Source organism: Pseudomonas argentinensis (assembly GCF_001839655.2).
In the GTDB taxonomy this organism is placed as follows: Bacteria; Pseudomonadota; Gammaproteobacteria; order Pseudomonadales; family Pseudomonadaceae; genus Aquipseudomonas; species Aquipseudomonas argentinensis_B.
Map to the genome: position 1 here is coordinate 4183205 of NZ_CP056087.1, position 448981 is coordinate 4632185.

A 448981-nucleotide genomic window follows, 5' to 3' on the forward strand; every position below is an offset into this window, starting at 1 on the left:
CGCAGAGCCTGCTCGGCCAGGTGGCCACCGCCGAAATCGTCGACCAGGCCCGCGAGCAGTCCGGCGCACGCACCGCCCGCGTGCTGTCACCCGGCGACATGGTAACCCTGGACTACGATTCCCAGCGCCTGAACATCGATATCACCGAAGCCGAAGTCATCGAGCGCATCACCTGCGGCTGATTCGCCACGGCGGCCATCGTCTGCGGCACAATCGGGCCACTTCCGTCTCACCAAGGATTGGATCTGGCCCATGCAGATCGATGAAGAGCTGACGCTCAAGAAGCTGGAAATCTTTCTGGCCTTCATGCGCAGCGGCAACCTGGCCCGCGCGGCCAGCGAACTCAACACCAGCAACGTCAGCGTGCACCGCGCCATCCATTCCCTGGAAAACGCGCTACGTTGCCCGCTGTTCAAGCACCAGGGGCGCAACCTGATCCCGCTGGAAAGCGCCTACGTGCTGGAGGAGAAAGCCCAGAAGCTGATCCAGGACGCCCAGGACATGGTGCGTCTGGCCCGGGAGGCCGCCGGCTTCGGCGCCGAGCGCTTCAAGCTCGGCTCGCTCTACTCGCTGACGGTGAAGACCGTGCCCCAACTGATCATGGGCCTGAAGCTGCGGCGCAGCGAACTCAATATCGACCTGATCCTCGGCTCCAACGTCGACCTGATGTACAAGCTCAGGAACATGGAGTTGGATGCCATTCTGGTTGCCCTGAACGATGCCGAACCGCACCCCGACTGCGAGCAGTTGCCGCTGTTCTCCGATGACATCTTTCTCGCCGCGCCCAACGACTCGCCCTTCGCCGATTACAGCGAAGTGGATCTGGCCGATTTGCGCGACGACACCTTCATCACCCTCACCCAGGGCTACGCGACTTTCCGTGACGGCGAGCGGGTGTTCCAGCAGGCGGGGTTCGAGCCCAAGGTGGCGATGCAGGTCAAGGACATCTTCACCCTGCTGAGCATGGTCAGCTCCGGGGTGGGTTACGCCCTGCTGCCGGGGCGCGTGGCAGCGGTGTACGAGAACCGTATGAAGCTGATCCCACTGCAAGCCAAGTACCAGCTGCAGCAGCATATTGGGGTGGTGTTTCTCAAGGCCAGGGAGCGCGACCCGAACCTGTTGGCCCTGCTCGCCGAGTGCCGGATGTATAGCCGCCAGAGCTGAGGCCCCCTCGCTTGACGCTTCAGTTGCGGCATCGAGCTGAACCATAAAAAAGCCCGCCATGACGGCGGGCAAACAGCATCAACCCATCAAACCACGCATCAGGAAGTACAGCAGCGACGGCCCAAGCAGGCAGCCCAGGGCGGTGTAGAAGGCCGCGGTCAGGCAGCCGTAAGGCACCAGCTTGGGATCGGTCGCCGCCAAGCCGCCGGCCACGCCGCTGGAGGTGCCCATCAGGCCACCGAAGATCACCGCGCTACGCGGGTTGTTCAGGCCTATATAGGGCGCCACGAAGGGCGTGGCCACCATCACCAGGATCGCCTTGATCAGGCCGGCGGCGATGGACAGCGCCATCACGTCGGAGCTGGCGCCGATGGCCGCACCCGTGACCGGGCCGACAATATAGGTCACCGCGCCGGTGCCGATGGTAGTCAGGCTGATCACGTCGGTGTAGCCGAAGGCCATGGCCACCGCCACGCCGGCGATAAAGGAAGTGAACACTCCGAGGAACAGCGCCAGCACCCCGGCGAAACCGGCACGCTTGAGCTCCTCGACACTGACGCCGAAGCCGGTGGCGACAATGGCGAAATCGCGCAGCATGGCGCCGCCGAGCAGACCGATGCCGGCGAACAGCGGAATGTCCACCAGGCCCTTCTGCCCGCCGGTGTAGACACCACCGATATAGGACAGCAGCAGCCCGAGCAGGATGGCGATGGCCGAACCGTGCAGCCGGCCGTTGGTGAGTTTGTCGGACATCCAGTAGGACACCCACATGGTGATACCGACGATGGCGAAGCCGCTGAGCAGGCTGTAGCCGGTAATGACCTTCATCAGAGATTCGTACATGGCAGTCACCGCGGCGCTTTGGTCAGGGGAGAAGCTGCTTCGGCGTCGGACTTTTTCTGCCCGACACGGCTCAGCGCCGGCACCAGGGCAAAGCCGATGATCACTGCGGCAGCGCCGGCGAGAATCGCCATCGGGCCGCCACTAAGGGCGCCGTAGACATTCTGCTGGGCGGCCATGGCGACCACGATGGGGATGTAGATGGCGCTCCAGAACTCCACGCCCTGCTCCGATTTGCCGGTGAACAGGCCACGCTTGTTCAGGTAACTGCCCAGGAAGATCAGCAGCATCATGGCGATGCCGACACCGCCGACATTGGCGGGTACGCCGATGAGTTTGCCCAGCAGCTCTCCGATAAAGATGCCTGCCAGGGTGCAGAACGCCAGAAAGGCGACACCGTAGATGATCATTGTTGTTGTCCTCGTTTTACGATCGAAGTTGTTGTTCTTGTGCTTCGGTAAACGCTACGGCTCAGCGGTCGCGACTCACCTCCTGACGCAACATGGCGTCGAGTGTATCCAGGCGCGCTCCGGTGAAGGCGATCGCCTGCCCCGGTTCGAATACGCGGCGGGCCAGGCCGGTCAGCACGCTGCCCGGCGGCAGTTCCAGGTGCAGGCGCACGCCGCGTTCATAGGCGGTGACGAGAGTGGCCTGCCAGTCGACGACGCGGCTCATGTTATGAGCCAGGTCATCGCGCAAGGCTTCAGGATCACGGATCAGCCGCGCCGAACTGCCGCTCAGGTAGCGCACCTGGGGCACCTGCAGTTCGACCCTGGCGAAGGCCTCCGCCAGCTCGCGAGCCGGCGCAGCGAGCAACTCGCAGTGCGACGGCACGCTCATGGCCAGGCGCCTGGCGCAGCCGGCCCCCAGTGCGCGGGCGCGCTCGGCCACCCGGGCCATGGCGGCATCGCTGCCGGCAATGACAAGCTGGGTTTCCGCGTTGATATTGGCCAGGTACACGGGGCCTTCGGCTTCGGCCAGCAGCCGCTCGACGCTGCCCTGGTCGAGGCCGAGGATGGCGGTCATGCCGTAGCCAGCGGGATAGGCGCGCTGCATCAGTTCGCCACGCAAGGCGACCAGGCGCAGCGCATCGGCAAACTCCAGCGCACCGGCCACCACCGCGGCGGCATAGGCGCCGATGGACAAACCGGCAACATAGTCCGGGCGATAACCACGCTCGCTCAGCAGGCGCGCGGCGGCGACGCCAGCGATCAGCAGGCAGAGCTGCACGGCGCGAGTGTTTTGCAGCGCCTCGGCCGAGTCGAGCAGGCGCACGTCTTCGTTCAGGGCGGCACTGGCCTGCTCGATACAGGCCTGCACCACCGGCGCCTCGGGCAAGGCATGCAGCATGCCGGGCTGCTGCGCACCCTGGCCGGGAAAGGCCCAGAGTGTACTCACGCCGCCACCTGCTGCGATTGCCAGGGATCGCTGACCAGCAGCGGGCCGTTCTGGGTTTTCAGCAACACGCGGGGCGACTCGCCGGCCCATTCACCCAGCGCCACGGCGCCGCTCGGAGTTTCCAGTTGCAGATCGATGCGCCCCGGCGCCTCGTCCAGCAGGCGGCACAGGGTACGCGCCCAGTCGCGTGACAGGTGATGCGGTGCGCGCAGCGACAGATCGAGATCGCTGTCCGGGTGTGCGGCACTGATGCCGCTGGCCAGCTCAAAGCCGAGGCTGCCGGTCACCCCCCAGGCCAGGCCCAGGGCGTCGAGACGCGGTGCCATTTGGCTCAGCGCCCGCAACGCCGGCCAATGGCGCTGCGCGTGATTGTGCCAGCGCCCGGCCCGCGCCACCGCCTGTGGTGTGACCAAACGGCTGATCCCGCTCAGGCGCATCCAGGTGGCATAGCGTTGCTCACGCGCAGCGCCGCGAATACCTACCGCGACCCATCCCGCTTCGGCTGGCGCTCGACGCACCACCACCGGCACATTCCCGCCCAGGGGGGCGCGAGCCCAGGCCGGCGCCTCCGGCGGCAGGTGCTCGGAGTGCAAGCCCCAAAGCAGATCGTGTGGACGGGGTATCGGGTGCATCGATGCGTCCTCCGTAGGGCGGGTGCAACCCGCCATTTCACGACGTTCAGAGTTGGCGGGGTTAACCCGCCCTACGTTTCACCACTGCGCGCGCAAGGCCTTACGCACCTGCAAGGACGCCGCGCGATTTGCGGCGCCCAATCGCCCCCGCAGATCACGCGGAGCCTCGGCAATATCGATCAGGGCGCGGCCCAGAGCATCCCTAACACGTGATAGGTCGGCCGCCGTCGGCTGCGCGGCCTGCTCAACATCGAGCACCTCCGCGAGCAAGCCAAGCGAGGCGTAGCTGTCCAGGTCATAGGCCATGGGCGGCACCGTGGCGGCCAGCGCCTCCAGCTCGTCGACGCTGCGCAGGGTGATGCGCGCGGCGGCGGCCTTGCCCATGGCGTGCACCATCACCCCGGCATCGCGCAGGGCGATCAGGCGGTTGGCCTGGTAGCCGTGGGCGAGAAAGGCGCCGGACATGGCCTTGCCCACCAGCAGGCCGATCACCCCATGGCCGGCCAGGCGGGCACGGGCATAGGCGTCCACCGCGCCGGCCAGTGCCTGGTGGATGCCATAGGCCTCCTCGCGGCGGCCATAGGCCTGGCTCGGCACATCGACGATGGCGATCAGCGCGCGCTTGTGCGCCTTGCCGCGATCCGCCTCGATGGCCTCATCCACGGCCTGGGCCAGGCCCCAGCCTTCGAGCAGACCGACTTCGCCGTTGCGGGCTTGGGGGAATGGGTTGTTGGCATCGGCAATCACCGCCAGATAGCGCACCGCCTGGCCAGCCAGCTCACCATCGGCCACCCGCAGCGAGGCAGGCAAACCCTGTTGCGGCTGGGCATCGCCGGCCAGGGCCTGGAACCAGTGCAGGCCGCGTTGTTCCTGTGCAGTCGTCATGTTCATGCTCCCTGGTAGGCGCTGCGCACGGCAGCGGCATCGGCTTGAACCGAGGTGTCGACGGCGCGCAGGCGTTCGAGGAACCAGGCGTGGCGACGGCTGCGCTCCAGCGTGGGTTTACCCTGGGCGAAGAGCCCGTGCAGCTCGCTGCGAATGGCCTCGACATCATCACTCACGTAACCGTCGACCAGGCCACTGGCGTGGCGCTGCTCGCCGCCGGTCAGGCTCCAGATAAAGGGGCGGTCGCGGGAGTCGTATTCATTCAGCCCAGCTTCCTGCTCGATCACCTGGGGGCCGTTGAGGCCCAGGCGCGCCTCGCGGGTGACCAGCAGGTAGCTGCACAACCCGGCTGCGATGGACATGCCGCCGAAGCAGCCGACCGGGCCGGCGACCAGGCCGATCACTGGCTGAAACTCACGCAACTCGATGATTGCGGCCTGGATCTCGGCGATGGCTGCCAGGCCCAGGTTGGCCTCCTGCAGGCGCACGCCGCCGGTTTCCAGCAGCAGCACAGCGCGGGTCGGCGTGCCGCCCTTGTTGTCTTCAGCCGCCAATTCCAGAGCGCCGGCGATCTTCGCCCCGCCCACTTCGCCAAGGCTGCCGCCCTGGAAGGCGCCTTCGATGGCGATCACCACCCCAGGCTGACCATCGATCGTCCCCTTGGCCACCACAACGCCGTCATCGGCCTGGGGCACGATGCCTTGCTTGGGCAGCCAGGGCGACATCAGCCGGGCGAAGGGGTCGAGCAGTTCACGGAAGCTGCCGGCATCGAGCAGTGCGCGAGCTCGCTTACGGGCACCGAGTTCGGTGAAACTGCGCTGCGCCAACAGGCGCTGGATGTTCTGCTCAGCCATGGCTCAGTTCCTCCAGGCCCTGTTCCAGGCGCAGGCGCACCACGCCGGGAGTGGCGCCGAAATCATGGATGGCGATGTTCAGCGCCGGCAATTGCTGCTCGCCGAACATGCGCTCGAACAAGAGCTGCCAGCGTGGCGAACTGCCGTTGACCGAGGTGACCACTTCGATCGCCAGGGTGCCGGCCTGGCCGGGTTCCAGCATCACTTCCAGGTCGCCGGAGCCGACGCAGCCCACCAGCGCACGGCCCTTGGCCGGTTGCCCGGCGGGGAATCGAAAAGACAGGGTTTCCATTTCACAGACTCCCAAGCGGCGCCGGCAGGCCATGCTGCAGGCGGTCGAGGAATAGGGTGGCGGCGAGCAGATCGGCAGCACCGCCAGGCGAGGCACGCAGGTGCAGCATGTCGCGCTCCAGCTCGCGCAGGCAGCGGCGCCCATCGAGGCTGGCGCAGCCGCCGGCAGCGAGCACCGCGCGGGCGCCGCTGTGCATGCGGGTCAGCCCGGCCATGCCGGCGCGGTAGAGCACGCAGGTGTCGGCCAGCTGGGTCATGATCGCCAGCAGCGCGTCGAGGCGGGCGTTCTGCTCCCCTGCCCCGGCGGCGCGGCTGCGCGCCAGTTGCGGCAGCGCCTGCTGGATCACCGAGGGAAAGCCCAGCTGCGCTTCCTCACGAGCCCCATGCACGCCATACCGGCGGCAGACCTGGGCGCCATGGCTGTCGCCGGCGACGGGCGCGGCGCGATCTTCGAGCAGGGCCAGGCGTGCGGCACGCTGGGCAATCTGGACGGGCGCCAACATGTTCACATCCAGCGTGGCAGCGCTGCTGAGCAACCCCAGCGCCCAGATCGCGCCGCGATGGGTGTTGACCCCGCCAGTGACGCGCAGCATCTCCACCTCGCCTTCACGACCGATGCGGCCCACCGCTTCACGCAGGTGCAGGTCGATCACGCCACGTTGCCGGGCGGCCTCGGCCATGGCCTTGAAACTGGGCCACAGGGCCAGCGCCGAGGCGTGCATCAGGCCCAGGTGCAGGTCGGTGTGGGCGCCGCTACCACGCTGGTCGACCAGCCCCGGCTTGGGCGACAGGTCGGCCTCGTCGATCAGCGCGTCGACGGCCAGATCCGCCAACCAATCGCCCAGGGACAGCGATGGCTGGGGCTGAATTGCAGTCAGTGCATTCATCACCAGCTCCTGAATTTGGCGGGCGGGTTGTAGAGGCCGCCCGACCACTCGACCAGCTCGGCGATGCTCTTGGCCGCAAGCAGTTCGCGGCTGGCGTCGGTGCGGCGAATGCCGAGGTCTTCGGGCAAAGCGATCAGCCCGTCGCGGCGCAGGCGTGCGGTGTCTTTCGGGTCATGGCGCAGGCCGATGGCGGTGACGCCGGCCACCGCGGCGATCATCGCCTGGCGTTCTTCCAGCGAGCGGGCCTTGTACAGGTAGGCGATGCCTTCCTCGGTGAGCAGGTGGGTGACGTCGTCGCCGTAGATCATGATCGGCGCCAGGGGCATGCCGGCCTTCTTCGCCACGTCCACCGCATCCAGGCGCTCGACGAAGGTGGGCTTGCCGCCCTCCTGGAAGGTCTCGACCATCTGCACCACCAGCTTCTTGCCGCGTTCGAGCAGGGTCACCGGGCCTTCGCCACCAGGCGTCGCCATATCCAGCCAGGCCGGCGTGCTGTGGCGGCGACCGCGGGGGTCGTGGCCCATGTTCGGCGCGCCGCCGAAACCGGCCAGGCGACCACGGGTCACGGTGGAGGAATGCCCATCACCGTCCACCTGCAGGGTGGCGCCGATAAACAGGTCCACCGCGTACTGCCCGGCCAGTTGGCACATCATGCGGTTCGAACGCATCGAGCCGTCGCGGCCGGTGAAGAACACGTCCGGGCGCTGGGCGATATAGCCCTCCATGCCCAATTCGGTGCCGAAGCAGTGCACGCTTTCCACCCAGCCGGTTTCGATGGCCGGGATCAGCGTCGGGTGCGGGTTGAGCGTCCAGTTGCGGCAGATCTTGCCCTTCAGGCCCAAGGACTCGCCGTATGTGGGCAGGATCAGCTCGATGGCGGCGGTGTTGAAGCCGATGCCATGGTTGAGCGACTGCACCTTGTGTTTTTCGTAGATGCCGCGGATCGCCATCATCGCCATCAGCACGTGCACCGGCTTGATATGGCGCGGGTCGCGGGTGAACAGCGGCTCGATATAGAAGGGCTTGTCGGCCACCACCACGAAGTCGACCCAGGAGGCGGGAATGTCCACCCGCGGCAGCTCGTCGACGATCTCGTTGACCTGGAAGATCACGATGCCGTCGCTGAACGCCGTGGGTTCGACCAGCGCCGGGGTGTCCTCGGTGCTCGGCCCGGTATAGATATTGCCGTGGCGGTCGGCCTGGAAGCCGGCGACCAGGGCGACGTTGGGGATCAGGTCCACCAGCAGGCGCGAGTAGAGTTCGATATAGGTGTGGATGGCGCCGACTTCCAGCAGGCCGTCTTCCAGCAACTGGCCGATGCGCAGGCTTTGTGGCCCGGCGAAGGAAAAGTCGAGCTTGCGGGCGATGCCGCGCTCGAACAGATCGAGATGCTCGGCGCGGCTGACGCTGGGCATGATCATGTGCAGGTCATGCAAACGGCCAGGGTCGACCTGGGCCAGGGAGCGGGAGAGAAAATCCGCCTGCTTCTGGTTGTTGCCTTCGAGCACCACACGATCACCTGGGGCGATCAGCGCTTCGAGGGCTGCCACGATCCTGTCGCCGGGCAGCACCACGCCGTCGGCAAGGTGACGCACCTGATCGAGTCGCCGCGCTTTTTCCGCGCGACGGCGCGACCACTGCGGCGGTGGGGATATTATTGTTGTCATTGAAGACTCCACGAGTTCCGCTGTCGTGGCGACACAGTAGGAGCGTGGACATCACCCATCAATCAAGCACGGCGTCTTATCGTTACGCTCAGGTTAACGATCGGCACCGGTTAACCTTGCCGGGCAGACCGGGCATACTGCGCCACCCTCCTCCGTTACCTTGGCCACCATGCGCATTCACGTCACCTTCATCGATCGCGTCGGCATTACCCAGGAAGTGCTTGCCCTACTGGGCGGCCGCAACCTGAACCTCGATGCCGTGGAAATGGTGCCGCCGAACGTCTATATCGACGCGCCCACCCTCAGCGCCGGGGTGCTCGAGGAGTTGCGCGATGCGCTGTTCAAGGTGCGTGGTGTGCAGGCGGTGAAGGTGGTCGATATCCTGCCCGGCCAACGTCGGCGCCTGCAGCTCGATGCGTTGCTGGCTGCCATGAGCGATCCGGTGCTGGCCGTCGATGGTGGCGGCCGGGTGCTGCTGGCCAACCCGGCGCTGATCGCCCTGTGTGGCCGTGAGCCGGAGGGCGAGGCGCTGGGCGAGTTGTTCGCCGATGCCGATTTGCAGCAGGCGCTGCTCGATCAGCACTTTCGCCTGCCGCTGCGCGAGGTGAGTCTCAATGGCCAGGCGCTGTTGCTCGACGCCGCGCCGATCAGCGAAACCGCCGAAGCCGGCCAACTGGCCGGCGCCCTGCTCACCCTCTACGAGCCCAGCCGCATCGGCGCGCGCCTGGCCGCGCTGCACCATGACCATGCTGAGGGCTTCGACTCTCTGCTGGGCGACTCGACGCCGATTCGCACGCTGAAAGCGCGGGCGCAGCGGGTGGCGACGCTCGATGCGCCGCTGCTGATCCATGGCGAAACCGGTACCGGCAAGGAGCTGGTGGCACGCGCCTGTCATGCCCTGAGCCCGCGCCATGCCGCGCCGTTCCTGGCGCTCAACTGCGCAGCCCTGCCGGAGAGCCTGGCCGAGAGCGAGCTGTTCGGTTATGCCCCCGGCGCCTTTACCGGCGCCCAGCGCGGTGGCAAGCCCGGGCTGCTGGAGTTGGCCAATCACGGCACGGTGTTTCTCGACGAGATCGGCGAGATGTCCCCCTACCTGCAGGCCAAGCTGCTGCGCTTTCTCAGTGACGGCACCTTTCGCCGGGTCGGTGGCGATCGCGAGGAGCGCGTCAACGTGCGCATCATCAGCGCTACCCACCGCGACCTCGAGCGCATGGTCGCCGAAGGTGAGTTTCGCGAGGATCTGTTCTACCGCCTCAACGTGCTGAATTTGCAGGTGCCGCCGTTGCGCGAACGCGGCCAGGATATCGTGCTGCTGGCTCGGCACTTCATGCAGCAGGCCTGCGCGCAGATCCAGCGTACCCAGTGTCGCCTCACGACTGACACCTACCCGGCCCTGCTCGGCAATCGCTGGCCGGGCAACGTGCGCCAGTTGCAGAACGTGATTTTCCGGGCCGCCGCCATCTGCGAGAGCAATCTGGTGCAGGTCGGTGATCTGGACATCGCCGGAACGGCAGTGGCCCAGCAGCAGGCAGGGGGCGAAGTGACCAGCCTGGAAGCGGCCGTGTCGGCCTTCGAAAAGGAATTGTTGGAAACCTACTACGCGCGCCATCCTTCGACGAGGCAGTTGGCAGCGCGTCTGCAGACGTCCCATAGCGCCATCGCCACGCGGCTGCGCAAATACGGGATCAAGGCCAATCGCTAGGTTCTGCTGCCCCTAGGCGGGCGGGTGCTCCAGCCGTCGAGGCAGAAACACCCACACCCCTATCGACGCTTACTGGCCGGAACCACCGGCGCCGCCGCCAGCGCCACCTGCGCCGCCGCTACCGCCAGCGCCGCCACCCATGCCCCCGCCGGTGCCGGTTCCGGTGCCCGAACCGCCAGTGCCGCCACCGTTGGTGCCCGTGCCGCCTGGCATTGGATCGGAACCGGCACCGGTGCCATTGCCCGTACCGGTACCGGTGCCCGGGGTGGTGGTGGTGCCATCGGTACCTGGGGTCGGCGTGCCGGGCGTCATGGTGCCGTTATCGGCAGGCGGAGCCCCCGGAGTGGTCGACTGCTGCGGCGTGGTGGTGCCTGGAGCCGGTGCGCTGGAGTCCGCGACGGCAGGCAGAACGGCACCGGCCAGCAGGCCGCTGAGTACAAGGGCAGGAATCTTCATCTTGTTCATTGTCGTCACCTTTCATCCAGTTGGTGTGCAAGCTCATCCGCTTTCGTCAATGACAGCGAACGCTCCCTACACCCGACTGGCCACCGTTGGACAACGTTCGTAAATCAGGATAAACGGTCGCTTTTCTGCAACATCCCGATAAATTCGCCGATCCAGGCCTCCGCATCCTGCTCGGGCGTGACACTTTCGCTGGCGTCGATCCGCAGCATCGGCAGCACTTCGCGAATGCCCAGTTCGCCGTACAACTCACGCGCCTGTTCACCGCCCGCGCAGTAGGTATCGCCGTAGCTGGAATCACCCAGGGCGATCACCCCACCGGGTCGGCCACTCCAGGCCGGCAACTGGTCGCGGATATGCTGATACAGCGGCTGCAGATTATCCGGCAGCTCGCCCATGCCGGTGGTCGAGGTCACCACGAGGAACGCTTCGGGCGCGAATGCCTTGACCTCGTCGAGGGTGGCGCGGGGGTTGTGCCAGGCGTCGATACCAGCCTGTTCGAGCAGCGACTCGGCATGGCGGGCCACTTCTTCAGCGGTGCCGTAGACCGAACCGGAGAGAATCGCGACTTTCATGGAAACTCCATCGACTAGAACTGTTCCCATTATGCCGCATTGCGTCACCCGCTGCCGCCCAGAGCCAGGCGGCAATTTGCGCGCCTCTGGTAGACTGTCGAAAACCGACGGGGGGCGCTTGTGATGATCAATGCCAATTTGCTGCAACGGGTGGTCGAGGCCTCGAACGACGGCATCGTCGTCGCGGAACAGGAGGGCGAGGACCATATCCTCATCTATGCCAACCCGGCGTTCGAAACCCTTACCGGTTACAGCAGCGAGGAAATTCTCTACCAGGACTGTCGATTCCTGCAGGGCGACGACCGAGATCAGCCCGCCGCCGCGCTGATTCGCAAGGCCATCCATAGCCGCCAGCCCTGTCGAGAAGTGATTCGCAACTACCGCAAGGACGGCAGCACCTTCTGGAACGAACTGTCGATCACCCCGCTCTTCAACGAAGCCGACCAGCTGACCTATTTCATCGGCGTCCAGAAGAACGTCAGCGAGCACGTCGAAGCCCAGCAGCGGATACAGGCCCTGGAAGCCGAGCTGACAGCCTTACGCGCCGAACTGGCCGAATTGAAAAAATCGCGGTAACGGTAACGAAACACCCGACGAGTTGTCACAAGGGAGTCCCTCCACCTTACGCAGACGTCGTAATGCAAGACTCGTCGCTGTTAACCCCTCTCGAAATGGAATTCATCCAGCAGCTTACGGAAAACGCTCCCGCCGTAGCCGAACCTGACCCGGTTCTGCAGGTCGATGCTGCGCGCCAGACGGCCGAGCTGCTCGCCAGCTGCGCCGCCAAGGAGCAGCTGACCATCGAAGCGCATATCGACAACCAGCGCCTGACGTTCACGCCGCACCTGGTCACCGATGCCCAGAACACCCCGCACCTGGAACTGGGTATTCCGCAGATCTTCGAGGAAGGCTCCTTCCACCGCGCCTGGCGCCTGCAACTCGACCCGCCACAGCCGTTGCTGCGCCGTGACGGTCAGCCCAGCAGCCTGGCGGTTCACGAGCTGTCGCTGAGCGGCCTGCTGGTGGCACAAACGGCCAAGGCTTCACCGCCCGAACGCTTCAGTCTCGGCCTGGATATCGAGGATGTCGAACCGGTGATCCTGCAGGGCAGCCTGGTGCGCATCACCGACGATGGCCTGCTTGCCTACGAGCTGACTCTGGACGAAGACAGCAGCGAACGCCTCCAGGCGCATCTCTATCAGCAGCACCGCAGGCTGTACCCGCACGCGCACAGCCTGTAGGCGAATCAGGTATCCAGGCGCCCGGCCAGGAACTGCCGCAAGCGACGGCGTATCAGGCGGCCATCGCTGCCGAGACAGGCGATCGGCGAACCTCGAAAACTCTCTTCCAGCAGATCCGCCCCCTCGCCTACCAGCGCGACCGGACACGCCAGGCTCAGCGACAGGCGCTCCAGCGACTGCTGGGTATCGGCTGCCGGAGGCTGATTGGAAAACACCGCCACTGCCAGCGGCTGCATCTTGGCGCACACCTGGGGCAATTGTTCCAGCGCCTGACCGATGCCAAGGACGTGCACGGCGGCATCGGTGGGGTTGAGCAGCAGTCCGGTCACCAACAGCTCCAGTTCACGGCAGCGACCCGGCAATGCGACCAGCAGCAGGCGCTGCCCCGGCTGGTCACGCAGATTGTGCAACCGCTGCAACACCCGGCCACGCAGATAGGTGTCGAAGAACAGCCACTCACTGCCATAGCCTGGGCGCCCATAACGCAGCAGCAAACGCTGCCAGAGCGGCATGATGATGTCCTGGAAGGTCACCGACAGCGGATAACTGGAGAATACCTGGCCGTAGACGCGATCCAGCTCCGCCTCATCGAACGCCTGCACCGCCGCGAGCAGCCGGGTCTGCCATTGCGCCCACTCGCCCGAAGTGGCCGATTGGTAGGTGGGCGTGACGCTGGCCTGGGTGGTTTCGTTGCGCGTCAGGATGCGGCCGACCTTGCTGACCGGTACGCCGCGCTCGATCCACGCCAGCACACTGCGAACCGTTTCCACGTCCGCTGGCGAATAGAGTCGATGGCCACTGTCGGTACGAACCGGCTGGATGATGCCGTAGCGCCGCTCCCAAGCGCGCAGCGTCACCGGGTTCACGCCTGTCAAACGTGCCACCTCGCGGATCGGGAACAGGTCCTCCTCCTTGAAAGCATTGACGTTGAAAGGTGCGCAACCAACCAGATCGGACATAGGAAAAACCGTTGCAGAGGTCAGGATTTCACAAGTCTACTCCAGCTCGGGCCGCCATTGATTTTAATTGTACAAGCCCTGTACAGATGTTAAGAGCCCGGCTGTAGTGCTCTGTTAGGAATGGAGACTTCTACAAACGGTGCAAAGTTGAGGGGAATTTTTGTGAGTCGGGCAGCCTGAGCGGCACTCGCCGACGAACGGCGAACCGCCTGCGTGGCTTGTATATGGCGGCAGCTGGCCATTTTTCTGGACGTGGCGGCGAACGAGACTAGCTAATTGCCAGGAAACAGGAATAATCCTTGCTGCAATCACGACGCGGTTCACCACCCCGAACCGCGCCTATCGCCTGGCCCTACCCTGGCCATGTGCTCAGCAGGAGATATACGATGTCTACCGAACCGGTCACCCTGATGGTGGCGCGCCGCGTCGCCAGCGAGCGCTATCACGATTTCATCGCCTGGCTACGCGAAGGCGAACAGCTGGCCGCCGACTTTCCCGGCTATCTGGGCTCCGGCGTGCTCGCCCCACCGCCTGGCGACGACGAATTCCAGATGATCTTTCGCTTCACCGACGAGCACACCATGGCCACCTGGGAGCATTCCGCTTCGCGCCGTGCCTGGCTGGAACGTGGCAAGGGCTTGTTCGCCCAACCCCATGAACACCGCGCACTGGGCCTCGATGCCTGGTTCGGCACTGGCCTGCGGCAACCGCCGCGCTGGAAACAGACCATCGCCATCTGGCTGGCCTTCTTCCCGGTGTCGTTGTGTTTCAACCTGTTGTTCGGCAACCTGCTGGTGGATGTATCGCTGATCACCCGCGTGTTGCTCAGCACCCTGGCCCTGACGCCGCTGATGACCTATCTGTTCATTCCCCTGGTCACCCGCCTGCTTGCCCCCTGGCTGCAGGGAACCCGCAGCGCGGCGCTGCCGCGCCGAGCCAGCCCATCGACCAGTAGCTGAACCCTCGGCGCCGTCGCCGGTAGGAGTGATGGCGCCTCGCTTTCCCGTAGCGTTCGAAGGGTTGTACAGGTTGTACGGCTGCTATAACGTTGTACAACCTGGTTAGCCGGCTTTCATCGCGGCGCCTCTTCGCCTACCTGCGGTCGACTTCCCATGAGCGTCAGCAATGCCCCGATCCTGATCACCGGCGCCAGCCAGCGAGTCGGCCTGCATTGCGCCGAGCGCCTGCTCGACGACGGCCATCCCGTGATCCTGACCTTTCGCCGCGAAAAGCCTGCCCTGCAGCACTTGCGCGAGCGCGGTGCGCTGACCCTGCAGGCCGACTTCCGCGACGAAGCCAGTATCCTCGCCTTTATCGAGGAGTTGAAACGCCATACCGACAGCCTGCGTGCGATCGTGCACAACGCCTCGGCCTGGTTCGCCGAAGCACCTGGCGAGGAAGCGGCCGCCTTTGCGCAACTGTTCACCGTGCACATGCTGGCGCCCTACCTGATCAACCTGCACTGCGCCGAACTGCTGCAGCGCAGTGAGCAGGCGGATATCGTCCATATCAGCGATGACGTGGTGCGCAAGGGCTCCGGCAACCGCCCGGCCTACTGCGCCAGCAAGGCGGGCCTGGACAGCCTGACCCTGTCGTTCGCCGCACGCTTGGCGCCAGCCATCAAGGTCAACGGCATCGCCCCGGCGCTGCTGATGTTCAACGAAGACGACGACGCCGAATACCGCGCCAAGGCCCTGAGCAAATCCGCCCTGGGCTTCGAACCCGGCCCCCAGGTGATCTACCGGAGCCTGCGCTACCTGCTGGACACCCCCTATATCACTGGCACCACCCTGACCGTGAACGGCGGCCGCCACCTCAAGTGAGGCGCCGCGAGGACCCTGACGATGAACCCATTACTGCCCAACCACTACCGTGAAATCCTCCTCGGCCTCGGTGAAGACCCCGAGCGCGAAGGCCTGCTCGACACTCCCAAGCGCGCTGCCAAGGCCATGCAGTACCTGTGCAACGGCTATGAGAAAACCCTCGAGGAGGTCGTCAACGGTGCGCTGTTCAGCTCCGACAGCGACGAAATGGTGATCGTCAAGGACGTCGAACTCTACTCGCTGTGCGAGCACCACCTGCTGCCCTTCATCGGTAAGGCGCACGTGGCCTACATCCCCACCGGCAAGGTGCTGGGCCTGTCGAAGATCGCGCGCATCGTCGACATGTACGCGCGCCGCCTGCAGATCCAGGAGAACCTCACCCGGCAGATCGCCAGTGCCATCGAGGAGGTCACCCAGGCCGCCGGCGTGGCCGTGGTCATCGAGGCCCAGCACATGTGCATGATGATGCGCGGGGTGGAAAAGCAGAATTCGGTGATGAGCACCTCGGTGATGCTCGGCGCCTTCCGCGCGTCCTACAATACCCGTCACGAATTCCTGCAACTGATCGCACGGAGCAAGTAAGCATGCCCAGACTCGAACCCGGCATGGCGCGAATCCGCGTCAAGGACCTGCGCCTGCGCACCTTCATCGGCATCAAGGAAGAGGAGATCAACAACAAGCAGGATGTGTTGATCAACCTGACCATCCTCTACCCGGCCGTCGATGCGGTGCGTGACAACGACATCGAGCACGCCCTCAACTACCGCACCATCACCAAGGCCATCATCGCCCACGTGGAAGGCAATCGCTTCGCCCTGCTGGAGCGCCTGACCCAGGAGATTCTCGACCTGGTGATGACCCACGAGGCCGTGCGCTACGCCGAGGTGGAGGTCGACAAACCCCACGCCCTACGCTTCGCCGAGTCGGTATCGATCACCCTCGCCGGCCACCGTTGAGCCACCGGCAGCCCGGTTGCCGAGCAGCCTGCCGGCTTCTATCATCGCCGCCATCCCTCCCGGAGAGAGCATCGCCATGAACGACCAACAACGCCTCGAACTGGAAGCTGCCGCCTATCGCCGCCTGGTGCAGCACCTGCGCGAACGCCCGGACGTGCAGAACATCGACCTGATGAACCTGGCCGGCTTCTGCCGCAACTGCCTGTCCAAGTGGTACAAGGCCGCAGCCGACGATCTGGACATCGCCATCACCCCGGATCAGGCCCGTGAAGAGGTCTACGGCATGCCCTACGCCGAGTGGAAAGCCAGGTACCAGACCGAAGCCAGCGCCGAGCAACAGGCCGCCTTCTCCGCCAAGAACCCGAAAGGATCCGCATGAGCCATCTGAACGACTTCCGTGCCCGCCTGGGCGCCGAGCACTTTGCCTTCGCCGAAACCCTGGCCTTTATCGCCGAGCATTACGATTACCAGCCCAGCGCCTTTCGCAACGGCGAAGTGAGCAACGCCGCCGGCCAGAACGAAGGCTCGTGCAAGACCCTGGGCCTGGCCCTGCTCGAAGGCCTGAGTGACCAGGAAGCCCTGCTGTGCTTCGGCGAGCACTACCGCAGCGTGCTGGCCACCCCCGAAGGCAGTGACCACGGCAATATCCGCGCCCTGATCGGCAACGGCCTGGCCGGCGTCGAGTTCGACCAGCAACCGCTGACCCGCAAGGCCTGAAGTCCTCCCCTCACCCGGCCCGGCGTACGCCTGGCCGGTGCCCTCCCCGTCTCAAATCATCACGCCCACAGTTCATCGCCCCTGCCGGCAATACAGCCAGAGCGGTGAAAGAGGTGCGGGTGATGAAACGAAATCGGAAGCGCCCAGCGCAACCCCGGCGAATGCGGGGTCGCGCTGGGCGCTGGAGGCCAGCGCTTACAGCAGCTTGCGATCCTTGCCGGCAGCGATACGCAGGCGCAGGGCGTTGAGCTTGATGAAGCCCGCCGCGTCGGCCTGGTTGTAGGCGCCGCCGTCTTCTTCGAAGGTGGCGATGTTGGCATCGAACAGCGAGTCGTCGGACTTGCGGCCAGTGACGATGACGTTGCCCTTGTACAGTTTCAGGCGTACCACGCCGTTCACGCTGGCCTGGGAGGCGTCGATCATCTGCTGCAGCATCAGACGCTCCGGGCTCCACCAGAAACCGTTGTAGATCAGGCTGGCGTACTTGGGCATCAGCTCGTCCTTGAGGTGAGCCACTTCGCGGTCCAGGGTGATCGACTCGATGGCGCGGTGGGCCTTGAGCATGATGGTGCCGCCGGGGTTTCGTAGCAGCCACGGGACTTCATGCCGACGAAACGGTTCTCGACGATGTCCAGACGGCCGATGCCGTTCTCGCCGCCGATGCGGTTCAGCTCGGCTAGCACGGTGGCCGGGCTCAGCTCCTTGCCGTCGATGGCGACGATGTCACCGTTGCGGTAGGTCAGCTCGATGTAGGTCGGGGTGTCCGGCGCGGCTTCCGGGGACTTGGTCCAGCGCCACATGTCCTCTTCGTGCTCGGTCCAGGTGTCTTCCAGCACGCCGCCCTCATAGGAGATGTGCAGCAGGTTGGCGTCCATGGAGTATGGCGACTTCTTCTTGCCGTGGCGCTCGATCGGTATGGCATGCTTCTCGGCGTAATCCATCAGCTTCTCACGGGACAACAGGTCCCACTCGCGCCACGGGGCGATGACCTTCACGCCTGGCTTGAGTGCATAGGCGCCCAGCTCGAAACGCACCTGGTCGTTGCCCTTGCCGGTGGCGCCGTGGGAGATGGCGTCGGCACCGGTCTCGTTGGCGATCTCGATCAGGCGCTTGGCGATCAGCGGACGGGCGATGGAGGTACCCAGCAGGTACTCGCCTTCGTAGACGGTGTTGGCACGGAACATCGGGAACACGAAATCACGCACGAATTCTTCGCGCAGGTCGTCGATGTAGATTTCCTTGACGCCCATGGCCTGGGCCTTGGTACGGGCCGGCTCGACCTCTTCGCCCTGGCCGAGATCGGCGGTGAAGGTCACCACTTCACAGTTATAGGTATCTTGCAGCCACTTGAGGATCACCGAGGTGTCCAGGCCACCGGAATAGGCCAGAACCACCTTTTTGACGTCCGCCATGCCATCCACTCCACGGGGTTGTTCGAAAGCCCGTGATTCTACTTGCCATGGGCCGCGATTTACAGGGGTGCGACAGGCGATGGCGTCAAGGCGACAGGCTCAGGAGGTGGCAGCGGGCGTGGCCGGCACCGGTGGCGCCGCCGGAGTGGCCTGCTCGGTCGGTTGCACGGGGGCTTCCGGCACCTTGTCGAGCCGCACCGACACGCGACGGTTCTTGTCACGATTGGCCACGCTGTTGTTGGGCACCAACGGATATCGCTCGCCGTGGAAACGCATGACGATGCGCTCCTCGGGCACGCCCTGGGCCTTGAGATACTCCATCACCGCCAGGGCACGGCGGCGCGACAGGTCGCGGTTGGTCAGGCGATTGCCGCTGTTGTCGGAGTGCCCGTCGAGCTCGATGCGGTTGACCCTGGGGTCGGCCTTCATGAAGTCGAGGATGATCTCAAGCCTGGCCTTGGCCATGGCATCGAGCTCGGTGCCACCACCGGGAAAGCCGATGTTGGACTGGCGCACCTGGTCGAAATTCACCGGTAGCAGCTTGGCGGTGCAATTGAGGTAGTCATCGTAGGCCTTGCGAAAACGCACCGGCAGCAGCCGCACTTCCAGGCTTTCGCTGCCCAGCGAGGTGCGGTGGCGGACCAATGGGCTACGCCCTTCCAGCAGGCCGGTGAGCAGGCGCCCGGCCTGCTCCTGGCTGCTGTTGAAGGGCACCTCGCCGCTGCCGACACTGACGGCGCCGAGGTTGATGTCGCCACGCCCCGGCTGCCAGGGCGCTGCGGCGGCCAGCAAGGTGGCCGAGCCGCTGCCCAGCCAGCGCTCGCGCGCCTGCAGGCGGAAGGTCGCCTGTTCACCGGCGCGACGCACGAATTCCCCAGCGCCGAAATCGGTGATCGGCTGGCTCAGGCGGCACTCGAACTTGTCACCGGCCACCTGCCACTCGACCTTTTCCAGGCGGGTCTGGAAGCTGATCGCCGCGGCAGGCAGGCTCACGCCAGCACTGACGATCAAGCCGATGATGAGGAAAAGAGGCTGACGCACAGCGGGCTCCGGGTAAATGCAACGTACCCTTCCGGTATCGGTGGCCGGCGGAAAAACTTGAGTGCGCAGCCTAGGGCTGTTGCCGTTTCAACGCGAGCCGCGTTGCCGCGAGAAATTTCGCCAGGCCGGGCGGCGATCCGCTAGGCGGAGGACGCAGGGAATGGACTAGCCGTCCGCGTTTTCCCTTGCCAAGTCCTCCAACGACGCATGGCGAGATTTCTCGCGCAACCTAGGCGGCCCCACCCGTAGGGCCGGGTCCGTTTTGTCACGATGCGGCGTTTCTCGCCGGCTCATTTAGCCAGCTAAACTTCGCGGCTGTGTGACCCACATGGATGTGGGAAATGCCGCAAGCCCGCCGGGAGCGGGCGCGGCCCTTGCCTCGTGACAAAACGGGCTCCGGCGCGGCCGTGCGTCAAACGGCAACAGACCCTACCTATCTGCGGCGTGCCCCCGCCGCCCTTTTCCGGTAGCATTCCAGGCATGTTTCGCCCCGCCTGGAAGCCTCAATGACCGACCGCATCACCCTGCTGCGTCCCGACGACTGGCACATTCACCTGCGCGACGGCGCCGTACTGTCGCACACCGTTGGCGATGTGGCCCGCACCTTCGCCCGCGCGATCATCATGCCCAACCTGGTGCCGCCGGTGCGCAACGCCGCCGAAGCAGGTGACTATCGCCAGCGCATTCTTGCCGCACGGCCGGCTGGCAGCCAGTTCCAGCCGCTAATGGTGCTGTACCTCACCGACCGCACCACGGCAGAGGACATTCGCGCCGCCAAGGCCAGCGGCTACGTGTATGCGGCGAAGATGTACCCGGCGGGCGCGACCACCAATTCCGACTCCGGCGTCACCAGCCTGGACAACATCACCGGTGCCCTGGAAGCTCTGGCGGAAACCGGCTTGCCGCTGCTGGTGCACGGCGAGGTGACCCGCGCGGAAATCGACGTCTTCGACCGCGAGAAAGCCTTTATCGACGAGCACCTGTGCCGCGTCGTCGAGCGTTTTCCGACGCTCAAGGTGGTGTTCGAGCACATCACCACCGCCGATGCCGCGCAGTTCGTCAGGGAAGCACCGGCCAACGTTGGCGCCACCATCACCGCCCAGCACCTGCTGTACAACCGCAACCACATGCTAGTGGGCGGTATCCGGCCGCACTTCTATTGCCTGCCGATCCTCAAGCGCAACACCCATCAGCAGGCACTGCTGGAGGCCGCCACCAGCGGCAGCCCGAAGTTCTTCCTCGGCACCGACTCGGCACCCCACGCCAGGCACGCCAAGGAAAACGCCTGTGGCTGCGCCGGTTGCTACACCGCCTATGCCGCCATCGAGCTGTACGCCGAGGCTTTCGAGGAGCGCGGCGCGCTGGACAAGCTGGAAGGCTTCGCCAGCCACTTCGGCCCGGACTTCTACGGCCTGCCACGCAATACCGACACCATCACCCTGGTGCGTGAATCCTGGGTGGCACCGGCCAGCCTGCCGTTCGGCGAGCAGACGGTGATTCCGCTACGCGCTGGCGAAACCCTGCGCTGGCGCTTGCTGGAGGCGGGTCGATGAGCGAAGAACTCTACGAAGACGATCAGGATCAACCGAGCAGCGGCGCCCCGCGCCATCCGATGGCCGCGCGCTTTCGCGGTTATCTGCCGGTGGTGGTGGACGTCGAGACCGGTGGTTTCAACAGCGCCACCGACGCGCTGCTGGAAATCGCCGCGACCACCATTGGCATGGACGAAGGTGGCTTCCTGTACCCGGACCACACCCATTTTTTTCGGGTCGAGCCGTTCGAAGGCGCCAATATCGAACAGGCGGCGCTGGATTTCACCGGCATCAAGCTCGACCACCCGCTGCGCATGGCGGTGAGCGAAGAGCATGCGCTGACCGAAATCTTCCGTGGCCTGCGCAAGTCCCTGAAGGCCAACGGCTGCAAGCGCGCCATTCTGGTCGGCCACAACAGCAGCTTCGACCTGGGCTTCCTGAACGCCGCGGTCGCCCGCTGCGACCTCAAGCGCAATCCCTTCCACCCCTTCTCCAGCTTCGACACCGCCAGCCTGGCCGGCCTCGCCTACGGCCAGACCGTGCTTGCCAAGGCCTGCCAGGCCGCCGGTATCGAGTTCGATGGCCGTGAAGCCCACTCCGCCCGCTATGACACCGAGAAGACCGCCGAGCTGTTCTGCGGCATCGTCAATCGATGGAAGGAAATGGGCGGCTGGGAAGACTTCGACGAGTGAATGCCATGAAAAAATACCAGATCTTCATCGACGGCCAGGCCGGCACCACCGGCCTGCAGATCCGCCAGCGCCTGGCCAGCCACCCGCAGATCGAGGTGGTCACCATCGACCACGACAAGCGCCGCGACGTAGAGGCCAAGCTCGAACTGATGCGTTCGGTCGACGTCACCGTGTTGTGCCTGCCCGACGATGCGGCCAAGGAAACCGCCGCCCAGGCCCGTGAAGTGGGCTGCCGGGTACTCGACGCCAGCTCCGCGCACCGCACGGCCAGCGACTGGGTGTTCGGCATGGCCGAACTGGCCAAGGGCCAACGCGAAGCCATCGCCCAGGCCCGCGCCGTCAGCAACCCGGGCTGCTATGCCACCGGCGCCATCCTGCTGCTGCGCCCGCTGATCAATGCCGGGCTGCTGACCGCGGATCGCGAGCTGTGCATCAACGCCGTGTCCGGCTACACCGGTGGCGGCACCAAGATGGTCGAACGCTACGAGGGCGAAGGTGCGCCGGTCTACGCCGCCTACGGCCTGGGCTTCGATCACAAGCACATCCCGGAAATCCAGCACTGGAGCGGTCTCGAAGCTCGCCCGATCTTCCAGCCGGCGGTCGGTAGCTACGATCAGGGCATGCTGGTGATGATACCCCTGCAGGGGGCCAACGGTGCCGAGCTGCACCAGGCACTGAGCGCCTATTACCAGGGCGAGCAGTTCGTTCAGGTGCAGCCTTACAACGAGATCGCGGCCGACACGGCCCCCTTCATCACGCCCCACGGCCTGAGCGGCAGCAACCGCGCCGAGCTGCAGGTGTTCGGTGCGGGTAGCGGCCAACAGGCGCTGCTGGTGGCCAAGCTCGACAACCTGGGCAAGGGTGCCTCGGGGGCCGCGGTGCAGAACCTGAACATCATGCTCGGGCTCGAGGAAGGGCTGTGCACGCAAATCGCCTAAGCTCCGCCCAGCCCCGAAAAAGCGGCTCGTGAGCCTAATGCTGTTCACTTAAGCATTTGAGCCAACCAGAAAATCCGATACCAGTTCCCTGGCATCGGATTTTTCATGCCCATTGAGCGGCAATTGCTCGACCTTGGCGACCTTATAAATTCTCCCAATGCGGCTGCGTAGGGCGGACCGGGACGCCGGCCGCTCGTAGCCTACGAAACAGTCCGCCGCCCGGAGACGACTCACCTGCACAAGCCTGCTGCCCGCCTGTCACGGCGTACTGCCTTCGGCGAGCACACCCTACAGTAAGTACAACTATCACTGTATCGGGCTGGAAACCCAAACAAACGCCGCTTTCCATCTTGGCAAAGCGGCGTTTTTTCTTAACTGAACAGCATTACGGTCGTGAGCCGGCTTTTTGTTGCTCGGCCCATGGCACAGGTAGCGCCGGCCAATGGGTGAGGTGACGAATCGCCGCTCATCGAAAGTCGAGAAATTGTGCCAATCGGGAGTCGGTTTATCTTTGACACGCATTCTCATTAACATTAGTATCCTTCGCCATCAGTCTCAGCCAAGCGACGGGCCAAGCCTATGTATGTCTGCCTCTGCGAAGGTGTCACCGACGGTCAGATCCGCGAAGCGATCTATGAAGGTTGCTGCAGCTACCGTGAAGTCCGTGAAACGCTGGGCGTTGCCAGTCAGTGTGGCAAATGTGCATGCCTGGCCAAGCAGGTGGTACGTGAAACCCTGGGGAAGTGCAGCAAAGTCAGGTAGCGATGGCCTACCCGGGAAATTATGTTGCGGCTTGAATAAGCTATTTTTTCAAGAACCGGATCTCGTATCCGGTTTTTTTATGCCTGAAATTCAATGAGTTAGCGCCAAGACGCACAACTTAAACACTCTCATTTATATTTATTTTCACTTATATTTCAATAACTTACGTTTGACAGCCGTATTTGGCAAGCCCAGAATTCGCCATCGGTTACTCAATTCCAGGCAGGACGGGGCTTCATCATGAAAGGCGACAAGACAGTAATTCAGCACTTGAACAAGATCCTCGGCAACGAGCTGGTCGCGATCAACCAGTACTTTCTGCACGCCCGCATGTACGAAGACTGGGGCCTGACCAAGTTGGGCAAGCATGAGTACCACGAGTCCATCGACGAGATGAAACACGCGGACAAGCTGATCAAGCGCATCCTGTTCCTCGAAGGCCTGCCGAACCTGCAGGACCTGGGCAAGATCCTGATCGGTGAGAACACCCAGGAAATGCTCGAGTGCGACCTGCGGATCGAGCACAAGGCCCACATCGACCTGAAAGCAGCCATCGCCTACTGCGAAAGCGTCGGCGACTACGCCAGCCGCGAACTGCTCGAAGACATCCTCGAGTCCGAGGAAGAGCATATCGACTGGCTGGAAACCCAACTCAGCCTCATCAAGGCTGTTGGTCTGCAGAACTACCTGCAGTCGCAAATGGAAGAGTGATTGGGAGCAGTGTGTAGAAAACGGGAGCCTTGGCTCCCGTTTTTTATGCCTGTGATCTGGGCACAAAAAAACCGGAGTGCCTAAAGACGATCCGGTTTTTACTGACTCAAGGAGCTTGCGAGCTAGAGTCCTGCAAGGCGAAACCGGAATAAAAAGCGGAGTGTACTGTTATGAGCATTTTTATTCCGGTTTCAACGCAGCAGGGCCGACGCGCAGCTGCTCCTAACTTACTTCTCGACGAAGGCGCGCTCGATCAGGTAATCACCCGGCTCGCGCATACGCGGGGAAATCTTCAGGCCGAAGCTGTCGAGCACTTCGCTGGTTTCGTCGAGCATGCTCGGGCTGCCACAGATCATCGCGCGGTCGTCTTGGGGGTTGATCGGTGGCAGGCCGATGTCGGCGAACAGTTTGCCGCTGCGCATCAGGTCGGTCAGGCGGCCCTGGTTCTCGAACGGCTCGCGGGTCACGGTGGGGTAATAGATCAGCTTTTCCTTCAGCGCGTCGCCGAAGAACTCGTTCTGCGGCAGGTGCTCGGTGATGAACTCGCGGTAGGCCACTTCGTTGACGTAGCGCACGCCGTGCACCAGGATCACCTTCTCGAAGCGCTCATAGGTTTCCGGGTCCTGGATCACGCTCATGAACGGCGCCAGGCCGGTGCCGGTGCTGAGCAGGTACAGGTGCTTGCCGGGGTTGAGGTCGTCGAGCACCAGGGTGCCGGTGGGCTTCTTGCTGATGATCACCTCGTCGCCTTCCTTGAGGTGCTGCAGCTGCGAGGTCAGCGGGCCATCGGGCACCTTGATGCTGAAGAACTCCAGGTGCTCCTCCCAATTGGGACTGGCGATGGAGTAAGCACGCATGAGCGGACGGCCGTTTTCCTGCTGCAGGCCGATCATCACGAACTGGCCATTCTCGAAGCGCAGACCCGGGTCGCGGGTGCACTTGAAGCTGAACAGCGTGTCATTCCAGTGGTGAACACTCAGAACGCGTTCGTGGTTCATGTTGCTCATGTACGGGGCTCCTGAATACGTCGGGCGCGCTGATTCGTAAGCGCAATTGCGCGGCATTCTAATCGCGGCCAGAATATCTGTTAAATGAATTATCAAGATATGGGTTATCGGTTATATAGATATGCGATTCACGCTGCGTCAACTCCAGGTATTCGTCGCCGTTGCCCAGCAGGAGAGCGTCTCCAGGGCGGCCTCGCAGCTGGCCCTGTCGCAGTCGGCGGCCAGCACTTCGATCAGCGAGCTGGAGCGACAGTCCAGCTGCCAGCTGTTCGATCGCGCCGGCAAGCGCTTGAGCCTCAACGCCATGGGCCGCCAGTTATTGCCCCAGGCGGTCGCCCTGCTCGACCAGGCCAAGGAAATCGAAGACCTGCTCAACGGCAAATCAGGCTTCGGCTCGCTCGCCGTCGGCGCCACCCTGACCATCGGCAATTACCTGGCTACCCTGCTGATTGGCGGCTTCATGAAGGTGCATCCGGAAAGCCAGGTGAAACTGCACGTGCAGAACACCGCGCATATCGTGCAGCAGGTGGCCCATTACGAAATTGATCTGGGTCTGATCGAGGGCGACTGCAATCACCCGGACATCGAGGTGCAAAGCTGGGTCGAGGACGAACTGGTGGTGTTCTGCGCGCCACACCACCCCCTGGCGAAACGCGGGCATGCCGGCATTCGCGAATTGAGCGGCGAAGACTGGATACTGCGTGAGCAGGGCTCCGGCACGCGCCTGACCTTCGACCAGGCCATGCGTCACCATTCCGATGCCCTCAACGTACGCCTCGAACTGGAACACACCGAGGCGATCAAGCGCGCCGTGGAATCCGGCCTGGGCATCAGTTGCATTTCCCGGCTGGCGCTGCGCGACGCCTTTCGCCGTGGCAGCCTGGTACCGGTGGAGACCCCGGATCTGGATCTGCGCCGGCAGTTCTATTTCATCTGGCACCGGCAGAAGTACCAGACCGCCGCCATGCGCGAGTTTCTCGACATGTGCCGGGCGCTGACCGCCGGTATCCGGCGCAGCGACGAGATCGTGCTGCCCGAAGTGCGCTAGGCTCTGCTGGAGGGCTTGAAAGGGAACAGCATTCCCTGCGTCCTCCGCCTAGCGGATCGCCGCCCGGCCTGCCGAGATTTTTCGCGGCAACGCGCCTCGCGCTGAAACGTCAACAGACCCTAGCCAAGCAGGATGATCGCCCAGACGCTGGCGATCAGCGTCAGGGCCACCAGCTGGGCAGCGCTGCCCATGTCCTTGGCGGTCTTGGACAGCGGATGCAGGTCGAGGGAAATACGATCGATCGCCGCTTCGACCGCCGAATTGAGCAGCTCGACGATCAGCGCCAGCAGGCAGACGGCCACCATCAGGGCCCGCTCCGCCCGACTGACATCGAGCAGCAGCGTGATCGGAATCAGCACCAGGTTGAGCAGCATCAGCTGGCGGAACGCCGCTTCGCCGGTAAAGGCGGCGCGCAGGCCATCGAGCGAATAGCCTGCGGCATTGAGAATACGCTTGAGACCGGTTTGTCCTTTGAACGGCGACATGGGCAGTGAGCTATGACAGGGAAAGGCGCGCAGGGTACGCGAGCGCACCGTGAAAATCCCGTGAAATCCACGGGGCAAAGCTGCGATCAGGCAGCCGGCACGGACTCCAGCTGCTGCAACAGCAGCGCCGCCTGGGTACGGGTGCGTACCCCCAGCTTGCGGAAGATGGCCGTGACGTGGGCCTTGACCGTCGCTTCGGAGACGCTCAGCTCATAGGCGATCTGCTTGTTCAACAGACCTTCGCAGACCATGGTCAGCACGCGAAACTGCTGGGGCGTGAGGCTGGCCAGCCCGGCGCTGGCGGCTTTCGCCTCGGAGGACAGGCTGACCGCCTCCTCGCTTTGCGGTGGCCACCAGACTTCGCCTTCCAGCACCTGGCGCACGGCCTGCTGCAGCACTTCCAGCGAGCTGGACTTGGGAATGAAACCGCTGGCGCCGAATTCGCGGGCGCGTACCACCACGGCCGCTTCTTCCTGGGCGGAGATCATCACCACCGGAAGCTGCGGGTACTGCCCCCGTAGCAGCACCAGCCCGGAGAAGCCGTAGGCGCCGGGCATATTGAGATCGAGCAGGACCAGATCCCAGTCGGTCTTCTCGGCCAGCCGGGCTTCCAGCTCGGCGATGCTGGCGACTTCCACCAACCGCACGCCGGAACCGAGGCCCATCGTCAGGGCCTGCTGCAGCGCGCTGCGAAACAGTGGATGATCATCGGCTATCAGGATTTCGTAAGCGACCATGGCAGATCCTGTTCTTTTTATAGGCATACCGTGCTGCAGACCCCATCTGCCTGACAGCATGACGTACGGCGCCCACCAGCATGCCGAGCGCAGGCGGGGTGGTCAAGCACAGCGCTTTGCGGCAAAGTCTGCGCCCTTTTGCAGGGAGCTCACCACCATGGCCAACCACGCGCTGCGCGCCGATCTGCTGATGCTGGTCACCGCGATGATCTGGGGCTCGTCCTTTGTCGCCCAGCGGCTGGGGATGGATGCCATCGGGCCGTTCCTGTACAGCGGCCTGCGTTTCGCCCTGGCGGTAGTGGTCCTGTTGCCGGTGGTCATGCTGCTGCGCCGCCGCCGCGCGCAACCGGCCTCGCCCATCAGCCGCCCGCTGCTGCTCGGCGGCGGCCTGATGGGCGCGGTACTGGCGCTGGGCATCAACCTGCAGCAGGTCGGCCTGCTGTTCACCAGCGTCACCAACTCGGGCTTCATCACCGGCCTCTATGTGATCGTGGTGCCCCTGCTCGGCCTGCTGCTCGGCCACAAGACCGGGCTGGGTATCTGGCTGGGCGCCTCCCTGGCGGTGGTCGGCATGTTCCTGCTCAGCGTCGGCGAGGGCTTCCACGTCGCCCCTGGCGACCTGCTGCAGCTGGCCGGCGCCTTCGTGTGGGGCATCCACGTGCTGCTGGTGGGCGTGTTCGCCGCCCGCCACGACGCCCTGGTACTGGCCCTGGTGCAATTCATCAGCTGCGCGCTGATCAGCCTCGCCCTGGCCCTGGTCTTCGAGCACCTGCCCGGCGCCGAGATCATCCAGGCGCTACCGGCGATCCTCTATGGCGGCCTGTTTGGCGTGGCGGTGGGCTTCACCTTGCAAGTGATCGCCCAGAAGCATGCAATCGCCTCCCACGCGGCGATCATCCTGTCCCTGGAGGCGGTGTTCGCCGCCATTGCCGGCGCCCTGCTGCTGGGCGAATCCCTGTCCTCGCGTGGCTACCTCGGCTGCGCGCTGATGTTCGCCGGCATGCTGCTCGCCCAGCTGTGGCCAAAACCTGCCGCGCTTACAGAAAGGGCTTGAGGCGTTCGTGCAGAGCATCGCCGAGATCCACGGCACGGGGCGCCTTGGAGGCCAGGTAATGCTCGCTGAACACATCCAGGTAGGCGTTCAGCCCATCGGCGGCACGCTCGTCGCCGGCCAGCTCCAGGCACATGGCCGCGACCTCGGCGGTGCACAGGTGATCGTCACGCTTGGAGCGCCGTAGCCGATAGCGCGACAGCGCCTCCGGCTGCAGACTGAGGACCGGCAGGCCGTCCAGATACGGGCTCTTGCGAAACATCTTGCGTGCCTGGGTCCAGGTTGCATCGAGCAGCACGAACAGCGGCCGCTTGCCCGTCGTCGGCTCCACGCAGGTCACCACCCGCTCGGGCTCGGCATACTCGCCAGGAAACACCAGATAGGGTTGCCATTGCGCGTCATCGAGCAGGGCCGGCAGCGCCGGATCGACTTCGGTCCGTGACCAGCCGAAGGCCGAGGTATCGGCCACCACGTCGGCGATCAACCAGCCGGTATTGCTCGGTTTCAGCGCCTCGACATCGTGCATCACCAGGCACACCCCCGAGCGTGCGGACACCTGCGGCTTCCACGCGCACAGGCAATGGCTGGCGGCCAGGCGGCAGTCCGGGCAGCGCGCCGCCCGCGAGCCCCTGGCCAGAAACGGTTTGACGCTGCGCGCCAGGCGCGCGGCGCGCAATGCGTGAACGGCGTGGCTCATGGGCGCACGCTCGGTTTGGTCGAAATCACGCAATGAAAAGCAGGGGAATACATGGCTGGCGAACCGCCCGGCAGGAGGGGCGCGTAGTCTACCAGGGGCAGGCCGGCAGTGCCGCTCAATAGGCACGCCGCACCGACCGCAAGCTTGGTAACATCGATCATCGGTTGTCGACTTGATTCGCCAGAACGAACATAACCAGCAGCACCCGGTCTATTACCGCTCACTGCCTTCAGGAGTCTGCCCATGCAGCGCATCGCCCTATCCGTTATCCTCGCCAGCCTGCTCCTGCCAGCCGCTCACGCCGCGTCGCTCAAGGATTACGAGCTCACCAAGACGCTGGAAAAAGTGGCCAAGGAAAGCAGCGCCGGTACGCCACGGGCCATCAACGAGGACATTCTCGACCGCGGCTACAGCGTCGAAGGCAACGAGCTGATCAATCACCTCAGCGTGCGCCCCTCGCACGCCTCGCAGATGCGCGGCAACCCCGATACGGTTCGCGCCCAACTGACCAACAGCGTGTGCAGCAACCCGGGGTTTCGCAAGCTGCTGGCCAGCGGCGCGGTGCTGCGCTATGAGTTCAGCGAGATCCAGAGCAACCGCCCCATCACCACCGAGCGATTCAACAAGGTCGACTGCCGTCTGTAAGTCACTGGACTGTGCTAAAACTCGGGGCATTGACGCATAAGGAGTAGCGCAATGGACGATCACGGGAACGGCGACCTGCCTGCAAGCGGCGATGCGCTGGCAGCCGACCTGGACGACCTGGCAGCGCGGATAACCCCCGCCGGCAGCGCCAACGTTGCGCTGTACCGGGAAATGCTCGCCACCGTCGCGCGCATGGCCCAGGCTGACCGCAACCGCTGGGACGCCAAGATCATGCTGCAGACCCTGCGCGAACTGGAACGCGCCTTTGCCATGCTCGAGCGCTTCCGCCATCGCCGCAAGGTCACCGTGTTCGGCTCGGCGCGCACCCAGCCCGGTCATCCGGTCTACGCCCTGGCCCGGGAACTGGGCAAGACCCTGGCCCGCCATGACCTGATGGTGATCACCGGCGCCGGTGGTGGCATCATGGCCGCCGCCCACGAAGGCGCGGGGCGCGACCACAGCCTGGGCTTCAATATCACCCTGCCCTTCGAGCAATCCGCCAATGCGGTCATGCAAGGCAGCGGCAACCTGCTGTCCTTTCATTTCTTCTTCCTGCGCAAGCTGTTCTTCGTCAAGGAAGCCGATGCCCTGGTGCTCTGCCCTGGCGGCTTCGGCACCCTGGATGAAGCCCTGGAAGTCATCACCCTGATCCAGACCGGCAAGAGCCCGCTGGTGCCGGTGATCCTGCTCGACGAACCGGATGGTACCTTCTGGCAGGGCCTGCTCGATTACATCCAGCAGAACCTGGACAGCAACGGCTATATCCTGGCCAGCGACATGAACCTGATGCGCCTGGTGCACGATGCCGAGTCGGCCGCCCAGGAAATCGATCGCTTCTACGCCAACTACCATTCCAGCCGCTGGCTGAAGGACCAGTTCGTGGTGCGCATGCGCCATGCGCTCAGCGAAGCCGCACTGGCCCAGCTGAACCTGCAGTTCAGCGATCTGTGCAAGCACGGCGACATCCAGCAGCAACCAGCCGGTGAGGAACTCGTCGACGGCGCCGAGTTGCACAAGCTGCCCAGGCTGCTGTTCGCCTTCAGCGGACGTAATGCCGGACGGCTACGGGAATTGCTCGACGTGATCAACCAGCCTGAGCATTGGCTGAGCTGAGGGAAAGAAACGCCTGGCGTCAGGGACGGCGAACCGGGCGGTTCAACCGGAATGGCTGGGGCTGTGGGTCAGTCGTCGAAGGCGCCACGCAGCAGCTGACCGACCAGATCCATCGGGTAACCGCGATACACCAGAAACCGCATCTGCCTGGCCCGCTCGCGAGCCTCGCCCGGAAGCTCGCCGGCAAACTTGCGTTGCCAGGTTTCTCGCAGGCCTTCACGCCAATCGATACCGCTGTCACGCAGCGCCTGGTCGATATCCGCTCGCGCCAGGCCGCGCTGGGAAAGATCATCGCGGATGCGCTGCGGGCCGAAACCCGAGCGCGCGCGATAACTGATGAAACTCTCCAGATAACGCGCCTCGGACAACAGCCCTTCTTCGCTGAGGTGATCGAGGGCGGTCTCGATGTGCTCATCGCTGGCCCCGCGCTGGCGCAGCTTGCGCGCCAGCTCGACACGACCATGCTCACGGCGCGCCAGCAGATCCATGGCGGCATGGCGCACCGCCGCAGCGTTATCCAGGACAGCGGGCATCAGAAGTCGGCTTCGGTATCCACCAGGTCATCAGCCGTGGCATTGGCTTTGGCAGCCGGGCCAGATACCACCAGCAGCTTGTCGCGAATCTGCCCTTCGATCTCGCGGGCCACTTCCTGATTGTCTTCCAGGAACTTGGCGGCGTTGGCCTTGCCCTGACCGATCTTGTTGCCCTTGTAGCTGTACCAGGCGCCGGATTTCTCGACCAGGCCCTGCTGCACACCGAGGTCGATGATCTCGCCGTTGCGGTAGATACCCTTGCCGTAGAGGATCTGGAACTCGGCCTGGCGGAACGGCGGAGCGACCTTGTTCTTCACCACCTTTACGCGGGTTTCGCTGCCGACCACCTCGTCGCCTTCCTTCACCGCGCCGGTACGGCGGATGTCGAGGCGAACCGAGGCGTAGAACTTCAGGGCGTTACCACCGGTGGTGGTTTCCGGGCTGCCGAACATCACGCCGATCTTCATGCGGATCTGGTTGATGAAGATCACCAGGCAGTTGGCGTTCTTAATGTTACCGGTGATCTTGCGCAGCGCCTGGCTCATCAGACGCGCCTGCAGGCCGACGTGCATGTCGCCCATTTCACCCTCGATTTCCGCCTTCGGCACCAGAGCCGCCACGGAGTCGACGATGATCACGTCGATGGCGTTGGAGCGCACCAGCATGTCGGTGATTTCCAGGGCCTGCTCGCCGGTATCCGGCTGCGAGACCAGCAGGTCGTCGACGTTGACGCCCAGCTTGCCGGCGTAGTCGGGGTCCAGCGCGTGCTCGGCGTCGACGAAGGCGCAGGTGGCACCGGCCCTCTGCGCTTCGGCGATGACCTGCAGGGTCAGGGTGGTCTTACCCGAGGATTCCGGGCCGTAGATTTCCACGATACGACCTTTCGGCAGGCCGCCAATGCCCAGCGCGATATCCAGGCCCAGGGAGCCGGTGGAAATGGCCGGAATGGCCTGACGGTCGTGATCGCCCATGCGCATGACCGCGCCCTTGCCGAACTGTTTCTCGATCTGGCCCAGGGCAGCCGCCAACGCGCGCTTCTTGTTCTCGTCCATTGTATTCCTCACGTGATCAGAAGGGCCTGACGGCCAATAACTGTATAAGTAGACAGTATTATTCCACAGGGTTCGGCACTCGCCTACCCCGCAGCAGGATTTTCTTCGACCAGTAGTCGCAATAGTCCCTGCAGCGCGGCTTCCACGGTTTGCCGGCGCACCGCATCGCGGTCACCGGGGAACTGGAAGCGCCGGCTGAACAGCGTGTCGCCATCGCCCCAGGCGATCCACACGGTGCCGACCGGCTTCTCCAAGCTACCGCCGCCCGGCCCGGCCACGCCGCTGACTGCCGTGGCGTAGCGCGCGCCACTCTGCCCCTGGGCGCCCCGCACCATGGCCTCGACCACCTCGCGACTGACCGCGCCCACGCGGGCGAAGTGCGCCTCGGGCACGCCCAGCTGGCGGGTTTTCTGGGTATTGGAGTAGGTCACGAAGCCGGCCTCGAACCAGGCCGAACTGCCGGCGACACGGGTAATGGCCTCGGCTATGCCGCCGCCGGTACAGGATTCGGCGGTGCTGACCTGGGCGCCCTTGGCCAGCAGTGCCTGGCCGAGACGGGCAGCGAGCCCGGTGATGGGCCGATCATCGATATTCATCTGCGCTCCGGGGTTAAAGCGGGGGGTGTCGATACCGTACACTACGCGCTTTTGCGATTCAGCCGGACACTCGACACGATGAGCCAAAGCGACCTTTCCAGTCATACGCCCATGATGCAGCAGTACTGGAGACTGAAGAACCAGCACCCGGACCAGCTGATGTTCTATCGCATGGGTGACTTCTACGAGATCTTCTACGAGGACGCCAGGAAAGCCGCCAAGCTGCTGGACATCACCCTGACCGCCCGCGGGCAGTCGGCGGGCCAGTCGATTCCGATGTGCGGCATTCCGTTTCACTCGGTCGAGGGTTATCTGGCCAAACTGGTCAAGCTCGGCGAATCGGTGGTGATCTGCGAGCAGATCGGCGACCCGGCCACCAGCAAGGGCCCGGTGGAGCGCCAGGTGGTGCGCATCATTACCCCCGGCACCATCAGCGATGAAGCCCTGCTCGACGAGCACCGCGACAACCTGCTGGCCGCCGTACTGGGCGACGAGCGCCTGTTCGGCCTCGCCGTGCTGGACATCACCAGCGGCCGCTTCAGCGTGCTGGAAATAAAAGGCTGGGAAAACCTGCTGGCCGAACTCGAGCGCCTCAACCCGGCCGAGCTGCTGATCCCCGATGACTGGCCCCAGGGGTTGCCGGCCGAGAAGCGCCGCGGCTCGCGTCGCCGCGCGCCCTGGGACTTCGAGCGCGACACCGCGCAGAAGAGCCTGTGCCAGCAATTCGGCACCCAGGATCTCAAGGGCTTCGGCTGCGAAACCCTGACCTTGGCGATCGGCGCGGCCGGCTGCCTGCTGGCCTATGCCAAGGAGACCCAGCGCACCGCCCTGCCCCACCTGCGCAGCCTGCGCCATGAGCGCATCGACGACACGGTGATCCTCGACGGTGCCAGCCGCCGCAACCTGGAGCTGGACGTCAACCTCGCTGGCGGCCGCGACAACACCCTGCAATCGGTGGTCGACCGCTGCCAGACCGCCATGGGCAGCCGCCTGCTCGGCCGCTGGCTGAACCGCCCGCTGCGCGACCGCGCGGTGCTCGAAGCGCGCCAGGAGTCGATCGCCTGCCTGCTGGACCGCTACCGCTTCGAAACCCTGCAGCCGCAGCTCAAGGAAATCGGCGACCTGGAACGCATCCTCGCCCGTATCGGCCTGCGTAACGCGCGCCCGCGGGATCTGGCGCGCCTGCGTGACGCACTCGCCGCCCTGCCCGAGCTGCAGCAGGCCATGGCGCAACTCGACTGCGCCCACCTGGGGACGCTGGCCGGCGCCATCAGTACCTACCCGGAGCTGGCCGAACTGCTCTCGACGGCGATCATCGACAACCCGCCGGCGGTGATTCGCGATGGCGGCGTGCTGAAGACCGGCTACGACGCCGAACTCGACGAGCTGCAGTCGCTGAGCGAGAACGCCGGCCAGTATCTGATGGACCTGGAAGCCCGCGAGAAGGCCCGCACCGGCCTGGCCAATCTCAAGGTCGGCTACAACCGCGTGCACGGTTACTTCATCGAGCTGCCGAGCAAGCAGGCCGAGTCGGCGCCGGCCGACTACATCCGTCGCCAGACCCTCAAGGGCGCCGAGCGCTTCATCACCCCCGAGCTGAAGGAGTTCGAAGACAAGGCGCTGTCAGCCAAGAGCCGCGCGCTGGCCCGGGAAAAGCAGCTCTATGAAGCACTGCTGGAGCGCCTGATCGGTCACCTCGGCCCGCTGCAGGACAGCGCCGCGGCGCTGGCCGAACTGGACGTGCTGAGCAACCTGGCCGAGCGCGCCCTGAACCTGGACCTCAATCGCCCGCGCTTCGTCGACGAGCCGTGCATGCTGATCGAGCAGGGCCGCCACCCGGTGGTCGAGCAGGTGCTGACCACGCCGTTCGTCGCCAATGACCTGAAGCTCGACGATGCCACGCGGATGCTGATCATCACCGGCCCGAACATGGGCGGTAAGTCGACCTACATGCGCCAGACCGCCTTGATCGTGCTGCTCGCCCATATCGGCAGCTTCGTGCCGGCGGCGCGCTGCGAGCTGTCGATGGTCGACCGCATCTTCACCCGTATCGGCTCCAGCGACGACCTGGCCGGTGGCCGCTCGACCTTCATGGTGGAGATGAGCGAGACCGCCAACATCCTGCACAACGCCAGCGACCGCAGCCTGGTGCTGATGGACGAAGTGGGCCGTGGTACCAGTACCTTCGACGGCCTGTCGCTGGCCTGGGCCGCTGCCGAACAGCTCGCCAGCCTGCGTGCCTACACGCTGTTCGCCACCCATTACTTCGAGCTGACCGTACTGCCGGAAAGCCAGCCGGCGGTGGCCAACGTGCACCTCAACGCCACCGAGCACAACGAGCGCATCGTATTCCTGCACCACGTGCTGCCCGGCCCGGCGAGCCAGAGCTACGGTCTAGCGGTGGCGCAACTGGCCGGCGTGCCGGGCCCGGTAATCCTGCGTGCCCGCGAGCACCTGGCGCGCCTGGAAACCACCAGCCTGCCCCATGATCTGCCGCCGCAGGGCGCCGGAAAATCCGCCGCACCGATGCAGAGCGATCTGTTCGCCAGCCTGCCGCACCCCGTGTTGGAGGAGCTGCAGCTGGTCAATCCGGATGACCTTAGCCCGCGCCAGGCACTCGAACTGTTATATGCATGGAAGGCGCGGGTCTAACGCCAGCGCCAACTAGCTGATAGAATCCCGCGCGCTCCGGGAGCGCTGCAGCCTTTAGCCTGGCCCGCAAGCCCATTCCAGAGCCTGAGAGCGGCCTGTTGAGAAACCGCTCGCTGCCGTAGCCCGAGGAGAAAACTAAAAATGACCTTCGTCGTCACCGACAACTGCATCAAGTGCAAGTACACCGACTGCGTGGAAGTCTGTCCGGTGGACTGCTTCTACGAGGGCCCGAACTTCCTGGTGATCCACCCGGATGAGTGCATCGACTGCGCGCTCTGCGAGCCCGAGTGCCCGGCGCAGGCCATCTTCTCCGAAGACGAGATACCCGATGGCATGCAGGAATACATCGAGCTCAACGCCGAGCTGGCGGAAGTCTGGCCGAACATCACCGAGCGCAAAGACGCCCTGCCCGATGCCGAAGAGTGGGATGGTGTGAAAGACAAGCTGCAGCACCTCGAGCGCTGAGCGAGGCGGCACCGGCCGCGAGCGAAAATGCCGCTACCCGAGAGGGAGCGGCATTTTTTATGGGCGCCTGGCTGAAGTGGCTAGGGCCTACGTTCACCAGGCAGCGCCGCCGAAACTTTTCTGCGGGCAAAAAAAAGGGGCGGTTTTACCCGCCCACTCTTTTGTCCCTATTCCCTGAAACTCCCAACTCATCATCCTGATGAATCGCGTCCCGCGATGTCCTGGTCATTGTCCCTGACGACCTGCGCTTGTCCCTAAGCACGGTTCAGATATTAACGACCCACGGATGTATCACAACGCCCTTCCAACAGATGCCAACAAGCTCACCGCGACCGCGTCAAATATATAAACCCTTTATTTTCAACAATTTGGATCACTCAACTTTGGAATCGCCAGCTTTACAACGAAAAACCACCACCATGGCTTACAGCGCTTGTAAGTAATGGCTTACATGGGCAGGAAGAAAATATGCGGAACCAGCGAGGCGGCGTGGGATCACGCCTGGCAGGCCGTCATACCGAAGCGGCAAGCGGATGGAAGCTGAAGTAGTAGCGCAGCGCTTCGACCATCTCGAGGTAATCCCCGGGCGGCGTTTCGAGGGCGAAGCCCGAATCGAAGCTGCCGGGCGTGACATCTTCCTGGCACCACAGGCAGGTGGCGGTGAAGTCGATGTAGCGAAAGCCGTCGCAACCGGGAATCTTCAAGCGCAGGTCGAAGCAGCCGCCCACCAGTACCGGCAACGGGCTGATCAGCATCATGCCGTCCGCCGACACATTGCCCAGATGACCGATGGGTTTGTCGGTAAAGGCATTGAAGACGTTCAGGTAGTACGGCAGCTGATGCCGCTCGATATGGCGATTGGCGTTCATGATGGCAGAAGGCTATGAGTGTCGGTCGAGTATGCCGCCTACCTGGCGAACTGACCAGCGCTCATTGACAACGGCCTGATAACTGGCCGCCCAGTTGCACCCGCGCGGCGTCCAGTTCCTGATCGCTGTAATAGTGACGTTCGCCATTGGCGACCGGTTGATAGTAACGACGCCCCTCGGGCATCGAGGCAAGCGCTGCACGCAACTGGGCGCACTCCCTGGCGAGCTGCGCCTGCTGTTCGCGGCGGGCCTGGGCCGCCTGGGCCTGTTCGTCGCGACGCGCCTGAAAGTAGCGCTCGGCGCGCTGCTCACGCGCCTGGGTGGCCGCATCACGTTCGACGACCTGCGGGCGAACCTCGACGGCCTGGGCATTGGCACCTTGCGGCTGCTGGCCGTAATGCACCCTCCCCTGTTCGTCCACCCAGCGATACACCTGCCCGAAGGCCAGGTGCGGTAACAATAGAAGGCCTATCCAGGCGCGCATCGCGGCAATCCCCCGGTCAATATCTCCATGCCGTCAGAGCGTTCCGGCAGGCGATACCTTGGCGGGCTCCGACGCGCCATGATGGCCGAGCTGACGCAGGGTTTCCAGCCGTGCACGGGCACGAAAGGCGTATTCGCTGGCCGGGTAGCGGCCGATGATGAACTGATAGGTCTGCGCCGCATCGAGGTACAGGTTCTGGCGTTCCAGGCACTGCCCGCGCAGCAGGGAGATTTCCGGTTGTACGTAGCTGCGCGATCGGCTCGAGCGCTCGGCCTGGGACAGATACAGCAGGGCGTCTTCGCAATCGCCCCGGTCATAGGCCTGATAGGCCTTGTTCAGATGATGGTCGAGCGACATGCGGGTGCACCCGCCAACGACCAGCACACAGCACAGCAGCAACAGAATACGCATGGGTTTCTCCTCCAATGAGCAGCGTATCGGCGCGCCCCGGAAAAACTGAACAGTCGCAACATGCTGCATTGCGTTGGAGGGCGAACAATCGGCGACAGACCCTAGACTGATGCAGGTCAACGCATGCCCATTGAGGATGGGCTGCAATGCCAGGCAATCACTTCGCGAGGTCGACCCCATGAAACTGGAAAAGCTACTGGTCGTGATCGACGCCAGCCAACCCAGCCACCCGGCCCTGGAACGCGCCGCCTGGCTGGCCCGCCGATCCCAGGCGCGCCTGCATGTACTGCTGGTCGAGTATAGCGCCGCCCTGGATGGCAGCATGCTGGAAAACAGCCTGCAGAACAGGGCCCGGGAAGCCCTGCTCGAGCAGCGCGGCACCTGGCTGCAGGAGCTGCTGGCACCGCTGCAGCGCGAAGGGCTGGCACTTGAGCAGGAGGTTCGCTGGGGCAAGCGCCTGCACGAGACGGTACTGGAAACCGCCGATCAACTGCAGCCGGATCTGGTACTCAAATCCGCCGCCCACAACAACCTGCTACGTCGCCTGCTGCTGACCGACAGCTGCTGGCAACTGATGCGCCATTGCCCGTTTCCGCTGTGGCTGGTGCACCACGCGGAATGGCGCGGGCACAACCTGTGCACCGCCGTCGATCCCTTGCACAAGGACGACAAGCCGGCAGCCCTCGACCACCATCTGATAGCCACCAGCCAGGCGCTCGCCACGGCCCTCGGCATGCACGCCGATATCGTGCATTGCCACGCGCCGCTACCGCGCACCCTGCTCAACAACACCGAGCTGCTGGCCACCTACCAGCAATACGTCAACGACGATGCCCAGCAGCATCACAGGGCCTTCGACGACCTGATTCGCCAGCATGGCATCGAGCCGGATGCCGCTCACCTGCTCGAGGGTGCCCCGGAAAACATGCTGCCGCGCTTCGTGCGCAAGCATGAAATCGACCTGCTGGTGATGGGCGCCATTGCCCGCGGCCGGCTGGACACCATCCTTATCGGCCACACCGCCGAGCGCCTGCTCGAATCGGTGGACTGCGACCTGCTGGTGGTCAAGTTGCCCGCTGAAAAGTAGTGCAGCGGAACAATGACTACAGCGCGGCGGCGTAGTAGCCTCGCGGTCTGCTTCAATCTAGGAGTCCGCGCATGACCGTTCGCCGCACCAAAATCGTCGCCACCCTCGGCCCAGCCAGCAACTCGCCGCAGATGCTGGAAAAGTTGATCCTGGCTGGGCTGGATGTCGCCCGTCTGAACTTCTCCCATGGCACGCCGGAAGAACACAAGGCACGCGCCCAGCTGGTACGCGACATCGCCGCCAAGCACGGCCGCCACGTGGCCCTGCTGGGCGACCTGCAAGGCCCGAAGATCCGTATCGCCAAGTTTGCCAACAAGCGTATCGAGCTGCAGGTCGGTGACCGCTTCACCTTCTCCACCAGCCATCCGCTGACCGAGGGCAACCAGCAGGTGGTCGGCATCGACTACCCGGACCTGGTCAAGGATTGTGGCGTGGGCGACGAGCTGCTGCTCGACGACGGTCGCGTGGTCATGCGCGTGGAAAGCACCACCCCCGATACCCTGGAATGCGTCGTGCTGATCGGCGGCCCGCTGTCCGACCATAAAGGCATCAACCGTCGCGGTGGCGGCCTGACCGCCCCGGCCCTGACCGAAAAGGACAAGGCCGACATCAAGCTGGCGGCGGAAATGGACCTGGATTACCTGGCCGTGTCCTTCCCCCGTGATGCAGCGGACATGGAATACGCCCGCCAACTGCGTGACGAAGCCGGTGGCAAGGCCTGGCTGGTCGCCAAGATCGAGCGCGCCGAAGCGGTGGCCAATGACGAAACCCTCGACGGCCTGATCAAGGCCAGCGACGTGGTGATGGTTGCCCGTGGCGACCTGGGTGTGGAAATCGGTGACGCCGAGCTGGTAGGCATCCAGAAGAAGATCATTCTCCACGCACGTCGCCACAACAAGGCGGTGATCGTTGCGACCCAGATGATGGAGTCGATGATCCAGAACCCGATGCCGACCCGTGCCGAAGTGTCCGACGTAGCCAACGCCGTGCTCGACTATACCGACGCCGTCATGCTGTCGGCCGAGAGCGCCGCTGGCGCCTACCCGCTGGAAGCCGTGCAGGCCATGGCGCGCATCTGCCTGGGCGCCGAGCGTCACCCCACCGGCAAGAGCTCCAGCCACCGCATCGGCAAGACCTTCGAGCGTTGCGACGAGAGCATTGCCCTGGCGGCCATGTACACGGCCAACCACTTCCCGGGCGTGAAGGCGATCATCGCCCTGACCGAGAGCGGCTACACGCCGCTGATCATGTCGCGCATTCGCTCCTCGGTGCCGATCTACTCGTTCTCCCCGCACCGCGACACCCAGGCGCGCTCGGCCATGTTCCGCGGCGTCTACACCATCCCCTTCGACCCGGCAGCCCTACCCCCGGGCGAAGTCAGCCAGGCTGCGGTGGACGAGCTGCTCAAGCGCGGCCTCGTCGAGCAGGGCGACTGGGTGATCCTCACCAAGGGCGACAGCTACCACACCATCGGTGGCACCAACGGCATGAAGATCCTGCATGTCGGTGACGCACTGGTCTGAGGACCAGCGCAGCAACAGGAAGGCCCGCATCGATGCGGGCCTTTTCATTGCCGAACACTTAGGCGTGGGGCAGGAACAGGTCGCTCAGTAGCTGGCTGCGCGGCAGACCGGCCAGGTACAAGCGCCGCGAAACGGCCTCCACGGTCTCGGGGCCACCGCAGAGCAAGGCTACCGTCTGCCGTGAAGCGGGCCGCAACGCGGCCAGGAATGCCGGCATGGCGGCCGCCTCGATCAACTCGACCTGTAGCTGTGGGTGGCGCTCGGCAAGCGCCAGCAATGGGGCCGCCAGGTAATGCTCGGCACCTGTGCTGGCCAGGTGCACGACGCGGATCGGCCCTCGATGATCCTGGCGCAGCGCCTCGCGCAGCAACGCCCACAAGGGGGCCAGGCCGGTTCCGGCGCCCAGTAGCCAAAGCGGGCGCTCCTGCCAGCCCGGGTCGTAGTGCAGTGCTGCGCCGCTCAACGCGCCCAGATGCAGGCTGTCGCCGACCTGCAGCTGGCGGGCGGCATCGCAGAAGGCGCCGGGCCGGCCACAGTCGATATGAAATTCAAGGCCGGCATCCTCGCCCGGCAGGCAGGCGAGCGAATAAGGTCGCGCGATACCGTCGGCCCATAGCAGCAGATGCTGGCCCGCCCGGTAACGCAGGGGTAGCTGCGGCTGCAGGCGCAGGCGCAATACCCGCGCGCTGAGCCACTCCACGGCCTGCACCTGTGCCGGCATGGCATCGCGGGTCGGGTCGAATACCTCCACCTGCAGCGGTTCGACCACGCTGCATTGGCAGGCCAGCCGCCAGCCCTGCTCGCGGCGCGGCGCATCGAGGGCGTCGGGTTTGGCGTCGCGCGGCTCGCCTGCCACGCAACGCACCAGGCAGGCCTGGCAACTGCCGGCGCGGCAGCTGTAGGGCACCGGCACACCGGCGGCGAGCAGCGCGTCGAGCAAATTGCAGGCCGGGGCGACGTCCCAGCAGCGATCACTCAGTTGCAGCCGGGGCATCGGTCAGCTCCCAGGTCGAGGCGCTGCGATTGCGACCGCTACGCTTGGCCTCATAGAGCGCCTGGTCGGCCCGGTGCAGGGCCTCATCGAGATTGTCGTGCATGGTCACCAGGGTCATTCCCACGGACAGGCTGAGATTGGGCACCTTAACATTAACCGGCTCGCATTCACTGAACGCTATGCGCAGACGCTCGCAGCAGGCCAGGAAGGAATCGGCATCGGTATCGGGTATCAGCAACACGAACTCCTCCCCTCCGTAGCGGGCGATCATGTCGCCCTCGCGCAGGCAGGCGCTGGCGACGCCGGCGAAGGCCTGCAGCACACGGTCGCCGGCGGCATGGCCGAAACGGTCATTGATGGTCTTGAAGTGATCCAGGTCGATCAGCGCCAGGCCATGCTGGCGAAGGGGCGTCAGGCCCTCCAGCGCCTGGGCGGCCATGCGCAGGAAATGCCGACGGTTGTACAGACCGGTGAGTTCGTCGGTGGCCACCATGTCCTCGAGCTGGCGCATCATGCCACGCAGGGTTTCCTGGTGCGCCTGCAGGGCGAAGCGACGTTTGCGCATGCGCTGGCGCATCTGCTGCATGTACCAGGCGAACAGGTTCAGCCAGGCCAGCACCAGGCCCAGCACGCAGATCTGCAGCACCGCCAGGCCGAGGTCGCGGGTGATACCCGCCTGGATCTCATAGAGGTTGACGGCCAGGAAGCTGACGAAGGCCAGGCACGCACAGCGAAAGAACACCCAGGTGCGCAGCTGGAACAGGCCGAACAGCATGGACATGGGATACACCACCAGCAACGTGCCGCGCCCGTGATCGAGCATGGCGACCAGCGCCGTGGTCAGCCCCAGGGCGACCAGCACCTGCACCTCGGTCAGGCTCGGGTCGCCGAAGCCCAGGTTACGGCCGCTGACGAACACCCCGAGAAACGCCATCTGGCTGCTGATGGCGGCGGCCAGCAGCAGGATGACCGCACTGCCGGGTACGCTGAACAGATCGCATGAATAGGCGACCAGTACGACGGAGGAGATCGACAGGTAGGTGGCCACGGCCATACCGAAGCGCTTGAGCAGCAGGCACTGCAGGGTATTTTTATTGATTTGCTGGTTGCTGGAGGTCATGGGCTCCCTCCCATACTGGCAACTGGCCTCCACTCTAACCGTGCGCCATGAAAAAGCCTAGGGTCTGTTCCCGTTTCACGCACGGCCGCGCCGGAGCCAGTTTTTGCGCGAGGCAAGGCACGAGATGCGAAGTTTGGCGGGCCAAATGAGCCATCGAGTAACGCCGCATCGCGCAAAAACTGGCCCGGCCCTTTGGGTTGCGCGGGAAATGGCCTCCGCTGTCGTTGCAGGACTTGGCAAGGGAACGACCATTCCCTGCGTCCTGCGCCTAACCGGAGGCTATTTCTCGCAGCAACGCGGCTCGCGCTGAAACGGGAACAGACCCTAGTGACCTTATGGAGTTATCGCGGCCGTTCAACGGGTGTCCCGGGCGCCGCCCCCGCGGTATACTGCCGCGCCTTTTAGAACGCGCCGGCAACGTTCCGGCATTTGAAGTTCCTGCCCTACAAGGGAGCGCCCCACATGACCGTGATCAAGCAAGACGACCTGATCCAGAGCGTCGCCGACGCCCTGCAGTTCATCTCCTATTACCACCCCGTCGACTTCATCCAGGCGATGCACGAAGCCTACCTGAGGGAAGAATCGCCGGCCGCCCGCGACTCCATGGCGCAGATCCTCATCAACTCGCGCATGTGTGCCACCGGCCACCGCCCGATCTGCCAGGACACCGGCATCGTCACCGTATTCGTCAAAGTGGGTATGGACGTGCGCTGGGACGGCGCCACCATGAGCCTGGACGACATGATCAACGAAGGCGTACGCCGCGCCTACAACCTGCCGGAAAACGTCCTGCGCGCCTCGATCCTGGCCGACCCGGCAGGTAGCCGCAAGAACACCAAGGACAACACCCCGGCGGTGATCCACTACTCCATCGTTCCTGGCGACAAGGTGGAAGTGGACGTCGCGGCCAAGGGCGGCGGCTCCGAGAACAAGTCGAAGATGGCCATGCTCAACCCCTCCGACTCCATTGTCGACTGGGTACTCAAGACCGTGCCGACCATGGGCGCTGGCTGGTGCCCGCCGGGCATGCTCGGCATCGGCATCGGCGGTACCGCCGAAAAGGCCGCGGTGATGGCCAAGGAAGTACTCATGGAGCACATCGACATCCATGAACTGCAGGCCCGCGGCCCGCAGAACAAGATCGAAGAACTGCGTCTGGAGCTGTTCGAGAAGGTCAACCAGCTGGGCATCGGCGCCCAGGGCCTGGGCGGCCTGACCACCGTGCTCGACGTCAAGATCATGGATTACCCGACCCACGCCGCCTCCTTGCCGGTGTGCATGATCCCCAACTGCGCCGCCACTCGCCACGCCCACTTCGTGCTCGATGGCAGCGGCCCGGCCGAGCTGGAAGCGCCGCCCCTGGACGCCTACCCGGAAATCGTCTGGGAAGCCGGCCCGTCGGCGCGCCGCGTCGACCTCGACACTCTGACCCCGGAAGACGTGCAGAGCTGGAAGCCGGGTGAAACCATCCTGCTCAACGGCAAGATGCTCACCGGCCGCGACGCCGCGCACAAGCGCATGGTCGAGATGCTCAACAAGGGTGAACAGCTGCCGGTCGACCTGAAAGGCCGCTTCATCTACTACGTGGGCCCGGTCGACCCGATCGGCGACGAAGTGGTTGGCCCGGCTGGCCCGACCACCGCCACGCGGATGGACAAGTTCACCCGGCAGATCCTCGAGCAGACCGGCCTGTTGGGCATGATCGGCAAATCCGAGCGCGGTCCAACCGCCATCGATGCCATCAAGGACAACAAGGCCGTGTACCTGATGGCCGTCGGTGGCGCCGCCTACCTGGTGGCCCAGGCGATCAAGAAGTCCAAGGTGCTGGCGTTCGCCGAGCTGGGCATGGAAGCGATCTACGAGTTCGAGGTCAAGGACATGCCGGTTACCGTCGCCGTCGACAGCAACGGCGAGTCGGTGCACATCACCGGCCCGGCAATCTGGAACAAGAAGATCGCCGAAAGCCTGGCGGTGGAAGTGCAGTAAGACAGCTACAAACTACAAACTACAAGCTGCGAGTAGGAGCGTTACGCGCTTTCACTTTCAGCTTGAGGCTTGTAGCTTGCAGCTCACCTAGAACTCCAGGGTGCTGGAGAGCTGCAGCTGGCGCGGCTCGCCAACCGAGACGGCGAGGTTGTTCACCGACGAGCTGTAGTAGGTCTTGTCGAACAGGTTCTTCAGGTTGAGCTGCAGCTTGAGCTTGCTGTCGCCCAGGCGGGTGTCGTAGCTGGTGAAGGCATCGGCCACGGTGTAGGACGGCAAGGTGAAGCTGTTGGCCGCATCGCCTTCCCGGTCACCCACGTAGCGAGCCCCCACACCGGCGCGCACACGGTCCGCACCGAACAGCTGACCGAAGTCGTAGACGCCATACAGCGACGCGGTGTGTCGGGCGACGTTCTGCAGGCCATTGCCCTTGAGTTCCGGGTCCTTTGTCACTTCGGCATCGGTAAAGGCGTAGGTGCCGATCAGGCTGAGGTCGTCGGTCAGTTGCCCGGTCACGTCCAGCTCGACACCGCGGGAGCGCACTTCGCCCGCACCGGTGGCAAAGGTTTCACCGCCCACGGTCTGGGTCACCAGCACGTTCTCCTTGACGATATCGAACAGCGCCAGGGTGCCGGTGATGCGTCCGGGCCTATCCAGCTTGGCGCCGACTTCCCAGCTCTTGCCCTCCTCCGGCGGCACGCCGTTGATGGAGGCGCCATTGGTCAGCGGTGCGATGGTCGAGTTGGGCTTGAACGACTCGGTGTAACCGCCATACAGCGACAGCTCGTCGTTGAGTTTGTACACCAGGCCGACACGCGGCACCCAGAGCTGGCCATCGATATCGGTGTTCTTGTTGAACGGCCGGCCGCGCCCGGACATCTGGTCATAGAGCTGATAGCGGGCGCCGGCGACGAAGATCCACTGCTCGCCCAAGTGCACCGAATCCTGGAAGAACGCCGACTGGGTGACCACCCGATCGGTCTGGTCGCTGTCGCTGGCAACCACCGTTGTCGGTACCGGCACGTTGCCATAGACCGGGTTGAACGGGTCGAAACGGACGGCGGTGTTCTGGCGCAGCAGGTCCTCACGGTAGAACTTGCGGTATTCGTGGTCCACGCCCATCAACAGGTCGTGCTGCATGCCGCCAAGCTGCACCGTGCCATCCAGATCGAAGGTGGCGAAGTGCGAGGTGCTGACGGCTCCGCGGGTGCCATCCAGGCGGCGGACGTAGTCGTTGCTGGTTTGCGAGGCGGGCTCACGGAAGATCCGCGCCTGATAATCGTCGTAGCGGTCACGGTTGTAGCTGTAAGCGAAGTGCGCTTTCCAGTCTTCGTTGAGCTGATGCGACAGGTCGAAGAGGGTCAGGTGCGAGCGGCCATCGGTGATGTTGTAGGCCTCGTCCAGTCGGCGCTCGGCGGGAATGTCCAGCGGCTTGCCGTTACGGAAGATGGTGCCGCGATCGAACGGCACCGAATACTCGCGGTACTCGTGGCTGAGGGTCACCGTGGTGTCTTCGCCGTACCAGGCCAGCGAGGGCGCGAAGGTCTTGTCGCGGTTGGTGCCGAAACTGCGCCAGTAGTCGGCGTCGTCATAATCGGCGACCAGGCGGTAAGCCAGGCCGGTTTCGCCCAGCGGGCCGGTGACATCCAGGGTGCCGCCGCTGCCGTTCTTGCCATGGCCGTAGGTTGAAGCCCGACCGGTGACGGCGCGGTAGCTCTCCAGCTGCGGCTTCTTGCTCACCACGTTGATCACGCCGCCCGGATCGAGAATGCCGTAGAGCATCGACGACGGCCCCTTGAGCACTTCGACGCGCTCGGCAGTGGCGGTGAAGTTGCGGCCCTGGATGGTGCGCATGCCGTCGCGCAGGATAGAGCCATCGCGGTTGTCACCAAAGCCACGCTTCATCACCGCATCCAGGGTGCCACCCAGGGTATTGGATTGGGTGATGCCGCTGACGTTGGCCAGCGCCTCGTCGAGGGTCTGCGGCTGCTGATCCTGCAGCGCCTGGGCCGGCACCACGGCGACGGCCTGGGGGATCTCCAGCAGCGGCGTATCGCTGCGGGTCAGCGAGGTGGTTTCCGGCGGCTGGTAGCTGGCGCTCGACGTGCGCTGCGACTGGATGTTCACCGCGCCCAGACTCACCGCGCCGTCAGCGGGCAGCGCCTGCAAGGTCACGGTGTTAGCGCCTGCTCGGCCGAAGGTGAAGCCGGAGCCGGCCAGCAACCGGGCAAGCGCCTGCTCGGCGCTCATGCGCCCCTGCAAGGCCGGCGCCTGCACGCTGTAAGGCGCGTCGTCGGTGTACACCACGTTGAGGCCGGTGGTGCGGCTGAACGCGTCGAGCGCCTGGGGCAATGGCTGGGCGGCGATGGCGAAGGCGTAGGTCGCGGCCTGATCGGCAGAGGCCTGGGCCAGCACGCCCGGTGCCAGGGGCAGCAGCGACGTGCCCAGCAGCCAGGTGGCCAGGCCGAGGTGTTTCAGGGCAGCATCCTGTCGGCGCTTGATGCGGTGATTCATGATGTTCTTCATCCCGGGGGCTGCTCAGTGCGAAAAAGTCGCATTCACAGCACTACACGGATGCCACCTGCACGTACCTCACCCCTGCCTGAAAATATTTTTCAGCGCAGGATGATCAGCCGCCCCAGCACCCTGTGCTGCTCGAAGCCGACCACGCCCTGCAGGGCATCGAGAATCGCCCCGGGATCCTGGCTGGCGAAGCTGCCGCTGACTCGCTTGCCGCGCAGCTCGTCGTTGAGCAGCACGATGCGTCCCGGGTGATAACGGCGCAGCTCATCGAGCACCTCGCCCAGGGGCGCGCGGTAGAAACTCAGGCGGCCATCGCGCCAGGCGGTCAGGGCACTGGTATCGACGGCCAGGGGATTGCCGCTGACGCCATCGGCATAACTGACCTGCTGATCGGCCGTCAGCACCCGAGGCGCCTCCAACGGCCCGCCGCGCACCGCCACCCGCCCCTGCAGCACCGACACCCGGGCGCCCTCGCCCAGGCGGCGCACCTCGAAACGGGTGCCGAGCACCCGCGCCTCGCCACCGGCCGCGGCGACGGTAAAGGGAATCACCCCCGCAACCACGCTGAAGTACGCTGCGCCGCGGCGCAGCTCCACATGGCGTTCGCCCGCGCTGTAGCGCACGGCGATGGCGCTGTCGGCGTCCAGCACCACGCTCGAGCCATCGGCCATGGTTACGCTGCGCACCTCGCCCGGCGCCGACACCCAGTCCGCGCCCAGGTCATCGGCCCAGCGCAGCGGCTGCCAGCCGCCGGCCCATACCACCAGCAGCAGGCAGGCGGCCATCGCCAGGGTCGGCGCCCAGTACCGGCGGGTGCTCCCAGGCGGGCGCAGATACTGCTGCAGGGCCGCGGCGTCTTCATCGGCCAGCAGCTGGGCGGCCGGGCGGCTCAGGTGCCAGAGCGCCTGCATGCGTACGAAGGTGTCGACATGCTCGGGGGCGGCGGCCAGCCAGCGCTCGAAAGCCATCTGCACGGCATCGCCGGGCTGCCCCTGCAGGCGGCCGAGCCACAGCCAGGCGTCCTGTTCGATGCGCGATAGCGGCTCTTGCTGCCGATAGGTTGGCTGACTCATGGCGCGACGCTTCCGTGTGAAGGGACGGCCGGCGTATCGACGACGCTGGCCTTGCAGGCTTGCAGGGCGCGCATCATATGTTTTTCCACCGCGCTCTGGGAAAGCGCCATGCCGCGGGCGATCTGCCCGTAGGTCTGGCCGTGGATGCGGTTGAGCAGAAAGATATGCCGGGTGCGCTCCGGCAACGCCCGCAAGGCCGCCTCGACGCGGCGCAGATCACTGCCCGCCTCCAGGGCCGCATCCGGTGAAAGGCTAGAGTCGCCACGCTGCTCGGGCAGCAGGCCCGCCTCGCTACGGGTGCGTGCGTCCTCGCTGCGCAGGTGGTCGATGGCCAGATTATGGGCACTGCGGATCAGGTAGCTGCCCAGGTCTTCGAGGGGTGCACCGGGCCGCCGCCAGAAGCGCAGAAACAGCTCCTGCAGCAGATCCGCCGCAGTCGCCCTGCAGCCGACGCGCCGGCGCAATACCGCCTCCATCTGTTCACGACGGGCGAGAAAGGTGCGCAGGAACGCGTCAGGTTGCACCGGTTCCGTCACGGACGGATCGGGCTGGCGAGGTTCGGGCGAGGACGGGAGATCGACCATGTAAACGGCTGCTCGTGGCGATACGGACAGAAACGAAGCGGCAAAATAGCGAATGATAATGCTTATCAACAAATACCGATACACGACACGCGGAACGATCACCCGCGGGACGGGGCCTAAGCCACACGCGCACACAGGAGCCGCCATGACCTTTTCCATCGTTGCCCGCTGCCCGAGAACCGGCCAGTTCGGCGTTGCCGCCGCCACCGCCATGCCCGCCGTGGGCAAATTGCTCAGCCATGCCGCCGCTGGCGCAGGTGCCGTGGCGACCCAGGCCCAGGTCAACCCGTACCTGGGGCTCGACGGCCTGGCGCTGCTGCGCGCGGGCCATTCGGCGCCTGCCGCCTTGAAGCAGCTGATGGACACCGACCCCTGCATGCAGCTGCGCCAGTTGGCGCTGATCGACCGTAACGGCGACAGCGTGTGCTGGACGGGCAGTGAATGCATTCCCTGGGCCGGCTCGCTGTCCGGCGAGCAGTTCTCGGTGCAGGGCAACCGCCTGGCCGGCCCGCAGGTGCTCGATGCCGTCGCCGATGCCTTTCGCCTGGGTGAGGAGCGGCCGCTGGTCGAGCGCCTGATCGACGCCCTGGAAGCGGGCGATGACCGTGGCGGCGATCGCGAAGGCGAGTCCTCGGCGGTGATCTATATCGTCGATCGCGAGGAATATCCGCTGTGGGACATTCGCGTCGACCACCATCTCGACCCGGTCGCCGAGCTGTGGCGCCTGCACGCCGTGTTCGCCCGCGACGTGCTGCCGGAAATCCTCGCCATGCCCACCCGCGACAATCCGGCGGGCAAGGCAGCCGAAGATTCGGTCTGAGATGGTCCCAATCGTGGCTCGGGGTGAGTGTCGCACCACCCGCCCCCGCCTCCTGCACCTCCCGCTTTGGCAGCGGGCGGGTTAATGTGGGGGACGTCCCTTATCACGGAAACCAACATGAGCAAGCGCGCCCTGATCCTGATCGATATCCAGAACGACTACTTCACCGGCGGCAAGTGGTCGCTGCATGGCATGGACAGCGCCGCCGGCAATGCCGCGCGCGTTCTGGCCGCCGCGCGCTCTGCCGGTGATACGGTGGTGCATGTGCGCCATGAGTTCGAAAGCGCCGACGCACCGTTCTTCGCGCCCGGCTCCAGCGGTGCGCAGATCCACAGCGATGTGAAGCCGCTGGCCGGCGAGCCGGTTGTGCTCAAGCACAAGGTCAATGCGTTTCTCGGTACGGATCTGAAAGCGCAGCTGGACAAGGCCGGCGTGCAGGAGGTCACCCTGGTCGGCGCCATGAGCCATATGTGCATCGACGCCGCGGCCCGCGCGAGCGCCGATTTCGGTTACGCCACCACGGTGATCCACGATGCCTGCGCGACCCGTGATCAGGAATTCGCAGGCCAGCAGGTGCCGGCCGCGCAGGTGCAGGCGGCCTATATGGCGGCCCTGGCATTTGCCTATGCGACGGTGGTGTCGGCCGAGCAGTATCTGGCGGGCTGAACAGCTATCGGCCAAAGCCCGCGAGCCAGCATCAGGCAGCGCCTGCATGTGTGGGAGCGCGCCATGCGCGCGATATCACGGGCATGGATCAGGCACCCCCGCCCGTTCCCACATGAGAACGGGTCGTTGGCGACACCGCAGGGTTTAACTAGCGACGACCCGAAATCTCACGCCAGCTCTCTGCGCAGCTGCCGCGCCGCTGCCACCATATTGACCAACGCCGCCTCGGTCTCCGGCCAGCCGCGGGTCTTCAGGCCGCAGTCCGGGTTGACCCATAGGCGCTCGGCGGGAATACGGCGCACCGCCTTGCGCATCAGCTTGACCATCTCGGCGGTGTCCGGCACCCGCGGCGAATGGATGTCGTAGACGCCCGGGCCGATTTCATTGGGGTACTCGAAGGCCTCGAAGGCGTCCAGCAGCTCCATGTCCGAGCGCGAGGTCTCGATGGTGATCACGTCGGCATCCATGGCGGCGATGGACTCGATCACGTCGTTGAATTCGCTGTAGCACATGTGGGTGTGGATCTGGGTTTCGTCGCGCACACCGCTGGCACACAGGCGGAACGACTCGGTCGCCCAATCCAGGTAGCGCTGCCACTCGGCCTTGCGCAGCGGCAGGCCTTCGCGGAACGCCGCCTCGTCGATCTGGATGATCTTGATGCCGGTCGCCTCCAGATCCACCACTTCATCGCGCAGTGCCAGGGCCAACTGGCGGGCCTGCAGTTCGCGGCTGACGTCCTCGCGAGGGAACGACCACATCAGCATGGTCACCGGGCCGGTGAGCATGCCCTTCATCACCTTGCCCGTCAGGCTCTGGGCATAGCGGATCCACTCCACGGTCATGGCTTTCGGGCGGCTCAGGTCGCCATAGATGATCGCCGGTTTGACGCAGCGTGAGCCGTAGCTCTGCACCCAGCCGAAGCGGGTGAACAGGTAGCCGTCGAGCTGCTCGGCGAAGTACTCGACCATATCGTTGCGCTCGGCCTCGCCGTGCACCAGTACGTCCAGGCCCAGGCGTTCCTGAATCTCCACCGCATGGCGAATCTCGCTGTGCATCGCATCGGTGTAATCGCCCAGCGACAGCTTGCCCTGCTTGAACGCCTGGCGGGCCAGGCGGATCGCCGAGGTCTGCGGGAAAGAGCCGATGGTGGTGGTCGGGAATGGCGGCAGGGCCAGGCCAACACGCTGTTTGGCGATACGCTGGGCAAACGGTGAACGGCGCTGGCTGTCACTGGCCTTCACCGCTGCCAGGCGGGCCTGAACCTGGGGTTTGTGAATCCGTGGCGACGCCGCCCGGCTGGCCTGCACGGCGCGGCTTTCGGCCAGCGCCTTGTGTACCCCGGGGGCATCGGGCTGGTTGACGGCCCGTGCCAGCAGCGCCACCTCGGCGCACTTCTGGGTGGCGAAAGCCAGCCAGCTTTTCAGCTCGGCATCCAGCCCCTCTTCACGGGCCAGGTCGACCGGGCTGTGGAGCAGCGAGCAGGAGGGAGCCACCCACAGGCGTTCGCCGAGCCGGCTGTGGGCATGAGCGATCACCGCCAGGGCCTTTTCCAGGTCGCAGCGCCACACGTTGCGGCCGTTGACCACGCCCAGGGACAGCACCTTGTAGGCCGGCAGGCGGTCGACAATGGTCGGGTACTGCTCTGGCGCGCGCACCAGGTCGATGTGCAAACCGTCCACCGGCAGGTTGGCGGCCAGGCCGAGGTTGTCTTCCAGGCCCCCGAAGTAGGTGGCGATCAGCTTCTTCAGCGGCTCACGCTGCAGGCTGTTGTAGGCGCGCTCGAAGGCGTTCTTCCAGTCCTGGGGCAAGTCGAGCACCAGGATCGGCTCGTCGATCTGCACCCATTCCACGCCCTGCTCGGCGAGGCGCTGGAAGATCTGCCCGTAGAGCGGCAGCAGGCGTTCGAGCAACTCCAGCTTGTCGAAGCCCTGGGCCTCGCCCTTGAGCTTGCCCAGCCACAGGTAGGTCAGCGGGCCGATCACCACCGGCTTGACGCTGTGACCGAGGGCATGGGCTTCGGCGACTTCCTCGAACAGCTGCTCCCAGCTGAGGGCGAACTGCTGGTCGGCGGTGAACTCGGGCACCAGGTAGTGGTAGTTGGTATCGAACCACTTGGTTAGCTCCAGTGCATGAAGGGGCTGCGCATGGGCACCGCCGCAGCAGGCATCGCTGCTCACGCCACGGGCCATGGCGAACAGGGTGTCCAGGGTCGGCTTGCCATCCGCCGGGCGGAAGCGCTCGGGAATCACCCCGAAGGTCAGCGAGTGGGCCAGCACCCCGTCATACCAGGCGAAGTCGCCGACCGGCAGCAGGTCGATGCCGGCATCCTTCTGCACCTGCCAGTGGCGGGCGCGCAGCTCGCGGCCCACGGCGCGCAGGCCGGCTTCGTCCAGCTCGCCTTTCCAAAAGGCCTCCTGGGCTTTTTTCAGTTCGCGGTCACGTCCGATTCGGGGGAATCCGAGGCTGTGTGCCAGGGCCATGGCGATATCTCCAATGCATAAATGATGGCGTGCATTGTCGAGGGGCCAGCTGAGTGAAACAAACTCAACCTTTTAACGTTAAAAACAAGTTATCCTCATGTTCAAGCCACCCGGCCCATGAGCACAGCTCCTCGGCTTGAGGTGCCTGGCGCAGTCGGGCAATCTGGCGACAGCCCTCTGGACCCAACCGGCATGCCTGAGCTTCCCGACGACCCCGCCCAGACCGAACGCACCCGCGAAACCGTGCTGCGCTACCACTACAGCTGGAAGTACCGCGACCTGGAGGCGGTGATGGCGCTCTATCACCCCGAGGTCGAGTACCACGACTTCTTCCTCAACCGCGCCATGGGCCTGGCCGAGCTGCGCGACTACGTGCTCAGCACCATGCCGCGCCACCCGGAGGAAGCGCTGGAGCATACCGACCGCATCCGTATCGACGGCCACACCGCGTTCATCCAGTACCGCACCACGCTGCATGGCGGCGAGGGCCTGGTGTCGTTCCGTACCGCCGAGGCCATCACCGTGCGCGACGGGCTGATCTGGCGGGTCAACGAATACGCCTCGCTGGTGCACGAAGGGCCGGATGCGCGGGCGCCGATCCAGAGCAACGCGGCGATCAGCAAGCTGGGGCTGTCGACCCGCCAGCTGGGTTTCATGGCCCAGGACCTGCAGGATTACTTCCAGGGTCGCCAGCCCTTTCTGAATCCGGCCCTGAGCCTGCAGCAGGTGGCCAGCGCCACCGGCTACAGCCGCAACCAGATGTCCTACCTGCTCAACCAGGTGCTCGGCCAAAGCTTCTACCGCTACGTCAACCAGGCGCGCCTGCAGCACCTGCTCGAACGCCTGCAGGCCGGCAGCGACCTGCGGCGCATGGACGAACTGGCCTTCGAAGCCGGCTTCAACTCCCTGACCGCCTTCTACAGCACCTTCCGCCGCCATACCGGAATGACGCCAAAGGCCTATTTGAAAGACCTTTACGCGCGGACACGCACGCAAGACAACTGCTGAGTCGGCCACTAGGCTTGCCCTATACATCTCGTGTGGAAGCGGTGCATGAACGACTGGCGCAACATCAGCCTGTGGATGGATCAACTGGATGAGCCGCTGACCCCGCGCCCGTCGCTGCCCGGCGACCTGCAGGCCGACGTGGCCATCATCGGCGCCGGGTATACCGGGCTGTGGACGGCCTACTACCTCAAGCGCCAGGCACCCGAGCTGCGTATCGTCATCCTCGAAGCGAAGATCGCCGGTTTCGGCGCCTCTGGTCGCAACGGCGGCTGGCTGATGGGCAACCTGCTTGGCGAGGATCGCCTGCTCGCCGGCCTCACCCCACAGGCACGGCGGGAATCCTACGACCTGCTGCACGGCATTCCCGATGAGGTCGGTCAGGTGCTGCAGCGCGAAGGCATCGACTGCGACTACCGCAAGGGCGGTGTGCTGTATTGCGCGGCCCGCTACCCGGAGCAGGAGCTGCGCCTGCGCGAATACCTGCGCGGCTACCGTGAGGAAGGCCTGAACGAGGCCGACTATCGTTGGCTGCCCGCTGAGGAACTGGCGCAACAGCTGCGCATCCCGGGCGCCTATGGGGCGATTCACACCCCGCATTGCGCGACCATCCAGCCGGCCCGCCTGGTCCGTGGCCTGGCCCGCTGCGTCGAGGCCATGGGCGTGAGCATCTATGAAGGCACCCCAGCCCTGAGCTGGCAGGCCGGCAGCGTGCGCTGCGAGGCTGGTGAGGTGCGCGCCGACTGGGTGGTGCCGGCCGTCGAGGGTTACTCGCCCAGGCTGCCGCCGCTGGGGCGCCACCAGATTCCCGTGCAGAGCCTGATCGTCGCCACCGAACCGCTACCGGCCTCGACATGGGCGGAAATCGGCCTGGAGCGCGGCCAGGCGTTCAGCGAAGCCAGCCGCCAGGTCACCTACGGCCAGCGCAGCCGCGACGACCGGCTGATCTTTGGCGCCCGCGGCGGCTATCGCTTCGGCAGCCGCCTGCGGGGCGACTTCAACCTCAGCGACGAAGAGCGTGGCCTGCGCCGCTATCTGTTCAGCGAGCTGTTCCCGCAACTGCGCAGCGTGCGCATCACCCATGCCTGGGGCGGCAACCTGGGCATGGCGCGGCGCTTTCACCCGCACATGCTCTGCGACCGCAGCGCCGGCATCGCCCTGTCCGGCGGTTATGGCGGCGAAGGCGTGGGCGCCAGCAACCTCGGTGGCCGCACCCTGGCCGACCTGATTCTCGGCCACAGCACCCCGCTCACTCGCCAACCCTGGGTACGCCACGACACCCGCGTGCAGGATCTGCCGCGCTGGGAGCCGGAACCCTGCCGCTGGCTGGGATACAACGCCATCATCCGCAGCTTCGTGCGCGAAGACAAACTGCTGGCCGACCCCTCCAGCCGGCCCTGGCAGCGCTACATGGCCCAGCGCATCGCCAGCCTGATGGAAGGCTTCATGAGGTGAACACCCCTCCCAAACCCAAGGTTGCCCGCATGACCATCACCCATTTCCGCGACACCGCAAACGTCGCACTCGACGAACACAACCCGGTCGCCGTACCGCTCAGCGAGCCCGCAGCCATCACCTCGGTGACCTGCGGGAGCGCGACGATGGCGTGGAAACCGGCATCTGGGAATGCACGCCCGGCCGCTGGCGCCGGCAGATCGTGCAGCAGGAGTTCTGCCACTTCATCGCCGGGCGCTGCACCTTCATTCCCGACGTGGGCGAGCCGATCGAGATCAAAGCCGGCGACGCCCTCATGTTGCTGGCCAACACTGAAGGGGCTGCTCCCGTTTCAACGCACCCGCGCCGGAGCCAGCTTTACCGCGAGGCAAGGCGCGAGCCGCGAGGTTTGGCGGGCCAAATGAGTCGGCGAGAAACGCAGCATCGCGGCAAAACTGGCCCGGCCCTTCGGGTTGCGCGGGAAATCACGCCATGCGTCGTTGGAGGACTTGAAAAGGGAATGCCATTTACTGCGTCCTCCGCCTAGCCTGCGTGATTTCTCGCTGCAACGCGGTGCGCGCTGAAACGGGAGCAGCCCCTAGGTGTGGGACATACAAGAAACGCTGCGCAAGACTTATGTACTGATTTTCTGACTGCTGCCTCCACAACATCGATAACAACGGTTGAGGTCTCCCATGCTGAAAACGCTTATCCCGCTGATGCTCGTCGCCTCGGTCAGCCAGGCGGCGCAGGACGTGCGCATCTACAACTGGACCGACTACATCGCCCCCGACACGCTGAAGAACTTCCAGCAGGCCAGCGGCGTAACGCCCCACTACGACGTTTACGACAGCAACGAAACCCTCGACGCCAAACTGATGGCCGGCCGCTCCGGCTATGACGTGGTGTTCCCCTCCAACCACTTCATGGCCCGGCAGATCCAGGGTGGCGCGCTCAAGGAGCTGGACAAGAGCCAACTGCCCAACTGGAAGAACCTCAACCCCACGCTGCTCAAGGCCCTGGAAGGTAACGACCCGGGCAACCAGCACGGCTTCCCCTATTTGTGGGGCAGCACCGGCATCGGCTACAACGTCGAGAAGGTCAAGGCCGTGCTCGGAAGCGATGTGCCGCTGGATTCCTGGGACCTGATCTTCAAACCCGAGCTGATGGCCAAGCTGAGCAAATGCGGCGTGGCGATTCTCGACAATGGCCCGGAAATGCTGCCCATCGCCCTGCACTACCTGGGCCTGCCACATCACAGCCAGAAGCCCGAGGACTACAAGAAGGCCGAAGCGCTGCTGATGGAGATGCGCAAAAACGTCGCCTACTTCCACTCCTCCAAATACGTGGGCGAGCTGGCCAACGGCGACGTGTGCATGGCGGTCGGCTTCTCCGGCGACATCATGCAGGCCAGCGCCCGCGCCAGGGAGGCCGGCAACGGCGTCGACATCGCCTACGTGATCCCCAAGGAAGGCGCGCCGATGTGGTTCGACATGGTCGCCATGCCAGAGGATGCGCCCAATGAAAAGGCTGCCTACGCCTTTATGAACTACCTGCTCGAGCCAGAGGTGATCGCCGCCATCAGCGACCATGTGCACTACGCCAATGGCAACAGCCAGGCAGACGGGCTGGTCGACCCGACACTCAAGGCCGATACCACCGTCTACCCGCCCGATGAGGTGATGGAAAAACTCTACGCCCTGGAAGCCATGCCGCTGAACATCGACCGCATCCGCACGCGGATCTGGACCAAGGTGAAAAGCGGCACTTGATACCGTTACGAAGGCTGGCGCCCTTGGGCGCCAGCCCGGCGGTCAGATCCACAGATCGTTGACCGCCGTACGCTCCCCGCCTTCTGCCCCGGTGTTAAGCACGCCGCGCGGCTCGATCAGCAGCAACTTCACCTCGGCTTCGGCATAGGGTTTGTGCTCAACGCCCCTGGGCACCACGTACAGCTCGCCACTGCCCAGGGTTACCGAGCCGTCACGAAAATCCAGGCGCAACTGGCCGTCGAGCACCAGAAAGGCTTCGTCGGTTTCGGCATGGGCATGCCAGATGAAATCGCCCTGCAGGCGCGCCACCTTGAACTGGTAGTCGTTCATTTCCGCGACCACGCGAGGTGACCATTGCTCGGCGATCAGGTCGAGCTTGCGGATCAGGTTGATGGCTTGCCGGGTTGATGGAATTGGCTGGCTCACGGGAGGCTCCTCGGTTGGTTTTCGCCACTCTAGCGAGGCACCCGGGGCGCTATCTTGTACGATCCTGCAACTTCACAATGCTCAGCCAGCGCGCCGGAGACAGGCCGAAGCTGGCCACGAAATGCCGGGTCATATGGCTCTGGTCGAAGAACCCGGCGATCAGCGCCGCATCGGCCAGGCCGATGCCCGACAAGGCCAGTTCACGGCAGCGCTCCAGGCGGCGCATGGTCACGTAACGGTAGGGGCTGGTGCCGAACAGCGCACGAAAGTCCCGCGACAGGCTCCACCGATCCCGCCCGCTGACATGCTCCAGTTCGTCCAGGGTGATGCTCGCGCCGTTACGGCTATGGATGTACTCCCGCGCCCGCTGCGTGGCGGGGTAATCGAAGGCGCGACGACCGCGGGGCTTGCCGGCGACGGCTTCGAGGGCGCGGGCCAGGTCGTAGATCGCGTCGTCTTCTTCCAGCGACTCCAGCGGGTTGTCCATCGCCTGCATGAACGACTCGGTGGCGCTGCGCAGGCGCGAGTCATCGCTCAAGCCACCAGCCACGAAGGGCAGCGGCTTGCCGCCAAGCACCTGCTGGATCAGCACCGGGTCGATATACAGCATGCGGTAATGAAAGCCGGCGTCGGTGCCGGCCATGCCGTCGTGCAGTTCATCCGGGTGCAACACCAGGGTGCCGCCGGGCAGGCTGTGGCGCATGGCGCGCCGATAACGAAAGCTCTGCACACCGGACAAGGTGCGGCCGATGGCGTAGGAGTCGTGGCGATGAGGATCGTACCCGTGGCCGCTGAAATACGCCTCGATGCGCTCCACCCGCCCCGGCGCATGGCTGCGCAGCACCCAGTCACTTCGGCCTGTTGGTTTGTCCATGTCGTGGTTCTCCGTGCCGCTGCCAGGCAGGCAACACGGTAACCCCTCGGGCGTTAAAAAGCTCGCGGCTCGATCACCCTCGCGTCGCCAGGCACCTCCTGCGCCGCCCTCCTCACCGCGACCACTGCGGATCCGTGGTGAAGGCGATGGTCAGCCAGCGGTTGGGGCCTTCGTCGCCAAGGGCCTGGCCGATGACGTCGCGCAGGGCGTCCCATTCGTCGAGGGTTTGCGCGGGCCAGTCCGCCGGCACGATGAAGTACAGCTCGATCTGCCGGGCGCGGCCGACCCGGGCGACGTAGGCCTGGTAGCTGATGAAGCCGTACCGCTCGACGATGGCGTGGGCCACGCTGTCCACGTGCTGCTTGAGCGCCGGCGGGGTGACCAGCAGGATATCCGCCAGCGCCTGGCGGATGGTGGCCAGCGGCAGCGGCAGAATCACCAGGCAGATCACCGCCAGCACCGCCGGGTCGATGTAGGGACCGAGCCAGGCGTAGCGGGTCTGTTCGGTCAGATGACCGATGACGAAGGCGACCAGCAGGGCCAGGGAAATGCACCCGGACATCACCCAGGCCTTGGCATCCAGGGCGAGAAAATCCGAGCGGATGCGCCGGTTGGCGCGAAACTCGTAACAGGCGAACGCAAAGCAGATCAGCGTGGCGATGCCGGCATACAGCGACGCCAGGCCGAATTCCAGCGGCGTGCCGCCGGACAGCAGGTTGCCGACAGCGTTGATCAGCGCATAGGCCGCCACGCCGCACAGCAAGGTGCCGTTGAGCGCCAGCACCATGGGCTCCAGGTGCCAGAAGCCCATGTTGAACCGCTCGGCGAGCCGGCGGCTGGCTTCGCTCTGCGAGGTGTGCCGGCGAATCAGCGTGGACACCATCAGGGCCAGGCCGCTCATGCTGGCATCGGCCAGGGAGTAGACGCCGTCGAAGACGATGGAGAACGACCCGGACGCCAGGCCGATGACCACCCCGAAGGCCGCCACCAGCAGGGTCATGGCAATCGAGCCACGCAGGATGCCCTGTTCCGTGTTCATCGCCATCTGCACGCTCCTCGACCGAAAACCGCAAGGATACCGCTGTCCGTCAGCCCTTGCTGGCAGTGTTCAGCGCCCATTTCAGGCCGAGGAGTCCAGGGGCCTGCCCTGCACGCTGCGCCGCCCGAAGGCCAGCATGACGATCACCAGCATACAGCCGATCAGGATGACCCCCGAGGACGGCACGAAGAGGCTGCGCCGGTCGTTGCCTTCGATGAACAGGCTCAACAGGGTCGGTGCCGCGGCGGCCAGGGCCACCTGCACCACGCCGACCAGCTTGGTCAGGCGACCGCGCGGGTCGTGGGTCACTGCCGAGGCCTACCGCCAGATGAACCGCGGCCTGCAGGGCGAGATCGCCAACCTGCTGGGCGAAATGCAGGCCGACAAGCTGCGCGAACCCAGGATCCAGACGCCTCGCGGCCGCTTGTCGGGCCCCGGCCACCCCTGACGCCGAGCAAAAAATACGGATTCTTTATGCGCCACTAGTTGTGTATGGCGCGATTTTCGAGGTAAATCGCGTCCAGATATTTCAGGTGGCGTGATAGACGCCTGGGCAGGCAACGGCAAATCCTCCGGTCGCGGGCTGCTTCAGCTGGCAGCCGGCGGCCGTTTCCACGCCCTGGCAAGCCCGCCACCGCACCGATTGCACGCTGCCAGGCATTGCCTGGCGGCGCGCCTTGGCATTCGACGGGTAGAGAGCATCGCAGGCATGGCACATCGCTTCAGCGCTCGCCCGGCGGCTGCCGGCTGTAACGCGGGCTGCTCGGCTCCTCACCGGAACCGGCAGCTGCCAGGCACCGCATCGATCAACAACACCACGCGTTGCCTGAGACAACCCACCTCTTCCATGAGCCAGACGTAACCCTCCATGTTCGAACTATTCAGCGGGCTTGATGCCTGGTTGGCGCTGAGCCTCGCACTCGCCCTGCTCTTCGTCCTCACCTTCGAATTCATCAACGGTTTCCACGACACCGCCAACGCCGTGGCCACGGTCATCTACACCAAGGCCATGCCGCCGAACCTGGCGGTGGTCATGTCCGGCATCTTCAACTTCCTCGGCGTGCTGCTTGGCGGCGTCGGCGTGGCCTATGCCATCGTCCACCTGCTGCCGGTGGAGCTGTTGATCAACGTCAACACCAGCCGCGGCCTGATCATGGTGTTCTCGCTGCTGGCCGCGGCCATCACCTGGAACCTGGGCACCTGGTACTTCGGCATTCCGGCCTCCAGCTCGCACACCCTGATCGGCTCGATCCTCGGTGTCGGCCTGGCCAACGCGCTGCTCACCGACATTCCCCTGGGCGATGGCGTGAACTGGCAGAAGGCGATGGACATCGGCCTGTCGCTGATCTTCTCGCCGATCGCCGGTTTCGTGGTCGCCGCCCTGCTGTTCCTGGCGCTCAAGTACTGGATGCCGACCCCCAAGGTGCACAGCACGCCGGTGGTGCGCAAGGAGACCAAGGGCAAGAACAAACCACCGTTCTGGAACCGCCTGGTGCTGATCGTCTCGGCCATGGCGGTGAGCTTCGTGCACGGGTCGAACGACGGCCAGAAAGGCATCGGCCTGATCATGCTGGTGCTGATCGGCATCGTGCCGGCCAAGTTCGTGCTCGACCTCAATACCACCACCTACCAGATCGAACGCACCCGCGATGCGGCCATTCACCTGGGCGAATTCTACCAGCGCAACGCACCGACCCTGAACGAGTTCCTGGCCTTGGGCAAATCCGCCAACACCGAACTGCCCAGGCAGTTCCGTTGCGACCCCAAGCTCACCGAACCCACCATCAGCGCCCTGTTGCGCACCCTCGATGGCGTGAGCGACTACCGCAACCTCAGCGAAGAAGCGCGTATCGATATCCGTCGCTACCTGCTGTGCCTCGACGATTCGGCCAAGAAGGTCGGCAAGCTGCCCGAGCTGTCGGCCCGCGACAAGGCCGACCTCGACAAGCTGCGCAAGGACCTGACCGCCACCACCGAGTACGCACCCTTCTGGGTCATCCTTGCCGTGGCCCTGGCCCTGGGCATCGGCACCATGGTCGGCTGGAAACGCGTGGTGAAGACCGTCGGCGAGAAGATCGGCAAGCAGGGCATGACCTACGCCCAGGGCATGAGCGCGCAGATCACCGCGGCCTGCGCCATCGGCCTGGCCAACGTCTACAGCCTGCCGGTGTCGACCACCCACGTGTTGTCCTCGGGCGTGGCCGGCACCATGGTCGCCAACCGCAGCGGCCTGCAGGGCAGCACCATCAGCAATATCCTGCTGGCCTGGGTGCTCACCCTGCCCACCTCCATGGCCCTGGCCGCCGGCCTGTTCTATGTCTCGACGCTGATCTTCGGCTGATCGAATAACGAGGCACCCGCTCTGGGTGCCTCGTCTCTTTCCACGCTAGCCGCAGCTCCAGCGCATGCTCTGCGCCAGAATATACGGGTGGCTGTCGATAGGCTCCCACTCCTCCAGAAACATGAAACCGTGCCGCTGGTAGAAGTGCACGGCGCGGGTGTTCTCGGGAGCGACTTCGAGAAACAGCGCCTCCAGGCCCAGCGCCACCGCACGCGCCTTCACCGCTACCACCAATTCGTCCGCCACGCCGTTGCCCCGCGCCGCCGGCTCGACCCACATGGCGATCAGCTCATAGCGGCTGGCATCCCGAAACCCGGCGCCCACCAGGCCAACCGGCCTGCCGTCGTCGAGCGCCAACCAAAATTGCGTCCTCTCGCCCGCCGCCCGAACCTGCCACTGCGCGTCGCTGTCGGCCACTGCCGTCTGGTAACTCACGCCAAAGGCCGTCGGCGTGTCCTGCAGGGCGGCGAGGCGGATCTGCTTCAGCAGTTTCCAGTCATCCTTTTGCGTGGTACGGATATCCATGGGTGTTCTGATCTCTCCTGATTGAAATGCGCGAGGCGTCTAATTAGCCAGGCGCTTCACATCAGGCAATGACCCGGCAGACCTACAATGCCGTACAGGCGGCCATAGCAGCCAGCAGAAGGCGCCAACGAATCGGCCAATGGCAGGAAATTCTATGAAACACGGACTCAAACAGCTGGCGATTGCGCTGGCCGTCATCCTGGCAGGGCTGGGTGCCCTGTTCGCCGGCGTGCTGTACTGGGCGGTGCCGACCGCCCAGGTGCGCAACGAGTCGGCGGCGGCCGTGCAGGTGGTGGCCCAGTGGCGTGACCAGAGCCGCGACCTGGGCTCGATCCGGCCAGGGCAAACGGTGGTCTTCAAGGTGCCTGGCGAGGGCGGCATCCGCTTCAGCGTGACCTACGCCGACGGCCGCCAGGTGGCCAGCCGCGAGATGTATTACACCCTGACCACCACCGTGGTGGCAGTGGTCAGCGAGCAGGCCGTCAGCGTCGATAGTGAGCTTGGGCTGGCAGCCGACCTGCATTCACGCAAAGCGCCTGGTCAGGATCGGTAGCGCAGGGCGAACCTCAACCCAGCGACTCGAGTCCCAACAGCCGCGCGCATTCGGCCAGCGAACGGCGCTGGGTTTCGGCGTATAGTGCCAGCTCGTCGTGCACCGCGGCGCCGAGGGCGGCCTGGAAGGCCTGCTGGTTCGAGGTGGCGGCGTAGCTGACCTGGGCGTCGTCCCCGAGGTTGGACTGGAAGATGCCCGCGGCGCTTACCGGCAGAAAATCCTCGTAGACCAGCGGCTCGAAATGCACATGGCCGGCCTCGATCAACGCCTCCAGATCAAGCGGTCTGTCTTCTTCACGGCGCGGGGCCTTGCCGGCGTCGGTGACGAAGTAGCGGAAGTAGGCCAATCCTGCGCGGCGCATCGCCGGGTAGCTGTCCGGGAAGGCCTCGAAGCGCTGTCCCAGCAGGTCGGCATAGCGCTGGGCATTGGCCTCGCTGGGGAATTCGCCCAGATCCTCGCGAGCCTGGTCGAGCAGCCTGTCGTACAGGGCGCGGCCGGCGGGGGTCAGCGCCGCACCGCGTTGTTCGATCTCACCGAACCGCGCGGTATGGCTGCCGGCCGTGCCGGACTGGCCGACGAACACCACCGGCTCCTGCAGCGCCTTGAAGCTGGTCTGGCGCAGCAGGATCGGGCATTGGCGTCGGGGCGGGCCTTCTACCACCGCCTTGGGCGTGATGCCGCGCCCCGGCATGGCCGCCTGCACCTGGTCGATATCCAGCGTGCGCGGCGTCAGGTGGTTGATATGCGGGCCCTTGAAAGCCACCACGTCGGCGATCAGGCGGTGCTGCCCATGCAGCCGGTCGTACTCGGCAGCGCTGACGGTGGCCTCGGTGTGCCAGCGAAAGGTCTCCAGGGCTTCGCTGACGAACACCTCGGCGTCCGCGGCATTCAGGCCGCCCTCGGCCTCGCACTGCGCGATCAGTGCCCGCGCCCGCGGGGTGAAGATATCGCGCTTGGCGAGGATCGCGGCGGCCAGATCACGCAGCGCCTCGTCCTCGATCAGCTCCAGGCGCAGCAACGAGGTGAATACACGAAACGGGCTGACCTGCAGCTCGGCTTCGTGCACCGCGCGAAAGGCGGTGGAATGCACCGGCACGCCGGCCGAGCCGAGGTCGTAGTAGCCGACCGGCTGCATGCCCATGACCGCGAACAGGCGGCGAATGGTCGACAGCTCCTCGGCCGTGCCGACGCGAATCGCGCCGTGGCGCTCCATGGACAGGCGCTCGATCTCCCCGGTCCACTCGAGCTGCTGCCTGAGCGAGGCGCAGCCTGCCAGCACCCCGGCGTTGGTGTCCGCGACCAGGGCGAGCAGATCGCCATACAGCGGCACTTCGGCGCGGTACATGGCGGACATGGCGCTGGAAAACTGCGCGCGAATGGCAGACGGATCGACGAATTCCCGGGTGCTCATGATGGCGAAAGCCTCCTGTCGCTTTTATCGGGTGCACCCACATGCGCCCCTGGAAGCAGCCTTCCAAATGCCTGGTGAGGGAGCAGATTATGCCTATCAAAGCGAGATGCAGGGCCCTGGCACAAGCGAAATAAAGTGCTGCCATCATTCCTTGAATTCAGGAACTGGATGAGTCGCGCCCGTGCCGGCCCGGGCCTTTTCGAGAATCCAGTCGATCAGCGCCCTGACCTTCGGCACCTCGGTGGATTGCTCGGCGAAGGCAATGAAGTGCGCGCCCTGGCTGGGCTTGTAGTGCTGCCAGGGGATCACCAGCTTGCCTTCCTGCAGCTCCTCCAGAACCAGAAAACGCGGCACCAATGCCACCCCACAGCCGGACTCGGCGGCACGAATGCACATGTAGAAGGTGTCGAAGCGCGGCCCGTGATAGCTGTTCTCGGTGCTGATGCCCTGCTCCTCGAACCACTCGTGCCAGGCACCCGGGCGTGAGGTGCACTGCAACAGCACCAGGCTGCTCAGGTCGCCGGCATCGAGCAGCGGCTCCTCGGGCAGCAGGTCCGGCGCGCACACCGGAATCACCTCTTCGCCGAACAGCTCGATGCAGGTGGCGCCCGGCCAGGAACCGGTGCCGTAGAAGAACGCCACGTCGGCCTTGGCCTGCACCAGATCGAAGGGCTCGAGCGCGTTCGTGATGTCCAGGTGGATACTGGGGTGGCGCTTGGAGAAGCCCTTGAGGTTGGGCACCAGCCAGCGCGCCCCGAAGGTCGGCTGGGTGGCCACCTTGAGCACCTCGGTCTCGCCGCCGTAGGAGAGGATGTAACGGCTGGAAATATCCACCTGGGTCAGAATCCTGTTCACCTCGGCCAGATACAGCTCCCCCGCCGGCGCCAGCTGCAAACGGCGGCGCACCCGATGAAACAGCGGATGCTGGAGCATATCCTCGAGCTGCGCCACCTGCTTGCTCACCGCACTCTGCGTCAAGTGCAGTTCCTGGGCGGCACGGGTGAAGCTCAGGTGCCTGGCCGCGGCCTCGAAACATTGCAGGGCAGTCATGGTCGGCAGCAGGCGTTTGGACATGGGTTTCTCGGGTTAAGGCCGGGCAACTTGATTCCATGACGGAATGACATGGTGCCTAAAGGTCGTTTGTTGAGGGCAGGTTGGGGATTAATACTGATCCGCATCCAGGATTTCAACTTCACCCGTCAGGAGATCGCCATGGTCGACCCGCTACTCGAACGCCTCGGTGTCAGCGCCAGCGCCTATCGGAACGGTAAGCACGCGGTGTATACCCCGATCGACGGCAGCCAGATCGGCAGCCTGAACCTGGAAGATGCCGACGCCGTGCGCACCAGGATCACCGCAGGCCACGATGCCTTTCTGGCCTGGCGCCAGGTGCCGGCGCCGCGCCGCGGCGAGCTGGTGCGCCTGTTCGGCGAAGTGCTGCGCGAGCACAAGGCCGACCTTGGCGAACTGGTGTCCATCGAAGCCGGCAAGATCACCCAGGAAGGCCTGGGCGAGGTACAGGAAATGATCGATATCTGCGACTTCGCCGTCGGCCTGTCGCGCCAGCTCTACGGCCTGACCATCGCCTCCGAGCGCCCGGGCCACCATATGCGGGAAACCTGGCACCCCCTGGGCGTGGTCGGGGTGATCAGCGCCTTCAACTTCCCGGTGGCGGTGTGGGCCTGGAACACCACCCTGGCCCTGGTGGCCGGCAACGCGGTGATCTGGAAACCCTCGGAAAAGACCCCGCTGACCGCCCTGGCCTGCCAGGCGCTGCTGGACAAGGCCCTTGCCCGCTTCGGCAACGACGCGCCGCAGGGCCTGGCGCAACTGGTCATTGGTGATCGCGAAGCCGGCCAGGCGCTGGTCGACGACCCGCGCGTGCCGCTGATCAGCGCCACCGGCAGCACCCGCATGGGCCGCGAAGTGGCGCCCCGGGTGGCGGCCCGCTTCGGGCGCAGCATCCTCGAACTGGGCGGCAACAACGCCATGATCCTCGCCCCCAGCGCCGACCTGGACCTGGCCGTGCGCGGCATCCTGTTCAGCGCCGTCGGCACCGCCGGCCAGCGCTGCACCACCCTGCGCCGCCTGATCGTCCATCGCTCGATCAGGGACGAGGTGGTCGCCCGCCTCAAGGCCGCCTACGCCAAGGTGCGCATCGGCGACCCGCGCCAGGGCAACCTGGTCGGCCCGCTGATCGACAAGCAGGCGTTCAACGCCATGCAGGACGCCCTGGCCAGGGCCCGTGACGAAGGCGGCCAGGTGTTCGGTGGCGAGCGCCAGCTGGCCGACACCTTCCCCAACGGCTACTACGTGAGCCCCGCCATCGTCGAGATGCCGGGCCAGACCGCGGTGGTGCGCCACGAGACTTTCGCGCCGATTCTCTACGTGCTCGCCTACGACCACTTCGACGAGGCGCTGCGCCTGAACAACGAGGTGCCCCAGGGCCTGTCCTCGTGCATCTTCACCACCGACCTGCGTGAAGCCGAAGCCTTCCAGGGTGCGGCCGGCAGCGACTGCGGCATCGCCAACGTCAATATCGGCACCAGCGGCGCGGAAATCGGCGGCGCCTTCGGTGGCGAAAAGGAAACCGGCGGCGGCCGCGAATCCGGCTCCGATGCCTGGAAGGCCTACATGCGCCGGCAGACCAACACCGTCAACTACTCCCGCGAACTACCGCTGGCCCAGGGTATCGTGTTCGACTGATCGGCGAGCATTACATCGACACTGTGGGAGCGGGCCGCGCCCGCGAGATCACAGGCATGGACTAGGCGTCCCCGCCCGCTCCCACAGGACTCGCGTCAACCCGCAAATTGCGATACGCCAACCTGATCGGTTTATGGACAGGCTCCAGCAAAGGCACGGAGCCACATGGCAAACCGGTGTCGCACCCGCCACCGCTATCTGGAGAGGAACGCGAGATGAGTGGCTTCCAGCAAAAATGTCTCTGGGAAGTGGCGACGCCGGCGCCGATCAGCGCCGCTGCCCTGGTTGGCGAGGTGAAGGTCGATGTGTGCGTGATCGGCGGCGGAATCACCGGGCTGTCGGCCGCGCTGCAGCTGCTCGAGGCAGGCAAGCGCGTGTGCGTGCTGGAAGCCTTCGAGGTCGGCCATGGCGGTTCCGGGCGCAACGTCGGCCTGGTCAATGCCGGCACCTGGATCAAGCCCGACGATGTCGAAGCCACGCTGGGCGAACAGGTCGGCGGCCGCCTCAACAGGGTGCTGGGCGAGGCGCCGGCAGAAGTGTTCGCAGCCATCGCGCGTTACCAGATCGACTGCCAGGCGCGCCATGAGGGCACCCTGCACATGGCCCACAACGCCGCTGGCCTGGAAGACCTCAAGGCACGCGAGTCGCAGTGGCGCCGCCGCGGCGCGGATGTCGAGCTGCTGACCGGCGCCACCTGCGTGGCGTATTGCGGCACCGACAGGATCACCGGGGCATTGCTGGATCGGCGCGCCGGCACCCTCAATCCCATGGGCTACACCAAGGGCCTCGCCACCGCCGTGCTGCGCCTGGGCGGCGTGCTGCACCAGCAATCGCCGGTGAGCGAACTGCACAGGCAGGCCGATGGCTGGCTGGTGCGCACCGCCCTGGGCACGGTCACGGCCGAGAAGATCGTGATTTCCACCGGCGCCTACACGGAGGGCGACTGGACCGAGGTGCAGCGCAACTTCTTTCGCGGCTATTACTACCAGGTCGCCTCGCGGCCGTTGAGCGGCACCGCGGCCGACGCCGTGCTGCCCCACGGCCAGGGCTCGTGGGATACCCGCACGGTGCTGAGCAGCATCCGCCGCGATAATCAGGGCCGCCTGCTGCTGGGCAGCATGGGCAAGTCGAGCAACAAGCCGGACTGGTTCGTACGCAGCTGGGCCGATCGCATCCAGGGCCATTACTTCCCGCAGCTCGGCAGGGTCGACTGGGAAATGCACTGGACCGGCTGCATCGACTTCACCCCGGACCACCTGATGAAGCTGTTCGAGCCGGCGCCCGGGGTGGTCGCGGTAACCGGCTACAACGGCCGCGGCAACACCACCGGCACCGTGGTCGGCCGCGCCCTGGCCGACTACCTGCTCAAGAGCGACAGCAGCGTGCTGCCCATCCCCCTGTCACGGATGAAAACGCTACGCAGCGCCGGGCTGCGCAGCTGCTACTACGAGACGGGCTTCTCGCTGTACCACGCGGGCCAGTGCCTGCGGGTGATCCTTTAGAACCTGTTCACCTTCTTTATGCGCATGAAGCGGCAATTGCAAGGCAAAAGCAGCCGCGCCCTACGTAGGGTGGACAACGCTCTTTTTGTCCACCATTGCGATCACAGAGCGGTGGACGGGTGAAGCGTCGTCCACCCTACGCAAAGCCGCTCTCGTCACTTAACCGTAGGATGGGTGAAACCCATCAAATTGCGATGGGTTTCACCCATCCTACGACCTTTATGCGCATCAAGCGGCAACTAGCAGGCAGAAGCGGCCGTTCGCTACGTAGGGTGGATGACGCTCTTTTCATCCACCATTGCGATCGCAGAGCGGTGGACGGGTGAAGCGTCGTCCACCCTACGCAAAGCCGCTCTCGTCACCCATCCTACCGTTTGTGGGAGCGGGCCATGCCCGCGAAAATCGCGAAGTTGAAGAGGTGCTTCCTGCCCTACCTCATGGCAGGAAGCACCACAAACCAGCCCTTACTGCAAATGCTCCAGCAACGCCTGGATGGGATGGCGCAGCGTGGCGTTCTTCAGCCGCGCCACCTGGCTGCGGCACGAATAGCCGGTCGCCAGGGGCTCGGCAGTGGCGCCGCAATCCAGGGCCGGCGCCCAGGACTGGGCGAAGATCGTCCGCGAGGTTTCCAGGTTGCGCGCCTCGTGCCCGTAGGTGCCGGACATCCCGCAGCACCCGGTGGCCTCGGCCGCCACCTGCAGCCCCGCCAGCTCGAACACCTTCGCCCACATCGCCGCACTGGGCGCCGCGTTGGTCTTCTCGGTGCAGTGGCCCAGCAGCCGGAACGCCACGGTTCTGGCCGACAGCTTGGGCTGGCCGTCGAGGGCCTCGAGCAGCCATTCCTGGGGCAACAGCACCTCCGGGCAGTGGAGGCCGGCGATCTTGCGGTACTCCTGACGATAGACCAGGGTCATGGCCGGGTCCAGCCCCACCAGCGGGATGTCGAAGCCGGCCAACGCCTGCAGGCCTTTGGCGGTGCGCCGAGCGGTGCGCTCGAAAGCCGGCAGAAAACCCTGCACGTGCAACGGCTTGCCGTTGGCCATAAAGGGCGCCAGCCACACGCGATAGCCCAGGCGGCTGGCCAACTCGATGAAAGCAGCGAACACCGGGGTTTCGAAATAGCGGGTAAAGGCGTCCTGCACCAGGATCAGGCTCCTGGCCCGCTCCGCCGCACTCAGGCGCGCCAGCTCGGCTGGTGTGGCTGTCGCCAGGCCATGGCGCGCCGCCAGGGCCGTGAAGTCGAAATCGCTGAGCAGCGGGCTGTCGACCATGCCGATGCGCTCGGCCAGCAGGCGCGTCACCAGGGGCGAGCCCATCACGCCGTTGTACAACCGCGGCATGCGGGCGAACAGCGGCAGGCTGAATTCCAGCGAGCCGATCAAATAGTCGCGCAGCGGGCGCAGGTAGCGCTGGTGGTAGCGCTCGAGAAAGCGCGAACGAAACTCCGGCACGTTGACCTTTACCGGGCACTGGCCCGCACAGGACTTGCACGCCAGGCAGCCGGCCATCGCCTCGTAGACCTCATGGGAGAAGTCGTCATCACCAGAGCGGGAATGGCGCCAGCGGCTCGGCAGGCTGCGCAGGAATTCCAGCGGGCCGCTGGCGATGGGCGCCAGCACGTCGACCCCGGCCTGGCCCTGCAGGCGCAGCCACTCGCGCACCAGCGAGGCGCGCCCCTTCGGCGAATGCACGCGCTGGCGGGTGGCCTTCCAGGACGGGCACATGGCGTCGTCGGGGTCGAAGTTGTAGCAGGCGCCGTTGCCGTTGCAGTGCACCGCGCTGCCGTAGCTCTGCCACACACGCTCGTCGATCTGCCGGTCGAGGTCGCCGCGCAAGGTCACTTCGTCGATCTTCAGCAGCGCCTCGTCGGTGCCCAGGGGCGTGGCGATCTTGCCGGGGTTGAGCTGGTTGTAGGGGTCGAACGCGCCCTTGAGCGCCTGCAGCGAGGCATACAACTCGCCGAAGAACGCCGGCGCGTATTCCGAGCGCACGCCCTTGCCGTGCTCGCCCCACAGCAGGCCGCCGTGGCGCTGGGTCAGGGCCGCCACCGCATCGGAGATCGGGCGGATGGCCGCGGCCTGCTTCGGGTCCTTCATGTCCAGGGCCGGGCGCACGTGCAGCACGCCGGCATCGACGTGACCAAACATGCCGTAGGTCAGGCCGTGGCCGTCGAGCAGCGCGCGGAACTCGGTGATGAAGTCGGCGAGGTTTTCCGGTGGCACCGCGGTGTCCTCGACGAAGGGCTGGGGGCGCACCTCGCCGTCGACGTTGCCGAGCAGGCCCACCGCGCGCTTGCGCATCGCGTAGACCCGCGACACCGCCGCCCGCCCGCTCGCCAGGGTGTGGCCAAGGCGCACCACGCTGGTGTCCTGCTGGAGATGCTGGACGAAGCGCTCGACGCGGCCGTTGACCTCGTCCGGATCGTCGCCACTGAACTCCACCAGGTTGATGCCCAGGGTCGGCCGCCCGGCATCCTCGGGAAAGTATTCGGCGACGCCGTGCCAGACGATGTCGTTCATCGCCAGCAGCAGCACCTTGGAATCCACGGTTTCGATGGACAGCGGCTGCAGGGTGATCAGCGTGCGGGCATCGCGCAGCGCATCCATGAAACCGGCGTAGCGCACGTTGACCAGCACCGAGTACTGGGGAATCGGCAGCACGTTGAGCCGCGCCTCGACGATAAAGCCCAGGGAGCCCTCGGAGCCGCACAGCACGCTGTTGAGGTTGAAACGCCCGTCCGCCTCGCGCAGGTGGGCCAGGTCGTAGCCGGTCAGGCAGCGGTTGAGCTTTGGAAAGGTCGCCTCGATCAGCGCCGCCTTTTCGCGCTGGATCTGCTCGGCGCACTGGTACACCTGGCCGGTGCGGTCGCTGCGGGCCAGTTGCTCGTTCAGGGTCGACTCATCCACCGGGTGGCTGTGCAGGCGCTCGCCGCCGAGCAGGATGGTGGTCAGCTGCAGCACGTGGTCGCGGGTCTTGCCGTAGGTGCAGCTGCCCTGGCCGCTGGCGTCGGTATTGATCATGCCGCCGATGGTCGCCCGGTTGGAGGTCGACAGCTCCGGGGCGAAGAACAGGCCGTGGGGCTTGAGCGCGGCGTTGAGTTGGTCCTTGACCACCCCGGTCTGCACCCGCACCCAGCGCTGCTCGGCATTGATCTCCAGGATGCGGTTCATGTGCCGCGACAGGTCGACCACCACACCATCGGTAAGCGACTGGCCGTTGGTGCCGGTGCCGCCGCCGCGCGGCGTCAGCTTGACGCTGCGGTGCGCGGGCTCGCTGACCACACGGGCCAGCAGCTGCACGTCGTCTTCATCGAGGGGAAACACCGCCGCCTGGGGTTGGCGCTGGTAGATGGAGTTGTCGGTGGCCAGCACGGTGCGGCTGGCGTGGTCACGGGCGATCTCGCCGCGAAAGCCGGCGGCGCCAAGCGCGTCGAGAAAGACCAGGTAATGGGCCTGGGTCGGTTGCGGAGCACTCAGGCTGGCGATCATCGATGTATCTCCCAGTGGGCCATTGCATCAGGCAGGTCAGGTAATGGGCAGCATTTTCGGCAGCCTGCGCCTGTGCTACAAGGGTATTTGCCGTGGAAACCCATGAGTTTTATGAATGAATCTGCGCAGACTGACACCCTCGATGTCTCTGCTGCTGGCCTTCGAGTCGGCGGCGCGCCACCAGAGCTATACCCGCGCGGCGACCGAACTGTCGCTGACCCAGAGCGCGGTGAGCCGCCAGGTGCAGGCGCTGGAAGCCTTTCTGGGCATCACCCTGTTCCAGCGCGAGGGCCGTAACGTGGTGCTCACCAATGTCGGCCGGCTGTACGCCGACACCCTGTCCGACGCCCTGGCAAGCATTCGCAATGCGACCCTGCAGGCCATCGACTATGGCTCCGGCGGCGGCACCCTGCGCCTGGCCCTGCTGCCGACCTTCGGCTCGACCTGGCTGCTGCCCCGGCTGCACGAGTTCTACGCCGCCAACCCGGGCGTGCAGGTGCACATCCATTCGCGCATCCACGCCGATTTCAGCGACGGCCAGCTCGACGCCGCGATCTGCGTCGGCGACGGCGCCTGGCCGGAACTGGTGGCCCACCCGCTGCTCGAAGAATCCATGGTGCTGATCGCCAGCCCGGCGATGCTCGACGCCGGCGAGCCGCTGACGCCCGAGCGGGTGGCCGGGCAATTGCTCCTGCAGGTCGCCAGCCACCCGCCCATGTGGTCGACATGGTTCGCCCGGCACGGCATGGGCAGCGGGCGGTTGCAGGCCGGCCCCAGCTTCGAGCTGACCTCGCACCTGATCCAGGCCGTGCGCGCCGGCATCGGCCTGGTGCCCCAGGTGCTGGTCGAGGAAGAACTGCGCCAGGGCCAGCTGCGCACCACCGGCGCGCCGGTTTCCAGCGGTCGTACCTACTTTCTCGCCTACCCCAAACGCAATGCCGTGCTGCCGGCGCTGGGGGTGTTTCGGCAATGGCTGCTCAACGGCGTGGCCAATGGTGGCGAGTGCGGTTGACAGGTCGCCTGAACACCGGCATGGCCGAGAGGCGATCCATTCATTTCACCGATCTGGTTAACAATCATTTAATCGTCGTGAAGTTTATCCACGGATAGCGAAACCCTAAAGTTACTCCATCCGCAGCCTGCCGCTGCCGTCGCGAGAACTAAACATGCCCACCGCCCTTTCCGATATCCGCCTGGTTGCCGCCCGCCCCCTGGTGCCCGGCGCCACCTCGATGCAGGCCACCTACCTCGATGCCGGTGCGAGGATCGGCGCAGGAGCAAGCAAATGGTGATCGCATCCAACGTTCAGGCGCCAAACCTTTCCGAACCCGCGGTGCTGTACGTGATGGATGCGTACTGCGGCTGGTGCTGGGGCTTTTCACCGCGCATGCGCGAATTCGAAGCGGCCAACCGCCAGCGGGTCGCGTTCACCGCGATCAGCGGCGGCCTGTTTCTCGGCAGCCGCGCCACCGCGATCGCCCACTACCCGCATATCCCGGAGGCCAACACCCGCATCGCCAGCCTGACCGGCGCGGTATTCGGTGAGGGTTACCAGGCGCTGCTACGCCAGGGCATGGCCGTCATGGACTCGCTGGACGCTGCCAAGGCGCTGGCGGTGTTGCGGGCTCAGGCTCCCGAACGCGCCGTGCACTGGGCCCACGAACTGCAGGCGGCGTTCTACCTGGCCGGCCGCAGCCTGGCGGAGCCGGCCACGCTGGCCGCCATCGCACGGGCGAACGGCCTGGACGAGGCCGCCGCGTTGAACGAGCTGGCCGCGTCCTCGACCACGGCCCGCGCCCAGGGGGATTTTGCCCTGGCGCGCCAACTGGGCGTCACCTCCTACCCGAGCCTGCTGTTCATCGATGAGCGGGGTGTTCATCAGCTCCCTGCCACCGGTACCTCGCTCGATGCGCTGAACCAGCGGCTCGATGCCCTGCTGGCCTGAATACACCCCGGCCCCCCGGCCCGGCTTTAGCAAATCCTCGAGCAACCCGTTAAGGAAACCCGTCATGATCAAAGTCGCCATCGTCTATTTCAGTGGTTATGGCCACACCGCCAAGCAGGCCGAGGCCGTGCAGCGCGGTGCCGCCGCCCAGGAAGACACCGAGGTGAGCCTGCTTCGCATCGACCAGGACGGCAACTTGCCGGAGGACGCGCTCGAGGTGCTGGCCGCGCAGGACGCGATCATCTATGGCTCGCCGACCTACATGGGCGGCCCGGCCTGGCAGTTCAAGAAGTTCGCCGACGCCAGCTCCAAGCTGTGGATCAAGCAGGCTCTGAAGGACAAGGTGGCCGCCGGCTTCACCAACTCGGCGACCGTCAACGGCGACAAGTTCTCGACCATTCAGTACTTCTGGACCCTGTCGCAGCAGCACGGCCAGGTGTGGGTGGGAACCGGACTGATGCCTGCGAACAAGAAAGACAGTGGCCCGGCCGATATCAACTGGTCAGGCGGCTTCGCCGGCGCCCTGGCCATCTCGCCGTCCGATGCCAGTGCCGAAGAGGCGCCCCGCGCAGGCGATCTGAAGACCGCCGAGCTGCTGGGCCAACGGGTGGTCGACCTGGCGCGCCGGCTCAAGCCCTAGCCCGCGCGGGGCGGCCCGGTTCAGCCGGCCGTCACCGTCATGCCGCCATCGGCCATGACCACCGCCCCGACCATGAAGCTCGCCCGATCCGAGGCCAGGAAGGCAACCACTTCGGCGATCTCCTCCGGCTGCGCCGCGCGACCGATGGGCGCCGCCTCGCCGTGCCGGGCCAGAAAGGCCGGGCCGTCGTCCACCACCTCGTTGAGGATGTTGGTCACCACATCACCAGAGCCCACGGCGTTGACGCGAATGCCATGCTCGATGGCCTCCAGCGCCAGCGTGCGGGTCAGTTGCGCCAGCGCGCCCTTCGAGGCGGCATACGCGGCGATGCTGGGAAAGGCGAAATACGAGGCGTAGGACGCGATATTGACGATGGCGCCGGATCTGTTCGGCATCATCGCCTTCATGGCTTCGCGGCAATGCAGGAAGGCCGCCGTGGCGTTGACCGCCTGGATGCGCTCCCAGTCCGCGCGGCTCATGTCCACCACCGGCTTGTTGATGATGATCCCGGCGTTGTTGACCAGGATATCCAGGCGGCCGAAGCGCGCCACGGCCAGGGCCACGGCCCGCTCGGCAGCGCCATCCTCGCTGATGTCGGCGACCAGGGGCTCCAGGCCCGGCGCGGCCAACTGCTCGACGGCCGGGTCGATATCCTCGGCGACGACCTTGGCACCGCGTCCATGCAGCAGCAGGGCGATGGCCTTGCCGATGCCGCTGGCGGCGCCGGTTACCAGCGCGACCTTGCCTGCGACTTCGTGCGGGACGGTATTCGTGATGTCAGCCATGGTATTTCCTCCAGAGTCGTGACCGAACGAGGCATTCGCCGGCCTGCACCCTCGGGGGGTGCCGTCAATGATGACGGTTGTACTGTCCCGCAGACGGGCGCCGGAGACTTTCGGGGCTTTGCCGAGGCTGTCGTGATCTTGCGATTCAATGAAAGTGGTTCGCCACTGAGCGTGCCCGCCTGAAGGATTTCCGAGGTTCGGCTGATGGTGCTTTTGCATTCAAGGGTGCGCGCTACCGCACCAGCGGACTGTTCAGCAAAACCCAGCATGGACATGCCATTGGTGAGCACTGCTACCGCTGCGATAACGAAAAAACGATAGGAAAGCATGACTGCCGTGTCCCCGATCTGGATGCCGAAAGGTTGGTGACGAACAAGAGGCCCGCCATCGGCGTTCGCGCCTCACCCGTTCGATTTCTTGCTCTACGGCCCCAAAAATGGCCAGCCGCTATAGGGAAGATCGATCAGCCCTTGAAGCGCCAGCGCGCTCCGCTGTCAGGTAGCGGGATGTATTCGCTCTCGCCGGGGACGTCAGGGAAGCGGCGAGCGCGCCAATCCTCGACCGCCTGGTGAATTCGATCCGGCCGGCTGGAAACGAAATTCCAGTAGATATGGCGAGGCCCATCGAGCGGCTCGCCGCCGAGCACCATCAGTGCCGCCCCACTCAAGGCACGGATGACGACCTCACTGCCGGGCCGCAGCACCACCAACTGGTTCGCCCCGAAACGACCGGTCTGGCCCTGCACTTCCACCTCGCCGCTGACCACGTACAGGGCGCGCTCGATGTGCTCGGCGGACAGCTGGTAACGTGCACCGGCCTGCAGTTGCAGGTCGGCGTAGAACAGCGGTGAGAAGGTCTGGGTCGAGGCACTCTGGCCTTCGAGCGCGCCAGCCAGTAAACGAAGCGAGACACCTTCCCCCTCGATCACCGGAAGCGAGGGCGCGCTCAGATGGTGGAAGCCCGGTGCGCTTTCCTCATGCGCCTGGGGCAGGGCCACCCAGGCCTGGAGCCCCATGAGTGTGCCGCCACTGGCACGCACCGGGTCGCTCGAGCGCTCGGAATGGACGATGCCGCGGCCGGCGACCATCACGTTGACCTCCCCGGCCTCGAGCAGCTGGATATGGCCGGCGCTGTCGCGGTGCAGCATTTCTCCCTGAAGCAGGTAGCTGATGGTGGCCAGACCGATGTGTGGATGTGGCCGGGTGTCCATGCCCTCGCCAGCGCCAAAAGCCACCGGTCCGAAGCTGTCGAGGAAAACGAACGGCCCGACCATCCGGCGTTGCGCAGACGGAAGCGCACGGCGTACATCGAACCCGCCGATGTCACGCACGTTGGGCAGGACGATCTGTTCGATTGGAGAGGCGGCAGTGTGATGCGTCATGGCGGATCTCGCTGAGCAGCTGGTTGATGGGGCCACTCTAGACGCGCTGGCTTTTCGGAAAAAGCCATATAATATGCATCAAAACGTTCTAGGAATTAGAAATGAGCAATAATCCCGGCACCCCTACCCTGGATCAATTGCGGGTATTTCTCACGGTGGTGGACGTGGGCAGTTTCGCGGGGGCCGCACGCAAGTTGCATCGCGCCACGTCCGTCGTCAGTTATTCGATTGCCAACCTGGAAATGCAGTTGGGCATCAGCCTGTTCGACCGCAAGACCACCCGCAAACCACAGCTGACCGATGCCGGTCGCACGGTTCTGGCCGAGGCACGCAGCATCTACAGCGGCATCGATGGGCTGCGCGCCAAGGTGAGCGGTCTGTTGCACGGCCTCGAGGCGGAGGTTCATCTGGTACTGGACGTGATGCTGCCGAGCGAGCGCGTGGTCGATGCGCTCAAGGCGTTTCGCGAGCAATTCCCGACCGTCTCGCTGCACCTGCATATCGAAGCATTGGGTGCTGTCACCCAGCGTGTACTCGACCGCGGTGCCACGCTCGGCGTCAGCGGCCCGTTGACCAGGAGTATCGACGGCATCGACCGTATCGGCGCAGGCAAGGTCATGCTGATTCCAGTGGCTGCACCGGCGCATCCCTTGGCCGCTACCGGCCCACACGGCCCAGGCGCCGGCCGGGAACACGTGCAACTGGTACTTACCGATCGTTCCACGCTAACGGATGACCAGGAGTTCGCTGTGGTCGGAACGAGAACCTGGAGGCTGGCGGATCTGGGCGCGAAGCACATGCTACTTCGCGAAGGCATCGGCTGGGGCAACATGCCCGAACCGATCATTCGAGACGATCTGGGCAGCGGGCGGCTCGTCCGCCTGGATCTGCCCGACTGCCCAGGCGGCGACTACCTGTTCGATGTGATCTATCGCACCGACACGCCACCCGGCCCCGCCGCCCGTTGGCTGATCGAACGATTCAAAGCCCAGGTGTCAACCACATGAGTTCGATTTTATCGAACGGTAGAATCAAAAATAGACGGCTTTTCTCGAATGCCCGCCGGTGAGACAGTGCATTCCATCCAGGTGACATGCCGTCGCCTACAGCCATCGCTGTTGGCTGTCTGGCCGCCCACTGGGCCCAGGATCATCCCCTACCTGCACTGGAGCACAGCCATGATCACTGCCGCCGAACTGCTTGAGCTGCATTTCGCCACCCTTGTCGACGATCCGCAGCGCTGGCAAACACTCATCGCCGACCACCTCGTCTGGGAGCTGCCCTTTGCGCCGACGCTGGGCCACCCGGCACGGCTGCAAGGCCGCGAGCAGGTGCTGGCGCATGTCGGGTTCGTCGGCGCGGTCGAGAACTTCCGCTTCTTCGATCTGCAGGTGCACCCGGGCGCCGTTGCCTCCGAGGCCAGCGCCGAGATCAAGGCCGAAGGGATGATCAGGCCGACCGGCCGCCTTTACCAGCAGGACTACGTATTGTTCGTGCGCGTGGAGAACGGCAAGCTGGCGTTCATCCGCGAGTACTTCGACCCGGTACGCGCCGCCATCGCGCTGCAGGCACCCATCCCGGCACTGGCCGGCTGAGCAACCCGGTTGCACAGGCCCACCGGTGCGCTACCCTGTCGACCGCCGCCCTCGCCCGTGGGCATCGTCGATGGCCCCTCATGAAGCGATCCGATCCGACCAATCACGCTGTGGCTGCACGGCACCTTCACGCCGAACGGATTCCCGCCGAAGCCATGCTCCGCTACATGCCGAGCGCACACCGTGCCCTGGCGCCGCGTCCCGGCCTCAGGGACGTCGTGCTGCAGCTGTTCTCGCATCGCAGCATCGCCGAGCCGATCCTCGTGCCGGCGGTGGCCGAGCCGTTGCTGGTAATGGTGCTGGCGGGGGCCGCTACCGTCGAGGAGCGCGACCTGGGCGGTGAATGGGCAGCGACCGAGGTCGAGGTCGGCGACTTCTACCTGACCAACTCGGCCCAGCCCTACGAGATGCGCTGGCAAACCCGGGGAGGCGACACCTTCGAGGTGATGCACCTTTACCTGGCCCATTCGCTGATCGACCAGGCCGCCCGTGACGTGCTGGGCGCTCAGGCGGACAGCGTCAACTTCCGGGATGTTTCCGGCGGCCGGGACAGCCTGGTGCGCGTGCTGCTGGAACAGCTGCGGGTCGAGCTGGTCGAGGCGCGCGAACCCAGCCCCCTGTTCGTTCGCGGCCTGGCCCAGGCGCTGAGCGTCCACCTGGTGCGTACCTACCGCGATCCGTTATCCACCACACGGCGCGCCAACTCGCTGCAGGCCTACAAGCTGCGCCGGGTGATCGACCTGATGCACGAGCGCCTGGCGGCCGACTTCTGCCTGGCGGACCTGGCGGAAACGGCCCAGCTGAGCGAGTACCACTTCAGCCGGCTGTTCAAACGTGCCACCGGCGCGTCGCCCTCGCAGTATTTCATCCGCCTGCGCATGGCCAGGGCCCGACAACTGCTGCTCGACACTGACCGCAGTGTGATCGACATCGGCATGGAGGTCGGTTATTCGAGCCCCAGCCACTTCTCGCAGGTGTTCCGGCGGGAGGTGGGCATGACGCCAAGCGCCTATCGCAGCCCTGAGCGCGCCTAGAGGTTCTGGGGCTTGAAATGATCGCTGTGGTCGAGCATACGCCCGGCGACCCGAAACTGGCCCTGCCCTTGGTAGTGCAGGGTCTGCGGTTCGCCGACGGCGGGCGCCACATGCGCCTTGACGACCTCCCAAATGAACAGGCCGTACTCGTCGACCTGTCGGTCATCGGCCAGGCGGCACTCGAAACTGGCATAGCACTCCTCGATCAGGGGAGCGGCCACGCACGCGGCTGGCGCGGCGGTCAGCCCAAAGGCCTGGAACTTGTCCAACTCCGTCCCCGTGCTGTTGCCAATGCCGACCACGGCGTCCACCAGATCGGCCGTCGGCAGGTTGATCACGCATTCGCCGCTCCGACGGATCAGCTCATAGCTGTGGTTACCATCCCAGAGGTAACAACCCCACAGCGCTGGCCTGAACTGCAGCATCATGTGCCAGCCCATGGTCATGATGTTGGTTTCCCCTCGCCAGGCGGAACTCACCAGCACAATCGGGCCGGTTTCGAGATGACGGCGGACGTCGTGCAGCGGATAGTCGGTTTTTCTGTAACGGGCCATGGGTGCGCCTCCTGTTCGATGTGGACAGGTACAGCGTGACCTGTAACTGACCTAGCCGCTGTTGCCCGATTGCCCTGGCTGTCGGGCATTTGCGCACGAAGAAAAGCCGGGCGATGCCCGGCTCTGCTGCTGAAGGGGATTCATCGGCTGGCGTCAAGCACCAGCTTGCCGCGGGTATGCCGTTGCAAGCTCCTGCGCAAGGCCTCTGCAGCCTGTGACAACGGCAGGACTTCGACCTCGATCGCCAGTTCGCCCTTGTCGAAACGTGCAGCGATCTCGGCCAGTTGAACGCCATCGGAGCGGGTTGCGAAATGTCTGCCCGTGGCCCCGGCAGTCCTGGCAGCGGCAGCGTCCGGTGGGCTTACCGGTGACACCAGTACGCCGCCGGTCTTGAGCACCGCCCAGGAGCGCGCCTGGGTCTCGCCGCCGACCAGGTCCAGCACCACATCGACCTTATCGACCGCCGTTTCGAACGCCGTGCGGGTGTAGTCGATCACCTGATGCGCCCCCAGCCCGTTGAGATAGTCGTGGTTGGCCGCCGAGGCGGTGGCAATCACCGTAGCGCCGGCAATACGCGCCATCTGCACCGCCATACTGCCCACTCCACCCGCAGCGCCATGGATCAACACCCGCTGGCCGGCGCCGACCTGGGCGTGTTCGTGCAGCGCCTGCCAAGCCGTCAACGCCGCTGCCGGCACCCCACTGGCCTCGAGCGCGGACAAGCGCGCCGGACGGTGGGCCAGCCGGTCAGCACGGGCGACCACCTGGGAGGCAAAGCCACCCGCGATTCCGATGAATCCGAATACCTGGTCACCGACTGCGAATTGCTGAACGCCCCCGCCCACCGCCGCCACCTGCCCGGCCACCTCGACGCCGGGTGTGTAAGGCAGTTCCAGCGGGATGAACGCTTTCATGGCACCCGACAGGATCTTCCAGTCGACCGGGTTCACCCCGCTGCCCGCCACGTTGATGAGTACCTCACCCTGGCCCGGCACCAGGCCTGGACGTTCCTGCAGCGTGAGGCCTTCCGGCTCGCCGTATTGGGCAACGCGAATCGCTTTCATGGTGCATCTCCTCTGTCTGTTCGACGTCAGCCGCGACGCGCATCGAGGCTGAAACGGCCGGCGCCGAACGCCACGACCTGCAAGAGCCCACCCGCCATGGCGAGGTTCTTGAAGAAATGGATGAACTGGTTCTGGTCACCCAGCTGGGCATGGAAGGCCAGTGCCGTGGCGATGCTGAATACCGCCAGGCCGGCTGCAACAAGGCGGGTCCGATAGCCGACGATCAACGCCGCGCTGCCAACCAGTTCCACAAGGATGGCCAGCGCCAGCGCCAAGCCAGGAAACGGCATGCCCACCGATTCGATGTAGCCGATCATTGCAGCCGGAGCGCTGAGCTTGGAGATACCCGACAGCATGAACAGGGCGCTCAGCATTATCCGCCCGGCGAGTGCCGAGCCAGCGGAGAGGTTGGCAGGGGTGTGGGTGAGTGCAGTGGAGTGAGTCATGGTTGGTTCCTCGATAAGGGCCACCACCTTGGTGAGCCGCAGTGAGGAAATGATGCCCGCAGGCAACTTAACTAAATAGCCGTCCAATATAGAACGATAGATTCTAATTAATCGAACAACTCAACACATGCTCGGGCGAGACGGCACGCAACCGGGAGCACCTCGGGCTGCAAGATGGCTGTTGACGCGCACTCGCTGCCAGGCGGCCAGCGGCCGGCAGCGCCTCTGAGCGTTACCGGCCCCGGCCGTTCCACAGGGTCGCCCTCTGACTGCCGAACGTGAACAGTCCCAGGCCGCTCAGGCACACCACCAACTGGTCAGCGCCGAGGGTGGTCACAGGTGCGCGCTCCAATACCGAGATTCGCCGCTGCGCTCATGGTCAAAAAACCGAGCAGCGCAGAGGCCAGCCTCCTCCTCCCTGGCCCTATATCAACGCCACCAGCACCGCCGCCAATTCCTGCGAGGCGTTGTACAGCGGCACGTGCCCGCGCTGGAGCACCTGGGCGCTGCGCCGATAGGCCACGGTTCTGACCTCCAGCCCGGCACCGAGATCGCGAGCCACCACCGTGGCGTCGAGGGTGCCGGCGGGGTTTTCCATCGCTACCGCATATTCGTCGAACGGCTCGCCTACGGCCGGTTTGGCGGCAGCCAGGCGGGCGGCGACGGTGCCTGGAATCAACGTGGCGGCAGCCAGGCAGCAGCCGCCCGATACCGCCATGGAGGCGTGCAGCGTCTGCGGGGTGAAGTAGCGCACCGACAGCGTGCCGCCCGCGGTAGCCGGGCCGACGATGCAAACCTTGGGAATGGTTTCGCTGCGGTTGATCTCCTCGCGGCTCATTAACTCGCCGCTGCGTTTCTTCAGGCCCATGCGCAGCCCCGCCTCGATCCACACCTCGCGCAGCGCCTGCGTGAAAGCGGTATCGGCTTCCAGCTCGGCGAGCGGCTCGCGCGCCGTCTTGCCGAAGGACGCGGCCTCAATGATCACCATCGGCACCGCCACGTCCACACAGGACACTGCGTGCCCCGCAATCACATCCAGCACATTACCGGTGGGCAGCAAGGCACCGGTCTTGGCACCGACCGGGTGATGCAGGAACAGGTCCACGCCCGGGAAATGCCCAGGCACGCCGGGAATCGCCACCTTGCGCAGCGCGTTGTCGGCATCGCGCAGCACCCGGCCGGTGGTGATCACCCCGGTGTTGGTATTGCGGATATCGATCTCGAAATCGCCGCTCGCGCCATCGGCCAGCCCCACGTCCAGCGCCCAGAGCGGCAGCGCCGAGGACATGTTGCCGCAGTTCACGCTCCAGTCGATGGCCGAATGGCTGGCAGCCAGTTGCGCCAGGGTGCTGACCAGGCGCAGCTTGCCCTCGGCGTTTTCCAGTTCGACGAAGAACACCTTGTTGCTGGTCGCCGGGCCGCGGCCCAGGCCGGTGAGCTGACGATTGCCGGGCGTCTCGCCGTGCAGCGGCACGCCCATCAGGTGGCGCAGCAGCTCCTCGCGCAGGGCGACATCCTGGGGGGCGAAGCGCTGGTCGATCACCAGGCCGGTGGAGGTGCCGCCGCGCATGAAGTGCACGGGAAAGGCCACCACGCCGGCTTCCACGCGGATGCCTGTGGAACGGGGCTCATTCATTACCGGGCACTCCTGCTGCGGGTGGTCGTTTGGCGGCGCTCAGGCGCTGCGAGAAGTCCTGGTGCTGGAGGGCCTGGGCGGCCGCCCGCAACACCTGTCGTAATGGATGGCCAATATCCTGTTCGAGCTGTTCGATAGCGTGGAAGGTCGCCGCCCAGTGACCGATCAGCAGGGGCATCAGCCGTTGACCGGCCGGCGCCAGGTGGATCTCGCTCTTGCGCGCATCGGCGCCGCGCTGGCGGGTGATCAGGCCGTCCGCCTCCATCTGGTTCACCGTCTGGCTGATCGCCCCTTGAGTCAGGTGGGTGCGTGCGGTGATTTCGGTGATGGTCCGGGCGCCCGCCTCGATGGCGCGCAGCACTGGCGTATAGCGCGCGCGGTAGGTGAGGCCCATCTCCTGATAATGCTGCTCGGCCCCGCGCTCCACCAACTCGGACACGTAGCGCAGCAACTCACCCAGGCCAGGTTCGATCTTCATGGTCATCGACGGCTCCATCAGCACCTTTGCCAAATACATTAGCGCTAATGTAGTTTTCCAGCAATAAACATCCATTGCCCGCGCCGGAGACCACCCCATGTCGACCCTGACCTTTCGCAAAGCACAGCGCACCGACCTGGAAACCATCGTCACCCTGCTGGCCAGCGACCCGCTCGGCCAGGCTCGCGAAGATGCCTCCACACCGCTGCAAGCGGCCTACGTCAGCGCCTTCGAGGCCATCGACGCCGATCCGAACCAGCTGCTGGTCGTGGTCGCTGACGCGGGCCAGGTGATCGGCACCCTGCAGCTGACCTTCCTGCCCAACATCTCGCGCCTGGGCGCCTGGCGTGCGCAGATCGAGGCGGTGCGTATCGACCCGAACTGCCGCAGCGCCGGCATCGGCCGGGAGATGTTCCTGTGGGCCTTCGCGCAAGCCCGTGCACGGGGCTGCCAGTTGATCCAGCTGACCTGCGACCACACGCGTAAAGAAGCCCAGCGCTTCTACGAAGGGCTGGGCTTCGAGGCTTCGCATATCGGCTACAAGAAGGCACTGTAGCCGTAACGCTCTTCTGTCAGACCAGGGCGTCCAGCTCGGCCAGCAATGCAGGGGGAATGGTCAGCTCGCTGGCGCCGAGATTCTCTTGCAGGTGCGTCACCGAGGAGGTGCCCGGAATCAGCAGGATGTTCGCCGAGCGCTGCAACAGCCAGGCCAGCGCGACCCGCAGCGGCGAGGTGTCCAGGCGCGCCGCCACGCTGGACAACACCTCCGATTGCAGCGGCGAGAAACCACCCAGCGGAAAAAACGGCACATAGGCGATGCCCTGGCGGGCCAGTTCGGCAATCAGTTGCTCGTCGTCGCGATGCGACAGGTTGTAGTGGTTCTGCACGCAGACCACCGGCGCGATGCGCTGGGCCTGGCTGATCTGCACCGCCGATACGTTGCTCAGGCCCAGCTGACGGATCAGCCCCTGGCGCTGCAGGTCGGCCAGGGTGCCGAACGCCTCCTCGATGGACGCTTCGTCGGGGGCATGCAGCGTACCCCAGGCCCGATAGTTGACCACGTCCAGTGCCTCGACACCCAGGTTGCGCAGGTTGTCGTGCACGGCCCGCGTCAATTCGGCAGGGGTCGCGGCCGGGTGCCAGGAGGCATCCGCCGCGCGGCGGGCACCGACCTTGGTGACCAGCACCAGCTCATCGCCGTAGGGGTGCAGCGCCTCGCGGATCAGCTGGTTGGTGACGTGGGGGCCGTAGAAGTCCGCGGTATCGATATGGTTGACCCCGGCATCCCGTGCGGCGCGCAACACCGCCAGCGACGCAGCGCGGTCCCGGGGCGGACCGAACACCTGGGGCCCGGCGAGCTGCATGGCGCCATAGCCCATGCGATTGACGGTGCGTTCACCGAGAGAAAAGCTACCGGCCTGGCTGGCGTTGCTCATGTCATCTGCCTCGATCAGTGAATGTGGAGGCGACTATAGGCGTTGACCCCTGCGCTGATAATCGGGTGCAATCGGCACAGGCCGTACGGGAGAGCGAACAGTGAGCACCGACATTCAGGATCTTTTGGCCTTCGTCACCGTGGTGAACGCCGGCGGTTTTCGGGAAGGCGCACGGCTCAGTGGCAAATCCGCCTCCAGCCTCAGCGATGCCGTGCGCCGCATGGAGGCTGGCCTTGGCGTGCGCCTGCTGAACCGCACCACTCGCAGCATCCTGCCGACCGAAGCGGGCCAACTGCTAATGAACCGCATCGTGCCGGCGCTGGGCGAAGTGACCGCGGCGCTGGACGTGGTCAATGACTTTCGTGACCGCCCCACCGGTACCCTGAAACTCAACGTGCCGCTGAGCGCCGCGCGGCTGGTGCTGCCCAGGCTTATCACCCCCTTCCTGAAGGCCTACCCCGACATCCGCGTGGAAGTGATCGCCGAGGAAAGCTTCGTCGACGTGCTGGCGGCGGGCTGCGACGCCGGCATTCGCTACGACGATCGCCTGGAACAGGACATGATCGCCGTGCCCATCGGCCCCCGCCTGCAACGTTGCGCCACCGCCGCCTCGCCCGCCTACCTGGATGCCCACGGGCGCCCCGAGCACCCGCGCGATCTGCTGCAGCACGCCTGTCTGCGCGGCAAGTTCCCCAGCGGCGCCATGCCGCTGTGGGAGTACCAACGCGACGGCGAGACCATCAGCGTCGATCCCAACGGCCCGCTGATCGTGCGCATCGGCGGCGCCGTCGACCTGGCCGTAGAGGCGGCGATCGACGGCCTGGGCATGGTCTACCTGTTCGAGGACTGGCTGCGCCCGCACCTGCACAGCGGCGCGTTGGAACCGGTACTGGAGCCCTGGTGGCAGAGTTTCTCGGGCCCGTATCTGTACTACCCGGGGCGCCGCTACCTGCCCTCGCCGCTCAGGGCCTTTATCGATTTCGTGAAGGCCTCGCCCTGCTGAGCCTCCATGGAAGAGGTTTATGTGGCAAAGTCGCGGCCAAACGAATCACCGCCTTGATCGAATCGGGCGCAAGGACAGGTCAAGGGCTGCTGCGCGCTAGGCAGCCGGCCCATCTGCCCGGCATCCCAGGTACCTTCCATGACCCAGCTGCAGTTCTTCCCCCTGCCAAGAGCCCTGATACATGGCTAAGTCTCGTCTGTTTTCCCCAAGCGGCGGCTTCTGCCTGGCCGTGTTGCTGGGCCTCTGCATGGTGTTTCTGATCGACCCGATGCCGGTGCAGAAGGCTCGCCACGCGGTGTTCGATCAGTACCAGCGCTGGCAGCCGCGGCCTTACCAGGAGGCGCCGGTGCGCGTCGTCGACCTCGATGAAGAGAGCCTCAAGCGCATCGGCCAGTGGCCCTGGCCGCGCACCCAGGTGGCTGCGCTGGTGGAGCGGCTAGAACAGGCCGGCGCCGCGGCGGTGGTGTTCGACGTGCTGTTCGCCGAGCCCGATCGTACCTCGCCCGAGCAGTTGCTGCGTGGCAGCCTGCTGCCGCCGGGACTGGCCACGCAACTGGCTGCCCTGCCGAACCATGACGGGCAATTCGCCGGGGTACTGGCGCGCGGCAATGTGGTGCTCGGCTTTGCCGCCGAGCAGAGCCCGGGCGCCGGCGGGCCACCCTTGAGCCGCTTCGGCATGGTGCTGCAGGGTCCCTCGCCGCTGGCTTTCGTACCTGCCTTCCAGGGCGCTGCGCGGCCTCTGCCGCAGCTGGAACAGGCCGCCCGTGGCCTCGGCGCCATGACCTTCCGCCCCGACGCCGATGGCGTGGTACGGCGGGTGCCGCTTTTCGTGTCGCTGGCCGGCGAGCTGCGCCCATCGCTGGTCGCCGAGGCACTGCGGGTGGCCCAGCGCACCGGGCGCTACCGGATCATCAGCAGGGATTCGGGGGTGCAGCGGGTGGATATCGGCCGGCTGCAGATCCCCACGGCGGCCAGCGGCGAGCTGTGGGTGTATTTCACCCGGCCCCAGGCCAGCCGCAGCATCCCCGCCTGGCAGGTGCTGGACGGCACGGCGCCGCCGCTCGCCGGCAGCATCATCCTGGTCGGCACCTCCGCCCAGGGCCTGCAGGATCTGCGCTTCAGCCCCCTGGGCGGGATCATTCCCGGCGTCGAGGTACACGCCCAGGCCCTGGAACAGGTGCTGACCGACAGCCTGTTGCTGCGCCCCGGCTGGGCGCTGGCCGTGGAAGGCCTGGCCCTGCTGCTGGGCGGCCTGGTGCTGGGCATAGCGGCGCTGTACGCCCCCGCCCTGTTGTCGGCGCTGCTGATGCTGGGGCTGGTCGCGGCGCTGAACGCGGCGGCCTGGTACGGCTTCGCCACGCACCGGTTGCTGCTCGACCTGTTCACCCCGTCGCTGGGCCTGATGCTGGTCTATGGCGCCGCCAGCATCGTGCGCCACATGGCCGCCGAGCGTGAGCAACGCTGGATCCAGCAAGCCTTCTCGCGCTACGTGTCGCCCAATCTGGTCAACCACCTGGTCGCCCACCCGGAGCAGCTGGCACTCGGCGGGCAGCGGCAAAGCTGCAGTTTCGTGTTCACCGATATCACCGGCTTTACCGCGATGATGGAGCGCCAGGCCCCCGAGACCGCGGTGAGCCTGCTCAACGATTACCTGGAACAGGTGATCGCCATCGCCTTTCGTCACGAGGGCACCCTCGACCGTATCGTCGGCGATGCGGTGGCGATCATGTTCTCGGCGCCGATCCCCCAGGCCGATCACCAGCAGCGCGCCCTGGCCTGCGCCCTGGAGATCAACCGCTTCGCCCAGGGTTACGTCGCCGCCCTGGGCGAGCGCGGCATCGCCTTCGGCCAGACCCGTATCGCCGTGCACAGCGGTGAGGTGGTGGTGGGCAACTTCGGCGGCTCGGTGATCTTCGACTATCGCGCCCTGGGTGATCCGGTGAACACCACCTCGCGCCTGGAAAGCCTGAACGGCCAGATCGGCACCCTGGTCTGCGTGTCCGCCGCCATCCACGAGCAGTGCCCGGAGGTGCCAATGCGTCCGGTCGGCGAGGTGCTGCTCAAGGGCAAGGCCGAGGCCGTGCAGGTGTTCGAACCGCTGGAGGCGATGGCCGTGCCGGCAACTGACCGCGACGTGGCCTACGAAGCGGCCTACCGCCTGCTGGCGAGTGGCGCGGCCGAGGCGCTGAGCGCATTCGAGACGCTCAGCGAGCAGCGACCCTGGGATGGACTGGTGGCCTATCACCTGCAGCGCCTGCGCAACGGTGAGCGCGGCAACCGGCTGGTGATGGCCAGCAAGTAAGGCGGGCCTTAGAACCTGTTCAAAGTCTGCTGCGCGTCGGCACTGCGGCGTTAAAAACAGGCTGGATTGCCAGCCCAGTCGGACTGCTCATTTACAGCTCGTAAACTCCGCGTCCTCGCCTGTTTTTGTGGGGCCGCCTAGGCCTCGCATTGCTCTAGCTCGCTAGACTTTGAACAGGCTCTTAGCGAACGGTGATTTCAACCCGGCGGTTGGCGGGTTCCGGCGTGTTGTCCGGGGTTTTCACCAACAGGTTGCCCTCGCCGTGGGAGGTCACCACCAGCTCCAGCGCCTGCAGGCCATTTTCCTGTAGCTGGCGGGCGATGGCCCGGGCGCGCAGCAGGCCCAGATCCTCGTTATCGATCTTGCTGCCAACGGTGTCGGTATGGCCGATCACCGACACCGCCGAGGGGCCGCGATCACGCACGGTCTGCAATATCTTGGGAATCTCCGCCTGGGACTTCTCGGTCAGCTTGGCGCCACCGGTCCTGAAATACAGCAAATAGCTTTTCGGCAGCGCTGGCTGGGCAGCCCGGGCGGCGGAGAAATCCTTCTCGAGCCTGGGCGGCTCGACCTGGAAGGGCCTGGCGCTGCTGCCGTCGAGGTTGACCGCATAGCCCTTCTGGTCGACCCGGGCCAGGCCCTTGCCGGTTCTGACCTCGATGGCGCCGGTGCTGCCATCGGGGCTTTCCACCAGCACCACGTAGGATTTGGACGCGCAGCCGCTGCTCAGCAAGGCGCAGAACAGGATGGCAAATGCGCGCAGTCGATTGCAGAACATAGCCTTTAGCACTCAATCAACCTTGACGAGAAAGTGCGTGCCACGCACACCGATGGTGCCGGTCGGGGTGTTGATCTCGACGGCCTGCGGCTTGAGCTTGGCGATGGTGCCGGAAATGTAGTCCAGGGTGCCGTGGCTGATCTTGGCGCTCAGCTTCAGCTCGTCCTGGGCCGGGTCGAAGATGAATTCGTCCAGGGTCAGCTCGCTGTTGGGTCCAAAGGACATCACCGTGTTGTCCTCCAGGGTCACGCCCAGGGAGCCCGCCGGGCCGGTCTTCACCGTGCTGCCGACGTACAGCGGCGTGCCGATCGTCGCCGGCACGGTCGCGCCATCCCGGGTGACGCTAGCCTCACCCTGGACCTTCATCACATAGCCGATCGACGAGCTGGGGTCAGCAGCAAAAACCGAACCAGCTAGCAATACGCCAGCCAGTGACCATATCCTGAAAGGTGCAAACACAGTACTCTCCTTTTTTAATCTCATTCCCTGAGTCGAACTGAGCGTTGCACATCCAGCCGCAGCACCGTTGCCTGGTCGGATGGTACGTGAAATACGCGATGGGACCGTAGCGCAGGTTGCAGTATGGCATCAGGGCAAATCAAGCAGCGAATCAGACTACGCTTCAGGAGCAGGAGCCTGGTGGTCACCCTGTTCCTGCTGTTGCAGCTGGCACCGCTGCTCGCCCTGACCCTGGGCGCCCCGCCCCTGCTGGTGCTGGGCCTGTCCGTCGGCATCCTGCTGTGCACCATGCCGCTGGTGCTCGGCGGTATGCAGAGCATAGATCGCACCATCGAGCTGCTGGTGCAGGACACGCAAAAAATCCGCCAGATGGATTTCTCCGGCGAACTGCCGCCGGCCTCGCTGTTCGCCGAGATCGAAACCCTCAACCGCAACCACATCGAGATGAAAGAGGCGCTGCAAAGCCAGACCCAGGCGCTGCAGGCCTCCCAGCTCAAGCTGGCCAGCCTGGTGGAAAACGGCCTGCTGCTCTCCTCCGAGCGCGACCGCGACGCATTGCTGCGCCATATCCTGATGCAGGGCAAGCGCACCTGTAATGCCCAGGCCGCCACCATGTACCTGAAAACCGACCACGGCACGCTGCGCTTCGCCCTGCGCTCCATGGACGACGAGCTGCCGACGGTCGAGATTCCCCTGCATGACCCGCACACCGGCCTGCCCAACGAACGACACGTGTCGACCTACGCGGCGCTGCATAATGAAACCGTGGTGATCGACGACGTGTACGGCGAAAGCCGCTTCGACCTCAGCGGCACCCGCCGCTTCGACAACGAATCGGGCTTTCATACCGTCTCCATGCTGACCGTACCGCTGGCACCACGCGGCGGTGAAGTGATCGGCGTGCTGCAGTTCATGAACGCCCTGGACGTCGAGACCGGCGAGGTCACCGCCTTTTCTCCGCCGGTGGTGGCTTTTATTGGCGCCCTCGCTTCCCAGGCCGCCGTGGCCCTGGAAAACCATAACCTGATCGATTCCCAGCGGGCGCTGATCGACGGCATGATCGAGATTCTCGCCGGCGCCATCGATGCCAAGAGCCCCTACACCGGCGCCCACTGCGAACGGGTGCCGGAGCTGGCGATGATGCTCGCCGAGGCGGCCAGCGAGGTGAGCGAAGGCCCGCTGGCGAGCTTTCGCTTCACCACGGCAGACGAATGGCGCGAGTTCCGTATCGGCGCCTGGCTGCACGACTGCGGCAAGATCACCACGCCCGAGCACGTGGTCGACAAGGCCACCAAGCTGGAGACCATCTACAACCGCATCCACGAGGTGCGCATGCGCTTCGAGGTACTGCTGCGCGATGCTCAGCTCGAGCGCCTGCAGCAGCTGCTCGACGGCCAGGACAGAGCGCAGGCCGACGCCAAGTACCAGGCTACCGCCCAGGCACTGCAGGACGAATTCGCCTTTATCGCCGGCTGCAATATCGGCAGCGAACTGATGAACCCCGAGCACGTCGGCACCCTGCAAAGGGCAGCCGAGCGTACCTGGCTGCGGCATTTCGATGATCGCCTGGGGCTCTCCCAGGCCGAGTTGATGCGCGTTGCCGAACTGCCCGTGGCACCATTACCGGCACTCGAGCGGTTACTGGCCGACAAGCCGCAGCACGTCTTCCCGCGCCCGGAAACCAAGGACTTCGACCCCAAGTACGGCTTCCAGATCAGCGTGCCGGAGCACCTCTACAACCATGGCGAGCTCTACAACCTGAGCATCAGCAAGGGCACGTTGACCGCCGAAGAGCGCTTCAAGATCAACGAGCACATTATCCAGACCATCGTCATGCTGGAAAACCTGCCGCTGCCGTCGAACCTCAAGCGGGTCCCGGAATATGCCGGCACCCACCACGAAACCCTGCTCGGCACCGGCTACCCGCGCAAGCTGGACAAGAGCCAGCTGTCCATCCCGGCGCGCATCATGGCCATCGCCGATATCTTCGAAGCACTGACGGCCTCCGACCGCCCCTACAAGCAGGCCAAGACGCTCTCGGAATCCATCGAGATTCTCGCCAGGCTGCGCGATAACGGGCATATCGATGCCGACCTGTTCGCCCTGTTCCTGCGCAGCGAAATGCCGATGCGCTACGCCCGGCGCCACCTGCACCCGGACCAGATCGACGCTATCGACGTAGCGCGCTTCCTGCCGGGAAACCAGCCCGAGGCGCAGCCTGCTGCTGGCACGCCAGCCGGCTGACGCCTGACGCCTGACCGCGATTGAGGGTACGGCCTATCGGTCTGAGGTATCGGGGCGGCCTGTCGAAAATGGGCTCCAACGACTTTCGGCCATCTAATGATGCCCAGTCGCCCTATCGCATCACGATCGCTGACTGGTTCAGTCTTCGGCTCGCCTGACCAGCGGATGGGCAACTGGCTCGCCTCTAGTCGTTTCTTTCAGTGGCTGACGCGGGCAGTGACTGGCTAAACGCCTTTGAAGAAACGCAACGGACAAGGGTTCGCTTATGGGAAGAGAGGCGTGATCAGGACGCCCTGGGGTGGTGGGTTTCCGGTAGCGGGATAAGCGGAGGGTGATCGTCTTGCTTGTAGAGCGAGAGCCTGAGATCGGCCAGCACCATGCAAACGAGCGCGCCGTTTCTGAGTTGTCGGTCACTGAACACACGCGTGGTAACCAGCTGCCCAGCATTATCCAGGCACTGCAATCTCACCCTCCCCTGATGCGATTCAATTACCACGGTGAAGCGCTCAGCGACCGCCCTTGCAAACTGTTGGATGTACGTGTTCATGCTGATCTGCTCTAGCCATGCAGATAGGAAAGAGTGTTCAAGGGAACGTTCGGAAAATTTTACGCCATGGGCGTGCGGTTTGTCCCGTCACACTTCACAGCTGCTGCAGCTTGTTCACGAAGTGGGTGGCGAACAGGCTGGACATGCGGGCCTTGGCCTGCGACTCGATCAGGTTGATCAGCTGAAAAAGCTCGGCGGGCGATATCAGTCTGCGGCAAGGAATAGCCTGAAGCGTAACGGACTCGCCTGTTTTCGGGTCGAGCAAGGTTACGTCCATGGTGCGGCTGCTAAGTGGGGTGATGCTCACCACCAACGGCTGGAAGTATTGCCTGATATGAAGCACCGCCGCCCTGAGGGCCATCTTCGCCATCAACAGATGTTCCCTGAAGTTGAAGATAGGGATTCTGGTCGATTGCGTGGACATGTCAACGGGCGATTTAAGTCCGGCTTAACCGCTCGTCGTCAGCGATGGTCACTCCGGCCGCTCTGTATCGCGCACCTGGCCATACAGATGGCGGATAGCGGCTGCGATGAGCGTTTCATTACGCAGCTGGAGATTCGATAGGCGCAGATTCGCTACCCTGTGCCCTGCTTTGTCGTAGCAGGTGATTGCCAGGCCCTCCGCCGAGCCATGAACGGTACCGTTGCAATTCAGGGCGCCCTGCTTTTTATGCTCTTTAGACTTTGCGGCCATGGTCAACCTCGCTGCGATACCCACTCTGAGCAAGGTCGCCGTTGCAGCGTTCAGGCTTTTCGCCGAATGGATCAATAGCAGCCGCTTCGCTTCAAGTTCGCCGGTTTTAAGTACATTTACTCAAAAACCCGGCCCTGCACAGCGGCTGCTATTGGCCTAAGCGTCCCCCATCAGTTCTCTGACCCGGGAGGTCAGGGTGTCGACAGAAAAGGGTTTTGTCAGCACCTGCATGCCGGCTTCGAGATGCCCGTTACCAATCACGGCGTTCTCCGCATACCCCGTGATGAACAAGGTACTCAGACCAGGGCGAACGTCACGCCCGGCCTCAGCCATCTGCCGACCATTCAAGCCGCCAGGGAGGCCTACGTCAGTAATCAGCAGATCGATATGCACGTCAGAGCGCAGCACCTTGAGCCCGGCCATGCTGTCCGCAGCCTCGATCACCGTGTAACCAAGTTCTCCCAGCACCTCGGTCAAAAGCATACGAACGGTAGGTTCATCGTCGACCACGAGAATCGTCTCGCCAGACTGCGCACGCGGTTCGTCCCGATGGCCGGTTTCCTCCTGCTCGACTACGGCGTCACCCAGATAGCGTGGCAGGTAGATGCACAGCGTTGTCCCCAAGCCGACTTCCGAGTAGATGCGCGCTTGCCCACCCGACTGCTTGGCAAACCCGTAGATCATGGACAGGCCCAGCCCGGTGCCGTGGCCAATGGGCTTGGTGGTGAAGAATGGATCGAAGGCCTTGGCGATTACATCCGGCGTCATGCCCGTACCGGTATCGGTCACGCATATCGACAGGTACTGCCCCTCCTCCAGGTCATGGGCGCGGGCGGCATTGCGATCCATCCAACGATTGGCCGTCTCGATGGTGATCCGGCCACCGTCTGGCATGGCATCACGCGCATTGATGCACAAATTCAGAAGCGCGTTTTCCAACTGGCTGGCATCGACGCGCGCCGACCAGAGACCCGTGGCGCCAACGGTCTCGACGATGATGCTCGGCCCTACCGTACGCTGGATCAGATCGGTCATGCTCAGCATCAGCGCATTGATGTCCGTAGGTCGAGGGTCCAGGGTCTGTCGCCGTGAAAATGCCAGCAGGCGATGCGTCAATGCAGATGCCCGCTTGGCCGCGCCCTGCGCCGCCAGCATGTATTTTTCCAGGCCGTTGATTCGCCCCTGCGCCATCCTCACGCCCATAAGCTCCAGGGAGCCCGATATACCGGTGAGCAGGTTGTTGAAATCGTGGGCCAGGCCACCCGTCAGTTGGCCGACGGCCTCCATTTTCTGGGACTGGCGCAGCTTTTCTTCGGTCTGCATCAACTCGGCGGTGCGCTCAGCGACCCGCTGCTCCAGCGTCTCGTTGAGCGCTCGCAGCGCCGCCGTAGCACGATCACGTTCGGCTTCCAGCGTACGGCGCTCTTCGACATCGATCAGAACGCCGGGGAAGCTTTGCGGCGTGCCGTCTTCGGCACGGTCCACACGGCCATTGGCTTCGATCCAGTAATACTTGCCGTCCGTGCGTCGCACCCGATACTGATGCGCATAAGAGCCGCCGCGCATGATGGCATCGTTGATGGCCGCAACCAGCCCCTCGCGATCATCCGGGTGTACCGTTGCGTTGACCTGTTCGAGAGAAAGACCACTGTGTCCCAGAGCAGGATCGAGACCGAAGGCATCAGCAAAGGCATTATCAACGGTGAATCGATCATTGGGGATGTCCCAATGCCAGGTGCCGATAATCGCGCCGGCGGCAAGGGCGAGCTGCACCCGTTCGATGTTTTCGCGAGCTAAGGCTTCGCTGATTCGTAACCGCTCCTGGGCATTTCGCCGGGCAGTCACGTCATTGAAGAAGATACCGATCTGCCGTTCGGCAGGGTCGCCTACCGGAACGGCACGCACGTCGAACCAGCGTTCGAATGCCTCGGCATAATTCTCGAACGTAGCGGGCTCCCGTGTTTTGGCGACGCTTCCATAGGTGTCGAACCAGAACTGCTCCAGATCCGGAGCGTACTCGGTTACCCATTTACCGCGCAGGTTGACGCCCGCCTCACGCTCGAAGGCAGGATTGACCTCGATGAATCGGTAGTCCACCGGGCGATCGGTCTCGTCGAACTTGACTTCGACGATGGCGAATGCGGTCTCTATCGTTTCCACGATCGTCCTGAATCGCTCTTCGCTCTTGCGCAGTGCGGTCGCCGCTGAGCGACTCTGCGTCAGGTCGAGCATGGCACCGATCATGCGAACAGCCTTGCCCTGGGCGTTGCGAATCAGGTGCCCTCGATCGAGCACCTCCGCATAGGTGCCGTCCTGGCGTCGAAACCGATATTCGTCCGTCCAGGCAGTACCCTCGCCGTCAATGACCGCATGAATCGAGGTGTAGATGCGGTCCTGATCTTCCGGATGAATCTGCGCCATCCACCAATCACCACTGGTCTCTATGGTGGCGAGCGCATGGCCATAGGCTTGCTCGAGCGCGTCGTTCCAGAGGACGTGATTGGCCACCAGGTCCCAGTCCCAAATCGCGTCGTTGGTCGCTTTGGAAGCGAGGCGGTAGCGCTCCTTGGCTTCCTCCATTGCACGGCCCGCCAGGTGCTCACGGGTGCGATCGCGCAGGATCTTCATGAAACCCAGATGGGCATTGTTCTCGGCAAAAAGCGGCATCATTTCGCCGGAGGCCCAGATCTGCTGCCCATCCTTGCGGATATGCCAGCGTTCGTCCGCTGCGCGCCCCGCTCGCAGCGCCTGCTGCATTTCATGTTCGACTCGGCCCGTCTGGCGATCCTCCGGCGTGAAGAAGCGATCTGCTGGCTGGCCACACATTTCATCAGCGCTCCAGCCGAACACCAGCGCAGCTGCAGAATTCCAGTTGGTGATCGTCCCCGAGGGGTCTATGAGAATGATCGCGAAATCGACAGCGCTCTCGAATACCGCCCATTGGCGTGCCGCGCGCTGGCTTAGCCCTGCTCCCGCGATTTCTCGAGTGGCAGCTGTTCGGTTGGCTCCACGCGCCGCCGCGCGCAATCGCAGCACTTCCGCTTCCAGTTCTTCGCGAGAAAGGTGATTCAAGTTCTGGTTCACACGCACCACTACTCCCCGGCGACGAGCCCGGCCAACGTAGAATGATTAGAGGGTAGCCATGCTGGCGTAGCAGGCCTTGGCGATTGGTTTTCCTGGAAGCTGCGAGAATGGCGGGCAAACCCTTCGATGGGCTGCGCCCTTGCGGCCAAGGTTCGAAAGAAAGGCGTGCCGGACACTGTTTAATGATTCATTGAATAGGACTCGACAGCGGACGACCAAGCGGCAGTAAAGCGCTCGGCATGAGACGCGGGCGCGTTCATGCCGCTAGGCGGAAAATACACCATCATACCGTTCACCGGCCTGTCACAAGCGACCAATGGCCGTAAGAAGTTTTTCATGAATCCGCCGCATCGAAGGCAGCGAGCCATCTGCCCTGGCCGTCACCGCCACGGTTCGCTGCACGGCCGTTTCGGGCAAGCGCATTTCCCGCAGCCTGTTCATGCCCTGGCTGAACTGCCCGGCGACAGTGCACGGCTCGCCGTCCGCGGAGAAATCAGGGTGCCGAGACCTCGGCCTGGGGGGCTTCGTCCCAGGATTCGCCGCGAAGCTGAGCGAGGCTTGCGGCGAGTTCGCTCTTGCGAAACGGCTTGGTCAGGCGTGGCAGCTCCGGGTCCAGGCCCTCACGCTCCGCGTAGCCGGACACCAGCAGGATCGCGATTCCAGGCCGGGAGGTGCGCACCATCCGGGCCAGATCGGTGCCATTGATGCCCGGCATCAGGTGATCGGTGACGAGCAGGTCGAAGGGTTCGCCGCTGGCCACCCGCTGCATGGCCTCTTCGCCACAACCCGCCTCGATCACGCGATAGCCCAGCTCGGCCAGCATGTACGAGGTGCTGGCCCGTACCAAGTCCTCATCATCGACCAACAGCGCCGTGCCGCGCGTCAGGCGAGGCTCGGCTGCCTCGCCGATGCGCAACCCGGCGGCCGGCTCGGCGGCGCTGCGCGGCAACCACAGCTCGACGCTCGTGCCGAGGCCGGGCGCGCTCTGGATGGTCAGCGCGCCGTTCAGCTGGGATGCCAACCCGTGCACCATGGAAAGCCCGAGCCCGGTCCCTTTGCCCACGCCCTTGGTGGAAAAGAACGGCTCCACCGCGCGGGCCAGCGTTGCCGCGTCCATGCCGGTGCCGGTATCTGCAACGGACAGGCACAGGTATTGATCGGCGGGGAGCTTCGAACGGTGCCCCTCGCCGACCGATTCCAGGCTGACCGAGATACGAATCGTGCCGCCCTCGAGCATGGCGTCGCGGGCGTTTACGGAGAGATTGAGCAGCGCCATCTCGAGCTGGTTCTGATCGGCGATGGCAGCCGGCAGATTTTCCGGCGCATCGATGACCACCTTGATTTGCGGCCCGGTGGTGCTGGCCAGCAGATCGCCCATGTCGCTGACCAGCTTGGCCAGGTCGACCGGTACCGTCTGCAACGGTTGACGGCGCGCGAAGGCCAGCAACCGCTGCACCAGGGTCTTGGCGCGCTCGGCCGACTGCATGGCGCCGGAAATGAGCCGCTGCTCGCGTTCGCCCCCCACGCCGCGCCGCTGCAGCATGTCGAGCGTGCCGACGATCGGGGTGAGCAGATTATTGAAGTCATGGGCGACGCCACCGGTAAGCTGCCCCATCGCCTCCATCTTCTGGCTCTGGCGCAACGCTTTCTCGACCTCCTCCCGTTCGGCAATGGCCTCGGCGATTCGCCTTTCCAGGGTGTCATTGAGCTCGCGCAGCTCCTCCTCGGCAGCCTTGCGGCCAGTGATTTCGATGGCCGTACCGGTCACGCGCAGGCAGACGCCGGCGGAGTCGAACACCCCTCGCCCCTTGGCCGCGACCCAGCGCACGATGCCATCCTCGCGGCCGATGGTGCGGTAGTCGACTTCGTAGAGCGCACGCTGCTCAGGGTCGGCGGCCGCCACGAAGGCGCTGATCGTCGCTTCGCGATCCTCGGGATGCAGACCGTCGTAGAAGTCCTGCAGGGTGACCTCCACGTCAGCCGAGATGCCGAACATCGCCTTGGTCTGGGCCGGCCAGACCAACGTGTTGCGGACGAAATCCACATCCCAGAAGCCCACATCGGCGTGGTCGACCGCCAGGCGCAGTCTCGCTTCGCTGATACGAATCGCCGACTCGGTACGCGCGCGGTGCACGGTCAACCCCACGGTGTGAACCACGAAGTCGATGATTTCGATATCCGCCGGCAGCGGCTCGCGGCGCTCTTTGTGATAGAGAACGAAGGCACCGAGCAGCGCGGCTTGCGCCGAACGGATCGGGATCGAACAGCAAAGGTGCAGATCCTGGCTGAGGGCAAGATCCCGTAAAGCGACCCAGTTCGGGTCATTGCCGATGTCGGCCAATGCGGTCACGGCGCCCGGGTCGATGGCGATGCCTTTACCGGCCTCCCTGAAGGCGCTGGGCAGGCTCGGCCCCGCGCAATGGGCCAGATGCCCGCCGTCCTCATCAAGCAGCAGGATGCCGCCCAGGAAACCCGACACGGATAGCCCGTCCACCTCGCGGATGATCGCCTCCAGCGTGGCGTTCAACGGCGTTTCTTCCACCGCCAGTTGGAGGATGCGTTTCTGCGCGGCTCCCATGGCGACCTCACGATTGCGCGCCTGGGTCAGGCGTGCGTTGTCGATGGCAATGGTTGCCAATTGCGCCAGGCTTTCCAGGCGCCTGATGGTATCGGCGGGGTGATCACGGACATCGGACCAGTATGCGCCAAGCGCTGCGATCGGCACCGGCCTGCCAATGGGCACCATCACCAGGCTACGCACGAAGGTCGCCGCATAGGCCGCCTGGGGGATGCGTGGGTCGAGGCGAACGTCACGGATCGCGACCGTCTCCCGGTTATGCATCGCCCAGCCGGAAATACACTGCTCGGACGGAAAGCTCTGGCCCTGCCAAAGCGGCGACACCGCATCTTCGGCCACATAGGAACAGCAGCCTTGGTTTTCGATGACCACCGCAATACCCTCAGCGCCCACCGTGGCGCGCGCCGTGTCCCGCAGGATGGCGACGACCTGGTCGACCGATACCGCCCTGGCCAGCCGCTCACTGGCACTCAGCACATGAACGAGGCGGTCATCATCCATCAGGTCCAGCGGAACGGTCAGCAAATGGATCTCCCGACGGCTGCAGCATCGTCGTCTGCAGGCCCGTTCAAGTTGGGGTAGGGAAAGCGGCAGGGGGTGCGCGTCTTCTCGTCTCAGTATGGTCGGGTTTCAGCGTCTCGGAAAGCCGACCCTCACACCTATTCGTGACAAGGGTTGGCGGGGCATGGCAGGTGGCCGATGCCCGGCTGCGAACGGCAATCACCTGGCCCACGCAGATTGCCGTGAGCGCACGCCAGGCGCTCGAACGCGGCAGTCGCGGCGCTGGCTCGGCTGCCTGTTGCCAATCCCCGCTAGAGACTGTTGCCGATGGGGTCGCAGCGGAACTGATCTCGATCCAGCAAGCAGTCTATGAACGCACTCAATGCCGCTGGCCGGTGCTGCCTGTTCGGGTAATAGAGGAACAGGCCCGGGCGCGAGATCGACCAGTCGGCAAGAACCTGGATCAGACGCCCCTGGGCGAGAAGCTCACCCAGGCTTTCTCTCTCGAAATGGTAGGCAATGCCGAGGCCCTGAACGGCAGCAGCGATGCCGATGTCAGGGTGATTGGTGACCACCGGCCCCTCCACCGCCACGTCCAGGGGCTGTCCCCCATCCTGGAACTCCCAGCGATAGGGCCTGCCGTCCATCTGCAACCGCCAGTTGATGCAGGCATGGTCCTGCAATTCGGCAGGTGACTGGGGCGTGCCCCGACGTGCGAGGTACTGCGGAGCGGCCACAGCCACCATGTTCATATCCGGGGTCAAGCGGATGGCCACCATGTCTTTCTCGAGCCGGCCCCCCACACGGATACCCGCGTCGAAACGGCCAACAACGATATCGGTCAACGCATCCTCGACCACGATGTCGAGCAGCACATCGGGGTGTGTCTGGTGGAAGCGTGCCAGGCGCGGTGCAATCAGGGTTCTGGCGGCGATGCCGGGCGCATTGATACGCAGCGTGCCGCTTATCCGTCCCGTCGCCTCACTGACTTCGGCGACGGCTACCGCCATTTCACGAAGCAATGGGGCGATGCGCCTGTAGAGCAGCTCGCCACTGGTCGATGGCGCCACGCTGCGGGTCGTGCGATTGAGCAGGCGGGCACCCAGGCGCCTCTCGAGCTGGCGGATGGTCTGGCTCAGGGCAGAAGGCGAAAGCCCCAGATGCTCTGCCGCGCGGGCGAAGCTCTGACGCTCCACGATGGCCACGAAGGCTTTCAGCTCGGCAAAGTCCGATCCACGCATTATGCATTCTTCCCTACATAGCCAATGCCGATTCTAGGGGATTAATTTAATTCTGTCCGGTACGCATCCTAGGGCTGTCATTAAACCCGATGGAGCCGCCACCATGCCTACCCTGCCCCTGCCCGAACCAATCGCCGCCTACTTCGCGGCCGAACACGACCCACAGGCCCTGGCCCATTGCTTCACGGCGCAAGCCATCATGAAGGACGCCGGCCACACCTACGCAGGCATCGACGCCATCAAGGCGTTCATGGCCGAGGCATCGGCCAGGTACAGCGCAACGAGCGTGCCCTTCGCCATCGAGCCAGAGGATGGCGTACAGCTCGTGCGCGCCGAGGTCACCGGCAATTTCCCCGGCAGCCCCCTCGCTCTGTCGTACCGATTTCGCCTGGAACGGGGCCTGATCACCTCACTGGAGATCAGCGCATGAACTACGACCTTCAACTCGATGGCCTGCGCACGGTCGTGACCGGCGGCACTCAGGGCCTTGGCGCTGCAGTCGTGCAGACCCTCGTGGAAGCGGGCGCCCGGGTGGCGACATCGGCGCGCGACGTGTCCGTACGGCCTGTGGATGGCGTCATCTACATCGGTGCCGATCTGACGACGGCAGAAGGCGTGGCCCACCTCGCGCAGACCGCCCTCCAGCGCCTGGGCGGTATCGATATCGTGATCAACGTGCTCGGAGGTTCCAGCACGCCCGGTGGCGGCTTTGCCGCCATCAGTGACGAACAGTGGCTTGCCGAACTGAATCTGAACCTGATGCCTGCCGTACGCCTGAATCGCGCGCTATTGCCCGCCATGCTGGCCCAGGGCTCAGGCGTCATCATCCATGTGAGCTCGATCCAGCGCATCATGCCGCTGCCCGCCTCCACCACCGCCTACGCTGCCGCCAAGGCAGCGCTCACCACCTACAGCAAATCCCTGGCAAGGGAAGTAACGCCCAAGGGCGTGCGCGTGCTGAGCGTAGCGCCTGGATGGATCGAGACCGAGGCGTCCGTGAGGCTGGCAGAGCGACTGGCTGCCCAGGCCGGGACGGACTACGAAGGCGGCAAACGAATGATCATGGAGTCGCTCGGCGGCATCCCGGTGGGCAGGCCGGCCAGGCCCCGGGAAGTGGCCGATCTGATCGCCTTTCTGGCGTCCCCCAGGGCCGCCTCGATCGCCGGCTCCGAGCACCGGATCGACGGCGGTACCATCGCCACGCTGTAACCACACGGCCAAGAGCCGGAATCCCCCAGGCCGCGGGCCGCTCACATGGCGTACTACCGATAGCGGGCGGGCCACTCCAATGGCCTGCAGAAGCGGCTTTTGCCGTCGCGTGCCGCGGCATCGCCAATGCCTTGGTGGAGCGCCGCCTTTCGGGCCTCGCGAAACTCGGCATAGACAAATGCCAGCTGGACGTTCTCATGACCAACGCCACGGCGGCCCGCTACCGGCAACGTCAGGGCTGGCAGCTCAGCTCCGGTATCGAGCGGTATTCGTTTACCCGTTCGGGTAACGAAAACGCCTGAATGGGCCGGCCACGTCAGCAGTCAGGGGTCGCACGCGTTGCGCCCTCGATACCGGGCGTAGCCTCTCGTCAACCGCAGCGATCGGCCAGGGTCGATGCTCGCCAGGCACCAGTGCCGGGCGCAGCTGAAACAGTCTGCAATCCTGGCGGGTTGAAACACGAACCGCACCGGCGGTAGTATTCCGCTCCTAAGGCGTGTGCTGCGTGCGCCCGGGGCCTGCCCCGTATACGGAGAACGACCCGTCGTTTTCCGTAAGGCTTCGAGACCATGCAGCAGTCCCGTATTCCATGGCAATGCCCCGCTTCCGAGAAGCGTCTCCGGGCACACCCCGCCAACCTGATCCCCCTCATCTTGCGCACCTGGCAGCACTGCAGCTGGCCAGTGCTTCGCTGTGTCCGTCGTCCAGCCGATGCCGCCTGTTCACGGCCGCACAGCGCCCGCTTTCGTTCGTCAAAGGAGACCCCTGCATGACCCAATCGTCATCAATCCCAGGGCCGTCAGCGCTCAAGCGCTTTCTCGCCAGCGAGGCCGCCGGTGGCGTGCTGCTGATGATCGCCGCCGCCGCTGCCGTAATGGTTGCCAACAGCCCATTGGCGAGCACGTACTTTCATCTGCTGCATGCCGAAACCGGCCCGACGCTCAGCGAGAAGCTGGGACCCATGACGCTGCACCTGTGGATCAACGACGGGCTCATGGCGATCTTCTTTCTGCTGGTAGGCCTGGAGATCAAGCGTGAGCTGGTGGACGGTCGGCTCTCGTCCTGGGAGCAGCGCCGCTTGCCAGCCCTGCCCGCCTTGATGGGTATGGCGGTGCCGGCACTGATCTACCTGGCGATCACGGGCGGTGATCCGTTGCTGACCAACGGCTGGGCCATTCCGGCCGCCACCGATATCGCGTTCGCCGTTGGCGCCCTGGCCCTGCTGGGCCGACACGCGCCGCTGTCGCTCAAGCTGATGCTGGTCTCCGTGGCGATCATCGACGACATGGGCGCCGTGGCCATCATCGCGATCTTCTATACCTCGTCGATCAAGCTTGGCGCGCTGCTTGCCGCAGCCCTGATCATCGCCGTTCTGCTGATGCTCAACCGCAGGCGCGTGATGGTGCTCTGGCCCTACCTGATCGGCCTGGTCCTGCTGTGGTACGTGACCTTGCTCTCCGGCGTGCACGCCACCATCGCCGGGGTAGTGGGCGCGTTTCTGATTCCGTACATCCCTACACCGGGCCAGCCGGATGCGGCCGAGTCGCCCCTGCACCGCCTGGAACATGGAATCGCGCCCTGGGTGGGATTGCTGATCGTACCGGCCTTCGGCTTCGCCAACGCCGGCGTTTCCTTCACCGGTCTGTCGCTGGCGGACGTCCTGGCCCCCTTGCCGCTGGGCATCGCCGCTGGCCTGTTCCTCGGCAAGCAGCTCGGGGTTTTCGGCGGTGTAGTGCTGGCGGTGAAATCCGGGCTGGCGGCGAAGCCTCGCGGCTGCACCTGGCTGCAGATCTACGCGATATCGATGCTCTGCGGTATCGGCTTCACCATGAGCCTGTTCATCAGCGGCCTGGCCTTTGCGGGCTATCCGACGTTGGTCGAGGAGTCAAAGATCGGCATCATGCTCGGCTCGCTGCTTTCGGCCATCGTGGCGTGCCTGATCCTGCGCTTAGCGCCGAAAGCCGCGGATCAACGGCAGGAACAAAGGGCGCAGGAGACCGAGATCGCTCAGGACGGAGACGTCGCCCGCCTCTAAGCGGGCGCAGCCCAGGCGGCGTGATTGCCGAGGCGCCGCTGGTCCTTCGAGCGTTGCCTGCAGTCAGGTGCTGGTCAGCGCCGAACCGACGACTGCAGCCGGCAGCGGCGCAACCCGGGCTTGCCTTGCAGCGCCGCTCGAACCTGGCCGTGATGGCGACCGGCCGCTGCTGGTCGCCTGAACGGCCGCCCCCTGCCAGGTTGACCCCTAGAAAAGACTCAGCGTGTAGCTGACGATCAGCCGGTTCTCGTCGATATCGGTGCGGTAGTTGGAGCGCGCGGTGACGTTGCGCCAACGCACGCCCACACCCTTGAGCACACCACTTTGCACGACATAGGCCAGGTCCAGGTCGCGCTCCCAGTCCTTGCCCTCGAAACCCCGTCCCGTTTCCACACTGTCACCCTTCACATAGCGCAGGGTACTGGTCAGGCCGGGGATGCCGAGTGCGGCGAAGTCGTAGTCGTGGCGAACCTGCCAGGAGCGTTCGCCGGGCGCGGAGAACTCGTAGGTGGGCAAGGTATTGCCCATGGGGTTGGTGTTGGCGCCCACCTGGATGAAACCGTCGTCACCGTCGATACGCTGATGCCCGATGTAGAAGGTATGCCCGCCGTGCCTGGCCGACAGCAGCGCATAGGTCGACTGGTTATCCAGCTTGCCGGCGCTGCTGCGCCCTTCGTCGCGGGTGTCGAAGTAGCCGAAGCTGGCGCCCAGGGTCCAGTCGCCCAGCGGCTCGGCATGCTTGAGGCTGTAGAAGCGCTGGGCGTAGATATCCTCCAGCCGGGCCTGCCAGATGCCGACGCTGGTGCGCTTGGCATTGAAGGCGTAATCGGCGCCCAGGTAGTTGAAACGGTCGCTGGTGAAGCGGGCGATGCGCGCCGGGTTGATGGGGTCGTTGATCAACCCGTACAGCTCCTGGCGATCGGTGGAGTCGCGCAGGCTGGTGGAACGCATCTGCCCGGCCTGCAGGGTCAGCCCCTGAATTTCGTTGGAAACCAGGGCGGCGCCCTGATAGGTCGGCGGCAGCAGGCGCAGGTCGCTGTGCACCAGCACCGGCAGATGGGGTCGCAACTCGCCGACCTTCAGCTCGGTCTCTGACAGCTTGACCTTGAGCGCCGCGCCCATGCGCCCGTATTCATCGGCCGCCCGGCCATCGTGCACCGGCAGCAGGCCGCTGCTGGTATGGCCGCGGCCGCTGTCGAGCTTGATGCCATACAGGCCCAGCACATCGACCCCGAAGCCCAGCGGGCCCTGGGTGTAGCCGGAGCGAAAATCGAAGATGAAGCCTTGTGCCCATTCCTGGGTGCGGGACTGCGGGTTGCTACCGACGATGCCGGAGTAGTCGCGGCTGAAGAAATAATTACGCAGTTGCAGATCGGCGTGAGATCCCTCGATGAAGCCGCCCTCTTCCGCCTGGGCGGAAACGCTCAAACCAGCCGCCAGGCAGCTGCCGAACACACGACGCAGATAGATCATGGCGATTCCCCATAACACGGGCACGAACGTGCCCCACCACCCATGAAGGTGGCAAACGTAAAGGTGAGTGGAGCAAAAGGCCGGAGCGTGAGGAGTCACGCCCCGGCAGCACCAGGAGCAGGTTCCGGCTAGCGGTTGACCAGCTTGGCCGGCAGGGCGATCACCAGCAGGCAGCTGAGGATCAGGCACCCGGCGAAGAACCACAGCGCCGCGTGGCTGGTGCCGGTCAGGTCGGTGACCAGGCCCATCAGCGAGTTGCTCACCAGCCCGGCGATATTGGCCAGCGAGCAGGCCAGGGCGAAGCCGGTCGCTGCGGCCGTGCCCTTGAGAAAGGTCGCCGGCAGGCTGAAGAACACCGGCACGGCGCCAATGATCGCCGCCGAGGCGATGGCGAACAGGGTCACGGTCATCACCAGGTTGTGGCTGAACAGCGTGCTGCTGGCCATGGCCGCGGCACCGACGATGAAGGGCACGATGATGTGCCAGCGCCGCTCACGGTGACGGTCCGAGCTGGCGCCGATCAGCAGCATGCCGGCCAGGGCCGCCAGGCTGGGAATGGCGGTCAGCAGGCCGATATGAAAGGTGTCGGTCACCCCGGTATTGCGGATGAAGGTCGGCATCCAGAAACCCATGGCGTAGGCGCTGAGCAGGATGGAGAAGTCGATGCCGCCGAGCATCCACACCTTGAGGTTGAAGAAGCCGTCGCGAAAGCTGTGCTTGCTGTCCTTGCCTTCCGCGTCGTCGGCCGCCAGGTCACTGGCCAGCTGCGCCTTTTCCTCGGCACTCAGCCACTTCGCCTGATTGAAGTGATTGGGCAGCGCCCAGAAGGTGAGGATGCCGAGCAGCACGCTGGGAATCGCCTCGAGCAGGAACAGCCACTGCCAGCCACGCAGGCCGTTGACCTGGTCGAAGTGGTTCATGATCCAGCCGGAAAGGGGCCCGCCGATCACGCTGGACAGCGGCAGGCCGATCATGAACAGCGCGATGATGCGCCCGCGTCGGTAGGTCGGGTACCAGGTGGTCAGGTAGTACAGCACGCCCGGCAGGAAGCCGGCTTCGGCGGCGCCCAGCAGGAAGCGGATGATGTAGAACTGCGTGGTGGTGGTAACGAACATGGTGCAGGCCGACAGCAGCCCCCAGGTGATCATGATGCGGGCGATCCACACCTTGGCGCCGACCTTCTGCAGTACCAGGTTGCTGGGCACCTCGAAGAGGATGTAACCGACGAAGAACAGCCCGGCACCGAGGCCGTAGGCCGCCTCGCTGAACTGCAGGTCGCTGAGCATCTGCAACTTGGCGAAACCGACGTTGATGCGATCCAGATAAGCGGCGAGGTAGCAGAAGCACAGGAAGGGGATGAGCTTCCAGGTCACTTTGCGGTACAGCTCCCTCGAGCTGTCGGCGGCACTGCCCATGGCGGTGCTGGTAGCGGGTACGTAAGGCATTGCGTTGTCTCCTGGCGGTGACTTGTGATTGTTGTTGAAGCCAGCAGTCGTCGACGCGTTGAGCGTCGCAACGGCGACTTCCCAAGGCAGCGTCAGTGCCATGCATGCATGGCGATCGCCCTCCGTGGAGCGACCAATGGAGCAGGCAGCGTACCGCCAGCGCCTTATGGGTGAATCAGCGGGTAACCTCCTGCAGATAGCTCAGGGTTTCCTGCAGGCTCACGACATCGCCGTACTTGCTGTCGATGTCGAACAGGTTGGCCTCGTGGGGCGCCTGGTGACGATCACCGACGCACTCGCGCACGACGATGGTGCGAAAACCATGCTGCACCCCGTCCACCGCACTGGCACGAATGCAGCCGCTGGTCGAGCAGCCCGCCAGAATCAGAGTGTCGACACCCTGGGCATGCAACTGTGCAGCCAGGCTGGTGCCGAAAAATACACTGGCGTACTGCTTGGTCACCACCTGCTCCCCCGGCAGCGGTGCGACCGGTGCGCAGAATTCGGCCAGCGGGTTGCCGTCGACCATGTCCTTCATCACCGGCGCCTTGCGCACCCACATGCCGCCGTCGGCACAATCGGCGGCCTGGTAGCGGATATTGCTATGCACCAGGGTGATACCCAGCCGGCGCGCCGCGTCCAGCAAGGCCACCGACTGCTCCACCGCGCTGACCACGCCAGGCGCGTACAGCGGCGCGCCCGGCGTGGTGTAGCCCTGCATGAAGTCGATCATCAGCAGGGCCGGCCGCGCGCCGAAGCCGATACGCTGGCCCCAGACGCCCTGATAGTTGTCGCTAAGGCTCTGCCCGCTCATGGCGATCTCCTCAGTAGGCGCCGGACAACAGCGCGCCGGCGCCGGGCACGATCGGCTCCAGGTCCAGTGCCTTGAGCATGCAGTAGGTGGTGGCGATGGCCGCCGTGACCACCGGTTTGCCGGTCAGCGCCTCGACCTTGGCCACCGCCGGCAGCGACTGCATCTGCACGCAGGCCGACAGCACCACCACATCGACGCCCTCCAGGTTCATGCCGGCGACGATGCCCGGCAGGTTGGCCGGGTCGTGGCGCGCCACCTGCAGGTTGTCGGGAATTTCCAGGGCACGCCAGTCGACCACCTCGAAGCCTTCTTCACGGATGTAGTCGACCACCAGTTCGGTGAGCGGCTTCATGTAGGGCGCGACGATGGCGATGCGCTTGGCCTTCATCACCTTGAGCGCCTCGACCAGGGCACCGGCACTGGTGATCACCGGCGAGTTGGCGTCGTTGTCGGCGGTCACCTGGCGCAGACGCTGTTCGGATTGGCGATGGTAGCCCAGGCCCATGGCCATGATCGCCACCAGGCAGGCATAGCCGAGCACGTCGACCTTGGCGTCGGACAGCTCCAGCGCGCAGCGGTCGGACTCGGCATCCATGGCTGCCAGCTCTTCCTTCTTCACCTGCTTCATGCGCATGCGCGCCGAATGGAAAGTGAAGCGTTCCGGGCGGATGGCCTGGCGCGCGCTGAGCATCGCCGGGATCTCGGTTTCCATGGTGGTGTTGGAGCTCGGCACGATCTGGCCGATGCGATAGAGCCTGTTCATGGCAGCACCTCGTGGTGAATGGGTTGCCCGAGAAAATCGCCGAATGCAGCGAAGAAGCCGCCCAGGTCATCCCAGGGAATCATGTGCCCGGCATCGCTGACCCGGACGATCTGCAGATCCGCCTTGAGCTCATGCAGCTCGGCCTCGTCGACCGCCTCGATCACCCCGCCGCGCCCGGCCACCATCAGCAGCGCCGGCTGCTGCACGGCTGGCAGGTACTGGTGGATATCCACGCTGTGAAACTCTCCGAAGGCCTGCACGATGGCCGGCTCGTAACAGGTGTGCAGCCACTCGGCGCGCAACTGCAGTTGCTCGGGCGTCCAGCTCGGGCAGAACGCCTTCATCGCCTCGGCGTCCATGCCCTGCTCGGCCTGGCGAATGGAGTCGACGTACCAGGGCAGCTTGCTCGGGTAGTCGCGACGACCCGGGCCGGACACCGGTGGGTCGATCAGCACCAGGCGCTCCAGCCCGTCGGCGCCCATTGCCGCAGCGCGAATGGCGAAGCGCGCGCCCATCGAGTGGCCGAGCAGGCTGTAGCGCTCGAAGCCCAGGGCGGCGGCGAAGGCGATGATGTCCGCGGCGCAGGTGTCGGTGTCGTAGGCCAGCTGCGGCCCGCTGGAGGACAAGCCACGGCCGCGCACATCGAGAATGTAGGTGTCGAACTGGCGGCCCAGCACCTCACCAACGAAGCCCCAGGTGATGGCCGGGCTGGTGATGCCGGGCACCAGCAGCAGCACCGGTCCCTTGCCACCGTAACGCAGGTAGTGCTGGCGAATGCCGTTGGCCTGTACGTTGCGGCCGCCGATCAGCGTGCTCATGCCGCTACCCCGCTTTTCAGCGGCTGGGCATAGACGTCATAGCCGTAAACCCAGGCCGGGTCTTCCTGGGTACGCAGGAAGGTATTGGCGTTGGAGACTGCCTGCACCCGCGAGGCACGCTCCTTGCGGTTGGCCTCGTAGAGTTCGAACGCGGTGCGGTAGTCCGTCAGCCCGGTTTCCTGCAGGCAGCGGGTGAGCATCGCCGCGTCCTCGATGGCCATGCCGGCGCCCTGGGCCATGTGCGGTTTCATCGGGTGGCAGGCGTCGCCGAGCAGTACCAGCCGGCCACGGCTCCACAGCGGCAAGGGGTTGCGGTTGCGCAGCGGCCACTTGGTGATGTCCTCGGTGGAGCGGATCAGCTTCTGCACCGTCGGGTGATAGCCCTCGAAGGCCGCCAGCATTTCATCCTGGCTGCTGTCCACGTAGTTGCCCTGGAAATCCCAGGCCTCGTGGGGCACGCCGGTGACGAAGTAGTACTCATCACGCTTGGCGGTGGTGTGATAGACCATCATGTGGCGGTCATCGGTCCACCACTTCACGCAGGGCTCGAACACGTCGGCATGGCGTACCAGGTTCTCACCACGGATCAACGCCCGGTGCGCGACCCAGCCACTGTAGATCGGTGCTTCGACGCCCAATAGTTCTTCGCGAATCTTCGAGTGGATGCCGTCGGCGCCGATCACGATATCGGCCGTGGCCTGGGTGCCGTCGGTAAAGGTCAGGCGCACCTGGTCGCCCTCGTCGACGATGGTCTCCAGCTTCTTGCCGAACTGCAGCGTGCCTGGCGCGATGCTGTTGATCTGCAAGTCGTGCATGTCGCCGCGGTGCACGGTGACGTAGGCCGCGCCGTATTCGCGGCGCGCAAATTCGCCCAGGGGAATGCGTGACAGGTAGTCGCCGCTGATACCGTCGCGGCTGTGCCAGAAATCCGGGTGCGAGCCCATCTGCTCCAGCGGCTGCTCCAGCCCCATGCGCCGGAAGATCTTCATCACGTTCGGGCCGACGTGGATACCCGCCCCCAGGCGTGAGAACTCTGGCGACTGCTCGTAGACGGTCACCTCGAAGCCAGCCTGCTGCAGCAAGGTGGCGGCGGCTGCCCCACCGAGACCGGCACCGACGATGGCGATTTTCTGTTGAGCCCCCATGGGCATCTCTCCTCTTCTTGGCTACTGAGCGGGACGGTGCCCGCAAGACAATTACAGTGTATGCACTATATTTTTGACTTGGGAAGATGGATCTGAAAGTATTTTTTCAATGCCGTAAAAAGAACTAAAACCTTACAAACACCAAATAAAACGGCATTTGTGTAGATTGGTAACGTTTCAACAGAAAGATTGCCAAGCGCTTCAGCATGGGGTCTCATTGAAAGCAAATAGAGCGAACACTCTATAAAAACGCACCAACACCCAGCAGCCCGATCCACGATGGTGCGCACAGCGAGCAACCCAATCAGGAGACCTGCCATGCCGGTAAGCGATAGTGAACTGACCCAGATGTTCGAACAGGTGCTGACCCTCTCGCGGGTCGACGAGACCCAGAGCGTGGCCATTCTCAAGAGCCATTATTCCAATCCGCGCACCGTGCGTGCGGCGATGGATGCCGCGCAGCGCCTGAAAGCCAAGGTGTATGCCGTGGAGCTGCCGTCCTTCAATCACCCGCGGGCCATGGGCAATGACATGACGGCCTACTGCGGCGACACCGCCCTGACCGGCAACCTGGCGGCGCAACGTGCGCTGGAGGCCGCCGACCTGGTGGTCGATACCATGATGCTGCTGCACTCGCCCGAGCAGGAGCAGATCCTCAAGACCGGCACGCGCATCCTGCTGGCCGTGGAGCCGCCCGAAGTGCTGGCACGCATGCTGCCGACCGAGGAGGACAAGCGCCGCGTGCTGGCCAGCGAGGCACTGCTCAAGCAGGCACGTCGCATTCACGTACGCTCGGCAGCGGGCAGCGACTTCCATGCCGAGCTGGGGCAGTACCCGGCGGTGACCGAATACGGGTTCGCCGACGAGCCGGGGCGCTGGGATCACTGGCCCAGCGGCTTTCTGTTCAGCTGGCCCAACGAGGAAACCGCCCAGGGCACCCTGGTACTGGATGTCGGCGATATCGTGCTGCCGTTCAAGAACTACTGCCGCGAGCGCACCACGCTGGAGATCGACAAGGGCTTTATCACCGGTATCCACGGCGGCTTCGAAGCCGAGTACCTGCGCGACTACCTGAAGTACTTCAAGGACCCCGAGGTCTACGGCATTTCCCATATCGGCTGGGGCCTGCAGCCACGCGCCCAGTGGACCGCCATGGGCCTGCACGACCGTAACGACGGCATGTGCATGGACGCCCGCGCCTTCTACGGCAACTTCCTGTTCTCCACCGGCCCGAACACCGAAGTCGGCGGCACCCGCAAGACGCCGTGCCACCTGGATATCCCGCTGCGCGGCTGCGATATCTACCTCGATGACCGGGCCGTGGTGCTGGCCGGCGACGTGGTCTACCCGGAGGAATCGAAGGCCAGCTGACAACGCGCCAGCTGCCGATCCTCAATACCCGCAAGCCGGCGAGGCGCACACCTTGCCGGCCTGCGCGGTTATACTCGGCGCCCTGCGCCTGTAAGCGAAATTTCCCCCATGTCGATCGACGATTCGTCCGCCACCACCTATCAGGTCACCGAACAGATCGGCCACTTGCTGCGCAAGGCCTACCAGCGCCATACCGCGATCTTTCAGCAGAACGCCTGCGACGCCCAACTCACCTCCATCCAGTTCGTCACCCTGTGCGCCCTGCGCGACCATGGCCCCAGCTCGCAAGCCGAGCTGATCAAGGCCACGGCGGTGGATCAGGCCACCATTCGCGGCATCGTCGATCGCCTCAAGGCCCGCGACCTGGTCGCCCTGTCGCCGGACCCCAGCGACAAGCGCAAGGTCATCGTCGAACTCACCACTGCCGGCAGCGCGCTGCTCGCCGCCATGATCCCCTGCGCCCAGCAGATCAGCGAACTGACCATGGGCAGCCTCAACCCTGGCGAACGCATCGCCATCCTCTACCTGCTGCGCAAGATGAACGACAGCGGCGAGTAAGCCGCAAGCTGTTTACTTGCGACAAACAGTGCGTCGATAGCGGCCGTTCGATTCTGGTGGGCTGAAGCGGATCGCCGCCCGCCCCACCCTACAGCCGCGCACCTTCGGGTAGGGTGGGCTTCAGCCCACCAATTGGCGCACCGTCGCCCCGCAACCGTGACAATCAACTAGCAGCCCGTAGGACGGACCGGAACGCCGGCCGCTCCGTCGGTCCATACCCGCGATTCGTGCGCATGGCGCACTCCCACAAACGCCGATCAGTCGCAGTTCCCTCCAACTTGCAGGCATAGCACTCAAGATTTTCTGCGGGAATCGCAGTTAGCTAGCTGGCGCCTCTCCCCGATTTACCCAAACCACCCTCCGCTGGCCCATTCCTTGCGTAGCACAAAGCACTTTTCATGAAGTAAGCACTTAACGAACAAAAAGCCTGTTTCCTGGGTATTGCGGTAACGCCGGGTTCGGGCACACAAGGCAGCAAGGCATCCATGGAAAAGACCCTGAACCTGCAGGTAAACGGGCAGGCGGTGCAGCTCAGCGCTGAGCCGCAGACTCCACTGCTCTACATTCTGCGCAATGATCTGGCCCTCAATGGCCCCAAGTACGGCTGCGGCCTGGGTGAATGCGGCGCCTGCACGGTGATCGTCGATGGCCGTGCCACCCGCTCGTGCGTATTTCCCGTCGGCGGTGCGGTAGGCCGCAGCGTGACCACCCTGGAGGGCCTTGGCAATCGCCAGTGCCCTGATCCGGTGCAGCAGGCCTTTATCACCGAGCAGGCTGCGCAATGCGGCTACTGCCTCAACGGCATGATCATGACCATCAAGGCCCTGCTGCTGCGCGACCCCTACCCCAGTGACGAACAGCTGCGCCGCGAGCTGTCCGCCAACCTGTGCCGCTGCGGCACCCACGTCGAAATCATGCGCGCCGCCCTGCGCGCCGCCGGCCGCCCGGCCGCCCCGCACGGAGACACCCCATGCAGCTGACCCTCGAGCAATGGCTGGCCCAGCCCGACGTATTGCTGGTCGTCGATACCATCCAGCCACCGTCCGGCCCCATGCCCAAGGGCCAGAGCGCCACGCTCAAGCCCAAGGAGCTGGGCCTGTTCCTGGCCATCACCGGAACCGGCAAGGTGTACGCCTTCAACGGGCACGTGGACCTGGGCACGGGTATTCGCACCTCACTGGCACAGATCGTCGCCGAAGAGCTGTACCTGCGGCTGGATCAGGTGGAGATGGTACTGGGCGACACCGAGCGCGCGCCCAACCAGGGCGCCACCATCGCCAGCGCGACCATCCAGATAAGCGCCGTGCCCCTGCGCAACGCCGCCGCCGAAGCCCGCCGTCACCTGCTGCAGCTGGCCGGTGAACGCTGGCAAACGCCAGGCGAACAACTGACCCTTCAGGAGGGTGTATTCACCCATCCCGATGGCCGCCAGCTGGGTTTCGGTGAGCTGCTCACCGGCGGGCATATTCGCCTGGAAATCAGCGGCGAGGCACCGCTCAAACCGGCCAGCGAATACCGCCTGGTCGGCCAGGGCGCGGCCCGCGTCGACATCCCGGCCAAGGCCACCGGCGAATTGATCTACGTGCACGACATGCGTCTGCCTGGGATGCTGCACGGCCGCGTCATTCGCCCGCCCTATGCCGGTTACGACAGCGGTGATTTCGTCGGCAACAGCCTGCTGGCGGTGGATGAAAGCTCCATCGCCGACCTTCCCGGCATCGTCGCCGTGGTGGTGATCCGCGACTTCGTCGGCGTGGTCGCCGAGCGCGAAGAGCAAGCCATCCGCGCCGCCCAGCAACTGCGCATCGAGTGGAAACCCTGGCAGCAAAAATTGCCCGACCTGCGTGATGTCGCCCAGGCCATTCGCGACAACCCGCGTATCGCCCGCACCGTGCTGGACAAGGGCGACGTCGAGCAGGCCTTGCAGGACGCCGACCAACGCCTCACCCGCACCTACCTGTGGCCCTACCAGCTGCACGCCTCCATCGGCCCGTCCTGCGCCCTGGCCGACTACGGCGAGCAACATTCGCGGGTCTGGTCCGGCACGCAGAACCCGCACCTGCTGCGCGCCGACCTGGCCTGGCTGCTGGAGTGCGATGAACGCAGCATCGAGATCATTCGCATGGAGGCCTCGGGCTGCTACGGCCGCAATTGCGCCGATGATGTGTGCGCCGATGCGCTGCTGCTCTCCCGCGCCGTTGGCAAGCCGGTACGCGTGCAGCTGACCCGCGAACAGGAACACGTGTGGGAGCCCAAGGGCACCGCGCAGCTGATGGAAGTGGATGGCGGCCTGAACGCCGATGGCAGCATCAGCGCCTACGACTTCCAGACCAGCTACCCGTCCAACGGCGCGCCGACCCTGGCCCTGCTGCTGACCGGCCGGGTCGAGCCGCTGCCAATGATGTTCGAGATGGGCGACCGCACTTCGATACCGCCCTACGACTACGAGCACATGCGCGTGACCATCAACGACATGGCACCGCTGGTACGCGCCTCCTGGATGCGCGGTGTCTCGGCGCTGCCCAACAGCTTCGCCCATGAGTCCTATATCGACGAGCTGGCCTTCGCCGCTGGCGTCGATCCCGTGCAGTACCGGTTGCAGCATCTGAAGGATGATCCCAGGGCCCGCGAACTGATCGAAGCCACGGCCAAGCGTGCCGACTGGCAACCCCATACCCAACCGCAGCAGACCCCTTCCGAGGGTGACGTGCTGCGCGGTCGCGGCTTCGCCTACGCGCGCTACATCCACAGCAAGTTCCCCGGCTTTGGCGCGGCCTGGGCAGCCTGGGTCGCCGACGTGGCGGTGGACAAGCGCACCGGTGAAGTGGCGGTGACCCGCGTGGTGATCGGCCACGACGCCGGCATGATGATCAACCCCGACGGCGTGCGCCATCAGATCCACGGCAACGTGGTGCAGTCCACCAGCCGGGTGCTCAAGGAGCAGGTGCAGTTCGAGGAATCCAAGGTGGCCAGCAGCGAATGGGGCACCTACCCGATCCTCACCTTCCCGGAAGTGCCGGCCATCGACGTGATGATGATGCCGCGCCAGAGCGAGCCGCCCATGGGCAGTGGCGAGTCGGCCTCGGTGCCCAGCGCCGCGGCCATCGCCAATGCCATCTATGACGCCACCGGTCTGCGCTTTCGCGAACTGCCGATCACCGCTGAACGCGTCCGCGCCGCCCTCAACGGCGGATCCCCCGGCGCAGACACGCCGGCCACCGCAACCGGCAAGAAACGCAGCAAATGGTGGCTTGGCGGCCTGGCGGGTGTATTCGGCACCGCCCTCGGCCTACTGGCCACCGCCATGCCCTGGCGCGCCGAAATCGCTCCGGTAGCGCCCGCGGCGTCGGGCACCTGGTCCGCCGCGACGCTGGAGCGTGGCCGCTTGCTGGCAGCGGCTGGCGATTGCGCCGTCTGTCACACCGCCCCGGACGGCGCGTCCAACGCCGGCGGCCTGGCGATGGAGACGCCGTTCGGCACCCTGTACAGCACCAATATCACCCCGGACCGGGAAACCGGCATCGGCACCTGGTCGTTCGGCGCCTTCGAACGCGCCATGCGCGAAGGCATCAGCCGCGACGGCCGGCACCTCTACCCGGCCTTCCCCTACACCGCCTTTCGCACCATCACCGACACCGACATGCAGGCGCTCTACGCCTACCTGATGTCCCAGGCGCCGGTAAAGCAATCCGCCCCCGCCAACCAGATGAGCTTTCCGTTCAACATCCGCCCGCTGATGGCCGGCTGGAACGCCCTGTTTCTCGGCCGTGGCGAATACCAGGCCGATACCAGCCGCACCGAACAATGGAACCGCGGCGCCTACCTGGTCAACGGCCTGGGCCACTGCGCCGCCTGCCACTCGCCGCGCAACCTGCTGGGCGCGGAGAAAACCGGCAAGGCCTTTCTGGCCGGCGGCATGGTCGATGGCTGGGAGGCCCCGGCCCTGAATGCCCTGGGCAGCAGCGGCGTACCCTGGACGGAAGCCGAGCTGAGCGAATACCTGAGCAGCGGCTTCTCCAGCCAGCACGGCGTGGCGGCCGGGCCCATGGGGCCTGTGGTCAGCGAACTGGCGACCTTGCCGAAAAGCGATGTGGAGGCCATCGCCCACTACCTGGTTTCACTGGATACCGGCACCACAACAAGCACCACAGCGGTCGCCGCCACGGGCATCGACACCCTCTCCCTCAACCGTGGCCAGCGGATCTTCGAGGGTGCCTGCCAGGCCTGTCATAGCGACGGCAACGGCCCCCAGCTGTTCGGCGTCAGCCCGTCCATGGCGGTCAACAGCAACGTGCACAGCGCGGTGCCGGACAACCTGCTGAACGTCATCCTGCACGGGATCGACAAGCCGGCCACGCCCGATCTGGGCTACATGCCGGCATTCAAGGACAACCTCAGCGACCGCCAGGTGGCTGACCTGGCCGGCTACCTGCGCCAGCGTTTCGCCGGCGACCAACCGGCCTGGAAGAACCTGCCGGAGAGGGTTGCCCACGTGCGCGCCAACCCAGGCAGCCACTGACGACGCAGCCTAGACGCCCTCGCCCGCTCGCGCCAGGCCGCGCAGCACCAGGTCGCAGATGAATGCCAGCCAGTGCTGCTTCTCCTTCGGCGAGGCCAGCGCATCGTCGAGAAAGCAGCTCAGGGTGTGCAGGTTCGAGTTGTAGAAGTAGCAGAGCGAGGCGATCATCAGGTAGACGTGGCGGATATCGATGTCCTGACGAAACAGCCCCTGCTCCTGCCCCGCCCTGACGATGGGTTCGAGCATCCCCACCGTCGTACCGGATAGTGCCCGCAGGTTGCTCGACTTGCGCGCATGGACGCCCTGCAGCAGGTTTTCCGTCCCCAGGATGGTGATGAACTCCGGGTGCTTGAGGTAGTGGTTCCAGGTGAAGGCCACCAGATCGCGGATCGCCTGCCGGGGATCCGTCAGATCGAAGCGCTGGCGCGCCTCGGCGCGGTTGAACTGGGCGTAGATATGCTCCAGCACACTGACGAACAGCTCGTCCTTGCTGCCGAAGTAGTAGTAAATCATCCGCTCGTTGCATTGCGCCTGGCTGGCGATCTGCTCGGTGCGCGCCCCGGCGTAGCCCTGCCGGCTGAACACCTTGACCGCCGCCTTGAGAATGGCCGTGCGGGTGCGGTCTGCCTGAGCAGCTCGGGTACCAGCCCCAGGCTTTTGCATGATCAACTCCACCTCCAAGACGAAGGCGAAGTATGGAGCATCGACCGCCCGATACCAATTGCTCGCCACCGCCCGAAGCCTAGGGTCTGTTGACGTTTCACGCCCGGCCCTACGGATGGGGCCGCCTAGGTTGTGCGGGAAATCTCGCCATGCGTCGTTGGAGGACTTGGCAAGGGAAAACGCGGACGGCTAGTCCATTGCCTGCGTCCTCCGCCTAGCGGATCGCCGCCCGGCCTGGCGAGATTTCTCGCGGTAACGCGGCTCGCGTTGGAACGTCAACAGACCCTAGGCAGGCGAGCGGTGGGATCAGCCTTCGACCGACCGCGCCTGTCGCTGTCCGAAGCGCTCGCGGTAGAACGACGGAGCCAGGCCGACCAGCTTGCGAAACGCCACGCGAAAGCTTTCCACCGAGGCGAACCCACAGCGCTCGGCAATCTGTTCGCTGTTCAGGCCCGTGCTTTCCAGCAGCGCGCGGGCCTGGGCCATGCGCGCATGCTGCAGCCAGCGCTTGGGCGTCATGCCGGTGGCCTCGCTGAAACGCCGCAGGAAGGTGCGCTCGCTCATCAAGGCCCTGGCCGCCAGTTGGCTCACCGTCAGGGGATCGCCGAGGTGCTGACGTGCCCACTCGAGCACCGCGGACAGATCGTCCCTGGGCGCCTGGGCAACCGGTGCCGGGATGAACTGGGCCTGCCCACCGGAGCGTTGCGGGGCCATTACCAGGCGGCGTGCCACGCTATTGGCGACATGGGCGCCGAAGTCGCGCTCCACCAGATGCAGGCAGGCATCGATGCCGGCTGCGCTACCGGCCGAGGTGATGACCTGGCCGCTGTCGACGTAGAGCACCGCCGGGTCGACAGCGATCGCGGGGAAGCGGGCTGCCAGTTCATCCGTGTAGCGCCAGTGGGTCGTGGCGCGCTGGCCATCGAGCAGCCCGGCAGCCGCCAGCACGAACACCCCCGAGCAGATCGACAGCAGCCGCGCGCCTCTGCCGTGGGCCGTGCGCAGCGCATCGATCAGCGGCTGCGGCGGTCGCTCGTTGCGGTCACGCCAACCCGGCACGATGATCGTGCGCGCCTCGCTCAGCGCCTCGAGACCGGCATCGGCGCTTACCTGAATGCCGCCCAAGGCGCGCATCGGCCCCGGGTCCACGGCGACGATGCAGTACCGGTACCAGGGGAAATCGAACTCCGGCCGCGGCAGACCGAAGATTTCCACGGCGATGCCGAATTCGAAGGTGCACAAGCCGTCATAGGCCAGCACGGCCACCAGGCCCGGGTCGCGGTTCATTTGGCGGAAAACTACCGGTCAATGTCGATTGCGCCACTGTAGCGCGCCTGGCGCGTTAACTAAAGTGGACGCTCCGTTAACCAGGAGCTACCACCATGCCAAGTCTGATCAGCGAAATCCCCACCGCCTCCTGTGCCGAAGCGCAGGCGCATTTCGGCAATCGGCTGCGTTTCGAAACCGACTGCTCGGATGTCCATCGCAGCCAACAGCGCGGCGATGTCGACTACCTGCTGGTGGATGTGCGCGGCCCCGAGGCTTATGCCGCCGGCCATGTTCCCGGTGCCATCAATATACCCACCGCAGCCATCACAGCCGAGCGGCTGGCAGCCTTCAGCCCTTCGACGCTGTTCGTCGTCTACTGCGCCGGCCCCCACTGCAACGGGGTGCACCGCGCGGCCCTGCGCCTGGCAAGCCTCGGCTACGGGGTAAAGGAAATGCTCGGTGGGGTGACCGGCTGGCTCGACGAGGGCCTGGCGCTGGTTGGCGAGAACGTAGAGCAAGCCGCGCCGGCCTCCGCCATTTCCTGCGCATGCTAAGCCCCCACGATGCCGTTCGAGCGGCCGAACCTGCGGACGTGCCCGTGCTGCTCGACCTGATGCGCGAGCTGGCCGAGTTCGAGGACTACCTCGATGACTTCAGGGTCGATGAGCAGGCACTGCTGAGCCGCGTTTTCGGCCCGGATGCCCAGTGCGAGGTACTGGTGGCCGACGTCGGGCGCCACCTGGCCGGTTATGCCGTGGCGCTGGCAATCCCCTTCACCTTCGATCTGCGCCCCACCCTGCTGCTCAAGGAGCTGTACGTCCGCGAAGGGTATCGCCGCGCAGGGCTGGGCCAGGCGCTGATGCAGGGGGTCGCCCTGCTGGCGCAGCGCAAGGGTGCGGGGCGGCTGAAATGGGATGTGCTGCGGGGAAACGCGCGCGCGCAAGCCTTCTATGCCCGCCTTGGCGGCAAGCCCGACGACAAATGGGTGGCCTACCAGATGGACCGGCAGGCGCTCGACCGACTCGTCGCCTCAGCCGAGATGGTCGACTCGCACCGTTCTTGAAAACCGGCACCCCACTCAGCGCGCGGGCTGCTTCACCCGTCCCAGCGCCCGGTAGAGCGTCGAGCGATGTACACCGAGCTTGCTGGCAGCTTCGCTGACCGAGCGGCCCTGCCCGATCATCTGCTTGGCGAACGCGATCTGCTCTGCGCACAGGCACGGTTTGGCGCAAATTGCACGCCGCGCGCCTTGGCGGCTGCGCGGCCGGGGTTGTTGCGCTCAGTGTTCCTCATCGATCAAGCGGTAACCGACGCCCACGATGGTCTGGATCACTCGCGAGGCACCCGGGTCGTCCTGGAATTTCTGGCGCAGCCGGCCGACCGCCGTGCGCAGGCTGCGGCTGTCGCCCAGGTGACTGGGGCCCCAGACCAGGCGGATCAACTGTTCGGCGGTGACGATGCGGCCGTGATTGCGGGCGAGAATCTCCAGCACGCCGTACTCCTTCCTGCTCAGGCTGATCGCCACACCGCGCAGAGTCACCAGGCGCTGGGACAGGTCGACGTACAGCTGCCCCAGGCGGATGGCGGGCTGCAGCATCAGCTCGTCCGACGAGGCGCGCAGCAGCCCACGGACGCGGGCCATGAACTCCTGGATGCCGAAGGGCTTGGTGACGTAGTCGTTGGCGCCCAGATCCAGCAGGCGCACCTTCTCCTCCTGGCTGTTGCGCACCGACAGCACCAATACCGGCACCTCTGACCAGGCGCGCAGCTCGCGCAGCACCTCGCTGCCGTCCATGTCCGGCAGGCCCAGGTCGAGAATGACCAGGTGCGGCGCCTGGATCGCCGCCAGCGTCAGGCCCTTGGCCCCGGTGGCGGCCTCCAGCACGGTGAACGACTGGGTGGCGAGGCTGATGCGCAGCAGCTTGCGGATCTGCTTCTCGTCGTCGATCACCAGAATGCGCGGCGACTCATTCACCGGCGCCTCCCGCCACCCCGGCATTGCTGGCCAGCGGCAGGTGCAGCGACAGGGCCGTGCCGCGCCGATCGTCACCGTCTGCCACCTCGACGTGGCCCCCATGGGCACCGAGCATGCCCCGGCAGATGGCCAACCCAAGCCCGGTGCCCTTGCCGCCCCGGTCGCCGCGCGCCGCGGTGTAGAACATGTCGAAGATCTGCTCGCGCTCGGCCGCGGGAATGCCCGGGCCCTGGTCGGCCACGCGCAACACCAGCTCGCGCTCGTCATGGGCGACGCTGACCGTGACCCGACCGCCCTCCGGCGAGAAGCGCGCGGCGTTTTCCAGCACGTTGACCAGCGCCTGCTCGATGAGCGCCGCGTGAACGTGCAGCAGCGGCAGGTCGGGCGGCACGCTGACGCTGAGCTGCAGGTCGCTGAGCACGTGGCGCAGGCGATTGACCGCACTGCTGACGATATCGCCGGGCGCCACCCAGTCCCGGGAGAGTTTCAGGCCGCCGTGCCCGAGGCGGGTCATGTCCAGCAGGTTCTGGATGTAGCGGTCCAGCCGCTCGGCTTCGTCGCGGGTGCCTTCCAGCAGCTCGATGCGCTCGGCGGGCGGGATGACGCTACCCAGGCTGAGCAGGCTGTCGATCGAGCCGCGCATGGCGGTCAGCGGTGTGCGCAGGTCGTGGGAGACCGAGGCCAGCAAGGCGCTGCGCAGTTGCTCGGTTTCGCCATGCAGGCGAGCGGCCTCGAGGTTCTCGGCCAGGCGCGCACGGGCCAGGGATTGGGCGATGGGTTGGCTGAGCGCGGTGAGCGCGCGGCGCTGCACGGCGGTAAGGGCGCCGCCCCCGCGTGGGCGAGCGCCGAGGACGGCGAGCGGGCCGTCTTCGTCGGTCAGCGGAAACCACCACCAGGCACACTCCGGCAAGGTGTCGGTACCCAGGCCGGCGGGCTCCCTATGGCGCCAGGCCCAATCGGCGGCCGCTTCGTCGCGTTCGCCCAGCTCGGCCTGCAAGCCGCTCTGGGTGCGCCACTGCTGGTGCTCACCTCGGCCTAGGATCAGGAAATCCATGGCCATGCGCTCTTGCAGGTGCGTGACCGCCGCACTGATCACCGCCTGGCGATCCGTCGCCCTGGCCAGGCTGCGCGACAGCTCCAGCAGCGCCACCGTCGCGCCCTGGGTTTCGCGCAGGCTCTGCAGCTGGCGGCGCTGGTGCGAGGCCAGGTTGCCCGTCAGGGCGGCCATGAACAGGAAGAAGAACAGCGACAGCAGGTCCTGGTGGCGGTCGATCGTCAGCGAATACCGGGGCTCGATAAAGAACCAGTTGTAGGCGATGAACGACAGTACCGCGCAGCTCAGCGCCGGGCCGATGCTGCTGCGCACCGCCACCACCAGCACGGCGGACAGAAATACCAGGGCGACGTTCGGCAGCTCCAGGACGTGGGTCAGCCCCATGGCCGCCAGGGTCGCCGCGACGCTGACCAGGGCGGCCAGCGCATAGGGCCGCCAGGCCAGCTGCGGCGGCGGGCGCGGCCGGTCGTCACGGGCCTCAGAGGCGATATCGAGCACGCTGATTTCCAGGCCCGCGCCAAGGGCGAGCAGGCGTGCTGCCAGATTCCTGCGCCAGAAGGCGCGCGGTTCGCCGCGGGCGATCAGGATCGAGCTGGCGCGTCGGTCATGGGCATGCTCGACCAGGCTTCTGGCCGGCTCGCCGCGCAGCGTGACCACTTCGCCGCCGAGCCGCTCGGCCAGCTGGCAGGCCGCCTGCAGGCGCTGGCGCCAGCGGTCGTCGACGGGCGTGCCGGCATCGACGTGCACCACTGTCCAGGGCAAGTGACGCCGCTGCGCCACGCGGCTGGCGTAGCGCACCAGCGCCTGGGCGCACTCGTCGCCCTGGATGCCCACCAGCAACCGGCCGCGCACCGCCGGCAAGGCGTCGCCGTGCTGCAGCGCGCGGCGGTCGAGATCGGCATCCACCCGGGCCGCAGCGGTCTGCATCGCCAGCTCGCGCAGCGCGGTGAGGTTGGTCTGGCTGAAGAACGCATCGATGGCCGCCCTGGCCTGCTCCGGCACGTAGACCTTGCCCTCGCGCAGGCGCTCGAGCAGATCCCGGGGCGGCAGATCGATGAGCAGGATCTCGTCGGCCTCCTGGATCACCCAGTCCGGCACGGTTTCGCGCACCCGGATGCCGGTAATGGCATGCACCTGATCGTTGAGGCTTTCCAGGTGCTGGACGTTGATGGTCGAGTAGACGTCGATCCCCGCCGACAGCAGCTCCTGCACATCCTGCCAGCGCTTGGTGTGGCGGCTGCCCGGGGCGTTGCTATGGGCCAGCTCGTCGACCAGGGCCAGGTCGGGCCTGATGGCCAGCAACCCGTCGAGGTCGAGTTCGGCCAGGGTCATGCCGCGGTAGGGCACGGCGCGCGGCTCCTGCTGGCTGAGGCCGACGGTCAGCGCGGCGGTTTCGCTGCGCCCGTGGGTCTCGACGATCCCGCAGCGCACCTCGACGCCCAGCGCCTGCTGGCGGCGCGCGGCCTGCAGCATCGCGTAGGTCTTGCCGACCCCCGGCGCCGCGCCCAGAAAGATCTTCAGCCTGCCACGGTCGTCCCGCGGCAGGTCAGCCAGCAGGGCATCTGCTCGCTGGGTGCTGTTCATCGCGCCCGATCCCCTGCCAGCTCGGCGAGCGATGCGTTGAGGTCGAGGATGTTGACCACGGCCGGGCCGATGGCCGGGCGCTGCGCCAGGGCCTGCACCTGCCCGCGCAGCACCTGCGGGTCGATACCCCGCGCCGCCGCCACGCGGGGCAGCTGGTAGAGCACGGCAGCCACGGGCAGGTCGGGGTCGAGCCCGCTGCCCGAGGTGGTCACCAGGGCCAGGGGCGCCGGCGCCTGTGCGTTGGCACCCAGATCAGCGGCCTCTTTCGAGACCCGCTCGGCCAATGCCGGGTTGGAGAACGACAGGTTGCTCGCCGCGCTGGCGACCGTGGCGAAGTCGCCGGCGGAAGGACGGGAGTGAAACCACGGGTCGCCCTCGAACTTCTGCGCGATCAGCCGGCTGCCGCGCACGACACCGCTCGGGTCTTGCAACAGGCTGCCATTGGCCTGTTCGGGAAAGGCGCTCTGCGCCACCACGGTGACGAACAGCGGGTAGGCCGCACCGGTGATCAGCGTCATCAGTGCCAGGGTGGCGACGGCCGGGCGCAGATGGGTGAACCAACTGACGGGTTGCTGGATAGCGTTCATGTTCATCTCCTCACACCAATCCCAGGGCGACCATCGACAGGTCGATCAACTTGATGCCAACGAACGGCGCGACGATGCCGCCGAGGCCGTAGATCAGCAGGTTGCGGCGCAGCAGGCTCGACGCATCGGCGGCCTGCACGCGCACGCCGCGCAGGGCCAGGGGAATCAGCGCGACGATGATCAGCGCGTTGAACACGATGGCCGAGAGGATCGCGCTCTGCGGGCTGTGCAGCTGCATCAGGTTCAGGGCGCCGAGCTGCGGGTAGATACCGGCGAACAGCGCCGGCAGGATCGCGAAGTACTTGGCGACGTCGTTGGCGATCGAGAAGGTGGTCAGCGCACCGCGGGTGACCAGCAGTTCCTTGCCGACCTGCACCACGTCGAGCAGCTTGGTCGGGTCCGAATCCAGGTCCACCAGGTTGGCGGCCTCGCGGGCGGCCTGGGTGCCATCGTTCATCGCCAGGCCCACGTCGGCCTGGGCCAGCGCAGGGGCGTCGTTGGCGCCGTCGCCACACATGGCCACCAGCTTGCCGTCGGCCTGCTCGCTGCGAATGCGCTGCAGCTTCTTCTCCGGCGTGGCTTCGGCGATGACGTCGTCGACGCCCGCCTCGGCAGCGATCGCCGCGGCGGTCAGCGGGTTGTCGCCGGTCACCATCACGGTGCGGATGCCCATGCGGCGCAGCTGGGAAAAACGCTCGCGGATGCCGGGCTTGATCACGTCCTTCAGGTGAATGGCACCGAGCAGGCAACCATCGCTGGCAACCAGCAGCGGAGTGCCGCCGCTTTGCGCGATCTGCTGGACTTCCCGCGCCAGCACCTGGGGCATCTCGTCTCGCGTCAGGCTGAGCCAGTTGAGCACCGAATCCACGGCACCCTTGCGGTACCGAATGCCCTGGTAGTCGACGCCGGACAGGCGGGTTTGCGCGCTGAATGGCACCACCTCCAGGCTCTCGCGGCGCGGCTCGTCGATGGGTTGCAGGGCGCGCAGGTAGTCGACGATCGATTTGCCCTCCGGCGTGTCGTCGGCAAGCGATGCCAGCAGCGCGGCGTGGGTCAGCTGCGGCGTGGTGACGCCAGGTGCCTGGAACAGCGCGCTGCAGCGGCGGTTACCGAAGGTGATGGTGCCGGTCTTGTCGAGCAGCAGGGTGTGCACGTCCCCCGCCGCTTCCACCGCGCGCCCCGACTTGGCGATCACGTTGAGACGCACCAGGCGATCCATCCCGGCGATGCCGATGGCCGACAGCAGGCCGCCGATGGTGGTGGGAATCAGCGTCACCAACAGCGCGGCGAGGTACACCAGCGGCAGGTCGCCACCGGCGTAGCGGGCGAAGGGCTGCAGGGTCGCCACCACGAGCAGGAAGATCAGCGTCATGCCGATGAGCAGGATGTCCAGGGCGATCTCGTTGGGAGTCTTCTGCCGCTTGGCGCCCTCGACCAGGGCGATCATGCGGTCCAGGGTCGACTCGCCGGGGTTGGCGGTGATGCGGATCATCAGGCTGTCGGAGACCACCTGGGTGTTGCCGGTCACTGCCGAGCGATCGCCGCCGGATTCGCGAATCACCGGTGCCGACTCGCCGGTAATGGCCGCCTCGTTGACCGCGGCGACACCCTCGATCACCTCGCCATCACCAGGTATCAGCTCCCCGGCATCGACGCGCACCACATCGCCCTTGCGCAGCCGCGAGGCCGGCACCTGCTCGAAGTAGCCGTGAGCCGTCCTGTAGCGGGCGGTGAGGCCTTCGCTGCCCGACCTGAGGTTGTCCGCCCGGGCCTTGCCACGGCCTTCGGCGAGGGCCTCGGCGAAGTTGGCGAACAGCACGGTGAACCACAGCCACAGGGCGATCTGCAGGGTGAAGCTGGTGCTCACCGCGTCGCTGGGAATGACGCACAGGAGGGTGGTGACCAGCGCCGTCAGCGCCACGGTGAGCATCACCGGGGAGCGGGTCAGCTGGCGTGGGTCGAGCTTGACGAAGGCCTGCTTCAAGGCCGGGCGCCACAGCGCACGGACCGTGGTGTCAGCCGCAGCGCCCACGGGCGCCTGAGTATGCATGTTCATGTTCGCTCCGCCTTACAGGGCCGCGCCGAGGTGGTCGGCAATCGGGCCGAGCGCCAGGGCGGGTAAAAAGGTGAGGCCGCCGACCAGCAGGATGGTCAGGGCCAGAAGGGTCACGAAAAGCGGGCCATGGGTGGGGAAGCTGTTCGGCCCGAGCGGGGCCTGCTTCTTGGCCGCCAGGCTGCCGGCGATCGCCAGGATCGGCAGGATGTAACCGAAGCGCCCCAGCAGGATGGCGAAGCCCAGCATCAGGTTGTGAAAGGCCGTATTGGCGCCGAAGCCAGCGAACGCCGAACCGTTGTTGGCCGTGGCCGAGGTGTAGGCGTACAACGCCTGGCTGAACCCGTGGGGGCCGGGGTTGCTGATGGACGCCGCCGGCCCGGCCAGGCCGACCGCCAGGGCACAGAACACCAGCACGCCCACGGGCATCACGATCAGCGTGGCGACCAGCAGGCGCACCTCCCGGGCATCAAGCTTCTTGCCCAGGTATTCCGGCGTGCGGCCGATCATCAGGCCGGCCAGGAACACGGCGATCAGCACGAACAGCATCATGCCGTAGAGGCCTGCGCCGACGCCGCCGAAGACCACCTCGCTGAGCATCATGTTGGACATCGAGATCATCCCGGCCAGCGGGCTGAGGCTGTCGTGCATGGCGTTGACCGAGCCATTGGAGGCCGCCGTGGTAGCCACCGCCCAGAGAATCGAGGCGGCAACGCCGAAGCGGCTCTCCTTGCCCTCCAGCGACCCCGCCTGCTCGACCGGCAGGCCGGCGAGCGCCGGGTTGGGCTGGTATTCGGCGTGGAGCGCAACGCCCAGGCCGGTCACGAACAGGACCAGCATGCAGGCCAGCAAGGCGCGGCTCTGGCGCATGTCCTTGACGTAATGGCCGAAGGTGAACAGCAGTGCGGCGGGGATCAGCAGAATCGACACGACCTGGGACAGATTGCTCCACACCGTCGGGTTCTCGAACGGGTGCGCCGAATTGACGCCGAAGAAGCCACCGCCGTTGGTGCCCAGCTGCTTGATGGCGATCTGGCTGGCTGCCGGGCCGAGGGGAATGCTCTGCTCCTGGCCCTGCAGCGTGGTGGCGTTGACGTAGGCCTCGAAGCTCTGCGGCACGCCCTGCCAGACCAGGAACAGCGCCAGCAGGGTGCTCAGCGGCAGCAGCGCATAGAGGGTCGCGCGGGTCAGGTCGACCCAGAAGTTGCCCAGGCTGTGGGACGAGCGTGCGCTGATCCCACGGGCCAGCGCGGCGAGTACCGCCAGGCCGACCGCCGGGCTGAGGAAGTTCTGCACGGTAAGGCCGGCCATCTGGCTCAGGTAGCTGAGGGTGGCTTCGCCGCTGTAGGCCTGCCAGTTGGTGTTGCCGACGAAACTGGCGGCGGTGTTGAAGGCCAGGGTCCACTCCACGCCCGGCAGGCCCTGCGGGTTCAGGGGTAGCAGGCCCTGGCCGATCAGCAGCGCGAAGAGCACCAGCAGGCTCAGGGCCGAGAACACCAGCACCGCACCGGCGTACTGTTGCCAGCTCTGGCCATGGCCCGGCCTGATGCCGGCGCAGCGGTAGATGCACTGCTCGACCGGCTCGAGGATCGGTTGCAGCCAGGTTCGCTGCCCCTCCATGGCCTTGTAGATGAATTTGCCCAGCCAGGGCGCGGGCAGCAGCACCAGCGCGAAGAAGGCGACCAGCAGCATCAGGTCCTGTAGCGTCATGGCATTCACTCCCTGCCTGCCTGGAGCAGCGCATGCAGCAGGTAGACGAAGAGGCCGGCAACCAGAAGCAGCGATAGCCCATCGAGAACGTTCATCTTTCACTCCTCGGATACGGGGGATCCCGTGGTCCGAAAAGTCTCGTTGGAATGGCTGTAAATTATCGATTCCGAAAAACCCCAGGCGCGTAAAAAAAACGTATTTTCTGGGGCTTGCGCGTGCCTGGAGCGCGCCAGTGCTTGCCTCCGGATCTCTATGGATCTATGCAGGCAGCACCTTTCTCTGGCCGCATTCACAGCCACATCGTCAGCGTGATCTGCGGGGCCTGCTGCGCTGCGGTAACTCGCTGAGTGCGGCGTTCAGCTACTAGTGATCGTCGGCAAGATCAAGCGCGTCGAGCTCAGGGGCCTCGAGCCTGAGGCCAACGACGCGCCGGCCACGCCACTGGCCAAGTCACACGCTGACGGTTGCCGTGGTGGTCATCCCATCGCCGGGATAGCCACCTGTGGCTCAACGATTGATCACGCCGCCCGGCGACACGGGCCCGCCACCCAGATGGGCGAGCAGGCTGCGCATCGGCCTCGACAGCTGGTTCCAGTCCCTGAAACACAGGCACAGTTCGCGCCGGGCCCAGGCATCGTCGAGGGCGATCACCTTGAGGCCGTAGCGGCGCCTGTGCAGCCGGGCGATGCCTTGGGGCAGGATGCCGAGGCCGATGCCATGGGCGACCATCTGACAAAGCGCTTCGAAGCCGTTCATGCGGATGCGCAGGTCCAGTGGTCGACCGGCCAGCCGCGCCTGCTCGTTGATGTGATCCTGCAGCGCACTGGCCTGGCCCAGCCCCACGAACGCCTCGCCCAGCACCTCGGCGAACGGCAGGGTGCCGCGTTGCGCGAGGGGGTGCCCCGGAGCGGCGATCAACACCAGATGATCCCTGGCCACCGGTTGCAGCTGCACGCCCTCGGCGCTGACCGCACTGGACACGATGCCCGCCTCGGCCAGGCCGCAGGCCAGGTTGCGCACGATATCCACGCTGGTACGCTCCTTGAGCTCGATATGCAGGCGTGGCCGTTCGGCCAGCCAGGGCGCCAGCCGGCCCGGCAGGAACAGCGTCAGCGCGGCGGTATTGGCATACAGATCGAGGGAGCCCCGCGCCCCTGCCGCATAGTCCTGCAGCTCGTCGTTCAAGGCTTGCTGTTGGCGCAACATCAGCCGGGCGTGATGGGCCAACGCCTCACCGGCCTCGGTGGTGATCACACCGCGCGGGCGCCGCTCCAGCAAGGTCACCCCGACGGCCCCTTCCATCTTGCGCAGCCGTTCGCTGGCAGACGCCAGGGCGAGGTTGGCCCGTGCCGCGCCCGCGGTGATGCTGCCGGCATCGGCGATGCACAGAAACAGCTGAAGATCCGCCAGGTCGAGTCGCATCGGGGCCTCTCTTCCTCTGGTTTTTCCGAAGGCTGCACTGAGTTTTCCGCATTGTGCCGGGTGCCGGGAGCGGCTTCAATTGCACCAACCACTCAATCGAGCCCTCGCCCATGCACGACGCCACGTTCTACCTGCTGTTTCTTATCGGCACCTTCCTGGCAGCGGGGCTGGTCAAGGGCGTGACCGGTATGGGCCTGCCGACCGTGGCCATGGGCCTGCTGGGCACGCTGATGGCGCCTGCGGCGGCGGCGGCGATCCTGATCATCCCCTCCTTCGTGACCAACCTCTGGCAGCTGTTTGGCGGCCCTGCACTCGGGCCCCTGCTGCGCCGCCTGTGGCCGATGATGCTATGCATCGTGCTCGGCACGCTCGCGGCTTCGACCTTGCTGGTGGTGGCCAATCCGCTCTGGTCGGGGTTCTGGCTGGGCATCGCGTTGATCGCCTACGCGCTCTACGCACTGCTCGCGCCAGCATTCCGCATGGCGGCGCGGCTGGAGCGTTGGGCATCTCCGGTGGTGGGGTTGGCAACGGGTGTGATGACCGGCGCGACCGGCGTATTCGTGATGCCGGCGGTGCCCTACCTGGGCTCGCTGAACCTCAGCCGCGACGAGCTGGTGCAGGCCCTGGGCCTGTCCTTCAGCGTGTCCACCCTGGCGCTCGCCATCGGGCTCTACTGGCACGGCGCGCTTCAAGTCAGCCAACTCGGTACCTCGGCCGCGGCCATCGTCCCGGCGCTGCTTGGCATGTGGCTGGGCCAACGGCTGCGCGCGCAGATCAGCCCCGTGCGCTTTCGTCAGTGCTTCATGGCGTTCCTGATCCTGCTCGGCCTCGAACTGGCCTCGCGGCCGTTGTTCTGAAGCGATAGCCGCGCTCACTGTATCCGGTAGCTGAAGGTGTTCTTCACATTGGCCACCGCCACCGCCTGGCCATTGACCACGCGAGGTTGGTAGCGGAAGGTTTTTGCAGCCGCCAGCGAGGCTTTGACGAACATGGGGTGGCAGCTGCCCACCACCTGCGGGTCTTCAACGCGGCCGGCGGCAGTGACCGTGTAGGCAACGGTGCATTCGCCCTCGATCTTGCGCTCCAGGGCGCGCGCGGGGTAATCCGGTGCCTGCTTGGCGATGGGCAGGTACTGGCGGCTGGCAGCCTCCGCCTCGGCACCTGCAGCCGCGGCGGCTGCGGCATTTGCCGCAGCCTGGCGCTCGGTTTCGGCCTGACGGGCCCGGGCCAGTTGCTGCTCCCTCAACGCCTGCCGCTGCTGCTCCTCACGGGCCAGACGTTCCTCACGTAGCGCTTGCTCACGCTGCTGGCGCTCGCGCTGCACCTGGCGGGCTTTTTCCCGACGTTCCTGCTCCACCCGCTTGAAGGCGAGATCGGCCTGCTCGACAACCGGCGCCCGGGCCACCGGCTCAGGTTCCGGCACCGGGACAGGCGCTGGTGCAGGTGGCTCGGCAAGCACCGGCACAACCGGCGCTACCACGGGCGCCGGCAAGGTGATCAACTGGGTGGTGAGCACCGCAGAAACCGGTGCCGGCATCGGCGCCTGGTGGGACAGGTTGAGCAGTACGTAGGCCAGGCCGGCATGTAGGGCCAACGCCACCCCGAAGGCAAAACCGTGTTCACGCCAGGCTGGCCAGACGAAACGGGATGCGGGTATTTCCAGGGTCAGACCGTTCATCTCAAGGCGCCTCGGTGATCAGGCCCAGGCGACTGACACCGCCACGCTGCAGTTCGGCGATGCCGGTCACCACCGATGCGTAGTCGGCGTTCTGGTCGGCGCGCACGTACACCTTGGTATCCGGGCTGGCGGCGACCAGGGCGGCGATCTTCTCGCGCATCTCGTTCTTGTCCACCGCGCTGTCGGTCTGCGCCTCGACGTTCACCTCGCTGCCCAGGTTCCAGTAGAAGCTGCCGTCCTCCTTCACCGACAGGGTGACGATGCGCTGCTCACCCGGCGTTGGCAGCGCCTCGGCCGCCACCTTGGGCAATTCGATCTGCACGCCCTGGACCAGCATCGGCGCGGTGACCATGAAGATCACCAGCAGCACCAGCATCACGTCGATATAGGGCACCACATTCATCTCGGCCTTCAGGCCATGCTTGTGCTTCGGTCGAACCAGCATTGCGCTCTCCTCCTCAGGCTGCCGCGGCCATGCTCGGCGCCGCGCCGTTCAGGCGACGGTGCAGGCGGCCCTGCAACTCGTTGCCAAAGGCGTAGTAACGGGCGATCAGCGTCTGGCTACGCGCCGAGAAACGGTTATAGGCCATCACCGCTGGAATCGCTGCGAACAGACCGATGGCGGTGGCGATCAGTGCTTCGGCGATGCCCGGGGCGACGGTGGACAGCGTGGCCTGCTGCACCTGGGACAGGCCCAGGAAAGAATTCATGATCCCCCACACGGTACCGAACAGGCCGATATAGGGGCTCACCGAGCCGACCGTCGCGAGAAATGGCAGGCCCTTCTCCAGGCGTTCTTCCTGCTCGGCGATGGCCACAGCCAGGCTGCGCTCGACACCGTCGAGCACCGCTTCCGGGCTGTTGCCGGCATGGGGTTGCAGCTGGCTGAAGCTCTGGTAGCCGGCCAGAAAGATGCGTTGCAGGGCGGCCTCGGCCGGCAGGTCCTGCTGGCTGCCTTCGCGATACAGGCCACCGATCTCGTCGGTACGAAAGCGCTTGAGAAAGGCTTTGGCCAGTTGCTCGCTACGCCGCAGCACGGCGCCGCGCTGGACGATCAGGTACCAGCTGGCCAGCGAGGCCAGCACCAGGCAAAGCATCACTGCCTGCACGACGATGCTGGCTTCGCTGATCAGGCCCCAGACGGTCATGTGTTCGAGGTGGGCTTGGTTTTGCATCACGGATTTCCTTCAGTTGCTCGAGCCCGTGGGCTCACATTGGAAGACCAGCACGTTGCGCACTGATGACAGGCGCAACGCCATTCGTCTCACTCCAGGTCCAACGCGGCAGCGACCGCCGTCCAGGGCACGTACTTGTAGTTCTGGTTGCCTTCGGGCATGCGCTTGCGGCCGTCCTGCACCACCAGCAGGCCGGCGCTCCAGGGCCCGCCGAGGCTGGCCGAGGTGACGTCCAGACCGTCGGTCTCCGATGCGCCGTCGATACCCAGCGCGGCGTTCAGGCCAATGCGAAAACTGCCGCGCAGGCGGTACGGTGCCTGCGCCTCGACCACCACGTAGCTGTCGTTGCCCTGGCTGGAGATCACCAGGTAATCGCGCTGCTCGCCGTGGTAGAGCGCCATGCCCTCGATGTCGTCCTTGACCGGGCCACCGACGGCGATCACCTGATCGAAGGTGGTCGGCGCCTCGGCGCGCGCATCCAGCGCCCACACAGCGACGTCTTCCTCACCGATGTACAGGCGCTCATTACGGTCATCGGCCACACAACCCTCGGGCTGGGTCTCGGTCTTGAAGCGACGCACCAGCTGACCGCTGGCCTTGCCGTTCACACTGCCCAGGCGGTACTGCAGGAAGCTGCCGTCCTTGTCGTTGACGATGGCATGGATGGCGCCCTGGCGATCCTTGAACAGGCACAAGCCGTAGATCTCCGCGAGCGGCGTGGCGATCTGACCGATGTCGGCGAGCACGCCGCTGGCAGGGTCGATGGCGAACAGATGCAGGCTGTTGTGATCGCGGTTGCTGGCCACGGCCAGATCGACCTGGCGTTCGCCCAGCTGGAAGCCGGGGCGCACGTCGACGTTGTTCAGGCGACCGACGCGCAGGCTCTGCACCTGCTTGCCGGCGAGGTTGTAGGCGAGCAGGCCGCCCTTCTTGTCGGTGCCCAGCACACGGCTGCGTTCGGGGTGCGCGCGGTCAATCCAGATCGCCGGATCGTCCGCCGCATCGCCAAGGCTGGGCACGCCATCGGTCTGCACCAGGGGCGCGAGCACCGGGATGCTCGGCTGTGGTTCGCTGCGCCGAGGCATCCAGTTCAGCGAGGCGCTGCGCGCGCCTGCGTCGTCGACCAGCAACAGATCGAGCCCCTGCGAAGTCACGCGGGCGCTGACCTGCTCCGGCTCATCGAGGCCCGCCAGGCTGACCACACCGGCGCGCTGCCACTGCGAGGCGCTGCGCTGATACAGGTGCAGGTTGGCAGCACCGGCATCGACCAGCAGCAGCGCATCCGGCGATACCGCCATGCCGGTGGCCTTCTGGCGCAACTCACCGAAGGGTGCGACCAGCGCCACTGGCTCACGCACCAGTGGCGCTTCCGCACCGGCGTCATAGCGCCACAGCCCCACGTTTTCTTCGTTCACGTAAAGGCTCTCGCTGCGGTCATCGACCTGGCAGAAACCGCTCTGCGGCGGCAGGCTCAGGGTTCGCACCCGGCCCGGTTCGGCCAGCGGGCGCCCCTGCTCGGCCACCAGCCACTGCTCGCCGGTGCCCTCTTCGCCAACCAGGAACAGGAAGTCGTTGCGCGCACTGTCGCGGTACAGGCACAGGCCTTCGATGGCGAAACGGGTTTTCGGCAGATAACGCGGCGCGCTCCACTGCCGCGCGGAGTCGAGGCGCGTCAGCAGCGCCTGCTGGCGTTTGCGGTCGAGACTGGCAACCAGCACGCCATCGGAATCGACACGATGATCGAGGGTCTCGAAGCGGCCCGGCAGTTCGCTGAGAATCTGGCCGTCGCGACCGATCACCTGCAAACCGCTATGCGCCACCTGCAGGCGCTGGGCGTCGGCGAGAAACGCCAGCGGCGCCAGCCACTGAGTGCTTTCAGTGGCGACCACGGTAGCGCCGATCGTCAGCGTCGGAGCGGCTACAGCGGGCGTGCGCCGCTCACCGCTCTGGCAGGCGGCCAGGGCAACGCAGAGTCCCAACAGGGACAAGTTGAAAAGACGCATGGAAGAAGGATGTCCTGAAATCGAAAGGTGACAGGCCGATCGCGGGCATGGCCCGCGAGGCGTATGGGCGGGTCGCGCGGTCAGAAGTGCGTGAGGGTCAGGCCAACCTTGTAGGTCGGGCCGTATTCCTCGTATTGGGCGTTGTAGCCATGGCGCCCGGTGTACACGTAGTAGGACTCGTCGGTGATGTTCTGCGCCTCGAAGGTCAGCTGCAGTTCTGGGCTGATGAAGTAGCCGGCCTTGAAATCGACGAACAGCTGATCATCGACGTACAGGTCGTTGCGCTTGTCCTCGACCGAACCGATCTCGTACAGGTAGCTGGACTTGTAGTTGGCCGCCACGCGCAGGTTGAAGCGATCGTTCTCCCAGCCGACCATGAGGTTACCGACGGTGTCGGACTGGTTCGGCAGGTCGATGGAGCGCTTGGCGCCTTGCCCATCAATGGTCGCGTCGGATTTGCTCAGGGTCAGGTTGGCGCCCAGCAGCACGCCGTTCCACGGTGCCGGCAGCCAGTCGAACTTCTGCGAGTAGGCCAGCTCGACGCCGTACAGCTTGGCGCCACCGCCGTTCTCGAAGCTCAGCGCCTCGTCGAAATCCGCCCAGGCACCGCTGCCGGCCAGGTCGGTGTTGTAGATGAAGTTGTCGATGTCCTTGTAGAACAGGAACCCCGAGACCACGCCGGCACGGCCCATGTGGTGTTCGATGCCAAGATCGAAATTCATCGACTCCAGAGGCTTGAGATCGGGGTTACCGAACGACGCATCGCCGCCGTCAATGGCGAAGCCCGGTGCCAATTGGCCGAAGGTCGGGCGCACCACGGTGTTGGTCCATGCGGCGCGCACCGCGGTGGAGGGCGACAGTTGATACCGCCCATGCAGGCCTGGCAGCCAATGGTCGTAGCGATTCTTGCTGTGACTGTCCTCGTAGACGCCATCACGCAGGCCAGTGCCCTTGGCCTCGAACTCGGTGCCCTCGTAACGCAGGCCGGCGATGAAGCGCCAGTCATCTACATCCAGGGTGTTCATCAGGTAGGCCGCGTTGATGTCCTCGCGCATGTCGAAGTCGTTGATGCGAGAGTTTTCCTCGTCGTAGAACTCGCTGCGATCCAAGCCGCCAATCAGATCTTTGATCGCGCCGGCGCTGATACCGTTGCCGAAGTTGCCCAAGGAATAGTCGACGTTGCCGCTCTGCACGCCGCCCAGGTCGATGCCGCCAAAATCGTCGTAGACCCACACCTCGGTGTCGCTGGTCTTGTCGCGACGGCTGAGCTTGCCGCCGAACTTCACCTGAGCAGCGTTGCCAGCCAGGTCGTAGTCGCGGGCCAGATCCAGGCGGATGTTCTTTTCCTGATCCTTGCCGCTGACCTTCTCCCATTCCACCTCGTCGAGCTCGAAGGACGCCGGGTCATAGAACCCGCTGCCCACGCTCAGGTGCGGCTTGCGTGTGCCATCGAAGCCGACATCGGTGAAATCACCGACGAACTTCGCCCCGGCGATGCCGCCCGGGTCCTTCTCGGTGGCCTGGCTGTAGCCCGCCTGGCCGCTGACCGTCCACAGCTCGATCATGCGTTCGCCGCCGAACACATAGGACTGGATCTCCTGGGTATCCTGGCGCGATTTCAGGTCGCGCCAGCCCTCGGCGTCACCGCGCTCGCCCGAGGCCTGGGCATCGGCGAACTCGACCCCAGCGGCGTTGCGCGTCTCGGTGTCCTTGAACTTGCTGTACAGGGTACGCAGGTAGTAGTTGGAGTAGTCGTCGGGCTGGTAGTCGAAGTTCAGGCCAAAGCCGGTACGTTCACGGGTGATCTCGTAATCACGCTGCTCGACTTCCCCTAGCCGGGCACCATCGTCGAAATCCCAGGCGCCGCCGGTCTCGACGTTCTCCGAGCCGAACTTGCGCTTCTGCCAGCTGAACGCCGCCGCTACGCCGAAGTTGTCGGTGCCGTCGCCGAGGCTGAAACGGTCGCTGATGGCACCGGAGAACTTGGGGCTGTTCTTGCTGACGTTGGTGTCGTGGCTGCCCTCGCCGGACAAGGTGTAGAACAGGCCGTCATGGTCGAAGGCCGAAAGGCTTTCCACCTCGATGGTGCCGCCCAGGGAGTTGGCATCCATGTCCGGGGTCAGGCTCTTGACCACCGACAGGGACTGCACCAGCTCGGCGGGCAGCACATCCAGCGCCACCGCGCGGCGGTCACCTTCCGGCGCCGGCACCAGGGTGCCGTTGATGGTCACGCTGTTCAGATCAGGAGCGATGCCACGCACGCTGACGAAGCGGCCCTCGCCTTGGTCGCGTTCTACCGACAGGCCCGGAATGCGCTGCAGAGCTTCGGCGGCGTTATCATCCGGTAACTGGCCGACGCCGTCGGCATGCACCACACTCTTGATGCTGTCGGCGCTCTTCTGTTCGCGCAGCGCCTTGTCGATGCTGGCGGCCTGGCCGATCACCTCGACGCGCTCGATGACTTCCTCTGCCCAGGCCGGCGCTGCGCTGATGGCGATGGTCAGCAAGCTGATGCGAAAACCGGCGTTGCGGCTATGACGAAATGGCTTTGCCACCTTGACTCCCTCGTTCGATGACCCTGGCGACACCAGGCAATGGCAGCGAAAGCTAGAAATCCTTTGTGGCACTTGCGTGACAGGCTCGGCGGCCAAGGGGTTGAACACACGGTTTTATGGCCTAAGGCCGGGTGATTTGAGCTGAATTGACCTCCCCGGCACGCCAGGAAGATATCTGCCAACCCGATTTCACCCAACCGCAGAAACGGACATTAGCCGCAGCAAGACCCTGCTGCCGATCCGCCATGCGCCTGGCTATGGAGGCTCCCGACTGGTAGACGCCTGGCTCACCAACGCTTGATTCAGCCTGAAAAATTTGCCCTTTGCTGCAGCGATGACCTGAGCCGAATCGACCCCCAGCTGGTAACCGAACCGTCATACGCCTTTGTTTCCTTGGCGCCCCAACGCACCTCAGCCTTACCCAAGGAAACCGCTCATGCATCGCCCCCTGCTGCTGGCCACGTTACTGGCCACCGCCCTGACCTGCTCCCCGTGCTTTGCTCAACAGCCCGTACCGCATTCGCCCGGCCAGCCCTACGCCGCCGGTAAACTGGCCGACCGCATCGTGCTGACTCCGGGTGCCGACGCCGCCACGCAGATGGCCGTCAGCTTTCGCACCGACCTGCAGCAAGGCACTGCCCAACTGGAATTCGGCCCAGCGCTGGCCGGGCCGCAGTTGACCCTCAAGGCGCTGCCACGCAGTGGTCAGACCCGCCGACTGGACGCCGAGAACGGCCCCTCCAACTACCACCAGGTTCGCCTGGAGCAGCTGACCCCCGACACCGCCTACGTCTACCGGGTCAAGGGCAGCGCCGGCTGGAGCGAGTGGCATCAGTTCCGCACCGCCAGGCAAACCTTCGCGCCATTCACCTTCCTGTACCTGGGCGATACCCAGAACGACATCCTCGCCGTGGCTTCGCGCACCATTCGCCAGGCACTGCGCAGCGTCGCCCGCCCGGCGCTGGTGGTGCACGCCGGCGATCTGGTCGCCTCGCGGGACGAGCTGGCTCATGACGACGAATGGGGCGAGTGGAACCAGGCCGGCGGCTGGGCCTATGCCGCCATCCCGCAACTGGTGGCCGCCGGCAACCACGAGTACATCGACACCCTGCTGGCCGACGGCAGCGAGAGCCGCGCCCTGGGCGAGCACTTCCCTGCCCAGTTCGCCCTGCCGCGCAACGGCGCCGAGGGCGTGGCCGATACCAGCTACGTCAGCGACTACCAGGGCGTGCGTTTCGTGGTGCTGGACGGCACCTCGGCGCTCGACCTCGGCACCCTCGAGAACCAGACCCGCTGGCTGGAAAACGCCCTGAAGACCAGCCAGGCGACCTGGAACCTGGTGGTCATGCACCAGCCGATCTACACCTGCGCGCGCCCCGAGGACACCGAAGAGCTGAAGGCCGCCTGGCAACCGCTGTTGGAGCGCTACAAGGTCGACCTGGTGCTGCAGGGCCACGACCATTGCTACAGCCGCCTGACCCACGCCGCCGGCCGCAATGCCACGCTCCAGGCGCAACAGGCCAAACAGCCCATCGGCCCGGTGTACCTGGTCTCGGTGACCGGGTCGAAGATGTATGGCCTCAACGACCGCGCCCATACCCAGCCCGACCGCAGCGCCGAGGACACCCAGCTGTTCCAGACCATCGCGGTGGAACAGAATCGCCTCAGCGTGCGCACCCACACCGCCGACGACCGCCTGTACGACGCCTTCGATATCCAGCGCGACGCCAAGGGCAACAACTACCTGCACGAACCGAAGCTGGAGAAACCGGCCGAACGCTTCTGCAACGCCGAGCGCGGCCCCGATGGCCTGCCCTGCAGCGCGCGGGACAAATGACCGTCATCGTTCTGAGACATTGCCCCGGCATGCTCGGCAGCGCCCACAGGCGGCGCTGCGAGGAGAATCCCATGAAGTCGTTGCTGAAACTGCACGCCGTGACCCTGACCGGGCTGGTGCTGGCCGCCAATGCCGGCCTGCTGGTCTACCTGGCCGCCGGCGATATCAAGCGCTGGGCCGAGATCAACTGGATGGACGTGGCCGGCGAAGGCGGCACCTGCCTGATTCTCTGTGGCTGGTTGGTCATGCTGCTGCGCGGTCGCCCGGCCGGCCGTGTTACCCGCCTGCTGTCGCTGGGGCTGTGCTTCATCGCCTTCTCGATGTGGATGGATTGCCTGGACGAATTCATCCGCCTGCCCGCCGAGGCGATCTGGGACAACTGGCTGGAAACCGCGCCCATGCCCGTGGGCATGCTGTTGCTGACCCTGGGCATGTATCACCTGCAGCAGGAACAGCGCGCCATCAGCGAGCAAATGCGCAAGCGCGAGCAGCGGCTTCGCGACCATCGCCTGTTCGACAAACTCACCCCGCTGTCGGGCGCCCAGTACCTGCGCCAGTACCTGCAACAGGCCTTGGTGCAGGCACGAACCGAACAGCAGCCGCTGTCGGTGGTGGCCATCGACCTGGACGACTTCAGCCTGATCAACCAGCGCTACGGTCAGGACGAAGGCGATCAGGTGCTGCAGGCCGTCGCCCAGTTGCTCCTGCTCAACCTGCGCCAGCAGGACATGCTCTGCAGGCTGGCCGGCGACCGCTTCGTTGCCGTGCTGCCCAACACGGGCGAGCACCAGGCACTGAGCATGGCGGGTGAATTGCGCCAGAGCATCGCCAACCTCGCCCATCGCAGCCAGCACCACGGCGAACGCCTTCAGCTACGCGCTACGGTGGCCGCGGTCATGGCCCTGGATGAAGACGAAGCGCAACTGCTCAAGCGCCTCAACCTGGCACTGGCCTGTGCCAAACCGCGCCTGGCACGCAGCGCATGAGCGCCGCAGGTTACGAGCGCGACAGCCGCTTCATCGCCGCTCACCATCTGCCCGCTGTATTGATCGACCTGGCGCGCTCACGTGGTATCGACACCCATCACCTGCTACGGGGTTGCGAGCTTTTCTATGACGACATCGTCACCGGCCAGGCACGGATCAGCCCCGGGCAGTTTCTGCGCCTGATCGCCAACGCACAGAAACTGCTGAATGCGGCGGATACCAGCTTTTTGTTCGGCCAGCGTCTGTGGCCCGGTCATTACGGCGCCGGTAGCCATCTGCTGGAACAGGCCGATCACCTGTTGCAGGCATTGGAGGATCTCTCTACCTACCGCGCCCTGCTGTCGCCACTGCTCACGCCCGTGCTGCACCTCGACGACCGCTACCTGCACCTGTATTGGCGCGACAGCTGCGGCGCCGCCGAGCGATTACCCTTTCTGCTCGAAGCGAGCATGACCGCAGTAGTCGCCCTTGCCCGCCGTCAGCAGAACGAACGCCTGCCGTGGCGCTTCCAGTTCGCCTACGCCGAACCAAACCATGTCGAGCAATACTGGGTGCACCTGGGCGATGCACTGAGCTTCGACCACCCTTCGACGGTCATGAGCCTGCCCCGCGAATACCTGCTGCGCCCCTGGCCGAATGGCGGCGCCACGGGCGCGCGGGTCGCCCGCCAGGCCTGCAACGAGCAGCTGCAACACTGGGGCTGGCAGCACAGCCTGCTCGACGAACTGCATGGCCACCTCAGCGCCCATATCCGTCAGCCGCTAAGCCTGGAGCGCGTCGCCGGCGCATTCGCCACCAGCCCGGCCACGCTCAAGCGCAAGCTCGGCAAACACGGCACCCACTTCCAGGAGCAGCTCGACCTGGCGCGTCGCGATCTGGCGCTTTACCTCTATCAGGTCAAGGGCTACAACAATGATGAAGTGGCGCAGCGGCTGGGCTTCAACGACATCACCAACTTCCGCCGCTCGTTCAAGCGCTGGACGGGTCGCGTGCCCAGCGATCTGGCCGCCTTCGCACTGCATGGCAAGGCTTGACCCGGCCGCCTACCCTATCGGTGAGCATCCATAGCCCGCCGGGCAACCTACATCCGTAGCCAGCGTTCGGCCGGGCGCTCGCCGTCTTGGTGCGCCGCTGAATCAACGGGCCAAAATCGTCCGCCTCACACCACGCTGGCGCGCTGCAGGTCGCTGCGGTGGCCAACGCCGGCCGCTTGCAGGCGCTGCACCAGGTCCTCACGGGCGGCCCGGCCACCGGCACGCACGTAGTCCAGCTCGCTGGTGGTGATCAGCACCACGGGAATCAGGCTGACCGGCGACAGCGGCATGTCGTCCAGGCGCATCGGGAAGTCCGCTGGGGGGCTGCCGAGCAGTACGCCGACGGTATCGTCGTCGCTGACGAAGTGCGCGGTCAGTTGCTCGCCGATATGCTGCGACTGGCTCACGCCGGGCAGCTCCAGGGACAGCACGCCGTGCTGCTCGATCTGCTCGGCGATGCCGCCGGCGTCCGCGACCGTGCCGGCCACATGGCTCAGCAGCTCGAAGGCCCAGCTGTACTTGAGCGGGTCGACTTCGCCCGGCGTGCCCCGGGCATGCTCGGGAATATCGGCGGTTTCCAGGAACAGCTCCATCTCGAAGCCGTTACCCATGCCCTCCACGTCGTCGAAGGGATCGGACAGGCCTTCGGTGGCCAGGAGGATGGACTCGCCACGGCGCACCACGCGGTAGGCCTGGCGAGTCGACGGCCACTGCGGGCCGCCGGTGAAGCTGGGGCTGATCAGGTAGCCCAGCACGTCCTGCTCGACGGCGCCGACACCCTGCCAGTGGCGATCCAGGCAGTCGGCGCTGGCCTCGCGGGCGGCCAGATTGGCCGCTTCGGCGTCTTTTTCAGATGTTTGCCGAGCGGGCACCGCGGGCAATTCAGGCTCGGCGGAAGGTTTGGACGACAGGCCGAACAATTTGCGGAAAAAACTCATGGGCAATCCTTGCTATCGGGCTGCTCGAAGGGACGAGCAACGGCTGAAGAGGCGGCCGCCATTCTGGCGTGCCGGCAAGTGGCGTGAATGCCAAATGTGCCACCCGCCGATCAGCCCATTCGACCGTCGGCGCCCGCAAGGTTCACTGCCTGGCCGCTCTTCCCTGAGCGGCCAGTTCGCTCACGCCTGTTCGCCACGGGCCGCCGTCACCGCCGTGCGCAAGCCCAGCAGGTAGCTGTCCACACCGAAGCCGCTGATCTGCCCACGCACCACCTCGGCGAATACCGAGTGGTGGCGGAAGGCTTCGCGGGCGTGGATGTTGGACATGTGGATTTCCACCACCGGCACGCTGAGGATCGCCAGCGCGTCGCGGATGCCGTAGCTGTAGTGGGTCCAGGCGCCGGCGTTGATCAGCACCGCATCCGTGCCCTCCAGAAAGGCCTGGTGGATGCGTTCGCACATGGCGCCTTCGTAGTTGCTCTGGAAGCTCTCGATTTGCACACCGAGGGATGCGGCCAGCTCGTCCAGGCGCGCGTCGATTTCGTCCAGGGTGATGGTGCCGTACTGCAGCGGGTCGCGCTTGCCGAACAGGTTGTGGTTGATGCCGTGCAGCATGAGTACGTTCATCGTCTGCTCCCTTACACCAGCGGCACGCTGAGTCGTTTGATTACCGGCCCGGTTTGCGGACGCACGCCGCGCCACCACTCGAAGGCTTCGGCAGCCTGCTCGACGAGCATGCCGACGCCGTCCGCCAGGCTGCTTACGCCGGCCTTCTTGGCCACCTGCAGAAAGGGCGTCAGCCCCTTGCCGTAGGCCAGCTCATAGGCCAGCGCCGCATTGGCGAACACCGCTTCCGGCACCGGTGGCAGCTCGCCGGTGAGGCTGGCCGAGGTGGCGTTGATGACCAGGTCGAACGACTGCCCGGCCAGGTCTTCATAGGTGCTGAGCGACAGGCGCGGATCATTCACTTCGCTTTCCAGCACCCGCGCCTTGGCCATGTCGCGGTTGGCCAGTACCAGGCGCGCCGGGCCGGCTCCCAGGAACGGCAGCAAGGCACCGCGCACCGCACCGCCGGCGCCGAGCAGCAGAACACGGCGGCCTGCCAGCGGCTGGCCAAGATTGTGCTCGATATCACGCAGCAGCCCGACGCCATCGAAGTTTTCGGCCAGCACCGCATCGCCCTCGAACTTGAAGGCGTTGGCGGCCCGCGCCAGGCGTGCCCGCTCGCTGGGCTGGGTGGCCAGCCTGAAGGCCTGCAGCTTGAACGGCGCGGTGATGTTCATGCCCAGCCCGCCCTTGGCCTGGAAACGCGCCACGTCACCGGCGAAGTCGCTGGTCGAACCTTCGATGGCGGTGTACTCGATCTGCTGCCCGCAACTCTCCGCGAACAGTCCGTGAATCAGCGGCGACTTGGTGTGCCCGATGGGGTTGCCGATCACGGCGTATTGGTCTGTCATGCGCTTTCTCCATGGCTGTACAGCACGCCGTCGGCCTGCAGCTGGGTGATTTCCTCGAGGCTGAAGCCGAGCTGCGCGGCGACTTCGGCGTTGTGTTCACCCAAGTCCGGTGCGACGCGGGTGACCGTGGTATCGCAGTCGGAAAAACGGAACGGTAGGTTGGGCAATTTCAGGGTGCCGTAGCGCGGGTGCTGCTGCCCCATGATCATGCCGCGCGCCTGGATCTGCGGGTCGTTGACCACCTCGTCGATGCGCTGCACCTTGGCGCTCGGCACATCCACCTCATCGAGCAGCGACAGCAGGCGGGCCACCGGGTTGGCGGCCACCCAGCGGCGCACGATGGCGAGAATTTCTTCGCGGTGCGCGTTGCGGCCGCCGGGAGTATGGAAACGCGTGTCGCTGCTGAACCCGGCCACGCCGGCATCGGCTTCCACCAGGGCGGCGAAGCGCTTCCAGGAATCGTCGACCTGGGCGGCGATCACCAGGTCGCCGTCGGCGGCGCGGAATACGCCGTAGAGCGTCGAGGTCGGCATGTCATGGCCGGTCTGCTGCGGCAGGATCTGCCCGCCGGACAGGGTGTAGCACTGCACCGCGTACTCGTGCATCGACACCAGGGTGTCGTAGAGCGCCATGTCGATGTGCTGCCCCTTGCCACTGCTCACCCGGCCCAGCAGGGCGGCGTTGATGGCCGCCACCGCGTGAATGCCGGTGTACATGTCGCCCAGGGAAATGCGCAGCAGCGGCGGCGCCTCACCAGGCGTGCCGACCATCTGCATGATGCCGCTCTTGGCCTCGGCGATCAGCCCGAAACCGGCGCGGTGCGCATCCGGGCCGGTGTGGCCGTAAGCGGAAATCGAGCAATACACCAGCTTCGGGTTGCGCGCGGCGAGGTCCTTGTAGCCCAGGCCGAGCTTGTCCAGCGCGCCGGGGCGGTAGTTCTCGATGAACACGTCGGCGCTGTCGCAGAGTTTCTGCATGAAGGCTTTGCCGCGCGGGTCCTTCATGTTCACGCTGACACCCTGCTTGCCCATGTTGAGCTGCAGGAAGTAGCCGCTCTGCTGGTCATCGAGGACGAAGGCATGCTGGCGGCCGGCGTCGCCGCTGCCGGGCCGCTCGACCTTGATCACCTCGGCGCCCAGGGCCGCCAGGCAGCGGCCCACATAGGGGCCGGCGAGAAAATGGCTGTAATCGATGACACGGATGCCTTTGAGCGGCAATGGCTGGCTCATAGGCTGGCCTCCCGGCGCGGCACCATCAGGCGATGTTCACCGCGCTGCACCACCTCGCCCTTGTGGTTGATCAAGTCCGACGGCAGCACCACGATGCCCCAGCCCGGCTTGCTCTTGCTGGCGCGCATGGCGCCGACGCGCATCTTCACGTGCAGCACGTCGCCGACGCGGATGGGCTGCAGAAAATCCCAGGTCCAGCCCAGCGACATGCCGGGCAGGAAGCGGTAGTCGCACTGGGTCTTCAGGCCGTCGGCGATGGACAGCCCCATCAGCCCGTGGGCGACCAGGCCGCCAAAATGGCTGGCCTTGGCGTATTCCTCATCGACGTGCACCGGCGTGTGGTCGCCGGTCAGGTCGGCGTACGCGAGGATGCGTTCCTTGGTCATGGTGTAACTGGGGGTAATGGCTTCGTCGCCCTCGCGGGCATCATCCCAGTATTTCTCGACGATGCTCATGCCGCCCCCTCCACCCGTGCATTCACCGCCAGGGCTTCGGCCACCGCACTGGCCGGCGACGCCTGGATGAATTCCACGGCCAGGCCATCGGGCAGGCGCAGCCAGTTGCGACCCTGGGTCATCTCGGCCACGCCCTCGAAACGTAGCGCGGTGGCCAGCGCGGCCTCCATGTCCTCGCACATCATGCCCAGGTGGCCCATGCGCCCTTCCGGGCCGGCAAAGCCGGGCTGGCTGATGAACTGCATGCCGCCGAGGGTCCAGTACTGGGTCGGCTCTTCGAGGGTGCCGTGCACCTCGCGCATGGTCATGCCGAACACGTCGTGGAAGAACTTGATGTACCAGTGGATATCACTGACCGGGAAGGCCACGTGCTCCAGGTAGGCTTTGGGAATACTCATCGCTTGGTTTCCTCTTGTTGTTGATCGCCCATGGCGCGTTCGATGCCCTTGACGCACGCCACCAGCGTGGCATTGACGGGCGTGGCGATCCCGTAACGCTGGCCGAGCCGCACCACGGCGCCGTTGATGAAATCGATTTCGGTGACCGAGCCCTTTTCCAGGCTCTGCAGCATGGACGTCTTGAACGAGGCCGGCAGCCCTTCGCAGGCCAGGTTCCAGGCCTGCTCCGGTTCGGTGAGGCTGAGGGGCACGCCCGCCGCCTGTGCCACGGCGATGGCTTCAGCCACCGCGGCCAGGGCGGTTTCGCGCAGCAACGGCTCGCTATAGAGCTGGCCGTAGGTGAGCATGGTGATGCCGGTCAGCGCGCCGGTGGAGACGTTGACCAGCAGCTTGTCCCACATGGTGCCAAGGATGTTTTCGCTGACCCTGGTGTCCAGGCCGGCGCAGCGGAACACCTCGGCGATATGGCTGACGCGCGCACTGACCTGGCCATCGAGCTCGCCGATAAAGGTCTGCTTGCTCTCCACGCCGCAGCGGATGCGCCCCGGCGCCAGCAGCACACCGCCCACGTAGGTCTTGCCGGCGATGACCTTGTCGCGGCCGACCGCCTCGGCGAGCAGGTCTTCGTGGCCCAGGCCATTCTGCAGCGACAGCACCACGGTCCGTGGTCCGACCAGCGCGCCGGCGTCGGCGATGGCTTCGCGGGTGGCGAACGACTTGACCAGCACGACAAGCAGGTCGACGGCACCGACCTCTTCGGCACGCGAGGTGGCATTGATACGCACGCTGCGCTCGACGTCCTCTTCGATCACCGTCAGGTCGCTCTGTCTGATGGCGTCTATGTGCGCGCCGGCGCGGTTGAGCAGCCAGGTTTCATGGCCTGCCTCGCTCAGCGCGGCGCCAAAGGTGCTGCCCAACGCACCGGCTCCGAGGATGCAAATTTTCAAGGTGAGGCGCTCCTGCTTTTTTTCTCACCTTAAACACGCCCCCATTGTTGAGCTATACAATGAAACCAATAGCTCCATCAGAAAATCTAATAATGACCAAGATCGATGCTTTGCCAGAACCCAAGCTGCTGCACCTGTTCGACGTGCTCTACGACACCCGCAGCGTGACTCGAGCGGCCGAGCAGCTGGGCCAGAGCCAGCCGACCATCAGTCTGTGGCTCGGCAAGCTGCGCGAGCAACTGGGCGACCCGCTGTTCGTGCGCACCCCCACCGGCATGGCGCCCACGCCCCGGGCGGAAGCGCTGATCACCCCATGCCGCGAGGTACTGGAATCGCTGCGCCGGCTGACCGCCTGGGAGATCGGCTTCGACCCGGCCAGCGCGCAGCGGCGCTTCCGCCTGTGCCTGAGCGACGCCAGCCATATCACCCTGCTGCCGAAGATTCTCGAACACCTGCGCAGGGAAGCGCCCGGCATCCGCCTGGAAGTGGCGCGTATCGATGGCAATACCGAGCGCGCCCTGGAAACCGGCGAGGCCGACCTGGCGGTTGGTTTCGTGCCCTGGCTGGGCGGCGGCATCTACCAGCAGGTGCTGTTTCCGCAGGATTGGGTCTGCCTCGCCAGCCCAGGCCACCCGCGCATCGGGGGTGCGCTACAGCTCGATGAATATGTGCGCGAAGGCCATGTGTTCGTGAGTGCCGGCACCGGCCAGAAACTGCTGGAAGCCGCCCTGGCGCGCAACGCCATCGAGCGGCAGATCGTCCTGGAGCTACCGGGCTTCCTCGGCCTCGGCGCCGTGGTGGGCAGCACCGACCTGATCGCCACCCTGCCTCGGCATATCGGCGAAACGCTAGCCGGCGCCCACGGCCTGAGGGTGCACGCCTGCCCTTTCCCGATCGACACTTTTCTGGTCAAACAGCACTGGCACGCCCGCTACCACCAGGACCCCGGCAACCGCTGGCTGCGCATGACCCTCTCGACACTGTTTCAAGGAGCCGAGCCACGGTGATGCCTGCAACGCCGGCGACACGCCCTAACGCGTCGATTTCACGTTGCCGTGGCGGACTTCCCTGGACGGCGAGTTACCGAAGTACGCCGTGTAGCATTTGCTGAAATGGCTCGGCGAGACGAAGCCGCAGGCCACGCTGACGTCGAGTACCGGCAGGTCCGAGTGCTGCAGCAGACGGCGGCCTTCGGTGATGCGCAGTTCCAGGTAATAACGGGCGGGCGTAGTGCCAAGCTGCTGCTGAAACAGTCGTTCGATCTGCCGCCGCGAGCGCCCCGAGTAGGCGGCCAGCTGGTCGGTGCTCAACGGCTCTTCGATATTCGCGCTCATCAGGTTGATCACCGTGCGCAACGGCTCACTCATCTTCGCGTGCAGGGTCGGCTTGACCCGTTTGTAGCGCGACTCCTCGAACGCCAGGATGCCGACGATACCCTCGGCCAGGTCGTTGCCATGCAGCGTGCCGATCCACTCCAGCACCATATGGAAGGCCCCGGTCGGGCTAGCCGCGGTCAGCCGGTCGCGGTCGACCACGAAGCTTTCCGCGGTCACCTGGCTGTGCCGGGCGATTTCCGCCAGTGCCGCGCGGTGCTCGGGGTGGATCGCGCAGCGGTAGCCATCGAGCAGCCCGGCCTGGCCGATAAACCAGGCGCCGCTCCACAGTCCCGCCAACGCCACCTGCTTGTCGGCGGCGCTACGCAGCAGCTGCCTGAGTGCCGGAATCGATCGCAGCGGCGTGCGCAGGCCGGCGCAGATCACCAACAGGTCCAGCTCGGCGAGATCCCTGGCGGTCAGCTCGGCGTCCGGGCAGATGACGATGCCCAGGTCGCTGGTCACCGCCTGACCATCCAGGCTGAAGGTGCGGGTGACGAACAGGCCGCGCTCGATCAAGTTGGCGGTCACCAGCACGTCCAGCGCCTGGGTGAAGGCCGGCAGGGAAAAGTGCTCCTGCAGCAGAAAGCCCACGCGGGTCTGCCGGGAAGGATCCGTCTTCGCCGCCACGAAGCGCAGGTTCTGCCCCTGCAGCGTCTCGCTGAAACTGCGTCTGTCCGCCATCGCCCGCCCCTTTCTGCAGCCCGCTCACGTCTGGCCGATTGTGGCAGCTGACGGCGGACTTGGGGCGTTCATTTGAGTGTGAAACACTGCAGCGCTTCAATGGCCGGCAAGGAGACCTGCCCATGAGCAGCCCGAAGGTTCGCATCCTCAAGCAGCACCTGCTTTCGGATAACTGGTACCTACTGAAGAAGATCGACTTCCAACTGCAGCGCCGCGACGGCAGCTGGCAGACCCAGACCCGGGAGGTCTACGACCGTGGCAACGGCGCCACCATCGCCTTGTACAACCGGGCCAAGGGCACCGTGATCCTGACCCGGCAATTTCGCATCCCGGCGTTCGTCAACGGGCACGATGGCTACCTGATCGAAGCGGCCGCCGGGCTGCTGGACGACGCCAGCCCCGAGGAGCGCATTCGCCTGGAAGCCGAGGAAGAAACCGGCTACCGGGTCAGATCGGTGCGCAAGGTCTTCGAGGCATTCATGAGCCCGGGCTCGGTGACCGAACGGGTGCACTTCTTCGTCGGTGAATATCAGCCCGAGGATCGCGTTGCCGAGGGCGGCGGCCTGGCCGAGGAAGGCGAAGATATCGAGGTGCTGGAGCTGCCCTTCGCCGAAGCCCTGGAGATGGTCGACGATGGCCGCATCATGGATGGCAAGACCATCATGCTGCTGCAGTACCTGAAGACGCTGATGCCCGCTGCACCGCAGATGATCCTGATCGCCGGCGCCGATGACGAGGTGCAAAACTGCGCGGCCAGGTTGCTGCAGGCCGGGCACCTGCCGGTCACGGCAACCTGGCCGATGCAGGGCGATTCACCGGTGGATGCCGAGCGCTACGGACAACTGCTGCTCAGCCGCTGCGATGCGCTGCTGCGTGTGGCGGGGCCGTCCAGCCAGGCGGATCGGCTGGTGGCGCTGGCGGAGCAGAAAGGGATGGTGGTTTACCACAACCTGGATGAGATACCCGGCATGCAAGCGGTCCGCGTATAACTTGCGAGATGCTTAGTCAGGGTTGGTCGCAGGCTGGCGAGATGGATGAGCGAGATGTGCGCCAAGAGCCTGTTCATTATCCGTCAGCCCAGGTTCGTCGATTTTGGCAGCTAAGTGGCGGGAGCGGTTGTTCGGCCACTTTGCCTTTTTGGTGCTTTTCATGCCAAAAAACTAGCAGGCGAAACCAATCGCCCCTTCAGGAGGCCGAGCGGAATCGTTGTGGAGAGGGTTGAGCGGCATGGATGCCGCGAGAGCCGCGATGGGCCAGGGATGGCCCTTCACGGCGTGCCCTCGGAGCAATGATGGAGCGAGGGACCCCCAGCGAAGCTGGGGCCGTATGTCGGGGCTAGACCTTTTGGTTTCTTTTGGGGCGATGCCAAAAGAAACCCGCTCGACAGAGCGGAACCGAATGTATGAACAGCACGATAACGCTGGCAAACCGCAGCTAACGCATCGAGTTCGGAACGTAAAGAACTCGGGGCTAAAGCCCCTCCTACGGGTTACGCGAACGGCCGCTTCTGCCTTGTAGTTGCCGCTTAATGCGCATAACGATAGTGACCAGGTTCTAAGCAAAGCGCCGCGATCGATAAGGGTCGTGGGGCCTCCCTTCCCCGTTGAACAAAGCGCCGATCAGGTTTCCACGCTGTCATTGGGAAAGCTGCGCGGCTTTTCCTGCTCAGGCTTCTCCTGCTGTTCGCCCTCCTCCTTGGCGCCCTCCTTCTCCGGTTTGCCGAGCATTTCGTTGGTGGATTTCTGCACCTCGTCGATCTGCTCGTTGAAGGCATTGACCGTATCGCTGACCGCTTCGCGGGCGATTTCCTGCACGGCCTGCTCGGCCTTTTCGGTGAGTTTCTGCGCCGATTCTTCGGCCATCTCGCAGCCGGCCAGGGTCAGGCCGATCACGGCGACCAGGGCCAGCGCGGAAAGGGGGGACGGATTCATGGCTCATCTCCTGTAGTTGAGAAGCCCCGGCAGCGCCGGGGCGTGGGATCGTCAGTGAGGGGTCTTTTCGGCGTCGAGGGCCGGCGGGTCGTTGCGGGTTTTCCACAGCGACAGCAGCACGCCACCGATCAGCAGGCCCAGGGTCACGCTCAGGGAGATCACCGGCGGGGTCTTGCCGATGATGCCGACCAGGAAGATCTTGCCGCCGATGAACACCAGCACCAGGGCCAGGGCGTACTTGAGGTAGGCGAAGCGGTGGATCATCGCCGCCAGGGCGAAGTACAGCGCGCGCAGACCGAGGATCGCGAAGATGTTCGAGGTGTAGACGATGAACGGGTCCTGGGTGATGGCGAAGATCGCCGGTACGCTGTCGATGGCGAATACCAGGTCGGCACACTCGATCAGCACCAGCGCCAGGAACAGCGGCGTGGCCCAGCGCACCATGTTGCCGTTGGCATCCGGCTGCCGCACGAAGAAGCGGCCCTCGTGCAGGCGGTCGGTGACCCGCATGTGCCGGCGCACGAACTTGATCAGCTTGTTCTCGGACAGGTCCGGGTGGTCGTCGACCTTGCTGAACAGCATCTTCACGCCGGTCAGCAGCAGGAAGGCGCCGAACACATAGAGAATCCAGCTGAACTCGGAGATCAGGGCGGCGCCCAGGCCGATCATGATCGCGCGCAGCACGATGACCCCGAGGATGCCCCAGAACAGCACCTCGTGCTGGTACTTACGCGGGATGGCCAGGAAGCTGAAGATCATCGCCATCAGGAACACGTTGTCCATGGACAGCGACTTCTCGATCAGAAAACCGGTATAGAAATCCATACCGGAGGCGGCGCCTTTCATGTGCCAGACCCACAGGCCGAACAGCAGGCCCGCGGTGATGTAGCCGCCGGACAGCAGCAGGCTTTCCTTGACGCCGATTTCGCGGTGCTCACGGTGCAGCACCCCGAGGTCGAAGGCCAGCAGGCTGATGACGATGGTGATGAAGATCAGCCACAACCAGGTGGCCGTACCGAGGAACTCGGCGGTGAGGAACGGTACTAGGGTGCTCATGAGCCCCTCCTAAGTCAGAGTTGTACAAACTGCAACTCCGACATGGCAGCCTGGTAGCTGTCAGAGGGGCCCGGCGTCGCAGCGCCAATCTAGCAGGCGCGGCGCGGTTCTCAAGTGGCCACTCGTTGCAAATTATAACGAGGCGAAAAGCCGGAAAATCAATTCTAAGTTCGCGAAAAAGTTCCCGTTCCGACCAGGAAAAGTCGCTTCACGCCTCAGCCGTGACGGCCTCCGCTGGCTGGGCAGGTGCCCAGGCGCTACCACGCAGGCGGCTGGCATCCCTGGCCGGCGGCAGGCCGAATAGGCGCGCGTAATCGCGACTGAACTGCGATGGGCTCTCGTAGCCCACGCGGTAGCCGGCGCCCGCGGCATCCAGCGCTTCGGCGACCATCAGGCGCCGCGCCTCCTGCAGGCGCAAGTGGGTGCGAAATTCCAGCGGGCTCATGGCCGTGACGGCCTTGAAGTGGGCATGAAAGGTGGAGCGGCTCATGCCGGCGATATCGGCCATCTCATCGATTCGGCAGGCCTCGGCGTAATGGCTGCGCAACCAGACGATGGCCTTGGCGATCTGGCTGAGGCGGCTGTCGGCCCTGACCATCTGCCGCACCATGGCCCCGCCACTGCCGATCAGCAGGCGGTAGAGCATTTCGCGCACCGTCAGCGGTGCCAGCTCGGCAATATCGCCGGGCGCGTCCAGCAAGCTGGCGAGCCGGGCGGCGGCATCGAGTAACTCCGGTGTGGTTTCGCCGAGCTGGATGCCGGCGGCGGGCGCGCCATCCTTGTCGTCCGCCGGGTAGCGCAGGGCCAGATCGCTCAGCACGGTCATGTCCAGATCGACCACCAGGCACAGGTAGGGCCGCTCCTCGCTCGCCTCGATCACCGCGCCCATCACCGGCACGTCCACGGAGGCGATCAGGTAATTGGCCGCATCGTAAACGTAGGTCGTGGTGCCGGCCGTTACCCGCTTGCGGCCCTGGACGATCAGGCAAAGGGTTGGCTCGTAGACCACCGGCATCGGCACGGTCGGCGTGGCGGAACGCACCAGGCTGACGCCGGGAATCGGCGTCGGCTGAATGCCGTCACGCGGCGTATGGCGGCCGATGATCTGTACCAGCTTGTGCAGCGAATCCATGGCTTCTCCTCTGCTAACCAAGGTTTTACAAGGTTTTTCAAGCGGATGATCAGGTAAGTATCCGGGACGATCCAGCTACGGCCACAACAGGCTGTGTGGGCAGACTCGTTCACGACGGATCGGCGGGCAAGCCTGTGTGGCGCCCATCTTGCCTTACCTGAGTCGCGCTCGACAGTCCCAGGGGCTCGGACGATCAGGCAGGCGAGACGCAGACACCGGCCAGCATAGATCAGGCACGCCGATCAGATGGATCAAACAATGAAGAGGAGTTCAACCATGCGTATTACCACCTCTCGTAACACCCGCGTCGCCGCCCTGTACGGAGTCCTTTTGCTCGGCGCCCTGGTGCCGGGCCTGGCCCAGGCCGACGCGAATGTCGAGGCCCGCAACAAGCAGGCGGTCAGCCAAGCCTTCGACCGCTGGGCGGCCGGCGGCAACACCTTCTTTCGCGACATCCTCACGCCCGACGTGGTGTGGACCATCAAGGGCTCGGGCCCCAGCGCCGGGGTCTATCGCGGCGTTGACGAATTCGTGAGCAAGGCGGTACAGCCGTTCGCCGCACGCCTGTCCACACCGGTCCGCCCGGTCAGCAAGCAGGTGTGGGCCGATGGCGACCACGTGATCATCCAGTGGGACGGCACCGGTATGGCCGGCGATGGCCAGCCCTATCGCAACAGCTACGCGTGGATCTTCCGCATGCGCGACGGCAAGGCCTACGAGGTGTCGGCCTACCTCGACCTGCCGGCCTATGACGATGTGCTGCAGCGCATCCCCGACCCGGCATGACGGCCATGACCTGCCGAGCAACCGACCTGCGCGCCCTGCTGCTGAGCGCGCTCCTTCTGGCGGCACCCTGTGCGGTGCTCGCCTCCCAGCCAACCACGGCGGCCACGCCGCCAAGCCAGGAGAACGCCATGGCCAACCATCCCTACGTGGGCATGTGGGTCACCGACGACGGCCAGATCCGCCATGAACTGCTGCCAGACAACCGCTACGACGAAGCGCGCGGCACAAGGCAAAGTGCCTATCAGGGGCGCTACGAGATCAACGGCACGCATATCGATTACTGGGACGACACCGGCTTCACCGCCGATGGCGAATTCGTCGACCAGGATACGTTGCACCACGGCGGCATGATCTTCCGCCGCCGCTAGCGCGATGCGGCCCGCCTCGGTATCGGGGCGGCCCGCACCGTTCAGCCAGCCGTGCCGATCAGCAGTTCGGGCTCATGGCTGACCGGGAAATTCACCGAGCGGGCGATAAAGCACAACTCATGAGCCTGGTGATGCAGCGCGCGGGCCTTTTCCAGATCGCTGCCGGCGGCCAGGGTCACCCTGGGCCGCAGTACCACCGAGGTGAACTGCCCGGCGCCATCGGCCTGCTCGAGCATCGCGCCCTCGGCATTGTCCTCGTAGGCGGTCACCACCACGCCAGCCCCGGCGCACAGGCCCAGGTACCAGAGCTTGTGGCAGGCGGAAAGCGAGGCAACCAGCAGCTCTTCCGGGTTCCAGCGTGCCGGATCGCCGCGAAAACTCGGGTCGGATGAACCCTCGATGGGCAACTTGCCCGGCGCCTCGATGCTGTGCGCCCGGCTGTAGCCGCGATGGGACGCGGTGCCGCTGCCCTCGTTGCCGGTCCAGGTCACGCGCACGTCGTAGTGATGCTGTTTTTCCGCCATCTGATACTCCCTGAATGATCGCCAATCTGTTCGTCGAGCCTAGCGCTTTCGCGCGCCCGGCGGTTGTACGTTTGGCTGATTCTCGGGCAGCGAAAAGCGCTCTGCTGGTTCTTCGCTCAAGGGGAATGAAGGCCGAAAACGGCACTGACGTTGCGTCAGCACCGGGCGTGTGACGACGGAGCCGTTACCGGGCGCCGGCCTGGATGATCAGCGCCCGATAATCGCAGCATCCCGCGGCGGCCAAGCGCCCCGAGACCGCCTGCTCACGGGTTACGCGTCACCCGCCAGATAGTATTGGACAGGTCATCGGCGATGATCAGCGCGCCTTTCGGGTCGACCGTCACGCCCACCGGGCGGCCACGGGTCTTGCCATCCTCGCCGCGGAAACCGGTGGCGAAATCGATGGGTTCGCCGGCCGGACGGCCATTGGCGAAGGGCACGAAGATCACCTTGTAGCCCACCGGGTTGTCGCGGTTCCAGCTGCCGTGCTCACCGACGAACACGCCGTTGGCGAACTGCTCGCCCATCTCCGGAATGGAGAAGTCGACGCCCAGTGCCGCCACGTGGGAGCCGAGGCTGTAGTCCGGCTTGATGGTGATGTCGACCATTTCCGGCTTGTGCGGCTGCACCCGGGTGTCGGCATTTGGGCCCCAGTAGGCGTAGGGCCAGCCGTAGAACTTGCCCTCCTGCACCGAGGTCAGGTAGTCCGGCACCAGGTCCGGGCCCAGCTCGTCACGCTCGTTGACCACCGCCCACAGCTGGCCGGTTTCCGGCTGGATGGTCAGCGCGGTCGGGTTGCGCAGGCCGGTCGCATAGGGCTTGTGCATGCCGCTTTCGGCATCGATCTGCCAGACCAGCGCGCGGTCGGCCTCGACCTCCATGCCGCGCTCGCCGATGTTGCTGTTCGAACCGATGCCAACGTACAGGTAACGGCCATCGGGGCTGATGGTCATCGCCTTGGTCCAGTGGTGGTTGATCTCTTTCGGCAGGTCGGTGACCTTGGTCGGCGCAGCGCTGGCCTGGGTCTGGCCGTCCTGGTAGTCGAAGCGCACCACGGCGTCCTGGTTGGCCACGTACAGGTTGCCCTGGTGGAAGGCCAGGCCATAGGGCGCGTTGAGGTTCTCGGCGAATACCGTCTGGGTTTCGTAGGTGCCGTCACCGTCGGCGTCACGCAGCAGGGTCAGGCGGTTGCCGCCCTTGACCTTGGTATTGCCCTGGGCCTTGATGTAGCTGGCGATCACGTCCTTGGGCTTGAGCTTGGCCGCATTGCCGCCACGGCCTTCGGCCACCAGGATGTCGCCATTGGGCAGCACCAGGGTCTGGCGGGGAATCTTCAGGTCGGTGGCGATTGCCGTCACGCTGAAGCCGTCCGGCACCTCGGGCTTGCGGTCGCCCCACTCGGCCGGCTCGGCGATCTTCATGCTCGGCAACAGGCCGCGTTGCGGTTCCGGCAGCTTGGGGTTGGGGCCGCGCTCGATGGTGGTGTCCGCTTCGCCGCCACAGGCGCCAAGCAGCAAGGCCATGCTCAGGGTGGTCAGTGTGCCTGCAGTTTTCATCGGGCACCTCCCGAACGCAGGTTGCTCAGGCCCAGCCAGGCGGTGATCACCGCCAGCACGGCGACGATGGCCGACAGCACCAGGCCGGTGGGCATCATCGCCCAGGCGTCCTTGGCGTGTTCGAAGGCGTTGATCAACCCGAGTACCCAGGTGACCAGCAGCAGCAGGAAATACAGCAGCGGGCGACCGGCCTTGCGCTCGGCACCGATCAGGTTGGCCAGGGCGAACAGCAGCGCCAGACCGGCGAACAACAGCCCGCCGGCGATCAGCCAGGCGGCGAAGTTGGCCCACTGGATCTGGAAGCTGTTCTGGTAGGCGATATCGCTCAGCAGGGCGCCGAGAAACAGTGGAACGGTACCTGCCAACAGCATCGCATGCAGCGGCCCTGGCCTGTATCGGTAGTCGGGGTGAGTGGTAACGGTCACGGTGGCTCCTTATCGTTGAGCGATCCCGGGGCTGAAGCCGGTGCACAGCCTCGCGCTGACAGCGCATAGGGGAAGATTGCCCTGCTGGAGCGTTAGTTCACCTCCATTTCCCGGCGAAATATCTTGAAAGATCCGCCGCCGACGACTTTTGCGCTTCTACGCCCGGTTGCCGGTACTGCTGCATCATCGGCCGCCGGCCTCGCGAGGCCTCGTCGAAACCGCGGCAAGACGCCTGGTGATCGGCTCAGCCCAGCAACCCCGTAAAGAACCGCGCGGCGTTTTCGTCGAGGGTGGCGATGTCATAGCCGCCCTCCTGCACCACCACGCACGGCAGGCCCAGGGCGCGGATGCGACGGCCCAGCGCCTCGAAACCGGCGTGGCTGACCGCCACCTTGGCCTGCGGATCGTTCTCGTAGATATCGAAGCCCAGCGACAGCACCAGCACCTGGGGCGCGAAGGCGATGATCGCCTGCTCGGCCTGGCTCAGGTAGGTGAAGAAGTCCGCCTCGCTGGCACCATGGGGCATCGGCAGATTGAGGTTGTAGCCCAGGCCGGCACCCGCGCCGCGCTCGTCCTCGAAGCCGGCCACCACCGGGTAGAAGTTGGTCGGGTCGCCATGGATGGAAACGTACTGCACGTCATCGCGCTCGTAGAAGATTTCCTGGATGCCCTGGCCGTGGTGCATGTCGGTGTCGAGGATGGTGACCCGCTGGAAACTGGCGCGCAGCACCTGGGCAGCGATGGCCGCGTTGTTGAGAAAGCAGAAGCCGCCGGCTGCCTCGGCCCGCGCGTGGTGGCCAGGCGGGCGACACAGCGCATAGGCCTGGGGCTCGCCATCACGTACCGCCAGGGCGGCGGCGACGGCGGCCTGGGCCGACCAGTAGGCGGCCGTCCAGGTGTGCTCGCCGATCGGGCAGCTGCCGTCGGCCAGGTAGCGCGCGGTCTTGCCGAGGACGCCGCGCAGCGGGTTGTTCTCGCGGATGAAGATGTTCGACATCACCTCGTCGCCCCAGTCCTCGTCGACCTCGTGCCACTGGGCGTAGGCGCTCTGCAGGTAGTCCAGATAAGCGTCGCTGTGCACTGCCCGCAGCGGCGCGAGGCCGTGATCGGCCGGCTCGCTGACCGTGAAACCGAGCTGGCGGGCCATGGCCAGCAGCGGGTCGATGCGCGCGGGGATTTCCTGGGGCTCACGCATCTGCCCGCGGGACAGGTAGCTGCGCGGGTGATGCAGGCGTTGCTGAGGATGGAAAAAGGTTTTCATGGCGATTATCCGTAGTCATGTGGCCGACGAACGCGCGCGTCGGCGATTCAGTAACCCAATTCAGGATCGACTTGATGGTTCAGCGGCCTGCCGGTCTGCAGGCGGTGCAGGTTGTCGGCGATCTGCCGGGCGATGCAGGCGTCGGAGGCCGCTGACGCCATATGCGGGGTGACCCACACGCCCGGCGTCTGCCAGAGCGGTGAGTCGCGGTGCAGGGGCTCCTCGGCGAACACGTCCAGCAATGCGCCGCGCAGCTGATCACTGGCCAGGGCGTCGAGCAGGTCGGCCTCGACCAGGTGCTCGCCGCGGCCGCAGTTGATCAGCGCCGCGCCCGGGGCCATATGGGCGAACAGGTGGCGGTCGAGCAGGCCGCGTGTGGTGGCGGTCAGCGGAAGCAGGTTGACCAGCAGGTCCAGGCCATCGAGAAAGCCGGGCAAGGCCTCGGCACCGGCAAAGGTGGCGATGCCTTCCAGTCCTCGGGATGTGCGCGCCCAGCCACGCACCCCATAACCGGCCAAGGCCAGCCGCGTGGCCACCGGCGTGCCGATGGCGCCCAGGCCCATGACACCGACCCGATAATCCCGCGCGGCGCGCTGTACCGGTCGCTGCCATTGCTGGCTCGCGCGACCGTTGACCACCTGGTCGAAACCGCGGTGAAAATGCAGCACGCCCCAATGCACATATTCGGCCATGCCCTGGGAGTGGTCGGGGTCGACCACCCGGCAAATGGGCAGCCCGGCAGGCCTGGAGCGATCATGCTCGAGGTGGTCGACACCCGAGCCGATCGAGTGGATCAGCCGCAGGGCCGGCAAGCGACCCAGGCTGCCTTCGGCGGGGTACCAGCAGGCCGCGACCTGGGCCCGTTCGGCGCCTGGCTCATCGGGGCGCAGTGCCCTGAGTTCGGGGGCATGGCGGGCGAATACCTCGGCGAGCCAGTCCTCGAGGGGCCGCTCGCGGCACAGCAGCACCACGCTGGGCAGGGGTTCAGCGGCACCAGTCATCGCGCTGCTCCTCGATCAGGCTAAGGGCGGCCTGCCAGGCCAGGTCGATGATGCCGTCGATGCCATCGCGGGCGAATTGCGCCGCGGTATGCCGACAGACTTCCTCGCTGGGAATGTTCAGCGCCACGCCTGCCGCCATGGCCTGGATCTGCGCCTGGCAGGCGCGCTCCAGGAAATAGATCTCGTGAAAAGCGTGGGCCACGCTCTGCCCGCCCGCCAGCAGGCCGTGGTTGCGCAGGATCATCGCCTTGTGGCTGCCCAGGTCCGCTACCAGGCGCACGCGCTCTTCCAGCGACAGGGCGATGCCTTCATAAGTGTGGTACGCCAGGTTGCCATGGAACTTCAGCGCGTGCTGGGTCAGCGGCAGCAGGCCGTCACGCTGGGCCGCCACCGCCATGCCGGCGGCGGTATGGGTGTGCACGATGCAGCGCATGTCCGGGCGGGCTTCGTGGATCGCCGAATGGATGACGAAACCGGCGGCGTTGACCCGCCGCTCGCCACCCAGGGGATCCACCACGTTGCCCTGCAGGTCGATCAGCACCAGGTCGCTGGCGCGCATCTTCTCGAAGGCCACGCCGTAGCGGTTGATCAGGAAGTGATGCGCCGGCCCCGGCACCCGCAGGGTGATGTGGGTGTCGATCAGGTCGGTCATGCGGTAGTGGGCGACCAGCCGGTACAGGGCGGCCAGCTCGCAGCGCGCCTGCCATTCGGCATCGCTGATGATCTCGGGCTTGCTCATGGGCTCACGACCTCCGGGCTGGACGGGCCAAGATGGCGGCGCTCTTCGGCGCGCAGGCGCGACAGGCCGATCACGCCGACCAGCGACATCAGGGCCAGCACGCTGAAGAACAGCGCCAGCGGCAGCCACTGCCCGGCGAACTGTCCGGCCAGGTAGGTGCCGATCAGCGGCGTGAGGCCGCCGGTCAGGCCGCTGCCCAGTTGATAGGCGATGGAAATGCCCGAGTAGCGAACCTGGGCGGTAAAGGCCTCGGCCATGTAGCCGGCGATCGCCGAATACAGCGCCGCCAGCAGCAACACGGCCAGGGCGATACCGGCGGTCATGTAGATCAGGTTGCCGGTCTGCACGAGCAGGAACATCGGGTACGGCACCAGCATGCACAGCGCCGCCACCCACGTCAGGAAACGCCCTTCACCGAAGCGTTCGGCCAGCAGTGCCGAGCATGGCTGGGAGAGGAACTGCAGGATGGTCACCAGGAACAGGCAGTCGAGGATGGTCGACTTGGAAATGCCCTGGTACTGGGTCACGTAGGTGATCATGAAGGTGTTGGTGAAGAAGAAGCCGCCCGAACCGATGGTCACCGCCGCCGCGGCGAACAGGATCTGCCGCCAGTTGTGGCGCAGCACGTCCTTCACCGGGCTTCTGGAGGTCCGCTTCTGCTCCTTGACCCTGGCGAACTCCGGCGACTCGGGCACGCCGAAGCGAATCGCCAGGCCCACCAGCATCAGTACGCCGCTGAGCAGGAACGGCACGCGCCAGCCCCAGCTCATCAGCGCCTGCTGATCCATCTCGCTGATGGCGCGAAAGGCGATCAGCGCCAGCAGCAGGCCCGCCGGGCTGCCCAGCTGGGCGAAGGACGCGAAGAACACCTTGCGGCCCTTGGGCGCGTGTTCGCTGGCCATCAGCACCGCCCCGCCCCACTCGCCACCCACCGAGATGCCCTGCAGGAAACGCAGCGCCACCAGGCCGACCGGCCCCCAGATGCCAGCCTGGGCATAGGTCGGCAGCAGGCCGATGCAGGTGGTCGCCACGCCCATCAGCACCATGGTGAACAGCAGCATCTTCTTGCGGCCCAGGCGATCACCGAGGTGGCCGAACACCACGCCGGCGAACGGCCGGGCGATGAAACCGACGGCAAAGGTGGCGAACGCCGCCATGGTGCTCAGCACCGGGTTGTCGCTGGGAAAGAACAGTTGCCCGAGCACCAGCGCGGCGGCGAAGGCATAGATGTAGAAATCGTAGAACTCGATGGTGGTGCCGATGAAGGCGGCCGCCGCGGCACGACGCGGCGTGGAGGTGGGGGTGGTCATCGCAGGCTCCCGGATTCGTTTTTATAGGCAGGAGGAAAAGCACATCCCGGATGGGATCGGTCGCACTCTGGCGGTGCATTGCCAGATCATGCCCCCGCCCCTATGCTAAGCAAAGCTTCTAATTTCAATACTCAAGTATAAGTAGAACGGATACTGGGACGCCGATGAACGCGGGTAATCGCCACGCCGAAGCGCGCCGCTTTCTCAACGACCGCCTGGACTGGAACCTGCTGCGTACCTTTCTGGTGATCGGCCAGGAAGGCAGCATCAGCCGCGCCGCCGCGCGCCTGCACCTCAGCCAGCCGGCCGTGAGCCAGGCGCTCAAGCGTCTCGAGCAACAGCTGGAAAGCGCCCTGGTGATTCGCAGCGGGCCGCGCATCGCCTTGTCCAAGGCCGGCGAAGAAGTCATGCAGATCGCCGCCGAACTGTACGGCACGGTGTCGCGCCTGGGCCCGGCACTCGACGCGCCGGAGGAAACCGTCGCCGGCAAGATCCGCATGCTGATGATCAGCCGCATCGAGTCGCGCTTCTACGACGACTTCCTGGCCAACTTCCACGTCGACTACCCACGGGTGGAGTTCGAGTTCGACGTGCTGCGCAGCTCCGATGTGGTCAGTGCGCTGCTGCAGAAGACCGCTTCCTTCGGGCTCAGCCTGTGCCGCACCCCGCAGCCGCGCCTCGAGCAACGGGTGATGCTCAAGCAGCGCTATGCCTTCTTCTGCGGCAAGCGCCACGCCCTGTTCGGGCGCAACGACCTGAAGCTGGCCGACCTGAAAAGCGAGAACTTCGTGAGTTTCACTAGCGACCAGATCGGCGGCAACCTGTCGCCGCTGACCATCTTTCGTGACCAGCAGGGCTTCACCGGGCGCATCGTCGCCTCGTCGTCGAGCCTCGACGAGATTCGCCGCCTGGTGGCCGCCGGCTACGGCATCGGCTGCCTGCCGGAGCATATCGTCGCCAAGGACGTGCAGGCCGGCGAGGTGTGGCGCCTGCCGCCGGCGGAGGGGGTGATCGACGTGAACGTCTACCTGCTGTGGAATCGCGACCAGAAACGCACCCATGCCGAGGCGGTGTTTCTGGAGCGTTTCGAACAGGCGCTGCGGGCCACCGAACCGGGTAACAGGTTCTGAAGCCAGCAGTCGCTGGCATCGGGCTCAGTCCGCCGACGGCGCGCCGTAGCGCCAGCGCACGAAGTGGTGCAGGGTCAGCAGCCCGCAGATGATCACCAGCGGAATCACCAGCACGCCGGAAAGCACCGAGCCCCACCAGGCCACCGCCGTTTCCCAGGTCTGCCCCTTGCCGGGTGCCACGAACGCCAGGCGGGTGGCCACTTCGCCAAAGCGCCCATCCGGGTCGAGCACCCGCACCTGCAGCCGGTAATCACCGGGCTGCATGGGGATCTGCGCCACGGCGCGGGTGATTTCGTCGCTGCCATAGCTGGTCAGCTCGGCGCCCAGCGAGCCCTGCCCTTCGGACACCAGGTCGCCAGCCGGGGTCAGCAGCTTCCAGGCCAGGGTCAGCGGCGCCGGCGGGTACTCGACCCACTGCTCGTTCTCCCAGATCGGTCCGCCGGACAGCTTGCGCACCGTGAACAGCGGCAGCTCGCCCGTGGAGAACACCACCGCCAGGGTGTCGAACTCCAGCGTGCGCACCTTGACCGGCAGCTCGACGGTTTCGCCCTTGTCGAGGCGCACCGGCGCGTCGAGCGGCAAGGTAGTCGCCCAGACGAAGAACAGCCGCAGCGCGACGACCAGCAGCAACAGGCTCAGGCCCACGCTGCCCCACAGGATCGCTTTACTCTTGTGACTCAATGTCGACTCCTACCGCCGCCGCAAAACAGAAGCGCAAGGCTACTCGATAACGGCCGGTGGATTCACCTGCGCCAATGGGTCGCAGGTCTCGCCGTCCCCCTGACAGGCTCCATGGTCAACAGTCGCATTCGATAATGCCCCAACCGCGGCGGCTAGGCCCCTGGCCCGGTACCCGCCTACTGCGGCAAGCATTGGCGAATGGCCTCGATGGCCGCCTCGACATCGTCGAGGGTGGTGTAGCGCCCCAGGCTCAGACGAATGCTGCGATACGCCTGGGTAGCGTCCAGCCCCAGCGCCAGCAGCACGTGCGATGGTGCGCTGCTGGCCGAATTGCACGCCGAGGTGGAGGAGAACGCCAGGCTGCCGCTGAGGCTCTCTACGTTGAACCAGGGGTGATCGATGCACAGGTTGAGCGTGTGCGGCACCCGCTGCCGGGCACAACCATTGAGACGCACGCCCGGCAGGCTCAGCAGGCCTTCGCGAAGCTGCGCAGCGAGCCCGGCGATACGCCGGTTTTCCTCCTCCATCAGCGCGCCGGCCCGTGCGAACGCGCTGCCCATGCCGACGATCTGGTGGGTGGCCAGGGTGCCGGAGCGCAGCCCCTGCTCATGGCCGCCGCCATGAATCTGCGCCTGGATCAGCGGCCGCGCTCGCTCACCCACATACAGCGCACCGATGCCCTTGGGGCCGTAGGTCTTGTGCGCCGAGAACGACATCAGGTCCACGGCCAGGTTGGCCAGGTCGATCGCCACCTTGCCGGTCGCCTGGGCGGCGTCGACGTGAAACAGCGCGCCGCGCTGGCGCACCCGCTCGCCAATCGCGGCGATGTCGGTAAGGGTGCCCAACTCGTTGTTGATGCGCATCAGCGACACCAACAGGGTGTCGTCCCGTAGCGCCGCCGCCACGGCCTCGGGCTTGATCAGGCCCTCGGCATCCGGCTGTAGCCAGGTCACTTCGAAGCCGTCGCTTTCCAGTTGCCGGGCGGTATCCAGCACCGCCTTGTGTTCCAGGCTGCTGGTGACGATATGCCGCCGCCCCTGGGCCGTGGCGGCTACGCCCTTGAGCGCCAGGTTGTTGGATTCGGTGGCGCCGGATGTCCACACCAGGTTGTCGGCGCTGGTGCCCACCAGGTCGGCGACCTGCTTGCGTGCCTTTTCCACCGCGCGGCGTGCGCGCTGGCCGAACGAATGGGAGGCCGACGCCGGGTTGCCGAAGATGCTGTCGCGACCCATGTGGGCCAGCATGTCCTGGATGACGCCATCGTCGATGGGCGTGGTGGCGGCATAGTCGAAGTAGCGCTCAGTCATGGAATAACGGCCGTTGTGGATCAGGGGAGGGCCGCCAGCAACGGCGGATCAAGGTGAATATGCTAAGAGAACGGCCGGGAAATTAATTTGATATTTGCCGGTTTGTCGCGAGCAAATAAGAAACCACTTTCCGATAAATAGTATTTTCATGGAAAATATTTCCATGATTATCCGCTTACGTGCTTTGCTTATTCCCCGATCATCTTAATGGGCCACACCATGGACAAGTTCGACCACGCCATCCTCGGTCTCTTGCAGCAGGACTGCACCCTCGCCCTGGGTGAGCTGGCCGAGCGTGTGGGCCTGAGCAACACCGCCTGCTGGCGGCGCATCCAGAAGCTCGAGGAAAGCGGGGTGATCCGCGCCCGGGTGGCGCTGCTCGAGCCGCGCCAGGTCGGTGTGCCGGTCACGGTATTCGCCTTCGTGCGCACCAACCAGCACAACGCCGACTGGCTCAAGCAGTTCCACCACAAGGTGGCGGCCATCGACGAGGTGGTGGATTTCTACCGGCTGGCCGGCGTGACCGACTACCTGCTGCGCGTGGTGGTGCCGGACATCGAGGGCTACGACGCCGTTTACAAGCGGCTGATCGAGATTCCCGGCATCGCCGACGTCAGCTCCAGCTTCGCCATGGAGCGCATCAAGTCCACCACCGCCCTGCCCTTGCCGGCCAGCTTCTGACGCTGCCGCCCCAATCCGGGCCACACGCCTGATGCGCTCAGGCGTGGTTCAGGTACCAGCGCCAATCCTGCTCGCCGACCTCGGCCATGAACTGGCGGTACTCGGTCTGCTTGATCGCCAGGAACACCTTGAGCAATTCCTCGCCCAGCGCTTCGCGGGCCCAGGCCGAGCCTTCCAGGGCGCGCAGCGCGGTGAGCCAGTCGGTGGGCAGGAACTCGCTGGCCTGCTCGTAGCCGTTGCCGACCATGGCCGCGCCCGGGTCGATCTGCTCGCGGATGCCGTGGTGGATGCCGGCGAGAATCGCCGCGGCCGCCAGGTACGGGTTGGCATCGGCGCCGCAGATGCGGTGCTCGATATGCCGGCTGATGGCCGGGCCGCCCGGCACACGGAAGGACACGGTGCGGTTGTTCACCCCCCAGCTCTTGGCCAGGGGCGCGTAACTGTTGGCCTGGAAGCGGCGGAACGAGTTGGCGTTGGGGCAGAAGATCGCCAGGGAGTCGAGCAGCGTGGCCATCATGCCGCCGATGGAGTGGCGCAGCAGCGGCGTGCCCTGGGGGTCTTCACTGGCGTACAGGTTGTTGCCCTGCGCGTCGGCCAGGCTGACGTGCAGGTGCATGCCGCTACCGGCCCGGTCGCCGAACGGCTTGGCCATGAAGCAGGCCTGCAGCCCGTGCCTGTTGGCCACGCCCTTGACCAGGCGCTTGTAGCGAATGCCCTCGTCGACGGCCTGCAACGCATCGAAGCGGTGCTCCAGGGTCAGCTCGAGCTGGCCCGGTGCGTACTCGGAAATCGCCGTGCGTACCGGCAGGCCCTGCACCTCGCAGGCTGCGTAAAGGTCATCGAGGAACGGCTGCAGCTGCTCCAGCTCGTACACGCCGTACACCTGGGGCGCCTCGGGGCGCACGCCGTTCATCTGCAGCGCCGGTTGCGGGCGGCCATTGGCGTCGCGCTGCTTGTCGAGCAGGTAGAACTCCAGCTCCACGGCCATCACCGGGTGGAAGCCGTCGGCCTTGAGGCGCTCGATCACCCGCACCAGCGCATGGCGCGGGTCGGCCGATGCGGCTGGCAGCCCCTGGGTCGGGTGCATGCTCACCTGCAGCTGGCCGGTGGGCGTGTTGCGCCAGGGCTGCAGGGTCAGGCTGCCGGGCAGCGGGTAGGTCCAGCAGTCGGCGTCGGCGACTTCCCAGACCAGGCCGGTGGTTTCGACGTCTTCGCCCTGAACGGTCAGGGCCAGGATCGAGCTGGGCAGCGGGCGACCGTTCTGGTAGATCGCCAGCAGCTCGTCGCGGTGCAGCAGCTTGCCCCGCGGAATGCCGTTGGCATCGATCAGCATCAGCTCGATGCTGCGTACCTCGGGATGGGCGGCGAGAAAGTCGCGGGCTTCCTGAATGTCGGCGAATTGCATGATCAGTACTCGTAAAGGATTGCGGAAACCACCGGCGCGATCCGCGCTGCCTTGATGGCAAAGCGAGGGGCGCCGGGCGCTCGACATCAGGTCTCAGCCACGGGCACCAGGGATCGCCAGCAGCTCGGTCAGCCCTTCATCGAGGGTGGCAAGCAGCGTGTCGACGTCGGCGGCGCTGGTGTCCGGGCAGCACAGGGTCATGTTGTGAAACGGCGTGATGAGGATGCCACGGTTGATCAGGTACAGGTGCAAGGCCATCTGCAGGCTGTCGTGGAAGGCCGCTTCGGCCTCGGCACCGGTTTTCGGCGAGGTGGCGCAGAACTGGAATTCGCAGCGCGCGCCCAGTTCGGTCACCGACCAGCTCAGGTCATGTTTGCCGATCAGCCCGCGCAGGCCGCTGGCCAGGCGTGCCGCCAGCGGCAGCATATGGTCATAGGCGGCCGGCGTCATCACCTGCTCCAGGTTCACACGCATGCAGTGCATGGCCAGGGCGTTGGCCGACAGCGTCGTGCCCATGCCGCTATGGCCGTGGCCACTGCTGGTTTCGCTGGCGTGCTGCTGGGCCAGGCGCATGGCCTGGGCCATTTCATGGCTGCAGCCGTACACCGAGCACGGCACGCCGCCGGCGATGGGTTTGCCAAGGGTGATGAAATCCGGCTTGAGGTTCCAGGCGCGGGTGCAGCCGCCGGGGCCGGTGGAGATGGTGTGGGTTTCGTCGATGATCAGCAGGCTGCCGTATCGCTTGCTCAACTCGCGGACCTTGTCCATGAAGCCCGGCTCGGGCAACACCATGCCGATATTGGTCATCGCCGGCTCGCAGAGAATCGCTGCCACGTCGCCTTGCACGAGGGCTGCTTCCAGGGCGGCGACATCGTTGAACGGCACGGCGCGGCTGGTCTTGGCCAGGTTGCGCGCCTGGCCGATCAGGCCGCCGCGGTGCACGGTACGGCCTTCCCTGCAGCGCACCATCACGTCGTCGACGGTGCCGTGGTAGCAGCCGTCGAATACCAGCAGCACCTTGCGGTTGGTGATCGCACGGGCCCAGCGAATCACGAAGCGGTTGGCGTCGGTGGCGGTGGTCGCCACCTGCCAGAACGGCAGGCCGAAACGCTCGGCGAGCAGTTCGCCGGCGATGATGGCGTCTTCACCGGGCAGCATGGTGGTCAGGCCATTGGCGCCCTGCTCGGCGATGGCCTGGGCGATGGGCTCGGGCGAATGGCCGAACATGCTACCGGTGTCGCCGAGGCAGAAGTCGATGTACGCGTGGCCGTCGACATCATGAAAGCGCGCGCCCTTGGCATGGCTGACGAACAGCGCGCTGGGCATCGACCAGTCGCTCATCCAGTGCATCGGTACGCCGCCGAACAGCGATTTGCGCGCACGTTTGGCCAGCTCGACGGATTTCGGGTTGCGCTGCAGAAAACGCTCGCGCTCGCGGGCGGCGAAGGTTTCGACGGCTTTATCGTTGATGCCACTCGGGGACATGGTGAGGCTCCTGTTGTTGTCAATCGGGTCGGCGCAACATTCAGTTGCCGGCCGACACACCACAGTCGATGGCCAGGTCGGCGCCAGTGATCGAGCGCGCGCCGCTCTGGCAGAGAAAGAACGCCAGGTCGGCCACTTCGCCGGGCTGGATAAAGCGCGCCGCCTCGCCCTGCGGGTACTTGGCCAGCAGCGCCTGGTAATAGGCGGCCGGGTCGCCATTGCCGTAACGCTCGGCCTGGAACCTGAGCATCGGGGTTTCCACGTCGCCCGGTGACAGGCTGTTGCAGCGCACGCCAGCGGGGGCCAGGTCGAGGGCCAGGGCCCTGGTCATCAGGGTTACCGCGCCCTTGCTGGCGCAGTACGCGGCGGCGTTGCGATTGCCCTGGCGACCGGCGTCGCTGGAGATGTTGACGATGGCGCCCCTGCTCTCGCGCAGCGCCGGGATGCTGGCCGAGCACATGAAGAAGGTGGCCTTGAGGTTCACATCCAGCACGAGGTCGAAGTCTTCTTCGCTGAACGATTCCACCGGCCCCTCGCGCCATACGCCGGCGCAGTTGACCAGGGCATCCAGCCGGCCGCTGACGGCGAGCAGCGCCGCGACCACCTCGCGGCAGGCGCCGGGCCTGCGAATGTCGGCGGCGTGGGCGCCGGCCAGCTTGCCTGCGGCCTGCTGGGCGCAGAGCGCAGCGGCGTCCAGATCGGTGCCGAACACCGTCCAGCCGCCCGCATCGAAACGCTCGCACATGGCCTGACCGATACCGCCGAGGGCACCGGTGATCAGAACGACGGGTTGCATCAGGTTCACTCCTCGGCCCGCGGGCCGTTCGAGAAGATAGAAAGTAAGAGAGTTGGCGCTCAGGGCGCCTTGTTCTCGATCAAACTGTTACCGCCATCGATCACCAGCGTCTCGCCGGTGATGTAGCTGGCTTCCGGCGAAGCCAGGAAGGCCACCGCGGCGGCGACTTCCTCGGGATGGCCGGCGCGGCCCACCGGCACGTAGGCGGCGGCCCGTTGTTCTTCCGGCTGGGTGGCGCCGGTGGCGATCCAGCCCGGCGCTACCGAGTTGACGGTGATGCCCTGCCCGGCCACTTCCAGCGCCAACGACAGGTTGAAGCCGACCATCCCGGCCTTGGCCGCGCTGTAGCCGGCCTCACCGGGGTTGCCGACCCTGGTGCCGGTCACCGAGCTGACGTGCACCACGCGGCCATAGCCTCGCTGCTGCATGCCAGGCAACACGGCGCGGGTGAGCAGGAAGGCAGTGGTCAGGTTGCGCGAGATGGACAGGTTCCAGACATCGAGGCTCATCTTGGCGACTTCGACGAAAGGCTCCGGGCTGCCCTGTATGGCCATGCCGGCGTTGTTGACGAGGATGTCGATGCGCCCCCAGCAGGCCTCGGCCCAGCTGGCGAAGGCCTGCACCTGGGCTTCGTCGGTGAGGTCGACCGCACGGCCTTCGGCCTCGAAACCGGCGGCGCGCAATTCGGTCACCCGCTCGGCGATGCGCGGGCTGCTGGCGGTGACGATCAGTTTCACCCCAGCCGTGCCGAGCCGACGCGCAATGGCCATGCCGATGCCACTCTCGCTGCCGGCACCGCTGATCAACGCCACCTGGCCCGCCATCGCCCTGAACATACCCGCCTCACCACACCGGTCTTGATGGGGGTGGATGCTAGGCGCATAAAGCTGATACAAAAAGACAACCGTTATCAGGAAAACTGACAACCATGATCTTCACCAGCGAATCGCTAAGGGTGTTTCTCGCCGTTATCGACCAGGGTTCGTTTTCCGCGGCCGCCCGCACCCTGGGCCGGGTGCCTTCGGCGGTGAACATGGCGGTGTCGCAGCTGGAGGCGGAGCTTGACCTGCCCCTCTTCGATCGCTCGACCCGCAAGGCGCTGCCTACCCCCGCGGCCCGCGCCCTGGAGCCCCAGGCCCGGCAGGTGGCCAGCCAGCTGAACCTGCTCGACGCCCACGCCCTGCAGCTGCACAAGGGCCTGGAACGGCGGCTGGTGCTGGCCATGGCGCCGGAACTGCAGACCGGCGCCTGGAGCCGCCCGCTGACCACCCTGGCCCGGGAATTCCCGACCCTGGAGATCGAGATCCGCTCGGCTGCGCAGACCGATGCGGTGCGCATGATCCATGACGGCAGCGCGCACGTGGCGCTGATGTTCGAGCGCCCCGGCATCGACGAGCGCGAAGCTTTCGCCGAGGCCGGCAGCCAGCTGCTCACCGCGGTGGCGGCGCCGGGCTATCCGTTCGACAGTGAAGGCAAGCGGCTGGACGCCGGGCAGATGGCCGACACCCGGCAGATCGTGGTGGCCAGCGGTGACCCCAAGGCCTCGGAGCCGCAGATCGTGCTGTCCCACCGGGTGTGGCTCACCGATAGCTACATGGCCACCCTCGACCTGGTGCAGGCCGGCATGGGCTGGGCCTACCTGCCCCATCCGCTGGTGCAGCCGATGATCGACTCGGGCGCGCTGGCCGCGGTGAAGTTCGACAATATGGCCAGCCAGATCCGCCTGTGGGTGGACGTGATCTGGTACAAGAGCCGCCCGCTGGGCCTGGGTGCGCGGCGCTACCTGCAGCTGCTGCGCGAGCAGGTCGAAGCCGGCCCGGCGCGCTCCTGACGCGCTCGGTGAACCAGGCGCTTGACGGGCTAAGCGCCGACCGTGGGTGAGCGGCGCCGGCTGGTGCCGGGCCGCGGTGGGCCTTGTCGAGCTCGCAAGAGGGGCGCCGCGCAAGGGCCGGGTGTCCAGCCGAGCTGCCGTTCCAGGGTCTCGCGCAGCGCGGTAGCCACGAATCGCGGCGTGGCGCATACATAGTGCTCGGCGTGGCGCCGGCGTTGCTCGGGCAGTGCCTGCAGGTACTGCAGCGCTTCTTCGATGCTCGGGATGCGCCCGTTCTCGCCCTGAAACCGCGGCGGCAGGGCTGTCCAAACCACTCCGTCCAGCCCCTGGGCCCGCGCCCAGGCAGCGATCGATCGGGCATGGGGCAGTTGGGGATCGAGCGTGCCCTGGGCCACGCTGCCTACCGACCAGGGCTGGGACGACGGGATCTTCTCGCGCTGGCGCAACAGCTCACGGGCACAGGCCATCGAGTCGCTGCGCATCAGCGACCACATCACCCGGGTCACGGGGGCTGTGCTGCAGATGACGGTGGCCAGCTCGCCGCCATCAGACTCACGGGCAAAGTCGATGGGCAGGTCCGGGCCATCACGGCGCCAACGGGCTTCAACCGGCAGAACGCCGGGCTTCCAGATCAACGACCCCCATCCCAGACAGGCAATTCTCATACGCCTCGAATCCAACGCAGCCGACAAGTGTTGAATCTGACCTGCCCGAGCGCCGTGCTGTTCAAGGCATCACGGCCGGTTGCCTGGCGACCTGATGTTACCGGGAGGCCAGCACCACGCGGTTGCGACCACTGCCCTTGGCGGCGTAGAGCGCCTGGTCGGCGGCCGCCACCATGGCCTCGGGATCGGCGAAGTCCACGCCAGGAATACCCGTGACCACGCCGATGCTCACGGTGACCTGATCATAGGCGGACTGGCGATGCTCGATACCCAGGCGCTGCACCGCTTCACGCACCTGTTCGGCCATGCTCAACGCCTGCTCGGCGGACACGCCCGGCAGCACGATGGCCATCTCCTCGCCGCCGTAGCGGGCCACCAGATCGCCCTCGCGGCGTACTCGCGCGCGCATCGCCTTGCTGACTTCGATCAGCGCCTGGTCGCCGCGCTGGTGCCCATAGGCATCGTTGTAGCCCTTGAAGAAATCCACGTCGACCAGGGCGAAGGCCAGCGGCGTGCCGTCGCTGCGGCCGCGTTGGAACACACTGGCCAGGTAGCCGTCGAGATGGCGTCGGTTGGCCAGGCCGGTAAGGCCGTCTTCGGCGGCGAGGGTTTTCAGGGTGCTGTTGGCCGTAGCCAGGGACTGGTGGGCGGCCTGCAGTTCGACCGCCATGGCCGACTGCCGGCCCAGCGCTCGCAGTACCAGCAGGCCCATGATGCCAACGCCCAGCACGGCGGCCAGGGCGAAACTCCACATCGTCCAGGCGCGTTGTCGCCAGGCGGCCAGCGCCTGTTCCTCGGGCGTGGCCACCGCCACCAGCATCGGGTACTTGAGGCTGGCGTCGAAGCCATAGACCCGCCGCACGCCGTCGACGATGGCGGTGAGGGTGACGGCCCCCCTGGGGGTGCCCTGGTTGATGGCCTGGAGCATCGGACTCTGGGAAATATTGGTCAGGTAAGTCTGCGCATCGCTCTGCGAGCGGGCGAGGATGGTGCCGTCGCGCTTGGCCAACACCACGATGCCCTGCTCGCCAAGCGGCAGCGAGCGATAGAGCGTGCGGAACCGCTCGACGCTGAGGGTAGCCAGGGCAACCCCCTGGAAGCTGCCGTCAGCGTCGTAGATGCCCTTGGAAAAGGTGATGACCCATTGCCCGGTGGTCTTGCCCCTTATCGGCTGACCGATGTAAAGCGCGCTGCCCGAGCCCTGGCGGTGGTGCTGAAAGTACAGGCGATCGGCATTGTTCAGCGTATGGGCTTCGGCATTGGTGGCCAGAAAGTACTGCCCCCTGGCGTCGGACATGTACAGGCCGTCCAGCTCGCCCAGCTCGCGTATCTGGGCTCGGGCCACCTGATTCAGCTCGCCGATGTTGGCCTCGCCGTGCCCGCCGGAGCGGTACATGGAGATCAGAGCGGTAAGCAGGGTATCGGCGACCCGAATGGTCGATTCGGCCTGGCTGTTCAGCGCAGCGGCCAGGGTCTGCATGGCCTCGGTGTTCGTGGCCATGGCCTGGGACTTGTCCCAGCGCACGTGCAGGGCGGTGGACAGCAACAGCACGCCACAGACGAAAATCACCGCGGCGATCAGCAGCCCGCGCGGATTGCCGGCGGCCGAAGGCAGGTCGAACTGTCGCCGGCCGGAATCATGCACCTCTGGTTACCCCTATTCGCCGCCGCGCCACTGCATCGCTCCCTGTTGCCGCCCCGGCTGTCGGTCGACAATCCACTATCGGGGCCGGCGCGCACAGCGTACGCACAGATGGGCGCGGCGCCCAGCCCCCTGCCCCGGTAAGCACCGCCTCGCTCACGCCCCGGAACCCTGGGGCCCAGCGCCTTCACCCGGCAGGGTGTCGAACCAGTCGGCGTAGGGGCTGTTGCTGACCAGATGGCGGTTGTAGTCCGGGGCGCCATCGCGCCACCACACCGGGCCACGCTCACCCAGCGCCACCTTGGCGGCCTGCACCTGGGCCCGCGCCTGCTTGAGCGAAGCGGCATCGTCCGCCGCCTTGGCGGCCTTGACCAGACGCCGCGCGTCCATCAGTTGGCCGACCAGCGCCTGGCGCTGCGGCTCGTCCAAGGCGGGGCTGGATAAGCGCCACAGCCGGCCCCTGACGATCAGGTAGCGGCCGTCGGGGGTGGTCAGCGTTGCCGCGTCATGGCGGCTCATCGGGTTGCCGAACCGCGGGCACCAAGCCTGGTGCCTGGGTGCCCACGGCTCGCCCGGGTGGTGCGGTGACTGCTATGCATTGGCCTCGCCGTCGATTGAGGTGTATCCAAAATCGACCAGCGCGGCGGCGCGGAAGTTTAACCCATGCCGAATCAGGCGAGACAGGCGGCGCTGGCGCCCGTAAGCTTGGCGGCCTGTCCCGCCCTCTGGCCGGGCTGGCACCCCGGTGCTGGCGGGCCCAGCAGCCACTTGAAGCCTTGCCTATGAAAACCAGCACACCCGACCTCCCTGCCGACCCGACCCTTGCTCCCTCCCCCCAGCCCCACGGCTTTCTGTTGCCGGTGGTGGGCGCCGCCGCGTTCTCGCACCTGCTCAATGACCTGATCCAGTCGGTGATGCCCGCCGTTTACCCGATGCTCAAGACCCAGTTCGCGCTGAGCTTCGCGCAGATCGGCTGGCTCGGCCTGGTCTACCAGATCACCGCCTCGCTGCTGCAGCCGTGGATCGGCATGTACACCGACAAGCACCCCAAGCCCTATCTGCTGCCCTCGGGCATGCTGATGACCTTTATCGGCATTGCCCTGCTCGCCTTCGCCAGCAGCTACGAGATGCTGTTGCTGTCGGCCGCGGTGGTCGGCATAGGCTCGGCGACCTTCCATCCGGAAGCCTCGCGCATCGCGCGGATGGCCTCGGGTGGGCGCTTCGGCACCGCGCAATCGACCTTTCAGGTCGGCGGCAACTCGGGCTCGGCCCTGGGCCCGCTGCTGGCTGCCGCCATCGTCATCCCCTACGGCCAGCACGCCATCGCCTGGTTCATGCTGGCCGCCGCCCTGGCGATCTTCGTGCTCTGCCGCCTGACCATCTGGAGCGTCCATCATGGCCAGGCCAAGCTGAAGAGCCTGGCCAGCAAGCAGACGGTGGGCCTGAACCGCGCCCAGGTGATCCAGGCGATCGCGGTGATCTGCGTGCTGATGTTCGCCAAGTTCGTGTACATCGCCGCGTTCACCAACTTCTTTACCTTCTACCTGATCGAGCGCTTCGCCATGGGCGTTCAGCAGAGCCAGATCTACCTGTTCATCTTTCTCGCCGCGGTGGCAGTGGGCACCTTTGCCGGCGGCCCGGTGGGCGACCGTATCGGCCGCAAGGCGGTGATCTGGATCTCCTTCATGGGCGTGGCACCCTTCGCCCTGGCCCTGCCCTACGTCGGCGCCACGGCAACCGCGGTGCTGGCGATCATGATCGGCCTGGTGATGTCCTCGGCCTTCGCCGCCCTGGTGGTCTATGCCCAGGAGGCGGTGCCGGGGCGCGTCGGCATGGTGTCGGGGCTGATGTTCGGCCTGATGTTCGGCATTGGCGGCATTGGCGCAGCCGGCCTGGGCGAGCTGGCCGACGTGCACGGCATCGTCTGGGTCTACCACCTGGTGTCCTTGCTGCCGCTGCTGGGCCTGGCCACTGCCCTGCTGCCACGCACCCGGCCGCTCAAGCCGCAGGCGCCAGCGCCGGCAGGCCGCTAAGCCGCTGCCTGCAGCTCATAGTGCAGGTAGCCGAGGGCATTGGTCCCGACTTCAGCGAACCCTGCCCGCGCGTAAAGCTGCCGGGCCGGGTTATCGCTACGCACGTGCAGGCTCAGCGTCACGAAGCCTGCCGCGCGCTCTCGACATAGGCCGCGACCAGCAGCTGGCCGATCCCCCAGCGCCGATACGCCTCGCTGACATGCAGGGTACACAGCTCCGCATGCCCTGCTCGTCGGCTCATAACGAATAGCTGACGAGCTGGTCATCGACACAGGCGACGGTCAGTCGCTCGAAGTTCTCGACCTACTGGCCGAGGTGCCGCTCGGCCGCCCTCTGCCAGGCGCTCGCGCTGCGGCTCCCCCTGGCGGATATAGCCCAGCTCGCCCCGGTAGATCGCCGACAGAGCGGTGACCCGCGCGGGCCTCAGCACAGGCCTCGAGTCGCCGGCCGCGGGTTGGCAAATCATGGGATGCCCTCGTTGCACGGCGTCGGATGGCTGACGCCCATTGCTTTCCAATCGATAAACCCTTGATGAATCGACGAATTCAAGCAGCAGGCTTTGTCATCCAGACACGTCTTTTGATTATAATAATAACGATTATCACAATCATAACGCATACCACTCGCTTATCAGGGATCCCTTATGTCGCGTCTTGCCCCACCTCGCCGTTTCGCTGCGCACCGTAATCACCTGGCTCTGGCCATCTGCATGGCCACCATGACCCCGGCTCTGGCTCAACAAAGCAGTGAAGCGCAGAACAGCGAAGCGGGCAGCGTGATGGAACTGGGCGCCACCGAAATCACCAATACCCAGCTGGGCAGCACCACCGAAGGCTCGCGCTCCTACACCACCGGTGCCATGTCGACCGCCACCAAACTGCCCATGACCATGCGCGAAACGCCCCAGGCGGTCACCGTGATCACGCGGCAGCGCATGGACGATATGGGCATGACCAGCATCAACGACGCCATCGACGCCACGCCGGGGGTGTTTCTCAGTTACTCCAGCGGCCCAGGCCGGCAGACCTATTACGCCCGCGGCTTCGAAATCGACAACCTGATGTATGACGGCATCCCCAGCGGCTACAACGGCGTAGGCGTAGGCGTGCAGCCGAACCTGGCGATGTTCGACCGGGTTGAAGTGGTGCGCGGCGCCACCGGCCTGGTCACCGGTGCAGGCAACCCCTCGGCGGCAGTCAATATGGTGCGCAAGCGTCCGCTGGCCGATCAGCGCGTTAACCTGACCGGTGCAGCCGGTAGCTGGGATGACTACCGCGGCGAAGTCGACGCCTCCAGCCCGCTCAACGAAAGCGGCACCCTGCGCGGCCGGGTGGTGACCTCCTACCGCGATGCCAACAGCTACGTCGATGGTGCCGAGGAAGATCACGGCCTGCTTTACGCCATCACCGAGGCGGACCTGAGCGACGACACCACCCTGGCCGTCGGCTTTTCCCACCAGAAGGACAAGACCAACAATTTCTGGGGTGCCTCGCTGGTCGGCCTCGACGGCCGTCACCAGGATCTGCCGCGCTCCTACAACCCGGGCACCGACTGGGAGAACAAGGAACAGGAAACCAACACGCTGTTCGCCGAACTGCGTCATCAGTTGGCCAATGACTGGAAGCTGCAGGTCAATGCCAATTACGCCGACCTCAATGCGCTGTTCTCGGGCTCCTACCAGTCACGCTGGAATCCCAGCGTGGTGGAGCGAACCGTCTGGCAAGCCAAATACGATGAGCACAAGATCGGCATGGACAGCTTCGTCAGCGGCCCGTTCGAGGCCTTCGGGCGCACCCATGAACTGGTGGTGGGTGCCAGCAAGCGCATCACAGACATGAACACCCACAGTTACAGCCCCTACGATTTGAATTGGCCGCTGGAGGCAGGCAAACCGAACTTCACGCGCACCGGCAGCAAACGCACCGTCACCACCGAGGACGGCCTCTACCTGACCACCCGCCTGAGCCTCGCCGAACCACTGAAGCTGGTTCTCGGCGGTCGCCTGGACTGGTACGACTACGACGACAAGGAAAGCTCGACGGCCGACTACAGGGTGACCCGTAACGTCACCCGTTTTGCCGGACTGATCTACGACCTGGATGACCACCACTCGGTTTATGTGAGCTACAGCGATATCTTCAAGCCACAAACCGAAAAGGACACCTCGGGCACGCCAGTCAGGCCAATCGTTGGCAAGAACTACGAGGTGGGCATCAAGGGTGAATACTTCGACGGCGCCCTGAACGCCAGTGCGGCACTGTTCCGCGTCGATCAGGAAAACCGCGCGGTGGAAACGTCTCGCTTCGGCTGCCCGCAGGCTAGCTGCTACCAGGCCTCGGGCGAGGTACGCAGCCAGGGAATCGACCTGGAAATCCAGGGTGCGCTGACCGAGAACTGGCAGCTGGGCGCGGGCTACACCTACGCCCGCGTGCACACCATCAAGGACGCCAATAACCCGCAGAACGAGAACCAGCGCTTCGATACCGACATGCCGGAGCACCTGTTCAAGCTTTCCACCGTCTATCGCTTCCAGGGTCCCCTGGAAAAACTGCGAGTCGGTGGCAACCTTTCCTGGCAAAGCCGGCTGTACAACGATATTACGCTGCGCGACGGCAGTAGCTATCGCTTGCAACAAGGCGCCTATGCACTCACCAACCTGATGGCGGGCTACGCGGTCAACGAGAACCTCGACCTGCAGCTCAATGCCAATAACATTTTCGACAAGAAGTACTACTCGTCCATCTCGGACTCGATCGACTACGGCGGCGACACCTACGGCACGCCACGCAACCTGATGCTGACCGCCAAGTACAGCTTCTGACCCCAAACCTCACCCACAAAAAAGCCAGTCCTTCGACTGGCTTTTTTGCACCCACGCGATGGGATCACTCGGCCTGATCGGGCGCCTGCGTCTCGGCGCCGTCGTCGTAGCCACCGAGGTCTTCCGGCGCATCGTCGCCGTAGGCCGACGCATCATCACCCAGACCACCGCCCATGCCGCCGGTCTTGGACATCACCAGCGTGACGAACTCCTCGACGCTCATGTCCTGGCCGTTGAACGTCACCTTGTTGTCGGCGTAATGCAGGGTCGATTGCAGGGTCTCGCCTTCCAGGGTCACCAGGCCGGTGCCGAGCGCCATGCCGCTGCCCATCTCGGTCATCATCGCCGCCTGCTGCTCGATGGCCTGGGCGTCGGTGACGCCTTCGACCATGGCCTGGATGCGCACGCCATCGCCGATCACCGCCTTGGCGACCGCCAGCTTGGCATCCAGCTTGCCGATCAGCTGACGGGCCAGCTCGTCAGGCGGCAGCTCGAAGGATTCGGGCTTGTCCATGTCCACCACCACCCGCAGCGAGGCCTGGCCATGGGGCGTGGTAAGGGTCAAGTTGTCCAGCGCCAGCTGGGGTTTGCCAGCCAGCAGCTTCTCCAGGTCGGCCTTCATGCGCGCCTCCTCGTCGGCGGAGAAGTCGAGCTGCGGGGCCTCTTCACCCAGGGCCTGGGCCTGCTGGATGGGCGTCAGTTTGTCCTGGTAGAGCTTGAACATCGACTGCAACGCCGCGCTGTCGAAGTTCTTGATGGCCCACAGGGTGCGCAGGCCGCCGATGTCCTTGCCGTCATAGCTGACCATGCCGAGGTCATAGCCGATCTGTCCGTCGAGCATGCTGCCGGTTTCCTGCAGGCTGCCGACCTGGGCGATGTCCTTGATCAGCACGGCGGGCTTGTCGCCGACCTTGATCTGCGCGGTGGCCAGCTTGATGCTGCTGTCACCGACGTAGAAATCGGCGCTGCCCAGGCGCTGATCGCTGCTCAGGGTCAGGCCATGCAGGTCGGCCTGCATCGGCGTGTCCTCGGTGCTGGTGATCGACAGGCTGTCCATGGAGCCGCTGACCTGCACCTCCTTGGCGTGCTTGCTGGCCTCGAAGTCCAGGGTCATGCCGGAGAACTTGACCGTGGAGGTCGGCGACGGCGCGAAATCCAGCGGCGTCAGCACCAGCGAACCGCGGCTGGCACCGTTGTAATCCAGGCTGGCCTGGCCACTGAGCGGCGCGGCACCCTTGGCGGCATCGAACCACTTCTGGGTAAGCTCGTTGGGCTCGAGCTGGTAATGGCTGGCGGCCATGACCGGCCACGGATTCAGGCGTTTGAGGCGCGACAGCGGCAGCGGGCCATGCTCGATATTGTCCAGCAGCAGGACTTCCATGTGCCGCGCCTCGCCCTCCTCCGACGGCGCATCGAAGCTCAGCTTGTAGCGCGCGGTGCTGGTGAACAGGCGGGTCTCCAGCGACAGCAGCTCCAGCTTGACGCTGGCCCCCGTGCCTAGCAGCGCCTCGGCGCCCTGGCGGTTGGATTCCTCGATAAGGTTGCTGAGAACACCGGGCAACTGGGTGCCGGTGTACCAGGCGCCAGCCGTGCTGAGTGCGCCAACCGCCACCAGCCCGACTGCTACTGCTGCTAATTTGTTCATCGTCTGCTCAATGCATGTCCATGATGGGAATGTTCGACCTTCCTGGCCTGGCACATGGTGCGCGTGCTGCGAAAGGCGGCGGCAATCTTACCACCCTGCCCCACCAGGCACTGTGCGACCGCTCTCTGTTTTCTCGCCAAAACCCCCGGTTCGGCCTTGTTTGATGCGCCGCGACCGGTCATTCATCGGCAGGGGGTGCGGTGCGGCCAACTTCTGCTGAATCCTTCCACCCTGGGTGCAGTCATACCTCACCAGTAGGGCGCGGAACCTCCGTGCCCAGTGCCGGCCGGCAACAGGCCATCACCGAGGTGCGTAAATGGCTACACAGAGTGAAAAAGTGCTCGAACAGGCCTTAATGGCCATGCTGGGCGCCTGCATCGACCTGGGCTACGACGTCGACAAACTGGCGAAAAAGGCCCAGGTACTGGTCTTGGACAACAGCAAGTACAACTACGTCGAGCAACCCATGCCCTCGACGCCCCACGAAGCCATCGAACGCGCCCTGTCGACGATCAAGAGCGCCCCCCGCCTCTAGGGCATTGCCCACCATCTGCAGCAAGCAGCACGCCGGGCAGATGCCCAGCGTACTGCGCTGCTTTGGTTCGCCAGCTGTGAAAGCCTGTGAATTCTTCAGCTAGTTGCGAATTGTCGTGAAGGCACTGCCCTCTACCCTGCTCCCTGCTGATAACGTCCATGGCGCGGGCGATAACGCCTGCCACAAGCCGTTCATCCACTGAGGGAGCAGAGCCGATGTCCACGACCGTTTCACCTACCGGCGGTAACCCGAATACTCCAAGTTCGTCGACTTCGGCTTTCGATGCCAAGTTGGACATCGCCAGGTCCAGCAAGACCATTGCCGACTACATGCGCCAGAACGGCAAGCAGGCGATCACCAAGCAGGAGGTGTCGCAGCTGGCCAACGACACCTCGGGCAAGGTGCCGAGCGATGTGGTCGAGGCGGCCAAGTACATGCAGCGTCACCCTGACGTATTCACCGCCATCGAGACCCACGACGTGGCCGGTGCCGATGAGCTGTCCGGGGTGTGGAACTTCGACTGGGCCGCCAGCGGCGGATTGAAAGGCACGCCGACCGAAGCGATCGCCAGGATGCAGGACACCTTCGATTACGCCATTGCCAAATCGGCGCAGATCACCGAGATCACCACGGCCAGCAAAGCAGAGCTGGACTCGACCAAGCAACGTCCGAGCAACTGAGCATCCAGGCGCCGCAACGGCGCCCACGTCGGCGTTACTCTTAGCAGCCCGCTACGGGTCGAGCCGGCGCCGCAGCCACGAAAACGGTGCCAGCGCCCAGAACAGCACATAGGCCAGCGCCCGCGTGCACACTCGCGCCAGCAACGGTGCCGGCCGCCAGTGCGGTTCGGGAACGAAAGTGCCGGCCGGGCGAAAGTGTGCCAGCGGGCGGGTCAGAAAACCTTGCCAGAGACCTTCCCGCGATATCGCCACGCCGAGGTTTTCAGGGACGAAGAACCCCGAGTGGCCGTACTCGTCGGTGCGCACGTTGAGCGTCGAGGCGGCCAGATAGCCGACCTTGCCGCCCGGCCCGGCACCGGGAATGGCGTACTGCGCCAGGGGCACGGCGCGGTCCCGGCCGCCGACATGGTTGAGCACGGCCTCGACGCGCCCCTGCTCGATCAACCGATCCCAGTCGAAATCCGGACGCACGATGCTTGCCGCGGTGATGATGCGACCGAACCTCAGGTCAGCGAACTCCGGGTTCTCCAGCACCCGCGACAGCAGCAGCGTACCGAAACTGTGGGCGATGATGTCCGGCCGGTGGGGTAGCCGGCTCTTTTGCGCCTCATAGATGGCGATGCGCATGCGCTCACCCAGGCGCCGGGCGAGACGCTCGTGCAGCCAGCGGGCGAACACGTCGATGGTCGCCCAGCCGTATTTGTAGATCAGTACCGGCGCCGAATAGCTGAGCCGGTTGGCGATCTGCCAGCTGAACGCTTCCTGCCATTTGGCCCGGCTGTTCATGCCGTGGACGACGATCACCCAGCGGATATCGCGGCTGGTCTCGCCCACCAGCCGGTAGCTGGGTTCGACCTCGGGCGCTACGCCCTCCTGCTGAAAATCGGCCTGACAGAACGGGCAGACCGTATTGGCCATGCCGGCCGGCAGCAAACGCGCACAGGCCGCCATGGGGCACCGATAGGCGTCGCTGCGCACGGCAATCGAGGCACTGACAAGGCCGTCGAGAAAGGCATGCAGCGCGCCATCCCCAGGCGCAGTCTCGACCGCCTGGGCGAACTGCCCCAGGGTGAATTCCAGCTCGACGCCCTGGCCCAGACGCCGCGCGACTTCCGCCTGCCAGCGGTCTGATCGTGCAGCATTCATGGCGCGCTGTTGTACGCCCAGAGCAGCTCGACGATACGCAGCACGTCTTCACGCTTGCATTGCGCCCAGATGCGCAGCCGCCCTTCACGACCATAGACCTGCACGGCGATCCGCCGGCTGGTGCCGTGTTCCTCGGCGGCGAAATGCAGCATGCCCTGGGCCCGGTCGAACTGCCCGGTATCCACCGCCTGCAGCACCACGCGCACCGGCTCGACCGCATCGATGCCGCCGTCGGCGAGGGTCGAGGCCATTTCCACGTAGCCACCGTCGAGCTCGAAACGGGTCGAATGCACGCCCTTGCCCTTGCTAGCGGCGATCTTTACCGCCTGGTTGAGGGGGATTGGTTGCAGGGCGGCGTCCGGGCAGCCAATCGCCGCCAGGGTGAGGCGCACATCCTGAAAGACCGCCTTGTGGTCGATCTCCGGATTGCGGTGAATCAGCACCAGGCAATAAGGGTCGGCGAAGCGCCATTCGAAGCGCACCACGCTGCGGTCGAGGCGCTGCCGATAAGCGTCGAAGCGGTAATGCTCCAGCCCTTCTTCAAGGGTGAAATCCTTGGGTTTGAAGCGATTCCAGCCCGCCTTGCCCTGGTGCCAGACCATCGACAGGCCGGCATCGGATAACGCGATGTGCTTGAGGGTGAGTGCTTGTGGAAAGTCCAGGCTGGCGCTGGCGTTCAACACCCTGGCGTGAACGCCCCCTGCGATGCCGGCTGCGAGCGTGGCCGCGTCGATCTGCGGCGGTTCGATCAGATAAAGATGCTGGTCGCCCCATCCTTCGACTTCCGCCAGCCAGGCTTCGAGCTTTTCCTGGGTCAGCTCGTCGGCATCGATGGCGGCATCCAGGTTGGCAGCGAAGTCTTCCTTGGTCGCGCCGACCTTGACACTGGTGCCGCGCAACAGCTCCTTGATGAAGGCATTGCCCTGGGCAACGATGACCCGTCGCACCAGTTCCTTGAGTTGCGGCTTGCTCAGCGATTCCATGCCCTCTCCCCGACGATACACCGCGTCATGCCGGACAGTTGGCACCCGGCGCGACATAGCCATACGCCATCATACCGCGTGGAAAGGGTTTTGGCGCCGTGCCCGTGTCAGGCGACTACCTGCACGCCGGGCCGCGGTGTTCTCGCAGGCGTGGCCTCGCCAAGGGCGCTCACCGCGTCGAGCCGCGCGAGCTGCTCGGCCGACAGTTCGAGCGCCAGCGCGCCGAGGTTGTCGGTGGCCTGCGCCAGGGAGCGCGGCCCAATGATCGGCACCGAGCCGTGGCTGCCGGCCCAGGCGATGGCGACCTGGCCCGGCGTGGCGCCCAGCTCCTCGGCGACCGCCAGCACGGTATCGAGGATCTGCGTGCGCTGCGGCGAGTTCTCGGCCTGGAACACCCGGCCACCCAGGCCCTCGGCCCGGCCCTTCTCACCCTGGCGGTACTTGCCGGTGAGCATGCCACCGCCCAGCGGCGACCAGGTGACCATACCCAGCCCCAGCGCCCGGCACGCCTGGAACAGGTCGGCCTCGGGATCGCGATGTACCAGGCTGTGCTCGAACTGGGCGGCGGCGATCGGCAGCGCGTGCGTCAGCTCGGCCAGCGTGGCGATATGGGCCAGGCGCCAGGCCGGAAAGTTGGACAGCCCCGCGTAGAGGATCTTGCCGGCGCGGGCCAGGTCATCGAGCCCGCGGACCAGCTCCTCGGCCGGCGTCACGCCATCGGGGTGGTGCACCCAGTAAAGATCGATGCGGTCGGTCTTCAGGCGCTTGAGGCTGGCTTCGACAGAGGCGACCATGGCCTTGCGGCTGTTGCCGGTCACCAGGCGATTGGCGTTCGGCACCGCGCCGCTGGTGTACTTGCTGGCGAGCAGGAAATCCTCGCGGCGCCCTGCCAGCAGGGTGCCGAGCAGCGTTTCGGACTGGCCGAACTGATAGACGTCCGCCGTATCGATGAAGTTGCCACCGGCCTCGACATAGGCCTCGAACATGCTTTTGCTGGTATCCGGGTCGGCGCCGTGGCCCCACCCCGTGCCGAAGTTGCCCGCGCCCAGTGCCAACTGGGAAACCTGCAAGCCGGTATTGCCGAACGCTGCGTATTTCATGGTCTGCTCCACTGTCGTCATGCCGCCAGGCGGCTTAGGCTGTTACTGCTCGGTGCGCCGCGGCACCACCAGGTTACCCACGGAAATCTGTACCGCCTGATCGTGCTGATTCAGGGTGGTGGTGCGCAGCTTGACCAGGCCCTGGCTGGGCATGCTTTTCGAAGGCCGCACCTCCAGCACCTCCAGTTCGACCCGCAGCTCGTCGCCGGGCCGCACCGGCAGTGGCCAGCGTAGCTCATCGAAACCGGCGCCGATGATGCCGCCGGCCAGCTTCGGCTCGCAGTCCACCAGCAGGCGCATGGTCAGTGCCGCGGTGTGCCAGCCACTGGCCGCCAGCGAGCCGAACAGCGACTCGCGCGCCGCCTCGTTATCGAGATGAAAGGGCTGCGGATCGAACTCGCGGGCAAAGGCCTTGATGGCATCTTCGCCGACGCGTGCCCGGGTGGCGCCCGTGAAACGCTGCCCGGGGGCAAGGTCATCGAGGTAGTGAAGGGTCATGGCGGTCTCCCTGTACGTAGCGAATGTGCATCGGTGAGCGGGGTTCAGCGGTTGCCATCGTGCTGCAGCGAGCGGCAGGTGCTGAGGATTTCGTCGGCCAGGGGCGAGTCATCGGGGCAGGCCCGTGACAGCACGATGGCGCCGACGGCCTGGGCAAGCTGGCCGACAAGCTGGGCCCGCCCCTGCTCGCCAGTCACCTCGTCATTGCGCGCCAGCGCCGTCAGCAGGGCCTCGATGGCGTCGGCGAAAACCGTCTTGAGCGCTTCCGGCTGGCGCGCCGCGTCGCCGCCAAGTGCGGAAAGCGTGCAGCCCAGATCCCGGACATCGCGGTGCTTGCGCGTCAGGTAGCGGTCGAAGAACTGCCGCGTACTCAGATCCTGGCTGTGCTCCAGGCTTTTCGCGATGCCGCAGGCGGCAGACTCCGCCATCAGGTCGGCCTTGGAAGCGAAGTGCTTGTAGAAGCCGCCATGGGTGAAACCGGCGGCCGCCATCAGGTCCGCCACGCCCACACCGTCGTAGCCGCGTTCACGGAACAGCCGGGACGCCGTCTCCACGATCAGCACCCGGTTGGCCTGGGCCTGGGCCTTGCTCACGCGCATATCACCGCCTCTAGGTTCACGCTCGACTCAATGACATTATCACGTATAGATGTCGATCATAATCAAAAAGGACGTGAGAGAAAACATCATGAACATAATCCTTACGGCCGATGGCGGCCCATCCCGGTATTCGCGCCATGAATGACGCAGGTATCAGCGGTGCGGCGGATCTTGCAACCTGATGGAGGTGGTGGGCATATGGCGGCGCTTCGCTGTCGATTGCGGCCGGCGCGCCGCGCCCAGTCCAGCCGTTATTTGCAAGTCGCTGATCGCAGCGGCCATTCAACCCGAGATGAGGTGCTCATGCCCGATGACGTTCTGTTCAGCCCTTTCAAACTGAAAAGCCTGGATCTCGCCAACCGCATCGTCATGGCGCCGATGACCCGCAGCATGGCGCCAGAGGGTATTCCCGGCCAGGCGCATGCCGAGTACTACCGCCGCCGCGCCGAAGGCGGTGTGGGGCTGATCCTGACCGAAGGCACGGTGATCGACCGCCCGGCCTCGCGCAACATGCCGGGCATTCCCTTCTTCCACGGCGAGGCGGCCCTGGCCGGCTGGGCCGGCGTGGCCGAGGCCGTGCACGCGGCCGGTGGGCGCATCGGCCCGCAGATCTGGCACACCGGCTCGACCCGTTCGCGCGGCGAGTGGGTGCCCGATGCACCGGTCGAGAGCCCGTCCGGGCTGGTGGCGCAGGATGATCCGCGCGGCGTGGCGATGAGCCTGGAAGACATCGCCGACACCGTGGCCGCCTTTGCCAGGGCCGCTGCCGACGCCAAGCGCCTGGGCTTCGATACGGTGGAACTGCACGGCGCCCACGGTTACCTGATCGACCAGTTCTTCTGGCCCGGTACCAACACCCGCACCGATGCCTTCGGCGGCGCCACCATTGCCGAACGCTCGCGCTTCGCCGCCGAGGCGGTGCGTGCCGTACGGGCGGCGGTGGGAGCGGACTTCCCGCTGATCCTGCGAATCAGCCAGTGGAAGCAGCAGGACTACGCCGCGCGTCTGGCCACTACCCCGGAGCAGATGGGCGAATGGCTGGCGCCCCTGGTCGAGGCCGGCGTGGACATCCTGCACTGTTCGCAGCGGCGCTTCTGGGAACCGGAGTTCCCGGAACTGGACGGTGCCGAGGGCCTGAACTTCGCCGGCTGGGCGAAGAAGCTCACCGGTGCGGCGACCATCAGCGTCGGCTCGGTCGGGCTCGACGGTGACTTCTTCGGCGCCTTCGGTGGCAGGGGCTCCGGCGCGGCGGTGCTGGATAACCTGCACCTGCGCATGGAGCGCGGGGAGTTCGACCTGATCGCCGTGGGCCGGGTGCTGATCTCCGATGCCGCATGGGCCAACAAGGCCCGCAACGGCGAGCCGCTGCCAGGCTTCGACGCCGCCGACCTGGCAACGCTGGCCTGACCGCGGGCGTCCCCAGGGCCGCTCTGCCCATCGGCGCATGGCCACAATCCATGCGCCTGAGCGCCTGGCCCGATGTATCGCCTGCGCTACTGCTCCTCAGCCCGCAGTTGACCGCTCAGCCGGTCGCAGCTGTCGGACCAGTCGCTCAGCCAGTCCGGTAACGGCGGCGACTGCGCCGGCAGGCCGAGCTCGCCGGCAAAATCGCCGGGCGGAACATTGCCCTGCCGCCCGCGAAACAGGCCGCGCATGATCACCACCCCGGCCACCCGCCCATCCTTGACGAAGCGGTGCTCCATAAAGCTCCACTTGTCGTCCCAGCCCAACATGCGGGTATGGATCTCGAAGGAATCGAACAGCCTCAGCTCGCGACGAAACTTGCCCCATACATCACCGACGATTGGCAGTGCACGTTGCCGCAGCGCCACCCGGAACGCGCCGCTGCGCAGCACGTAATCCATGCGCCCGATATCGGCAAGGGTGAAGTAGCGACCATTGGTGACGTGCCGGTTGAGGTCCAGATCCAGCGGCCATACCCGCATGCGCACCACGGTGGTGTCGAATGCCGAAACGGGGCGGCGCCAGGGGCGGCGCAGGAGCATCAGGAAAAGGCGAAACCAGAGATTCATGGAGCGACGGCCTGTGCCAGCGAAAGGGCTCCACTCTATACAGCGTGCCTGCCAATGCGGTAGCTGCGAAACAGCCGTTTATGAGGGGATTTTTGCAGGCCTTCGGCAGGCAGACGGCAGGCTCAGCGGTGACGAGCGGGGTCGGAATCTCTGGAGAAGGGATCGGTGGACATCGAAACGGTCTGGCCGTCGAGCTCAAGCAAGCGCTTGACCTGGGCGATAAAGTCCAGCATCACCGCTTGTACAAGGGCGCCGTTACCCAGTTGCGACGTACTCAGGTACCGTTGCCCTAGGCATTGCCCACTGCTGGACATCGCCTTGAAGCAGATGCCGGTGGATCCTCGTTCGAGTTCGAGCTGGCAGCCGGTTTCCGTCATGAATCTGCTGATGTATTTGTCCATACCCTTGTGAGGCGTATACATGCAGAACAGTTCGTATAGTCTTCCGACCACTCGTCAGCGTGCACCAAAAGGCACCACGACCAGCCGTGCCAGCCCCCGTCGCAATATGTTTCAGCCCACCCCGGTAGGCCCGTCGATCACCTGACGCACCTTGCGCGCCAGCTCGTTGGGCACGTACGGCTTGGAGATCACCTCGAACTCGCTGCCACCGGCATCGGTGCGCTCCAGCGAGTTCTCCGCATAACCGGTGGTCAACAACACCTTGAGCTCCGGTTTGCGACGCCGCGCCTCGCGGGCCAGCATCACGCCGTTCATGCCGCCGGGCATGATCAGGTCGGTGAACAGCAGGTCGTAGTCAGCCACGTCCAGGCGCAGCAGGGCTTCCCGGGCATTGAGGGCAATGTCGGCGACATAACCGTAATCCTCGAGCACCATGCGGGCGAGGTCGGCCACGTCCGGGCGGTCCTCGACCACCAGCACGCGCTCGGTGCCGTTGCGCTCGTTGGTGCGCTCCTTCGCCGGGCTGTGGATCACCTGGCTGTCGTCGGCCGGGAAGTACAGGCGCAGCGTGGTACCGACACCCTCTTCGGAGTAGATGCGCACGGTGCCGCCGGATTGCTTGACGAAACCGTAGACCATCGACAGCCCCAGTCCGGAGCCCTTGCCTTCGTCCTTGGTGGTGAAGAACGGGTCCATGACCCGGCTGCTCACGCTGGCGGACATGCCCACGCCGTTGTCGGTAATGGCCAGGCTGACGTAGCGTCCAGGCAGCAGCCCGTCGTAGGACATGCTGCCCAGGTCCTCGACCGTCACGTTCTTGGTCTCGATATGCACCACCGGTTGCTCGCGCCCTTCCAGCGCATCGCGGGCATTGATCAGAATATTGAGAAATGCCACCTCGGCCTGGGTCGGATCGATTCGGCAGTTCCACAGGGTCTTGTCGAGGGTCAGGCGCAGGTTCGCATGGCCCAGGGTGCGTTCGCCCAATTCCTGGAAGCCACCGATCAGCCCGTTGAGGTTGAGCACCCGGCCTTCGAGTTTCTGCTTGCGCGAGAACGCCAGCAGCTGCTGAGTGAGCGTGGCGGCGCGGTCGGCGGCATTGCGGGCATTGTTCACGCAGCGCAGGATGCGATCCTGATCGTATTCGGGCTTGCGCGCCGTGCGTTCGAGCACTTCCAGGTAACCGATCATCACCTGCAGCAGGTTGTTGAAGTCGTGGGCGATGCCACCGGTCAACTGGCCCAGCGCCTCCATCTTCTGCGCCTGGCGCAGGCCTTCCTCGGCATCGCGACGGCGACTGATGTCCAGCTGCGAGGCGAAGAAATAGATCAGCTCGCCGGCATCGTTGTAGACCGGCGAGATGAACAGCGCATTCCAGAAGGTCGAGCCGTCCTTGCGGTAGTTGATCAGCTCGACCGAGACTTCCCGGCGCGCGGCGATCGCCTCGCGTATCTGGGCAACCACCGAGCGGTCGGTTTCCGGGCCCTGCAGGAAACGGCAGTTCTGGCCGGCTATCTCTTCCAACTCGTAGCCGGTCATTTCCAGAAAGGCATTGTTGGCGAAGATGATCGGATTGTCGGGCCGATTGGGATCGGTGACGATCATCGGCATGCGGGTGGTTTCCACCGCGGCGAAGAAGATGTTCTTGCCCAAGCCGGAAATATCGCCCGAAGAGGCGTTGTCGACCCGAAAACCCTGCTTGCCACCTGTCGGCATTGGCTTACCTATAGCGCTGCTGGCGGAACCGAATGGTGGCCCCTGTTCTGAGTTCGAGCAGCGAAGCGGCAAGAAGTTCTACAGCGAACACGCGCTGTACAACTCTGTATCAGGTGGCGATGGCTTATCGCAAGAATTATCAATGACCGCTGACAATCGGCGCAGAAGGCACTGTGTACCCGATGCCCGCTAATGGCACACTTGCAGCCTGAACCGCACTACCAGGGCAAGGTTTCTCCCGTGCCATCCATCCTCGACGATTTCGACTGGGCCACTACACCGCTGGGCGCGCAAGACCGCTGGCCTGCCGAGCTGCGCACCACCTGCGCCATCATGCGCACCAGCAGTTTCGCCATGTGTGCGGCCTGGGGGCCTGCGCGGACCCTGATCTACAACGATGCCTATATTGCCCTGCTTGGTGAGCGCCACCCGGCGGCACTGGGGCGTCCGATCGAAGAGGTCTGGCCTGGCGTCGGCCCGCTGGTCGACCAGGTACTGACGGGCAAACCCGTGCACCAGCAGAACATGCACCTGCTGATCACCCGCAATGGCTATCCCGAAGACAGCTACTGGACCTTCTCCTACAGCCCGCTGAGCGACGCCAGCGGAGCGATTGCCGGCTTTCTCAACGTAGCCATCGAAACCACCCAGGTGGTGACCATCGAGCAGCCGGCCATCGCCAACGCCGAAAGGGTGCAGCTGGCGCTGGCCGCCGGCGCGATCATCGGCACCTGGTTCTGGGACCTGCCGACCAACCAGTTCACCGTCGATGAAGCCTTCGCCCGCAGCTTTGGCCTCGACCCGGCGCTGGGCCGCCGGGGCCTCAGCCTGCAACAGGTGGTGGCGACGGTGCACCCCGAGGATATCGACAGCCTGCATGCCGCCATCAACGAAGCGATTGCCCGGGGTGGCCCCTATGCCCACCAGTACCGCGTGCGCCGCGCCGACGGCCATTACTACTGGCTGGAGGCCAACGGCCGCGTGGAACTGGCCGCCGACGGCACGGGCCTGAGCTTTCCCGGCGTGCTGATCAACGTCGAAGAGCGGCGCGCCATCGAAGGCGAACGCGACCGTGCCATGGCGCGGGTCATGGCGCTCAATGCCGAACTGGAACAGAAGGTCATCGCCCAGACCTTCGAACGGGGCCGCACCTGGCAGATCACCCCCGACCTGCTCGGCGTGCTCAACCACGATGGCTACTTCGAAGCCACCAACCCAGCCTGGCAGGCCACCCTGGGCTGGAGCGAGGAAGAGCTGGCAAGCGTGCACTTTCTCGAATTCGTCCACCCCAAGGATCAGCCCGGTACGCAAAACGTATGGCTGAAATTCAAGGAGGCCGGCGAGCCGGCGCTGGGCCTGGAACATCGTTTCCGCTGCCGCAACGGCGAATGGCGCTGGCTGTCCTGGGTGGCCGTGCCCGATGGCCGCAAGACCTATTGCTCGGCGCGCGACATCACCCGCGAGAAACTCAACCGCGCCGAGCTGCGCAAGCGCACCGCCGAGCGCGACCGCCTGTGGGAGAGTACCAACGACCTGATGGGCTCGGCAGGCCTGGACGGTTACTTCAAGACCATCAACCCGGCCTGGACCCAGTTGCTCGGCTGGGACGCGGAAAAGCTGCTGAGCATGCCGTTTCTCGAGGTGGTGGTCGAAGACGACCGGGCCGACGTGCTCGGCCTCCTGGAGCGCCTGGGCAACGGCGAGAAGGTCAGCGGTTTCACCAGCCGCCTGCGCAGCAAGAGCGGCGAGACGCGCTCGTTCATGTGGACCGCCGCGCCGGATCCGTCTGGGCGGATTTTCCATTTCGTCGGCCGCGACGTCACCGCCCAGCACATGGCCGAGGAATCCCTGCGCCAGTCCCAGAAGATGGAAGCTATCGGCCAGCTGACCGGTGGTCTGGCCCATGACTTCAATAACCTGCTGGCGGGCATTTCCGGCGCGCTGGAGTTGATGCACCTGCGTATCGAGCAGGGCCGCTTCCATGAACTCGGGCGGTACATGGGCGCGGCGGAAACCGCCACCCGCCGTGCCGCGGCGCTGACCCACCGACTACTGGCCTTCTCGCGCCGGCAGACCCTGCTACCCAAGCCCACCGATGCCAATCAGCTGATCGCCGGCATGCTGGAATTGATCCAGCGCACCGTTGGCCCCGGCATCCGCCTGGAAAGCGATCTGCAGGCCGACCTGTGGACGGCCCTGGTGGACGCCTCGCAGCTGGAAAACACCCTGCTCAACCTGTGTATCAATGCCCGTGACGCCATGCCCAAGGGCGGTGTGATCAAGACCGCCACCCGCAACCTGCACATCGATGCCACCCAGGCCGCGGCGCTCAACCTGGCCGAGGGGCCGTACCTGAGCCTGGCGGTCAGTGACGAAGGCGTGGGCATGCCGGCGCAGATCGTCGCCCGCGCGGTGGAGCCGTTCTTCACCACCAAGCCAATCGGCGAAGGCACCGGCCTTGGGCTGTCCATGGCCTACGGTTTCGCCAAGCAGTCGGGCGGGCAGATGCGCATCGTCTCGGTGGTCGGCGAAGGCACGGTGGTCACCCTGTACCTGCCCCGCCATAGCGGCAACCCGCAAAGCGAGGTCCGGCCCGACAGCACGGCCGCTCTTCAACCCGCTACAGAACGGCAAGGCAAGACCGTGCTGGTGGTCGACGACGAACCGACGATCCGCCTGCTGGTGACCGATGTGCTGGAAGAGTTGGGCCTCAGGGTGATCGAGGCCGGCGACAGCGCAGCCGGCATCGGCCTGTTGCACTCCGACGCCGCCATCGACCTGTTGATCAGTGACGTGGGCCTGCCCGGCGGCATGAACGGCCGGCAGATGGCCGACGCCGGACGCCTGGTCAGGCCGGCCATGCCGGTGCTGCTGATAACCGGCTATGCGGAGAACTCGCTGCTCACCGACGGGCAGCTGGCGCCCGGTATCACCGTGCTGACCAAACCGTTCACCCTCGATGCCCTGGCCTCGCGGGTGCGTGAACTGCTCGCCGACTGACCGCCAAGCTGGGCACCGGTCAGTCCAGTGCGTCCTCGTAGTCCTTCACGTACTGGGTGGCCAGCGTGGTTTTCTGCTGGTCGGTGAGCATCTTGCCGGCCTGCTGGAAGAAGGTGTGCTCTTCGTCTTCCAGATGATGGAAGATCTTGTCCTTGAGCTTGCGCGCCGTGGCGATCCACGACGGGCTGGAAGGGTCGGTGTCTTCCAGGGTTTCCAGCAACTCGTCCATTTCATGGTGCTCGGCCACACCATGGCGGGACAGATCGACCCCGGCGTCGTGTTTCATCAGCGGTGAATAGAAGAACCGTTCCTCGGCCCGGGCATGGGCCAGCAGTTCGTCCTTCAGCTCGCTGTAATAACGGGCCCGCTCGGGGGAATCGCCGGTGGTCGCGACCAGTGCCTCGGCCATCGCCCGCTGGCGGTCATGACTCTCGCGCAACGCTTCGAAGATCTGCATGGAACTACCTCATCGGCTAACGGCTGTGCGCGGCCTTGCAAGGCCATCTGCAGGTTGTGACCGAAGCGGCAAAACCCTGGTTCAACACTTTCAAGCGGGCGCTCCGCACTGCCCACGCGCGCCCTGCTCGATTCGCCGGCAGCGCCGCCAAGATGCCTGCCTGGTACAGCGTACAGCGCACATGCCGCCACTTTCGCGCGGTACCCGCCGATCCCCATCGCCCTGCCCCGTGCCGCACGACGAACGAAGAGCGCGTGCGCTCGCTCGAATACCTCGACATCCTCGAGGATGAGCGGGCCCAGGCACGTCACCGCGAGGCCGAGCAATCACTGCGTCACGTGCGCCGCCTGTCATCGCTGGGCATGCTGACCGCCAGCATCGTCCACGACCTCAACAACCTGCTCCAGGTGCTCAGCACCAGCCTGCAGATGGCCCACGGCGGACGTGGAGCGCTTCACGGGGATCGGCCTGCAGGCGGTGGAACAAGGCGGCAAGCTGATCCGCCAGCTGCTCGCCAACCTCCGCCAGGACGGATCGGAGCTGGAGCGCATCGATTTCAGCGAACGCCTTGGCGCCGCCCACGAGCTGCTGGCCGGTACCCTGGGCGGCCTGGGTGCCTGCAATGTCGGCGTGATGTGCGACGGGGTGCAGTTGCAGGCAGTGGTGCTCAATCTGCTCAGCAATGCCCGCGACGCCATGCGGGGCCGCGGTCAGGTGCTGATCGCCACCCACCAGGAGCAGCTGGTCGGCAACGAGCAATCGAGCGACGGCAATTACCTGGTGCTGAGCGCCCGCGACGATGGCCCGGGAGTTCGCCAACACCACGGTGATGTGCGGGTGGAAACGGCGCCAGGGGTAGGCACCACCATGCGCCTTTACCAGCGGATACCGGGGGCGAATCAGCGGCGTCGATCGAGCAGGTTGACGATCAGCCGATCCGCCCAGCCCCAGATGCGCTGACGCACGCGGGTCCAGAACGGCCGCGCCTGCCACATCTGCAGGTCGACCTCGCGGCTTTGCGGGAAATCGCGCTCGAAACTGCGCTGCACCGCCGCGGTGAAGGCGGCGTCCAGCGTTTCGACGTTGGCGTCGAGGTTGAAGCGCAGGTTCCAGTGGTCGAAGTTGCAGGAACCGACGCTGGTCCAGTCGTCCACCAGCACCATTTTCAGGTGCAGGAAGCGCGGGCGGAATTCGAAAATGCGCACGCCTGCCCTGAGCAGCCGCGGGTAGTAACGCTGCCCGGCGAAGCGCACCGGCGGGTTGTCGGTATGCCGGCCGCTGAGCAGCAGGCGCACGTCGACGCCACGGCCTGCGGCCTTGCGCAGGGCCCGGCGCACCCGCCAGGTGGGCAGGAAATAAGGCGTGGCCAACCACACTCGGTGCTGGGCGCCGTTGAGCGCGCGTACCAACGACTGCAGGATGTCGCGATGCTGGCGGGCATCGGCATAGGCTACCCGGCCCCAACCAGTGCCCGCCGCGGGCAGGTGCGGCAAGGGCTGGCGATGGGGGGTGAGATAGGGGCGCCAGGCGAAGCGCGAATTGTTGGCCTGCCACTGGCGGTCGAACAGCTGCAACCAGTCGGCTACCAGCGGTCCTTCGATTTCCACCATCACTTCATGCCAGGCGCTCTCGGGCTGACCCGGCATCCAGAAATCATCGGTCGAGCCGGTGCCGCCCACGAAGGCCAGCTGGCTGTCTACCACCAGCAGCTTGCGGTGGTCGCGGTACAGGTTGCGCACGCCACGCCGCCAGCGCAGCGGGTTGTACCAGCGCAGCTGGATGCCGGCATCGAGCATGCGTTGGCGGTCGGCGGCATTCAGCGCCTGACAGCCGAATGCGTCGAACAGACAGCGCACCGCCACCCCTCGCTCGGCCGCTTCGCACAAGGCGCGCAGCAGCGCATCGGTGCAGGCGCTGCTGCACACCAGGTACTGTTCGAGTTCGACCGTTTCACGGGCGGCGTCGATGCAGGCGATCATCCGTGGAAAGAACGCCGGGCCGTCGTCGAGCAGCGTGAACTGGTTGCCCTGGCGCCAGGGATAGACCTGACCGGGCATCAGTCACTCACACAGAGAAGGTGGGAAAAGCAGCGCATGACATCTCGGCGGCAGCGGGGAAAGCGCCACGATAGCCGGGCGCGTGCACCTTGCAAAGCGTGGCGATCAGCGCGGCAGACGGTGATCCTCGGGTCCGAGCAGGTCGAGCCCGCACTCCAGATTCTCGATCCAGTACAGAAAGGCGCTGAGCGCGCGGCCCACGAACGGCCGGCCATGCTGCGGCACGATCATCTCCACGTCCATGTCACGGACCATGGTGGCCCACAGCCGGCAGGCCTTGTTGCTGGCCATGTAGCGGCGATGAAAGCCCTAGGCACATGGGCGGCGAAATCGGTCACCGGGCCGCTGTCCTCGAGCATCGAGGCGCCCATGTCGCCGGAGAAGAGGATCCTGGTCAGCGGATCATGGAGCTGGAAGTTGCCCACCGAGTGCAGGAAATGCGCCGGCACGGCCTTGAGCGTGCAATGCGCGAGGGCGAAGAACTGGCCGCGGTCAGGCAGGGCGATGACGCGATCGAAGGTGTTGATGCCGCGGCTCAGCGCCAGGTAGTTGGCCGTCAGGTGCGGCAGAAAACGTGCCCGCAGCTTGGAACAGATGACCTGGGCCCTGGTGTGCAGCAACCATTTGCCCAGCGAAGCGATGATGTCCGGGTCCTGGTGCGAGGCGAAGATATAGGTCAGCGCCTGCACGGCAATATGCTTGGACAGCTCCATGGTCAACGGCATGTAGGTCGGGTCGCCACCCGGGTCGAGCAGCAGGTACTGGTCATGGTCGATGATCAGGAACCGGTTGGACTGCACGCCCTCGCCGCTGACCAGATCGTCGAACATCATGCAGCGATGGGTGCCGTTGTCGAACAGCACGATGGGGTCGCGGCGCATACCGGCACACTCGTCAGGCAGAGGCGCAAAGCCTAGGCAGCGGTCGCCAGGCGCGTGATGACCTGGATCAGCAAAGCCGACCGTCGGCTTACAGGCGCTGCCCGCACATGCGGCAACGCCCGCCCGCCATCACCCCGGTGCAACGCGGGCAACCGCCATTCAGGGTGCCGCGCCGCCACTGCCCGATCTGCACCAGCCGCCGTGCCGCCCAGGCCGCGCCAAGGGCCGGCAAAAGGATCATCCAGGGAAAGATCGCCCGCGCCCAGCCCGCTGCATCACCGCCCTGCCGGGAGAGGATCGCCAGCCCCATCAAGGCGACCACGCCGCCGATGATCAAGATGAAGGGCAGGCCGAGGTTTCTGATGAAGAACATACGCAGTGGGCGCTCGCAGGGTCGAGGAGCGCACATGGTAAGCAGGATGCCCCCTTGCTGCACGCGTGATTAGTGCCCTCCCCCGCGCGGTGGGCCTGTCACACAAGCATCACCGAACCTTCACAGGCGTGACACCCGCCCTCCCTAGCCTGAATGTGTTTCCTGAGATTACTCAGGTCTGCAGGCCAATCCGGTTCGTGCGCAGCGAGGCTGCCCGACCCGCAACGGAGGTAAGGCATGACCCAGAACGCCATGGCACCCGAGCGCAGCAACACTCCCCGACGCCTGCAGGCCGAGCGCCTGACCACGCCGCACGCCCTGCGCGAAGCCCAGGCCCTGCGCTTTCGCGTGTTCAGCGCCGAATTCGATGCCAAGCTCAAGGGCGCCGAGCTGGGCCTGGACATGGACGACTACGACGTGCACTGCCAGCACATCGGCGTGCGCGATCTGAACAGCGGCGAACTGGTGGCCACCACGCGCCTGCTCGACCATCAGGCAGCCGCCAGCCTGGGGCGTTTCTACAGCGAAGAGGAATTCGCCCTGCATGGCCTGCGCCACCTGCAAGGCCCGGTGCTGGAAATCGGCCGCACCTGCGTCGATGCCGCCTACCGCAACGGCGGTACCATAGCGGTGCTCTGGGCCGAGCTGGCCGAAGTGCTCAACGAAGGCGGTTACCGCTACCTGATGGGCTGCGCCAGCATCCCCATGCAGGATGGCGGCATCCAGGCCCAGGCCATCATGCAACGCCTGCGCGAACGCTACCTGTGCACCGAGAACCTGCGCGCCGAGCCGAAAACGCCGCTGCCCAGCCTGGAGATCTCGGGCAACGTGATCGCCGAGATGCCGCCACTGCTCAAGGCCTACATGCGTCTGGGCGCCAAGATCTGCGGCGAGCCCTGCTGGGACAAGGACTTCCAGGTCGCCGACGTGTTCATCCTGCTCAAGCGCGACGAGCTGTGCCCGCGCTATGCCCGGCACTTCAAGGCTGCGGTCTGAGCGGGACTTGAACGCTGCGCCCTGGCACGGTAGAAAGGCCGCGCCAGGCGCTGTCCGCTTTAGCGCCCTTCCCTCTTAGTTCCAGGCCAAAAATCCATGAACAAACTGCGTCTCTACCTGCGCCTGACCCGTCTTGCGGCAGTGCTCGGCGTCGGCGCGTTGCTGGCCGCCTCTCTGGTGCCGATAGAACGCCTGACCCGCCGTGACTTGCTGGGCCTGCGCCAGCGCCTGACTCGCTGGTTTCTCGCCCGCCTGGGTAATGCCCTGCCCTTTCGCGTCAGCGTGCAGGGGCAGATACCGCAAAAACCGATGCTGTGGCTGAGCAATCACATCTCATGGACCGACATTCCACTGCTCGGCATGCTGGCGCCGCTGTCGTTCCTGTCCAAGGCCGAGGTGCGCACCTGGCCGCTGGCCGGCTGGCTGGCCCACAAGGCCGGCACCCTGTTCATCCGCCGCGGCGCCGGTGACGGCGGCCTGCTCAACCAGCAACTGGGTCGTCACCTGAACGGCGGCCGCCACCTGCTGATCTTCCCCGAAGGCACCACCTGCGACGGCGCGGCCCTGCGCACCTTCCACGGTCGCCTGCTGAGCAGCGCCATCGAAAGCGGCGTCGACCTGCAGCCGGTCGCCATTCGCTATGTTCGCGGTGGGCAGCGCTGCGATGTGACGCCCTTTATCGGCGACGACGACATGCTCTCGCACCTGCTGCGCCTGATGAGAAGCGATGTCGCCGAGGTGGAGATCCAGCTGCTCGAGCCGATTGCCAGCAACTCGGGCAACCGCAACGACCTGGCCCGCCGCGCCCAGGCAGTGGTCAGCGAAGCGCTGTATGGGGCGCAGCCGGTGACTCAGGCTGCGGCTTAGAAGCTGTTCACGATCTTCGCTATCTGGGAATTCATCTTTCCAAGGTGCGAGGGCGATAAGGCAAATCGGATTTCAGCGATCACGTGGGAGCGGCTTTAGCCGCGAGCTTTCCCGACGGATCCTTCCATACGCTCTGCTTGAGTCTCGTAGGTGGATGACGCTCTTTTCATCCACCCCACGGTTTCTACCTTGGTGGACGGATGAAGCGTCAGCTACGCGTCCCGGTCCACCCTACGAAACTCGGTTCATTTTCAAGATCAGGCACGGCAGCGGTTGTGGCAGCGCGCCATGCGCGCGAATCGCGGGCATGGCCCGCTCCCACGGGTACTACGCAGATATCCGCTTTCCCAGGCTACGGCCGCTGCCTATGTAGTTTCGATCAAGCCCGCCGCAACTGCGGGCTATCGCTCTGCAACCAACGCCGGAAGATCGGCTCGGCCAGAAACAACACCAGGAACAGGCGCACCACCTGCATGGCGGTCACCAGCGGCACCGCCAGCTGCAGGGTCTCGGCCGTCAGGCTCATCTCGGCGATGCCGCCGGGCATCATCCCCAGGGTCAGGGACTGGATATCCAGCCCGCTGGCCCAGCCGACCAGCACCGCACCGACGAAGGCCACCAGCATCATCACCAGGGTGGTGATCAGGGTACGGGCCAGAAATGACGGGGCATAACGAAAGAACGCACGGTTGAAGAAGCAGCCCAAGGCGCTGCCGATCATCAATTGGCCGACCTGGCTGGCGCCGGCCGGCAGCGTGCTGCTCAGGTCGAAGCCGATGCTGGCGGCGGCGCTGACCAGCAGCGGCCCGAATAGCCAGGGGTTCGGCTGGCGGTAGCGCTGCAGCAGCCAGCCGGCCAAGGCCGCCGCCGGCAGGATCAGCGCCAGCCACAACCAGTCTACGTGAAGGGCGTGGTGATGCACCCCGCCATCGCCGAGCAGGAACTTGAATACCGCTGGCACCAGCAGCACCACGGCCACCACCCGCAGGCTTTGCGCCGCCGCGACGCGGGTCAGTTCGGCGCCGTTGCGAGCACCGAGGTTGACCATCTCGCTGGAGCCACCCGGCATGCTGGAAAAGTAGGCCGTGGCCATGGTCTCGCCGGTGCGGCGCATGAACCACACGCCGGCGATGCTGCTGAGCACGGTGATCAAGGCACCGATGATGATCGGCAGCAGGTGCCCGGCGATCTGTGCGACCAGCGCCGGCGTGAAGTGCAGACCGATGCCGATACCGATGATCCACTGGCCGAACTTGCGCCCGCCCGGCAGCGGCTGCAACTGCCAGGTGCTGAAGCAGCGCACCAGAATCACCGCCACCAGCGAGCCGATCATCCAGGGCAGCGGCCAGCCGATGACCGTCGCGATCACCGCGCCGAGGGCACCGACCAGCGGTGTTCCCAGGTGATTGATCCAGTGGGTTTTGAACATGGCGTCCCCTTCGTACGTGCACCAGCAGCCTGGTGAGAGAGCGGATCGAGGTGGTCGCGGAAAACGAAAGCCTTGTTTGTTCTATGTCTTTTATCGCTACGTTGTTCACAGCCTGTCGAGCACAACGGCATTCATCTAGTAAATTTGCCGCTAGCCTCGTGAATCGACGCACCTATTATTGATCTTTAGGCGCATAAAAAACAATTCTAAGTTGAAAAGCCTTCAGCCAACCGGCATCTTTCCGTGGCCCCGATTACGTAGCAGAATGCAGCGCCTGCCGAGCTGGTCGGCAAAGATGCATCACCCCAGACAGGAATCGACGTTCGCTGCCATGGCCCAGGACAACACCCGTTCGGCGGTTCTCACTGCCCTGCAGAAGCGCGTCGCCCGCGAGGTCATCGCCTACGTGCGTCGCGAGCGACTGCCCATCGGCCATCACCTGGCCGAATCGCACCTGGCACAGACGCTGAACACCTCACGTACCCCGGTGAAGTTCGTGCTCAATCACCTCGCCGAACGTGGCATGCTCAAGCACGACCGTAACCGCGGTTTCTTCCTCGCCCAGGCAGCCGACGAGCTCAACGAACTGGTGCAGGAAATCGCCGAGGCCGAGGAAGATTCGGTGTATCGCCGCTTCGTCGCCCTGCGCCTGTCGCGGCAGTTGCCCGAGCAGTTCACCGAGATCGAGCTGATGCGCCAGTTCGGGGTGTCCCGCGCCGAATTGCGCGCGGCGCTGCTGCGCATGCAGCAGGAAGGCTGGGCCGAGCAGCGCAGCGGCCAAGGCTGGAAAATGCTGCCGGTGATCGACTCGATCGAGGCCTACGAGGAAAGCTTCGCCTTTCGCTCCATCATCGAGCCGGCCGGGCTGTTGTCGCCGACCTTCCAGATCGACCGCGAGCTATTGGCCAACTGCCGCAAGCAGCAGACGTTCATCGCCGAAGGCGGCTACCTGAGCATGACCATCGAGGAACTCTACGAAGCCAACTCGCGCTTCCACGAGATCATCGCCGGGTTTTCCGGCAACCGCTTTCTGCTGCAATCGCTCAAGCGCCTGGACCGCCTGCGCCGCCTGGTCGAATACCGCGTGGACGTGTCCCGTAAACATCGCCGCGCCCAGGTCGAGCAGCACCTGGAAATCCTCGATCTGATCGAACAGGGCGACCGCCTCGCCGCCGCCGACCGCATGCGCGCGCACCTGGAAGGCGCACGGCGCAAGAAGGTCGATGCAGCCCTGTTCGAGACATTGCAGAACGCTTCAGAGCAGCATTGAAGTCCTGCCGTCAGCTCGCGGGGTGAGAACGATGCAACGGCGCTATGCGCCGCGCTGCTCCCGGGCAAAGGCTATCAGCTCGGGGTAGAAGGCGCTGAAATCCTCGCTCAGCGACTCGTAGAGCCGACGTAGCTCGTCCATCCCACCGTCCAGCAAACCTGGCCTAGAAAGGCGCCGCGACATGCCGGCGATCACCTGATCCAGCACCTCGAAATCCTCATAGCTGCCCAGCCAGTCCTGGGCGGCCATGCGCGGGGCGATGTACTGCAGGCTGCCGGGCAGCTGCGGCTCGGCGGCCAGCAGGCGATAGACGCGGTCAGTAAAACGCTGCAGCGGCTGATCGTTATAACGCTGCCAATCGCGGGCCAGACAATGATCGAAGAACAGATCAAGAAAGATCCCGGCCACACGGCGGCGCTCGGCGGGAAAACGCGCCCGCGCCCTGGCCTGCAACGGATGGCTGTCGGTAAAGGCGTCGATGCGCCGGTGCAGCGCGATGGCAGCCTCTATAGCGGCCGGCCACTGCCCGGCTAGTGGCCCTTTGACGAAGTCGCCGTACAGGCTGCCGAGCAATTCGGCGGGCGCATCGCCGCCCAGATGAAGGTGTGCGAGGTAATTCATGCCACCCAGCTTAAAGCCTCGCCCCGCCCGCGGCGAGAGGTGAGCCATCATGCCGGTCGATATGCACTATCTGCTTGAACGATCTGTATATCGCCAAGTGTCGATATAAAGTTCGCCCCATCGCGATATGCCGTTGCAGCTACGCAGGAGAGCCGATGAACCCTGAAGAGATGGACCTGGACGAAGTGTTCAAGGCGCTGGCCCATCCCGTGCGCCGCGACATTCTGCGCTGGCTGAAAGAGCCCGAAGCGCACTTTGTGCAGCCTGACCATTCCTTCGAGATCGGCGTGTGCGCCGGCAAGTTCGACCAGGCCACCGGGCTGTCGCAATCCACGGTCTCGGCCCACCTCGCCACCTTGCAGCGTGCCGGCCTGGTGACCAGCCGCAAGGTCGGCCAGTGGAACTTCTTCAAGCGCAACGACGCGACCATCGAGGCCTTTATCGAGCGGATCACCCGTGATCTGTGACCTTCATGCTATCGCAAGCCGACCTGTCCAACCTGTCCAACAACCCTTACCGAGCGAATGATTCGAGGATCTAGGCAATGACCACACTGTTCGACCCCATCAAGATCGGCGATCTGGAACTCGCCAACCGCGTCATCATGGCGCCCCTGACCCGCTGCCGCGCCGACGAAGGCCGCGTACCCAATGCCTTGATGGCCGAGTACTACGTGCAGCGCGCCTCGGCTGGCCTGATCATCAGCGAGGCCACTTCAGTCACGCCCATGGGCGTCGGCTACCCGAACACGCCCGGTATTTGGTCCGACGACCAGGTGCGTGGCTGGAGCGGCGTGACCAAGGCTGTGCACGCCAATGGCGGCAAGATCGTCCTGCAACTCTGGCATGTGGGCCGCATCTCCGATCCGGTCTACCTGGACGGCGAACTGCCGGTGGCCCCGAGCGCCATCAAGCCCGCCGGCCACGTCAGCCTGATCCGCCCGATGAAGGACTTCGTCACGCCGCGGGCCCTGGAAAGCGAAGAGATCGCCGACGTCATCGAGGCCTACCGCCAGGGTGCCGAGAACGCCAAGGCTGCCGGCTTCGACGGTGTGGAAATTCACGCCGCCAACGGTTACCTGCTCGACCAGTTCCTGCAGGACAGCACCAACCGGCGCACCGACAACTACGGTGGCAGCCTGGAAAACCGTGCCCGTCTGCTGATGGAAGTGACCGATGCGGTGCTGAGCGTGTGGGAACCGGGCCGCATCGGCGTGCACCTGGCGCCGCGTGCCGACAGCCACGACATGGGCGATTCCAACCGCGCCGAAACCTTCACCTATGTGGCGCGGGAGCTGGGCAAGCGCAACATCGCCTTCCTGTGTGCCCGTGAGCACGAAGCCGACGACAGCCTGTCGCCAAGCCTGAAAGAGGCGTTCGGCGGCGTGTTCATCGCCAACGAAGGCTTCACCAAGGACCAGGCCAACGCCTGGCTGGCCAGCGGCAAGGCCGACGCCGTGGCCTTTGGCGTGCCCTTTATTGCCAACCCGGACCTGCCCGAGCGCCTGCGCCAGGACGCTCCGCTGAACGAGCCACACAAGGAAACCTTCTACGGCTCCGGCCCGGTCGGCTATATCGACTACCCGCGCCTGTAACTTTCCTTAGCGACAATAAAAAGCCCGCGTAAAACGCGGGCTTTTTGTTGGCTGGCGACTCCCTGGAACATCAACTGCGTAGGGCCGACCGGACGCCGGCCGCGGGCGACTCACCTGCACGAGCATGCTGCCAGCCTGTCACGGCGTACTGCCTTCGCGAACGGATCGCCGCCCGGTACGCCCTTTTGTCTGAAACGGTGTAAACCTGCTTCAGAGCTAGACAGCCGCAGGGCCGACGCGCCGCAGATGGTTCTCAGCGAGCGTCGATCTGCTGCTGCAGGTTCTGTATCTGCGCCTGCAGCGTATTGATGCTACGGGTGGTCTGCGCGCGGTAGGCGTCGAACTCGGCGGTGCTGCTGCCGCTGCTGGCAGCCGGGCGGTTGTCCAGCTGGCTCTTGAGTACCAGCATGTCCTGTTCCAGACGCTCGACTGCCGCGTTGGAATTACCGGCTTTTTTCAGCGCCTCGACATCACCCGCCAGGCTCTTGACCTGAGCAGCCAGCTTGCCGGCGTCGCCCTGGCTGCTCTTCAGCGAAGCCAGTTCGGTTTTCAGCGCGGCCAGCTCGCTTTTGAGTGCGTCCTGGCCGCTGCCCAAGGTCTTCAGGCTGTCGGCGTACTGGCCGGCATCGCCCTGCTGGGCCTTGAGGTCGGCGACCAGCTGCTCGATGCGCTTGTCCTGCCCGCTCTGCTGGCCGCCCGCCGCCTGCTGCTGCTTGCCCAGTTCGGCGACCTTGTTCTCCAGTTGACGCACCTGCAGGCGCAGCGCCTCGCTGCCGGTGGTGACGTTGGATTCGGCCGCCACCACCTTGCCGGAAATATCCTGAATACGTCCGGCCGCTTCCTCGCTGATACGCGCGAAGCTTTCCTGGGTCGCCACCAGTTGCTGCTCCATCAGGCTGATCTGCTGGAAGCTCCACCAGCCCAGGCCCGCCAGGGCGATGCTCAGGGCACCGACCAGCGCCCACAGCGGTCCGGTGCTCGCCGCGCGTGGCGCCTTGGCCGTACGCGAAGCCGCGCCGTTACGGGCGTAGGGCTGCGGCTCGGGTTCGAAATCGTCCTGATCGCGGCGGTCCGGGGTCAGGCTGGGTACGTCATCGAATTCGTCATGGGCATCGTTACGCATGGGGAGAACCTTGAAAAAGCCAGGGTGGAGGCAAAGTGCGCGCAGTATACCGATTCACGGCTGGCGCTTGGGTGTCGTAGTGCCAGTAATGGACATGCCGCGGCGACCTGCATTGGGCACAGAGACCCGTTGCAGGCACCTCGGGTTCCGCGACCACCCGGCACGACGCACGGTTCGCGGGTCTAGCCCTGCGCCCGCCACCAGCGGCAGAACTCGTCCAGGGCCGGCCACAGGCCATGGCTTGCCTGGTAGTCCAGGTGCTCGCGTGCCTGGCTGATATCCAGGGAAAAATCGCGGCTCATCACATCCACCGCCAGGCGGGTCAGCGCGGGCTCGGGGCGCCCGGGCAGCAGGCTGCACACGCCCTCGCTGGCAACGGCCAGGCTGCGCGCCAGGGCCACCGGAACATGGCGGGTGACCGGCGGCAACTCCAGCTGGCGCAGCACGTAATTGACCACGTCCCATAGCGGCAGCGGCGCGCCATTGCTGATGTTGTAGGCCTTGCCGAGCGCCGGCCCGGCGGCCAGCAAGGCGCCGAACAGGGCATCGCTGAGGTTGTGCACGCTGGTGAAGTCGACCTTGTTCAGACCGTTGCCGATGATCGCCAGGCGGCCTTTGCGCTGCAGGGCGATCAGCCGCGGGAAGATGCTCACGTCCCCCGCGCCGGTCACGAAGCGCGGCCGCAGCGCCAGCACTTCCAGGCCGAACTCCTGGGCACCGAACAGGCGCTGTTCGGCGAGAAACTTGGTGCGCGCGTAATGGCTGGAGAAGCGTTTGGGCACTTGGTCTTCGCGCAGGCCGAGGTGATCGCGGCCATCGAAATAGATCGACGGCGAGGACAGGTGCACCAGGCGGCGCACCCCGCGTTTGAGGCAGGCCTCGATGACGTTCTCGGTAAGCACCACGTTGCCCTGGTGAAAGTACTGGTAACGGCCCCACACGCCGACGGCGCCGGCGCAGTGCACCACGGCCTCGACGTCGCTGCACAGCGCCAGCGCCAGTTCGGGGTCGGCCAGATCGCCGGGCATGAACTGCGCGCCGCGGCGGACCAGGTGCTCGAACGCCTCCTCGCGGCGGCCGGTGACGCGCACGTCCAGGCCCTGTTCGAGGGCGAACCGCGCGAAACGCCCGCCAATGAACCCGCTTGCTCCGGTGACCAGAATCTTCATCACGCCCTCCGCCCGCTGCTGCGCGCACTATAAGGCGTCGCGCCGATCATGGCAGCCGTGTTCACGGCAGCGGCACCAGGTAATCACCGGCATGGCGCTGCAGGTGCCGGGTGAGCTGGTCGAGCAACTCGCCGCCGTTGCGCCAGTGGTGCCAGTATAGGGGTACGTCGATGGGCCGCTCCGGGAGCAGTTCGACCAGCTCGCCGCGGGCCATCGCCTCGGCCATCTGCGGCTCGGGCACCATGCCCCAGCCCAGGCCTTCGGCGGTCAGGCGCAGGAAGCCCTCGGACGACGGGCACAGGTGATGCAGGAAGCTGCCCGACAGGCCAAGCTCGCTCAGATAACGATGCTGCAACTGGTCATCCGGGCCGAACACGATGGCCGGCACCTGACCGATGCGCTCGGCACTCACCCCATCGGGAAAATGCCGGGCAATAAATGCCGGGCTGGCCATGGCCCGGTAGCGCATGGCGCCCAGCGCCAGGCTGCGCGCGCCGGATACCGGGCGCTCCGCGGCGCACACGCAGGCGGCCACATCGCCAGCACGCATGCGCTTGAGGCCCACCTCCTGATCCTCGACCACCAGTTCCAGCAGCACCCGATGGCTGGCGCAGAACTCCGCCACCGCCCTGCCCCACCAGGTCGCCAGGCTGTCGGCATTGACGGCGATGCGCAGGCGCTGGGTTTGCCCATCCGCCTCCAGGCTTGGCACCTGCTGCTGCAGGTCGCGCTCGAGCAGGCGCACCTGCTGAACATGGTTGAGCAGCCGCCGGCCGATATCGGTGGGCGTCGGCGGCATGGCGCGCAGCAGCACCGGCTGGCCGATGCGTGCCTCCAGCAGCTTGATGCGCTGGGATACGGCCGACTGCGACAGGCCGAGCACCTGGGCCCCACGTTCGAAACCGGCCTGTTCGACGACCGCGGCAAGAGCGGCCAGCAACTTGTAATCGAGCAATCGATTTTCCTAATGAGCGATCAGCACTATTGGTTTTTCTTATACAGGCTCGGGGCGCAGACTGATAGCCATCCCAACCCGCTGATTGCGCCCGATGCGCTCGGTTACGCAAGGACCCTCACCATGTGGCAGAGCTACACCAACGGCCTGGCGATCACCGCCGGCCTGATCATCGCCCTCGGCGCCCAGAACGCTTTCGTGCTCGCCCAGAGCCTGCGCCGCGAGCATCACCTGCCCGTGGCGCTGCTGTGCATCATCTGTGACGCGCTGTTGATCAGCGCTGGCGTGTTCGGCCTGGCCACCCTGCTGCTGCAGAGCGAATGGCTGCTCGGGGTCGCCCGCTGGGGCGGCGCGGCGTTTCTGATCTGGTACGGCGCCCAGGCGCTGCGGCGCGCCTGCCGCCCGGCCGGCCTGCAGGCCGAGACGGGGGCGCCGCGCTCGTTGCGCGCGGTATTGCTGGCGACCCTGGCGGTCACCCTGCTCAACCCCCACGTGTACCTGGATACCGTGCTGCTGATCGGCTCCCTCGGCGCCCAGCAAGCCGTGCCGCCTGCCTACGCGGCCGGCGCGGCCAGCGCCTCGCTGCTGTGGTTCCTGTGCCTGGCCCTCGGCGCCGCCTGGCTGGCGCCCTGGCTGGCCCGCCCGCTGACCTGGCGGATCATCGACCTGGTGGTCGCGGCCATGATGTTCGCCATCGCCTGGCAACTGATCGCCAGCCCGCTGTAACGCCCGCATGACGCGCGCCCAGCTGCTATGCTGGCGCGCTCCAGGCAACCGGCGGAGCAGCAGTGGAAACAGGCGTCTTTCTCATGGTCATCGCCGCCGCGGCCCTGCACGCCGGCTGGAACGCGCTGCTCAAGATCGGCCTGGATCGCTTCCTCACCGCCTCGCTGATCCAGATCGGCGCCGGCATCGTCGCCCTTCTCGCCCTGCCCTTCGTGGCCGTGCCGGCCGCCGCGGCCTGGCCATGGATCATCCTCTCGGCGCTGCTGCATATCGGCTACAACCTGTTCTTGAGCCGCGCCTACCAGCATGGCGACCTCGGCCAGGTCTACCCCCTCTCCCGCGGCAGCTCGCCGCTGCTGGTGGCCGCATTGTCGGTACTGCTGCTTGGCGAGGTGCTGCCCTCCGGCCAGTGGCTGGGCCTTGGCGTGCTGGTCGGCGGCATCTGGCTGATGGCGATGCGCGGCGGTCATGGCCGCCCCCGCAGCAGCCTGCTGATCAATGCCCTGCTGACCGCGCTGTTCATCGCCGGCTACACCCTGGCCGACGCCAGCGGCGCCCGCGCCAATGGCGACCCGCTGTCGTATTCGGCATGGCTGTTCGCGGTCAACGGCCTGGTGATGGCCCTGGTGATGCTAGGGTCTGTTCCCGTTTCACGCACGGCCGCACTGAAATGGAAACAGACCCTAGGCCAGCGCGGCCCAGCCATTATCTCGGCGCTCGGCCCGCACTGGCGCGCCGGCCTGCTCGGCGGCGCCATGTCCATGCTGGCCTACAGCATCGCCATCTGGGCCATGACCCTGGCGCCGGTGGCACTGGTTTCGGCGCTGCGTGAAACCAGCGTGGTGTTCGCCCTGCTGATCGGCCGGCTGTGGCTCAAGGAAAGCCTGCCGCCGCTGCGCGCCGTGGCCTGCCTGATCATTGTCGCCGGCGTGGCGATGATGAAGCTGAGCTGAATCGCCGCGACGGCTCTGGCCCCGGTATCCCGCACAGTTGCCGCGTGGTTATGGCGTAGCCCCGGTGCTATGATCCCTGCCCTGCGTCGCAAAGGGTACAAATCCGCCGACGCATGTTTGGCCGCCCGTGATCGGCCTTGCGCTCATCGCAACAGACCTGATTAGGAGAATAACCATGGCTTTCGAATTGCCGCCGCTGCCGTACGCACACGATGCCCTGCAGCCGCACATCTCCAAGGAAACCCTGGAGTTCCACCACGACAAGCACCACAACACCTATGTCGTGAACCTGAACAACCTGGTGCCCGGCACCGAGTTCGAAGGCAAGAGCCTGGAAGAGATCGTCAAGACGTCCTCCGGCGGCATCTTCAACAACGCCGCCCAGGTGTGGAACCACACCTTCTACTGGAACTGCCTGAGCCCCAACGGCGGCGGCCAGCCCACCGGCGAACTGGCGGCGGCCATCGACAAGGCCTTCGGTTCCTTCGACGCATTCAAGGAAGAGTTCAGCAAGGTCAGCATCGGCACCTTCGGTTCCGGCTGGGGCTGGCTGGTGAAGAAGGCTGACGGCTCCCTGGCCCTGGCCAGCACCATCGGCGCCGGCTGCCCGCTGACCAGCGGCGACACCCCGCTGCTGACCTGCGACGTCTGGGAACACGCCTACTACATCGACTACCGTAACGTGCGTCCGAAGTATGTCGAGGCGTTCTGGAACCTGGTCAACTGGGACTTCGTGGCGAAGAATTTCGCTGCCTGAGCCCCTGGCCGATGAGAATGCCCTCCTGATGCGAGTCAGGGGGGCATTTTTTTGGTTCTTCACGGAATCCCGGGAAACACAGAAACAAGAACGCCGATTTGATTGATGATGTTCGTGCGAGCAAACACATCTACCAAACCGGCGTTCTTATGCGCGATATTAATACTTTCCTTCCTTTTTGGGAGGGCTTTTCTGTCGTCACGATCAAGCCTGATGGCGACGCGCTTCAGATCGAACTGATTCCCCACGCCACCCGATTCCCTTCCTGTGGCGGCTGCCAAAAGCCCTGTTCAACCACTCATGAGTATTGCGAACGAACCATTCGCGATCTGCCGATTCTCGGCCGTGCGGTGCGCCTCAGCGTGTTGCTCAGGCGGGTGGGCTGTCGTGACTGCGGCAAGCGCATGGAGGCTGTCAGTTGGCTGGACCGCTATGCCCGCATGACGCGCCGCTTAGCCGAGGCAGTCATTCAAGCCTGCGAGCGCCTTCCCACGCTACACGTGGCTCAGATGTTCGGGCTGCATTGGGACACCGTTCGGTTGCTGGAGCGTCGAGCCTTGCAAGCGGCGTTGAGCGTTTTGCCAAAGGCGCAACCGCGACGCCTAGTGATGGACGAGTTCGCCCTTTTCAAAGGTCATCGTTACGCCAGTGTGGTGCTGGATGCGGATACCCGGCGAGTGCTGTGGATCGGTGAAGGCCGCAGCCGAGCGGCAGTCAGGCCTTTCTTCGAAGAACTGGGGCCAGAGGGTTGTGCTCGAATCGAAGCGGTGGCGATGGACATGAACACTGCTTTTGACCTGGAGGTTCGTCAGCACTGTCTCAACGCGAGAGTGGTCTACGACCTCTTCCATGTGGTGGCCAAATATGGCCGAGAGGTGATTGATCGGGTCCGCGTCGACGAGGCTAACCGGTTGCGCCACGACAAGCCTGCCCGCAAGGTCATCAAGCAGGCGCGATGGCTATTGCTGCGCAATCCGCAGAACTTGAAAGCGCCGGAACAACAGGTCCGTCTGGAGGACCTGCTGGCCGCCAACCAAGCGTTGATGACGGTCTATTTGATGAAGGCTGAACTCAAAACACTCTGGACGCCGAGTACTGCCTGGGCCTGGCGATCGGCCTGGAAGCAATGGCTGCGCCATGCCCAGGAAAGCGAACTACCGGCTCTGATCCAGTTCGCCAAACGACTAAAGACTTACTGGCGGGGCATCATCAGCCGGGTTCGCTGGCCGATGCACACCGGTCAGTTGGAAGGAATAAACAATCGAATAAAGGTGATCAAGCGGATGGCGTACGGTTACCGGGATAGCGAATTCTTTTTCATGAAGATCAAGAGCGTCTTTCCCGGCAATCCGTGATGAACCATTTTTTTGCCTGCCGCAACGTGGCGGTATCGACAGGCGGCGCTCAAGACCCGAGGTTTTTTTCCGACATAGAGCAGGTACCGCCAGCCGAGGGCCTGTCGACCTTGCAACGCGAGCCGCGTTGTCACGAGCAACTTCCACCGCCCACTGGACGCGACCAGATGGATCGCCCCATGCATACGGCCTTTGACTGGCAACGCGAGTTTGCCAATACTCAACTCCAATCCGGCGCCGGGTATCGCACAAGGAACCGCCATTTGAAGCTGGAACTCAAGCACAGCTTGTCCGTGAAACTGCTGCGCGTGGTGCTGTTGTCCGCGCTCGCCGTGGGCGTGGTGCTCAGCCTCGGGCAGATCGTGTTCGACATCTACAAGACGCGCCATTCCATCACCAGCGATTCCCAGCGCATTCTCGGCATGTTCCGCGACCCCTCCACCCAGGCGGTCTACAGCCTGGATCGCGAGATGGGCATGCAGGTGGTCGAAGGCCTGTTCCAACACGAGTCGGTGCGCCAGGCGTCCATCGGCCATCCGGGTGAGCAGATGCTCGCCGAGAAGAGCCGCCCCCTCGCCAACCTGCCCCTGCGCTGGCTGACCGACCCGATCCTCGGCGAGGAGCAGCACTTCACCACCCGCCTGGCCGGCCGCGAGCCGTACAACGAATACTACGGCGACCTGAACATTACCCTGGACACCGCGCTGTACGGGGAAAGCTTTCTCACCAATTCGGTGATCATCTTCATCTCCGGCGTGCTGCGCGCCCTGGCCATGGGCCTAGTGCTGTACCTGGTCTATTACTGGCTGCTGACCAAGCCGCTGGCCAAGATCATCGAGCACCTGAGCAACATCAATCCGGACCGGCCCAGCGAGAACAAGCTGCCGATGCTCGCCGGCAACGAAAAGAACGAGCTGGGCCTGTGGATCAACACCGCCAATGGCCTGCTCGCCTCGATCGAACGCAACACGCACCTGCGCCGCGAGGCGGAAAACAGCCTGCAGCGCATGTCGCAGTACGACTTCCTGACCAGCCTGCCCAACCGCCTGCAACTGCAGCAGCAACTCGAACAGATCCTCGAGGACGCCGGCCGCCTGCAACGCCGCGTGGCGGTACTGTGCGTCGGCCTGGACGACTTCAAGGGCATCAACGAGCAGTTCAGCTACCAGACCGGCGACCAATTGCTGCTGGCGCTGTCCGACCGCCTGCGCAGCCACAGTGGTCGGCTCGGCGCTCTGGCGCGCCTGGGCGGCGATCAGTTCGCCCTGGTCCAGGCCGATATCGAGCAGCCCTACGAGGCCGCCGAACTGGCGCAGAGCGTGCTCGACGACCTCGAAACGCCCTTCACCCTCGACGATCATCAGGTACAGCTGCGCGCCACCATCGGCATCACCCTGTTCCCGGAGGATGGCGACAGCCCCGAGAAGCTGCTGCAGAAGGCCGAACAGACCATGACCCTGGCCAAGAGCCGTTCGCGCAACCGCTACCAGTTCTACATCGCCAGCGTCGACAGCGAGATGCGTCGCCGCCGCGAGCTGGAAAAGGACCTGCGCGACGCCCTGGCGCTGAACCAGTTGCACGTGGTCTACCAGCCGCAGATCAGCTACCTGAACCAGCGCGTGGTCGGTGTCGAGGCACTGCTGCGCTGGCAGCACCCGCAGCACGGCTTCGTCGGCCCGGACCTGTTCATCCCGCTGGCGGAGCAGAACGGCAGCATCATCGCCATTGGCGAGTGGGTACTCGACCAGACCTGCCGCCAGCTGCGCGAATGGCACGACCAGGGCTATGGCGATCTGCGCATGGCGGTCAACCTGTCGACCGTGCAGCTGCACCACGCCGAGCTGCCGCGGGTGGTCAACAACCTGATGCAGATGTATCGCCTGCCGGCGCGCAGCCTTGAGCTGGAGGTCACCGAAACCGGCCTGATGGAGGACATCAGCACCGCCGCCCAGCATCTGCTCAGCCTGCGCCGATCCGGGGCGTTGATCGCCATCGACGACTTCGGTACCGGCTATTCCTCGCTCAGCTACCTGAAGAGCCTGCCGCTGGACAAGATCAAGATCGACAAGAGCTTCGTGCAGGACCTGCTCGACGACGAGGACGACGCCACCATCGTCCGCGCCATCATCCAGCTGGGCAAGAGCCTGGGCATGCAGGTCATCGCCGAAGGCGTGGAAACCGCCGAGCAGGAGGCCTACATCATCGCCCAGGGCTGCCATGAAGGTCAGGGCTACTACTACAGCCGGCCGCTGCCGGCCCGCGAGCTGACCCAGTACCTCAAGCAGTCCAGCCGCTCGCAGCGGCGCATCAAACCGGCCACGCTTTAACTCTCCCTCCGATCCAATCGCGCGTCACCGCACGATTGGCTGCTGGCACATCGACCCTTTGCTTAAAATGCAAATCTTTCGCATTATGTTGCAGCCCGCGTGAAGCACCACGCGTACTCCCCATTAACACGCAAAGGATTTCGTCATGATTCGTATGCCCCTGGCCTCTGCCAGCCTGCTGACCATCGCCATTGCCCTCGCGGGCTGCGGCGAAGACAAGGCGCCTGCCAACCAAGCCGCCGCCCCGGCTGCGCAAGCGACCGGCAGCAGCGCACCAGCAGCAGCCGGCGCCTTCGACGAAGCCGCTGCACAGGCCGTGGTCAAGCACTACGCGGATATGGCATCCGCCGTGTTCGAGGACGCCGCCAGCACCGCCAAGAAGCTGCAGAGCGCCGTCGATGCCCTGCTCGCCACCCCCAACGACGAAACCCTGAAAGCCGCCCGCGAAGCCTGGCTGGCCGCCCGCGTACCCTACATGCAGAGCGAGGTGTTCCGTTTCGGCAACACCATCGTCGACGACTGGGAAGGCCAGGTTAACGCATGGCCCCTGGACGAAGGCCTGATCGACTACGTCGACGCCGACTACCAGCACGCCCTGGGCAACCCGGCGGCAGGCGCCAACATCATCGCCCACACCGAGATCCAGGTAGGTGAAGACAAGGTCGACGTCACCGAGATCACCCCGGACCTGCTCGCCAGCCTGAACGAGCTGGGCGGCTCCGAAGCCAACGTCGCCACCGGCTATCACGCCATCGAATTCCTGCTCTGGGGCCAGGACCTGAACGGCACTGGCCCCGGCGCTGGCGAGCGCCCGGCCACCGACTACGTGGTCGGCGAAGGCGCCACCGGCGGCCACAACGAGCGTCGCCGTGCCTACCTGAAAGCCGCCACCGAGCTGCTGGTCGCCGACCTCGACGAAATGGCCGGTCAGTGGAAAGCCGGCGTGGCCGACAACTACCGCGCCACCCTGGAGGGCGAATCCGCCGAGAACGGCCTGCGCAAGATGCTCTTCGGCATGGGCAGCCTGTCCCTCGGCGAACTGGCTGGCGAGCGCATGAAGGTCGCCCTGGAAGCCAACTCCACCGAAGACGAGCACGACTGCTTCAGCGACATCACCCACAACTCCCACTACTACAACGGCCTGGGCATCCGTAACGTCTACCTGGGCGAGTACAAGAAGGTCGACGGCAGTACCCTCAGCGGCCCGAGCCTGTCGTCGCTGGTCGCCAAGGCCGACGCCGCCACCGACGGCACCGTGAAGGCCGACCTGGAGGCCACCCAGGCCAAGCTCCAGGCCCTGGTCGACAGCGCCGACAAGGGCGCGCACTTCGACCAGTTGATCGCCGCCGACAACGCCCAAGGCCAGCAACTGGTGCGCGACGCCATCGCTGCGCTGGTCAAGCAGACCGGTGCCATCGAACAGGCCGCCGGCAAGCTGGGCATCAGCGACCTGAACCCGGATACCGCTGATCACGAGTTCTGATCAGTACGGTAACCGAGCAACGAACAAGCCGGTGCGCGGTTTCGCACCGGCTTTTTTGTACCTGGCGGCGTACCACATCGCCATCTGGACGGCTGGCCATGGTGCCTGCGCGAAGCCAGCAGCGAAACCGGCTGGGTTCCGGCGCAGAGCCTGGTTACCCTGGCCGACTGAACGCAAATCCATCTTATTTAAAGCCGTGCGGACTGCTAAGATTCCCGCCCTCGCTTTCTGTCCTGCGGATTCATCCATGCCAGCGTCACCCGGTCGCCTGCTGCCACTGCTGTTTCTGGCTCTCGGCCTGACCGCCTGCGATCAATCGCCCACCTTCACCCATGCTGAACCGGGTGAAGCGCTGTCCGGCGGTACCGCGACCGTCTCACGCAGCGACCGCGTGGCCTTCTCCCTGCCCTCCGCCAATCTGGCGCCCGAACGCCGCCTGGATTTCAGCGTGGGCAACAGCTTCTTTCGCAGCCCCTGGGTGATCGCACCCTCGACCACCACGGCCCGTGACGGCCTCGGCCCGCTGTTCAACACCAACGCCTGCCAGAACTGCCATGTCCGCGATGGCCGCGGTCATCCGCCGCAGCCTGGCAGCGTCAACGCCGTGTCGATGCTGGTACGCCTGTCGATTCCGGCCGGCGACGCCGACCGTGCCGTGCTGGAGCGCCTCGGCGTGCTGCCCGAGCCCACCTACGGCGCCCAGTTGCAGGACATGGCCAACCCCGGCGTTGCCCCGGAAGGCAAGGTGCGCGTCGCCTACAGCACCGAGCAGGTGCGCTTCGCCGACGGCCATACCCTCGAGCTGCGCAAGCCGCAGCTGAACATCAGCCAGCTCGGCTACGGGCCGATGCACCTGGACACGCTGTTCTCGGCGCGGGTGGCGCCGCCGATGATCGGCCTGGGGCTGCTCGAAGCGATTCCCGAAGCGGCCATCCTGGCCAACGCCGACCCCCACGACCGCAACGGCGACGGCATCCGCGGCCAGCCCAATCGGGTGTGGGACGATGCCCGCCAGGAGACGGTGCTCGGCCGTTTCGGCTGGAAGGCCGGGCAACCGACGCTCGAGCAGCAGAACGCCCACGCCTTCCTGCAGGACATGGGCCTGACCAGCAACCTGCTGCCCACCGACGGCTGCACCGAGGCGCAGATCGACTGCCGCGCCGCGCCCCATGGCGGCCAGCCGGAAGTCAGCGACAACATCATGGGCATGGTGCTGTTCTACACCCGCAACCTCGCCGTGCCGGCGCGCCGCAAGGTCGACGACGCCCAGGTGCTGGCCGGCAAGACCCTGTTCCACCGCGCCGGCTGCCAGGGCTGCCATACGCCCAGCTTCGTCACCGCTGCCGATGCTGCCGAACCGGAGCTGGCGGGCCAGACCATTCGCCCCTATACCGATCTGTTGCTGCACGACATGGGCGACGGCCTGGCCGATGGTCGCGACGAATTTCGCGCCAACGGACGCCAGTGGCGCACCGCGCCGCTGTGGGGCATCGGCCTGACCGAAACGGTCAGCGGCCATACCCAGTTCCTGCATGACGGCCGCGCCCGCAGCCTGCTCGAAGCCATCGCCTGGCACGGCGGCGAAGCCGAAGCAGCCAAGCAGCAGGTGCTGCAATTTTCCAGCGAGGAGCGCGCCGCGCTCCTGGCCTTTCTGAATTCACTGTAAGGAGCCGCGCATGATCCGTTCTCCGCTGACCCTCGCCCTGCTGGGCCTGACCCTGGCCGCCTGCTCGCCGGCCGATCCACAGGCCACCACCAGCTCGGCGCTGGCCGAAGGCGTGTTGCTACCGGCCCACGCCACCTGGAAAGAAGCGGACGTCGCCCTGGCCAGCAGCGCCAAGGCGTTCTGCGCCGGCCAGGAAGACCTGGGCAGCGCCCGCCAGGCCTTCTTCACCGCCCAGAGCGCCTGGGCCAGCCTGCAGCCACTGGCGGTCGGTCCGCTGGCCGAAGGTAACCGCGCCTGGCAGGTGCAGTTCTGGCCGGACAAGAAGAACCTGGTGGCCCGCCAGGTCGAGGCGCTGGTCAAGGCCAAGCCGCAACTCGACGCGGCCGATCTGGAAAAGGCCAGCGTGGTGGTCCAGGGGCTCACCGCTTACGAATACCTGATGTTCGACCCCGGGATCGACCTGCACAACGCCGAGCACAAGGCCCGCTATTGCCCGCTGCTGGTAGCCATCGGCGAGCACCAGCAGGCACTGGCCAGCACCGTACTGGAACAGTGGCAAGGCGACGATGGCGCCCTGGCGCTGTTTCGCACCTTTCCCAACGAGCGTTACGCCGAAGCGGGCGAGGCGATCTCCGACATTCTGCGCACCCAGGTCAGCGCCATCGATGGCCTGAAGAAGAAGCTCGGCGCCCCCCTGGGCCGGCAGAGCAAGGGCGTGCCGCAGCCCTACCAGGCCGAAGCCTGGCGCAGCCAGGCCAGCCTGAGCAATCTGGGGGCCGCCCTGAGCGGTGCCGAGCAGCTCTGGCATGGTGCCAAGAACGACGGCCTGCAGGCGCTGCTGGGCAGCGATCAGGACGATCTCAAGAAACGCATCGCCGCCGCCTACGCCGAAAGCCGCAAGCAGCTTGCCGGCCTGCAGCGCCCCCTCGGCGAACTGCTGGCCGATGAGGCCGGGCGACAGAGCCTCAACACCTTCTACGACAGCCTCAACGTGCTGCACCGCCTGCATGAAGGCGAGCTGGCGCGGGCGCTGGGCATCCAGCTGGGCTTCAACGCCCACGACGGAGACTGAACCATGACCATGAAACGCCGGGCGTTCCTCGGCCTGAGCGCCACCCTGCTGGCGGCCGGCGCCGTCGGCGGCTGGAAGCTGACCCATACCGGCCACCAGCCGCTGCTGCTGTCGGCACGCAACGACGAAGGTGGCAAGCACTATGCGGTCGGCTATCGGCTCGATGGCCAGCGCGCCTTCGTCACCCAGGTGACCGAGCGCTGCCATGACGTGGTGCCCCACCCAAACCTGCCCGTGGCGCTGTTCGTCGGGCGCAGGCCGAGCACCGAAAGCTACCTGATCGACACCCGCGATGGCCGCCTGCTGCAGACCCTGCGAAGCGAACAGGATCGGCATTTCTACGGCCACGCGGTGTTCCACAAGGACGGCGAATGGCTGTACGCCACCGAGAACGACACCCGCGACCCCGGTCGTGGCGTGATCGGCGCCTATCGCCTGGAAAACGAGCGCCTGGTGCACCGCGACGAGCTGTCCAGCCACGGCCTGGGCCCGCACCAGCTGCTGTGGATGCCCGACGGTGAAACCCTGGTGGTGGCCAACGGCGGCATTCGCACCGAGGCGGAAAGCCGGGTGGAGATGAACCTCGACGCCATGGAGGCCAGCCTGGTGCTGATGGGCCGCGACGGCACCCTGCACAGCAAGGAACAGCTGCCCGAGCCGATGAATAGCGTGCGCCACCTGGCCGTGGCCAGCGACGGCACCGTGGTCAGCGGCCAGCAATACATGGGCGATGCCATGGACGCCGTGCCGCTGGTGGCGATCAAGCGCCCGGGCCAGCCGTTCCAGCACTTTCCCATGGCCGATGCCCAGCGCCAGATGATGAGTCAGTACACCGCCAGCGTCGCCGTGCACAGTGACTTAAGGCTGCTGGCGATGACCGCACCACGCGGCAACCGCCTGTTCATCTGGGACCTGGACAGCGGCGCCGTGCGCCTGGACGCCGCCCTGCCCGACTGCGCCGGCGTCGGCGCGGTGGAGAACGGTTTCGTGGTCAGCGCCGGTATCGGCCGTTGCCGACTCTACGACTGCCGTAGCGAGCGCATCGCCATGCAGCCCCTGGAACTGCCGGCCGGCTTCTGGGACAACCACCTGCGCCTGGCCTGAAGGGCAGGAAGGTGGCGGGAGCGGCCGGTTGGCCGCTTTGGCTTTTTAGTGCTCCTCATGCCACAAAAATAACAGGCGATACCAATTGCCCCTTCAAGAGGCCGAGCGGAATCGTTGTGGAAAGGGCCGGGCGGGTAGCCTTGAGCGACGTGGATGTCGCGGGAGGCTAGGCGCCCCACCGGATGGGCCAGGGATGGTCCTTCGTGGGGGGCCGCCTAGGTCGGGCCCTCGGAACAATGATGGAGCGAGGGAACCCCAGCGAAGCCGGGGCCGTATGTCGGGGCTAGACCTTTTGGTTTCTTTTGGCGGGGCCGGCCACCCGGGCGATGCCAAAAGAAACCCGCTCGACAGAGCGGAACCGAACGTATGAACAACGTGATAACGCTGGCAAACCACAGCTCTCGCATCGCGTGTGGAATGTAAAGAGCTCGCGGCTAAAGCCCCTCCCACGAATTATGCGAACGGCTACTCCCGCTTTAAAGCAACCCCAACTGCTCGGCCCTGGGCTCGCGGTCGGTGTATGGCGGTAGCGGCGGCAGGCCCGGCAGGCGCTCGCAGAGCAGCTCATGGAAGCGCAGCGCCTGGGCGGCGGCCAGGTGGTTGTCCGGGGTATGCAGGAATACGTGGGGTGTCAGGCCCTGCTCGATCCAGGCCGCCACCTTGTCCAGCCAAGGCTCCAGAAACGGCTGGTTGGCGTCCAGGTCCGGCCCGCCGATAAAGCGCACCTGGGGGCTGTCCGTGAACGCCGCCGGGCGGATCGGCAGGCGCGGTTTCTTGGCCTGGGCATGCAGCACCGCCGGATCCCTGGAGGTGCAACTGAACAGCGCCCGGGAATCCAGGCAGATACGCTCCACCCCATGATCGTGGAGCAGCCGATTGAGCGCACGTTCCTCCTCGCCCTTGTCGAAGAACGCCGGGTGGCGCACCTCCACGGCCAGCCGCCGATGGGCGAACGCCTCGAGCCATACCGCGAGCTCACCCAGCCGCGCCGGCCCGAACATGGCCGGCAGCTGCAGCCACAGCGGCGTGACCCGCTCGCCCAGCGGGGCGAGCAGGTCGAGAAACGCCTGGGTGTTGCCCAGCTGGTCGCGTAGGTCGCCGTCGTGGCTGATGTCCTTGTGCACCTTGGCGCAGAAACGGAAATGCGCGGGCATGCGCGCCACCCAGCGGGCGAGCTTGTCCCCGTCGGGGCGCGCATAGAAGGTGGTATTGCCCTCCACCGCATTGAACACGCGGCAATAGTGCTCCACGCTGTCGCTCATGTTCAGGTCGGCAGGGTAGAAGCCGCCGCGCCAGGCGAGCTCGTTCCAGGAGGGACAACCAAGGAAATACGGAAGCATCGAAAATCGCTGATCGGCGGAAAACACCTAGTGTGCCTGATCCAGGCGAGGCAGGCCGACCACAAGTCGATCAGGCGTAGAGATCCAGGCCCAATACCTGCTGCGCATCCACCTCGCGGGCGAAGGCCGCCGTGCTGCTGTAACTGGCAATGGCCTGGGCGGCGCGATTGCTCATGGCGGGCTGGTAGGTGACGTCCAGCGAGCGCACCGGGAAGTTGTCGGTGCTCGCATTGCTCTGTTGCACGCGACGGATCTGCGGGGTCTGCTCGAAGCCCTGGGTGCCGGCGGTTGACGACGGTTGCTCGCGCTTGAGCTCTACTTCCCGGTTCGCCTCACGATAAGGCGTGACCGCGGTTCCCGAGCGGGGACCACGATCCGGTGAATAGGGCGCGATGTTACCGTCGATACGCATCAATGAAGGCTCGGCAGGAAGGCGTGCGGAAGTACTGGCAATCTAGCTGCGCCGCCGCCCCTTGGCAATGGACGCCGAGAAGTTGACGACAAAAGGACGACCCTCTCGTCGGCCAAGGTTCAAAAGCCCGCCGGCGGCGGCATTTTCGGCGTGGCGACCTGATCGCGCAAATAGACCGGCTGGGCCTGGTCGGCCACCACGGCCTCGCCTCGATCCCAGGCAAAACGGGCCAGGCTCAGCAGGTCTTCGGCATGGGGCAGCATCGCACCATCGCAGGCGGCGACCCGGCCACCGATACGCTCGGCGAAGGTGCCCCAACCGGTGCCGGCACCGAACCACTGGCCATGGGCGCCGTCCGGCAGTTGCGCCCGCTCCGGCGCCAGCACCGCTTCGCGCCCGACCAGGCGCATCTCGCCCGCCTCGGCGCGGTAGCAGCCCCAGTACACCTCATCCATGCGCGCATCGATGGCGGCAGCCACCTGACTGGCACCCTGCTCGCGCTGCGCACGCTGCGCCAGCACGGCCAGGTTGGAAACCGGCAGCACCGGGCGATCCAGGGCGAAGGCCAGCCCCTGCACCACGCCGATGGCAATGCGCACACCAGTGAAGGCTCCTGGGCCGCGCCCGAAAGCGATGGCATCCAGCGCCGCCAGCGCAACGCCCTGCTCGGCCAGCAGCGCCTTGATCATCGGCAGCAGCTTCTGGGCATGCAGGCGCGGAATCACCTCGTAGTGGCTCGTCACACGGCCGTCATGCAGCAGGGCGACGGAGCAGGCTTCGGTGGCGGTATCGAGGGCCAGCAGAGTGGTCATGGCAATCTGTACAGGTGGCTGAGCGGGCGGGCATTAAAACGGTTTGGGCTGGTTTTTTCCAGCGCAGCGAGCCAACCGGTCTCGCCGAAAGCACGCTCGACGGCCAGGCGACCGTCTGAGCCCAGCGTCGGCGCCCAGGCGGGCGCCGGCCGGCCAATTGATCAGCGATCGGCCAGGGGGCTTACCACTTCTCGATAACGGGTTTGGCCTCCCAGGCCTTGAGCGGTTCCTTGGACCAGGTGCCGTAACCGGCATTCGGGAACACGATCCACTCGGTGCCCCACTTCGCCGACTCGGCTTCGGCGGTGGCGCGTTGTTCGGCCACCGGGGTCTTGCGAAAGCGTGCGTCGAAGTCATGCAGGGTATCGCCGAGCAGCATCACGATACGATGGTCCTTGGCGACCAACGCACGACGCTCCACCTTGGGCGGCCCGAGCAGCAATACGCTGTCGGCGCTGACCTGGGGCAGGTCGAGCTTCTTCAGGGCCTTGAGGGTGTAGGCCTTCTGCTCCTCGGAACGGTCGGACACGTAGCGGATGGTCACGCCCAGCTTGTCGGCGTGCTCGAGGAATTTCCTGGCTCCGGGGATCAGTACCGGATCACCATCGCGCTCCCACGGCAGCCAGGTGTCCCAGCCATCGTAGGTGTGGCAGTTGGCGAGGTCGCGCGCCAGCAGCGCGGAGTTGTCGATCACCGTTTCATCCACGTCGGTGACAATGGCCAGTTTGGAGGTATCCTCGGCCGCCGCCACGGCGGCGTCGAGCTTCTCGGTGGCGATGTTGTAGGCCTGCATCTGCAAGGCGCGAACTTCCGCGGATTGCTGCTGGTAACGCAGTGCCATGCTGAACTGGTCTACCGAGCACTCGTGCTTCTCGGCGGCGCCGTCGGCCAGGGCGACGGATGCACTCAGCGCCGATACCAAGGCGATGGGCAAGCAGGCGAATCTTCTGTTCTTGGTCATGGAATGCACTCTGCTGGGGTGGTGGTTATGGCCGCCTTTCTCGACGGTCTTGGTGGCGGTCGAGCAACCAGCAGACGCAAGGGCGCGCCGGCTGGCATTCGGAGCATGCCTGATGGCGGTGGGAAGCCCGATAGTAACGAAACGGCAGCGGCGGTGGCTGCCCACCCGCGACTCGAGCCGGGCCCTAGCCCACCCTGGCATGCCCAGAAACGACAACGGCCCGCAAGCGGGCCGTTGTTGGCGTAGGTCAGGTCAGCTCAGCGCTGCCAGCACCTTGGCGGTGATCTGCTCGACCGAGCCGACACCTTCGATAGCACTGTACTTGGGTGTGCCCTCGGCAGCCGACAGCTTCTGGTAGAAGTCCACCAGGGGCTTGGTCTGGGAGTGATAGACCGACAGGCGATGGCGCACGGTGGCCTCCTTGTCGTCCTCGCGCTGGATCAGCTCTTCACCGGTTTCGTCGTCCTTGCCAGGAACCTTCGGCGGGTTGTGCTCGGTGTGGTACACGCGGCCCGAGCCCGGGTGCACACGGCGACCGGCGATGCGGCCGACGATCTCTTCGTCGTCGACGGCGATTTCCACCACGTGGTCGATCTGCACGCCAGCGTCCTTGAGAGCCTGGGCCTGTGGGATGGTGCGCGGGAACCCGTCGAACAGGAAGCCCTTGGCGCAATCGGGCTGAGCGATGCGCTCCTTGACCAGGTTGATGATCAGCTCATCGGAGACCAGGCCGCCAGCGTCCATCACGCTCTTGGCCGCAAGGCCCAGCTCGGTGCCGGCCTTGACCGCCGCACGCAGCATATCGCCCGTGGAGATCTGGGGAATCGAGAATTTCTTGGTGATGAAACCTGCCTGAGTACCTTTGCCGGCACCGGGCGCCCCCAACAGAATCACGCGCATCGATGTGCTCCTCAAGTTCTTGGTATTGATGGTGGACTCGCCTTGCGGGGCCAATCGCAACTGGGTTTCGCCAGCCCGGCCAGGTGCCGAACTGTCAGAAGGTCGATCAAGATACACAGCGCTCCAATGCCGCACAAGCGGTCGAAAGCCGCCGCCCATGGCGACTTCATGGTGCTCGTGCCGTTACGCCTGTACAGCTTGAACGCAGCCGAGCACCGGGCGCCATCCAACCAAAGTCGAAAGCGCCCTGGCAATGGCCAATTGCCTGCAAATAGCCGGAATTTCCCGATCTTTTACTGCCTGATCCCTGAAACTGGCCAGTCGGCAGCAGCCCTCAACCGGTATTGCGCAGCCCGGCGGCAATGCCTGCCACACTGACCAGCAGCGCCTGCTCCAGAGCGCTGCCCGCCTCCTGTTCGCGCTGCCGGGAACGGGCCAGCAGTTCGGCCTGCAACAGGTGCAGAGGATCCAGGTAGGTGTTGCGCACGGTGATGAATTCCAGGGTCTCGGGGCTGTGGGTCAACAGCTGCGATTGGCCGGTCAGACCCAGCACCACCTCGCTCGCCTGCGACAATAGGTCGCGTAAATGGGTGCCCAGGGGATGCAGTTCGCTGTCCACCAGACGCTCGTCGTACAGCCTGGCGATCGACTCGTCGGCCTTGGCCAACACCATTTCCAGCATGTCGATCCGGGTGCGAAAGAACGGCCACTGCTCGCGCATTTCGCTCAGCAGTTCACCTTCGCCGCGCTGCAGCGCGTTACGCAGGGCGGCCTCCCAGCCCAGCCAGGCGGGCAGCATCAGGCGTGTCTGGGTCCAGGCGAAGATCCACGGGATGGCGCGCAGGCTTTCCACGCCGCCTTCACGTCGCTTGGCGGGCCGGCTGCCCAGGGGCAGGCGCCCGAGCTCCTGCTCGGGCGTGGCCTGGCGGAAGTACTCGACGAATTGCGGGTGCTCGCGCACCACGCCGCGGTAGGTGGCCACGCCGTCGGCCGCCAGCTTGTCCATCTGCTCGCGCCAGGCCTGTCGCGGCGCCGGCGGCGGCAACAAGGTGGCCTCCAGTACCGCGGCCAGGTAGAGATTGAGGTTCTGCTCGGCGATATCCGGCATGCCGAACTTGAAGCGGATCATCTCGCCCTGCTCGGTGGTGCGAAAGCGCCCGTTCACCGAGCCGGGCGGCTGCGACAGAATCGCCTCGTGGGCCGGGCCGCCACCGCGCCCCACGGTGCCGCCGCGGCCATGGAACAGCAGCAGTTCGACAGCATGTTCACGGCAGATCCTCACCAGGCTTTCCTGGGCACGGTACTGGGCCCAGGCGGCCGCCGTGGTGCCGGCGTCCTTGGCGGAGTCCGAGTAACCGATCATCACTTCCTGGGGCCCCTGCAGACCGGCGCGATAGTCCGGCAGCGCGAGCAACCGCTCGATGGCGACGGCGGCGTTGTCCAGGTCAGCCAGGGTTTCGAACAGCGGCACCACGCGTATCGGGCGGCGCAGCCCGGCCTCCTTGAGCAGCAATTGCACGGCGAGCACGTCCGAGGCGGCGCCGGCCATGGAGATCACGTAGGAACCCAGCGAGGCTGCCGGCGCGGCCGCCACTTCGCGGCAGGTGGCGAGCACTTCGGCGGTATCGGCGCTGGGGTTGAAGTCGGCGGGCAACAAGGGCCTGCGACCGCCCAGTTCCGCCTGCAGGAATGCCAGCCGCTGCTCTTCGTCCCAACTGTCGTAGCGGCCCAGGCCCAGGTACTCGGTGATCTCGGCCATGGCTGAAGCATGACGGGTGGCGTCCTGGCGTACGTCGAGGCGCACCAGGAACAGCCCGAAGGTGCCCACCCGGCGCAGGAAATCCAGCAGTGGGCCATCGGCGATCACGCCCATACCGCAGTCGTGCAGCGAGCGGTAGCAGAGCAGCAGCGGCTCGCGCAGATCGGCGTTGTCGTGCAGCACCTGTGCCGGCGGATTGACCGGGCCGGCCAGCGCTTCGTGGGCCCAGGCGCGGGTGGCACGCAGCCGCTCGCGCAGCTGCTTGAGCACCGCCCGATACGGCTCGGCGCTGTCGCCGGCGTGCGCGCGCAGCTCGTCATTGGCGCGCTGCATGGACAGTTCGGCGGCCAGGCTGTCGATATCGCGCAGGTACAGGTCGGCGGCCATCCAGCGGGCCAGCAGCAACACCTCGCGGGTGACCTTGGCAGTCACGTTGGGGTTGCCGTCGCGATCACCGCCCATCCAGGAGGCGAAACGAATCGGCGCGGCCTCCAGCGGCAGGCGCTGCCCGGTCTCGCGCTGCAACGCCCGGTCGGCCTTGCGCATCACCATGGGCAGCGCGTACCAAAGTGAATTCTCGATCACCGCGAAGCCCCACTTGGCTTCGTCCACCGGGGTGGGCCGCACCCGGCGGATTTCCTCGGTGTGCCAGGCCTCGGCGATCAGCCGTTGCAGGCGGCTGGCGATGGCTTCGCGCTCGGCGCCCGACAGGTCACTGTGATCCTGCTCGGCCAGTTGGGCGGAAATGGCGTCGTACTTCTGGATCAGCGTGCGCCGTGACACCTCGGTGGGGTGCGCGGTGAGCACCAGTTCGATATCCAGCTGCGCGACCTGGCGGGCCAGGGCCTCGCCATCATGGCCATTGGCGCGCAGGCGCTGCAGGAGCTCGTCGAACACGCGGTTTTCGAAGGGTTGCGCCTCGCCGGCTTCACGACGACGCACCCGGTGGTACTGCTCGGCGATATTGGCCAGGTTGAGAAACTGGTTGAAGGCCCGGGCCACCGGCAGCAGCTCGTCGTCCGCGAGCCCGTCGAGGGTGTCGCTGAGCTGCCGTGCGCCGTCGGCCGAGCCCTGGCGCGCGGCCTTGGCGCCCTTGCGAATGCGCTCGATCTTGTCGAGAAAGGCCTCGCCGTGCTGGTCGCGGATGGTACTGCCGAGCAGCTCACCGAGCTGGTGAACGTCCTCGCGTAGACGTGCATCGATTTGCGTCATACCAGTCTCCCTACCCCTCTGCGTGAGCCTTCAGATTGCCCAGCCATGACGCGCCTGACAAGCCGCCCTGCGACCAACGCCGCAGGAAGGCTTCGCCATGAGCATCCACCGGAACGCCGCCGAACGGCCCGGGTCTCTAGAAGACTCCCCTGCCCCGAGGTACCTATGAAGATCCGCCAGCTCGTCCAGCAATGGGAACAGAATGCAACCGGCCGCCTGGCCAGCACGCCCTACCAGGTGCATCTGGATGTGGAGGCCGCTGCTCGCCTGGCCGCGCTCAGTCATATGTACCCCAAGCGTCGCCCCGAGGACCTGCTGGCCGAATTGCTGGCCGCCGCCCTGGAAGACCTGGAGGCCAGCCTGCCGTACGTACAGGGCAGCCAGGTGGTGGCCACCGATGAAGAAGGCAACCCGGTCTACGAGGACATCGGGCCGACCCCACGCTTTCTCGAACTGGCCCGCCATTACCGCCAGGAGTTCGATGCCGAACAGCCGACGACCATGCCCTGATCGATCGGTCAGCCTTGCGCAGGCCGCTGATGCCGTGGCCTGCGTCGAATTGCTGAGGCCACCGTACTGGCAATCCGCAGTTTTTTGCTGAACGTTTCACCCCGCTGCCAACTCACAGAACTATGCCGACGCGACCACTGGTCGCCGGAGAAAAACTTACTCAGCAGCCCTGGCTCCTGAGCTCCGCACGGCAGGTAACCATCGTGGAACCGACTGTTTTGCCAGTTATTTACCAATGGAGTTGCACACCATGACCACTAAAACTGCCCCAAACGCTCGTACCCAACTGGCCAGCTGGAAGGTCGCTGCGCTGGCCATTGGCAGCAGCCTGCTGCTGGCTGGCTGCGCCGGCAACCCGCCCAGCGAGCAGATGGCCGTGACCAAGTCCGCCGTCAATGAAGCCGTCAGCTCTGGTGGTACGGAATTCGCTGCAGTGGAAACCAAATCCGCTCAGGACAAGCTCAAGCAGGCCGAGCTGGAACTGGTCGAGGAGAACTACGAAGAGGCCAAGCGCCTGGCCGAGCAGGCCGAGTGGGATGCCCGCGTAGCGACCCGCAAGACCCAGGCTGCCAAGGCTGACAAGGCGCTCAAGGATGCTCAGCAGGGCATCGAAGAGCTGCGTCAGGAAGGCATGCGCGGCGCCCAGCAGATCCGTACCCAGGGTCAGCAGCAATAACGCCCCGCTACCGCTTTCGCCAATTCATAGAAGGATGAACGACCATGCGTAATCAAGTGATGATTCCTGCCCTGCTGGCCCTGAGCGTCGGCCTGGCCGCTTGTGCCTCCAAGCCCAACGTCAACCTGGAACAGGCGCGCAGCAGCTACTCCAGCCTGCAGACCAACCCGGAGTCGGTCAAAGTGGCAGCCCTGGAAACCAAGGACGCCGGCGAAGCGCTGGAGCGTGCGGAGAAAGCCTACCGCGAGAAAGAAGACGAGAAGCGCGTCGACCAGCTGTCCTACCTGGCCAACAAGCGCATCGAGCTGGCCGAGCAGACCATCGCCCTGCGCACCACCGAGCAGAACCTGGAGCAGACCGGCGCCCAGCGTGCCCAGGCGCGCCTGGAAGCCCGTGACGCGCAGATCAAGCAGCTGCAGGAGAGCATGAACGCCAAGCAGACCGAGCGCGGCACCCTGGTGACCTTCGGTGACGTGCTGTTCGATCTCGATCGCTCCGAGCTCAAGCCCGGCGGCATGCACAACATCACCAAGCTCGCCCAGTTCCTGAAGGAAAACCCGGACCGCAAGGTGATCGTCGAAGGCTACACCGACAGCACCGGTTCAGCTCAGTACAACCAGAGCCTGTCCGAGCGCCGTGCCAACACCGTGCGTGCCGCGCTGGTCAGCCAGGGCGTAGGCCCGGAGCGCATCGTCGCCCAGGGTTATGGCAAGGAATACCCGGTCGCCAGCAACAGCGATTCGGCCGGCCGCGCCATGAACCGTCGTGTGGAAGTGACCATCTCCAACGACAGCAAGCCGGTCGCCCCGCGCTCGTCCATGAGCAACTAAGACCCCGGCCTGCCTGAGGAAACCTGCCCCGCGAGGGTGCAGGCGACCTCACAAGACAAACCCCGCTCAGGCGGGGTTTTTCGTTTCTGGTTGCAGCTGGGTCAGGCGGGCCGCAACGCCGGCCGCTCGTAGCCTAGGCGAACAGTCCTCCGCCCGGAGGTGGCTCATCTGCAGAAGCTTGTCACGGCGTACTGCCCTCGGCGAGTACGCCCTATAGTCTGACGCCCCGCCTGCCTGAGCCAGCCTGCCTCCATGGGGGTGCGGGCTGCCTCACCAGACGAACCCTGGTCCGGCGGTGTTCGTTGTTCAATCAGGAATCAGGAAGGATTGCAGCGCACCGCCCGCTTGGCATCGTCAACCAGCACGCCGCTGAGGCCCTTCTGCTGCAGATCGAACAGTACCAGCACGCCATCGATGCACTGCGCCACCTGATCGGCGGGCTTGAGGCTGACTCGGTAATCCTCGCCGGGAACGGTCTTGAGCATGGTGAACTCGGCCAGCAGCAAGGCGTCCTCGGGCTTGGCGAAATGCAGGTAGCCGTAGAAGCCGAGCACCGCCACGGTACCGGTGATGCTGCCGATGGCGGTGAGAATCAGGGGGATGGGGTTGCGCGCTGTCATGCCGGCATCTCGGGTGCAAGCCGTCCCCATGGGGCAGCTCGATGAAGTGGAGAACGGTCGCGCCGCCGCCACTTCTCGAGGCGTTTGCTCAGAGAATGTTGGCGTAGTCGGCTTCGATCCGATCCAGGCTCAGGTGGTTGAGGAAGTTGGAGAAGCACATCCAGGCCGACAGCGAGTTGAGGTCGCGAAACTGCTGTGGCAGGTACCTGGGTGGGCTCACCAGCCCTTCATCGACCAGCTGGCGTAGGGTACGCATATCCTCCAGCGTGGTCTTGCCACAGAACAATAAAGGGATCTGTTCCAGCTTGCCTTTGCGCACGGCGAGCTGGATATAGTTGTAGATCATGATGAAGCCCTTCAGGTACGACAGGTCCTTGGTGAAGGGCAGGCCGTCCGGCGCCGAGCCGCGGAAGGCGCGGCTGGCATTGCTGTAGCTGTCTTCCAGGCTGAAGCCCTGCTCGCGGTAGAAATCGCAGACCTGCAGAAAATCGGCGCCCTGCTCGGCCATGTGGATGGCGCGGGTGCGGTTGGTCAACTTGCGCAGGCGGCTGGGATAGGACGCGAAGGCGATCACCTCCATGAGGATCGCCAGGCCTTCCTGGGTGACCGTCGACGAGGGCGGGCCCTTGGCCAGAAAGGTGCAGATCGGCTGGTTCTGGCCGTTGAGGGTGGTAGCCACGTGCACCAGACCTTCGTGGACTTCCAGTGCCTTGACGTCGCGTTCGTTGAACATGGCGTCGCTGCGAATCTTGATGTAGTCGGCGCCCGCCGCGGCGTCGGCGAGAATGCCATCGGACTCGAACACGCGGATGGTGCTGTCGCTCTCGCCGAACACCAGGTTGAGGCGGCTCTGCAGCAGGGCCACGGCTTCCTTGGCGCCCAGGGTCTTGGGCTCGTCCTTGAGGTCACCGCGGCTGTCGATGTTGTTCAGGTAGTCGGAGAACATCAGGCCCAGATCCGCCAGGGTCGGGTCACCGGCATGGAAGGCATCGGACGCGGCGCCGTACAGCTCCTGGGATATCAGCCCGAAATCCGAGGTGCCGCGGGCTTCCAGCATGCGAATCACCATGCGGTACTCGCGGCACATGCGGCGCATGATCTGCCCCACCGGGTTGAACTGGCCGAGCTGGCGGGTGATGTCGCGCTCGATGTTCTGGAATTCCAGCTTCTTGGCGGCCGGGTCGAACGCCAGGGGGCGGCTGTCGTAGTAGTTGCGGTCGATGGCTGGCAGCTCGCGCCCCTTGTGCTTGAGAAACGCCTGGCGGACGGAATCGTCCCATTTCACCGCATCGAGCACGCGGATCGGCGTTTGCGCCTCGACGATACGGTCGGACAGCGCGCGCACCACCAGTTGGTAGCCGTCGAGTGCTGTGTGGCTGTTCATGGCAATCCTCTTTGCTTGACTGACGATTTCAGGGTGCACTGCGCTGGTAGCGCGCCACTTCGACGAACAGGTCGGCGTTGGCGGGGTCGTTGAGGTAGGCGAATACCTTCTCCAACTCACTGGTCACCAGCACGCCTTCGCCCTGGGGCATCTGCACGTCGCTGCCTTTGATCTCGCCCTCGGCAACGGCCTGGCGAATGCGCTCGACATCGAGGTTGAAGAGCACCAGCTCGCCCGTCTGGGTCAGCTCGAAGCCGCCGATGGCGAAGTTGGCGCCCAGGCGCTTGGGCACACCGGCGGACAGGTACCAGCGCCGCCCATGGTGGGCGACGGTGAAGCTGTAGCTCTGTGCGCTGGGCAGGTTGTCCGGGTTGTCGACGTAGGTGTCGGCCTTGTACAGGTTGGCACCCGAGCGGCTGATGTCCAGGTAGCGCAACTCGCCCCACTCGTCCACCCGTGACCACAGCCCGAGCAGTGGAATCGGCGCCGCCTCGTTGGCCGGGATCGGCTCCTTGAAGGTCACCAGGCAGCCACTCAACAGCAGAAAAGACAGCACCACCCATACGCGCCAGGCTTTCATCATGCTCTCCTCGAGACAGTCGTGGGGCTGCCACCGGGCTGATAGTCCGATTCCCTGGCGCAGCGCGTCAAGCGGGGTTTTCATCAACAGGATAGGCGCACAATCGCGGACAATAAAAAGCCGCCCGGAGGCGGCTCGTTCGACCCTTAGAGCCTGTTCACGATCTCGCGAGCTAGAGCGATCCAAGGCAAAAACAAGCGAGGAAGCGGAGTTTACAAGTGGTAAATGAGCATTCCGAGCTTGTTTTTAACGCAGGAGCGCCGACGCGCAGCAGATCGTGATCAGGTTCTTAGAGTTCCGGGCGCATATGCGGGAACAGAATCACGTCGCGGATCGACGGCGAATTGGTCAGCAGCATCACCAGCCGGTCGATGCCGATGCCCTCGCCCGCGGTCGGCGGCATGCCGTATTCGAGGGCGCGCACGAAGTCGGCGTCGAAATGCATGGCTTCGTCGTCACCGGCATCCTTGTCGGCCACCTGCTGCAGGAAGCGTGCGGCCTGGTCTTCGGCGTCGTTGAGCTCGGAGTAGGCGTTGGCGATCTCGCGGCCACCGATGAACAGCTCGAAGCGGTCGGTGACGCTCGGATCGTCGTCGCTGCGCCGGGCCAGCGGCGAGACTTCGAACGGATAACGGGTGATGAAGTGCGGCTGCTCCAGCTTGTGCTCCACCAGCTCCTCGAAGATCATCACCTGCAGCTTGCCCAGGCCTTCGTGGCCGAGGACCTTGGCGCCGGCCTGCTTGGCGATGGCGCGGGCCTTGTCGAGGTCATCGAGGTCGGCAGCGGTGATGTCCGGGTTGTACTTGAGGATCGAGTCAAACACCGACAGGCGCACGAACGGCTCGCCGAAGTGGAACACCTTGTCGCCGTACGGTACGTCGGTGGTGCCGAGGATGGTCTGGGCCAGCTCGCGGAACAGTTCCTCGGTCAGGTCCATGTTGTCTTCGTAGTCGGCATAGGCCTGGTAGAACTCGAGCATGGTGAACTCGGGGTTGTGCCGCGTCGAAACCCCTTCGTTACGGAAGTTGCGGTTGATCTCGAAGACCTTCTCGAAGCCACCGACCACCAGGCGTTTGAGGTACAGCTCCGGCGCGATGCGCAGGAACATGGCCATGTCCAGGGCGTTGTGGTGGGTTTCGAAGGGCTTGGCCGCGGCGCCACCGGGAATGGTCTGCAGCATCGGCGTTTCCACTTCCAGGAAGTCGCGCTCGGCGAGGAAACGACGGATGTGGGCGATGACCTGGGAACGCACGCGGAAGGTGTCGCGCACCTCCTCGTTGACGATCAGGTCGACGTAGCGCTGGCGGTAGCGCTGCTCGGTGTCGGTCAGACCGTGGTGCTTGTCCGGCAGCGGGCGCAGCGACTTGGTCAACAGGCGCACGCCTGTCATCTCGACGTACAGGTCGCCCTTGCCCGACCGGGCCAGGGTGCCTTCGGCGGCGATGATGTCGCCCATGTCCCAGGTCTTGACCTGAGCCAGGGTCTCTTCGGGCAGGGTCTTGCGATTGACGTAGACCTGGATGCGCCCGCTCATGTCCTGGATGACCATGAAGGCGCCGCGGTTGAGCATGATGCGCCCGGCGACCTTGACCGGAATGGCAGCCGCTTCCAGCTCTTCCTTGGTCTTGTCCACGTACTGTTTCTGCAGGTCGGCGCAGAGGTTGTCGCGGCGGAAGTCGTTGGGGAAGGCACCACCCTGCTCACGGATGGCAACAAGCTTTTCCTTGCGCTGGGCAATCAGCTTGTTTTCTTCCTGTTGCAGTTCGTGCTGGTCGAGTTGCTGGTCGCTCATTTCGGGTCGTCCCGGTCAAATCATCATTCTGGAAAGATCGCTGCCAGGCTGAAGCGACTGCCTCACCAGAGGCTCATCCGCTTCAACTAGCAGCTTGTAGCTTGTAGCTTGTAGCTTGTAACTGCTCTTAAAGCCCCTGTTTGAGGCTGGCTTCGAGGTACCCGTCGAGGTCGCCGTCGAGCACCTTCTGGCAATCGCTACGCTCGACACCGGTACGCAGGTCCTTGATGCGCGAGTCGTCAAGCACGTAGGAACGGATCTGGTGGCCCCAGCCGATGTCCGACTTGCTGTCTTCCAGCGCCTGGGAAGCGGCGTTGCGCTTCTGCATCTCCAGCTCGTACAACTTGGCCCGCAGCATCTTCATGGCGGTGTCCTTGTTGGCGTGCTGGGAACGTTCGTTCTGGCAGGCCACCACGGTATTGGTCGGCACGTGGGTGATACGCACCGCCGAGTCGGTGGTGTTGACGTGCTGGCCACCGGCGCCGGAGGAGCGGTAGGTGTCGACGCGCAGGTCGGCGGGGTTGATCTCGATCTCCACCTTGTCGTCGATCTCGGGCGATACGAACACCGCCGAGAACGAGGTGTGGCGACGGGCCCCGGAGTCGAACGGGCTCTTGCGCACCAGGCGGTGCACGCCGATCTCGGTGCGCAGCCAGCCAAAGGCGTACTCGCCCTTGATGTGCACGGTGGCACCCTTGATACCCGCGACTTCACCTTCGGACAGCTCGACGATCTCGGCATTGAAGCCGCGCTTGTCGGCCCAGCGCAGGTACATGCGCAGCAGGATGTTGGCCCAATCCTGGGCCTCGGTACCGCCGGAGCCGGCCTGGATATCCAGGTAGCAGTTGTTCGGGTCCATCTCGTGGCTGAACATGCGGCGGAATTCCAGCTGCTCGAGAATTTCGCGCAGGCGCTCGACTTCGGCGGCGACGTCGTCGACGGCGCCCTGGTCGTTTTCCTCGACGGCCATTTCCAGCAGGTCGCGCGAATCGGCCAGGCTACCGGTCAGGTCGTCGATGGTTTCGACGATCTGCGCCAGGGTGGCGCGCTCGCGGCCCAGGCTCTGGGCGTATTCGGGCTTGTTCCAGACGTTCGGGTCTTCGAGTTCGCGGTTTACTTCGACGAGACGATCATGCTTGTGATCGTAGTCAAAGATACCCCCGAATGGTCTGGGTGCGCTCGGACAGGTCCTTGATGCTGTTCAGGATCGGGTTGATTTCCATGGCTGGCGGCACTCGCAGGTAAAACTTCGGAAAAGCCGCGGAGTATACCCGACTCGGGCTATTCTGGCAGCACGTTAGGGTCTGCTCCCGTTGAAACGGAAGCAAACCCTAGGCGGTGATCGACCACCTGCAGACCAATGGCCCTCTATACTCGAACCAGCCCCGCCCTCGCGCCAAGGATCTCCCGCCACCATGCTCCGCGCCCACAGCCTGCGTAGCCACTATGCCCTGCTCACCGTGCTACTGGTGTGCCTGCTCAGCCTGCTGCTCGGCAGCCTGATCAGCCGCGAATCGAGCAAGCGCATCCGCACTGAGATCGGCCGCGACCTGGCCGAGGTGTCCTACACCATGGTCGACCGCCTGGACCGTGACATGCACAGCCGCGCCAGCATGCTGCAGGTGATCGGCAGCCTCGCCGCCCTGCGCCAGCCGGGCGACGCCCGCGAAGTGCGTCGCCTGCTCGACGAACTGCAGGGCAAGTTCCCGACCATCGCCTGGATCGGCTTTACCGACGCCCAGGGCCAGGTACTGGCCTCCAGCAACGGTCTTCTCGAGGGCGCCAGCATCGCCCAGCGCCCGGTGTTTATCGAGGGCAGCCAGGGCCTGTTCATCGGTGACGTGCACGAGGCGGTGCTGCTGGCCAAGCTGCTGCCCAACCCCACCGGCGAGGCGATGAAGTTCGTCGATATCAGCCTGCCGGTGCGTGACGACACGGGCCGCCTGGTCGGCGTCCTCGCCTCGCACCTGTCGTGGTCCTGGGCCGAGGAGGTCCGCGAGGCGATCCTCAAGCCCATCGAAGACAGCCGTCAGATCGAGTTCTTCGTGATCAGCCGTGACCGCACCATTCTGCTCGGCCCGCGCGAGCTGGTCGGCCAGCGCCTGCATCTGCCGATGATGCAGAACCTGGCGGCCCAGCAGAGCGAATGGGCCGTGCAGCACTGGCCCGACGGCAAGCGCTACCTCACCGGCCTGACGGCAAGCCAGGGCTACCTCGACTACCCGGGCCTGGGCTGGATGGTCGTGGCTCGCCAGGATCTGCGCCTGGCCGATGCGCCAGTGCAAGCCATGCACCTGAGCATAGTCGCCTGGGGCGTGGTGCTCGCGGTGCTGTTCGCTGCCTGCGGCTGGCTGCTGGCCAGCTACGTGACCCGCCCGCTGCGCACCATCGCCCGCGCCGCCGACCGCCTGGCCAATGGCGAGATCACCGTGATCCCGGAAATCGGCAGTCCTCGGGAAATCGCCCGGCTCAGCCACTCCATCCGCCACCTGGTGGAAAACCTCACGCACCAGCACACCGAGCTAGACGCCCTGGAAAACCGCGCCCATCACGACCCGCTGACCGGCCTGCCGAACCGCGCCGCCCTGGCCCGCTTCCTGCCACGGGCGCAGCAGCGCAACCACGGCACGCAGGACGGCCTGGCGGTGCTCTATCTGGATCTCGATGGCTTCAAACCGGTCAACGACCGTCATGGCCATGCCGCGGGCGATCAGGTGCTACGCGAGGCCGCGTCCCGTATGCGTGGCTGCCTGCGCGGTGGCGACCTGGTGGTGCGCCTGGGCGGCGACGAATTTCTGATGATCCTGCAAGTCGCCGCCGGGGAAGGCGTCAACCAGACCCGGCAGGTCGCCGAGCGGACGCTGCAGGCACTGGCGGCGCCGATTCTCTGGGAAAACCAGCAGCTGCAGATCGGCTGCAGCATCGGCGGCGCGTTATGGCCCCGGGACGATGCCGATCTCGAGCAGGTGGTGGAGCTGGCCGATCAGGCCCTGTACCGAGCCAAGCAGACCGGCCGTGGCCGGGTCATGCTGCATGGCGACGCGCCCGACGCCCTGGGGTGATTCAGCTCAGGGCACTGGTATCGTTGACCAGGCCGACCTGATCGCGACCGGCTTGCTTGGCCATGTACAGCCCCTGATCGGCCAGACTGACCAGTTGCAAGAAGGCTTGACCGACTCGCGGCACCAGGGTAGCCACCCCGATGCTGACAGTCAGCACCGAGCCTGGCTCGGGCTTGTCATGGGGGATGCCCAGGTCGGTGACGGCGCGGCGCACCTTTTCCGCGAGCAGTCGCGCACCGCCGGCCGAGGTGCTGGGCAGCACCATGGCGAACTCCTCACCACCGTAGCGCGCCGCCAGGTCGGTGGAGCGGCTGCAGCTGCCGCGCAGCGCCGTGGCTACGCGACGCAGGGCATCGTCGCCGGCCACATGGCCAAAGCGGTCGTTGAAGCTTTTGAAGAAGTCGACGTCGATCATCAGCAGCGACATCGGTGCCTGCTCACGGGTGGCACGGCGCCATTCCATTTCCAGGTATTCGTCGAAGTGACGACGATTGGACAGCCCGGTCAGGCCGTCGGAGTTCATCAGCCGCTGCAGCACCAGGTTGGTCTCCAGCAGCTGTTGCTGGCTTTCGCGCAGGGCGCGGTAGGCTTCGTCACGCTGTTGCAGGGCCATGTAGGAGCGCGAGTGATAGCGGATGCGCGCCACCAGCTCGATGGTATCGGGGAGCTTGACCAGGTAGTCGTTGGCGCCAGCGGCGAACGCCGAGCTCTTCACCCTGGCGTCGTCCTTGGTCGACAGCACGATGATCGGCACATCGCGCAGCGCCGGCCGCGCGCGGTACTCGCCGAGCAGGGTCAGACCGTCGACACCGGGCATCACCAGATCCTGCAGAATCACCGTCGGGCGCAGCTGCTCGGCCGCCGCGATGGCCTGGGTCGGGTCCGAGCAGTAATGGAAGTCGATACCCTCCTCGCCCAGCAGCTCGCGCCGCACCGCTTCACCGATCATCGCCTGGTCATCGACCAGCAATACCATGACCGCGCCGTCCTTGCGTGAAGCGAATGCTTCTAGGGAATGGGGTGGGGCTTGCATGTGGGTCTCCGGACCGGATGGAAGGCGCGTCTAGGGTGCCAGTTAGTCTATCAGCCAAACAGCTCGACGATACGCGGTGCAATGCGCTCCAGCGCAAGTATCTCCTTGGCCGCCTGCAGCTCGGCGGCGGCCTTGGGCATGCCATACACCGCGCAGCTGGCCTGGTTCTGCGCTAGGGTGGCAAAGCCGCGGCTGCGCATGTTCTTCAGACCCTGGGCGCCATCACGGCCCATGCCGGTGAGCAGCACGCCGATGGCCTCGCCCGTCCAGTGCTCGACCAGGCTGTCGAAGAACACGTCTATGGAAGGCCGGTAGACGTGGCTGCGCGGCTCCTCGGTGTAGGTCAGGGTGCCGTTGCGCAAGAGGCGCATGTGGTTGTTGGTACCGGCCAGCAGCACCACACCGGGCTGCGGCTGCTCACCATCGCGGGCCAGGCGCACCGGCAGGGCCGACTCCCCGGCCAGCCAGTCGGCCATGCCGGCGGCGAACACCTCGTCGACGTGCTGCACCAGCATCACCGCCGCCTTGAAATCACGGGGCAGTTGCTTGAGCAGCAGGGCGAGGGCGGCCGGCCCGCCAGCCGACGCGCCGATCGCCACCAACCGGCGCGCCGCCGAGGCGCTGGACGAGACGGATGAGACGCTGGCCTTGCGATTGCCGCTCTGGCCGATCAGCCAGCCGATGTTCTGGATCTTGCGCAGCAGCGCGGCAGCGTCGCTGCTCTCGCCGGTCAATGACGGCGTGTTGACCGCATCCAGGGCACCATGCCCCATGGCCTCGAACACGCGATTGACGTACTGCTCGATATCCACCGAAACGATCAATACCGCACAGGGCGTCTGGGCCATGATCCGCCGCGTCGCCTCGACGCCGTCCATGACCGGCATCAGCAGGTCCATCAGCACCAGGTCGGGCAAATCGGCCTGGCAGCAGGCCACGGCCTCGACCCCATCGCCTGCCACCCAGGCGATACGGTGCGCCGGCTCCTGGGCCAGGGCGCGGCGAATGGCCTCGACCGCCAGCGGCATGTCATTGACGATCCCTATCTTCATTCGTGCGGTTCCCCAACCAGGTCAACCACGGCGTCGAGTAACGCCTCGTCATGGAAACTGGCCTTGGCAAGATAATAGTCGGCCCCGGCATCCAGGCCACGTCGGCGGTCCTCTTCGCGATCCTTGTAGGACACCACCATCACCGGCAGCGACTGCAGGCGGCTGTCACGGCGCAACAGGGTGACCAGTTCGATGCCATCCATGCGCGGCATGTCGATATCGGTGATCAGCAGGTCGAAGTGCTCGGCGCGCAAGGCGTTCCAGCCATCCATGCCATCCACCGCCACGGCGACGTCGTAGCCGCGTGACAGCAGAAGCTTGCGCTCCAGTTCGCGCACGGTCAGCGAGTCGTCGACCACCAGCACGCGCTTGCGTTTGCTGCCGGGCAACTGCCGGGCGTTGCGGTCGACCCGCTCCAGGCGCCCACTGCCGAGCAGCTTGGCCACCGAGTGGAGCATGTCCTCGACATCGAGAATCAGCACCGGGGTGCCATCGTCCAGCAGGGCGCCGGCCGAGACGTCCTGCACCTTGCCCAGCCGCGCATCCAGCGGCATCACCACCAGGGTGCGCTCACCGACGAAGCGCTCGACCACCAGGCCGAACAGGCTGTCGCGGTCGCGGATCAGCACCACCGGTATGCCGTTGTCGCTGGGCTTGCCTTCCGGGCGCTGGAGAATCTGGCTGGCGGCGATCAGGCCGACGTGCTGGCCTTCGCTCCAGAAATGCTGGCGCCCTTCGAGTTGGACGATGTCTTCGGCCTGCAGGCGGGTCATGCGTTCGATATGCGCCAGGGGCAGGGCGTAGGCTTCGCCGCCCACCTCGACCACCAGGCTGCGCACCACCGACAGGGTCAGCGGCACCTCCAGGTGGAAGGTCGAGCCCTCGCCCTGGCGCTGCTGCATGCGCACGCCGCCACGCAGCTGACGCACCATGTGCTGCACGGCATCCAGGCCGACGCCACGGCCGGACACCTCGGTCACCTGGTCACGCATGCTGAAGCCGGGCAGGAACAGGAAGGCCAGCAGCTCCTCCTCGGTCAACTGCTCGCCGGTCTGCTCGGTGGCGAAGCCGCGCTCGATCACCGCCCGCCGTAATTTATCGAGATCCACGCCGCCGCCATCATCACGCAGCTCCAGCAGCAGCATGCCGGCATGGTGACGGGCGCGGATCAGGATCTGCCCTTCCGCCGGTTTGCCCTGTGCCAGGCGCCGCTGCGGCGTCTCGATGCCGTGGTCGAGGGCGTTGCGCAGCAGGTGGGTCAGGGGCGCCTCGAGGCGCTCCAGCACGTCGCGGTCGACCTGGGTGCCCTCGCCCTCGACCACCAGGCGCACCTGCTTGCCCAGGGATCGGGACAGGTCACGCAGCATGCGTTCCTGGCCGGCCAGCACATCGGCGAATGGCCGCATGCGCGAGGCCAGCGCGGCATCGTAGAGGGACTGGGCGCGTTGCCCACCCTGCCAGCCGAAGTCGTCCAGGTCGGTCATGTGCTGGGCCAGCAGCTGCTGGCACTCGCCGAGCGCCTGGCGAGTTTCCAGCAGCATGGCCTCGGCCTGGGCATCCACCGCGCCCTTGGGCAGCGCCTCACGGGCGACGTCCAGCGCGCGGCGGGCGGTGGCCTGCAGGCGTTTCAGACGCTGCAGGCTGTCGCCCAGGGGCTTGATGCGCTGGAACTCCACCAGGGATTTGCTGGAGATATCCAGCAGGTGATCGAGTCGCTCGGCGCTGACCCTGAGAATCCGTGCCCGGCCCTCGCCACCCGGTTCGCTGAATTCCGGCTTGGTGGGCGTTGGCGCCACCGGTGGCTCGATGACGGGCACCTTGATTGGCGGCTCGGGCGGTTCGGCGCTGGCCGTTTCGACAATAGGCGCCTTAACCGGCGCCAAGGGTGGCACCGGGAGCCCCCGTGCCAGCGCCCCCAGGCGCGCCACCAGCGCGTCGATACCGGGGTCGACCACGCCAGGCTGCGCCGGCGGCGTGCCGAGGCCGAGCAGCAGATCGGCGCCTTGCAGCAAGGCATCGATATGCTCGGGGCTGAGCAGCAGGCGACCTGCCTGGGCTTCGACCAGGCAGTCCTCCATCACGTGGGCAACCTTGACCCCGGCATCCAGCCCGACGATACGCGCCGCCCCCTTGAGCGAGTGGGCCGCACGCATGCAGGCCTCCAGGCTGCCGGCATGCCGCGGGTCGCGCTCGAGCACCAGCAGGCCGCTGTTGAGCACCTGGGTCTGGGCCTCGGCCTCGAGCTTGAACAGCTCCAGCAGCGACGCGTCGCGCATCTGATCGGGTGTCATCCGAGACTCCTGGCGATGGTCTGCTGCACGATCTGCTCGTCGAGCAAGGTCACGCTACGGCCTTTCCACTGCAATACGCCTGCGGCGAAGCGGCGCCCCACCGGCGCACTGCCGGTCCCCGACTCGACGATCTGGCCGAGGGCAATCGCCTCGATGCCGTTGACCTCGTCGACCGGGATCACCACCGGCCCGTCGGCCAGATTGAAGATCAGCATGCGCGGCACCACACGCCGCTCGCTGACCACCTCGCCGCTATCGAGCCCGAGCATCTCGGCGAGAGAAAAACAGGCCACCAGGGCACCGCGTACGTTGGTCACGCCGATCAGCCCCACGGAACGCTGATGCGGCAGCGAATGAATCGGCGTACTGGCGGCGACTTCGCTGAGCGCCCGGGTCGGCAACGCCAGCCAGGCATCGCCAACCCGGAACAGCAGTAGCGAACGGCGCTCGCCGCTGTCCTGCTCGACCCACGCCTGCTCGGGCAGGGCGTCGTCGCGCTGCAGCGCGAAGCGGTCGAGCAGGCGGGTGGCCAGCTCGGCATGCACCTCGCAATTACGGCAGTGGATATGCTTGGCCAGGCGCTCGCAGGACTTGTCACCCCGTACGCCGATGCGGTTCCAGCAGTCGTCGACGGCATCCCGTTCGGCGTCGCTCAGCGGCAGCAGACTATCGCTCATCACGGCTCACTCCACGGCCCGCGCGCTGTTGCAGGCGCCTGGCGCCGGCCAGGTCGCCCCGGGCGGCGAGCAGCGTCGACAGGTGCGCCAGGGCCTCGGCATGGGTCGGCGCCAGGTACAGGGTCTTGCGGTAATAATCCTGGGCCTCGTTGCTGCGCCCGGCCACATCGCTGAGCAGGCCCAGCCAGTAGAAGGCCTGGGCGGTCGGCCCATGGCTGGTCAGGTAACGCTCGCAGGCAGCGCGGGCTTCATCGCTGCGCCCGGCATTGGCGAGGGCGGCAATGTCGTCCAGTGAGGTATCCGCGCCGACCACCGCCTGGGCAGGCACAGCCGCGGGGGAGCGACGGACCGGCGCCGGCGCCCTGGCGGCGGGGGCCGCCGCGACCGCAGGCCTGGGCCGCGCGCCGCTGCTCGGTACGCCCTGAACCACAACGCTGGCCGGCCGCGCGGCCTGGCGACGGAATACGAAGGCCAGTGGAATGTTCAGCGCCTGCATGCCGACCTGGCTGAACAGGCTGGCTTCCGCCGGCCCGATGAACAGCGCGCCGTCGTCGCGCATCAGGCGCTGCAGCACGGCGGCCACCCTGTGCTGGGTGGGCCGGTCGAAGTAGATCAGCAGGTTGCGGCAGAACACGAAATCATAGGGGGCCTCACCGGCCAGCAAGCCGGGGGCCAACAGGTTACCGGCCAGCAGGCGAACCTTGCGCCGCACCTCGTCGCGCAGCTCGAAGCCTTCGGCGGTCTCGGCGAAATGGCGGTCGCGAAAACCCAGGTCATCGCCACGAAAGGAGTTGCGGCCGTACAGGGCACGCTCGGCGCGCTGCAGGTTGACCTCGCTGATGTCCATGGCATCGATGCGAAAGCCATCGCCAGGCAGGCCGGCATCCAGCAGTGCCATGGCGATCGAGTAAGGTTCTTCGCCCGTCGAGCACGGCAGGCTGAGGATGCGCAGCGCCCGGGCGCCAGCCAGTTGCGTGCTGCGCTCACCGGCCAGCTTGGTCAGCGCGACGAAGGACTCCGGGTAGCGGAAGAACCAGGTCTCCGGCACCACCACCGCCTCGACCAGCGCCTGTTGCTCGCTGGCCGACGCCTGCGCTTTCAGCCAATAGGCATCCTCACTGGCACAACCGAGGGCCGCGACCCGCTGGCGAACCGCACGCTCGATCACCACCTGGCCGACCGATTCGGCATCCAGGCCGATCAGGCCGTGCAGCAACTGCGCGAAGCGCGAGTTCATCGAGCGCCCTCCGCGTACAGCAGTTCGCGAACTGGTTCGTCGAGCAGATCGGCAACCCGCACCCACTGCACCAGCCCCTGCTCGGACTTGAGCACCGGCCCCAGATAGCGGGCGTCCGCCAGGCTGACGCCGCTGTTCACGAAGGCCTCGGCAGGGCTGCGCAGGGTGTCGCTGGCCTGCTCGAGAATCAGGCCCAGCCAGCGCGCCGGTTGATCGCCCTGGGGCCTGTAGTTCACCACCACCAGCCGGGTGCTGGTGCGCACTACCGCGGGCTGGCCGAGCGCCTGGGCGGTCAGGTCGACCACCGGCACCGGCGTGCCGCGAAACACGAACAGCCCGGCGACCCAGTCAGGCGCGGCGGGAATCTGCTTGAAGCGGCGCAACGGCAATACCTCGACCACCTCGTGAACGTCCAGGGCGTAACGGTCGCTGCCCATGCTGAACAGCAGGAACAGTTGCCCCGGGCTACGCCGCCCCGGCGAAGGCCTGCCTGGCTCGACCATCGGTTCAGACCTTGAAGCGGCTGACGCCAGCGCGCAGACCGTTCGCCACCAGGTTGAGGTCGTCGATAGAGGCGCTGGCCTGGCGCAGCGACTCGACGGTCTGCGACGACGCCTCGCTGAGCTGCACCAGGGCCTGGTTGATCTGCTCGGCACCGGTGGACTGCGCCTGCATGCCTTCGTTGACCATCAGCACCCGCGGCGCAAGGGCCTGCACCTGGTGGATGATCTGCGCCAGCTGCTCGCCGACCTGGCCCACCTCGGCGATGCCGCGACGCACCTCTTCGGAGAAGCGGTCCATGCCCATCACCCCGGCCGACACCGCCGACTGGATCTCGCGCACCATCTGTTCGATATCGTAGGTGGCCACCGCCGTCTGGTCGGCCAGGCGACGCACCTCGGTGGCCACCACCGCGAAGCCGCGGCCGTATTCGCCGGCCTTCTCGGCCTCGATGGCCGCGTTGAGCGACAGCAGGTTGGTCTGGTCGGCGACCTTGACGATGGTGGTGACCACGTGGTTGATGTTGCCGGCCTTCTCGTTGAGGATCGCCAGCTTGGCGTTGACCAGTTCGGCAGCGCTCATCACCTGGTGCATGGTGTCTTCCATGCGCGCCAGGCCCAGTTGCCCGGCGCCGGCCAGGGTCGAGGTCTGCTCGGCGGCGCCGGAGACCTCGGTCATGGTGCGCACCAGGTCTCGCGAAGTGGCGGCGATCTCCCGCGAGGTGGCCCCGATTTCCGTGGTGGTGGCGGCGGTTTCGGTGGCGGTTGCCTGCTGCTGCTTGGAGGTGGCGGCGATCTCGGTGACCGAAGTGGTGACCTGCACGGACGAACGCTGCGCCTGGGCGACCAGAGTCTTGATCTCCTCGGCCATGCCGTTGAAGCCGGTTTCGATGGCGCCGAACTCGTCGCGGCGGCCGAGGTTCAGGCGCGCGGTCAGGTCGCCACCGGCCAGCACCTGCAAGGTGTCGACCACCTGCTGCACCGGGCGGGTGATCGCCTGCATCAGGAAGTAGCCACAGACGAACGCCGCGACGATCGCCAACAGCACGGAAATCGCCATGCTCAGCTCGGCGCGGTTGACCGCCGACACGATATCTCCGGCCGAGGCGTAGGCCATGTCGCGGTTCAGCTCGATCATCGCGGTGAGCTGGGTGCGGCCTTCGTTCCAGGTATCGGTCAGCGGGCCGTTGAGTCGCGCTGCAGCCTCGGGCTGTCGCCCCTGGTCGTACAGGTTCAGCACCTCGGCCTGCTGCTGGGCGAACAGGTCGCGGGTGCGTTCGAAGGCTTCCAGGGCGGCACGGTCGCCGTCATCGCGAATGGTGGCGCGGTAATCGGCCAGCGAGGCGACCAGCCTGTCGCCAGCGCTCTTGATCAGCTGCCGGTCCGCGTCGTCGAGTGCGTGCGCTTCGCGCAGGCTGACCTGGACGATGGTCTGGTGGAACATGTCCGTCCAGACGCTGCGCACCTGGGTAATATGGAACATGCCGGGCATGGCGTCGTCCAGCAGGCGGGTTGCACCGTCCTGGACCTTGAGCAGGCGCTCGAAGGAGGCGGCGGCCATCAGCAACATGATGGCGATGATGACCGCAAAACTTGCCTGGATACGCTGGCGAACAGTCCAGTTCTTCACATTCAACCCCATTGCCGATATTCCTGATCCAGCCGTAGGGCGGCGCCCGCAGCTTATGCGCCCGGACTCTAGGGGCGTTGCGTGTGCAGCGCAAGCGAGACCGGACCTATTTACTGTAGAACAGGCGCCGGGTCATGAAGGGCGAACAAGGCCGGCGCCTGCCGGACGGCGCGCGGCCGTCGGCAGCCGGGTGCGGGGGTTACTGAAGGTCCTGGCGAACCTGGGCTTCCAGCTCGGCCTTGAGGGCGGGGTCGAGCTTCAGGTGGCGGGCCAGTTCATCCAGGTAGGCGCGCTCCATGAAGTGCTCCTCGTCGACCATCAGTACGCTGGCCACGTACATTTCCGCGGCCATTTCCGGGGTGCTGGCGGCGCGCGCCACATCGGCCGGGTCCAGCGGCTTGTTCAGCTCGGCGTGCAGCCAGTGCTGGGTTTCAGTGTCGCTGGTCAGCTTGCTGAACTCGCCTTCGATCAACTCCCGCTCGCGCTCGTCGACATGGCCATCGGCCTTGGCCGCCGCCACCAGCGCCTTGAGGATGCCCTGGCTGTGCAGCTCCACCTGCGGCGCCGGCAGGCGATCGAGGGTCTGCGGCTCGCCCTTGGGCGCATTGGCCTGCTTGGCCTGCCAGTTGCCATAGGCCTTGTAGGCGATCACGCCGAGCGCGGCCAGGCCGCCATAGATCGCCACCTTGCCACCGACCTTGCGTACTCGCTTGTTGCCCAGCAGCATGGCCAGCGCCGCGCCGCCACCGGCGCCCTTGAGCATCGAGCCGATGCCGCCGTTGTCGCCCTTGCCGGCGCCAGCGGCGTTGCCGCCCAGCAGGCCGCCCAGCGCACCACCGAGCCCGGACGAAGACTTGCCAGCGGTTTTCTGTTGCAGCAATTCCTGCCCGGACTTCAGCAGTTGGTCGAGCAAGCCACGCGTATTCATGGAGTTCTCCAATGGTTCAGGAACGGACGAATCTACTGGGAAGCCGGGCCGTCGTCGGTTACAGATTGCGTCAGGATATTGCGCGCACGACCACCCAAGCCCAGTCAATAGACAGGCCTAAAGCTCGCTCCGTTCAAAGCTGAACCAGCAGGTAGCTTTTTACGGCTTGCTAACGCGGGGCCAGGTGGGAGATCAACAACTGCACCGATTCCTGGCCGCGGAACTCGTTGACGTCCAGCTTGTAGGCCAGCTCGACCCAGCGCACGGTCGGGTTGGGCCACACTTCGCGGTCGACGCCAAAGGCGATGCCGTCCAGCTGCAGGCTGCCGCATTCGCTCTTGAGCACCACCTTGAGATGACGCTCGCCGACAATACGCTGCTGCACCAACTGGAAGGCGCCGTGGAACAGCGGCTCGGGGAAGTGTTGCCCCCAGGGGCCGGCATTGCGCAGCTCGCGGGCCAGGGGCAGGTTGAATTCATCGATGCTCAGCACGCCGTCGGAAAGCAGGCGGCCGGTCAGGTCGTCCTCGCAGAGCTGGCGGCGCACTTCGTCGTCGAAGGCCCTGGCGAAGGTCTCGAAGTGCTCGGCCGGCAACGACAGGCCGGCGGCCATGGCATGGCCGCCGAACTTGCTGATCAGCCCCGGATGGCGCGACGCCACGGCATCCAGCGCATCGCGGATATGAAAGCCCGGCACCGAGCGCGCCGAGCCCTTGAGCATGCCCTCCCCGGCATCGGCGAAGGCGATGGTCGGGCGGTGGTAGCGCTCCTTCAGGCGCGAAGCGAGGATGCCGATCACCCCCTGGTGCCAGTCGGCCTCGAATAGACAGAGGCCGAACGGCAGGCTTTCCAGCGGCAAATCCTTTAGCTGGGCCAGGGCCTCGCGCTGCATGCCCTGCTCGATGGCCTTGCGGTCCTGGTTGAGCTGGTCGAGCTGCACCGCCATGTCGCGGGCCAGGGCTTCGTCTTCGCAGAGCAGGCACTCGATGCCCAGGCTCATGTCGTCGAGGCGCCCCGCCGCATTCAGGCGCGGGCCAAGAATGAAACCCAGGTCGGTGGAGGTGATGCGCCCATGTTGCTTGCCGGCCACTTCCAGCAGCGCACGCAGCCCGGGCCGGGCGCGACCGGCACGAATACGCGCCAGGCCCTGGTGCACCAGGATGCGGTTGTTGGCGTCCAGCGGCACCACGTCGGCGACACTGCCCAGGGCCACCAGGTCGAGCAGTTCGCCCAGGTTCGGCTCCGCTCGCTCGGCCGTGAACCAGCCCACCTCGCGCAGCCGCGCACGCAGCGCCAGCAACACGTAGAAGATCACCCCGACCCCGGCCAGCGATTTGCTCGGGAAGCTGCAGCCCGGCTGGTTGGGATTGACGATGGCGTCGGCCGCCGGCAGCTCGTGGCCCGGCAGGTGGTGGTCGGTGACCAGCACCTTCAGCCCGGCTGCCTTGGCAGCCGCCACGCCGTCGATGCTGGAGATGCCGTTGTCCACGGTGATCAGCAGTTCGGGCTCGCGGCTCAGCGCCACGGCGACGATCTCCGGGGTCAGGCCATAGCCGTACTCGAAGCGGTTGGGCACCAGGTAATCGACATGGGCGGCGCCCAGCATGCGCAGGCCGAGCAGCCCGACGGTGCTGGCCGTGGCGCCATCGGCGTCGAAGTCGCCGACGATCAGCATGCGCTGACGCTGGCGCAGACCTTCGACCAACAGCTCGACCGCCGCCTCGATACCCTTGAGTTGGGAAAACGGAATCAGCCGCGCCAGGCCCTTTTCCAGTTCCACTGCCGAGAGCACCCCGCGCGCGGCATAAAGGCGGGTCAACAAGGGCGGCAGGTTGCCCAGGTCGGGCAGTGAGGCGGGAAGCGGGCGGGACTCGATACGCATGAAAATCAACTTCTATTCATTAGAGCCTGCTCACGATCTGTAGCTGACGTAGGGTGGACAACGCTTTTTTTGTCCACCACTGCAATTGCAGAACCGTGGACGGATGAAGCGTCGTCCACCCTACAAAGGCCGTTTATACAACTTTGCCAGCAAAGTCGATGAAGGGGAGACCATAGATAGTGACAGGCTCTTACAGTAAAACGAAAGACTCAGAAACGCTCGCCTGTCAGCCACTCGACCGGAATCTCGTGCTGGCCGCGCTCGTCGGTGACGAACAGTTCGCCGTCGCTGATCATCACGCTCCAGCTCAGCGAGCGCGGCAGATCCTGGGACAGTTCGGCCAAGGCCTCCTGGCCCAGGGAGACGACGTTGATGTTCTTCAGGCTGCGCACCGGATCCAGGCACTTGGTCTGCCAGACGCGCAGGTTGCCGTAGGCCACCAGGCTGAATTTCTCGGTGCGCCGCGAGCACCAGGTGATGCGCTCGCTGTCCGGCTGGCCGACTTCGATCCAGTGCAGCACACGACCATCCAGGCTCTTCTCCCACAGCGCCGGCTCGTCGACGTCCGACAGGCCACGGCCAAAGGCCAGGCTTTCCTGATAGAACAGCGCATAGGCGATCAGCCGCGCGGCCAGGCGCTCCTCGGTTTCCGAAGGGTGGCGGGCCACGGTGAAACGCAGGCTTTCGTAGATGCTGCGATCGATATCGGTGAGGTTGAGATCGATCTTGTAGGTCGTGGACGGCAGGGCCATGGCGCGCTTCTTGAAATTCGGAAAAGTGCGCCAGTCTATCAGGCCGGCCAGGAGCGTGGGCAAAGCGCCGCCCAAAGGAGGCGCCCGCCACGCGTCAAGCGGTCAGGAATCGCTCTTCCAGTCCGGGTAGCGGCGCTCGGCCGGCGCCGGCGGGAAGTACTGGTACAGCCAGGTCTCGCTGAGCACTTCCTTGTTGTCGACGCGGCGCAGGTAGGCGCGCATGTTCACCGGCTCGACGCTGTCGCTGGTGGGGAACCAGTCGAACTGCGCGCGGAAGCCTTCCACCTCCGGGTACAGGGCCAGGATGCTGAAATCCTTGACCTCGCCATGGGAGGCCTCGACCACTACCTCGACCTGGGCCTTGGCGTCCATCTCTGCCAGCGGGCCGCCCGCGAAATCGATGGCGAAGCGCCGTGCCCAGACCTTCGGCCAGTGCTCGCCCGGCGCCCAGCCCAGGATGAAGCCACCCATGCCGGAGCGGGTGGCATGCACCTGGGCCAGGGTCGGTTTCACCGGCGGCAGCGCGGCCCAGTAGAGCTTGTAGCCGAAGTTCAACGAGGTGCCGGGCTCGATCGGCTGCTTGGGGTTCCAGAAGCAGACGATGTTGTCCATGGTCTCGCCGGTGGTGGGAATCTCCAGCAGATCGATGCTGCCCTCGCCCCACTGGGTGGTCGGCTCGACCCACAGGCTCGGACGGCGGCTGTACCAGACCACGGTGTCCTGGTAGGACTTGAAGTCATGGTCGTACTGCACCAGGCCGAAGCCCTTCGGGTTGGTGTCGGCGAAGGCGTTGAACTGCAGTTTTTCCGGGTTGTTCAGCGGCCGGCAGACCCACTCGCCGTTGCCGCGCCACATGGACAGGCGATCGCTGTCGTGGATGGCGGTGGCGATGAAGTCACAGCGGTTACGTTCATGGCCGCCGCAGGCGAACATACTGGTCATCGGCGAAATACCCAGCTGCTTGATGGTCTTGCGGGCGTTGATATGGGCGTCGATATCCATCACCACCTGCTTTTCCTGGCAGTCGATATCGAAGCGGAAGGCGCCGGTGGCGCTCGGCGAGTCGAGCAAGGCGTAAAGCACGAAGCGGGTGGCGTTCTGGTCCGGCGTCTCGAACCAGAACTCGGTGAAGTCGGGGAACTCTTCCGGGGTGTCGGTAAAGGTGTCGACCGCCAGGCCCCGGGCCGACAGGCCGTACTGGCCGGTGTTGTCCACCGCGCGGAAGTAGCTGGCGCCCAGGAAGGAGACGATGTCGTACTTGGCGATGTTCGGCTGCTTGAACACCTTGAGGCCGGCGAAGCCCAGGTCGCCCTTGAGCTGCGCAACATCCACGCCGCTCTTGCCGTACTCGAACAGCTCGGGGCGGAAATGCACCTCACGGGCCTGACGGCTCTTGGGGTAGACGGCGTGCATGCGCACCGGCTGACGAAAGCCCATGCCGACGTGGAAGAAGTGCACGTCCAGTTGCCCGTCCAGCTCGTTCCACAGCGAATGCGCCGGGTCGTACTGGATGGCGTTGAACTGCTGGGGCGTCAACTTGGCGAGGGTCTCCGGCAGCACCTCGGCGGTGCTCTGGTAAGCCCGGCCGGCCATGCGCTTGGCGCGCGCCTGCAGTTGCTTGAAATCGAAGGGTTCAGCTTCGCCGTCAGCGGTCTTGGCGAAGCTGTGCAGGCTGAACAGGCTGGCCGGCAGGCCACTGGCGGCAGCCATCATCATGGAGGCTTTGAGAAGGTCACGTCTATGCATGGGCATCCCTGGCTAGGTAAGGAATCTGCATGTCGCCCAAGGGCGCTGAAAAATCCCTACAACAGATAGCCCTACCCGCCACATGGTTCCGCGCTGAATGTGCAACCGGCTGGTAAACGCCGCCAGCGGCACAAGCGAAACGCTGAGGGTGAAACGGCAACAGACCCTAGCGCGCCGCCTTCAGCAGGTTGCCGATGGCCCTGCGGTCACGCTTGCCGTCGCGCTTGTCGAGCAGATCGAGAAAGGCGAAGGAGTCGAGGCCGTTGAGCGTGGTCTTCGGGCTGACGATCTTGCGCTTCGGGTTGGCGCCCTGTTCGAGCAGCAGCTTCACCAACACCGGCTCGTTATAGAGGATGGCGCCATTGAGGGCGGACAGGCCCATCTGATCCGGCTCGTCGACCGGGCAGCCGGCCTCCAGCGCCTGTTTCATCTGCGCCAGCGCCATGTCCTTGCGCGCCTCGGACTCGCCGTAGGCCGCCGCCATCAACGTCAGTGTCGGCGCCTGCATGCCGGCATTGCCAAGCACGCAGCCGCGCTCGTCCATTACCTGCAAGCCGTGGCCTTTCTGTACATCTTCGGCGTGGGCGGCGCCGGCCAACAAAAGGCACAGCGCCAGAACTCTAAACTGCATAACGTTTCTCCAGGGTGCTATAGCCCATACCTACGCCCTTGTTGACCTTGAGCTGCACGGCAACCCGCTCCTTGAGCGCCTCGACGTGGCTGATCACGCCGATCATCTTGCCGCTGGCGTTGAGATTGTCGAGGGCATCGAGGGCCACTTCCAGGGTTTCGCCATCCAGCGTGCCGAAGCCTTCGTCGAGAAACAGCGAGTCGATGCGCGTCTTGTGGCTGACCAGATCGGACAGCGCCAGGGCCAGGGCCAGGCTGACCAGAAAACTCTCGCCACCGGACAGGGTTCGGGTGTCGCGGGCCACGTCGCCCTGCCAGGTATCGATCACCTCCAGCTCCAGCTCGCCCAGGGATTTGCGCGCCAGCTGATAGCGGCCGTGCAGGCGCAGCAACTGACCATTGGCCAGGTGCACCAGGTGGCCGAGGGTCAGGCCCTGGGCGAAGCGCCGGTACTTGGCGCCATCGGCCGAGCCGATCAGGCTGTTGAGCTGCTGCCAGCTGTCGAACTCGCCTTGCTGCCGGGCGATGGCCTCGAACAGCGCCTGCTGGTTGAGCCGACGCTGATCGTCGCCCTGCAGTTGCCCGCGAATTTCGCCCTGGCGCTGGCCGAGTTGCTTCAGGGTCGCTTGCAGGCTCTGCAGCTGTTCATCCAGATACTCGGCGCTGTGTTCGGTCTGCGGCTCGGCACGCAGCGCGGCCAGTTGCCCCTGAGCGGCGGCATGCAATGCCCGGGCTTCGGTCTGGGCCTTTTCCAGGCGCTGCTTGAGCGCCTGCAGTTGCTCGCGCTGTTGGTCATCGAGCGCGGCGCCGAGAAACTCCTCTTCATCGTTGAACGGGCTGCCGGCCAGTGCCGCCTGCCACTGCGCCGCGGCAGTCTGCTCTGCCTCGCGCAGGCCAACCTGGCGCTGCGCACAGCTGTCCAGGGTGATGCGCAGCTCCAGGCAACGGCGCTCGGCGCTGTGCCACCCGACCAGGGCTGCTTCGAGCTGGGCTGCCGCCCCGTCGAGCAGTTGGGCGACGATCGGCTCACCGCCCGCCTCCTGCCACCGCCCTTGCCACTGCTGCGCCTGCCTGTCGGCCTCGCCGGCCTGATGCAGCAATGCCGGTTGTTGCTGCGCCAGTGCCTGGCGCCGCTGTACCGCCCCGTGCCAGTGCTCGACATCGGCCTGACGCGCCGCCAGCCAGCTCGCGCCGTCCTCGGGTAACGCGTAGCCAAAGGCGGCCAGTTGCGCCGTCAGTTCGGCCTCGACCTGCTGCTGATGCCCACGCTGCGCCGCCAGCTGTTCGTCCAGCGCCTGTTGCGCCGCCTGGACACGGTCGCGATCACGCTCGACGGCGCCCAGTTGCTGCTGGGCCGCCGCGTGTTTCTGGCTGCTGATCGCGGCGTCCTGACGGGCGCGCTCGAGCTCCTGCTTGAGGCTGTCGAGCTGCTTCAAGGTCGCGTCGACCTCGACGCGCTCGGCAATCTGCCGGGTCTGTGCGGCGGCCAGCGCCGCCTCGTCTTTGGGCAATGGCTCGAGCACCTCGCCCTGGCGCTGCCAGGCAGCGGCCAGCGCGTCGAGCTGGCGCTGCAGGTCCTGCTCCTGCTCACGGCTCTGCGTCACCTGGGCCTGCAGCATGGCGACCTGATTGCCAAGGTTTTGGCCCTGCTCGGTCAATGCATCTAGGGTCTGCCGCGCGTCGTCGCGCTCGCGCTGCGTGGCCGACACGTCCAGCGTCTGGTAGGCGGCGATGGCCGGGTGCTCGATGGCGCCGCACAGCGGGCAGGGCTGATCGGCCTGCAACTGCGCACGGTAGGCCTCCAGGGCCTGGATACGCTGCTCCTGCTCGAGCAGTTTGTCCTGATCGCTCAGCCTCTGTTTGACTTCGCGGTAGCGCTCGCGCAGGGCCGTGCGCTGCGCTTCGCGTTCGCCCAGGCCCTGCAATTGCCTGGCGAGGCTGGCGGTAACGCGCTGCAGTTGCTGGGTGAGTTGCGCGCGCCGTTCGGCCAGCTGCGCCAGTTGCTCCAGCGCGCTGCCGCGGGCATGCACCTGCTGCCAGTGCGTGCGCCAGTCGCTTTCGCTGCGCCCGGCCAGGGCGGTTTGCCAGCGCCCCTGCACCTCGGCGACCCGCTGTTCGGCATCGACCTTGGCCTGGGCCACGGCCTGCAGCGACTGCGCGAGGCGGCTCAGGTCGAGCTCGAGCTGCTGAAGCTGCTCGGCGCCCGCCTGCTGCCTGGCCTGCAACCCGGCTATCGCCTGCCTGGCCTGATCGCGCACCGCGAAGGCGCGCTGCCAGCCGCTGAGTTGGGCGCTCAGCCGCTCCTGGTCGGCCGAAGCCTGCAACTGCGCATCGAGGGCGCGACACTCCTCCTCCAGCCGCTGCAAAGCCTGGTGCTTTTCCAGGGAGACTGCCGCGCTGGCCCTGGCGGCCTGGTGCAGATGGTCGTGCAGCCGCGCTTGGGCTTCGGCGAGTTGCTGTCGATGGGCGCGCTGTTCCTCCTCGCTGGCAGCCAGCACACGGGCGGCCTCACGCCGGGCCTGATAAGCCGGCTGCAGGCGCTGTGCGGGCGCGCTGTCACGCAAGCGTTTCAGTTCGTCCGCGGCCTCCTGCTCGGCCTGGGTGGCTGCCTCGACCTGAGCCGCCGCCGCGGCGACCTGCGTTTCGGCACGTGCCAGGTCGGTCAACCACTGACGCTGCCGGCCGGCTTCGGCAGAGGCTGCTTGCGTCGCGCCCTCCTCGGCCGCCAGTTGCCCCGCCTCGTCGGCGAGTGCCTGGCGTTGCGCGTCATCGAGCAACTCGACGCCCTCGGCGCGGGCGCGCAACTGGTCGAGTGCGCTCTTCACCTCACGGGTCTGCTCGAACACCCGCTGGGAAATCAGCCCGTAGATATCGGTGCCGGTCAGCTCTTCGAGCAGTTCGGCGCGCTGGTTGGCGGAGGCTTCGAGAAAGGCCGCGAAACCGCCCTGGGCCAGCAGCATCGACTTGGTGAAGCGGCCGAAATCCAGGCCGGTGAGGCGCTCTACCTCCCTGGGCTTTTCGCTGAGTTTGTCGGTGATGATCTCGCCGTCCAGCCGCGCCAGCTCGGCCTTGGCGCCCTGCAGCGCACCATCGGCCTTGTCCCGCGCCCGGCGCTGGCTCCAGAACGCCCGGTAACTCTGGCCCTTCACCGCAAACTCGACCTCGGCCAGGCACTCGGCGGTGTGCCGGGTCATCAGCTCGTTCTCGCCACCGACCTTGTCCATGCGCGGGGTGCGGTGATACAGCGCCAGGCAGATGGCGTCGAGCAGCGTGGTCTTGCCCGCCCCGGTCGGCCCGGTGATGGCGAACAGGCCGTTGCTGGCGAACGGCTCGGCGGTGAAATCGATCTTCCACTCGCCCTTGAGCGAGTTGAGGTTCTTCAGGCGCAGGCTGAGGATTTTCATGGCGGCAGGGCTGGGCTCGAAACGGTAGCAGGCGGCTATTGTGGCATTGTTGCCGGGTCACCGGGCCTTGCCGACCGCAGTCGTTGACGCGGGTGGTAACAAAAACGTCCTGTTACATCTGCGCCGCCCGGGTAACGTGTGAGGTTCGCTTATCAGGAGAGATTCGCCATGACCCGTCCCGCTCATCTTTTGCTCGGTGGTATCGCACTCGGTCTCGCCAGCCTCGGCGCCCAGGCGGCAGAGGCCCTGCCCCAGGCACAGTGGCCATTCACTGCCGAGCCTCGTGTCACCCTCGACGAGCCCTGGGCGATGACCTTCCTGCCCGACGGCACGCTGCTGGTCACCGAGAAGCGCGGCGTGCTCAAGCATGTCGACCCGAAGAGCGGTAAAAGCAGCGATATCGCCGGCGTGCCGGAAGTGGCCTATGGCGGCCAGGGCGGTTTTGGCGACGTGATCCTGCACCCGGACTTCGCCAACAATCACTACGTCTATATCAGCTATGCCGAAGCCGGTGAGGGTGACACCCGCGGCGCTGCGGTCGCCCGCGCCAAGCTGCAACTCGGTGACGATGGCGGCGGCGCCCTGACCGAGCTCGGCGTGATCTGGCAGCAGACGCCGAAGGTCAGCGGCAGTGGCCACTACGGTCATCGCCTGGCCTTTGGCCCGGACGGCAAGCTGTGGATCACCTCCAGCGAGCGGCAGAAGTTCACCCCGGCCCAGAACATGCGAGCCAACCTCGGCAAGCTGGTGCGCCTCAACGACGACGGCAGCCTGCCGGGCGACAACCCGTTCGCCGACCAGGGCGGCGTGGCCGCGCAGGTCTGGTCGCTGGGCCACCGCAACATGCTCGGCATCGCCTTCGACGCCAACGACAAGCTCTGGGTACACGAAATGGGCCCGGCCGGCGGCGACGAGCTGAACCTGATCGTACGCGGCGAAAACTACGGCTACCCCGAGGTCTCCAACGGTGACCACTACGGCGGCAAGCCGATCCCTGACCACGATACCCGCCCGGATTTCGAGGCACCGAAGATCACCTGGAACCCGGTCATCTCGCCGGCAGGCTTCGTCATCTATGAGGGCGAGCATTTCCCCGGCTGGGACGGCGCCGGGCTGATCGGCGGGCTGTCCTCCCAGGCGCTGGTACGCGTCGCCTTCGACGGCGACAGCGCCCGCGAGGCCGAGCGCTACGACATGGGCGCGCGCATCCGCGAAGTGGAGCAAGGGCCGGATGGCAGCGTATGGCTGCTGGAAGACGGCAGCGGCGGCCGGCTGCTGGAGTTGCAACCCAAGTAGCCCGCGCAGAGGTAGCGCACAAAAAACCGCAGCCTGACTGCGGTTTTTTTATGCCGATATTGGCCTCAGTAGACGAACGTCAGCAGCCCATTGAACACCAGCGCCGCCACGAAACCGATGGGCGCGGCCTGGAACAGCAGCTGCGGGAACAGCGCGGCGCGGCTCTGCTCCGAGGTGCAGGAGCCGAGGATCAGGCTGCCGCCCGAGGAGAATGGCGAGATCGAGGTGGCTTGAGCGCCGACCACGATGGCGATGAACAGCACCATCGGCTCCAGGCCCAGCGACTGCGCGATCGGCAACACCATGGGGAACAGCGCCGGCGTCACCACGCCCAGGGTGCTGGAGAACAGCGACATGAACGCCGCCACCACACCGAACACCACCGGCACCAGAAGCGGTGGAATGCTGCCGCCGATCCACGAGGCCAGCACATCGATGGTACCCGCCTTGATCGCCACCGAGATCAGCATGCCCACGCCGCAGATCATGATCAGCGTGCCCCAGGGCACCGAGGCCATGGCCTTGCGCTCGTCGCCCAGCTTGAGCAGCAGGGCGATGACCGAGAACAGGCTGGCGATCAGGCCGATATCCATCTTCGAATTGATGAAGCTGATGGTGGCGTTGGCTGGCAGCAGGATATGGGCAATGGGCGCAGCCAGTACGATGGCCATCATCGCCAGGGTCAGCCACAGGGTGATTTTCTGCTCACGGTTCAGTGCCGTCGGCTCGCTGGCATCGAACACCGCGGCCTTCATCGCACGGCCATCGCGGGTCAGGAACACGAACGCCGAGATCACCAGCACTGGAATGATCAGGGTGCTGGCGAAGATCCCGAAGGCGTTGATAAAGGCATCGTTGTCACTGATGCCGGCATTGGTCATCAGGCCACGAAAGATGATACCGCTCTGGCTGGACATGAAGTTGGCACCGCTCAGGGCGCCATAGTTCACCGCCATGCCGCCGACGATCAGGCTCATGCCGGTGCGCTGGCAGAGCAACAGGGTGATCGGCGCCATGAACGCCAGTACGGTGTAGTACCCGGCGCCCATCGCGGCAATCACCGTGGCCGTGAAGAATACCGCGAAGGGCAGCAACTGCGGCACCTTGCGGCAGTGATAGATAAGGTGCTCGGCGAGCTTTTCCAGGGTACCGTTGACCGTGGCGAAGCTGTAGAACAGGCACACTGAGAAGATGATGAAGAAGATCTTCAGTGGCCACATGCCGATGACATCGGACGGGCTCAGGCCCATGCCGAAACAGCCGATCAGGTAGGCGAAGGCAATGGCGAACAGACCGATGTTGATCTTGGTCTTGTAGCCGAGGGCGACCGCGACAACGATGGCCGCGACGACGATGATACTCATCATGATGAGGGGTTTCCTGTTGTTGTTCGAATGGGATCAGCGGTTGTTGGAGAAACCGAAAAGGCGGGCCGGGTTGGCGACCAGGACCTGGTGACGCTCGGCCGCATCCGGCAACAGCGCCTCGATCAATTCGAACTGCTCGGCATAGTCTGTCCGATCTTCGAACTGGGTGTTGGGCCAATCGCTGCCCCACAGGAAGCGCTCGATACCGCCGGCCGCTGCACGCACCTGCGCCAGCACGGCGGCGCACTGCAGTGGATCGGTCTTGCTGCGGTAGGCAGCCGAGAGCTTCAGCCACACTCGCGAGTCGCCGAGCAATTGCAGAAATGCCTGGTGGTCCGGGTTTTGCGCATCGATACCGCCGGTTGGCAGGCCGAAATGGTCGATCACCAGGTTGACACCGGTGGCGACGATGGCCGGCACGATCTGCGCCAGGTCATCGATGCCCCGCTGGATTTCCACCTGCCAGCCGCGCCCTGCCAGGCGCTCGAACAAGGCGTTCCAGGCGGCGCCGGTGTACTCCTGCAATTGCTTGCCGATCAGGTTCAGGCGAATGCCCACCACGCCAGCAGCGGCGAGTTCGTCCAGCTCGGCATCGCTGACGGTCACATCGACCACCGCCACCGCGCGCAGGCGCTCGGGATGGCGGCGCAGGGCCTCGACCATGAAGCCGTTGTCGGCGCCGAGAAAGCTCGGCTGGATCAGCACGCCGTGGGACAGGCCGTGTCGGTCCAGGTGGGCGAGGTACTGCTCGACCAAGGCGTCGTAGTGCGGGCTGTAACGGCGGCTGGCGACCATCGGCAGATCCTGGCGAAAGATATGCGCGTGGCTGTCGATGCCGGTAATGGCAGGGCTGGCGATGCTCATTGGGGCGTACCTGATCGATTGTTGTGAAGGCCGACAGCAGGGCCGGCCCTTGTTATCACGACATGCAGTCATATATATGAATAGTTGACCATATATTTGCTTCAGCCATTCTGTCAATCGATCAGCCGGTGTAGAGTGGCGCCAGCCTGTTGCAACCGGACCCCCAGACGCGATGACCCTCGGATACGACCAACGCTTGCCGCTCTACCAACGACTGCGCGAGGAAATGCTCGCCAAGATCGCCGCTGGCGAGTGGTCGCCCGGCGCGCCGATCCCCACCGAAGCAGAACTGACCAAGCTTTACGGCGTGGCCATCGGCACGGTGCGCAAGGCGGTGGATACCCTGGTGAACGAGGGGCTGCTGCTGCGCAGCCAGGGCCGTGGCACCTTCGTGCGGCGGCCGAATTTCGACGCTTCCCTGGCGCGCTTCTTTCGTCAGGTGGATGCCAGCGGTGGCCGGGAAATCCCCACCAGCCAGATTCTCTCCAAGGCGCTGCAAAAGCCCTCCAGGGAGATCGCCAAGGCGCTCGCCCTGAAAGCGGGCGAGCAGGTGCTGCGCCTCGAGCGCCTGCGGGTGATCAAGGATCGCACCCTGTTCCATGAAGAAATCTGGCTGCCCGCTTCGCGCTTCATCGTGCTGCTGGATATCGACTCGGCTACCTTCGGCGACCTGCTCTACCCCTTCTACGAGAAACAGTGCGGCCAGTGCATTGCCTCGGCCCGGGAAACCCTGACGGTGGGCTGCGCCGACGCGCAAATGGCCGGCACCCTGGCCATCGGCGAGGGCGACCCCATCGTGGTGATCGAACGCACGGCCCTGGGTTACGACCGCAGCCCGCTGGAGTACCGCCTGTCCCGCGCCGCAGCGGCCAACTTTCGCTACCAGATCGAGATCTGCTGAGCCCTCCCCGCTCGACCACCGCGCGATGCGCGCCTGCCGCCAGGCCTCGACCAGGCGCGTGGCGGGCTGGGTTGGCGCGACTGCTCGACGGTCGTCCGACGACCTGAAAGCCGCGTAACCAAGGGCTTGCAGCCATGGCGACGGTAAAAAACGTCGCGCCCGCATCTTTTCGATTTACGCCGAGCTACTGAAGTGCTATCAGGTGCAGAAGGATCGCTGCCGGCTCGCACCGGCTGCCCTAACAAGAACAACAAGATCAGGAATGCCCCCATGAACAGCTTGCGTCGCTTGCCGATCAATCGTCGTCTGTGGCTCATCATCGCGATGCCGGTGCTGATGCTGGTGCTGCTCGGCGCCTACATGCTCAATCAGATCAGCCTTGGCCTGTACGCCGGCAAGGCGGAAAAGACCCAGCACGTGGTGCAGACCGCCGTGGGCATTCTCAAGCACTACCAGGGCCTGGAGGCCAGCGGCACGCTGAGCCGCGAGCAGGCGCAGAAGCAGGCGATCGAGGTGATCCGCAGCCTGCGTTACGGTGGCCAGGAGTATTTCTGGATCAACGACCAGACGCCGACCATGATCATGCACCCGACCAATGCCAAGCTCGAGGGGCAGAACCTGTCGAGCATCAAGGACCCGGACGGCAAGGCGCTGTTCAACGACATGGTAGCCATCGCCAAGCGCCAGGGCGCCGGGCCGATCGACTACCGCTGGCCCAAGCCGGGCGCCAGCGAGCCGGTGCCGAAGATTTCCTATGTCGAGTTGTTCCAGCCCTGGGGCTGGATCATCGGTTCGGGCGTGTACGTCGACGACGTGCAGGCCGAGTTCAGGTCCCAGGCCCTGAAGGCGCTGGCCATCGGCCTACCGGCCACCCTGCTGTTGATCGCCCTGGTGGTGATGATTTCGCGCAGCATCGCCGTGCCCTTGCAACAGGCCGTGACGGCCATGGCCAATATCGCCAGCGGCGAAGGCGACCTGACCCACAAGCTCGATGACCAGGGCCGCGATGAGCTGGCCGCACTGGCCGGGCACTTCAACGCCTTCACCGGCAAGATGCGCCAGGTGATCCGCCAGTTGCTCGACTCTGCCGCCTCGCTCGATCAGGCTGCTTCCTCGCTCGGCGACATTTCCAGCGCCGCGCAGCAGCACAGCCAGCAACAGGCCCAGCAGATGGAGCTGGTCGCCACCGCGGTGAACGAGGTGACCTACGGCGTGCAGGATGTGGCCAAGAACGCCGAGCACGCTTCCAGCGAAGTGCACACCGCCGAAGAACAGGCGCGCCAGGGTCAGCACAATATCGACGCCAGCCTGCAGCAGATCGACCAGCTGTCCGCCACCATCGACAAGGCCGTGGCGGTGATCGAGTCGCTGGCCAGCGAAAGCACGCAGATCGGCGGGGTGCTGGAGGTGATCCGCTCGATCGCCGAGCAGACCAACCTGCTGGCGCTCAACGCCGCCATCGAGGCCGCCCGGGCTGGCGAGCAGGGCCGCGGCTTTGCCGTGGTCGCCGACGAGGTACGCCTGCTGGCCCAGCGCACGCAGAAATCCACGGCGGAGATCCAGGGCATGATCGAGCGCCTGCAGGGCAATTCCCAGGCCGCGGTGAAAGCCATCGGCGACAGCAGCCAGGCCTCGCGCCTGACCGTCGAGCAGGCCAGCCAGGCCGGCGAGAGCCTGGCGCAGATCGCCCAATCGCTGCGCAACCTGACCGGCCTCAACGCCTCGATCGCCAGCGCCACGCTGCAGCAGTCCCATGTGGTCGATGACATCAACCAGAACGTCACCCATACCGCGGCGCTGGCCCACAGCGCCGCCGACTCGGCCGAGCAATCCAGCGCGGCCAGCCAGCACCTCAAGCAACTGGCCGAGCAACTCGGTCGCCTGCTCGGGCAGTTCCGTATCTGAGTGCAGCCCTCGCGCCCGGCTCCCCGGAGCCGGGCCCAGGTGTCCGCCGCCAGTGAAGAACTGTCGGCCCGGGCATGCCGGCTGATCGAGCGGGTGAGTTTCTTCAGGGCCTGAGAGCCTGCTCATGACCTTATGAGCGTGAAGCGGCAGCTACAAGGCAGGAGCGGACATTGAGCTTCAAGCCGCAAGCCTCAAGCTGCAAGAAATAGCTAGAGCACTGCGGACTGCTTTTAACTTGTAGCTTGGGGCCTGCAGCTTGCGACCGCTCCTGCCGCTTAGCTGCCAAAATAGACGAACCTGGACCAAAAGATCATAAACAGCTCTGAATCAGGCAGGCTCGTCGCGCAGCTCAGCCAGCACCTGGTTGTAGAGCCCATGCAGGCGCTGCCTCTGCTCGGGCTCCAGGGTTTCGCTGGCCAGGCGCTGCTCGAACACCTGCTCGGGCGTCAGCTCGTCGAGCATGCCCTGCTCGCCCTGCAGGCTGGCGACCGCGGTGCCACGGGCGCGGCGAATGCGCAGCACCTCCACCGGCAGGCCTTCGCACAGCGCGGCGATGCGCACCGGCAAATCGCTCAGGTAATCGTCCAGTTCGACCTGCACCTCCAGCCACACCGGGCGCTCGGCGCTGCCCTCGCGCGCCGCCTCGGCAAGCATCGCGGGCAGGGTCTTCAACGAACCGCGTAGCGACTGCAGGGCCTGGAATCGTGGTATCGGCACGGCGCGCACCTCACGCAGGCCACCCTCGTCCAGGTCGACCAGCAGCACTTCCTTCTGCTGGCGGGCTTCGTCGAAGCTCAGCGGGATCGGCGAGCCGCTGTAACGGATATGCTCCAGGCCACCAACCTTTTGCGGCCGGTGGATATGCCCCAGGGCGATGTAGTCGGCCGCCGGGAAGGACGAGGTCGGGAAGGCCTCCAGCGCACCGACGTAGATCTCGCGCACCGACTCGCTGGCGCTGGCGCCGACGGTGGTCAGGTGGCCGGTGGCGATGATCGGCAGGGCCGCGCCGAGTTCGCGGCGCCGCGCCAGGGCCAGCTCGTACAGCGCCTGGTAGTGGGCGTGAATGGCCTGCTGCAGCGACAGTTGCTTGTCCGCCGCACTCTGCCCCGCCTCACTGCGCAGCACATCGCGCGGGCGGATGAACGGGATGGCGCAGAGCAGCGCCGCCGGCCCGCCATCGGCGCCTTCGAGCACCAGTAGCTGTTCGTGCAGGTGAGCGCCGACGCCGGGAATCACCCGGGTGCCGAGCTGCGCCAGCAGGGTGCGGCTCTCGCCGAGCATGGCCACCGAGTCATGATTGCCGCCGAGCACCACCAGTTGGCAGCCGGTTTCGCGCAGCGCCACCACGAACTGGTTGTACTGCTCACGGGCATAGCTGGGCGGCGAGCCGGTGTCGAAGATATCCCCGGCGACCAGCAGCGCCTGCACCCCATGCTCGCGCACCTGCTCGATCAGCCAGGCGCAGAACGCCTGGTGCTCGGCCTGGCGCGTCTTGCCCATGAAGTGCTGGCCCAGGTGCCAGTCGGAGGTGTGCAGAAGGCGCATGGGCAGCTCGATCCCGTGGCTGAAAATGCCGCCACCATGCCTTCTCGGCGCTGCCAAGGCAATGGTTTCACATGAGGTAACACACCCGGCAGGCGCCGTATCCGCTGGGCTACGCGGTGATTTTCCGGCAGCCGGCCGGCAGGCCGGGTTCCCCAGGTCGAACCCTGGCGCTTAGGCTCCGGTCGGAAAATCGTTCCCTTCCCTTGCCGACTCCGCTGAGAGGTATCCGCCGATGACAACCGCAGCCGTTCGCCCGCTTTCCCTGTGCGCCTCTGCCCTGGCCCTGTTCGGCCTGCTGCAGTCTGCCGCCCAGGCCCAGACCATCGCCCTCGACGTACCCTACGTACCGACACCGGAACCGGTGGTGGCGCGCATGCTGGAAATGGCCGATGTCGGCCCCGACGACTACGTGATCGACCTGGGCTCCGGCGATGGCCGCATCGCCATCGCGGCGGTCAAGGATCGCGGCGCCAAGGCCGCCTACGGCATCGACCTGAACCCGCTGCGCATCGAGGAAGCCGAGGCCAACGCCGAGCGGGCCGGCGTTGCCGACAAGGTGGTGTTCGAGCAGGGCGACCTGTTCAAGAAGGACATCGCCGATGCCGACGTGCTGACCATGTACCTGCTCAATACCGTCAACATGCGCCTGCGCCCGGTGATTCTCGACACCCTGCGCCCCGGCACCCGGGTGGTGTCCCACGCCTTCAGCATGGAGGACTGGGAACCGGATCGCAGCGATATCGTCGAGGGCGCGCGCATCTACCTGTGGATCGTACCGGCCAGGATCGCCGGCAGCTGGACGGTCGAGCGCGAGGGCGAAACCTTCACCGTCGACCTCGAGCAGCGCTTCCAGGAAATCAGCGGCACCACCGGGCATCAGGAGCGCCTGCGCGGACGTCTGAACGGCACCGAAGTGCGCTTCGAGGTCGACGGCCAGCTGTACGTCGGCCAGGTCGAGGGTGATCGTATCGAACCGATTTCCGCCGAAGGCGCGGTAACCGGTTGGCGCGCACGGCGAAGCTAAGCCATGAGCGCACGCGCAGCGGCACGACAACCCGGCCTGTCGGTGCTCGACGGCGTCGCCATGCTGGTCGGCGTGGTGATCGGCGTCGGCATCTTCGGCTTTCCGCCCCTGGTGGCCCAGCACGCCGACAACGCCTTCGTGTATATCGGCCTGTGGCTGGCCGGCGGCCTGGTGATGCTGGTCGGCGCGCTGTGCTACGCCGAACTGGGCGCCAGCTACCCGGATCGCGGCGGCGAATACCATTACCTCAACCTGGCCTGGGGCCGGCAGGTCAGCCTGCTGTTCGCCTGGGCCAGGGGCACGGTGATCCAGACCGGGGCGATCGCCGTGGTGGCCTTCATCTATGGCGACTATGCCCAGCGCCTGTTGCCGCTCGGCGAGTACGGCAGCGCCTGGCACGCCACCCTGGTGGTGCTGGCGCTGACCGCCCTGAATATCCTCGGCACCCATGAATCCAAGCGCCTGCAGGTGCTGTTCACCGGCATCACCCTGCTGGCGCTGCTCACGGTGGTTGTCGCCGGCCTGCTGCTGGCCGAACCGCTAACCGAGATAGCGCCGGCGGCGGCCGATAGCGGCGGCAACCTGGCCGGCATGCTCGGCATGGGCATGGTGTTCGTGCTGCTCACCTACGGCGGCTGGAACGAGGCGGCGTACCTGTCCGGCGAGCTGCGCAACCCGGGCCGCAACATGAGCCGCGTGCTGCTGTTCGGCACCCTGGTGGTAACCGGCGTGTACCTGCTGGCCAACCTGGTGTTCCTCGACATCTTCGGCCTTGTGGGCCTGCGCCAGTCCAGCGCCATCGGCGCCGACCTGATGACCATCGTCGCCGGCCCCTGGGGCGGCGTGCTGCTCAGCGCGCTGATCTGCGTCACCGCGATCAGCACCCTCAACGCCACCATTCTCACCGGCTCGCGGGTCTATTACGCCCTGGGCCGTGACGTGCCCCAGCTGGCGATGCTCGGCGCCTGGAACGACCGCGCCTCCACGCCGGTGCGGGCGCTGCTGGTGCAGTGCCTGATCACCCTGCCACTGTTATTGTTCGGCGCCCTGAGCGAGAACGGCGTGCAGAGCATGGTCGCCTACACTGCGCCGGTGTTCTGGCTGTTCATGTGCCTGACCGCCCTGTCGCTGCTGCGCCTGCGCCGCCTGCAGCCCAATCGTGGCCGACCGTTCAGCGTGCCGTTGTACCCACTGCTGCCGCTGTTGTTCGCCGCCAGCTGCCTGGGGCTGTTCTGGTCGAGCACCCTGTATGCAGGGGTCGGCGCCTTGCTGGGCCTGGCGATCCTGGCCGCCGGCTTGCCCCTGTTGCTGCTGCAACGGCCGGCCGAAACCGTGGCGAGCGGTTCGAACTGAACGGGTTTCTGTGTTACACAGGCCCTCCCGCTTCTACAGGAGACAGCCTGCCATGCCGCCGAAACCGCCCATCGAACTGCTGATCTGCGACTGCGACGGCGTATTGATCGACAGCGAGATCATCGCCGAGCGCCATCTGCATGCCGCCCTGGCCGAACACTACCCGGCCCACGAACTGGACGTGGTACTGGCCGGCACCTTCGGTTTGCAGACCCGCGACATCATGGCCCGCGCCGAAGCGCATTTCGGCAAGCCGTTGCCCGAGGGTTTTCTGGAGAAGAACCGGGCCATCACCAAGGCGCTGATCCGCGAGCAGGTAAAGCCGATCGACGGCGTGCGTGAAGCGCTGCTGCAGATCGACCTGCCGCTGGCCGTGGCCTCCAACAGCTACGCCGATGCGCTGGCCTTCGCCCTGCAGCGCTGCGAGCTGGTCGAGCGGGTCAACGTCGGGGCCTTTAGCGCCGACCAGGTCGAACGGCCCAAGCCGGCACCGGATCTCTATCTGCTGGCCGCCGAACGCGCCGGCGTCGACCCGGGCCGCTGCCTGGTGGTCGAGGACAGCATCACCGGCGCCACGGCGGCGCTGACCGCCGGCATGCAGGTGATCGGCTTTCTCGGCGCCAGCCACATTCCGCCCGAGCATGGCGAAGCCCTGCACCAATTGGGCGTTCAGCACCTGATCGGGCGCATGAGCGAGCTGCCGCCGCTGGTAGAGCGCCTGCGCCACGGCAGCGACTGACCGCTCCCCGGGCGGCCCGGGCTCAGGCCTGGGTCGCACCGTTTCGCCGTGTCCATTCGTCCACCACATCGCCCATGGTGCGCGGCGCACCGCTGCGCATCCAGGCCATGAACGGCCGGTCGAAGCGAAAGTCGGCGCCACACTGCGCGCTCATGAAGCGGCGCACGTTCTGGGTGTTGCGGTAATCGCTACCTACCGGGGTGTCGCGGGTGATGGTGCCGCCGTGCCAGTCGAAAGCCATGCTGCCTTTCCTTGCCGATGGGTTCGGCGTTCACAGTACAAGCCAGCCGATCAGCGCACCAGCTACCACCACCATCCAGGGCGGCAGCTTGCCGGCCATCAGTGCCAGCAGGGCAAGCAGCACCAGGGCGAAGTCCAGCAGATTGCCGACGGCGCCCGTGCCTACCGGCTGGTAGAGCGTGGCCAGCAGCAGGCCGACCACCCCCGCATTCACGCCCGCCATCGCCGCCTGCAGCCGTGGTCGGGTGCGCAACCGCGCCCAGAATGGCAGCACGCCGACCAGCAGCAGAAACGATGGCGCGAAGATCGCCAGCAGACACAGCAGGCCGCCCAGCCAGCCGGCCATGGCCGTGCCGAGGAAGGCTGCGAAGGTAAACAGCGGCCCCGGCACCGCCTGGGTGGCGCCATAACCGGCCAGGAACAGATCGTTGCCCAGCCAGCCGTTGGCCACCACCTCGGCCTGCAACAGCGGCAACATCACGTGGCCGCCGCCGAATACCAGGGCACCGGTTCGGTAGAACACCTCGAACAGGCTCAACAGCGGGCTATCCAGCAGATGGGCCAGCAGCGGCAGGCCGGCCAGCAGCAGCAGGAAAATCCCCAGCCACAGTGCGCCGGACCGCTGGCCAATGGCGATGGGCAATGGCTCGGTAATGGTCTGCGCCTTGGATTTCAGCAGCGCCGTTCCCACCAGGCCGGCACCGATAATCACCGCCAGCTGCCCGATGGCGCCCGGCACCAGCAGCGCGACGGCTGCGGCCACCAGCATCAGCACCCGCCGGGGGGTATCCGGGCACAGCGCACGGGCCATGCCCCAAACCGCCTGGGCGACGATGGCGGCGGCGACTATCTTCAGGCCATGCAAGGCACCGGAGGCCAGGGCATCGCCCTTCACGACCAGACCGTAGGCGAACGCCATCAGCAACAGGGCCGACGGCAGGGTAAAGCCGAGCCACGCGGCCAGGGCACCGCGATAGCCCGCCTGGGACAGGCCGACTGCCATACCGACCTTGCTGCTCGCCGCCCCTGGCATGAACTGGGCGATGGCGATCAGCTCCGCATAGACCGCCTCGCTCAACCAGCCCCGGCGACTGACGAATTCCTGGCGGAAGTAGCCGAGATGGGCGACCGGACCGCCAAAGGAGGTGAACCCCAGGCGCAGAAAGATCAGGAAGATCGACCAGGGGCTGCGGTCGTCACGTGGGGCATGGGCCATGCAGGGTTCTCGACGGTCGGGCCCATCAATGTGCCCTGTCCACATGACTTTTTAAAGGCTGCGCTCACTAGCTACGTTTCAGCGAACGGCTCATGGCCTTGGCCATGTCCTGGTCGACCTGGTGGCGCCAGTCACGGTCGCGGTCACTTTCCGGCTGCAGGCGCCGCTCGATATCGGCGTTGGCGCTGGCCTGGCATTGCTGGAAGCCATCATCCCAGCCGGTGGCGTACTGCGTATCGGCCAGGTACTGCGGCACGTTCTTGCGAAACGCACCGAGCGCCTTGGCCGCACTGTCGCCGCTGGCGCACCCATCGGCGTAGCCCGAGGCGAAGGCCGGCGGATAGCCCTGGGCGAGCAGGTAGTCGCGAGTGCTCTGACAACCGCTCAGTAGCGGCAGCAGCATCGTAAGGAAAAGCACGGCTCTGGTGGCCATGGTGATCACCTCGCTACTCGTTGAAGGCGTTGAGCAACCTGTCGCGCAGCGCACAGTAGGCCCAGGGGCTGGTACTGCAGGCGCCACTGGCCAGGGCCTGATGGAAGCGCGCCAGATCGACCTCGCGCACATAGCGCTCGGCATCCTCGAAGCGCTCCTGCCCACCGAAGCCGGCGCCACGCATTTCGGCAAGTGCCTGCTGCCTGCTCCAGCCCTGGTAGATGATGCGGTACATGGCCGCGATCAGGCCGGTGCGGTTCTGCCCGTGCTTGCAGTGAATCAGCACCGGGCCAAGCGCCTGCGCCTGGCGAATGCTGCGCAGGGCCTGCAGCACATCGGCATCGTCGACGCGATCGGCATGCAAGGGCTGGTGGATCTGGCGAACGGCCGGGTCGCTCAGCCACTGGGCATCGCTGCGCTGATAGAAATTGATCACCGTGGCAATCTTCAGGCGCTGCAGCTCACCCTGCTGAACGGCAGTGGGCAACGCACTGCGATACAGATCGGGCTGCATGCGGTAGAGGTTGAAGACCCTGTCAACGGGCGTAGCCCATGACGCAGGCCCTTCGCTGGAATTCGTGACGGCTACCGCGGCCCATGCCGGCGTCAGCGGCATACCGAGCAGCAGCGCCCAGCAGAAGATATGACAGCGTAGTTGGGCGTAGCGAAGCTGTGGCATCGTATGATCCTGGCTGGATGAACGAGCGCAGTCTCGTGTCGGCCCCGTGAGGGCTTCGTCATGGCCCTGTGAAAAAAGCGTCAATCCCCGTGAAGAGAACGTTGCATGCGCATACTGGTGATCGAAGACAACCGCGACATCCTGGCCAATATCCTCGATTACCTGCAGCTCAAGGGGTACACGGCCGATTGCGCACAGGACGGTTTGAGTGGCCTGCACCTGGCCACCCAGGGGCATTACGACCTGATCGTGCTGGACATCATGCTGCCCGGCCTGGACGGCTACCAGCTGTGCCGACGCCTGCGTGAAGAGGCGCGCAGCAGCATCCCGATCCTCATGCTCACCGCCCGCGATGCCCTGGAGGATCGCCTGCAGGGCCTGAGCGCCGGCGCCGATGACTACCTGATCAAGCCCTTCGCGCTGTCCGAGCTGGTGGCGCGCATCGAAGCCATCCTGCGTCGCTCCCAGGGCAACCGCCGACGCCTGCTGGAAGTCGCCGACCTGGCCTATGACCTGGACATGCTCAGCGTGACCCGTGCCGGCGTGCCGATCAAACTCAACCCGCTGGGCATGAAGCTGCTGGCCATCCTGATGCAGCGCTCGCCCGCCGTGGTCCGTCGCGAAGCCCTGGAGGAAGCCCTGTGGGGCGACGATTGCCCGGACAGCGACAGCCTGCGCAGCCATATCCACCAGCTGCGCCAGGCCATCGACAAGCCCTTCGCCGCGCCCCTGCTGCACACCGTCCACGGCGTGGGCTACCGGCTGGCGGCGAACCCCGATGCAAAGTAAGCAGCCGTTTCGCCGGCGCATCCTGATCGCCTTCGCGACCATGACCATTCTGGTCAGCGGGGTGTTTTCCCTGAGCATCGTGGCCATCGTGCACCTGATCGAAGAGCACCTGGTGTCCGAGGAACTGGCCCTGGAACTGGGCGTGGTGGTGCAGCAGGACCTGAAGAGCGGCCAGGCGCCGCGCCTGGACTCACGCACCCGCTTCTTCGCCTCGAACTACCCGCAGTACGCCATTCCGCCACGCTACGCCGACCTGCCGGTCGGCTTCAGCGAGCAGCTCGAAGGCGAACGCGCGTTCTACATCTTCACCCAACTGATCAACGGCGACCGCTACCTGCTGGTGCAGGAACAGAGCGAGTTCGAAAAGCGCGAGCAGGTGCTGTTCAACGTGGTGCTGGCGGGCTTCCTGCTATCGGTGCTCGGCGCCCTGGTGCTGGGCTGGTTCATGTCCGAGCGGGTGATGCGCCCGGTCAGCAAGCTGGCCAACCAGGTGCGTCACCGCGACCAGTTGCTGCCATTGGCGCCGGCCCTGGCACCGGAATACCCGGACGACGAAGTGGGCCAGCTGGCCGCCGCCTTCGACAGCACCCTGGGCCGCCTGCGCCAGTCCCTGGAGCGCGAGCGGCTGTTCACCAGTGACGTCAGCCACGAGCTGCGCACGCCACTGATGGTCATCGCCAGCTCCTGCGAGCTGCTGTCCCAGGTCGACCTGCAGCCGATGCAGCGCAAGCAGGTGCAACGCATCGAACGGGCCAGCGCGGAAATGCAGGACCTGGTGCAGACCTTTCTGCAACTGGCCCGGGTCAAGGGCAACGAGAGCCTGTTCGCCGGCAGTGCCAGCCTGGGGCAGATCGCCGACGAGCAGGTGGAGACCTGGGCGCCGCTGATGCGCGAGAAGGGCCTGGACTTCCAGGTCGAGGTACAGGCGTTGCACGAAGATGTCTACAACCCCACCCTGCTGCGCACGGTGATGGCCAACCTGCTGCGCAATGCCCTGCACTACACCGAAAGCGGCTTCGTGAAACTGACCCTGCTCGCCGACGGCTTTCGTGTCGAGGACAGCGGCGTGGGCATACCCGAGCAGCATCATGAGCAGATCTTTGACCCCTTCGTGCGTGGCGAGCAGGCCCGTGGCGAAGGGCTTGGCCTAGGGCTGTCGCTGGTCAAGCGGATCTGCGCTCATCAGGGCTGGCAAATCAGCGTGCACAGCCTGCCGGTGGTGGGCAGCTGCTTTGAAGTGAACTTCCAGGCCGCCAGCTGACGTTTTTTTCACGTTTGTTTGACGGGTTCATCAGAACCCGCCTCCTAACATCGAGGCACTCTCCTAGGGTCTGTTGCCGTTTCACGCACGGCCGCGCCGGAGCTCGTTTTATCGCGAGGCAAGGCACGAGCCGCGAAGTTTAGCGGGCTAAATGAGCCGGCGAGAAACGCCGCATCGCGATAAAACGAGCCCGGCCCTACGGGTTGTGCGGGAAATCTCGCCATGCGTCGTTGGAGGACTTGGCAAGGGAACAACCATTCCCTGCGTCCTCCGCCTAGCCTGGCGAGATTTCTCGCAACAACGCGGCTCGCGTTGAAACGGCAACAGACCCTAGAGGTGCCTCGTCATGTCCAAGCCCCGCTCCATCGAACTCCCTTTCTCCGGCAAATACGACCGGGAACACGCCCAGAACTACCTGCACAAGCACCAGGACGGCCTGGCCAGGCGCCTGTCGCACTGGCGCGACGTACAGGTCGGCCGCAGCGCCCTGCGCCTGGCCGGCGACCCCAACCTGGTGCTCGACCTGCCCTGTGGTGCGGGCCGCTTCTGGCCGATGCTCGCCGAGCAACCGAACCGGGTGATCCTGGCCGCGGACAATTCCGCGGACATGCTCGCCACCGCCCTCGCCGCCCAGCCGCCCGAGCTCCTCAGCCGGGTAAAAACCCTCAAGACCTCGGCCTTCGATATCGCCCTGGGCGACAACTCGGTGGACTGCGTGTTCTGCATTCGCCTGCTGCATCACTTCCAGTCAGCCGAGCACCGTGTGGCGGCGTTGCGCGAGTTTCATCGCGTCACCCGCGACACGCTGATCGTCTCGCTGTGGGTCGACGGCAACTACAAGGCCTGGCGCCGCAACCGCCTGGCGAAACGCCGTGGCAATGGCGAGAACCGCTTCGTGGTGCGCCGTGGGGAAATCGAGTCCGAGTTTCTCGAGGCGGGTTTCCAACTGCTCGGCCACCGCGATTTCCTGCCCGGCTACGCCATGTGGCGCACCTATGTACTGCGCAAGGCTGGGGTGAAGTGATGGCGACGGTCATCGTTCAGCATCCGGCCATTCAGGCCGGCTCGATGTTCGAGCACTGGTGGCAGTGCCGCGGCGCCTGGGTGGAGCCCCTCAACAAACGTCGCGAGGGCGAAAGTGGCGTACAGCTGCTGCGGCCCCGCGACTCGTCCCACCCCATGCTGTACAGCAAACGCCAGACCGGCCACCTGTACCGCAGCCTGCGCCACCCCCTAGGGCGCCCGACCATCCTGCGTGAGCTACATGCTTATCAGGCCTTCGCCCGCCTGGGCATCCGGGTGCCCAAGCTGATTTACGGTTCCGCTCGCAAGCACGAGGGCCAATGGCAGGCCCTGCTGGTCACCCAGGCGCTAACGGGCTTTGTCAGCCTGGAACAGTGGTATGAGAAACAGCGCAGCGCCGAGCATTGCGCCTGCATGCTGGCTGCACTGGCCGACACCCTGGCGCGCCTGCACCGCGGCCGCTGGCAGCACGGCTGCTGCTACGCCAAGCACGTCTTCATCAAGATTAAACACGATGAAAGCGGCTCGCTCCGGGCCGAAATCGCCCTGCTCGACCTGGAGAAAAGCCGCCGCCGCTGGCGCACGGCCGATGCCTCGCGCCACGACATGCGCCAGCTGAAACGTCATTGTGGGGCAATGCCCGAGGGCGACTGGCAATTGCTGATGCAGGCTTATACCGCGGCGCTGGCCACTTAGAAGTGGCGAGAGCGGCCGGTCGTTCCCGTCGGGTGGACTGGTGATTATCTGTGGGAGCGGGCCATGCCCGCGAAAAAAATTACGGGCATGGACTAGGCGTCCCCGCCCGTTCCCACAGGTAAAGCAACGATGGCCGCTTCTGCCTTTGTAGCAGCCGCTTAATGTCGCCTAAAAAGATCGTGAACAGATTCTCAAGGTGAGCACGAGGCTCAGCTGATCGCTTCGCGGGCAAGCTCTCGCCTGACCGGTTCAGCCTGGTGCAGATACCGCGTAAAGGTATCCTTCGGTCGTTCGAGCCCATTGATCGCCAGGGTGCGTGCCGCCATGCCGCGATGATTGCTGCCATGGGTCAGCAGGTGCAACAGCACCTCTTCGACCGACAACTGGCCGAGGTCACCATCGGTGAAGCGAAAGGCGATCACTCGCCGCAGTTCTTCGCCGGTGGCGCGCTCAGCGAAGTCGACGAGCCAGGCATCGTTCTGCGCGATGCGGGCCTTGAGCTCCGCGAATTTCGGCGTCTCGCGGGTGTTGTCAGCGACGTAGCGCTCCGCTTCACCACACAAACGACCGATAAACAGGCTGTCGACCACCGTGGTGTGATTGAGGATGCGCACGAAGAACTCCGCATCGCTGTCGGACATCTGATTCAGCTGGCGTTCGCCCAAGGCGAGCAGCTCGGCATTGGCCCATTGCTTGTACTTGAAGGCATCGGCGAACAGCATTCCATAGCTCCACGTTTTTTAATGAAACTCACTTTGTCGCCCAGTTTGCTTGATCAAGCCACCGCGCCCATGGCGACCCGAGGAAGCAAAGCTTCCAAGCTCCAAACCAATCAGCCAGGTCAGGGAGCGCCTGGCCTCACATCACCCAATCCTTGACCACCATATGGGTCTTGACCTTGAACACGCCCGGCAGGTTTTCGATTTGCCCGCGCACTTCGGCGAGGCGTTCCATGGACGCGGCCTCGAGGTAGATCAGCATATCGGTCTCGCCGCTGATGCCCGAGCAGCGCCGCACTTCCGGAAAGGCGCGCATGCGTTCGACGTATTGCTCGCAGCGCCCGCCCTTGTAGAACAGCTCCAGGTAGGCCTTGACCACCACCGCGTCAGGTTCGGCGATGCGCGCGTGGTAACCCTGGATGACGCCGCTGGCTTCCAACTGGCGGATGCGCTCGCTCACCGCCGAGCGTGACAGGTTGACCTGGCGGGCCACCTCGGTGACGGTCAGGCGCGCGTCGGCGCACAGCAAGGCGATGATGCGTTGATCGAACTTGTCCACTGAAGCTCTCTGCACAGGATGACGGCCATTGCCGCCGTTTCGTCGGCGATCGGCGACGCTTCGCCAGCAGCCGCCCAAGCGAGGCGGCCTTACCATTGCCGACAGGGCCGGCAGGCGCTCTGCCAGGGGCCGCGTCAGGAGCGAGAGCATACAACATGAGTCGATTGAACAAGGAACTGGGCCTGCTGCAGGGCGTGGGCCTGCTGTGTACGTCACTGCTGGGCACCGGGGTTTTCGTGATTCCCGCGCTGGCCGCCACGGCCGCGGGCGAGATCTCGCTGTGGGCCTGGCTGCTGCTGATCCTGCTGGTGCTGCCGATGGCCTTCACCTTCGCCCAGCTCGGTCGCCACTACCCCCATGCCGGCGGCGCGCCGCACCTGATCGGCCGCGCATTCGGCGCATCGATGGAACGCACCAGCGCCTGGCTGTTTCTCGCCGTGATTCCGGTGGGCCTGCCGGCGGCACTGAATATCGCCAGCGGCTTCTGGCACGCCCTGTTCGCCTTGAACGACCTGGCGATCCTGGCCATCCAGCTGGTAACCCTGGGCATCATCCTGCTGCTCGGCCAACGGCCTGCGCGCACCTCGGGCAGCGTGCAGATCGTCATCGCCCTGGTCATCGTCGCCACCATCGCGCTGATCTGGTTCAAGGGCGACCTGCCCCACACCGGGCAACCGCTGCTGCCGCCCCTGGCCGGCAACTGGCAATTGCTGCCGGTGGCCCTGGGCGTGATGTTCTGGTGCTTCGTCGGCATCGAGGCGTTCACCCACCTGGGCGAGGAATTCAGGAATCCGCAGCGCGACTTCCCCCTCGCCCTGTTGCTCGGCGTGCTGCTCGCCGGCCTGGTGTACTGGGCCTGCTCGGTGGCGGTGCTGAGCTTGCATGCCTACGGCGATGCGCGCACCGATGCCGCCTCGCTGCCGCTGATGCTCGACGTCCTGCTTGGCGACGGGGCGCGCTGGCTCAGCGCGAGCATCGGTTACCTGGCCTGCTTCGCCTCGATGAACGTCTACATCCAGGGCTTCGCGCGGCTGATCTGGAGCCTGGCCGACGAAGGCAAGCTGCCGCGCGCGCTGGCCGTTCGCAACGCCAATGGCGTGCCGGCCAGGGCGCTGCTGCTGGTGGTACTCAGCTGCGCCCTGAGCACCACGCTGATCTGGAGCCTGTCGCTGTCCCTCGACCAGTTGATCCGCTACGCCAATGGCAACTTCATCGTCATCTACCTGCTCAGCATGGCCGCCGGCTGGCTGCTGTTGCAGGGCCTGTGGCGCTGGCTGGCCGGCCTCAGCACGCTGTTGTGCCTGGCCGTCCTGCTGATGCTGGGGCTCGATGCGCTGTATGCCATCGGCCTGCTGAGCGGCCTGCTGATCCTTGATCGCCTGCGCCCATCCCGGCGCGCGGCGCTGTCAGCTTTTCCACCAGCGCCGTAACCGCCAGCGCACCCGCGCCGTCGGAAACTCACCGTGCCAACCCAGGCGAACACCGAGGCGCTGCCGCAAGCGCCAGAACGGCAGATGCCCATGGCCGGCCATGCCCTCGGCCTGGCGCAAAGTCTCCCGGGCCTGTGCGGGGTCGGCGGTGGCGGCGCACTGGGCCAGCTTGAACAGCGCACGGTAGTAGTCGCGCAGCGAGGCGTCCTGCAGGCGCTCGATCAGGCTGTTCAGCTCGGCCTGGTCGCCTGCCAACGCCGCATCGACCGCCAGCCAGACGAGCCCATCGGCACCCCGCGGATCACGCTCCAGCGACAGCTGCGACACCTCGGCGGCAATCGAATCCATGCCGCGCAGCCGGTAGCCCAGCGCCAGGTTGTCCAGGGCCCAGGCGGGGGTATCCGGTCGGCGCCAGTCGCTCAGGGTCTCGAACATCAGGCGGTAGCGTTTGCTCTCGATCAGCGCATAGCTGGCGGCGCCCCACACATCGGCGTTTTCGGCCAACGCCTGGCGGCAGCGCTTGAGGGTGGAGCCGAGGAGGATCCGATTGGCATGCCGGTGACCGCCCAGCAACCGCAACATGGCGCACTTGGCGGCATGCTGGGGATCGTTGCGCAGCGCCTTGTCGAAGGCCGCCGCCAGGGTCAGGTTGCTGAGCATGTCGTGGGTGCGCCAGCCCAGCCAGGTTTCCACGGCCGCGCTGTGCAACTCGCCCGCCGCCACGCCGGCATCCAGCACCTGGCGCAACACCGGTTCGCGCACGGCGAAGTCGGTGACATCCTGCTCCCAAGTGGCCTCGGCCGCCGGCTCGCTGGCCAGGGTGGTCAGCGCGCGCTGCAACAGCGCCTTGTCGCCATTGCCCCTGGCCAGGGGCAGCACGCGGCGCCAGGCGGCCACCGGATCGCCCGTGTCGAGCAAGGCATCCAGGCGTGCCAGGGCCGCGCCCGGCCCCTGCAGTTCGCGCAGCAGATCGAAGCTGTTGAACGCCGCGAAGCCGTAACGCCCATCCAGTGCCCAGGCCTGTTCGAAGGCCGGCAGCGCCTCGGCCTTGTCGCCGTTGAGCAATAGCGCGTGGCCAAGGAAGCCATGGGCCATGGCGAGCCGCGGTTCCAGGCGCACCATCTGCCGAGCGGCGGCGATATAGGCCGGATACTCGCCATCTTCGTCGTGCCAGTCGGCCAGCTGGCGCCAGCCATCGTAGTGGTCCGGGTGCTGCGCCAGCAGCCCGCGTAGCGCCTCGATGGCACCGGTGTCCCCTTCGGCGCGCAGGGCACGCGGGCCATACAGGGCCATTTCCACCGGCGGCTTGCCTTCCCAGCAGGGCGCGGCGAGCACCTCGCGGACTTCGCCGAAGCGTTCTCCTTCCATCAGCAGCTGCAGCAGGCGGTCGTTGATCCCGCGGCTGCGCGGGCTGTACGCCAGCGCCGCGCGCAGGGCTTTCTCCCGTGCTTCACGGTCATCATCCAGGTCGGCCAGGGCGAGCCAGGCATCGACGTCGCCGGGGCGGTTTTCCACCAGTTGCCTGGCCAGCTGCAGCGGGCGCCCTTCGGCCTGCAATTTCTCGGCGTAGTACTTGAGCTGATTCCACGCCCATTCGTGGCCGGGCTCGGCGCGCAGCACCCGCTCGGCCTGGTCGGCCGCTTCGGCGAACGCATCGCGACGCCCCAGTACGTAGGCCAGGTAGGCGCGCAGCTCGGTGTCCTCGGGCACTTGCGCGACCACTCGGCGCAACTGCTGCTCGGCCTCTTCGAGGCGCTCGCCCTGCTCCAGCAGGCAGTCGACGTAAAGGCTTACCGTGGGTGTCCACAGCGGGTTGATGCGGAAGCTTTCCTGCAGGGCCTGGCAGCAGGCGTCCAGCTCGCCCTGGCGCTTGTGCAGGCGCGCCAGTTCCAGCGCCAGCCGCGGCAGCAGGGGGAAGCGCTCGATGGCCCGGCCCAGGGTGTCGGCTGCCGCCGCGTACTGCTCCATGCACGCCTGTTGGCGGGCGACCAGCACCCACAGCTGCCAGAGGTCCTCGCGCTGGCCCAGGGCCTCGCGCAGTTGATCGAGCAGCACCTGCGGCTCCAGCAGGCGCTGGGCCTGCTGCTCATAGGCCAGCCAGCCATCACCAAAAGTCACCTGGCGGGTCAGCTCGGCATGGATCGCGGCCAGGGTGGCGACGGCCTGCTGCTGGCTTTCGCAGGTGTCGAGCAGCATGTTGCTGGCGTATTCGTTGTCGGCGAACAGCCGCAGGGCCTGCTGGAAGGCTTCGCGGGCGGCCCCGCGCTGGCCGTCCTGCAGCAGTACGAAGCCGTGGGTGGAGTGGAAATAGGTGTTCTGCGCATCGACCAGGCCGGCCTGCCGGCAGACTTCCAGGGCCTCGCCACGGCGCCCCTGGCGCGCCAGGCAACCGGCCAGCTCGCGCAGCGTCCAGGCGTGCTCGGGATGATTGTCCAGCAGACGCCGCAACGCCCGCTCGGTAGCGGGCAGGGAGCGCCGCTTGGCACGCTCGACCTGCAGCTCGGCGATCCCCAGATGGTGGGGGTACTCGGCAGCCAGGGCATCGACATAGGCATCGGCGGCCTCGCTGCCCTGCCCCTGCTCCAGCAGGGTCACGCACAGGCGGTGCGCCCCTACCGCCAGGGGTTCGAGCAGGGCGGCCTCGCGCGCCCAGACCAGGGTCTGACGCGGGTCCTCCAGGCGCCGCATGCCGGCCTGCACCGCCGCACGCAGCCACGCCGCCCGCCGGCACAACGGCTCGGCCTGCCCGAGCAGCGCCTGGCAGGCCTGGGCATCGCCGTTACGCCCGTGGTGCTCGGCCAGGCCGAGCAGCAACTCGCCATCTGCCGGGCGCCAGGCCAGCGCCTGCTCCAGCACCGCCTGCGCCTCGTAGGGGCGCTGCATTTCTTCCAGGGTTTCGCTGAGGGTCAGGCTGGGCGCCGCCGCCTGGCGGCCAAGCCGCGCCTGGCGGCGTTCGAGGAACTGCAGGCCTTCGCCGGTTCGGCCCAGCGCACGCAGGGCACGGAAGTACTGCACGGCGTAGCCCTCGTGGGAGGCGTGCAGGCAGGCCGCCAGGCGATACAGCTCACAGGCCTCCTCACGGCGATTCTCGCCCCAACGCAGGCTGGCCAGCGTGTTCCAGGCCCGGGCCTGGGTGGGCGTCTGCAGCAGCACGCGCTGCAGAATCTCGGCCACCCGGCCGTGGCAACGGCCGTCGTCGCTGAGCAACTCGGCATAGCGGACGCTGATGGTCGGCTCGTTCCAGCGCTGCCGACAATGCCCGGCCAGCCACGCGAGCTGCACGCCGCGCGGCTGCAACTGGGCCAGCGAAGTGGCCTTGGAGAGGATCAGGTTGGCATCCTCGGGAAACTGCGCCAGCAGGGCTTCGGTGCCGCGCAGCACCTCGCGCTCCTGGCCGTCGTACCAGCCCATCGAACGCTGCGCCTGCCAGGTCAGCCGATGTTCGGGGCTCAGCGCTTGCAGGGCGTGGTAGGCCGCCAGCGCCTCGTCGCGCTGGTGCACCTCCAGGGCGCTGGTGAAGCGGTAATAGCGATCCCACAGTTCGCGATCCGGCAGGCTGAGCCCGTCCAGGCGCGCCGCCTGGTCGGCCGGCAACAGCAGCATGGCGCGCGGCCCGGACGCACGCTGCGACGCGAACAGCAGCTCGGCCAGGCTCTCGCCATGGTGGGGCTGCGCCGGGTCGCGCACCAGCAGGGTACCGCGCGGCTCGTCGTAGCCGACCAGCGCCTGCAGGTGCCCGCTGCCGGTGTACTGCAGGGTCAGGGTGAAGGGCATGCCGCGGTCGATCAGGGCACGGCTGGTGGCCCAGTCCGCGGTGAACTCCACGGCCAGGTAGCCGTTGCGCTCGGCCCAGGCGCGCTCGGCCTGGTGCGAAGTGCCGTCGTAGCAGATCTCCTCGGCGACTTCGAGGTGCTCGACGCGCTTGCCCCAGTAGTCGGAAATTGCCGTCAGGGTCGCCGGCACGCAGGTCATGTGGTGCTGGCGCACGAAGGGCACCGGCAGCAACACCCGGCGCCCGCTGGGGCTCGCCAGGTGCGCCTGAATCTTCTCGTAGAAGCCGCCGCCGGCTTTCTCCGCCCACTGCCGGCCAGCGCCATGGTCGCCCTGCAGGCAGGCGATGTCACAGCGGCGCGCGGCGATCCAGTCGGTGGGGCTGCGCTCCTCGATGCGTTCCAGCGTCTGCATATGGTCGAGCCAGGCGCGCGCCTCGTCGAGTTCGTCCCGCTCGATCAGCACGTTGACCAGGTGTGCGCAGATCGCCGCACTTTGCATCTCCCGAGCGCCGCGGCGCAGCAACTGCAGGGCGCTGTCGACCTGCCCCAGTTGCAGCTGCAGCGAGGCCGCCTGGCTCAGCGCCGAGCGAAAGTCGGGCTGGCGGGCCAGCACCTGCTGGCACAGCGCCAGGGCCTCTTCGCGGCGATCCTCCAGCTCCAGGCCGTGACTGCGCTCCACCAGCAGCCACAGATCGCCGTCGCCATGCAGGCACGCCTGCTCGTACAGGGCCTGGGCCGTTTCGAAATCACGCAGCGAGGCGTACAGGTACGCCTTGAACGACAGCCATTCGGCCTGCTGCGCCGCCTCTGCCGGCAGCCAGTCAGCGAAGCCCTGCAGCAACCGCCAGGCACGGTAGTGACCACGCCTGGCCATCTGCATGCGCAGGAAACGCAGGCGGGTATGGAAGGATTGCGGGTAGCGCCGGTAGGCCAGCCAGGTCAGCACGTCAGCCAGCCGCGGCGCACCGATGTGCCCGGCCAGCCGCGCCATGCAGGTCATTGCCTCCGGGCCCTGCCAGTAGCGTGGGTCGCCCTGTTCGCTGGCAAGGGCAAAGGCCTGCAGGAACAGGCCACGGTCGATCAGCGCCTCGAGCTGCACCAGCAAGGCAGGCGAAGGTACCTGCGCATTGGGGTTGAAAACGGACATGGAGCGCCCTTCCCTGGTCATCGAATGTCAGCCGGCACTCTATGGCGGGGCGTTACTCACCACAAGGCCGGCACGCTGCACCTGTGACGGCCTGCTCGGGTACAATTACCCGCCGCCTCCAACTCGCTGTCACAAGGACCTCCCATGCCGATCCGTCACTGCATCGTCCACCTGATCGACAAGAAGCCCGATGGCACGCCCGCCGTGCTGCACGCCCGCGACAGCGAACTGGGCGCCTCCCAGGCCATCGAGAACATGCTGGCCGACCTCAACGACAGCTACAACGCCAAGCAGGGCAAGGCGTGGGGCTTCTTCCACGAGGAATCCGGCGCCTACCCCTTCAGTGGCTGGCTGAAGACCTACCTGGAAGACGGCGAGGATTTCACTGCCTTCAGCCGCCAGGCCGTCGAGCACCTGCAGAAGCTGATGGAAGAATCCAACCTGTCCACCGGCGGCCACGTGCTGTTCGCCCACTATCAGCAGGGCATGACCGACTACCTGGCCATCGCCCTGCTGCACCACAGCGAAGGCGTGGCGGTGAACGACGCGCTGGACGTGACCCCGGCCAAGCACCTGGATCTCGGCCAGCTGCACCTGGCGGCGCGCATCAATATCAGCGAGTGGCGCAACAACAAGCAGTCCAAGCAGTACATCTCGTTCATCAAGGGCAAGAACGGCAAGAAGGTCTCGGAGTACTTTCGCGACTTCATCGGCTGCCAGGAGGGCGTCGACTCGCCCAGCGAAACCCGCACCCTGCTCAAGGCTTTCAGCGACTTCGTCGAAAGCGAGGACCTGCCCGAAGAACAGGCGCGGGCAAAGACCGATACCCTGGTCGACTACGCCACCAGCCAGGCCAAGATGGGCGAGCCGATGACCCTGGAAGAACTCTCCGGGCTGATCGACGAAGAACGCCCCAAGGCCTTCTACGACCATATCCGTAACAAGGATTACGGCCTGTCGCCGGAGATTCCCGCGGATAAACGCACCCTGAACCAGTTCCGCCGCTTCACCGGCCGCGCCGAGGGTCTGTCGATCAGCTTCGAGGCCCACCTGCTGGGCTCCAAGATCGAATACGACGAAGCCTCCGACACCCTGACCATCCGCAACCTGCCGACCCAGCTGACCGACCAGTTGAAACGCCGCAAGGATTGAGCGATAACGCCAGGGTCTGTGCCCGTTTCAGCCATGCGTGGAACGGCAACAGGCCCTGCCCCCCCTGCCGAGACGCCCCTCATGAAACGGATTTTGCTGATTATCGTGGTGCTCGCCGCCTGGCAACACTGGGATCGCCTCGAGCCGATGCTGCTGGGCAAGCCGCAGCAGGTGGCCGGCCAGGGTGAGGTGATCCTCTACGCCACCAGCTGGTGCGGCTACTGCGCCCAGACCCGCGAGTTTCTCGGCGAGCGCGGCATCGCCTACACCGAGCTGGACATCGAGAAATCCCCCGACGCCCGCCGTGCCTACGATGCCCTGGGCGGTCGCGGCGTGCCGGTGCTGAAGGTCAATGGCACGGTGATCCACGGCTACAACCCGCAGGGAATCCTGGCGGCGTATTGAACCCGTCAAGCTGCCGAGCGGACCTGCATCTGCCAGGTATGGGGCGTCATGCCTTCGGTCTTCATGAATACCCGGCAGAAGTGCGGCTGATCATAGAACCCGCATGTCACGGCGATATCCGCCAGGAGCATGGTGGAGGTCGCCAGCAGCTCCTTGCTGCGCTGAACGCGCTGTTGGCGCAGCCATTCCTGAGGCGCCAGCCCGCTGCTCTGCTTGAATTTGCGGGTGAAGTGACTGCGCGACATGGCGCATGCATCGGCAAGGGCGGACACCGGAATCCCCGTTTCCAGGTTATCCAGCATCATCTGTTTGGCGAGCCGTTCCTGCCAGGGCCTCAGCGGCCCGGCCGAAATGCAGGCGATATTGGGTAGCACGGTGCACTGGTCCCTGTTCATGGCGATACCTGTATGAAGAGCAAATCCGCGCAGCGTTATCGAGGTGTGGTGCAGAACCGGGCCATCGACCGCGCAGCCGGAAGCCACGAAGATCGATGTGCGCTGCCTGGCGGCAAGCCAGGGCGACCCTTTCTTCTTCGGGCTATCGATTGGTTTGTTCAGCGCTGCCGGGACGCCGCAGTACCGGGGGTTATCCGGCGGCGCCGGGCAGCTCGGGTCAGCCTCGCACTTGGGGCTGCCGGTCGATGACGATCAGTTGGCTGTTGTGAGTGGTCAGCACTTCGGTCTTGCGATTGTTCATGGGTAGCGTCCTCTCGGTGGGTGTTGGTGGTTTCACGAGCCCCGGCGGACGATCACCATGCATTCGCCAGGGGGGCGGCAGCACCATGGGGGGGTGGCTGCTGCCCGAGTTCGAGAAAAGCTAACCGAAAGATCGCCGAGCCGCCGGCGCAAGATTGCACCTCTGATGATGCAAAAATGCGCCATTTAAATTTTTGTCGCGCTGCTAGCCTTTGCTTCCCGTCGACTCAGGTGAGCGCACCTGGGCGGCCTTTCAAGCAAGGAGATTGCAATGGCAGCTACACAACCGTTCGACAAGAAAACCGCCTACTGGGGCGTGCCATGGGAGCAAAGCTATGGCTATCCGCAGGCGAGGAAGGTGGGCAACGAGATCTACATCTCCGGCCAGTTCAACCACGATGAAGACGGCAACCTGGTTGCGCCTGCGCCACTGGACAGCGACGGCAAACCCAGCGATTTCTCGTCCATGGGCGAGCAGATGCGCAGCGCCTACGACAATATCGCCAAGCTGCTCGCGCTCTACGGCGCGACGCTTGAAGACGTGGTCGAGGAAACCCTCTACGTACTGGATATGGACGCCGCATTCGCCGTGGTGGGCAACGTGCGCAAGGCCGCCTATGGCAGCGAGCGCCCAGGGTGCGCGAGCAACATCATCGGCGTGTCGCGACTGGCCCAGCGCGCGCAGTTGATCGAGATCGTCTGCAAGGCGGTGACTGACGCGCGGAACGACTGAGCACCCCGCCCGCTTGCGCTACTCGACCGCAAGCGGCCGCTGCCCTTCGACCAGGGGCTTGAGCTCTGCGACGGCGGCCGCGCAAAAGGTCATGAATGCTTTCACCCGCCAGGACCTGCGAATGTCCTGGTGGGTGAGCAGCCAGAGCTCGTCCTGAAGCTCGGGCACCACCGGGCCGACGCGCACCAGGCCAGGGGTGATATCGCCCAGCATGCACGGCAGAAAACCGAAACCCAGCCCGGCAGCGATCGCCGCACTGGCGGCGGCCACCGAGTCGGTGCGGTAGGCGATGCAGTGAGCCGCCACCCGGCTTTCCACGTAGCTGGTTGCCCTGAGCCCGCACAAACCACCGGAATACGACACCCAGGCGTGCTCATCCCCGAACGGCTCGCTCGTCGGCTCCCGTTTCGTACTGCCATAGGGCGCCCAGGCAATCGTGGCCAGCTTGCGCCCCACCAGGCTTTCTGCCGGCTTTCGGGTCGCGCGCACGGCGATATCCGACTCGTCACGGGCCAGGCTCAAGGTCTGGTTGCCGACCAGCACCTCGATCGCGATGCCCTCGTTGAGGGCCTTGAAGTCGGCAATGATCGGCGTCAGGAAATACAGCAGCAGCGAGTCGCTGGTGGTGATGCGCAGCTTGCCCAGCGGCCCTTCGCCGGCGCGCGATACGCGCCGCGCGACACTGACGATATCCAGCTCGACGCGCTCGCCAAGGGCGCGCAACTCCTCGCCCTCGGCCGTGAGCATGTAGCCCGAACGCCGGTGATCGAACAGCGCCACCCCGAGGGTCTTCTCGACCTGGGCCACGCGGCGCGACACGGTGGAGACGTTGATCCCCAGTTTCTTCGCGGTGTCGTTACGGTTGCCGCACTGGCTAAGGGTCTTGATGATGCGCAGATCGTCCCACGACAGCTGATTGACCGCACTGCTCAAATCCCACGTCGCAACGGCCGGGGCAGCCGGGCTCGGTGGAGCACCTTTAGGTAACGATTTCACGCCAGCAGCTTCCAGGTATCGGGGGCGTCGATCATACGAAAAGCGTGCGGGTGAACCAAGGCGATGGGTGTTGTAAATGCAAGCGATGGGGATTGCGCGAGCGCCCACGACAGGGGGCCGCATGCTGCTCTTGGCGGCAGGAGCGGTCACGGCAAGGCCCTGCGATCCCTCTGACTTCGGCGCACGAGCGTTGGTGAGAGCCACGGAAACGTTCGGCACAAGGCGGTTTTCATCGAGGTTCCTTGTCGGCGACCGCCCCCAGCTGAACGGCATGCCTTAACGCGACGTCATAAACTATTTCGGCCATATTCCTTAAGGTGCGTTATGACTCTTATTCCCGGACTGAGCGGCGGTGCTCAGGTGCTGATAGCCGGCGCCAGCCGGGGTATCGGGCTGGCACTGTGCGCAGCTCTGCTCGAGCGCGATGATGTGACGCAGGTATGTGCCGTGGCGCGACACGCCAGCACCTGCGCGGAATTGGCCAAGCTTGCCGAGCAACACGGGCAACGCCTGAAACGAGTCGACTGCGATGCGAGCGATGAACACGCCCTCGACGCACTCGTCAGCAAGATTGGTGAGCAGTGCGATCACCTGCACCTGGTGATCAGTACCCTAGGCATCCTTCACCAGGACGGTGCAAAGGCGGAAAAGAGCCTGTCGCAACTGACCCTGGCGAGCCTGCAAGCGAGCTTCGCGACCAATACCTTCGCGCCGATCCTGCTGCTCAAGCACCTGCTGCCGTTACTGCGCAAACAACCCGCTACCTTCGTAGCGCTCTCCGCAAGGGTCGGCTCCATCGGCGATAACCGCCTGGGCGGCTGGTACAGTTACCGAGCCAGCAAAGCGGCGCTCAATCAGCTGCTGCATACGGCGGGTATCGAATTGCAACGCCTCAACCCGGCCTCCACCGTGCTGGCGATACACCCGGGCACCACCGACACGCAGCTGTCCCAGCCCTTCCAGGCGAACGTGCCAGAGGGGCAACTGTTCGAACCGGCGTTCTCGGCGCATCGCATTATCGAACTGCTGGGTGCCCATGGACCGGACGACAGCGGGACCTTCTGGGCCTGGGACAATAAGCCGATTGTCTGGTGAAAGGGGCCGTCCGACAACGAGATCATTATTAGCCAAGCCCATTGCTCCTGACTGCAGTCGGCGGAAATGGCCTCATATCAGCCAGGCCGGCAATCAGTGGTTTTACTGAAAAGGCATCTGTGAAGATTGGCAAAAGGCGCCTGGGTGGAAATCGGGATGTAAGCGGCTAGCTCCTCCGGGGTGTCACGCAGGTACGCCTCGGTCACAACGCCGAGCAGGCTGCAACGCGCGCGCTCAGCAGGCGCCGCGAGGGAGAGAGCAACCAAAACTCTGTGTCGGTTGCGTCGACTGAGTGCTGGCACACTAGGGTGTTTCTCGCTTGATCCTGACTCACAAACGAGACTGGAGTTTGGCATCACCGTGATAGCGGCATGCCGAGAATCGGTTGGACTTCCACGCGCCCTTCCCGGAGAGACTGCGTAGGGCCCGTTTCGTCGCCGCAGCGTGCGCTGCGCGGGTAACGGCCGGCACCAGATGAAAGGTCCAGCACAGCGTTGTCGTTGCCACGTGCCCAGCGCATGATGACGGTATGGGCATCTTTAGCTTCTTCGCCGTATGCCGATATCTACTGGGCCACTGGCGCGAGTTCAGATCTTAACTTCATGCCTTTTTTCGACCCGGTGACTACCCTATCAACAAGATGCTGTCTCGAGGTATTAGGAGTCATGCTTGTCGGCTAAAGGAAAAAAAACGGTGAGTCGTCGGGCTTATAAACCGCAATCGCAGCCCTTCTGGCTGATATTTAAACGATGCGTCCAGATAGGCGGCTGCACCAACATACTCTTATTCTTACTCTTTCACTGGCTGGGCTCGCCGATCCTCGCCTGGGTCAGTGTCGTCAGTTTCGTGCTTTATGTGTTGGCGTACCAACTATTGCTGAAGCGGCACAACAAGGTAGCTGTGGCGGTCGTCTGGTTCGAAGTGCTGGCACATGCCTCGCTGGGGGTAGTGATGCTCGGCTGGGAAAGCGGCACGCACGTTTTCATCCTGCTGTTCGTCCCCATTACCGTGGCCAGCACACAGCTGCGCCACGCGTTGCTGCCGGTCGCTGCGCTCTGGATCTACTACGTCGGTCTGTATCTGCTGACCCAGCTCTGGCTCCCACCACTGCAGCCAGTAAGCGTCACGGCAACCATTGCAATTCATACGGTCTCGCTTGGCATCGTGATCGCCATGCTGGGTTATCTGGCGCACCTCTACCTGAGCACCATTCACAGCGCTCAGCAACGCTTGCGTGATCTGGCTATCACCGACCCACTGACTGGCTTGAGCAACCGCCGGTTCATCCTGGAGGCTGCCCATAACGAAGCTGCTCGTACAGTGAGCGATACGGACTCCCTGAGCTTCGTGCTGGCAGACCTGGATCACTTCAAGAGCATCAATGACATCCATGGACACGAGGCGGGGGATCGTGTACTAGTCGCTGTCAGCGAGGTTTTCCGCAGCTGTGTTCGCGGAAATGATCTGGTCGCCCGTTGGGGCGGGGAGGAGTTTCTGCTGATGCTAACCGACACACCAGCCCGTGATGCTCGAAATATCGCCGAACGGATCCGCCAGAATATCGAATCACTCGATATCCCATTGGGCGACACTTCGCTGGGCGTCACCCTGACAATGGGGCTGAGCGTCCACTGTCGCGGCGAAACCGTGGGCGAAAGCATTTCGCGTGCGGACCAGGCGCTTTACCGAGGTAAGCAGGCAGGACGCAACCGTGTGGAAATGGACACCTAGCAGGCGCTCAGTAGCGTCCGCTTCTGGCCGACTGCTGCCAGCCTAACCAATCGAGGAGCATCTGTTCAGCCTCTCTGTAGCTGACAGGCCGGTTGACGGGTAACTTACTTGTCAACAGAAACTCCTAAAACAGCGGTTGCGAGTTAATCTCCTTGGCAGGCGGTCACGACCCGCCATGGCCGCTGTAAAGATCATTATTCCATACGCGAGGCCACGCGATTGCGGCCTTCTCGCTTCGCCAGGTAGAGCGCGCTATCGGCCGACAACAGAATTTCCTCGTAGCCAGTGGATTCGAATGCGGGTATCCCACCAGAGACTCCGATGCTCACGGTAACCCGTTCCAATAGCCCGCCAGGGGTCTGAATGTTTGCGTCCTCCACCGCCTGCCGGATCTTCTCTGCCACTTTCAAGGCGCCGTTCAGATCTGTGTGAGGCAAAATAATGGCTAATTCTTCACCGCCATAACGGGCGGCGAAATCTGCGCTTCTGTCCAAACAGCTCTTAACTATTGAAGAGACTCGGCGTAAGCATTCGTCTCCCGCCGGATGCCCGTGAAAGTCGTTATATCTTTTGAAGTAGTCAATATCCAGGAGGAGGAGCGATATCGACGCCCGATTGGCTCGTGCGTATTCAAATGCGCTGCTTAGCGTCTGATCGAAGAAGCGGCGGTTCGCTAAGCCGGTGAGGCCATCCTCGTTGGCCAGCCGGTTAAGCTCTGTGTTCACGACTTGCAACGATCCATGATCTTTTCGCAGCAAGGTTTCCTCTTTGGCTTTCTGCACGATGTTCTGCGTCGTTCTAATCCCAAGAAATATGATGACCGCTAATGTGGTAAGCGCGGCTATAAGCGTGGCAATACAATCTCGCCGCCATGAGGCATATGCGTAGTCCTCGGTAATACCGACGGATAATCGGATGGGATAGCGACCGCTACTGGCATAACCAACCATACGCCGGGTCCCGTCTACTGGGGAGTCGAACACCAAGACGCCGCGCGTGCTGCCCGCCAGAATTGCCTGCGCAACAGGCGCACCACTGACATTTACCGAAATCAGTTCCGGGCTGAACGGATTGCGCACAAGTTGGGCACCGTCTGTTCGTGCAAGGCTGACAATTCCGTTCGCGCCGAGATCGAAAGACCTGAAGTACTCCAAAAAGCTTTCGACGCGCATTGTTGCAAGCGCAACACCGTCAAACTCACCCATCTTATCTTCGAGACGGATGGAGATGGTGAAGATCCATTCACCAGTCGTTCGGCTTTGAATAGGAGGTCCTATATAGGGCGCCAGACTTTTATTGTTAAGATGATATTGAAAATAATCTCGATCAGAATTATTACGCTTAGGGGTCTGGGGCGACAATGTCGTAACAATCCAGCGCCCATCAGCAGCGTAAAAGAAAATCCCCTGAATTCTGGGCTCCCAATCTATCTGTGTGCGGGCGACGCTCATCATGCGCGCCAAATTCTCAGGCGTTTCCCCGTCATGCTGGTACCGCTCGGCTAAACCCAGCAGGATCATGCTGGCGTAGGTGATGGAACTCTCTGCGGCGGTGAGCACGGAGGCAGATAGGTTCGCAAGCTCGGCGTGGCGAGAGGCCTTTACATCATTGAACTTTGCATACAGCAGCACCCCGGTGAATGTGCTTAATGCTAGGCACGCGACCATAAGCAACATGACGGCCTGGATCCCAATCTTTCCAGAGGCCGGCAGGAGGGGCCTAAATACTGAATGGCGACGGTTACCCATTAGGGGACTCTTCGAATAAAATATTTGGTCTGCGTCAGTTATACCCTATGTGGAAGGCAACCACGTACCTGAGCTCCAACGGCTACGCGCCATCTCAAGCTAGCAGGAATCCTCTTAAAACGCCTTGGAGACTATAATCGAACCGTCTGCGCCAACGGGCTGCATAGGCAGCCCCAGTATCAACGCCTACCGTTGCTCGCTATAAATCCGATTTCCAAGCCATGCTGACTGCCTGGCCAGTGAAACCTGCCTTGATTTGGTCATCTCGCTGCAAGCCAGTTTGATAAGCTCTCATGCACCAGCACTGGCAATGACCTTTTGGCCGAAGCAGTCTGTCGTAAAGGGCCACTAACGGCCAAAAACAGTCACTCGCAAATAAGTTAAACCGGGCTCAAGGAGGACGGTCGATTCCGACAATGACCGCCGCTGTCTGCAGCACGCTGATCGGTGGCGGATCTCGCCAAACTCACAAATCGGCTCTCGTTTCGCTCAAGATTCTCGCAGCATCCCGCGCAGGAGGCAGGCCGAACACCCGTGCATAATCCCGCGTGAATTGCGTGGCGCTTTCATAGCCTACCTCGAACGCGGCAGCCGTGACGCTTTTGGCGCAGGCGACCATGAGCATTCGGGCCTGGAGCAGGCGAACCCGTTTCTGGTACTGCAATGGGCTTAGCGTAGTGACGGTTTTGAAATGCCGGTGAAACGCTGAGACGCTCATGGCCGCTTTCTGCGCCAGGGTTTCCACCCTGATGGGTTCGGCAAAGTCCCGTCGAATCCACTGAATGGCCAGGTTCACGCGGGCCATTGCGGTATCTGGTGCGGCGATCTCTCGCAACATCCAGCCATGCGGGCCTTGTAGAACGCGAAACAGTATCTCGCGCTCGTACGCAGGAGCGAGCGCGGCAATAGCATCGGGATTGCCCATGAGTCGAAGCATGCGCACCCAGGCATCCATCAGATCTGGCGTGACGGCAGCCACCGAAAAGCCAGGGTCGCTTTCATACCGGCCAATAGGTTTCGGAAGGTCGGCCAGCAACGTGGCGAGCACAGTCGGGTCGAGTGTCAGGCTAACGGCTAGATAGGGCTCGCCTGTCTCAGCGGCGTGGACAGCCCCTACCGCCGGCAGGTCGATGGACATCACGAAATACGTCGCAGGGTCATACCGAAGGGTGCGGTCGCCCACCGTCATCGTTTTGCTGCCTTGCAGGATGAGGTTGATCATCGGGTCGTAGACGGCAGCGAGCATGTGCTCGGGGATCTTGCCCTGAACCATGGCGACTCGCGGAATGCCCGTCTCGGTGCGGCGATTTTCGGCCTTGGCGGTTAAAGCGCGCAGTTCATTTAGTTGATTTTTCATGATGGGAATGTTGACCGTTAATCGATGAGCTATACAAGGGAAAAGCAGAAACAGGCAAGTTTGGAGTAGGAACGGCTGCGTCGGCGAAGCGGTGCGTAGCTACTGTGGTGACTCATTTCATCGACAGCGGAGCACCACATGAGCGTGATCGTTATCACCGGCGGCAGTCGTGGAATCGGTGCCAGTACGGCACGGCACATTGCCCAGCGTGGCATGGGGGTCATCCTTACTTACAACAGCAATGCTCAAGCGGCGGCAGAAGTCGTCAGAAGTATCGAGCAGGCCGGTGGTAGAGCCGCTGCGCTCGAACTCGATGTCGGCCAAGTGGGCAGTTTCGAAGTGTTTCGAGAATCGGTCTTGATGAGCTTGAAGAACATTTGGGGCATCAATACGCTCGCTGGCTTGGTTAACAATGCGGGGTATGGCCTGTTCAACCCGTTGCAGACGGTCAGCGAAGCGCAGTTCGACGGTTTGTTCAATGTTCACCTGAAAGGTCCGTTCTTCCTGACCCAGACACTTCTGCCGTTGCTGGAAGAAAACGCCAGCATCGTCAACCTGACCAGTGCCACCACCCGCGTGGCCACTGCTGGTGTGGCGCCTTACGCGGCGTTCAAGGGCGGTCTTGAAGTACTTACCCGTTACATGGCCAAGGAGTTTGGTGATCGGCGTATACGGGCCAATGCGGTTTCACCTGGAGCGATTCGAACTGAATTGGGCGGCGGGCTTAACGACGAGTTCGAAGCAATGCTGGCAGCGCAAACCGCGCTGGGCAGGGTGGGCGAGCCTGAAGATGTGGCGCGCGTCATTGCCATGCTGTTGTCCGACAATGGCGCTTGGATCAATGCCCAGACCATTGAAGTGGCCGGCGGCTACAACATCTGAACAAGCGAGGGCTATGACGTGCTGGATCATGTTTTTCTATCGGTTAGCGACATCGAGCGCTCCATCCGTTTTTACGAAGCGGCACTGTTGCCGCTTGGTATCACTGCACGTCTGGACTACGACGGCAAGAACGGCCCGCCAGGTCATCCGGATCTCAAAGGCTTCGGCGCCAATGGTCGGGTGTTCTTCTGGCTGCGCGAGGGTGTGGTCGAGGCGCGCGCGGCTCACGTCGGGTTTGTCGCGAGCAGCAAGGTCGAGGTCGAGGCTGCCTATGCCGCCGCGATGAGCGAGGGCGCTGTTGACAATGGCTCGCCGGGTGCCCGGCTGCATTACGACCCGAATTACTACGCCGCGAACGTGCTAGACCCGGATGGCTACAGCGTGGAATTCGTCTACAAGAACTGGCAGCACGCGCAATGAAGACATTACTGATTTACGGCGCGACGGGTTACACCGGGCGCATGGCTGCAGAACGGGCGAAAGCACTGGGTCTCAATTTCGAAATAGCGGGGCGTACGGTTGATCGGCTGGAAGATCTTGCTGCGCAACTGAATGTTCCTTACCGCGTGTTCGGAGCAGATGCTCAGGCCGCAGGGGCGCTGGATGGGATAGACGTACTGCTGAACGTTGCCGGACCCTTCGCGCAAACCGCCGAGGCTCTGATGCGGGCGTGCATGCAGGCTGGTGTCGACTACCTGGACATTACGGCCGAGATCAATGTCTACCGGCTCGCGGAACGGCTGGGTGCTCAGGCTGGCGAGGCAGGTGTGATGCTTCTGCCTGGCGTCGGCTGGGACGTTGTCCCCACGGACTGCCTGGCCATGCATGTCGCTCAGCGGGTTGCGAGTCCTCATGCGCTGAGCATTGCGTTACAGGTTCCCGGGTCCATGTCGCGGGGTTCGGCAATGAGCGTCAGCGAAATCATAGGGGCAGGCCTGCTCGCACGGGTCGACGGTGAACTCGTGGCAACACCTGATGCACAGCCACGGCAGTTTGATTTCGGCGATGGGCCAGTGACGTGCCAGCCGTTGTCTTTCGGTGATCTGGTGACGGGGTGGCATTCGACAGGCATCCCCAACATCGCGATGTTCGTGCATATCCCGGGGGACGCCTTTCCCGAGGGCGACTTATCAAAACTGCCTGATGGTCCCAGCGCCCATGAGCGGGACGCCCATCGGGCTCGCGCGGTGGCAGAGGTCACAGCAGCGGATGGCAGCGTTGCTTGCTCCATGATCGAAACGGTGAATGGATATTCCTACACCCCATTGGCCGCTATCGAAGCTGTGCGCCGCGTGTTGAGCGGTGAGCGCAAGCTTGGTTTTGAAACGCCTGCGCGCATTTTCGGTGGTGAATTTGCCCAGAGCATTGCCGGAACGACCATCACTGATCGCTGACTACCCCTAGGTAGCGTCTATGCGGCTTTGCTCAGGAATTCGTAGCGCTGTCGCTAGCCTCGAATTCAAGAGAAATCAGCTTGCCGGCAAGCTGCGCCGTTTCCATCAAGCGTTTGAGAGACATGCCACTGCACGCCGCCGCCGACAGCCCCCGCAGGGTGATAAGCACGTAGTCAGCCAGGACCTGAGCGGCGTCCGGGCGGACCTGATCAAGGTAACGACGGATGGCCTGGATGCCGACGCCGCCCAGTTTCTCGGCCATGTGGCGGGCGGTCGGATCGTCCGCACGCATGCCCTCGGTGATCAGGCAGCCACGCAAAACCCGGTCTCGTCCGTACTGCTTCGCAGCGGCAACCAGCAGTGCGGTCAATGCTTCTGCAGGCGATCGATCCGGTCCCAGCAGCCTGTCCATAGGCAGCGCGTTTTCACTGGCGTAGCGATGCATCGCACGCTCGAACAGCTCGGCTTTGCTGCCATAAGCGGCGTAAAAGCTCGGCGGCTTGATATTCATGGCCTCGGTCAGGTCGGTCAGGCTGACCGCGTCGAAGCCGCGCTGATGAAATAGCGCCTGTGCGATGGCTATTCCTTGCTCACGGTTGAAGGCGGGGCGGCGCTGCCGGGTTTTTTCGTTCATGGCAATCTCGTTCTGTCGGTGTGACTAATGTAGCGATCACTACAAGAGGTTTCAATCACCGATCGTTAGCCAGATTTATATAGCGATCACTAAATATGTTGCGCCTAGGTATTTAGCTATGTAGTGTTCGCTACATGTCCGCTCTCGAGGTATTCCCATGCTGTTTGAAAATAAGGTTGTTCTGGTCACTGGTGGCTCTTCGGGCCTCGGTTTCGCCATTGCTGAAGCGTTCGCCAGCCAGGGTGCCAAGCTGGTTATCACTGGGCGCCGCCAGCCTCAGCTCGACGAATCCGTTAAGGGCCTCGGCGAGAACGCCTCTGCCGTCTGCGCGGACATTTCGAACCCTGCCGACCTGACCGAGCTGTTCAGCCACATCAGCGGGGTGCATGGCCGTATCGACGTATTGATCGCCAATGCCGGGACGGGTGAAATCGAGCCCTTGGGTGCGATCACCGAAGCAGGCTTCGATCGGCTCTTCACGACCAATGTCAAAGGCACGACCTTCACCGTGCAAGGCGCGCTGCCGTTCATGGGTAAGGGGAGCAGCGTCATCGTCATCGGCTCGACCGCCTCGATCAACCCCGGCCCCGGCCTGAGTGTCTACGGAGCCACCAAGGCCGCGCTCCGTTCGCTTGTGCGCAGCTGGATTCTGGACATCAAAGGCTCCGGCGTGCGTATTAACCTGCTCAGCCCCGGCCCCGTGGATACCCCGTCCCTGCGCAATGTGCTTGGTGAGAACGCGCAGGAGGTAATCGATGCACTCAGCGAGAAGAGCACCCTCGGTCGGATCGGCCAGGCATATGAGATCGGTCAAGCCGCGCTCTTCCTGGCGAGCAATGCATCGAGCTATATCAATGGGGCTGAGCTGTTCGCCGACGGTGGTGCATCTCAAGTTTAGAACGGGCACGGAGCGATAGGCGCTGAATAACGCGCTCTACCAACCTGCCAATCAACGGCGATTTATGGAGATACCTGATGAGCAATTTCGCGGGGTCGGCAATCGACCATGTGGGCCTCGGTGTTTCGGACATTGCGGATGCTCAGGCCTTCTACGAAGCCGCGCTCAGTCCACTTGGGATTGAGTTGCTGATGAGCATCGAGGCCGATCCGCCAGGTTCAACACCTCGAAGATTAGGGTTCGGTTCTGAAGGAAAGCCGTTTTTATGGTTGCATGCTGCGCTTCCCCCCAGCCAGGGGACGCACATAGCTCTGATCGCGCAGAACCGTGAGGCGGTCGATGCTTTCCATGCGGCTGGCATAGCCGCTGGCGGACAAGACAATGGGGCGCCGGGCATCAGGCTTCATTACCACTCCAATTACTACGCGGCGTATGTGCTAGGCCCTGAGGGAGTGAATCTGGAAGCGGTTTGCCAGCTAACTGCTTAGGGCGGAGGTTCGCACCAGTCCCAGTAGTAAATTTGTAACGCGCCTAAGGCCACCACTTTGGCCGGAGGTCGCCTATGGCGACCTCCGCATCGGGTCGAGCTCTGCCCTTAGTCAACGGCAGCGATAGGTCATTAGCGACCGTCGCCACGACGGCCCATCCTTGGCTTCCCTTACGAGGACGACAAGCCATGAGAATCGTCGATACGCAGCGCCATGAACCTTGGAATAAGGGAAAGCTAGTCGGGCAGAAAGCACCACTTCGGGTCAGAGATATCTGGGCTATCCGAGTCAGGCTCCAGCTTGGAGAGAAAACTCGGGATCTCGCTCTGTTTGATCTTGCCATCGACAGCAAGCTTCGGGCTTGTGATCTAACGAAGCTCCGGGTACGTGACATCGCCCATGGCACTCACGTGTCAGCGCGTGCCATCGTAATGCAGCAGAAAACCCAGCGACCGGTACAGTTTGAAATCACCGAGCAAACTCGGGCGGCGCTAGAGGCTTGGATACATCAGGCACAGCTACGGGGTGAAGATTGTCTTTTTCCAAGCCGACTACATGCCTCAGAGCACCTCTCCACAAGGCAGTACGCTCGCATCGTCAAAGCCTGGGTAACTGCCATCGGGCTCGATCCCGCCATATACGGTACCCACACAATGCGGCGTACCAAGGCGTCGCTGATCTACCGCAGGACGAAGAACCTCAGGGCCGTACAGCTGCTACTTGGCCACACGAAGCTGGAAAGCACCGTCAGGTATTTGGGAATTGAGGTAGATTATGCTCTAGAAATGGCTGAACAGACCGAGGTCTGACCCTGATTAGCGACGGTCGAACCAGGCCGTCGCTACCGGCCAGGAGCGGACAGTGACCCCGTCAGATCGACAAGAGCATCTTTGGGTTTGGCATCCGACAGCTGGCGGGATCATCCGGCTGGTAGAACTCTTTGCGCTAGTTTCCTAGTACGTCGATGAGGTGGGATACCAGTGACCGTACTTTGGCGGACGGTTTCGGCCCGGATGGAAACACGGCAAACGCTTTTAAAGGCTCGAGTTCGTAGTCGGGCAACACATGAACAAGGCTACCGTCGCGTAGCTCTTGTGCTGACATGATCGCCGTGACATTCGCAATACCAAGTCCCGCCACTGCAGCAGCCAGAATGCCAGGAGCGGCATCAACCTTGACTCTTCCACGCACTGTCACAACCGTTTCCCTGCCTGCCTTGACCAGCTTCAGTGTGTGTTTTTCTGGGAGGCTCTGTTCGTGCAAGAGCGCGTCATGAAGCACCAGTTCTTCAGGTTTCGTTGGCATCCCTCTTCTGGTCAGGTATCCAGGCGACGCCACCAACACTCGTGCCACTGAAGCGATTTGCCGAGCGCCAAACGTTGAATCTTCGAGCGCGCCCATCCGGATTGCCACGTCTACTCCGGCTGCCACCAGGTTCTGCCTCTCATCTCGCATGGTGATTTCAACCCGTAGATCGGGATGACGCTCGAGAAAACCGGGCAATGCTGGAATGACCGCTCGGGTGCCATACACGATTGGCACCGCAAGACGAATGATGCCACGCAGGGAGTCAACACCTCGAGCCGCATCTTCTGCGTCCTCCAAGTCAGCAGCAGCTTGGCGAGCCCTCTCCAGGAACGCCGCGCCTGCTTCAGTGATTGCCACATTACGGGTCGTGCGTAGCAAAAGCTTCACACCTAACCGTTTTTCCAATCCCGTGACGATTCGAGAGGTCGACGGCTGCGAAAGCCCTAATTCATGGGCGGCACGGGAGAAACTTCCCGACTCCGCTACGCGAATGAAAACCTCGACTTCAAGCCAACGATCAGTCATTCGTAATCCAAATAAGTGTTCCTTGAAACGGCAGTATAATTTTATTTTACGAAAAGAGTTACCTTGCTTCCGTCATCCACAATCGCTGAGTGAGGGAACAATGTCCATTAAGGTTTATGGTGATTCGGGCTCGGGTAGCCTTCGTCGCGTCACTGCTGCCGCCGCAATCATGGGCGTCGAAATCGAACGCATCGATGTCGACCTATTTAAGGGTGAAAGTCACACACCTGAGTTCCTGACGCTGAACCCGCACGGGCTCACTCCTGTCCTGCAGGATGGAAATACGGTGATCTGGGAAGCGTCAGCCATCAACCTGTACCTTGCGGGAAAAGCGAACTCGCACTTACTTGGACGAACTCAGGCGGAGAAGCTGGAAGTCCTGCAATGGATGTTCTGGTCCGGAGAGCAATGGCGAATATTTTCCACTCTTCTGTTCAACGAATGGGCGGGTGAGAAGTTCGCGGGTAGATCAAGGAACGATGCAATCGTCGAGTTGGCGACGACCAACATTCGCAACGCTGCAAAAGTACTGGAATCGCATCTGGCGACACGTAAGTTCATCGTCGGTGATGCGTTGACTCTCGCAGATATCGATATTGCAGCACCTTTTTCGCAGTACAAACGGACCGGGGCGCCTTTTGAAGAGTTCCCGAATCTGGTCGCCTGGCAACAGCGTCTGCTCGAGACTGTGCCCGCATGGAAGGCTACTCGTGATGAGATTGAAAGGCGGATGACTGGAGTCGTTAGCGCCGCAAGCTAGCTGCTCTACGTAAACCCGTCTGAGCAATACCAACCAACATCTTGATGGTCGCTATGGGTCGTAACGCCGTTGCAGCAGCTTCGATTGAGGAGTGCAGCGGCATTTCCCCAGCCTTAGAGAAATGAGCCGTGAACATCGATTTTTCAGGACGCAAGGCGCTCGTCACAGGATCGACAGCGGGAATTGGTCGCGCCACTGCTGAAGGCCTCGCAAGAGCAGGCGCCTCAGTTGTCATTAACGGACGCACTGACCAGCGTGTGCAAGAGGCGCTAAATGAGTTGCGAGCGCTTCTACCTAGTGCTGAGTTCACAGGGGTTGCGGCTGATCTTGCCACCACTCAAGGATCGGCAACGCTGGCCTCCCGAGCAACCGACATCGACATTCTCGTCAATAACGTCGGGACCGCGCACCCAAATGATTTCTTTGAACAGGAGGACAGCGAGTGGATTGACCTTTTTCAACTGAATGTAATGAGTGGCGTGCGGGCAGCCCGACACTATCTCCCATTTATGGTGAGGCGGGGTTGGGGGCGTGTGGTGTTCATTAGCAGTGAGTCAGCCATTATGATCCCCAAAGAGATGATCGATTATGGCGTGACCAAGACAGCCCAATTGGCGGTATCTCGTGGACTTGCCGAGCTGGTTGGGGGAACAGGCGTTACGGTCAATGCGGTGCTGCCCGGCCCAACACGCTCTGAAATTCTAAGCAGCTGGATGAAGGCTACGGCTGAGCAGGAGGGCATTACCCAAGATCAGGCTGAGCAGAACTTTCTGAAGACAATGCGCCCGACCACGCTTTTGAACCGCTTCACAACAACGGAAGAGGTCGCAAACATGGTGGTTTATGTCTGCTCCGAACAGGCGGGGGGAACGACTGGCGCAGCATTGCGGGTCGACGGTGGTGTCATTCGCTCAATCGCATAAGGCGGGCGATTGCAAGAGCAGCCCAGAAGGGCTAGACCCGCCAATGTCAATTTCGGAGAAGTATCCGGTTATGAAGTTATCGCCTGGCCGGGGATAAGAGCCTAGCTGGCACCGATCCGTTTCACAAACGAAGGATTCGTCTAGGCGATGCACGTTCTGCGCGGCTTTACAAAAGCAGTTAACGTGTCGCACCAATGCCCGCCTCAGGCCCATAACTGCCGGTTGCGAAGGACTGCATCCGGCCGAAGGCAATCAGCTGAGGGCGATCACGCTTACCGCCGCAGCGGTATTGATGTCGTATGAGCAATTCGTCAACGCAGCCCTCTGGCGTCAAACAACTCGACGAGCCACTCTACGAAAACCCGGACACGCGCACTGAGATGGCGATTGGGCGAGTAGACGATGTAGATCGAATTCGGCTCCAGTGACCAGTCCTTCAGAAGTGGCAGCAATGCGCCAGACTTGAAGTGTGGTTCGGCCATAAACAGTAATGTCTGCAACACGCCCAAGCCCGCAAGTGCGGCGCTAAGCAGGGCGTTGGAATCGTTGACTGATACGAAGTAGCTGGCGTCGACCGTGATGCGCTCATCAGCTCTGACGAATTCTACTGGCAAACGCCTGTTCGTACCGGCAAAGAAGTAACGGACCATCTGGTGATCCTTTTCCAGATCACTCGGGTGCAAGGGCGTACCGTGGGCGGCAAGATACTCTGGCGTTGCGCAGGTGACGAACTTGAGGCTACCCAGGCGCCGGGCAATCAATGAGGGATCGCTCAAAGTGCCGCCGCGAATAACACAGTCAACCCGATCACCAAGGAGGTCGACCGGCCTGTCGCTGACACCAATATCCAGCTGCAGCTCGGGGTAACGTTTCTGAAAGTCCGCGAGGGCCGGTAGTACCAGCATCGTGGCCATGGTCGAGCCCATGTCCACGCGCAACCGTCCATGCGGGCGCGCCTGGGCATTGGCCAGGTCCGATTCAGCCTCCAACCATTGATCAACCACCCGTACCATGCGCTCGTAATAAGCCGTGCCGTCATTGGTCAGCGAAATGCGCCGCGTGGTGCGGTTGAGCAGTTTCACCCGTAGATGGCTTTCCAGCGATTGGATGTGCTTGGTAACGGTGTTACGCGGAAGATTCAGTGCCTGCGCCGCCTTGACGAAGCTGCCTGCTTCGACCACCTGGATAAATGCCTTTACTGCCGTGAAATAGTCCACGCCGCCACTCTTTCATTTGGGTTGGATTAGCTGAACATTAGCCCTAATTTAGGAACAGTGGTGTTGTTTTTTGCTAATTTATCCCACGATAGCTATCGCATAAATTGATCTCACCGAGACGAAGCCACCTATTCCAGGTGGCTCTTAGAGGAGATCAGGCAATGACTCAACAACTTCAAGGCAAAGTGGCTCTGGTAACAGGCGGTTCGCGTGGCATCGGCGCTGCCATTGCAAAACGACTCGCTGCCGATGGCGCCCATGTCGCGTTCAGCTACGCAAAATCATCTGAGCAAGCGCAAAAAATTGTGATTGAAATCGAACGTCAGGGTGTTAAGGCGCTGGCCATTCAGGCTGACCAAGGCGACTCGGCACAAGTGAGCGCGTTGGTCAAACAGGTTCATGAGCACTTCGGTCGTCTGGACATCCTGGTTAACAGCGCCGGCGTTTTCGTCACCGGTGCCGTTGATGATGCTGGTGCTGACATTGCCGCATTTGATCGTCAACAGGCGGTGAACGTTGGAGGTGTTGTCACCGCGGTGCGCACTGCAGTTGGCTTGATGAATGACGGTGGCCGGATCATTTCTCTGGGGACCACAGGCGCTGATAGCGTGCCTTTCCCAGGTGCTGCCGATTATGTGGCGACGAAGGCCGCCGTGGCTGCGTACAGCCGAGGTTGGGCCCGAGATTTGGGACCACGCAATATCACCGTGAACGTCATCCAGCCAGGCGCCATTAACACCGAGATGAACCCTGAAACCGCTGACCATGCGCCGTTTCTTGCCGGTTTGGCAGCGCTGGGACGCTACGGTCAGCCTGAAGACATTGCAGCAGCCGTGTCCTTCCTCGCAGGCCCTGAGGCGTCCTACATCACCGGCGCCACCCTCAACGTCGATGGCGGCCAGAGCGCCTGATTGATGCCACGTTAACCCAATCGACCCGGTCGAAATGTCGCGCCTCCCTTGCACAGGTTGGCGCGACTTACCTCGGTGTTGGTTATTGCTCACAATTTTTTATTATCGAGGCGGTCATGACTCAAAGCATCCGGATTTATCAGCAAGGAAGTCCTACAGTTCTTCAACACGAAACCTTTACCGTGGAGAAGCCCTCCCGTGGGCAGGTGCTAATCCGCCATGAAGCCATTGGCGTGAACTTTGTCGATACGATGTTTCGCGACGGTACATTCAACGTGCCATTGCCATTCAGTATGGGGGTTGAGGCTGCTGGCATCGTCGAGGCGGTCGGTCCGCATGAGCAGCACTTGAAGGTCGGTGATCGTGTTGGTTATTTCTTCGCGCCTGGTGCCTACGCGGATCGTCGTGTGATTGATGCCAGTGCACTGATCAAACTGCCGGGTGACATCTCCAGCGAGCAGGCCGCCGGGCTTCTATCGAAGGGGCTGACCGCATGGGCTCTGCTCACACAGGTCCATGTGGTTCAAGCAGGTGAAACCGTTGTCCTGCAGGGCGCATCCGGCGGCGTAGGTAGCTTGCTTGCCCACTGGGCTAAATCGCTTGGTGCTACCGTCATCGCCACCGTGGGCTCCGCGCTTAAGGCCCATATTGTCGAAGGCTGGGGACTTGATCATGTGCTGCGCTCGGATGAGCCCGCGCTGGCCGAGCGAATTAAAGCTGTGAATGGCAATGTCGGCGTCGACGTGGTGTACGATCTGGTCGGTCGGCGAACTTTGGATGCTTCAATCGGCGCGCTGCGTAACGGTGGAGACCTTGTCCACGTTGGCAACGCTTCTGGAGCAGCCGTAGCGGACACTGCGCTGCTGGCCTCGCGCAGCATTCGATATATCCAGCCCTCTACGCCGCAGTATGTTAATTCGCAGAATCAAGACATGGCGGCCTCCGAGTTGTTCGAGCGCTTCCGAGCAGGTGCGCTGGGGCCGCTGGAACTCTCCCGCTACGGACTGAATGAAGCGGTTGCGGCACATCAAGCCATTGCTGCGCGTAAGCACACCGGATCGATCCTGCTGATTCCCTGATCATGTTTGAGGCTAAAGGCATTGTTCACGGACAAGTCGCTATCGCTGATGTCGCCAGCGCCTTATTGGAACAGTTTGCCGTGGACTTTTCGTTCGTGCCGACGGGTGCCGCTATTGGGCATCACGGGCTGGCTACCTACGCTGGCAGGCGGGCCCTAAGGAAGAGCCGGTTGTGTGACTGGGGCCGATGCACAAATCAGCAACGGAAAAATTACCCAGCATTGGGTGCTGCTTGATCAACCACCGGTGAACGTCGAGAGCAGTACAGGGACGACCCAACTCAAGTTTCGGCTCCCTTACGAGTGTCTGCTTTTGGCCGGAAACTACCCGTCATAATCGGCTGCACTCGGTGCCAAAAGCGGTCTGTCGCTACCGATAGCCCTGGCCTCATACTGAGCCCTCAAAGACCGAGCATCCGTTTTTCAATCTGATTACCCGCCCAGAAAAAACCCAGGCCGATCAGGCAGACCACTGCTTGAGTGGCGCCGAGGGTTGTAACGGGAGCGAATTCCAGCACCGAGACCAGCCAGGTGGTGATCGCTGCCGCGCCCATGGTCAGAAAGCCGAGCAGCGCCGAGGCCAGCCCCGCTTCGTTGCCGAACGGCCCCATGGTGATGGCAGTGCCCAGCGGATTGGCCAGGCCCATGCCCCAGAGAAACGTGACCATCGATAGCGAGTACCAGGTCAGGCCGGGGTAGCTCGGGCCGATCAGCAACAGGCCGCCGGCCAGTGCGGCAGTGGCGAAGCCGACCGAGGCGACCCGGCGGCTGCCGAAACGGCGGGCAAGGCGCGGCGCGGCCATGCCGGCGGCGAACACCACGAACACGGTAGCAGCGAAGTACAACCCGGCCTGCAGGGGCGACAGCCCCATGCCGGTCATCAGGATCGCCGGTGCCGCGCCGAAGGAGGCGAACAAGCCGCTCATCAACAGGCTCACGGCCCCGGCGGGCAGGATGAATCGACCGTCGCCGACCAGCCGGCCATACGCCCCCATCACCTGCGGCAACGATTGCCTAACCCGGCGTTCGGGTGGCAGCGTTTCGCCAAGGCCACGGGCGTAGAAAACCGCGATGACGACGGCGGCAATTCCCACCATCACGAATATCGCCCGCCAGCCCAGGGCGGTGGTCAGCAAACTGCCCAACAGCGGCGAGAAACCGGGGGCCGTGGCGGTAGCGATCATGGTCAGCGACAGGGCCCGAGCCAGCGCCTCGCCGTCGAACAGATCACGGGCGATGGCCCGTGCCAGCACCGCAGCGGCGCAGACGCCCAGAGCCTGGATCACCCGACCGGCGATCAGTATGGCGAACGAACTCGCCAGGCCGGCCACCAGGGAGCCGACCACGAACAGCGTGAGCCCACCGAGCACCAGGTGCTTGCGGCCGAAACGGTCGGCCAGCGGCCCCACCACCAGTTGCGCGAGCGCGAAGGTGATGAAGAAGCTGGAGAGCGTCAGCCCGAGTTCGCGGGAGGACACCCCCAGTTGCTGGCCGATCGCCGGGAACGCCGGAAGAATGATATTGGTGGACAGGATGCTGATCGCCGACAGCCCCGCCAGCAACGCGACGACCCTGCCTGTCAGCGCGGTGCCGCCACGCAGGGGCAACGCACTCGTCACGCTTTCTGGTTGCGCACTCATCATGCGCTCTCCCAGCGACGAAACAGCACGCTGGCATTCACCCCACCAAAGCCGAAGCCATTGGAGAGTGCATGGGTGATCGGCATAGACCGGGCGTTCAGCGCTACCAGATCGAGCCCCGCGGCGGCTTCGTCCGGGTTGTTGAGGTTCAGGGTCGGCGGCACGATCTGGTCACGCAACGCCAGCACAGTGAAGATCGCCTCTATCCCCCCTGCGGCTCCCAGCAAATGGCCCGTGGCGGATTTGGTCGAGCTGATCGCCACACCCGCGTTGGCACCGAACAGCGCCTGAATGGCGGCCAGCTCACCCTTGTCGCCAACCTGGGTGGAGGTGGCATGGGCGTTGATGTGCTGCACCTGTTCAGGTTTCACGCCTGCCTGCTGCAGCGCCAGTTGCATGGCACGGCGCGCGCCGCTGCCATCTTCGGGGCCGGCGGTAAGGTGATAGGCATCGGCGCTGGTGCCATAACCCACCAGTTCGGCGAGCGGCGTAGCGCCGCGCACCAGTGCGTGTTCGAGTGACTCGATCACCAGCAACCCAGCGCCTTCGGCCATGACGAATCCGTCGCGGTCACGGTCGAAGGGGCGCGACGCCTCCTGCGGCCGCTCGGCAAAACCAGTCGATAGCGCGCGAGCAGCCGCGAAGCAGCCCAGGGTAACGCGGTCGATCACCGCTTCCGTGCCGCCACACACCGCGATATCGACTTCGCCACTTCTGATCAGTCGGGCCGCATCGCCAATCGCCTGCACACCGGCCGCGCAGGCGGTGACCGGTGCGCCGAGCGGCCCCTTGAAACCGTGGCTTATGGACACGTGCCCCGCTGCCATGTTGGCGAGAAACGACGGCGCAGTGAACGGTGATAGCCGGCGTGGCCCACGAGCGTCGGTTACTCGGACGGCCTCGGCCATCGCGCCGAAACCACCCACCCCCGACGCGATGATCGTCGCCGTGCGCTGCCGCGCCTCTTCCGTATTGGGCTGCCAACCCGCCTGCTGCAATGCTTCATGCGCGGCCACCAGTGCGAACTCGATGAAGCGATCCATCTTCTTGCGTTCCTTGGCCGCGATGACGAGGTCGGGTTGGTAGCCAGCGACCGCGTCCTCCTCTAGCGTAGGCACCTGCCCGCCCGCCGTTACCCCAGTGCCCTCGGTGATGGCCACCGGCAGCGTACCAATGCCCGAACGCCCGGCCAGCAAACGCTGCCACACCGTTTCGGTACCGCAGCCCAGCGGACCGACGATACCGACACCGGTTACCACGATGCGCTTGTGCTTGTAGAAATTGATCATTGCAGCCTCTCAGCTTGGCGACGAGCAGCCCGGCGCTGCTCGCCCGGGATTACGCGTGCGCGCCTTTGGGTTCATCGTTCGGGCGGATCCTGAACCAGATGGCGTACATCGCCGGCAGGAACGCCAGGGTCATGATGGTGCCGACGAAGGTGCCGCCGATCAGGGTGTAGGCCAGGGTTCCCCAGAACACCGAGTGGGTGAGCGGGATGAAGGCGAGGATCGCCGCCAGCGCCGTCAGCAGTACCGGGCGGGCGCGCTGCACGGTGGCCTCGACCACGGCCTGGAACGGATCGAGCCCTTCGCGCTCGTTTTGGTGGATCTGCCCGATCAGGATCAGCGTGTTGCGCATCAGGATCCCTGACAGCGCGATCAAGCCGACCAGGGCGTTGATGCCGAACGGCTGCTGGAACAGCAGCAGCACCGGCACCACGCCAATCAGGCCCAGCGGCGAGGTGAGAAACACCATGACCATGGCCGAGATCGAGCGCACCTGCAGGATGATGATCAGCAGCGTCAGGGCGATCATGATCGGCAGCAGCGGCGCGATCGCCTTGCTGGCCTTGCCTGACTCCTCGATGGCGCCAGCCATTTCGATGCGATACCCGGCCGGCAGCGTCTCGATGATCGGTTGCAGGTCTTTCCACACGGCCGTGGACACGTCCGGCGGCTGCAGCCCCTCGGCGATGTCGCCGCGCACGGTGATGGTCGGCGTGCGGTCGCGGCGGCGCAGGACCGGGTCTTCCATGCGCACGTTCACTTCGCCGACCTGGGACAGCGGAATGCGCTGGCCAGCTGAGCCAACCAGCGTGAAGCCCGCGATCTTCGCCGGGTCGAGGCGAATTTCTCCCGCCGCGCGACCGACCACCTGCACAGCGCGGATGTCCTCGCGCACCGAGGTGATCGGCACGCCGCTGAGCAGGAACTGCAGCTGCTGCGCCACGGCGTTGGAACTCAGGCCAACGGCCTGCAGACGATCCTGATCCAGGGAGAAGTGCAGCGTCGGCACCAGCGGCCCCCAATCGGCGTTCACCGTGTGCATCATCGGGCTGGCCTGCAACACGGCCTGCACGCGGTTGGCGATTTCGCGCAGCTGCATGGCATCGGGCCCCATTACCCGGTAGGCCACCGGGTACGGTGAATACGGGCCGAACACCAGCTGGGTGACGCGCACCTTGGCCTCGGGCGCCAGGCCTTCGGAGGCCGCTTCACGGATGCGCAGCTTAAGGGCTTCGCGGGCCTCCTGGCTGTCCGTCAGCACCACGATCTTAGCAAACGACGGATCCGGCAACTCGGGCGCCATGGCCAGGAAGAAGCGCGGCGGACCTTGACCGATATAACTGGTGACGATCTTGGCTTCTTCCTGCTCGCGCAGCCATGACTCGACCTTGATAGCTGTGGCGTTGGTCTGCTCGATGGACGTGCCGTAGGGCATCTGCAGCTCGACCAGCACTTCCGGGCGATCGGACGTTGGGAAGAACTGCTTCTTCACCAGCCCCATGCCCAGTACGGCGACCACGAACGCGGCGATCACCACACCGGCCACCAGCCACTTGTGCGCGATGACGCGCCCCAGCAGCCTGCGAAAGCGGTTGTAATGGCGCGTGTCGTAGATGGCCGCATGCCCACCCTCGACCTGCTTGATGTCGGGCAACAGTTTCACGCCCAGATAGGGGGTGAACGCCACGGCCACCACCCAGGACGCGATCAGCGCGATGCCGACGATCCAGAACATGTTGCTGGTGTACTCGCCGGCCGTGGACTGCGCGAAGCCATTGGGCATGAAGCCGATGGCGGTGACCAGCGTACCGGAGAGCATCGGCGCCGCGGTGTGGCTCCAGGCGTAGGCCGATGCCTTGAAGCGGTCGTAACCCTCCTCCATCTTCACCACCATCATTTCGATGGCGATGATGGCGTCGTCCACCAGCAGTCCCAGGGCGAGGATCAGCGAACCCAGGGTAATGCGGTCGAAGTTCTTGCCGGTGGCCGCCATCACCACGAAGACGATGGCCAGGGTCAATGGTACGGCGGCCGCGACCACCACACCCACGCGCCAGCCCATGCTGATGAAGCAGACCAGCATCACCACCAGCAGGGCGACGAAGAACTTGACCATGAACTCATCGACGGACGAGCTGATGTTGACCGCCTGGTCGGTGACCTTGTCCAGCGACATGCCCAGCGGCATGGCGTCATTGATGCGCGCCGTTTCCGCATCCAGCGCCGCACCGAGGTCGAGGCCGTTCCAGCCCTCGCGCATCACCACGCCGAGCAGCAGCGCGGGCTCGCCACCGTTGCGCACCAGAAAGGCGGCGGGATCTTCGTAGCCACGCTCCACGGTCGCCACATCGGCAAGTTTCAGGGTGCGCCCCTGCACGGCAATCGGCGTGTCTCGGATCTTCGCCAGGGTGTCGAACGCGCCATCCAGGCGCATCACCACTTGCGGGCCGGAGGTTTCCACCGAGCCGGCTGGGGTCAGGGCGTTCTGGCTGTTGAGTGCGGCGAAGATGTCCTGTGCAGTCACGCCCAGCGTCGCCAGCCGGTCATGGGAGAATGATACGAAAATACGCTCGGCCTGCTCGCCGATGATGTTGACCTTCTTCACCCCCGGTACATGCAGCAGGCGCTGGCGCAGCGATTCGGCTTCGCGTACCAGCTGGCGCTGCGGTTCGCCCCTGGCCTTCAGGGCATACACCGCGAAGGTCACGTCCGAGAACTCGTCGTTGACCATCGGCCCGATGACCCCTGCCGGCAGGCTCCTGGCTTCGTCACCGAGCTTCTTGCGGGCCTGGTAGAACTCCTCCTGCACCTGCGCAGGCGGGGTGCTGTCGAGCAGCGACACCATTGTGAACGCAAGGCCCGCGCGGGTGTAGGTTTCGCTGCGGTCGTACCAGCGCAGCTCCTGCATGCGCTTTTCCAGCGGTTCGGCGACCTGATCCTGCATTTCCTGGGCAGTGGCGCCCGGCCAGGCGGTGATGATGGTCATCTGCTTGACGGTGAAGGGCGGATCTTCGGCGCGGCCCAACTGGAAGAACGCCAAGGTGCCGGCCAGCGCGATCAGCAGAATGAGAAACAGGGTGATGGCGCGCTCGCGAACCGCCAGTGCCGACAGGTTGAAACGGCCTTCGCTCATGGCTGGCTCCCGGCGACTACAGGCACAGCAACCTGGGCACGCCGCACTTCCTCGCCATCACGCAGCAGGTGGGCACCGAGGGCCACCACCTGCTCGCCGGCATTGATCTGGCCGGCGACACGCGCCGCCTCATCGCCGATACCGACTACCTGAACAGGGCGCCAGGCGACTTTCGCCGGCTCGCCAGCGACCACCCAGACACCGGGGCCATTACCCGGGTCGTACAGCGCGGCAGCAGGCACCTGCAACCCCTGGGCTGCATCGCTGGCCGCGGCGATATCGAGGGTGATGGTGGCGCCGAGCGGGGCGTTGGCCAGCGCGCCGTCGAGTACGTAGCGGGCCTCGAAGGTGCGCGTGGTGGCATCGGCGGCCTCGGAAAGCAGCCGCAGCCTGGCCGCAACCGAGGCGCTGCTGCTGCCATACAGGGCAGCCTGGGCGGTCGAACCCGGCGCCGGGCGCAGGGTTTCCGGCAGGTGCACGATGGCTTCGCGCTGCCCTGCTCGCGCCAGCCGCACCACGGGCTGCCCGGCGCTGACCACCTGGCCGGGCTCGGCCAGGGTTTCCATCACCACGCCGTCGGCATCGGCCAGCAAGGCGGCGTAACCCGTAGCATTGCGCGCCACATCGGCCTGGGCCTGGGCAGCGCTGAGCTGCGCCCTGGCGGAATCGGCAGCCGCCTTGATCTGGTCGTAGGTCGAGGCCGACACCGCCCCGGCGGTGACCAGCCCGCGGTAACGGGCTTCGTCGTCAGCAGTCTGCCTGGCCCGCGCCCGGGCAGAGGCGACGGCCTCCTGCTGCGCCAGCGCCTGCAGCTGCAGGTCGACGGGATCGAGGCGCATCAGCGGCTGGCCGCGCCTGACCGTTTCGCCGGTGTCGACCAGACGCTCCAGCACCTTGCCCGAGACGCGAAAGCCAAGGTCGCTCTGGGTCCGCGCGACCACCACACCGGTGAAGGAACGAGCGGTCCCGGCTGCCTGCTCGACCGCTGCCACCCGAACCAGCGGCGGCTTGTTGCGGGGGTCTTTCTGGACAGACGAATCGCCGCACGCCACCAGGATGAGAGGCAGCAGGCAAACGGCAAGAACGGCGGGCACGAGGCGCATGGGTTCCATCACTCAAGAGCAATTCAGGAACCTCATTCTTAAACTAGTGACCAATATTGTCAATGGTCACAAGCGCATGACTACGGAGCCAAGCTGCGCAATATCAGCGCCGGCAGGTGCGCGGCGGCCTCGGCAGCGTCGTCCAGGTTGTACTGCAGCTGAGCGGGATTGACGTAGGGCCGCAGGATCAGAAAGATCGCGTTGGTGGTTTCGTCCAGCGGCGTCTTGCGCTCGAATTCCCCCGCTTCACGGCCCTCGAGGAGAATCTGCTGGATCAGCTCGCGAATGCGCAGCTCGTGCGCCTTGACCGACGGCCACTGGTCGCGCGAGGCCACCGCCGCGATGTCGTAGAGCTTGCGGTCGTGGAAGAACAGATCGCTGCCAGCCTCTGAAATCGAGCGGAACAGGCGCCTCAGCTTCTCCGAGGCACTCGGCGCATCGGCCAGTGCCGCGTCGACGATGCCCATGATCATGGCCAGGCGATTGGTGCAGATCACCCCACCGATGGCCTGCTTGGAATCAAAGAATTTATAGATGTAGGCCTTGGAGAAACCGATTGCCTTGGCAAGGTCCGAGACCGTGGTTTTCTCATAGCCGTAGTGGCCGAAATGCTGGGTCGCGGCGTTGATGATCTGGTCGCGGATCTCGTGATCCTGCGGCCCGCGTGTGGTCGAGTTGTTCATGTCGTCGTTCATGCCTAGAGCTTAACTCCACGGTGAGCTGATTGACAGCAAGTGACCAATCTATAATATAGTCACTATCTATTTTCGCCTACGAGAATTCCCATGCCTGCCTTGCGCCCCCTTGCCCTCGTGATCAGCACCAGCCTGGCGGCGGGTTGCGCGGTCGGCCCGGACTACCATCGCCCGGACGCGCCACTGGCCGACCATTACCTCGGGCAGGCCGCCGTGGAACGGCGAGCTGCGCCGGCACCCGCCAGTTTCGCCCGCTGGTGGGAGGGCTTCGGCGACGCCCAGCTGAGTGCGTTGATCGACGAAGCCCTGGCGCAGAACCTCGACATCGCCCAGGCCCGGGCCCGCGTCCTGCAAGCCCGCGCCGGCCTGGGCGCTGCCAATGCGGCGCTGCTTCCCTCCGCCACGGTCAACGGCCAGGCCGCACGCGCCTATCAGTCGGTGGAAAAGCCCCTGGGCCGGGTGCTGGACGCCACGCCCGGCTACGACCGCTATGGTAATAGCTACGAGGTCAACCTCGAAGCAAGCTGGGAACTGGATGTATTTGGCGGCCTGCGCCGAGGCAGGGAAGCCGCTCTGGCGGACTACCAGGCGTCCGAAGCCGGCGTCGTCGCCACACGGCTGGCGGTTGCCGCGCAAACTGCCGACGTCTACACCAGCATCCGCGGCCTGCAGGCGCGCCTGGCGATTGCCGAGCGGCAGGTCGACACCCAGCAGGCGTTGCTGGAAAAGGTGCGCCTGCTGCACGCGCGCGGCCTGGCCGCCGATTATCAGGTGCAACAGACCGAAGGTGAGCTCTCGCAAGTTAGGGCCAGCGTGCCGGTCTTGCAGACGGGCATCGATGCAGCCATGAACGCGATGGACGTGATGCTCGGCAGCGCGCCGGGCACCCACCGCGCCGAACTTGCCAACGCAGGCGTCATTCCACGTGCGCCGCAGCTCACCGCCACGGGCACGCCCGCTGAGCTGCTGCGCCGCCGGCCGGATCTGATCGCCGCAGAGCGCCGACTGGTCGCCGCCAATGCGCGTATCGGCGAGGCGATCAGCGAGTACTACCCGAAATTCTCACTCAGCGCCCTGTTCGGCAGTGCCACCACGCAAAGCGGCAACCTTTTCAGCGCTGGCGCCGCGCAATCGGCAGGCGTGCTGGGCCTGCGCTGGCGGCTATTCGACTTCGGGCGTATCAACGCCCAGATCGACGGCGCCAAGGGCCGGGAAGCCGAAGCGCTCGCGGCCTATAGACAGTCCGTGCTGATGGCCAGCGAGGATGTGGAGAATGCCTTCTCGGCGCTGGTCAACCGCGAAACCCAGGCGGCTACCCTGATGGCCGGCGAAACCTCCCTGGCAAGCGCCCGGCAGTCTTCATTCATTGCCTATCAGAACGGCGCCGCCAGCCTGATCGACGTGCTCAACGCCCACCAGACCCTGCTGCGCACCTCCGACGCCAGGGCGCAAGCCCAGATCGAATCCGCACGCGCGGCAATCGCCGCATACCGTGCTCTAGGAGGAGGCTGGAATCCCGAACAACTGGCAGATGGCCGCGCCTTTGAACGGTGAATAGTTGAAGCCTGCTTTTGGCCTGTAGCTGCCTGTCGTCACCGGCTGCAATCGGCCAAAAGGAGACGCCCACCGGATTTAAAAGATCGCATCGCCCTTGCAATCTATCCTCGGTCGAAGCATGACGGTGGAGGCGTTGCTATGCGTTTCGCTTGCGGTAGTCCGCTGGTGTAACACCTGTATGTTTTCGGAAAACACGCCGAAAGGTGTCGATGTTAGTGAAACCACATTTGGCTGCCACTTGTTTGGGCGCCTCATTAGCCATTTCGAATATCTTTCTCGCTGCGTCAACTCGCGCAGTTTCAACCCACACAGCAGGAGTGACACCGACCTGTGCGTGGAACAAGCGGGCGAAATGTCGAGGGCTCAGACCGACATGGTCTGCCAGCGCCTCAACTGAATGCACCATGGCTGGGTTAGCAGCCACCCAGCGTTGCACCTCTTGAATAACTGACCGCCCGGCGGGTGCTACTTCGCTTTTGCGACTGAACTGTTGCTGCCCGCCAGGGCGCTTGAAGAACATTACTAATTGCGAGGCGACGCGCATCGCTACATCGCGCCCAAGGTCTTCTTCAACCAGCGACAACGCCAGATCGAGCCCGGCCGTAACCCCAGCTGAGGTACGCAGCTTGCCATCACGTACGTGCAAGGCATCAGCTTCGACCATTACCTCTGGATACTGTAACAGCATGGCGTCGACCGAGGCCCAATGCGTGGTAATCCGACGGCCATCGAGCAAGCCCGCTGCGGCCAGGGCGAACGCACCGGTGCATACGGAGCCAAAGCGGCGCGACTGTTCGGAACTGGAGCGCATCCAGGCTAGCAGTTCTGCCTTGTAATATAGAGTCGATGCATGCGGCGCACCGGCGACGATGAAGGTATCAAGCGCTTCCATGGACTCACCAGCGACAACGTCCGGCAACAGACGCGCGCCGGAAGAACTGGTGATCGGCCCTGCCTCGCAGGCTATAACCCGCAGATTGTAAACCGACTGCCGAACCTCTAGGTTCGCCTGAGCGAACACATCGAGCGGGCCGGATACGTCCAGTAGCTGCACTCCCGGCAGGGCCAGAATGGCGACCGTTTTACGCATGGCAGGCGCTAACCTCACAGGTGTCTCGCCATCACACGAAATGGCAGAATATGACGTATTACATCAATTGAGGACATAACGATAGGCGATAACACTGGGGCTGCCAATCCTTCTTTCCTGGAGCCTGAACGTGACCCTGAACATAGGCGGTATCGCCATCCCCGATAGCCAACTGACCCGTGACATCACCGAGTGCGTGCGCGACACAGCGTCCCCGCTGCTTTTTCACCATTCCAGCCGAGTGTTCTATTTCGCCGCCCTAGCAGGCAAGCGCCGAGGGTTGGCGTTCGACCCCGAGATGCTCTACTGCGGCTGTATGTTTCACGACATGGGCCTGACCCACCAGCACAGCAGTGCCTGTGAGCGTTTCGAGGTCGATGGCGCAAACGCTGCACGTGATTTTCTGCAACAGCGCGGCATCGCCCAGCAAGACATCGACACGGTTTGGACCTCAATCGCCCTGCATACGACGCCAGGCATTCCCCAGCATATGCACCCGGTCGTTGCCCTGGTCACTGCCGGGGTGGAAATGGATGTATTAGGCCTGACCTACAGCCAGTACAGCGACTCGGAGCGACAAGCCATAACCCAGGAGCATCCCCGCGGCGCAGCTTTCAAGGAAGAAATCATTCAAGCCTTCTACGACGGCATCAAACACAAGCCCGAAAGCACCTTCGGTAATGTCAAAGCTGATGTTTTGGCCGATAAGGATCCGCGCTTCCAGCCGGGTAACTTCTGCAGTGTTATCCGCCACTCGCAGTGGCCAAGCTAAGCGGCAGCACTCGTTCAGACAGTGAAAGCAGCCTTTCGCAAAAAGGAAGCAGAACAAGAGAGGGTGTTGAAACGATAAACCTTGCCAGCGCTTGAGCAGCGAACCTGACCGTTCGCTTCTGGCCGATTGCTGCCAGCCCTAACCGGCAGCAATCGGCGCGGGCTGACCCTGATCTCAATAAATTAATCAGCCCCCATTTTCTATGCTCGAAGGGCCACCCTGTCGGCACGGCGCTATCGCGCCATCACGTCAGGTCGTGAAGGGCTTTGCTGATGGCCGGGTTAATTGCAAACTCCGAGAAGCGGACAACAAGCCCGCTTCGTTCCGGGGTACAGGCCGTGGGGCCGACTTGGTAGGTACTGGCAACCGGAAACGGGGCCAGCCGCAGCAGCGGCCAGAAGCTGCCGTCGCGGGACGCCTGGATACGCATCGCGCCATTGGAAAGGGTGACGCGGATATAGAAGTCTTCCAGCTCCTTGAACGGCTGTGAGACCGACCAATCCGATTTTCCGTCGGTAACGACGGTGCTGAGAAACGCTTGCCCGTCGGTAAACTCCACCCCGGTCTTTACCCAACGCTTCTCGTCGATACGCACCATCAGGCCTGCCTGGTCGTACAAAGAGCGGAATTCGCCCTGAATGCGGATTGTCGCCGTGAATTCGTCGGCGGTGGCGATGCCTAAAAAGTGTCCCGTGTCGCGGGTGAACCCGTAGTGGGTCTCGCGCCAAAAATCCGTTTCTGGATCGGTTGTAATCGTCAGGTTGTGTTCCGAAACCGCTGAGGTGGCGGGACGATTCAGCCATTGGCCACGTCTAAAATCGATATTCATACGCAGGCTCCATGCGAGACGAGATAAGGGCGTTTATACCGGCCGCTCGAAAAGCGATCAGCAACCCCATGCAAAGTCGGCCGAACCCTGCACCTCGGTCAAGACTCGCTGCCGACATTTGCCTGGTAGGGTTTCAGACTCGAGGGACGGGGACTTCGTTTCCCCGTTCTGGACGGGAACCGGTTTAGATGCACCGCATGGAACGGGTGCCATAGAAGGGAGCTGGCGTATTGGTTTTCTGGCTAATGGCAGCCAAAACCAAAAACCAATCCAGCTCTTTTGCGAGACGCCCATTGGCGGGCCACACAGCCAGTCACTCAGTGACGACGCCCGCCCACCCCATCGCTCTCATGCCGCCACTGCCTCGGGCTGACACCGAACCAGCGGCGGAAGGCGCGGGAGAAGGCGCTGACTTCCGAGTAGCCAAGCAGCGGCGCCAGGTTGGAGATGGGCAGCTGGTGCTGGCGCAGGTAGTGGGTGGCGAGTTCGCAACGCACTTTGTCGACCATCGCGGAGAAGGTAAGCCCCTGGTCGCGCAGGCGGCGCTGCAGTGACCAACTGCTCATGCCCAGTTGTTCGGCCGCCAGTTCCAGCACCGGCTCGCCCATCAGCAATTGCTGGCGAATCTGCTCGCGCACGTCGTCGGCCAGGTCCCGCTCACCGCGCCCGCTCAGGTTGCTGAGTTGGCTGAGCGAGTCCTGCATCACCAGCAGCAGGATGGGGTCGCTCTGCGGCATGGCGCGATCCAGGCCGCGTTTGGGGATGACCAGGGAGTTGAACGGCTGCTCGAAGTACACCGGCGCATCGAAGACTTTGCAGTGCTCGTGCCAGTGCTCCGGGCGCGGATGCTCGAAGTGCACCGCGCGTGGCGCCCACTGCGGGCCGAGCACGTGGCGCACCAGGTTGAGGGCCATACCCAGGGTCAACTCGGCATCCTGACGGCGACACAGAATCGCGCCGTGGCGCACCTGGTAGTCGAAGCGGTAGCACTCGCCCTCGTCCACCAGGCGGATCAGGCTGTTGCGCTGGTGCAGCGGAAAGGCGCGGGCGAAGTTGATCAGAGCCTGCTCGACGGTGGCCGAGCACAGGCCGATATAGCCGAGCAGCCCCAAGGCTTGCGGTTTGAATTGCTGACCGTAGTACAGGCCGAAGTTGTCGCAGCCGGACTGGCGCGACGCCTCCTCCAGCACCTGGCAGTAATTGGGCAAGGCCAGGCTCAAGGTGGGGTGGCGCAGGGATTCGGGGTCGATACCGGAAACGCCGAGGATACGATCCGGATCGCCGCCGTGCTTTTCGATAAAGCCGCACAAGCCGCTGGCCGCAGCGGCCAGCACACCTGTATTGGTTGGCCCGCCGGCCATGAAGGACAAACCGGCGGACAGGTCAGGCTGGACAAGAACCGAGCTCATGGCGCCTCCTTGGTGACAATTTATGTCTGAAAGCAAGAACTACGCCGTCATTGAACGAGCCGCCAAGACCCCCTTCCCTGCGGAGATCTGCGCCGTAGCGTCCTTTCGAACCTCTTTGCAAAAGCCCCGAAACGGGTCATTCGGAAACACCCGCACCGAAACAGAGCAGCGGCAGTTGACCCAGCGCGACAAGCTTCGAGCCGCTCTGCAAATTTGACTTTGCAGAACAGCCAGCCTCGCCTAGCGTCAAGTCGGCCCCATGAATTCGTCTCATAGTTCAACGCGAGCCCCGGTCGTGCTCGCGACCCGCCCTGAAAACTACAAGAACTCGCAATGGGAGAACGTCAATGATCTATGCCAAACCCGGTACCGCAGGCGCCGTCGTCACCCTCAAGCCGCGCTACGGCAACTACATCGGCGGCGAGTTCGTCGCGCCGGTGGGCGGTCAGTACTTCACCAACACCAGCCCGGTGGATGCCTCGGCCATCGGCGAATTCCCCCGCTCGGACGCCAAGGACATCGGCAAGGCCCTGGACGCCGCCCACGCCGCCGCCGATGCCTGGGGCAAAACCTCGGTACAGGATCGCGCGCTGATCCTGCTGAAGATCGCCGACCGTATCGAGGCCAACCTCGAACTGCTGGCCGTGGCCGAGACCTGGGACAACGGCAAGGCGGTGCGCGAGACCCTGAATGCCGACGTGCCCCTGGCCGCCGACCACTTCCGCTACTTCGCCGGCTGCATCCGCGCCCAGGAAGGCAGCGCCGCCGAGATCAACGAGCACACCGCCTCCTATCACTTCCACGAGCCCCTGGGCGTTGTGGGGCAGATCATCCCCTGGAACTTCCCGCTGCTGATGGCCGCCTGGAAGCTGGCGCCGGCCCTGGCGGCGGGTAACTGCGTGGTATTGAAACCTGCCGAGCAGACGCCGCTGTCGATCACCCTGCTGGCCGAAATCATCGGCGACCTGCTGCCACCGGGTGTGCTCAATATCGTCCAGGGCTATGGCCGCGAGGCCGGCGAGGCCCTGGCCACCAGCACGCGCATCGCCAAGATCGCCTTTACCGGCTCCACCCCGGTCGGCTCGCACATCATGAAATGCGCCGCCGCCAACATCATCCCCAGCACCGTGGAGCTGGGCGGCAAGAGCCCGAACATCTTTTTCGAAGACATCATGGGGGCCGAGCCGGCCTTTATCGAAAAGGCCGCCGAAGGCCTGGTGCTGGCCTTCTTCAACCAGGGCGAAGTGTGCACCTGCCCGTCCCGAGCGCTGGTGCAGGAGTCGATCTTCGAGCCGTTCATGAACGAGGTGATGAAGAAGATCAAGGCCATCAAGCGCGGCAACCCGCTGGACACCGACACCATGGTCGGCGCCCAGGCCTCGCAGCAGCAGTACGACAAAATCCTCGGCTACCTGGAGATCGCCCAGCAGGAAGGCGCCGAGCTGCTCGCCGGCGGCGCCACCGAGAAGCTCAAGGGCGATCTGGCGGGCGGCTATTACATCCAGCCGACCCTGCTCAAGGGCACCAACAAAATGCGCGTGTTCCAAGAGGAAATCTTCGGCCCGGTGGTCGGTGTGACCACCTTCAAGGACGAAGCCGAAGCCCTGGCCATTGCCAACGACACCGAGTTCGGCCTGGGCGCCGGCGTGTGGACCCGCGACATCAACCGCGCCTACCGCATGGGCCGTGGCATCAAGGCCGGCCGGGTATGGACCAACTGCTACCACCTGTACCCGGCGCACGCTGCCTTTGGCGGCTACAAGAAGTCCGGGGTCGGGCGCGAAACCCACAAGATGATGCTCGACCACTACCAGCAGACCAAGAACCTGCTGATCAGCTACGACATCAACCCGCTGGGCTTCTTCTGATCTGCCGATTTGCCCTAGACAGCCAACCCTTAAAGCGGCGCCCGCCACCCCGTGGCGGGCATGAAGGAGTCCCAACATGTCCAAAGAGACAATCGCCACACCCTCGCAAGGCGGTGTGGAAACCGAAGCGGTCAGCGCCGAGTACTTTGCCAACCGGCAATTGAAGCAGGGCGCCGCCGGCTGGATCCTGTTGATCGGCCTCGGTGTGGCCTACGTGATTTCCGGCGACTACGCCGGCTGGAACTTCGGCCTGGCCCAGGGCGGCTGGGGCGGCATGTTCATCGCCACGCTGCTGATGGCGACCATGTACCTGTGCATGTGTTTCTCGCTGGCCGAGCTGTCGTCGATGATCCCCACCGCGGGTGGCGGCTACGGTTTCACCCGCACCGCGTTCGGCCCCTGGGGCGGCTTCCTGACCGGCACGGCGATCCTGATCGAATACGCCATTGCGCCGGCGGCCATCGCCTGCTTTATCGGCGCCTACTGCGAGTCGCTGTTCGGCATCGGCGGCTGGATCATCTACCTGGTGTTCTACGTGGTGTTCATCGGCATCCACATCCTCGGTGCCGGTGAAGCGCTGAAGCTGATGTTCGCCATCACCGCCGTGGCGGCCATCGCCCTGGGCCTGTACATCGTCGCCATGGCACCGCACTTCCAGGTCGCCAACCTGTTCGACATCCCGGCGACCGATGCCAATGGCGCCAGCAGCTTCCTGCCGTTCGGCTACCTGGGCATCTGGGCTGCCCTGCCCTACGGCATCTGGTTCTTCCTGGCGGTCGAAGGCGTGCCGCTGGCCGCCGAAGAAACCAAGGATCCCAAGCGCGACCTGCCACGTGGCCTGATCGGCGCCGTGCTGGTGCTGCTGGTGTTTGCCGGGCTGATCCTGCTGGTCGGCCCGGGTGCTGCCGGCGCCCAGTCGCTGGTGGCTTCGGGCAACCCGCTGGTCGAATCGCTGGTCAAGGTCTACGGCGGTTCAACCTGGATGAGCCAGTTCGTCAACCTGGTCGGCCTGGCGGGTCTGATCGCCAGCTTCTTCTCGATCATCTACGCCTACTCGCGGCAGATCTTCGCCCTGTCTCGCGCCGGCTACCTGCCACGCAGCCTGTCGCTGACCAACCGCAACAAGGCGCCGGTGATGGCGCTGATCGTACCGGGCATCATCGGCTTCGGCTTGTCGCTGACCGGCCAAGGCGACCTGCTGATTCTGGTCGCGGTATTCGGGGCCACAGTGTCCTATGTGCTGATGATGGCGGCGCACATCACCCTGCGCAGCCGTCGCCCTGACATGCCACGCCCCTATCGCACCCCTGGTGGCGTGCTGACGTCGTCGGTGGCGCTGGTGCTGGCAGCGGTGGCGCTGGTGGCCTGCTTCCTGGTCGACCTGCGCGTCGTGATCGGCGCCGCCATCATCTACGCTCTATTCATTGCCTACTTCGCCTTGTATAGCCGTCACCACCTGGTGTCCGGCACACCGGAGGAAGAGTTCGCCGCCATCCAGGCCGCCGAACGCTCCCTGCGCTGATTGGCCCGGCTGGCCGCTCCGGCGGCCACGACAATGAGGACACGTCTAAAAACCTAGGCGAGGCAGTCAGCGTAAGGCGAAACAGGCAAGGAAGCGGAGTGTACCTTTGTACATGAGCATTCCGATCGGACTCGCGCACGAGCCTGTTTTCAACGCAGCGATGACAACCCAGGTAGTTTTTTAGAGGTGTCCGGGAGAAATGATATGGCTAGCTTCACCCATACCATCGGCAACATGACCTGGCGCTTCGACAGCCTGCGCGAACTGATGGCCAAGGCCAGCCCGGCGCGCTCCGGCGACTACCTGGCCGAAGTGGCTGCGCAGAGCGATGCCGAACGTGCTGCGGCGCAGATGGCCCTGGCCGATGTGCCGCTCAAGCATTTCCTGCAGGAGGCGGTCATCCCCTATGAACAGGACGAGGTCACCCGGCTGATCGTCGATACCCACGATGCCGAGGCCTTCGCGCCGGTCAGCCACCTGACCGTGGGCGGCCTGCGTGACTGGCTGCTCGGCGACGCCGCCGACGAAACCAGCCTGAACGCCCTGGCACCGGGGCTGACCCCGGAAATGGCCGCGGCGGTATCGAAGATCATGCGCGTGCAGGATCTGGTGCTGGTCGCCCAGAAGACCCGTGTGGTGACCCAGTTTCGCAACACCATGGGCCTGCGCGGGCGGATGTCCACGCGCCTGCAGCCCAACCACCCCACCGACGACCCGGCAGGCATCGCCGCCAGCATTCTCGACGGCCTGCTCTACGGTAACGGTGATGCGATGATCGGCATCAACCCGGCCACCGACAGCGCCAGCTCGATTCGCGCGCTGGTGGACATGCTCGATGCGATCATCCAGCGCTACGAAATTCCCACCCAGTCCTGCGTGCTGACCCACGTCACCAGCTCCATCGCCGCCATCGAACGCGGTGCGCCGCTGGACCTGGTGTTCCAGTCGATCGCCGGCACCGAGGCGGCCAACGCCAGTTTCGGCGTGACCCTCAAGGTACTGCAGGAAGGCTACGAAGCCGGCCTGAGCCTCAAGCGCGGCACCCTGGGCAACAACCTGATGTACTTCGAAACCGGCCAGGGCAGCGCGCTGTCGGCCAACGCCAATCATGGCGTCGACCAGCAGACCTGCGAAACCCGCGCCTACGCGGTGGCCCGGCACTACAATCCGTTTCTGGTCAACACCGTGGTCGGCTTTATCGGCCCCGAGTACCTGTACAACGGCAAGCAGATCATCCGTGCCGGCCTGGAGGATCACTTCTGCGGCAAGCTGCTCGGCGTGCCCATGGGTTGCGACATCTGCTACACCAACCACGCCGAAGCCGACCAGGACGACATGGACACCCTGCTGACCCTGCTCGGCACCGCCGGCATCAACTTCATCATGGGCATTCCCGGCTCCGACGACGTGATGCTCAACTACCAGACCACCTCGTTCCATGATGCCCTGTACGCCCGCAAGGTGCTCGGCCTACATGCGGCGCCAGAGTTCGAGGCCTGGCTGGCACGCATGGGCATCTTCCAGCAACAGGGCGGCCGCCTGAGCATGGGCAATGAGCTGCCGCCGGCATTTCGCCAGGCCCTGGCGCAACTGGCTTGAGAGGTCGCCATGTCCGATAAGTCCCCCGCTACGCCCAACCCCTGGCAGCAGCTGCGCCAGCTGACCCCGGCCCGTATCGCCCTGGGCCGCGCCGGCACCAGCCTGCCGACCGCCGCCCAGCTGGATTTCCAGTTCGCCCACGCCCAGGCGCGCGACGCCGTGCACCTGCCCTTCGACCACGCAGGCCTGGGCGACGAGCTGCGGGGGCGCGGCCTCGATACGCTGCTGGTGCAAAGTGCCGCGGCGGATCGGCATATCTATCTGCAGCGCCCGGACCTGGGCCGGCGCCTGAACGAAGAGTCCGCCACCGTCCTGGACGACTACACGAAGGAAAAAGGCCGTGGCTACGACCTGGCCATCGTCATTGCCGATGGTCTGTCGTCCCTGGCCGTGCGCCGCCACAGCCTGCCGTTTCTGGAAAGGCTGCTGGAACAGGTTGGCGAAGAAGGCTGGAAACTGGCGCCCATCACCCTGGTCGAACAGGGCCGAGTGGCGGTGGCCGATGAGATAGGCGAAAGGCTGGGCGCGAAGATGACGGTGATCCTGATCGGCGAACGCCCCGGCCTCAGCTCGCCGGACAGCCTGGGGCTGTATTTCACCTACGCGCCACGGGTCGGCCTCAACGACGCCTACCGCAACTGCATCTCCAATGTGCGGCTGGAGGGCCTGAGCTACGGCATGGCGACCTTTCGCCTGATGTACCTGATGCGCGAGGCCTGTCGCCGCCAGCTGTCGGGCGTCGAGCTGAAAGACGAAGCCGAAGTGCCGACGCTGGAAGGTGAAGGGCCGGGGAATTTTTTGCTGCCGGACCAGCGTTGAAGCTGGCGTGGGCGATGCGTTATCCGCACACGCCAGCTTACGAGCCGACTCTCAACCCCCTCGCGGCTAAAGCCGCTCCCACGGTTGACGCCGGTTGTAGGAGGGGCTTTAGCCGCGATCTTTATCGATTTTTCGACCGATCAACATGCCGTGATGCGAAACCAGGCTGGTAATGGGTTGCACCTACACGGCCCGCTTATTCTCGGCCCGGAAAACTAAATGCGGCCATTTCGCAGTACTTGTGGGAACGGGCGGGGACGCCTAGTCCATGCCCGTGATCTTTCGCGGGCATGGCCCGCTCCCACAAGAGTGAGCCAGTGCCTGCTCTTCCACTAGGCAGCCGCGAATGCTCAGCGCGCCTCGATACGAAACCCCAGCCTTGGGAAGTGCACATGCACGACGCCGGCGCGGGAATCTTCGCGGCGCAGGATCAGTTCCTCGGCACCGGCGAACAGCAGCTCCCCTTCCACGGCCTCCACGCCGTAGTCGATCGCCGAGATGGCGACGGCCTGGCCGCTGACAAAACCATTGGGATCCGTGAACGCCTCCTCCGGCAGCGGCGCAGGCGTGGCCGCGCGCGCCACCTCGATTGCAGCTTCACCACTCATCTCGTCGGACTTGCCATGCCCGAACGCCAGCACCCGATCCAGCCAGGCGACCACCGCCGGGTAGCCATCGACCAGCGGTGAGGTCACCGGAGTTGCACGCAGGAACCACAAGGGGTGCGCCATGGCGATATCGGCCAGGCTCGGCTCGCCGAACAGGAACTGGCCGCCGCTGGCCTCCAGCTGTGCCTGCAACCGTGCCATGAACCCGGGCCACTGGTGCTTGGCCTGCTCGGCCGGCATCCGGGTGGCCTGGCCGCCCGAGAACAGCTTGCTGCGGTCGGCGATAAAGGTCTGCAGGAACTCCGGTGGCGCCTTGGCGAACCGTACGGCGATGGACTCGGGCTGAAACACCAGGCTCACCGCATGCTGGAACACCACCGAGTCGGCCCATTGGGCGAAGGTGGCGATGGCGAATGCCTGGGCGCCGGGCAGCAATGCCGGCTGCGGCTGATGGGCCTCCAGGCGACGGGCAATCAGGGCGGTATCGCAGTATATGTCGGCGCCGATCTGCAGCACCGGTGTCTTGCGGTAGCCACCGGTCAGGGCGGTGAGGTCCGGCTTGGGCATCACCGGCGGAATCTGCACCGAATGCCAGGCGAGGTTCTTGAAGCCCAGCAGCAGGCGGGCCTTCTCGGCGAAGGGCGAGGTGGGATAATGGTGCAGGATCAGCTCAGACATGGAAGCCTCCGGGAACGGATGAGTACCCAGCTTAACTCAGCTTCCTGATGGCGTTAGGTAGATTCCAGTGGGGCTGATGGCTGTTCATCAAGCACATGCATCAGGCTGCCGGTGGCCACCAGGGCCTCCTTGGCGCCCTTGCCGAGGCGTTTGATCGCCCGCTCGCGGCGCAAGGCATCGCCCCTGCCCACACAGCTTTCGCTGTAGACCAGGGCCACCGCCGGGCTGGAGAAGAAGAAGCGGGCGCCCTTGCCGCTCTGGTGCTGGGCGAAGCGCCGCTGCGGATCGTCACTGATGCCGCAATACAGCGCGCCGTTGGCGGCGCGCACGAGGTAGACGAACCAGGGTTTATCGGCGCTGACGCTCATCGCGCGATCAGGCGAACCACTCGCGGGCCGAACGCCACACGCACATGCCCACGAAGTACGCCGAGGACAGGCCCCACAGGACCAGCAGCCACACCGGCTGGGCGGGAAACTGCAGGATCAGCCCGGCGCAGGCGAACATCCACACCATGGTCACGGCGATGTTGATCGGCATGAACTGCTTGACCCGGAACGGGTGCAGGAACTTCATGCGGGTCAGGGTCAGGCCGGCCAGCACCATGATCACCGCGAAGGTGACCCAGGGCTCGAAGTCGAGCAGGTAGAGGTACACCACCACCACGTTCCAGGCGGCCGGGAAGCCGACGAAGTAGTTGTCCTTGCTCTTCATGTTGACGTTGCAGAAGCAGAACAGCGACGACAGCAGGATCACGCCCACCGACAGCAGCAGTGTGTATTCGGGCAGCGGAATGAAGCGATAGACGAAGATCGCCGGGATGAACACGTAGGTGAGGTAGTCGATCACCAGGTCGAGGGTAGAGCCGTCGAAATGCGGCAATACCACCTTCACGTCGTACTTGCGCGCCAGGGTGCCGTCCAGGCCATCGACCAACAGCGCCAGCCCCAACCACAGCAGGCAGCTTTCCGCCCGCCCTTCGATCAATGCAAGCAACGCCAGCATACCGAGGATGACTCCGCTCGCGGTGACCGCGTGCACGCTCCAGGCCTTGGCTTTACGGGGGGATAGGGACATAACACTCATGATCGAAATACTCTGGCGGACGGGCTTTCAGTCGATGAACGAAGGCTTTACATGCACTCGGCCATTCATCGATGAACTTCTGACCGGAGAGCGTACCACTCCGTTCAGCCGCGCGCTTCTCCGCCGTGCTGCCCGTCTGACGCACGGGCGGCCTGGAACTGCCGCAGACCGTTACGCGCCTGCTTGCTCACGCTGTTCTTGAGCAACGGCGTCCAGCCGATCAGCATGCCCTGAAAACCCAGTGCCTGAGCGGCCCAGCGCCACATGTCGAAGTGGTCGCGGTGCTCGACGATCAGCCCGTCACGAATCACGAACGAGGCGTGGATGCGGTTGACAACGGTGCGCCCGGTCTGCGGAAACAGGTAGGTGGCCACCCAGTTGGCGCTACCGCCAGTAGCATCGCCCTGCACCTCGCTGAAGGTCAGGGAGAACTGCTTGGCACGGGCGGTGAGCATGCGCCACATGTCACGGGCATCGTCACCGTTCAACTCGCCGAAGGCCGGGTCGCTGAAACGCACGTCCGGCGCGTAGCAACGCGCCATTTCCTCGGCGTCGAGGCGTTGGAACGCCTGGTAGAAACGGGTGATCAACTGGGCGTTTTCTGCAGACATGGCATGACCTCCGGAAGTGGGCCGAAGTATCGCCCGAGCCGTGCGTGACCGCCATGGGCAGATAAGTCACGCAAACGCCATCTCGGCGCTATCACCGAGCAGAAAGGCGCGATTGCGCTCGGCGCAGGCGCGCAGGTAATCGGCCACCAGGGTGATGCGTTTGAGCTTGCGCAGATCCTCCCGGTAGTAGAGCCAGAACTGCCGCGTGACCTTCACCTCACTAGGCAGCACCTCGACCAGCCGGGCATCCGGGCCGGCCAGAAAGCACGGCAGGATCGCCAGCGCCCGCCCCTGCAAGGTGGCCAGGTACTGGGCCACCACGCTGGTGCTGCGCAGCGTGCTGCTGGCATTGGGCACGATGCCTTCGAGGTAGAGCAGCTCGGGGCTGAATGCCAGGTCATCGACGTAGGTGATGAACGAATGCCGGCCCAGGTCGCCGATCTGGCGGATCGGCGGGTGCCGGTCCAGGTACTCGGGTGTGGCATACAGCTTCAGGGCGTAGTCGCACAGTCTGGAACAGACGTAGGGCCCGCGTTCCGGGCGCTCCAGGGAGATGGCGATATCCGCCTCGCGGCGCGACAGGCTGATGAAGTGCGGCACCGGCAACAGGTCGATGGCGATATTCGGGTAGATATCCTGAAAGCCGCCAAGCTGGGCCGCCACGAAGTAGCTGCCAAAGCCCTCGGTCGAGCCGATGCGCACGTGGCCCGAGAGTGCCAGGCTGGCACCCGACACCTGCTCGCAGGCGGTCTGCAGGGTGCTTTCCAGGGCCTCGGCATAACCCAGCAGGTGCTGCCCTTCGCTGGTCAGCACGAAGCCGCTGGCCCTTGAGCGCTCGAACAATAGTGTGCCGAGCGCCTTTTCCAGGGCGCCGATACGCCGCGACACGGTGCTGTAGTCCACTCCCAGGCGCCTGGCGGCGCCACTTGCGGTACTTGTGCGCGCCACCTCGAGGAAGAACTTGAGGTCGTCCCAATTCATCTGGCCGGCCGACATCATGCTTTTTTGCATAACGAACCTGTCTTTTTAGGTGCTGGAACAGAAAGTTTGCATACCTATACTAAGATCCGTTGACGTTTCAAGTTCCTACGACAAAAACAAAAAGCAGGCAACTCATGAACGACTCTCACGCTCAAGGGCCGGCTGCCGGCCGCAAGCACTACCGTATCGCTGGCCTGGCCAGCATGGCGGGTACCACCATCGAGTGGTATGACTTCTTTCTCTATGGCACCGCCGCCGCCCTGGTCTTCAACAAGCTGTTCTTCCCCACCCTCGATCCCATCACCGGCGTGCTGGCGGCCTTTGCCACCTACGCGGTGGGCTTTATCGGTCGGCCCCTGGGCGGCATCCTGTTCGGTCACTTCGGTGACCGCATCGGCCGCAAGTCGATGCTGATGCTCACCCTGCTGATGATGGGCATCCCGACCATCGCCATCGGCCTGTTGCCCACCTACGAGCAGATCGGCTACTGGGCCGCGGCGCTGTTGGTGGTCATGCGTTTTCTGCAGGGCATGGCGGTGGGTGGTGAATGGGGCGGCGCGGTGTTGATGGCCGTCGAACATGCCCCGGAAGGCAAGAAAGGCTTCTATGGCAGCCTGCCACAGACCGGCGTGGGTGCCGGCCTGGTGCTGTCCACCCTGGCCATGGGCGCGGTCGCCACGCTGCCCGAGGAGCAGATGCTCAGTTGGGGGTGGCGCCTGCCGTTCCTGGCCAGCGTGGTGCTGCTGGCGGTGGGCTGGCTGATCCGCGTCAAGGTCGCCGAGTCACCGGACTTCGAGAAGCTCAAGCAGCAGAACCGCCGCGTCAGCCTGCCGCTGGTGGAAGTGGTGCGTAAACACCCACGCGCCACCCTGACCATCATCGGTGCGCGCACCGCCGAGAACGCCTGGTTCTACATGGCGGTCACCTTCGCCCTCGCCTACGCCGCCAACCAACTGCAGATTCCCCGGGCCGACGTGCTGCACGCCATCACCGCCGGTGCTGCGCTGTCGCTGGCGACCATGCCGTTCTGCGGCTGGCTGTCCGATCGTGTCGGCCAGAAGCGCCTGTACTTCACCGGCCTGCTGTTGCTGTGCGCCTTCGTCTACCCGTTCTTCGCCATGCTCGGCACCCGCGAGCCGCTGCTGGTGTGGTGGGCCATGGTGCTGGCGGTGGGCGTGGTGTTCCCGATTCTCTATGCGCCGGAATCTTTGCTGTTCGCCCGCCAGTTCCCAGCGGAGATCCGCTACAGCGGCATCTCGCTGTCGGTGCAGCTGGCCGGGGTGCTCGGTGGCGGCTTCGCACCGATGATCGCCACCAGCCTGCTGGCCGCCGCCGACGGCAGCCCGCGCTACGTGATCGCCTACCTGATCGGCATGGGCCTGGTCGCCCTGGGCTGTACCGCCCTGATGCGTAGCGACCCGCCCCGCCAGGCAATCGCCAGCCCCACGCTGGATACCACACGCCCCGTGCCCCTGCGCGCCCGTTGATCGAATAAAGGATCGAACCATGACCGCTACCGTCAAGCTGCTTATCAACGGCGAATTCGTCGAGTCACGCACCCAGCAGTGGCGCGATGTCGTCAACCCGGCCACCCAGGAAGTGCTGGCCCGGGTGCCCCTGGCCACCGGCGAGGAAATCGACGCCGCGGTGGCCAGCGCCAGCCAGGCCTTCAAGACCTGGCGCAAGACGCCCATCGGCACTCGCGCGCGGATCTTTCTCAAGTACCAGCAACTGATCCGCGAAAACATGAAGGAGCTGGCGGCCATTCTCACCGCCGAACAGGGCAAGACCCTCGCCGACGCCGAGGGCGACGTGTTCCGTGGCCTGGAGGTGGTCGAGCATGCCGCCGGCATCGGCAACCTGCAACTGGGCGAGCTGGCCAACAACGTGGCCGGCGGCGTGGATACCTACACCCTGCTGCAACCGCTGGGCGTGTGCGCCGGCATCACCCCGTTCAACTTCCCGGCGATGATCCCGCTGTGGATGTTCCCCATGGCCATCGCCACGGGCAACACCTTCGTGCTCAAGCCATCGGAGCAGGACCCGATGGTGACCATGCGCCTGTGCGAGCTGGCCCTGGAAGCCGGCGTGCCCCCCGGCGTGCTCAACGTGGTGCATGGCGGCGAGGACGCGGTAAACGCGATCTGCGATCACCCGGATATCAAGGCGGTGTCCTTCGTCGGTTCGACCCGCGTCGGCACCCACGTCTACAACCGCGCCAGCCAGGCCGGCAAACGCGTGCAATGCATGATGGGCGCCAAGAATCACGCCATCGTGCTGCCCGATGCCCACAAGGAGCAGACCCTGAACAACCTGGCCGGCGCCGCGTTCGGCGCTGCCGGGCAGCGCTGCATGGCGCTGTCGGTGGTGATTCTGGTGGGCGAGGCCCAGGGCTGGCTGCCGGACCTGGTCGCCAAGGCCGAGACCCTCAAGGTGGGCGGCGGCATGGAGAACGGCACCGATGTCGGCCCACTGATCTCCTGCACGGCGCTGGACCGGGTCAGCAGCCTGATCGACCGCGGCACCCGCGAAGGCGCCCGCCTGGTACTCGACGGGCGCAATCCATCCGTTGCCGGCTACGAGCGGGGCAACTTCGTCGGCCCGACCATCTTCGCTGGGGTGACGCCGCAGATGAGCATCTACCGCGAGGAGATCTTCGGCCCGGTGCTGTGCGTGGTGCACGCCACCACCCTGGACGAGGCCATCGCGCTGATCAACGCCAACCCCAATGGCAACGGCACGGCGATCTTCACCCGCTCCGGCGCCGCGGCCCGGCACTTCCAGGAAGAGATCGACGTCGGCCAGGTGGGCATCAACGTGCCGATTCCGGTGCCGGTGCCGATGTTCTCGTTCACCGGCTCGCGGGCTTCCAAGCTCGGCGACCTGGGCCCGTACGGCAAGCAGGTGGTGCAGTTCTATACCCAGACCAAGACCGTGACCCAGCGCTGGTTCGACGAGAGCGACGTCGGCGGTGCGGTGAATACCACCATCACCCTGAAGTGAGGCGACGACCATGAATATCGGATTTATCGGCCTGGGCAACATGGGTGCGCCAATGGCCCACAACCTGCTCAAGGCGGGTCATTCGCTGCGCGTCTTCGACCTCTCCACCAGCGCCGTCGCGGCCTTGGTGGAAGCCGGTGCCACTGGTGCCAAGACCGCCTGCGGCGTTTTGCAGGACGCGGAAATGGTCATCACCATGCTGCCGGCCTCGGCCCATGTGAAGGCGGTCTACCTCGGCGCCGAGGGATTGCTGGCCAAGGTCGCGCCGGGCGTGCTGCTGATCGACTCGTCTACCATCGACCCGCTGGCCGCCCGGGAAGTCGCCAAGGCGGCCGCCGCCCACGGCAACCCGATGCTCGATGCCCCGGTGTCGGGTGGCACCGGCGGCGCGGCGGCCGGCACCCTGACCTTTATGGTTGGCGGCGCCGAGGCGGACTTTGCCCGGGCGCAGCCGATCCTCGCGAGCATGGGCCGCAACATCGTGCACTGCGGCGGCAGCGGTAACGGCCAGGTCGCCAAGGTGGCCAACAACATGCTGCTCGGCATCTCCATGATCGGCGTTGCCGAGGCCATGGCGCTGGGGGTCTCGCTGGGCATCGACGCCAAGGTGCTGGCGGGCATCATCAACACCTCGAGCGGGCGCTGCTGGAGTTCGGACACCAACAACCCCTACCCCGGCGTACTCGACAACGTACCGGCCTCGCGGGGTTACAGCGGCGGCTTCGGCACCGACCTGATGCTCAAGGACCTGGGCCTGGCCACCGAGGCAGCGCGGCAGATCAGGCAACCGGTGATACTCGGCGCCCTCGCCCAGCAGCTCTACCAGCGCTTTAGCTGCGATGGGCATGGTGGGCTGGATTTCTCGGCGATCATCAACAGCTACCTGAAGCCTTAGGACAAGTCGTGATGCACGGCAATGCGCGCAAAGGACTGAGCGTATTACCGCCCCCAAAAAGGTTCCTCGCGGAAACTCGGGAAGTCAGTCTTGATACCGGACTGGCAAGTTTGGTTGAGTGCGGGTGTTTTTCGGCTCTTAACTGCTTATCAGCGCTCTGCTGAGGTCTTCCGTTTCGCCCTTCGGGCGAGTCACTTTTGCGGGCAAAAGTAACCAAAACCCTCCGCCCGATCATCCGGCCCCGGCTGCGCCGGGGTTCGCTCACTCCATCGCCGTTCCAGAGGCCCGCCGCGAAGGGCCATCCATGGCCCATCGCGGCTCTCGCGGCATCCATGCCGCTCAGCCTCTTCCACGACGATTCCATTCGCCCTCCTGGACGGGCTCTGCACGCCCCCGGAATCGGAGGTAGTTCACCAGAGCTTTGCGTGCTTGAACATGGGGTCAGCCTTGGGGCTGACCTGGATGCTATCCCGTGCATCCCCAAAAGCATGCCCGGTCGTGCAGGCGCGCGACTGTCCCCTTCAGGAGGGTGAGTGGAGTCGTTGCGTAAAGGGGCGAGCGGCATGGATGCCGCGAGAGGCTTAAAGGGCCAGGGATGGCCCTTGTAAGCCGACCCTCGGAGCGACGATGGAACTCACGAACCCCGGCGCAGCCGGGGCCGGATGATGGGGTGCGCTTTCTTTTGCTTACTTTTCTTTGCGCACTTCAAAGAAAAGTGAGTCGCCCGATGGGGCGAAACAAGAAATTTCTGCACACAACGCAGCGGCGTCCAAAACACCTAACGAGCCAACACACTGATTTGCCAGTCCGGTGTCAATCCGCACGCTGCCCAAACAATGCGAAGACCCATAAAAACGCCGGGGCTCAGGCCCCGGCGTTTTTATGGGTGTTCCGGAAAAGCGCAGACTCGTGCCTGCGCCCTGCTCACCCGTCCTTAGTGCAGGATCTGCCCCAGGAACAGCTTGGTACGCTCGTTCTGCGGGTTGTCGAAGAAGGCGTTCGGCTCGGCCTGCTCGACGATCTCACCCTTGTCCATGAAGATCACCCGGTCCGCCACGGTGCGGGCGAAGCCCATTTCGTGGGTCACGCAGAGCATGGTCATGCCGTCCTGAGCCAGGCCGATCATGGTGTCGAGTACTTCCTTGACCATTTCCGGGTCGAGTGCCGAGGTGGGCTCGTCGAACAGCATGATCTTGGGCTTCATGCACAGCGCGCGGGCGATGGCCACACGTTGCTGCTGGCCACCGGACAGCTGCCCCGGGTACTTGTGCGCCTGCTCCGGAATGCGTACGCGCTCCAGGTAGTGCATGGCGATTTCCTCGGCCTTGCGCTTGGGCATCTTGCGCACCCACATCGGCGCCAGGATGCAGTTCTGCAGCACGGTCAGGTGCGGGAACAGGTTGAAGTGCTGGAACACCATGCCCACCTCGCGGCGCACGGTCTCGATGTCCTTGAGGTCCCGGGTCAGCTCGGTGCCATCGACCACGATACGGCCGGCCTGGTGTTCTTCCAGGCGGTTGATGCAACGGATGGTGGTCGACTTGCCCGAGCCCGACGGGCCGCACAGCACGATACGCTCGCCCTGGCGCACGTCCAGGTTGATGTCCTTGAGAACGTGGAACTGGCCATACCACTTGTTCACGCCCTGCAGCTGAATGATCGGCTCGGCGCTGGGTTGCTTGTTTGCTTCACTCATAATTCACTCCTCTCGAGGGGCTGATTCAGGATTTAGCGAGCTACAGCCAGGCCAGGCGAAAACAGTCGAGGGAGCGGAGTGTACGGCTGTACATGAGCATCCCGAGAGTGTTTTCAACGCCGCCTGGCCGACGCGCAGCAAATGCTGAACAGCCCCTAACGCTTGTGGCCAGTGTCCAGCTTTCTCTCCAGATGGAGGGAATAGCGGGACATACCGAAACAGAAAATCCAGAAAATCAGGGCGGCGAACACATAGCCTTCGGTCGCCATGCCCAGCCACGCCGGGTCGGCAGCCGCCTGCTTGACGCTGTTGAGCAGGTCGAACAGGCCGATGATGATCACCAGGCTGGTGTCCTTGAACAGGGCGATGAAGGTGTTGACGATACCCGGGATCACCAGCTTGAGCGCTTGCGGCAGGATCACCAGACCCATCATCCGCCAGTAGCCCAGGCCCATGGCGCCGGCTGCTTCGTACTGCCCCTTGGGAATCGCCTGCAGACCGCCACGTACCACTTCGGCGATGTAGGCCGACTGGAACAGGATCACGCCGATCAGTGCGCGCATCAGCTTGTCGAAGCTCATGCCTTCCGGCAGGAACAGCGGCAGCATCACCGAGGACATGAACAGTACGGTAATCAGCGGCACACCACGCCAGAACTCGATGAAGGTCACGCAGACCACCTTCACCGCCGGCAGGTTGGAGCGACGCCCCAGCGCCAGCAGGATGCCTAGCGGCAGTGCACCGGCGATACCGACCGCGGCGATCACCAGGGTCAGCATCAGGCCGCCCCAGCGGCTGGTCGCCACGGTGTCCAGGCCGAACACGCCACCGTGCAGCAGGCACCAGGCGACGACCGGATAGACCACCAGGAAGGCGATGCCGTAGACGGCCTTGCGCGGGAACCTGGAGATGAACAGCGGCGCGGCGCCAACAATCGCCAGCACCGCGGTCAGGTCCACGCGCCAGCGCAGTTCGCTGGGGTAGAAGCCGTACATGAACTGGCTGAAGCGCGCCTGGATGAACACCCAGCAGGCGCCCGACTGGGTGCAGTCGGCGCGGGTGGTGCCCACCCAGTTGGCGTCGATGAACGCCCACTTGAGCAGCGGCGGCACCATCAGCCAGACGAGGTAGATGGCGAACAGCGTCAGCAGGGTGTTGAGCCAGCTGGAGAACAGGTTGCTGCGCATCCAGGCGAGCGCGCCAACGCTGGCGCTCGGTGGCGGCAGATCCGGTTTGAAAGTATGAGTGCTCATTGCGCTAGGTCCTCACCGCTCGATCAGCGCGATGCGCTTGTTGTACCAGTTCATCAGCAGGGAAATGCTGATACTGATCGCCAGGTAGACGCTCATGGTGATGGCGATCACCTCGATGGCCTGACCGGTCTGGTTGAGTACGGTACCGGCGAACAGCGACACCATGTCCGGGTAGCCGATACCGGCGGCCAGGGACGAGTTCTTCGCCAGGTTCAGGTACTGGCTGGTCAGCGGCGGAATGATCACGCGCATGGCCTGCGGGATGATCACCTTGCGCAGCGTCGGGCCGGGGCGCAGGCCCAGGGAGCGGGCGGCTTCGGTCTGGCCGTGGCTCACCGAGTTGATCCCGGAGCGCACGTTTTCGGCGATGAACGCCGCGGTGTAGACGGTCAACGCGACAGTCAGCGCCAGCAGTTCAGGGATCATCACCCAGCCGCCGACGAAGTTGAAGCCCTTGAGCTCCGGTACCGACCAGTGCAGCGGGCTGCCGAAAACCAGCGCGACCAGGGTGGGGATGACGATCGCCATGCCCAAGCCGACCCAGAACTTGTGGAACGGCTGGCCGGTGGCTTCGAAGCGCTTGTTGGCCCAGCGGGTCATCATCACGATGGCCACGATGGTGACCACCAGGCCGATCGCGAACGGCCAGAACGCACCGGTCGCCTCGGCAGCCGGCATGTTCAGGCCGCGATTGCTGAGGAAGAAGCTGTCGCCCAGATTGATGCTGGCACGGGGTCCGGGCAGCGGCAGCAGCACGGCGAAGTACCAGAAGAGAATCTGCAGCAACGGCGGAATGTTGCGGAAGATCTCGATGTAGACGGTCGCCAGCTTGCTGATCATCCAGTTCGGCGACAGGCGCGCGACACCGATGACGAAGCCGAGGATGGTGGCCAGCACGATACCGATGAAGGACACCAGCAGGGTGTTGAGCAGGCCGATCACGAACACGCGGGCATAGCTGTCCGCTTCGGTGTAGCTGATCAGGTGCTGGGCGATGCCGAAGCCGGCACTGCGCTCGAGGAAATCGAAGCCCGAGGTGATGCCCCGGTGTTGCAGGTTGGTCTGTGTATTGCTGAACAGGAACCAGCCCATTGCGACCACGGCCACAACGGTAATGATCTGGAATAGCCAGGCGCGCACACGTGGATCGCTAAGGGAGAACCCCTGCGGTGCGCCGATGTTTTTCTGCATGGGAATGCCCCAGGTATAACGCAACGAAAATCGCCCGGCAGGGATCTGCCGGGCGACAGGCCAATCAACGCACTGGTGGTGCGTAATGCAGACCGCCTTTGTTCCACAGAGCGTTGAGACCACGCTCGATTTTCAGCTCGCTGCCCTTGCCGATGTTGCGCTCGAAGACTTCGCCGTAGTTACCGACCTGCTTGACGATCTGGACGACCCAGTCCTTCGGCAGCTTCAGATCCTTGCCGTATTCACCGTCGGCACCCAGCATACGGGCGACGTCAGGGTTCTTGGTTTCCTTGGCCAGGGCTTCGACGTTCTTGGAGTCGACACCCAGCTCTTCGGCATTGAGCATGGCGAACAGGGTCCATTTGACGATAGCCATCCAGTCTTCGTCGCCACGACGAACCAGCGGGCCCAGCGGCTCCTTGGAAATCACTTCCGGCAGTACCACCCAGTCATCCGGCGCGCCCAGTTTGATGCGCTGTGCGTACAGCTGCGACTGGTCGGAGGTCAGCACGTCGCAACGGCCGGCTTCCAGCGACTTGGCGCTCTCGTCGGAGGTATCGAAGGTGATCGGGGTGTATTTCAGGCCGTTCGAGCGGAAGTAGTCGGAGACGTTCAGCTCGGTGGTGGTGCCCGCCTGGATACAGATGGTCGCGCCATCCAGTTCCTTGGCGCTGGCAACGCCCAGCTTCTTGTTGACCAGGAAGCCGATGCCGTCGTAGTAGGTCACGCCGGTGAACACCAGGCCCATGCCGCCGTCGCGGGAGCTGGTCCAGGTGGTGTTGCGCGACAGCACGTCGACTTCACCGGACTGAATAGCGGTGAAACGCTCTTTGGCGGTCAGCGGGCTGTACTTGACCTTGGTCGCGTCGCCCAGCACTGCTGCGGCCACACCGCGGCAGATATCGACGTCGATGCCCTGGTAGTTGCCCTTCTCATCCGGCACCGAGAAACCCGGCAAGCCGTCACTGACGCCACACTGTACAAAGCCCTTCTTCTTTACGGCGTCCAGGGTAGCACCGGCGTGAGCCATGCCTGCAGCGCCCAGAACGGCGGCGGCGGTCAACATCGCCAGGGTGGTTTTAACCATCTTCATTGAACATTCTCCGGTTGCTTTTGTTGTGTTGGAGTCTCAGCCCGATCGCCGTACCCTTTTGGGGCATGTCGTCACTGTAGGCAGCAACAGTGTAGACCGGCGACCTGACCTCGGCGCCAGTGCCGTGACCCATTCGAAAGCAGGTCATCGGCGTTGGCACCAACCCGTTGGTGAACGGGCCCGAGACGGATCGCGAATTTGCACATCGACGGGCATGCAGCGCCCGGCGAACCTTTTGGAAATCCCATCAAATCGGCTTTCCCGTCTGCTCCGCGGCCCGGCGTGGTGTTACCACGCTGGCCCGACGACATCAGTCCTCCGTTACATAGCAAAGGCCATACCACAGGCTGTTTTTACTCGAGAGATGGACGGGTCAAGGGGGCAAAGTTGTAATCTTGCGACATCTAGTTCATGGATCAGTACAGTGACGGAAAACAGTCACGCACCAAAATAATGCACAGGCCCCACATTGGAGCAACACATGGATACCACATTGCTACTGCAGCCCCCACTTCCCGCCGATTCGTGCGTCATCTGGCTGCACGGTCTGGGTGCAGACCGTTTCGATTTCCAGCCGGTCGCCGAGGCGCTGCAGCAAGCGCTGCGCAGCACGCGCTTTGTACTGCCACAGGCGCCCACCCGTGCGGTGACCATCAACGGCGGCTACGCGATGCCCAGTTGGTACGACATTCTGGCCATGAGCCCGGCCAGGGCCATCGATCGCGAACAGCTCGAGCAGTCGGCCCAGCAGGTCATCGAGCTGATCGAGGCGCAGCGAGACGACGGCATCGACCCGCAGCGCATCTTCCTGGCCGGTTTTTCCCAGGGTGGCGCGGTGGTGCTGCACACCGCCTTTCTGCGCTGGCAGGGGCCACTGGGCGGCGTGCTGGCGTTGTCGACCTATGCACCGAGCTTTGCGGACGAGCTGCAATTGAGCGACGCCCAGCGCGCCATACCGGTCTATTGCCTGCACGGCGACAGGGATGGCGTGGTGCTGCCGAGCATGGGCCGCACCGCTCACGACTGGCTGCAGGGCCGTGGCGTCTGCGTGGATTGGCAGGAGTATCCGATGGCCCACGAAGTGTTACCGCAGCAGCTACGGGATATCGCCGCCTGGCTCGCGGCCCGTCTGTAACGCGGGTTTTGGCGGCGCGCCTGTGACGGCCTTCACAGTCCCCGTGCCGCCGGTCGTGCGCAGGTCGCAAGACGATTGTCAGCCCGGGTGGCGAACGCTACTGTCACCGCAATGAGACCCGTTCATTGATCACGAACGCCGTCATCGACCCATGGGAGCGTTAGCGATGCCCATCGTTAGGCGTTTCGAGCAAGGATGCTGATGCCATGAAGGCGGCCCACTGGCAAACCGACCTGCAGCAGATTCGCCAGCTGCGCCTGTTCGACAAGGTAGCGCTCGGTAGCCTCAACCGGCTGCTCGACGCCTTTCGCCCCTGCGAACTGGACGCGGCCGAAGTGCTGCTCTCGCCGTTCGATCGCAACCAGTACCTCTATATAGTCGTCACTGGCAGCCTCAAGGTGTACCTGGGCTCGCTGGACAACCAGCCGGTTACCACCCTGGGGCCCGGCGACTGTGCGGGCGAGATCAGCTTCCTCGATAACGAGCACCCCAGCGCCTACGTGGTGGCCACCGAGCCCAGCAGCGTGCTGCGCCTGCACCGCGACGCGCTCAACTCGCTGTTCCAGCAATCGCCGCAGATGATGCACAACCTGCTCAAGGTACTCTGTGATCGTGTGCGCCAGGGCAACCGGCAACTGATCAACAGCGAACAGAACGCCAACGTCGACAAGCTCACCGGAGCCTTCAACCGCCGCTGGCTGGAGCACGTGTTCGAGCGCGAGCGGGCGCGCTGCGTGATCGACAAGCAGCCGCTGTGCCTGCTGATGCTCGACGTCGACCACTTCAAGGATTACAACGATCAGCACGGCCACCTGGCGGGCGACTATGCACTGTGCCTGGTCGCCCATACCCTGCGCCGCCAGCTCCGGGCACGTGACAGCCTGGTGCGCTATGGCGGTGAGGAATTCGTGGTGCTGTTGCCCGAGCTGGCGATGCAGCAGGCCGTCGAGGTGGCCGAGCGCCTGCGCGAGAGCCTGGAGCGCATCGGCTCCTTCTATTCACCCCTGGGCGCCCAGCCGGGCGTGACCATCTCCCTGGGGCTGGCGCAGATGGCCGCCCGCGATGGCCTCGCCGGCCTGATCGCTCGGGCCGACAAGGCCCTTTACCGGGCCAAGAACAGCGGCCGCAACCGGCTCTGTCATTGAATTGCCGCGAGCGCGTGCCAGGCTAAAGGCAACCGCTTTTCGGAAAGCCCTCCATGCGCAAGCGCCTGCTTATCGTCCCGATCATCCTGGGCCTTGCCGCCGCTGTGTTCTTCACACTGCCGGACGTGCTCGACCGACGCATGAACAGCGTCGAATCCCCGGCGCCCTATCCGGCCAGCCAGGCCGCTACGCGCCTGCACGACACCCTGTTCATCGCCGACCTGCACGATGACGCCCTGCTCTGGGAACGTGACCTGCTCAAACGCTACAGCTACGGCCACTCGGACCTGCCGCGCATGCTCGACGGGCGCGTCGGCCTGCAGGTGTTTTCCACGGTCACCCAATCGCCGCGCGGCCTGAACTACGAAAGCAACGACGCCGACAGCGACACCATCACCCTGCTCGCCATGGCCCAGCGCTGGCCGCGGGCGACCTGGAACAGCCTGCTGCAACGTGCCCTGTACCAGGCCGAGAAACTTCGCGAAGCGGCTGCCGGCAGCGATGGCCGGCTCGTACAGATCCGCACACATCAGGATCTGACGGACTTTCTGCAGGCCTGGAATCAAGACCCACAGCGGGTCGCCACGCTGCTCGCCACCGAAGGCCTGCACCCGCTGGAGGGCCGGCTGGAGAACCTCGACCGGCTCCACGATGCCGGCTTTCGCATGGCCGGGCTGACCCACTTCTTCGATAACGAGGTCGGCGGCTCGGCCCATGGCGTGAACAAGGGTGGGCTGACACCATTCGGGCGACAGGTCATCGCGCGGCTCGAAGAAAAGTCCATGCTGATCGACCTGGCCCACGCCTCGCGCCCGCTGATGGACGATGTGCTGGCCATGGCCACGCGCCCGCTGCTGGTGTCCCATGGCGGCGTCGAGGGTACCTGCCCGGGCACCCGTAACCTCAGCGACCGGCATATCCGCGCCATTGCCGCGAGCGGCGGGGTGATCGGCATCGGTTACTGGGACACCGCCGTGTGCGCCACCTCGGTAGCCGCCATCGTCAAGGCGATCCGCTACACCGCGGACCTGGTGGGCGTCGAGCACGTGGCCCTGGGCTCCGACTTCAACGGCACCATTCATGCGCCGTTCGACGTCACCGGCCTGGCGCAACTGACCGAAGGCCTGCTCGGCGCCGGCTTCAACCGCGACGACATCGCCGCGATCATGGGCGGCAACGTCCAGCGCCTGCTACTCGCCAGCCTGCCGACACACTGAGCGACAGCCACCTGTGGCGCCGGTGGCAGGGTACTCCCTGCCCGCCGCGTCTTGCTTTACACTGGCTGGCGTTCATTCCTTAATCAATCGACGAGATGACCGTGCTCAAAGCACTCAAAAAAATATTCGGCAAAGCCGAAAATGAGCCACACAGCTCAGTCTCCCCGACCCTCGAAGCCACTTCGCCCCCTGTCGCCGCTCCTCGTCAGGAGCGCCAGCCGCGCCCGCCCAAAGAGCCGGCCAGCGCCGAACAGAAGCCCCAGAGCAAACCCGCCAAGCCCCGTCGCGAACGCGCGCCCAAGCCGGTCGACACCTGGAAGCTCGAGGATTTCCAGGTCGAACCCGCGCCTGGCAAGACCCGTTTTCACGACTTCAGGCTGTCGCCGCAGCTGATGCATGCCATCCACGACCTGGGCTTCCCGTACTGCACGCCGATCCAGGCCGGCGTACTGGGTTATACCCTCGAGGGTCAGGACGCCATCGGCCGCGCCCAGACCGGCACCGGCAAGACCGCCGCCTTCCTGATCTCGATCATCACCCAGTTGCAGCAGACCCCGCCGCCCAAGGAACGCTACATGGGCGAGCCGCGGGCGCTGATCATCGCGCCGACCCGCGAGCTGGTGGTGCAGATCGCCAAGGATGCCCAGGAGCTGACCAAGTATACCGGCCTCAACGTGATGAGCTTCGTCGGCGGCATGGACTTCGACAAACAGCTCAAGCAGCTGGAGTCGCGCTTCTGCGACATCCTGGTGGCTACGCCGGGGCGCCTGCTGGACTTCAACCAGCGCGGCGAAGTGCATCTGGACATGGTCGAGGTGATGGTGCTCGACGAAGCCGACCGCATGCTCGACATGGGCTTCATCCCCCAGGTTCGCCAGATCATCCGCCAGACCCCGATGAAGGGCGAGCGCCAGACCCTGCTGTTCTCCGCCACCTTCACCGAAGACGTGATGAACCTGGCCAAGCAGTGGACCACCAACCCGGCCATCGTCGAGATCGAGCCGGAAAACGTCGCCAGCGATACGGTGGAACAACATGTCTACGCCGTCGCCTCGGCGGACAAGTACAAGCTGCTCTACAACCTGATCGTGCAGAACGACTGGACCCGGGTAATGGTCTTCGCCAACCGCAAGGACGAAGTGCGCCGTATCGAGGAACGCCTGACCCGTGACGGTATCAGCGCGGTACAGATGTCCGGCGACATTCCCCAGCACAAGCGCATTCGCGCCCTGGAAGGTTTTCGCGAAGGCAAGATCCGCGTCATGGTCGCCACCGATGTGGCCGGCCGCGGCATCCATGTCGACGGCATCAGCCACGTGATCAACTTCACCCTGCCGGAAGATCCGGACGACTACGTGCACCGCATCGGCCGTACCGGTCGCGCGGGCGCCAGCGGCACGTCGATCAGCTTCGCCGGTGAGGACGATGCCTTCGCCCTGCCGCCAATCGAGGAGTTGATCGGCCGCAAGATCCAATGCGAAATGCCGCCGGACGAGCTGCTCAAAGCGGTACCGCGCAAGAACTGACAACCACGTCAGCACGCCAGGGCGCCCTCTCGCCCTGGCCCAACAGCCTCTCCAGCGCCCTGCCCCATACGGGCCGACAGGACGTCACGCTAGCTAGGGTCTGTTCCCGTTTCACGCACGGCCGCGCCGGAGCGGGAACAGACCCTAACAGGAACCCCATGACTCTAAAGATCGACAGCAGTGACCTGAGCCGCGCCGTGCAGGCCGGCGTGCTGCAGCCCGGCCAGGATCAGGCGCTGCTGACCTTTTTGCGCCAGGGGCCTGCCGAGCGCCCCAGCTTCCAGCTCGCCCATATCGCCTACTACTTTGGCGCCCTGCTGATCATGGGCGCCATGGGCTGGCTGCTCACCGAAGCCTGGATGAGCATCGGCGACACGGCCCTGCTGGCGATAGGCACGGCCTACCTGCTGCTGTTCCTGTTTTGCGGGCGCAGCCTGTGGCAGCACGGTCAGCCGATTCCCGGTGGCCTGCTCGGCGCCGTGGCGGTGAGCCTGACGCCGCTGGTGGTGTTCGCCGCACAAAGGCTGCTGGGCCTCTGGCCCCTGGATGACGGGCAGTCGGACTACCTCGACTACTACCGCTACGTGCAGGGCGGCTGGCTGGTCATGGAGGTGGCGACGGTGTTGGTCGGCCTGCTGGTGCTGCGCCTGCTGCCCTTCCCGTTTATCGTCATGCCGATTGCCGTGGCGCTGTGGTTCATGTCCATGGACTTGAGCGAGCTGCTGCATGGCGAGTACTTCAGCTGGGAGCAGCGCCGCGACGTATCGCTGTGGTTCGGCCTGGTGATCCTGCTCGCCAGCCTGCTGGTGGACGGCCGCAGCACGCGCGACTACGCCTTCTGGGGCTACCTGGCCGGGCTGACGGCGTTCTGGGGCGGCCTGAGCCTGATGAACAGCGGCAGCGAACTGGGCAAGGCGCTCTACTGCCTGATCAACCTGGGCCTGATCGGCCTGTCGATCCTGCTGCGCCGTCCACTGTTCATGGTCTTCGGCGCCCTGGGCGTGGCCGGTTATCTCGGCTACCTGGCCCACGACGTGTTCGAGGACTCGCTGCTGTTCCCGGTGGTGGTCAGTCTGATCGGCCTCGGCGTGATGGGCCTCGGGCTGCTCTACCAGAAACGCCGGGAGGCGATGAGCGACGCCCTGCGCCGGCAGCTACCAGCCGGCCTGCTGGCGCTGCTGCCGGCACTGCGCCGCTGAGCCTTCACCCTTGGACGGCAGGTTCTAACCGAGAAGTGAGCAGCGCCGTCAAGCTCACTGCAGCGCGAATTGGGCCTTAGATAGACGCCATCAATGGGCCAGCCTTGGCAAACCGCAACGAGCCGGTATGATGCGCCACTTTTTAGGAAAGCCGCATGCCGTTTCGCAGCCTTCTCGCCCTGCTGTGCCTGACCCTCTGCACCTCGCTGCAGGCCGCCCCACCGCAAAGTTTCAGCCAGGCCAAGAAGATCGGCTGGACGCTCTACGAGCGTCAGTCGGTGGAGTTCTATTGCGGCTGCAGCTTCAAGGGCAACCGTGTCGACCTGAAAAGCTGCGGTTATACACCGCGCAAGAATGCCACCCGCGCGGCTCGCATCGAATGGGAGCATATCGTCCCGGCCTGGCAGATCGGCCACCAGCGCCAATGCTGGCAGCATGGCGGGCGCAAGAACTGCAGCAAGAACGACAGCGTATTCCGTCGCGCCGAAGCCGACCTGCACAACCTGGTGCCGGCGATTGGCGAGGTCAATGGCGACCGCAGCAACTACGACTTCGGCTGGCTGCCGCAAAAGCCCAGCCAGTACGGCGCCTGCCCCACGGTGGTCGACTTCAAGGCCCGCAAGGTGATGCCACGCCAGCAGGTACGCGGCATGATCGCCCGTACCTACCTGTACATGAGCGACCGCTACCAGCTGCGCCTGTCGAAGCAGAACCGCCAGCTGTTCAACGCCTGGAACAAGACCTACCCTGCCGAACACTGGGAGCGCCAGCGCAACCAGCTGGTCGGCTGCGTGATGGGCTGGGGCAACCCCTATGTCGGGCAACTGGACAAGCGGCTTTGCCAGCAGGCACCGATTGCAGCGATCAATCGGCGGTAGGCCCTCGCGCTGAAAACAACAGCGACCGTCAGCGCACTACCCGTGGGAACGGGCAGGGACACCCAGTCCATGCCCGTGATTTCGCGCGCATGGCGCGCTCCCACAGAAGCGTGCCAACGCGGGCCGCAGCATGCAAGATGGCGCAGACATCGGCACACGGCCCCTGAAAGCAGGAAAGGCCGGCCCCTCTCGGTGACCGGCCTTTCGCATTGCAGCGCTATCGCTTACAGCGGCTTGCCGCGATTACCGTGGGCCGCCACGAATTGCTGCACGGTCGCCAGGTCATTGGCCAGTACGGTGCAGCGCTCGTCACGCTCGAACAGATCGGCCAGGTGCGCCGGCAGGGCTGGCGACAGTTCCACGGAGGACTTCTCGATGGCCTCCGGGAACTTGACCGGGTGGGCGGTGCCCAGCACCACCATCGGCACGGCCAGGCTGCGACGGCACTCGCGCGCGGCACGCACGCCGATGGCGGTGTGCGGGTCGAGCAGCTCACCGGTGGCGGCGTACACCTCGGCAATGGTCTGGCAGGTCTGTTCATCGCTCACGGCGAGGGAATCGAACAGCTTGCGCGCTTCGGTCCAGCGATCGTCTTCGACGGTGAAGCCGCCGGTCTGGCGGAATTCGGTCATCAGCGCGGCGATCGACGGGCCATTGCGACCGTGCAGGTCGAACAGCAGGCGCTCGAAGTTCGACGACACCATGATATCCATCGACGGCGACAGGGTCGGGTACAGCTCGCCCTTGGCGTACTGATTGCCGCTCATGAAGCGGTGCAGGATGTCGTTGCGGTTGGTGGCGACGATCAGCTGGCTGACCGGCAGGCCCATGTTGCGGGCAAGATAGCCGGCAAAGATGTCGCCGAAGTTGCCGGTCGGCACCGAGAAGGCCACCGAACGCGCCGGGCCGCCGAGCTGCAGGGCAGCATGGAAGTAGTAGACGATCTGGGCCATGATCCGCGCCCAGTTGATCGAATTGACCGCCACCAGGCGCGTGCCCTTCAGGAAACCCTGGTCGGCGAAGCTGGCCTTGACCATCTCCTGGCAGTCGTCGAAGTTGCCTTCGATGGCGATGTTATGGATGTTGTCACCAAGAATGGTGGTCATCTGCCGGCGCTGCACTTCGGACACCCGGTTGTGCGGATGCATGATGAAGATGTCGACGTTGTCGCAGGCCTTGCAGCCTTCGATGGCCGCCGAGCCGGTATCACCGCTGGTAGCGCCCATGATCACCACGCGCTCGTTGCGCTTGGCCAGCACGTAGTCGAGCAGGCGGCCAAGCAGCTGCAGGGCGAAATCCTTGAACGCCAGGGTCGGGCCGTGGAACAGCTCGAGCACCCACTCGTTGCCGTTCAACTGACGCAACGGCGCCACGGCCGCGTGCTCGAACACGCCGTAGGTGTCTTCGAGAATCTTCTTGAAGTCGGCATCCGGGATGCTGCCGGTGACGAACGGGCGCATCACCCGGAAGGCCAGCTCGTGGTAGGGCAAGCCGGCCCAGGAGGCGATCTCCTCCTGGGTGAAGCGCGGCAGGTTTTCCGGCACGTACAGGCCGCCGTCCGTGGCCAGGCCAGCCAGCAGGACGTCTTCGAAATTCAGGGCCGGTGCCTGGCCGCGAGTGCTGATATAGCGCATGGTCTGCAAACCTTCGGTCTGGGGCGCCACGCCGCGAATGAGTCGCGGCGCGCGACTGAATTAGCTGAGTTGTTCGACGCGGATGCGCACCACGTTGCCGACGACGTCGGCCAGCGCTTCCAGGGCAGAAATGGCGTCGTTCATGCGCTGCTCGGCAACGCGATGGGTGACCAGGATCATCGGCACCAGGCCGTCCTGCTCCTCGACTTCCTTCTGCATGATCGATTCGATGTTGATGCCGCGCTCCGACAGGATGCTCGCCACCTGGGCCAGCACGCCGGGGCGATCCTTGGCCTGAATGCGCAGGTAGTAGGCACTCTCGCAATCGGTGATCGGCAGGATCGGGTGATCGGACAGCGAATCCGGCTGGAAGGCCAGGTGCGGCACGCGGTTGGTCGGGTCGGTGGTCAGCGCCCGCACCACGTCCACCAGGTCGGCCACCACGGCCGAGGCGGTCGCTTCCATGCCGGCACCGGCGCCATAGAACAGCGTGCTGCCGGCGGCGTCGCCATTGACCATGACGGCGTTCATCACGCCATTGACGTTGGCGATCAGACGATCGGCCGGGATCAGCGTCGGGTGCACGCGCAGCTCGATGCCAGCCTCGGTACGGCGCGCCACACCCAGGTGCTTGATGCGGTAGCCCAGGGCCTCGGCATAGTTGACGTCGGCGGTGGTCAGCTTGGTGATGCCTTCGGTGTAGGCCTTGTCGAACTGCAGCGGAATGCCAAAGGCGATGGACGCCAGGATGGTCAGCTTGTGGGCCGCATCGATGCCTTCGACGTCGAAGGTCGGGTCGGCTTCGGCATAACCCAGGGCCTGGGCTTCGGCCAGCACGTCTTCGAAGGTGCGCCCCTTCTCGCGCATCTCGCTGAGGATGAAGTTGCCGGTGCCGTTGATGATCCCGGCCAGCCAGTTGATACGGTTGGCCGACAGGCCTTCACGGATGGCCTTGATCACCGGAATGCCGCCGGCCACCGCCGCTTCGAACGCGACGATCACGCCCTTCTCCCGGGCACGGGCAAAGATTTCGTTGCCGTGCACGGCGATCAGCGCCTTGTTGGCGGTGACCACGTGCTTGCCGTTGTCGATGGCCTTGAGGACCAGCTCACGGGCGACGCTGTAGCCGCCGATGAGCTCGACGACGATATCGATCTCGGGGTTGCCAGCCACCGCGAAGACATCGTCGGTCATGGTAATGCCGGTCGACTGGTACTGGGGCTTGGGTGTACGGGTGGCGATCTGCGCCACCTCGATGCCACGCCCGGCACGACGCGCGATTTCCTCGGCGTTGCGCTTGAGCACATTCACGGTACCGCCACCGACGGTACCCAGCCCACAGATGCCTACTTTGACCGGATTCACACTAGACTCCCAACTGCACTGCATAAAACGGCCGACGCGGGCGCCGGCCGTGGAAAAGAGCCGCACATTACGAAGCGGCCCAGGGATAGTCAATCGACGAGGGCCTGTTAACGCTCCTCGCAAGCGACGTCGCCGCGGGCGTTAACAGCCCCTTGCCACTCAAATCATTTGGCTTCCAGCGCCAGCTTGGCCAACTGCGCAGCGGGCTGATAACCGGGAATCATCTTGCCGTTTTCAAGAATGATCGCCGGCGTGCCGTTGACGCCGATCATCTGCCCCAGCTGATACTGCTGGGGCACCGGGTTGTCGCAGGTTGCCGCGGGCACCGACTCGCGCGACTTGGCCTTGTTCATCGCCGCCTGGCGATCCTTGGCGCACCACACGCTGGCCAGGTCCTTGGCGCCCTTGCTGCCGAGACCCTGGCGCGGGAAGGCCAGGTAGCGTACCTCGACGCCGAGCTTGTTCAGCTCGCCCACTTCGCTGTGCAGCTTCTGGCAGTAACCACAGTCGGTGTCGGTGAACACGGTGATATGGGTCTTCGGCTCTTGCGGCGCGAACACCACCATGTCCTTGGCAGCAATACCGTTGATCTGCTTGGCGATGGCCTTGCCTTCTTCCGCCTCGGTGAGGTTGATGGCCTGGCCATCCTTGAACTGGAACAGGTAGCCCTGCATCACGAACTGCCCGTCGGCGCTGGCATACAGCTGGCGACCGCCCTTGAGCTGCACCTGGTAGACGCCGGGCATCGGGCTTTCGGCGATGGCCTCGATCGGCAGATCCGGCTGGATCGACAGCAGGTTCTTGCGGATCGCCTGATCCGGGTCGGCAGCGTGGCCGAGGGTACCGACCAGACCAAGGGCCATGGCCGCGAAAATGCGGGTCACACGCATGGTTACTCCTATCGAGCGACGGGGTGACAAGGGAAGAGCGAAGACTACCATAACCAGGGCCCGTGACTGCGGGCGGCAGACGCAAAGCGTGAACCGCCGCCGGCCAATTCAGCCTCGCGGATGGTGCTGGGCATGCAGGGCCTGCAAGCGGGCACGGGCGATATGGGTGTAGATCTGCGTGGTGGACAGATCGCTGTGGCCCAGCAGCATCTGCACCACCCTCAGGTCCGCACCGTGATTGAGCAGATGGGTCGCGAAGGCATGCCGCAGGGTGTGCGGCGACAGCGACTTGGCAATCCCCGCCACCTGGGCCTGATGCTTGATGCGGTGCCAGAAGGTCTGGCGGGTCATCTGCTCGCCGCGCAGGCTGGGAAACAGCACGTCCGCGGGCCGCCCCGCCAGCAGGGCGGGCCGCGCCTCGCGACAATAGCGCTCGACCCAGCCTATGGCCTCCTCACCCATGGGCACCAGGCGCTCCTTGCTGCCCTTGCCGAACACCCGCAGCACACCCTGGCGCAGGTTGACCTGCTCGAGCGTCAGGCCGACCAGCTCACTGACCCGCAACCCGCAGGCGTACAGCACTTCGAGCATGGCGCGATCGCGCAGGCCGATGGGGTCGTCCAGATCCGGCGCCGCCAGCAACGCTTCGACATCGGCCTCGGACAGCGATTTTGGCAGGGGTCGGCCAAGCTGCGGCATGTCCACCTGCAGCGTAGGGTCGGTATCGATCACGCCTTCGCGCAGCAGAAAGCGGTAGAAGCCGCGCATGCCGGAAATCAGCCGCGCCGTGGAGCGCGCCTTGTAGCCTTGGTTCATGCGCCAGGCCAGGTGATCGAGCAGCACCTCGCGCCCGACCGATTGCAACTCGACGCCACGGGCCTGCAGCCAGCCATTGAGCAAGGCCAGGTCGCTGCGATAGGCCGCCTGGGTATGGGCGGACAGGCCCTTCTCCAGCCACAGGGCCTCGATGAAACGCTCGATCAATGGATGGTCGACAGCGGACATGGGGTCAGATCTGCCTCAGGTACATAGTCATGGTGCGGGTGCTCGCGGGCCTCACCTGTGGGAGCGCGAAACGACGAACCCACACCTGATACCAATACGCCAGACATCAGAAACGAAAAAAGCAGCCGAGGCTGCTTTTTTCGAGGGGAAATTCTGGCTTAAACCAGTTTTTCCTTGATGCGTGCTGCCTTGCCGGACAGGTCGCGCAGGTAGTACAGCTTGGCCTTGCGAACGTCACCACGACGCTTGACGGCCAGGCTGTCGACCAGCGGGCTGTAGGTCTGGAAAGTACGCTCAACGCCAACACCACTGGAAATCTTGCGCACGGTGAAGGCGCTGTTCAGGCCGCGGTTACGCTTGGCAATTACCACACCCTCGAACGCCTGCAGACGCTGACGGTCACCTTCCTTTACTTTCACCTGAACGACTACGGTGTCGCCCGGGGCAAAGGTCGGGATCTCTTTGCTCATCTGCTCAGCTTCGAGTTGCTGAATGATTTTGTTGGTCATGCTGCGCTCCTAAGACGGGCCGTCAGGCCGGCCATCGATATTAGTTATCGTCCCGCTGGCGGATGTATTCCTCCAGCAGCTTCTTCTCTTCTCCAGAAAGCGAGCGGCTATCCAGAAGATCGACACGGCGTTCCCAGGTGCGTCCCAGGGACTGCTGCAAACGCCAGCGCCGGATGTGTTCGTGGTTGCCGCCAAGCAGCACCTGCGGAACACGCTTATCCGCATACACCTCCGGACGGGTGTAGTGCGGGCAGTCGAGCAAGCCATCCGTGAAGGAGTCTTCCTCGGCCGAATCTGCATGACCCAATGCACCAGGCAAAAGGCGCGTTACCGCATCGATCAGCACCATGGCCGGCAGCTCACCGCCGGACAGGACGTAGTCGCCGATCGACCATTCCTCGTCGACGTGGGTTTCGATGAAACGCTCGTCGACGCCTTCGTAGCGGCCGGCGATGAGGATCAAACGCTCCTCCTTCGCCAGCTCGCGTACCGCCGCCTGGGTCAGCTTGCGGCCCTGTGGCGAGAGGTAGATCACCTTCGCCCGGCCGCCGCTGGCCTGCCTGGCATCGGCCAGGGCATCCTCAAGCGGCTTGATCTTCATCACCATGCCGGGACCACCTCCGAAGGGGCGGTCGTCAACGGTGTGATGACGATCCGTGGTATAGCTGCGCGGGTTCCAGCAGGTCAGCTGCAACAGCTCCTGCCTCACCGCACGGCTGGTGATGCCGTAATCGCCAATGGCGGCGAACATTTCCGGGAACAGCGTGATGACATCGACGCGCAAGCTCGGCATGGCGCTTAGAAATCCGCATCCCAGTCGACCTGCATCTCACCAGCCTCGAGACTGATCGACAGCACACACTGCTGCGTATAAGGCAGCAGGCGCTCGCGATCATCGAGGCTGTCAGCGCAGGGCTTGACCACCATCACGTCATTGGCACCGGTCTCGAACAGATGATCGACCTTGCCGAGCAATTGCCCCGCCTGATCGATGACTTTCAGACCTTCCAGCTGATACCAGTAGAACTCGCCGTCATCGAGTTCCGGCAGCTGGCTCCTGGGAACGCAGATCTCGAAGCCCGCGTAGGTACGCGCCACTTCACGATCATCGAGCCCCTTGAGCCTGGCGACCAGAACCTTGCCCTGCAAGCGTCCACCAGCCAGTTCAACCTGTTTCACCTCGCCATCGCGCCGTAGCGTCCAGCGAGGGTAGTCGAGCACGTTATCCAGGGGATCGGTAAAGGAGTACACCTTTATCTCACCCCTGACGCCATGCACCGAAACGATCTTGCCAAGAACCAGAAGATCCTCGGCGGGGGCCGGCGTCGTGCTCATAAGAAGTGCTTAGGCAGCAGCCTTGGCAGCTTCTTTCAGCAGCTGAGCAACGCGCTCAGACGGCTGGGCACCCTGGCTCAGCCAGTAGGTGGCGCGCTCTTGATTCACGGACAGCTTGACTTCAGCACCCGAGGCGATCGGATTGAAGAAACCGATACGCTCCACGAAGCGACCGTCGCGCGCATTGCGGCTGTTGGTCACGGTGAGGTGGTAGAAGGGGCGCTTTTTGGAGCCGCCACGAGCGAGACGAATAGTTACCATGTGAACATCGTTCCTGTAGTCGGTGCTAACTTGAGGCACACATCAAAAATGGGCCTAGGCCCGAAAGGCCGCATATTCTAAGAGCAAAAGTCGCAAGCCACAAGTGACAAGCTGCAAGTAAAAGCAAAATCCCGGAGACCTAGCTCTCTTGCGGTTTGCGGTTTGCAGCCTGCGGCTTGCAACTGCTTTTCTAGAACTTCGGCATGCCGCCGCCGGGCATCATGCTGCCCATGCCGCGCATCATCTTGGCCATGCCGCCTTTGGCGCTGAATTTCTTCATCATCTTCTGCATCTGCTTGTGCTGCTTGATGAGCCGGCCGATGTCCTGCACCTGGGTACCGGAACCCATGGCGATACGGCGCTTGCGCGAGCCGCTGATGATATCGGGGTCGCGGCGCTCGGCGGGGGTCATCGAGTTGATGATCGCCTCCATCTGCTTGAACTGCTTTTCCGCCGCACCCTGGGCATTGCCCATCTGCGCCAGGTTGACGCCACCCATCTGCGGCAGCTTGTCCATCAGGCCGCCGAGGCCGCCCATGCTCTTCATCTGCACGAGCTGGTCGCGGAAGTCCTCGAGGTCGAAGCCCTTGCCCTTCTTGAGCTTCTTGGTGAGCTTCTCGGCCTTCTCGCGGTCGAGGGTCTGCTCGGCCTGCTCGATCAGGCTGAGCACGTCGCCCATGCCGAGGATGCGCGAGGCGATCCGCTCGGGGTGGAACGGCTCGAGCGCTTCGCTCTTCTCGCCCATACCGATGAACTTGATCGGTTTGCCGGTGATGGCGCGCACCGACAGCGCAGCACCGCCGCGGGCGTCGCCGTCGACCTTGGTGAGCACCACGCCGGTCAGCGGCAGTGCATCATTGAAGGCCTTGGCGGTATTGGCGGCGTCCTGGCCGGTCATGGCGTCGACCACGAACAGGGTTTCCACCGGCTTGACCGCCGCATGCAGAGCCTGGATCTCGGCCATCATCTCGGCATCGACGGCCAGGCGGCCGGCAGTATCGACCAGCACCACATCGATGTACTTGAGCCTGGCTTCGCGGATCGCCGCTTCGGCGATGGCCACCGGCTTCTGGGTGATATCGGAGGGGAAGAAGGTCACGCCCAGATCATTGGCCAGGGTTTCCAGCTGCTTGATCGCCGCGGGGCGGTAGACGTCCGCGGACACCACCATCACGTTCTTCTTCTTGCGCTCCTTGAGCAGGCGCGCCAGCTTGCCCACGGTGGTGGTCTTGCCGGCGCCCTGCAGACCGGCCATCAACACCACCGCTGGCGGCGTGGTGCTCAGGTCGAGGTCTTCATTGGCGGCGCCCATGAGGCTTTCCAGCTCCAGGCGCACGATCTTCACGAACGCCTGGCCCGGGGTCAGGCTCCTGGACACCTCGGTGCCGACCGCGCGCTCCTTGACGCGGGCGACGAAATCCTTGACCACGGGCAGCGCCACGTCGGCCTCGAGCAACGCCATGCGCACTTCGCGCAGGGTGTCCTTGATATTGTCCTCGGTCAGCTTGGCCTTGCCAGTGACGCTGCGCAGGGTCTGCGAGAGGCGATCGGTTAAGTTTTCGAACATGCGCGTTCCTTTCGGGCCGTCGGGCCGGGATGGGCTGGCAGCAAACGGCGGATTATAACGAAGACTGGCCGGCTTTCGAGGCTTGTTTGTCGCCCCCCTGCGACCCAGGGTCTGTTGACGTTTCAACGCGAGCCGCGTTGCCGCGAGAAATCTCGCCAGGCCGGGCGGCGATCCGCTAGGCGGAGGACGCAGGGAATGGCGCTCCCTTTTCAAGTCCTCCAACGACGCATGGCGAGATTTCTCGCGCAACCTAGGCGGCCCCACCCGAAGGGCCGTGGGTGAAACGTCAACAGGCCCTAGTGAGAGCGGATAGCGCCTGCAGTCTTTTTGCGACAACCGTTGTGTGCCACACTCAGCGCCTTTGAGCCCGCGTATCCAGGATCTATGCACCCTCTGTTGCCCAGCCTCGCCGCCGCCATCCTCTATTTTGGCGCCGCCAGCTATCAAGGCCTGCATCTGGCCCGCCGCAGCACGCCCAGCCAACCGGTATTGCTGCTGGCAGGCCTCATCGCCCTGCTGTTTCACGGCGGTAGCCTGTTCATGCAGATGCACTACACCGCAGGGCTGAACCTGGACTTCTTCAACGCCGCCAGCCTGATCGCCTTCACGGTGATCGTGCTGATCCTGCTGGCCTGCCTGCGCATGCCGGTGCACAACCTGCTGCTGTTTCTCTTTCCGCTCGGCGGGCTGACGGTGCTCTGCGCGCAGTTCATGCCCAGCGGCACCAGCCAGCCGATAGAGGAAGGCCCCGGCATCCTCGCCCATATCCTGCTGTCGATCGTGGCCTACGGCCTGCTGACCATCGCCATGTTCCAGTCGCTACTGCTGCTGGTGCAGGATCACCAGCTCAAGCACAAGCATCCATCCGGGCTGATCCGCAACTTTCCGCCGCTGCAGACCATGGAAAGCCTGCTGTTCGGCTTTCTGTGGGGCGGCTGGGCACTGCTGTCGCTGTCGCTGCTCTCCGGCGCGGTGTTCATCGACAACCTGTTCACCCAGCACCTGGTGCACAAGACCATCCTGTCGTGCTTCGCCTGGGTGGTGTTCGCCGTGTTGCTGTGGGGCCGCCATCAGCTCGGCTGGCGTGGCCACAAGGCGATCCGCTGGACCCTGGCCGGCTTCTGCCTGCTGATGCTGGCCTTTTTCGGCAGCAAGCTGGTTCGTGAATTCATCCTCCATATCTGAGCCGTGAACATACCCTCCCCGCTGTTCCAGCTGGCCGTGCTGCTGATCCTGCTGGGCTGTGCGAGCTTTTTCATCTGCGCGCGCACCGTGCTGTTCGGCCTCAACCGCTATCGGCTGCGCTACCGGGCGCGCCAGGGTCATCGTGCGGCCGCCCGGCTGATCGCCCTGCTCGACCAGCCCCAACGGCTGTCGGCCACCCTGCGCATCGGCACCATCTGCAGCACCATGGCCGCCTCGGTCGCTGCCACCCTGCTGGCCTTGCGCCACGACGCGTCCGGCGCCCTGGCACCGTCCCCCTTCATTCTGACCCTGGCCGTGCTGATGCTCGCCCACCCCTTCGGCCGCCTGCTGGCCACCCTGCCGCCACCGCTATTCGCCTACCCGGCAAGTGCCCCGCTGACCCTGGTCAGCCTGGCCTTGTCACCGCTGACCCGCCTGCTGATGACCATCGGCCAGGGCCTGAGCCGGCGCATCGGCAAGGCCGATCCGGGCACCGAGCCCGATGATGCGCCGAGCCTCACCGAGCTGCGTGACGCGCTGCAGGCCGACGACCTGCCGCTGCCCGCCGAGCGGCGCACCATGCTGCTCGGCGTGCTGGAGCTGGACAAGGTCAGCGTCGAGGACGTGATGATTCCGCGCCACGAAATCAACGGCATCGACCTGTCGGGCAGCACGCCGCTGCTCGAGCAGGTCCGCGCCGCCTCGCACACCCGCCTGCCGGTATACCGCAACAGCCTCAACCAGACCGAAGGCATCCTGCACATGCGCCGTCTGGCCGGGCTCAGCGAGCTGGACGAAGCGGCCATGTTGCAGGCCTGCGACGCGGCGTACTTCGTGCCGGAAGGCACCACGCTGGCGAACCAGCTGGTGAGCTTCCAGCAGCACAGGTACCGCACCGCCGTGGTGGTCGACGAGTACGGCGAAGCCATGGGCATCGTCACCCTGGAAGACATCCTTGAAGAGATCGTCGGCGACCTGAGTTCGGTGGAAACCGCCCATCCTCGTGAGTTTCACGCATTGGGTGACGGCACCTGGTCGATCCAGGGCAGCGCCTACCTGCGTGAAGTGAACCGGGCACTGGGCTGGCAACTGCCGGTGGACGGGCCGAAGACGGTCAATGGCCTGGTCACCGAAGTGCTGGAGAACATCCCGGACTGCGCGGTGTGCCTGCAGGTGGGCCGCTACCGGCTGGAGATCGTCCAGGCCAGCGGCAGTCGGGTGCTGGAAGTGCGGGCCTGGGAGGCCCAGCAGCACTGAAGCTGGGTAGCCCGCGGCACGACGCCGCTGGCACTGAGAAGCTGCTCTAGAGCACCCGTAACTGAGAGCTCGCCTTATTCACGGGCGACGGGAAGAAGGCAGAAGCGGACATTGAGCTTCAAGCCGCAAGCCTCAAGCTGCAAGAACAAGCTAGAGCACTGCGGACTGCTTTTAACCTGTAGCTTGGAGCTTGCAGCTTGCGGCCGCTTGCGCCACTTTGCGGCCGTTGCGCTAGCTAGCGAAAAAGGTTCGAGCGTTACAGCTCGACCTTGACCGCCTGTGCCGAGCGCAGCGCCTTGGCGCGGGCCGCGTCCAGCGACTCGTCACGGGCAAGAGCAACACCCATGCGGCGCTGGCCGCTGACTTCCGGCTTGCCGAACAGGCGCAGGGCGGTATCCGGTTCGGTGAGCGCGGCGCCCAGGCTGCCGAAGCTGACCTGGGTGGATTCACCTTCGACCAGGATCACCGCCGAGGCGGACGGCCCGAACTGGCGGATCGCCGGGATCGGCAGGCCGAGGATGGCGCGGGCATGCAGGGCGAATTCGGACAGGTCCTGGGAGATCAGGGTCACCAGGCCGGTGTCGTGGGGGCGCGGCGAGATCTCGCAGAACCATACCTGATCGCCCTTGACGAACAGCTCGACGCCGAACAGACCACGACCACCGAGCGAGCCGGTAACGGCCAGGGCGATGCGCTCGGCCTCGGCACGGGCGGCCTCGCTCATCGCCTGGGGCTGCCAGGACTCCTGGTAGTCGCCCTTCTCCTGGCGATGGCCGACCGGTGCGCAGAAGGTGGTGCCGCCGACGTGACGCACGGTCAACAGGGTGATTTCGTAATCGAAGTCGATAAAGCCCTCGACGATCACCCGGCCCTTGCCGGCACGACCGCCAGCCTGGGCATAATCCCAGGCCTTCTGCACGTCGTCGGCGCCCTTGAGCACCGACTGGCCCTTGCCCGAGGAACTCATGATGGGCTTGACCACGCACGGAAAGCCGATGGCGCCGACTGCCGCCTGGAACTCCTCGAAGGAGTCGGCGAACTGGTAGGGCGAGGTCGGCAGGCCGAGCTCTTCGGCGGCCAGACGACGAATGCCTTCGCGGTTCATGGTCAGCTGCGCGGCGCGGGCACTGGGGATCACGGTGTAGCCTTGGTTTTCCAGCTCGACCAGGGTGGCGGTGGCGATCGCCTCGATTTCCGGCACGATGTAGTGCGGCTTCTCCTGCTCGATCACCGCACGCAGTGCGGCGCCGTCGAGCATGTTGATCACGTGGCTGCGATGCGCCACCTGCATGGCCGGGGCATTGGCGTAGCGATCGACGGCGATCACTTCCACGCCGAGGCGCTGCAGTTCGATGACCAATTCCTTGCCGAGCTCGCCCGAGCCACACAGCAACACACGGGTCGCGCTGGGCGACAGGGGGGTTCCGATACGGGGCATAACAGGATCCTTGGGTAGCAGGAGAATTCAGGCGGCGATTTTAATCGCGCCCGGCCGCGACCGCGAACAAAATCGCCGGACATGCTTTTTATCGCAGCCTGGCCGGTTGCCAAGGCAGTGCATTATTGATCCCGCGAATTGCCCTCGATCAGCGCCACCGCCCGCCCCCTCGACTACGCTCAAGGTGTAGGCCGCCGCTGCCTCGGCATGCCGAGGCAGCGGCGCAGCTCCTGGCACGCGACTTCCGAGGAGGCTTGGCCATGGACGCTTTCCACATCATGATCGTGCTATTGATCAGTGGCTTTCTGCTGCTGGGCATCGGTTTCAACAACCGCGAACGGGAATGGGGCATCTGGCTGACGGGGCTGGGCGCGCTATCGATGTTCGCCCCGCTGTTCTTCAAGGTATTTATCGAATTCGGCTGAGCCACTTTCAGCTGTCGGCCTGCCAACGCCTGGCGGATGCCTGATCGCTGTCACGGCCCTCGACCCAGCGCGGGCCGTTGGGGGTGTCTTCCTTTTTCCAGAACGGCGCGCGGGTCTTCAGGTAATCCATGAAGAATTCGCAGGCCTCGAAGGCTGCCTGGCGGTGGGCGCTGGCCACGCCGACGAAGACGATCGGCTCGCCGGGCTCCAGCCGCCCGACCCGGTGAATCACCTCGACACCTCGCAGCGGCCAGCGCTCGCGGGCCTGGGCCTCGATGCCCGCCAGGGCCTTTTCGGTCATGCCCGGGAAATGCTCGAGAAACATCCCCGTCACCTCCTGGCCATCATTGAAGTCGCGCACGTAGCCGACGAAGCTCGCCACGGCGCCTACGCCGTTATTGGCGGCGTGCACGGCGTTGGTCTCGTGCCCCGGATCGAAGACGGCCTGCTGGACGCGAATACCCATTCAGCCTCCGGTAACCGTGGGGAAGAACGCCACCGCGTCGCCATCGGCCAGCGGCTCGCTCAACGTGCAGAGCACTTCGTTGCGGGCACACATCAGGCCGCGCTCGGCGAGCACCTCCCAGGCGCCGCCGCGGGCCAGCAGGTGCAGGCGCAGCTCGTCGAGGGTGGCGAAACTGCCCGGCAGCTCCTCGGCATCGAGACCCAGGGCTTCACGGTAGCGAGCGAAGTACTGCACACGGATCATCGCTCGCCCTCGCCCGCCAGGAAATGGCCGCTCTTGCCGCCGAGCTTTTCCAGCAGGCGCACCTGCTCGATGGCCATGCCGCGATCCACCGCCTTGCACATGTCGTAAATGGTCAGCGCCGCGACACTGGCGGCGGTCAGCGCCTCCATCTCCACGCCGGTCTGGCCGGTGAGCTTGCAGCGCGCACGAATCAGCACCGCGTCTTCACCATCGGCCTGCAGCTCGACCTTGACGCTGGTGAGCATCAGCGGATGACACAGCGGAATCAGATCGGCGGTCTTTTTCGCGGCCTGGATGCCGGCGATACGCGCCACGGCGAACACGTCGCCCTTGGGGTGTTCGCCGTCGACGATCATCTGCAGGGTGGTGGGCAGCATGCGCACCCGGGCCTCGGCCACGGCTTCGCGCACGGTCTGCGCCTTGTCGCTGACGTCGACCATATTGGCGCGCCCCTGGGAGTCGAGATGGGTCAGCACGGGCAATCTCCAAATAGAAAACCTGGCGATTGTAGGCCCCGCACCGCCCCCTGCAAACCATAGGCGCCGCAATAGAGGCCCGGAGCCGCCAGGCGGCTCCGGGCCGAGGGATTACATGTGGCTTTCGGCGTACTCGGCGAGGATCGAACGCGGCACACCCTGCAGGGTGATGTGCACGCCATGCTCGAAGCCCTTGAAGCGCTCGGTGAGGTAGGTCAGGCCCGAGCTGGGCGCCGACAGATACGGGGTGTCGATCTGCGCCAGGTTGCCCAGGCAGATCACCTTGGAGCCGGCGCCGGCACGGGTGATGATGGTCTTCATCTGGTGCGGGGTGAGGTTCTGGCACTCGTCGATGAGGATCAGGCTCTGCTGGAAGCTGCGCCCGCGGATGTAGTTCAGGGATTTGAACTGCAGGGGCACCTTCTGCAGGATGTAGTCGACGCTGCCGTGGGTGTTTTCGTCATCCATGTGCAGGGCTTCGAGGTTGTCGGTGATGGCACCCAGCCAGGGCTCCATCTTCTCCGCTTCGGTGCCGGGCAGAAAGCCGATTTCCTGGTCCAGCCCCTGCACCGAGCGGGTGGCGATGATGCGCCGGTAGCGCTTGCTGACCATGGTCTGCTCGATGGCCGCGGCCAGCGCCAGGATGGTCTTGCCCGAGCCGGCGGCGCCGGTCAGGTTGACCAGGTGGATGTCCGGGTCGAGCAGCGCATAGAGCGCCAGGGCCTGGTGGATGTCCCGCGGTTTGAGCCCCCAGGCTTCCTGGTGCAGCAGCGGTTCCTGGTGCAGGTCGAGAATCAGCAGCTCGTTACCCTCCACCTCCTTGACCCAGCCGACGAAGCCCTGCTCGTCGATGATGAATTCGTTGACGTTGACCGCCGGCAGGTCTTCGCTGAGCTGGACGCGGTGCCAGGTGCGCCCGTGGCCCTGACGGGTATCGACCTTGGCCACGCGATCCCAGAAGGCGCCGTCGACGTTGTGGTACCCCTTGGACAGCAGCGAGACGTCGTCGACCAGCTGGTCGGTGTGGTAATCCTCGGAATCCAGCCCGCAGCCACGCGCCTTCAGGCGCATGTTGATGTCCTTGGTCACCAGCACCACGGACATCCCCGGGCGACGTGCCTTGAGCTCCACCAGCTGGTTGATGATCTTGTTGTCGTTGAGGTCTTCGGGCAGCCAGGTGACCGGCGCCGCGCTCTTGCTCATGAGAATCGACAGAAAGCCGCAGGGGCCGCTCTTTTCCCGCTGGATCGGCACGCCATGCTCGACATCCTCGGGGGTGGCGCCATCGAGAATCTTGTCGATCAGGCGGATAGCCTGCCGGCATTCGGCGGCGACGCCCTGCTTGCCGGTTTTCAGCTTGTCGAGTTCCTCCAGCACCGTCATCGGGATGGCGACGTGGTGTTCCTGGAAATTGAGCAGTGCGTTGGGATCGTGAATCAGGACATTGGTGTCGAGGGCGTACAAGGTTGGGGCGGTGGGCTTGATGCGTCCGTGGTCATCCATACTCGTCACCTCTTGTCGGATCCAGCGACGGAATGCCAGGACGGCGCTCCGCCACACAGGACCACCGACTCCCGATCAGGAGCGCCGCAAACGGACGAGGGCCGAGGGCCGCCACCTGTCTGCAGGGTTCGGCGGTCTTTCAAGGCGTGGTCTGCACGGGCCGATCGTCATGCCCGACTCGCCGCAAACCACAGTTCGTTGATACTCCAAAAAATGTGACAGGCAAATGATCTTTTCAGTTTTTTTATTTTTATTTGTCGGTTGGACGAATGACCTTGGCAGCGGCGCTAGTCGGGCACTAGAGTCATGAGTCCGGCACCCTTGCCAGCCGCCCGCTGGCGCTGCCGAATCGGCTAGAATCGCCGCTCCGCCGAAGGAGACGACTCATGCTGATGGTGATCTCACCCGCCAAGACCCTGGACTACGACAGCGCACCGGTGACCTCGCGCTTCACCCAGCCAGAATTTCTCGACCACGCCCAGGAGCTGGTCGCCCAGTTGCGCGACTTCTCGCCCGTGCAGATCGCCGAACTGATGCACCTCTCCGACAAGCTCGCCGGCCTCAACGCCGCGCGCTTCGGCAGCTGGACACCCGAGTTCACTACAGAAAACGCCAAGCAGGCGCTGCTGGCCTTCAAGGGCGACGTGTACACCGGCCTGGACGCGGAAAGCTTCACTGAAGCCGATTTCGATTTCGCCCAGCAGCACCTGCGCATGCTCTCCGGCCTGTATGGCCTGCTGCGCCCCCTGGACCTGATGATGCCCTACCGCCTGGAGATGGGCACCAAGCTGGCCAATGCCCGCGGCAAGGACCTCTACGCGTTCTGGGGCGAGCACATCAGCGCATGGCTGAACGGGGCGCTGGCAGCCCAGGGCGACGATGTGCTGCTCAACCTGGCGTCCAACGAGTACTTCGGGGCGGTCAAGCGCAAGGTGCTCGAGGCGCGGGTCATCGACACCGAGTTCAGGGACCTGAAGAACGGCCAGTACAAGATCATCAGCTTCTACGCCAAGAAGGCCCGCGGCCTGATGGCCCGCCATGTGATCAAGGAACGCGTGACGGACCCGAAGCACCTCAAGGATTTCGACGACCAGGGCTACCGCTTCTCGGCAAAGGACTCGAGCGCCGACAAGCTGGTGTTCCTGCGCGACCACACCCCGGAGTGAGCCTAGGGTTTGATCCATCTCAGCGCGGCCGTGCGTGAAGCGGAAAAGTCCCTAGTGGAAACATCCATCAACCCCTGGGCGCGTGCCGAGCCCATCGGCCTTGTGTAGGATTGGTGGACACTCGACATTCAAGGTCCAGTCATGATCTTCGGCGCGATTCTGGTACTCAGCTGGTTCATTCTGCTGATCCGCTACCCGGCCAAGGCCCTGCCCATTTCCCTGGCGGCACTGGCGGGCCTGGGCCTGGTGGCGAGCTGGGTGCTGTGGCAGGAAAGTCGCGAGAACCGCAACCTGGCCCACCTCGAGCTGCGCTTGAGCTACGCCCCGGAAAGCTGCCCGGCAGATCGCCCACTGGAACTGCACCTGCACAACGGCAGCGAGGCTGCCCTGCAGGAACTGCGCTGGCAGATCACCGCCTACCGGCCGGGGGACAGCGTCAACCTGGCGCAGCGCCTGTTCGAGGCGCCACGCTATAGCGGTCCCGGTGAACTGTTGCCCGGCGCCGACTGGCAAACCTGCCTGCCGCTGCCTACCCTGCGTAGCGGCTATCGCGCCAGCACCCTGGAATTCCGCGCCGAGCAGTTGCAGGGCAGCTTCAGTCGCTAGGTACAGCCTCGAAATCCACACAACAACAATCACCAGGATTCCCCATGAGCCAACCGACGGTTCTGATCACCGGCTGCTCCAGTGGCATTGGCCGGGCACTGGCCGATACCTTCGCCCAGCAGGGCTATGAGGTCTGGGCAAGCGCCCGCAAGAGCGAAGACGTGGCGCGCCTCAGCGAAGCCGGTTTCCATGCCGTGCAACTGGACGTCAACGACGCCGCCGCGGTCGAACAGCTGGCCAGCACGCTCAAGGCACGCAACGGCGGGCTCGACGTGCTGATCAACAATGCCGGCTATGGCGCCATGGGCCCGCTGCTCGACGGCGGCGCCACGGCATTGCGCAAGCAGTTCGAGACCAACGTGTTCTCCCTGGTCAACCTGACCCGCGCATTGTTCCCGCTGCTGCGCCAGAACAAGGGCCTGGTGATCAATATCGGCAGCGTTTCCGCCGTACTGGTGACCCCCTTCGCAGGCGCCTACTGCGCCTCCAAGGCCGCGGTGCATGCCATCAGCGACGCCCTGCGGCTGGAGCTCGCACCATTCGGGGTGGGGGTGATGGAGGTGCAGCCGGGCGCCATCGAATCCAGCTTCGGTACCCATGCCAGCCGCCAGGCCGAGCAGTTGATCGGCGAGCACTCGCCCTGGTGGCCGATGCGCGACGGCATCCGCGCCCGCGCCATCGCCTCCCAGGACGACCCGACGCCGGCCAGCCACGTGGCGCGCAACGTGTACGCCGCCGTGGCCAGCGCCAAGCGCCCGCGGGTGCTGCGCCTGGGCAATGGCAGCCGCGCCCTGCCGCTGCTTGCCGCGCTGTTGCCCGGCACCTTGCTCGACCGCGTGCTGGGCCGCCGCTTCGGCCTGGATCGCCGCTTGTAGAACCTGGCGGCACGGGCGAGACTCCAAGCTTCATCGCCACCGCCGAGCCCTGTTGCCATGCCGCCGTCCCATCAGCCCGTCGCCATGCTGCGCTACGCCCTTGTCGGCGTGGTGGCAGCCGTAGTGCTCAACGTGCTGCTGCGCAGCTTCGTCAAACTCGGCGGCGTGCTGGCCACCCTGGTGATCGCCGCCAGCATCGCGGCGCTGATGGCGCTGCTGTTCGCCTGGCAGCAGCGGCGCCCGCCCACCCGTGGCGAGCGGCGCCGCCTGGTATGGTTGTACGGCGGCCTGCTCGCGCTGCTGTACGCGGGGCTGCTGACCATGATGACCCTGCAGGACGAGCCCAGCCCCATGGGCGTGCTGATCTTTATCCTGCATTACCTCGCTTACCCATTGCTTGCGCAACTGCTGTTCTCGGAACGTATCTTCAAGCGCACGCCCTGATCAGGCGGCACTTGCCGGCCAAACGCTGCTCTACACTCGATAACAGCAAACCGTTTGGAACCTCGATGAGAAGCAGCCGGCACATCAAGACCCAGGAGCGACGCATCATCGTGGTGCTGCTCGTCGCGCTGCTGACCGTGCAGGTGGTCATCTACCTGTTCAGCACCCGTACCAACCGCAGCATCGTCGCGGAAACCATCAGCAGCAGCCTGCAGACCACCACCCAGGTGGTCGACGAGCTGCTGGAGTTGCGCCAGCGGCAATTGGCCCAGGGCGCCGCGGTACTGGCCGCCGATTACGGCCTCAAGGAGGCCATCGCCACGGGCGAGCGCTCCACCATCGAGTCCATGCTGGGCAACCACGGCGAGCGGCTGAAGGCCGACATCGCCCTGCTCAACACCCTCGACCGCCAGTTGATCGCCAGCGTGCCCAGGGAGCTGCCACAGGCCGATATCGCGCCACTGCTCAAAGCGGCTGCCCAGTCCGCGAGCCCCGACGCGCAACCGGTCAGCCTGCTGCGCAGCCAGAGCGGCGTGCTCTACCAGCTCATCCACAGTGTGGTGAGGATGCCCACACCCCAGGCCGAGCTGACCCTGGGCTTCGCCATCGACGATGAACTGGCGCAAGCCCTCAAAAAGGTCACCGATACCGACTTCGTGTTTCTGTCCCGGGGGCAGAACGGCGCCTGGCAGCTGCACGGCAATACCCTGAACAGCAGCTTCGAGCGCTTGCTGGGCAACCCGGCGGCGCTGGTCGACGGCGCCGAGTGGACGCTGCAGGATGAGCGTGACGAATACCTGATGCGCTCGGTGACGCTAGACAACTTCACTGCCCAACAGGCCAGCGAAGTGTTGCTGATCGCCGGCAAGTCGCTGAGCCAGAACATGGCCGCCTACGAGCGTATCGAGGGTTTCCAGCGCTATCTGCTGTTGGCCAGCCTGGCGCTATCGGCACTGGTGGTGGTCCTGATCGGCCGGCACCTGCTGCGCCCCCTCAACACCCTGGCGCACCAGGACCCGCTGACCGAGCTGCCGAACCGCCGGGTGTTCGATCACAGCGTCGCCAGCGCCCTGGCCAATGGCCGCTCGGCATCCTGCGCGCTGATGATGATCGACCTGGACCACTTCAAGCAGATCAACGATCGCTACGGTCACGCTGCAGGCGACGAGGTGCTCCGGGTCAGTGCCAGCCGCCTGCGTGGCCTGCTGCGCAGCATCGACATGCCGGCGCGCCTGGGCGGTGACGAATTCGCCGTGCTGCTGCCGGGTCTCGACAGGGCCGCGGCCATTCGCCTCGGGCAACGCATCGAGGACGAGCTGGGTGACCCTATCGTCTTCAACGGGCAGAGTTTGCAGGTGGGCATCAGCATCGGTATCGCCATCGCGCCGCAGGACGGCACCAGCGCCAGCGACCTGCTGCGCATGGCCGACGCCGAGATGTATGCCGACAAGGCGCAGCGAGAGAACGCCCCGGTTTGAAAGATCGAACGCAGGCGGCACTGCGTCGGTCGCTAATAGGTCACCTGTCGTTTCTGGATGCCTTATGGAATACCTCGACTGGCTGCAATGGCCAGCCATGCTGATCACCGTCATCGCCGCCTGGCTGGTCGCCTCCAAGCAGCGTCGCCGCCGTAACCTGGGCTTCTGGGTGTTCATGGCCAGCAACCTGCTGTGGATCGTCTGGGGTCTATACAGCCACGCCTATGCGCTGATCGTGCTGCAACTGTGCCTGGGCGCGATGAACATTCGCGGCGCCATCAAGACCGAAGCGCCAGCCGAGCGCACCTGAGCCGCAGTGCTGCATTCCCGGGCGAGCTGTGAGACCATCGGCGGCTTGCCATCGTTTTTCCACTGCCATGCCAAACCTCGCCCTGACGCCAGAGAGCCCGCCCAATGCCTGACATCCTGCACCTGCAGCAGGCCGACTGGCGCGGCGACTTCGATGAAGGCGCGCTGCGCCGCGGCCAGGACTACGCCACGCGCGGCCTGAGCCGCCTGCTCAGCCTCAAGGACCACAGCCTGCTCGCCAGTTGCCTGGGCAGCGGCGAGCGCCCCTACCAGCAGCGCATCACCCTGCACGCCTACGGCAAGGGCTGGGGCGTCACCGGCCATTGCAGCTGCCCGGTGGGGTTCAACTGCAAGCACGTGGCGGCCGCGCTACTCACCCTGGAGGCGCGGCAGCGCGCCGGCGATGATCTCGGCACCCTGATCGTCACCGAAAAGCCGGTGGACGAAACCGTGCTGGACGACCTGCAGCCACAACCGATCCTGACCCTGGGCAGCCACGTGCGCGTGCATTTCGATGCGCGCAAGGGCCGCATGCTGGAACAGACCCAGCACCGCGCCGCCCTGGCCTTCGACTACCAGGGCCATACCGCGGTGGGTAAAACGGCCAAGGACCTGCTGGTGCGTCTGGGGTCCAATCGTCAGTTGCGCATCACCCGCAACGCCCCGCGTGAGGCCGAGCTGCGCCGTCGCCTGGAAGACGGCGGCCTGCGCATCGCCCTGCGGCAGAGCGAAGCCCTGGCCCAGCACCCGGGCGAGCATTTCGAACTGCAGGGCGATGCCGCCTGGTTGAGTTTCATGCAGCAGCAGGTGCCGGCGCTGCGCGCCGAAGGCTGGCGGGTCGAGATCCAGCCCGACTTCCAGTACAACCTGGCCGAGATCGACGACTGGTACGCCGATGTCGACGAGGTGCCCGAGCAGGGCTGGTTCGACCTGGAGCTGGGCATCGAGGTCGAGGGCCAGCGCATCAGCCTGCTGCCGGTATTGCTGCAGGCCATCCGCCGCTCGCCCTGGCTGCTCTCCGGCGACGCCCTGGCCCAGCGCCAGGACGAGGAGCTGCTGCTGGTCAGCCTGCCCCATAGCCAGCGCCGCGTGGCCCTGCCCTATGCGCGGCTCAAGCCACTGCTGGCGGCGCTCGGCGAATTGTTCATCGGCGAGGCCGAAGAAATCGGCACCCGGGTACGCCTGGCACGCGCCGATGCCGCCCGCCTCAACACCCTGCAGCAGGGGCCGGCGCTGAACTGGCAGGGCGGCATCGAGCTGCGCGAGTTCGCCCGACGCCTGCAGCACACCACGCAACAAGCGGTGAGCGCCCCCGACGAGCTGGCCGCACAGCTGCGCCCTTACCAGCTCCAGGGGCTGGGCTGGATGCAGGCGCTGGGCGAACTGGAAGTCGGCGGTGTGCTGGCCGACGACATGGGCCTTGGCAAGACCCTGCAGACCCTGGCGCACATCCTGCTGGAGAAGCAGAACGGTCGCCTCCAGCAGCCGGCGCTGATCGTCATGCCCACCAGCCTGATTCCCAACTGGCAGGACGAGGCCGCACGTTTCGCGCCGACCCTCAAGGTGCTGGCCCTGCATGGCAGCAAGCGGCGCAGCGGGTTCAAGCTGATCGCCGAGCACGATATCGTGCTCACCACCTATGCCCTGCTGCCACGCGACCTCAAGGCGCTGACCGCGCAGCGCTTCCACCTGCTGATTCTCGACGAGGCGCAGAGCATCAAGAATCCGCGCAGCAAGGCGGCCCTGGCCGCCGGCCAGATCAACGCCCGCCAGCGCCTGTGCCTGAGCGGCACGCCCCTGGAAAACAACCTGGGCGAGCTGTGGTCGCTGTTCAACTTCCTGATGCCGGGCTGGCTCGGCGACGCCAAGCGCTTCACCCGCGACTACCGCACGCCCATCGAAAAGCACGGCAGCGAGCAGCGCCTGGCGCACCTGCGTGGGCGGATCAAGCCCTTCGTGCTGCGCCGCAAGAAGGAACAGGTAGCCCGCGAATTGCCGCCCAAGACCGAAATCACCCAGTGGGTGGAACTGACACCCGCCCAGCGCGACCGCTACGAAATCCTGCGCCTGGCCATGGACCACAAGGTGCGCGAGGAAATCACCCGCCAGGGCCTGGCGCGCAGCCAGATCGTCATCCTCGAGGCGTTGCTGCGCCTGCGTCAGGTGTGCTGCGACCTGCGCCTGCTCGACGAGGCGCCGGCCGAGCTCACCAGCCACGACTCCGGCAAGCTCAGTAGCCTGCTGGACATGCTCGAAGCGCTGATCGGCGAAGGCCGGCGCGTGCTGTTGTTCTCCCAGTTCACCTCGATGCTGGCACTGATCGAAGGCGAGCTGCAGGCGCGCCGCATCGGCTACGCCAAACTGACCGGCAGCACCCGTGACCGGCGCACCCCCGTGGAGCAGTTCCAGGCCGGTCAATTCCCGGTCTTCCTGATCAGCCTCAAGGCCGGCGGCGCTGGCCTGAACCTGACCGCTGCCGACACCGTGATCCACTTCGACCCCTGGTGGAACCCGGCGGCCGAGGCCCAGGCCAGCGACCGCGCCTACCGCATCGGCCAGGACAAGCCGGTATTCGTCTACAAGCTGATCGCCCGCGGCAGCGTGGAAGAAAAGATCCAGCAGTTGCAGCAGGCCAAGGCCAACCTGGCCCACGGCCTGCTCGAGGAAGGCGGCAGCCAGAGCACCTGGCAGCTCAGCGAGGACGACCTGCAGGCGCTGTTCGCCCCCCTGGCCGACTAGGGCCTGTTAACAGGCCCCAGACGCCGTCAGCGCTCGCTGTAGTTGTCGCCCACCACTTCGCCGGTGGAGTCGATGGCCTTGCTGGACGGGAACCTGTACGACGCGAAACGCACCGCCAGTACCGACAGCGCCAGGAAGAAGATGCCGCCGCACAGGTACAACAGGCCGATGTCCGGCGCCTTGTGATGGGACACGTCGCCGATCAGGTAGCGGGTCAGCGCGGTGATGGCGATGTACAGCAAAAAGCGGATCGGCAAATGGTTGGTCTTGAAGTAGATGCCGACCATCGCCCCCAGCTCCAGGTAGATGAACAGCAGCAGGATGTCGTCCACGCTGGCACTGCCCTTGTCCACCATGCCGATGAACGCGGCGACCGACGCCCAGGCGGTCGCCGCACCGATGGCGAACAGCCCCAGGTAATGAAAGCCTTCGACGAACAGATTACCGATCGAATTCGCGCCTTCGTGCATCCGCTTGCGGCTATTGTCCACCCACTTCATGGCATTCCCCTTTCCAAATGATGCTGCCTGGCGCCCTGATCATGACGCGCCCGCATGACATTGCCATGCAGGAACAAGACCAGCGAACCGGCTGCGATGGCACACAGATGCGCAGCGGCACGGCAAAGGCACATGCAATCAGCGCCCAGGCCCGTGGCAGGATGTCGCGGATGATCGCCAGCTCGGTTTACGCTGTTCAAACGCAGGCCAGTTGATTATGCTTGCCGCCACTGTATGCATGAACAGTATTATTAATTATCAGCGAAGGCGTAGAGGTGATGAATGGCCGTCGAAGTGGTGTACCGCAGCAGTCGCGACCCGGAGCGCTTGTTTATGGATAAGGCCGAAGCAGATCGTCATGACAGGATGCTGGAGCTGGCCGAGCTGCTCAGCGAGGTGCTGCAGAAGGCCGTGCCGTCGCTCAGCGAGGACCAGGGCGAGGAGCTGGGTATCTACATGGCCAGAAATCGCGATGTGTTCGCCAAAGCGTTCAAGAACCAGCCCGATGCCCTCGGCGAACTGGGCAGCCAGCCGGACGCGGAGTGAGCACCCGGCACCCCGGTTAACATCTCTTCGCTTTTGCGGGCTGGACGGCCGGCGCGCGCGCAGCTAAAACAGGCTCATCCCCCGGGAGGTGACCATGAGCGCGCGCGATCACTGCCTTGCCTGTCTGAATGCCGAACAGCCGGCGCTGTTCGAAGCCGCACTCTGGATCGCCGCCGAGCACGATCCGGCAGTGCAGCCCCGACAGCTCATGGGCGAGCTGGAGAATCTCAAGCAGCAAGTCGGCGCCGGCCTGCCCAACTTCCCGCCCCAGGAATTGGCGCAACCCCTGTTGCGACGCCTCAGCGACCTGCATTTTTATGAGGATGACGACAGCCCGGTACGCCCCCAGGCCGCGCTGCTGCACAAGGTGCTGCAACGGCGTCGCGGCCAGCCGCTGAGCATCGCGCTGATCGCCCTGGAGCTGGCGCGGCGGCTGCAGATACCGTTGCAGGGCGTGAGCTTTCCCGGCTACTTTCTGTTGCGCGTGCCCGGCGCCGATCACCTGCTCGACCCCTGTGGCGGGCGACGTCTGTACACTCGGGATTGCCGGGAATTGCTGCTGCGCTACCTCGGCCCCCATGCCCAGCTGAGCGCCGAGCACATGCTGGGCTGCGATGCGCTCAGCATGATCGTGCGCCTGTCGCGCAACCTGCGCCATCTGCACGCCCAGGCCGAGGATTACCTCAGTGCCCTGAAGGACGCCGAACGGGTGCTGCAGTTGGCGCCCCCCAACGTCAACGACCACCTGGCCAGGGCCGATCTGTATCACCACCTGGATTGCTCCCATGCCGAGCGCTTCGACGTACAGCGCGCCCTACTCTTGTGCGAAGACCCGACTCTGCGCCTGAAACTCGGTGATCGGCTGCGCCAGTCCAGTGGGCAGCCCGCGCTCCATTGATACTCCCTGGGCGGGCGCCAACCAGCCCCATGCCTGCGTACTGGTTTCAATACAGCGTATCCAATACGACACACAGATAACCATGGGCGACATCCGTGGGCTCCGCAAGGCTTTCCGCCTTGGCAGGCGCCATCTGTATCGAAACCGATACATCGCTGCCAAACATCAATCTTTAAAATATCTAACTCATTGATTTTTAATGATTATTCTATATGGCATCGACCTTGCTTATTCGTTTCCCATAAACCGCGCCCACTCAGATGGGCAAAGATCAACAAGGGAGCCCCCATGAGCGAATTGCGTTTCACCGTCGAACACGAATGGCTGCGTCAGGAGGCCGATGGCCTGGTCACCGTAGGGATCACCGCCTACGCTCAAGACGCGCTGGGCGACGTGGTGTTCGTGCAGTTGCCCGAGCTGCAGGCCTACGCCGCCGGCGACGAGGTGGCGGTGCTGGAATCCGTGAAAGCCGCCAGCAACATCGGCATGCCACTCGACGGTGAGGTGGTCGAAGTGAACCCGGACCTCGAAGCCAGCCCCGAGCTGGTCAATGCCGAGCCCCTGGGCCAGGGCTGGTTCTTCCGCTTCCGCCCAGCCGATGCCGGCGCCCTGGCCGGCCTGCTCGATCAGGACGCCTACGAGCGCCTGCTCAACGCCAAAGCCGATGCTTGAGAGAACGCCATGACTGACCTGACCACCCGCAACGAATTCATCGTCCGCCATATCGGCCCGCGCGAGCAAGACACCGCCGCCATGCTGGAAACCCTGGGCTTCAGCGACCTCGACGCGCTGACCGCCAGCGTCATCCCGGGTAGCATCAAGGGCACCAGCGTGCTGCCGGCCGGCGACGGCCAGAGCGAAGCCGAGGCCCTGGCCGCCATCAAGGCCATCGCCACCAAGAACAAGCTGTTTCGCAACTACATCGGCCAGGGTTACTACGGCACCCACACGCCGTCGCCGATCCTGCGCAACCTGCTGGAAAACCCGGCCTGGTACACCGCCTACACGCCCTACCAGCCGGAGATCTCCCAGGGTCGCCTGGAGTCGCTGCTCAATTTCCAGACGCTGATCAGCGATCTCACCGGCCTGCCGATCGCCAACGCCTCGCTGCTCGACGAAGGCACCGCCGCCGCCGAAGCCATGACCTTCTGCAAGCGCCTGTCGAAGAACAAGGCCGCCAACGCCTTCTTCGCCTCCCAGCATTGCCACCCGCAGACCCTCGACGTGCTGCGCACCCGCGCCGAGCCCCTGGGCATCGAAGTGGTGGTGGGTGACGAAGCGGCGATCGACGATGCCAGCGCCTTCTTCGGCGCCCTGCTGCAGTACCCGGCGAGCAATGGCGACATCTTCGACTACCGCGAGGTGGTCGAGCGTTTCCATGCCGCCAACGCCCTGGTCGCCGTCGCGGCCGACCTGCTGGCCCTGACCCTGCTGCAGGCACCCGGCGAGTTCGGTGCCGACGTGGCCCTGGGCAGCGCCCAGCGGTTTGGCGTGCCACTGGGTTTCGGTGGTCCACACGCGGCCTACTTCGCCACCCGTGACGCCTTCAAGCGCGACATGCCAGGCCGCCTGGTCGGCATGTCGGTGGATCGCTTCGGCAACCCGGCCCTGCGCCTGGCCATGCAGACCCGCGAGCAGCACATCCGCCGCGAGAAGGCCACCAGCAACATCTGCACCGCCCAGGTGCTGCTGGCCAACATCGCCGCCATGTACGCCGTCTACCACGGCCCCCAGGGGCTGAGCCGGATCGCTCAGCGCGTCCATCAACTGACCCTGATCTTCGCCCGCGGCGTGCAGAGCCTTGGCCTGGCGGTCGAGCAACAGGCATTCTTCGACACCGTTACCCTGCGCACCGGTGCCCAGACCGCGGCGCTGCATGCCAACGCCCGCGCCGCCGGCATCAACCTGCGTGAAGTGGATGCCGAGCGCCTCGGCCTGTCGTTCGACGAAACCACCACCCAGGCGGATATCGAGCAACTCTGGTCGCTATTCGCAAACGGCAAGCCGGTGCCGGACTTCACCGCACTGGCCGCCGGGGCCGGCAGCAGCCTGCCTGCCGCACAGCTACGCCAGTCGGCGATCCTCGAGCACCCGGTGTTCAACCGCTACCACTCGGAAACCGAGCTGATGCGCTACCTGCGCAAGCTCGCCGACAAGGATCTGGCCCTGGATCGCAGCATGATCCCGCTGGGCTCCTGCACCATGAAACTGAATGCCGCCAGCGAGATGATTCCGGTCACCTGGGCCGAGTTCGGCAACCTGCACCCCTTCGCCCCTGCCGAACAGAGCGCCGGCTACCAGGAACTGACCGACGAGCTGGAAGCCATGCTCTGCGCCGCCACCGGCTACGACGCCGTGTCGCTGCAGCCCAACGCCGGCTCCCAGGGCGAATACGCCGGCCTGCTGGCGATCCGCGCCTATCATCACAGCCGCGGCGACGACAAGCGCGATATCTGCCTGATCCCGCAGTCGGCCCACGGCACCAACCCGGCCACCGCCCATATGGCCGGCATGCGCGTGGTGGTGACCGCCTGCGACGCCCGCGGCAACGTCGACATCGACGACCTGCGCGCCAAGGCCGAGCAGCATCGTGACCAGCTGGCGGCGATCATGATCACTTACCCGTCCACCCATGGCGTGTTCGAGGAAGGCATCCGCGAAATCTGCGCCATCGTTCACGACAACGGCGGCCAGGTGTACATCGACGGCGCCAACATGAACGCCATGGTCGGCCTCTGCGCCCCCGGCAAGTTCGGCGGCGACGTATCGCACCTGAACCTGCACAAGACCTTCTGCATCCCCCACGGCGGTGGCGGCCCAGGCGTCGGCCCGATCGGTGTGAAGGCCCACCTGGCGCCCTTCCTGCCCGGCCACGGGCATATGGCGCGCAAGGAGGGTGCGGTCAGCGCCGCACCGTTCGGCAGCGCCAGCATCCTGCCGATCACCTGGATGTACATCCGCATGATGGGCGGCACCGGCCTGCGCCTGGCCTCGCAGATGGCGATCCTCAACGCCAACTACATCGCCCGTCGCCTGGAAGAGCACTACCCGGTGCTGTACAGCGGTGAAGGCGGCCTGGTGGCCCACGAGTGCATCCTCGACCTGCGCCCACTCAAGGACAGCAGCGGCATCAGCGTCGACGACGTGGCCAAGCGCCTGATCGACTTCGGCTTCCACGCCCCGACCATGTCCTTCCCGGTGGCCGGCACCCTGATGATCGAGCCCACCGAGAGCGAATCCAAGCAGGAGCTGGATCGCTTCTGCGACGCCATGATCGCCATCCGCGAGGAAATTCGCGCGGTCGAGCGCGGCCAGCTGCACTCCGACGACAACCCGTTGAAGAACGCCCCGCACACCGCCGCCGAACTGGTCGGTGAATGGACGCACCCGTACAGCCGCGAACAGGCGGTCTACCCGACCCGCAGCCTGATCGACGGCAAGTACTGGCCGCCCGTGGGCCGCGTCGACAACGTGTTCGGCGACCGCAACCTGGTCTGCGCCTGCCCGCCCATCGAGGCCTACCAGGACGCCTGATCGCGCCTGGGCTGCCGAACGCGTCGGCAGCCCCTCCCTCTATAGCCCGCACGCTGTTGCGGGCCGCTCACGACCTATACAGGAGAGCGCAATGAGCTCTGAAATACTGGCGAAAACGCCCCTTCATGCCCTGCACCTGGAACTCGGTGCACGCATGGTGCCGTTCGCCGGCTACGAAATGCCGGTGCAGTACCCGCTCGGCGTGATGAAGGAACACCTGCATACCCGTGAAGCCGCGGGCCTGTTCGATGTCTCTCACATGGGCCAGATCGTCCTGCGTGGCGCCGGCGCCGCCACGGCGCTGGAAAGCCTGGTGCCGGTGGATATCGTCGACCTGCCGGTGGGTATGCAGCGCTATGCCATGTTCACCGATGAGAATGGCGGCATTCTCGATGACCTGATGGTCGCCAACCTGGGCGATGACACGCTGTTCCTGGTGGTCAACGCCGCCTGCAAGCATCAGGACCTGATGCACCTGCAGCAACGCATCGCCAATCAGTGCCAGATCGAATCGCGCTTCGAGCGTGCCCTGCTCGCCCTGCAGGGCCCCAGGGCGGTCGAGGTGCTGACTCGCCTGGCGCCGGAAGTCGCCAAGATGACCTTCATGCAGTTTCGCGCCGTGCGCCTGCTCGGCGTCGACTGCTACGTGAGCCGCTCCGGCTATACGGGCGAGGACGGCTTCGAGATCTCGGTACCCGCCAGCCAGGCCGAAGCGCTGGCGCGCAGCCTGCTGGCCGAGCCGGAAGTGCAGCCCATCGGCCTGGGCGCCCGCGATTCCCTACGCCTGGAGGCCGGCCTGTGCCTGTACGGCCATGACATGAGCACCGCTACCACGCCCATCGAAGCCAGCCTGCTGTGGGCCATCTCCAAGGCACGCCGCGCCGACGGTGCCCGCCAGGGCGGCTTTCCGGGCGCCGAGCGGATCTTCGCCCAGCAACGCGATGGCGTCGCCCGCAAACGTGTTGGTTTGCTGCCCCAGGAGCGCACGCCGGTGCGCGAAGGTGCCGAGCTGGTCAACGCCGAGGGCGAAGTCATCGGCCAGGTCTGCAGTGGCGGCTTCGGCCCCAGCCTGGGCGCGCCGCTGGCCATGGGCTACGTGCAGAGCAGCCATACGGCCGTGGATAGCGAAGTGTGGGCCCTGGTGCGCGGCAAGCGCGTGGCCATGAAGGTCGCCAAGGCGCCCTTCGTGGCGCAGCGCTACTACCGCGGTTAAGCCTTTGGGGCGGCATCCCAATCGCCCCTCGTTCTCAGCCGGCGTCCAGGCAACTGCGCCGGTTGCTGAATGCCTCGCGGCGTATATCACGCACGTCCACCGAAAGACTCTGAACCGCCGGCAGGCGCTCCAGCAGCGCACGCACGATGGCCATGGACAGCGCCTTCTTCTGCTCGTCGCTGCGACCGGCCAGCAGGTAGAAGATCACATGAACGAAATCTTCCTCGCTGCCACCGACCGTGAAGTGCTCGTAGAGGCTTAGCCGCACCTTCACCTCGCCTTCCTTGAACAATCCGCTGCCCATGGCGGCCGCGTGTACCCTCGTCACCAATTGGCTACCGTCCACGGTTTGCAGCAGGGAGCGGGAACCTTCGATCAGGCAATGTGGCATGGGGCTTCTCTTGTTTTTGAGTTGTCATCCGTTATCGCACAACATTCATCCAGTGGCGAGAGCCCATCGATTCCCTGCCCGCGATACCCTCCAGAAACCCTCTCAAGCGTGAAGCGATAAGCTGAAGGCCTCTATTTGCAAGGCATTGGCCATAGGCTGCAAGTATCGACAGGGCGTCCTAGAAACTTCAGTTGATCTTTTCATCGGCTTGCGTTGACAAGCCGATTGTGAGCTGTCGATAATCGCCGCAAGTGTTGTATGACAACAAAGCCTTATAAAAACAAAAAAGGTTCCATCATGAAGCCAGTCTTCACGTCACCCGTATACCGTCTTCCGGGCACCCGCGCCCGATCCGCCGCATTCATCTCGATACCTGCGCGCCACTTATTCGCCGATGGCTAGGGCCTGAGGCATGTCCTGCGTAATCGCGCAGGTCTGCGCCCTGTAAAGGGCATTCCATACCGCCCTCACGGCATGCCGATCAGCGATCGACAGAGGACGGGCTGTTCAAAAATCGGGAGCACAACAACAATGACCGCACGCAAAATCATCTCGCTGGGCCTGATCGGGGCCGGAACCATGGCCCTGGCCGTGCCGTTCGCCGCCCATGCCGAAGGCTTCGTAGACGATGCCAAGGTGTCGCTGAACCTGCGCAACTACTACTTCAACCGTAACTACCTCAACGGCACCGACCCGGTCATCAATGGCGAGCGCCAGGGCCAGGCAGAGGGCTGGACCCAGAGCTTCATTCTCGATGCGCGCTCCGGCTACACCGCAGGCACCGTAGGCTTCGGCATCGACGTGCTGGGCCTGTACTCGGTCAAGCTGGATGGCAATGCCAACACCAGCAACAGCGGCCTGCTGCCAGAGCACGGCCCGGCGGCCAATCGCAACATTCCCGACGACTTCGGGCGTACCGCCGTGGCCGCCAAGGCCAAGATCTCGAAGACCGAACTGAAGGTCGGCGAGTGGTTCGCCGTGCTGCCGATCCTGCGTGCCGACGACGGCCGTTCGCTGCCCCAGACCTTCCAGGGCGCGCAGATCACCTCTGCGGAAATCGACGGCCTGACCCTGTTCGGCGGTCAGTTCTGGAAGAACAGCCAGCGCAACGACGCCAGCCGTGAAGACATGTCCTACAGCGGCATTTCCGGTGGCGATTTCAACTTCGGCGGTGGCGAGTTCAAGTTCAACGGCAACAACACCCTAGTCGGCCTGTGGCACGCCCGCCTGGAAGACATCTACCAGCAGAGCTACCTGCAACTGACCCACAGCCAGCCGGTCGGCGACTGGGTACTGGGCGCCAACCTCGGCTACGTCACCGGCAAGGATGAAGGCTCGGCCAAGGCCGGCGACCTGGACAACAAGGTCTACCAGGGCGCCCTGTCCGCCAAGCGTGGCAACAACACCTTCCTGGTGGGCTACCAGCGCATGGGCGGCGACACCAAGTTCATGCGCGTCGACGGCGCCAGCGGCGGCACCCTGGTCAACGACGGTTTCACCACCAGCTTCGACAGCCCTGAAGAACGTTCCTGGCAGGTACGCCACGACTACAACTTCGCTGGCCTGGGCGTCCCCGGCCTGGTGTTGATGAACCGCTACATGAGCGGCTCGAACATTCGTGTGGCCGGTGGCGGCGAAGCCGAGGAATGGGCACGCGAATCCGAGCTGGCCTATACCGTGCAGGACGGCACCTTCAAGAACCTGAGCATCCGCTGGCGCAACTCCAGCGTCCGCCGCGACGTCGGCCAGGACGCCAGTGAAAACCGCCTGATCTTCAACTACCCGTTGTCGATCCTGTAACACGCCCATCCCATCGCTGACTCCAGTGGCACAGTTGGCCCGTCCTCGTGACGGGCTTTTTTATGCGCCGCCCGGCCACCCTCCCCCCGATGAGCTGGTTTAAACTGCCGCGCCCCGCCGACCGATCACGCCCTCCCCATGAATGCCGCCCATCTTGCCCTGCTACACCGACACCTGAACGATGCGCTGAACGCCAGGCCGGCCGAAACGCGTCGCCTGTTCCATGGCCGTGGGCGTTGCTGGGAGGGGCTCGAACACATCGCGGTCGACTGGCTGCAGGGCATCGTGCTGGTATGCCTGTTTCGCGAACCCCAGGCCGATCAGTTGCAAGCCCTGCAGGTCATGCTGCAGCAACTGAGCGAGTCGGATCAATGGCGAGCCAGCGGCGCCCACAGCCTGCTGCTGCAGCAGCGCTACCTGCCCGACAGCCCGATGCACTGCCTGGTCGGCGAGCTGCCCGAGGAGTGGGTCATTGAGGAAGACGGCCTGCGCTTTCTGCTCGACCTGGGCCGCAAGCAGAACACCGGCCTGTTTCTCGACATGCGCCTGGGGCGGCGCTGGGTGCGCGAGCATGTCGGCGGCCAGCGGGTGCTCAACCTGTTCGCCTACACCTGTGGCTTCTCGGTCGCCGCACTGGCCGGCGGTGCCGAGCATGTGGTCAACCTGGACATGGCCAAGGCCGCGCTGAGCCGCGGCCGCGACAACCACCGCCTCAACGAGCACGACCTGAGCCGGGTGAGTTTCCTTGGCCACGAGCTGTTCAAGTCCTGGGGCAAGGTCAAGCGTCATGGCCCGTACGACCTGATCATCATCGACCCGCCCTCCTTCCAGAAAGGCAGCTTCGCGCTGACTCGCGACTACGGCAAGATCCTGCGCAGACTCCCCGAGCTGCTTGCGCCTGCAGGCTGCGTGCTGGCCTGCGTCAACGACCCGGATGTCGGCAGCGACTTCCTGATCGCCGGCATGGCCAGTGAAGCTCCCGAGCTGCGCTTCGAACGACGCCTGGACAATCCGCCGGAGTTTCCCGACGTGAGCCCCGAGGGCGGGCTCAAGGTCCTGCTGTTCAAACGCGGTTGAACCAGTCCCACAGCCCCAGGGAGAAGCCGGAAAACAGGTTGATGCCCAGCGCCGACTTGATCAGGTAGAGGAACAGCAGGCCGATCGCCAGGCAAATCATCAGGAACAGGCTGACGCCCAGCGCCTTGGCGGTCAGCGACAATTCCTGCTGGGCGCGGCTGAGATCACGTTTGTTGCGCCCGGCCAGGAACACGAAATAGTAGCGCCAGTGCCACAGCTTGAGGGTGCCGCGCAAATCCACCGGGTGGCGCCCCCACTGCCGTGCGCCGAAGGCCACCTTCAGCGCGGCGAGCTGCTCGGCGGTGAAGGAATCCTTGAGATCCTCGGGCAGGCGATCCCTGAGGCCGGTGATAAAGGCGTCTTGTTCGTTCACGGTCATATCTCCAAATCGCTGAAAGCCTAACAGCCCCCACAACGAAAACGGGCCCCGTCATCGCTGATGACGGGGCCCGCTCGATTCGCTCGTCAAGACTCAGCGCGAGGCAAATGCCGCACAGAAGCCACTGACGTTGTCGACGCCGCAGATGTGATTGACCGAGGTCATCAGCATCTGGCTCGGCGTGGCCTGGAAGTCCACCGACATCATCACGCTCAGGGCGGTGATGGTGACGATGGAGAACACGAACAGCTTGCGTGCCCAGACCTTGTCATCGACGGCCTTGTAACCCGACACCCCCATCCACAACCAGTAGGCGCCGCTGACTGCCGCTACCACGAAGTAGCTGTAGCCCGCGTAACCACTGATGGTGAGCATCAGGGTGGCGACCAGGAACGCGGCGATGTACAGGACGATGCTGCGCTTGGCAGCGGGAACGCCCTTGATCACCGGCAACACCGGAATGTTGGCGGCCTGGTAGTCATTGAAACGAAAGATGGCGATAGCGTACGAGTGGGGCATCTGCCAGAGGCTGAAGATCAGCAGCAGAATCGCTGCCCCCATGTCGAACTCGTTGCTTACAGCGCAATAGCCCACAACAGGCGGAGCGGCGCCCGACAGACTGCCAACCAGGGTTCCATAAACCGAATTACGCTTGAGATACAGGCTGTACAGCCCGACGTAGACGACGAAGCCCATCAGGACCAAGGCGACTGCAAGCAGATTCGTGGCTTTATAGAGCAAGGCAACGCCTGCGATCCCGAGGACGCAGGCGTAAACGATGGCATGAGTCGGCGGAACCAGGCCTTTTACCAGCACCCTGTTCTTGGTCCGCTCCATCTTTTCATCGATGTCCCTATCGATGTAGTTGTTGAACACGCAACCGGAAGCAATCACCAGAGCGACGCCGAGTGCTGTTGCCAGGAACAGCATCAGGTCGATATCCCCCTTCGAAGCCAGGAAGAAGCCACCGGCCACGGAAATCATGTTCCCGAAGACGATGCCCGGCTTGGTCAGGAGCAGGTATTGCTTGAACATCAGGCTGCTCTCTTTTAGTTGGCCATCATGTAGTAGTGCATGCTCCAGATGATCCAGATAGAGAGCGCTACGACAATGATGGTGATCAGGATGGTGAACACGAAGGCAACCGTGTTCCAACGCTGCTCGGACGAAGTGTTCATGTGCAGGAAGTACACCAGGTGCACGTAGATCTGCACGACCGCGAACGCGACGATGGTGAACAGCGTGGCCGCTTTCGACATGACGGGGTTCATCACGATCGCGAACGGGATCACGGTGAGGATCACCGACAGCACGAAGCCGACGACGTAATCCTTGGTGCTGCCGTGGCTCGCGCCAGCAACAGAGTGGTGATCATGAGCCATTACAGAGCCCCCATCAGGTAAACAACGGTAAACACGCAGATCCAGACCACGTCGAGGAAGTGCCAGAACAGGCTCAGACAACTCAGGCGAGTCTGGGTGGCCGGAGTCAGGCCACGGCTGGCGACCTGGTGCATCATCACGGCCATCCACACCAGGCCGGCACTGACGTGCAGACCGTGGGTGCCGACCAGGGTGAAGAACGCGGACCAGTAGGCGCTGACCTGCGGTGCGGCACCTTCGTGGATCAGGTGGTGGAACTCGTACAGCTCGATCGAGATGAACACCAGGCCGAACAGGAAGGTGGCGGCAAGCCAGGACAGCACTTTGCCCTTGTCGCCGCGGTACATGGCCAGCATGGCCATGCCGTAGGTGATACTGGAGAACAGCAGGGCGAACGTCTCGACCAGAACCAGCTTCAGGTCGATCAGATCCTTCGGAGTAGGACCGCCGGCGTACGCGGTGCTGAGCACCGCGTAGCCTGCGAAGATACTCGCGAACAGGATGCAGTCGGTCATCAGGTAAATCCAGAACCCGAAGACCTTCATTTCACCCGCGTCGTGGTGATGCTCGTGCTCATGATCATCGTCATGAGCGGCGTGGTTGCTCAAAACTTCACTGGACATGGTTTACGCCTGATTAGCCTTTGCTTGAATGTGTGCCTTTTCGATGCGCTCGATCTCGTCGGGCTGCACGTAGTAGTCGACATCCGTGTTGTAGCTGTTACGGATCAGAACCACGAACGTACCGACGAAGCTCACCGCAGCCAGCCACCAGATGTGCCAGACCAGGGCGAAACCGAAGGCCAGAGCGCCAACGGACATGATCAGGCCAACACCGGTGTTCTTCGGCATGTGAATCGGCGCGTACTTGGTTGGCGCCGGCTTGAGGCCGTCACGCTTCTGCTCGTGGAACTCGTCGATGCGATCAGCATGCGGAGTAACCGCGAAGTTGTAGAACGGCGGTGGCGAGGAGGTCGACCATTCCAGGGTGCGAGCATCCCATGGGTCGCCGGTCACGTCGGCCAGTTCCTTGCGCTTGATGATCGATACCGCGAACTGGATCAGGGTGCACAGGATCCCCAGACCGATCAGCGCCGCACCGCACACCGCAACGTAGGTCCATGGCACCCATTCCGGGTTGGTGACCTGGTTGAGACGACGGGTCATGCCCATGAAGCCCAGGATGTACAGCGGCATGAACGCCAGGTAGAAGCCGATGATCCAGAACCAGAAGGACGCCTTGCCCCAACCTTCGTGCAGGCGGAAGCCGAAGGCTTTCGGGAACCAGTAGGTGATACCGGCCATGTAGCCGAATACCGCACCGCCGATGATCACGTTGTGGAAGTGGGCGATCAGGAACAGGCTGTTGTGCAGCAGGAAGTCAGCACCCGGAACGGCCAGCAGTACGCCGGTCATGCCACCGATGGAGAAGGTGATGATGAAGCCCAGGGTCCACAGGATCGGCGACGTGAACTCCAGACGACCGCGGTACATGGTGAACAGCCAGGTGAAGATCTTCACACCGGTCGGAATGGCGATGATCATCGTCGCGATACCGAAGAAGGCGTTGACGCTGGCGCCAGAGCCCATGGTGAAGAAGTGGTGCAGCCAGACCACGAACGACAGTACGGTGATCGCCACGGTGGCCCAGACCATCGAGGCGTAACCGAACAGACGCTTGCGGGCGAATACCGCGGTGACTTCGGAGAACACACCGAAGGCCGGCAGGATCAGGATGTACACCTCAGGGTGGCCCCAGGCCCACAGGAGGTTGACGTACATCATCGGGTTGCCACCGGCTTCGTTGGTGAAGAAGTGGAAATCCAGGTAGCGGTCCAGGGTCAGCATGCCGAGCACGGCAGTCAGGATCGGGAACGCGCCGCAGATGATCACGCTGGTGCACAGGATGGTCCAGGTGAAGATCGGCATTTTCATCAGGGTCATGCCAGGGGCACGCATCTTGATGATGGTCACGAAGAAGTTGACACCGGTGAGCAGCGTACCGATACCGGATATCTGCAGCGCCCATATGTAGTAGTCGACCCCGACCCCCGGACTGTATTCGATCCCCGACAAGGGCGGATACGCGACCCAGCCGGTCATGGCGAACTCACCGACGAACAGCGACACGTTGGTCAGCAGTACGCCGACCACGAACAGCCAGAAGCTCAGCGAGTTGAGGAACGGGAAGGCAACGTCGCGCGCACCGATCTGCAGCGGCGTGACGATGTTCATCAGACCGACCACCAGCGGCATGGCCACGAAGAAGATCATGATCGTACCGTGAGCGGTGAAGATCTGATCGTAGTGGTGCGGCGGCAGGTAGCCCTCGGCACCGCCGTGGGCGAGTGCCTGCTGGGTACGCATCATGATGGCGTCAGCGAAGCCACGCAGCAGCATGACCAGGGCGACGAGAATGTACATCACGCCGATTTTCTTGTGATCGACCGAGGTCAGCCACTCGGTCCACAGGTAGCCCCACTTCTTGAAATAGGTCAGGGCGGCGACCAGCCCGATACCACCCAGAGCCACCGCGATCATGGTGACTACAAGGATGGGCTCGTGCAGGGGTATTGCATCTAGTGTCAGCTTTCCGAACATCGTTTATTCCTCCGCACCTGAAGCGTGCGCGGCTTCGCTCACAGGGTTGCTCTTGTAATCGATGTACTGGCCGAGGATCTGCCGGAACAGACCTGGCTGAGCATTGAAGTACTCGACTGGGTTGTTTTCACTCGCCTTGGCCAGCATCTGGTAGCTGCCATTGAAGTCCAGCGTGTTCGGCGATTGCTTGGCCTTGGCCACCCACTGCTCGAACTCTTCGTTGCTGGTGGCATGGACGGCGAATTTCATGCCGGTGAAACCGTGACCGCTGTAGTTGCCCGACAGGCCGAAGAACTCGCCCGGCTCGTTGGCAATCAGGTGCAGCTGGGTGCGCATGCCACCCATGGCGTAGACCATGCCGCCGAGCTGCGGGATGAAGAAGGTGTTCATCACGGTCTGCGAAGTGATCTGGAAGCTGATCGGCGTATTGTCCGGAATGTACAGCTCATTGACCGAAGCGATGCCCTGCTCGGGATAGATGAACAGCCATTTCCAGTCCAGGGAGACCACTTCGACGGTCAGCGGCTTGTTCTCGTGCTCGATGGGCCGGTAAGGATCGAGCGAGTGAGTGGTCTTCCAGGTGATCACCGCCAGCACGATGATGATCACGCACGGAACGCCCCAGACGATGGCCTCGATCTTGTGCGAGTGAGCCCACTCAGGCGCGTAGGTCGCGTCCTTGTTCGAAGCGCGATAGCGCCAGGCGAACAGAATGGTCATGAAAATGACGGGTACCACCACGATCAGCATCAGCAGAGTGGCGGTAATGATCAGGTTGCGCTGCTCGATGCCGATTTGCCCTTTCGAATCGAAAAGAGCCCAGTCGCAGCCACTCAGGGAGACGGCCACGACAATCGTCAGAAGCGTGCGGAACAAGCGGTGGTACTTCTCTTCTCTCATTTCACGACCTTCAGCAAAGTGATATCCCACATAGCGTTCTGTTCAGCCTGACGCCCAATGCCACCGGGCATGCCAGGAAAACGATGCGCCGAGGCACCGAAATCGTTTCAGCTTCGAAACTACTAAACGGAGGGGGCGACATTTTCGGTTACGCAGCCAAAAAAACCAACCGCATAACGACGATGGGCCTACAAATAGTCGGGGTGTATTGCTCGCCCCGGCCTGCCCCGACCCTGCCAAACCAGCCGCTATCGGGCAGCTGGCAACAGCTCGCTTTACTCGCAAAGCCCCACATGACCGCACCTGTAGCGCGAGAGCGGAAGACCGCTCACGAACCAAGCACGCATCACCGGGAGAGTTGCAGCTCATAATAGTGGCTCATATCCGCGCAGTTGCGCGGCAATATGTCGCACAGCCACAACCACAAGGAACTCATGGGTTACCGCGGTAAATCAGGAACCCTCTTTCGCCTGCCAGTCGCAGTAGCAACCCACCGCCATGGTATTGGCCGCCGAGACACTGCGATTGGCCGACAACGCGTCGAGAATCGGCTCGACGAAACTGTTCGAGGAGTTGCACACCAGCCCTTCGCTGTAGGGGCCGGCATAGGCCAGGTTACCCTGCTGATCCCAGATGGCGATGGCCGGGCTGGCGGGAATCGACTCCATGCCTTCGAGCGCTTCCAGAGGCGTCAGCTTGCCGCGCAAGAATGGCAGCATCTCGCCGGTGCTGCCCGGCTTCTGCACGCTGTAGAACTCGACCCCGGAGAACCGGTAGAGGCCGATCAGGTAATTGAGGTGGGCGTCGGTTTCCTTGTGGCATGGGCACTGCGGGTCCCAGAAATGCACCACGCGAATCTTGCCCGGCCCGGCCAGCTCGGCGGGCAGCTTGAGACCACCGCCCTGGAAGAACACCGCCTGCTGCTCCTGGTCACCGAAGGGGCGCAGGTACGACACCCCGAAGCGGCTCCACGCCCAGGCGGCCATGGCCACCACGATGACCAGCGCCAGCAGGCACAGGATCAGCAGAAAGCGCTTGGACGGCGCGGCCTGTTCCTGGCCCATCACTGGGGATCCCGCCCGTACTTGATGCGGAACTGCTTCTCCATCTCCTTGCAGCTGTCGGTGGCGAAGGCCCGCGAGGTGGGCGTGGCCGACGGGTCATTGGCCTTGACCCAGCAGGCCTGGATGGCGCGCTGCTCGTTGGCCTGCACGTCGGCGGTCTGCTCACGGGTAATGGCATAGATGATGATGCCGAATACCAACACGATGAAGCCGAGCCCCAGCAGGGTCAGCCACAGGCAACCGCCGCGCTTGCCGCTGTCCGGCTGCTCGGGGGATCGATTACGTGCGTTGTCGTCGCTCATGTTCTGGCCCTGCCTGAGAGGGTGCGCAACATAGCACCTTTGCCCTGCCCAAGGCAGGGGCCAAAGAGCACACATAAAATATAGGGAAATACGCCCTCCCCTCCCCCTCCGGCCCGCCAAGCCCTGCGGCCGCTGGGCTTCGCGCGGCGTGGTACGGCGCCTTGCAGGGCCTGCTCGACATAACCGGTTACGAGCCGTTGCGGCTTGTGCCCGACCGCTGCGGCATCCCGTCAGCCGTGGCGTGCGACCGGGCATCCATGGCAATGGATCGGCTGCGCACGGCAGGGGTGGTGAATTTCTAGTCAAACCTATTGCGGTGAACTTCACTCATACCTGTGAGGGCTGAATTGAATGGCACCTGCCGCACAATCCAGGCTGATCAGCTCTCGGGTATCTCATGCCGGCACGATGCTGGAGTCAGAGGAGAAGAGTCATGATCAATCACATTTGGGGACTGCTGGCCAATCCGGGCCGCGAGTGGCGCAACATCGACCGGGAAAAGGAAAGCATCACCCACCTTTACGCCCGCCACGTGCTGCTGATGGCACTGATCCCCGTCGTCAGCGCATTCATCGGTACCACCCAGATCGGTTGGCACCTGGGCGGCGAAGCCTACAAGGTGGCGGTGCCCACGGCGGCGGCGCTGGGTATCGTCTTCTACATCCTGATGCTGATCGGCGTGGCGATCATGGGTAACGTCATCCACTGGATGTCCGACTCCTTCGCCAGCCGCCCGACCCGTCGCCGCTGCATCATCTTCGCAGGCTACGTGGCCACGCCGCTGTTTATCGCCGGTATCGCCCTGCTCTACCCGAAGGCCTGGTTGCTGCTGGCGGTCGGCATCGTTGCGCTGGCCTACAGCGCGCGTCTGCTCTACGTGGGCATGCCGGCGTTCCTGCGTATCCCGGTCAACGAGGGCCTGACCATCTCCGGCGGCACCCTGGCCATCGGCGTGCTGGTGCTGGAGCTGCTGCTGGCCCTGACCGTGGCCCTGTGGGGCCTGGGGTTCAACGACTACGCGGTGAGCTGGTCGCTGTTCCGCTAGAAGCAGCTACAAGCTGCAAGCCCCAAGCTGCAAGCAAGAGCGCCGCAGAGCGCTTCAAACTTGAGGCTTGCAGCTGCTTCAAAGGAACCAGCGGTACTCACGGGCGTCGATATGGTCCATGAACGCCAGGTGATCCTGGCGCTTGTTTTCGCAGTAGACCATCACGAACTCTTCGCCCAACCCGGCATTGACCGCCGGGTGACGGCGCATCTGCGCCACCGCAGCGAGCATGTCCATGGGAAAGTCAATGCCACTCTGGCGATTCTCGTTCAGCGGCGCGATGGGTTCGGCGCGCTGCTCCAGACCGTGCTCCATGGCCGCCAGAATCGCCGCCAACACCAGGTAGGGGTTGGCATCGGCGCCGGCCAGGCGGTGTTCGATACGCAGGTTGCGCGCATCGGAGTCGGGAATCCGCACGCAGGCATCGCGATCCTCGAAGCCCCAACTGGCGCGGCTGGCGGCGTTTACCCGCGAGCCGTAGCGGCGATAGGCATTGTGATGCGGCGCGAAGATCGGCATACAGTGCGGCAGCCAGGCCAGGCAACCGGCCACCGCGTGGCGCAGCGGCCGGCCGTGGTCAGGCGCCAGCAGGTTGTTGCCCTGCCCGTCGTACAGGCTGACGTGTACATGCATGCCGCTGCCCGGCGCATCCAGGTACGGCTTGCTCATGAAACTGGCGCGATGACCGTGCTTGAGCGCTACGCCGCGGGTCAGCCGGGTGAACAGCGCCGCCCAGTCAGCGGCCTGCAATCCCTCTTCGCAGTGGCCGAAATTGATCTCGAACTGCCCGGGGCCGATCTCCGCGGTGATCACGTTGGCGTCGATGCCCTGCTCGTTGGCCACCTCGACGATCTCGTGCAGCACCGGGGAGAAGCGCGACAGGCGCTCGATATGCAGGTTGGGCTGGTCGTCCTCATCGCCGCACAGCGGGTCACGCGGGTATTGCGGCATGCCCTCCTTCAAGGCCCGGTCGAACAGGTAGAACTCCAGTTCGAAGGCCACCACCGGATGCATGCCCTTGGCGGCCAGGCGCGCCAGCACCCGGGCCAGCACTTCCCGGGGCTCGAACTCGATGGGTGACTCGGTGCCATCGGAGCTGATGAGCATCTGCCCCAGCGGCTGCTGCTCCCAGCGCACCGGTTTCAGCGTACCGGGGATCAGCCGCCGCGTGGCGTCCGGGTCGCCATCATGGAAGCAGTAGTCGCCGATCTCGTGCAGGCCACCCTGGGCGCCGAGCAGCACGCAGTTCTGCGGCAACTTGAGCAGGCTGCCGGCGGCGACTTTTTCCAGCATGTCGATGGGGTAACGCTTGCCGTAGAAGTGCCCGGGAATGTCCAGACAGATCAGGTCGACATAACGCACCTCGGGGTGAGCGGCGCGAAAGGCGCGAACTTCGTCGGACAGGCTTGTGAAGGTCATATGCGATTCCTGTGCCCGCCTAGCGGAACACCCAGAGTACCCGTGCGGGCTGGTCGGTAAGGTTGGCGTAGCGAAACTGGCTGTGCGGCGGCAACTGGAAGCTGTCGTTGGGGCCAAGCGTCACCGGCTCCGGCTGGTCATCCAGCCAGATGCTCAGCTGGCCCTCGAGCACGAAGCCGCCCTGCTCGGAGCTGTCGTCCAGGTGCCCCTCGCCACTGGTCGCGCCGGGGGCCAGGTGGCTTTCCAGCATGGAGAAGCCGGCCGACATGGTCGGTGAGGCCAGCACATCGGTGATGCCGCCGGCGTAATAGAGGGTGCGACGTTCGCCCGGGCGGGTGACCCACGGCAAGGCCCGGGGCTTTTCCAGGCTGTAGAAATAGGTGGTCGACACGCCCAGGGTTTCGCTGATGGCGGTCAGGTCCGCGACGGTCGGCTTGGACAGGCCGCGCTCGACCTGGGACAGGAAACCCACCGAACGGCCAATGCGCGCAGCCAGCTCGCCGAGCGTGAGACTCTTGTGCTTGCGCAGGTCGCGGATCAGGATCGCCAGGCCTTCGATTTCTTCCTGCATGTCCATGCCGGTGGAATCCCTCATAAATAGTCACGCAGCCGATACCAGGCCTTGCCCGCCGCCTCCAGCGGCGCCGCCAGCCAGGCGCCGCCCGGAAAACGCGGATTGCCGATGCGCTGATACAGCGCCAGCAGCTGTTCATCGCCGAGAATCGCGTCGGTCACTGCCCGCGCCGCGGCCAGGGTCGGCAGTACGCCGTGCCCGGAAAACCCCTGCAACCAGTAACGCTGCCCCTGACGACCGACATCCGGGGTGCGCTTCATGGTGACGTCGATATGCCCGCCCCAGCCGTAATCGATGGCGACGCCCTTGAGCTGGGGAAATACCCGCTCCAGATAGGGCCGTGTCGCCGCCGGCACGTCCTCGGGCAAACCGCCGAGATAGGTGCAGCCGCCACCGAACAGCAGGCGGTTGTCCGGGGTCAGGCGGAAATAGTCGGGCACGAACTGGTTGTCTATCACGCAACTGTCATGGGGCAGCAGCGAGCGCGCCAGCTGTGGGTCGAGCACCGCGGTGGCTATCTGGTAGGAGCCCACCGGCAGCACCCGTTGCGACAGTGATGGATCCAGCGTATCGAGGTAGGCATTGCAGGCCAGTATCAGCACGCCGGCGCGCACTTCGCCCCGGGGCGTGCGCACCCGATAGCCGTCCGGCAGGGTTTCGTAGGCCAGGGCGCGGGTCTGTTCGAAGATACGGCCGCCATGCTGCTCGACGGCTGCGGCCAGCCCCTGGGCCAGCTTGAGCGGATTCAGGTGGGCGCCGCGGGCATCATGCAGCGCCGCCTGGTAACGCGGGCTGTCGATCCACGCGCGCAGCTCCGCGCCCTCCACCAGCCGCAGGTCGCGGTAGCCCCACCTGTGCAGCGCCTGGTGCTGCGCCTCGCGCAACTGGGCGACGCGGCGCGGCAGCACCGCCGTCCACAAGCTGCCGACGCGGTAATCGACCTCGAAGCCATGGCGCGCCGGCAACTCGCGCAACTCGTCGGCGGCCCAGCACATGCTGTCCCAAAGCTGGCGGGCGCCCTGCAGGCCAAGGGCTTTTTCCAGTGGCGACATATCGCACGACCAGCCCAGCAGCGCCTGCCCGCCATTGCGCCCCGAAGCCGCCCAGGCCACGCGGCTGGCCTCCAGCACCACCACACGCTTGCCGGCTCCGGCCAGGCGCAGCGCACAATGCAGGCCGCTGAAGCCGGCGCCGACGATCACCACATCGCAGTCGAGGTCATCATCCAGACAAGCACGCTCGGGGATGGGGCCTGGGTAGCAGCCTGCATAGTAGGTGGCGAGGTGCCCGGAGGCTTGCATGAACATGCGATGAAATTATCAGATGATTATTTCATGAAAAAATACACGAATATTTTCATCCCTCCAAGCAGGATCTGTTCGCCGTGGCGAACCGTTTGCCGGCAAGCCGGTCGAAGAGCGACAACAATCGAAGCCCTGACGGCTCCCTGACCGCTATCGGCCAGAAAGCGGGTCGTCTATCTGGAGCCCCACATGATCCAAGTGTCTGCCCTGACCACTCCCCTGCTGCTCGCCAGCTGCATCGTCCTGCTTGCAGGCTGCGCCAACCGCGAGCAAAGCAGGCCCCCGCGACCCCGGGCACGCCCGCCACCGTGTCACCCGAACGGCAGGCCGTCGACGGTGACATCCAGCGTCTGAGCGAGCTGGCGCAGCGTGGCGACCTGGACAGTCAGTTCAAGCTGGGCAGCTTCTATTTCGTCGGCAAACCGCAGAAGGACCTCAAGCAGGCCGAGTACTGGTGGAAGCAGGCGGCCGATCGTGGCCATGCCGAGGCGGCCGTCAGCCTGGCCTACCTCTACACCGGCCGTGACAACCCGGAATTCCGCAACCCACCAGCCATGCTCAAGTACCTGAACCAGTCGGCCAGTAGCGGCAACCCCATGGCTCAGCATATTCTCGGCAACCTCTACATGCGCGGCATCGATGGCGTCGAGCGCGACCCCAACCAGGCCCGCCGCCTGTTCCAGAGCGCCTGCCGGCAGAACTACGCGGCCAGCTGCAAGGCTCTGGACAGCGCACCGGGCGCCTGAGCGAGACAACGCCCTGATGAGGCAGGGCCTGTTATGAGCCGCGGCGTCACGCCAGGGCGAGCAAGGCTTCATCCAGCACGGCGATCAGCAGATCGGCATGCTCCCGCTCGAACGCCAGCAGGGGTCGAATCTTCAGGATGTTCTCCAGCGGCCCGGCGGCGCTGATCAGCACCCCGCGTTCGCGCATGCCGTTGACCACCCGCTTGGCCTGATCGGCCGCCGGCGCCTTGCTGACCCGGTCGATTACCAGCTCGACACCGATAAACATCCCCGCCCCGCGTACATCGCCGATCAGTTCGTGGCGCTGCGCCAACTGGCGAATGCCGGCCAGCAAATAGCCGCCGATCTGCGCCGAGCGCTGCTGCAGGCCTTCGTCGCGGATCACGTCCAGCACCGCCTGCGCCGCAGCGCAGGACACCGGGTTGCCGCCAAAGGTGTTGAAGTAGCGCAGGCTGCGGCCAAAGGGTTCGAGCACCTCGGGGCGCACCACCACCCCGGCGATCGGCTGGCCATTGCCCATGGGCTTGCCGAGGCTGACCAGGTCCGGCTGCACGCCATGGCGCTGGAAACCCCACAGGTGCGAGCCGGTGCGGGCGAAGCCACATTGCACCTCATCGGCGATATACAGCAGCCCTTCGGCCTGGGCTATGGCCACCGCTTCGGCGATGCAGCCTTCAGGATCGGCGAAGATACCATCGCTGGCGAAGATGCCATCGATCAGCAGCGCCGCCGGCTTGATGCCCTGGGCACGCAGATCGGCGATGGCAGCGCGCACGTCCTCGGCAAACAGCCTGCCGGCCTGAGGCCCCAGGCGATAGACATCCGGGGCCCGCACGCTGCGGGCATGGGCGGGAAGCTGGATACCCGCACCCAATGACGGCGACAGCGCGGAAATATCGCCGGTCACCCCGTGATAGGCGAACCGGGTGATGATCACACCGGAGCCGCCGGTGTAATGCCGGGCGATACGCAGGGCCAGGTCGTTGGCCTCGCTGCCGGTGCAGGTGAACATCACTTGGTCCAGGCCAGTCGGAAAGGTCGCCAGCAACTGCTCGGCATAATCGAGAATGCCTTCCTGCAGGTAGCGGGTGTGGGTGTTGAGCAGCGCCGCCTGCGCGGTGATCGCCTGCACCACCCGCGGGTGGCAATGGCCGATGGACGCCACGTTGTTGTAGGCATCCAGATAGCGCCGGCCTGCGGCGTCGTACAGCCACACGCCCTCGCCGCGCACGGTATGCAGCGGGCGTTCGTAGAACAGCCGGTAAGCCGGCCCGAGCAGCCGCTCACGGCGCTCGATCAGCCGGCGTTCCGTTTCACTCAGCCGTTCGGCATCCGCCGCATTGAAGCCGTTGATCATGCTCATGGCTGCAAGGCTCCCCGGCAAGCTTGCTGGATACGTTGACGCACCACCGCCGGCTCGATGGCCGCCAGCCCGCGCAGGCTGGCGCTGGCCTGGGGCACGTTGCGCAGGATGTAGTCGCGGTTCTGCGGATGCAAGCTGGCACGCCAGGCGGTGATGGCGATGGTCATCACCAGCCGCGTGGCGATCAACACGCCAAGGATCTCCAGTTCCTCCTCGTGCAGCGGGTTGCGCCGGTGGTAGGCGGCCATGAAGTCCAGGGCCGGCGCCAGCACATCGCCCCCGTGGCCCAGTTGGTAGGCCGCCGCCACGCCCACCTCGTTGATCAGCGGCGCCTCGACCATGTCGCCGAAATCGAGAATGTTCAGCACGCGCTCCGGCTGCCGAGGGTCGACGATGACGTTGTGGGGGTTGAGGTCGTTGTGGATCACCTGTCGGCGCAACCTCGGATAACGCGGCAAGGCCTGCGCCTCGAAGGCGTCCAGCGCTTCGCCGACTAGCGTCCTGAGCGCCTGGTCGGCAATATGCGTCAGCAGCGGCCGCAGCCGGGCGGCCTGCTGCATGTCCCAGAGCAGCTCGTGCCCCGATGCCGGATGCCGATAGTCGCCCAGCGCCCTGTCCAGCCGCGCCATGGCATCGCCCAGGTTATGGCGCAACGCGGCGCTGCGCCCGCCAACCTGATGCAGCGGCCGCCCATCGATGAACGACAACAGCCGCACCAGCATGCTCTGGCCGTCGATATCGACCGCCGCCTGGTAGCGGCCGTCGCGCGTCGCGTACACCCGCTGTACCGGCAACTCGGGATCGGCGCGCTGGATCCGCAGCAGCGCCTGGTTCTGGAAATCCACCACCTGGGGGGTTTCCAGCGGGTGGGAAATCTTCAATAGATATGCAGAGCCATCGGCGCAGGTCAGCTGGAAATTCAGGTCACGCTCGCCGGCCAGGGGGCGAGCGCTACCCAGCACGCCAAAGTGCTCGCTGGCGATGATACCGGCGCGCACCGCGCTGACCTGCGCGGGCTGCGCCTGCAGCAAGGGGTCATGCACAACCTGGGTATTCAGTGACATATCCACCGACCTCGCGAGGCCCGACGCCTGCCGCCATCGCCACGACCTCGTCGGCTCTGCTCTGGCAATGGAACCGACGACCTTCGACGGGCTATCTAATCTGTCTGCTAAGGCAAGCCATTAAAGCATCCTGAAAAATATGATGCATCATAATTGCGGCTGCGCCATCATCCATCCGTTGCCACAGTCATTGCCCACCCCCATGCGGAGAACCGCCATGAGCCACTCGAAAACCCTGTTGCTGACCGGTGCCAGTCGCGGTATCGGCCATGCCACGGTCAAGCATTTCAATGCGGCGGGCTGGCGCATCTTCACCGCCTCGCGTCATGACTGGGTGGCCGAGTGCCCGTGGGCCGAAGGCAAGCTCAACCATATCCATCTGGATCTCGAGGACATCGAACACCTGCAGGAGAGCCTGCCGCTGATCCGCGAAAAACTTGGCGGGCGTCTGGATGCGCTGGTCAACAATGCCGGGATCTCGCCCAAGGGCGAGGATGGCCGGCGCCTTGGCGTGCTGGGCAGTGACTACGCGACCTGGACCAAGGTATTCAACGTCAACCTGTTCTCCACCGCCCTGCTCGCCCGTGGCCTGTTCGAAGAACTGAAAGCAGCCCAGGGCAGCATCATCAACGTCACCTCCATCGCCGGGTCTCGGGTGCACCCTTTCGCCGGCTCCGCCTACGCCGCCTCCAAGGCCGGGCTGGCGGCGCTGACCCGGGAGATGGCCCATGAATTCGGCTGTCACGGGGTGCGCGTCAACGCCATCGCACCGGGCGAGATCGACACCTCGATCCTCTCTTCGGGCACCGAGCAGATCGTCGAACGCGACATTCCCATGCACCGCCTGGGCAAGCCCGAGGAAGTGGCCTCGCTGGTGTACTTTCTCTGCACCTCTGGAGCGACTTACGTCAATGGCGCGGAAATCCACGTCAATGGCGGCCAGCACGTGTGAGGTGACGCAAGGTAGAATCGCCCGGCCCGCGCCCCGGAAGCCACCTCCATGAAATACCCCATCGACGGTCTCAGCCACACCTACCTGGGTAGTGGCGTCTACGCCCTGCTGCGCGAGGCACTGATCACCGGGCGCTTCCAGCCTGACGACCGCCTGCGCATCCGTGACCTGGCCGAGCAGTTGGGCACCAGCGTCACGCCGGTACGCGACGCCATCCTGCAACTGGCGAAGGAAAAGGCGCTGATCCTCAAGACCCCGCGCGACATTCGCGTGCCGGTGCTGACCCTGGAGCAGTACGCGGAAATCCGCAGCATTCGCCTGGCGCTCGAAGGCCTCGCGGCGCAAACCGCAGCCGGCAAGGTGACCGCCGAACAGCTGCAGATGCTCGAACGCACTATCGGCGACAACCTGGAGGCGGTGCACAGCGGCGACCTGATCGCGGCGTTGAAGCTCAACCAGGCCTTCCACTTCGCCCTGGCCGATATCGCCGGCATGCCGTTGCTGCGCGATATGCTCGACAGCCTGTGGATGCGCACCGGACCGCTGATTGCCCGGGCCTATGGCGACTTCAACGAGCGCATGGCCATCGAGCACCATTGGGAAGTGTTTCATGCCCTGCAGAAGGGTGACGGCGCAGCGGCACGTCAGGCGATCTGCACCGACATTCTCGATGGCAACGGAAAGATGATGGAATTCATTGCGCGGCGCGAGGCCACGGTGGCCTAAACGTCGTTCGCCAGCCAGATGCTGTACGTTGGCAACGATGGCCAACGGGCAGAGCCTTGTGGGAGCGCGCCATGCGCGCGACATCTCCACGCGACAGGACGCTGCGAGGCCCTGAGCAGAGTCGAGGAGCCCGGTGCGCTTGTGGCGCACCGGGTGACGCTCAAGGGTAGAAACCGCGGTCGGGCTTGTGGCCCGGCGCGTATAAGCGAAGTCGCGGCAACGATTCGCCTATTCGGTCAGAGCGGGGTGATCAGCTCGCCACGCTCTATAAAGGCGTCGAGATTATCGAACACCAGGTTCTCCATGGCCAGCCGGGTTTCCTCGGTGGCACTGCCCACGTGGGGCAAGAGCACCACATTGGGCATGGCGAACAGTGCCTCGGGTACCCGCGGCTCGTCCTCGAATACGTCCAGCCCTGCGCCACCCAGCTTGCCGGCCTGCAGCGCCGCGACCAGCGCCTGCTCGTCCACCACGCTGCCGCGGGAGATGTTGACCAGAGTGCCCTCGGCGCCCAGGGCAGCGAGCACCTCGGCATCGATCAGGTGATGGGTGGACGCACCGCCCGGGCAAGCCAGCACCAGGAAATCGGCCCAGCCGGCCAGGGCCTTGAGATCGGCCTCGTAGATATGATCGGTGCTCGGGTCAGGCCGGCGATTGTGGTAGCGGATATGCATGTCGAAACCGGCGGCACGCTTGGCGATCTCCTTGCCGATTCGGCCGAAGCCGACGATACCGAGCTTCTTGCCGCTGACCTTGCGGGTCAAGGGGTACTGGCCCTTGAGCCATTTGCCTTGGCGCACGTGCTGATCGGAGGCGGAGAATTGCCGGGCGGTGTCGATGATCAGGCCGATGGCGGTGTCGGCCACGCACTCGTTGAGCACGTCCGGCGTGGTGCTGATCAGGATGCCGCGGGCCTTCGCCTCTTCGACGGCAATCGAGTCGTGACCAACGCCAAAACTGCAGATCGCCTTGAGGTTGGGCATCTGTGCCAGTTGCTCGGCCGAGCAACCGTAACGCGCCGAGGTGACGACGATATCGACCTCGGCGCCGCGCTCGGTGAGGAAATCCTTCTGCTCCCACAGGCGGATCAGTTGATAGTCGCGCTGCAGGCGCTCATTGAAACGCGGCGGAAAACGGCCGACCTGAAGCACGGTTGGACGACTCATGCAGCTCTCCTGTCGTGGATATCGAAGTGCGGATGATACCTGCCACGACGCAGGCAAGCGCGCCGCGGCAGGCATCTGTGTCCGGTTATCGATCAGGTGACTGGAGCAGGATTGAACAGCACCAAGTCATTGTGCAGGCGATGCTTCTCCGCCCAGGTCTGTTTCTTGCCACTGGCGACATCCAGATAGAGCTGGAAGATGTGCCAGCCCATCTCATCCAGGGTCATGCGCCCCGAGGTGATCTGCCCGGCATCCACGTCGATCAGGTCCGGCCAGCGCTCGGCCAGCTGGGTGCGCGTGGCCACCTTGATCACCGGCACCATGGACAGGCCGTAGGGCGTACCGCGCCCGGTGGTGAAGATGTGCAGGTTCATGCCGGCGGCCAGTTGCAGGGTGCCGCAGATGAAGTCGCTGGCCGGCGTGGCGCAGAACCACAGGCCCTTGCCGCGGATCCGCTCGCCGGGCGAGACCACCCCGACGATTGGGCTGTTGCCGGACTTGGCGATGGAGCCCATGGCCTTCTCGACGATATTGTTCAAGCCGCCCTTCTTGTTGCCCGGCGTGGTGTTGGCGCTGCGATCGGCCATGCCCCGCTCCAGGTAGCGGTCGTACCAGTCCATCTCGCGGATCAGCGCATCGGCGACCTCGACGGTCGAGGCGCGCGGGGTCAGCAGATGGATGCCGTCACGGACCTCGGTGTTCTCGGAGAACATCACGGTGGCGCCGGCCCGCACCAGCAGGTCGGCCGCCACGCCCAGCGCCGGATTGGCGGTGATGCCCGAGAAGGCGTCGCTGCCGCCACACTGCATGCCCACCACCAGTTCGCTGGCCGGTACGGTTTCGCGGCGGCGCTGGTCGAGCACCTTCAGGCGATCCTCGATCATGCCCATGATCTGCTCGATCATGCCGGCGAAGCCGGTGCCCGAATCCTGCAGGCGGAACAGCCATTCTTCCTCGCCCTGGCCACAGGTCAGAGCATCGCCGTCCATCAGCTGGTTGGCCTGCAACTTCTCGCAGCCCAGGCTGATCACCAGCGCCTGGCCGCCCAGGTTGGGGTTGCGGCTGATATTGTAGAGGGTGCGGATCGGCACCACCGCGTCCGGCGCATTGATCGCCACGCCGCAGCCGTAGCTGTGCGACAGTGGCACCACGTCGTCGACGTTCGGGTACTTGGGCAGGATTTCCTTGCGCACGCGCTCGACGCAGTAGTCGAGCACCCCGACCACGCACTGCACCGTGGTGGTCACGCCGAGGATGTTGCGCGTGCCAACGGTGCCGTCGGCATTGCGGAAGCCTTCGAAGGTATAGCCTTCCAGCGGCTCGGGCGTCGGCGCCTCGATGGTCGCCTTGGGCAGATTGTCCAGCACCGGCGGCTCCGGCATGCGCAACAGCGCTTCGGTCACCCAGGTACCTGCGGGAATGGGATCGAGGGCGTAGCCGATCACTTCCCCGTAGCGCACCACGTGGCCGCCTTCGGGAATCGCCACCAGCGACACCTTGTGGCTCTGGGGAATGCCTTCCAGCGCCTCCAGGCCATCGGCGAAACGGCCACCAGCCGCTACCCCCTGTTCGTTGACCACCACACCGACATTGTCGTCGGCATGCAGGCGGATGTAACGCGGGGAGTCCTGATGTTGAATGAGATCCATGGGGCTAATCCTTTTCTTGTTGTAGGGACAGGTTCACGGCCTCACGGCCGCGGGCGGCAGTCAGGTGACTGGCGAAGGCAAAGCCTGGTCGCGGATCGCCAGACCGTTTTCATCCTTGAGCACCACGCGCTGAATACGGCCGACGATGAACAGGTAGCTGAACACCGCGACCAGGGCGTTGGCGCCGACGTACACCAGTGCCCACTTGAACGAGCCGGTGGCGCTGATGATGTAGCCGATGACGATGGGCGTGGTGATCGAGGCGATATTGCCGAAGGTGTTGAACAGGCCGCCGGACAGCCCGGCGATCTGCTTGGGCGAGGTATCGGACACCACGGCCCAGCCGAGGGCGCCGAGCCCCTTGCCGAAGAAGGCCAGGGTCATGAAACCGACCACCATCCATTCGGCCGACACGTAGTTGCACAGCACCATGCTGGTCGACAGCATCAGGCCGCAGACGATGGGCAGCTTGCGCGCCAGGGTCAGGCTATGGCCACGACGCAGCAGCCAGTCGGAGACCACCCCGCCGAGCACACCGCCGACGAACCCCATGATTGCCGGCAGGGAGGCGATGAAGCCGGCCTTGAGGATGGTCATGCCGCGCTCCTGCACCAGGTACACCGGGAACCAGGTCAGGAAGAAGTAGGTGATGGCGTTGATGCAGTACTGGCCCAGGTACACGCCGACCATCATGCGGTTGGTCAGCAGTTGGGTGATGTAGTGCCACTTCGGCCCGCCGCTGCCCTTGGACTGATCCATGTCGACCAGCCCGCCGTTGCTGGCGATGTGTTCGACCTCGGCAGCACTGATGCGCGGATGTTCCTTGGGGTTGTAGATGGTCTTCATCCAGATGCCGGCAAAGACGATGCCCAGCACGCCCATGACCACGAACACGTGCTCCCAGCCGAAGGCATAGACGATCCAGCCCATCAGGGGCGCGAACAGCGCGGTGGCGAAGTACTGCGCCGAGTTGAAGATCGCCGACGCGGTGCCGCGCTCTGCCGTCGGGAACCAGGCCGCGACGATACGGGCGTTACCCGGGAACGACGGTGCTTCGGCGAAGCCGACCATGAAACGCAGCACGAACAGGCTCACCACGGCCCAGGCCACCGGCATCATGCCGACGAAGCCCTGCAGCAGGGTGAACAGCGACAGATGAAGATGCCGGCGGCATACCCGCGTTTGGAGCCGAAGCGGTCGAGCAGCCAGCCCCCGGGATCTGCCCGATCACGTAGGCCCAGCCGAAGGCGGAAAAGATATAGCCGAGGGTTACCGCATCGATGCCCAGGTCCTTCTGCATGCTGGAGCCAGCGATGGAAATGGTGGCGCGGTCGGCGTAGTTGATGGTGGTTACCAGAAACAGCATCAGCAGTATCAGGTAACGGACGTGGGTTTTCTTTGTGTCTCCCATGGAGAGCTCACCTCGATGTTATTTTTATTGCTGACAGGCGCGTGCAGATGCGCCAGCCGCCCAAGGGCGGGGTCATGAAGCCTGAAAACGGAGCTGTATCTGGCCGGCTAGCGCGTGGCAGCAGCCGTCGCGACACCCAGGTAGGGCCTCGAGGCTTTGGACGCAGACAGGGACAAGCGAATATGGCCCCTGTTGGCATATGAAGAGGATGTGCGGATACTGTTTTTCACGGCTTTTTATCCTTATTGGCTGACGGCGCCTGGCTCGCTGAAAGGCAATCGATGATTGCGCAATCAACGTGACACTGAATACGGCACCACGCAGTTCGCTACACAGCCGACTTTACAATGATTGCGCAATCATTCAAGCGAATTCTTGTCATGTTATCAGTTGTCTGATGAGGAGCCGGGTTGGGTCAGGTGGTTTCGCGGTCGATCAGCGTGAAACCGCTGTCCAGGCGCACCGCTTGCTGCTCACTACCCCCGCGAAACCGCTGCAGCAGCGCGCTGGCAACCTCCTCGCCCATGCGCCGGCCATCGACGTTCACCGTGGAAAGCGCAGGGTGCAGATGGGCGGCGCTGGACAGGTCTCCGAAGCCCATGACGGCCAATTGACCGGGCACTTCGATGCCCCTGCTCGCCGCCTCCGCCAGAATGCCCTGGGCCACGGTATCCGAACTGCACACGATCACTTGCGGTGCATGCCCCTCGGCCAACAGCTGGCGCAGCCCTTCCCTGCCGCTTTGCAGGGTAGCCGGCGCGGCGAGCACGGCCATGGGTACCTCGTCGATGCCCAGCGACTTTAGCTGATCGATCACGCTGCTGCCGCGTTTGAGCGCCCGGGAATCATCGACCGATACGATGGCGAAGCGCCGGTACCCCTTGCCGTGCAGGTGATCGGCAATCGCCTGCCCGACCTTCTCGTGGGAGAAGCCCACCTGCATGTCGATGGGCGATGCGCCCAGGTCCCAGGCCTCGACCACTGGAATGCCCGCCGCCTGCAGGCGCAGCCGGCTTTGCTCGGTGTGCAGGGTGCCGGTCAGCACGATCCCATCGGGGCGCCGACCGAGCACCGCGCCGAGCAGGCGCTCTTCCTGCTCGGCCGAATAGCCGGTCAGGCCGATCATGGTCTGGTAGCCCGCGGTGGTCAGGTGATCCATCAGCGACTGCACGGTCTCGGCAAAGATCGAATGGGCGATGGTCGGCACGAATATCGCCACCAGTCGGCTCTTGTTCGAGGCCAGGCCGCCCGCCAGCATGTTCGGCACGTAACCGGTCACCCGCACCGCTTCGAGCACTTTCCTGCGGGCGCTTTCGCTGACCACCTCGGGCCGGTGCAGAGCACGGGAAACAGTGATCGGCGAAACGCCGGCCACCTTGGCCACATCGATCAGCGTCACGCTCGCGCCCTTGCTCGCGGGGGTGGAGGAAGATGATGCACGAGATTTCTTTGCCATGAAGGGCCGCGGGCTGCGTGAAGGATCACGCATCTTAACCAGCCGGCCGGACGGTAACCAGAGAGCCTGCGGTAATCGGGTGTTGCCCGGCAGAACGAAAAAGCCGGGCACGAGGCCCGGGCTTGTGGAGCGGCAGAATCCATTCACGATAGGGCGAGCTGGAGCCATGCAAGGCCTGGGCGGCCCCGCTAAACCAGGCGAGCAACGCAGCGCAGCCTAGTAACAGCCAACGGCTGGCCCCCAGGGTGAGCGCAGCGAATCAAGCGAGCAGGCTGGTGATCAGCTTGTTCTTGACGCCGCATGGCCGACGCGCAGCTCATCGTGGATAACGGTTATTGCGCGCCCTGGGCGTCGATCAGCGCCGCCAGCTTCTGGTATTCGTCTGGCAGCAGCTCGGTCAGCGGGGCGCGAACCGGGCCGGCGTCGAAACCGGCGATCTTGGCGCCCGCCTTGACGATGCTCACCGCATAACCGGATTTACGGTTACGGATATCCAGGTACGGCAGAAAGAAGTCGTCGATGATCTTGCCGACGGTGGCGTGATCTTCACGGGCAATGGCATGGTAGAAGTCCATCGCGGTTTTCGGGATGAAGTTGAACACCGCCGAGGAATAGACCGGCACGCCCAGGGCCTTGTAGGCAGCAGCGTAGACTTCAGCGGTCGGCAGGCCGCCCAGGTAGGTCAGGCGCTCGCCCAGACGGCGACGGATCGACACCATCAGCTCGATATCGCCCAGGCCGTCCTTGTAGCCGATCAGGTTCGGGCAACGCTCGGCCAGTTGCTCCAGCAGTGGCGCGGTCAGGCGGCAGACGTTGCGGTTGTAGACCACCACACCGATCTTCACCGATTTGCAGACCTGCTCGACGTGAGCGGCCACGCCCTCCTGGGAGGCTTCGGTCAGGTAGTGCGGCAGCAACAGCAGGCCCTTGGCGCCCAGGCGCTCGGCTTCCTGTGCGTACTGGATGGCCTGGCGGGTCGAGCCGCCGACGCCGGCGAGAATCGGTACGCTGCCCGCGCAGGTGTCGACGGCGGTCTTGATCACCGACGAGTACTCGTCAGCGGCCAGGGAGAAGAACTCACCGGTGCCGCCCGCGGCGAACAGTGCCGTGGCGCCGTAAGGGGCCAGCCACTCCAGGCGACGGACATAACCGGCCGGGTTGAATTCACCCGCCGCATCGAAGTCGGTCAGCGGGAAGGACAGCAGGCCGGAGGAGAGGACGGTTTTTAGTTCTTGTGGAGTCATTCTTCTTACACCCTTGAATGAGGATATGGAGGCCGTTACCGGCAACTGAAGTCATACGTTATCGTACAACTAAATAAATTCCAAGCCCCCGGAGGTATTTCGGCCCGTATCCGATGTGAGCAGAACAGAATCTGGCACCTAGATAAATTGTGCAAAAACCATCCAAATCGAGGATTTTTATTGCACAAAAAACGGAAACCTTATTGGTTAATAATAATTTTAAGCCTTTTTTGGCTCCAGCCATTCGTATTTCAGGTGACATCGGCGTTCCTGTATCGGCCCTCAGTCATACGACAACATCAACCAAAATGGATTTTATAAAAGGGGTGCCCGCTGCAAAAGCATCCTCACCAGCCAGACCATTCACCTGCATCTGCCCCAACCGCTCCCCCTCTGCAGGAGATAGAGAGACGGCAGGACAATGTAAGTGTCCAACTAGGGATCCGAGGCGGGAGCGCGCCATGGGCGCGAAAATCGCGGGCATGGGCTAGGCGCTCCCCCCTCCCACAAAGGGGGTAGCCAGCTGGCTGCAGAATGGGCGAGTTATAGAGGCGCAACCCGGCCGATGGGTTGTGCAGGTGCCATGGCAGAAATCCGCTTAACCGCTTCAGGCGCGGCATGCCTATCTTGAGGCAGGGGGCGAACAGCGGTGAAACTCGTGGGAGCGCGCCATGCGCGCGAAATGGCTGGCACGACCCGCGCACATCTATGAACAGCCAGTCGGCCCGCCCTACCCTACGACCGCCTACCGCTGCCAGACCCAAGGGTCCAGCGATCAGCATACGCCACGGCCACAAAAGCAAAAAGCCCAGGCGCTAGGCCTGGGCTTCTACTTTGCAGCGTTCGGCTTACTGGGCGCCTTGCGCCTTGATCAGTGCGGCCAGCTTCTCGTACTCGTCGGGCAGCAGATCGGTCAGCGGGGCGCGGACCGGGCCGGCATCGTAGCCGGAGATCTTGGCACCGGCCTTGACGATGCTCACCGCATAACCGGCCTTGCGGTTACGGATATCCAGGTACGGCAGGAAGAAGTCGTCGATGATCTTGCCAACGGTGGCGTGATCATCCTTGGCGATGGCGTGGTAGAAGTCCATTGCGGTTTTCGGGATGAAGTTGAACACCGCCGAGGAATAGACCGGCACGCCCAGGGCCTTGTAGGCAGCAGCGTAGACTTCAGCGGTCGGCAGGCCGCCGAGGTAGCTGAAGCGATCGCCCAGGCGACGACGGATCGACACCATCAGCTCGATATCACCCAGGCCGTCCTTGTAGCCGATCAGGTTCGGGCAACGCTCGGCCAGTTGCTCGAGCAGCGGCGCGGTCAGGCGGCAAACGTTGCGGTTGTAGACCACCACACCGATCTTCACCGATTTGCAGACCTGCTCGACGTGGGCGGCGACGCCCTCCTGGGAGGCCTCGGTCAGGTAATGCGGCAGCAGCAGCAGGCCCTTGGCGCCCAGGCGCTCGGCTTCCTGCGCGTACTGGATGGCCTGGCGGGTGGAGCCACCCACGCCAGCGAGAATCGGCACGCTGCCTGCGCAGGTGTCGACTGCAGTCTTGATGATCGAGCAATACTCGTCAGCCGCCAGGGAGAAGAATTCACCGGTACCGCCAGCGGCGAACAGCGCGGTGGCGCCGTAAGGGGCCAGCCACTCGAGGCGGCGCACGTAGCCTTCAGGATTGAATTCGCCTTGGGCATCGAAATCGGTCAGCGGGAAGGACAGCAGACCGGAGGAAAGGACGGATTTTAATTCTTGTGGGGTCATTCTTCGAATACCTGTAGCACATGTGGAAAAAGAGCAGCCGCTGGCTGTAGAGATACGTTATCGTACGACAATAACTAAAACCATACCCTTCTCGACCTTTTGCACGTTCCTGCCTAAAAAAGGCGCTATACACAACCGCGCGCTTCACCAATGACGGTGACTGCGCGGTCATCTTTAGCGCGCCGGGCACCTGCCAACAGAAGGGTGAAACCCTCAGTCAACGGGGCGTCTGGCATACCGGATGGATAGTCGAGGTTTTTTTTGGCGTCGCGTTGACAGCGCAATCGGAGGCTGTTGATAATCCTCTCACTCATACGACAACCGATAACAAGCTCTCCATAAAAACAAACCAGAGACCGCTTACGCCATGACTACCCCTTCCAATGCGCAACCGCCCTTCCATCGCCTGCTGCTCACTGGCGCGGCAGGCGGATTGGGCAAGGTGCTGCGCGAGCGCCTGCAGCCACTGACCGAGATTCTGCGTCTTTCCGACATCGCCGAAATGGCGCCGGCCGAAGGCCCGCACATCGAGGTGCAGATCTGCGATCTGGCCGACAAACAGGCCGTTCATCAGTTGGTCGAAGGCGTCGACGCCATCCTGCACTTTGGCGGGGTCTCGGTGGAGCGTCCGTTCGAGGAAATCCTCGGCCCGAACATCAGCGGCGTGTTCCATATCTATGAAGCGGCGCGTCGCCATGGCGTCAAACGCGTGATCTTTGCCAGCTCCAACCATGTCATCGGCTTCCACAAACAGACCGACACCATCGATGCCGACGCCCCGCGTCGCCCCGACGGTTACTACGGTCTGTCCAAGTCCTACGGCGAAGACATGGCCAGCTTCTACTTCGATCGCTACGGCATCGAGACGGTCAGCATCCGCATCGGCTCCTCGTTCACCGAACCGCTGAACCGCCGCATGATGAGCACCTGGCTGAGCTATGACGACCTGGTGCAACTGATCGAACGCGGCCTCACCACCCCGAACGTCGGCCATACCGTGGTCTACGGCGCCTCGGCGAACAAGACCGTCTGGTGGGACAACAGCAAGGCCGCCCACCTGGGCTTCCAGCCCAAGGACAGCTCGGAGGTCTTCCGCGACAAGGTCGAGGCCCAGCCGCCGGTGCCGGCAGACGACCCCAATGCGCTCTATCACGGCGGCGCCTTCACCGCCGCCGGCCCGTTCGGCGACAGCTGAAACCGCGCCCTTCCCCCCGATAACAATAACAAGAGGTCGGACATGCCCACGCAAGCCGAACTGATTCTCGATGCCCGCAACGCCGTGGGCGAAAGCCCGGTGTGGAGCCCGCGGGATCAGGCCCTGTACTGGGCCGACATCCCCAACAGGCGGCTGTATCGCTGGAACCTGGCGGATGCCAGCACGCAGAGCTGGGAAGCCGACGAAATGCTCGCCTGCATCGCCCAGCGCGCCGATGGCAGCTGGGTCGCCGGCATGCAGAGCGGCATCTTCCAGCTGACCGCGGGCAACGATGGCCGCCTGACCGGCGAGCGCCTGGTCGAGGTTGCCCACGCCCGGGAGCAGATGCGTTTCAACGACGGCCGTTGCGACCGCCAGGGCCGCTTCTGGGCCGGCAGCATGCTGATGGACATGGCCGCAGGTGCCAATGTCGGCGCGCTGTATCGCTATGACGGCGCCGGCCAGGCCAGCCTGCCTGTGCTGCTGGACGAGCTGATCGTGCCCAACGGCCTGGGCTTCAGCCCGGACGGCCGCGTCATGTACCTCTCCGACTCGCATCCCTCGGTCCAGGCCATCTGGGCCTTCGATTACGACATCGACAGCGGCACCCCGCACAACCGCCGCCTGTTCGTCGACATGAACGACTATCCCGGCCGCCCCGACGGCGCCGCGGTGGATGCCGACGGCTGCTACTGGATCTGTGGCAACGATGCCGGCCTGGTTCACCGCTTCACCCCGGCCGGGCGCCTCGATCGCTCGCTGGAGGTGCCGGTGAAAAAGCCGACCATGTGCGCCTTCGGCGGCCCCGATCTGGACACCCTGTTCGTCACCTCGATTCGCCCGGGCGGCAACCTGGACGATCAACCACTGGCCGGCGGTGTATTCGCGCTGCGACCGGGCATCGGTGGCCTTGCAGAAACCCCGTTCGGACACTGATACCAACCCTGGCCCCGGCGACTCGCGGACGCCAGACGCTACACACTGCTGCAAACCCACAACAACAAAACGGAGCTTCACATGAACTTCAAGCGCAAGTTGCTCATCGCCGCACTCCCGCTGGCATTCGGCTTGTCCAGCCTGGCACAGGCCGACGTCACCCTGAAGATCGCTGAAATCCACCCGGCCGGTTACCCGACCGTGGTGGCCATGGAAAACCTCGGCAAGAAACTCGATACCGCCACCAGCGGCGAGATCAAGTCGCGCATGTTCGCCGGTGGCGTACTGGGCTCCGAGAAGGAAGTGATCGAACAGACCCAGATCGGCGCCGTGCAGCTGACCCGCGTCAGCCTGGGCTCGGTCGGTTCGGTAGTGCCGGCCACCAACGTCTTCAATATGCCGTTCGTGTTCCGCGACATCGACCACATGCGCAAGGTGGTGGACGGTGAAATCGGTCAGGAAATCCTCGACGCCATCACCAACTCCGACTTCAACATGGTCGGTCTGGCGTGGATGGAAGCCGGCAGCCGCAGCCTCTACACCAAGAAGCCGGTGCGCAAGATCGAAGACCTCAAGGGCATGAAGATCCGCGTGATCGGCAACCCGCTGTTCATCGACACCCTCAACGCCATGGGCGGCAACGGCATCGCCATGGACACCGGTGAAATCTTCAGCGCCCTGCAGAGCGGCGTGATCGACGGTGCCGAGAACAACTCGCCGACCCTGCTCGAGCACAACCACTTCCGCGAAGCCAAGTACTACACCCAGACGCACCACCTGATCCTGCCCGAGCCGCTGCTGATGTCCAAGACCACCTGGGAAAAGCTGACCCCCGAGCAGCAGACCCTAGTCAAGAAACTGGCCAAGGAAGCCCAGCTGGAAGAGCGTGATCTGTGGGTCGCCAAGGAAAACGCCTCCAACGAGAAGCTCAAGGCCGAAGGCGTCGAATTCATCGAAATCGACACCAAGCCGTTCTACGACGCGACCGCTCCGGTACGTGAGAAGTACGGCGCCCAATACGCCGACCTGATCAAGCGCATCGAAGCCGTCAAGTAACCCCCTCGCGCAAGCGTACGGAGCCGGCGTTCTGCCGGCTCCACACCTTCCGGTGAAGTCACATGAAAAATCTGGTTCTAGGCGTCAATGACGCCATCTATCGTGCCTGCATCATCGTCACCAGCCTGGCGATCGTGATCATGGCCACGATCATCCCCTGGGGCGTCTTCAGCCGTTACGCGCTGGGGCAAGGATTGGGCTGGCCCGAGCCCATCTCCGTGATGCTGATGGTGGTGTTCACCTTTATCGGCGCGGCTGCCAGCTACCGTGCCGGGGCTCACATGGCCGTAACCTCACTGACCGATCGCCTGCCGACCGTCGCGCAGCCGCTGATCACTCTCTTCGTGCGCCTGGCCATGGGGGCCATTGCACTGTTCATGCTGATCTGGGGCTACAAGCTGTGTGTGGCCACCTGGAACCAGTTCCTCAGCACCCTGCCAAGCGTGCGCGTTGGCATCAGCTACATGCCGATTCCCGTGGGCGGCTTCATCACCCTGCTGTTCGTGATCGAGCAACTGCTCTACGGCGACCAGCATAAACGTCGCGTCGTCGATTTCGAAGCGGTCGAAGATTCCAAGGAGGCCGTGTAATGGACGCCGCCATTCTCGTGGGCAGCTTCATCGTCCTCATCCTGCTGCGCGTGCCTGTCGCCTATGCGCTCGGCATGTCCGCCCTGATCGGCGCCTGGTGGATCGACATTCCGCTGCACGCGATCATGATCCAGATCGCCGGTGGGGTGAACAAGTTCTCCCTGTTGGCCATTCCGTTCTTCGTGCTGGCCGGTGCGATCATGGCCGAAGGTGGCATGGCACGTCGTCTGGTGGCCTTCGCCGGCGTACTGGTCGGCTTCGTGCGCGGCGGCCTGTCGCTGGTCAACATCACCGCCTCGACCTTCTTTGGCGCGATCTCCGGATCCTCCCTGGCCGATACCGCCTCGGTGGGCTCGGTGCTGATCCCGGAAATGGAGAAGAAGGGCTACCCCCGTGAGTTCGCCACCGCCGTGACCGTTTCCGGCTCGGTGCAGGCGCTGCTCACCCCGCCCAGCCACAACTCGGTGATCTACTCCCTGGCCGCTGGCGGCACGGTGTCCATCGCCGCGCTGTTCATGGCCGGTATCGGCCCGGGCCTGCTGATGAGCGCCACCATGGCCGCGCTGTGCCTGTGGTTCGCCAAGAAACGCAACTACCCGAAAGGCGAAGTGATCCCGCTGCGCCAGGCCATCAAGATCTGCGTTGAAGCCCTGTGGGGCCTGATGACCATGATCATCATCCTCGGCGGCATCCTCTCCGGCGTATTCACCGCCACCGAGTCGGCGGCCGTGGCGGTGATCTGGGCGTTCTTCGTGACCATGTTCATCTACCGCGACTACAAGTGGCGTGAACTGCCGAAGATGCTGCACCGTACCGTGCGCACCTTGTCGATCGTGATGATCCTCATCGCCTTCGCCGCCTCCTTCGGCTACATCATGACCCTGATGCAGATTCCATCGAAGATCACCACGGCGTTCCTGGCAATCTCCGACAATCGCTACGTGATTCTGATGTGCGTCAACTTCATGCTGCTGGCCCTCGGCACGCTCATGGACATGGCGCCGCTGATCCTGATCCTGACCCCGATCCTGCTGCCGGTGGTGACCTCCTTCGGTGTCGACCCGGTACACTTTGGCATGATCATGCTGGTCAACCTGGGCATCGGCCTGATCACCCCGCCAGTAGGCGCGGTGCTGTTCGTCGGCGCGGCCATCGGCAAGGTGACCATCGAGAACACCGTCAAGGCACTGCTGCCCTTCTACGCGGCACTGTTCGCCGTGCTGATGCTGGTCACCTACGTGCCGGCTATCTCGCTGTGGCTGCCTAGCGTCGTACTCTGATACCGCTCCACCCGCGGCGGGTCATGTCCTGGACATGACCCGCCGTTTTTTTAGCGCAGCGAGAACGGTGATCAAACCGTCAGGCGCTCGAGGTTCAACACGATACGGAAATTGCTTATGACTGCCCCTGCCCTGTTTCCCCGCCACATCGCCGTCATGCTCCTGGCGTTGCTGGCCTGCTCCTTTGCCGGCAACCATATTGCCGCGCGTATCGCCTTCGACAACGAAACCGGCCTGCTGCTGGCCATCCTCTGCCGCTCCGGCGTGACCATGCTGGTGCTGCTCGGCATCGTGCTGTGGCAACGCCAGGCCCTGCAGATGCCGCCCGGTGCCTGGCGCTGGCAACTGCTGCTGGGTTTGCTGATCGCTACCCAGAGCATCTGCCTGTACTCGGCCGTGGCGCGCATTCCCGTGGCCCTGGCGCTGCTGATCGGCAACACCTTTCCGATCCTGCTCGCCTTGCTCACCTGGGCGCTGGGTGGCTCGGCACCGACGCGGCGTACGGTGATGCTGATGGGACTGATCCTGCTCGGCCTGGTCTTCGCTCTGGATCTGCCGGCACGCCTGGGCGCCAGCGAACAGGTCGGTCCCGAGTGGATCGTCGGCGTCAGCGCCTCGTTCCTGGCCGCCTGCGTGTTCGCCTGCGCGCTGTGGATCACCGATCACAAGCTCTCCAGTCTGCGCGGCTCGGTGCGCAGCATGCTGACCCTGATGATCGTGTTCAGCAGCATGGCCCTGGCCGGTAGTGCCGACCTGATCCCTGGCGGTATGAACCTGCCGGCCAACGCCACCGGCTGGACCGCCCTGGGCGCCCTGGTGCTGCTCTATGGCATCGCCTTCTGCATGCTGTTCGTGACCGTGCCGCGCCTGAACATGGCCAAGAACGCCCCGGTGATGAACATGGAGCCCATCGCCACGCTGCTGTTCGGCTGGCTGCTGCTGGATCAGGTACTCAGTGGCATGCAGATGATCGGCGGCGCGATCGTGCTGGCGGGAATCGTATTGCTGACCTATCGCAAGGACACCTGAGCATCGTGTCACCACGGGCTGCGCGTCGATCCTGCAGCAATGAAAAGGGCCTGGGTGCTCATCCAGCAACGTAGATTCGGCACCCAAGCCCTTCAGGGTCTCACGGGACTCAGGCCTGCTTGGCCGCCACCTCGGCGGACTCGTGGGCCTGACGCAGGCGCTCGCGGCTGTTGGTCAGGTGCAGGCGCATGGCGGCACGCGCCGCATCGGAGTCCTGGCGAGCGATGGCCTCGAAGATCTGCTCATGCTCACGCTCCAGGCGCGCCATGTAGTGGGCATGGTCGTCATGGGCGATACGCGCCGAATTGAGCCGGGTGCGCGGGATGATACTGGTGCCCAGGTGGCTCATGATGTCGGTGAAGTAGCGGTTGCCCGTGGCATGGGCGATCTGCAGATGGAACTGGAAATCCGACGACACCGCATCGCTTTCGTGGGCGGCGCCCTCGTTCAGCGCATCCAGCGCCTGGCGCATGGACGCCAGTTGCTCGGGGGTGCGGCGCTGGGCAGCCAGACCGGCCGACTCCACTTCCAGGCTGATACGCAGCTCGAGCACGGCCAGCACTTCACGCAGGGTGACGATGGTCGCCGGGTCGATGCGGAAACCGCCGGGATTGGGTGTATCCAGCACGAAGGTGCCGATGCCGTGGCGGGTTTCCACCAGACCGGACGCCTGCAGCCGTGACAACGCCTCACGCACCACGGTGCGGCTGACACCCTGCTCTTCCATGATCGCCGACTCGGTCGGCAACTTGTCACCACGCTTGATCACCCCGTCGCGAATGCGTTGGGACAACTCCGCGACCAGTTCCTGTGCCAGGCTGCGATGCTTGCGGCGCGCGCGTGGCTGCGTGTTCTGAGTTTCCATAGAAATCGCTATCGTCCGGATGGCCAAAGCGCATCATATCTCAGAGAGTTGTATGATGACACGTTCTTCGTTTATCTCCGCCTAACGGCTGGATAACTGCACAGGTACTGCCCTATGTCGTATGACACTCTACTCCTGCACGACGGTATTACCCAGCTTACCCTGGCACCGGGCATTGGCGGGGCCATCGCCAACTGGACGGTGGTCGCCACCGGCCAGCCGCTGCTGCGCTCCGCCGACCAGCAGGCGCTCGAGGCCGGTACGCCGCGCCTGCTCGGCTGCTACCCGCTGGCGCCCTGGTCGAATCGTATCACCGAGGGCGGTTTCGACAACCCCGAAGGCTGGCTGGCCCTGACCGCCAACGCCGATAACTCGCCCCTGCCGATTCACGGCAGCGCCTGGCAACAAGCCTGGCAGGTGATCGAGCACAGCGAGCGCTCGGCATTGTTGCGCCTCGACAGCCAGACGCCCTTCGCCTACACCGCCGAGCAGCGAATCGAACTGAACGAAGGCCGTCTGTACATCCACCTGCAGGTTACCCACGGAGCAGAGGCGCCGATGTGGCACGGCCTGGGGCTGCATCCCTACTTCCCCCGTACCCCCCATACCCGCCTGCAGGCCCATGCTGGGCAGGTCTGGCACTGCGATGTGAACAGCCTGCCCACCGAGTTGGGCGCGCTGCCGCCCCATTGGGATTTCAGCCAGGAACAGGAATTGCCGTCGATCCACACCGACAACGCCTTTATCGGCTGGAACGGCCAGGCGCGAATCCTTCAGCCGGACGCCGGTTACAGCCTGGAGCTCGGCAGCGATCAACGCATCTACCTGCTGTTCTGCCCCGACGGCAAACCCTTCTTCTGTTTCGAGCCGGTCAGCCATCCGGTCAACGCCCATCATCTGCCCGGCAAGCCCGGCCTGGTGCTGCTGCACCCGAATCAAAGCCATAGCCTGAGCCTCAGCCTGCGCTACCTCCCGCTGAGCTGAGCCAATCAGTTCACGCCGCCGGGGCGCAGCGCTGGACTTTCCGCGCGGGTTGATGATAATCACCCGCCTGCCCCGTGTTCGGCCGCACGCGCGAATAACCTGAACCATACAAGGGGCATAGGCTTCGAAAAGATGTGGCGACCGTATCAGTAAGACCGCCCGGTCTTACGTTGTTGCCCCATCCCCCTATTGGAAACCATGGGTACTATCGTGACGAAAGACGAACTGCGCGCCGAACTCGAGCGCCAGGCGCAGCGTTACAAGGATGTATACGGCGGTGAAGTGATCACCTACGCCGCTCAACCGGATCCGGAACGCAAGCCTTGGCGCAAGAAGGCCAGCCTGCTCGACCAGGCCTTCGACAAAGAAATCGAGAAGATCGAAAAAGATCTGTCCAGCAAGGCCGAGGCCAGAGCCGAAAGCGCCTGATGGGCTGACGGCTTCCGGGCTGCGAGCAGCAGCCCCCGCCCAGGCTTAGCGTCGCTTGGAGCCGGACTTGCCCCCCAGCAACGATCCCAACACACCCCGAACCAGTTGCCGGCCAAGCTGATTGGCGACCTGGCGCATGGCGCTTTTCACTGCCTGGCTGGCCAGCCCGCCGAGAAACTCGCCTGCCACGCTGGCGGTAGAGGGCGCCTGCTTGCCGGCCTGCACCTGTTCGCTCGCCTGGGTCGCGCGCGCGGTGAGAATCTCGTAAGCCGATTCGCGGTCGATGGGTTTGTCGTATTGCCCCGCCAGGGGCGATTGGCGAATCAGCGCAGCGCGCTCACTTGCGGACAGCGGCCCGATGCGTGATTGCGGCGGCGCGATGGCGACACGCTGCGCCATGGCCGGCGTGCCCTTTTCCTCCAGCGTGCCCACCAGCGCCTCGCCGATCCCCAGTTCGGTGAGCACCGCCAGGCAATCGAACGCCGGGTTGGGCCTGAAGCCGTCAGCCACCGCACGCAACGCTTTCTGCTCACGGGTGGTGAAGGCGCGCAGCCCATGCTGGATGCGCAAGCCGAGCTGGGCCAACACATCATCCGGCAGATCGCCCGGCGACTGGGTGACGAAATACACGCCCACGCCCTTGGAGCGAATCAACCGCACCACCTGTTCCAGGCGCGTCTGCAGCGCCTTCGGGGTATCGGCGAACAGCAGGTGCGCCTCATCGAAGAACAGCGCCAGTACCGGTTTGTCGGCATCGCCGCGTTCGGGCAGTTGCTCGAACAGCTCGGCCAGCAGCCAGAGTAGAAAGGTCGCATAGACCTTGGGCGCCTCGTGCACCAGGCGGCTGGCGTCTAGCAGGTGAATGCGCCCGCGGCCATCGCCATCCGGCTGCAGGAGGTCTTCGAGCTGCAGCGCCGGCTCACCGAACAGCGCCTCGCCGCCCTGCTGCTCCAGGCTGGCCAGGCGCCTGAGCAGCGCCTGGGCCGAGGTACTGGTGAACAAGGCACTGTCGGCGCCCAACACCTCGGGCTGTTCCTTCAGATGGGTCAGTAGCGCTTGCAGATCCTTGAGGTCGAGCAGCAGCAAGCCTTCACGGTCGGCGACCTTGAACGCTGCATACAGCGCCGCCTGCTGGCTATCGGTGAGCTCCAGCAGGGCGCCGAGCAGCAGCGGCCCCATTTCGCTCAATGTGGTGCGCAGCGGATGGCCGCTCTGCCCGTGCACGTCCCACAGGCTGAGCGGATAGGCCGTCGGGCTGTGCGCCAGCCAGGGCATGCTGGCGATACGCTCGGCCACTTTGCCCTGTGGCGCGCCGGCGGCGCCGAGCCCGCTCAGATCGCCCTTCACGTCTGCCGCGAACACCGCCACGCCGGCCTCACTGAAATTCTCGATCAGGCGCTGCAGGGTGACCGTCTTGCCGGTGCCCGTGGCGCCGGCGATCAGGCCGTGGCGGTTGGCCAGACGCAGCGACTGGCTGATCACGTCGCCCTCGCTGCCAGCGCCCAGAACGAATTGCTGATTCAACGCCATACCACCGTCCTCTGGATTAAAGCTTTAGGGATCCGCTGCCGACATACCCGCCAGGTCGCGACCGATTCAGCCTCGGCTCGATCGTCTGCCCTGCCCCACTCGCCACCTGGCGACGCCCTACAAGACTGGTTCCAGTGACTACCGGACGCAAGATGCCCATGACGAGAAACCTGCAGTTCAGCCACAAGATCCTGCTGGCCGCCACCCTGGTGGTTACGGTCGCCTTCGCCTTGTTCAGCCTCTATAACGACAGCCGCCAGCGTAGCAGCATTCAGGCATCGCTCCAGAGCAACCTGAGCCAGGCCAGCAACGCCGCCGCTGGCAATATCGAAAGCTGGCTGTCCGGGCGTATCCTGCTGGTCGAAAGCCTGGCCCAGAACCTGGAGTTGGCCATTGCCGGCGGCAACCTGCAGGAGGTCATTTCCCGGCCGGTCTACAAATCCGCCTTCCTTTCCACCTATATCGGCGTGCAAAGCGACGGCCGCTTCCTGTCCAGCCCGCCCACCCAGATGGCCGCCGGCTACGATCCGCGCACCCGCCCCTGGTACAAGGACACCGCCCAGGCAAATCGCACCATCCTTACCGCGCCCTACGTCGACCAGATCACCAACTCCCTGGTGATCTCGCCGATCGCCCCGGTACGCGGCCCGGACGGCCAGCCATTCGGCATGACCGGCGGTGACGTCAGCCTCGATACCCTGGTGCAGATCATCAATGCCATCGAGCTGGGCGATCTGGGCTATGCGTTCCTGGTCAGCAAGGACGGCACGGTGCTGGTCCACCCCCAGGGCGAGCTGGTGATGAAGAACCTGCGCGACCTCTACCCGAACACCCCCATCGGCCTGGACAGCAAACTCACCGAAGTCAGCCAGGGCGGCGAGGAACGCCTGCTGACCTTCGCGCCGGTCAAGGGCCTGCCGGACGTGCAGTGGTACGTGGGCCTGTCGATCGACAAGAACCTGGCCTACGCGGCGCTGGATGAATTCCGCCTGTCGGCCGCCATCGCCACCTTGATCGCCGTGGCGCTGATCATCGCCCTGCTCGGCGTGTTGATCCGCGTGCTGATGCAACCGCTGACCACCATGGGCAAGGCCATGGAAGACATCGCCCGCGGTGAGGGCGACCTGACCAAGCGCCTGGCCATTCAGTCCCAGGACGAGTTCGGCGCCCTGGCCAGCTCCTTCAACCGCTTCGTCGAGCGTATCCACGCCTCGATCCGCGAAGTGTCCTCGGCCACTGCCCAGGTCAACGAGGTCGCCAAGCTGGTGGTCAACGCCTCCAACTCCTCGATCCTCAACTCCGACGAGCAGGCCAGCCGCACCAACAGCGTGGCGGCAGCGATCAACGAGCTGGGCGCCGCCGCCCAGGAAATCGCCCGCAACGCCGCGGACGCCTCCAGCCAGGCCTCCGACGCTCGCCAGCAGGCCGAGGACGGCGGCAAGGTGGTGCAGCAGGCGATCAACGCCATGACCGACCTGTCGGCCAAGGTCGTCGACGCCCGCGGCAAGATCGAGATGCTCGCGGGCAAGACCGCCGATATCGGCCAGATTCTCGAGGTGATCAAGAGCATTTCCCAGCAGACCAACCTGCTGGCGCTCAACGCGGCCATCGAGGCCGCCCGTGCCGGCGAGGCGGGGCGTGGTTTCGCAGTGGTCGCCGATGAAGTGCGCAACCTGGCCCATCGCACCCAGGAGTCGGCCCAGGAGATCGAGAAGATGATCGAGGAGCTGCAGGTCGGCTCCAGCGAATCGGTCACCACCATGACCGAAAGCCAGCTCTACAGCGAACAGAGCGTGCAGGTCGCCAACCAGGCCGGCGAACGCCTGGGCAGCGTGACCCTGCGCATCGGCGAGATCGACGGCATGAACCAATCGGTGGCCACCGCCACCGAAGAGCAGACCTCGGTGATCGAGGCGCTGAACATGGACATCACCGAGATCAACACCCTCAACCAGGAAGGCGTAGAAAACCTGCAGGCCACCTTGCGCGCCTGCGCGGATCTGGAGCAGCAGGCCGCGCGCCTCAAGCACCTGGTCGACAGCTTCCGGATCTGAGTAACGAAAAGGGCGCCACTGGCGCCCTTTTTCATGTAACGGAGCTCTATTTGTCGGAGCTCTGCTGCTCGCGCTGCCACAAGGCTTCGGCTCCCTCGAACTCGGTGCCGTCCTCGTCGCTCAACGCATCAGGGTCGTACCGTCGCACGCACCCTTCGCCGAGCGTGGGTGGCGGCTTGGCGGCGCCGGGTTGTGGCGTGTCGTCGTCATCCATCGCAGAGCCCTTGTTCGGCCGGGGTCAGTCGAAGACCACCGTCTTGTTGTTGTGCACCAGCACCCGGTCTTCCAGGTGATAGCGCAGACCACGGGAAAGCACCATCTTTTCCACGTCCTTGCCCAGGCGCACCATCTCTTCGATGGATTCGCGATGGCTGACGCGCACCACGTCCTGCTCGATGATCGGGCCGGCATCCAGCTCTTCGGTCACGTAGTGGGAGGTCGCGCCGATCAGCTTGACGCCGCGCAGCGAGGCCTGATGATAGGGCTTGGCGCCCACGAACGAGGGCAGGAAGCTGTGGTGGATATTGATCACCCGCTGCGCATAGTCCTGACACAATTTGGGCGGCAGGATCTGCATGTAGCGCGCCAGTACGATGACGTCCGCCTGGTGCTCTTCGACCAGGCGCGCGACTTCGTCGAACGCCGGCTGCTTGTTCTGCGCGTCCACCGGCACGTGAATGAACGGAATGCCATGCCACTCGACCATGCTGCGCAGGTCGTCGTGGTTGGAGATCACGCAGGGAATGTCGCAGTCCAGCTCGTTGCTGTGCCAGCGGTGCAGCAGGTCGGCCAGGCAGTGAGATTCGCGGCTGGCCATCAGCACCACGCGTTTCTTCTGTGCCGAATCGGTGATGCGCCACTCCATGGAGAATTCCCGGGCGATCGGCGAGAACGCCTGGTTGAAACCGTCCAGGTCGAAGGGCAACGAATCGGCGCGGATTTCATGGCGCATGAAAAACCAGCCGCTCTGCGTGTCCGAATGGTGGCTCGCTTCGGTGATCCAGCCGTTGTAGGTCGCCAGGAAGTTACTGACCTTGGCGACGATGCCGGTACGATCAGGGCAGGCGATTACCAGCCGAAAAGTGCGCATGAACAACTCCAGAGAATTAGCGAAGGCGCGCATTTTAGCCAGACTAACGAAAAACTGCAGTATCTCGTGACGGCCGCCATCGACCATCCGGCGGGCGCGGCCCCGCGCCTGAAAAGCAAGGCACCGGCAGTTGGCTTAATAAATTCCTCCCTGGGTACCGTAACCGGTTAAATACCCATTTTTTAAGTAGTAATTAAATTAAACGCACTGAATTGTTGCCGGCGGGGGTGTAACTTTCTTTGTTCAAATACGTCTGTTTACTACAAAACGGTTTACTTAAAACCGGCCGCTGTCTACTATAAGCAACACTTGGTCACCCTCCCTCGCATTGCATTAAAGGTACACATATGTCGCTGATCACCGAATACCGCAGCCTCGAAGAAAACATCAAAGAACTGCAAGAGCGCCTGAAAAGCCTGTCGCAAGACGACAAGCTGAAAAAGGAACTGGAGTTCGAAGGCAAGCTGCGCACGCTGATGGGTGAATATCAGAAGTCGCTGCGCGACATCATTGCCCTGCTCGATCCCGAGGCCAAGGCCGGCAAAGCACCGCGCACGGCAGGTAAGGCAGCAGCCACCGGCAGCAAACGCGCACGCAAGGTTAAGCAGTACAAGAACCCGAACACCGGTGAAGTCATCGAAACCAAAGGTGGCAACCACAAGACCCTTAAAGAGTGGAAAGCCAAGTGGGGCGCAGACGTAGTCGAAGGCTGGGCCACCCTGCTGGACTAATGCCCGACCGGGGCGGTGAGTCCATGAAGAACGCCAGCATCGCTGGCGTTTTTTATGGGTGCCTTTTCGAATCACCGCAATAGAAAGATTTCATTGGTCACACCAGTTGACACAACGTGTGGCACTCTTGCTTATCGCTCTTCATGTTGTAGGCCATATCGCTGGCGCAACTGATGTGCGTGCTCGATCCAGGCCTGCAATAGCAGGCGCTGACTATCTGTCGCCGCGGTCAGATAAACCGCCATGTCCGCCTCGAAACTCGCCAGCGTATTCGGCGCACCCAACTCGCTCAGGGTAAGTCGCTGACGGCAGAAGCTGTGCCAGCGCAGTTGCTCTTCGCTGTTCAACGTACCGGGAAAGTTGCGTGCCCGGTAACGAAACAGCAACTCGGGCAAACGCGCATCATCGAACGGCCAAGCGTGCGTCGCCAATTGCGCCGGATCGCTGTTGCGTACCTGTTCACACAAGCGCCGATCGCGGTCACCTATAAAGCCGTCGTACAACTGCTGTTCTGGATCCATGACCGCTGCGAAACTTTCTTGCGCATAAACCTGCGGCAATTTGTCTCGCCATTGTTGCTGCGTATCGACCAACCGCTGGGCGCGGACCTGGAACTCGGCCTTGTCCAACTGCAGGCGCTGGCAATCTTCAGGGCGTAATACCCCCAGCGGTGCGATCATCGGGCAGCGATTGATATGTATGAGCTTGAGCGGCACCGGCTGCTCGCCTTCAGCCAGCTCATCGCGACGGGTGTAGAGGCGACGGCGCAAGGTGTCGGCATCCTGGTCAAGCAAGGGCGTGGCGTCGAGGTGCAGGTCGCAAACGATCAGGGCATTGCGGTTGCGCGGATGCCAGGCCAGGGGTAACACGATCGCCAGGTAATGTCGCGCCCCGGAAAAACGCCCGGATACATGCACCAGCGGCTGCAACAGGCGGATCTGATCGAGCACCTGCTGCTTGTTGCGCAGCCCGTAGAGGTAGTCATAAAGCTTGGGTTGGCGCTCGCGGATCAGGCGCGCCAGGGCGATGGTCGCCCGCACATCGGAAAGCGCGTCATGGGCCTGGCCATGCTCGATGCCGTTGGCCGCGGTGAGCCGCTCGAGCTTGAGGCTGACGCCCTGCTCGTCCCGGGGCCACTGGATGCCTTCGGGGCGCAACGCATAGGCGGTGCGCACCATGTCGATCAGGTCCCAGCGGCTATTGCCGCCCTGCCACTCGCGGGCATAGGGGTCGAAGAAATTGCGATACAGGCTGTAGCGCGTCACCTCGTCATCGAAACGCAGACTGTTGTACCCCACGCCACAGGTACCTGGCCGCGCCAGCTCGGTGTGCACGCGGGTCATGAACTCGGCTTCACCGAGGCCTTCACGGGCCAGACGCTCCGGCCCGATGCCAGTGATCATGCACGCCGCGGGATGGGGCAGGATATCGTCGCTAGGCTGGCAGTACAGGTTGACCGGCGCCTCGATCTCGTTGAGCTGCTCATCGGTGCGGATCCCGGCGACCTGCAGCGGGCGATCCCGGCGCGGGTCGATACCGGTGGTTTCGTAGTCGTACCAGAACAGACTGGAAGGCACAGCGGACTCCTGTAGCGAATGAGCGTCGCAGTCTAGGTTCGTTGTCCCCTGACCACAAACCATCAGGGTAGGGAAAAAGCTTGATGGCGTTCACGGCTGCAGACAAAGTCGGTGAGCCACCCCTTGTTCACTATTTGCAACACCATTAATATCAGGAAACAATCTTATCCCGCTCGCCAAGGAAGAATCATGAGTGACGCTACCAATCCCTACGCCGTTCCCACCAGCCAATTGCAGGATGCGCCCACTGGCGATCAGGCACTGAGCGTCGAACAGGCCCTGAGCCGCGGTTACGACTTCACCATCGGCGGCCTGCTCAGCGAAGCCTGGCAACTGACCAAGGGCACCAAGGGCATCATCATCGGCGGCTTCCTGATTTTCTACGTGGCGATCCTGGTCGCCTCGTTCGTGGTCGGAGCCGTGCTGGGCATCTTCAGCCTGTTCAGCGACAGCCTGGTCCTGATCATCATCGGTCAGCTGCTGACCACCATCATCGCATCCGCGGTGAGCTACCCGTTCTTCGCCGGCCTGAACATGATCGGCATTCGCCGTGCGGCCGGTCAGCCGTTCAGCTTCAACGAGATCTTCAGCCACTTCGGCAGCCTGGTGCCGCTGCTGATCGCTGCCGTGCTGATGATGGTGCTGATCTACCTCGGCATGATCCTGCTGCTGATCCCGGGCATCTACCTGGCGGTGGCCTACATGCTGGCGATCCCCCTGATCGTCGAGCGTGGCCTCTCCCCCTGGCAGGCCATGGAAGCCTCGCGCAAGGCCATCACCCAGCACTGGTTCAAGGTGTTCGGCCTGTTCCTGCTGCTCGGCCTGATCGTCATCGTCAGCGCCATCCCACTGGGCATCGGCCTGATCTGGACCATTCCGCTGTTCGTGATGGTCATGGGCGTGCTGTATCGCACCATCTTCGGCGTCCTGCCCGTCGCACGTTAAGCAAGTTCAGCCCAGGTCGCGCCCGTGCGGCCTGGTTGCTTCCCGCCCCGCTGCTGGCTAGCATCGGGCTTTGCTCCTTACGACGTGACGATGCCAGCCTCCTCCGTTTCCCCTTCTTCCCGATCCCAGCAGGCCGTGCTGGACACGCGCTATCAGGTGGAAACCCCGGAAGGGATCGACCTCGCGCTGCGTCCTGCCGGGCTGGTGCCGCGCGCCCTGGCCTTCACCATCGACCTGCTGATCCGCGGCGCCATCCTGGCTATCGTCTACCTGGTACTCGGCCTGTTCGGCCAACTGGGCATGGGCCTGGCGACCATCGCGCTGTTTCTGGTCACCTGGTGGTACATGGTGCTGTTCGAGGTGCTCAATCAGGGCCGCTCACCGGGCAAGCAGCTGCTCGGCCTGCGCGTGGTGCATGACGATGGCACGCCGATCGGCTGGCCGGCGTCGCTGACCCGCAACCTGCTGCGTTTCGTCGACCTGCTGCCGTTCGCCTATACCCTGGGCATCATCAGCTGCCTGAGCAATCGCGCCTTCAAACGCCTCGGCGACATTGCCGCCGGCACCCTGGTGGTCTACCGCGAGCACCCCATTGAACGGCCCAACCTGCCCGAGGCCGATGCGCTGCCCGCGCCCCTCGTGCTGGATTTCGCCGAGCAACGGGCGGTCCTGGCCTTCGCCGAGCGCGGCGAAGGGTTGTCGAGCGCGCGCCGTACCGAACTGGCGGGCATTCTCGCCGAGCCGCTGCAGGTCGACGCCAGCCAGGCGGAACAACGCATCAACGGTATTGCCCGCGGCTTGTTGGGCCCGACATGAAACAGAGCGTTTTCGAAAACCGCCATCAGCCCCAGTGGCAGGCCTTCGCCGAGCAGCTCACGCGCCTCGAGGCCGGCGGCGGCGACGCGGAAAAGAGCCGCACCTTCGCCGCCGAGTACCGCCGCCTCTGCCAGCACCTGGCACTGGCCAGGGCGCGCGGCTACAGCAACCACCTGATCGAGGAACTGCAACACCTGGCCCTGCGCGGCCACCAGCAGTTCTACCGCCACCGCAGCGCCATCGGCCCACAGCTGATCGGCTTCGTGCTCGCAGGTTTTCCGCGCCTGGTGCGTGAAGAGTGGCGCCTGGTGAGCATCGCCAGCCTGCTGTTCTTCGGCAGCCTGGCGCTGATGGGCAGCCTCGTCTACCTGTTTCCGGATCTGGTCTACAGCGTCATGGATCCGGCCCGCGTCAGCGAGATGGAGAGCATGTACGACCCCGACACCACGCGCCTGGGCCGCTTTGGCGAACGCGACTCGGGGGACGACTGGATGATGTTCGGCTTCTACATCATGAACAACATCGGCATCGCCTTTCAGACCTTCGCCAGCGGCCTGCTGTTCGGCGTTGGCAGCCTGTTCTTCCTGCTGTTCAACGGCCTGATGATCGGCGCGGTGGCCGGCTACCTCACGCAACTCGGCTACAGCGAAACCTTCTGGTCGTTCGTGATTGGCCATGGTGCCTTCGAGCTGACCGCCATCGCCCTGGCCGGTGCCGCGGGCCTCAAGCTCGGCTGGGCACTGCTCGCCCCCGGCCGCCTGCCGCGCGGCGAAGCGCTGCGTCTGGCGGCGATCCGCGCCGTGCGGCTGCTCGGCGGCGCTGCGCTGTTTCTGCTGATCGCGGCCTTTATCGAAGCCTACTGGTCATCCATGACCTTCTCCACGCCCGCGGTGAAATACTGGGTCGGCGCGGGCCTCTGGGCGCTGGTGCTGGCGTATCTGGGCCTGGCTGGCAGGAGGCACCATGCGCCTGACTGACGCCAGCGTGGCGATTCGCCCGCGCACCCCCTGGGAGGCCATCGACCTCGGCGTATTGATGGCCCGCCAGCATCGCCGCCTGCTGATGGCCAGTTGGGCCGCGGTTACCCTGCCACTGTTCGCCGTGCTCTGTGCGCTGCTGTGGCAATACCCGTCCTGGGCGATGTTCGCGTTCTGGTGGCTGAAGCCGGCCTACGAGCGGCTGCCGCTGTACATTCTTTCGCGCTCGCTGTTCGGCGACGCGCCGCCCCTCAAGCAGGCGCTGAAGGCCTTTCCCGGCCTGCTCAAGCCACAACTGCTGGCCAGCCTGACCTGGCGCCGCCTGAGCCCGACGCGCAGTTTCGATTTGCCGGTGTTGCAGCTCGAAGGCCTCAAGGGCAAGGCGCGCACCCAGCGCCTCAACGTGCTGGCGCAACGCGACGCCGGCGCTGCCACCTGGCTGACCGTGGTCGGCATGCACCTGGAGACCGCCCTGTGGATCGGCCTCGGCAGCCTAGTCTATCTGCTCATCCCGACCCAGGTCTCCACCGAATGGGACTGGCAGAGCCTGATCAATGGCGATACCAGCGACTGGCTGTGGCTGGAGCACCTGTCCAACCTCGGCTACGCGCTGCTGCTGATTCTCTGGGGGCCGATCTACGTCGCCGGCGGCTTCAGCCTCTACCTCAACCGGCGTACCGCCCTGGAAGGCTGGGACATCGAGCTGACCTTCCGGCGCCTGCGCCAGCGCCTGACCGGGGTGGCCTATGCCTTGCTGCTGGGCGTCGGTGTACTGGTGCTGCAGGCCCCAACGCCGGCCTTCGCCGACACGCCTGCCAGTTGCCCGCTGCCCAATGAAGACCCCAATGGGCCGGACGCAGCACGCCTGCTGGCCCAGCCCCTGACCAGCCAGGCCTCCCGGGAGGCAGCGCTGCAGATTCTCGACGCGCCGCCTTTCGAGAACCGCGAAACGGTGACCCGCTGGCGCTTCGGCGACGAGGCCAGGAAAGAGGAGCCCGAGCCGCCCGAGAACCTGCAGAAACTGCTCGACATGATCGAGAACTGGGGTGCCCTGAAAGGCCTCGCCCTGTTCTTCGAGGCCGCCCTGTGGGCGCTGGTGATCGGCGTCATCGCCCTGGTGCTGTGGCGCTACCGTGAATGGCTGGGCACCTTCGTCGGCCGCGGCCGGTTCAAGCTGCCGCACAGGAACCAATCCCCGGACCAGCTGTTCGGCCTGGACGTGGTGCCGGAAAGCCTGCCGGACGACGTGGCCAGCAGCGCCGAGCGCCTCTGGGAACAAGACCCCCGCGCCGCCCTGGGCCTGCTCTACCGTGCCCTGCTCAGCCGCCTGATTCACGACCACAAGCTGCCCCTGAAGAGTTCTCACACCGAAGCCGAGGTGCTGCCTCTGGTCGACGGCCTGGACGATCCGGAGTTGAGCAACTTCAGCCAGACCCTGACGGGCCACTGGCAGAACCTCGCCTACGGCCATCGCCTGCCACCGGCCGAGCTGTGCCCGGTACTGTGCAATGACTGGCGACGCCTGGTCGAACAAGGGGGCCGCCCATGAGCCGCACCTTGCGCTTCGGCCTTGGCGTCTTGCTGGTAATGGCCCTCGGTCTGCTCGGCAACTATCTGCTGCAACGCGCCGAATCCTACGAGGAAGTGGTCACCCACGGGCCGTCGCCCGAAGCACGCGCCAATCCCTACCTGGCCGCCGAACAGTTCCTGCGCAAGCAGGGCCTGGAGGTGACCCGCGCCGACAACCTCAGCGGCCTCGACAGCCTGCCGAGCCGCGGCCATACCCTGCTGCTGCTCGCCAACCGTAGCAACCTCACGCCCCGGCAGAACGAGCGCCTGCTGGAATGGACGGCCCGTGGCGGCCATCTGCTGTTCATCGCCGAGCGCATGTGGGACGAAGAACAGGGCAAGAGCGGCGACGGGCTGCTCGACACGCTGAACGTGCAGCAGTATCCGGTCGAGCAGCTCGACGAGGAAGAAGCCGAGCAGGAAAGCGACAGCGCCGCCGATGAGCAGGACTCGGCGTCGCCCAGCGAGGAAGATCCGGAGGAGCCGGCCGATGCCTACCCGGACCTGACCAAGCTGTACCTGGAAAACGAGCAGGCTCCGGCCTATATCGGTTTCGATACCGACTTCCACCTCTATGATGCCAACAACCTGGCCCATGTCTGGGCCAACAGCGGTGAGGCCACGCACCTGCTGCAGATCTACCACGGCGACGGGCTGATCAGCATCGTCACCGACGCCTGGATCTGGCAGAACGCCAACCTGGGCGATTACGACAACGCCTGGCTGCTCTGGTACCTCAGCCAGGACAGCGCCGTGACCCTGGTCTACAACGCCGACCGCGATGGCCTGCTGACCCTGCTGCAGCGTCATTTCGCACCTGCGCTGCTGGCCCTCGGCCTGCTCCTGGTGTTGACCCTGTGGCACGTCGGCCAGCGCCACGGGCCGCTGCTGCAGCCGCAACCGGCCAGCCGCCGGCAGTTGCAGGAACACCTGCGCGCCGGAGCCGATTTCCTGCTGCGCCATGGCGGCCAGCAGCGCCTGCTTAGCAACCTGCAGCAGGACATCCTGCGCCGCGCCCGCCGTCGCCACCCCGGTTTCGAACGCCTCGCCGTGGCCGACCAGTGGCAGATACTCGGCCGCCTCAGCCGTCAGCCTTCAACAGTCATCAGCCAGGCCATGCGCCCACTGGGCCAGAAACGCCTGTCCGCCAGCGACTTCACCCGCCAGGTCGCCCACCTGCAAACACTCAGGAATGCGTTATGAGCGAACATACCCCCGACCAGCCGAGCAGTCCGATCAGCGAAGAGGCCACTGCGCCGGCAGCCGCCCCGGCGGCCAGCAACATCGCCCAGCAGCGCCAGCGCGCCAGCCAGCTGGCCCAGGGCCTGCGCCAGGAATTGCAGAAGGCGGTGATCGGCCAGAGCGCGGTGATCGACGACGTGCTCACCGCCTTGATCGCCGGTGGCCATGTGCTGCTCGAAGGCGTGCCCGGCCTGGGCAAGACCCTGCTGGTGCGCGCCCTGGCCCGCTGCTTTGGCGGCGAGTTCGCGCGCATCCAGTTCACCCCTGACCTGATGCCCAGTGACATCACCGGCCACGCCGTGTACGACCTGCAGAGCGAGCAGTTCAAGCTGCGCAAGGGGCCGATCTTCACCAACCTGCTGCTCGCCGACGAGATCAACCGCGCGCCGGCCAAGACCCAGGCCGCCCTGCTGGAAGTCATGCAGGAGCGCCAGGTGACCCAGGAAGGTCGCCCGCTGGCGGTGCCGCTGCCGTTCATGGTGCTGGCCACCCAGAACCCCATCGAGCAGGAAGGCACCTACCCGCTGCCGGAAGCCGAGCTTGACCGCTTCATGCTCAAGCTGCACATGGATTACCCCGAGCAGGACGAAGAGCTGAACATGGTCCGTCAGGTCACCCGCTCGCCGAAGGCCGACATGCTCGAGGTCACCCCGCTGCGCACCCTGCTGCAGGCCAAGGACGTGTTGATCATGCAGAAGATCGCCAGCGACCTGCCGCTCGACGACCAGGTGCTCGACTACGCCGTGCGCCTGGCCCGCGCCACCCGCAGCTGGCCCGGCCTGGCCATCGGTGCCGGTCCGCGCGCGTCCATCGCCCTGGTGCGCGGCGCCCGTGCCCGCGCCCTGCTGCGCGGCGGCGACTTCGTGCTGCCCGATGACATCAAGGGCTGCGCCCTGGCCGTGCTGCGCCATCGCGTGCGCCTGTCGCCGGAGCTGGACATCGAAGGGCTGTCGGTCGACCAGGTTCTGCTGCAACTGCTCGACCAGGTGCCTGCGCCCCGTCTATGACCGACTCGAACCGGGATAAAGCGGCATGAAGCCCTCCTCCACCCTGTTGCGCCTGCTGGCCGGCTTGCTCGTGGTCGCCATCGTGCTCGGCGCGCTGGACGCGCTGTCGGTGGCCGTGCCCGAGCGGCTCGTCATCCTCTGGTGGGGCGCCCTGCTGCTGCTCACCCTGGCAGCCCTGGTCGACGCACTGCGCCTGCGTCGCCTGCCCTCGCCGCGCCTGCACCGGCAACTGCCGGGCAATCTGCCCCTCGGCCGCTGGAGCGAGGTGCGCCTGAGCGCCGAACATGCCTACAAGAACGGCCTGCACATCGGGGTGTTCGACCACACGCCCCAGGACATGGCCGTGGAGCACATGCCGCAGCAGGTCGAGCTGCGCCCCGGCGAGCACACCACCTTTACCTACCGGGTGCGCCCGCTGGTGCGCGGCCACTTCGTGCTGCCGCGCTGTGAAGTCAGCCTGCCGAGCCCGCTGCGCCTGTGGCAAGCGCGCCGCACCCTCGAGCTGCGCGACGAAACCCGGGTCTATCCGGACTTCGCCCGCCTGTACGGCGCCCAGCTGATGGCCGTGGACGACTGGATCAGCCAGCTGGGCGTGCGCCAGCGCCAGCGCCGTGGCCTGGGCCAGGCGTTTCATCAGCTGCGCGAATTCCGCGATGGCGACACGCTACGGCAGATCGACTGGAAAGCCACCGCCCGCAAGCGCACGCCGATCGCCCGCGAGTACCAGGACGAGCGCGACCAGCAAATCCTCTTTCTGCTCGACTGTGGCCGGCGCATGCGCAGCCAGGACGGCGAGCTGTCGCACTTCGACCATGCTCTCAACGCCAGCCTGCTGCTGGGCTACGTCGCCCTGCGCCAGGGCGACGCGGTGGGGCTGATGACCTTTGCCAGCGAGCAGCGCCGCTACCTGCCGCCGGTCAAGGGCCAGGCCCAGGTCAACGTGTTGCTCAACGCCGTGTATGACCTGCAGAGCAGCCAGCGCCCCGCCGACTACAGCAATGCGGTGGAGGCCCTGCTCAAGCGCCAGAGCCGGCGCGCCCTGGTGGTGCTGATCAGCAACCTGCGCGACGAGGACGACGAGGATCTGCTCAGCGCCGTGAAGCGCCTCGAGCGCCGTCACCGCGTACTGATCGCCAGCCTGCGTGAAGATGTGCTCGACCACCTTCGGCACACCCAGGTCAACGACTACGAGTCCGCCTTGAACTACTGCGGTGCCGTGGATTACCTCAACGCGCGCAATACCCTGCACGAGCGCCTGGCAGCCCATAACGTACCCGTGCTCGACGCCCGCCCCGGCGAGCTGGGCCCGGAACTGGTCAACCGCTACCTGGCCTGGAAGAAAGCCGGCGTACTCTAGGACCTGTTCACAGTCTTTTAGGCGACATTAAAGAGACTGCAAAAAGGCAGAAGCGGACATTGAACTTCAAGCCGCAAGCCTCAAGCTGCAAGAACAAGCTAGAGCACTGCGGACTGCTTCTAACCTGTAGCTTGGGGCTTGCAGCTTGCGGCTGTTTCCGCCACATTGCAGTCAAAACGCTGAAGGTGGGGCCGATAGATCGTGAACAGGCTCTTGGACCGAGCGCGCCGTTCGCCCGGCTGCCGTTACTTTGTTACCGGCGGCTGCCCACACGCACGCCATTCCCTATACTGCGCTCCATCGTTTATGCCCGTGGAGCCTACGCCCGTGAACTTTTCGTCCTGGACACCCAAGGAGCGCCTGATTTCCGCGGCCTTCTTCGCCGTGGCCATTGGTTGCCTGCTGTACGGTTTCGCCTCGGGCGTACCGCCGATGAGCAGCGAGTTCTTCTCGATGTTCGCCGTGGTATCGCTGGTGATCGGCTTGGCCCTGACCCCGCGCTTCATGCTGCAGCCGCTGCGTGACAGCCTCGGCGCCAACCTCTCCAAGCCACTGCGCATCGCCCTGGGTTTCTTCTGCGCCTTCCAGCTGATCGCCGTAATCCGGGTGATCGCAGGCTGAGCAGGGCTAGGGGCCTGTTAACCCTTCCGCACGACCGCGCCGGAGCCCTTCGGCTTGCGCGGTAGCGTTAACAGGCCCTACAGCGGCGTGACCGTCACCTGCACGTCCGGGTCGTGATGGCCGCCGCCGAGAATCACCCCGCGCAGGGGTGAGACATCACCGAAATCACGTCCCCAGGCCAGGGTGACGTGCTCCAGCGCCGGCAACAGGTTGTTGGTCGGGTCGAAGTCCACCCAGCCGTTGTGCGGGCAGTACACCGACACCCAGGCATGGGAGGCATCGGCCCCCACCAGCCGCGCCTGACCCGGCGGCGGCTGGGTCAGCAGGTAGCCGCTGACGTAGCGGGCGGCCAGCCCCCGGGAACGCAGGCAGGCCAGCATCAGGTGGGCGAAGTCCTGGCACACCCCGCGCCGCTGTTCGAGCACCGTCAACAGCGGTGTGGCCACCAGGGTAGCGCCCGCATCGAAGGCGAATTCGTCGTGAATCTTCTGCATCAGCCCCTGCACCGCTTCCAGCAATGGCCGCTGGGGAGGGAAGCAGTCGGCCGCGAAAGCGTCGAAGGCCGGCTCCAGGCCCACGTAGGGTGAAGCGAATCGATAGCGCACGGCCTCCAGGGCTTCGGCTGGCCAGGCGCGCCGCTGGTAGCGCAGGGCCTGGCGCACGGCGGTCCAGGGCGGCGAGCCTGGCAGGTCGACCGGGCGGCGCGGCAGCACTTCGACCGTCAGCTGTGCGCGTACGTGCAGGGCATCATGGGGCCGCTCGAAGGCCAGCCGGGTCAGCGGATTGCCGAACACGTCGCGACCATCCAGGCGCCGACAGGGTGGCGGGCTGACCAGCAGATTCTGCGCCAGGCAGCGCTGCCAGATGCAGTCGCGCGGCCCCAGGTGCGCCAGTTGCTGAGCCAGGGAAACCGGCGCCGCGTAGCGGTAATGGGTGTCGTGCAGCACCTGGTAACGCCGGCTCATGACGACTGGGTTCCCTGGCTGGCGGCCACATGGGCGAAGAAACGCAGGCTCAGCTGCTCGGAGACGGTGCCGGCGGCCTGGCCGATGGCATCGAGCAGCCCGGCCAGCCCTTCGAGCACGGCGCGAATGCCGCCGGCACCGAACAAGGGGTTTTCCAGGCTGTGCAGATCGAAGGCGCTCAAGCGTCGTTCGAGCTGCGCCAGGCCAGGGCTGCCTGGCATATCGAAGCGCTCGGCCAGGCGTTTCAGGGCGCGCAACAGCAGGCGCAGCTGGTACAGCACGGCATGGGGGTTGCGCTCGTCGAGCAGCAGCAGGTCGAGCACCGGAATCAGCTGGGCGCTGGCCATGTAGCGGGTGCGATAGGTGATCGAGCTGTTGCCCAGTTCCAGCAGCCAGTCCAGCGCCGCGGCGTCGTCACTGGCGCCGATACGCAGGAAGCCGCCGATGCTGTCGCAGAGAAACTGCAGCCGCTCGATGCAGCGGCCGATCATCAAAAAGCGCCAGCCATCGTCGCGGGTCATGTCGTCGAGGGCGAAACCGGACAGCGCGGCCAGGGAGATCATCAGCCGGTTGAGCACATCCAGCAGTTGCCCGAGGTCACCCTCACGCCCTTCCAGGCGCTGCAGGTCGCGCTGCAGCTCCACCATGGCCTGCCAGTTGGCCTGGGACAGCTTGCCGCGCACGCTGCCGGCCGTCCATTGCAGGCGCTGCAGGTTGACGCGCACGCTGGCGGGCCACTCGCTGCCGAGCAGCGCTTCGCGCAAACGCGTCTCCAGGGTGCCGTGGGCCTCATCGGGCAAGGTGCCGAGTGTCTCGGCGAGCGCGAACATGGCCTGCAGCGCCCGCGGGTCGTCATCGTCATCGACGTAGCGGGCCAGCATGATGCGCAGCAGCCGCGCGTTGTCCTCGCAGCGCTCGCTGTAGCGCCCGAACCAGAACAGGTTTTCCACCACCCGCGAGGGCAGGTAGGGGTCGCTGCGCACCAGATCGGCAGCGCCCAGGGCGCGCGTGCCCTGCCAATGCTCACCGGGCGCCTGGCGTTCGCCCAGCACCCAGGTGTCCTTGCTGACGCCACCGCGCTGCATGGACATCACCTCGCCATCGCTGGCCACGGCCACCCGGGTCAAGCCGCCGGGCATCACCCGGTAACCGTCGCCGCTGGCCACGGCGAACACGCGCATGCCGATGGCGCGCGGCTGCATGCCCTGTTCGCCGAGCCACACCGGCGCCCGGGACAGCTGCACGGGCGCCTGGGCCACATAGGCCTCGGGGTGTTGGCGCAGGTGATTCGCCAGTTGCTGCGCCTCCAGATCGCCCGCCTGCCCCGCGATAACAGGTTGCGCCGCTGCACAGGGGCGAATCAGCCAGTTCGGCAGGTCTCCAAGCACCTGCGCCAGTACCGGCGCCTCCCCGCACCAGGCACTGGTGATGCCGGGCAACAGCAGCGGCTCGCCGAGCAGGCGCTCGCTGATCGCCGGCAGGAATCCGCTCAGTCCCGGCGCTTCCAGCAGGCCACTGCCCAGGGCGTTGGCCATCAGCACCCTGCCCTGGCGCACCACCTCCAGCAGCCCGGGCACGCCGAGCGCCGAATCGCTGCGCAGCTCCAAGGGATCGCAGAAATCGTCATCCAGGCGGCGCAGCACCGCATGCACCCGCTGCAGCCCGGCGAGGGTCTTGAGGTAGAGCGTGGCATCGCGCACGGTCAGGTCGCTGCCTTCCACCAGCGGGTAGCCGAGCTGGCGCGCCAGGTACAGGTGCTCGAAATAGCTCTCGTTGAAGCGCCCGGCGGTCAGCACCACTACCAGCGGCGTGTCGTTGCCGGCCGGCGCCTGGCTGGTCAGGGTGTCCTGCAGGGTGCGGAAGAAACCGGCCAGGTGCTGCACGCCAAGGTCGCGGTACAGCTCGGGAAAGGCCCGCGAGATGATCTGCCGGTTCTCCAGGGCGAAGCCGACACCGGCCGGCGCCTGGGTGCGATCGGCGATCACCTGCCACCGGCCGTCCGCCGAGCGGGCCAGGTCCACGGCGTACAGGTGCAAATAGGTGCTGCCGGGCGGCTGTACGCCCTGGCATGGCCACAGGAAGCTCTCGTGTCCGAACACCAGCTCCGGCGGCAGCAGCCCCTCGGCCGGCAGTTGCTGCGGGCCGTAAAGGTCGGCCAGCACCTTGTCGAGCAGGCCGGCGCGCTGCGCCACGCCCGCGGCGATGGACTGCCATTCGGCCGCGGGCAGTAAATTGGGCAGCAGATCCAGCTCCCAGGGCCGGTCGGCACCGTCGGGATCGGCGTAGACGTTGTAGGTGACGCCGTTGGCCTGGATCTGCCGGGAGACCATGGCCTGGCGCTGCTGCAACTGCCCGGGCGTGCTGCGCCGCAGCTGGCCCAGCAGCGGCCGCCAGTGCCCACGCACCTGCCCCTGGCGGTCGAGCAACTCGTCGTAGGCCGCCTCGTCAGGCAGGTAACCGGCAAGCAAGTCAGGCATGTATGTCCCAGAGGAGTCCGTCGATGGCGCTGCGTTGCCGCGCGCCGTGAAAGCGTAGCTGCTGCCACCCGCCAGGGGGCTGCAGATGGTCAAGAATGCCACCTGGACCAGGCGCTGCCCAGCTGCCAGGCGCGATCAGCCAGCAAGATGTGCGCCAGTCACGGGTTTGCCGAGGCGACGACGGCACGGGCGAACGGGCCGGACAACGCCCCTTAGCCAGCGCCTCGCGCTTCCGTTACCATCGGCACACCCAGTAGCGAGACGCGGCATGTATATCTATCGATTGGTTCTGATTCTGGTAGTCGGTATCTACCTGTTCTCGCCTGCCATCATGGACTGGTGGATCGACCCCAACGGCGCCTGGTACCGCCCCTACATGCTGTGGCTGATCCTGATCGTGGTGACCTTCATCCTGCAGAGCCAGCGCGATGCCGATGAGCTCTGAACCGATGCGCCAGCCGACGCCCGCCGCCTCCCCTGAATCGCAGAGCCGTGAATGCCGATGAGCTTTAGCCTCAGCGGGCTGATGCTGATCAGCGCCGCCTACCTGCTCGTGCTGTTCGCCGTCGCCTGGTGCGCCGACCGCGGCCTGATCCCACGCCGCCTCATCCGCCACCCGCTGACCTACACCCTGTCGCTGGGCGTGTACGCCAGCGCCTGGGCCTTCTATGGCAGCGTCGGCCTCGCTTACCAGTATGGCTACGGCTTCCTGGCCAGTTACCTGGGCGTGACCGGCGCCTTCCTGCTCGCCCCGGTGTTGCTCTACCCCATCCTGCGCATCACCCGCACCTACCAGCTGTCATCGCTGGCCGACCTGTTCGCTTTCCGCTTTCGCAGCACCTGGGCCGGCGCGCTGAGCACCCTGTGCATGCTGATCGCCGTGCTGCCGCTGCTGGCCCTGCAGATCCAGGCGGTGACCGACGCCATTGGCATCCTCACCCGCGAAGCGGTGCAGCCGCAGATCGCCCTCGCGTTCTGCGGGCTGTTCATCCTGGTGACCATCCTGTTCGGCGCCCGCCACCTGGCCACCCGGGAAAAACACGAAGGCCTGGTGTTCGCCATCGCCTTCGAGTCGGTGGTCAAGCTGCTGGCCATGGGCGCCATCGGTCTGTACGCGCTGTATGCGGTATTCGACGGCCCTCGTGAGCTGGAGCAATGGCTGGTGCTCAACCAGGCCGCCCTGGCCAGCCTGCACACGCCCTTGCAGGAAGGCCCATGGCGTACCCTGCTGCTGGTGTTCTTCGCCTCGGCGATCGTCATGCCGCACATGTACCACATGACCTTTACCGAGAACCTCAACCCGCGGGCCCTGGTCAGCGCCAGCTGGGGCCTGCCGCTGTTCCTGCTGCTGATGAGCCTGGCCGTGCCGCTGGTGCTGTGGGCCGGGCTGCGCCTGGGCTCGACCACCAACCCAGAGTACTTCACCCTCGGCCTGGGCATCGCCGTGGACAGCCCGACGCTGGCGCTGATCGCCTACATCGGCGGCCTGTCGGCCTCCAGCGGGCTGATCATCGTCACCACCCTGGCGCTGTCCGGCATGCTGCTCAACCATGTGGTGCTGCCGCTCTACCAGCCGCCGGCCGAAGGCAACATCTACCGCTGGCTGAAATGGACGCGCCGCGCGCTGATCGTCGCCATCATCCTGGCCAGCTACGCCTTCTACAACCTGCTCGACGCCCAGCAGGACCTGGCCAACCTGGGCATCGTCTCCTTCGTCGCCACCCTGCAGTTCCTGCCCGGCGTGCTCTCGGTGCTGTACTGGCCGACCGCCAACCGCCGCGGCTTCATCGCCGGGCTGCTGGCTGGTATCGCGGTGTGGGGCGTGAGCATGCTGCTGCCGCTGCTCGGTACCCTGCCCGGCCTGTACGTGCCGGTGCTGGATCTTGTCTACGTGCTCGATGACAGCAGCTGGCACCTGGCGGCCATCGCCTCGCTGGCCATCAACGTGCTGGTGTTCACCCTGGTTTCGGTGTTCACCGACTCCAGCCCCGAGGAAGACAGCGCCGCCGAGGCCTGCGCGGTGGACAACGTGCGCCGCCCGCAACGCCGCGAACTACTGGCCCTGTCCCCTCAGGAGTTCGCTGCCCAGCTGGCCAAGCCCCTCGGCGCCAAGACCGCCCAGCGCGAGGTCGAACAGGCCCTGCGCGACCTGCACCTGCCCTTCGACGAAAGCCGCCCCTACGCGCTACGCCGCCTGCGTGACCGCCTGGAGGCCAACCTGTCCGGCCTGATGGGCCCCAGCGTGGCCCAGGACATCATCGAATCCTTCCTGCCCTACAAGTCCGGCAGCGAAGGCTACGTGACCGAGGACATCCACTTCATCGAGAGCCGCCTGGAGGACTACCACTCGCGCCTCACGGGCCTGGCCGCCGAGCTCGATGCCCTGCGCCGCTACCACCGCCAGACCCTGCAGGAGCTGCCCATGGGCGTCTGCTCACTGGCCAAGGATCACGAGATCCTGATGTGGAACAAGGCCATGGAGGAACTCACCGAGATTCCCGCCCAGCGCATCGTCGGCTCGCGCCTGTCGACCCTGGCCGAGCCCTGGCGCGAGCTGCTGCAGAGCTTCACCGAGATTCCCGACGAGCACCTGCACAAGCAGCGCCTGGCCCTCGACGGCCAGACCCGCTGGCTGAACCTGCACAAGGCGGCCATCGACGAACCCCTGGCCCCCGGCAACAGCGGCCTGGTGCTGCTGGTCGAGGACCTGACCGAGACCCAGATGCTCGAAGACAAGCTGGTGCACTCCGAACGCCTGGCCAGCATCGGCCGCCTGGCCGCCGGGGTGGCCCACGAGATCGGCAACCCGATCACCGGCATCGCCTGCCTGGCGCAGAACCTGCGCGAGGAACGGGAGGGCGACCCCGAGCTGACCGAAATCAGCGGGCAGATCCTCGAGCAGACCAAGCGGGTCACGCGCATCGTCCACTCGCTGATGAACTTCGCCCACTCCGGCAACCACCAGCAGGCCGACGAGCCGGTGTGCCTGGCGCAAATCGCCCAGGAAGCCATCGGCCTGCTGGCTCTCAACCGGCGCAGCGTCGACGTGCAGTTCTTCAACCTCTGCGATCCCGCGCACCGCGCCGAAGGCGACCCCCAGCGCCTGGCCCAGGTGCTGATCAACCTGCTCAGCAATGCCCGCGACGCCTCGCCTGCCGGCGGCGCGATCCGGGTGCGCAGCGAGGCGTCCGAGCACACTGTCGACCTGATCGTCGAGGACGAAGGCAGCGGCATTCCCAAGGGCGTGATGGACCGGCTGTTCGAGCCGTTCTTCACCACCAAGGATCCCGGAAAAGGAACCGGACTCGGCCTCGCGCTGGTCTATTCCATCGTGGAAGAGCATTATGGCCAGATAACAATCGACAGCCCGATCGACCCCGAGCAGCAACGTGGCACCCGCATCCGGGTGACGCTGCCGCGGCACATCGAGGCAATGCCACTGGCGAACTAAATTCCGAAGAACCGCATTCCTGGGAGTGCGCGGCCGGGCTTGGCTGCGGCAACAGGAAGCAGGTTCCGAGACCGTCGAGAGAATTCGTTTAAATGCCTCATATCCTGATCGTCGAAGACGAAACCATCATCCGCTCTGCCCTGCGTCGCCTGCTCGAACGCAACCAGTACCAGGTCAGCGAGGCCGGTTCGGTACAGGAAGCCCAGGAACGTTTCGATATTCCCGGCTTCGATCTGGTGGTCAGCGACCTGCGCCTGCCGGGCGCGCCGGGCACCGAATTGATCAAGCTCGCCCAGGGCGCGCCGGTGCTGATCATGACCAGCTATGCCAGCCTGCGCTCGGCGGTCGATTCGATGAAGATGGGCGCCGTCGACTACATCGCCAAGCCCTTCGACCATGACGAAATGCTCCAGGCGGTAGCGCGCATCCTGCGTGATCGCGAGGCGCGCAACCAGGCCGCCGGGGCGCCGGCCGCCCCGCGTGGCGCCGAGAAAGCCGACAAGGCGGCCACCGGCGAAATCGGCATCATCGGCTCGAGCCCGGCGATGCTGGAGCTGTACAGCAAGATCCGCAAAGTCGCGCCCACCGACTCCAATGTACTGGTACAGGGCGAGTCTGGCACCGGCAAGGAGCTGGTCGCCCGCGCCCTGCACAACCTGTCCAAGCGCGCCAAGGCGCCGCTGATCTCGGTCAACTGCGCGGCGATTCCGGAAACCCTGATCGAGTCCGAACTGTTCGGCCACGAGAAAGGCGCCTTTACCGGGGCCAGCGCCAGCCGCGCCGGCCTGGTGGAAGCGGCCGACGGCGGCACGCTGTTTCTCGACGAGATCGGCGAGTTGCCCCTGGAAGCCCAGGCGCGCCTGCTGCGCGTGCTGCAGGAAGGCGAGATTCGTCGGGTCGGTTCGGTGCAGTCGCAAAAGGTCGATGTGCGCCTGATCGCCGCGACCCACCGCGACCTGAAAACCCTGTCGAAGACCGGCCAGTTCCGTGAAGACCTCTATTACCGCCTGCACGTCATCGCCCTGAAGCTGCCGCCACTGCGCGAGCGCGGTGCCGATGTGCTGGAAATCGCCCGCGCCTTCCTGGCCCGCCAGTCGGCGCGCATGAGCCGTACCGACCTGCACTTCGGCCCGGATGCCGAACAGGCCATCCACCACTACAGCTGGCCAGGCAACGTGCGTGAGCTGGAGAACGCCATCGAGCGCTCGGTGATCCTCTGCGACGGCAGCACCATCAACGCCGACCTGCTGGGCATCGACATCGAGCTGGAGGATCTGGACGAGGACGTGTTCATGGGCCTAGCGACCCAGAGCGCCGCGGTCAACGCCACCAGCCAGGACCCCAGTGAAGACCTGTCACTGGAAGACTACTTCCAGCACTTCGTACTCGAGCACCAGGACCACATGACCGAGACCGAGCTGGCCCGCAAGCTGGGCATCAGCCGCAAGTGCCTATGGGAACGGCGCCAGCGCCTGGGCATTCCGCGCCGCAAGTCCGGTGCCGCCAGCGAGTAACACGGCGCGCAACGCTCTAGGGCGGATGTTACCGCCATTCATGACAACACGTAACAAAGCCGGGGTTTACGGTAACGGAACCCCGGCTTTTTTCTGCCCGCTAAAAAGACAAAAAATCACAACCATCTGTTTTTAAAGGAAAAATAAAAACTGGCACGGCGAATGCTTTATTTCTGGCACAACAACAATAACAAGCATGACCCACGATAATAAAAATAAGACGCAACGGCTTCAGCACAATAAGAACAAGATCGCGGAAGGCGCAGCTAACTGATTATTTTGGAGAGGATCGCCTCTCGGCTCCCCAGCCAGACAGACAACAACAATAAATGTCGACGGATACCACCCACGCGGTGAGATCCAGGGCCCGAGGTAGCGTCAGCATCCAAAATAATCCGTTCGCTCTTGCTCCCAGTCGGGAGGTACTCCGGATCCGATCCGGAAACAGGCATCCCAACAAGAACAACAGCCTGCATAACAAGAACGACATGGCAACATTTATGGGGGAGCTTCGGCTCCCCCAGTCGTATCCCGCCCGGCCTGCCCGCCTCCCCGCTTACGCCTCACTGTCACCTAATGCTAGAATCCGCGCTATTTCTGCGCCTTTCCATTATTCTGGCCGCTCAATTCGTCATACAGTGCCCTCCATGCTGAAAAAGCTGTTCCAGTCCTTTCGCTCGCCGCTGCGCCGTGCGCACCAGCCCCACAGCACACCGCACGTGCTGAACAACAACCAGCACCCGATCCAGCGCGGGCAGATCAGCCGCCACGCCATCAGCGTGGTCGAGCGCCTGCAGAACGCCGGCTACGAGGCCTACCTGGTTGGCGGTTGCGTGCGCGACCTGCTGCTGGGCATCGAGCCCAAGGATTTCGACGTCGCTACCAGCGCCACGCCGGAGCAGGTCAGGGCCGAGTTTCGCAATGCTCGGGTGATCGGCCGCCGTTTCAAGCTGGTGCATGTGCACTTTGGCCGCGAGATCATCGAAACCGCCACCTTCCGCGCCAATCACCCGGAAGGCGACGAGGAAGAGAACAGCAACCAGTCCTCGCGCAACGAAAGCGGCCGCATCCTGCGCGACAACGTGTACGGCACCCTGGAAGACGACGCCCAGCGCCGTGACTTCACCATCAACGCGCTGTACTACGATCCGGTTTCCGAGCGGATTCTCGACTACGCCAACGGCATGCACGACATCCGCAACAACCTGGTGCGGCTGATCGGCAACCCCACCCAGCGTTATCAGGAAGACCCGGTGCGCATGCTGCGCGCCGTGCGCTTCGCCGCCAAGCTGGACTTCGACATCGAGAAGCACAGCGCCGACCCCATCCATGACCTGGCGCCCCTGCTGGGCGGCATTCCCGCCGCGCGCCTGTTCGATGAAGTGCTCAAGCTGTTTCTCAGCGGCTACGCCATCTACACCTACGACCTGCTGGTCGACTACGGCCTGTTCGGCCAGCTGTTCCCGGCCAGCGCCGCGGCGCTGCGGCAGAACCCGGAATACACCGACACGCTGATCCGCAATGCGCTGGACAACACCGACCTGCGCATCCATCAGGGCAAGCCGGTGACCCCGGCCTTCCTGTTCGCCGCCCTGCTCTGGCCGGCCCTGCCAGCGCGGGTGATTCGCCTGCAGGAACGCGGCATGCCGGCCATTCCGGCCATGCAGGAAGCCGCCCACGAGCTGATCGCCGAGCAGTGCCAGCGCATCGCCGTACCGAAGCGTTTCACCCTGCCGATCCGCGAAATCTGGGACATGCAGGAGCGCCTGCCACGGCGCAGCGGCAAGCGCGCCGACCTGCTGCTGGAGAATCCTCGCTTTCGCGCCGGCTACGACTTCCTGTTGCTGCGCGAAAGTGCTGGCGAGCAAACCGGCGGCCTGGGCGAATGGTGGACCGACTACCAGGACGCCAGTGACAGTGATCGTCGGGTGATGATCCGCAACCTGTCAGGCAAGGACGAGGCCGGCAGCGCGCCGCGCAAGCGCCGTCGCAGTGGCGGCGCCAAGCGCAAGCGCACGCCCCAGGGCGGCGGCGAGTAACTGATGGAACGCGCCTATATCGGCCTGGGCAGCAACCTGGCCGAACCCGCCGAGCAGTTGCGCCAGGCACTCGTGGCGCTGGAGCAGCTGTCGCACACCCGCCTGGCAGCGGTGTCTTCCTTGTATGTCAGCGACTCGCTGCTGCCCGGCCAGCCCCGCTACACCAACGCCGTCGCCGCCCTGGATACCGAGCTGCAACCGCTGCAGTTGCTCGATGCCCTGCAGGCCATCGAGCTGGATCAGGGCCGCGAGCGCATTGAGCGCTGGGGGCCGCGCACCCTGGATCTGGACATCCTGCTGTTCGGCCAGCGGCTGATCGACGAGCCACGCCTGCGCGTGCCGCACTACCATATGCACGCCCGCGCCTTCGTGCTCTATCCCCTGGCGGAGATCGCCACCGACGATCTGCAACTACCCGACGGCCGCCCCCTCAGCGAGCTGCTGGCGGCCTGTCCATTCGAGGGCCTGGAGCGTCTCACGCCCTGACGCCAGTGGCCGTGCCCCTAGCGGTAACGTCGTAACAGCGCGGTAACACATTCGATTGACTTGCGCCCCTGCCATCGGGACTATAGCCACCCATTGCCCCTGCCGGGGCCACATTGAAGCAGCCCCGCTGCCCCTTCGATGCCAACGTGAACCTGCTCCACGAGAGCCTGCATGAACAGGCCCGCACAGGTTCCGAGTGAGGATACGTTCATGCCTGATGTAACCCTGACCACCCTGCGCGCTCTCAAGCAGAAGGGTGAGAAAATCACCATGCTGACCTGTTACGACGCCACCTTCGCCGATGCCTGCAGCAAGGCCGGGGTCGAAGTGCTGCTGATCGGCGACTCGCTGGGCATGGTGCTGCAGGGGCATGACAGCACCCTGCCGGTGAGCATGGCCGATACCGTCTACCACACGGCCAGCGTCAAGCGCGGCAATGCCGGCGCGCTGATCGTCGCCGATCTGCCGTTCATGGCCAATGCCACCCTGGAGCAGACCCTGCACAACTCGGGCCTGCTGATGCAGGCCGGCGCCCACATGATCAAGGTCGAAGGCGCCGCCTGGCTGGCCGAGTCCATCAGCAAGCTGGCCGAACGTGGCGTGCCGGTATGCGCCCACATGGGCCTGACGCCCCAGGCGGTGAACATCCTCGGCGGTTACAAGGTCCAGGGCCGTGAACACCACCAGGCGCGCCAGATGGTCGCCGATGCCATCGCCCTGGAACAGGCGGGCGCCGCCATGCTGTTGCTCGAATGCGTGCCGAGCGACCTGGCCGGCGAAATCAGCCGCACGGTGAAGGTACCGGTGATCGGCATCGGCGCCGGCCCGCAGACCGACGGCCAGGTGCTGGTGCTGCACGACATGCTCGGCCTGTCGCTGAGCGGCCGGGTGGCCAAGTTCGTGAAGAACTTCATGAGCGGCCAGGCGAGCATCCAGGATGCCCTCTCTGCCTATGTAAGAGAGGTCAAGGCGGTCAGCTTCCCCGCCGCCGAGCACGGATTCTCCGCATGAACACCATCAAGACCGTGCGCGAGCTGCGCGCCGCCGTCGCCCAGGCCCGTAAGGAAGGCAAGCGGATCGGCCTGGTGCCGACCATGGGCAACCTGCACGCCGGCCACGCCGCCCTGGTGGAAAAAGCCGCGCAGCGCGCCGATTTCGTGGTTGCCAGCATCTTCGTCAACCCGATGCAGTTTGGCCTTGCCGAGGATCTCGACAAGTACCCGCGCACCCTGCAGGCCGACCAGCAGCGCCTGGTCGACGCGGGCTGCCATCTGCTGTTCCACCCGGATGTCGAGGAAATGTACCCCGGTGGCATGGGCGAGCAGACGCGGGTCAGCGTGCCCGGCGTGTCCGAAGGTCTGTGCGGTGCCAGCCGCCCCGGGCATTTCGAAGGCGTGGCCACCGTGGTGACCAAACTGTTCAACATGGTGCAACCGGATCTCGCCATATTCGGCCAGAAGGACTTCCAGCAACTGGCGGTGATCCGCACCCTGGTGCGCGACCTGAACATGCCGATCGAAATCATCGGCGAGCCGACGGTACGCGCCGAGAGCGGCCTGGCGCTGTCCTCGCGCAACGGCTACCTCAGCGACGATCAGCGGGCGACCGCCAGCGTACTCTATCGCTCGCTCAAGCATATCGCCCAAGCCATCCAGGGCGGCGAACGCGATCTGCCCAAACTGCTTGCCGACGCCCAGCGCCAGCATGCCGCTGCGGGCCTGCGCGCCGATTACCTGGAAGTGCGCGAGGCCCAGAGCCTGCGCGCGGTCAGCCCTGGCGATCGCGAACTGGTGGTGCTGGTGGCGGCTTACCTGGGTAACACGCGACTGATCGACAACCTGAGTTTTACCCTGGATCAGGGCTACTGAAACCGTTCTGCACGCGTACACTGAAAAGCCCGGACAATCAGCCGGGCTTTTTAATGCTTGAGTCTCTAGCAAACCGCCAACCGAAGCCTCAACAAGGATGCCCCATGGCGTATCACCATCAGCCGCTCGATGTTCTTGCCCTTCCCACCTGGCAGGCGCTGCAGCAGCACCGCCAGGCCATGCAGCATTTCAGCATGCGCGATGCCTTTGCCGCCGACCCACGGCGTTTCGAGCAGTTTTCCCTGAGCAGCTGCGGGCTGTTTCTCGATTATTCGAAGAACCTGGCCAACGACCAGACCATCGCCCTGCTGATGGCATTGGCCCGCGAAGTCGGTCTTGAGCAGTCGATCCGCGCCATGTTCGACGGCGAGAAACTCAATGCTTCGGAAGGCCGCCCGGCGTTGCACACCGCCCTGCGCCGGCCGCTGGGCGACAAGGTGCTGGTCGACGGCGTCGATGTGATGCCCCAGGTGCAGCGCGTGCTGCAGCAGATGACCGAGCTGGTCGGGCGCATTCACAGCGGCCTGTGGCGCGGCTATACCGAGAAGCCGATCACCGATGTGGTGAACATCGGCATCGGCGGCTCCTTCCTCGGCCCGCAGCTGGTCTCCGAGGCACTGCTACCATTCGCCCAGCGCGGCGTGCGCTGCCATTACCTGGCCAATATCGACGGCAGCGAGTTCCATGAGCTATCGGCCAAGCTGCAGGCGGAAACCACCCTGTTCATCGTCTCGTCGAAATCCTTCGGCACCCTGGAAACCCTGAAGAACGCCCAGGCGGCGCGCGGCTGGTATCTGGCCCAGGGCGGCTCGGAGGCCGAGCTGTACCGCCACTTCATCGCCGTGTCGAGCAACCGCGAGGCAGCGGTGAGCTTCGGCATCCGCGAGGAAAACATCTTTCCGATGTGGGACTGGGTGGGCGGGCGTTATTCGCTGTGGTCGGCCATCGGTTTGCCGATCGCCCTGTCCATCGGCATGTCCAACTTCAAGGAGCTGCTGGCCGGCGCCTACAGCATGGACATGCATTTCAAGACCGCGCCGTTCGAGCAGAACATGCCGATCCTCCTGGCCCTGCTGGGCATCTGGTACGGCAACTTCTGGGATGCCCAGAGCCAGGCGATCCTGCCCTACGACCACTACCTGCGCAACATCACCAAGCACCTGCAGCAGCTGGACATGGAGTCCAACGGCAAGCGCGTGCGCCAGGATGGCAGCCCGGTGGGTGGCGCCACCGGCCCGGTGATCTGGGGCGGTGTGGGCTGCAACGGCCAGCACGCCTACCACCAGTTGCTGCACCAGGGCACCCAATTGATTCCGGCGGACTTTATCGTGCCGGTGGTCAGCTTCAATCCGGTTGCCGACCACCACCAGTGGCTGTACGCCAACTGCTTGTCGCAGAGCCAGGCGCTGATGCTCGGCAAATCCCGCGAGGAGGCGGAAGCCGAACTGCGCGCCAAGGGCATGGGCGAGGACGACGTGCAGCGCCTGGCGCCGCACAAGGTGATTCCCGGCAACCGGCCGAGCAATACCCTGGTGCTGGAGCGCATCAGCCCGCGTCGTCTCGGCGCCCTGGTGGCGCTGTACGAGCACAAGGTGTTCGCCCAGAGCGCCATCTGGGGCATCAACGCCTTCGATCAGTGGGGCGTGGAGCTCGGCAAGGAGCTGGGCAAGGGGGTCTACTCGCGCATGGTCGGCAGCGAGCAAGCCAGCGCCGAAGACGGCTCCACCCAGGGGCTGATCAACTACTTCCGTGGTCGCCACCGCGGCTGATATTTGTTGCAGGCGCCCATTGCCGGCGCCTGCAATACGTTGAACCACTCTTGGTCTCGCCCTAAAACTTGGCTGCTACCCTTAGTGTCTATTGCAGACATATAACAACAAGGGTAACCCGCCATGTCTCTCCCCCATCGCTACCCCGTCAGTGACGCCGCCCGCCAGCGTACCCACCTCGACGACGCCAGCTACCAGCGCCTCTACCGCCAATCGGTCGACGACCCGCGGACCTTCTGGAGTGAGCAGGCCAAGGCCTTTCTCGACTGGTTCAAACCCTGGGACCAGGTCTGCAGCGGCAGCCTGAGCCGGGGCGACATCCGCTGGTTCGCTGGCGGCAAGCTGAACATCAGCCACAACTGCATCGACCGCCACCTGGCCAAACGCGGTGATCAGGTGGCGTTGATCTGGGAAGGCGACGACCCGAAGGACTCGGCCCGCATCACCTACAAACAGCTACACGAGCAAGTCTGCCGCCTGGCCAACGTGCTGAAGAGGCGCGGCGTGAAGAAAGGCGACCGGGTGTGCATCTACATGCCGATGATCCCCGAGGCGGCCTACGCCATGCTCGCCTGCACCCGTATCGGTGCGGTGCATTCGGTAGTGTTCGGCGGCTTCTCCCCGGACGCCCTGCGCGACCGTATTCTGGATGCCGATTGCCGCACGGTGATCACCGCCGATGAGGCGGTGCGCGGCGGCAAGCTGGTCCCGCTCAAGGGCAACGTCGACAAGGCCCTGAACAGCTGCCCAGACGTGTCCACCGTGCTGGTGGTCAAGCGCACCGGCAACCCCGTCGACTGGGATCAGAAGCGCGACCTCTGGTACGGCGAGGCCGTGCAGCAGGTAGGCGCCGACTGCCCCGCCGAGCCGATGGACGCCGAAGACCCGCTGTTTATCCTCTACACATCGGGCAGCACCGGCAAACCCAAGGGTGTGCTGCACAGCACCGCCGGCTACCTGCTGCAGGCGGCGATGACCCACAAGTACGTGTTCGACTACCACAACGGCGACATCTACTGGTGCACCGCCGATGTCGGCTGGGTCACCGGGCACAGCTACATCGTCTACGGCCCGCTGGCCAACGGCGCCACCAGCCTGATCTTCGAGGGTGTGCCCAACTACCCGGACACCTCGCGCTTCTGGCAGGTGATCGACAAGCATCAGGTGAACATCTTCTACACCGCGCCGACCGCCCTGCGTGCGCTGATGCGTGAAGGCGAGGCACCGGTGAAGAAAGCCTCGCGCAGCAGCCTGCGCCTGCTCGGCAGCGTTGGCGAGCCGATCAACCCGGAAGCCTGGGAGTGGTACTTCAAGGTGGTCGGCGAGCAGCGCTGCCCCATCGTCGACACCTGGTGGCAGACCGAGACCGGCGCCATCATGATCACCCCGCTGCCCGGTGCCACCGACCTCAAGCCGGGCTCGGCGACCCGCCCGTTCTTCGGCGTGCAACCGGTGCTGCTCGACGAACAGGGCAAGGAGATCGACGGCCCAGGCGCCGGCGTGCTGGCGATCAAGGCCAGCTGGCCGAGCCAGATCCGCAGCGTGTACGGCGACCACCAGCGCATGCTGGAGACCTACTTCACCGCCTACCCCGGCTACTACTTCAGCGGTGACGGCGCGCGCCGCGACGAGGATGGTTACTGGTGGATCACCGGGCGCATCGATGACGTGATCAACGTCTCCGGCCACCGCATCGGCACCGCCGAAGTGGAAAGCGCCCTGGTGCTGCACGACGCCGTGGCCGAAGCCGCCGTGGTCGGCTACCCCCACGACGTCAAGGGCCAGGGCATCTACGCCTTTGTCACCGCCATGAACGGCGTCGAGCCCAGCGACGAGTTGAAGAAAGAGCTGCTCAGCCTGGTCGGCAAGGAAATCGGCAGCTTCGCCAAGCCGGAGCTGATCCAGTGGGCGCCGGGCCTGCCGAAGACCCGCTCGGGCAAGATCATGCGCCGCATCCTGCGCAAGATCGCCTGCAACGAACTGGACAGCCTCGGTGATACCTCGACCCTGGCCGACCCGGCGGTGGTCGACAGCCTGGTGGCCGAGCGGCTCAACTCCTGACGACCGCTCCCGGGCGCTCTAGGGCCTGTTAACACTGCCGCACGACCGCGCCGGAGCCCGGCATGGAGCGCCGCGATACCCGGCACATCCGCCATTGTGGCCGGACTTGTGGCCAGCATCCGCGCGCATTAGGCTCGCGCCATGGAAATCATTCGCCGCCGTATCGAACAGCAAGCCCTGAGCCTGAGCGGCATTTCTCTCGGCCAGATCGACTTCGAAAACCCCAAGGGCGACCCTGGCCTGTTCGGCCCGGAGGCGGTGTGCTGGCGTATCCACGGCGACTTCACCAGCATGCTGATCGGCGGTATCACCGCCCTGCTATTGCAGGCACTGCATCCGCTGGCGCTGGCCGGGGTCTGGGATCACTCCAATTTTCGCGAAGACCTGCTCGGCCGTTTGCGCCGCACCGGCCAGTTCGTTTCCGGCACCACCTTCGCCAGCCGGGCCGACGCCGACTGGCTGATCGACAAGGTCAGGCGCATCCACCTGCATGTGGTCGGTACCGCGCCGGATGGCCGCCCCTACAGCGCCAGCGACCCCGAACTGCTGACCTGGGTACACGTGGCCGAGGTGCACAGTTTTCTGCAGGCGCATTTGCTTTATCTCAATCCGCAGATGAGCGGCGCCGATCAGGATCGCTACTACGCCGAGATCGCCCTGGTGGCCGAACGCCTGGGCGCGCGCGACGTGCCACGCGACCGGGCGCAGATCGACAGCTACCTGCAGCGCATGCGAGGCCAGTTGCAGTGCGACGAACGCTCACGGGAAATCCTGCGCATCCTGCTGGCGGCACCTGCGCCCAGCCGGCTGGCCGCACCGGTTGGCAAGCTGTTTATGCAGGCCGGTATCGACCTGTTGCCGGACTGGGCGCAGCGGATGCTCGACCACCCCATGACGCCGCTGCGCAGCCGCCTGGTACGCAGCGGCGTGCACGGCATCGCGCCGGTCATTCGCTGGGCGGTGCGCAGTGGCTCGCTGCACCGGTCGCGAATTCGCATGGGCCTGCCGCCGTACTGAGCGTCCGGCAAGCCAGGCATGCAACGGGGACCCGGCAGGCGTTCAATGGATTCCGAGGGTGGTAGACTGCGCGCCCCTTTTCCACGAGTCGCCGCCATGCCGTCTCTCGACCAGGCAGTGCGCGCCGCACTCGCCAATCGCCAAGCCCTGATCGCCGAACTGCACGGGCAGCAAACAAACTGCTATCGCCTGTTCCATGGCAGCCAGGAAGGCGCCGGTGGCCTGACCCTCGACCGCTACGGCCCGCAGCTGATGGTGCAGAGCTTTCACCAGACCCTGGGCCGCGACGAGCTGCTGGCCCTGCACGAGCAAGTCGACGAAACCCTCGGGCTGCAGACACTGCTGGTCTACAACGACCGCTCCAGGGGCAACTCGCGCGTCGACCGCAGCGACCTGGTGTACAGCGCCGATGACGACGCGCTGGTCGACCTGGTGGGTCGGGAATGGGGCCTGAACTACCGGGTTCGCGGCCGGCATGCCGGGCAGGACCCACTGCTGTTTCTCGACCTGCGCAACGCCCGCGGCTGGGTGCAGCGCCATAGCGCCGGGAAAAGCGTGCTCAACCTGTTCGCCTACACCTGCGGCGTGGGCTTGAACGCCGCCGCTGGCGGTGCCCGCGAGATAGTCAACCTCGACTTCGCCGAAGGCAACCTGGCGGTTGGCCGGGAGAATGGCGCACTCAACCCGAACCTGCCGGCCATGCAGTACGTGCAATCGGATTACTTCCCGGCGATCCGCCAGTGGGCCGGCCTGCCCATCGCTGCCCGGCGCGGCCAGAAACTGCCGAGCTACCCACGCCTGGAACAGCGCCAGTTCGACCTGGTGTTTCTCGACCCGCCGGCCTGGGCCAAGAGCGCCTTTGGCACCGTCGACCTGCTGCGCGATTACCAGAGCCTGCTCAAGCCGGCGATTCTCGCCACCACCGAAGACGGCACCCTGGTGTGCTGCAACAACCTGGCGAAAGTCGCCATGGAAGAGTGGCGCGAGCAGGTGTTGCGTTGTGCCGCCAAGCTCGGTCGCCCGGTACGCGAGTACGAGCAATTGCAGCCGGCGCAGGACTTCCCTTCGCAGGATGGCAACCCGCCGCTGAAAACCCTGGTTCTGCATTTCTGATAAGCGGCCGCCTCCCGTGGAACCCAGGCCCCATGCCATAATCCAAGGCACTCCCGCCAGGAAGATGAAGCGAAACCATGCCCAAAGGATTGCGCCGCGCCGCCACTGCCCTGTTGATTGCCCTGGGGCTGTACAGCCTGATCGGCTTCCTGATCCTGCCAGGCGTTGCCCTGCGCATCGCCAATCAGCAGTTGGCGAATTACGCCACCCAGCCGGCGCGGCTGGATCGTCTGCAGCTCCACCCCTTTACCCTGGAACTTAAACTGTGGGGCCTGCACCTGGGCGAGCCCGGCAAGGAGCAGGTGGCGTTCGAACACCTGACGGTCGACCTGCAGCTGGACAGCCTGTGGAGCGGCGCCCTGCACCTGGCGGACGTGACCCTGGTCAAGCCGCACACCGAGGTCCGTTTCGCCAAGGACGGCAGCCTGAACCTGGCGCAACTGTTCAAGCTGCCGCCCAGCGAGCCCAAGCCCGACGAGCCGAGCGAGCCGAGCGAGCCGTTTCCCCTGCGTATCGACCGTATCGAACTCGCCGGCGGCAACCTGCGCTTTCAGGACCTGCGCCCCCAGGAGCCGATCGACATCCACTACGACGACCTGAACCTCGAGCTGCACAACCTCAGCACCCTGCCGGACGACAACGCCGACATGACCCTGGTGGCCACCGGCCCGGCCGGTGGGCGCATCGATTGGCGCGGCGAGCTGAGCCTGAGCCCGTTCAGCTCCAGCGGCAACCTGAAGATCACCGACGAGCCCATGCAGGCCTTCTGGCCCTACGTGCGCGACGCCGTACCGCTGGTGCTCGAGCAGGGCGTGGTGAATCTCGCCACCGACTACCGCCTGGACCTGCGTCAGGGCACCGAGCTGACGCTCAGCAACACCCGTATCAAGGCCGCGCCCTTCGCCATGAAAACCCCGGACGGCAAGCCGCTGGTCAAGCTGCAAGCCCTGGAGATCAGCGAAACCTCGCTGGACCTGGCCAAGCAGCAGGTGGTGATCGGCAAGGTGCGCGGGCAGAAGCTCGAAGCCTGGGCTGCCCGCGAAAAAGATGGTGAGCTGGACTGGCAGAAGCTGTTTGCCGGCAAGCCACAGCAGGCGCAAACAGACGATGGCAAACAACCGAACGCCGGCGTCAGCGAGAACGACAGCCAGGCCAGGCCAGCCACGAAAGCGCCCGCCAAGCCCTGGCAGGTGCAGGCCAGGGACGTGCAGCTGCGCGACTACCACGCCCACCTGGTTGACCGTGTGCCGAGCGAGGAAGTCGCCGTCGAACTCGGCCCGCTCAACCTCGACATGCAGAATTTCGACAGCCTGGGCACCTCGCCCTTCACCCTCAAGTTGGATACCGGCGTCGGCAAGCAGGGCAAGCTCGAGGCCCAGGGCCAGGTGCAGCTGAGCCCGACCACCGCCCGCCTGAAGGTCGCCACCCGCAACCTCGATATGCGCCTGGCCCAGGCCTATATCAGCCCCTTCGTGCACCTGGAACTGCGCAGCGGCCTGCTGAGCAGCGATCTCGACGTCGCCCTGACCAGTACCGAGCCCCTGGCGCTGCGCGTGCAGGGCAACGCCCAGGTGACCCAGTTGCATACCCTCGACACGATCAAGGACCGCGACCTGCTGCGCTGGAAGCAGCTCGACCTGGGCGGCATCGATTACCGCCATGGCGAGCGCCTGGACATCGAACGGGTCGACCTGCAGCAGCCTTATGCGCGTTTCATCATCAACGAAGACCTCACCACCAACGTCAACGAGCTGATCATCAGGCAGCCGGCCGGCAATGCCGCGCAGGCGCAGTCGTCCGCTGCGGCATCCGAGAGCAAACCGCTGGCGATCCGCATCGGCGAGGTCAACCTCAAGGACGGCTCGGCCAACTTCGCCGACTTCAGCCTCCGGCCCAACTTCGCCACCGCCGTGCAGCAGCTCAATGGCCGCATCGGCACCCTCGACAGCACAGGCAACAAGCCTGCTCCGGTGGATATCAGCGGCAAGGTCGACCGCTACGCACCGGTCAGCATCAAGGGCAGCCTGACGCCGTTCGACCCGCTGCAGAGCCTGGACATCGCCACCCGCTTCCGCCAGGTCGAGCTGACCACCTTGACGCCTTACTCCGGCAAGTTCGCCGGCTATCGCATCCGCAAAGGCCGGCTGAACCTGGATCTGCACTACCGAATCAACGACGGCAAGCTCAATGCAGAGAACAAGGTGCTGGTCGAGCAGCTGCAGCTCGGCGAAAAGGTCGACAGCCCGGACGCCGTCGACCTGCCGATCCGCCTGGCCGTGGCCCTGCTCAAGGACACCCAGGGGCGTATCTCCCTGGAGCTGCCCGTACAGGGCGATCTCAACGACCCGCAGTTCAGCGTCATGCCGATCGTCTGGCAGACCCTGCGCAACCTGGTGCTGCGCACCGCCCAGGCGCCGTTCAAGTTCATCGGCGGCCTGGTCAGCGGCGGCAGCGAGATGGATCTCAGCACCGTGCTGTTCACCCAGGGCAGTGCCGAACTGGACGGCCAGGCCCGCAAAGCCCTCGACACCCTGGCCAGCGCCCTGCAGGAACGCCCGGCCCTGCGCCTGGAAATCGAAGGCGCCGCCGCCCAGAGCAGCGACGGCCCGCCTCTCGCCGAACGGCGCCTGGAGCGCGAGTACCAGGATTACCTGTACCGCATCATGCAGCGTCGTGGTGACCAGGTGCCGGCCAGTGCCGAAGAGCTGGTGGTGCCCGAGGACGAAAAAGCGCCGCTGCTCGAAGGCATCTACCGCGCACGCCTCAAGCAGCAGCCGCCGGCCGACTGGGCCAAACTGAGCGATGAAGAACGCACCGCCAAGCTGCACGCGGCGGTGCTGGCATCCTGGAGCGACAGCCGCGGCCTGCAGCGCCAGCTGGCGCAGGCACGTGCGGCGGCGATCAAGGCCTATCTGGTGGACAATGGCAAACTGGCGGACGAGCGTATCTACCTGCTCGACGTCAACCTGGGCCAGGCCGAACCCGATGGCCGCGTGGCCACCCCCCTTCATCTGGGCAGCGAGTGATGAGCATGAAACGACTGAGTCTGCTACTGGCACTGTGCGCCAGCCCGCTGCTAAGCCACGCCGACACGCTGCGCTGCGGCAGCAAGCTGGTGAACCTGGGCGATCGCACCTTCGAGGTGATGCACAAATGTGGCGAGCCGGCGTTTCGCGATCCGGTCGGCTACACCGTTGGCCCCTACAACCGACGTGAAACCAGTATCGAGGAATGGGCCTACGAGCCCAGCAACGGCATGTTCACCATCCTGACCTTCGAGGGCAATCGGCTGACGCGCATCGAGCGCAAACGCCGGCAATAACCATGATCAAGACACTCATCCCCTGCCCCCTGCTCGTGCTGCTGGCCGGCACCGTCGATGCCGCGACCTGGCGCTGCGGCAGCGCGATCGCCAGCACCGGCGACACCACGGCCGAGGTGCAGGCCAAATGCGGCGAGCCAAATAACCGCGCGTTCGTCGGTTACAAGGAGCAGACCGACAGCTATGGCTTCACCCATGAGGTGCAGATAGAAGAATGGAATTATGGCCCGCGCAACGGCATGAACTACTTCCTGCGCTTTGTGGGCAATCGTCTGGAGCGGATCGACAGCAAGCGCGGCGATTAGCTTGCTGCCCTAAGCGGATAGGCGACGACAGAAGGTCGCCGCCGGAGAGATCCTGGAACCGGCTCAAAGGCTTCAAGCCCAGGTTCGTCAATTTTAGCAGCTAAGTGGCGCAAGCAGCTGCAAGCTCCAAGCTCCAAGCTACAGGTTAAAAGCAGTCCGCAGTGCTCTAGCTTCTTCTTGCAGCTTGAGGCTTGCGGCTTGAAGCTCAATGTCCGCTTCTGCCTTGTAGCAGCCTCTTTCATATCGCCTAAAAGATCGTGGACAGGTTCTTAGCCGCGAGCGGCTTTGACTGCCTGGATATAGGCTTCGGCATTGCGCTGATCCTGGATCAGGGCGATGAAGTCATTGCCGGCGGCGTCCTTGGCATCCAGGTCATAACCGGCCTCGACGAAGAAGCCCAGGAAACGCTCGAAGTCGTGATCGCGCAGGCCACGGTAGGCCTTGACCAGCTTGTGCAGCGAGGGCGGCGTGGCATCGGCCGGTTCCACGGCGAGAAACAGCTTGATCTGCTCATCGCTCACGTCGTCGCCAATCACCTGCTTCTTGTCTTTACGCATCGCTCACTCCAGCCAACCAGAACACACGGGGCCGGCAGTGTAACGCCGGCGCTGCAGCCGCTCAACGCACGACGCGAATACCGACTGCAGCCGGTCTTTGTAACACCGCCGCGCCTCCGTCACCAGCCGACATAGGTCAACACCCAAGCGCCCGGCGCCGCTCTATACTGGCGGCAATCCTCCAGGAAGCGCCACCATGCCCACCCTGTTCGCCGCCTGCCGCCAGAGCCTGCGTAGTGGCTACTCCTGGGCCAGCCTGCGCGGCGACCTGGGGGCCGGCCTCACGGTGGGCATCATCGCCATTCCCCTGGCCATGGCCCTGGCGATCGCCGTGGGCGTGGCGCCGCAACACGGCCTGTACACGGTGCTGGTCGCCGCCCCGCTGATCGCCCTGTGCGGTGGCTCGCGCTTCAATATTTCCGGCCCCACCGCCGCCTTCGTGGTGATCCTCCTGCCGATCACCGGGCAGTTCGGCATCGGCGGACTGCTGCTGTGCACCCTGATGGCCGGGCTGATCCTGATCGCTCTGGGGCTGTTCAAGGCCGGGCGGTTGATCGAATTCGTGCCCTACCCGGTCACCCTCGGTTTCACCGCCGGCATCGGCATCGTCATCGCCACCCTGCAGCTCAAGGACCTGCTCGGCCTGCAATTGGCCGGGCAGCCAAGCCACTACGTACAGCAGCTGCAGATGCTCTGGCAGGCGCTACCCGGCATCCAGCCCGGTGACAGCCTGGTGGCCCTGGCCTGCCTCAGCGTGCTGCTGCTATGGCCGCGGCTGGTGCCGCGGGTGCCCGGGCACCTGGTGGCGCTGACGGCTGGCGCATTGCTGGGCATGGCACTGGAACGGGGCGGTCTGCCGGTGGCGACCCTGGGCGAGCGTTTTAGCTACAGCGTCGGTGGCATCAGCTATCCGGGCATTCCGCCGTTTCTGCCGAGCTTCGCCTGGCCCTGGCAATTGCCGGGCGCCGATGGCCAGCCGCTGCTGCTGTCGTTCGAGCTGATCCGCCAGTTGCTGGCGCCGGCCTTTGCCATTGCCATGCTTGGCGCCATCGAGTCGCTGCTTTGCGCGGTGGTCGCCGACGGCATGACCGGCAGCAAGCACGATCCCAACGCCGAACTGCTCGGCCAGGGCATCGGTAACCTGGTCGCGCCGCTGTTCGGCGGCATCACCGCCACCGCGGCCATCGCCCGCAGTGCCACCAATGTACGGGCCGGCGCCTGCTCACCGTTGGCGGCGATCATCCATGCCGGCGTGGTACTGGCGGCCATCGTGTTTCTCGCACCGCTGTTCAGCTACCTGCCGATGGCGGCGCTGGCCGCCCTGCTGCTGATGGTGGCCTGGAACATGAGCGAAGCCCATCACGTGGCCCACACCCTGCGCATCGCCCCACGCAGCGACGTGCTGGTGCTGCTGACCTGCCTGCTGCTCACGGTACTGTTCGACATGGTGCTGGCGGTGGGCGTCGGCCTGTTGCTGGCGGCCGGGCTGTTCATCAAGCGCATGAGCGAGCTGACCGATGCCCGCAGCCTTCCGCGGTACAGCCATCAGGCGCTGAACGACCTGCCCGAGCACGTGCTGGCGCTGGCCATCCGCGGACCCCTGTTCTTTGGCGCGGCGCAGCGCACGCTGGAAACCCTGCGCCGCCTCGACCCGCATATCCGCGTGGTGATTCTGGATGTCAGCGCCGTGCCGATGCTCGACATGACCGCCCTCGCCGCGCTGCATAGCACCGTGCTGGAATACCGCCAGCAGGACATCGCCCTGATCGTCAGCGGCGCCTCGCCGTCACTGCGCCTGAAGCTGCGCCGGGCCGGCCTGCAGCGAGCCCATGGGCGCCTCAGCTACGCCCGTGATCTAGCCCAGGCACGGGCGATGTGTGAAGGCTGGCCAGGCGACGCCTGAGCCGCGCGCCGGCCAGCCGAAGGGCTTGGAACCTGTTCACAATCTTTCGCCTGGACTTCAGCGCTTTGCCTGCAAAGTGGCGGAAGCGGCCGCAAGCTGCAAGCTGCAAGCTACAAGTTAAAAGCAGTCCGCAGTGCTCTAGCTTCTTCTTGCAGCTTGAGGCTTGCGGCTTGAAGCTCAATGTCCGCTTCTGCCTTGTAGCAGCCTCTTTAATGTCGCCTAAAAAGATCGTGAACAGGCTCTCAGAGCCCTTTCACCGCGTAGATGCCCGGGGCGTTGCGCCAGTAGCCCTTGTAATCCATGCCGTAACCGAAGATGTAGCGATCGATGCACGGCAGGCCCACGTAGTCGGCTTTCAGGTCGGGGCGTGCCTTGCGGTCGTGATCCTTGTCGATCAGCACCGCGGTGTGCACGTTGGCGGCACCGGCGTGGTGACAGAAGTCGATGATCGCGCCCAGGGTGTGCCCTTCATCGAGGATGTCATCGATGATCAGCACGTCGCGGTCGATGAACGACACCTCCGGCTTGGCCTTCCAGAACAACTCGCCGCCGCTGGTCTGGTTGCGGTAGCGGCTGGCGTGCAGGTAGCTGGCTTCCAGCGGGAAGTCGAGCTGGGTCAGCAGTTTGCCGGAGAAGATCAGCCCGCCGTTCATCACGCAGAACACCACCGGGTTGCGCTCGGCCAGATCGGCGTTGATGGCCGCCGCGACGCGGGTGATGGCGGCCTCCACGTCGGCTTCGCTGTACAGGCAGTCGGCTTCGGCCATTACCTGGCGGATGTGGGCGAGATCGGCAGACATATCGTGTCCTCATAGGCGGGCTGGCGTGCACCGCATGGGTGGCCCCGGCGCAGGCATTGATCACCGGGTCAGAAAAAAGCCGGCAACGTTACGCATCCGCCCGACAAGGCGCAAGCGCCACCGTCAACACGCGACAGGTGGCATAGCCGTTGCTCGGTGATTATCAAAAGTTCCACATCCACAGCGCCAAGTTGCGATGCAATGCTTTAATCTAGCGTGTTTTTTGCCCATTTTTGCCGGAGACCCCGCAATGCCCGTCCTCGAGATCCGCCACCCGCTGATTCGCCACAAGATCGGCCTCATGCGCCGCGCGGATATCAGTACCAAGAACTTCCGCGAACTGGCTCAGGAAGTGGGCGCCCTGCTCACTTACGAGGCGACCAAGGATCTGCGCCTGGAAACCTATGAAATCGAAGGCTGGGCCGGCCCGGTACAGGTCGAGAAGATTTCCGGCAAGAAGATCACCGTGGTGCCGATCCTGCGGGCCGGCATCGGCATGCTCGACGGCGTGCTCAGCCTGATCCCGGGTGCCAAGGTCAGCGCCGTCGGCGTGGCGCGCAACGAAGAAACCCTGCAGGCGCACACCTACCTGGAAAAGCTGGTGCCGGAAATCAACGAGCGCCTGGCGATGATCATCGACCCGATGCTGGCCACCGGCTCCTCCATGGTCGCCACCATCGACCTCTTGAAGAAGGCCGGCTGCAAGGAGATCCGTGCCATGGTGCTGGTCGCCGCTCCCGAAGGCATCAAGGCGGTGAACGAGGCGCACCCGGACGTGCAGATCTACACCGCATCCATCGACCAGCGCCTCAACGAACATGGCTACATCATCCCGGGCCTCGGTGATGCCGGCGACAAGATCTTCGGCACCAAGCAAAAGGACGCCTGATCGATGCACGACGAATACAACGATCCGTTGTGGCGGCAGGTGCTGTCCGGTGCGCAGATGCTCTTCGTGGCCTTTGGCGCGTTGGTGCTGATGCCGCTGATCACCGGCCTGGATCCCAATGTGGCGCTGTTCACGGCGGGCCTGGGCACCATCCTGTTCCAGATCGTCACCGGCCGTCAGGTGCCGGTGTTCCTGGCCTCGAGCTTCGCGTTCATCACGCCGATCATCCTCGCCAAGGGCCAGTTCGGCCTGGCCGAAACCATGGGCGGCGTGGTCGCGGCGGGCTTCGTCTACACCTTTCTCGGCCTGGCCGTGAAGATCAAGGGCACCGGGTTCATTGACCGCCTGCTGCCGCCGGTGGTGATCGGCCCGGTGATCATTTCCATCGGCCTGGCCATGGCACCGATTGCCGCCAACATGGCCATGGGCAAGGCCGGTGACGGCAGTGTGCTGCTGCCCTACAGCACGGCGATGTGGATTTCCATGCCAACCCTGCTGACCACCCTGATCGTCGCCGTGTTCGGCCGTGGCATCTTCCGCCTGGTGCCGATCATCTCCGGCATCCTGGTGGGCTTCGCCCTGTCGATCTACTTCGGCGCCCTCGACCTCGGCCACGTGGCCACCGCGCCCTGGCTGGCCGTGCCGGCGTTCACCGCACCAGCGTTCAACTGGCAGGCGATCCTGTTTATCGTCCCGGTCGCCCTGGCACCGGCCATCGAGCACATCGGCGGGGTGATCGCCGTGGGCAGCGTGACCGGCAAGAACTACCTGAAGAACCCAGGCCTGCATCGCACCCTGCTCGGTGACGGTGTGGCCACCTCGGCAGCGGGTCTGTTCGGCGGCCCACCGAACACCACCTACGCGGAAGTCACCGGCGCGGTGATGCTGACCAAGGCCTACAACCCGAAGATCATGACCTGGGCGGCGATCTTCGCCATCGTCCTGGCCTTCATCGGCAAGTTCGGCGCCATCCTGCAGAGCATTCCGGTGCCGGTGATGGGCGGTATCCTGTGCCTGTTGTTCGGCTCCATCGCTGCGGTAGGGATGAACACCCTGATTCGCCACAGCGTCGACCTCAGCGAAGCGCGCAACCTGGTGATCGTCTCGGTGACCCTGGTGTTCGGTATCGGCGGCGTGCTGATCGGTACCGGCGATGGCCCTGACGACTTCGGCCTCAAGGGCATCGCCCTGTGCGCCATCGTCGCCATCGCCCTGAACCTGATCCTGCCCGGCAATGACGGGTGGAAGAAGAAAAGCGCCGACGAAGCGCCCGACGTCTGAGAGAGAAAGAAAAATGCCCGGTTCTGACCGGGCATTTTTTTACACGCTCTGCGGGGCTCGCTCGCAAAGCCGCTTGAGCGCTGCCACCCAGCTCGGATGGTCGTTCAGGCAGGGCACCAGCTCCAGGCTTTCACCGCCCGCCCCCTGGAACTGCTCACGGCCGCGATCACCGATCTCCTCCAACGTCTCGATGCAGTCGGCCACGAAGGCCGGGCACATCACCAGCAGCTTTTTCACGCCCTGGGCGGCCAGCTCGTCGAGGCGCGCCTCGGTGTAGGGCTCGATCCACTTGTCCTTGCCCAGGCGCGACTGGAAGGAGACCGACCACTGCTCCGGCCGCAGGCCCATGCGCGTGGCGAAGGCTTCGGCGCTGCGCATGCACTGGGCGCGGTAGCAGGTGGCGAGCACCTCGGGCGACGCCGTGCGGCAGCAGTCGGGTCCGCGCAGGCAGTGGCCAGTCGCATCGAGCTTGCGCAGGTGCCGCTCCGGCAAACCGTGGAAACTCAGCAGCAGGTGATCGAACTCCTTTTCCAGGTAGGGCCGGGCGCTGTCGGCCAGGGCCTCGATGTAATCGGGGTCCTGGAAGAACGGCGGCAGGATCGAGAAGCGGATCGGCAGCTTGCGCTCGCGCACCACGCGCTTGGCCTCCTCGATCACCGTGGTGGTGGTGCTGTCGGCGAACTGCGGGTACAGCGGCGCCAGGGTGACCTGGGTGATGCCCTGCCCGGCCAGGCGGGTCAGCACAGTGTCCAGGGACGGCTCGCCATAGCGCATGGCCAGCTCCACCGGCCCCTGGGTCCACTGGCTCTTCATCGCCGCCTGCAGGCGCTTGCTGAGCACGACCAACGGCGAGCCCTCCGGCCACCAGATCGACGCATAGGCGTGGGCCGACTGCGCCGGGCGGCGGATCAGAATCAGCGAGACCAGCAGCCGGCGCAGCGGCCAGGGCAGGTCGACCACGTAGGGGTCCATGAGGAATTGATTGAGATAACTGCGTACATCGGCGACTTCGGTGGACGCCGGCGAGCCGAGGTTGACCAGAAGTAAGGCGTGATCGGTCATGCAATATCCCTTGAAGGTGCCACGATCAGGACCCACCCGGATCGCGAACAGGTGTTAATGAAGGCTCAACAGGTCGACCAGCGCCACGTCCAAGCGGCTGAAGCGGAACTCGAAGCCCGCCTCCTGCGCCCTGACCGGCAAGGCGTGCTGGCCACCAAGCAACAGCAGCGCCATTTCCCCAAGCCCCGCGCGCAAGGCGAAGCCCGGCAACGGCACGATGGCCGGTCGATGCACGGCGTGGCCAAGCTCACTGGCGAATTCGGCGTTGCGCACCGGGTGCGGCGCGCACGCATTATAAGGACCGCTCGCCTGCTCACGCTGCAAGAGAAAATCAATCAGGGCGATTTGATCGGCGATGTGAATCCACGGCATCCACTGGCGTCCATTGCCGATGCGCCCGCCCAGGCCGAAACGAAACGGCGTGACCATGCGCTTGAGAACGCCGCCGTCCCTGGCCAGCACCAGGCCGGTACGCAGCAACACCACGCGGATGCCTAGCGCCTCGGCCTGCTGGGCGCTCTCCTCCCAGGCGATGCACAACTGGGCGGCAAAGTCGGCGCCGGGCTTGGCCTGCTCATCGACGATATGCTCGCCGGCGTCGCCGTACCAGCCCACCGCCGAGCCGGACAGCAGCACTGCCGGCTTCTGCTCGCGGCCCTGCAGCCAGGTCACCAGGCGCTCGGTGAGCCCGATGCGGCTCTCCCACAAGAGCTGTTTGCGCGCCTTGCTCCACGGGCGATCCGCGATAGGCGCACCGGCCAGATTGACCACCGCGTCGAGCGGCTCGTCGCCAACCTCCTCGAGGCGGGAGACGCCACGCACCCGGGTTCCGCAAAGCACCGGCACCTGTTCGGGGCGCCGGCTCCACACGGTCAGTTGATGGCCCTGTTCGGCCCACTGGTGACAGAGCGCCCGACCAATCAGGCCGGTACCGCCAGTAATCAGGATATGCATGGCAGACTCCTCGTTATTGTGGTCTAAGAACCTGTTCACGATCTCGCGAGCTAGAGCCATACCAGGCCTAGGCGGCCCCGCAAAAACAGGCGAGGAAGCGGACTGGGCTCGCACGCGAGTTTACGAGCTGTAAATGAGCATTACTCGCTTCGCTCGCCCCTTCGGGGCCGCACTAAAGTGCGTTAACCGCAAGCGGCTTTCCGACCGGGCTGGCGATCCAGCCTGTTTTCAACGCAGCAGGGCCGACGCGCAGCAGATCGTGAACAGGTTCTAAGGGTTCGACACGACCTGTGCAACCTTGCTCAAGAACAATCCGCGCCTGGCCTGTAACCGACAGAAACGAGGGAAACTATTGCCGGACGCACCTATTCTGAAGAATAGATGCCCTGGCTGCAGATACTGCCGACGCTCATGCACGGACTGTACATTGTATGAGCGATGTTCGAGGCGTAGCCTGAGGTCCAGCGAGTCGACGACAGGCAGTCACGGCGACTCGACAGTAAGTGAGGTAACCATGACCAACGCAGTCCCCATCGCCATCATCGGCACCGGCATCGCCGGCCTGTCCGCCGCCGAAGCGCTCCACGCCGCAGGCTACCCGGTGCAACTGTTCGACAAGAGCCGCGGCAGCGGCGGCCGCATGGCCAGCAAGCGCAGCGACGCCGGCGCCCTGGATCTCGGCGCCCAGTATTTCACCGCCCGTGATCGCCGTTTCGCCGCCACCGTGGCCCAATGGCAGGCCCGCGGCTGGGTCGAGCAATGGACACCCAGCCTCTATCAATACGCCAATGGCGTGCTCAGCCCATCGGCCGACGAGCAGGTGCGCTGGGTCGGCAACCCGCGTATGAGCGCCATCACCCGCGCCATGCTCGGCGCGCTGCCGGTCAAGTTTTCCTGCCGCATCACCGAGGTGTTTCGTGGCGAACAGCACTGGCACCTGCTCGACGCCGACGGCGAAAGCCACGGCCCGTTCGCCCAGGTGGTCATCGCCACCCCCGCGCCGCAAGCCAGCGCGCTGCTGGCCACTGCGCCGAAACTGGCCGGCACCGTGGCGAGCGTCAGCCTGGAGCCGACCTGGGCGGTCGCCCTGGCCTTCAGGGAGGCGCTGGACACGTCGCTGGAAGGCTGCTTCGTGCAGGACGATGTGCTCGACTGGACCGCGCGCAACCGCAGCAAGCCGGGCCGCGACGCCACCCTGGATACCTGGGTGCTGCACGCCAGCAGCATTTGGAGCCGCCAACACCTGGACCTGTCCAGGGAGCAGGTGATCGAACGCCTGCATGGCGCCTTCGCGGAAATGATCGGTTGTGCCGTGCCTGCTCCCGTTTTCAGCCTGGCCCATCGCTGGCTGTATGCGCGCCCGTCCGCCGCCCATCAACTGGGCGCGCTGGCCGATGCCGACCTGGGCCTCTACGTGTGCGGCGACTGGTGCCTGTCCGGCCGCGTGGAAGGCGCCTGGCTGAGCGGCCAGGAAGCGGCCCGCAAACTGATCGCCCATAACCAATGAACAGCACCCGACATCGGCTGACGCCGCGCAAGCTGCTGCTGCTGTCGAAATGGACTGCCGCCCGGCCCCAGAACCGCGAAAAGCATTTTCTGGTCACCGAGCTGTTCTGCGGCGAAGACGGCACCGTGCTCGAAGTCGAACTGCAGGCCGTGCTCAGCAAGCGCGCTCAGCGCCTGGACTGGCGCCAGCTGCAGGATGCCGAGCAGTGGCGGATGGGGTGGCGTTGAACCTGGCAGCGGCGACCGGCTCTGCGCTTACACCCTGTACAGGAAATTTGACTTGTACAAGATCAGGCTTAAGATGAAATAACCCTGTACAGAAATAAATCCTTGTACAAGGTCATTTCCGAAGGTGTGCCATGCTCGTCAGCCCGCTCCACCGCAGAAAACCCGCGCTTGGCGTCAGCGCC

The 448981-nt window shown here is 64.9% G+C and carries 410 protein-coding genes and 7 pseudogenes (2 of these 417 cut by a window edge); 192 read left to right on the forward strand and 225 right to left on the reverse strand.

Going from position 1 to position 448981, the window contains the following annotated elements; all coding sequences use genetic code 11:
* Both SA190iCDA_RS18850 and SA190iCDA_RS18855 read left to right on the forward strand, forming a co-directional pair.
* Positions 1-182, forward strand: partial view of an I78 family peptidase inhibitor gene (locus SA190iCDA_RS18850; RefSeq protein ID WP_070885561.1) — the 3' portion only. 130 nt of this gene lie to the left of the window's left edge; the window shows 182 of its 312 coding nt (coding positions 131-312); the start codon falls outside the window, past its left edge; it ends in the stop codon at positions 180-182.
* Positions 183-252: 70 nt separating this feature from the next.
* On the forward strand, positions 253-1164 hold the full coding sequence (locus SA190iCDA_RS18855) for a LysR substrate-binding domain-containing protein (protein ID WP_070885562.1): 912 nt from the start codon (positions 253-255) through the stop codon (positions 1162-1164).
* A gap of 78 nt (positions 1165-1242) precedes the next feature.
* Here SA190iCDA_RS18855 and madM read toward each other — a convergent pair whose 3' ends face one another.
* The 9 genes from madM to mdcA form a co-directional block, all read right to left on the reverse strand.
* Positions 1243-2007, reverse strand: coding sequence for a malonate transporter subunit MadM (gene madM, locus SA190iCDA_RS18860; RefSeq protein ID WP_070885563.1), 765 nt, complete (start codon positions 2005-2007; stop codon positions 1243-1245).
* A 5-nt stretch (positions 2008-2012) separates the two neighbouring features.
* Entirely contained in the window at positions 2013-2414 is a 402-nt protein-coding gene (gene madL / locus SA190iCDA_RS18865) for a malonate transporter subunit MadL (protein WP_070885564.1), read from the reverse strand.
* A gap of 61 nt (positions 2415-2475) precedes the next feature.
* Complete coding sequence (gene mdcH / locus SA190iCDA_RS18870; RefSeq protein WP_070885565.1) at positions 2476-3402, reverse strand: malonate decarboxylase subunit epsilon; 927 nt, start codon at positions 3400-3402, stop codon at positions 2476-2478.
* Positions 3399-4034 carry a malonate decarboxylase holo-ACP synthase gene (locus SA190iCDA_RS18875; RefSeq protein ID WP_070885566.1) on the reverse strand — a complete coding sequence of 212 codons (636 nt, stop codon included), beginning with the start codon at positions 4032-4034 and terminating at the stop codon, positions 3399-3401. The genes mdcH and SA190iCDA_RS18875 overlap by 4 nt, the downstream gene beginning before the upstream one ends.
* Before the next feature lie 78 nt (positions 4035-4112).
* The gene (gene mdcE / locus SA190iCDA_RS18880) at positions 4113-4919 is read right to left on the reverse strand and encodes a biotin-independent malonate decarboxylase subunit gamma (protein ID WP_070885567.1); all 807 of its coding nucleotides are present in this window, start codon (positions 4917-4919) and stop codon (positions 4113-4115) included.
* 2 nt (positions 4920-4921) lie between these two features.
* On the reverse strand, positions 4922-5773 hold the full coding sequence (locus SA190iCDA_RS18885) for a biotin-independent malonate decarboxylase subunit beta (RefSeq protein ID WP_070885568.1): 852 nt from the start codon (positions 5771-5773) through the stop codon (positions 4922-4924).
* On the reverse strand, positions 5766-6065 hold the full coding sequence (locus SA190iCDA_RS18890) for a malonate decarboxylase subunit delta (RefSeq protein WP_070885569.1): 300 nt from the start codon (positions 6063-6065) through the stop codon (positions 5766-5768). Before SA190iCDA_RS18890 ends, SA190iCDA_RS18885 begins: the two co-directional genes overlap by 8 nt.
* A gap of 1 nt (position 6066) precedes the next feature.
* The gene (locus SA190iCDA_RS18895) at positions 6067-6951 is read right to left on the reverse strand and encodes a triphosphoribosyl-dephospho-CoA synthase (protein ID WP_070885570.1); all 885 of its coding nucleotides are present in this window, start codon (positions 6949-6951) and stop codon (positions 6067-6069) included.
* Positions 6951-8618 carry a malonate decarboxylase subunit alpha gene (gene mdcA / locus SA190iCDA_RS18900; protein ID WP_070885571.1) on the reverse strand — a complete coding sequence of 556 codons (1668 nt, stop codon included), beginning with the start codon at positions 8616-8618 and terminating at the stop codon, positions 6951-6953. The genes SA190iCDA_RS18895 and mdcA overlap by 1 nt, the downstream gene beginning before the upstream one ends.
* 169 nt (positions 8619-8787) lie before the next feature.
* Between mdcA and SA190iCDA_RS18905 the strand changes: the two genes are divergently transcribed.
* Entirely contained in the window at positions 8788-10320 is a 1533-nt protein-coding gene (locus tag SA190iCDA_RS18905; RefSeq protein WP_070885572.1) for a sigma-54-dependent transcriptional regulator, read from the forward strand.
* Positions 10321-10389: 69 nt separating this feature from the next.
* Here the strand turns inward: SA190iCDA_RS18905 and SA190iCDA_RS18910 are convergent, their stop codons facing one another.
* Both SA190iCDA_RS18910 and SA190iCDA_RS18915 read right to left on the reverse strand, forming a co-directional pair.
* The gene (locus SA190iCDA_RS18910) at positions 10390-10785 is read right to left on the reverse strand and encodes a hypothetical protein (RefSeq protein ID WP_070885573.1); all 396 of its coding nucleotides are present in this window, start codon (positions 10783-10785) and stop codon (positions 10390-10392) included.
* 104 nt (positions 10786-10889) lie between these two features.
* Positions 10890-11357, reverse strand: coding sequence for a flavodoxin (locus SA190iCDA_RS18915; protein WP_070885574.1), 468 nt, complete (start codon positions 11355-11357; stop codon positions 10890-10892).
* 123 nt (positions 11358-11480) lie between these two features.
* Between SA190iCDA_RS18915 and SA190iCDA_RS18920 the strand changes: the two genes are divergently transcribed.
* The gene (locus SA190iCDA_RS18920) at positions 11481-11933 is read left to right on the forward strand and encodes a PAS domain-containing protein (RefSeq protein ID WP_070885575.1); all 453 of its coding nucleotides are present in this window, start codon (positions 11481-11483) and stop codon (positions 11931-11933) included.
* A 62-nt stretch (positions 11934-11995) separates the two neighbouring features.
* Positions 11996-12598, forward strand: coding sequence for a hypothetical protein (locus tag SA190iCDA_RS18925; RefSeq protein ID WP_070885576.1), 603 nt, complete (start codon positions 11996-11998; stop codon positions 12596-12598).
* A 5-nt stretch (positions 12599-12603) separates the two neighbouring features.
* Here the strand turns inward: SA190iCDA_RS18925 and SA190iCDA_RS18930 are convergent, their stop codons facing one another.
* A complete protein-coding gene (locus SA190iCDA_RS18930; protein ID WP_070885577.1) occupies positions 12604-13557 on the reverse strand; it encodes a MerR family transcriptional regulator in 954 nt (317 codons plus the stop codon).
* Positions 13558-13943: 386 nt separating this feature from the next.
* Here SA190iCDA_RS18930 and SA190iCDA_RS18935 point away from each other — a divergent pair, with 386 nt between their 5' ends.
* The 6 genes from SA190iCDA_RS18935 (at position 13944) to SA190iCDA_RS18960 (ending at position 17053) form a co-directional block, all read left to right on the forward strand.
* Entirely contained in the window at positions 13944-14516 is a 573-nt protein-coding gene (locus SA190iCDA_RS18935) for an antibiotic biosynthesis monooxygenase (RefSeq protein ID WP_070885578.1), read from the forward strand.
* A 153-nt stretch (positions 14517-14669) separates the two neighbouring features.
* Entirely contained in the window at positions 14670-15380 is a 711-nt protein-coding gene (folM, locus tag SA190iCDA_RS18940; RefSeq protein ID WP_070885579.1) for a dihydromonapterin reductase, read from the forward strand.
* A 21-nt stretch (positions 15381-15401) separates the two neighbouring features.
* A complete protein-coding gene (gene folE, locus SA190iCDA_RS18945) occupies positions 15402-15962 on the forward strand; it encodes a GTP cyclohydrolase I FolE (RefSeq protein ID WP_070885580.1) in 561 nt (186 codons plus the stop codon).
* A 2-nt stretch (positions 15963-15964) separates the two neighbouring features.
* The gene (gene folX, locus SA190iCDA_RS18950) at positions 15965-16336 is read left to right on the forward strand and encodes a dihydroneopterin triphosphate 2'-epimerase (protein ID WP_070885581.1); all 372 of its coding nucleotides are present in this window, start codon (positions 15965-15967) and stop codon (positions 16334-16336) included.
* Between the two features lie 76 nt (positions 16337-16412).
* Positions 16413-16715: a DUF1244 domain-containing protein gene (locus tag SA190iCDA_RS18955; RefSeq protein WP_070885582.1), complete on the forward strand. Its 303-nt coding sequence runs from the start codon at positions 16413-16415 to the stop codon at positions 16713-16715.
* Entirely contained in the window at positions 16712-17053 is a 342-nt protein-coding gene (locus SA190iCDA_RS18960) for a HopJ type III effector protein (protein WP_070885583.1), read from the forward strand. Before SA190iCDA_RS18955 ends, SA190iCDA_RS18960 begins: the two co-directional genes overlap by 4 nt.
* Positions 17054-17248: 195 nt before the next feature.
* Here SA190iCDA_RS18960 and SA190iCDA_RS18965 read toward each other — a convergent pair.
* A pseudogene (locus SA190iCDA_RS18965) lies at positions 17249-18465 on the reverse strand (argininosuccinate synthase).
* 99 nt (positions 18466-18564) lie between these two features.
* Positions 18565-19506, reverse strand: coding sequence for a flagellar protein MotY (locus SA190iCDA_RS18970; protein WP_070885585.1), 942 nt, complete (start codon positions 19504-19506; stop codon positions 18565-18567).
* A 506-nt stretch (positions 19507-20012) separates the two neighbouring features.
* On the opposite strand from SA190iCDA_RS18970, the gene pyrC reads away from it, so the two are divergent.
* The 5 genes and pseudogenes from pyrC to bfr all read left to right on the forward strand — a co-directional run bounded on the left by pyrC (position 20013) and on the right by bfr (position 24141).
* On the forward strand, positions 20013-21059 hold the full coding sequence (pyrC, locus tag SA190iCDA_RS18975) for a dihydroorotase (RefSeq protein ID WP_070885586.1): 1047 nt from the start codon (positions 20013-20015) through the stop codon (positions 21057-21059).
* A complete protein-coding gene (gene rnt, locus SA190iCDA_RS18980; protein WP_070885587.1) occupies positions 21056-21730 on the forward strand; it encodes a ribonuclease T in 675 nt (224 codons plus the stop codon). The genes pyrC and rnt overlap by 4 nt, the downstream gene beginning before the upstream one ends.
* A gap of 5 nt (positions 21731-21735) precedes the next feature.
* The gene (gene argC / locus SA190iCDA_RS18985; protein WP_070885774.1) at positions 21736-22668 is read left to right on the forward strand and encodes an N-acetyl-gamma-glutamyl-phosphate reductase; all 933 of its coding nucleotides are present in this window, start codon (positions 21736-21738) and stop codon (positions 22666-22668) included.
* Positions 22669-23247: 579 nt separating this feature from the next.
* Positions 23248-23465 (forward strand): annotated as a pseudogene (locus SA190iCDA_RS18990) (bacterioferritin-associated ferredoxin).
* Positions 23466-23670: 205 nt separating this feature from the next.
* A complete protein-coding gene (bfr, locus tag SA190iCDA_RS18995; protein ID WP_042552039.1) occupies positions 23671-24141 on the forward strand; it encodes a bacterioferritin in 471 nt (156 codons plus the stop codon).
* A gap of 227 nt (positions 24142-24368) precedes the next feature.
* Here bfr and fpr read toward each other — a convergent pair whose 3' ends face one another.
* The gene (gene fpr / locus SA190iCDA_RS19000; protein ID WP_070885588.1) at positions 24369-25148 is read right to left on the reverse strand and encodes a ferredoxin-NADP reductase; all 780 of its coding nucleotides are present in this window, start codon (positions 25146-25148) and stop codon (positions 24369-24371) included.
* A 121-nt stretch (positions 25149-25269) separates the two neighbouring features.
* Between fpr and SA190iCDA_RS19005 the strand changes: the two genes are divergently transcribed.
* Entirely contained in the window at positions 25270-26196 is a 927-nt protein-coding gene (locus SA190iCDA_RS19005) for a LysR family transcriptional regulator (RefSeq protein WP_070885589.1), read from the forward strand.
* A gap of 119 nt (positions 26197-26315) precedes the next feature.
* On the opposite strand, the gene SA190iCDA_RS19010 is transcribed toward SA190iCDA_RS19005, so the two are convergent.
* Together SA190iCDA_RS19010 and erdR are read right to left on the reverse strand one after the other, a co-directional pair.
* Positions 26316-26687 carry a diacylglycerol kinase gene (locus SA190iCDA_RS19010; RefSeq protein ID WP_170833943.1) on the reverse strand — a complete coding sequence of 124 codons (372 nt, stop codon included), beginning with the start codon at positions 26685-26687 and terminating at the stop codon, positions 26316-26318.
* An 80-nt stretch (positions 26688-26767) separates the two neighbouring features.
* Positions 26768-27418, reverse strand: coding sequence for a response regulator transcription factor ErdR (erdR, locus tag SA190iCDA_RS19015; protein ID WP_070885591.1), 651 nt, complete (start codon positions 27416-27418; stop codon positions 26768-26770).
* Positions 27419-27575: 157 nt separating this feature from the next.
* Between erdR and SA190iCDA_RS19020 the strand changes: the two genes are divergently transcribed.
* Positions 27576-28472 (forward strand): DMT family transporter, encoded by an 897-nt coding sequence (locus SA190iCDA_RS19020; RefSeq protein WP_070885592.1) that lies wholly within the window; start codon positions 27576-27578, stop codon positions 28470-28472.
* Here SA190iCDA_RS19020 and SA190iCDA_RS19025 read toward each other — a convergent pair.
* Entirely contained in the window at positions 28456-29166 is a 711-nt protein-coding gene (locus SA190iCDA_RS19025) for a tRNA-uridine aminocarboxypropyltransferase (protein ID WP_070885593.1), read from the reverse strand. The two genes, SA190iCDA_RS19020 and SA190iCDA_RS19025, sit on opposite strands and share 17 nt — an antisense overlap.
* Positions 29167-29409: 243 nt before the next feature.
* Here SA190iCDA_RS19025 and SA190iCDA_RS19030 point away from each other — a divergent pair, with 243 nt between their 5' ends.
* Both SA190iCDA_RS19030 and SA190iCDA_RS19035 read left to right on the forward strand, forming a co-directional pair.
* The gene (locus tag SA190iCDA_RS19030; protein ID WP_070885594.1) at positions 29410-29811 is read left to right on the forward strand and encodes a quorum-sensing-regulated virulence factor family protein; all 402 of its coding nucleotides are present in this window, start codon (positions 29410-29412) and stop codon (positions 29809-29811) included.
* A gap of 51 nt (positions 29812-29862) precedes the next feature.
* Complete coding sequence (locus SA190iCDA_RS19035) at positions 29863-30924, forward strand: LOG family protein (protein ID WP_070885595.1); 1062 nt, start codon at positions 29863-29865, stop codon at positions 30922-30924.
* 68 nt (positions 30925-30992) lie between these two features.
* Here SA190iCDA_RS19035 and recX read toward each other — a convergent pair whose 3' ends face one another.
* The 3 genes from recX to SA190iCDA_RS19050 form a co-directional block, all read right to left on the reverse strand.
* Positions 30993-31457, reverse strand: coding sequence for a recombination regulator RecX (gene recX / locus SA190iCDA_RS19040; RefSeq protein WP_070885596.1), 465 nt, complete (start codon positions 31455-31457; stop codon positions 30993-30995).
* A complete protein-coding gene (gene recA / locus SA190iCDA_RS19045) occupies positions 31457-32509 on the reverse strand; it encodes a recombinase RecA (protein WP_070885597.1) in 1053 nt (350 codons plus the stop codon). The genes recX and recA overlap by 1 nt, the downstream gene beginning before the upstream one ends.
* Positions 32510-32592: 83 nt before the next feature.
* A complete protein-coding gene (locus tag SA190iCDA_RS19050; RefSeq protein ID WP_070885598.1) occupies positions 32593-33105 on the reverse strand; it encodes a CinA family protein in 513 nt (170 codons plus the stop codon).
* 78 nt (positions 33106-33183) lie between these two features.
* Between SA190iCDA_RS19050 and mutS the strand changes: the two genes are divergently transcribed.
* Together mutS and fdxA are read left to right on the forward strand one after the other, a co-directional pair.
* Positions 33184-35757, forward strand: a complete 2574-nt coding sequence (gene mutS, locus SA190iCDA_RS19055; protein ID WP_083329780.1) for a DNA mismatch repair protein MutS — start codon at positions 33184-33186, stop codon at positions 35755-35757.
* A gap of 141 nt (positions 35758-35898) precedes the next feature.
* Positions 35899-36222, forward strand: coding sequence for a ferredoxin FdxA (gene fdxA, locus SA190iCDA_RS19060; protein WP_070885600.1), 324 nt, complete (start codon positions 35899-35901; stop codon positions 36220-36222).
* 512 nt (positions 36223-36734) lie between these two features.
* Here fdxA and SA190iCDA_RS19065 read toward each other — a convergent pair.
* From SA190iCDA_RS19065 to SA190iCDA_RS19075, 3 genes are all read right to left on the reverse strand, one after another.
* The gene (locus tag SA190iCDA_RS19065) at positions 36735-37091 is read right to left on the reverse strand and encodes a PilZ domain-containing protein (protein ID WP_070885601.1); all 357 of its coding nucleotides are present in this window, start codon (positions 37089-37091) and stop codon (positions 36735-36737) included.
* A 61-nt stretch (positions 37092-37152) separates the two neighbouring features.
* Complete coding sequence (locus tag SA190iCDA_RS19070; RefSeq protein ID WP_070885602.1) at positions 37153-37575, reverse strand: DUF4124 domain-containing protein; 423 nt, start codon at positions 37573-37575, stop codon at positions 37153-37155.
* A gap of 33 nt (positions 37576-37608) precedes the next feature.
* On the reverse strand, positions 37609-37986 hold the full coding sequence (locus SA190iCDA_RS19075) for a tetratricopeptide repeat protein (protein ID WP_070885603.1): 378 nt from the start codon (positions 37984-37986) through the stop codon (positions 37609-37611).
* 178 nt (positions 37987-38164) lie between these two features.
* Here SA190iCDA_RS19075 and SA190iCDA_RS19080 point away from each other — a divergent pair, with 178 nt between their 5' ends.
* On the forward strand, positions 38165-39073 hold the full coding sequence (locus tag SA190iCDA_RS19080; RefSeq protein WP_070885604.1) for a universal stress protein: 909 nt from the start codon (positions 38165-38167) through the stop codon (positions 39071-39073).
* Between the two features lie 71 nt (positions 39074-39144).
* Positions 39145-40596 (forward strand): pyruvate kinase, encoded by a 1452-nt coding sequence (gene pyk / locus SA190iCDA_RS19085; RefSeq protein WP_070885605.1) that lies wholly within the window; start codon positions 39145-39147, stop codon positions 40594-40596.
* 58 nt (positions 40597-40654) lie between these two features.
* Here pyk and SA190iCDA_RS19090 read toward each other — a convergent pair whose 3' ends face one another.
* On the reverse strand, positions 40655-41590 hold the full coding sequence (locus SA190iCDA_RS19090; RefSeq protein WP_070885606.1) for an iron-sulfur-binding ferredoxin reductase: 936 nt from the start codon (positions 41588-41590) through the stop codon (positions 40655-40657).
* Positions 41568-42710, reverse strand: a complete 1143-nt coding sequence (locus tag SA190iCDA_RS19095) for a sensor domain-containing diguanylate cyclase (RefSeq protein WP_070885607.1) — start codon at positions 42708-42710, stop codon at positions 41568-41570. The genes SA190iCDA_RS19090 and SA190iCDA_RS19095 overlap by 23 nt, the downstream gene beginning before the upstream one ends.
* Before the next feature lie 462 nt (positions 42711-43172).
* Between SA190iCDA_RS19095 and SA190iCDA_RS19100 the strand changes: the two genes are divergently transcribed.
* Entirely contained in the window at positions 43173-44696 is a 1524-nt protein-coding gene (locus SA190iCDA_RS19100; RefSeq protein WP_070885608.1) for a fumarate hydratase, read from the forward strand.
* A gap of 87 nt (positions 44697-44783) precedes the next feature.
* Here the strand turns inward: SA190iCDA_RS19100 and SA190iCDA_RS19105 are convergent, their stop codons facing one another.
* The 3 genes from SA190iCDA_RS19105 to SA190iCDA_RS19115 form a co-directional block, all read right to left on the reverse strand.
* Positions 44784-47207: a TonB-dependent siderophore receptor gene (locus tag SA190iCDA_RS19105; protein WP_070885775.1), complete on the reverse strand. Its 2424-nt coding sequence runs from the start codon at positions 47205-47207 to the stop codon at positions 44784-44786.
* Positions 47208-47308: 101 nt separating this feature from the next.
* Entirely contained in the window at positions 47309-48289 is a 981-nt protein-coding gene (locus tag SA190iCDA_RS19110; RefSeq protein WP_070885609.1) for a FecR family protein, read from the reverse strand.
* Positions 48286-48873, reverse strand: coding sequence for an RNA polymerase sigma factor (locus SA190iCDA_RS19115; RefSeq protein ID WP_070885610.1), 588 nt, complete (start codon positions 48871-48873; stop codon positions 48286-48288). Before SA190iCDA_RS19115 ends, SA190iCDA_RS19110 begins: the two co-directional genes overlap by 4 nt.
* A 145-nt stretch (positions 48874-49018) precedes the next feature.
* Between SA190iCDA_RS19115 and SA190iCDA_RS19120 the strand changes: the two genes are divergently transcribed.
* Positions 49019-49693, forward strand: a complete 675-nt coding sequence (locus SA190iCDA_RS19120; RefSeq protein ID WP_070885611.1) for a DUF1028 domain-containing protein — start codon at positions 49019-49021, stop codon at positions 49691-49693.
* Between the two features lie 117 nt (positions 49694-49810).
* Entirely contained in the window at positions 49811-50359 is a 549-nt protein-coding gene (locus SA190iCDA_RS19125) for a cysteine hydrolase family protein (RefSeq protein ID WP_070885612.1), read from the forward strand.
* A gap of 167 nt (positions 50360-50526) precedes the next feature.
* Here the strand turns inward: SA190iCDA_RS19125 and metE are convergent, their stop codons facing one another.
* Positions 50527-52839: a 5-methyltetrahydropteroyltriglutamate--homocysteine S-methyltransferase gene (gene metE / locus SA190iCDA_RS19130; RefSeq protein WP_070885613.1), complete on the reverse strand. Its 2313-nt coding sequence runs from the start codon at positions 52837-52839 to the stop codon at positions 50527-50529.
* Between the two features lie 192 nt (positions 52840-53031).
* On the opposite strand from metE, the gene SA190iCDA_RS19135 reads away from it, so the two are divergent.
* From SA190iCDA_RS19135 to SA190iCDA_RS19150, 4 genes and pseudogenes are all read left to right on the forward strand, one after another.
* Positions 53032-53847 carry an AraC family transcriptional regulator gene (locus SA190iCDA_RS19135; protein WP_070885614.1) on the forward strand — a complete coding sequence of 272 codons (816 nt, stop codon included), beginning with the start codon at positions 53032-53034 and terminating at the stop codon, positions 53845-53847.
* 45 nt (positions 53848-53892) lie between these two features.
* Positions 53893-55299 (forward strand): NAD(P)/FAD-dependent oxidoreductase, encoded by a 1407-nt coding sequence (locus SA190iCDA_RS19140; RefSeq protein WP_070885615.1) that lies wholly within the window; start codon positions 53893-53895, stop codon positions 55297-55299.
* A gap of 29 nt (positions 55300-55328) precedes the next feature.
* A pseudogene (locus tag SA190iCDA_RS19145) lies at positions 55329-55651 on the forward strand (cupin domain-containing protein); the annotation flags it as partial.
* A 322-nt stretch (positions 55652-55973) separates the two neighbouring features.
* Positions 55974-57050 (forward strand): polyamine ABC transporter substrate-binding protein, encoded by a 1077-nt coding sequence (locus SA190iCDA_RS19150; RefSeq protein ID WP_139159472.1) that lies wholly within the window; start codon positions 55974-55976, stop codon positions 57048-57050.
* A gap of 42 nt (positions 57051-57092) precedes the next feature.
* Here SA190iCDA_RS19150 and SA190iCDA_RS19155 read toward each other — a convergent pair whose 3' ends face one another.
* The 4 genes from SA190iCDA_RS19155 to SA190iCDA_RS19170 all read right to left on the reverse strand — a co-directional run bounded on the left by SA190iCDA_RS19155 (position 57093) and on the right by SA190iCDA_RS19170 (position 59698).
* Positions 57093-57476: a cupin domain-containing protein gene (locus tag SA190iCDA_RS19155; RefSeq protein ID WP_070885616.1), complete on the reverse strand. Its 384-nt coding sequence runs from the start codon at positions 57474-57476 to the stop codon at positions 57093-57095.
* Between the two features lie 49 nt (positions 57477-57525).
* A complete protein-coding gene (locus tag SA190iCDA_RS19160) occupies positions 57526-58350 on the reverse strand; it encodes an AraC family transcriptional regulator (protein ID WP_070885617.1) in 825 nt (274 codons plus the stop codon).
* A 112-nt stretch (positions 58351-58462) separates the two neighbouring features.
* Positions 58463-59389: a cation diffusion facilitator family transporter gene (locus tag SA190iCDA_RS19165; RefSeq protein ID WP_070885777.1), complete on the reverse strand. Its 927-nt coding sequence runs from the start codon at positions 59387-59389 to the stop codon at positions 58463-58465.
* Between the two features lie 81 nt (positions 59390-59470).
* A complete protein-coding gene (locus tag SA190iCDA_RS19170; protein ID WP_070885618.1) occupies positions 59471-59698 on the reverse strand; it encodes a hypothetical protein in 228 nt (75 codons plus the stop codon).
* 559 nt (positions 59699-60257) lie between these two features.
* Between SA190iCDA_RS19170 and SA190iCDA_RS19175 the strand changes: the two genes are divergently transcribed.
* The gene (locus tag SA190iCDA_RS19175; RefSeq protein WP_070885619.1) at positions 60258-61730 is read left to right on the forward strand and encodes an inorganic phosphate transporter; all 1473 of its coding nucleotides are present in this window, start codon (positions 60258-60260) and stop codon (positions 61728-61730) included.
* A gap of 45 nt (positions 61731-61775) precedes the next feature.
* On the opposite strand, the gene SA190iCDA_RS19180 is transcribed toward SA190iCDA_RS19175, so the two are convergent.
* Positions 61776-62255, reverse strand: a complete 480-nt coding sequence (locus SA190iCDA_RS19180; protein WP_083329781.1) for a GNAT family N-acetyltransferase — start codon at positions 62253-62255, stop codon at positions 61776-61778.
* Between the two features lie 154 nt (positions 62256-62409).
* Between SA190iCDA_RS19180 and SA190iCDA_RS19185 the strand changes: the two genes are divergently transcribed.
* Complete coding sequence (locus SA190iCDA_RS19185; protein ID WP_070885620.1) at positions 62410-62808, forward strand: hypothetical protein; 399 nt, start codon at positions 62410-62412, stop codon at positions 62806-62808.
* A 13-nt stretch (positions 62809-62821) separates the two neighbouring features.
* On the opposite strand, the gene SA190iCDA_RS19190 is transcribed toward SA190iCDA_RS19185, so the two are convergent.
* The gene (locus SA190iCDA_RS19190) at positions 62822-64219 is read right to left on the reverse strand and encodes a VOC family protein (RefSeq protein ID WP_070885621.1); all 1398 of its coding nucleotides are present in this window, start codon (positions 64217-64219) and stop codon (positions 62822-62824) included.
* 144 nt (positions 64220-64363) lie between these two features.
* A complete protein-coding gene (locus SA190iCDA_RS19195; protein ID WP_070885622.1) occupies positions 64364-65293 on the reverse strand; it encodes a LysR substrate-binding domain-containing protein in 930 nt (309 codons plus the stop codon).
* Between the two features lie 138 nt (positions 65294-65431).
* On the opposite strand from SA190iCDA_RS19195, the gene SA190iCDA_RS19200 reads away from it, so the two are divergent.
* Positions 65432-66925, forward strand: coding sequence for an aldehyde dehydrogenase family protein (locus SA190iCDA_RS19200; protein WP_070885623.1), 1494 nt, complete (start codon positions 65432-65434; stop codon positions 66923-66925).
* Positions 66926-67140: 215 nt separating this feature from the next.
* Positions 67141-68427 (forward strand): NAD(P)/FAD-dependent oxidoreductase, encoded by a 1287-nt coding sequence (locus SA190iCDA_RS19205; RefSeq protein WP_070885624.1) that lies wholly within the window; start codon positions 67141-67143, stop codon positions 68425-68427.
* 464 nt (positions 68428-68891) lie between these two features.
* On the opposite strand, the gene SA190iCDA_RS19210 is transcribed toward SA190iCDA_RS19205, so the two are convergent.
* Entirely contained in the window at positions 68892-71915 is a 3024-nt protein-coding gene (locus SA190iCDA_RS19210; protein WP_070885625.1) for an FAD-binding and (Fe-S)-binding domain-containing protein, read from the reverse strand.
* A 115-nt stretch (positions 71916-72030) separates the two neighbouring features.
* Here SA190iCDA_RS19210 and SA190iCDA_RS19215 point away from each other — a divergent pair, with 115 nt between their 5' ends.
* The 4 genes from SA190iCDA_RS19215 (at position 72031) to SA190iCDA_RS19225 (ending at position 74500) form a co-directional block, all read left to right on the forward strand.
* On the forward strand, positions 72031-72927 hold the full coding sequence (locus SA190iCDA_RS19215) for a LysR substrate-binding domain-containing protein (RefSeq protein ID WP_070885626.1): 897 nt from the start codon (positions 72031-72033) through the stop codon (positions 72925-72927).
* 154 nt (positions 72928-73081) lie between these two features.
* Positions 73082-73207 carry a hypothetical protein gene (locus SA190iCDA_RS23185; protein ID WP_268963859.1) on the forward strand — a complete coding sequence of 42 codons (126 nt, stop codon included), beginning with the start codon at positions 73082-73084 and terminating at the stop codon, positions 73205-73207.
* A complete protein-coding gene (locus SA190iCDA_RS19220) occupies positions 73201-73860 on the forward strand; it encodes a DsbA family protein (RefSeq protein ID WP_070885627.1) in 660 nt (219 codons plus the stop codon). Before SA190iCDA_RS23185 ends, SA190iCDA_RS19220 begins: the two co-directional genes overlap by 7 nt.
* 64 nt (positions 73861-73924) lie before the next feature.
* A complete protein-coding gene (locus tag SA190iCDA_RS19225) occupies positions 73925-74500 on the forward strand; it encodes a flavodoxin family protein (RefSeq protein ID WP_070885628.1) in 576 nt (191 codons plus the stop codon).
* A gap of 20 nt (positions 74501-74520) precedes the next feature.
* Here SA190iCDA_RS19225 and SA190iCDA_RS19230 read toward each other — a convergent pair whose 3' ends face one another.
* Together SA190iCDA_RS19230 and SA190iCDA_RS19235 are read right to left on the reverse strand one after the other, a co-directional pair.
* Positions 74521-75285: an SDR family NAD(P)-dependent oxidoreductase gene (locus SA190iCDA_RS19230; RefSeq protein WP_070885629.1), complete on the reverse strand. Its 765-nt coding sequence runs from the start codon at positions 75283-75285 to the stop codon at positions 74521-74523.
* Positions 75286-75748: 463 nt separating this feature from the next.
* Positions 75749-76666, reverse strand: coding sequence for a pirin family protein (locus tag SA190iCDA_RS19235; protein ID WP_070885630.1), 918 nt, complete (start codon positions 76664-76666; stop codon positions 75749-75751).
* A gap of 101 nt (positions 76667-76767) precedes the next feature.
* Here SA190iCDA_RS19235 and SA190iCDA_RS19240 point away from each other — a divergent pair, with 101 nt between their 5' ends.
* The 3 genes from SA190iCDA_RS19240 to SA190iCDA_RS19250 all read left to right on the forward strand — a co-directional run bounded on the left by SA190iCDA_RS19240 (position 76768) and on the right by SA190iCDA_RS19250 (position 79295).
* Entirely contained in the window at positions 76768-77673 is a 906-nt protein-coding gene (locus SA190iCDA_RS19240) for a LysR family transcriptional regulator (protein WP_070885631.1), read from the forward strand.
* A gap of 171 nt (positions 77674-77844) precedes the next feature.
* A complete protein-coding gene (locus SA190iCDA_RS19245) occupies positions 77845-78261 on the forward strand; it encodes a nuclear transport factor 2 family protein (RefSeq protein WP_070885632.1) in 417 nt (138 codons plus the stop codon).
* Between the two features lie 80 nt (positions 78262-78341).
* Positions 78342-79295: a helix-turn-helix domain-containing protein gene (locus tag SA190iCDA_RS19250; protein WP_070885633.1), complete on the forward strand. Its 954-nt coding sequence runs from the start codon at positions 78342-78344 to the stop codon at positions 79293-79295.
* Here the strand turns inward: SA190iCDA_RS19250 and SA190iCDA_RS19255 are convergent.
* The 5 genes from SA190iCDA_RS19255 to SA190iCDA_RS19275 all read right to left on the reverse strand — a co-directional run bounded on the left by SA190iCDA_RS19255 (position 79292) and on the right by SA190iCDA_RS19275 (position 83479).
* Positions 79292-79849, reverse strand: a complete 558-nt coding sequence (locus SA190iCDA_RS19255) for a flavin reductase family protein (RefSeq protein WP_070885634.1) — start codon at positions 79847-79849, stop codon at positions 79292-79294. The genes SA190iCDA_RS19250 and SA190iCDA_RS19255 overlap by 4 nt on opposite strands.
* Before the next feature lie 140 nt (positions 79850-79989).
* Complete coding sequence (locus SA190iCDA_RS19260) at positions 79990-80913, reverse strand: NADP-dependent oxidoreductase (protein WP_070885635.1); 924 nt, start codon at positions 80911-80913, stop codon at positions 79990-79992.
* Positions 80914-80939: 26 nt separating this feature from the next.
* Positions 80940-81359, reverse strand: coding sequence for a DoxX family protein (locus tag SA190iCDA_RS19265; protein WP_070885636.1), 420 nt, complete (start codon positions 81357-81359; stop codon positions 80940-80942).
* A gap of 424 nt (positions 81360-81783) precedes the next feature.
* Positions 81784-82995 (reverse strand): PrpF domain-containing protein, encoded by a 1212-nt coding sequence (locus SA190iCDA_RS19270; protein WP_070885637.1) that lies wholly within the window; start codon positions 82993-82995, stop codon positions 81784-81786.
* Entirely contained in the window at positions 82988-83479 is a 492-nt protein-coding gene (locus SA190iCDA_RS19275; protein WP_070885779.1) for a MarR family winged helix-turn-helix transcriptional regulator, read from the reverse strand. The genes SA190iCDA_RS19270 and SA190iCDA_RS19275 overlap by 8 nt, the downstream gene beginning before the upstream one ends.
* Positions 83480-83570: 91 nt before the next feature.
* Between SA190iCDA_RS19275 and SA190iCDA_RS19280 the strand changes: the two genes are divergently transcribed.
* Entirely contained in the window at positions 83571-84029 is a 459-nt protein-coding gene (locus SA190iCDA_RS19280; RefSeq protein WP_070885638.1) for a GNAT family N-acetyltransferase, read from the forward strand.
* Between the two features lie 16 nt (positions 84030-84045).
* Here SA190iCDA_RS19280 and SA190iCDA_RS19285 read toward each other — a convergent pair whose 3' ends face one another.
* Entirely contained in the window at positions 84046-84909 is an 864-nt protein-coding gene (locus SA190iCDA_RS19285; RefSeq protein WP_070885639.1) for an aldo/keto reductase family oxidoreductase, read from the reverse strand.
* A gap of 100 nt (positions 84910-85009) precedes the next feature.
* Here SA190iCDA_RS19285 and SA190iCDA_RS19290 point away from each other — a divergent pair, with 100 nt between their 5' ends.
* Together SA190iCDA_RS19290 and SA190iCDA_RS19295 are read left to right on the forward strand one after the other, a co-directional pair.
* Positions 85010-85912 (forward strand): LysR family transcriptional regulator, encoded by a 903-nt coding sequence (locus tag SA190iCDA_RS19290; protein ID WP_070885640.1) that lies wholly within the window; start codon positions 85010-85012, stop codon positions 85910-85912.
* Between the two features lie 181 nt (positions 85913-86093).
* Positions 86094-88214 carry a CHASE2 domain-containing protein gene (locus tag SA190iCDA_RS19295; protein ID WP_070885641.1) on the forward strand — a complete coding sequence of 707 codons (2121 nt, stop codon included), beginning with the start codon at positions 86094-86096 and terminating at the stop codon, positions 88212-88214.
* A 181-nt stretch (positions 88215-88395) separates the two neighbouring features.
* Here the strand turns inward: SA190iCDA_RS19295 and SA190iCDA_RS19300 are convergent, their stop codons facing one another.
* Both SA190iCDA_RS19300 and SA190iCDA_RS19305 read right to left on the reverse strand, forming a co-directional pair.
* Entirely contained in the window at positions 88396-88992 is a 597-nt protein-coding gene (locus SA190iCDA_RS19300) for an OmpA family protein (protein ID WP_070885642.1), read from the reverse strand.
* Between the two features lie 12 nt (positions 88993-89004).
* A complete protein-coding gene (locus SA190iCDA_RS19305; RefSeq protein WP_236101316.1) occupies positions 89005-89358 on the reverse strand; it encodes a FecR family protein in 354 nt (117 codons plus the stop codon).
* A 273-nt stretch (positions 89359-89631) separates the two neighbouring features.
* Here SA190iCDA_RS19305 and SA190iCDA_RS19310 point away from each other — a divergent pair, with 273 nt between their 5' ends.
* Positions 89632-91695, forward strand: coding sequence for an HD domain-containing phosphohydrolase (locus SA190iCDA_RS19310; protein WP_236100915.1), 2064 nt, complete (start codon positions 89632-89634; stop codon positions 91693-91695).
* 283 nt (positions 91696-91978) lie between these two features.
* Here SA190iCDA_RS19310 and SA190iCDA_RS19315 read toward each other — a convergent pair whose 3' ends face one another.
* From SA190iCDA_RS19315 to SA190iCDA_RS19340, 6 genes are all read right to left on the reverse strand, one after another.
* Complete coding sequence (locus SA190iCDA_RS19315) at positions 91979-92242, reverse strand: hypothetical protein (protein WP_070885645.1); 264 nt, start codon at positions 92240-92242, stop codon at positions 91979-91981.
* 94 nt (positions 92243-92336) lie between these two features.
* Positions 92337-92612, reverse strand: a complete 276-nt coding sequence (locus SA190iCDA_RS19320) for a DUF1652 domain-containing protein (RefSeq protein WP_070885780.1) — start codon at positions 92610-92612, stop codon at positions 92337-92339.
* A gap of 102 nt (positions 92613-92714) precedes the next feature.
* Positions 92715-92936 (reverse strand): hypothetical protein, encoded by a 222-nt coding sequence (locus tag SA190iCDA_RS19325; protein ID WP_139159473.1) that lies wholly within the window; start codon positions 92934-92936, stop codon positions 92715-92717.
* A gap of 156 nt (positions 92937-93092) precedes the next feature.
* A complete protein-coding gene (locus tag SA190iCDA_RS19330) occupies positions 93093-95915 on the reverse strand; it encodes a PAS domain-containing protein (protein ID WP_070885781.1) in 2823 nt (940 codons plus the stop codon).
* Between the two features lie 598 nt (positions 95916-96513).
* Positions 96514-99123 (reverse strand): ATP-binding protein, encoded by a 2610-nt coding sequence (locus tag SA190iCDA_RS19335; RefSeq protein WP_236100917.1) that lies wholly within the window; start codon positions 99121-99123, stop codon positions 96514-96516.
* A gap of 287 nt (positions 99124-99410) precedes the next feature.
* A complete protein-coding gene (locus SA190iCDA_RS19340; protein ID WP_070885647.1) occupies positions 99411-100340 on the reverse strand; it encodes a LysR family transcriptional regulator in 930 nt (309 codons plus the stop codon).
* Between the two features lie 103 nt (positions 100341-100443).
* Between SA190iCDA_RS19340 and SA190iCDA_RS19345 the strand changes: the two genes are divergently transcribed.
* The 3 genes from SA190iCDA_RS19345 to nhaA all read left to right on the forward strand — a co-directional run bounded on the left by SA190iCDA_RS19345 (position 100444) and on the right by nhaA (position 103584).
* Entirely contained in the window at positions 100444-100770 is a 327-nt protein-coding gene (locus tag SA190iCDA_RS19345; protein WP_070885648.1) for a nuclear transport factor 2 family protein, read from the forward strand.
* Positions 100767-101549, forward strand: coding sequence for an SDR family oxidoreductase (locus SA190iCDA_RS19350; RefSeq protein ID WP_070885649.1), 783 nt, complete (start codon positions 100767-100769; stop codon positions 101547-101549). Before SA190iCDA_RS19345 ends, SA190iCDA_RS19350 begins: the two co-directional genes overlap by 4 nt.
* Before the next feature lie 769 nt (positions 101550-102318).
* Positions 102319-103584 (forward strand): Na+/H+ antiporter NhaA, encoded by a 1266-nt coding sequence (nhaA, locus tag SA190iCDA_RS19360; RefSeq protein ID WP_070885650.1) that lies wholly within the window; start codon positions 102319-102321, stop codon positions 103582-103584.
* Positions 103585-103791: 207 nt separating this feature from the next.
* Here nhaA and SA190iCDA_RS19365 read toward each other — a convergent pair whose 3' ends face one another.
* The 6 genes from SA190iCDA_RS19365 to SA190iCDA_RS19390 form a co-directional block, all read right to left on the reverse strand.
* Positions 103792-105057, reverse strand: a complete 1266-nt coding sequence (locus tag SA190iCDA_RS19365; protein ID WP_070885651.1) for an OprD family porin — start codon at positions 105055-105057, stop codon at positions 103792-103794.
* A gap of 128 nt (positions 105058-105185) precedes the next feature.
* On the reverse strand, positions 105186-106502 hold the full coding sequence (locus tag SA190iCDA_RS19370; protein WP_070885652.1) for an MFS transporter: 1317 nt from the start codon (positions 106500-106502) through the stop codon (positions 105186-105188).
* A 175-nt stretch (positions 106503-106677) separates the two neighbouring features.
* Positions 106678-107316 (reverse strand): N-carbamoylsarcosine amidohydrolase, encoded by a 639-nt coding sequence (locus SA190iCDA_RS19375; protein WP_070885653.1) that lies wholly within the window; start codon positions 107314-107316, stop codon positions 106678-106680.
* Between the two features lie 10 nt (positions 107317-107326).
* Entirely contained in the window at positions 107327-108079 is a 753-nt protein-coding gene (locus tag SA190iCDA_RS19380) for an Asp/Glu racemase (RefSeq protein ID WP_070885654.1), read from the reverse strand.
* The gene (locus SA190iCDA_RS19385) at positions 108076-108897 is read right to left on the reverse strand and encodes an alpha/beta fold hydrolase (RefSeq protein WP_070885655.1); all 822 of its coding nucleotides are present in this window, start codon (positions 108895-108897) and stop codon (positions 108076-108078) included. The genes SA190iCDA_RS19380 and SA190iCDA_RS19385 overlap by 4 nt, the downstream gene beginning before the upstream one ends.
* A complete protein-coding gene (locus SA190iCDA_RS19390; RefSeq protein ID WP_070885656.1) occupies positions 108894-110042 on the reverse strand; it encodes an FAD-dependent monooxygenase in 1149 nt (382 codons plus the stop codon). The genes SA190iCDA_RS19385 and SA190iCDA_RS19390 overlap by 4 nt, the downstream gene beginning before the upstream one ends.
* A 318-nt stretch (positions 110043-110360) precedes the next feature.
* Between SA190iCDA_RS19390 and SA190iCDA_RS19395 the strand changes: the two genes are divergently transcribed.
* From SA190iCDA_RS19395 to SA190iCDA_RS19410, 4 genes are all read left to right on the forward strand, one after another.
* Entirely contained in the window at positions 110361-111413 is a 1053-nt protein-coding gene (locus SA190iCDA_RS19395; protein ID WP_070885657.1) for a 2,5-dihydroxypyridine 5,6-dioxygenase, read from the forward strand.
* 108 nt (positions 111414-111521) lie between these two features.
* The gene (locus SA190iCDA_RS19400; protein WP_070885658.1) at positions 111522-111971 is read left to right on the forward strand and encodes a MarR family winged helix-turn-helix transcriptional regulator; all 450 of its coding nucleotides are present in this window, start codon (positions 111522-111524) and stop codon (positions 111969-111971) included.
* Between the two features lie 485 nt (positions 111972-112456).
* On the forward strand, positions 112457-112951 hold the full coding sequence (locus SA190iCDA_RS19405) for a (2Fe-2S)-binding protein (protein WP_070885659.1): 495 nt from the start codon (positions 112457-112459) through the stop codon (positions 112949-112951).
* Positions 112942-116490: a molybdopterin cofactor-binding domain-containing protein gene (locus SA190iCDA_RS19410; RefSeq protein ID WP_070885660.1), complete on the forward strand. Its 3549-nt coding sequence runs from the start codon at positions 112942-112944 to the stop codon at positions 116488-116490. Before SA190iCDA_RS19405 ends, SA190iCDA_RS19410 begins: the two co-directional genes overlap by 10 nt.
* 9 nt (positions 116491-116499) lie before the next feature.
* Here the strand turns inward: SA190iCDA_RS19410 and SA190iCDA_RS19415 are convergent, their stop codons facing one another.
* A complete protein-coding gene (locus tag SA190iCDA_RS19415; RefSeq protein WP_070885661.1) occupies positions 116500-117153 on the reverse strand; it encodes a TetR family transcriptional regulator in 654 nt (217 codons plus the stop codon).
* A gap of 306 nt (positions 117154-117459) precedes the next feature.
* Positions 117460-118440, reverse strand: a complete 981-nt coding sequence (ftrA, locus tag SA190iCDA_RS19420; protein WP_070885662.1) for a transcriptional regulator FtrA — start codon at positions 118438-118440, stop codon at positions 117460-117462.
* Between the two features lie 95 nt (positions 118441-118535).
* Here ftrA and SA190iCDA_RS19425 point away from each other — a divergent pair, with 95 nt between their 5' ends.
* Together SA190iCDA_RS19425 and SA190iCDA_RS19430 are read left to right on the forward strand one after the other, a co-directional pair.
* The gene (locus tag SA190iCDA_RS19425; RefSeq protein ID WP_070885663.1) at positions 118536-118976 is read left to right on the forward strand and encodes a rhodanese-like domain-containing protein; all 441 of its coding nucleotides are present in this window, start codon (positions 118536-118538) and stop codon (positions 118974-118976) included.
* A gap of 44 nt (positions 118977-119020) precedes the next feature.
* Positions 119021-119485, forward strand: coding sequence for a GNAT family N-acetyltransferase (locus SA190iCDA_RS19430; protein WP_236100919.1), 465 nt, complete (start codon positions 119021-119023; stop codon positions 119483-119485).
* A 15-nt stretch (positions 119486-119500) separates the two neighbouring features.
* On the opposite strand, the gene SA190iCDA_RS19435 is transcribed toward SA190iCDA_RS19430, so the two are convergent.
* The 8 genes from SA190iCDA_RS19435 to SA190iCDA_RS19470 form a co-directional block, all read right to left on the reverse strand.
* Positions 119501-119605 carry a helix-turn-helix domain-containing protein gene (locus SA190iCDA_RS19435; protein WP_236100922.1) on the reverse strand — a complete coding sequence of 35 codons (105 nt, stop codon included), beginning with the start codon at positions 119603-119605 and terminating at the stop codon, positions 119501-119503.
* Positions 119606-119701: 96 nt separating this feature from the next.
* Positions 119702-120397, reverse strand: coding sequence for a response regulator transcription factor (locus SA190iCDA_RS19440; protein WP_070885665.1), 696 nt, complete (start codon positions 120395-120397; stop codon positions 119702-119704).
* On the reverse strand, positions 120390-123035 hold the full coding sequence (locus SA190iCDA_RS19445; protein ID WP_070885666.1) for a sensor histidine kinase: 2646 nt from the start codon (positions 123033-123035) through the stop codon (positions 120390-120392). The genes SA190iCDA_RS19440 and SA190iCDA_RS19445 overlap by 8 nt, the downstream gene beginning before the upstream one ends.
* The gene (gene kdpC, locus SA190iCDA_RS19450; RefSeq protein ID WP_070885667.1) at positions 123032-123622 is read right to left on the reverse strand and encodes a potassium-transporting ATPase subunit KdpC; all 591 of its coding nucleotides are present in this window, start codon (positions 123620-123622) and stop codon (positions 123032-123034) included. Before kdpC ends, SA190iCDA_RS19445 begins: the two co-directional genes overlap by 4 nt.
* A 10-nt stretch (positions 123623-123632) precedes the next feature.
* Positions 123633-125678 (reverse strand): potassium-transporting ATPase subunit KdpB, encoded by a 2046-nt coding sequence (kdpB, locus tag SA190iCDA_RS19455; protein WP_070885668.1) that lies wholly within the window; start codon positions 125676-125678, stop codon positions 123633-123635.
* Between the two features lie 12 nt (positions 125679-125690).
* Positions 125691-127385: a potassium-transporting ATPase subunit KdpA gene (gene kdpA / locus SA190iCDA_RS19460; protein ID WP_070885669.1), complete on the reverse strand. Its 1695-nt coding sequence runs from the start codon at positions 127383-127385 to the stop codon at positions 125691-125693.
* A gap of 5 nt (positions 127386-127390) precedes the next feature.
* Entirely contained in the window at positions 127391-127480 is a 90-nt protein-coding gene (locus tag SA190iCDA_RS19465) for a potassium-transporting ATPase subunit F (RefSeq protein WP_070885670.1), read from the reverse strand.
* A gap of 412 nt (positions 127481-127892) precedes the next feature.
* Positions 127893-128807 (reverse strand): LysR substrate-binding domain-containing protein, encoded by a 915-nt coding sequence (locus SA190iCDA_RS19470; protein ID WP_070885671.1) that lies wholly within the window; start codon positions 128805-128807, stop codon positions 127893-127895.
* Positions 128808-128917: 110 nt separating this feature from the next.
* On the opposite strand from SA190iCDA_RS19470, the gene SA190iCDA_RS19475 reads away from it, so the two are divergent.
* Entirely contained in the window at positions 128918-129664 is a 747-nt protein-coding gene (locus SA190iCDA_RS19475) for a sulfite exporter TauE/SafE family protein (RefSeq protein ID WP_070885672.1), read from the forward strand.
* A gap of 14 nt (positions 129665-129678) precedes the next feature.
* On the opposite strand, the gene SA190iCDA_RS19480 is transcribed toward SA190iCDA_RS19475, so the two are convergent.
* From SA190iCDA_RS19480 to SA190iCDA_RS19500, 5 genes are all read right to left on the reverse strand, one after another.
* Positions 129679-130485, reverse strand: coding sequence for an energy transducer TonB (locus SA190iCDA_RS19480; protein WP_070885673.1), 807 nt, complete (start codon positions 130483-130485; stop codon positions 129679-129681).
* A gap of 1 nt (position 130486) precedes the next feature.
* A complete protein-coding gene (tolR, locus tag SA190iCDA_RS19485; RefSeq protein ID WP_070885674.1) occupies positions 130487-130930 on the reverse strand; it encodes a protein TolR in 444 nt (147 codons plus the stop codon).
* A 13-nt stretch (positions 130931-130943) separates the two neighbouring features.
* A complete protein-coding gene (gene tolQ / locus SA190iCDA_RS19490) occupies positions 130944-131660 on the reverse strand; it encodes a protein TolQ (protein ID WP_070885675.1) in 717 nt (238 codons plus the stop codon).
* Positions 131661-131749: 89 nt separating this feature from the next.
* On the reverse strand, positions 131750-133663 hold the full coding sequence (locus SA190iCDA_RS19495; RefSeq protein ID WP_070885676.1) for a phytase: 1914 nt from the start codon (positions 133661-133663) through the stop codon (positions 131750-131752).
* An 80-nt stretch (positions 133664-133743) separates the two neighbouring features.
* Positions 133744-136218 (reverse strand): TonB-dependent receptor, encoded by a 2475-nt coding sequence (locus SA190iCDA_RS19500; protein WP_070885677.1) that lies wholly within the window; start codon positions 136216-136218, stop codon positions 133744-133746.
* A 436-nt stretch (positions 136219-136654) separates the two neighbouring features.
* Here SA190iCDA_RS19500 and SA190iCDA_RS19505 point away from each other — a divergent pair, with 436 nt between their 5' ends.
* From SA190iCDA_RS19505 to SA190iCDA_RS19515, 3 genes are all read left to right on the forward strand, one after another.
* A complete protein-coding gene (locus tag SA190iCDA_RS19505; RefSeq protein ID WP_070885678.1) occupies positions 136655-138055 on the forward strand; it encodes a purple acid phosphatase family protein in 1401 nt (466 codons plus the stop codon).
* A 71-nt stretch (positions 138056-138126) separates the two neighbouring features.
* Positions 138127-139041 (forward strand): GGDEF domain-containing protein, encoded by a 915-nt coding sequence (locus SA190iCDA_RS19510; RefSeq protein WP_070885679.1) that lies wholly within the window; start codon positions 138127-138129, stop codon positions 139039-139041.
* A complete protein-coding gene (locus tag SA190iCDA_RS19515; RefSeq protein ID WP_070885680.1) occupies positions 139038-140075 on the forward strand; it encodes an AraC family transcriptional regulator ligand-binding domain-containing protein in 1038 nt (345 codons plus the stop codon). The genes SA190iCDA_RS19510 and SA190iCDA_RS19515 overlap by 4 nt, the downstream gene beginning before the upstream one ends.
* 125 nt (positions 140076-140200) lie before the next feature.
* Here SA190iCDA_RS19515 and SA190iCDA_RS19520 read toward each other — a convergent pair whose 3' ends face one another.
* The 7 genes from SA190iCDA_RS19520 to SA190iCDA_RS19550 form a co-directional block, all read right to left on the reverse strand.
* Positions 140201-141013 carry a suppressor of fused domain protein gene (locus SA190iCDA_RS19520; RefSeq protein WP_070885681.1) on the reverse strand — a complete coding sequence of 271 codons (813 nt, stop codon included), beginning with the start codon at positions 141011-141013 and terminating at the stop codon, positions 140201-140203.
* A gap of 180 nt (positions 141014-141193) precedes the next feature.
* Positions 141194-141640, reverse strand: coding sequence for a type II 3-dehydroquinate dehydratase (aroQ, locus tag SA190iCDA_RS19525; RefSeq protein ID WP_070885682.1), 447 nt, complete (start codon positions 141638-141640; stop codon positions 141194-141196).
* A gap of 11 nt (positions 141641-141651) precedes the next feature.
* Positions 141652-142470 (reverse strand): shikimate dehydrogenase, encoded by an 819-nt coding sequence (aroE, locus tag SA190iCDA_RS19530; RefSeq protein WP_070885683.1) that lies wholly within the window; start codon positions 142468-142470, stop codon positions 141652-141654.
* Positions 142467-143699 carry a CaiB/BaiF CoA transferase family protein gene (locus SA190iCDA_RS19535; protein ID WP_070885684.1) on the reverse strand — a complete coding sequence of 411 codons (1233 nt, stop codon included), beginning with the start codon at positions 143697-143699 and terminating at the stop codon, positions 142467-142469. The genes aroE and SA190iCDA_RS19535 overlap by 4 nt, the downstream gene beginning before the upstream one ends.
* Positions 143696-144154 carry a MaoC family dehydratase gene (locus tag SA190iCDA_RS19540; RefSeq protein ID WP_070885685.1) on the reverse strand — a complete coding sequence of 153 codons (459 nt, stop codon included), beginning with the start codon at positions 144152-144154 and terminating at the stop codon, positions 143696-143698. The genes SA190iCDA_RS19535 and SA190iCDA_RS19540 overlap by 4 nt, the downstream gene beginning before the upstream one ends.
* Positions 144151-144552, reverse strand: coding sequence for a VOC family protein (locus tag SA190iCDA_RS19545; RefSeq protein WP_070885686.1), 402 nt, complete (start codon positions 144550-144552; stop codon positions 144151-144153). Before SA190iCDA_RS19545 ends, SA190iCDA_RS19540 begins: the two co-directional genes overlap by 4 nt.
* On the reverse strand, positions 144549-145499 hold the full coding sequence (locus SA190iCDA_RS19550) for a ketopantoate reductase family protein (protein WP_070885687.1): 951 nt from the start codon (positions 145497-145499) through the stop codon (positions 144549-144551). The genes SA190iCDA_RS19545 and SA190iCDA_RS19550 overlap by 4 nt, the downstream gene beginning before the upstream one ends.
* 92 nt (positions 145500-145591) lie before the next feature.
* Between SA190iCDA_RS19550 and SA190iCDA_RS19555 the strand changes: the two genes are divergently transcribed.
* Positions 145592-146506 (forward strand): LysR family transcriptional regulator, encoded by a 915-nt coding sequence (locus tag SA190iCDA_RS19555; RefSeq protein WP_070885688.1) that lies wholly within the window; start codon positions 145592-145594, stop codon positions 146504-146506.
* Positions 146507-146530: 24 nt separating this feature from the next.
* Here the strand turns inward: SA190iCDA_RS19555 and SA190iCDA_RS19560 are convergent, their stop codons facing one another.
* Positions 146531-147556 (reverse strand): GlxA family transcriptional regulator, encoded by a 1026-nt coding sequence (locus SA190iCDA_RS19560; protein WP_070885689.1) that lies wholly within the window; start codon positions 147554-147556, stop codon positions 146531-146533.
* Positions 147557-147678: 122 nt separating this feature from the next.
* Between SA190iCDA_RS19560 and nudK the strand changes: the two genes are divergently transcribed.
* On the forward strand, positions 147679-148545 hold the full coding sequence (nudK, locus tag SA190iCDA_RS19565) for a GDP-mannose pyrophosphatase NudK (protein WP_070885690.1): 867 nt from the start codon (positions 147679-147681) through the stop codon (positions 148543-148545).
* A gap of 630 nt (positions 148546-149175) precedes the next feature.
* On the opposite strand, the gene SA190iCDA_RS19570 is transcribed toward nudK, so the two are convergent.
* From SA190iCDA_RS19570 to SA190iCDA_RS19580, 3 genes are all read right to left on the reverse strand, one after another.
* The gene (locus SA190iCDA_RS19570; protein ID WP_070885691.1) at positions 149176-149487 is read right to left on the reverse strand and encodes a hypothetical protein; all 312 of its coding nucleotides are present in this window, start codon (positions 149485-149487) and stop codon (positions 149176-149178) included.
* A gap of 51 nt (positions 149488-149538) precedes the next feature.
* Complete coding sequence (locus SA190iCDA_RS19575; RefSeq protein WP_070885692.1) at positions 149539-150543, reverse strand: TerC family protein; 1005 nt, start codon at positions 150541-150543, stop codon at positions 149539-149541.
* A 208-nt stretch (positions 150544-150751) separates the two neighbouring features.
* Positions 150752-151675, reverse strand: coding sequence for an AraC family transcriptional regulator (locus tag SA190iCDA_RS19580; RefSeq protein WP_070885693.1), 924 nt, complete (start codon positions 151673-151675; stop codon positions 150752-150754).
* Between the two features lie 276 nt (positions 151676-151951).
* Between SA190iCDA_RS19580 and SA190iCDA_RS19585 the strand changes: the two genes are divergently transcribed.
* On the forward strand, positions 151952-152461 hold the full coding sequence (locus tag SA190iCDA_RS19585; RefSeq protein WP_070885694.1) for a nuclear transport factor 2 family protein: 510 nt from the start codon (positions 151952-151954) through the stop codon (positions 152459-152461).
* Positions 152462-152589: 128 nt separating this feature from the next.
* Positions 152590-152829 (forward strand): Atu4866 domain-containing protein, encoded by a 240-nt coding sequence (locus SA190iCDA_RS19590; RefSeq protein WP_070885783.1) that lies wholly within the window; start codon positions 152590-152592, stop codon positions 152827-152829.
* A gap of 41 nt (positions 152830-152870) precedes the next feature.
* Here SA190iCDA_RS19590 and SA190iCDA_RS19595 read toward each other — a convergent pair whose 3' ends face one another.
* From SA190iCDA_RS19595 to SA190iCDA_RS19625, 7 genes are all read right to left on the reverse strand, one after another.
* Positions 152871-153353: an OsmC family protein gene (locus tag SA190iCDA_RS19595; protein WP_070885695.1), complete on the reverse strand. Its 483-nt coding sequence runs from the start codon at positions 153351-153353 to the stop codon at positions 152871-152873.
* Between the two features lie 263 nt (positions 153354-153616).
* Complete coding sequence (locus tag SA190iCDA_RS19600) at positions 153617-154909, reverse strand: PQQ-dependent sugar dehydrogenase (RefSeq protein WP_070885696.1); 1293 nt, start codon at positions 154907-154909, stop codon at positions 153617-153619.
* The gene (locus tag SA190iCDA_RS19605) at positions 154906-155334 is read right to left on the reverse strand and encodes a DUF2231 domain-containing protein (RefSeq protein ID WP_083329786.1); all 429 of its coding nucleotides are present in this window, start codon (positions 155332-155334) and stop codon (positions 154906-154908) included. The genes SA190iCDA_RS19600 and SA190iCDA_RS19605 overlap by 4 nt, the downstream gene beginning before the upstream one ends.
* A gap of 244 nt (positions 155335-155578) precedes the next feature.
* Positions 155579-156595: a histone deacetylase family protein gene (locus SA190iCDA_RS19610; RefSeq protein WP_070885698.1), complete on the reverse strand. Its 1017-nt coding sequence runs from the start codon at positions 156593-156595 to the stop codon at positions 155579-155581.
* 47 nt (positions 156596-156642) lie between these two features.
* The gene (locus SA190iCDA_RS19615; RefSeq protein WP_070885699.1) at positions 156643-157596 is read right to left on the reverse strand and encodes a 2-hydroxyacid dehydrogenase; all 954 of its coding nucleotides are present in this window, start codon (positions 157594-157596) and stop codon (positions 156643-156645) included.
* Positions 157580-158335: a class II aldolase/adducin family protein gene (locus SA190iCDA_RS19620; protein ID WP_070885700.1), complete on the reverse strand. Its 756-nt coding sequence runs from the start codon at positions 158333-158335 to the stop codon at positions 157580-157582. The genes SA190iCDA_RS19615 and SA190iCDA_RS19620 overlap by 17 nt, the downstream gene beginning before the upstream one ends.
* Positions 158332-159645: an MFS transporter gene (locus SA190iCDA_RS19625; RefSeq protein ID WP_070885701.1), complete on the reverse strand. Its 1314-nt coding sequence runs from the start codon at positions 159643-159645 to the stop codon at positions 158332-158334. The genes SA190iCDA_RS19620 and SA190iCDA_RS19625 overlap by 4 nt, the downstream gene beginning before the upstream one ends.
* 164 nt (positions 159646-159809) lie before the next feature.
* Between SA190iCDA_RS19625 and SA190iCDA_RS19630 the strand changes: the two genes are divergently transcribed.
* On the forward strand, positions 159810-160775 hold the full coding sequence (locus tag SA190iCDA_RS19630) for a LysR family transcriptional regulator (protein WP_070885702.1): 966 nt from the start codon (positions 159810-159812) through the stop codon (positions 160773-160775).
* 24 nt (positions 160776-160799) lie between these two features.
* Here SA190iCDA_RS19630 and SA190iCDA_RS19635 read toward each other — a convergent pair whose 3' ends face one another.
* Together SA190iCDA_RS19635 and SA190iCDA_RS19640 are read right to left on the reverse strand one after the other, a co-directional pair.
* The gene (locus tag SA190iCDA_RS19635) at positions 160800-161456 is read right to left on the reverse strand and encodes a hypothetical protein (RefSeq protein ID WP_070885703.1); all 657 of its coding nucleotides are present in this window, start codon (positions 161454-161456) and stop codon (positions 160800-160802) included.
* Between the two features lie 176 nt (positions 161457-161632).
* The gene (locus SA190iCDA_RS19640; RefSeq protein WP_070885704.1) at positions 161633-162763 is read right to left on the reverse strand and encodes a cysteine desulfurase family protein; all 1131 of its coding nucleotides are present in this window, start codon (positions 162761-162763) and stop codon (positions 161633-161635) included.
* Between the two features lie 219 nt (positions 162764-162982).
* Here SA190iCDA_RS19640 and SA190iCDA_RS19645 point away from each other — a divergent pair, with 219 nt between their 5' ends.
* Positions 162983-163444 carry an Lrp/AsnC family transcriptional regulator gene (locus SA190iCDA_RS19645; RefSeq protein WP_070885784.1) on the forward strand — a complete coding sequence of 154 codons (462 nt, stop codon included), beginning with the start codon at positions 162983-162985 and terminating at the stop codon, positions 163442-163444.
* 37 nt (positions 163445-163481) lie between these two features.
* Here SA190iCDA_RS19645 and SA190iCDA_RS19650 read toward each other — a convergent pair whose 3' ends face one another.
* The 4 genes from SA190iCDA_RS19650 to SA190iCDA_RS19665 form a co-directional block, all read right to left on the reverse strand.
* A complete protein-coding gene (locus tag SA190iCDA_RS19650) occupies positions 163482-164849 on the reverse strand; it encodes a glutamine synthetase family protein (RefSeq protein WP_070885705.1) in 1368 nt (455 codons plus the stop codon).
* A 93-nt stretch (positions 164850-164942) separates the two neighbouring features.
* Positions 164943-166334 (reverse strand): aspartate aminotransferase family protein, encoded by a 1392-nt coding sequence (locus SA190iCDA_RS19655; protein ID WP_070885706.1) that lies wholly within the window; start codon positions 166332-166334, stop codon positions 164943-164945.
* Between the two features lie 40 nt (positions 166335-166374).
* Positions 166375-167130, reverse strand: a complete 756-nt coding sequence (locus SA190iCDA_RS19660) for an SDR family NAD(P)-dependent oxidoreductase (RefSeq protein WP_070885707.1) — start codon at positions 167128-167130, stop codon at positions 166375-166377.
* Positions 167131-167189: 59 nt separating this feature from the next.
* Complete coding sequence (locus tag SA190iCDA_RS19665; protein WP_070885708.1) at positions 167190-167966, reverse strand: SDR family NAD(P)-dependent oxidoreductase; 777 nt, start codon at positions 167964-167966, stop codon at positions 167190-167192.
* A gap of 92 nt (positions 167967-168058) precedes the next feature.
* Here SA190iCDA_RS19665 and SA190iCDA_RS19670 point away from each other — a divergent pair, with 92 nt between their 5' ends.
* The gene (locus SA190iCDA_RS19670) at positions 168059-168961 is read left to right on the forward strand and encodes a LysR family transcriptional regulator (protein WP_070885709.1); all 903 of its coding nucleotides are present in this window, start codon (positions 168059-168061) and stop codon (positions 168959-168961) included.
* Between the two features lie 29 nt (positions 168962-168990).
* On the opposite strand, the gene SA190iCDA_RS19675 is transcribed toward SA190iCDA_RS19670, so the two are convergent.
* The 3 genes from SA190iCDA_RS19675 to SA190iCDA_RS19685 form a co-directional block, all read right to left on the reverse strand.
* Positions 168991-169596, reverse strand: coding sequence for a hypothetical protein (locus SA190iCDA_RS19675; RefSeq protein ID WP_070885710.1), 606 nt, complete (start codon positions 169594-169596; stop codon positions 168991-168993).
* Positions 169597-169723: 127 nt separating this feature from the next.
* Positions 169724-171271, reverse strand: coding sequence for a sensor domain-containing diguanylate cyclase (locus SA190iCDA_RS19680; RefSeq protein WP_070885711.1), 1548 nt, complete (start codon positions 171269-171271; stop codon positions 169724-169726).
* Between the two features lie 153 nt (positions 171272-171424).
* Positions 171425-171787: a hypothetical protein gene (locus tag SA190iCDA_RS19685; protein WP_070885712.1), complete on the reverse strand. Its 363-nt coding sequence runs from the start codon at positions 171785-171787 to the stop codon at positions 171425-171427.
* 263 nt (positions 171788-172050) lie between these two features.
* On the opposite strand from SA190iCDA_RS19685, the gene SA190iCDA_RS19690 reads away from it, so the two are divergent.
* Positions 172051-173301 carry an MFS transporter gene (locus tag SA190iCDA_RS19690; protein WP_070885713.1) on the forward strand — a complete coding sequence of 417 codons (1251 nt, stop codon included), beginning with the start codon at positions 172051-172053 and terminating at the stop codon, positions 173299-173301.
* Positions 173302-173419: 118 nt separating this feature from the next.
* On the opposite strand, the gene SA190iCDA_RS19695 is transcribed toward SA190iCDA_RS19690, so the two are convergent.
* Entirely contained in the window at positions 173420-173542 is a 123-nt protein-coding gene (locus tag SA190iCDA_RS19695; RefSeq protein ID WP_083329787.1) for a GNAT family N-acetyltransferase, read from the reverse strand.
* Between the two features lie 402 nt (positions 173543-173944).
* Between SA190iCDA_RS19695 and SA190iCDA_RS19700 the strand changes: the two genes are divergently transcribed.
* Positions 173945-176122: a TonB-dependent siderophore receptor gene (locus SA190iCDA_RS19700; RefSeq protein WP_070885714.1), complete on the forward strand. Its 2178-nt coding sequence runs from the start codon at positions 173945-173947 to the stop codon at positions 176120-176122.
* Positions 176123-176186: 64 nt separating this feature from the next.
* Here SA190iCDA_RS19700 and SA190iCDA_RS19705 read toward each other — a convergent pair whose 3' ends face one another.
* A complete protein-coding gene (locus SA190iCDA_RS19705) occupies positions 176187-177767 on the reverse strand; it encodes a YdgA family protein (RefSeq protein WP_070885715.1) in 1581 nt (526 codons plus the stop codon).
* Positions 177768-178083: 316 nt separating this feature from the next.
* On the opposite strand from SA190iCDA_RS19705, the gene SA190iCDA_RS19710 reads away from it, so the two are divergent.
* Positions 178084-178302: a hypothetical protein gene (locus SA190iCDA_RS19710; protein ID WP_139159475.1), complete on the forward strand. Its 219-nt coding sequence runs from the start codon at positions 178084-178086 to the stop codon at positions 178300-178302.
* 215 nt (positions 178303-178517) lie between these two features.
* Positions 178518-178982: a hypothetical protein gene (locus SA190iCDA_RS19715; RefSeq protein ID WP_070885717.1), complete on the forward strand. Its 465-nt coding sequence runs from the start codon at positions 178518-178520 to the stop codon at positions 178980-178982.
* Between the two features lie 51 nt (positions 178983-179033).
* On the opposite strand, the gene SA190iCDA_RS19720 is transcribed toward SA190iCDA_RS19715, so the two are convergent.
* From SA190iCDA_RS19720 to SA190iCDA_RS19740, 5 genes are all read right to left on the reverse strand, one after another.
* Entirely contained in the window at positions 179034-180128 is a 1095-nt protein-coding gene (locus SA190iCDA_RS19720) for a hypothetical protein (RefSeq protein WP_070885718.1), read from the reverse strand.
* The gene (locus tag SA190iCDA_RS19725) at positions 180125-181111 is read right to left on the reverse strand and encodes a hypothetical protein (RefSeq protein ID WP_070885719.1); all 987 of its coding nucleotides are present in this window, start codon (positions 181109-181111) and stop codon (positions 180125-180127) included. The genes SA190iCDA_RS19720 and SA190iCDA_RS19725 overlap by 4 nt, the downstream gene beginning before the upstream one ends.
* A 107-nt stretch (positions 181112-181218) precedes the next feature.
* Complete coding sequence (locus SA190iCDA_RS19730; RefSeq protein ID WP_070885720.1) at positions 181219-182211, reverse strand: aldo/keto reductase; 993 nt, start codon at positions 182209-182211, stop codon at positions 181219-181221.
* A gap of 42 nt (positions 182212-182253) precedes the next feature.
* Positions 182254-182709, reverse strand: coding sequence for a MaoC family dehydratase (locus tag SA190iCDA_RS19735; RefSeq protein WP_070885721.1), 456 nt, complete (start codon positions 182707-182709; stop codon positions 182254-182256).
* Between the two features lie 44 nt (positions 182710-182753).
* A complete protein-coding gene (locus SA190iCDA_RS19740; RefSeq protein ID WP_070885722.1) occupies positions 182754-183308 on the reverse strand; it encodes a TetR/AcrR family transcriptional regulator in 555 nt (184 codons plus the stop codon).
* A 303-nt stretch (positions 183309-183611) separates the two neighbouring features.
* Between SA190iCDA_RS19740 and SA190iCDA_RS19745 the strand changes: the two genes are divergently transcribed.
* Positions 183612-184715 (forward strand): NADH:flavin oxidoreductase, encoded by a 1104-nt coding sequence (locus tag SA190iCDA_RS19745; RefSeq protein WP_070885723.1) that lies wholly within the window; start codon positions 183612-183614, stop codon positions 184713-184715.
* Positions 184716-184801: 86 nt separating this feature from the next.
* On the opposite strand, the gene SA190iCDA_RS19750 is transcribed toward SA190iCDA_RS19745, so the two are convergent.
* The 3 genes from SA190iCDA_RS19750 to SA190iCDA_RS19760 form a co-directional block, all read right to left on the reverse strand.
* Complete coding sequence (locus SA190iCDA_RS19750) at positions 184802-185341, reverse strand: thioesterase family protein (protein WP_070885724.1); 540 nt, start codon at positions 185339-185341, stop codon at positions 184802-184804.
* Between the two features lie 122 nt (positions 185342-185463).
* Positions 185464-185763 carry a hypothetical protein gene (locus SA190iCDA_RS19755; protein ID WP_070885725.1) on the reverse strand — a complete coding sequence of 100 codons (300 nt, stop codon included), beginning with the start codon at positions 185761-185763 and terminating at the stop codon, positions 185464-185466.
* Between the two features lie 90 nt (positions 185764-185853).
* On the reverse strand, positions 185854-187458 hold the full coding sequence (locus SA190iCDA_RS19760; RefSeq protein WP_070885726.1) for a histidine kinase famiy protein: 1605 nt from the start codon (positions 187456-187458) through the stop codon (positions 185854-185856).
* A gap of 240 nt (positions 187459-187698) precedes the next feature.
* Between SA190iCDA_RS19760 and SA190iCDA_RS19765 the strand changes: the two genes are divergently transcribed.
* Complete coding sequence (locus tag SA190iCDA_RS19765) at positions 187699-190458, forward strand: PAS domain-containing protein (protein WP_070885785.1); 2760 nt, start codon at positions 187699-187701, stop codon at positions 190456-190458.
* 19 nt (positions 190459-190477) lie between these two features.
* Here SA190iCDA_RS19765 and SA190iCDA_RS19770 read toward each other — a convergent pair whose 3' ends face one another.
* On the reverse strand, positions 190478-190915 hold the full coding sequence (locus tag SA190iCDA_RS19770; protein ID WP_070885727.1) for a hemerythrin domain-containing protein: 438 nt from the start codon (positions 190913-190915) through the stop codon (positions 190478-190480).
* A gap of 444 nt (positions 190916-191359) precedes the next feature.
* Here SA190iCDA_RS19770 and SA190iCDA_RS19775 point away from each other — a divergent pair, with 444 nt between their 5' ends.
* A complete protein-coding gene (locus tag SA190iCDA_RS19775; protein WP_070885728.1) occupies positions 191360-191875 on the forward strand; it encodes a hypothetical protein in 516 nt (171 codons plus the stop codon).
* Here the strand turns inward: SA190iCDA_RS19775 and SA190iCDA_RS19780 are convergent.
* From SA190iCDA_RS19780 to SA190iCDA_RS19790, 3 genes and pseudogenes are all read right to left on the reverse strand, one after another.
* Positions 191815-192972, reverse strand: a complete 1158-nt coding sequence (locus tag SA190iCDA_RS19780) for a phospholipase D-like domain-containing protein (protein WP_070885729.1) — start codon at positions 192970-192972, stop codon at positions 191815-191817. The genes SA190iCDA_RS19775 and SA190iCDA_RS19780 overlap by 61 nt on opposite strands.
* A 105-nt stretch (positions 192973-193077) precedes the next feature.
* Positions 193078-193853, reverse strand: a pseudogene (locus SA190iCDA_RS19785) (MBL fold metallo-hydrolase).
* 88 nt (positions 193854-193941) lie between these two features.
* Positions 193942-194226, reverse strand: coding sequence for a hypothetical protein (locus SA190iCDA_RS19790; protein WP_070885730.1), 285 nt, complete (start codon positions 194224-194226; stop codon positions 193942-193944).
* A 237-nt stretch (positions 194227-194463) separates the two neighbouring features.
* Here SA190iCDA_RS19790 and olsB point away from each other — a divergent pair, with 237 nt between their 5' ends.
* A complete protein-coding gene (gene olsB / locus SA190iCDA_RS19795) occupies positions 194464-195222 on the forward strand; it encodes an L-ornithine N(alpha)-acyltransferase (protein ID WP_070885731.1) in 759 nt (252 codons plus the stop codon).
* Between the two features lie 96 nt (positions 195223-195318).
* Complete coding sequence (locus SA190iCDA_RS19800) at positions 195319-196089, forward strand: lysophospholipid acyltransferase family protein (protein WP_070885732.1); 771 nt, start codon at positions 195319-195321, stop codon at positions 196087-196089.
* Between the two features lie 379 nt (positions 196090-196468).
* Here the strand turns inward: SA190iCDA_RS19800 and SA190iCDA_RS19805 are convergent, their stop codons facing one another.
* Complete coding sequence (locus tag SA190iCDA_RS19805; RefSeq protein WP_070885733.1) at positions 196469-197518, reverse strand: AbrB family transcriptional regulator; 1050 nt, start codon at positions 197516-197518, stop codon at positions 196469-196471.
* Positions 197519-197813: 295 nt separating this feature from the next.
* On the opposite strand from SA190iCDA_RS19805, the gene SA190iCDA_RS19810 reads away from it, so the two are divergent.
* Positions 197814-198788 (forward strand): GntR family transcriptional regulator, encoded by a 975-nt coding sequence (locus SA190iCDA_RS19810; protein ID WP_236100924.1) that lies wholly within the window; start codon positions 197814-197816, stop codon positions 198786-198788.
* A 42-nt stretch (positions 198789-198830) separates the two neighbouring features.
* On the opposite strand, the gene SA190iCDA_RS19815 is transcribed toward SA190iCDA_RS19810, so the two are convergent.
* Positions 198831-199409 carry an ACP phosphodiesterase gene (locus SA190iCDA_RS19815; RefSeq protein WP_070885735.1) on the reverse strand — a complete coding sequence of 193 codons (579 nt, stop codon included), beginning with the start codon at positions 199407-199409 and terminating at the stop codon, positions 198831-198833.
* Positions 199410-199579: 170 nt separating this feature from the next.
* On the opposite strand from SA190iCDA_RS19815, the gene SA190iCDA_RS19820 reads away from it, so the two are divergent.
* Both SA190iCDA_RS19820 and SA190iCDA_RS19825 read left to right on the forward strand, forming a co-directional pair.
* Positions 199580-199876 carry an ArsR/SmtB family transcription factor gene (locus tag SA190iCDA_RS19820; RefSeq protein WP_139159479.1) on the forward strand — a complete coding sequence of 99 codons (297 nt, stop codon included), beginning with the start codon at positions 199580-199582 and terminating at the stop codon, positions 199874-199876.
* A gap of 77 nt (positions 199877-199953) precedes the next feature.
* Positions 199954-201003, forward strand: a complete 1050-nt coding sequence (locus tag SA190iCDA_RS19825) for an alkene reductase (RefSeq protein ID WP_070885737.1) — start codon at positions 199954-199956, stop codon at positions 201001-201003.
* 253 nt (positions 201004-201256) lie between these two features.
* Here the strand turns inward: SA190iCDA_RS19825 and SA190iCDA_RS19830 are convergent, their stop codons facing one another.
* The 3 genes from SA190iCDA_RS19830 to SA190iCDA_RS19840 all read right to left on the reverse strand — a co-directional run bounded on the left by SA190iCDA_RS19830 (position 201257) and on the right by SA190iCDA_RS19840 (position 204250).
* Positions 201257-202126: an ATPase gene (locus SA190iCDA_RS19830; RefSeq protein ID WP_070885738.1), complete on the reverse strand. Its 870-nt coding sequence runs from the start codon at positions 202124-202126 to the stop codon at positions 201257-201259.
* Between the two features lie 182 nt (positions 202127-202308).
* A complete protein-coding gene (locus SA190iCDA_RS19835) occupies positions 202309-203295 on the reverse strand; it encodes an NAD-dependent epimerase/dehydratase family protein (RefSeq protein ID WP_070885739.1) in 987 nt (328 codons plus the stop codon).
* A 61-nt stretch (positions 203296-203356) separates the two neighbouring features.
* Positions 203357-204250 (reverse strand): LysR family transcriptional regulator ArgP, encoded by an 894-nt coding sequence (locus SA190iCDA_RS19840; RefSeq protein ID WP_070885740.1) that lies wholly within the window; start codon positions 204248-204250, stop codon positions 203357-203359.
* 123 nt (positions 204251-204373) lie between these two features.
* Here SA190iCDA_RS19840 and SA190iCDA_RS19845 point away from each other — a divergent pair, with 123 nt between their 5' ends.
* From SA190iCDA_RS19845 to SA190iCDA_RS19885, 9 genes are all read left to right on the forward strand, one after another.
* Positions 204374-204976: a LysE/ArgO family amino acid transporter gene (locus SA190iCDA_RS19845; RefSeq protein WP_070885741.1), complete on the forward strand. Its 603-nt coding sequence runs from the start codon at positions 204374-204376 to the stop codon at positions 204974-204976.
* 62 nt (positions 204977-205038) lie between these two features.
* The gene (locus tag SA190iCDA_RS19850) at positions 205039-205929 is read left to right on the forward strand and encodes an EamA family transporter (protein ID WP_070885742.1); all 891 of its coding nucleotides are present in this window, start codon (positions 205039-205041) and stop codon (positions 205927-205929) included.
* Between the two features lie 175 nt (positions 205930-206104).
* Positions 206105-206686 carry a superoxide dismutase gene (locus SA190iCDA_RS19855; RefSeq protein WP_070885743.1) on the forward strand — a complete coding sequence of 194 codons (582 nt, stop codon included), beginning with the start codon at positions 206105-206107 and terminating at the stop codon, positions 206684-206686.
* A 149-nt stretch (positions 206687-206835) separates the two neighbouring features.
* The gene (locus tag SA190iCDA_RS19860) at positions 206836-208041 is read left to right on the forward strand and encodes an ISL3 family transposase (RefSeq protein WP_329610183.1); all 1206 of its coding nucleotides are present in this window, start codon (positions 206836-206838) and stop codon (positions 208039-208041) included.
* Between the two features lie 263 nt (positions 208042-208304).
* Positions 208305-210368, forward strand: coding sequence for a putative bifunctional diguanylate cyclase/phosphodiesterase (locus SA190iCDA_RS19865; RefSeq protein WP_070888055.1), 2064 nt, complete (start codon positions 208305-208307; stop codon positions 210366-210368).
* 145 nt (positions 210369-210513) lie between these two features.
* A complete protein-coding gene (locus SA190iCDA_RS19870) occupies positions 210514-211851 on the forward strand; it encodes an imelysin family protein (protein WP_070888054.1) in 1338 nt (445 codons plus the stop codon).
* Between the two features lie 247 nt (positions 211852-212098).
* Positions 212099-213517, forward strand: a complete 1419-nt coding sequence (locus SA190iCDA_RS19875; RefSeq protein ID WP_070888053.1) for a di-heme oxidoredictase family protein — start codon at positions 212099-212101, stop codon at positions 213515-213517.
* 10 nt (positions 213518-213527) lie between these two features.
* Positions 213528-214589 carry an imelysin family protein gene (locus SA190iCDA_RS19880; protein WP_070888052.1) on the forward strand — a complete coding sequence of 354 codons (1062 nt, stop codon included), beginning with the start codon at positions 213528-213530 and terminating at the stop codon, positions 214587-214589.
* A gap of 9 nt (positions 214590-214598) precedes the next feature.
* Positions 214599-215693: a DUF1513 domain-containing protein gene (locus SA190iCDA_RS19885; RefSeq protein WP_070888060.1), complete on the forward strand. Its 1095-nt coding sequence runs from the start codon at positions 214599-214601 to the stop codon at positions 215691-215693.
* Positions 215694-216169: 476 nt separating this feature from the next.
* Here SA190iCDA_RS19885 and SA190iCDA_RS19890 read toward each other — a convergent pair whose 3' ends face one another.
* The 6 genes from SA190iCDA_RS19890 to ppc all read right to left on the reverse strand — a co-directional run bounded on the left by SA190iCDA_RS19890 (position 216170) and on the right by ppc (position 223089).
* A complete protein-coding gene (locus tag SA190iCDA_RS19890; RefSeq protein WP_070888051.1) occupies positions 216170-217033 on the reverse strand; it encodes a DUF72 domain-containing protein in 864 nt (287 codons plus the stop codon).
* Positions 217034-217103: 70 nt separating this feature from the next.
* Entirely contained in the window at positions 217104-217445 is a 342-nt protein-coding gene (locus tag SA190iCDA_RS19895; protein WP_070888050.1) for a hypothetical protein, read from the reverse strand.
* Between the two features lie 119 nt (positions 217446-217564).
* Positions 217565-218257 (reverse strand): tRNA (adenosine(37)-N6)-threonylcarbamoyltransferase complex dimerization subunit type 1 TsaB, encoded by a 693-nt coding sequence (gene tsaB / locus SA190iCDA_RS19900; RefSeq protein ID WP_070888049.1) that lies wholly within the window; start codon positions 218255-218257, stop codon positions 217565-217567.
* Positions 218258-218438: 181 nt separating this feature from the next.
* Positions 218439-219218, reverse strand: a complete 780-nt coding sequence (locus SA190iCDA_RS19905; RefSeq protein ID WP_070888048.1) for a 5'-nucleotidase, lipoprotein e(P4) family — start codon at positions 219216-219218, stop codon at positions 218439-218441.
* A gap of 252 nt (positions 219219-219470) precedes the next feature.
* Positions 219471-220118: an adenylate kinase gene (gene adk / locus SA190iCDA_RS19910; protein ID WP_070888047.1), complete on the reverse strand. Its 648-nt coding sequence runs from the start codon at positions 220116-220118 to the stop codon at positions 219471-219473.
* Positions 220119-220452: 334 nt separating this feature from the next.
* The gene (ppc, locus tag SA190iCDA_RS19915) at positions 220453-223089 is read right to left on the reverse strand and encodes a phosphoenolpyruvate carboxylase (RefSeq protein WP_070888046.1); all 2637 of its coding nucleotides are present in this window, start codon (positions 223087-223089) and stop codon (positions 220453-220455) included.
* A 165-nt stretch (positions 223090-223254) separates the two neighbouring features.
* On the opposite strand from ppc, the gene SA190iCDA_RS19920 reads away from it, so the two are divergent.
* The 3 genes from SA190iCDA_RS19920 to SA190iCDA_RS19930 all read left to right on the forward strand — a co-directional run bounded on the left by SA190iCDA_RS19920 (position 223255) and on the right by SA190iCDA_RS19930 (position 225105).
* Positions 223255-223599, forward strand: coding sequence for a pilin assembly protein (locus SA190iCDA_RS19920; RefSeq protein ID WP_070888045.1), 345 nt, complete (start codon positions 223255-223257; stop codon positions 223597-223599).
* 235 nt (positions 223600-223834) lie between these two features.
* A complete protein-coding gene (locus tag SA190iCDA_RS19925) occupies positions 223835-224275 on the forward strand; it encodes a DUF4398 domain-containing protein (RefSeq protein ID WP_070888044.1) in 441 nt (146 codons plus the stop codon).
* Between the two features lie 44 nt (positions 224276-224319).
* Positions 224320-225105 carry an OmpA family protein gene (locus SA190iCDA_RS19930; RefSeq protein ID WP_070888043.1) on the forward strand — a complete coding sequence of 262 codons (786 nt, stop codon included), beginning with the start codon at positions 224320-224322 and terminating at the stop codon, positions 225103-225105.
* 317 nt (positions 225106-225422) lie between these two features.
* Here SA190iCDA_RS19930 and SA190iCDA_RS19935 read toward each other — a convergent pair whose 3' ends face one another.
* From SA190iCDA_RS19935 to prfB, 5 genes are all read right to left on the reverse strand, one after another.
* Positions 225423-225725, reverse strand: coding sequence for a hypothetical protein (locus SA190iCDA_RS19935; protein ID WP_070888042.1), 303 nt, complete (start codon positions 225723-225725; stop codon positions 225423-225425).
* Between the two features lie 88 nt (positions 225726-225813).
* Positions 225814-227109, reverse strand: coding sequence for a flavohemoglobin expression-modulating QEGLA motif protein (locus tag SA190iCDA_RS19940; RefSeq protein WP_070888041.1), 1296 nt, complete (start codon positions 227107-227109; stop codon positions 225814-225816).
* A 28-nt stretch (positions 227110-227137) separates the two neighbouring features.
* Positions 227138-227689: a hypothetical protein gene (locus tag SA190iCDA_RS19945; protein WP_070888040.1), complete on the reverse strand. Its 552-nt coding sequence runs from the start codon at positions 227687-227689 to the stop codon at positions 227138-227140.
* A gap of 289 nt (positions 227690-227978) precedes the next feature.
* On the reverse strand, positions 227979-229481 hold the full coding sequence (lysS, locus tag SA190iCDA_RS19950) for a lysine--tRNA ligase (RefSeq protein WP_070888039.1): 1503 nt from the start codon (positions 229479-229481) through the stop codon (positions 227979-227981).
* A gap of 127 nt (positions 229482-229608) precedes the next feature.
* A protein-coding gene (gene prfB / locus SA190iCDA_RS19955; RefSeq protein WP_139159568.1) for a peptide chain release factor 2 occupies positions 229609-230704 on the reverse strand; the annotation gives its coding sequence in 2 pieces (ribosomal slippage) (positions 229609-230631 and positions 230633-230704; 1095 coding nt in all).
* Positions 230705-230896: 192 nt separating this feature from the next.
* On the opposite strand from prfB, the gene SA190iCDA_RS19960 reads away from it, so the two are divergent.
* On the forward strand, positions 230897-232543 hold the full coding sequence (locus SA190iCDA_RS19960) for a diguanylate cyclase domain-containing protein (RefSeq protein WP_070888037.1): 1647 nt from the start codon (positions 230897-230899) through the stop codon (positions 232541-232543).
* A 1-nt stretch (position 232544) separates the two neighbouring features.
* Here SA190iCDA_RS19960 and SA190iCDA_RS19965 read toward each other — a convergent pair whose 3' ends face one another.
* The 13 genes from SA190iCDA_RS19965 to sbcC all read right to left on the reverse strand — a co-directional run bounded on the left by SA190iCDA_RS19965 (position 232545) and on the right by sbcC (position 250305).
* A complete protein-coding gene (locus SA190iCDA_RS19965) occupies positions 232545-233576 on the reverse strand; it encodes a diguanylate cyclase (RefSeq protein WP_070888036.1) in 1032 nt (343 codons plus the stop codon).
* 50 nt (positions 233577-233626) lie between these two features.
* The gene (locus SA190iCDA_RS19970) at positions 233627-234628 is read right to left on the reverse strand and encodes a chemotaxis response regulator protein-glutamate methylesterase (protein WP_070888035.1); all 1002 of its coding nucleotides are present in this window, start codon (positions 234626-234628) and stop codon (positions 233627-233629) included.
* Entirely contained in the window at positions 234625-236919 is a 2295-nt protein-coding gene (locus SA190iCDA_RS19975; RefSeq protein ID WP_070888034.1) for a hybrid sensor histidine kinase/response regulator, read from the reverse strand. Before SA190iCDA_RS19975 ends, SA190iCDA_RS19970 begins: the two co-directional genes overlap by 4 nt.
* Positions 236916-237596, reverse strand: coding sequence for a chemotaxis protein CheW (locus SA190iCDA_RS19980; RefSeq protein WP_070888033.1), 681 nt, complete (start codon positions 237594-237596; stop codon positions 236916-236918). Before SA190iCDA_RS19980 ends, SA190iCDA_RS19975 begins: the two co-directional genes overlap by 4 nt.
* Positions 237586-238833 carry a CheR family methyltransferase gene (locus SA190iCDA_RS19985; RefSeq protein ID WP_070888032.1) on the reverse strand — a complete coding sequence of 416 codons (1248 nt, stop codon included), beginning with the start codon at positions 238831-238833 and terminating at the stop codon, positions 237586-237588. The genes SA190iCDA_RS19980 and SA190iCDA_RS19985 overlap by 11 nt, the downstream gene beginning before the upstream one ends.
* Positions 238830-239336 (reverse strand): chemotaxis protein CheW, encoded by a 507-nt coding sequence (locus tag SA190iCDA_RS19990; protein WP_070888031.1) that lies wholly within the window; start codon positions 239334-239336, stop codon positions 238830-238832. Before SA190iCDA_RS19990 ends, SA190iCDA_RS19985 begins: the two co-directional genes overlap by 4 nt.
* Positions 239337-239340: 4 nt before the next feature.
* On the reverse strand, positions 239341-240963 hold the full coding sequence (locus SA190iCDA_RS19995; RefSeq protein ID WP_070888058.1) for a methyl-accepting chemotaxis protein: 1623 nt from the start codon (positions 240961-240963) through the stop codon (positions 239341-239343).
* A gap of 199 nt (positions 240964-241162) precedes the next feature.
* Positions 241163-241891: a tellurite resistance TerB family protein gene (locus tag SA190iCDA_RS20000; protein ID WP_070888030.1), complete on the reverse strand. Its 729-nt coding sequence runs from the start codon at positions 241889-241891 to the stop codon at positions 241163-241165.
* 169 nt (positions 241892-242060) lie between these two features.
* On the reverse strand, positions 242061-243773 hold the full coding sequence (recJ, locus tag SA190iCDA_RS20005) for a single-stranded-DNA-specific exonuclease RecJ (RefSeq protein ID WP_070888057.1): 1713 nt from the start codon (positions 243771-243773) through the stop codon (positions 242061-242063).
* A gap of 209 nt (positions 243774-243982) precedes the next feature.
* Positions 243983-244525, reverse strand: coding sequence for a YaeQ family protein (locus tag SA190iCDA_RS20010; protein ID WP_070888029.1), 543 nt, complete (start codon positions 244523-244525; stop codon positions 243983-243985).
* Positions 244526-244627: 102 nt separating this feature from the next.
* Positions 244628-246271 carry a glucan biosynthesis protein gene (locus tag SA190iCDA_RS20015; protein WP_070888028.1) on the reverse strand — a complete coding sequence of 548 codons (1644 nt, stop codon included), beginning with the start codon at positions 246269-246271 and terminating at the stop codon, positions 244628-244630.
* Between the two features lie 166 nt (positions 246272-246437).
* Positions 246438-246902, reverse strand: a complete 465-nt coding sequence (locus SA190iCDA_RS20020; RefSeq protein WP_070888027.1) for a hypothetical protein — start codon at positions 246900-246902, stop codon at positions 246438-246440.
* Complete coding sequence (gene sbcC / locus SA190iCDA_RS20025; RefSeq protein ID WP_070888026.1) at positions 246892-250305, reverse strand: exonuclease subunit SbcC; 3414 nt, start codon at positions 250303-250305, stop codon at positions 246892-246894. The genes SA190iCDA_RS20020 and sbcC overlap by 11 nt, the downstream gene beginning before the upstream one ends.
* Positions 250306-250473: 168 nt before the next feature.
* On the opposite strand from sbcC, the gene SA190iCDA_RS20030 reads away from it, so the two are divergent.
* A complete protein-coding gene (locus SA190iCDA_RS20030; protein WP_070888025.1) occupies positions 250474-251601 on the forward strand; it encodes a PQQ-dependent sugar dehydrogenase in 1128 nt (375 codons plus the stop codon).
* 65 nt (positions 251602-251666) lie between these two features.
* Here SA190iCDA_RS20030 and SA190iCDA_RS20035 read toward each other — a convergent pair whose 3' ends face one another.
* Both SA190iCDA_RS20035 and SA190iCDA_RS20040 read right to left on the reverse strand, forming a co-directional pair.
* Positions 251667-252968 (reverse strand): SLC13 family permease, encoded by a 1302-nt coding sequence (locus SA190iCDA_RS20035; RefSeq protein WP_070888024.1) that lies wholly within the window; start codon positions 252966-252968, stop codon positions 251667-251669.
* Positions 252969-253001: 33 nt separating this feature from the next.
* A complete protein-coding gene (locus tag SA190iCDA_RS20040; RefSeq protein ID WP_070888023.1) occupies positions 253002-253832 on the reverse strand; it encodes an amidohydrolase family protein in 831 nt (276 codons plus the stop codon).
* A 172-nt stretch (positions 253833-254004) separates the two neighbouring features.
* On the opposite strand from SA190iCDA_RS20040, the gene SA190iCDA_RS20045 reads away from it, so the two are divergent.
* The 3 genes and pseudogenes from SA190iCDA_RS20045 to SA190iCDA_RS23585 form a co-directional block, all read left to right on the forward strand.
* Positions 254005-254733, forward strand: coding sequence for a GntR family transcriptional regulator (locus tag SA190iCDA_RS20045; protein ID WP_070888022.1), 729 nt, complete (start codon positions 254005-254007; stop codon positions 254731-254733).
* 360 nt (positions 254734-255093) lie between these two features.
* A pseudogene (locus SA190iCDA_RS23580) lies at positions 255094-255732 on the forward strand (cache domain-containing protein); the annotation flags it as partial.
* 315 nt (positions 255733-256047) lie between these two features.
* Positions 256048-256638: pseudogene (locus tag SA190iCDA_RS23585) on the forward strand (methyl-accepting chemotaxis protein); the annotation flags it as partial.
* Positions 256639-256965: 327 nt separating this feature from the next.
* Here the strand turns inward: SA190iCDA_RS23585 and sbcD are convergent.
* Positions 256966-258183 (reverse strand): exonuclease subunit SbcD, encoded by a 1218-nt coding sequence (gene sbcD / locus SA190iCDA_RS20055; protein WP_070888020.1) that lies wholly within the window; start codon positions 258181-258183, stop codon positions 256966-256968.
* A gap of 232 nt (positions 258184-258415) precedes the next feature.
* Here sbcD and SA190iCDA_RS20060 point away from each other — a divergent pair, with 232 nt between their 5' ends.
* From SA190iCDA_RS20060 to SA190iCDA_RS20070, 3 genes are read left to right on the forward strand one after another with little or no spacing between them, the layout of a single operon-like run.
* Positions 258416-259207, forward strand: coding sequence for a 50S ribosomal protein L11 methyltransferase (locus tag SA190iCDA_RS20060; protein WP_070888019.1), 792 nt, complete (start codon positions 258416-258418; stop codon positions 259205-259207).
* 3 nt (positions 259208-259210) lie between these two features.
* On the forward strand, positions 259211-260560 hold the full coding sequence (locus tag SA190iCDA_RS20065) for an APC family permease (protein ID WP_070888018.1): 1350 nt from the start codon (positions 259211-259213) through the stop codon (positions 260558-260560).
* A gap of 52 nt (positions 260561-260612) precedes the next feature.
* Positions 260613-261299 (forward strand): HAD family hydrolase, encoded by a 687-nt coding sequence (locus SA190iCDA_RS20070; RefSeq protein ID WP_070888017.1) that lies wholly within the window; start codon positions 260613-260615, stop codon positions 261297-261299.
* Between the two features lie 22 nt (positions 261300-261321).
* Here SA190iCDA_RS20070 and SA190iCDA_RS20075 read toward each other — a convergent pair whose 3' ends face one another.
* The 4 genes from SA190iCDA_RS20075 to SA190iCDA_RS20090 form a co-directional block, all read right to left on the reverse strand.
* Positions 261322-261540: a DUF6434 domain-containing protein gene (locus SA190iCDA_RS20075; RefSeq protein WP_070888016.1), complete on the reverse strand. Its 219-nt coding sequence runs from the start codon at positions 261538-261540 to the stop codon at positions 261322-261324.
* Positions 261541-261570: 30 nt separating this feature from the next.
* Positions 261571-262755 carry a chromate efflux transporter gene (gene chrA, locus SA190iCDA_RS20080; protein ID WP_070888015.1) on the reverse strand — a complete coding sequence of 395 codons (1185 nt, stop codon included), beginning with the start codon at positions 262753-262755 and terminating at the stop codon, positions 261571-261573.
* 67 nt (positions 262756-262822) lie between these two features.
* Positions 262823-263188 (reverse strand): hypothetical protein, encoded by a 366-nt coding sequence (locus tag SA190iCDA_RS20085; protein WP_070888056.1) that lies wholly within the window; start codon positions 263186-263188, stop codon positions 262823-262825.
* Positions 263189-263201: 13 nt separating this feature from the next.
* Positions 263202-263867, reverse strand: a complete 666-nt coding sequence (locus SA190iCDA_RS20090; protein ID WP_070888014.1) for a dual specificity protein phosphatase family protein — start codon at positions 263865-263867, stop codon at positions 263202-263204.
* 105 nt (positions 263868-263972) lie between these two features.
* Here SA190iCDA_RS20090 and SA190iCDA_RS20095 point away from each other — a divergent pair, with 105 nt between their 5' ends.
* From SA190iCDA_RS20095 to SA190iCDA_RS20110, 4 genes are all read left to right on the forward strand, one after another.
* Positions 263973-264656, forward strand: a complete 684-nt coding sequence (locus tag SA190iCDA_RS20095; RefSeq protein ID WP_070888013.1) for a response regulator transcription factor — start codon at positions 263973-263975, stop codon at positions 264654-264656.
* Positions 264646-265917 (forward strand): sensor histidine kinase, encoded by a 1272-nt coding sequence (locus SA190iCDA_RS20100; RefSeq protein WP_070888012.1) that lies wholly within the window; start codon positions 264646-264648, stop codon positions 265915-265917. Before SA190iCDA_RS20095 ends, SA190iCDA_RS20100 begins: the two co-directional genes overlap by 11 nt.
* A gap of 346 nt (positions 265918-266263) precedes the next feature.
* Positions 266264-266941 (forward strand): class I SAM-dependent methyltransferase, encoded by a 678-nt coding sequence (locus SA190iCDA_RS20105; RefSeq protein ID WP_070888011.1) that lies wholly within the window; start codon positions 266264-266266, stop codon positions 266939-266941.
* Positions 266941-267636, forward strand: coding sequence for a lipopolysaccharide kinase InaA family protein (locus SA190iCDA_RS20110; RefSeq protein ID WP_070888010.1), 696 nt, complete (start codon positions 266941-266943; stop codon positions 267634-267636). The genes SA190iCDA_RS20105 and SA190iCDA_RS20110 overlap by 1 nt, the downstream gene beginning before the upstream one ends.
* Positions 267637-267845: 209 nt before the next feature.
* On the opposite strand, the gene SA190iCDA_RS20115 is transcribed toward SA190iCDA_RS20110, so the two are convergent.
* Positions 267846-268358 carry a DinB family protein gene (locus SA190iCDA_RS20115; RefSeq protein WP_070888009.1) on the reverse strand — a complete coding sequence of 171 codons (513 nt, stop codon included), beginning with the start codon at positions 268356-268358 and terminating at the stop codon, positions 267846-267848.
* A gap of 136 nt (positions 268359-268494) precedes the next feature.
* Positions 268495-268914: an Lrp/AsnC family transcriptional regulator gene (locus SA190iCDA_RS20120; RefSeq protein ID WP_070888008.1), complete on the reverse strand. Its 420-nt coding sequence runs from the start codon at positions 268912-268914 to the stop codon at positions 268495-268497.
* Between the two features lie 155 nt (positions 268915-269069).
* Between SA190iCDA_RS20120 and yjeH the strand changes: the two genes are divergently transcribed.
* Positions 269070-270344: an L-methionine/branched-chain amino acid transporter gene (gene yjeH / locus SA190iCDA_RS20125; RefSeq protein WP_070888007.1), complete on the forward strand. Its 1275-nt coding sequence runs from the start codon at positions 269070-269072 to the stop codon at positions 270342-270344.
* Here yjeH and SA190iCDA_RS20130 read toward each other — a convergent pair.
* Positions 270321-275264, reverse strand: a complete 4944-nt coding sequence (locus tag SA190iCDA_RS20130) for a tetratricopeptide repeat protein (RefSeq protein ID WP_070888006.1) — start codon at positions 275262-275264, stop codon at positions 270321-270323. The genes yjeH and SA190iCDA_RS20130 overlap by 24 nt on opposite strands.
* Positions 275265-275408: 144 nt before the next feature.
* On the opposite strand from SA190iCDA_RS20130, the gene yejK reads away from it, so the two are divergent.
* A complete protein-coding gene (gene yejK, locus SA190iCDA_RS20135; RefSeq protein ID WP_070888005.1) occupies positions 275409-276416 on the forward strand; it encodes a nucleoid-associated protein YejK in 1008 nt (335 codons plus the stop codon).
* Positions 276417-276497: 81 nt separating this feature from the next.
* Positions 276498-276821, forward strand: a complete 324-nt coding sequence (locus SA190iCDA_RS20140; protein WP_070888004.1) for a glutaredoxin family protein — start codon at positions 276498-276500, stop codon at positions 276819-276821.
* A gap of 5 nt (positions 276822-276826) precedes the next feature.
* Here SA190iCDA_RS20140 and SA190iCDA_RS20145 read toward each other — a convergent pair whose 3' ends face one another.
* On the reverse strand, positions 276827-277216 hold the full coding sequence (locus tag SA190iCDA_RS20145; RefSeq protein WP_070888003.1) for a helix-turn-helix domain-containing protein: 390 nt from the start codon (positions 277214-277216) through the stop codon (positions 276827-276829).
* Positions 277217-277787: 571 nt separating this feature from the next.
* Between SA190iCDA_RS20145 and SA190iCDA_RS20150 the strand changes: the two genes are divergently transcribed.
* On the forward strand, positions 277788-278249 hold the full coding sequence (locus tag SA190iCDA_RS20150; protein ID WP_070888002.1) for a RidA family protein: 462 nt from the start codon (positions 277788-277790) through the stop codon (positions 278247-278249).
* 18 nt (positions 278250-278267) lie between these two features.
* Here SA190iCDA_RS20150 and SA190iCDA_RS20155 read toward each other — a convergent pair whose 3' ends face one another.
* Positions 278268-279245 carry a LysR family transcriptional regulator gene (locus SA190iCDA_RS20155; protein ID WP_070888001.1) on the reverse strand — a complete coding sequence of 326 codons (978 nt, stop codon included), beginning with the start codon at positions 279243-279245 and terminating at the stop codon, positions 278268-278270.
* 324 nt (positions 279246-279569) lie between these two features.
* On the opposite strand from SA190iCDA_RS20155, the gene SA190iCDA_RS20160 reads away from it, so the two are divergent.
* Positions 279570-280340, forward strand: a complete 771-nt coding sequence (locus SA190iCDA_RS20160) for an SDR family NAD(P)-dependent oxidoreductase (protein ID WP_070888000.1) — start codon at positions 279570-279572, stop codon at positions 280338-280340.
* 669 nt (positions 280341-281009) lie between these two features.
* On the forward strand, positions 281010-282071 hold the full coding sequence (locus SA190iCDA_RS20165; protein ID WP_139159566.1) for a GGDEF domain-containing protein: 1062 nt from the start codon (positions 281010-281012) through the stop codon (positions 282069-282071).
* Between the two features lie 194 nt (positions 282072-282265).
* On the opposite strand, the gene SA190iCDA_RS20170 is transcribed toward SA190iCDA_RS20165, so the two are convergent.
* Together SA190iCDA_RS20170 and SA190iCDA_RS20175 are read right to left on the reverse strand one after the other, a co-directional pair.
* A complete protein-coding gene (locus tag SA190iCDA_RS20170) occupies positions 282266-283819 on the reverse strand; it encodes a sensor domain-containing diguanylate cyclase (RefSeq protein WP_070887998.1) in 1554 nt (517 codons plus the stop codon).
* Between the two features lie 466 nt (positions 283820-284285).
* Positions 284286-285176, reverse strand: coding sequence for an AraC family transcriptional regulator (locus tag SA190iCDA_RS20175; RefSeq protein ID WP_033987789.1), 891 nt, complete (start codon positions 285174-285176; stop codon positions 284286-284288).
* A 138-nt stretch (positions 285177-285314) separates the two neighbouring features.
* On the opposite strand from SA190iCDA_RS20175, the gene SA190iCDA_RS20180 reads away from it, so the two are divergent.
* Genes SA190iCDA_RS20180 through SA190iCDA_RS20190 form a run of 3 tightly spaced genes read left to right on the forward strand, consistent with a single transcriptional unit; the run spans position 285315 to position 287452 of the window.
* On the forward strand, positions 285315-286058 hold the full coding sequence (locus SA190iCDA_RS20180) for an SDR family NAD(P)-dependent oxidoreductase (RefSeq protein ID WP_033987787.1): 744 nt from the start codon (positions 285315-285317) through the stop codon (positions 286056-286058).
* A gap of 18 nt (positions 286059-286076) precedes the next feature.
* Positions 286077-286478, forward strand: coding sequence for a VOC family protein (locus tag SA190iCDA_RS20185; RefSeq protein WP_070887997.1), 402 nt, complete (start codon positions 286077-286079; stop codon positions 286476-286478).
* Complete coding sequence (locus SA190iCDA_RS20190; RefSeq protein ID WP_070887996.1) at positions 286475-287452, forward strand: saccharopine dehydrogenase family protein; 978 nt, start codon at positions 286475-286477, stop codon at positions 287450-287452. The genes SA190iCDA_RS20185 and SA190iCDA_RS20190 overlap by 4 nt, the downstream gene beginning before the upstream one ends.
* 31 nt (positions 287453-287483) lie before the next feature.
* Here the strand turns inward: SA190iCDA_RS20190 and SA190iCDA_RS20195 are convergent, their stop codons facing one another.
* Positions 287484-288086: a TetR/AcrR family transcriptional regulator gene (locus tag SA190iCDA_RS20195; protein ID WP_070887995.1), complete on the reverse strand. Its 603-nt coding sequence runs from the start codon at positions 288084-288086 to the stop codon at positions 287484-287486.
* A gap of 157 nt (positions 288087-288243) precedes the next feature.
* On the opposite strand from SA190iCDA_RS20195, the gene SA190iCDA_RS20200 reads away from it, so the two are divergent.
* The 3 genes from SA190iCDA_RS20200 (at position 288244) to SA190iCDA_RS20210 (ending at position 290281) form a co-directional block, all read left to right on the forward strand.
* Positions 288244-288984, forward strand: a complete 741-nt coding sequence (locus tag SA190iCDA_RS20200; protein WP_070887994.1) for an SDR family NAD(P)-dependent oxidoreductase — start codon at positions 288244-288246, stop codon at positions 288982-288984.
* Positions 288985-289061: 77 nt separating this feature from the next.
* Positions 289062-289472 carry a VOC family protein gene (locus tag SA190iCDA_RS20205; protein WP_033987779.1) on the forward strand — a complete coding sequence of 137 codons (411 nt, stop codon included), beginning with the start codon at positions 289062-289064 and terminating at the stop codon, positions 289470-289472.
* A gap of 188 nt (positions 289473-289660) precedes the next feature.
* Complete coding sequence (locus SA190iCDA_RS20210) at positions 289661-290281, forward strand: tyrosine-type recombinase/integrase (protein ID WP_070887993.1); 621 nt, start codon at positions 289661-289663, stop codon at positions 290279-290281.
* Between the two features lie 136 nt (positions 290282-290417).
* Here SA190iCDA_RS20210 and SA190iCDA_RS20215 read toward each other — a convergent pair whose 3' ends face one another.
* Positions 290418-291305 carry a LysR family transcriptional regulator gene (locus SA190iCDA_RS20215; protein ID WP_070887992.1) on the reverse strand — a complete coding sequence of 296 codons (888 nt, stop codon included), beginning with the start codon at positions 291303-291305 and terminating at the stop codon, positions 290418-290420.
* Between the two features lie 100 nt (positions 291306-291405).
* Between SA190iCDA_RS20215 and SA190iCDA_RS20220 the strand changes: the two genes are divergently transcribed.
* The gene (locus SA190iCDA_RS20220) at positions 291406-292065 is read left to right on the forward strand and encodes a glutathione S-transferase family protein (RefSeq protein WP_070887991.1); all 660 of its coding nucleotides are present in this window, start codon (positions 291406-291408) and stop codon (positions 292063-292065) included.
* Positions 292066-292193: 128 nt separating this feature from the next.
* Complete coding sequence (locus tag SA190iCDA_RS20225) at positions 292194-292988, forward strand: SDR family NAD(P)-dependent oxidoreductase (RefSeq protein ID WP_070887990.1); 795 nt, start codon at positions 292194-292196, stop codon at positions 292986-292988.
* 311 nt (positions 292989-293299) lie between these two features.
* Here SA190iCDA_RS20225 and SA190iCDA_RS20230 read toward each other — a convergent pair whose 3' ends face one another.
* Entirely contained in the window at positions 293300-294205 is a 906-nt protein-coding gene (locus SA190iCDA_RS20230) for a LysR family transcriptional regulator (RefSeq protein ID WP_070887989.1), read from the reverse strand.
* Positions 294206-294366: 161 nt separating this feature from the next.
* Between SA190iCDA_RS20230 and SA190iCDA_RS20235 the strand changes: the two genes are divergently transcribed.
* Together SA190iCDA_RS20235 and SA190iCDA_RS20240 are read left to right on the forward strand one after the other, a co-directional pair.
* Positions 294367-295116 carry an SDR family NAD(P)-dependent oxidoreductase gene (locus SA190iCDA_RS20235; RefSeq protein ID WP_070887988.1) on the forward strand — a complete coding sequence of 250 codons (750 nt, stop codon included), beginning with the start codon at positions 294367-294369 and terminating at the stop codon, positions 295114-295116.
* 116 nt (positions 295117-295232) lie between these two features.
* Positions 295233-296195, forward strand: coding sequence for a zinc-binding dehydrogenase (locus SA190iCDA_RS20240; protein WP_070887987.1), 963 nt, complete (start codon positions 295233-295235; stop codon positions 296193-296195).
* A 400-nt stretch (positions 296196-296595) separates the two neighbouring features.
* Here SA190iCDA_RS20240 and SA190iCDA_RS20245 read toward each other — a convergent pair whose 3' ends face one another.
* From SA190iCDA_RS20245 to SA190iCDA_RS20265, 5 genes are all read right to left on the reverse strand, one after another.
* A complete protein-coding gene (locus tag SA190iCDA_RS20245) occupies positions 296596-297834 on the reverse strand; it encodes a multidrug effflux MFS transporter (RefSeq protein WP_070887986.1) in 1239 nt (412 codons plus the stop codon).
* A complete protein-coding gene (fabF, locus tag SA190iCDA_RS20250) occupies positions 297834-299123 on the reverse strand; it encodes a beta-ketoacyl-ACP synthase II (RefSeq protein WP_070887985.1) in 1290 nt (429 codons plus the stop codon). Before fabF ends, SA190iCDA_RS20245 begins: the two co-directional genes overlap by 1 nt.
* A gap of 49 nt (positions 299124-299172) precedes the next feature.
* A complete protein-coding gene (locus tag SA190iCDA_RS20255) occupies positions 299173-302253 on the reverse strand; it encodes an efflux RND transporter permease subunit (protein ID WP_070887984.1) in 3081 nt (1026 codons plus the stop codon).
* Positions 302250-303356 (reverse strand): efflux RND transporter periplasmic adaptor subunit, encoded by a 1107-nt coding sequence (locus SA190iCDA_RS20260; protein WP_419203824.1) that lies wholly within the window; start codon positions 303354-303356, stop codon positions 302250-302252. The genes SA190iCDA_RS20255 and SA190iCDA_RS20260 overlap by 4 nt, the downstream gene beginning before the upstream one ends.
* Before the next feature lie 80 nt (positions 303357-303436).
* The gene (locus SA190iCDA_RS20265; RefSeq protein WP_070887982.1) at positions 303437-304051 is read right to left on the reverse strand and encodes a TetR/AcrR family transcriptional regulator; all 615 of its coding nucleotides are present in this window, start codon (positions 304049-304051) and stop codon (positions 303437-303439) included.
* A 90-nt stretch (positions 304052-304141) separates the two neighbouring features.
* Between SA190iCDA_RS20265 and SA190iCDA_RS20270 the strand changes: the two genes are divergently transcribed.
* Entirely contained in the window at positions 304142-305605 is a 1464-nt protein-coding gene (locus tag SA190iCDA_RS20270; RefSeq protein WP_070887981.1) for an efflux transporter outer membrane subunit, read from the forward strand.
* 139 nt (positions 305606-305744) lie between these two features.
* Here the strand turns inward: SA190iCDA_RS20270 and SA190iCDA_RS20275 are convergent, their stop codons facing one another.
* On the reverse strand, positions 305745-306698 hold the full coding sequence (locus SA190iCDA_RS20275) for a GlxA family transcriptional regulator (protein ID WP_070887980.1): 954 nt from the start codon (positions 306696-306698) through the stop codon (positions 305745-305747).
* 130 nt (positions 306699-306828) lie between these two features.
* Between SA190iCDA_RS20275 and SA190iCDA_RS20280 the strand changes: the two genes are divergently transcribed.
* Positions 306829-307470, forward strand: coding sequence for an HD domain-containing protein (locus SA190iCDA_RS20280; RefSeq protein ID WP_070887979.1), 642 nt, complete (start codon positions 306829-306831; stop codon positions 307468-307470).
* Between the two features lie 244 nt (positions 307471-307714).
* Here SA190iCDA_RS20280 and SA190iCDA_RS20285 read toward each other — a convergent pair whose 3' ends face one another.
* Together SA190iCDA_RS20285 and SA190iCDA_RS20290 are read right to left on the reverse strand one after the other, a co-directional pair.
* Positions 307715-308299, reverse strand: coding sequence for a DUF1349 domain-containing protein (locus tag SA190iCDA_RS20285; RefSeq protein ID WP_070887978.1), 585 nt, complete (start codon positions 308297-308299; stop codon positions 307715-307717).
* Between the two features lie 317 nt (positions 308300-308616).
* Positions 308617-309708 carry an AraC family transcriptional regulator gene (locus SA190iCDA_RS20290; protein WP_070887977.1) on the reverse strand — a complete coding sequence of 364 codons (1092 nt, stop codon included), beginning with the start codon at positions 309706-309708 and terminating at the stop codon, positions 308617-308619.
* A 347-nt stretch (positions 309709-310055) separates the two neighbouring features.
* On the opposite strand from SA190iCDA_RS20290, the gene SA190iCDA_RS20295 reads away from it, so the two are divergent.
* The 4 genes from SA190iCDA_RS20295 to eutC all read left to right on the forward strand — a co-directional run bounded on the left by SA190iCDA_RS20295 (position 310056) and on the right by eutC (position 315516).
* Positions 310056-311576: an aldehyde dehydrogenase family protein gene (locus SA190iCDA_RS20295; RefSeq protein ID WP_236100928.1), complete on the forward strand. Its 1521-nt coding sequence runs from the start codon at positions 310056-310058 to the stop codon at positions 311574-311576.
* Between the two features lie 76 nt (positions 311577-311652).
* Positions 311653-313098, forward strand: coding sequence for an ethanolamine permease (eat, locus tag SA190iCDA_RS20300; protein ID WP_070887518.1), 1446 nt, complete (start codon positions 311653-311655; stop codon positions 313096-313098).
* A 204-nt stretch (positions 313099-313302) separates the two neighbouring features.
* The gene (locus SA190iCDA_RS20305) at positions 313303-314697 is read left to right on the forward strand and encodes an ethanolamine ammonia-lyase subunit EutB (RefSeq protein WP_070887519.1); all 1395 of its coding nucleotides are present in this window, start codon (positions 313303-313305) and stop codon (positions 314695-314697) included.
* Positions 314698-314706: 9 nt separating this feature from the next.
* Positions 314707-315516 carry an ethanolamine ammonia-lyase subunit EutC gene (eutC, locus tag SA190iCDA_RS20310; RefSeq protein WP_070887520.1) on the forward strand — a complete coding sequence of 270 codons (810 nt, stop codon included), beginning with the start codon at positions 314707-314709 and terminating at the stop codon, positions 315514-315516.
* Positions 315517-315866: 350 nt separating this feature from the next.
* Here eutC and SA190iCDA_RS20315 read toward each other — a convergent pair whose 3' ends face one another.
* From SA190iCDA_RS20315 to SA190iCDA_RS20335, 5 genes are all read right to left on the reverse strand, one after another.
* A complete protein-coding gene (locus SA190iCDA_RS20315) occupies positions 315867-316802 on the reverse strand; it encodes a glutathione S-transferase family protein (RefSeq protein WP_070887521.1) in 936 nt (311 codons plus the stop codon).
* A gap of 53 nt (positions 316803-316855) precedes the next feature.
* Positions 316856-317170 (reverse strand): GIY-YIG nuclease family protein, encoded by a 315-nt coding sequence (locus tag SA190iCDA_RS20320; RefSeq protein ID WP_070887522.1) that lies wholly within the window; start codon positions 317168-317170, stop codon positions 316856-316858.
* A 7-nt stretch (positions 317171-317177) separates the two neighbouring features.
* A complete protein-coding gene (pcsA, locus tag SA190iCDA_RS20325; protein ID WP_070887523.1) occupies positions 317178-317888 on the reverse strand; it encodes a phosphatidylcholine synthase in 711 nt (236 codons plus the stop codon).
* Between the two features lie 104 nt (positions 317889-317992).
* On the reverse strand, positions 317993-318499 hold the full coding sequence (locus tag SA190iCDA_RS20330) for a nuclear transport factor 2 family protein (protein ID WP_070887524.1): 507 nt from the start codon (positions 318497-318499) through the stop codon (positions 317993-317995).
* 66 nt (positions 318500-318565) lie between these two features.
* Entirely contained in the window at positions 318566-319510 is a 945-nt protein-coding gene (locus SA190iCDA_RS20335) for a LysR family transcriptional regulator (protein WP_070887525.1), read from the reverse strand.
* A gap of 104 nt (positions 319511-319614) precedes the next feature.
* Here SA190iCDA_RS20335 and SA190iCDA_RS20340 point away from each other — a divergent pair, with 104 nt between their 5' ends.
* The 3 genes from SA190iCDA_RS20340 to mmsB are packed head-to-tail and all read left to right on the forward strand — an operon-like array spanning position 319615 to position 323378.
* Positions 319615-320967: an MFS transporter gene (locus SA190iCDA_RS20340; protein ID WP_070887526.1), complete on the forward strand. Its 1353-nt coding sequence runs from the start codon at positions 319615-319617 to the stop codon at positions 320965-320967.
* Positions 320968-320986: 19 nt separating this feature from the next.
* Positions 320987-322483: a CoA-acylating methylmalonate-semialdehyde dehydrogenase gene (locus SA190iCDA_RS20345; protein ID WP_070887527.1), complete on the forward strand. Its 1497-nt coding sequence runs from the start codon at positions 320987-320989 to the stop codon at positions 322481-322483.
* A gap of 10 nt (positions 322484-322493) precedes the next feature.
* Positions 322494-323378: a 3-hydroxyisobutyrate dehydrogenase gene (gene mmsB / locus SA190iCDA_RS20350; protein ID WP_070887528.1), complete on the forward strand. Its 885-nt coding sequence runs from the start codon at positions 322494-322496 to the stop codon at positions 323376-323378.
* Positions 323379-324312: 934 nt separating this feature from the next.
* Here the strand turns inward: mmsB and SA190iCDA_RS20355 are convergent.
* From SA190iCDA_RS20355 to SA190iCDA_RS20370, 4 genes are all read right to left on the reverse strand, one after another.
* A complete protein-coding gene (locus SA190iCDA_RS20355) occupies positions 324313-325074 on the reverse strand; it encodes an amino acid ABC transporter ATP-binding protein (protein ID WP_013790176.1) in 762 nt (253 codons plus the stop codon).
* A 155-nt stretch (positions 325075-325229) separates the two neighbouring features.
* Positions 325230-326327 carry an amino acid ABC transporter permease gene (locus tag SA190iCDA_RS20360; RefSeq protein ID WP_070887529.1) on the reverse strand — a complete coding sequence of 366 codons (1098 nt, stop codon included), beginning with the start codon at positions 326325-326327 and terminating at the stop codon, positions 325230-325232.
* 12 nt (positions 326328-326339) lie between these two features.
* Positions 326340-327518, reverse strand: a complete 1179-nt coding sequence (locus tag SA190iCDA_RS20365) for an amino acid ABC transporter permease (protein ID WP_070887684.1) — start codon at positions 327516-327518, stop codon at positions 326340-326342.
* Positions 327519-327582: 64 nt separating this feature from the next.
* Entirely contained in the window at positions 327583-328611 is a 1029-nt protein-coding gene (locus tag SA190iCDA_RS20370) for an amino acid ABC transporter substrate-binding protein (protein ID WP_070887530.1), read from the reverse strand.
* A 481-nt stretch (positions 328612-329092) separates the two neighbouring features.
* On the opposite strand from SA190iCDA_RS20370, the gene SA190iCDA_RS20375 reads away from it, so the two are divergent.
* From SA190iCDA_RS20375 to SA190iCDA_RS20400, 6 genes are all read left to right on the forward strand, one after another.
* On the forward strand, positions 329093-329746 hold the full coding sequence (locus SA190iCDA_RS20375) for an alpha/beta hydrolase (RefSeq protein ID WP_070887531.1): 654 nt from the start codon (positions 329093-329095) through the stop codon (positions 329744-329746).
* Between the two features lie 206 nt (positions 329747-329952).
* The gene (locus tag SA190iCDA_RS20380) at positions 329953-330891 is read left to right on the forward strand and encodes a GGDEF domain-containing protein (RefSeq protein ID WP_070887532.1); all 939 of its coding nucleotides are present in this window, start codon (positions 329953-329955) and stop codon (positions 330889-330891) included.
* Positions 330892-330944: 53 nt separating this feature from the next.
* A complete protein-coding gene (locus tag SA190iCDA_RS20385; RefSeq protein WP_070887533.1) occupies positions 330945-332108 on the forward strand; it encodes a dipeptidase in 1164 nt (387 codons plus the stop codon).
* Between the two features lie 101 nt (positions 332109-332209).
* Positions 332210-333634 (forward strand): ATP-dependent RNA helicase RhlB, encoded by a 1425-nt coding sequence (gene rhlB, locus SA190iCDA_RS20390; protein WP_070887685.1) that lies wholly within the window; start codon positions 332210-332212, stop codon positions 333632-333634.
* A gap of 158 nt (positions 333635-333792) precedes the next feature.
* Positions 333793-334833 (forward strand): DUF2157 domain-containing protein, encoded by a 1041-nt coding sequence (locus tag SA190iCDA_RS20395; protein ID WP_070887534.1) that lies wholly within the window; start codon positions 333793-333795, stop codon positions 334831-334833.
* Positions 334834-334988: 155 nt separating this feature from the next.
* Complete coding sequence (locus tag SA190iCDA_RS20400) at positions 334989-335711, forward strand: endonuclease (RefSeq protein ID WP_070887535.1); 723 nt, start codon at positions 334989-334991, stop codon at positions 335709-335711.
* 224 nt (positions 335712-335935) lie between these two features.
* Here SA190iCDA_RS20400 and thrC read toward each other — a convergent pair whose 3' ends face one another.
* The 9 genes from thrC to ffh all read right to left on the reverse strand — a co-directional run bounded on the left by thrC (position 335936) and on the right by ffh (position 344277).
* Positions 335936-337345 carry a threonine synthase gene (gene thrC, locus SA190iCDA_RS20405; RefSeq protein WP_070887536.1) on the reverse strand — a complete coding sequence of 470 codons (1410 nt, stop codon included), beginning with the start codon at positions 337343-337345 and terminating at the stop codon, positions 335936-335938.
* Between the two features lie 60 nt (positions 337346-337405).
* Complete coding sequence (locus SA190iCDA_RS20410; RefSeq protein WP_070887537.1) at positions 337406-338710, reverse strand: homoserine dehydrogenase; 1305 nt, start codon at positions 338708-338710, stop codon at positions 337406-337408.
* Between the two features lie 164 nt (positions 338711-338874).
* Positions 338875-339600: a thioredoxin fold domain-containing protein gene (locus SA190iCDA_RS20415; RefSeq protein WP_070887538.1), complete on the reverse strand. Its 726-nt coding sequence runs from the start codon at positions 339598-339600 to the stop codon at positions 338875-338877.
* 108 nt (positions 339601-339708) lie between these two features.
* Entirely contained in the window at positions 339709-340605 is an 897-nt protein-coding gene (gene xerD / locus SA190iCDA_RS20420) for a site-specific tyrosine recombinase XerD (protein ID WP_070887539.1), read from the reverse strand.
* A 158-nt stretch (positions 340606-340763) separates the two neighbouring features.
* Positions 340764-341114 (reverse strand): 50S ribosomal protein L19, encoded by a 351-nt coding sequence (rplS, locus tag SA190iCDA_RS20425; RefSeq protein WP_013790154.1) that lies wholly within the window; start codon positions 341112-341114, stop codon positions 340764-340766.
* A gap of 40 nt (positions 341115-341154) precedes the next feature.
* Positions 341155-341907, reverse strand: coding sequence for a tRNA (guanosine(37)-N1)-methyltransferase TrmD (gene trmD, locus SA190iCDA_RS20430; RefSeq protein WP_070887540.1), 753 nt, complete (start codon positions 341905-341907; stop codon positions 341155-341157).
* A 5-nt stretch (positions 341908-341912) separates the two neighbouring features.
* Positions 341913-342449 (reverse strand): ribosome maturation factor RimM, encoded by a 537-nt coding sequence (gene rimM, locus SA190iCDA_RS20435; RefSeq protein WP_070887541.1) that lies wholly within the window; start codon positions 342447-342449, stop codon positions 341913-341915.
* Between the two features lie 9 nt (positions 342450-342458).
* A complete protein-coding gene (gene rpsP, locus SA190iCDA_RS20440) occupies positions 342459-342710 on the reverse strand; it encodes a 30S ribosomal protein S16 (protein WP_009403592.1) in 252 nt (83 codons plus the stop codon).
* 190 nt (positions 342711-342900) lie between these two features.
* Positions 342901-344277 (reverse strand): signal recognition particle protein, encoded by a 1377-nt coding sequence (gene ffh / locus SA190iCDA_RS20445; protein ID WP_070887542.1) that lies wholly within the window; start codon positions 344275-344277, stop codon positions 342901-342903.
* 384 nt (positions 344278-344661) lie between these two features.
* On the opposite strand from ffh, the gene SA190iCDA_RS20450 reads away from it, so the two are divergent.
* Both SA190iCDA_RS20450 and SA190iCDA_RS20455 read left to right on the forward strand, forming a co-directional pair.
* The gene (locus SA190iCDA_RS20450; RefSeq protein WP_070887543.1) at positions 344662-345462 is read left to right on the forward strand and encodes a cytochrome C assembly family protein; all 801 of its coding nucleotides are present in this window, start codon (positions 344662-344664) and stop codon (positions 345460-345462) included.
* Between the two features lie 3 nt (positions 345463-345465).
* Entirely contained in the window at positions 345466-346719 is a 1254-nt protein-coding gene (locus SA190iCDA_RS20455) for an HlyC/CorC family transporter (RefSeq protein ID WP_070887544.1), read from the forward strand.
* A gap of 256 nt (positions 346720-346975) precedes the next feature.
* Here the strand turns inward: SA190iCDA_RS20455 and purT are convergent, their stop codons facing one another.
* Positions 346976-348157, reverse strand: coding sequence for a formate-dependent phosphoribosylglycinamide formyltransferase (gene purT / locus SA190iCDA_RS20460; protein WP_070887545.1), 1182 nt, complete (start codon positions 348155-348157; stop codon positions 346976-346978).
* 260 nt (positions 348158-348417) lie between these two features.
* Between purT and SA190iCDA_RS20465 the strand changes: the two genes are divergently transcribed.
* On the forward strand, positions 348418-348582 hold the full coding sequence (locus SA190iCDA_RS20465) for a hypothetical protein (protein ID WP_170833981.1): 165 nt from the start codon (positions 348418-348420) through the stop codon (positions 348580-348582).
* A gap of 7 nt (positions 348583-348589) precedes the next feature.
* Here SA190iCDA_RS20465 and moaE read toward each other — a convergent pair whose 3' ends face one another.
* From moaE to SA190iCDA_RS20485, 4 genes are all read right to left on the reverse strand, one after another.
* Positions 348590-349048 carry a molybdopterin synthase catalytic subunit MoaE gene (gene moaE, locus SA190iCDA_RS20470; protein ID WP_070887546.1) on the reverse strand — a complete coding sequence of 153 codons (459 nt, stop codon included), beginning with the start codon at positions 349046-349048 and terminating at the stop codon, positions 348590-348592.
* On the reverse strand, positions 349049-349291 hold the full coding sequence (locus SA190iCDA_RS20475; protein WP_070887547.1) for a MoaD/ThiS family protein: 243 nt from the start codon (positions 349289-349291) through the stop codon (positions 349049-349051). It abuts the gene before it with no gap.
* Positions 349288-349767, reverse strand: coding sequence for a cyclic pyranopterin monophosphate synthase MoaC (gene moaC, locus SA190iCDA_RS20480; protein ID WP_070887548.1), 480 nt, complete (start codon positions 349765-349767; stop codon positions 349288-349290). The genes SA190iCDA_RS20475 and moaC overlap by 4 nt, the downstream gene beginning before the upstream one ends.
* A gap of 111 nt (positions 349768-349878) precedes the next feature.
* Positions 349879-351270: a PhoH family protein gene (locus SA190iCDA_RS20485; protein WP_070887549.1), complete on the reverse strand. Its 1392-nt coding sequence runs from the start codon at positions 351268-351270 to the stop codon at positions 349879-349881.
* A 386-nt stretch (positions 351271-351656) separates the two neighbouring features.
* Between SA190iCDA_RS20485 and yaaA the strand changes: the two genes are divergently transcribed.
* The 7 genes from yaaA (at position 351657) to SA190iCDA_RS20520 (ending at position 358887) form a co-directional block, all read left to right on the forward strand.
* A complete protein-coding gene (gene yaaA, locus SA190iCDA_RS20490) occupies positions 351657-352436 on the forward strand; it encodes a peroxide stress protein YaaA (protein ID WP_070887550.1) in 780 nt (259 codons plus the stop codon).
* Positions 352437-352577: 141 nt separating this feature from the next.
* The gene (locus SA190iCDA_RS20495; RefSeq protein ID WP_070887551.1) at positions 352578-353042 is read left to right on the forward strand and encodes a multidrug transporter; all 465 of its coding nucleotides are present in this window, start codon (positions 352578-352580) and stop codon (positions 353040-353042) included.
* Between the two features lie 44 nt (positions 353043-353086).
* A complete protein-coding gene (locus SA190iCDA_RS20500; protein WP_070887552.1) occupies positions 353087-353917 on the forward strand; it encodes an SDR family oxidoreductase in 831 nt (276 codons plus the stop codon).
* A 57-nt stretch (positions 353918-353974) separates the two neighbouring features.
* Positions 353975-354361, forward strand: coding sequence for an ABZJ_00895 family protein (locus SA190iCDA_RS20505; RefSeq protein WP_070887553.1), 387 nt, complete (start codon positions 353975-353977; stop codon positions 354359-354361).
* 65 nt (positions 354362-354426) lie between these two features.
* Positions 354427-355839: a sensor domain-containing diguanylate cyclase gene (locus SA190iCDA_RS20510; protein WP_070887554.1), complete on the forward strand. Its 1413-nt coding sequence runs from the start codon at positions 354427-354429 to the stop codon at positions 355837-355839.
* A gap of 64 nt (positions 355840-355903) precedes the next feature.
* Positions 355904-356149, forward strand: a complete 246-nt coding sequence (locus tag SA190iCDA_RS20515) for a hypothetical protein (RefSeq protein WP_070887555.1) — start codon at positions 355904-355906, stop codon at positions 356147-356149.
* A gap of 104 nt (positions 356150-356253) precedes the next feature.
* Positions 356254-358887 (forward strand): DEAD/DEAH box helicase, encoded by a 2634-nt coding sequence (locus SA190iCDA_RS20520; RefSeq protein ID WP_070887556.1) that lies wholly within the window; start codon positions 356254-356256, stop codon positions 358885-358887.
* A 26-nt stretch (positions 358888-358913) separates the two neighbouring features.
* Here the strand turns inward: SA190iCDA_RS20520 and SA190iCDA_RS20525 are convergent, their stop codons facing one another.
* Entirely contained in the window at positions 358914-359387 is a 474-nt protein-coding gene (locus tag SA190iCDA_RS20525; protein WP_070887557.1) for a phosphate-starvation-inducible protein PsiE, read from the reverse strand.
* Between the two features lie 282 nt (positions 359388-359669).
* Between SA190iCDA_RS20525 and SA190iCDA_RS20530 the strand changes: the two genes are divergently transcribed.
* The 5 genes from SA190iCDA_RS20530 to gcvT all read left to right on the forward strand — a co-directional run bounded on the left by SA190iCDA_RS20530 (position 359670) and on the right by gcvT (position 365578).
* Positions 359670-359933, forward strand: a complete 264-nt coding sequence (locus SA190iCDA_RS20530) for a YebG family protein (protein WP_070887559.1) — start codon at positions 359670-359672, stop codon at positions 359931-359933.
* A 94-nt stretch (positions 359934-360027) separates the two neighbouring features.
* Complete coding sequence (locus SA190iCDA_RS20535; protein WP_070887560.1) at positions 360028-360831, forward strand: SirB1 family protein; 804 nt, start codon at positions 360028-360030, stop codon at positions 360829-360831.
* Positions 360832-361119: 288 nt separating this feature from the next.
* Positions 361120-361503, forward strand: coding sequence for a glycine cleavage system protein GcvH (gcvH, locus tag SA190iCDA_RS20540; protein ID WP_013790132.1), 384 nt, complete (start codon positions 361120-361122; stop codon positions 361501-361503).
* A 9-nt stretch (positions 361504-361512) separates the two neighbouring features.
* Positions 361513-364365 carry an aminomethyl-transferring glycine dehydrogenase gene (gene gcvP / locus SA190iCDA_RS20545; RefSeq protein ID WP_070887561.1) on the forward strand — a complete coding sequence of 951 codons (2853 nt, stop codon included), beginning with the start codon at positions 361513-361515 and terminating at the stop codon, positions 364363-364365.
* 91 nt (positions 364366-364456) lie between these two features.
* Complete coding sequence (gcvT, locus tag SA190iCDA_RS20550; RefSeq protein ID WP_070887562.1) at positions 364457-365578, forward strand: glycine cleavage system aminomethyltransferase GcvT; 1122 nt, start codon at positions 364457-364459, stop codon at positions 365576-365578.
* 34 nt (positions 365579-365612) lie between these two features.
* Here gcvT and SA190iCDA_RS20555 read toward each other — a convergent pair whose 3' ends face one another.
* Complete coding sequence (locus tag SA190iCDA_RS20555) at positions 365613-365969, reverse strand: 5-carboxymethyl-2-hydroxymuconate Delta-isomerase (RefSeq protein WP_070887563.1); 357 nt, start codon at positions 365967-365969, stop codon at positions 365613-365615.
* Positions 365970-366500: 531 nt separating this feature from the next.
* Here SA190iCDA_RS20555 and SA190iCDA_RS20560 point away from each other — a divergent pair.
* Positions 366501-367769: an OprD family porin gene (locus SA190iCDA_RS20560; RefSeq protein ID WP_070887564.1), complete on the forward strand. Its 1269-nt coding sequence runs from the start codon at positions 366501-366503 to the stop codon at positions 367767-367769.
* A 138-nt stretch (positions 367770-367907) separates the two neighbouring features.
* On the forward strand, positions 367908-368846 hold the full coding sequence (locus tag SA190iCDA_RS20565; protein WP_070887565.1) for a class I SAM-dependent methyltransferase: 939 nt from the start codon (positions 367908-367910) through the stop codon (positions 368844-368846).
* On the opposite strand, the gene SA190iCDA_RS20570 is transcribed toward SA190iCDA_RS20565, so the two are convergent.
* The 8 genes from SA190iCDA_RS20570 to SA190iCDA_RS20605 form a co-directional block, all read right to left on the reverse strand.
* Positions 368833-369225: a 3-phosphoshikimate 1-carboxyvinyltransferase gene (locus SA190iCDA_RS20570; protein ID WP_070887566.1), complete on the reverse strand. Its 393-nt coding sequence runs from the start codon at positions 369223-369225 to the stop codon at positions 368833-368835. The two genes, SA190iCDA_RS20565 and SA190iCDA_RS20570, sit on opposite strands and share 14 nt — an antisense overlap.
* Positions 369226-369318: 93 nt before the next feature.
* Positions 369319-370263, reverse strand: coding sequence for a heme o synthase (gene cyoE / locus SA190iCDA_RS20575; protein WP_205881611.1), 945 nt, complete (start codon positions 370261-370263; stop codon positions 369319-369321).
* A gap of 11 nt (positions 370264-370274) precedes the next feature.
* Positions 370275-370607, reverse strand: a complete 333-nt coding sequence (locus tag SA190iCDA_RS20580) for a cytochrome o ubiquinol oxidase subunit IV (RefSeq protein WP_070887568.1) — start codon at positions 370605-370607, stop codon at positions 370275-370277.
* Positions 370607-371230 (reverse strand): cytochrome o ubiquinol oxidase subunit III, encoded by a 624-nt coding sequence (gene cyoC, locus SA190iCDA_RS20585; RefSeq protein ID WP_070887569.1) that lies wholly within the window; start codon positions 371228-371230, stop codon positions 370607-370609. The genes SA190iCDA_RS20580 and cyoC overlap by 1 nt, the downstream gene beginning before the upstream one ends.
* A 3-nt stretch (positions 371231-371233) precedes the next feature.
* Positions 371234-373207, reverse strand: a complete 1974-nt coding sequence (cyoB, locus tag SA190iCDA_RS20590; RefSeq protein ID WP_070887570.1) for a cytochrome o ubiquinol oxidase subunit I — start codon at positions 373205-373207, stop codon at positions 371234-371236.
* A gap of 3 nt (positions 373208-373210) precedes the next feature.
* Positions 373211-374107, reverse strand: coding sequence for a ubiquinol oxidase subunit II (gene cyoA, locus SA190iCDA_RS20595; protein ID WP_070887571.1), 897 nt, complete (start codon positions 374105-374107; stop codon positions 373211-373213).
* A gap of 452 nt (positions 374108-374559) precedes the next feature.
* Entirely contained in the window at positions 374560-375171 is a 612-nt protein-coding gene (locus tag SA190iCDA_RS20600) for a DUF6436 domain-containing protein (protein WP_070887572.1), read from the reverse strand.
* Positions 375171-375473: a hypothetical protein gene (locus SA190iCDA_RS20605; protein ID WP_083329890.1), complete on the reverse strand. Its 303-nt coding sequence runs from the start codon at positions 375471-375473 to the stop codon at positions 375171-375173. The genes SA190iCDA_RS20600 and SA190iCDA_RS20605 overlap by 1 nt, the downstream gene beginning before the upstream one ends.
* Before the next feature lie 433 nt (positions 375474-375906).
* On the opposite strand from SA190iCDA_RS20605, the gene SA190iCDA_RS20610 reads away from it, so the two are divergent.
* Positions 375907-376518 carry a Yip1 family protein gene (locus SA190iCDA_RS20610; RefSeq protein WP_083329891.1) on the forward strand — a complete coding sequence of 204 codons (612 nt, stop codon included), beginning with the start codon at positions 375907-375909 and terminating at the stop codon, positions 376516-376518.
* Between the two features lie 78 nt (positions 376519-376596).
* Here the strand turns inward: SA190iCDA_RS20610 and SA190iCDA_RS20615 are convergent, their stop codons facing one another.
* From SA190iCDA_RS20615 to SA190iCDA_RS20625, 3 genes are read right to left on the reverse strand one after another with little or no spacing between them, the layout of a single operon-like run.
* The gene (locus SA190iCDA_RS20615; protein ID WP_070887573.1) at positions 376597-377937 is read right to left on the reverse strand and encodes a glutamine synthetase family protein; all 1341 of its coding nucleotides are present in this window, start codon (positions 377935-377937) and stop codon (positions 376597-376599) included.
* A 19-nt stretch (positions 377938-377956) separates the two neighbouring features.
* Positions 377957-378514 carry a helix-turn-helix domain-containing protein gene (locus SA190iCDA_RS20620; RefSeq protein WP_070887574.1) on the reverse strand — a complete coding sequence of 186 codons (558 nt, stop codon included), beginning with the start codon at positions 378512-378514 and terminating at the stop codon, positions 377957-377959.
* 14 nt (positions 378515-378528) lie between these two features.
* Entirely contained in the window at positions 378529-379818 is a 1290-nt protein-coding gene (locus SA190iCDA_RS20625; protein ID WP_070887575.1) for an NAD(P)/FAD-dependent oxidoreductase, read from the reverse strand.
* Positions 379819-380123: 305 nt separating this feature from the next.
* On the opposite strand from SA190iCDA_RS20625, the gene SA190iCDA_RS20630 reads away from it, so the two are divergent.
* Positions 380124-380561 (forward strand): tetratricopeptide repeat protein, encoded by a 438-nt coding sequence (locus tag SA190iCDA_RS20630; protein WP_236100939.1) that lies wholly within the window; start codon positions 380124-380126, stop codon positions 380559-380561.
* Positions 380562-380607: 46 nt separating this feature from the next.
* Here SA190iCDA_RS20630 and SA190iCDA_RS20635 read toward each other — a convergent pair whose 3' ends face one another.
* Positions 380608-381924, reverse strand: coding sequence for an aspartate aminotransferase family protein (locus SA190iCDA_RS20635; protein WP_070887577.1), 1317 nt, complete (start codon positions 381922-381924; stop codon positions 380608-380610).
* A complete protein-coding gene (locus tag SA190iCDA_RS20640; protein ID WP_070887578.1) occupies positions 381921-382988 on the reverse strand; it encodes a phosphotransferase in 1068 nt (355 codons plus the stop codon). Before SA190iCDA_RS20640 ends, SA190iCDA_RS20635 begins: the two co-directional genes overlap by 4 nt.
* 217 nt (positions 382989-383205) lie before the next feature.
* Between SA190iCDA_RS20640 and SA190iCDA_RS20645 the strand changes: the two genes are divergently transcribed.
* Together SA190iCDA_RS20645 and SA190iCDA_RS20650 are read left to right on the forward strand one after the other, a co-directional pair.
* Positions 383206-383940: an SDR family NAD(P)-dependent oxidoreductase gene (locus tag SA190iCDA_RS20645; protein ID WP_070887579.1), complete on the forward strand. Its 735-nt coding sequence runs from the start codon at positions 383206-383208 to the stop codon at positions 383938-383940.
* Positions 383941-383988: 48 nt separating this feature from the next.
* Positions 383989-384666, forward strand: a complete 678-nt coding sequence (locus SA190iCDA_RS20650) for a GntR family transcriptional regulator (protein WP_070887580.1) — start codon at positions 383989-383991, stop codon at positions 384664-384666.
* Positions 384667-384902: 236 nt separating this feature from the next.
* On the opposite strand, the gene SA190iCDA_RS20655 is transcribed toward SA190iCDA_RS20650, so the two are convergent.
* From SA190iCDA_RS20655 to kdgD (SA190iCDA_RS20680), 6 genes and pseudogenes are all read right to left on the reverse strand, one after another.
* A complete protein-coding gene (locus SA190iCDA_RS20655) occupies positions 384903-385832 on the reverse strand; it encodes a 2-hydroxyacid dehydrogenase (RefSeq protein ID WP_070887581.1) in 930 nt (309 codons plus the stop codon).
* A gap of 92 nt (positions 385833-385924) precedes the next feature.
* Entirely contained in the window at positions 385925-387481 is a 1557-nt protein-coding gene (gene garD, locus SA190iCDA_RS20660; RefSeq protein ID WP_070887582.1) for a galactarate dehydratase, read from the reverse strand.
* Between the two features lie 60 nt (positions 387482-387541).
* A pseudogene (locus SA190iCDA_RS20665) lies at positions 387542-388892 on the reverse strand (MFS transporter).
* Positions 388893-389307: 415 nt separating this feature from the next.
* Positions 389308-390348: a LacI family DNA-binding transcriptional regulator gene (locus SA190iCDA_RS20670; RefSeq protein ID WP_070887583.1), complete on the reverse strand. Its 1041-nt coding sequence runs from the start codon at positions 390346-390348 to the stop codon at positions 389308-389310.
* Between the two features lie 332 nt (positions 390349-390680).
* Positions 390681-391592 (reverse strand): 5-dehydro-4-deoxyglucarate dehydratase, encoded by a 912-nt coding sequence (gene kdgD, locus SA190iCDA_RS20675; protein ID WP_070887584.1) that lies wholly within the window; start codon positions 391590-391592, stop codon positions 390681-390683.
* Positions 391593-392440: 848 nt separating this feature from the next.
* Positions 392441-393352, reverse strand: a complete 912-nt coding sequence (kdgD, locus tag SA190iCDA_RS20680) for a 5-dehydro-4-deoxyglucarate dehydratase (protein WP_070887585.1) — start codon at positions 393350-393352, stop codon at positions 392441-392443.
* A gap of 367 nt (positions 393353-393719) precedes the next feature.
* On the opposite strand from kdgD (SA190iCDA_RS20680), the gene SA190iCDA_RS20685 reads away from it, so the two are divergent.
* The 6 genes from SA190iCDA_RS20685 to SA190iCDA_RS20710 all read left to right on the forward strand — a co-directional run bounded on the left by SA190iCDA_RS20685 (position 393720) and on the right by SA190iCDA_RS20710 (position 399438).
* Positions 393720-394547: an NAD-dependent epimerase/dehydratase family protein gene (locus tag SA190iCDA_RS20685; protein WP_070887586.1), complete on the forward strand. Its 828-nt coding sequence runs from the start codon at positions 393720-393722 to the stop codon at positions 394545-394547.
* A 42-nt stretch (positions 394548-394589) separates the two neighbouring features.
* Entirely contained in the window at positions 394590-395483 is an 894-nt protein-coding gene (locus SA190iCDA_RS20690; RefSeq protein WP_070887587.1) for an SMP-30/gluconolactonase/LRE family protein, read from the forward strand.
* A gap of 81 nt (positions 395484-395564) precedes the next feature.
* Positions 395565-396539, forward strand: coding sequence for a TRAP transporter substrate-binding protein (locus SA190iCDA_RS20695; RefSeq protein ID WP_070887588.1), 975 nt, complete (start codon positions 395565-395567; stop codon positions 396537-396539).
* Between the two features lie 62 nt (positions 396540-396601).
* Entirely contained in the window at positions 396602-397129 is a 528-nt protein-coding gene (locus tag SA190iCDA_RS20700) for a TRAP transporter small permease (RefSeq protein WP_070887589.1), read from the forward strand.
* Positions 397129-398409 (forward strand): TRAP transporter large permease, encoded by a 1281-nt coding sequence (locus tag SA190iCDA_RS20705; protein WP_070887590.1) that lies wholly within the window; start codon positions 397129-397131, stop codon positions 398407-398409. Before SA190iCDA_RS20700 ends, SA190iCDA_RS20705 begins: the two co-directional genes overlap by 1 nt.
* A 117-nt stretch (positions 398410-398526) precedes the next feature.
* Entirely contained in the window at positions 398527-399438 is a 912-nt protein-coding gene (locus tag SA190iCDA_RS20710) for an EamA family transporter (protein ID WP_070887591.1), read from the forward strand.
* A gap of 109 nt (positions 399439-399547) precedes the next feature.
* Here SA190iCDA_RS20710 and SA190iCDA_RS20715 read toward each other — a convergent pair whose 3' ends face one another.
* On the reverse strand, positions 399548-400303 hold the full coding sequence (locus SA190iCDA_RS20715; protein WP_070887592.1) for a FadR/GntR family transcriptional regulator: 756 nt from the start codon (positions 400301-400303) through the stop codon (positions 399548-399550).
* Between the two features lie 114 nt (positions 400304-400417).
* Between SA190iCDA_RS20715 and SA190iCDA_RS20720 the strand changes: the two genes are divergently transcribed.
* Both SA190iCDA_RS20720 and SA190iCDA_RS20725 read left to right on the forward strand, forming a co-directional pair.
* The gene (locus SA190iCDA_RS20720) at positions 400418-401287 is read left to right on the forward strand and encodes an aldose 1-epimerase (protein WP_070887593.1); all 870 of its coding nucleotides are present in this window, start codon (positions 400418-400420) and stop codon (positions 401285-401287) included.
* A 210-nt stretch (positions 401288-401497) separates the two neighbouring features.
* Positions 401498-401716: a hypothetical protein gene (locus SA190iCDA_RS20725; RefSeq protein WP_027906000.1), complete on the forward strand. Its 219-nt coding sequence runs from the start codon at positions 401498-401500 to the stop codon at positions 401714-401716.
* A 45-nt stretch (positions 401717-401761) separates the two neighbouring features.
* Here the strand turns inward: SA190iCDA_RS20725 and SA190iCDA_RS20730 are convergent, their stop codons facing one another.
* Positions 401762-403246 (reverse strand): helicase HerA-like domain-containing protein, encoded by a 1485-nt coding sequence (locus SA190iCDA_RS20730; RefSeq protein ID WP_070887594.1) that lies wholly within the window; start codon positions 403244-403246, stop codon positions 401762-401764.
* Positions 403247-403404: 158 nt separating this feature from the next.
* Here SA190iCDA_RS20730 and SA190iCDA_RS20735 point away from each other — a divergent pair, with 158 nt between their 5' ends.
* Positions 403405-405300, forward strand: coding sequence for a methyl-accepting chemotaxis protein (locus SA190iCDA_RS20735; RefSeq protein WP_070887595.1), 1896 nt, complete (start codon positions 403405-403407; stop codon positions 405298-405300).
* 46 nt (positions 405301-405346) lie between these two features.
* On the opposite strand, the gene SA190iCDA_RS20740 is transcribed toward SA190iCDA_RS20735, so the two are convergent.
* Positions 405347-405514, reverse strand: coding sequence for a hypothetical protein (locus SA190iCDA_RS20740; protein ID WP_170833982.1), 168 nt, complete (start codon positions 405512-405514; stop codon positions 405347-405349).
* 24 nt (positions 405515-405538) lie between these two features.
* Positions 405539-406390 (reverse strand): formyltetrahydrofolate deformylase, encoded by an 852-nt coding sequence (gene purU, locus SA190iCDA_RS20745; RefSeq protein ID WP_070887596.1) that lies wholly within the window; start codon positions 406388-406390, stop codon positions 405539-405541.
* A 347-nt stretch (positions 406391-406737) separates the two neighbouring features.
* On the opposite strand from purU, the gene mvaT reads away from it, so the two are divergent.
* Positions 406738-407121 carry a histone-like nucleoid-structuring protein MvaT gene (gene mvaT, locus SA190iCDA_RS20750; RefSeq protein ID WP_070887597.1) on the forward strand — a complete coding sequence of 128 codons (384 nt, stop codon included), beginning with the start codon at positions 406738-406740 and terminating at the stop codon, positions 407119-407121.
* Between the two features lie 131 nt (positions 407122-407252).
* Here mvaT and sbcB read toward each other — a convergent pair whose 3' ends face one another.
* On the reverse strand, positions 407253-408698 hold the full coding sequence (gene sbcB / locus SA190iCDA_RS20755; protein WP_070887598.1) for an exodeoxyribonuclease I: 1446 nt from the start codon (positions 408696-408698) through the stop codon (positions 407253-407255).
* Positions 408699-408887: 189 nt separating this feature from the next.
* Here sbcB and SA190iCDA_RS20760 point away from each other — a divergent pair, with 189 nt between their 5' ends.
* The 8 genes from SA190iCDA_RS20760 (at position 408888) to SA190iCDA_RS20795 (ending at position 417232) form a co-directional block, all read left to right on the forward strand.
* A complete protein-coding gene (locus tag SA190iCDA_RS20760; RefSeq protein ID WP_070887599.1) occupies positions 408888-409643 on the forward strand; it encodes a hypothetical protein in 756 nt (251 codons plus the stop codon).
* Between the two features lie 90 nt (positions 409644-409733).
* On the forward strand, positions 409734-410459 hold the full coding sequence (locus SA190iCDA_RS20765) for an RDD family protein (RefSeq protein WP_070887600.1): 726 nt from the start codon (positions 409734-409736) through the stop codon (positions 410457-410459).
* Positions 410456-411436 (forward strand): stage II sporulation protein M, encoded by a 981-nt coding sequence (locus tag SA190iCDA_RS20770; protein WP_070887688.1) that lies wholly within the window; start codon positions 410456-410458, stop codon positions 411434-411436. Before SA190iCDA_RS20765 ends, SA190iCDA_RS20770 begins: the two co-directional genes overlap by 4 nt.
* Positions 411423-412985 carry a DUF4129 domain-containing protein gene (locus SA190iCDA_RS20775; protein WP_070887601.1) on the forward strand — a complete coding sequence of 521 codons (1563 nt, stop codon included), beginning with the start codon at positions 411423-411425 and terminating at the stop codon, positions 412983-412985. The genes SA190iCDA_RS20770 and SA190iCDA_RS20775 overlap by 14 nt, the downstream gene beginning before the upstream one ends.
* Complete coding sequence (locus SA190iCDA_RS20780) at positions 412982-414208, forward strand: DUF4350 domain-containing protein (RefSeq protein WP_070887602.1); 1227 nt, start codon at positions 412982-412984, stop codon at positions 414206-414208. Before SA190iCDA_RS20775 ends, SA190iCDA_RS20780 begins: the two co-directional genes overlap by 4 nt.
* The gene (locus tag SA190iCDA_RS20785) at positions 414205-415254 is read left to right on the forward strand and encodes an AAA family ATPase (protein WP_070887603.1); all 1050 of its coding nucleotides are present in this window, start codon (positions 414205-414207) and stop codon (positions 415252-415254) included. The genes SA190iCDA_RS20780 and SA190iCDA_RS20785 overlap by 4 nt, the downstream gene beginning before the upstream one ends.
* A 25-nt stretch (positions 415255-415279) precedes the next feature.
* Positions 415280-416611: a DUF58 domain-containing protein gene (locus tag SA190iCDA_RS20790; protein ID WP_070887604.1), complete on the forward strand. Its 1332-nt coding sequence runs from the start codon at positions 415280-415282 to the stop codon at positions 416609-416611.
* A 327-nt stretch (positions 416612-416938) separates the two neighbouring features.
* Complete coding sequence (locus SA190iCDA_RS20795) at positions 416939-417232, forward strand: hypothetical protein (RefSeq protein ID WP_070887605.1); 294 nt, start codon at positions 416939-416941, stop codon at positions 417230-417232.
* A 77-nt stretch (positions 417233-417309) separates the two neighbouring features.
* On the opposite strand, the gene SA190iCDA_RS20800 is transcribed toward SA190iCDA_RS20795, so the two are convergent.
* Positions 417310-418197 carry a transglutaminase family protein gene (locus SA190iCDA_RS20800; RefSeq protein WP_070887606.1) on the reverse strand — a complete coding sequence of 296 codons (888 nt, stop codon included), beginning with the start codon at positions 418195-418197 and terminating at the stop codon, positions 417310-417312.
* Positions 418194-420674, reverse strand: a complete 2481-nt coding sequence (locus tag SA190iCDA_RS20805) for a circularly permuted type 2 ATP-grasp protein (RefSeq protein ID WP_070887607.1) — start codon at positions 420672-420674, stop codon at positions 418194-418196. The genes SA190iCDA_RS20800 and SA190iCDA_RS20805 overlap by 4 nt, the downstream gene beginning before the upstream one ends.
* Positions 420675-420942: 268 nt before the next feature.
* Between SA190iCDA_RS20805 and SA190iCDA_RS20810 the strand changes: the two genes are divergently transcribed.
* From SA190iCDA_RS20810 to SA190iCDA_RS20875, 14 genes are all read left to right on the forward strand, one after another.
* Positions 420943-421119 carry a hypothetical protein gene (locus tag SA190iCDA_RS20810; protein WP_042556252.1) on the forward strand — a complete coding sequence of 59 codons (177 nt, stop codon included), beginning with the start codon at positions 420943-420945 and terminating at the stop codon, positions 421117-421119.
* A gap of 51 nt (positions 421120-421170) precedes the next feature.
* Positions 421171-424125, forward strand: coding sequence for a sensor histidine kinase (locus tag SA190iCDA_RS20815; RefSeq protein ID WP_170833983.1), 2955 nt, complete (start codon positions 421171-421173; stop codon positions 424123-424125).
* 92 nt (positions 424126-424217) lie between these two features.
* Positions 424218-425639 carry a sigma-54-dependent transcriptional regulator gene (locus SA190iCDA_RS20820; protein ID WP_070887609.1) on the forward strand — a complete coding sequence of 474 codons (1422 nt, stop codon included), beginning with the start codon at positions 424218-424220 and terminating at the stop codon, positions 425637-425639.
* A gap of 647 nt (positions 425640-426286) precedes the next feature.
* Positions 426287-427678 carry a polynucleotide adenylyltransferase PcnB gene (locus tag SA190iCDA_RS20825; RefSeq protein WP_070887610.1) on the forward strand — a complete coding sequence of 464 codons (1392 nt, stop codon included), beginning with the start codon at positions 426287-426289 and terminating at the stop codon, positions 427676-427678.
* A gap of 3 nt (positions 427679-427681) precedes the next feature.
* Entirely contained in the window at positions 427682-428164 is a 483-nt protein-coding gene (folK, locus tag SA190iCDA_RS20830) for a 2-amino-4-hydroxy-6-hydroxymethyldihydropteridine diphosphokinase (RefSeq protein WP_070887611.1), read from the forward strand.
* 210 nt (positions 428165-428374) lie between these two features.
* Positions 428375-429175 (forward strand): 3-methyl-2-oxobutanoate hydroxymethyltransferase, encoded by an 801-nt coding sequence (panB, locus tag SA190iCDA_RS20835; protein ID WP_070887612.1) that lies wholly within the window; start codon positions 428375-428377, stop codon positions 429173-429175.
* Positions 429172-430032, forward strand: a complete 861-nt coding sequence (gene panC / locus SA190iCDA_RS20840; RefSeq protein ID WP_070887613.1) for a pantoate--beta-alanine ligase — start codon at positions 429172-429174, stop codon at positions 430030-430032. The genes panB and panC overlap by 4 nt, the downstream gene beginning before the upstream one ends.
* A gap of 104 nt (positions 430033-430136) precedes the next feature.
* Complete coding sequence (pgi, locus tag SA190iCDA_RS20845; RefSeq protein ID WP_070887614.1) at positions 430137-431801, forward strand: glucose-6-phosphate isomerase; 1665 nt, start codon at positions 430137-430139, stop codon at positions 431799-431801.
* A 123-nt stretch (positions 431802-431924) separates the two neighbouring features.
* Positions 431925-433862 carry an acetate--CoA ligase gene (gene acs, locus SA190iCDA_RS20850; RefSeq protein WP_070887615.1) on the forward strand — a complete coding sequence of 646 codons (1938 nt, stop codon included), beginning with the start codon at positions 431925-431927 and terminating at the stop codon, positions 433860-433862.
* 141 nt (positions 433863-434003) lie between these two features.
* Positions 434004-434879, forward strand: a complete 876-nt coding sequence (locus SA190iCDA_RS20855; RefSeq protein ID WP_070887616.1) for an oxygenase MpaB family protein — start codon at positions 434004-434006, stop codon at positions 434877-434879.
* A gap of 96 nt (positions 434880-434975) precedes the next feature.
* On the forward strand, positions 434976-435992 hold the full coding sequence (locus SA190iCDA_RS20860) for a class I SAM-dependent rRNA methyltransferase (RefSeq protein ID WP_070887617.1): 1017 nt from the start codon (positions 434976-434978) through the stop codon (positions 435990-435992).
* Between the two features lie 77 nt (positions 435993-436069).
* A complete protein-coding gene (locus SA190iCDA_RS20865; RefSeq protein ID WP_070887618.1) occupies positions 436070-439018 on the forward strand; it encodes a DUF748 domain-containing protein in 2949 nt (982 codons plus the stop codon).
* Positions 439018-439314 (forward strand): DUF2845 domain-containing protein, encoded by a 297-nt coding sequence (locus SA190iCDA_RS20870; protein ID WP_070887619.1) that lies wholly within the window; start codon positions 439018-439020, stop codon positions 439312-439314. Before SA190iCDA_RS20865 ends, SA190iCDA_RS20870 begins: the two co-directional genes overlap by 1 nt.
* Before the next feature lie 2 nt (positions 439315-439316).
* On the forward strand, positions 439317-439619 hold the full coding sequence (locus SA190iCDA_RS20875; protein ID WP_070887620.1) for a DUF2845 domain-containing protein: 303 nt from the start codon (positions 439317-439319) through the stop codon (positions 439617-439619).
* 269 nt (positions 439620-439888) lie between these two features.
* Here SA190iCDA_RS20875 and SA190iCDA_RS20880 read toward each other — a convergent pair whose 3' ends face one another.
* Entirely contained in the window at positions 439889-440176 is a 288-nt protein-coding gene (locus tag SA190iCDA_RS20880; RefSeq protein ID WP_070887621.1) for a PA4642 family protein, read from the reverse strand.
* A 196-nt stretch (positions 440177-440372) separates the two neighbouring features.
* On the opposite strand from SA190iCDA_RS20880, the gene dauA reads away from it, so the two are divergent.
* Positions 440373-442079 (forward strand): C4-dicarboxylic acid transporter DauA, encoded by a 1707-nt coding sequence (gene dauA, locus SA190iCDA_RS20885; RefSeq protein ID WP_070887622.1) that lies wholly within the window; start codon positions 440373-440375, stop codon positions 442077-442079.
* 242 nt (positions 442080-442321) lie between these two features.
* Here dauA and SA190iCDA_RS20890 read toward each other — a convergent pair whose 3' ends face one another.
* A complete protein-coding gene (locus SA190iCDA_RS20890) occupies positions 442322-442879 on the reverse strand; it encodes a hypoxanthine-guanine phosphoribosyltransferase (protein ID WP_013790053.1) in 558 nt (185 codons plus the stop codon).
* A 250-nt stretch (positions 442880-443129) separates the two neighbouring features.
* On the opposite strand from SA190iCDA_RS20890, the gene upp reads away from it, so the two are divergent.
* Positions 443130-443768: a uracil phosphoribosyltransferase gene (gene upp, locus SA190iCDA_RS20895; RefSeq protein WP_013790052.1), complete on the forward strand. Its 639-nt coding sequence runs from the start codon at positions 443130-443132 to the stop codon at positions 443766-443768.
* Positions 443769-443771: 3 nt separating this feature from the next.
* Complete coding sequence (locus tag SA190iCDA_RS20900; RefSeq protein ID WP_070887623.1) at positions 443772-445049, forward strand: uracil-xanthine permease family protein; 1278 nt, start codon at positions 443772-443774, stop codon at positions 445047-445049.
* A 39-nt stretch (positions 445050-445088) separates the two neighbouring features.
* Here SA190iCDA_RS20900 and hemH read toward each other — a convergent pair whose 3' ends face one another.
* Positions 445089-446111 carry a ferrochelatase gene (gene hemH / locus SA190iCDA_RS20905; protein ID WP_070887624.1) on the reverse strand — a complete coding sequence of 341 codons (1023 nt, stop codon included), beginning with the start codon at positions 446109-446111 and terminating at the stop codon, positions 445089-445091.
* 54 nt (positions 446112-446165) lie between these two features.
* Complete coding sequence (locus SA190iCDA_RS20910) at positions 446166-447065, reverse strand: TIGR01777 family oxidoreductase (RefSeq protein WP_070887625.1); 900 nt, start codon at positions 447063-447065, stop codon at positions 446166-446168.
* A gap of 514 nt (positions 447066-447579) precedes the next feature.
* On the opposite strand from SA190iCDA_RS20910, the gene SA190iCDA_RS20915 reads away from it, so the two are divergent.
* The 3 genes from SA190iCDA_RS20915 to SA190iCDA_RS20925 form a co-directional block, all read left to right on the forward strand.
* On the forward strand, positions 447580-448572 hold the full coding sequence (locus tag SA190iCDA_RS20915) for an NAD(P)/FAD-dependent oxidoreductase (protein ID WP_070887626.1): 993 nt from the start codon (positions 447580-447582) through the stop codon (positions 448570-448572).
* Entirely contained in the window at positions 448569-448799 is a 231-nt protein-coding gene (locus tag SA190iCDA_RS20920; protein WP_070887627.1) for a TIGR02450 family Trp-rich protein, read from the forward strand. Before SA190iCDA_RS20915 ends, SA190iCDA_RS20920 begins: the two co-directional genes overlap by 4 nt.
* A 131-nt stretch (positions 448800-448930) precedes the next feature.
* Positions 448931-448981, forward strand: the 5' portion of a protein-coding gene (locus tag SA190iCDA_RS20925) for a YbgA family protein (protein WP_070887628.1). The gene runs 918 nt beyond the window's last position; 51 of the gene's 969 nt are visible here — the first part of the coding sequence; its start codon is at positions 448931-448933; its stop codon lies off the right edge, out of view.

What these genes read in the sequence shown, in the direction of transcription:
- panC (WP_070887613.1), top strand. Translation starts at nt 429,172, where the DNA reads ATGAACACCATCAAGACCGTGCGCGAGCTGCGCGCCGCCGTCGCCCAG.
- kdpA (WP_070885669.1), bottom strand. Translation starts at nt 127,385, where the DNA reads ATGACGCTACAGGACCTGATGCTGCTGGTCGCCTTCTTCGCGCTGGTG.
- folK (WP_070887611.1), top strand. Translation starts at nt 427,682, where the DNA reads ATGGAACGCGCCTATATCGGCCTGGGCAGCAACCTGGCCGAACCCGCC.
- SA190iCDA_RS20450 (WP_070887543.1), top strand. Translation starts at nt 344,662, where the DNA reads ATGCACCCTCTGTTGCCCAGCCTCGCCGCCGCCATCCTCTATTTTGGC.
- SA190iCDA_RS19590 (WP_070885783.1), top strand. Translation starts at nt 152,590, where the DNA reads ATGGCCAACCATCCCTACGTGGGCATGTGGGTCACCGACGACGGCCAG.
- SA190iCDA_RS19235 (WP_070885630.1), bottom strand. Translation starts at nt 76,666, where the DNA reads ATGACGCATCACACTGCCGCCTCTCCAATCGAACAGATCGTCCTGCCC.
- SA190iCDA_RS20465 (WP_170833981.1), top strand. Translation starts at nt 348,418, where the DNA reads ATGGACGCTTTCCACATCATGATCGTGCTATTGATCAGTGGCTTTCTG.
- SA190iCDA_RS20270 (WP_070887981.1), top strand. Translation starts at nt 304,142, where the DNA reads ATGCCTGCCTTGCGCCCCCTTGCCCTCGTGATCAGCACCAGCCTGGCG.
- xerD (WP_070887539.1), bottom strand. Translation starts at nt 340,605, where the DNA reads ATGTCCGCTGTCGACCATCCATTGATCGAGCGTTTCATCGAGGCCCTG.
- SA190iCDA_RS19720 (WP_070885718.1), bottom strand. Translation starts at nt 180,128, where the DNA reads ATGAATGCTGCACGATCAGACCGCTGGCAGGCGGAAGTCGCGCGGCGT.
- SA190iCDA_RS19770 (WP_070885727.1), bottom strand. Translation starts at nt 190,915, where the DNA reads ATGCAGATCTTCGAAGCGTTGCGCGAGAGTCATGACCGCCAGCGGGCG.
- tolQ (WP_070885675.1), bottom strand. Translation starts at nt 131,660, where the DNA reads ATGCAAAACCAAGCCCACCTCGAACACATGACCGTCTGGGGCCTGATC.
- SA190iCDA_RS20335 (WP_070887525.1), bottom strand. Translation starts at nt 319,510, where the DNA reads ATGCAAAAAAGCATGATGTCGGCCGGCCAGATGAATTGGGACGACCTC.
- SA190iCDA_RS20375 (WP_070887531.1), top strand. Translation starts at nt 329,093, where the DNA reads ATGGATACCACATTGCTACTGCAGCCCCCACTTCCCGCCGATTCGTGC.
- SA190iCDA_RS19210 (WP_070885625.1), bottom strand. Translation starts at nt 71,915, where the DNA reads ATGATCGCCAGCCTGAGTGCTCCGCAACCGACCCAGGCCCATTACCTG.
- SA190iCDA_RS19600 (WP_070885696.1), bottom strand. Translation starts at nt 154,909, where the DNA reads ATGAAAACTGCAGGCACACTGACCACCCTGAGCATGGCCTTGCTGCTT.
- SA190iCDA_RS19820 (WP_139159479.1), top strand. Translation starts at nt 199,580, where the DNA reads ATGGACCTGGACGAAGTGTTCAAGGCGCTGGCCCATCCCGTGCGCCGC.
- SA190iCDA_RS19860 (WP_329610183.1), top strand. Translation starts at nt 206,836, where the DNA reads ATGCGCGATATTAATACTTTCCTTCCTTTTTGGGAGGGCTTTTCTGTC.
- SA190iCDA_RS20195 (WP_070887995.1), bottom strand. Translation starts at nt 288,086, where the DNA reads ATGAACGAAAAAACCCGGCAGCGCCGCCCCGCCTTCAACCGTGAGCAA.
- nhaA (WP_070885650.1), top strand. Translation starts at nt 102,319, where the DNA reads ATGACCCAATCGTCATCAATCCCAGGGCCGTCAGCGCTCAAGCGCTTT.
- SA190iCDA_RS19005 (WP_070885589.1), top strand. Translation starts at nt 25,270, where the DNA reads ATGCGATTCACGCTGCGTCAACTCCAGGTATTCGTCGCCGTTGCCCAG.
- SA190iCDA_RS19270 (WP_070885637.1), bottom strand. Translation starts at nt 82,995, where the DNA reads ATGAATGAGCCCCGTTCCACAGGCATCCGCGTGGAAGCCGGCGTGGTG.
- SA190iCDA_RS19100 (WP_070885608.1), top strand. Translation starts at nt 43,173, where the DNA reads ATGACCGTGATCAAGCAAGACGACCTGATCCAGAGCGTCGCCGACGCC.
- SA190iCDA_RS19665 (WP_070885708.1), bottom strand. Translation starts at nt 167,966, where the DNA reads ATGTTCAGGGCGATGGCGGGCCAGGTGGCGTTGATCAGCGGTGCCGGC.
- SA190iCDA_RS20305 (WP_070887519.1), top strand. Translation starts at nt 313,303, where the DNA reads ATGGCTAGCTTCACCCATACCATCGGCAACATGACCTGGCGCTTCGAC.
- SA190iCDA_RS20495 (WP_070887551.1), top strand. Translation starts at nt 352,578, where the DNA reads ATGATCTTCGGCGCGATTCTGGTACTCAGCTGGTTCATTCTGCTGATC.
- SA190iCDA_RS19575 (WP_070885692.1), bottom strand. Translation starts at nt 150,543, where the DNA reads ATGAGCACCCTAGTACCGTTCCTCACCGCCGAGTTCCTCGGTACGGCC.
- SA190iCDA_RS19315 (WP_070885645.1), bottom strand. Translation starts at nt 92,242, where the DNA reads ATGAACACGTACATCCAACAGTTTGCAAGGGCGGTCGCTGAGCGCTTC.
- SA190iCDA_RS19365 (WP_070885651.1), bottom strand. Translation starts at nt 105,057, where the DNA reads ATGATCTATCTGCGTCGTGTGTTCGGCAGCTGCCTGGCGGCTGGTTTG.
- recJ (WP_070888057.1), bottom strand. Translation starts at nt 243,773, where the DNA reads ATGCGTATCGAGTCCCGCCCGCTTCCCGCCTCACTGCCCGACCTGGGC.
- SA190iCDA_RS20570 (WP_070887566.1), bottom strand. Translation starts at nt 369,225, where the DNA reads ATGACCGTGAACGAACAAGACGCCTTTATCACCGGCCTCAGGGATCGC.
- SA190iCDA_RS19305 (WP_236101316.1), bottom strand. Translation starts at nt 89,358, where the DNA reads ATGAAGGTCCAGGGTGAGGCTAGCGTCACCCGGGATGGCGCGACCGTG.
- SA190iCDA_RS19135 (WP_070885614.1), top strand. Translation starts at nt 53,032, where the DNA reads ATGCCTGAGCTTCCCGACGACCCCGCCCAGACCGAACGCACCCGCGAA.
- SA190iCDA_RS20640 (WP_070887578.1), bottom strand. Translation starts at nt 382,988, where the DNA reads ATGTCACTGAATACCCAGGTTGTGCATGACCCCTTGCTGCAGGCGCAG.
- SA190iCDA_RS19520 (WP_070885681.1), bottom strand. Translation starts at nt 141,013, where the DNA reads ATGAGTTTTTTCCGCAAATTGTTCGGCCTGTCGTCCAAACCTTCCGCC.
- SA190iCDA_RS19625 (WP_070885701.1), bottom strand. Translation starts at nt 159,645, where the DNA reads ATGACCACCCCCACCTCCACGCCGCGTCGTGCCGCGGCGGCCGCCTTC.
- SA190iCDA_RS19810 (WP_236100924.1), top strand. Translation starts at nt 197,814, where the DNA reads ATGCATCACCCCAGACAGGAATCGACGTTCGCTGCCATGGCCCAGGAC.
- SA190iCDA_RS20105 (WP_070888011.1), top strand. Translation starts at nt 266,264, where the DNA reads ATGTCCAAGCCCCGCTCCATCGAACTCCCTTTCTCCGGCAAATACGAC.
- SA190iCDA_RS20785 (WP_070887603.1), top strand. Translation starts at nt 414,205, where the DNA reads ATGAGCGAACATACCCCCGACCAGCCGAGCAGTCCGATCAGCGAAGAG.
- SA190iCDA_RS20565 (WP_070887565.1), top strand. Translation starts at nt 367,908, where the DNA reads ATGAATGCCGCCCATCTTGCCCTGCTACACCGACACCTGAACGATGCG.
- SA190iCDA_RS20765 (WP_070887600.1), top strand. Translation starts at nt 409,734, where the DNA reads ATGCCAGCCTCCTCCGTTTCCCCTTCTTCCCGATCCCAGCAGGCCGTG.
- SA190iCDA_RS19870 (WP_070888054.1), top strand. Translation starts at nt 210,514, where the DNA reads ATGATTCGTATGCCCCTGGCCTCTGCCAGCCTGCTGACCATCGCCATT.
- SA190iCDA_RS20345 (WP_070887527.1), top strand. Translation starts at nt 320,987, where the DNA reads ATGACCGCTACCGTCAAGCTGCTTATCAACGGCGAATTCGTCGAGTCA.
- SA190iCDA_RS20735 (WP_070887595.1), top strand. Translation starts at nt 403,405, where the DNA reads ATGACGAGAAACCTGCAGTTCAGCCACAAGATCCTGCTGGCCGCCACC.
- SA190iCDA_RS19080 (WP_070885604.1), top strand. Translation starts at nt 38,165, where the DNA reads ATGAAACTGGAAAAGCTACTGGTCGTGATCGACGCCAGCCAACCCAGC.
- SA190iCDA_RS20815 (WP_170833983.1), top strand. Translation starts at nt 421,171, where the DNA reads ATGCCGATGAGCTTTAGCCTCAGCGGGCTGATGCTGATCAGCGCCGCC.
- SA190iCDA_RS20740 (WP_170833982.1), bottom strand. Translation starts at nt 405,514, where the DNA reads ATGGATGACGACGACACGCCACAACCCGGCGCCGCCAAGCCGCCACCC.
- folE (WP_070885580.1), top strand. Translation starts at nt 15,402, where the DNA reads ATGAACCCATTACTGCCCAACCACTACCGTGAAATCCTCCTCGGCCTC.
- SA190iCDA_RS19800 (WP_070885732.1), top strand. Translation starts at nt 195,319, where the DNA reads ATGAACAAACTGCGTCTCTACCTGCGCCTGACCCGTCTTGCGGCAGTG.
- SA190iCDA_RS20920 (WP_070887627.1), top strand. Translation starts at nt 448,569, where the DNA reads ATGAACAGCACCCGACATCGGCTGACGCCGCGCAAGCTGCTGCTGCTG.
- SA190iCDA_RS19985 (WP_070888032.1), bottom strand. Translation starts at nt 238,833, where the DNA reads ATGAACTCGCGCTTCGCGCAGTTGCTGCACGGCCTGATCGGCCTGGAT.
- SA190iCDA_RS19510 (WP_070885679.1), top strand. Translation starts at nt 138,127, where the DNA reads ATGAAGTCGTTGCTGAAACTGCACGCCGTGACCCTGACCGGGCTGGTG.
- SA190iCDA_RS19090 (WP_070885606.1), bottom strand. Translation starts at nt 41,590, where the DNA reads ATGCCCCGGCTGCAACTGAGTGATCGCTGCTGGGACGTCGCCCCGGCC.
- SA190iCDA_RS20240 (WP_070887987.1), top strand. Translation starts at nt 295,233, where the DNA reads ATGACTCAAAGCATCCGGATTTATCAGCAAGGAAGTCCTACAGTTCTT.
- SA190iCDA_RS19385 (WP_070885655.1), bottom strand. Translation starts at nt 108,897, where the DNA reads ATGAGCACGCTGATCGGCGGCCGCAACGTACAGGCCAACGGCATTCGC.
- SA190iCDA_RS20625 (WP_070887575.1), bottom strand. Translation starts at nt 379,818, where the DNA reads ATGTTCATGCAAGCCTCCGGGCACCTCGCCACCTACTATGCAGGCTGC.
- SA190iCDA_RS19735 (WP_070885721.1), bottom strand. Translation starts at nt 182,709, where the DNA reads ATGACCCTTCACTACCTCGATGACCTTGCCCCCGGGCAGCGTTTCACG.
- SA190iCDA_RS19730 (WP_070885720.1), bottom strand. Translation starts at nt 182,211, where the DNA reads ATGAAATACGCAGCGTTCGGCAATACCGGCTTGCAGGTTTCCCAGTTG.
- SA190iCDA_RS19280 (WP_070885638.1), top strand. Translation starts at nt 83,571, where the DNA reads ATGTCGACCCTGACCTTTCGCAAAGCACAGCGCACCGACCTGGAAACC.
- SA190iCDA_RS20870 (WP_070887619.1), top strand. Translation starts at nt 439,018, where the DNA reads ATGAGCATGAAACGACTGAGTCTGCTACTGGCACTGTGCGCCAGCCCG.
- SA190iCDA_RS19990 (WP_070888031.1), bottom strand. Translation starts at nt 239,336, where the DNA reads ATGGTCGAGCCAGGCAGGCCTTCGCCGGGGCGGCGTAGCCCGGGGCAA.
- SA190iCDA_RS19715 (WP_070885717.1), top strand. Translation starts at nt 178,518, where the DNA reads ATGTCCACGACCGTTTCACCTACCGGCGGTAACCCGAATACTCCAAGT.
- SA190iCDA_RS20780 (WP_070887602.1), top strand. Translation starts at nt 412,982, where the DNA reads ATGAGCCGCACCTTGCGCTTCGGCCTTGGCGTCTTGCTGGTAATGGCC.
- SA190iCDA_RS19935 (WP_070888042.1), bottom strand. Translation starts at nt 225,725, where the DNA reads ATGACAGCGCGCAACCCCATCCCCCTGATTCTCACCGCCATCGGCAGC.
- SA190iCDA_RS19755 (WP_070885725.1), bottom strand. Translation starts at nt 185,763, where the DNA reads ATGTATACGCCTCACAAGGGTATGGACAAATACATCAGCAGATTCATG.
- SA190iCDA_RS19890 (WP_070888051.1), bottom strand. Translation starts at nt 217,033, where the DNA reads ATGCTTCCGTATTTCCTTGGTTGTCCCTCCTGGAACGAGCTCGCCTGG.
- SA190iCDA_RS20015 (WP_070888028.1), bottom strand. Translation starts at nt 246,271, where the DNA reads ATGCATAGACGTGACCTTCTCAAAGCCTCCATGATGATGGCTGCCGCC.
- SA190iCDA_RS20605 (WP_083329890.1), bottom strand. Translation starts at nt 375,473, where the DNA reads ATGAGCGACGACAACGCACGTAATCGATCCCCCGAGCAGCCGGACAGC.
- SA190iCDA_RS19670 (WP_070885709.1), top strand. Translation starts at nt 168,059, where the DNA reads ATGATCTTCACCAGCGAATCGCTAAGGGTGTTTCTCGCCGTTATCGAC.
- SA190iCDA_RS19885 (WP_070888060.1), top strand. Translation starts at nt 214,599, where the DNA reads ATGAAACGCCGGGCGTTCCTCGGCCTGAGCGCCACCCTGCTGGCGGCC.
- SA190iCDA_RS20510 (WP_070887554.1), top strand. Translation starts at nt 354,427, where the DNA reads ATGAGAAGCAGCCGGCACATCAAGACCCAGGAGCGACGCATCATCGTG.
- SA190iCDA_RS19660 (WP_070885707.1), bottom strand. Translation starts at nt 167,130, where the DNA reads ATGCAACCCGTCGTTCTGATCACCGGTGCCCTCGGCGGTATCGGTCAG.
- yejK (WP_070888005.1), top strand. Translation starts at nt 275,409, where the DNA reads ATGCCGATCCGTCACTGCATCGTCCACCTGATCGACAAGAAGCCCGAT.
- SA190iCDA_RS19750 (WP_070885724.1), bottom strand. Translation starts at nt 185,341, where the DNA reads ATGAATCTCTGGTTTCGCCTTTTCCTGATGCTCCTGCGCCGCCCCTGG.
- argC (WP_070885774.1), top strand. Translation starts at nt 21,736, where the DNA reads ATGAAAAAATACCAGATCTTCATCGACGGCCAGGCCGGCACCACCGGC.
- SA190iCDA_RS20040 (WP_070888023.1), bottom strand. Translation starts at nt 253,832, where the DNA reads ATGAGCATCGCCAGCCCTGCCATTACCGGCATCGACAGCCACGCGCAT.
- SA190iCDA_RS20705 (WP_070887590.1), top strand. Translation starts at nt 397,129, where the DNA reads ATGGACGCCGCCATTCTCGTGGGCAGCTTCATCGTCCTCATCCTGCTG.
- SA190iCDA_RS20730 (WP_070887594.1), bottom strand. Translation starts at nt 403,246, where the DNA reads ATGGCGTTGAATCAGCAATTCGTTCTGGGCGCTGGCAGCGAGGGCGAC.
- SA190iCDA_RS19190 (WP_070885621.1), bottom strand. Translation starts at nt 64,219, where the DNA reads ATGAGCACCCGGGAATTCGTCGATCCGTCTGCCATTCGCGCGCAGTTT.
- SA190iCDA_RS19215 (WP_070885626.1), top strand. Translation starts at nt 72,031, where the DNA reads ATGAATCTGCGCAGACTGACACCCTCGATGTCTCTGCTGCTGGCCTTC.
- SA190iCDA_RS20145 (WP_070888003.1), bottom strand. Translation starts at nt 277,216, where the DNA reads ATGAACAGGGACCAGTGCACCGTGCTACCCAATATCGCCTGCATTTCG.
- SA190iCDA_RS20330 (WP_070887524.1), bottom strand. Translation starts at nt 318,499, where the DNA reads ATGTCTGCAGAAAACGCCCAGTTGATCACCCGTTTCTACCAGGCGTTC.
- SA190iCDA_RS20580 (WP_070887568.1), bottom strand. Translation starts at nt 370,607, where the DNA reads ATGGCTCATGATCACCACTCTGTTGCTGGCGCGAGCCACGGCAGCACC.
- SA190iCDA_RS19320 (WP_070885780.1), bottom strand. Translation starts at nt 92,612, where the DNA reads ATGGCGAAGATGGCCCTCAGGGCGGCGGTGCTTCATATCAGGCAATAC.
- cyoC (WP_070887569.1), bottom strand. Translation starts at nt 371,230, where the DNA reads ATGTCCAGTGAAGTTTTGAGCAACCACGCCGCTCATGACGATGATCAT.
- SA190iCDA_RS20160 (WP_070888000.1), top strand. Translation starts at nt 279,570, where the DNA reads ATGACTCTTATTCCCGGACTGAGCGGCGGTGCTCAGGTGCTGATAGCC.
- kdpC (WP_070885667.1), bottom strand. Translation starts at nt 123,622, where the DNA reads ATGAACGCTATCCAGCAACCCGTCAGTTGGTTCACCCATCTGCGCCCG.
- SA190iCDA_RS19410 (WP_070885660.1), top strand. Translation starts at nt 112,942, where the DNA reads ATGCAGCTGACCCTCGAGCAATGGCTGGCCCAGCCCGACGTATTGCTG.
- SA190iCDA_RS19710 (WP_139159475.1), top strand. Translation starts at nt 178,084, where the DNA reads ATGGCTACACAGAGTGAAAAAGTGCTCGAACAGGCCTTAATGGCCATG.
- SA190iCDA_RS19960 (WP_070888037.1), top strand. Translation starts at nt 230,897, where the DNA reads ATGCTCCGCGCCCACAGCCTGCGTAGCCACTATGCCCTGCTCACCGTG.
- SA190iCDA_RS20670 (WP_070887583.1), bottom strand. Translation starts at nt 390,348, where the DNA reads ATGGCAAAGAAATCTCGTGCATCATCTTCCTCCACCCCCGCGAGCAAG.
- sbcC (WP_070888026.1), bottom strand. Translation starts at nt 250,305, where the DNA reads ATGAAAATCCTCAGCCTGCGCCTGAAGAACCTCAACTCGCTCAAGGGC.
- SA190iCDA_RS19025 (WP_070885593.1), bottom strand. Translation starts at nt 29,166, where the DNA reads ATGAGCCACGCCGTTCACGCATTGCGCGCCGCGCGCCTGGCGCGCAGC.
- SA190iCDA_RS19570 (WP_070885691.1), bottom strand. Translation starts at nt 149,487, where the DNA reads ATGAATCCGTCCCCCCTTTCCGCGCTGGCCCTGGTCGCCGTGATCGGC.
- gcvP (WP_070887561.1), top strand. Translation starts at nt 361,513, where the DNA reads ATGACTGACCTGACCACCCGCAACGAATTCATCGTCCGCCATATCGGC.
- SA190iCDA_RS20070 (WP_070888017.1), top strand. Translation starts at nt 260,613, where the DNA reads ATGCCGCCGAAACCGCCCATCGAACTGCTGATCTGCGACTGCGACGGC.
- SA190iCDA_RS19415 (WP_070885661.1), bottom strand. Translation starts at nt 117,153, where the DNA reads ATGCAAAAGCCTGGGGCTGGTACCCGAGCTGCTCAGGCAGACCGCACC.
- SA190iCDA_RS20045 (WP_070888022.1), top strand. Translation starts at nt 254,005, where the DNA reads ATGACCCTCGGATACGACCAACGCTTGCCGCTCTACCAACGACTGCGC.
- thrC (WP_070887536.1), bottom strand. Translation starts at nt 337,345, where the DNA reads ATGCGCTATATCAGCACTCGCGGCCAGGCACCGGCCCTGAATTTCGAA.
- SA190iCDA_RS18935 (WP_070885578.1), top strand. Translation starts at nt 13,944, where the DNA reads ATGTCTACCGAACCGGTCACCCTGATGGTGGCGCGCCGCGTCGCCAGC.
- SA190iCDA_RS20615 (WP_070887573.1), bottom strand. Translation starts at nt 377,937, where the DNA reads ATGACCTTCACAAGCCTGTCCGACGAAGTTCGCGCCTTTCGCGCCGCT.
- cyoB (WP_070887570.1), bottom strand. Translation starts at nt 373,207, where the DNA reads ATGTTCGGAAAGCTGACACTAGATGCAATACCCCTGCACGAGCCCATC.
- SA190iCDA_RS19065 (WP_070885601.1), bottom strand. Translation starts at nt 37,091, where the DNA reads ATGAACGCCAATCGCCATATCGAGCGGCATCAGCTGCCGTACTACCTG.
- SA190iCDA_RS23185 (WP_268963859.1), top strand. Translation starts at nt 73,082, where the DNA reads ATGCCCACCGCCCTTTCCGATATCCGCCTGGTTGCCGCCCGCCCCCTG.
- SA190iCDA_RS18890 (WP_070885569.1), bottom strand. Translation starts at nt 6,065, where the DNA reads ATGGAAACCCTGTCTTTTCGATTCCCCGCCGGGCAACCGGCCAAGGGC.
- SA190iCDA_RS19325 (WP_139159473.1), bottom strand. Translation starts at nt 92,936, where the DNA reads ATGGCCGCAAAGTCTAAAGAGCATAAAAAGCAGGGCGCCCTGAATTGC.
- SA190iCDA_RS20210 (WP_070887993.1), top strand. Translation starts at nt 289,661, where the DNA reads ATGAGAATCGTCGATACGCAGCGCCATGAACCTTGGAATAAGGGAAAG.
- SA190iCDA_RS19225 (WP_070885628.1), top strand. Translation starts at nt 73,925, where the DNA reads ATGATCAAAGTCGCCATCGTCTATTTCAGTGGTTATGGCCACACCGCC.
- SA190iCDA_RS19185 (WP_070885620.1), top strand. Translation starts at nt 62,410, where the DNA reads ATGAAACACGGACTCAAACAGCTGGCGATTGCGCTGGCCGTCATCCTG.
- SA190iCDA_RS20820 (WP_070887609.1), top strand. Translation starts at nt 424,218, where the DNA reads ATGCCTCATATCCTGATCGTCGAAGACGAAACCATCATCCGCTCTGCC.
- SA190iCDA_RS20875 (WP_070887620.1), top strand. Translation starts at nt 439,317, where the DNA reads ATGATCAAGACACTCATCCCCTGCCCCCTGCTCGTGCTGCTGGCCGGC.
- SA190iCDA_RS20560 (WP_070887564.1), top strand. Translation starts at nt 366,501, where the DNA reads ATGACCGCACGCAAAATCATCTCGCTGGGCCTGATCGGGGCCGGAACC.
- upp (WP_013790052.1), top strand. Translation starts at nt 443,130, where the DNA reads ATGCCCGTCCTCGAGATCCGCCACCCGCTGATTCGCCACAAGATCGGC.
- SA190iCDA_RS20265 (WP_070887982.1), bottom strand. Translation starts at nt 304,051, where the DNA reads ATGAACGACGACATGAACAACTCGACCACACGCGGGCCGCAGGATCAC.
- SA190iCDA_RS19285 (WP_070885639.1), bottom strand. Translation starts at nt 84,909, where the DNA reads ATGAGCAACGCCAGCCAGGCCGGTAGCTTTTCTCTCGGTGAACGCACC.
- SA190iCDA_RS19165 (WP_070885777.1), bottom strand. Translation starts at nt 59,389, where the DNA reads ATGAACACGGAACAGGGCATCCTGCGTGGCTCGATTGCCATGACCCTG.
- SA190iCDA_RS20340 (WP_070887526.1), top strand. Translation starts at nt 319,615, where the DNA reads ATGAACGACTCTCACGCTCAAGGGCCGGCTGCCGGCCGCAAGCACTAC.
- SA190iCDA_RS20315 (WP_070887521.1), bottom strand. Translation starts at nt 316,802, where the DNA reads ATGTCTGAGCTGATCCTGCACCATTATCCCACCTCGCCCTTCGCCGAG.
- SA190iCDA_RS20220 (WP_070887991.1), top strand. Translation starts at nt 291,406, where the DNA reads ATGTCCATTAAGGTTTATGGTGATTCGGGCTCGGGTAGCCTTCGTCGC.
- SA190iCDA_RS19560 (WP_070885689.1), bottom strand. Translation starts at nt 147,556, where the DNA reads ATGGCGGACAGACGCAGTTTCAGCGAGACGCTGCAGGGGCAGAACCTG.
- SA190iCDA_RS18895 (WP_070885570.1), bottom strand. Translation starts at nt 6,951, where the DNA reads ATGAATGCACTGACTGCAATTCAGCCCCAGCCATCGCTGTCCCTGGGC.
- metE (WP_070885613.1), bottom strand. Translation starts at nt 52,839, where the DNA reads ATGGCCCTGGCACACAGCCTCGGATTCCCCCGAATCGGACGTGACCGC.
- moaE (WP_070887546.1), bottom strand. Translation starts at nt 349,048, where the DNA reads ATGGGTATTCGCGTCCAGCAGGCCGTCTTCGATCCGGGGCACGAGACC.
- fpr (WP_070885588.1), bottom strand. Translation starts at nt 25,148, where the DNA reads ATGAGCAACATGAACCACGAACGCGTTCTGAGTGTTCACCACTGGAAT.
- fabF (WP_070887985.1), bottom strand. Translation starts at nt 299,123, where the DNA reads ATGATCAATTTCTACAAGCACAAGCGCATCGTGGTAACCGGTGTCGGT.
- SA190iCDA_RS20915 (WP_070887626.1), top strand. Translation starts at nt 447,580, where the DNA reads ATGACCAACGCAGTCCCCATCGCCATCATCGGCACCGGCATCGCCGGC.
- SA190iCDA_RS19695 (WP_083329787.1), bottom strand. Translation starts at nt 173,542, where the DNA reads ATGAGCCGACGAGCAGGGCATGCGGAGCTGTGTACCCTGCATGTCAGC.
- SA190iCDA_RS19480 (WP_070885673.1), bottom strand. Translation starts at nt 130,485, where the DNA reads ATGAACGGTCTGACCCTGGAAATACCCGCATCCCGTTTCGTCTGGCCA.
- SA190iCDA_RS20295 (WP_236100928.1), top strand. Translation starts at nt 310,056, where the DNA reads ATGATCTATGCCAAACCCGGTACCGCAGGCGCCGTCGTCACCCTCAAG.
- SA190iCDA_RS20020 (WP_070888027.1), bottom strand. Translation starts at nt 246,902, where the DNA reads ATGCAGTTTAGAGTTCTGGCGCTGTGCCTTTTGTTGGCCGGCGCCGCC.
- SA190iCDA_RS19920 (WP_070888045.1), top strand. Translation starts at nt 223,255, where the DNA reads ATGAAGATCCGCCAGCTCGTCCAGCAATGGGAACAGAATGCAACCGGC.
- SA190iCDA_RS19615 (WP_070885699.1), bottom strand. Translation starts at nt 157,596, where the DNA reads ATGACTGGTGCCGCTGAACCCCTGCCCAGCGTGGTGCTGCTGTGCCGC.
- SA190iCDA_RS19505 (WP_070885678.1), top strand. Translation starts at nt 136,655, where the DNA reads ATGCATCGCCCCCTGCTGCTGGCCACGTTACTGGCCACCGCCCTGACC.
- SA190iCDA_RS18885 (WP_070885568.1), bottom strand. Translation starts at nt 5,773, where the DNA reads ATGGCTGAGCAGAACATCCAGCGCCTGTTGGCGCAGCGCAGTTTCACC.
- SA190iCDA_RS20065 (WP_070888018.1), top strand. Translation starts at nt 259,211, where the DNA reads ATGAGCGCACGCGCAGCGGCACGACAACCCGGCCTGTCGGTGCTCGAC.
- ffh (WP_070887542.1), bottom strand. Translation starts at nt 344,277, where the DNA reads ATGTTCGAAAACTTAACCGATCGCCTCTCGCAGACCCTGCGCAGCGTC.
- SA190iCDA_RS19515 (WP_070885680.1), top strand. Translation starts at nt 139,038, where the DNA reads ATGAGCGCCGCAGGTTACGAGCGCGACAGCCGCTTCATCGCCGCTCAC.
- gcvT (WP_070887562.1), top strand. Translation starts at nt 364,457, where the DNA reads ATGAGCTCTGAAATACTGGCGAAAACGCCCCTTCATGCCCTGCACCTG.
- SA190iCDA_RS19030 (WP_070885594.1), top strand. Translation starts at nt 29,410, where the DNA reads ATGCAGCGCATCGCCCTATCCGTTATCCTCGCCAGCCTGCTCCTGCCA.
- SA190iCDA_RS20685 (WP_070887586.1), top strand. Translation starts at nt 393,720, where the DNA reads ATGACTACCCCTTCCAATGCGCAACCGCCCTTCCATCGCCTGCTGCTC.
- SA190iCDA_RS19350 (WP_070885649.1), top strand. Translation starts at nt 100,767, where the DNA reads ATGAACTACGACCTTCAACTCGATGGCCTGCGCACGGTCGTGACCGGC.
- kdgD (WP_070887585.1), bottom strand. Translation starts at nt 393,352, where the DNA reads ATGACCCCACAAGAATTAAAATCCGTCCTTTCCTCCGGTCTGCTGTCC.
- SA190iCDA_RS19535 (WP_070885684.1), bottom strand. Translation starts at nt 143,699, where the DNA reads ATGAGCCAGCCATTGCCGCTCAAAGGCATCCGTGTCATCGATTACAGC.
- ftrA (WP_070885662.1), bottom strand. Translation starts at nt 118,440, where the DNA reads ATGAACCGCGACCCGGGCCTGGTGGCCGTGCTGGCCTATGACGGCTTG.
- SA190iCDA_RS19380 (WP_070885654.1), bottom strand. Translation starts at nt 108,079, where the DNA reads ATGAACAGGCTCTATCGCATCGGCCAGATCGTGCCGAGCTCCAACACC.
- rplS (WP_013790154.1), bottom strand. Translation starts at nt 341,114, where the DNA reads ATGACCAACAAAATCATTCAGCAACTCGAAGCTGAGCAGATGAGCAAA.
- SA190iCDA_RS20370 (WP_070887530.1), bottom strand. Translation starts at nt 328,611, where the DNA reads ATGAAGATGGTTAAAACCACCCTGGCGATGTTGACCGCCGCCGCCGTT.
- SA190iCDA_RS20720 (WP_070887593.1), top strand. Translation starts at nt 400,418, where the DNA reads ATGTCGTATGACACTCTACTCCTGCACGACGGTATTACCCAGCTTACC.
- SA190iCDA_RS19975 (WP_070888034.1), bottom strand. Translation starts at nt 236,919, where the DNA reads ATGACACCCGATCAGATGCGCGACGCGTCGCTGCTGGAGCTGTTCAAG.
- SA190iCDA_RS20855 (WP_070887616.1), top strand. Translation starts at nt 434,004, where the DNA reads ATGGAAATCATTCGCCGCCGTATCGAACAGCAAGCCCTGAGCCTGAGC.
- SA190iCDA_RS19345 (WP_070885648.1), top strand. Translation starts at nt 100,444, where the DNA reads ATGCCTACCCTGCCCCTGCCCGAACCAATCGCCGCCTACTTCGCGGCC.
- folM (WP_070885579.1), top strand. Translation starts at nt 14,670, where the DNA reads ATGAGCGTCAGCAATGCCCCGATCCTGATCACCGGCGCCAGCCAGCGA.
- panB (WP_070887612.1), top strand. Translation starts at nt 428,375, where the DNA reads ATGCCTGATGTAACCCTGACCACCCTGCGCGCTCTCAAGCAGAAGGGT.
- SA190iCDA_RS19105 (WP_070885775.1), bottom strand. Translation starts at nt 47,207, where the DNA reads ATGAATCACCGCATCAAGCGCCGACAGGATGCTGCCCTGAAACACCTC.
- SA190iCDA_RS19095 (WP_070885607.1), bottom strand. Translation starts at nt 42,710, where the DNA reads ATGACCTCCAGCAACCAGCAAATCAATAAAAATACCCTGCAGTGCCTG.
- SA190iCDA_RS20900 (WP_070887623.1), top strand. Translation starts at nt 443,772, where the DNA reads ATGCACGACGAATACAACGATCCGTTGTGGCGGCAGGTGCTGTCCGGT.
- tolR (WP_070885674.1), bottom strand. Translation starts at nt 130,930, where the DNA reads ATGCTGGTTCGACCGAAGCACAAGCATGGCCTGAAGGCCGAGATGAAT.
- SA190iCDA_RS18925 (WP_070885576.1), top strand. Translation starts at nt 11,996, where the DNA reads ATGCAAGACTCGTCGCTGTTAACCCCTCTCGAAATGGAATTCATCCAG.
- SA190iCDA_RS19685 (WP_070885712.1), bottom strand. Translation starts at nt 171,787, where the DNA reads ATGAGCCGCCATGACGCGGCAACGCTGACCACCCCCGACGGCCGCTAC.
- SA190iCDA_RS19445 (WP_070885666.1), bottom strand. Translation starts at nt 123,035, where the DNA reads ATGAACAGCACCCAGCGAGCAGATGCCCTGCTGGCTGACCTGCCGCGG.
- SA190iCDA_RS19300 (WP_070885642.1), bottom strand. Translation starts at nt 88,992, where the DNA reads ATGTTCTGCAATCGACTGCGCGCATTTGCCATCCTGTTCTGCGCCTTG.
- trmD (WP_070887540.1), bottom strand. Translation starts at nt 341,907, where the DNA reads ATGCCGAGCTTGCGCGTCGATGTCATCACGCTGTTCCCGGAAATGTTC.
- SA190iCDA_RS19020 (WP_070885592.1), top strand. Translation starts at nt 27,576, where the DNA reads ATGGCCAACCACGCGCTGCGCGCCGATCTGCTGATGCTGGTCACCGCG.
- SA190iCDA_RS19400 (WP_070885658.1), top strand. Translation starts at nt 111,522, where the DNA reads ATGTCGATCGACGATTCGTCCGCCACCACCTATCAGGTCACCGAACAG.
- SA190iCDA_RS20530 (WP_070887559.1), top strand. Translation starts at nt 359,670, where the DNA reads ATGGCCGTCGAAGTGGTGTACCGCAGCAGTCGCGACCCGGAGCGCTTG.
- mvaT (WP_070887597.1), top strand. Translation starts at nt 406,738, where the DNA reads ATGTCGCTGATCACCGAATACCGCAGCCTCGAAGAAAACATCAAAGAA.
- SA190iCDA_RS19370 (WP_070885652.1), bottom strand. Translation starts at nt 106,502, where the DNA reads ATGCCTTACGTACCCGCTACCAGCACCGCCATGGGCAGTGCCGCCGAC.
- SA190iCDA_RS19240 (WP_070885631.1), top strand. Translation starts at nt 76,768, where the DNA reads ATGAGCAATAATCCCGGCACCCCTACCCTGGATCAATTGCGGGTATTT.
- recX (WP_070885596.1), bottom strand. Translation starts at nt 31,457, where the DNA reads ATGCCCGCTGTCCTGGATAACGCTGCGGCGGTGCGCCATGCCGCCATG.
- SA190iCDA_RS19830 (WP_070885738.1), bottom strand. Translation starts at nt 202,126, where the DNA reads ATGCGTAACGATGCCCATGACGAATTCGATGACGTACCCAGCCTGACC.
- SA190iCDA_RS19805 (WP_070885733.1), bottom strand. Translation starts at nt 197,518, where the DNA reads ATGTTCAAAACCCACTGGATCAATCACCTGGGAACACCGCTGGTCGGT.
- SA190iCDA_RS20110 (WP_070888010.1), top strand. Translation starts at nt 266,941, where the DNA reads ATGGCGACGGTCATCGTTCAGCATCCGGCCATTCAGGCCGGCTCGATG.
- SA190iCDA_RS18930 (WP_070885577.1), bottom strand. Translation starts at nt 13,557, where the DNA reads ATGTCCGATCTGGTTGGTTGCGCACCTTTCAACGTCAATGCTTTCAAG.
- SA190iCDA_RS20475 (WP_070887547.1), bottom strand. Translation starts at nt 349,291, where the DNA reads ATGATCCGTGTGCAGTACTTCGCTCGCTACCGTGAAGCCCTGGGTCTC.
- SA190iCDA_RS19595 (WP_070885695.1), bottom strand. Translation starts at nt 153,353, where the DNA reads ATGGCGGAAAAACAGCATCACTACGACGTGCGCGTGACCTGGACCGGC.
- SA190iCDA_RS20380 (WP_070887532.1), top strand. Translation starts at nt 329,953, where the DNA reads ATGAAGGCGGCCCACTGGCAAACCGACCTGCAGCAGATTCGCCAGCTG.
- SA190iCDA_RS19115 (WP_070885610.1), bottom strand. Translation starts at nt 48,873, where the DNA reads ATGGTCGATCTCCCGTCCTCGCCCGAACCTCGCCAGCCCGATCCGTCC.
- SA190iCDA_RS19895 (WP_070888050.1), bottom strand. Translation starts at nt 217,445, where the DNA reads ATGCGTATCGACGGTAACATCGCGCCCTATTCACCGGATCGTGGTCCC.
- SA190iCDA_RS20260 (WP_419203824.1), bottom strand. Translation starts at nt 303,356, where the DNA reads ATGCGCCTCGTGCCCGCCGTTCTTGCCGTTTGCCTGCTGCCTCTCATC.
- SA190iCDA_RS20400 (WP_070887535.1), top strand. Translation starts at nt 334,989, where the DNA reads ATGCCGTTTCGCAGCCTTCTCGCCCTGCTGTGCCTGACCCTCTGCACC.
- SA190iCDA_RS19395 (WP_070885657.1), top strand. Translation starts at nt 110,361, where the DNA reads ATGCCGGTAAGCGATAGTGAACTGACCCAGATGTTCGAACAGGTGCTG.
- SA190iCDA_RS20085 (WP_070888056.1), bottom strand. Translation starts at nt 263,188, where the DNA reads ATGGCCACCAGAGCCGTGCTTTTCCTTACGATGCTGCTGCCGCTACTG.
- SA190iCDA_RS20190 (WP_070887996.1), top strand. Translation starts at nt 286,475, where the DNA reads ATGAAGACATTACTGATTTACGGCGCGACGGGTTACACCGGGCGCATG.
- SA190iCDA_RS19465 (WP_070885670.1), bottom strand. Translation starts at nt 127,480, where the DNA reads ATGAACGTTCTCGATGGGCTATCGCTGCTTCTGGTTGCCGGCCTCTTC.
- SA190iCDA_RS19555 (WP_070885688.1), top strand. Translation starts at nt 145,592, where the DNA reads ATGACCAAGATCGATGCTTTGCCAGAACCCAAGCTGCTGCACCTGTTC.
- SA190iCDA_RS20275 (WP_070887980.1), bottom strand. Translation starts at nt 306,698, where the DNA reads ATGCGTAAAACGGTCGCCATTCTGGCCCTGCCGGGAGTGCAGCTACTG.
- SA190iCDA_RS19140 (WP_070885615.1), top strand. Translation starts at nt 53,893, where the DNA reads ATGAACGACTGGCGCAACATCAGCCTGTGGATGGATCAACTGGATGAG.
- SA190iCDA_RS20770 (WP_070887688.1), top strand. Translation starts at nt 410,456, where the DNA reads ATGAAACAGAGCGTTTTCGAAAACCGCCATCAGCCCCAGTGGCAGGCC.
- rnt (WP_070885587.1), top strand. Translation starts at nt 21,056, where the DNA reads ATGAGCGAAGAACTCTACGAAGACGATCAGGATCAACCGAGCAGCGGC.
- SA190iCDA_RS20690 (WP_070887587.1), top strand. Translation starts at nt 394,590, where the DNA reads ATGCCCACGCAAGCCGAACTGATTCTCGATGCCCGCAACGCCGTGGGC.
- SA190iCDA_RS20245 (WP_070887986.1), bottom strand. Translation starts at nt 297,834, where the DNA reads ATGAGTGCGCAACCAGAAAGCGTGACGAGTGCGTTGCCCCTGCGTGGC.
- SA190iCDA_RS20710 (WP_070887591.1), top strand. Translation starts at nt 398,527, where the DNA reads ATGACTGCCCCTGCCCTGTTTCCCCGCCACATCGCCGTCATGCTCCTG.
- SA190iCDA_RS19740 (WP_070885722.1), bottom strand. Translation starts at nt 183,308, where the DNA reads ATGCGCGTGAGCAAGGCCCAGGCCCAGGCCAACCGGGTGCTGATCGTG.
- acs (WP_070887615.1), top strand. Translation starts at nt 431,925, where the DNA reads ATGTCTCTCCCCCATCGCTACCCCGTCAGTGACGCCGCCCGCCAGCGT.
- SA190iCDA_RS20290 (WP_070887977.1), bottom strand. Translation starts at nt 309,708, where the DNA reads ATGAGCTCGGTTCTTGTCCAGCCTGACCTGTCCGCCGGTTTGTCCTTC.
- SA190iCDA_RS20600 (WP_070887572.1), bottom strand. Translation starts at nt 375,171, where the DNA reads ATGGGCCAGGAACAGGCCGCGCCGTCCAAGCGCTTTCTGCTGATCCTG.
- SA190iCDA_RS20285 (WP_070887978.1), bottom strand. Translation starts at nt 308,299, where the DNA reads ATGAATATCGATTTTAGACGTGGCCAATGGCTGAATCGTCCCGCCACC.
- aroQ (WP_070885682.1), bottom strand. Translation starts at nt 141,640, where the DNA reads ATGAACGTACTCATGCTGCACGGCATCAACCACAACCTGTTCGGCAAG.
- SA190iCDA_RS19125 (WP_070885612.1), top strand. Translation starts at nt 49,811, where the DNA reads ATGAGCAAGCGCGCCCTGATCCTGATCGATATCCAGAACGACTACTTC.
- ppc (WP_070888046.1), bottom strand. Translation starts at nt 223,089, where the DNA reads ATGACGCAAATCGATGCACGTCTACGCGAGGACGTTCACCAGCTCGGT.
- SA190iCDA_RS19970 (WP_070888035.1), bottom strand. Translation starts at nt 234,628, where the DNA reads ATGAAGATAGGGATCGTCAATGACATGCCGCTGGCGGTCGAGGCCATT.
- sbcD (WP_070888020.1), bottom strand. Translation starts at nt 258,183, where the DNA reads ATGCGCCTTCTGCACACCTCCGACTGGCACCTGGGCCAGCACTTCATG.
- SA190iCDA_RS19260 (WP_070885635.1), bottom strand. Translation starts at nt 80,913, where the DNA reads ATGAAAGCGATTCGCGTTGCCCAATACGGCGAGCCGGAAGGCCTCACG.
- SA190iCDA_RS19375 (WP_070885653.1), bottom strand. Translation starts at nt 107,316, where the DNA reads ATGAGCGGGCAGAGCCTTAGCGACAACTATCAGGGCGTCTGGGGCCAG.
- SA190iCDA_RS20215 (WP_070887992.1), bottom strand. Translation starts at nt 291,305, where the DNA reads ATGACTGATCGTTGGCTTGAAGTCGAGGTTTTCATTCGCGTAGCGGAG.
- SA190iCDA_RS19930 (WP_070888043.1), top strand. Translation starts at nt 224,320, where the DNA reads ATGCGTAATCAAGTGATGATTCCTGCCCTGCTGGCCCTGAGCGTCGGC.
- SA190iCDA_RS20655 (WP_070887581.1), bottom strand. Translation starts at nt 385,832, where the DNA reads ATGAGTCGTCCAACCGTGCTTCAGGTCGGCCGTTTTCCGCCGCGTTTC.
- eutC (WP_070887520.1), top strand. Translation starts at nt 314,707, where the DNA reads ATGTCCGATAAGTCCCCCGCTACGCCCAACCCCTGGCAGCAGCTGCGC.
- SA190iCDA_RS20030 (WP_070888025.1), top strand. Translation starts at nt 250,474, where the DNA reads ATGACCCGTCCCGCTCATCTTTTGCTCGGTGGTATCGCACTCGGTCTC.
- SA190iCDA_RS20505 (WP_070887553.1), top strand. Translation starts at nt 353,975, where the DNA reads ATGCCGCCGTCCCATCAGCCCGTCGCCATGCTGCGCTACGCCCTTGTC.
- SA190iCDA_RS19640 (WP_070885704.1), bottom strand. Translation starts at nt 162,763, where the DNA reads ATGACTGAGCGCTACTTCGACTATGCCGCCACCACGCCCATCGACGAT.
- SA190iCDA_RS20760 (WP_070887599.1), top strand. Translation starts at nt 408,888, where the DNA reads ATGAGTGACGCTACCAATCCCTACGCCGTTCCCACCAGCCAATTGCAG.
- SA190iCDA_RS19390 (WP_070885656.1), bottom strand. Translation starts at nt 110,042, where the DNA reads ATGGGGGCTCAACAGAAAATCGCCATCGTCGGTGCCGGTCTCGGTGGG.
- garD (WP_070887582.1), bottom strand. Translation starts at nt 387,481, where the DNA reads ATGGATCTCATTCAACATCAGGACTCCCCGCGTTACATCCGCCTGCAT.
- bfr (WP_042552039.1), top strand. Translation starts at nt 23,671, where the DNA reads ATGAAAGGCGACAAGACAGTAATTCAGCACTTGAACAAGATCCTCGGC.
- SA190iCDA_RS19760 (WP_070885726.1), bottom strand. Translation starts at nt 187,458, where the DNA reads ATGCCGACAGGTGGCAAGCAGGGTTTTCGGGTCGACAACGCCTCTTCG.
- SA190iCDA_RS20360 (WP_070887529.1), bottom strand. Translation starts at nt 326,327, where the DNA reads ATGAGCACTCATACTTTCAAACCGGATCTGCCGCCACCGAGCGCCAGC.
- SA190iCDA_RS19265 (WP_070885636.1), bottom strand. Translation starts at nt 81,359, where the DNA reads ATGACTCACTCCACTGCACTCACCCACACCCCTGCCAACCTCTCCGCT.
- SA190iCDA_RS19220 (WP_070885627.1), top strand. Translation starts at nt 73,201, where the DNA reads ATGGTGATCGCATCCAACGTTCAGGCGCCAAACCTTTCCGAACCCGCG.
- SA190iCDA_RS19195 (WP_070885622.1), bottom strand. Translation starts at nt 65,293, where the DNA reads ATGTCCAAACGCCTGCTGCCGACCATGACTGCCCTGCAATGTTTCGAG.
- SA190iCDA_RS19855 (WP_070885743.1), top strand. Translation starts at nt 206,105, where the DNA reads ATGGCTTTCGAATTGCCGCCGCTGCCGTACGCACACGATGCCCTGCAG.
- SA190iCDA_RS20790 (WP_070887604.1), top strand. Translation starts at nt 415,280, where the DNA reads ATGAAGCCCTCCTCCACCCTGTTGCGCCTGCTGGCCGGCTTGCTCGTG.
- tsaB (WP_070888049.1), bottom strand. Translation starts at nt 218,257, where the DNA reads ATGACCACTCTGCTGGCCCTCGATACCGCCACCGAAGCCTGCTCCGTC.
- dauA (WP_070887622.1), top strand. Translation starts at nt 440,373, where the DNA reads ATGCCCACCCTGTTCGCCGCCTGCCGCCAGAGCCTGCGTAGTGGCTAC.
- SA190iCDA_RS19275 (WP_070885779.1), bottom strand. Translation starts at nt 83,479, where the DNA reads ATGACCATGAAGATCGAACCTGGCCTGGGTGAGTTGCTGCGCTACGTG.
- SA190iCDA_RS20525 (WP_070887557.1), bottom strand. Translation starts at nt 359,387, where the DNA reads ATGAAGTGGGTGGACAATAGCCGCAAGCGGATGCACGAAGGCGCGAAT.
- SA190iCDA_RS19070 (WP_070885602.1), bottom strand. Translation starts at nt 37,575, where the DNA reads ATGCGCGCCTGGATAGGCCTTCTATTGTTACCGCACCTGGCCTTCGGG.
- erdR (WP_070885591.1), bottom strand. Translation starts at nt 27,418, where the DNA reads ATGGTCGCTTACGAAATCCTGATAGCCGATGATCATCCACTGTTTCGC.
- SA190iCDA_RS18905 (WP_070885572.1), top strand. Translation starts at nt 8,788, where the DNA reads ATGCGCATTCACGTCACCTTCATCGATCGCGTCGGCATTACCCAGGAA.
- SA190iCDA_RS20060 (WP_070888019.1), top strand. Translation starts at nt 258,416, where the DNA reads ATGACAACCGCAGCCGTTCGCCCGCTTTCCCTGTGCGCCTCTGCCCTG.
- SA190iCDA_RS20035 (WP_070888024.1), bottom strand. Translation starts at nt 252,968, where the DNA reads ATGATGAGTATCATCGTCGTCGCGGCCATCGTTGTCGCGGTCGCCCTC.
- SA190iCDA_RS19405 (WP_070885659.1), top strand. Translation starts at nt 112,457, where the DNA reads ATGGAAAAGACCCTGAACCTGCAGGTAAACGGGCAGGCGGTGCAGCTC.
- pgi (WP_070887614.1), top strand. Translation starts at nt 430,137, where the DNA reads ATGGCGTATCACCATCAGCCGCTCGATGTTCTTGCCCTTCCCACCTGG.
- SA190iCDA_RS19050 (WP_070885598.1), bottom strand. Translation starts at nt 33,105, where the DNA reads ATGAATATCGATGATCGGCCCATCACCGGGCTCGCTGCCCGTCTCGGC.
- SA190iCDA_RS20825 (WP_070887610.1), top strand. Translation starts at nt 426,287, where the DNA reads ATGCTGAAAAAGCTGTTCCAGTCCTTTCGCTCGCCGCTGCGCCGTGCG.
- mutS (WP_083329780.1), top strand. Translation starts at nt 33,184, where the DNA reads ATGAGCCAAAGCGACCTTTCCAGTCATACGCCCATGATGCAGCAGTAC.
- SA190iCDA_RS19475 (WP_070885672.1), top strand. Translation starts at nt 128,918, where the DNA reads ATGCACGACGCCACGTTCTACCTGCTGTTTCTTATCGGCACCTTCCTG.
- SA190iCDA_RS20520 (WP_070887556.1), top strand. Translation starts at nt 356,254, where the DNA reads ATGCCTGACATCCTGCACCTGCAGCAGGCCGACTGGCGCGGCGACTTC.
- SA190iCDA_RS19610 (WP_070885698.1), bottom strand. Translation starts at nt 156,595, where the DNA reads ATGAAAACCTTTTTCCATCCTCAGCAACGCCTGCATCACCCGCGCAGC.
- SA190iCDA_RS20235 (WP_070887988.1), top strand. Translation starts at nt 294,367, where the DNA reads ATGACTCAACAACTTCAAGGCAAAGTGGCTCTGGTAACAGGCGGTTCG.
- SA190iCDA_RS19160 (WP_070885617.1), bottom strand. Translation starts at nt 58,350, where the DNA reads ATGGACAAACCAACAGGCCGAAGTGACTGGGTGCTGCGCAGCCATGCG.
- SA190iCDA_RS20500 (WP_070887552.1), top strand. Translation starts at nt 353,087, where the DNA reads ATGAGCCAACCGACGGTTCTGATCACCGGCTGCTCCAGTGGCATTGGC.
- SA190iCDA_RS19470 (WP_070885671.1), bottom strand. Translation starts at nt 128,807, where the DNA reads ATGCGACTCGACCTGGCGGATCTTCAGCTGTTTCTGTGCATCGCCGAT.
- SA190iCDA_RS19845 (WP_070885741.1), top strand. Translation starts at nt 204,374, where the DNA reads ATGTGGCAGAGCTACACCAACGGCCTGGCGATCACCGCCGGCCTGATC.
- olsB (WP_070885731.1), top strand. Translation starts at nt 194,464, where the DNA reads ATGACCCAGAACGCCATGGCACCCGAGCGCAGCAACACTCCCCGACGC.
- SA190iCDA_RS20180 (WP_033987787.1), top strand. Translation starts at nt 285,315, where the DNA reads ATGAGCGTGATCGTTATCACCGGCGGCAGTCGTGGAATCGGTGCCAGT.
- mdcA (WP_070885571.1), bottom strand. Translation starts at nt 8,618, where the DNA reads ATGACAACAATAATATCCCCACCGCCGCAGTGGTCGCGCCGTCGCGCG.
- SA190iCDA_RS19075 (WP_070885603.1), bottom strand. Translation starts at nt 37,986, where the DNA reads ATGCGTATTCTGTTGCTGCTGTGCTGTGTGCTGGTCGTTGGCGGGTGC.
- SA190iCDA_RS18915 (WP_070885574.1), bottom strand. Translation starts at nt 11,357, where the DNA reads ATGAAAGTCGCGATTCTCTCCGGTTCGGTCTACGGCACCGCTGAAGAA.
- SA190iCDA_RS19655 (WP_070885706.1), bottom strand. Translation starts at nt 166,334, where the DNA reads ATGTCCCCGAGTGGCATCAACGATAAAGCCGTCGAAACCTTCGCCGCC.
- SA190iCDA_RS19700 (WP_070885714.1), top strand. Translation starts at nt 173,945, where the DNA reads ATGTCGCGTCTTGCCCCACCTCGCCGTTTCGCTGCGCACCGTAATCAC.
- SA190iCDA_RS19745 (WP_070885723.1), top strand. Translation starts at nt 183,612, where the DNA reads ATGCCCGATGACGTTCTGTTCAGCCCTTTCAAACTGAAAAGCCTGGAT.
- SA190iCDA_RS20090 (WP_070888014.1), bottom strand. Translation starts at nt 263,867, where the DNA reads ATGCCACAGCTTCGCTACGCCCAACTACGCTGTCATATCTTCTGCTGG.
- rimM (WP_070887541.1), bottom strand. Translation starts at nt 342,449, where the DNA reads ATGAGCACGACGCCGGCCCCCGCCGAGGATCTTCTGGTTCTTGGCAAG.
- SA190iCDA_RS20645 (WP_070887579.1), top strand. Translation starts at nt 383,206, where the DNA reads ATGAGCCACTCGAAAACCCTGTTGCTGACCGGTGCCAGTCGCGGTATC.
- SA190iCDA_RS19150 (WP_139159472.1), top strand. Translation starts at nt 55,974, where the DNA reads ATGCTGAAAACGCTTATCCCGCTGATGCTCGTCGCCTCGGTCAGCCAG.
- SA190iCDA_RS19200 (WP_070885623.1), top strand. Translation starts at nt 65,432, where the DNA reads ATGGTCGACCCGCTACTCGAACGCCTCGGTGTCAGCGCCAGCGCCTAT.
- chrA (WP_070888015.1), bottom strand. Translation starts at nt 262,755, where the DNA reads ATGGCCCATGCCCCACGTGACGACCGCAGCCCCTGGTCGATCTTCCTG.
- purU (WP_070887596.1), bottom strand. Translation starts at nt 406,390, where the DNA reads ATGCGCACTTTTCGGCTGGTAATCGCCTGCCCTGATCGTACCGGCATC.
- SA190iCDA_RS20715 (WP_070887592.1), bottom strand. Translation starts at nt 400,303, where the DNA reads ATGGAAACTCAGAACACGCAGCCACGCGCGCGCCGCAAGCATCGCAGC.
- SA190iCDA_RS19425 (WP_070885663.1), top strand. Translation starts at nt 118,536, where the DNA reads ATGCCAAGTCTGATCAGCGAAATCCCCACCGCCTCCTGTGCCGAAGCG.
- eat (WP_070887518.1), top strand. Translation starts at nt 311,653, where the DNA reads ATGTCCAAAGAGACAATCGCCACACCCTCGCAAGGCGGTGTGGAAACC.
- SA190iCDA_RS19435 (WP_236100922.1), bottom strand. Translation starts at nt 119,605, where the DNA reads ATGATCGGGCAGGGCCGCTCGGTCAGCGAAGCTGCCAGCAAGCTCGGT.
- SA190iCDA_RS20890 (WP_013790053.1), bottom strand. Translation starts at nt 442,879, where the DNA reads ATGTCTGCCGATCTCGCCCACATCCGCCAGGTAATGGCCGAAGCCGAC.
- SA190iCDA_RS20130 (WP_070888006.1), bottom strand. Translation starts at nt 275,264, where the DNA reads ATGTCCGTTTTCAACCCCAATGCGCAGGTACCTTCGCCTGCCTTGCTG.
- SA190iCDA_RS18960 (WP_070885583.1), top strand. Translation starts at nt 16,712, where the DNA reads ATGAGCCATCTGAACGACTTCCGTGCCCGCCTGGGCGCCGAGCACTTT.
- SA190iCDA_RS18920 (WP_070885575.1), top strand. Translation starts at nt 11,481, where the DNA reads ATGATCAATGCCAATTTGCTGCAACGGGTGGTCGAGGCCTCGAACGAC.
- madL (WP_070885564.1), bottom strand. Translation starts at nt 2,414, where the DNA reads ATGATCATCTACGGTGTCGCCTTTCTGGCGTTCTGCACCCTGGCAGGC.
- SA190iCDA_RS19035 (WP_070885595.1), top strand. Translation starts at nt 29,863, where the DNA reads ATGGACGATCACGGGAACGGCGACCTGCCTGCAAGCGGCGATGCGCTG.
- SA190iCDA_RS19925 (WP_070888044.1), top strand. Translation starts at nt 223,835, where the DNA reads ATGGAGTTGCACACCATGACCACTAAAACTGCCCCAAACGCTCGTACC.
- folX (WP_070885581.1), top strand. Translation starts at nt 15,965, where the DNA reads ATGCCCAGACTCGAACCCGGCATGGCGCGAATCCGCGTCAAGGACCTG.
- aroE (WP_070885683.1), bottom strand. Translation starts at nt 142,470, where the DNA reads ATGACAGACCAATACGCCGTGATCGGCAACCCCATCGGGCACACCAAG.
- SA190iCDA_RS20635 (WP_070887577.1), bottom strand. Translation starts at nt 381,924, where the DNA reads ATGAGCATGATCAACGGCTTCAATGCGGCGGATGCCGAACGGCTGAGT.
- SA190iCDA_RS20555 (WP_070887563.1), bottom strand. Translation starts at nt 365,969, where the DNA reads ATGCCACATTGCCTGATCGAAGGTTCCCGCTCCCTGCTGCAAACCGTG.
- yjeH (WP_070888007.1), top strand. Translation starts at nt 269,070, where the DNA reads ATGAGTCGATTGAACAAGGAACTGGGCCTGCTGCAGGGCGTGGGCCTG.
- SA190iCDA_RS19495 (WP_070885676.1), bottom strand. Translation starts at nt 133,663, where the DNA reads ATGCGTCTTTTCAACTTGTCCCTGTTGGGACTCTGCGTTGCCCTGGCC.
- SA190iCDA_RS19780 (WP_070885729.1), bottom strand. Translation starts at nt 192,972, where the DNA reads ATGCCCGGTCAGGTCTATCCCTGGCGCCAGGGCAACCAGTTCACGCTG.
- fdxA (WP_070885600.1), top strand. Translation starts at nt 35,899, where the DNA reads ATGACCTTCGTCGTCACCGACAACTGCATCAAGTGCAAGTACACCGAC.
- recA (WP_070885597.1), bottom strand. Translation starts at nt 32,509, where the DNA reads ATGGACGAGAACAAGAAGCGCGCGTTGGCGGCTGCCCTGGGCCAGATC.
- SA190iCDA_RS18955 (WP_070885582.1), top strand. Translation starts at nt 16,413, where the DNA reads ATGAACGACCAACAACGCCTCGAACTGGAAGCTGCCGCCTATCGCCGC.
- SA190iCDA_RS20650 (WP_070887580.1), top strand. Translation starts at nt 383,989, where the DNA reads ATGAAATACCCCATCGACGGTCTCAGCCACACCTACCTGGGTAGTGGC.
- SA190iCDA_RS19175 (WP_070885619.1), top strand. Translation starts at nt 60,258, where the DNA reads ATGTTCGAACTATTCAGCGGGCTTGATGCCTGGTTGGCGCTGAGCCTC.
- SA190iCDA_RS19340 (WP_070885647.1), bottom strand. Translation starts at nt 100,340, where the DNA reads ATGCGTGGATCGGACTTTGCCGAGCTGAAAGCCTTCGTGGCCATCGTG.
- SA190iCDA_RS20175 (WP_033987789.1), bottom strand. Translation starts at nt 285,176, where the DNA reads ATGAAAAATCAACTAAATGAACTGCGCGCTTTAACCGCCAAGGCCGAA.
- nudK (WP_070885690.1), top strand. Translation starts at nt 147,679, where the DNA reads ATGAGCAGCCCGAAGGTTCGCATCCTCAAGCAGCACCTGCTTTCGGAT.
- SA190iCDA_RS20515 (WP_070887555.1), top strand. Translation starts at nt 355,904, where the DNA reads ATGGAATACCTCGACTGGCTGCAATGGCCAGCCATGCTGATCACCGTC.
- SA190iCDA_RS19545 (WP_070885686.1), bottom strand. Translation starts at nt 144,552, where the DNA reads ATGAGTATTCCCAAAGCCTACCTGGAGCACGTGGCCTTCCCGGTCAGT.
- SA190iCDA_RS19585 (WP_070885694.1), top strand. Translation starts at nt 151,952, where the DNA reads ATGCGTATTACCACCTCTCGTAACACCCGCGTCGCCGCCCTGTACGGA.
- SA190iCDA_RS18910 (WP_070885573.1), bottom strand. Translation starts at nt 10,785, where the DNA reads ATGAACAAGATGAAGATTCCTGCCCTTGTACTCAGCGGCCTGCTGGCC.
- SA190iCDA_RS18855 (WP_070885562.1), top strand. Translation starts at nt 253, where the DNA reads ATGCAGATCGATGAAGAGCTGACGCTCAAGAAGCTGGAAATCTTTCTG.
- SA190iCDA_RS20865 (WP_070887618.1), top strand. Translation starts at nt 436,070, where the DNA reads ATGCCCAAAGGATTGCGCCGCGCCGCCACTGCCCTGTTGATTGCCCTG.
- SA190iCDA_RS20355 (WP_013790176.1), bottom strand. Translation starts at nt 325,074, where the DNA reads ATGAGTGAAGCAAACAAGCAACCCAGCGCCGAGCCGATCATTCAGCTG.
- SA190iCDA_RS20700 (WP_070887589.1), top strand. Translation starts at nt 396,602, where the DNA reads ATGAAAAATCTGGTTCTAGGCGTCAATGACGCCATCTATCGTGCCTGC.
- pcsA (WP_070887523.1), bottom strand. Translation starts at nt 317,888, where the DNA reads ATGAGTGTTATGTCCCTATCCCCCCGTAAAGCCAAGGCCTGGAGCGTG.
- SA190iCDA_RS19690 (WP_070885713.1), top strand. Translation starts at nt 172,051, where the DNA reads ATGAAAACCAGCACACCCGACCTCCCTGCCGACCCGACCCTTGCTCCC.
- SA190iCDA_RS19790 (WP_070885730.1), bottom strand. Translation starts at nt 194,226, where the DNA reads ATGTTCTTCATCAGAAACCTCGGCCTGCCCTTCATCTTGATCATCGGC.
- SA190iCDA_RS19905 (WP_070888048.1), bottom strand. Translation starts at nt 219,218, where the DNA reads ATGACCAAGAACAGAAGATTCGCCTGCTTGCCCATCGCCTTGGTATCG.
- gcvH (WP_013790132.1), top strand. Translation starts at nt 361,120, where the DNA reads ATGAGCGAATTGCGTTTCACCGTCGAACACGAATGGCTGCGTCAGGAG.
- SA190iCDA_RS20075 (WP_070888016.1), bottom strand. Translation starts at nt 261,540, where the DNA reads ATGGCTTTCGACTGGCACGGCGGCACCATCACCCGCGACACCCCGGTA.
- SA190iCDA_RS19580 (WP_070885693.1), bottom strand. Translation starts at nt 151,675, where the DNA reads ATGGATTCGCTGCACAAGCTGGTACAGATCATCGGCCGCCATACGCCG.
- adk (WP_070888047.1), bottom strand. Translation starts at nt 220,118, where the DNA reads ATGCGCGTGATTCTGTTGGGGGCGCCCGGTGCCGGCAAAGGTACTCAG.
- SA190iCDA_RS20200 (WP_070887994.1), top strand. Translation starts at nt 288,244, where the DNA reads ATGCTGTTTGAAAATAAGGTTGTTCTGGTCACTGGTGGCTCTTCGGGC.
- SA190iCDA_RS19245 (WP_070885632.1), top strand. Translation starts at nt 77,845, where the DNA reads ATGATCACTGCCGCCGAACTGCTTGAGCTGCATTTCGCCACCCTTGTC.
- SA190iCDA_RS19540 (WP_070885685.1), bottom strand. Translation starts at nt 144,154, where the DNA reads ATGAGCATCGTCGAGAAATACTGGGATGATGCCCGCGAGGGCGACGAA.
- SA190iCDA_RS20010 (WP_070888029.1), bottom strand. Translation starts at nt 244,525, where the DNA reads ATGGCCCTGCCGTCCACGACCTACAAGATCGATCTCAACCTCACCGAT.
- SA190iCDA_RS20805 (WP_070887607.1), bottom strand. Translation starts at nt 420,674, where the DNA reads ATGCCTGACTTGCTTGCCGGTTACCTGCCTGACGAGGCGGCCTACGAC.
- SA190iCDA_RS19110 (WP_070885609.1), bottom strand. Translation starts at nt 48,289, where the DNA reads ATGAGTCAGCCAACCTATCGGCAGCAAGAGCCGCTATCGCGCATCGAA.
- SA190iCDA_RS19705 (WP_070885715.1), bottom strand. Translation starts at nt 177,767, where the DNA reads ATGAACAAATTAGCAGCAGTAGCAGTCGGGCTGGTGGCGGTTGGCGCA.
- SA190iCDA_RS20415 (WP_070887538.1), bottom strand. Translation starts at nt 339,600, where the DNA reads ATGCGTGTGACCCGCATTTTCGCGGCCATGGCCCTTGGTCTGGTCGGT.
- SA190iCDA_RS19120 (WP_070885611.1), top strand. Translation starts at nt 49,019, where the DNA reads ATGACCTTTTCCATCGTTGCCCGCTGCCCGAGAACCGGCCAGTTCGGC.
- SA190iCDA_RS19965 (WP_070888036.1), bottom strand. Translation starts at nt 233,576, where the DNA reads ATGCAAGCCCCACCCCATTCCCTAGAAGCATTCGCTTCACGCAAGGAC.
- SA190iCDA_RS20095 (WP_070888013.1), top strand. Translation starts at nt 263,973, where the DNA reads ATGCGCATACTGGTGATCGAAGACAACCGCGACATCCTGGCCAATATC.
- SA190iCDA_RS20620 (WP_070887574.1), bottom strand. Translation starts at nt 378,514, where the DNA reads ATGGACATGCAGGAAGAAATCGAAGGCCTGGCGATCCTGATCCGCGAC.
- SA190iCDA_RS20115 (WP_070888009.1), bottom strand. Translation starts at nt 268,358, where the DNA reads ATGCTGTTCGCCGATGCCTTCAAGTACAAGCAATGGGCCAATGCCGAG.
- SA190iCDA_RS20000 (WP_070888030.1), bottom strand. Translation starts at nt 241,891, where the DNA reads ATGAATACGCGTGGCTTGCTCGACCAACTGCTGAAGTCCGGGCAGGAA.
- kdgD (WP_070887584.1), bottom strand. Translation starts at nt 391,592, where the DNA reads ATGACTCCACAAGAACTAAAAACCGTCCTCTCCTCCGGCCTGCTGTCC.
- rpsP (WP_009403592.1), bottom strand. Translation starts at nt 342,710, where the DNA reads ATGGTAACTATTCGTCTCGCTCGTGGCGGCTCCAAAAAGCGCCCCTTC.
- mdcE (WP_070885567.1), bottom strand. Translation starts at nt 4,919, where the DNA reads ATGACGACTGCACAGGAACAACGCGGCCTGCACTGGTTCCAGGCCCTG.
- SA190iCDA_RS19980 (WP_070888033.1), bottom strand. Translation starts at nt 237,596, where the DNA reads ATGAGCGATAGTCTGCTGCCGCTGAGCGACGCCGAACGGGATGCCGTC.
- SA190iCDA_RS19255 (WP_070885634.1), bottom strand. Translation starts at nt 79,849, where the DNA reads ATGGCCCGTTACAGAAAAACCGACTATCCGCTGCACGACGTCCGCCGT.
- cyoA (WP_070887571.1), bottom strand. Translation starts at nt 374,107, where the DNA reads ATGAGAGAAGAGAAGTACCACCGCTTGTTCCGCACGCTTCTGACGATT.
- SA190iCDA_RS19230 (WP_070885629.1), bottom strand. Translation starts at nt 75,285, where the DNA reads ATGGCTGACATCACGAATACCGTCCCGCACGAAGTCGCAGGCAAGGTC.
- SA190iCDA_RS18875 (WP_070885566.1), bottom strand. Translation starts at nt 4,034, where the DNA reads ATGCACCCGATACCCCGTCCACACGATCTGCTTTGGGGCTTGCACTCC.
- SA190iCDA_RS20695 (WP_070887588.1), top strand. Translation starts at nt 395,565, where the DNA reads ATGAACTTCAAGCGCAAGTTGCTCATCGCCGCACTCCCGCTGGCATTC.
- SA190iCDA_RS19825 (WP_070885737.1), top strand. Translation starts at nt 199,954, where the DNA reads ATGACCACACTGTTCGACCCCATCAAGATCGGCGATCTGGAACTCGCC.
- SA190iCDA_RS19725 (WP_070885719.1), bottom strand. Translation starts at nt 181,111, where the DNA reads ATGGAATCGCTGAGCAAGCCGCAACTCAAGGAACTGGTGCGACGGGTC.
- pyrC (WP_070885586.1), top strand. Translation starts at nt 20,013, where the DNA reads ATGACCGACCGCATCACCCTGCTGCGTCCCGACGACTGGCACATTCAC.
- SA190iCDA_RS20880 (WP_070887621.1), bottom strand. Translation starts at nt 440,176, where the DNA reads ATGCGTAAAGACAAGAAGCAGGTGATTGGCGACGACGTGAGCGATGAG.
- SA190iCDA_RS20140 (WP_070888004.1), top strand. Translation starts at nt 276,498, where the DNA reads ATGAAACGGATTTTGCTGATTATCGTGGTGCTCGCCGCCTGGCAACAC.
- SA190iCDA_RS20255 (WP_070887984.1), bottom strand. Translation starts at nt 302,253, where the DNA reads ATGAGCGAAGGCCGTTTCAACCTGTCGGCACTGGCGGTTCGCGAGCGC.
- SA190iCDA_RS19835 (WP_070885739.1), bottom strand. Translation starts at nt 203,295, where the DNA reads ATGAAGATTCTGGTCACCGGAGCAAGCGGGTTCATTGGCGGGCGTTTC.
- SA190iCDA_RS20535 (WP_070887560.1), top strand. Translation starts at nt 360,028, where the DNA reads ATGAGCGCGCGCGATCACTGCCTTGCCTGTCTGAATGCCGAACAGCCG.
- SA190iCDA_RS19645 (WP_070885784.1), top strand. Translation starts at nt 162,983, where the DNA reads ATGGACAAGTTCGACCACGCCATCCTCGGTCTCTTGCAGCAGGACTGC.
- SA190iCDA_RS20150 (WP_070888002.1), top strand. Translation starts at nt 277,788, where the DNA reads ATGGCAGCTACACAACCGTTCGACAAGAAAACCGCCTACTGGGGCGTG.
- SA190iCDA_RS19250 (WP_070885633.1), top strand. Translation starts at nt 78,342, where the DNA reads ATGAAGCGATCCGATCCGACCAATCACGCTGTGGCTGCACGGCACCTT.
- SA190iCDA_RS20100 (WP_070888012.1), top strand. Translation starts at nt 264,646, where the DNA reads ATGCAAAGTAAGCAGCCGTTTCGCCGGCGCATCCTGATCGCCTTCGCG.
- SA190iCDA_RS19180 (WP_083329781.1), bottom strand. Translation starts at nt 62,255, where the DNA reads ATGGATATCCGTACCACGCAAAAGGATGACTGGAAACTGCTGAAGCAG.
- SA190iCDA_RS19630 (WP_070885702.1), top strand. Translation starts at nt 159,810, where the DNA reads ATGAACGCGGGTAATCGCCACGCCGAAGCGCGCCGCTTTCTCAACGAC.
- madM (WP_070885563.1), bottom strand. Translation starts at nt 2,007, where the DNA reads ATGTACGAATCTCTGATGAAGGTCATTACCGGCTACAGCCTGCTCAGC.
- pyk (WP_070885605.1), top strand. Translation starts at nt 39,145, where the DNA reads ATGACCGTTCGCCGCACCAAAATCGTCGCCACCCTCGGCCCAGCCAGC.
- SA190iCDA_RS19650 (WP_070885705.1), bottom strand. Translation starts at nt 164,849, where the DNA reads ATGCAATTCGCCGACATTCAGGAAGCCCGCGACTTTCTCGCCGCCCAT.
- SA190iCDA_RS20485 (WP_070887549.1), bottom strand. Translation starts at nt 351,270, where the DNA reads ATGGATGACCACGGACGCATCAAGCCCACCGCCCCAACCTTGTACGCC.
- SA190iCDA_RS19880 (WP_070888052.1), top strand. Translation starts at nt 213,528, where the DNA reads ATGATCCGTTCTCCGCTGACCCTCGCCCTGCTGGGCCTGACCCTGGCC.
- hemH (WP_070887624.1), bottom strand. Translation starts at nt 446,111, where the DNA reads ATGACCGATCACGCCTTACTTCTGGTCAACCTCGGCTCGCCGGCGTCC.
- SA190iCDA_RS20365 (WP_070887684.1), bottom strand. Translation starts at nt 327,518, where the DNA reads ATGCAGAAAAACATCGGCGCACCGCAGGGGTTCTCCCTTAGCGATCCA.
- purT (WP_070887545.1), bottom strand. Translation starts at nt 348,157, where the DNA reads ATGCCCCGTATCGGAACCCCCCTGTCGCCCAGCGCGACCCGTGTGTTG.
- SA190iCDA_RS20395 (WP_070887534.1), top strand. Translation starts at nt 333,793, where the DNA reads ATGACTCTAAAGATCGACAGCAGTGACCTGAGCCGCGCCGTGCAGGCC.
- SA190iCDA_RS20860 (WP_070887617.1), top strand. Translation starts at nt 434,976, where the DNA reads ATGCCGTCTCTCGACCAGGCAGTGCGCGCCGCACTCGCCAATCGCCAA.
- SA190iCDA_RS19295 (WP_070885641.1), top strand. Translation starts at nt 86,094, where the DNA reads ATGGCTAAGTCTCGTCTGTTTTCCCCAAGCGGCGGCTTCTGCCTGGCC.
- SA190iCDA_RS20385 (WP_070887533.1), top strand. Translation starts at nt 330,945, where the DNA reads ATGCGCAAGCGCCTGCTTATCGTCCCGATCATCCTGGGCCTTGCCGCC.
- SA190iCDA_RS19945 (WP_070888040.1), bottom strand. Translation starts at nt 227,689, where the DNA reads ATGAAAGCCTGGCGCGTATGGGTGGTGCTGTCTTTTCTGCTGTTGAGT.
- SA190iCDA_RS20610 (WP_083329891.1), top strand. Translation starts at nt 375,907, where the DNA reads ATGATCAATCACATTTGGGGACTGCTGGCCAATCCGGGCCGCGAGTGG.
- mmsB (WP_070887528.1), top strand. Translation starts at nt 322,494, where the DNA reads ATGAATATCGGATTTATCGGCCTGGGCAACATGGGTGCGCCAATGGCC.
- SA190iCDA_RS20810 (WP_042556252.1), top strand. Translation starts at nt 420,943, where the DNA reads ATGTATATCTATCGATTGGTTCTGATTCTGGTAGTCGGTATCTACCTG.
- SA190iCDA_RS20170 (WP_070887998.1), bottom strand. Translation starts at nt 283,819, where the DNA reads ATGGGTAACCGTCGCCATTCAGTATTTAGGCCCCTCCTGCCGGCCTCT.
- SA190iCDA_RS19875 (WP_070888053.1), top strand. Translation starts at nt 212,099, where the DNA reads ATGCCAGCGTCACCCGGTCGCCTGCTGCCACTGCTGTTTCTGGCTCTC.
- SA190iCDA_RS20910 (WP_070887625.1), bottom strand. Translation starts at nt 447,065, where the DNA reads ATGCATATCCTGATTACTGGCGGTACCGGCCTGATTGGTCGGGCGCTC.
- SA190iCDA_RS20320 (WP_070887522.1), bottom strand. Translation starts at nt 317,170, where the DNA reads ATGAGCGTCAGCGCCGATAAACCCTGGTTCGTCTACCTCGTGCGCGCC.
- lysS (WP_070888039.1), bottom strand. Translation starts at nt 229,481, where the DNA reads ATGAGCGACCAGCAACTCGACCAGCACGAACTGCAACAGGAAGAAAAC.
- SA190iCDA_RS20775 (WP_070887601.1), top strand. Translation starts at nt 411,423, where the DNA reads ATGCGCCTGACTGACGCCAGCGTGGCGATTCGCCCGCGCACCCCCTGG.
- SA190iCDA_RS19620 (WP_070885700.1), bottom strand. Translation starts at nt 158,335, where the DNA reads ATGAGCAAGCCCGAGATCATCAGCGATGCCGAATGGCAGGCGCGCTGC.
- SA190iCDA_RS19940 (WP_070888041.1), bottom strand. Translation starts at nt 227,109, where the DNA reads ATGAACAGCCACACAGCACTCGACGGCTACCAACTGGTGGTGCGCGCG.
- SA190iCDA_RS20800 (WP_070887606.1), bottom strand. Translation starts at nt 418,197, where the DNA reads ATGAGCCGGCGTTACCAGGTGCTGCACGACACCCATTACCGCTACGCG.
- SA190iCDA_RS20205 (WP_033987779.1), top strand. Translation starts at nt 289,062, where the DNA reads ATGAGCAATTTCGCGGGGTCGGCAATCGACCATGTGGGCCTCGGTGTT.
- SA190iCDA_RS19815 (WP_070885735.1), bottom strand. Translation starts at nt 199,409, where the DNA reads ATGAATTACCTCGCACACCTTCATCTGGGCGGCGATGCGCCCGCCGAA.
- kdpB (WP_070885668.1), bottom strand. Translation starts at nt 125,678, where the DNA reads ATGAACATGCATACTCAGGCGCCCGTGGGCGCTGCGGCTGACACCACG.
- yaaA (WP_070887550.1), top strand. Translation starts at nt 351,657, where the DNA reads ATGCTGATGGTGATCTCACCCGCCAAGACCCTGGACTACGACAGCGCA.
- SA190iCDA_RS19205 (WP_070885624.1), top strand. Translation starts at nt 67,141, where the DNA reads ATGAGTGGCTTCCAGCAAAAATGTCTCTGGGAAGTGGCGACGCCGGCG.